Origin of the sequence: Pseudomonas lurida (genome assembly GCF_002563895.1) — a bacterium.
Taxonomy (GTDB): Bacteria; Pseudomonadota; Gammaproteobacteria; order Pseudomonadales; family Pseudomonadaceae; genus Aquipseudomonas; species Aquipseudomonas lurida.
Map to the genome: position 1 here is coordinate 107,501 of NZ_PDJB01000001.1, position 461,373 is coordinate 568,873.

Consider the following 461,373-nt stretch of genomic DNA (forward strand, 5'->3'; position numbering starts at 1 on the left):
TGGTTCTGTATGGAAGGGCCATCGCTCAACGGATAAAAGGTACTCCGGGGATAACAGGCTGATACCGCCCAAGAGTTCATATCGACGGCGGTGTTTGGCACCTCGATGTCGGCTCATCACATCCTGGGGCTGAAGCCGGTCCCAAGGGTATGGCTGTTCGCCATTTAAAGTGGTACGCGAGCTGGGTTTAGAACGTCGTGAGACAGTTCGGTCCCTATCTGCCGTGGACGTTTGAGATTTGAGAGGGGCTGCTCCTAGTACGAGAGGACCGGAGTGGACGAACCTCTGGTGTTCCGGTTGTCACGCCAGTGGCATTGCCGGGTAGCTATGTTCGGAATAGATAACCGCTGAAAGCATCTAAGCGGGAAACTAGCCTCAAGATGAGATCTCACTGGAACCTTGAGTTCCCTGAAGGGCCGTCGAAGACTACGACGTTGATAGGTTGGGTGTGTAAGCGCTGTGAGGCGTTGAGCTAACCAATACTAATTGCCCGTGAGGCTTGACCATATAACACCCAAGCAATTTGACTACTCTAACGAGCATCAGATTGCGGTGTGTGAAGACGAAATGAACCGAAAGTTCGAATCTCACAAACACCGAAAGCTATCACATACCCATTTTGCTGAAGCGAGGCCAGCTGGCCACGACTCAGTACCCGAATTTCTTGACGACCATAGAGCATTGGAACCACCTGATCCCATCCCGAACTCAGCAGTGAAACGATGCATCGCCGATGGTAGTGTGGGGTTTCCCCATGTGAGAGTAGGTCATCGTCAAGATTAAATTCCAAAACCCCTGTTTGCTGACGCAAACAGGGGTTTTGTTTATGTAGAAGTCCATGAATTTCACCGGCACGTTGCCAACGCAACGGTCTGGTACACAGAATTTCTTGACGACCATAGAGCATTGGAACCACCTGATCCCATCCCGAACTCAGCAGTGAAACGATGCATCGCCGATGGTAGTGTGGGGTTTCCCCATGTGAGAGTAGGTCATCGTCAAGATTGAATTCCGAAACCCCTGTCTGCTAGCGCAGACAGGGGTTTTGTCGTTTAGGGGTCGTACTTATCGGTGCTTCTACGGCTCCACTGGCCGCTCCTCAAGCAATGATGGGCGGGTGGAGGCTGCAGGTAGAAAAAAGCCAACGCCCGTTATCAGGCGCCGGCTTGGTTTGAACTTAGGCGTATCAGAACTGATAACTCACAGTCGCGCTGAGATTACGTTCTTCCCCCAGATAGCAGAAGTTCAGGCTGGCACAGGAAGCCACATAAGTCTCATTGGTAAGGTTGTTGGCATTGAGCCTCACATCGACACCCGCCAGTCCTACTTTGCCCAGGTCATAGCCTACAGACGCGTCAAACAGCGTGTAGGACGGTACCTTCATAGTGTTCTCCGCATCAGCCCAGCTATAACCGACATACCGCACCCCACCCCCCAGCCTCAATCCGTCCAGCGCTCCGCTATCGAACTTGTAATCCGCCCAGACCGACGCCATGTGACGCGGTGCTTGAGTGGGCGAATTGCCCTTGTTCTCGATCACGTTGTCAGCAGTACTCAAGGTACTCACCATCGATTTGGAGTACGCGATATCGGTAAAGGTGTAGCTACCCAGAACCTTGAGGTTGTCGGTCAACTGCATATGTGCTTCCAGTTCCAATCCCTGTGAGCGAACGGCCCCTACAGCACGATAGAAGTTTTCCTGGGGTAGCTTGGTCGCCAAGTTTTCCTGGTCGATGCGAAACCACGACGCTGTGAACAGATTGTCCGTGCCTGGCGGCTGGTACTTCAGGCCCACCTCCCACTGCGTTCCATCAGTCGGTGCCAGCGGGTTGCCTGCGCTGTCTGAATAGGAGTTGGGATTGAAGGATTCGGAATAGCTGAGGTAGGGCGCCAGCCCATTATCAAACAGATACATCGCCCCGGCGCGCCCAGTGAGCTTGGTGCGTTTGTCACTGATTTCGGTGCCAATCGGGCGGCTCGTCTCGGAGATCCGATTCTCATCGGACGTCTCTACCCAGTCCTGCCGCAGCCCCAGGGAAAATCGCCATTTATCCATTTCAACCAGGTCTTGCAGATAGACGCCAGTCTGCTCGAGCCGGCGCAGGTAACTGGTTGGGCTGTCATAGCGGATAGCGGAATTGCCATACACAGGATTGAATGCATTGATTGACTGTAGCGACCCACTCGTCCAATCCACTACGGTTTTACGCCGCTGGTAATCGGCGCCCATCAGCACCGTGTGTTTGGTTGCCCCAGTGAAAAACTCGGCTTGCAGCATGTTATCGATGATAAAAGCGTGCAGCTTCTCATCGCCTCCCGAGTAATAGCGGTTCAGCTCATTGCTGGTCGGTGTGGTCCAGCCATACGCATACACCTGGTCCAACTGCACGTTGGAATCCAGGTACCGGAAGTTTTGTCGGGCAGTAAAGACATCATTGAAGCGATGTTCGAACTGATACCCAAAGGATTGTTGATCACGCCGGTACCCATCCACCCCCGGCTCGCCTTCGAAGAAATGGCTGGAGATCCTCTGGCCATTACGTTGGTGCAGCGCGCCGTCGGCCGGCATACCGCTGTGATAGCCTCCATCAGGGTCGTGCTGAAGATAAGCCTGGAGCGTCAGCGAGGTGTCATCGGTAAAGTCCATGCTCAACGTTGGCGCCAACGCGTACCGCTGTTCCCTGGCGTGGTCGAATTGTGTGTCGGACTTATCCGCCAGTCCCGTCAAACGATAGGCGATGCGTTTGTCGTCATCTACCGGGCCGCTGAAGTCAAAACCCATACCGCGTTGACGATGGCTGCCTACTGTCGCCTGTACCTGATGATAAGGCTCGAACAACGGCTTCTTGCTGGTCAGCGCCACCAGGCCGCCGGGCGAACTGCGCCCGTACAACACCGAAGAAGGTCCTCTGAGAATGTCCACGCGCTCCAGGAAATACGGATCAACCTGCATGGTGCTGTAAGTGCCGCTGTCCCCCATGGACTTCAAGCCGTCGAGGTAAATGTTATCCACGGACCCATCGTTGAAGCCGCGCATCGCCACATAGTCATAGCGGTGCGTCGCACCATAGGGGTTGGTCAACACACCTGGCGTGTAGCGCATGGCTTGAGCAACCGTCTGCGAACCTTGGTCATCCATCTGCTCGCGTGTCACCACCAAAACTAAGTAAATTCGTCAAAAAATATTTTGTTTAGAAATACCGTATCCATTCTCCAGGATCTGCATTTTCGATCACTTTTCTTGACCAGTGAGAGCACGGATAACCAAGTTATTCGATGAAAACGCGAGGTTCTCTCACCCTCAATTGGAACATTTGTACTCATAAAACGGAAAGTTCCATACCGTTTGTCGGATATTTATTTCACTCGTTACGTTTTATCTCGATAAAAATCAATGAATTAACCTGGACTCTTAAAAACGCATTAGGTGTCATGATATTGGCGTCATTTATATGTGATGTTATTTTAAGTCGATTAATAAAAACTATGGATGGAATATGCGAGCGGCTCCCCATTATTCTCAGATGCTGCTCTGCCTGGCATTTTTAGGCGAAAGTGCTGCCCAGCGTGCCTTTGCATCGCCTAGCCCAGGCGATTTGAACCTCATTCGTGGTCAACAAAACCAATTGCTTGAAGAGCAACGCCGTCGCCTTGAAGATATCAAGGAGCTGCCAGGCAAATCTGAAGCGGCCTCCGCTACGGTGGCACCGGAGGATTCACGCTGCTTTCTCATCAAAACCATCGAATTTAAAGGCGCTGATGCCCTGTCGGTAGCCGAGCGCGACCGCTTGCTCAAGCCCTACATCGGTCAATGCCTCGGTGTGTCGCAACTGAACGCGCTACTCAAGGCGGTTACCGATCAATACGTTGATAGGGGCCTCGTCACCAGCCGTGCGTACTTGCCGCAACAAGACCTGTCCAGTGGGCACCTGCAGGTGCTGGTGGTGGAGGGCAAGCTTGAAGGGTTGAAGGCGGGCGAAGGTAGCCAACTGTCTGAGCGTGAGTTGTCCATGACCTTTCCAGGTCAACTCGGTGTGCCGGTCAACCTTCGGGAAATCGAACAACTGCTGGAGCAACTCAACCGGTTGCCGTCGAACAAGGCCAAGATGGACCTTGCACCTGGCTCTCAGGTAGGTGGTAGCAATGTGGTGGTTAACAACACCCCCCAAAAACCTTGGCTCGTGAGCCTTACACGCAGCAATGAAGGCCAAAAAAGCACGGGCGAACAACAATGGGGGACCGGCTTTGAGTGGGATAGTCCTTTGGGTTTGGCTGATCAATTGGTGCTTCGCGGTGGTCATGATGCAATCAGCGACCATCAAAAAACCTCCAAAAACGCCGCACTCAACTACAGCTTGCCGTGGGGCTGGTGGACCTTCAGCTACGCCTATAGCGAGAGCGAATACCGCTCATTAGCCCAAGGCAACGGCTTTGATTTCAAACAAACAGGTGATAGTGAAAACCACCAATTGCGTGCCGAGCGGGTTGTCTACCGCGATGCATTGAGTAAAACCTCGCTCAACGTCGGTGTGTCCCATCTGCGCACCAACAACTACATCGAAGACAGTCGCCTAGCGGTGAGCAGCAATCGCTTGAGCGAGCTGCAACTGGGGATCAACCACGGTCGTCGGGTGGGCAGTGCCTTCGTCAACATTGACCTGGGTGTGCAGAACGGCATCGGCGCCTTTGATGCCCAGCGTAATAACCAGCACCGAGATCAATTGGGCAGTCTCACGGCCACCCCGGACTACCGCAAATACACCGGCACAATCAGCTATCTGCAGCCGTTCACGCTGTGGGGTGAGTCATTGAGTTTTACCAGCCTGGTTACCGGTCAGCGCAGTGAGGACGTGTTGTTCAGTGCGCAACGCATGAGTTTGGGAGGGCTGTCGTCTGTTCGCGGTTACAAGGATCAAACCCTCTCGGGCGACAGTGGTGGCTACTGGCGTAACGACCTGCGCTGGAGCCGCCCCGTAACTCTGGATTGGTTGCGTCCCGTACTCAGTGAATACGGCACCAGTTTGGGTTATGACCAAGGTGTGATCCGGCGCGACCGTTACAACGAAAACGTCCACGGCAGGGTATCCAGCAACTCCTTGGAGTTTTTCGCCAAAGGCCAATACCTCAGCACGAGTGTCACTCTTGCCCATTCCCTGGAACGTCCGAACGTAATCACCGAGCGCGAAGCGCCGATTTATTTCCGTATGGACTTTTTCCTTTAATTCTCTTTTTCGCTCTTTTTGAGATATTCGACATGGACGTTCTCCGTTCGGCTTCTTTGGCTCGTCAATTTTCTGTGCCTCTGACAACCCGAGAGCATTTTTGGGGAATGCCAAAGCGCGGGCTAGCCTTGTTGTTGGCCAATGTCATGTTCTGGCAACCCTTGTGGGCACAGGCTGATGGCATTGCGGTCAGTGGACCGAGCACGACCTTGGGTCAGGCGGGTAATGGAGTGCCGATCGTCAACATTGCCGCACCCAATGGCAGTGGTTTGTCTCACAACCAATTCAGTGACTATAACGTCGGTCAACAGGGCGTCATTCTTAACAACTCCACTAACCGCACCCAATCAACCCAGTTGGGCGGGATCATTCTGGGCAACCCTAATCTCAAGGGTAACGCGGCCAATATCATCCTCAACGAGGTGACCGGTGGTAGCCCCAGTCAGTTGCGTGGCTATACCGAAGTGGCGGGCCAATCGGCCAAAGTCATTGTTGCCAACCCGTATGGCATTAGTTGCAACGGCTGCGGGTTTATCAACACCCCCAATGTGACGTTGACCACGGGCAAACCGGTCTTGGATAACGGACGCCTGGACCATTACCAAGTGGATGGGGGGGCAATCTCCATTGATGGGCAAGGTTTAAATGCCAGCAACGTGGGCAGCTTTGAAATCATCACCCGCGCCGCGCAGGTCAATGCCCAAATCAACGCCAACCAACTGACCGTTGTGGCGGGGCGTAACGATGTTAATGCTCAAACCCTGGCCACTACCACCCGTGCAGACGACGGCAGTACTAAACCCCTATTGGCTATCGACTCCAGCGCTTTGGGTGGGATGTACGCCGGGGCTATTCGTCTGGTGGGGACTGAAGCGGGTGTCGGCGTAAAACTTGACGGCACGATGGCCGCCAGTGGTGGTGATATTCAGCTCGATGTCAATGGGCATTTGAGTTTGGCGCAAGCGGCAGCCAGTGGTGCGGTCACCGTCAAAGCCGTCAGTGCTGATTTGCAAGGGCCGGTCTATGGCGGCTCGACGCTGGCGGTCAACACGCAGGGCGATTTGAACAGCCGTAAAACCCTGGCGGCGCGTGACACCATCACCCTTACCAGCGGTGGTCAACTGACCAACAACGGCATCATCGAATCGGGTGTAAATGCCGATAACACGCGTAATAACACAGGTGATGTTCAGGTCACCACACAGACGCTGACCAACACTGGTAACAGCATCATTGCCAGTCGCACTCTTAATATTAGTGCGACTGGGACCGTCAATAACCAAGGCGGCACCTTAAGCGCCAAACAAGCCGCAACGCTCACCGCAAACTCCCTGGACAATCAAAACAAGGGACGAGTACTCAGCACCGGCAATCTGGATGTAACCGTAAACCAAGTACTCAATGCCCAAGGCGGTTTGATCACCAGCAGCGGCCCTTTAACGGCCACGTTAGGTGAGCTCAATAACCGTAGTGGTGAAATATCGAGTCTTGATGCAGCGACGATTACCGTGGCCACGTTGGACAACGTAGCGGGTCTGGTCACTGCCGGTAGTGCGTTGAAATTTTCAGCCAGCGGCGGCATCAACAACCGACGTGGCGAGATTTCCAGTAGCCAAAGCCTAAATCTTGTAGGGCGAGCCCTGGACAACAGCCAAGGCAAGCTGATCAGTAACGACGCGTTGACGTTAAACGGCACTAACCTGATTAACCAAGGCGGTCTGATTTCCGGTTTGCAGGGTGTGAGCGTGACGGGCACCGACCTGGACAACCGCAACAGCGGCACCGTTTCCAGCCGCTACGGCAATGTTGACGTTGAAGTGAGTAATGCACTGCAAAACAGTGGTTCGGGCGCATTGGTCAGTCAAAAAGACTTAACCGTCACAGCGGCCAGTCTGGATAACAGTGATAAGGGCATTGTTTCCAGCGGTGGAGGTCAAACTCTGACGATCAGCGATGTGCTCATCAATAGCCAAGGCGGCTTGATCGACAGCGGTGCCGACCTCGACCTCAACGCACACACCCTCAATAACACCGCTGGCGTCATCAACGCCCAGCGCACACTCACCCTGACCGGGACGAGTCTTGATAACACGCAAGGCAGCCTGGCCAGTAACGGTTCTGTCACCCTCGATCTTTTAGATGCCCTGACCAATACCCATGGGTTGCTCAGCAGTGGCGGTGACTTTTTATTAAAGCGGTCCACCCAAGTCAATAACCAGGACGGTCAATTGGCGAGTCAAGGGCTGTTGACATTGTTGATCGGTGGCTTGGATAACCGCAATAGTGGCACGGTAGCGGCTAACGACACGCTGACTCTCACAGCAACTGGGGCGGTGCTAAACGGCGACGATGGTTTAATCACCAGCAAAAACGCTGACCTTATTCTTAAATCCGACAGTCTCGACAATGCCAAAGCCAAACCGCATTGAATCTTGATGTATCAGGTGCTGCGGATAACCAAAGCGGCAAGCTCATTGCCCAAACAGGTGATGTTACTTTCAAGGCCGATAGCCTGGATAACCGTGGCGGTACACTGGCAAGTCTCATGGGCAACCTTCAAGCGCACACGGTGGGTGTGCTGCGCAATGGTTACGATCTCAATGACAATCGGCAGGGCGGCACTGTTCAGGGGCAGAACCTAAAACTGATCACGGGCAGTGTTGATAACTACGGGGGACGCATTGCTGCGCAAACCGGCGACGCCGAGGTCACCACCGGCAATTTCGACAATCGCAATGGCGGTCTTTACGCCAAAAAGTCCGTCAGTGTTACGGGCGCAGATTTTGATAACAGCGGTACGAACGATGGGCAGATTGCCGGTCAAGACATCACCCTCAATTTGAGCGGAGCCCTGAACAACCAAAAAGGCGTTATTGAAAGCGACAGTACCTTGAACATAACCGCTGTTAGCCTGGAGAACCAAAAAGGCCAGGTGCGTGCGTTGGGCAAGACTGGCAAGTCTGTGTTTCAAATCGGCGGTTTATTGGATAACCGCACTGGCACCTTGGAAGTCGCCAACCAAGACTTGGATATTCAAGTAGGCAGTTTCCAGAACACTGGCGGCACCTTGCTGCATGTGGGCTCCGGCACGTTGGGCATTGCTGCAGCGGCGCTCAATAATGCCGGTGGCAGTGTCACTACTCGCGGCGGCTTGACCATTGATCAAGACACATGGGCCAACAACAGTGTGATTCAGGCTGGGCGTCTGACGGTTAAGGTCAATACCTTGACCCAAGACGCCGGTGGTCAGTTGCTGGCTTCTGACAGTTTCACCGGCACTGGGAAAAACTGGACCACGGCGGGGTTGATTGCCAGTGATGGTACCTATGATCTGACCCTAGCGGGCAATCTGAATAGCACCGGACGTGCCAGCAGCCTGGGCAATTTTAACCTGACCGCTGCACAACTCGATTTGAGCAATACCGCGAGCCTTGCCGGTGGTGGTGCATCCACGGTCAACGTTACGGGCACGCTGACTAACAAGGGTCGCATAACCTCCGCTAGCGATTTTGTCCTGAACGCAGGCACGCTCAACAACTACGGGACGTTGGGCAGCGGTCAAAAACTCACCGCTACCACTGGCGCACTGCTTAATGATCACGGGTTGATTTTCAGCGGTGGCGATATGAGCCTTCGGGTTGATGCGCTGAACAACCTGTATGCCGATGTCTACAGCCTGGGTAATTTGAGCATCGACCGTGATGGTCAGGGCGGATTGGCTAGCAGCATTATCAACAGCTCTTCGAGCATTCAAAGCGACGGTAATTTGAGTCTGGCGGCGAGCACGATTCAAAATATTCGCGCCATTCTCACCGTCAGTAATCCGGGGATTTATACCGCAAGGATCGGTGAAGTCACCTGCATTGAAGGGTATAACGCAGGCGATTGCAGCGGTAAGCAAAATCACGTCTGGGAGATTGTTCAGCGTGAAAAGCTGGAGGTGACTGACGCCAGCAGTGCTTCAAGTATCACCTCGGGCGGATCCCTGAATATTAATGCCGGTGATCTGCTTAACCAGAGCAGCACCATCGCTGCTGCTGGTGATTTGGTAGCGAACCTCAACACCCTGACCAACACGGGTGTGGAGACGAGTGATACTGAAACGACGCGTGTGTACCTTTCAGAACGCACGCGTAATGCGGGTGCTTGGTACAACGCAGCTAGTTCTTTTACGAATAAGTACTGGTTTCAAAGTGCAGGGTACACCCCCAATGATTTGGGTGGCTTAACGGCGGCCATCAGTAGCTTCATCGGCATGACTGAGAGAGAGTGGACCCAGTTTGGCTCTACGCGAAAACTGGCCAGCAGCGATCAACGTTATGCCGCAGTGATTCAGGCGGGTGGGACGCCTACTATCAAGGTCCAGGGTACGCTCGATAACAGCGTGGTACGCGCAGGTTATACCTATGTCGGTAGTGGTGTTAAAACCACCACCGATGCTTCCGGCGCCAACGCCGCCGCCGGTTACTCGACCAAAATCACGTTTAATTCCCAACTGCATCCTGACCTTTCGCAACAGCAAATCAACCCACTGAGTCTGCCTGGGTTTAGCTTGCCAACCGGCCAGAACGGGTTGTTTCGGCTCAGTGGTCAAGTGGGTAATTCTGGCGCGTCATCGTCCACCGCCCCTGTGACGAGTGTTCAGGGCGTGCCGGACATCAGCAGCCAGTCTCGCCCCCAAAAATACCTGATCGAAACCAACCCGGCGCTCACCGACCTTAAGCAGTTCATGAGTTCGGATTATTTACTGTCCAACCTGGGGTACAACCCTGACACCAGTTGGAAACGTCTAGGCGATGGACTTTATGAACAACGCTTGATTGAGCAGGCCGTGGTGGCCCGTACCGGGCAGCGATTCATTGATGGGCAGACCTCCAATCAAGACCTGTTCAAGTATCTGATGAACAACGCTATCCAGAGCAAGCAGCAATTGAATCTGGCTGTTGGCGTGAGTCTGACGGCGGAACAAGTCGCCGCCCTGACTCACGATATTGTTTGGCTGGAAACCGCCGAGGTCAACGGTGAAAAGGTGCTGGTGCCTGTGTTGTATCTGGCCCAAGCCACTAACCGCTTGGCGCCCAATGGGGCCTTGATTGCAGGCAACGACCTTAATCTGATTGCTGGCAAGGATCTTCAGAACGCCGGGACATTGCTCGCCACCCGAAACCTGTCCGCTCAAGCCGGTCAGAATGTGGTTAACAGCGGGCTGGTACAGGCGGGTAACCGTTTGGACTTTCTGGCGGGTAATACGCTGGTCAATACAGCCGGTGGCGTCATCGCTGGCCGTGATGTGACCCTGACTGCGACCCAAGGCGATGTGGTCAACGAGCGCAGCGTAACCACGCACCAGAGCAGCAGTGGCTACCGCACCGAACGGACTGACTTTGTTGATAGCGCTGCGCGAGTAGAGGCCGCAAACAGCCTAACCGTGCAGGCGGGGCGGGATGTTAATAACGTCGGCGGCGTGATCAAGAGCGGTGCAGGTACGACTATCAATGCAGGCCGTGATGTAAATCTAGTCGCGGCAGAGCAGAACAACACCAATGCGGTTACAACGCGGTCCAGTAGTGCTAGCACCACACAGTATGGCTCGACTGTTGATGCTGGCCGAGATCTGAGCATCAGCGCCGGTCGTGACGTTACTGCTGTGGCCAGTCAGATCAAGGCTACGCGTGATGTGTCCCTGGCGGCTAGTGAGAGTCTGACGCTGGCGTCGGCTGCGGATGAACAACACTCATCGTTTAAGTCGAAAAAGGTTAAGGCCCAAGAAGATCATGTCAGCCAAGTGTCCACCACGGTGACCGCTGGTGGTGATGTCGCGCTGGCTGCTGGAAAGGATCTAACGCTGATCGCAAGCAGCGTCAACGCAGGCGATGAAGCGTACTTGGTGGCTGGCGGAAAACTTGGTCTGTTGGCAGCAGAAGACAGTGATTACTCACTGTACGACATGAAAAAAAGTGGGGGTTGGGGCAGCAAGAAAACCAAGCGTGATGAAGTGACCCAAGTCACCAACATCAGCAGTGAAATCAAGACCGGCGGCGACCTAACGCTCAAGAGCAGTGGTGATCAGCTTTACCAAGCCGCCAAGCTGGACAGTGGCAAAAATATCACCCTCGACAGCGGTGGTGCTATCACCTTCGAGGCGGTCAAGGACCTGCATCAGGAGAGCCACCAGAAGAGCAGTAGCGGTTTGGTGTGGAACAGCTCCAAGGGTAAAGGAAATACCGATGAGACTTTGCGCCAAACCCAGATAGTGGCGAAGGGACAACTTGCGATCAAGGCCGTCGAAGGACTACACATCGATATCAAACAGATCGACCAAAAAACGGTAGGTCAGGCTATCGATGCGATGGTGACGGCCGATCCGCAGCTTGCCTGGCTCAAGGATGCCGAGAAGCGAGGTGATGTTGACTGGCGCACAGTTCAGGAGGTTCACGAAAGTTTCAAATACAACAACTCAAGCCTAGGTGGAGCTGCGGCATTAGTTATCGCGATTATCGTCACGTACTTTACTTGGGGGTTGGGTGCCGGGCTTGTTGGAGCGGCCTCCACGACGACGACAGGCATTGCGGCAAGTAGCGTATACACCGCTGTAGCGATAAAAGTTGCGACAAGTGCCATCAACAACAAAGGCAATCTCGGCGCTATCGCCAAAGATGTGACTTCTGGCGAAAGCCTGAAAGGGTACGCAATAGCAGGGATTAGTGCCCCAATATCAAAACTGTTCGGTGTGACCGGAGCTTTAACCGCTTCAGATCTTGGTAGGCAACTGGCGGTCAATTCGGCGTTAAGAACCGTCGCAAATGGCGGCAGCTTTACAAAAAATGTGGGACAAGCCGCAATTGATCTGGCATCTAGTCTCGTATCAGGGATGATTTACGAGCGCGTAGGCAGTTCGCTAAGTGGTTCTGGCCTCTCTACCAAAGTGGCTGTGCATGCCATTGTGGGCGGTTTGATTGCGGAGGCTGCCGGAGGTGACTTTGCGTCGGGCGCTATCGCAGCAGGCGCGAACAAGGCGCTGATACAGACCTTTGGCGCTGAAATGTTTCCAGGTGACGCTCATGATCGCCTGTTAGCGATGACCTCACAACTGATAGGTATGACCGTCGCGGCTGGGGTTGGCGGTAGTAGCAAGGACCAAGAGATTGCTGGTTGGGTTGCACAGCAAGGTACGGTTTATAACTACCTTGAGCAGTCAGATGTTAAGGCATTTGCCTCTGGAATGGCTTCGTGCAAAGACGACGACGAATGCCAGCGGAACAAGTGGAAAAATGAGCGTTACGACGAAGAGAGCCTTTACAAAACTCAATATGCGCTAAGCCTTACCAGTTCGTTGTTAGCCAAAGATAAATTGCCGGAAATCATCGCCTCTATTGATGATCTGATGGCGATTCAATGTGTTACGTCGGTTTGTGAGGGCTATAAAACCCTATTGGTGAGCCGTGCTGTCGCAGCGGCAACCCATTTGACTCAACAAATTGCTGATTGGGGCCCTTCGATGGATCGGCTGGCCTTGTTGCAAGCTGGGGGAGCTACGAGTAGCAGTTTGGAGCCAAGGCCGAAGCTTCCTGGGGCGACCGAACCTGCTGGCTTGACTCAGCTCGAAAAGGCAATAAAGTACCTACAAGGTGCAAAAGCTACTGGTGGCGTTGCTGGAAAGGTAGATGATCTTGCCTCTACTGGGACACCTGTTCGTCCCACACCCCAAAAATCTGAAATTGATGTCGGCGCTGATCTTGGTGCTGGAGCTCGCCCACAAGTCAGTTATAAAAATGGACAAGAAGTTCCTTACGGCACTTCGGGTAGTGTTCGTCCAGACTGGTGTGTAGGTAACGTATGCAGTGTTGAAGTGAAAAACTACAACATCGCAAAAAATCAAAGCGGATTGATTAGTAATGTTTCCAAGCAAGCCCTCCAGCGAGCTGAAAATTTACCGCAAGGAATGCAGCAGCAAGTCGTTATTGATATTCGAGGGCAAGCTGTTACGCCTGTGCAGCGTGCGCAAATCGTTCGTGGAATAGTTGATAAGTCAAATGGGGCAATATCTCCCTCATCCATCAGGTTTAAAGCAGAATGAAAAATGTAGGTGTTCTTGCCGCAATGACAATATCTGTCTTAGGTCCAGCCTCTGACGTTGACTGTTTTTTTAAGTCAGTTGTGTTTTTTCTTGAGGGCGGCAAAAGAGGAAGCAGGTATCCCTTGGTTACAGAGAAGCTTTATTGCCGCTCTTTAAGCAAAAACGAACTGGCTGAGTTAAAGATAGATTTAGAGAGTGTAAGGGCTGAGTTTAATAGCATTCCTGCGGATAGCTTTGATATAAGCGCTTTCGGGGTGGACGAGGAAAATACTCGTTTGCTTTTGAGTGGTAATACTCTGGCTGATATCTTTGCTCGCTTCTTCAAAATTATTTTTGATGCTGTCGAATGTTCAGATGTTTTTTATAAAGAGTTTAATGAGTACGTCCCTTTAAGAATCGGCTTTACCGACGCGCCTGACTATATTTTTGATGTGAATCGTTCCGAAGACTTGTATAACTCTCTTGCTTCTGACGAGTTACCGTTCTGGCGTCGCTGATCTGTAGAAATTCTATTTTTTATTTAGCACCGGCTTAACGCCGGTGTTTTTGCATCCGATTTGCAGCCCTTTTGCTATCTATTTGCTTCCCTTTTGCTCCCAGGTTGCATCCTTTCTGCACTCAGGTTGTACCCCTTTTGCACCCATCCTTACGACCTACGGTCTACCTGCTCAATACGCCCTTTTTCAGCATGATTTTTCGCTCCTTAACAGGAGCAAAATCTCAATACACAACACGCACCCCCGTCCGGGGTAAGTGTTTCCTTGTAGATCAAAGGGTTAGCCATTTTTCGTGCTGATTGGTGGTTATACATTTGTAATACAAAACAGAGCTAACTATTTGATTTGTCTAGGATCATGTGTATAGCTTTTGTTATACATCGCTCCATAACTTCGCTTGCTTAGCTGTTTCGCCTGTCCCGAGCCTTTTCCAACGGATCAACCAGTTGCTCTGTCATGGCCAGCAGAAAGAATCCCCAGACGATAGCGGCATAAGCCCAAAAGCTATTGAGGTACTGTAGCCAAATGAAATGATCGTGACCAAATATGCTCAGCAGAGCATAGGCAAACAACAAAGCTGCGATAACTGGAAAGAGCAGAAAATTTGTCTTTAGGTACAGCTCAAAATGTAGTTCGGCAATTAGTTTGTAAGTGAGAAGTGCTATTCCGCCGGACCAAATGGCTTTTAGCCCAAAAATAAGAAAGAATCGTCTCGTCTGAACAGCTTCTGAGAGATGATCTGGTATGCCGAACCATATGCTGCCGTCAACCGAAATCTGTGGGCCACTTATTAGGAAATAAGCCACTGCCAGCATTGGCCAAGCAAGGATTTTTGAAAGGTCTTGCAGGTTTTTTACATCAGTGAGTTTCGGCATTACGTCAGCCATATTCGAGCAGTCCTTAGTTTCGTATATCTACCCGTCCTTGGTTTTCTCGGTTATGCGCCGGGCAGCCTATTGTTATCCGTCCCCATGATTTTTGATGCCTGATACTTGAGAATCATCCCATCGAGCAGTGCCTTTATCACTGATTTCTCGGCTTCGGGCATATGGCTGACGGCCTCAAAGCGGAGGCGCAAATCGTCGGACGGCCCGCGTTCTCCTTCAGCAAACACCAAATCATCCAAACTGACGTGCAGAGCCTGAGCAAGCCGAATTAGGGCTTCTAAGGTTGGCTGCGCCGTCCCTGCCTCATAACGCCGAATCTGATTAACGTGCACTGACGCGGTGTCAGCCAGAGTTTGCTGGGTTAGATCGGCGGCTTTGCGCAGCTGGATCAGGCGTGTGGGGAAATGCATGGGTAGGAACCAGATCGTTTCGGATTCCATAACTGTATGCCCTGTCTCTGATAAGGTTTGACTTGGACACAGTATAAGGTATTAAAATAAAACCTCAAACGAGCGTTGACGTATTTTGGAGAAAACCCGATGGCCCGCATCCCCGAAGCCGAACTGGAACGCCTCAAACGGGAGGTGTCGCTGGTTCGGCTGATCCAGTCGCAGGGTCATGAGTTGAAAAAGCGCGGCAAGGACTGGGTAATGTGCTGCGTGTTTCATGACGAAAGCACACCCAGCCTGTCGGTCTCCGAGGAGAAAAATCTCTATCACTGCTTTGGCTGCGGGGCCGCAGGTTCGGTGATCGATTGGGTGATGAAAACTCAAGGCGTGTCGTTGCCGCACGCGGTTCAACTGCTGCGCAACGACGCACCACTGGAGAGCGCGGAAAAAGTCGGTGTGTCGCGCAGCCAAACCCGACACCTCCCTTCTTTAGCTGCGGGCTCTTCTGATCTTGAAGCCGCGGCGCTGCTGCGTTCGGTGGCTGAGTTCTATCACGCCAATTTCAAACAGTCCCCCGAAGCATTGGCCTATCTGGCGTCTCGCGGCCTGAACCATCCCGAGCTGATCGAGCATTTTCAGCTCGGCTATGCCAATAAAACCCTGACCTATCGTTTGCCTGCCGGATATACCCAGGCAGGCCGCCAGATGCGTGAGCAGTTGCAGGCCTTGGGTGTTTTGCGTTCTACCGGACACGAACATTTAAACGGTTGTCTGGTCGTGCCGGTGTTGGGTCTGGAAGACGGCGCGCAGCCGGAGCAATCCGGGCGAGTGATGCAGCTTTACGGACGGCGAATGCAGCCGAACAACAAAATTCCGGCTAACCAATCTCGGCATTTGTACTTGGCCACGCCGTTGCGCGGAGTCTGGAACGAAGCGGCGTTGTTGGCCAATCTGGAAATTATTCTCTGTGAGTCGCTGATCGACGCCATGACCTTTTGGTGTGCGGGTTTTCGCAACGTCATCAGCGCTTACGGTGTGAACGGTTTTTCCCAAGATCACTGGCAGGCCCTGAAACACCACGGCACCCAGCGGGTAATTATTGCTTTCGACCGCGACTCAGCGGGAGACGCAGCAGCCGAAAAACTGGCCGAGGAACTACGCTCTGCCGGCATCGAAGTATTTCGTTTGTTGTTCCCACAAGGTATGGACGCTAACGCTTTCGCCTTGCAGGTAGAAAATCCGGCCCAGGCGCTGGGCGAACTGCTGCAACAGGCGCTGTGGCAGGGCCAAGGCATGCCGGTTTTGGTCGAGCCAGAAATCACTTTTTCTTTAGCCGCTGCGCCGCAGGCAACCGCCGAGTTGCCACCGGTGCCGGGAGTTTCCGATTCGGAAACTTTGACGGTCGCGGGACCAGTTTCCGAATCGGAAACTTTTAGCGAAAACGCCCAGGGCGATCTTTTGTTGGCCGTTGCCGACCGTCGATGGCGGGTACGTGGCTGGAAAAAGAACCTCGGCCCGGAGCAAATGCGGGTCAATGTGCAGGTGCGCCGCGAGGTCGCCGAAGAGCACGTAATGGGCCGCGAAGCGGCCTATTACGTGGACAGTTTTGATTTGTATGCGGCCAAAGCCCGGTATAGCTATTTGAAACAGGCCAGCATAGAGCTGGGCGTGCCGGAAGAAATTATCAAGCGCGACCTGGGCAAGTTGTTGCTCAAGCTGGAAGGTTTGCAGGAAGCGACAATCCAGGCGGCACTGGCCCCGAAAAATCCCACCCCGACGCTGAGCGCCGAGGATGAGCTGGCCGCATTAAACCTGTTGCGTGCGCCGAATCTGATCGAGCGCATCGAGGCAGATTTGACCCGTTGTGGTGTCGTCGGTGAATCCTACAACCTGCTGGCCGGGTACTTGGCGGCCGTTTCTCGCAAACTTGATCAGCCCTTGGCGGTGTTAATTCAGTCATCAAGCGCGGCCGGTAAATCAAGCCTGATGGACGCAGTTCTAAACCTGATGCCGGAAGAAGAACGCATCCAATACAGCGCCATGACCGGCCAGAGCCTTTTCTATCTTGGCGAAACGGATCTGCAACACAAGATTCTGGCCATCGCCGAGGAAGAGGGCGTTCGCCAAGCGGCCTATGCCCTGAAATTGCTGCAATCGGACGGCGAATTGACCATTGCCAGCACCGGCAAGGACGAAGCCACCGGCAACCTGGTGACCAAGCAATACAGCGTCAAGGGCCCGGTGATGTTGATGCTCACCACCACGGCCATCGACGTGGACGAAGAACTGCTCAACCGTTGTTTGGTGCTGACCATCAACGAAAGCCGCGAACAAACCGAAGCCATTCACGCAGCCCAACGCAAAAAACAAACCCTCGACGGCCTGCTGGCCGACGCTGAAAAACAGGCGATTACTCGCCTGCATCAGAACGCCCAGCGCCTGATCAAAACCGTGGCGGTGGTCAATCCGTTTGCTGATCAACTGACGTTTCTTTCGGACAAAACCCGCACCCGGCGCGACCACATGAAGTACCTGACGCTGATTCGCTGCATTGCCTTGCTGCATCAGCATCAACGCCCGATCAAACACGTCGAGCATCGCGGCAAATCCCTGGCCTACATCGAGGTCACGAAGGGCGACATTGTGTTGGCCAACCGGCTGGCCCACGACATTCTTGGTCGCACCCTGGACGAACTACCGCCGCAAACGCGGCGTTTGCTGGAGCTGTTGCAAGGCTGGGTCGAGGCCCGAAGTCAGGCGCAGGGACTCAAAGAAAAAGAGTTTCGGTTCGGTCGCAAGGACGTGCGCGAGGCCACTGGCTGGGGAGATACCCAGTTAAAAATCCATTTGGGCCGACTGACCGAACTGGAATACCTGCTGCTGCACCGCAAGGGGTTGGCCCATGAATACACCCTCACGTATGACGGCAAAAGTGGCAACCAACCGCACCTGATGGGCTTGATCGATGCCGACCAACTCGACAACACATCCGCTCGGTCGGGGGATTCAGAAAAGCGGTCGGACTCAGGTCGGGTCATGGTCGGTACTCAGTCGGACACCCTCAACCATGCGCAAAGCCACGCTGTTTCTGGCGTTGAGGCCGAAGCGGTCGGCCTGAACGAAAAAGCACTGATCCAGCCGCCACAAAAAAACCACTCCGCGTTGTCCAGCGCCGTCTAAGTCGAGGTGGTTATGCCGAAAAAAGGCGAGAGCAAAAAACAGCGTGTGTCGGAACAAATCATTGGCCCGCTGGGCGATCCGGGCAGCCTGTATTTTCAGATGAAACAGTTCCTGCAATACCAGCGCGAACGGGGTTATTCCGAGCGCACCGTGGGCAACCGCGAAAGCCTGCTGATTGCGTTTATCCGCTGGTGTGACGAACGAGGTCTGACCCGACCACAAGAAATCACCCGACCGATTTTAGAGCGCTACCAGCGTCATCTTTTTTTGTATCGAAAAGCCGATGGCGAAGCGCTGTCAGCGCGTAGCCAAACGGTGCGCATCACACCAATTCGGGTGTGGTTCAAGTGGCTGACCAAAACCAACCGCATCTTGTACAACCCGGCTTCCGACCTCGATCTACCGAGGATGGAACAGCGTTTGCCGAAACATATCCTCAGCAGCGACGAAGCTGAACGCATCCTCAATGTGCCGGACACCCAAACCCCGACCGGCATCCGCGACAGGGCGATGCTGGAAACCCTCTACAGCACCGGCATGCGCCGCATGGAGTTGATTGGCCTGAGCTGGAGCGCCATCGACTACGAGCGCGGCACGGTGATGATTCGTCAGGGCAAGGGCAAAAAAGATCGGATGATTCCCATCGGCGAGCGGGCCTTGGCGTGGATCACCAAATACCGCGACGACGTCCGGCCCCATTTTGTTTTGGGCCAGGACGATGGCACCTTGTTTTTGACCCAGCAGGGCGAAGGATTTAGCCCCAATCGACTGACGCAACTGGTGCGCGAACACATCGAAAAAGCCAACATTGGTAAGCGTGGCAGTTGCCATTTGTTCCGCCACACCATGGCCACGCTGATGCTGGAGAACGGCGCCGATATTCGTTTTATCCAGGCCATGCTCGGGCATGTCAGCCTGAACACCACGCAGATTTACACCCAGGTCAGTATCCGGGCGCTCAAGGAAATTCACACTGCGACCCATCCGGCACGTTTGCAACGTCAGAACACAGCCAGCCAAACCATGGCTGAACCCCTTCCTGACGACCCGGTTGAGGCTCTGTTAACCGCTCTGGACGCCGAAGCGGACGAAGAGAGCGATCAGGCCTGACAAATGCCAGACAAACACATGACAAGTGCCTGACAAGCACCTGAAGTCATGACAAATGCCTGACAACCTCCCTACAAATGCCAGACATCCCCGCAGGCCGCAAAGCGGCCTCGATCCACGGCAAAAAATACAGGCACGCCATGGATGTATACATCCGGTGCCAAAGGGGTGCCCTTTGAAACCCCAAGCCGCCTCTACGAGTCGATAAATCTGAGTCATCTTTTGGACCGGAAATGTTTTGTGGCCACCGCCTGCACGCAGTCGATGTCCGCAAAACCCTGATCAGGGCTGCGCCCCGACACCCCTTTATGTCCAAAGCCTAACGCGCTGCGCTTGTTGGCCACAGCCGACACGGCGGCTACGCCACCGCATCGTCAGGGGCTACCGAACGGGCATCAGCCAGGTACTTCGCCACTGCATGCAGGCTCATCAGAGTCGATAGGGCAAACGGTCAACTTCACGCCCAGCGCATGCACGATCACCAGCAGCGCGTCCAAGCGCAGGGTGTCACCGGCGCTGAAAAAACCTTCCAACTGATCGTGTGTAAGCCCTGTTGCTTGGGCGATTACACCGATGCCCTTGGCGTGTGCCGCCATGCCTAATACCTTGCCGAGATAACCTGCATCACCCGTCTGAAGCGCATCCGTGAGAAAGATGGCCACCGCTTGCGGGTCGGTCATGGCGTGCGCTGGATCGTATGGAGTGAGTAGCTCGGGCATGGGAAATGACTCGCGTGACAGAAATTTAAAATAGCGTATTGAGCGTGTTGAAACGGATTCAAAACCCGCGTCGGGGTGGTTTTGTGGGGTGACAGCGCGCCACCTGATCCGACCGGCGTGCAGGCCGCGCCACGTCTGGCGTTGCGCGTGTAGACAACGAAAATCGCGTCGGGTGATACTGTTGGTGCAAAAGCTACTGGTGGCGTTGCTGGAAAGGTAGATGATCTTGCCTCTACTGGGACACCTGTTCGTCCCACACCCCAAAAATCTGAAATTGATGTCGGCGCTGATCTTGGTGCTGGAGCTCGCCCACAAGTCAGTTATAAAAATGGACAAGAAGTTCCTTACGGCACTTCGGGTAGTGTTCGTCCAGACTGGTGTGTAGGTAACGTATGCAGTGTTGAAGTGAAAAACTACAACATCGCAAAAAATCAAAGCGGATTGATTAGTAATGTTTCCAAGCAAGCCCTCCAGCGAGCTGAAAATTTACCGCAAGGAATGCAGCAGCAAGTCGTTATTGATATTCGAGGGCAAGCTGTTACGCCTGTGCAGCGTGCGCAAATCGTTCGTGGAATAGTTGATAAGTCAAATGGGGCAATATCTCCCTCATCCATCAGGTTTAAAGCAGAATGAAAAATGTAGGTGTTCTTGCCGCAATGACAATATCTGTCTTAGGTCCAGCCTCTGACGTTGACTGTTTTTTTAAGTCAGTTGTGTTTTTTCTTGAGGGCGGCAAAAGAGGAAGCAGGTATCCCTTGGTTACAGAGAAGCTTTATTGCCGCTCTTTAAGCAAAAACGAACTGGCTGAGTTAAAGATAGATTTAGAGAGTGTAAGGGCTGAGTTTAATAGCATTCCTGCGGATAGCTTTGATATAAGCGCTTTCGGGGTGGACGAGGAAAATACTCGTTTGCTTTTGAGTGGTAATACTCTGGCTGATATCTTTGCTCGCTTCTTCAAAATTATTTTTGATGCTGTCGAATGTTCAGATGTTTTTTATAAAGAGTTTAATGAGTACGTCCCTTTAAGAATCGGCTTTACCGACGCGCCTGACTATATTTTTGATGTGAATCGTTCCGAAGACTTGTATAACTCTCTTGCTTCTGACGAGTTACCGTTCTGGCGTCGCTGATCTGTAGAAATTCTATTTTTTATTTAGCACCGGCTTAACGCCGGTGTTTTTGCATCCGATTTGCAGCCCTTTTGCTATCTATTTGCTTCCCTTTTGCTCCCAGGTTGCATCCTTTCTGCACTCAGGTTGTACCCCTTTTGCACCCATCCTTACGACCTACGGTCTACCTGCTCAATACGCCCTTTTTCAGCATGATTTTTCGCTCCTTAACAGGAGCAAAATCTCAATACACAACACGCACCCCCGTCCGGGGTAAGTGTTTCCTTGTAGATCAAAGGGTTAGCCATTTTTCGTGCTGATTGGTGGTTATACATTTGTAATACAAAACAGAGCTAACTATTTGATTTGTCTAGGATCATGTGTATAGCTTTTGTTATACATCGCTCCATAACTTCGCTTGCTTAGCTGTTTCGCCTGTCCCGAGCCTTTTCCAACGGATCAACCAGTTGCTCTGTCATGGCCAGCAGAAAGAATCCCCAGACGATAGCGGCATAAGCCCAAAAGCTATTGAGGTACTGTAGCCAAATGAAATGATCGTGACCAAATATGCTCAGCAGAGCATAGGCAAACAACAAAGCTGCGATAACTGGAAAGAGCAGAAAATTTGTCTTTAGGTACAGCTCAAAATGTAGTTCGGCAATTAGTTTGTAAGTGAGAAGTGCTATTCCGCCGGACCAAATGGCTTTTAGCCCAAAAATAAGAAAGAATCGTCTCGTCTGAACAGCTTCTGAGAGATGATCTGGTATGCCGAACCATATGCTGCCGTCAACCGAAATCTGTGGGCCACTTATTAGGAAATAAGCCACTGCCAGCATTGGCCAAGCAAGGATTTTTGAAAGGTCTTGCAGGTTTTTTACATCAGTGAGTTTCGGCATTACGTCAGCCATATTCGAGCAGTCCTTAGTTTCGTATATCTACCCGTCCTTGGTTTTCTCGGTTATGCGCCGGGCAGCCTATTGTTATCCGTCCCCATGATTTTTGATGCCTGATACTTGAGAATCATCCCATCGAGCAGTGCCTTTATCACTGATTTCTCGGCTTCGGGCATATGGCTGACGGCCTCAAAGCGGAGGCGCAAATCGTCGGACGGCCCGCGTTCTCCTTCAGCAAACACCAAATCATCCAAACTGACGTGCAGAGCCTGAGCAAGCCGAATTAGGGCTTCTAAGGTTGGCTGCGCCGTCCCTGCCTCATAACGCCGAATCTGATTAACGTGCACTGACGCGGTGTCAGCCAGAGTTTGCTGGGTTAGATCGGCGGCTTTGCGCAGCTGGATCAGGCGTGTGGGGAAATGCATGGGTAGGAACCAGATCGTTTCGGATTCCATAACTGTATGCCCTGTCTCTGATAAGGTTTGACTTGGACACAGTATAAGGTATTAAAATAAAACCTCAAACGAGCGTTGACGTATTTTGGAGAAAACCCGATGGCCCGCATCCCCGAAGCCGAACTGGAACGCCTCAAACGGGAGGTGTCGCTGGTTCGGCTGATCCAGTCGCAGGGTCATGAGTTGAAAAAGCGCGGCAAGGACTGGGTAATGTGCTGCGTGTTTCATGACGAAAGCACACCCAGCCTGTCGGTCTCCGAGGAGAAAAATCTCTATCACTGCTTTGGCTGCGGGGCCGCAGGTTCGGTGATCGATTGGGTGATGAAAACTCAAGGCGTGTCGTTGCCGCACGCGGTTCAACTGCTGCGCAACGACGCACCACTGGAGAGCGCGGAAAAAGTCGGTGTGTCGCGCAGCCAAACCCGACACCTCCCTTCTTTAGCTGCGGGCTCTTCTGATCTTGAAGCCGCGGCGCTGCTGCGTTCGGTGGCTGAGTTCTATCACGCCAATTTCAAACAGTCCCCCGAAGCATTGGCCTATCTGGCGTCTCGCGGCCTGAACCATCCCGAGCTGATCGAGCATTTTCAGCTCGGCTATGCCAATAAAACCCTGACCTATCGTTTGCCTGCCGGATATACCCAGGCAGGCCGCCAGATGCGTGAGCAGTTGCAGGCCTTGGGTGTTTTGCGTTCTACCGGACACGAACATTTAAACGGTTGTCTGGTCGTGCCGGTGTTGGGTCTGGAAGACGGCGCGCAGCCGGAGCAATCCGGGCGAGTGATGCAGCTTTACGGACGGCGAATGCAGCCGAACAACAAAATTCCGGCTAACCAATCTCGGCATTTGTACTTGGCCACGCCGTTGCGCGGAGTCTGGAACGAAGCGGCGTTGTTGGCCAATCTGGAAATTATTCTCTGTGAGTCGCTGATCGACGCCATGACCTTTTGGTGTGCGGGTTTTCGCAACGTCATCAGCGCTTACGGTGTGAACGGTTTTTCCCAAGATCACTGGCAGGCCCTGAAACACCACGGCACCCAGCGGGTAATTATTGCTTTCGACCGCGACTCAGCGGGAGACGCAGCAGCCGAAAAACTGGCCGAGGAACTACGCTCTGCCGGCATCGAAGTATTTCGTTTGTTGTTCCCACAAGGTATGGACGCTAACGCTTTCGCCTTGCAGGTAGAAAATCCGGCCCAGGCGCTGGGCGAACTGCTGCAACAGGCGCTGTGGCAGGGCCAAGGCATGCCGGTTTTGGTCGAGCCAGAAATCACTTTTTCTTTAGCCGCTGCGCCGCAGGCAACCGCCGAGTTGCCACCGGTGCCGGGAGTTTCCGATTCGGAAACTTTGACGGTCGCGGGACCAGTTTCCGAATCGGAAACTTTTAGCGAAAACGCCCAGGGCGATCTTTTGTTGGCCGTTGCCGACCGTCGATGGCGGGTACGTGGCTGGAAAAAGAACCTCGGCCCGGAGCAAATGCGGGTCAATGTGCAGGTGCGCCGCGAGGTCGCCGAAGAGCACGTAATGGGCCGCGAAGCGGCCTATTACGTGGACAGTTTTGATTTGTATGCGGCCAAAGCCCGGTATAGCTATTTGAAACAGGCCAGCATAGAGCTGGGCGTGCCGGAAGAAATTATCAAGCGCGACCTGGGCAAGTTGTTGCTCAAGCTGGAAGGTTTGCAGGAAGCGACAATCCAGGCGGCACTGGCCCCGAAAAATCCCACCCCGACGCTGAGCGCCGAGGATGAGCTGGCCGCATTAAACCTGTTGCGTGCGCCGAATCTGATCGAGCGCATCGAGGCAGATTTGACCCGTTGTGGTGTCGTCGGTGAATCCTACAACCTGCTGGCCGGGTACTTGGCGGCCGTTTCTCGCAAACTTGATCAGCCCTTGGCGGTGTTAATTCAGTCATCAAGCGCGGCCGGTAAATCAAGCCTGATGGACGCAGTTCTAAACCTGATGCCGGAAGAAGAACGCATCCAATACAGCGCCATGACCGGCCAGAGCCTTTTCTATCTTGGCGAAACGGATCTGCAACACAAGATTCTGGCCATCGCCGAGGAAGAGGGCGTTCGCCAAGCGGCCTATGCCCTGAAATTGCTGCAATCGGACGGCGAATTGACCATTGCCAGCACCGGCAAGGACGAAGCCACCGGCAACCTGGTGACCAAGCAATACAGCGTCAAGGGCCCGGTGATGTTGATGCTCACCACCACGGCCATCGACGTGGACGAAGAACTGCTCAACCGTTGTTTGGTGCTGACCATCAACGAAAGCCGCGAACAAACCGAAGCCATTCACGCAGCCCAACGCAAAAAACAAACCCTCGACGGCCTGCTGGCCGACGCTGAAAAACAGGCGATTACTCGCCTGCATCAGAACGCCCAGCGCCTGATCAAAACCGTGGCGGTGGTCAATCCGTTTGCTGATCAACTGACGTTTCTTTCGGACAAAACCCGCACCCGGCGCGACCACATGAAGTACCTGACGCTGATTCGCTGCATTGCCTTGCTGCATCAGCATCAACGCCCGATCAAACACGTCGAGCATCGCGGCAAATCCCTGGCCTACATCGAGGTCACGAAGGGCGACATTGTGTTGGCCAACCGGCTGGCCCACGACATTCTTGGTCGCACCCTGGACGAACTACCGCCGCAAACGCGGCGTTTGCTGGAGCTGTTGCAAGGCTGGGTCGAGGCCCGAAGTCAGGCGCAGGGACTCAAAGAAAAAGAGTTTCGGTTCGGTCGCAAGGACGTGCGCGAGGCCACTGGCTGGGGAGATACCCAGTTAAAAATCCATTTGGGCCGACTGACCGAACTGGAATACCTGCTGCTGCACCGCAAGGGGTTGGCCCATGAATACACCCTCACGTATGACGGCAAAAGTGGCAACCAACCGCACCTGATGGGCTTGATCGATGCCGACCAACTCGACAACACATCCGCTCGGTCGGGGGATTCAGAAAAGCGGTCGGACTCAGGTCGGGTCATGGTCGGTACTCAGTCGGACACCCTCAACCATGCGCAAAGCCACGCTGTTTCTGGCGTTGAGGCCGAAGCGGTCGGCCTGAACGAAAAAGCACTGATCCAGCCGCCACAAAAAAACCACTCCGCGTTGTCCAGCGCCGTCTAAGTCGAGGTGGTTATGCCGAAAAAAGGCGAGAGCAAAAAACAGCGTGTGTCGGAACAAATCATTGGCCCGCTGGGCGATCCGGGCAGCCTGTATTTTCAGATGAAACAGTTCCTGCAATACCAGCGCGAACGGGGTTATTCCGAGCGCACCGTGGGCAACCGCGAAAGCCTGCTGATTGCGTTTATCCGCTGGTGTGACGAACGAGGTCTGACCCGACCACAAGAAATCACCCGACCGATTTTAGAGCGCTACCAGCGTCATCTTTTTTTGTATCGAAAAGCCGATGGCGAAGCGCTGTCAGCGCGTAGCCAAACGGTGCGCATCACACCAATTCGGGTGTGGTTCAAGTGGCTGACCAAAACCAACCGCATCTTGTACAACCCGGCTTCCGACCTCGATCTACCGAGGATGGAACAGCGTTTGCCGAAACATATCCTCAGCAGCGACGAAGCTGAACGCATCCTCAATGTGCCGGACACCCAAACCCCGACCGGCATCCGCGACAGGGCGATGCTGGAAACCCTCTACAGCACCGGCATGCGCCGCATGGAGTTGATTGGCCTGAGCTGGAGCGCCATCGACTACGAGCGCGGCACGGTGATGATTCGTCAGGGCAAGGGCAAAAAAGATCGGATGATTCCCATCGGCGAGCGGGCCTTGGCGTGGATCACCAAATACCGCGACGACGTCCGGCCCCATTTTGTTTTGGGCCAGGACGATGGCACCTTGTTTTTGACCCAGCAGGGCGAAGGATTTAGCCCCAATCGACTGACGCAACTGGTGCGCGAACACATCGAAAAAGCCAACATTGGTAAGCGTGGCAGTTGCCATTTGTTCCGCCACACCATGGCCACGCTGATGCTGGAGAACGGCGCCGATATTCGTTTTATCCAGGCCATGCTCGGGCATGTCAGCCTGAACACCACGCAGATTTACACCCAGGTCAGTATCCGGGCGCTCAAGGAAATTCACACTGCGACCCATCCGGCACGTTTGCAACGTCAGAACACAGCCAGCCAAACCATGGCTGAACCCCTTCCTGACGACCCGGTTGAGGCTCTGTTAACCGCTCTGGACGCCGAAGCGGACGAAGAGAGCGATCAGGCCTGACAAATGCCAGACAAACACATGACAAGTGCCTGACAAGCACCTGAAGTCATGACAAATGCCTGACAACCTCCCTACAAATGCCAGACATCCCCGCAGGCCGCAAAGCGGCCTCGATCCACGGCAAAAAATACAGGCACGCCATGGATGTATACATCCGGTGCCAAAGGGGTGCCCTTTGAAACCCCAAGCCGCCTCTACGAGTCGATAAATCTGAGTCATCTTTTGGACCGGAAATGTTTTGTGGCCACCGCCTGCACGCAGTCGATGTCCGCAAAACCCTGATCAGGGCTGCGCCCCGACACCCCTTTATGTCCAAAGCCTAACGCGCTGCGCTTGTTGGCCACAGCCGACACGGCGGCTACGCCACCGCATCGTCAGGGGCTACCGAACGGGCATCAGCCAGGTACTTCGCCACTGCATGCAGGCTCATCAGAGTCGATAGGGCAAACGGTCAACTTCACGCCCAGCGCATGCACGATCACCAGCAGCGCGTCCAAGCGCAGGGTGTCACCGGCGCTGAAAAAACCTTCCAACTGATCGTGTGTAAGCCCTGTTGCTTGGGCGATTACACCGATGCCCTTGGCGTGTGCCGCCATGCCTAATACCTTGCCGAGATAACCTGCATCACCCGTCTGAAGCGCATCCGTGAGAAAGATGGCCACCGCTTGCGGGTCGGTCATGGCGTGCGCTGGATCGTATGGAGTGAGTAGCTCGGGCATGGGAAATGACTCGCGTGACAGAAATTTAAAATAGCGTATTGAGCGTGTTGAAACGGATTCAAAACCCGCGTCGGGGTGGTTTTGTGGGGTGACAGCGCGCCACCTGATCCGACCGGCGTGCAGGCCGCGCCACGTCTGGCGTTGCGCGTGTAGACAACGAAAATCGCGTCGGGTGATACTGTTGGTGCAAAAGCAACTGGTTCGGTAGATAAGCTTCCACCTCTACGGCAAGCATATGTCGATGAAGTTAATAGTTTGTCAGAGATTAGTCTCAGTATGCGCGCAGCAGGTGCAACGCCAGAGCAAGTCGCTCGTCAACTCCATCAGATACGCCGTGAGTTAGGCGTTCAATATAAGGATCTAACACCACCTGATAAGCTTGCAGGGATTTATGAGCGAAACTTGCGAGTATATGGGGACAAGCTTGGGCCATCTATTGATTGGCTGAGAGCTAAAGGCAAAAGCTGGGAGCAGATAACTGAGTCTGCAAGTCGTTCAGGCGGGAAGGATTTAGGTTTTTAAATATGACTGATGAATTTGCATCAATAGTACTGGGTGATGAATACGATGCGGTGTTGCGTAACGCCCTGCACATTGTTTTAGTCAGGCTTGGTGCTGTAGGGCTTGATAAGTCCTGGGCGGTTGGGGGCTCTCAAGAAATTGAGGTCGCAGAGGTTGAATTGATGGGCGAGAAAGTTAAAATTGAGTCAGAAACATTCGTGGGTCTTACTATATTTGGACCTGGGTTTATTATTGATGAGGTAGCCGAGAAAGTGCGTCAGGAACTTGCTCTCTAAGCGTTTAAACTAGGTTCTGTACGAAAACTCACGAAACACCGTTTTCTGTAAAATTCATTGCCATTACAGCCAGGAGGCCAAGATGGCAAAGCGATATGAACTCCCTGACACAGCCTGGGATCTGATTGCCGATATCTTTACTCGAACCCGACGCACCGGGCGCCCTCGAGTCGATGATCGCCTGATGCTCAACGGCGTGCTTTGGGTGCTCTGCTCGGGAGCAGCCTGGCGAGATATGCCAGAGCGCTTTGGTCCTTGGTCAACGGTGTATCAACGGTTTCGCGACTGGCGTAATTGTGGCGTTTTCGATCAGATGCTCAAGCGCCTTCATATCCGGTTGAACGAGCAGGGCTTGATTGATCTGGAAACCTGGATGATCGACTCCACTGCCGTTCGTGCAACCCGAGCCTCATCAGGCGCCGGGAAAAAAGGGGGCCTGAAGAACTGCAAGATCACGCGCTCGGACGCAGTCGGGGCGGCCTGACAACCAAAATCCACATGCTATGCGACGCCAATGGCGTGCCGCTGCGTTTCCTGCTGTCAGGCGGACAAGCCAGCGATATTGCCTATGCCCAACCGTTACTGGATGAGGCTTACATCCCAAGCTTGCGCGGCCGTCCTCGCAAACGCTGCCGATGGCTGTTGGCCGACAAAGGATACGATGCTGAAGCCCTGCGCCGGTACTGTGATCGTTATCGAATGCAACCGGTAATCCCGTTGCGCAGCATCAAGCGCAAACCCAAGCCGGGTTTGCGCAGACTGTTTGATCGCCCCAAATACCGGCAGCGCAACATCATCGAACGCATGTTTGGCTGGCTGAAGGAGAACCGGCGCATCGTGACGCGTTTTGACAAGCTCGCAACAAGTTTTGCAGCGATGGTCTCATTGGCCTGTGCGATGCGGTGCTTGCGACAATACTTTTCGTACAGAGCCTAGGACCGCTGGTGGATTACTCGCCTATAAACGGGCGGTGGCGAAGGCCTCTGTTGCTCCAAGCCCCACGGCGAGTGCGGGGGGGGAGCAGGGTGGTAAAAAGGACTTAGACGCTCCTGCTAAAGTCGATTACTCAAGTATTGAAAATCCACCAAATGTTGGTCCTGGTAAAGAATTCACATTGCGGCAAAAACAAGAGGCGTTGGAGTTGAACAAAGCTGCCAATGATGGTGTAGTTAAATCCGATCTCAGTGGTACTGTGCTAGTCCAACCACAAAAAAGCCAGCGCGGTGTAACCCCAGACCCTAACGAGTGGCAATTTGACCATGTTAAGTCAAAAAATTGTGGCGGTACAAATTGCAGCTCAAATATTCAAATTTTATCTCGACAAGAAAATAGAATTAAATCTGATAAGTAGGTAAGTAAAAATGAATAATTCGATTCGAAACATAGATGAACTACCTTCAGTTGAGCGTATTAAGAGTGTCGCTCAAGGGTTGGCGTTGCTGGATTCCATAATCATACCTGAATGGGAATATAGATATTTCTCATTCAACTGTAATTGGGATGGTGTAGGAACAGAAATGATGGGCTCAATGAGAGACGGTTCGGGGGGCGAGTATTTCTTACATTTTACTAATGCAGGGGTCGCAGGAAAAGTTATATTTGGGTCTCCTTTATCTGATGTGTCTAAGTGTTTGGATACTATGCCTGATGCGTTTCAGCAATTTAAAGTTGAACCAGCGTTCTCTACGGATAATGCAAGTCTGTTTTTTTGGCGAGATATCAAGCTGCTGTCATGGCACGCGTCTCCAGATGGACTGAAAGAATATCCGTTACTAGGATTTTTGGTGGGAGGCATTGAGGCTTATAAAGGCTTAGTGCAGGATTACTACGGGAAAAAAATTGATGCATTCGTGCTTGAGGAAGTATTTGCATCGCTAAATGTGACCGCAGACCAGTTAATGGTACTTAATCCTAATATAGAGCTTGGTGACCTAGTCGATGACTTTCAAGAAATTTTAGGCCATGCGCTTTAATATTTAAATTGGTAGAGTGGAACAAAAAATCAGGTCAAAAAAACATCCTGTGAAAAATGGATAAAAGAAAGTCGAGATTCAAGAAAAATTAAATAATTACTGTCTTTAATAACGCTTTGCTCATGCATTAAAAGATTTTTCTCATATATATAATGTCGGGTTAAAACCAGTAGCACATACCAGGCGTGGCTTATTTTTAATTTCGTAAAAACTATAGCGTTATGCGTGCACAGTGTTTTATTATCGCGTAATTTTGCGACGTTATTGGATAGGTGGGGGAGAGAACCCGAAACCTGCATCCCTTACGGGGCTATTATCCATGATATAGTTAAATTCAAAATTTAGTGTCACGCAAACTATCTTTTTATGCCTGTAATATCTGGTGCGATTAACTTTTAATTTTTCCCAAGGTTTGTTTTTTGCCGCTACTTAGTGCTCTGTATCAACATCATCAACGCTGCCAAGATACGGAAAGGCAGTTGGGTTGCTATGAATGGTACGCAATACAATTACCTCTCCCATAATCAACTCGAAAGGGCAGCGAAAAAAATAGCGGCATGCACGGATGATGCGTGTCTGTTTAATACAACTAAAAAATATTACGAACTCAGTCTCAAGCAAGATATTGAGGCGATCACAAACTGCGCAGCCAACCCAACCACCTGCGCAGGGCCATCAAAAGAAGTGGCCAACACCATGGCCGATCTGAACTCCATCAAGGACTTGGTGGGAGACTCGCCCAAAGCCAGGGATGCGCTGCAGAACCTGATAAATTCAAACTATGAGTTTCAGGAGATGTTGGCCTCCTCTAACACCGAGCACTCGGTGGATGCGATGGTTGAGTCGCTGAGAGCAAAATGGAATCTTAGCGATGCACAAGCTAGTGGTATAAGCTCTGAGCTGAAGGTAGTTCTGGCTGTTGGGCTTAGGACCGCCGGGGGATTGCTTGCTTATAAACGAGCGGTGGCAAAGGCTAAAACCGCTCAAAGCCCGGTGATGAATGCGGGGATTGAGCAGGGCGATACAAACGGCGAGGATAATTTAGATCCTAAGCTTATACATGAGGATCCGAGAAACCTTATACCTACTCAAACCAAGTCTGAAATGTCTGGGTCACAGATTAAGCGTCTCGCAAAAGATATGGAGAAAAACGGGTTTGATCCAAGTGAGCCTGTTGATGCGTGGAGAAACCCTAATACAGGGCGACTTGAAATTCAGGACGGGCACCATAGAACTGAGGCGGCCAAAAAGGCAGGCTTAGACAAAATTCCAGTAAACGTCTGGGAGTGACAAAATGAAGGAAAAATATCAAGCAGCATTTATTATTCCTATCGGGGCAAGTAAGGTGCTAGGTGAAGATGGCTGGGAATTTAAGAGTTCCAAGCGATTATCTAAACAACTGGGAGAGTACTTGGTTGAACTTTTAGATCTTGAGTTTTTAGATGCGTATTCTGGAATTGTAAGGTATGCTGGTGATGATATAAAAATGTCGATTTTTCTTGATGATTGTAATGAGGTTGAGAATATTTACTTTCAGTTTTATGATGAATCTATAAAGGGTTTTTCTGAAACATGCAAAGTGAATGGTTGCTTCTCAGAAGTGGAAATATTTATTCCTAGTAAAAATTTAAGCCCACTATAGAAACAGTATTTATGATAGTGACTGTGGTGCTTGGCAGTTCCATACCAGTCAGTCATTCGCTTAATTAGAATAAAGAGTGACATGCTCTAACTGGATATGATGTTGAATAGTTAGTAAATGCTGGGAAAAAGGAGCCGACCCAGACTTGCGGATTGATGGTGAACTAGCCGATGTTTTCTGGCCGATCACTAAAAGTCCAATTTCGGTGCTGAAGACAATAACAGGTAAATAAAGACTTACCAAGCGGAGCCCAGATTAGATTCAATCTTGATAGCTAAATTTCGATAATAAGTAACAGCGTTATATAAATTACACTTGATATGACACCGGCCTCGTGCCGGTGTTGTTATATTTGGATTTTGATTTTCGGAATTTTATTTAGCCACATGTTTATTTTCCCTTTTTCATGCTGGCCTTGACGCATGGACAGTGGTAATCACCAACACTATTGGGCGAGAAAGGTGTGTTGGCTGGCCGGTTACAGTGTGGCGGTTCAGACGTTTTAAAGCACTTCGGAAGTAAGAGAAATATCTCCATAATGGAGCTCAAACGTATCCGTAACGCACGTCTGCGAGGTATTTTAGCGTGTCCGCCTTACGCTCCATTGAGCACACGGCCTGTTTCACTAGCAATTCGCAGTAGACAAAGTCTTTAAGTGACAAGTCACGAAGCAATGAGTTAGTAAGTAAAACCTCATCATCATAGGAGTCTTGCAATAGTTGGTACTCCGTAGTCATTTCCTTTATTTGAGTTTGCAGTTGCTCAATTGTAGGGATGTTTTCGTTCATGGCGGCTGCTCCTTCCCATTTGTGATGAGGTGGGGGACTCAGAGTCGCTGTCAAGGATAACTCTGTTCGCCTAGACGCTCAAACACACCCGTTGGTCCGCCAACCTTTAACCGTAATAGCCCAGCAGTGACAACATTTCAAATATTTCAGCGTCTTGGGCTCTGTGGAGTCAAACTCAGATCCGGGTTATTTTTCCAAATAAGAGAGGCAAAGTAGAAATATTTTTTTATGAAGAATGCGCTTCGTGATCGAGTTTAACTATTGAAAAGAGGTGATTTTTTGAGTTCTGCAAAATATGGATTTTTATTTTTCTGCGTGGGGTTTTAAGTTCCCGCCTGCGCACCATGCAAATCAACCACTGTAGCTGCGCGTTGTTCTCACATGCAGAGGATCAAAATCATTACTTTCAAATTAAAGTTTTTAAATGAAATAAAAATCAAAATTCCTCGCTATTTACACATTTGATAAGCTTCTAAGTTAGTGGTAGGGTTTCTTCGTCGAACTAATTTAAGTTCGCAATACGAGGATTTAAACTATGGCTAATGTGTATAGAAGTGAAGTGATTTTTAAGGGCAAGAAATCAGAAATTTCAAATTTTATAAAAAATACGTTCAGCACCGAAGATGGGCAGCAGTATTTAGACTTTGAAAAACTACTACCACTAAATGGTAAAAACGCTCTAGACGTGTGGGGCTGTGACAGTGAAGTATTCAATTTTGAAGTGACTCGGTCTGAAGATCAGTGTTTTGCTTTTAGATTCGACGTTACCGGCGACTTACCGTCATTAGTGATTTCACAGATTATGAATATCAAGGGAGGGTTGGCAGAAATAATAATCCGCTCGTGCTGTGAGCAGTTATCAATTGCGGTACATATGATCGGAAATAGAGATTTGCGAACAATGATTGCGGATAGGAAAAGCAGGAACCCCCTTAGTAAAAAATTTATCAAACATATTAGCAAGGCTCTCTGGGGCTATTCTAAAGTTCCAAATTTTGTGGATCAGGGATTCATTGATGTAGGGGGTGGTTGTTTTATGAAATTTCATTCTATGACTTCACTGGAAGATCTATACCCAAGATTCAAAAAACTAAGTAAATTCAGCAAGTTGTAACGTTTAAAAATTATGCATTACTAGAAATTGTTACTCATTTCTGATGGCTGGTTAACTCCAGCAGTGCATACCCAACAGGTAATGTTTTCCCGTACTCGGTAGTGATTAACGCTTCAGCTATGTGTTTGTCATGTCTAAATTTTGAAAAATGTATGTGTGTGGGGGAAGTTTTCCGCTAATCCAACTCCCCTACGGGGCTATTATCCCTGATATAGTAAAAGTGCAACTTTTAGTGCCACATTAAGAATTCAATACATCAATCAAGCCTTGGCTCTTCCTTCGGTAATATGTCCTACGGCTAATATTCAGTTTCTCCCAAGGCTTCTGTCCGTCCTTGGTGCAAGCGTTGGGATTACTTTTTCTATAATAGTAAGTGCGCTTCGGTATCCCTTCCTCCTCCCATGGCTTGCCATCCACATAAATTAGATTTGCCTTGCTCTTCTGCCTTGACTGCCTCGCTCTATCACTTTTCAATTCATTAAGCCGTTCAATCGAAAAATTACAAGTTATGAAGCGATACACGCTATCAGCGATGGTTTCCACTTCGTTGGTTCCTAATGGGCACTCAAAACTGTTAAATGCCATTGCTTGGTCAAGAATATTCGAGCGCAGTTCGCTATGATGGCATCTGTGCCAGTTCGAATATGCCCATAAGCGCAGATTTTCAAACAGGGTACAGTTCCTGCCACTGGCAAAGCCATCTTCAACGTGTTTGGCCTTTTTGACTTCCCGCTGATGTCTGACCAGGTCTCTGTCTACAAACTCGTTAAGATAATCAAGATCATAGGGTTTATCTTCAAATGAAAAGACCTTATAAGCTGATGCCTTGAAGGGGTTCTTGGTTAATAGCCCGTTATAGTTCATATCGGCACCGATCTTAACGGCTAGCCCATGCTCTACATCAGAACAGTACTTTATTGGCTTTAAACGCCCACTTACGTCATTCTTTACGGAGGTTTTAAGGATGTAAGTCATATGCGACCGCCCGTTGTCTAAATTCCTAACAATGAGGTGAGGGGCTGGCAGGCATTTATCCGCCCAGTCTAATATGCTCATCTCACTGTCTAAGTCAAATATCATAAAATATTTATGAGTTAACGAGTTGGGCTGAATATGACGTGATTTAAGGGCTAAACTTAAGCCGCCTATATTCTTACCGAAGCTGTAGTCATTTGTGTGATAAGGCTTTGGGGGAAGTTTGGATCTGTATATTTCTAGCGTATTTTCAAGTCTTGGCTGTGTACTATTCATTTTCTCCTCTATAAGTTAATTATTTAGGAGAAAATTTCGAGACTGGCTCTTGCTACTCTAACTTTAAATGCTATATTGATTGTGCAGGTAGTTAAATGTAGAAATTAATAAGGTTGGTCGCCCCCGGAATTTCTACTCCTTAAAAGCAAGATACCATTTACCTCTTGAAGCGCAAGTTTCAAGAGGTTTATTTTTTATTGGCTTTTTTCAGGATTTTATTTGCTTCACTCACTATCTCTTTTAAAGACGTTTCATCAGCTTGATATGCAATATCGCAGAGTTCGTGCCGAAGATTTGCGGTGGTAGGTGCCACATTCTCTTGTGTGACAAAAAATCCATCCATTGTGATGTTCAGGGCTAGAGCGATTTGCTCGAGAACCTCAATGCTTGGTGCATATTCCCCTCTCTCGTAACGGCTAACCGTCATCGACTCGCATCCCAGCATCTCTGCTAAGGCGGCTTGTGTACATGCCTTGGCTACTCGCAACTCTTTAATTCGCTTGCCAAGGATCGTAACTGCACTCTGAGTCATGAGGAAAATTCCTTAAAATCAGATGCTTACATTGATAGGCTTCGCCTAGAAGGCCAAAAAATAGCTAGCTTCTTGCAATAAAATAGACATTTTGCGTATAGTCCCATTTCGTCTAGTCGAGTCGTTCGGTTAGGCCGATAGGGGATCTCGTTATGAAACAAACAGTTAAGGCCGTACTGATTGGGCTTGGAGTCGTAGCAGTAGCGGGCTGCGCAGAATTGCAGCAGCAAGCTGGCGCGTTCCTTCCACAGCAGAACCAACCTCAACAAAATTCGTTAGAGGGTGGTCAGCAGGTCAAAACGATTGGAGGGACTGGAGGTGCTGCAAGCTCTGGATCTATTCAGCAAGGTGTGGCTGACGAAGGCTCTTCGCTTGTAGGCGATTTGGTCAAAGAGGCAGGGAGCACTGCGAAGAGCCAAATATCAGGCTCTATTCGTTCCGCTATCCGTGGTGCATTCAGCAATTGATGCAGTTAGTTAAGCCCCTATAAATAAGGGGCTTTTCTATAGCGATAATTTAGAGTTAATTATGAAAAAGAGCATAGTCGCCCTTGGCCTTTTATTGTCTCTTTCAGAGTCAGCGTTCTCTGCGTGCAGTGACCGATATTATTACTACCGTCCAACTCTTACCGTTACTGCCGTCAAGTCTTGGCAGATTTACGAAGAAAGAGAGTTTATAAATAGCATAGAGGTGGCGGATATAACTCGGATGGTGAAGTCCTGCGGCCCAGCAATTGGAGGCAGGAAATATAATTTTCTGGCACAGGTCAATATCATTGTACCTGCCAATTTTTACAAGTTAAGCAAGCCTTTGTATAACCAGGCCAATATCCGGTTGCCGAATGGCGTGGACGGTGGAAAAGGGGCGTATATCGACATACCACGAACGCCTTCGCCTGCTAGCGAACAGGCTCAATACACCGGTGAAGTTACTAGCGGCGGAAATGTCGGAATGGTTTTGGTTTATTTAGTGCGTGAAGGCGTTGATGAGCTTAAAACTCCCGACTGGTACTACAAGAGAAATAAGTACCTTCAGAAGAGTGGTTATTCATTTACAGAGTATAAGCGATGAGAAAAGTCGAAAAAACAGAAGGGATTATTAAAGCCCGTTATCATGACGATGAAAAGAAATGGAAAGATTCGGCAGGAAATACGAGCTACAGCGAACAAGATGCAAGACTGACAATAGAAAGCGAAATCACTAACCGAGAGAGCAAGGGGATCAATACTCTTCGCCCCAGTGATGGTGTTGCCATGATTATCGCTGTGTTCGGGCTTGTATTATTGGGTGGCGGCGCGATCATGGGGTTGAGCAGGCAACCTTTAGTCGCTATGGCGTGTGCAGTAGGCTTCGTTTTAGGATGTTATTTGTTCTTCAAGTTTTTTATGGGGACGATGCCATCTTTCCGTACAAAAGTGTATTTGGGGTTGGTCGCTCTTTTCCTGATCTCAAATTGGTTGCTTGGTAAGCACTTCGATTTTAAACTGATTTAGATTGGCTATAGTGATGAGGGCTATTAACCTTGGTTGGTAGCGCGTATGCTTAATGATGGAAAATAATAAGAAAAAATAGTTATTGAAGAGATTTATTGAAAAAATATGTTATGGTATTTGTATTGCCAATCTCTTTAAATATCAAAAGCGCAATATGAGAAGCCACCTTTAAGGTGGCTTTTTATTATCATGGCTTTATTAGTCGTTTAATGTCTCTCGGTCTTGGAAGGTCTGGCAGTGAATCGCTATGGTTATCTAAAATATCTAAGTGATGATCTATCTCATGATCGGCTTGAGTAGTAAATATTTTATCGTATGTTTTGTCGTTTTCTTCGATCCGTGCATAGGCTTGCCTAGCCTTCTCTAGGTGTAGGTCTTGCACAGCTTTACGTTTTGCTGTGAAGAACTCTTCTAACCAACCTATAATCCCGTCTATCAAATCACTAAGATTTGTTTTAAATAATTTGAGTTCTTTGGTTTTCTGTTCAATTTCGGATTGGATTTTTGCGTATTCAGTATTTTTATTCGCTATTGTCTGCTTAAAATTATCTGTCTTTCGTTGATAAAATTGTGCTTGTTTTCGTTCTTCTGCGGTAGCAAGCTCAGCTTGCCGCTGCTGGCTTATAGCCTCTTTGGCTGTGTCAATTTGATGATCGGTGAATGCCTTAGCTTTTTGTGCCTTTTGGAAGGCTTCCTGCCTTTGCTGCTGGGCCTGTTTAGCTTCTTCTTTGGCACACTCCGCTTGCCGTTGAGCGCGCTCACGATCAACCCTGGCGAGCTCGTAAAGGTTAAAGACCCTTTCTGATTTAGGCTTTTTTGATTCGTTACGAATGTAGCGAAGCTTCTGCATATGTGCTTCGGTTTGCTCAACTTTTTTGGCTACATAAGGCGTCTGCTTTAGAAGCTCATTATTAGTATAAATATAAAACATGTCTTGTAAGTAGCCGAATAATAGCTGAGATTGTAAAAAATCTGGAGTTTCACTGATTGGGTCCGTTCCTGGACGATGCTTTTTTAGGTACGCGTTGACCTTTTTGATTTGCGTCTCACGCAAATCATAACGCTCGCTTTTGCTATTTTTAGTGGATATGAATAAGTGCGGGTGATCGCTATAATCCTGCTTGTCCTTGTCTTCGTCTCCATGTAGGACGATGAAATGAATGGGGTATTCAGGGAAAACAGCCTGGTAAAACCCCTTTATTAAATCTATCCGACTTTCCGGATTAATACCGGAGACTTCGTTTCTAGATGGAAATTTAAAAAAGGCTTCTTGAACGACCGCTTGGTTTTTTCTGATCAGTGCCTTTGGTCCGGACTCGATTTCATTATGACATTCAAGATATTGTTTGGCGGTATTCAGCTTCTGCTTTTTTCGTTGTATGTCGAACTGGGAAAGGTCAGACAGTAGCTGTTCAGTGTCGGCAATGCCTTTGACGTTCAATATTCGTTGAAAAGCGGTGATGCAAAATGCATCTGTTTCTTTCTTGCTGGAATTTTTGACTGAGTTCTTCAGCTTGGTCCTTAATTCGAGAAGCTTTCCTCTATCATTATTAACGACGGTTGGAGCTTCAGCCTCATTCGTTATTTTTGTGAGAAGAGCTTCCCTCTCTTCCTTTGAATAATCATCAAGTTTAACTATTCCGATTTCGGGCAACCAGATCAGGTTTAGGTGAGATTGATCGTCAATCCACTCTAATTTTTTGGGTTGACTGGTTGGAATACGCAAGGAGTGGCGCAGTGTCTTAAACAACTGACGACGGCCAGCGCTGCCACTGCTGGAATGCCTTTTGATTTCGTTTGTGTAGTTCAGTGTTTTGAATATCATTGATATTATTTTCTTATCATTCATTTTATCCTCATGCTAATTATTATTGAGAGCAGATGGCTTTTGATTCTGCCATTCCGGCCAGGAACCCGCGCTTATTACCGGAAGCGAAGCGTCTTTGCGCAGCAAAGTCTGGTGATAAGCCCAGCGGGTTAAACTATCTGACTGTATTGACAGTGTAACATTTGAGGATCAATGCTTTTGCTTTTAAGCTGGACTTGTTCAGCTTACCCGGATTTGTCCGGGGCGGTGCTTTTAGACTGGACTTGTCCAGTCCGATTTTTGCGTAACGGATCTAAAATGCAGAATTTTTAATTCTGTGTTTTAGGCCGTTGATAGCTCATCGTAACAAGGGGCCATTCAAGCTTTCGACAACATCTCCGGTCTTAGACGTTTTTATGGTGTCAATCAAATCATCACCAAGGTAAATCGAAATATTGAAATAACTCTTGTTGATCTGCTTGCAGATAACTTTTACTTTTTTTGACTTCAAGAAGTTATTTATTTTAATGCGACCTGATGGTGTAATTAACAGCCTGATTAACTCATGATTTAACACGTTTGACTTGATCGTTAGCTTAGACTCCAAGACTTCTCGCTCAAGCATTGTTTTTTTAGTGTTTAATGCATCTATTTCGAAGCTTATGGTATTGATATGGCTAATTAGCTTTTCATAGGCAGCACTGCTTGCTTTGTCCAAAACGGCCATGGTATTTTTCAAAGCTTGTTCTTTGCCTAGTAACTCACCTTGTACATCTTTTAATTGTTTTTCGGCTTTTTCTGTTAGCTTGCCTGTGGAGATCATTTCTTGCATTTGTATGGAGTGCTGATAGTCAAGAAAAATAGACGAGACCAGTTGATAGCTATAGCGCCCAATTCGTCCTGGTGTGATAGGGCAGTTTTTTGTTTCTGATGCTGTGCAAATTAGGTAGTGATACTGCTTTTTGATTCCATCGCTGGAATGGCTGCGGAGTGTTGATCCGCATTCGCAATAGGAAATCCCACGCAAGATATTATTGAAATCGCGTGGGTGTCTTCCTGCCAATGCAGGTGTGTGTCTTTCTTCAAGCTTGGCGCCGATCAAGTTGAATTCGGACTCACTGATAAGTGCAGGGTAGTAGTTTTTAATTTCTTGTTTGATAATTGTCCTTTTGCCATTGTCGTCTAGGTCGTAGGCGACATAGGAACCGTACAGCGCTTTTTGACGTAAAATTTTCGAAATGATACCAACGCTGTATTTTTTACTATGATCCTCTTTGTTTATCTGTGTAGCTGTTGCCAGGCATCCCACATCGAAGATTAGCTCCGTTGCCCTTTTTACTGCATGAGCATGTTCATTAAACTCAAATTTTCCATCGGTGTAGGTAAGCCAGAATGGACCGCGTTTGTTAATAATCTCGCCATTCTCCGCGCGTTTCAGGTTTCGAGTTTTCGCGTCCTTTGAACGCTCTGACTTTGAGCGGCTTTCGTCGCTTGCTCGTTCAAGTATATTTTGAATGAGGCTAATATCGGCGCTGCTGTCTTTTTTTCGCTTTGAATATAGGCGGTTATCGAACAACGTATAAATGGCACAATCGGATTGAATTATCGAAATGATAATTTCCAACGCGTCATATCCGCCCATTCTGGATATTCGGTCGAATGATTCAACGAGTAAAAGGGCATTGTCTTTAATTTCGTTTGCTTTCAAGCGGTTCAGAAAGTCAGCGAGCTTGCCAGTTTTTAGGTTTTTGCCTTTGAATGCGCTGACGCCAAGGTCTTCAAACCGTTCGACTTGGTTGGCAGCAGGGTATTGCTCAAAAAATTGATTAATCTGTTCAAGCTGGCGTTGTTCGCTAAAACCCAGGCTCTGCGCCTTGGTTGAGAAGCGAATATAGCTATAAACGTGGATCGGCTCGTCGATCTTGAATACGTCGCTGAAAGCTCTCGGAAGTGCCCTGGTATCGCTCATCAAAAACCTCTGCAAGCCTTGGAATACGGGGATTGTAGTCCATTTGACGAATATTGTGTCTCATGACCGAGACGGTTTGCGAGGTCTCCAGCAACGCCGTACTGGTCTTGGTGGCGATCTGGCTGTGAGTCGCGTTGTAGCCTTCCATGCTGCCCAGGGCATTACCCAGGGCGAACCCTTTGATATCGGTGGTCGGCAAAGTGAGGGCGCTACGGTCCGGTAGCGCCTGCAATACGAAGCTGACGCCATCTGCGGAAACCGCCTGCAAACCAGAGCCACCGAGCAAATGATTCAGCCCCTGCTCAGCAGAGTAGTCGCCCTGCAACCCGGGCGACGCCCGGCCCTGGGTCTGTGCAGGTGTACTGGACAGCGTGATACCCGCCTGGCGGGCAAACTGATTGAGCACGTCGCTCAGCGCGCCTGCCGGAAGGTCGAAGCGCTGATGAATCTGCTCTGTACCGTCTTGTGCGGCCATACCGGTAATCGGCACAACGCCGATACCCATTGCCGTGGACAGCAAAGCTGCACGTACGGCTTTGCTCAATAACGGGTAGGAAGAGTCGGGAGAATTGCGGAGAAAACGCACAGTCATGGTCAAGGTCCGTAGAGGCCGGTGAAGGCAGATTGAAAGGCTTACTGTCTAAGCCGGGCTCACGGAGAAAAGCCGCCAGAAATATCGGGTGAAAAATATGAAAAAATCAGGCCGACCGCTCCAGGCTTACCCACCAGCGCGTGCGATAGCGCACCTGTACGGGTAATGTCTGCGGCAGGATGGCCAGCAATGTGTCGGTGTCCTCCAGGCGAAAAACCCCTGACAGCCGCAAGTCTGCGATGTCTGCGGAGCAGCCCAGATAACCATGCCGATAACGCCCTACTTCCGAAAGGAAATCCGCAAGTCGCATGCCCCGAGTAACGATCAGCCCATCGGCCCATGCGCCGACATCCATGTTCAACGGGGCCGCGAGGGTGGCTTGGGTCTGACGCACGAGGTAGTTTTCCCCTGCGTGGACCTGAAGCGATAGCCCATCCGCCCCGTGCGGTGTGTGGATCGCCACGTTACCGCTGAGCACGCTCAAGCGCGTGCAGTCGCTGTCCTGACGCACAGCGAAACGTCCGTCGATACCTTCAAGCAAGCCATGGCGTGTTTTAACCAATAAGGGCGCCGACGCGGCACCGCACGTCACCAGGATTTCTCCGCGCACCAGCGTAATCAGGCGCTGCTGTGGGTTGAAGTCCAGGTCGACTGCGCTGTCAGTGTTGAGTTGCAGGCGGGTGCCATCCGGCAATTGCACGCTGCGCCGCTCACCGGTGGCGGTCGCAAGATCGCTGGTCCAGCGTTGCCAGCCGATCAGGTCGCGGCTTATCCAGGCCGCCGAGCTCACCAGCATCACACCGGACAGCAACTTCAACGCCTGTCGCCGCCCCAAGCCCTGGGCGCTGTTCTCCAGCGTCAGTCGCGCGCCGGGAACTGCCGCCAACTGGCCACTCAATTCTTGTTGCAATGCTTGAACCCGCTGCCAGGCCAACTCGTGGTCATGGTGGGCTTCGCGCCAGTCTTCACATTGTGCCTGTAGCCGCCGGTTAGCCCGGTTGTTACGCAAACGCAGCATCCAACTGATGGCCTGCTTGACCACTTGGGGGTCGGGACCTGCGCGCGTGGCATCATCCAACGGCGTCATGTTTGATAGCGCAGAACGTAGCAGTGATAGAGCGCCTCGCAGATATAGCGCTCCACCGATCGCAGTGACACGCCCATTTGCTGGGCGATCTGTTTGTACGCCAGCCCGTCGCACTGGGCCAACAGAAATGCCCTGCGCACCTTAGGCTTGAGTCCGTCCAAAAGACGGGAAATGTCTTCCAGCAACTCCAGCACCAATGCGCGCGCCTCTGCGCTGGGAGCCAGTGCCTCGGGCAGGTGGGCGATGGACTCGAGATAAGCGCGTTCAATTTCTTCACGTCGCCAGTGATCGATCACCAAGCCCCGCGCGATGGTGCGCAAAAAAGCGCGAGGCGCCTTGAGTTCGAAGCGTTCGGTCTTTTGCAGCAGGCGCACAAAGGTGTCTTGTGCCAGGTCAGCTGCATCGGCGGCATTGCCCAGGCGACTGCGCAGCCACGCGTTCAGCCAGTTGTGATGAGTGCTGTAAAGCGTCTGCACAACACTTTCACACGGCGAGTACTCAGAGGATCGCATGCACACGGGCTCGGCCAGACGTCACAAATGATAATTAGTCGCATTGTCTGGAAGCCTGAAAGAATTTGCAACTCTGAATCGTAGGCACTTACCGCCGGTCGGTTTCCTACGTAAAAAGAGGACGAGTCTCACAAATTTCTAAGATTTGCCAAGGTTTGGCCGAAAGCCTGACGAGCCATGCGTGCACCGAAATAGAGCGGCCTGAGAGTCCGCCTATCGCGTTACATGGAATGTTCCACTCGGCACGCTCACCCCCCTTTGGCAAAAGAAGTCGATGAAATGAATCTCAAGTTCAGTCATAAAATTCTGTTGGCCGCGTCAGGCGTCGTGGTTCTAGCCTTCGCGTTATTCACGCTTTACAACGACTACCTGCAGCGCAGCACCATCAAGCAAAACCTGGACTCCTCCATCCAGCAATCCGGTGAGCTCACCGCCAGCAGTGTGCAGAACTGGCTCAGTGGCCGTATTCTGGTCCTCGAAAGCCTGGCGCAAAACGTTGCCCATCAGGGCAGTGGTGCAGACCTTCCTGGACTGGTCGATCAACCCGCGTTTACCGCGAATTTCCAGTTCACCTATGTCGGCCAGACCAACGGCGTGTTCACGCAGCGCCCGGACGCGAAGATGCCCGATGGCTACGACCCGCGTCAGCGCCCCTGGTACAAGCAAGCCGTAGCCGCGGACAAAACCATGCTTACCCCGCCTTACATGGCTGCGGTGGGTGGGCAGATCGTGACCATCGCCCTGCCGGTGAAAAAGAACGGCGAACTGCTGGGCGTAGTCGGCGGCGACCTGAGCCTGCAAACCCTGGTGAAGATCATCAACTCGGTGGACTTTGGCGGCATCGGCCATGCGTTCCTGGTCAGCGGCGACGGGCAGGTCATCGTCAGCCCCGACCAGGACCAAGTGATGAAAAACCTGAAGGACATCTACCCGGGCACCAGCGTGCGCATCGAGAAGGTCAGCCAGGATGTGGTCCTCAACGGCCAGGATCGCATCTTGTCTTTCACCCCGATCAGCGGCTTGCCAGGGGCGGATTGGTACATCGGCCTGTCGATCGACAAAGACAAGGCCTACGCACCACTGGGTGAATTCCGTACCTCAGCGTTGATTGCCATGGTGATCGCCGTGGTGGCGATTGCGGTGCTCTTGAGTCTGTTGATCCAAGTATTGCTGCGACCCCTGACCACCATGGGCGCTGCCATGCAGGACATTGCCCAAGGCGAGGGCGACCTGACCCGCCGCCTGGACGTCACCAGCAAGGACGAATTCGGCGAGGTCGGCAGTGCGTTCAACCAATTCGTTGAGCGCATCCACGCCTCCATTTCCGAAGTGTCCTCGGCAACACGCCAAGTGCATGATTTGTCCCAGCGCGTGATGGCCTCGTCCAACGCCTCGATCATCGGCTCTGACGAGCAGAGTGCCCGCACTAACAGCGTGGCCGCCGCGATCAACGAACTGGGTGCCGCCACTCAGGAAATCGCGCGTAATGCTGCCGATGCTTCGCAGCACGCCAGTGGTGCCAGCGAGCAGGCTGACGATGGGCGCAAGGTGGTGGAGCAAACGATCCTGGCGATGTCGGAACTGTCGCAAAAGATCAGCCTGTCCTGCACCCAGATCGAGACCCTGAACGCCAGCACCGACAATATCGGCCACATCCTTGATGTGATCAAAGGTATCTCCCAGCAAACCAACCTGCTCGCGCTCAACGCCGCAATCGAAGCCGCGCGTGCCGGGGAAGCCGGCCGTGGGTTTGCCGTGGTCGCTGATGAAGTGCGTAACCTGGCCCACCGCACGCAAGAGTCGGCTGAGGAGATCCACAAGATGATCACTTCGCTGCAAGTGGGTTCGCGTGAAGCGGTGACCACCATGAACGCCAGCCAGACGTCCAGCGAAGAGAGCGTCGAGGTGGCCAACCAGGCGGGTGAGCGATTGATCAGCGTGACGCAGCGTATTGTCGAGATCGATGGCATGAACCAATCGGTCGCGGCCGCCACCGAAGAGCAGACTGCCGTGGTGGAAACACTCAATGTCGACATCAACCAGATCAACCTGCTGAACCAGCAAGGCGTGGCCAACCTCAACGAAACGTTGAAGGACTGCGATGCGCTGTCCCAACAGGCCAGCCGTTTGAAACAACTGGTCGACAGTTTCAAGATCTGAAGCTGAATGAATAGGAGCGAGCCCCTCGCTCCTATCGTTCAAGCATCTGGCGCACATTCGCCAGTGCGCTGTCGGCGAATGTTTGCACGAATTCTTCAAACGCTGCCGGGGCCATTTCAGCGGCCTCGCCGATCAGCGTCCAGGTTGCCTTGGCACCGCCTGATCCAAATGCTTCCACGCGCATTGCCGCCCACAATCGAGCCACGCCCAATGTGTTGTAGATCGTGGTCCATGTCATGCACATCGCATGGTCGTCGTGGCTATTGAGTTGCTCCACGACCCGATGACCATCGTGAAAAAACTTGGTGCGCAAGGCGCCCACGCCCTCACCCATCATTTCGACGTGTGACAGGGCCGGAATAAAGGCGTCAAAGCCTGCAAAGCGACCCACCAGACCCCACAGACGAGCGGCGTCGCAGTTGACGGTGACACAGGCCACTATGGGTGTGCCGGTTGGGTTGCGAATCAATGTATCGGGTTGCAGCGATGTCATGAAATTGTCCTGAAGCCGTTCAAAGAAAGCGGATAGCCTTGAGGTAGTCGCAGCCCCGTTGCAGCAGCGACGGGCTCTTCTCGGGGTAGTCAGCGCCCATTTCCTCAACCCCCCGGCGTGCGTTGTCGCAGTGGATCATTGAGGTATTGCCAATGTCCTCGCCCAGCCCCTCCAGGTAAAAACCCAATACGCCAAACAGCGCGTTTTCGTGGCCTACCGTTCGCAGTGCTCGTTGCCAGCGCGCGACACTGACCCGCTCGAAGGCGTAGCCCGCCTGGCTGTACGCATCGAGATAGTGGTCCCAGCTCAAAGGCCTTGGGTTATGCAGGTTGAACACAGGTCGCTGCGCGTCAAAGCGGCCGCAGTGGAACGCCACAAACCCAGCAAAGAAGTCCACAGGCATCAGGTCGAAGTTGATCTCCAAGCGCGGCACCAGGCCCAGTTGCAGTGAGCCCTTGAGCATCAGCATCAAGCGGTTCTTCTGCGGTTGGCAAACACCGGTCCGACTGTTGAAGCTGATGTTGCCCGGGCGGTGAATGTTCACCCAGGAGCCTCGTGCCACCGCGTGCCCCAGCCAGCGTTCGGCGACCCACTTGGACACGTTGTAGCCATTCTTGATGTAGATCGGCAGGGCGCTTGTCGCAGGCACTTCGAGCACATGGCCCTCGGCGTCGATGCTGCTGCATGCCGACAGCGTCGAGATGAAGTTGAGTACTTTTTTGCAGTGCGTTTCACACAGGCGCAGGCATTCGAGCACAGGGTCGACGTTGTCCTTGGCCAACGAGGCGTAGTCCATCACGTGATTGACCCGTGCCGCGTTGTGCACCAGCACACCGTAGTTCCGGGCAAGATCCTCATAGGTGTCACCTGCCAGGCCCAGGTTTGGCTGGCTGATATCCGCGGCATAAACCTGCACCCGGCTCATGTCCAGGTGCTCAAGACGGTGCTCGCTCAATGCCTGGGTGAATCGCGCAGTGGCGGGCTGGCCCGGCAGTTCACGCACCAGGCATGCCACCTGCGTTGCGCCATTGGCCAACAGTGCCTCGACGATATGCACGCCGATAAAGCTGTTGGCGCCGGTCACTATCACGTTGTTGCGGTCTCCTACACGGTCCAAGGGGAGTACCTGCACAACCTCTTGCCGTTGTGCATCCCGAACCGCCTCGCCGGAGGGGGCAGCAGGCAGCGCACCCTTCTCCATCAGCAACGCGAGGGTACGAACCGTAGGTGTTGCGAAGAAGTGGTTCAAGGGCACGCTGCGGCCAAACTGCTCGCGAATGCGCAGCAGCAAAGTCGACAGCAACAGGGAGTGCCCACCGAGGTTGAAGAAGCTGTCATCAATCGACAGTCCTCCCACAGGCAACTGCAGCAACTCACGCCATAACGCCACCAGTTGCATGTGGAGGGATGTTTGCGCTGCCTGCCCGGCGCTAGCCGATGTCGGTTGGGTCGATAACGCCAGCAAGGCCTGGCGGTCCACCTTGCCGTTACTGGAGCAAGGCAAGCGAGGTCGCTCGTCCCACACGTCAGGCTGCAGGTAATCCGGCAACCACTGCCGTGCATGCTGCTTCAAATCGTTAAGCGTGGCGCCTGGTTCCGGTTGGGCGACGACACCACGAATCCTGCGTGCGGCATCAATCACCACCGCCACCTGGCGATACAGTCGGCTGTTGCGCAGGCACTGTTCGATCTCCAGGGGTTCGACCCTGATTCCACGGATCTTCACCTGTGCGTCCCGCCTGGCGCCCAACTCGATACCGTTGGCAGTCCACTTTGCGAGGTCGCCACTGCGATAGGCCCGCAAGGTCTGGCCATCCGGCAGGGACAGCGCCACGAAGGGGGTGTCGGGCGACTGCGCTGCATTCAAATACCCCAGGCATACGCCCGGACCGACGATGTACAGTTCGCCCATCACCTCGTCATCCACCGGTTGCAGGTTGTCGTCGAGGATCAGCACCTGGCTGTTGGCGATGGGGCGGCCCAGGTTGCGATTGCCATCCCCGGCTTGCAGGGTTCGATGGGTGACCAGCACCGTAGCTTCGGTCGGGCCGTAGAGATTGTGCAGATGGCATTCGCCTGCCAGACGTTCGATCACATAGGGCTCGCAGGCATCGCCTCCGGTGAGCAGGTGCGTCAAGCCCAGTGGTTGATCCAGCGGCAGGATGCTGAGCAGCGCCGGTGGCAGGAACGCATGGCTGATGCGCTGTTGGCGGATCAACTCGACCAGTTGCTGTGGGTCGCGACGTTGCGCCTCGCTGGGAATAACCAGCTCTGCGCCGGCGATCAGGCTGGGGAAAATATCCATCAGCGATGCATCGAAATTCACCGAGGCAAACTGCAGCACACGACTGTGTTCGCCCAGGGCCATTTGGCGGCCAAACCAGGTGCTGAAGTGGGCGAGGTTGGCCTGACTCAGCAGCACCCCCTTGGGCTGTCCCGTGGTGCCCGAGGTGAAGAGCACCATGCACGGTGCTTCAAGGTCTGCGGGCGGGCGCCGTGAAGGCCTGGCAGTGGCGGGCGGGCCGAGGGTGCACACATCCAATGAAACGAAGCGCTCACGCAATGGATGGCAACCGTTATCCAGTAGAACGCGGGCGCCTGCACTCTCCAGCATGGCCTGCTGGCGCTGTGGTGGGTGTTCCGGACCCAGTGGCAGGTACACTGCGCCGCAGCCGAGCACCGCGAGAATGCTGGCGTACAGCGCGACGGATTTTTCCAGGCAGACACCGACCACGGGTGGAGCCTCACTACCCTCCAGCAGCGGTTCCAGTTGCTCTTGGATGGCGAGGGCCCGAGCCTGAAGTTGCCGGTAAGTCGTCACGTTGCCCGCACTGTTCAACGCAGGCCGCTCGGCGAAGGTCAGAAGGCTGGCCTGCACGCGCTCGATCACCGGCACCTGGGCGGCCTGCAACAGGGCAGGGTCCGCCGTGCGATTGAATCGGTGCACAAACGCCAGCGCCTCCAGCACCTGCATGCCTTGCTCGGGCCACGCAGTGGCGCAGGCTTCTGTGGGCAAATACGCAGGGTCGCGTGCAACGCGGCTGACGTGCAAGGCAAACCAGTCGGCCAACACACGTGTCGCTTGCAGGCGCAATCGCTGGCCGTTCCCGCAGGGCACTTCAGGTAGGTCGAGCGCGGCAAGCAAGCGTCCGTTGCGGTCATACCCACGCAGCTGCACGGCGGGCAGTCCATGTGCGCCTAGAGGGCCGATGCCCAGGCGCAGGCTGATACGCGCGGTGCCGGCCAAGCGCGTCGGTACTGACAGGCTGCCGTCATCGACTACCAGGTCGGCGGCCTCATCCCCCAACCGATGCCCACACTGTTCAAGCACGTGCTTCAGGCTGTCCAGGGCGTGGCTGACACCGACCCAGCACATGGTCAGGCATCTCATGCTGCGCTCCCTGCCGGGGGCAAATAGTCGTCCAATGCCTGCGCCACGCTGGGTGTCTGCAGCAACCCGCTGTGGTGCAGAAAACGTGTGATGTTGCCTATCAGCGGGTGTTGGCGGGTGATGGGGAAATCCAGCGCGTTGATTTCTTCCCGCAGTGCATGGCGGATGATGGGGCTGACGTCCAGGTGTTCGATCAGTTGCAGGTCGAAGGATGTCTGCAGGTCGTTGGTCAGGTACTGGGCCAGGAATGTCGGCAGGACGAGGGCAATGCTGTCCCGATCCTGCGGGCTCGCCACCTGCCAGTAGAGGCGTACCAGGCGTGTCCAGAATTGTGCATGGCGCCCTTCATCCGACAGGTGATCGGCCATCATGCCGCGGACCGACGACTTGACGCTGTCGTCCTTGGCGAAGGCGGCCACATCATGGGTCACGGTGTTCTCGGCGATGGCCACGCCAATCAATTCAATGGCGTCGTGCAGGTGGGCCGGAGCCTGCGCCTGTGCCGCTGGCAGGGCACGGCCGAGTTCGATTTGCGTGGGCAGTTCGAGTGGCTGTATGCCGGTCATTTCGACGGTTTGCTGCAGGAAGTCCAGCGCGACCAGGGCATGGTAGTCCTCGTCCACCACGATGGTCATTGCGTCGTAGCGACAGGCGAGGGGGAAGGGCACGGCAAAGCGATTCTTGGCAATGCTGCGGGCGGTCTTGTCGACGATCTCGGTCTCGAAAATCACCACGTCGTTGATGAATTTGTAGAAGCTTTGCACCAGTACAAAGTCGCGCCATTGCGAGCAGTGTTCGAGAAACGTCGCGCACGCCACGAGTGGCTGGCGACACAGTGGGTAGATCAGGTTGTCGTCGTTCTCCAGCACGCGGCGAGGGCGTGTGCGGATGGTTGCACGGTGTTCCCAATCCTCGGCAATGGGGCGGTAGTCAGAGGCATTCATGGGCGCACCCTTTGCAACGAGGTCCGCACGGTGTCCCAGAAGCTGATGCGGTTTTCCAGGGCGTCGAGTGCGGCGCGCTCGGCTTGTTCCCTGCGGTTTGCATCGTTGCCGATCAGGCGTTGGAGCAACTGTTGCGCCCCTGGCTCATGGCCCTGGGTGTCCAACTCGATGTGACGCTTCAGGTAATGACCCAGGATGGGAGCCTGTCGGTTGATGAGCCCGCTGCCCTGCAACAGGCGTTCGAACATCGCCGGGATGACACTCTCACGGCCGTGCAGGAAGGTCGCGGCGACACAGTGAGTAGGCGCGTTGAAGGCGATGCGCAAGGTGCTCTCGACGAAGCGGGCCACGCCATGCGGTACATCGACCTGTTGCAAGGCCGCCTGGGCGTCGAAGCCTTGGCGTTGCAGCGAGATAAAGGTATCGATGGCGGCGGTGCTGGCACCCACCTCGAGCATCGCTTCCCGATACAGCTCAAAGTGGCTGCAGTAGCCGTGCTCCGGATGCTCGTCCGACTCCTCGCCCAGTACGATCTCGTTGATCAGGCGGGCGGCGTGTGGGTCGGTCGGGGGGAGCCAAGGCAGGCGCGCGCAGGTCAGGTCCTGTTGCAGGCGTTTGGTGAGGGTCATGAAATCCCATACTGCAAACACATGGCTTTCCATGAAACGTTGTAAGTTGCCGAGTGATGTTATTTCTTCAAATAACAAATGGCTGCAGAGTTGCTGTTTTTTTTGTTCAAGCAAAGTTGGGTACATGGTTGATGCCTATAAGTTGTCGCGACTGCTCGTGAAGCAGTGATGGCTTTTGCAGCCGGAAGTAGACAGGTGGAGTTCAACCGGGCCACGCGCAAGGCACGCCAAAAGCGTGGGCTGGCACGGTCAGTTGAAAGGCTTGATGATCAGCGGGAGATAATAATCGGGTTAAACGTTTGGATGAGCTTATAAGTGTATGAGATGTTTTTTCGAGAAGTTACGTGGGGTGAGTAACTTATTCTTTGAAGGTGGGAAGTTTCCCGAACAGCAGTGGGTTTATCTAATCAGGCTTTAACATCGGGGTCTATGACGCGGAGCGCTCCCTGATCAGTGGAGGCTCCGCAACGTAGGGGGCAGCGTTGCGGTGGGAAATCTATTTGCCGGTCGTTTCAAGGCCACTGAGATAGTGGGCGATCACTTCCATGCCCCGGGTCAGGTGATTGCGCAGTGTCAGGACGCTCTCTTCGATCTTCTTTTGCGCCACCAGGTTCAGCAGTTCCCGGTGATCTTCCTGGGAGGTTTCGCCCAGGCCCATCGCTTCAAGGTTGAAACGCAAAAAGCGCTCTTCTTCATTCAAGCCATGTTCGACCAGCTTGAGTAGCCGTTGGTTAGGCGCCTTGCCGTACAGGACCATGTGAAACAGTCGATTGAGGCGGCCGATCTCGGTGTAGTCTTTCTCCCGTTCCAGGGCATTGATATAGGCTTGCGCCTCGGCAATATCGTCTGCAGTCAGCAGCGGGGCCGACAAGCGCAGGGCTTCAGACTCCAGCAGCATGCGCAGGGCATAGGTCTCCGCCGAGTTGTCTTCGATCAGCGGCGCCACCACCGCGCCCTTGTGCGTCACCACATGCAGCAACGACTGTGCTTCGAGCTGGCGCAAGGCCTCGCGTACCGGCATGCGGCTGACACCGAACAGGCTGGCCAGTTCTTGCTGGCGCATGGCGGTACCGCACGGCAATCGACCATCGAGAATGGCATTGCGCAAGGTTTCTTCAATTACGGAGCGAGCAAGATGGGCGGGAATAGGACCGCTGATCTTGATGCTGTTCAAAGGGTTCGGCTTCTGCGTCACGGTTACGCTATCCTCCTTGTTACAATGGTTGGATAATTGGATCCAATGCACACTAGAGGCTGCCTGGCGGCTTGTCAAACGGCAAGGTTTTCGGCTTGTAAGCGGCTAAACACGCGGCTCTTGGCGCCCACATTGCGTTTCTGCGATGTCTTACAGCCTGGTGTCATGTTGCTATGAACTTAACGTTTCGCTTCGCCGATTTATCCCATGGCGCAGACCGGTGCCGAGTTTTCACCGCAACGTTCCCATCTATAGATATTCATTAACGGTATTTAAACCGCCGCTCTTATATCTATAAAGTCACTCTCCTGTCTGACCGGGAGTGAACTCATGTCCGCCGCCTCTACTGTTCCAACAGCGATCCCTACCGCCCAAACCTTCGAGATTCGCCCATTTCCCGGCAGCGTCGGTGCCGAGATCGTCGGCCTCGATTTGACCCGTCCGGTCAACGACGAAGATTTCGTGCGCATTCATCGCGCGCACCTGGACCATCATGTCGTGGTTTTCCGTGATCAACGTATCACTCCCGAGCAACAAATCGACTTCAGCCGTCGATTCGGCGTGCTGCAGATCCATGTGCTCAAACAGTTCCTGCTGGCCAACCATCCGGAAATCCTGATCGTCTCGAACATCATCGAAAACGGCCAATCCATCGGCTTGGGTGACGCGGGCAAATTCTGGCATTCGGACCTCTCCTATAAAGAACTGCCGAGCCTGGGCTCGATGCTGCACGCCCAGGAGTTGCCCTCTGAAGGCGGCGACACCCTGTTCGCCGACATGCACAAAGCCTGGGACCAATTGCCCGAGCACCTGCGCAAAGCCGTCGAAGGCCGCAGTGCTGCCCACTCCTACACCGCGCGCTACAGCGAAACCAAATTCGAAGGCAACTGGCGCCCCACGTTGACGCCCGAGCAGCTTGCCCAGGTCGCGGAAGTCGTGCACCCCATTGTGCGCACCCACCCGGAAAACGGCCGCAAAGCGCTGTTCGTCAGTGAAGGTTTCACCACCCGCATCGTTGGTCTGCCGGAAGACGAAAGCCGGGACCTGCTCGCCCAACTCTACGCACACAGTGTGTTGCCGCAGAACATCTACCGCCACCAGTGGCAGCCCCATGACCTGGTGTTCTGGGACAACCGTTCGCTGATCCACCTGGCTGCTGGCTGCCCTAGTCATCTGCGCCGCAAGCTGTTTCGTACCACCATCCAGGGCGACGCGCCTTTCTGATCGGAGCATGACCATGTCCAGGAACATTCCATTCGCACGGCTGGCCGCGACCGTCGGCCTGGGTGTCAGCCTCTTGGCCGGTAGCCTGGTTGCACCGGCCACCGCGCAGGCCGAAGGTGAGATCCGCATCGCCGAACAGTTCGGCATCGTTTACCTGCTGCTCAACGTGGTACGCGACCAGAACCTCATCGAGAAATACGGCAAGCAGGAAGGTATCGACATCAAGGTCGACTGGACCCAACTGTCTGGCGGCGCCGCCGTCAATGACGCGCTGCTCTCCGGCTCGATCGACATTGCCGGTGCCGGTGTCGGCCCACTGCTGACCATCTGGGACCGCACCCACGGCAAACAGAACGTCAAGGCCGTCGCTTCCCTGGGTAACTTCCCGTACTACTTGGTCAGCAACAATCCCAAGGTCAAGACCATCGCCGATTTCACCGAGAAAGATCGTATTGCCGTACCGGCGGTGGGCGTGTCGGTACAGTCGCGCTTCCTGCAATACGCGGCGGCCAAGCAATGGGGTGACAAGGAATTCAATCGCCTCGACAAGTACACCGTGGCCGTCCCGCACCCGGATGCCACCGCCGCGCTCATCGCAGGCGGCACCGAACTGACCGGACACTTCTCCAACCCACCGTTCCAGGACCAGGCCCTGGCCAACCCGAACGTGCATGTGGTGCTGAACACCTACGACCTGCTCGGCCCGAACTCGCCGACGGTGCTGTTCGCCACCGAGAAGTTCCGCAACGACAACCCGAAAACCTACAAGGCGTTCGTCGAGGCGTTGACCGAAGCGGCGCAGTTTGCCCAGAACGACAAAGGCGCTGCGGCCGATACTTACATCCGCGTGACCAAGGCCAAGATCGACCGCGCCGAGCTGCTTAAAATCATCGACAACCCGCAGTTCGAATTCAGCGTCACACCGAAAAATACCTACCCGCTGGCGGAATTCCTCTACCGCGTCGGCGCCATCAAGAACAAGCCTGAATCGTGGAAGGACTACTTCTTCCAGGACGCCAAGCCCCTGCAAGGAAGTTGAGATGAACGCGCCCTTGCAAGGCCACACGGCCAGCAACCTGCACACCGCCGGCCCTTTACTGGCGGTGGATAACGTCAGCCTGGAATACCGCACCCCCGAGCGCGTGGTCCGGGCCACCCACCAGGTGAGTTTCGAGATCGACCCAGCCGACCGCTACGTGCTGCTCGGCCCTTCGGGTTGCGGTAAGTCCACCTTGCTCAAATCCATTGCCGGGTTTATCAAACCCTGCGAGGGCGAGATCCGCCTGTTGGGGCAAAAGGTCGAGCAACCTGGCCCGGACCGGATCGTCGTGTTCCAGGAATTCGACCAGCTGCCGCCGTGGAAAACCGTCAAGCAGAACGTGATGTTCCCGCTGCTGGCCTCGAAAACCCTGAAGCGCGCCGAAGCCGAAGAACGCGCGTTGCACTACCTCGACAAAGTCGGCCTCACGGCCTTTGCCGACGCCTATCCACACACCCTTTCCGGCGGTATGAAAGCGCGTGTCGCCATCGCCCGTGCCCTGGCCATGCAGCCGAAAATCCTGCTGATGGACGAACCCTTCGCCGCCCTCGACGCCCTGACCCGGCGCAAGATGCAGGAAGAGCTGCTGTTGCTCTGGGAGGAGGTGCGTTTCACCCTGTTGTTCGTTACCCACTCCATCGAGGAAGCGTTGGTGGTGGGCAATCGCATCCTGCTGCTGTCGCCCCATCCCGGGCGCGTGCGTGCCGAAATCCACAGCCATCAATATGACCTGCACAGCCTCGGTGGCGTGGAGTTCCAGGCGTCGGCGCGGCGCATTCATCGCCTGCTTTTCGATGAAGCGCCCGAGGCCGAACGTGAGTTGGGTTTCGCCGATATCCGCATCGCTTACTGAAGGGACAACCCATGCGCCAGGAATATGAAATCACCCTCGAGCCACTGCTCAGCGTTCCCGTTGAACGTGAACTGCCCCTGCGCCAGCGCCTGTGGCAACAAGGCTGGTTGCGCAAGGGGCTGATCCTGATCGTGCTCGCGATCCTCTGGGAAGCCGTTGCGCGTTATCAGAACAACGACCTGCTGCTGCCGAGTTTCTTGCAGACATTTCACGCACTCTACGACGGCCTGCTCAGTGGCGAACTGCTGAGCAAGGTGAGCATCTCGCTGGTGGTGCTGATCAAGGGTTACCTGATCGGCATCGTGCTGGCGTTTGCCCTGACGACCTTGGCGGTGTCGACCCAACTGGGCCGTGATTTGTTGAGTACCCTGACCTCGATGTTCAACCCGTTGCCGGCAATTGCCTTGCTGCCGCTGGCGCTGCTGTGGTTTGGCCTGGGGCAGAACAGCCTGATTTTCGTGCTGGTGCATTCGGTGTTGTGGGCGCTGGCGCTCAACACTTATTCAGGGTTCCTCGGCGTGTCTGAAACCCTGCGCATGGCCGGTCGCAACTACGGCCTCAAGGGCATGCGATTCGTGCTGTTCATCCTGATTCCGGCGGCGCTGCCGTCGATCCTTGCGGGCCTCAAGATCGGCTGGGCGTTTGCCTGGCGCACGCTGATCGCCGCCGAGCTGGTCTTCGGTGCCACCAGCGGCAAGGGGGGCCTGGGTTGGTACATTTTCCAGAACCGCAACGAGCTCTACACCGACAAGGTATTTGCCGGGCTGGCGGTGGTGATCCTGATCGGGCTGCTCGTGGAAAACCTGGTGTTCGACACCTTTGAGCGGCTCACTGTAAAGCGTTGGGGCATGCAACGCTAAACAGGAATGATTGCTCTTTGCCCGCCGTGAACTCGATAATACCGACCATCTGACGTCGCCTTGGCGTCACATGTGCCCGGTAAAAGGATTTACGACGATGCGGTTTTTTGTTTTGGCGGCGGCCTTGTTGTTGTCGACTTCGGTCATGGCGCAATTCGTGCCTGAAGTCGTCACCATGCCCAAGCCGCTCTACCCCGGCCACCTGATCACTACCCAGGGGCACGCACGCATCAGCCTGAATATTCATAACGACGGTACGGTCAGCGACGTCAAGGCGCTGAGTGCCACCAAGCCGGCCTTTGGTGAAGCCGCCGTCGCGGCGGCCACACTCTGGCGTTTCAAGCCTTGGACAGTGGATGCCGAACGGCCCGCAGTGCTCGAGGCGCAGAACGATATGGTGTTCACACCCGAACCGGTGAGAAAGGAAACGACTCACCTGACCTTTACCCAAACCACCTACCAAACCTGCAGCGCGCTGACCGAAGAAGTCAGCCAGTTCCGTCGCGAACATCCCACCCGTCCGTTGATCGCGATGAAGAGTTTTGCCATTACCCGAGTCGCAGTGATGTTCCCGGCATTGAGCGGTAAGAGCGACTACAACGAAGGCCTGGCGCGCGCCGACGAATTGGAAAACGCCCTGCCGGACATCGTGCGCAAATGCCAGGCCCATCCCAAGGCCACCTACGCGGACTACCTGCCTCGCAACGTGAAGGGTTACCTGTAAAGCCTGCTACGATTGCGCTCAATTTACGCCCCGTTGATCACGAGTGCTTGGCATGCAACTACCGGATATGAACCTGCTGGTCGCCCTCGACGCCTTGCTCGACGAGGGCAGCGTGGTCGGCGCCGCCCGACGCATGAACCTGAGCCCGGCGGCCATGAGCCGCACCCTGACGCGTATTCGCGAAGCCGTGGGCGACCCGATCCTGGTACGTGCCGGTCGCGGCCTGGTGCCCACGCCCAAGGCCCTGCAGTTGCAAGGCCAGGTGCGCAACGTGGTGGAGCAGGCGGCGCTGTTGTTCCGCTCGGCGGATCAGGTCGACCTGAGCACCTTGCGCCGCCGCTTCAGCGTGCGCGCCAATGACTTTTTTATCGGCGTGTATGGCGGTCGCCTGTTCGACACCATGGAGCGCATGGCGCCGCTGTGCGAGCTGTGTTTCGTGCCCGAAGGCGACACCGACGACGAGGCCCTGCGCGAAGGGCGCCTGGATCTGCGCGTGAGCAACACCATGCCGGTCAGCCCCGAAGTAAAGGTGCAGAACCTGTTCTCTACCACCTTCGTCGGCCTGGCGCGGGAAGACCATCCGTTGTTCGATGAAGAAATCACCGCGGCACGTTTTGCCAGCTACTCGCATATCAGCATCTCGCGGCGCGGCATCGCGCGCGGGCCGATCGATACCGCGCTGAATGCCCAGGGCCTGGAGCGCCGCGTGGCGATGATCGCCCCAGGCTTTCATGGCGCGATGTTCATGTTGCCCGATTCCGACCTGCTGCTGCCGGTGCCCAAGGAAGCGCTGTTGAGCGCCAATCGCCTTAAACTGCCACTGCGCGCGTTCGCCTTGCCGATCTCGCTGCCGACGCTGGTCCTGGCCCAATCCTGGCATCCGCGATTCGACAAGGACCCCGCCCACAAATGGCTGCGCGAAACCATGCGCGAAAGTTGCCACGCCACCTGGCTCGAAGCCCAACCTACCTGAAGTGAATGCGGTGAATGTCGGCGCTGGCTTGCCTGGGATTGCGGCCTGGCTGATCCAAATGGGTCACTGACCCACCGCTATCCCAGGCAAACCACCCCCCGCACGCAGTTTGTGTCGGTCATGATTGTTGCGTCTGGTGCAGTTATAACCTGCCAACAAGTAACTTTTTGTCATGTTTGTGCCTGATTAAACTGCTCGGGTATTTACCATTCCGAGTTACCCGTTCATGACTTCCCTCGCTGCCCCCACCCTCGCGGCCGCAGCCAAGCCTACTGCCATGACCCCACCTGTATTCGGGACGCGGATCATCATCGGGCTGGTCGGCGTGTTACTGGCGGTGCTGGTCTGCGGTCTCAACGAGATGGTCACCAAGGTGGCCCTCGCGGATATTCGCGGCGCCCTGTACATCGGCTTTGACGAAGGCACCTGGCTGGTCGCGGCTTACACCGCCACCTCCGTGTCGGCCATGGCCTTTGCGCCGTGGTGCTCGGTGACCTTTTCCCTGCGCCGCTTCACCCTCTGCGCCATCGGCGTGTTCACCGTGCTGGGGATCCTGTGTCCGTTCGCGCCGAACTACGAAAGCCTGCTGGTACTGCGCACTGTGCAAGGCCTGGCCGGTGGCGCGTTGCCGCCGATGCTGATGACCGCGGCACTGCGGTTCCTGGCGGCCAACGTCAAGCTGTACGGCTTGGCTGGCTACGCACTCACCGCCACTTTCGGCCCGAGCCTGGGCACGCCACTGGCAGCGCTGTGGACCGAGTACGTCGGCTGGCAGTGGGCGTTCTGGCAGATCGTCGCGCCGTGCCTGCTGGCCATGGTCGCCGTGGCCTACGGGCTGCCGCAGGATCCGCTGCGCCTGGAGCGCTTCAAGCAGTTCAACTGGCGTGGCCTGCTGCTGGGCTTCCCGGCGATCTGCATGCTGGTGATCGGCATCCTGCAAGGCAACCGCCTGGACTGGTTCGAGTCAGGCCTGATCACCTTCCTGCTGTGTGGCGGCAGTGTGTTGCTGGTGCTGTTCATGGTGAACGAGTGGTCGCAGCCCATACCATTCTTCAAGTTGCAGATGCTCGGCCTGCGCAACCTGTCGTTCGCCCTGATTGTGCTGGCGGGCGTGCTGATGGTGCTGACCTCGGTGATCATCATCCCGTCGAGTTTTCTCGCCCAGGTCCAGGGTTATCGCCCGCTGCAAACCGCGCCGGTGATGCTGCTGATGGCCATCCCGCAGTTGATCGCGCTGCCAATGGTGGCGGCGCTGTGCAACCTGCGCTGGGTCGACTGCCGCTGGGTGCTGGGGATCGGCCTGGGCATGCTGGTGCTGTGTTGCGTGGGCAGCGCGCACCTGACCTCGGCATGGATTCGCGATGACTTCTACGGCCTTTACCTGCTGCAAATCTTCGGACAACCGATGGCCGTGTTGCCGCTGCTGATGCTGTCCACCGGCAGCATCCAGCCCATGGACGGCCCGTTTGCATCGGCCTGGTTCAACACCATCAAGGGGCTGGCCGCCGTGGTCGCCACGGGCGTGCTCGATACCTTGACCACGCAGCGCCTGCACTTCCACTCGACCATGTTGGTGGACCGCCTGGGCAACTCACCCCTGGCCGACGGCGACGCGTCGGGCCTGGCGCACCGCCTGCACGAGCAGGCCGTGGTGCTGACCTCTTCGGACCTTTATTACGTCATGGCCGCCGCCGCGGTGGCGTTGATCCTGCTGATTTTCTGGATGCCCACGCGGATTTTCCCGCCTCGCGCACCGACTTGATTGAAAGGACTGTTCATGAAACGCAAAGACAAAATTGCCGTCTCCGTCATCGCTGTGTTCGCCGTCGGCGTACTGGTGTACTTGGTCGCGCCGGGTATGTTGGGCAGCAAGCGCCAGACAACCAACGACGCGTTCGTCGCCGCTGACTTCACGCTGGTTGCGCCACGTGTCGCTGGCTTCATCAAGGAGGTGCTGGTGGAAGACAACCAGCGCGTCAAGGCCGGGCAACTGCTGGCGCTGATCGACGACCGCGACTTCCGTGCCGCCGCCCAGGCTGCCGATGCCGATGCGTTGGTCGCCCGGGCCCAACTGAAAAACGCCACCGCCACCCTCGAGCGCCAAAGCTCGTTGATCGCCCAGGCCCAGGCCACCGTCGCGGCGGACCGTGCCGAAATGGCCTTCGCCGAACACGAACTGAATCGCTACAACCACCTCGCCGGTGTCGGCGCCGGCACCGTGCAGAACGCCCAGCAAGCCAAGACCCGCATCGACCAGGCCACCGCGCGCCTGGCGAATGCCACGGCGGTGCTGGCGGCCGAACGCAAGCAAGTGGAAATCCTCACCGCCCAGCGCGATGCCGCCGAAGGTGGACTCAAGCGTGCCCAGGCTGCGCTGGAGTTGGCCAGTTACCAGCTGTCCTACACGCGCATCGTCGCGCCGGTCGATGGCATGGTCGGCGAGCGCGCGGTGCGGGTTGGCGCCTACGTGACGCCGGGTAGCAAGATCCTGGCGGTCGTGCCGCTGGAAGACGCGTATGTGGTGGCCAACTTCCAGGAAACCCAGCTGTCCCACATGCACGCCGGCCAGCCCGTGCAGGTGCGTGTCGACAGCCTCGACGGTGAGTTGCTCTACGGTCATCTGGAAAGCCTGGCGCCCGCCACTGGGGTGACCTTCGCGTCGGTCAAGCCGGATAACGCCACGGGTAACTTCACCAAGGTGGTACAGCGCATCCCGGTGAAGATCGTTCTCGAACCCAACCAGGCGCATACCGAGCGCCTGCGGGTCGGCATGTCGGTAGAAGCCAGCGTCGACACCCAGCCAGTGGCGAAGCAGCGTGAGGTGGCCCAGCAATGAAGCGAGTTGCCTGGCTCACCTTGAGCCTTATCAGCCTGAGCGCCTGCACGGTCGGGCCGGATTTCCACAAGCCCCAGAACCCGCAAGTCTCGCAATGGAGCGAGCCCCAGGGCCGCCAGGCGGCTAGCCGTGCCGTCAGCGATCCCTTGCAGGAACGCTGGTGGGATGTGTTCCACGACGCGCAACTCTCGGCCCTCACACGTCGGGCGCTCACCGATAACCTGGACCTGAAACTGGCCAGCAGTCGCCTGCAACAAAGCCGTGCGGTGCGCCAGGTGACCACCGCCGAGCGTTACCCCGACGTCAACGCCAACGGTGACTACCTGCGCCAGCGCAACAGCGGCAAAGGCTTGAGCGACCCGTCCGGCCAGAACGGCCGCTCGGCGTTCAACCAGTGGGACATGGGCTTCTCCGCCTCCTGGGAGCTGGATTTCTGGGGCCGGGTAAAACGCGAAACCGAAGCCGCCGACGCCACCCTGCAAGTGGCCGAAGACGACCGCCGCGCGGTGTTGTTGTCGGTACTCGCCGAGACCGCGCAGGACTACATCCAATTGCGCGGCGTACAGAACACCCGCGCCGTCACCGAACAAAACCTCGACGTCGCCCGCCACAGTCTCAAGTTGTCGCAATTGCGCCTGGCTGACGGCGTGGCGACGGATCTGGACGTCGCCGAAGCCGCCGCCCAGGTCGCCGCCATCGAAGCGCGCCTGCCGGATCTGCAACAGCGCCAGGACCAACTGATCAATGCCCTCAGCCTGTTGATGGGCGAGCCGCCGCAGGCCCTGCACGCGCAGCTGTCCAAGGACGCCGCCGTGCCGCAAACCCAGCGTCAGGTCGCCATTGGCCTGCCGTCGGAACTGGCCGAGCGCCGCCCGGATATCCGCCAGGCGGAGGCGCGCCTGCACGCCGCCACCGCCAACATCGGCGTGGCCAAGGGCGACTTCTACCCGCGCATCACCTTGTCCGGCAGCCTCGGTTCCCAGGCCATGCAACTCTCGGACTTTGGTTCCTGGGGCTCCCGCGCCTTTGCCTTCGGCCCGCAGTTCAGCTTGCCGCTGTTCAATGGTGGGCGCCTGCAAGGCATGCTGAACCTGCGCGAGGCCCAACAACAGGAAGCGGCGCTCGCGTACCAGCAAACCGTACTGCGTGCCTGGCATGAGATCGATGACCAGTTGACCCGCTACAACGCCAGCCAATTGCGTCGCGATAGCCTGGCCGAAGCCGTGCGCCAGAACCAGATTGCCCTGAGCACCGCGCAACAGCAGTACGTCGAGGGCGTGGTGGATTTCGTCAACGTGCTGACCGTGCAAAGCGCGTTGCTGGCCACGCAGGAGCAGTGGGTGGAGAGCTCAACCGGCGTGTCCCTGGCCATGGTTGGGCTGTACAAAGCGCTGGGCGGCGGTTGGGAATCGGTGTACCCGCTGCAAACCGCTGGGCGCTGAACGGCAAAGAGTTTTTGTCAGTCGCGAAATAAGGTGTAATGATAATTGCTCTCAATAGTGTATCTGAGCTTTTCATGGACACCGCGACTGACGGCCAGCATCAGCTTCACCTCCTGTACCGCGACCATCACGGCTGGCTGCAAGGCTGGCTGCGCAAGCGCCTGGGCGACCGCGAGCATGCGGCCGATGTGGCGCAGGACACCTTCCTGCGCCTGTTGGTGTCCGGGCGTTTTCCCGGCGACAAGGAAAGCCGCAGCTACCTGGCGCAGATCGCACGCAACCTGGTGATCGACCAATGGCGGCGCCTGCGTATCGAGCGTGCCTACCTGGAAAGCATTGCGCACTTGCCCGAGCCGGAATCGCCGTCCCTGGAAACCCGCGCGCTGATCCTCGAAACCCTGATGCAGATCGACGCCATGCTCGATCGCATGCCCGACAATGTGCGCCAGGCGTTTATGCTGTCGCAGTTCGAAGGCTTGAGTTATGCACAGATCGCCGAACGCTTGGGCGTGACGGTCAGCTCGGTGCAGAAGTACATGACCCGCGCAATTATTGCCTGCTACCAGGTGGCCTACGAAGAATGAGACACGACGCGCCCATCGCCCCGGCGGTTGTCGAGCAAGCCAGCGAGTGGTTGATGCTGCAATGGGGCGGCGAACTGCAAGGCGAACAACGCCAGGCCTTTGCCCGATGGCAGGCTGCCGACCCCGAGCATCGTCGTGCCTGGCAGCGTCTGCAGCAGCTGCAACAAACCTTCGGCAACGTGCCCGCCGACAGTGCCCGTGCCGTGTTGCGCGACACCCCCGACACCCAGCGCCGCGCCGCACTCAAGCTGCTCGGCCTGCTGCTGATGGCCGGCGGCGGTGGCTACCTGGTGCAACGCAGCGAACCCTGGCACGCGGCCTTCGCCGAGTATCGCACCCACACCGGCGAGATTCGCCACGTCACCCTCAGTGACGGCACGCGCCTGGACCTCAACAGCGACAGTGCCGTCGACCTGCGTTTCAGCGCCAGCGAGCGGCGCATCCGCCTGATCCGCGGCGAAGTCCTGCTGACCAGCGGCCACGACCCCGTTCGCCCATTGATCGTCGAAACCCCGGCGGGCGATGTGCAGGCGCTGGGCACCCGCTTTGCCGTGCGTGAGCTGCCCGACGGCAGCCGCGTCGACCTGTACGAAGGCCGCCTGCGGGTCACCCCGGTGCATGGCGCGCCAGTGCAGATGAATGCCGGCGACAGCCTGTGGTTCAACCCGCAGCAAAGCAGGGTACTGGCAGCGATGAGCGCCAACGCAAGCAGTTGGACCGAGCACCGCCTGATCGCCGAACGCCAGCCGCTGGGCGAGTTTGTCGCGCAACTGAGTCGCTATCGTCCGGGGCTGTTGCGGTGTGACCCGGCGGTGGCGGGGTTGCTGCTCACTGGCGTGTTCCCACTGAACGATACCGATGCAATCCTCGCGGCGCTGGAGCGCTCGCTACCGGTGCAAGTACAGGCGGTCACGCGCTATTGGGTGACGATCAAGGCGCGAGCCTGAACATTTTTTCACGCGCGCTTGTCGGTTTCTGCGTCCCGTTCGGGATACCTCTTGAAAGCCAATCAAGAAGCGATCTCACGGGGAGTCCTGCAATGCCGCACCACCCAATCCAACCCTTGGCCCGCGCGCTGCGCCGTGGCTTGTTTGTCAGCCTGCTGGCGACGGTGCCGCTGCTACCGACGCTGGCCCACGCTGAAGAAAGTGCTGAAGCGTTGCGCAGCTACTCCATTCCTGCCGGCAGCCTTGACCAGGCGCTGAACCGCTTTGCCAGCGCCTCAGGCATTTTGCTGTCGGTGGATGCCACGCTCACCGAAGGCAAACGCAGTACCGGCCTGCAAGGGCGCTTTGGGGTCGGGACCGGTCTGGAGCGGCTGTTGGCGGGCAGCGGCCTGGTGGCAGTGCAATCCCAGGGTGGTTGGTCGTTGCAGGCCATTTCCGAGGGCGGGCCGTTACAGCTGGGTGCCACCCAAATCAGCGGCCAGCAAACGCAGGAAAGCGCCTGGGGGCCGGTGGAAGGTATTGTTGCAACCCGCAGTGCTTCGGGCAGCAAGACCGATTCGGCGCTGGTGGAAATCCCCCAGACCATCAACGTGATCACCGCCGCCGAGATCAAGGCGCGCGGAGCGCAAAGCGTCACCCAGGCGTTGCTCTACACCCCTGGCATGACGGCGGGCGGTTTCGCCGATCGGGTCAAGTTGTTCGATGAACCGACCTCGCGCGGCTTCTCGCCCACTCCCCTGTACCTCGATGGTCTGCACCTGCCCTACGGCGGCGGCAGTACCGGCGGTGCGTTGCAGATCGAGCCGTATTCCCTGGAGCGTATCGAGGTCCTCAAGGGGCCGGCGTCCGTGCTGTACGGGCAGAACCAGCCTGGCGGTATCGTCAACATGGTCAGCAAGCGCCCCAGCGAAACCCCGATCCACCAAGTGGTGCTGGAAGCAGGCACCTACGAGCACAAAAGCGCGGCCATCGACTTGAGCGGCCCGCTGGATGAGCAGGGGCAGTTTCTCTACCGTCTCACCGGCCTGGCCAACGATGGGCAGGACGAAATCAACTACGTCGAAAACAAACGCCAGTTCATCGCCCCCAGTCTGACCTGGCAGCCCAGCGATGACACCCGCGTAACAGTGTTCGCCCAGTACCAGAAAGACAAAGGCGTGCCCGAAGCCCAAGGCCTGCCAGCGTCCGGCACGCTGTGGGACAACCCCAACGGCAAGATCAAGCGTGACCTGTTCATCGGCGAACCGGGCGTCAACCAGTACAACCGCGAGCAATACGTGCTGGGCTACGAGGTTTCCCATCGTCTCAACGACACTTGGACCCTCAAGCAAAACGCCCGCTATGCCGAGGTCGACGACCGCTACACCGCGCCGTTGCACGGCTACCGTTTTGTCGCCAACCCAGCCACTGGCGTGCAGGACCAACGCTACCTGCAACGCTTTGGCGTGGATTGGGCGCAGAACAACAAAGTGTTCGGCGTGGACAACATCGCCCAGGCTGAATTCGACACGGGCGCGCTGTCCCACACGATGATCTTCGGCCTGGATTACTACCATTCAAACTCACTGTTCCACGGCTTGTATGACCGCAACCCGCCGATCATCGACCTGTTCAAGCCGGTCTACGGCCAGCGCCTGAATTTTGGCCAGCCATACCGCTGGGACCGTACCATCACCCAAACCGGCCTGTACGTGCAGGACCAGATCAAGCTGGATAAATGGGCATTGGTACTGGGCGGGCGCTATGACTGGGCCAATGTGGTCAACAAAGAGCCCTTGACCGACACCCGCTTCGCCAGCAAAGACCAGGCGTTTACCGGTCGTGCAGGCCTGGTGTACCTGTTCGATAACGGCGTGGCGCCCTTCGTCAGCTACACCGAGTCCTTCCTGCCGCTGGCCGGTACTGACGCCAACAAAAAGCCATTCGAACCCTCGACCGGCAACCAGTACGAAGTCGGCGTAAAGTACCAGCCGCCTGGCCAGAAGAGCTTCGTGCAGGTGTCGGTCTACCAGTTGGACCAGGAGAATGTGCTCACCACCAACCCGGTGGATACCACCTACAGCACCCAAAGCGGCGCCATGCGCTCACGGGGCGTGGAGCTGGAAGCCAAGGCCGTTCTCAACGATGCCTGGGACATCGTCGCTTCGGCCTCGCGCAATGACATCAAATACACCAAGGACAACGACGGCCGCGAAGGTCGCCATCCTGCGGGCATCTCGCCGCTCACCGCCTCGATGTGGGTCAACTACAGCGTGCTCGGCGACACCCCGTTGGCCGGCCTCGGCGCAGGCCTGGGCGTACGCTATGCGCGCCAAAGCCTGGGTGACTACTACGAGGGCGCTTTCAGCGTGCCGTCCTACAGCGTCTACGACGCCAGCCTGAGCTACGACCTGAGCCGTTCGCCGCTCAAACTCAAGGGCGTGAAACTGGCGATGAATGTGCAAAACCTCACCAACAAAACCTATGTCTCGCAGTGCACCAGTGATCTGGATTGCTATTACGGGGAAGGGCGGACGGTGGTGTCGAGCCTGACCTATGACTGGTAGCCACCTATAACCTGTAGGCGCCGGCTTGCCAGCGATGGAGGCCTTGAATGCAGCATGCCTAAAGCCGCCCTTGATCATGATCGTGCTTTTGATCTTGGGCGGCCCCCCAAATCACGGTCGGATTGCGGGCATACCGAGCGTTGCGGCAAGGGCCCTTTTGGTGACTTTTGGCTGGGCCGGCATTCCGGGCTCTTTTCCAAAAGTGACCCGCTGTAAGCGCGGAACCCGTAGCAGCCCTGACCGCAGCAATGGATAGGTACCCGGTCTGATCCAACATCCAGGTCGCCTGTCAGGCCGCCGTCGCGGGCAAGCCCGCTCCCACAGTTGGAGCGTGGGGTGACGGTTAGATTTCGGTCGCCTGTCAGGCCGCCAGCGGGAGCAAGCTCACTCCCCACAGGCCCAGCGCGGTGACCTGCGTGGTGTGGATAGCGCCTGCAGGTTGCGCGCATCAAGGGTTTTGCAAGAACACCACATAGCCTCGAAACCATTCGCTGTCCTTCAGATACCCCGGCGCTTCCCACGCGCCGCCCTGGATCAAGCCAATCTTGAACGGCAGCCCTAGCCGGTTCATGCGTGGCAAGTACGCCGCGTAATCCGGGATGCTGTGGCGACCCTGATACGTCTGCACCACCACTTCATCCACCACACCCTTGAGCTGGGCGATGGCCGCCGGATTGGCGTTGCTGCTCCAGTCCATCAGGCCGGTGATGCTCAGGCGCAGGTCGGCAGGCAAGCGTTGGCGCAGGTCGCGCAGGAACTCGGCGTATTCGTGCAGGTACTGGGTGCGGGCGTCGAAGTCGATCTGGATACCGACCACCGGGTTGCCCGCCTCGCGCCAGCGTTGCACCTGGCCGAGCAGTTGGGTGTAGACCGGCTCGGGCCAGTGCAGGGTGTGGGCGCGGTAGACCACCCAGACTTCGCCCTGGGTCAGGCGCGGCACGCTCATGCCCTGGGCGATCAGTTGCACGCCACGTTGCGGCGCGCGGCGGGTGGAGTTGATCTGGCCCTGGAGGATGTACAGGGACTTGGCCTGTTTGAGCACCGGTTGCGGCGTGACGCCGCTCCACAGCCAGAAGGCATCATAGTCGCGGGCGTCGACGGCGCCGAAAGCCGGGCTTGCCAGCAACAGCAAGCCTAGCCACAGGTGTTTCACCAGTAGTACTGCAGCGACTTGCCCCACTGAGTGTCGGCGAAGCTGCTTTTCAACTGGCGGAACCAGGCTTTGCGCACGGCAGGTCCAACGTCTTGCCCGCCGCAGCTGTTGTAGCCGGACGGTGCGTAGCAGTTGATCGCGCGAAACAGCGCGTAGGCCTTGTCGTTCTTCGGCGCCTTGGCGTTGCCGATCACCTGTTTGTAGCCCTCCAGGCGCGAGAAGGTTTCCCCCTTGAAGTCCGACGCGGTGCTGCCCAGGCTGCCGGCGGCGCGTGCCTGCTCCAACGGCATGCCGTCCAGGCCGTTACGCAGGATGAACTCGCCCAGGCAGTTCAGGCCCTGTGGGTTCCTGGCATCACCCTGCAAGGTCGCGGCAATGTGCGCAATGCTCGGGCAGGCGTAGCCAGACTCGGCTTTGTCGCCATTCCACTGGAACAGCTTCAAGGTCTGGCTGGCGCTGTAGACGTAGCCCAGGCTGGTGCCCAGTTTGTCTTCCGAAGCCTGGGCCGGCAGTTGCTTGAGGTCTTCGGCGAAGGTCGCGAACTGACCACGCAGCAAGTCTTTGTAGAGCAAGACGAATTGTGCGGTCTGGCGTTCCAGTGGGTCGCTGGCCTGGGCGATCTGTTGGCGCAGCAACTCGGGGCCCGCAACGTTGCGCAGCAGGATGTAGCGCACCTGCTTGGCGCTGATCGGCGAGTCGGCGGCGAACACCTTGGCCACCTGGCCGCTGCGCTCGTAGTTCATGGCCAGGGCCAATTCCAGCTGGTCGCGTTGCAGTGGCAGTTTCGCCAGCGGCAGCAATTGCAGCCAGAGCGCCTCGGCGCCTTTCCAGTCTTGCTTCGCTTCCAGGGCCAGGGCGCGCAGGGTCTGCTGGCTGAAGGCGAAGTAATCCAGGCTCGAAGGCACGCTCTGCGGCAATTGCTTCAAGGCGGCGTCCGGTTGATGTTCGGTGTACAGCGCACTCACCGCCAGCAAGTAGTCGTACAGCTGCGGCTCACTGGCGAATGCGGTTTTTTGCTTTTCCAGGTCGGCGCGGGAGAGGGCGGGTTGGTCGCCCCCGCGCATCACCATCAGGTCACTGACAAACTGGATCATGGGGGTGGTGACGGTCTCGCTATTGACCATCAACAGCTTGAGGTCAGCTTCCTCCACCAGTTCATCCACGGACACATTGCGCTGCGTATCCGTTGCCTGGGTCATCGCCCAAGCATAGGCCTCGGCGAGTTTGACGTTGTCCCCCGCCAGCCAGTAAACGCGGCGCAACAGGCCACGGGCGGAGGCCACGTAATCGCCCTGTGGATAAGTTTTCAGGTAGGTGAGGAAACCTCCCTCGGCATCGCTCAGGGCGGACTTATCCACATGCTCGAGGCGCGGCATGCCATATTCGTCGAAGGCTTCGGCCTGGGCCTGGTTCAATGAAGTGCGCGCGGTCATGTACAGCGCGGTCTCTGTCAGCCACGGCAGTTTGCTGCTGCTGGCGGCGGCAAACCCACGCTCGGCGTCACCGAAGCGACCGCTGTAGAAGTCGGCGGCGGCTTGCAGGTAAGTGCGCAGCAGTTGGCCGTCGATGGACTGGATCTGCTGGGCGTCTACCACCTGGCCTTCCCACGAGCAGGCAGTGAGTAACTGCAAGCGCGCTTTCACCAGCAACTCGCGCTCTGTCGCCGGCATGTCGGCCTTGATCACCTGGCTGATAAACGCGGTGGCGCTGTCATCATCATTGCTGCGGCAGCGGCTGCCTTCGCCATTGAGGAACGCTTCGCCTGCGGTCTTAAATTCCTCGCGCTTGATGCCCAGGGGTTGAAGCAGCGCGTCGAGTTCGGCGGTGCGTGAGTCGTCCGGCGCGTTGTCGGGCTCCTCGTTTGTGCTGGAAATAGGCGCGAGGCGGTAGACCGGGAAGGGCACCGGGCCAAACCCCTGGGACAGGTCGTCTTCGCTCAGGGCGTTGGGCGTCAGCGCCGCGGCCTTTTTGTCAGCCAGCAGAAGGCGCAAGTTGATGCGACTGTCGTTACCGGGGCTGAGGAAGGGCTGGTTGCTGCATGAGTCGAGGCTGTCACGCGAGACCCGCCAGTCGGGGTAGCACGAGTCGTCGGAACTGGCCTGGGCCGGTTGGGAAATACCCGCGAGCAGTGCCAGTGCCAGGGGTGACAGAAAACCGATGCGCATGACGTGTCCTTGATCCTGAGTCCTTGGAGGGGGGCAATAATAGCGTGTTCCTACTGTTGCTTCGGAGAAGCCCTGCACAAATTGCTGATTTGTCCGATTCCAGCAGCGGATCTGGGGCTTTTGTCCTAGAGTGGCGGTGTTTGCGTCTGGGCGATCAGGGGAATTGAGGTGGGTCGGTCTGTAGTAGAGCAAAACGAAAAGGTCGGGACCTTGCCCGCACTCAATCGCTTCACTTGGGAGGGGGCGGGCTGGATCACCCGATTGTGGTGGGTACCGATCCTGGCGCTGGCGTTGGCCCTGCGCTTTTACCACCTGACGGCGGCGGCGATCTGGGGTGACGAAGGCTCGAGCCTGCTGCTCAGCGAATACGCCCTGGGCGACCTGTGGTTCCACGCCGCGCACGATGTGCACCCGCCGCTGTACTTTTTCCTGCTGCGCGGCTGGATCGAACTGTTTGGCGACAGCATCTGGTCGATACGCGGCATGAGCGCCATTCCCGGTGTGGTCGCCGTGGGCCTGGGCATCTGGCTGACCCGGCAACTGTCTACCCGGCGGGCTGCGGTATTGGCGGGGATCCTGATGGCACTGTTGCCGACGGCGGTGCGCTACAGCCAGGAAGTGCGCATGTACTCCCTGCTGGGCGTGTGGTTGCTGGGCGCCACGCTGGCCTTGGTGTACTGGGTGCGTCAACCCGAGCGTACGCGTTATCTGGCGGCGTATGTCGTGTTGATGAGTGCCGGGTTCTACACCCATTATTTCACCGCGCTGTGCGTGCTGGTGCATTGGGCCTACCTGGGTGTGCTGTGTGGCACTGCGCCGCGAGGCCAGCGCCTGATCACGCGGCCGGCCTGGTGGGTGGCCAACGCGGCGATTGTGCTGGTGTACCTGCCGTGGCTGCCGAACCTGCTCGACCTGGTGCAACACGTCGAGCAACTCAAGGTGGGGGGCGACATTGGCTGGGAAGAGCCCGTCAGCCTGTATTCCCTGCCCTCGATGATCTGGCAATTCGTGCTCCAGGATGAAGGCGTCGGCTTCTGGGCACCGCTGTTCTGGCTGTTTCCGCTGCTGTTGGTGGCTGTCGTGGTCATCACCGCCTGGCGTGACCGTGAGCGCCATCGACCGGCTAGCCTGCTGGCGCTGTTTTTCCTGTTGCCGCTGCTGTTGGTCTACGGTGTGTCGTTTATCTCCCCGGTATTTATCGAGCGTTACCTGACGGTTTACGCCCTGGGCTTGCCGGTCGTGATGGCGATGGCCATCGATCGCCTGCCGTCACGGTTTTCACTGCTGGGAGCGGCGTTGTTCGTGCTGTTTGCCGGCGTTGAACTGGCAGGGTTGAAGAACAATTTCACCGTCGACGAGCACGACCAGTTCAACGTGCCGGTGGAGTTCGTCAACCGCAACTACCAGGAAGACGACCGCATCGTCCTCAGCGACATGATGTGGTACCTCAGCTACGTGTATTACGACCAGACCGACGCCCAACTGCAACTCTATACCCCGCCCAAACCCGACGGCACGCCAACGCGGCCGAATGCCTATGGCTTCGGCACCCTGGTGGACCAGGACGGCGGGCGCATCTACCTTGACCATCTGTCGGCGCTGCCTGCCAATACCCGTCGCGTGTGGCTGATCAGCAGCAACGAGGCGCCGGACGATTTCGCCCCGCTGCCCGATGGCTGGCGCGAACTCAGCCGCCAGGATGGTGGCGGTGCGCGGGCGCGGTTGTTTGTGTTGTGCAACGTACCGTCAGCGCAACCCGAGGGCTGCCGCTAGACTGGGTGAATGCTTTTCTACCAGGAGCCCACCATGGAATCGCCTGTGCACAGCTTGCCGTCACTGTTCAAGCAGTTGGGTCTGCCGGACGACCCGGTGAGTATCGAGCAGTTTGTGGCGGTTCACTCGCCGCTCAAGCCGGAGTTGAAGCTGGCGGAGGCGTTTTTCTGGACCGATAGCCAGAAGGCGTTTTTGCGCGAGGAGATCCTGGAGGATGCGGATTGGGCCGAGGTGGTGGATGAGTTGAACCTGATGTTGCGGGGTGGGCGAGGGCAGTGAAAAGGCTCGACGCACGGCCTTGCCTCTGCGCGCGACGGCCTGGGCTTGATGGACGACGCCCAGCACCGCCTTGAGGGGCCAGCGCCCACAATGTTTTGCAGTGGTGGAAAATTCTCCACCCGTGCCCAAACCCGCGTTACTTGCCCTGCCGGCCACCACCCATCCGCTAAATTGTTTCAAAACTTGACGCATTTGGACCCATCGATCATATTGATAGTTAGCAAACTAACTGTATGCGAACGATCCCGTGCCTCAGTCCCTCGAACAACTCCAGATGAACCTCAGCAGCAGCATGGTGGTGGGCGCCCGCAACTGGCGCAAAATCTGCCAGACCACGCTGGTGAGCTATGGCATCTCCGAAGCCTGCGCCGTGCCGTTGTTGATGATCGGCCGCCTGGGTGACGGTGTGCACCAGGTCAAAGTCGCCCAGGCGTCGGGGATGGAAAGCCCGTCCCTGGTGCGCCTGCTCGACCGGCTGTGTACCGATGGCTACGTGTGCCGTACCGAGGATGTCCACGACCGTCGCGCCAAGGCCCTGAGCCTTACTGAGCGTGGTCGCGAGCTGGTGCAGGCGGTGGAGGTGCAACTGGTGCGCCTGCGCAAGGACGTGCTGGCGGATATCGCCTCCAGCGATCTGGAAGCCGCGCTGCGTGTGCTGCGCGCGTTTGAGGCGGCGTCGCTTTGAACGGATTTTTTACCGGTTTCCCGCCCGCCCGTGATTGGTTCTATGGGGTCCGTACCTTTGCGGCCTCGATGATTGCCTTGTACATCGCCATGCTCATGCAAATGCCGCGTCCGTACTGGGCGATGGCCACGGTGTATATCGTCTCCAGCCCATTTGTCGGCCCTACCAGTTCCAAAGCGCTGTACCGCGCCATCGGCACCTTCATGGGGGCTGCGGCGGCGGTGATTTTTGTGCCGATGTTCGTGCAGTCGCCTTACCTGCTGGTGGTGGTGATTGCCTTGTGGACGGGCACCTTGTTGTTTCTCTCCATGCACCTGCGCACCGCCAACAACTACGCCCTGATGCTCGCCGGCTACACCCTGCCGCTGATCGCCCTGCCGGTGGTGGATAACCCGTTGGCGGTGTGGGACGTGGCTGAGGCGCGCACCGAAGAGATCTTCCTCGGCATCGCCGTGGCCGCCGTGGTGGGCGCGATGTTCTGGCCGCGCCGGCTGATGCCGGTGTTCGATGGCTCGGTCGCCAAATGGTTTGCCGACGCCCAGGTCTATAGCCAGCGCTTCCTCACGCGCCAGGTGGCGCCTGAGGAAATCAGCACGCTGCGCGGCGGTATGGTTGCCACGTTCAACACCCTCGAACTGATGATCGGCCAGTTGCCCCACGAAGGCGCGCGGCCGCAGACGGTGCGCAACACCAAGGAACTGCGCGGCCGCATGATCCACTTGCTGCCGGTGATCGATGCCCTGGACGACGCGGTGTACGCCATCGAACACCGCGCCCCGGAGTTTGTCGGTCAGCTCACGCCATTGCTGGAAGCGGCCAACGCCTGGCTGGAAAGCACCACCGAGACGGCGCCCCTTGAACGCTGGCGCGTGCTGCGCGACCAGGTCGACGCCGCTCAACCCCAGGGCGAAGCGCTGGACGACCGTCACACGCTGCTGTTTTCCAATGCCCTGTATCGCCTGGGTGAATGGATCGACCTGTGGCAAGACTGCCGCAGCCTGCAAGCCGCCATCCAGTGTGAAAGCCAGGACTCCTGGCGCGCGGTGTACCGTCACTGGCGCCTGGGGCGGCTCACGCCGTTCCTTGACCGTGGCTTGATGTTCTACTCGGCGTTTTCCACCGTGACCGCAATCATCGTCGCCTCGGTGTTGTGGATCCTGCTCGGTTGGACCGACGGTGGCAGCGCGGTGATCCTCGCCGCCGTCGCCTGCAGCTTTTTCGCCTCGATGGACGACCCGGCGCCGCAGATCTACCGGTTCTTTTTCTGGACCGCCATGTCGGTGCTGTTTGCCAGCCTCTATCTGTTCCTGGTGCTGCCCAACCTGCACGACTTCCCGATGCTGGTACTGGCGTTCGCGGTGCCGTTTATCTGCATCGGCACACTCACTGTGCAGCCGCGCTTCTACCTGGGCATGCTGCTGACGCTGGTGAACACCTCGTCGTTCATCAGCATCCAGGGCGCCTATGACGCAGACTTCCTCAACTTCGCCAACGTCAATCTGGCGGGGCCGGTGGGCTTGTTGTTTGCCTTTGTGTGGACACTGATTGCGCGGCCCTTCGGCGCTGAACTCGCAGCCAAGCGCCTGACTCGGTTCAGCTGGCGCGACATCGTCACCCTCACCGAGCCGGCGACCCTGGCCGAACATCGGCACATGGCCGTGCAAATGCTCGACCGTTTGATGCAGCACCTGCCGCGCCTGGCCCTGATCAACCAGGACACTGGCACCGCGCTGCGCGATTTGCGCGTGGCGCTGAACCTGCTCGACTTGCTGGCCTATTCGCCGCGCATCCTCGGTGTGCCGCGGGTGCTGCTCAACCAGGTGGTGGAAGGTGTGGGCGGTTATTTCAAGGCCTGTCTCAAGGCCGGTGAACGCCTGCCCGCGCCCAGCGGTCTGCTGATGACCCTGGACCGCACGCGCCGCGCCCTCAACGGCCAAGGCCTGCAAGACGAAGACGATACGCGCCTGCACCTGCTGCACGCGCTGGCCGGGCTGCGCCTGTCGCTGCTGCCGGGCGTGGAATTTATTGGCGGCACCGAGATGCAAGCGCCGCTACCTGATGGAGCGCCTTTATGATCGGTGACCTGGATATCAGCGGCGTATTCCTGCCCACGCTGCTGGTGCTGATGGGCATTACGTATGTGTTGTTCCTGGTGGTGCACGGGCTGTTGACCCGCGTCCACTTCTATCGCCTGGTCTGGCACCGGGCATTGTTCAATGTGGGGCTCTACGCGCTGTTGCTGGGCGCGGTGGACTCACTCAGTCGATACCTGATGACATGAAAAAACCTTTTTTGACCATCGGCCGTGTAGTCCTGACGCTGTTGATCGTGACGTTTGCGGTCGTCGTGGTATGGCGCATGGTCATGTACTACATGTTTGCCCCCTGGACCCGAGACGGCCACATCCGTGCCGACATCGTGCAGATCGCCCCGGATGTGTCCGGGCTGATCCAGCGCGTTGACGTGCGCGACAACCAGTTGGTGACCAAGGGCCAGGTGCTGTTCGCCGTCGACCAGGACCGTTTCAAGCTGGCCCTGCGCCAAGCCCAGGCCGCCGTGGCCGACCGCCAGGAAACCCTGGCCCAGGCCCAACGCGAGTACAAGCGTAACCGTGGCCTCGGCAACCTGGTGCCCAGCGAGCAGCTGGAAGAAAGCCAGTCCCGCGTCGCCCGCGCCCAGTCGGCCCTCGCCGAGGCCCAGGTAACAGTGGATTCCGCCCAGCTCAACCTCGATCGCTCGGTGATCCGCAGCCCCGTGGACGGTTACGTCAACGACCGTGCGCCGCGCACCCAGGAGTTCGTCACCGCCGGGCGGCCGGTGCTGTCGGTGGTGGACAGCAATTCCTTCCATATCGATGGCTACTTCGAAGAGACCAAGCTCGACGGCATTCACGTCGGCATGAGCGTCGACATCCGTGTGATTGGTGATAACGCCCGCCTGCGTGGCCATGTGCAGAGCATCGTCGCCGGTATCGAGGACCGCGACCGCAGCAGCGGCTCCAACCTGTTGCCCAACGTCAACCCGGCGTTCAGCTGGGTGCGCCTGGCCCAGCGGATTCCGGTGCGTATCGCCTTTGATGATGTACCGGCGGACTTCCGCATGATCGCCGGGCGCACGGCGACGGTGTCGATCATTGGCGACGCAGTCAAAGACGGAGACAAACCATGAAGCAACTGATGGCAACCGCTGCGTTGGGGTTGTTGCTGTCGGCCTGCCAAGTGGTGGGGCCGGATTACAAGCTGCCGGAAACGTCGGCCGTCAACCGTGGGGACCTGCAAGGGCAACTCGCGGGCGACGGTCACAACGTTGTGTCGGCGCCGGTGCCGGCGGACTGGTGGAAACTCTACAAAGACCCGCGCCTGGATGAGCTGGTGCGCCAGGCCATGGCTTCCAACACCGACTTGCGTGTGGCCGCCGCCAACCTGCAACGCGCTCGGTTCCAGACCCAGGAAGCTGAATCTGCAGGCGGTTGGAGCGCCGGTGCCAAGGCTGAGGCCCAGCGCCTTCAGGAGTCGGGCGAAGCCTTTCTGCTGACCGAAAAAGTCCCGGTGGCCAACATCGGCAGTGCCAGTATCAGCACGTCCTATCAGTTCGACTTGTTCGGCACCCTGCAGCGCGGCATCGAAAGCGCCCAGGCCAGCGCCGATGCGGCCCAGGCCGCCGCCGACATCGCCCGCATCACGTTGGTCGCGGATGTGGTGCGTTCCTACACCCAGGTGTGTGCGGCCAACGAAGAGCTGGCAATCGCCAACGAGTCCCTCGACCTGCAGGCACAGAGCACCAAGCTGACCCAGCGCCTGCGCGACGCCGGGCGTGGTGATGAAACCCAGGTGACCCGTTCGCAGACCCAGTACAAATCCTTGCGCGCCGACATGCCGCGCTACGAAGCGGCACGCCAGGCCGGTCTGTACCGCCTGTCGATGTTGCTGGCCAAGCCGCTGGATCAACTGCCAGCGGGCACCGGCACGTGCGCCGAGCTGCCGCACATCGCCCAGCTGCTGCCGGTCGGTGATGGCGCGACCTTGCTCAAGCGTCGCCCGGATGTACGCCAGGCTGAACGTCAACTGGCGGCCGCCACCGCGCGAATCGGTGTGGCCACTGGCGCGCTGTACCCAGACATCAGCATCGGCGCCACGGTGGGCACTGTCGGGATTCTCGATGACCTGGGCACACCGGCGACCAACCGCTGGGGTTTTGGCCCGCTGATCAGTTGGTCGGTGCCGACCAACGGCGCACGCGCCCGTATCCATGAAGCCGAAGCCGCAACCCAGGGCGCCTTGGCGCATTTCGACGGCGTGGTGCTCAACGCCATCCGTGAAACCCAGACCGGCCTTGCGCAATACACCGCGCAGTTGCAACGCCGCGACGCCCTGGCCGAAGCCGGCGAGTCCGCCAGGGAGGCCGCAGACCAGACCCATCGCTTCTTCGAGGCGGGTCGCGCGTCATTCCTGGCCGACCTGCAGGCCACCCGCACGTACACCGATGTGCGCGCGCAACTGGCCGCGGCCAACACCCAGGTTGCCATGAGCCAGATCGATCTGTTCCTGGCCCTGGGCGGTGGTTGGGAAAGCGGACGAACGCAAGCGTCTCAGCCCAGCAAACCCTGAGCGAATGACTATGCTTTGACAGGTGGAGCGCCGTGACGCTCTGCCTGTCACTGCTCGCGTTTGCTCATGGGGATTCCAATAATGAAAAACCCTTATGCTCCCGCTTTCTGGTGCGTGTGTTTCGCACTGGTATTGTTGTCGGCTACCTACTTCTACGGCGTCATGCTGGCTCATCAACTCGACAAGGCCATGGTGTTTCTCGACAGTGCCTGCCTGGTGATCGGCACCCTGTCCATCGGCGTCGTGGCCTGGGCCTCTTACCAAAATCAACGGGTGAAGAAAAAGCTCCTCGAGCAAGGCAAGACCCGCGTGGCGATCTGGGACACCAAGGTTGCGCTGCGCCGGGTCGAGACCGTGTTCGACCGCTATTTCTGGGGCAGCTATTGGCAGCCGGGGCGGACCTTCCAGGAAGTCATGGGCGACCTCACTGGCACACCCCTGGAAAAAAGCCTCGAAGTCCTGAAAAAACAGTGCGTGGCCCTCGACCGGCAAGTGGCCGACGGTAGGCATTGGCTCAATAACGCGCGGGAACTGTCCGATGTGGCGACCCAAATGGCCCGCGAACGCTACCAGTTGGACTTCTGCGACCCCAAGGCCGACACCCCCGGCAATGCCGTGATACACCGCGAGTTTGAGGTGCTGGTGTACACCTGGACGGCGCGCCTGAAGAGTTTCGACCACCAATTGGATGAAATCGAGTTGGAGTACTCCTGAACTAGTACTGAACTGATCCCTCTGAAAAGCTGGGCCGTTCTCGGCCGCCAGTGCTAATCTTCCCCCGTTTTCGGCGGGCTTGAGCCAATCCCCCTTGGGGTTCAAGGAAGACAGCCCACTTCTCACAGGATTTGATCAGGTCACTTCATGAATAAGCCAGCAGTCGTTCTTTTGGGTTTTGTTGTCGCCGTGGGCGTCGTCAGTGCAGGCGGTGCCTGGTACACCGGCAAGCAGCTGGAGCCGGTGCTGCAAACGGCCGTGCAGGACGCCAACAAGGAACTGCAACGTTCCATGGCCGGCGTCGACGGCACCGTCGCCCTGGAGCTGGTGTCCCTGGACCGTGGCCTGTTCAGCAGCACTGCGCACTACCGCCTCAAGGGCCAAGGCTCGTTCTTCGGCGAGCAGAACCCGAACCCAGAGCTGCTGATTGTCGACCATATCGAGCACGGTCCACTGCCGTTCTCGCGCCTGGTGTCGCTGAAATGGCTGCCGGTCATGGCCACCAGTCATTACGCGCTGGAAAAGAACGCCACCACCGAAAAATGGTTCGCCGCCGCCAAAGACGTGTCGCCGCTCAAAGGCGTGGCCAATATCGGCTACAGCCGTTCGGTGAGCGGCAATCTCGAGCTGCTGCCCCTGGAGTTCAAGGACGACACCTCCTCTGCCAGCTTCTCCGGCCTGAACCTGGATTTCGACAGCACTGCCGAGGGCAAGAAGGTCAAGGTTGATGGCTACATGAACAGCCTCAAACTGGCGATGGTCGACGCCAATGGTACGCCGTTCGATGCTGAATTCGCTGGCCTGACCGTCGCCAGCAACCTGGAGAAATCCACCTTCGGCTTCTATACCGGGCAGAACACCGTAGAGTTGAGCGACACCAAGCTCACCTTCGGCCCACAGAAGGCCGTGCTGACGCTCAAAGGCTTCGAGCAGAAAGACTCCAGCGAGATCAAAGACAACAACATGGACGGTCGCGTCGATTACAAGATCGACGAGATCGGCTACCAGGGCAAACCTGTCGGCTCCGCCGCCATGGCCCTGAGCTTGAAGAACATCGATGTGCCGTCGGGCCTGGTGCTGACCAAGCTGTATCAAGACAAGATGCAGCCGGTACAAGCCGCTGCCGCTGCGGGCCAACCGGTGCCTGAGCTGCAACTGACCGAAGCCGAGCAAGCCCTTGCTGAAGCCAACGTCAACCAATTGCTGGCTGCCAAGCCGCACCTGGCGCTGGAAAACCTGTCCCTGAAAACCACCCACGGTGAAAGCAAATTCAACCTGGTGCTGGACTTGGCCAAGCCGACCTCCATGGAACTGCCACCGGTTGAACTCGGCAAGCAGATGGTTTCGTTGCTGGACGCCAACCTGACCCTGTCCAAGCCGATGATCGCCGACGTTGCCGCCCTGCAAGCGCAGGTTGGCGGTGTGACCGACCCTAAGGCCATCGAGCAGCAATCCCAGATGGCCAGCGAAATGGTCAGTGGCATGGCCGTTGGCACGCAACTGGCGACCCTGGTCGGCAGTGACGTGGTCTCCAAGCTGCATTACGCCAACAATGAAGTGACCTTCAACGGCCAGAAGATGACCGTCGAGCAGTTCATTGGCTTCGTGATGTCCAAAGTCGGTGCGGTCGGCGGCGCGCAGTAAAGAATTCGCCATCGCCCAGAAATAAATAATGGGGGAGCGGGGTTGCCCGCGGTAAGGGTCAAACGGTCGGCGCGTGCGTCGGCGTGTACCCCCTTATCGCTTGCAACCCCGTTCCCCCATTCGCTTTTCAGATTTGCGCGCAATTCTGAACAATTGTTCTGAATTGTCCTTTTTCATACAGGCGTCGGGGATAGTTCCTACAGGAAAGCTAGGTCGGGTCACGAGACGCCGACGCCCTGATGCAAATCGCTCAGGACCACCTATCGTTACAGCTTTCCGTGTGTAAGGAAGCTCACGATATGCTGCGAACCCTCCCACTCAGTGCCTCAGGCCGGTTGCGGCTGCTCATCGGGGTAACCTTGTGCAGCCAGTTGCTGATGCCCACCTTTGCCATGGCCGACGCGGCCTATGACGCCCTGATCATCCAGGCGCGCAACGGCAACTTCACACCCGCCCTGACTCAATTGCGCCAACTGCCTGCCGAGCGTCAGACGCCAGGCCAGATCAGCGACCACCTGGTAATTGCCGGTTGGGCCGGCCAGGATGCCGAAGTGCTGAAGGTGTACGAGGCCCAGGGTCAGAATCGCAACTTGACCGCCCAGGCGCTGGCCACGGTCGCACGTACCTATCGCAACCAGAAGCAGTGGGCGCAGGCCGAGGCGGTCTATCGCAAGGCGCTGCTGCGTGAGCCGAACAATGTCGACCTGCAACTGGGCCTTGCCCTCACCCAGGCCGATGGCGGTAAAACCAGCGAAGCGGTGCAACGCGCCCGCGCCCTGGTGGCCGCCAAACCCGACGACCCCAACCGGCGCATGGCCCTCGGCTACGCACTGACTCGCGCCGGCTTGCAGTTCGACGCGCTGCATGAGTTCGACCAGGCGTTTATCCGCGCCGGCAATAAACCGGAAGTGGCCCGCGAATACATCGTCGCCTTGCAAAAGGCGCGTTTGCCGGAGCCTGCGTTGCGCCTGTCGGCCCAGCGTCCGGGGCTGGTGGACCCTGTGACCCAGCGTCGCCTGGAAGGTGACCTGGCGGCCGAGCGCGTGCGCATGGCCGAGTTCGCCACGCGTAGCGAGAAAGAACGCTATGTCATCGCGGATCGGGCCTTGCAGGGCTACGACCAGCTCCTCGCGCGTTGGACCCCGGACGCCACGGCCCGTGACGATGTGCTGATCTGGCGCATCGATCGCCTGGGCGCGCTCAAGGCACGGGCGCGTACCGCTGACGTGATCCGCGAGTACGAAACCCTCAAGGCCGAAGGTGTGCAATTGCCCACCTACGCCGTGCGTTGGGTGGCGGCGTCCTACCTCGACCAACGCCAACCGGAAAAAGCCGAACCGTTGTACCGCCAGGCGCTGAGCGCCCCCGATGCCGAGCCGGATGATCGCGTCGAAGACACCACGGCGTTGTTCTACGCCTTGCAGGAAAGCGACAAAGCCGACGATGCTCGCGAGGTCGCCAACAACCTGGCCAAAAGCCAAAACCCACGGGTGGAGCTCAAGGGCTTGCCGGTCGGCAACCCCAGCGACGCGTGGATGGATGCGCAACAACTGTCAGCCCAGGCTGGCGTCTTCGGCGGCGACCTGCCGGGCAGCGAAGCCGGCCTGGAGGCGTTGGTGGCCAAAGCCCCTGGCAATGTCGGCCTGCGCCTGGCCCAGGCCGACATGTACCGCGCCCGCGATTTGCCCCGGCGCGCCGAAGGCATCCTCAAGGAAACCGAAGCCCAGGCTCCGCGTGATATTGGCCTGGAAGTGAGCCAGGCCTACACCGCCATGGACCTGCAGGAGTGGCGCCAGCTCGACGTGCTCACCGATGACGTGGTGGCACGCAACCCGGACAACCGCCAGGTGCAGCGCCTCAGCCGCCTGCGCGATGTGCATGACATGGCCGAGCTGCGGGTCGAGGCCTACACCGGTAAAAGCTTCGGCGGTGGTAACAACGGCGATGCGGGTGCCGTCTCCGGGAGCCGTGACTGGGGGATTGAAAGCCGCCTCTACACGCCACCCATCGACGAAGACTGGCGCCTGTTCGCCGGTGCCGGCTATGCCCGCGCCGATTTCGAAGAGGGGACCGGCCAGCACCGTTGGCAGGTTGTCGGCGTAGAGCGGCGTACCCGCGACATGACCATTGAAGCCGAGGTCTCCAACCACTCCTACGGCGATGGCTCAAAACAAGGCGCCGCCGTGTCGATTGCCCGTGACATCAATGACAACTGGCAATACGGCGGCAGCCTTGGCTACCTCCTGTCCACCACGCCGCTGCGAGCGTTGAACGACGGGGTCACGGCCAATGGCGGCAGCGGTTTCATCCGCTGGCGTGCCAACGAAAGCCGCGAGTGGAAGCTGACCCTCAGCCCGTCCCATTTCAGTGATGGCAACGACCGCTTCGAGGCCTTGCTCAGCGGCCGTGAAGGCCTTTACAGCTCATCCAAAGTGCAAGTGGACCTGGGCCTGGAAGTCGGCGCCAGCCGCAACAGCAAGGAAGACACGGTCTATTTCAACCCGAAGTCGGACTTCACCGTGTTGCCGGTCCTCAACATCAACCATGTGCTCTATCGCCGCTACGAGACCCAGTGGAGTCAGCAGTTCCAGGTCGGTGCGGGTACGTATAGCCAGCGGGATTATTCCACCGGTGGCATCGGTCTGGTCGGCTACGGCCAACGTTTTCGCTGGAACGATGTACTGGACGCCGGCGCCAACCTGAGCCTGATCAGCCGACCTTACGACGGTGATCGTGAACGCGATCTGCGTTTGCTCGTCGACCTCACTTACCGTTTCTAGAAGAGCCTGACCATGACCGTCCTCAGCCGTTGCCTGTTGATCCTGGGCGTAATGCTGGCCAGTGCCTGCGCCCAGCAACCCGCGCCTTTCACTCCACCCGCCGAGCGGCCGACACCGGCCAACGAAGCGCCGTGGCCGAAAAACCATTTCCTGGGCATTGCCTACCACGATATCGAAGACCGCGATCCCGATCAGGCGGTGGTGGCGGTGCGCACCGAGCGTCTGATCGAGCAGTTGGCCTGGCTGCGCGAGAATGGCTACCAGGCGGTCAGCGTCGACCAGATCCTGGCGGCCCGCAACGGTGGCCCGGCATTGCCGCCCAAAGCCATCTTGCTCAGCTTCGATGACGGCTATTCGAGCTTCTACACGCGGGTGATGCCGATCCTGCGCGCCTACCACTGGCCGGCGTTGCTGGCGCCCGTGGGCTACTGGATCGACACGCCGCTGAACAAACCCGTGGACTTCGCCGGGCAGCCACGGCCACGTGGCGAGTTCCTCACCTGGCAGCAGATCCGCGAAGTGTCCCAGTCGGGCCTGGTGGAAATCGCGGCGCACACCGATGCCAGTCACACCGGCATTCTGGCCAACCCGCAGGGCAACCTGGAGCCGGCGGCGACCTCGCTGCGCTTTGACCCGGCCACGGGGCGCTATGAAAGCCAGGCACAGTTCGACGCGCGGATGCGTGCCGATGTGGTGGCGATCTCCAACAAGATCCAAACAGTCACCGGCAAGAAACCACGCGTGTGGGTCTGGCCGTACGGTGCAGCCAAGGGCACTTCGTTGGCGATTGTTGGCGAGCAGGGCTACCAGATGGCCCTGACCCTGGAAGATGGCCTCGACAGCTCTAATGACTTGATGAACAGCCCGCGCTTCCTGGTGGCTTCCGACCCGGACGGCGAGCACTTCGCCAACAGCATCGTCGCGGCGCAAGCCAAGGCCCCTATGCGCGTGTTGCATGTGGACCTGGATAACGTCTACGACCCGGACCCGGCCCAACAGGCTCGCAACCTCGACCAGCTGGTGCAAAGGGTGGTGGACATGGGGGCAGGTACGGTGTTCCTGCAAGCCTTCGCCGACCCCAAGGGTGACGGCCTGGTGCATGAACTGTACTTCCCCAACCGCCACCTGCCAGTACGCGCCGACTTGTTCAACCGTGTCTCATGGCAACTGCACACCCGTGCCCATGCCGCGGTGTATGCCTGGATGCCGGTGCTCAGCTTTGCCCTCGACCCCAAGCTGCCCCGCGTGACGCGCTGGGACCCGGAAACCGGCAAGACCGGCCTTGACCCGGACCAGTACAAACGCTTGTCGCCGTTTGACCCGCAGGTGCGCAAGATCATCGGTGAGATCTACGAGGACCTGGCGCGCAACAACGCCATCGACGGTGTGCTGTACCACGACGATGCGGTGTTCAACGACTTCGAGGACGCCAGCCCTGGCGCGCTCAAGGCGTACGCCGCCAACGGCCTGCCAAACAGCATCGAGGCCCTGCGTGCCGACCCGGCAGTGATGCAGCGCTGGACACGTTTCAAGAGCCGCTACCTGATCGACTTCACCAACGAGCTGACCGCCAAGGTCCGTGCCATTGGTGGGCCGCAGGTGCAGACCGCGCGCAATATCTTTGCCGAGCCGATGCTCAATCCCGGCAGCGAGACCTGGTTCGCGCAGAATCTCGATGATTTCCTCCAGACCTACGACTGGACCGCGCCCATGGCCATGCCGTTGATGGAAGGCCAGGAATACAAGACCTCCAATGCCTGGCTGGAGAAGCTGGTGGCGACGGTCAAGGCGCGCCCCGGCGCGATGGAGCGCACCGTGTTCGAACTGCAAGCCAAAGACTGGCGCACCAAGGCTGCGCCGGATATCGACGCCGTGCAGATGGCTGAATGGATGGGTGTGCTCAAGCGCCAGGGTGTCACGAGTTTTGGCTACTACCCGGACAACTTCCTGGAAAACTCCCCGGACCTGAAGACTGTACGTCCGGCCCTTTCCAATCAATGGAACCCTTGACCATGTTCGACAGAATCCTGGCTTTATTGGTGCTGGCATTGGTATTGGGCGTGCCCCTGGGCCTGATCTTCCTGGTCACCGGGCAGTTCCTGATGGACTTTGTTTTTTTCTACCCGCTGTTCATGTCAGCGCTGTGGATCGCAGGCGGCCTGTATTTCTGGCTGCACTGGGAGCGGCACTGGCCTTGGGAAGAAGACACACCGGCACCCACGCTGGCGGGCAACCCGCTGATCTCGATCATCATCCCTTGCTACAACGAGGGGGATAACGTCGCCGATACCATGCGGGCAGCGCTCGGTCAGCTGTACCCGAATATTGAAGTGATTGCGGTGAACGACGGCTCCCAAGACAACACCGCTGCCGTACTCGACGCACTGGCCCTGGAGAACCCGCGCCTGCGCGTACTGCACCTGGCGCAGAACCAGGGCAAGGCCGTGGCCCTGCGCATGGGCGCCGTGGCCGCGCGCAGTGAATACCTGGTGTGCATCGACGGCGACGCGCTACTGGATAAAAACGCTGCGGCCTACATGGTTGCGCCGATGCTCGATAACCCGCGCCTGGGTGCCGTGACTGGCAACCCGCGCATTCGTACACGTTCGACTTTGATCGGCCGGGTACAGGTGGGTGAGTTCTCTTCGATCATCGGTTTGATCAAGCGTACGCAACGGGTGTTCGGCCGCATCTTCACGGTGTCGGGTGTGGTGGTCGCGTTCCGTAAAAAGGCGCTCGACCGTATCGACTACTGGAGCACCGACATGATCACCGAGGACATCGATGTCAGTTGGAAGCTGCAGCTTGATCACTGGAGCATCTTCTACGAGCCACGTGCCCTGTGCTGGATCCTGATGCCCGAAACCGTCGGCGGCCTGTGGAAACAGCGTCTGCGGTGGGCCCAGGGCGGTGCCGAAGTGCTGTTCAAGAATATCCGCGGCATCTGGCAATGGCGTCATCGCTACTTGTGGCCGCTGTTGTTCGAATACTGCCTGTCCACTGGTTGGGCCTTCACCTTCCTGTTGTCGGTAATCTTCTGGGGCGTGGGCAAATTCATCCCACTGCCACAGGCCATCGCGGTGGACTCCCTGGTGCCGCCAGCGTTTACCGGGCTGGTCCTGGCGATGGTGTGCCTGGCGCAGTTTGCGGTGAGCATCATGATCGACCGCCGCTACGAGAAAGACCTGTGGAAAACCCTGTTCTGGACCGTGTGGTACCCGATGGTGTTCTGGCTGGTCAGCCTGTTCACCACCCTGGTCAGTTTTCCCAAGGTGCTGTTCAACCAGCATCAGAAGCGTGCGCGCTGGGTCAGTCCGGATCGCGGCATCAAACCTACTGAAGAGGAGGCGTGATCATGAAACTGGTCAGAACTCGCCAACGTACGGTGATGTGGATCATTGATGTGCTGTTGACCCTGATGGCCTGGGCCGGGTTGATCTGGCTGCTGGCGCGCGGGATTAACTCGATGCTGGAAACCCACGGTGGGCCTCGGATCGAGGCGCCGATTTTTGCCGCGCTCAACACCCTGCAGATCTACCTGTGGATCGCCCTGTTCAACGCTGTGATCCTGATCAGCTGGGCGCGCTACCAGCAACGCCGAGGCCGCAAGTTCGCCCAGCGTCGCGCCGAGGCCAAGGCCTTGAGCGACCAGAACCTGAGTGAGAGCTTCAGCCTGGGGGACGGGGACCTCGAGCAATTGCGTCGACCTGGGGTGCTGGTGATCCATAACGACGAGGACGGCGGCGTCGCAGAAGTGAAGTCCCATGTGTCCCGCGATGTCGAAAAACCGGGGCTCACGCTGGTACCTGGCAAGGACCAGAACAAGGACGCTAGTTAAGAACGCACGGTATTGGATCGTTCCCATGCAAGGTGGGAACGATTTCGCTTAATCCCGACAAATGGGATCCAATTCACAAAAACGCCGAGAACTTTTCTGATCTTTTCGGTACTAACTTATCTCGGAAGGAACTTGATGGCTAACTAATAGCATCTATAAGTTCCCCGAAGAAATGCGATCAACTGTGCTGCCGCTTGTCGGAATAATACTCCCAGCTACAAGCCTGCGGCGCTTTGTATAATTTTTAGTTGTTATTAATCAATAGGTTGTGCGAGTAACTAGTTCCAACTTCAAACGGGCTCATTTTTTTGAGTGCGTCGAAGTTCGATGTTAGTTTGCCGCCCCCTTGATTGTCGACGGATCGAACATGTCTCTGTTATTGCCACGGACTCGGTTATTACTGTGCACTTTCTTGCTCGCCTATATGAGCCTGAACAGTGCTACGGCTGCCCCTACGCCTGGGGATCAGGACCTGATCCGCGATCGGCAGAACCGCCTGCTCGAAGAGCAACGCCGCCGCCTCGAGGAACTCCAGGACCTGCCGGGCAAAGGCACCCAGTCCCCGGCCCCGGACACCCCTGCCGACAATCGTTGCTTTGCGATCAAGGACATCCAGCTGCAGGGGGCAGACAGCCTGTCGGCGTCGGACCGCGCGCGCCTGCTCAAGCCTTATGTCGGCCAATGCCTGGGGGTGTCGCAGCTTAATGAACTGCTCAAGGTCATCACTGACTTCTACATCGCCAAAGGCCGTGTCACCAGCCGTGCCTACCTGCCGCAGCAAGACCTTTCCAGCGGCCACCTGCAGGTGCTTGTAGTGGAAGGCAAGCTCGAAGGCTTGAAAGGTGCCCAAGGCAGCACCGTCACCGATCGCGAACTGGCGATGGCTTTCCCCGGCAAGGTGGGCGAGCCGCTAAATTTGCGTGAAGTCGAACAACTGGTCGACCAACTGAGCCGCTTGCCCTCCAAGCAGGCACACATGGAACTGACCCCCGGCAGCCAGGTGGGCGGCAGCGACGTCGTGGTCAAGAACACCCCGCAAAAGCCGTGGCGCGCCAGCCTGTCGCGTAACAATGACGGCCAGAAGAGCACCGGCGAACAGCAATGGGGGGCCGGCCTTGAGTGGGACAGCCCCCTGGGCCTTGCCGATCAACTGATACTGCGCGGCGGCCACGACGCCATGAGTGACCACCAGAAAACCTCGAAAAACAGCATGCTCTACTACAACGTGCCGTGGGGCTGGTGGAACTTCAGTTACACCTACAGCGAGAGCGACTACCGCACCCTCGGTGATGTGGATGGCTTCAAGTTCAAGCAGTCCGGCGACAGCCAGAACCACCAACTGCGCGCCGAACGTGTGATCCATCGTGACGACGTGAGCAAGACCTCGGTGAACGTCGGCCTTGCCCATCTGCGTACCAACAACTACCTGCTCGACGCGCGCCTGGCCCCCAGCAGCAACCGCCTCAGCGAATTCCAGGTCGGCATCAACCACGGGCGACGTATCGGCAGTGCCTTCGTCAACCTCGACCTCGGCATGCAGAACGGCATCGGCGCCTTTGACGCACAGAGCAACGACCAGGAACGCGATCGCGAGGGCAACCTCACGCCCACGCCGAACTACCGCAAATACACCGCCACGCTCAGCTACCTGCAACCGTTCACGCTGTGGGGCGAGTCGTTCAGTTTCTCCAGCCTGGCCACCGGGCAGCGCAGTGAAGACGTGCTGTTCAGCCCGCAACGTATCAGCCTCGGCGGGTCGGCTTCGGTACGCGGCTACAAGGACCAGCAACTCACCGGCGACAGCGGTGGCTACTGGCGCAACGATATTCGCTGGGCTCGCCCTGTGACGTGGGACTGGATGCGCCCGGCGTTCCTGGAGTACGGCGCCAGCGTCGGCTACGACCAGGGTGTGATCCGCAATGACCGCTACAACGACAACCTCCATGGCCGGGTCTCGAGCAACTCCCTGGAGCTGTTTGCCCGCGGCAGGAACGTCAGCGCCAGCGTGACCTTCGCCCACTCCCTGGAACGACCTGCGGTGATGAGCGAGCGCGAAGCGCCGATCTATTTCCGCATGGATTTCTACCTGTAATTCAACGCCCGCTGCCCTGAGATCTTGAATATGGACGTTCGCCCTGTTTCTGCCCTGAAAAGCCTGACCCAGCGTGGCCTTGCGCTGATCCTGGCCAATGCGCTGTTCTGGCAGCCGCTGCTGGCCCATGCCGACGGCATTGTCGTCAGTGGCCCGGGCACCACGGTCGGGCAGGCAGGCAATGGCGTGCCGGTGGTGAATATCGCCACGCCCAATGGCAGCGGCTTGTCGCACAACCAGTTCAAAGACTACAACGTCGGCCCCAACGGCGTGATCCTCAACAACGCCAGCGGGCCGGTGCAAAGCACGCAACTGGGCGGGATCATCGTCGGCAACCCGAACCTCAGGGGCGGCGCCGCCAGTGTGATCCTCAACGAAGTCAAAGGTGGCAGCCCCAGCCAGTTGCGCGGTTATACCGAGGTGGCCGGCCAGTCGGCGAAGGTCATCGTGGCCAACCCCTACGGCATCAGTTGCAACGGCTGCGGCTTCATCAACACCCCCAACGTCACCCTGACCACCGGCAAACCGGTGATCGACAAAGTCGGTCGCCTGGACCACTACCAGGTCGATGGCGGCGCCGTGACGATCGACGGCCAGGGGTTGAACGCAAGTAACGTGGACCGCTTCGAAATCATCACCCGCTCCGCCAAGATCAACGCGAAGATCAACGCCCGCCAACTGGCCGTGATCGCCGGGCGCAACGACGTCGATGCACAAAGCCTGAAGACCACCGCCCGTGCTGACGACGGCAGCGCCAAGCCGGAACTGGCGATCGACTCCAGCGCCCTGGGCGGCATGTATGCCGGCGCGATCAAGTTGGTGGGCACCGAGGCGGGAGTCGGCGTGAAGCTCGACGGCACGCTCGCCGCCAGCGGTGGTGATATCCAGCTCGATGCCAACGGTCACTTGAGCATGGCCCAGGCCGCGTCCAGTGGCGCGGTGGACATTAAAGCGGCGAGCCTCGACGCGGGCGGGCCGGTATATGCCGGCACCACGCTCAAGGTGCAAACCAAGGGCGAGCTGAAGAACCGCAAGACCCTCGCCGCACGTGACAGCATCACCCTGGCCAGCAACGGCAAGTTGACCAACAACGGCATCATCGAAGCCGGGGTCAACGCCGACAACACCCGTAATCCCAAGGGGGACGTCAAGCTCGACGCCCAGCACATCACCAACACCGGCACGGTGATCGCCAACCGCACGCTCACCGCCAACGCCGCGCAAACCCTGGACAACCAGGGCGGCACCTTGAGCGCGACACAGGCGCTGACTGTCAGCGCCGACCGTGTCGACAACCAGAACAAGGGTCGCCTGCTCAGCGACAATGCGCTGACCGTCACCAGCGCTCAACTCAACAACAGCCACAACGGCGTGATCTCCAGCGACGGCGCACAGACCCTCAATGTCAGTGGTTTGCTGGACAACAGCGCAGGCGGCTCCATCGACAGCACGGGCGCCTTCGAACTGCACGGCCAAACTTTCGACAACAGCGCCGGCAGCCTTACCGCTGGCGGCGCGATCACCCTCGACCTGCTCGGTGACCTGATCAACCGCAACGGCAAGCTGGCAAGTGCCGGCCCTCTGCTGATCCAGCGCGCCGGCCACATTGATAACCAGGGCGGCAAGCTCGCCAGCCAGGGCCTGCTGACACTTTTCGCCAACAGCATCGACAACCAGGCGAGCGGCACTTTGGCTGCCAACGATGACCTGGCCCTCACCGTGGACGGTCTGGTGCAGAACGGCGCCAATGGACTTATCCACAGTGAGAAGGCTGGGCTGAACCTGAAGGTTGGCACCCTGGAAAACGACGGCGGGCGGCTCGCGGCCAAGGCCGGTGACGTGCTGATCGATGCCCGCCAGTTCAACAACGGCAGCGGCGCCGTATTCGCCGCCCAGCGTGTGTCTCTGCGGGGTGGGAATGTCGACAACGCCGGCCAGATCGCCGGGCAGGTGGTTGACGCCAAACTGGGCGGGGCATTGGTCAACCGCGGTTTGATCGAAAGCGCCACGACCCTGGATATCGACACCGCCAGCCTGACCAATAGCGGCCAGATGCGCGCGTTGGGCGCCACTGGCAAAACCCGCTACGCCATCGGCGGCCTGCTGAACAACAGCGGCAGCCTGGAGACCGCCAACACCGAACTGAGCCTGGCTGCCGGCACCTTCCAGAACAGTGGTGGCAGCGTGCTGCATGTGGGCACGGGCGTGCTCGACCTCAGTGGTATCAGCCTCGACGACGTCGGCGGCAGCCTGGTGACCCATGGCGACCTGACCCTCGACAAAGACAACTGGACCAACAGCACTGCGATCCAGGCCGGGCGCCTGACCGTCAATGTCGACAACCTGCACCAGACCGCCAGCGGCAAGCTGCTCGGCACCCGCAGCCTGGTCGGCAACGGCCGGGACTGGTCCGTCAGCGGTACCGTCGCCAGCCAGGGCACCCTCGACCTGTCGGTGGGCAACGTGCTCAATGACCACGGCCTGATCTTCAGCGCCGGCGATATGGGCCTGCGTGTCGAGCGCCTGAAAAACCTCGCCGCCGATATCTACACCATGGGCAACCTGCGCATCGACCGAGACGGCCAGGGCGGGCTGGCGACCAGCATCATCAACAGCTCGGGCACGATCGAAAGCGAGCGCAACCTGATCCTCGCCGCCAGCACCCTCGAAAACGTCCGCACCGTGCTCACCACCGAATCCGGCATCTACAGTGCTTCGATCACACCGACCGCGTGTATCGAGCGCGTCACCGGCGGCGACTGCGACGGCGGCAAGCAGAACCGTCCGTTCCTGATCACCCAGCGTGATCACTTCATCGTCAGCGACGCCACCGCGGGGTCGAGCATCACCTCGGGTGGCAACATGCTGCTCACCGGTGGCTCGCTGCTCAACAGCAGCAGTAGCATCGCCGCTGGCGGCAACCTCAGCGCCATCGTCAACCAGTTGACCAACGTCGGCGTCGCGACCCACGACACCCAGTACGAGCGCATCTTCACTTCCGAGCGTGAACGCCGTCCTGAGGGCTGGTATCGCGAGGCGGCCGCGTTCACCAAGCGTTACGCGGCGAGCCAGGACATGAGCGGTGTCGAAGCCGCCATGGCTGCGTTCATCGGCAAGATGGAAAGCGAGCAGACCGGCCTGCGCAAGACCACCCAATTGTCGACGCCAGACCAGAGCTACGCTGCCGTCATTCAAGCGGGTGGAGCGGTGGATGTGAAAGCCCAGGCCGGTATCGACAACAACGTCGTGCGCGGTGGCTACACCTACGTCGGCAGCGGCGCCAATACCCACGCACCGGGCTACTCCACCCAGGTCATCCTCAACCCGCAATTGCCGCCAGACGTCGCCCAGCAACAGGTCAACCCGCTGGGCTTGCCAGGCTTCGGCCTGCCCGCCGGGCAGAACGGCCTGTTCCACCTCAACGACGGCAATGGCGTCAACGGCCTGCCCACCAGCCAGTTCGCAAGCAGCCCGCACAAATACCTGATCGAGACCAACCCGGCGTTGACCGATATGGGCAAGTTCCTGGGGTCGGACTACATGCTGTCCAAGCTCGGCTACAACCCCGACACCGCGCAGAAGCGCCTGGGTGATGGCTTCTACGAACAACGCCTGATCCAGCAAGCCGTACTCGCCCGCACCGGCCAGCGTTTCATCGACGGCCAGACCAGCGACGCCGACCTGTTCAAGCACCTGATGGACAACGCCATCGGCAGCAAAACCGCGCTTAACCTGTCGGTGGGCGTAAGCCTGACCGCCGAACAGGTCGCGGCCTTGACCCACGACATCGTTTGGCTGGAAAACGCCACTGTCGCCGGCCAGCAAGTGTTGGTCCCTGTGCTGTACCTGGCCCAGGCCAACAACCGCCTGGCGCCCAATGGTGCATTGATTACCGGCAGCGACCTCAACCTGATGGCCGGCACCCATCTCAACAACGTTGGCACCCTGCGCGCCACCAGCGGCCTGCTTGCCAACGCTGGCGGCAACCTGACCAACAGCGGGCTGATGGAGGCGGGCGGTCGTCTCGACCTGCTCAGCGGCAACAACCTGACCAACCGCGCCGGTGGTGTGCTTGTCGGGCGAGACGTCAACCTCGCCGCCGGTGCCGAGTTGCTCAACCAACGCACCGTCACCACCCACGAAAGCGCCAGCAACTACCGCACCGAGCGCAGTGACTTCGTCGACAGCGCCGCGCGTATCGAATCGGCCAACACCCTCGCGCTGCAAGCCGGCGGCAACATCAACAACGTCGGCGGTGTGCTCAAGAGTGGCGCCGACACGGCTGCCCAAGCCAAGGGCGACATCAATATCACCGCCTCGCAAACCCTCGACAGTGGCCACATCGGCAAGCGTTCGAACTACATCACCATCGCCCAGCAAGGCTCGGTGGTCGATGCCGGCCGCGATCTGCACGTGGTCGCCGGGCGCGACATCAGCGTGGGCGCCAGCCAAGTCGAAGCCAAGCGCGATCTCAACCTGATCGCCACGCGCGACCTTAACGCCATCGCTGTCGCCAACGAGCGGCATTCGGCATCCAGCTCGAAAAAGGTCAAGAGCATCGAGGACCACGTGCAGCAAGTGTCCAGCGTGCTCAAGGCCGGCGGCGACGCCAACCTCAGCGCCGGGCAGGACCTGCAACTGGTGGCCAGCCAAGTGAATGCCGGCAACGAGGCCTACCTGGTGTCCGGCAAGAACCTCAGCCTGCGCAGTGCTGAAGACCAGGACTACAGCTTCTACAGCAAGACCAAGAAAACCTCCCAGGGCAAGAAATTCCGCCTGGATGAAACCGACGTGGTGAACAACGTTGGCAGCCTCGTCAGCGCGGGCACCCACGGCACGGTGGTAGCGGGTGAGAACCTGCTGTTGGCAGGCAGTGCCGTCACCGCCGAAAAAGGCGCCGCGCAATTGGTCGCGGGGCAGGACGTGAGCATCCTCGCCGTGAGCAATTCCGACAGCGCACGCCATGAGCGCAAGGAAAGCAAAAGCAGCTGGGGTGGGCTCAAGTCGAGCAAGGTCCAGGACAACGTTGACGAAAAACGCACCACGGCCATGGGCAGCATGGTCTCGGGTGAAACCGTCACTGTGGGGGCCAAGCGCGATGCGACCGTCACGGGTTCGGCGCTGGTCAGCACCGGCGACCTTGCCGTGCAGGCTGGCCGCGACCTGACCATCGACGCGGCGCAGAACACCTTCTCCCGCATCGACATGCACAAGGAAAAGAACCGCGACCTCACCGGCGTATTGACCGGCAACTCGCTGGGCCTGGATGACATCACCGGCAACCAGAAGCTGTATATCAACAGCTCGAAACACAACGGCACGGCCAATGAAACGACCTTGACCGGCAGCACTATTGGGTCGAGTGCGGGGAATGTGTCGTTGACGGCGGGCCGTGAGTTGAAGGTGATTGCCAGTGATCTGGTGAGCACCAGGAACATGGCCCTCACCGGCTCAAATGTGAGCATCGAGGCGGGCGCGGAGACCGCCCGGCAAACGTCCGAGGACAGCGCCAGGAGCCTCGCGGTTGGACGGGTGATTGGCGGTGCAGTGGTCGACACTGCGCGCAGTATTCGTGATGCGACCGAGGCCGCCAAGAACGCCGATGACCCACGGCTCAAAGCTGTGAAAATCGCCCAGGCCGCACTCGCCACCTACAACTTGGCTGGACAGGCGTCGGACGCCAATGATCAGAGCGGCGGCTTCAAGAACAAGCAAGGTGGCACGCCAAGTAACGGTTCGCTGATCAAGATCGGCACTGAACTGGCCAATAACCGCAGCAAGAGCAGCAGCGAATTCAACAGCCTCACCGCCAAGCAAAGCACGCTCAACGCCGGGGAAGCGCTGTCGGTCATTGCCACGGGTGAGGCCGCAAACACGCAGGGTGATATCCAGATCACCGGCAGCAGCTTGAAAGCTGCCAGCACTTTGCTGCTGGCGAAAAATAATGTGTTGATGCAGAGCGCTCAGGACACCATCGACCGCAAGAACGAAGGGTCGAGCAACAAGACTGCGTTGGGTGCCAGTTTCAACATCGGCGAGCAAAACGGCTTCACCCTCGACTTGGGCGCGCAGGGGGCCAAGAACAATGGCAACGGTAATTCCGTCACCCAGGTCAACAGCACCCTCGATACCGGCAGCCTGCTGCTGCAGAGCGGTGGCAATACGACTCTGAAAGGCGCCCAGGTTCGCGCAGACAGCATCAAGGCGGACATTGGCGGCAACCTTACTGTCATCTCGCTGCAGGACACCGAGTCGTCGCGCAGTAAACAAAGCAGTGGCGGCTTCGGCGCAAGTATCTGCATTCCGCCGTTCTGCTACGGCTCTACCGTCGCGGGCTCGGCAAACCTTGCCGCCGCGAAGATGAACAGCGACTACAAGGGCGTCACCGATCAGAGCGGCCTGTTTGCCGGGGCAGGTGGCTACGACATCAATGTGGGCAAGACCACGACGCTGCAGGGCGCGGTGATTGCCAGTGACGCGTCAGCCGATAAGAACCGGCTCAGTACTGATCGACTTATCGTCAGCGACATCAAGAATACCAGTGAGATCAAAAGCCAATCGGCCGGCATTTCGGTGTCGTCCAGCAGTGCGGGTGGCGCCTCGATGGGCGGCAGCATCCCGGTGGCGCTCAAGGATGAAGACCGCAGCCACACCCGCAGTGCGGTCAGCGAAGGCACGATTGTGGTTCGCAACCCCGAGGGCGCAAATGATCTGGTGGGCTTGAACCGTGATACCGCCAATGCCAATCACAAACTCGATCGGCCTGATGAAAAGGCCATGCGGGAACGTATCGACCTGATTCAAAGCTCGGCGCAGTTGGCCAGTGGGGTTATCAGTGCGGTTGGCAAGGCAAAGGCCGATGAAGCCAAGACACTGGCCGAACGGGCGAAGGCCCAGACAGAAGCGGGTTCGCCCGATGCAGGTGCATCAGTACAGGCGGCAAACTCCGCGTACATCGACGCACAGCGTTGGCAGGTGGGTGGTGACAAGCGCTTGATGGCGGACATCGCTTCCGGGCTGATTGCGGCTGGGCTGGGTGGAGCACCGGTTGGAACAACCGTGGGGATTGTAGCCAACACCGCCTCCAGCGATATTTTCAACAAGATAGGTGATTACGCCCGGTCCCGCGCGACGGATCCCACGTCGGACGCTGCCACGCGAGCAGCCTGGGCTGAAGGTGGCGCGGCGCGTGTGATGCTGCACGCGTTGGCCGGCGCAGCCATCGGGTTGTCCAGTGGCAATGTGCAAAGTGGTGCCTTGGGGGCAGGCGCGTCGGCTGCGTTGCTGCCGACCATTGGGCGTGCACTGGAAAGCAGTGGGTTATCGGACACAGAACAGAAAACGGTCGCTGCATTGATCGCCTCAGGCGTAGGCGGTGCCGCCGCGTCTGGTAATGGTATAGCCGGGTCGATAGTTGCGGGCGGGGCGGCTTACGGCGTCGAGAAATTCAATCGGCAAATGCACCCGGACGAAGTCGCCCTGGTGAAGAAACAGGTTGGCGCGTTGGCCAAGGCTGCCAACATTACTGAAGCAGAGGCGGAGAAGCGGCTCGCTAACGCGTTCGTGTATTACACCGATGCCGACTGGCACGCTGTCGTCGATGCCAATCAGTCCAAGCCTGATGCACTGACGTTGAGTTACTTGGGTATCGCTCTGGCGCCCATTGCCAGTCGATACGATGTCGTACAGGCCATGGGGGATGTGCCTGTATTGATTAACCCAGGAAAAGTCTATTCGCCCACAGAAACTGAAGCGTTCATTCGAGACTTCCGCCTCAACCACCCGCTTGAGTATGCGACTTCAGAGATCAATGGCGAGTATTTGATCGGTAGCTATGGCTCTGCCGTGGCCCAACAGCGAGATTTCTATCAGAAAAATCTCTTCCAGATGCCCTCGTTCAATGAGCTGGTACTAGGCAGTTCATTAGGCCTGATTGCAGGTACGGCAAATGGCGCTGCTGTGGTGGGCAGCGGTGTGGTGTCGTTGGGTAAAGGGTTGGTCACTGACTTCGCCGGGACCAGCTCGCTGGTCGCCAATGGGCTTCTGGCAACACTGTCAGGTAGAAACTCGTCCGACGCCGGTATGGAGCGGGACATTCAAAGCTATCTCTACTCGCTTCAAGGAAATATGCGGGGCGCGGCGGAGATTGAGGCAAGTAAAGCGACGGAGTTTGCGCTGGGCATGATCCCGGCGGGGCGAATAGGCGTTGCCGGCCAGGCGGCTGAAGTTGTCATCGTCAGAAACCCGGTGGTGAAACTCAACAATCAGATTGGTAATTCCTTTGACGAGTACGTGGCGGCCACTCGTTTGGCTGGGCTGGATGCCCGGGGCCTACTGGCCAAGCAAGAGCGCCTGCCAACGCCTGATGTGGATGGCCGAAACTATGTCATTCCTGACTACACGATTTACCGGCAAGATGGGAAAGTGGCGGCTTATGCTGACGCCAAGACCGGCGCGGAAATCCCCTTTGATGCCCAAGCGCGTGGCCTGATTGAGTGGTCAACGGTGTCGCAGACCAAAACCCTGATTTACTACACACCGACAGGATCGACTCCCATCAGCCCCCACCTGCTAAATTATGCCCGGCAAGCAGGTGTTGCAATTAAACAGGTAGCGGTTAAATGAGTAATTTGGTGAGCGGTCTGTCCTTTTCGCTGTGCTTTGCGTCGGACTTCGAAGACCAGGATATGGCCCAGAAAATTCTTGAGGTTTTTCTCTCGGCGCCCGCCAGCGTCAGGCCCAAGAAGTTTGGTGCGTTTCAACCGTCCGAGAAAATCCAAGAGACCAGCACGGTGCTTGACGTCCTGACCAACAAGGCTGGCAACAAAGCTGGGGTGCGGGCGGGGAGTTTGATTCTTGAGCACAGCAAAAGCTGTAGTTATCAGGTGCAGTGGAATAAAACCAATAGGCCTACGTTTTCTTTTATCTCCGGGCATTTGATGTTTTCAGCGATGTCCAAGGGCACCGTGCTTGACGACTTTATTGCGCTGGTCAAGCAGTTGGCGGTCGTGCTGTCTCCGGCCTACGGAGAAATTCGGAGCATGGCGGTAAAGAACTGGGACGCGCCCATGAATCTATTGATTCGCCTGCCCGATGTGCCGCCTGTTTCCATTTATGGAAAGGAATACATCGCGCATTTCGGCGAGGAAAAAATCAAGGCGTTTCCGTTCGGCACGGTGGAGCAAGTCGGAGAAGGCTACTGGGTGACTGCTCACCCTTCCGTGCTGGAAGAGGTGCCAAGTGCCCGACGTGCAGAGGTGCGCAGCTATTTTGGCGAGCAAAGCTTCATGGCGGATGGCAAATGGCGATACACCGAAGGGAGTGCGCCTGACTTTGACCTGGCTTTTTCTATCGTGTGAGCACCTGATCTCTCTGTTTGATGGCACCTGGCTTCTGGACAAAGATCCGTCGTCACCCGCTTTTGCCCGATACGTAGTCGGCAGCACTTCGAAGCGGTGCGTTATTGGAAGCGGGTGATTAGCGATCTGCGTAAGAGGCGGCGGTGACTACTCATAACAAGTTGTTGGAGAACGCGCTCGGCGCGCTAGGTCTGCCAGAGGCACTGGTGGCGTGCGCTTTGGGGCGCACCAACCCTGCGGTCTTCAATCTGGAAGCACCCGCCCGGTGGTATGTCTTTCCACCGGCACTGATCCCTTTATGGAGCGACGGGTCGTGGCCGACTTATATTGGCTACTGGAAGCATTGGTTCGTCGAGCGCGAGCCCTGTTTCGTGAAGATGTACGTGGGTTCAGGCCTTATGACTGTCGAGATCGCCCGCACGTGCGAGCAATTGATGGGCGTGCTGGCGATGATGTCGATCAGCCTTGAGGACGGCGTTACCCCGCAGCTTGAGCGGTTTGCCACGACAGTAGGGCTCGATTGCCTCGATGCGCTGGATGCGCAGTCGTTGAAGACCGGTGACGACCCGCAGGGCTTCGTCAACGTTGATCTGTTCAAAACACTGACGCCGCTGCAGAGCATGGCTGACGGATCGTCGGCCTACACCGGAGACTTTCCCGCCCCGGCCAACCTCAACCGCAAGTGGTGGGAAACCAGTTGCTCCTTCGAGATTGTCGACCAACCCCTGTGTCTACCGGCCGATGCAGAGTTGCCCGCCTGGTTTGCTGCCGACGTTGAGAAAAAACCGTTGTTCGACGACTTTATGGCCGCGGGTCGCCTGGATTACGCCTGGCTGACCTTGAACTCCACAGGCTGGTCGATCGCTGATGCCCGGCAGGCGCTAGTCGCGTTGCAGGCCCAGGCCGGCGATGAGGACTTTGATCAGGTTGTCGCCTATTGGTTGTCCGTTGCGGATCTGGATGCCGGGGGTTATTGAGGTTGAAAAGACGGGTTTAACCAGAGTGAAGTCGCGGAGAAATGTTGCCTGTTTTTTATAGTAAATCCTGGTTCCGTGAGAAAAAAATCGCTCTGGAGCCAATGGACACGTCCATCGCACGCGCCAGGCATCAGGCGGGAGCGCCCTATGCTGTTCTAATAGGATCAGCAACCACACCGTCGTGTTTTATTGAGATGTTGATGGATAAGCGCATGGTCGGCGTCGGTTTCCTTGATGATGAGGGCCGCGAGTACCTGACCTATCAGTTTCATTATCTAAACGGTGAACAGCTTTTCCTCACGATGGCGACTCACCGCGAATTCGAGGCAGCCAAGGTTATCCTTGGGACAACCTATATATTCAACCAGCAGGGCACGCTTGTAATCCGCCGTGAACACCTGAATCCTTATCGACTTGAAGAGATTCAATCAACGTTTGACCCCACGGGGAACTACGAACCAGCGCCGGCATTTGGTGATTATTCAACGCTGATGAAAATCAATCGGTGATCGGTCGGCTCGTACGCTCGGCACGCGCGTCACCTATTTTTCTTATCGCTGGAGCAACATCGCATGGCAGTGGTGGGTTACCCGCACCCTACACGCTGCAGCGCCTTCCAGTCGTTCCTGCGCAATGTGTCGAAGCTGCTGCTCAGTGTGCTGGATGGGGTCTTTGTGTTGTTCGGCCAGCGTCGCCGCTTGGGCGATAGGTTGGCCAAGACGATTGTCATCAATACATGAGCGGGGCGTCCTGAAGGGGCCGCCCGCTCTGCGTCCGGCGCGTTACAACAACTTGCGTTGCACGGCTTCATCCAGCGTGCTGCGGGTCAGCGCTTCGACCAGTTCCCGCGTGTCGCTCTGGAACGGGATACCCACGATCAGCACCAAGTGCATCCAGGTGCGCACCGACTCGCTCTTCTTGACGCGGCCCAGCTCCTTGCCGTCCTTGTCCTTGAACACCGTTTCCAGGGTGAACGTGTTCTTCGCCGTGGTCGGGATCACGAAGAACGTGAAGCCAGTGATGAACGCCGATACCGGGCTGTAATCTTCGTTGTTATACAGCGTGGCGTCGGCATAGATGTCCGAGTCGACCTTGTCGGTGCTCACGCGCGAAAACCGGTTGGATTCGCGATACGAATCGGCCACGGCCTTTTCCCACAGGGCCGCCGGCTTGCCGCCTGCCGCGTTGCCCGGGCCGCCGTTGACCTGGTTCAGCGCAGTGGTGCGCACGTAGGCCGTGGGTTTTTGCGCCGGTGCGTTAGCAGTCGGCGGCCAGGTATGTACGGGCGGCAATTCGTGTTGCGAGTAAGACACGCAGCCGGTCAGCAAGACTGCGGCGAGTACCAGGCTGTGTTTGATCAATCCTTTCACGTGTTGCTCCTTGAAACTAAGGTTTCGCCAGGTTGGCGGTAGCGGTGTCGAGCATTTGCGCGATGAGCTTGGTCAGTTGCTGGCCGCCCATCGAAGGCGCCCAATATTGGCCGCTGTAAAGCCCGACGTTGTGTTCGAACTTGATCGACTCCTTCGCCGACGCCAGTTCCTTCCCGTCGCGATCGACGATGACCAAGTCGCCGGCCACGTCAAAACTGTCCACGTAGATCGGGCCATTGACCCAGATCCAAATGGTCAGCGTCAGCAACGCGCCGGGCACGTAGGCCGGATGCGGAGCGCGATGGCCCTTGAGGGAGGTCATGTTGAATGTGAGCGTCACGTCGTGTTCGCCCAGGCGTACCGGGTACTCGGTGACCTGCTTGAAGTAACCCGCCGTGCGCACGTACTGGTTGATCTGGGCCGTCAGGGAGCGGCTGATAGCCGTCTTGTTGGCCTCGTTGACGTCGGCGTCATTCACCCTCACATCGGCGACTTGCGCACTGCGCGGGCTGCTTGTGGATGCTGGGTGGAGTGGGGCGCCGACAGGGCCAGTGACGGTGTAGGAGACACAGCCGGTCATTGACAGCGCGACGACCAGAGCGGTAGCCCTGGAAAGGGTCTTGAGCACGTAATATCCCTATAAAAGAACGAACCAAGCCACTGTCTCGACCCGCTTGTGCATAACTTGAGTGTGCAAATTTTGTTTCACGCACGCGGTGTGACCGACTTCCGAGCGTGGCAGTAGAGGAGTAGAGTCGCCTCCCCGTATTTCCCGTCTCGCATGGAAGCTATTTGCAATGAACCTGAGATCCCTCGCCCTGTGCAGCACACTGCTGCTATCCGCTTGCAACCACCAACCTTGGGTGCCTTACGTTGAGCCGGCTGCCGGTACCGACACCGCCCAGTTGCGTGTTATCACCAACGGTGAAGTCCGTGGCGGTGAATACACGGGGTGCGTGGGCAAGGAACAGGGCTTGGCCAAGGCCGGGCGTTTCAGCGAAGACGGTCAGCCAAGCATCAATTACCCGCAGTCGCCCGTGACGCCGCGGCAACTCGACATGCCACCGCGCATGATGCCGACAATGGACCAATACCTGGGGGTTATCAGCATGGCCGAAGGTGCCTACACCGAGATCGTCGCTGAATACCAGGTGCCCGCCGGCAAGCCGTTTGTACTCAAGCGAGAAGAGTTGGTCGCAGGTATCGACGGTCATCGCTACTTCAAGTGCGTGGCAGACACCCGAGTGGTCATGTTCGAGAGCGGCAAGCGCTACGAGCTCTTTACCGGGATGCAGTACGTCAAGGCGCCGGATGGCAGCACATCGCGGCGGTGCCCGTTTCTGGTCTATGAGTTGTCTGCTGGCGACTACATGCCGATCCCGGCGAGCGCGCCGGCTAATCGGGTTTGCCAATAAGAACAAAGCGTTCCTTCATGGTTTTGTTTTGCCAGACAAGGTCTTAGAAAAGACCCGCGGCCTTCTCAGGGGATTTCGCCAGTAAAGCGGCGCAGCCTTGACGCCAAAACAACTTGAGAACGTCTTTCAACTCCGTAAAATGCCGCGATTGTTTAAAGTGCGATACTTTTCAGGGACGAATTCAGACATGCGTGTGTTTGTCGTATTTCTCGCGGCTTGCCTCATGGCGGGCTGTGCCTCCAAGCCGGCGTACTACGTTTCCCCGGCACCGGTCACTATTCCCAAGACAGCCACCTACTGGGTCGACACCTTCGACGTTGAGGTGGGGGGCAAAAGCAAGTACTTCATGCCCGACGACAAGGTTCGCCAGGAATTGGGCGTCGACCTGGTCGACCGTTTGCTCAAGGCCAAGCGCTACGCTGCCAGCAAGGAAACCGCCGATTACTTGCTCGACGTGGATATCGTCTACGTGCGCCATATCATCGACTCCAACGGCGGGCTGTCCAACCTGGTGATCGACGACGGCACCATCCTGCAAAGCATCGATTTCGGCTACAAGGTCAAGGTCAAGAAAGCCGGGGTCGAAGTGTTGCACTTCGGTCAGGACCGGCCTGGCCTGGTACCCAACAACTGGGTGGGGCAGGTGCAGCAATGGAAGACCATCGGCGGCATCCTCACCAATACCGGTAACGCCAGTGTGGAGCGACATTTCACTGGCGGGCTGAGCCGCTACATCATCGATGACCTGCGCGATATTCCGGCTCGATAACGGCACCCCGCACTCACCCTGGATTTCCCTACTTAGGAGCACCCTGTGAAAACACTGTCAAAAATCCTGCTGTCCGGCCTCACCGCCGCAGCGCTGCTGACCGTGGCCGGTTGCGCCACGGAAAGCAATCGCGCCATGCCGGTGGAGCAAGTCGCCAGCGCCAACGTCGCCTATTCCGGCGTGCGTGTGCCGATTGCCGTGGGCAAGTTCGACAACCGCTCCAGCTACATGCGCGGCATCTTCTCCGACGGCGTTGACCGCCTTGGTGGCCAGGCCAAGACCATCCTCATCACCCACTTGCAGCAAACCAACCGCTTCAGCGTGCTGGACCGCGACAACATGGGCGAAATCTCCCAGGAAGCCGCGATCAAAGGCACCGTGCAGAAGCTCAAGGGCGCTGACTACGTGGTGACGGGCGACGTGACCGAGTTCGGCCGCAAAGAAACCGGTGATCGCCAACTGTTCGGCATTCTCGGCCGTGGCAAGACCCAGGTGGCCTACGCCAAAGTCGCGCTGAATATCGTCAACATCAGCACCTCCGAAGTGGTGTATTCCACCCAGGGCGCCGGTGAGTACGCATTGTCCAACCGTGAAGTGGTCGGCTTCGGCGGCACCGCCAGCTACGACTCCACCCTCAATGGCAAGGTCCTGGACCTGGCCATGCGCGAAGCCATCAACCGCCTCGTCGACGGCATCAACGCCGGCGCCTGGAACCCGCGCAACTGATCAGCAGCACTTCAAGGAGCAGTACAAGGATGAGCAAGGCAGTCAAGTTGGCGCTGACGCTGACAGCAGTTGCAGCGGTCGCCGGGTGCCAGACGGCGCCCCAGCCGCTGTATCAATGGGAAAGCTACCAGCCGCAGGTTTACGAGTACTTCAAGGGCGAGCCCAAGGAAGCGCAGGTCGAGGCACTGGAGCGGGATCTGCAGAAGATCAACGCCAGCGGCCGCAAGGCCCCGCCGGGTTACCATGCCCACCTGGGCATGCTGTACCTGAGCATGGGCAAGGATGACCAGATGGTGCAGGAATTCCGCACCGAGAAGGCGCTGTTCCCTGAGTCTGCCGCGTACATGGACTTTTTGCTGAAGAACGCCAAGACCGGAGTCGCCACTAAATGAGCCTGTTGAAACTCACTGGCGCCTTGCTGGCCCTGGCCCTGCTCGGCGGTTGCGCAGCCCCCAAGACCATTGATTACACGGCATACAAACAGGCACGACCGAAGTCGATCCTGGTCCTGCCGCCGCTCAATGAGTCGCCGGAAGTGCAAGCGTCCTACAGCATGGTCTCGCAAGTGACCTACCCGTTGGCCGAAGCCGGCTACTACGTGTTGCCGATCGCGCTGGTGGACGAAACCTTCCGCCAGAACGGCCTCACCACCGCCAACGATATCCAGGGCGTGGCGCCGGCCAAGCTGCATGACATCTTCGGCGCGGACGCGGCGTTGTACATCACCGTCACCGAGTACGGCACCAAGTACATGCTGATCTCCAGCGACACCTCCGTGACGGCCTCGGCCAAACTGGTGGACCTGCGCACCGGCACCACCCTGTGGACCGGCTCGGCGCGGGCGTCCAGCGAGGAAGGCAATAACAACAGTGGTGGTCTCGTCGGCATGCTGATCACCGCGGCGGTCAAGCAAGTGATCAACAGCTCCACCGATGCGGCGCACCCGATTGCCGGCATCACCAGTGCGCGCCTGTTGTCGCCGGGGCAGCGTGCGGGGATCCTGTACGGTCCGCGCAACCCGAAATACGGGACCGACTGAACCACCGAGCCCCACTGTGGGCGGGGGCTTGCCTGCGAAAGCGGCGTGCCAGTTGATACATCATCAACTGACAGACTGCATTCGCGGGCAATCCTGCTCCCACAGTGACTGTGGTTAACCCGAATCCTGTGCGCCTTGCGTCTGACCTTGTGAACGGATCATTCATTCACGAGGCTCAGCCCATGTCCCGTCCTTTGCTTTTCCTGCGTCCTGCTGCCCAGGGCTTCGCCGTTACCTTGCTGGTGACGCTGGCCGGTTGTGGGCTGTCTTCCTCCCCCGATGTGGCCAAGCCTGCGGAACTCGCGCCCGTCGCTGAACTGCAAAGCGCGCCGCCCCAGGGCGCCATGGTCAAACGCATGGCAATGCCTGCTCCCATGCGGATGCAGGAGTCCATGGCCATGGACTACCGCAGCGAACCCCGCGAGCAATATGAGCACTTGCCGGACAACCCGGTGCATCGCGTGGCCGAAACCCCGGTGTCCACCTTCAGCGTCGACGTCGACACGGGCAGCTACGCCAACGTCAGGCGTTTCCTCAACCAAGGCAGCCTGCCGCCCGAAGGCGCTGTGCGACTCGAGGAAATGGTCAACTATTTCCCCTACCGCTACGCGCTGCCCACCGACGGCTCGCCCTTTGGCGTGACCACCGAAGTGGCCGCCACCCCATGGAACCCGCACACCCAGCTGTTGCGCATCGGTATCAAGGCGTCCGACCGCGCCGTGTCGGAGCTGGCGCCGGCCAACCTGGTGTTCCTGGTGGATGTGTCCGGCTCCATGGACCGCCGCGAAGGCTTGCCGCTGGTCAAAAGCACGCTGAAGTTGCTGGTGGACCAGTTGCGTGAACAGGACCGTGTTTCGTTGGTGGTGTATGCCGGTGAATCCCGAGTGGTGCTCAAGCCCACGTCCGGTCGAGACAAGGTGAAGATTCGCAACGCCATCGACCAACTCACCGCCGGTGGCTCCACCGCCGGCGCATCCGGCATCGACCTGGCCTACCAAATGGCGCGCGAGGGCTTTATCGACAAGGGCATCAATCGCATCCTGCTGGCGACCGACGGTGACTTCAACGTGGGCGTCAGCGACTTCGACAGCCTCAAACAGATGGCCGTCGAGCAGCGTAAAAGCGGTGTGTCCCTCACCACCCTGGGCTTCGGCGTGGATAACTACAACGAACACCTGATGGAGCAATTGGCCGACGCCGGTGACGGCAACTACGCCTACATCGACAACCTGCGCGAAGCCCGCAAGGTGCTGGTGGATCAGCTCAGCTCGACGCTGGCCGTGGTCGCGCGCGACGTGAAGTTGCAGGTGGAATTCAACCCGGCGCGGGTCAGCGAATATCGCTTGCTTGGCTATGAAAATCGCGCCCTCAAGCGTGAGGATTTCAACAACGACAAGGTCGACGCTGGTGAAATCGGCGCAGGGCATACCGTAACGGCGTTGTACGAAATTGTGCCCAAGGGCGAGAAGGGCTGGTTGGAACCCCTGCGCTACGCAGCTGCGCCTGCGGCCGGGGATCAATCCACTGAACTGGCGATGCTGCGTGTACGCTACAAGTCGGTTGCGGGTGGCAACAGTCAACTGATCGAACGCCCCATCGGCAACGAGTCCGCCCCGGCCAGCGACGACCTGCGCTTTGCGGCAGCAGTGGCCGCGTTCGCCCAACAGCTCAAGGGCGATGGCCGCTACACTGGTAGCATGAGCCTGCAGGACACCGCCGCGCTGGCCCGCTCGGCCCGAGGCAATGACCCGTTCGGCCTGCGCAATGAGTTCGTGCAATTGGTGGAGCTGGCCCAAAGCCTAAAACACTGATCGTGCGCGCAGCGACGACCCAACGTGGGCGCTGGCGTGCCTGCGATAGCATCACTGCGGTGTGACTGAAACGCCGAAGCGTCTGCATCGCAGGCAAGCCCGTCGCCTACGGGTAATCTGCATCGATCCATCAAAAGGAGTTCGCCACCTACATGGCCGTACCCGATGATTCACCCAGCGACGAAGCGCTACTGGCTCGCTACCGAACCGGCGACAGCGCCGCGTTCGAAGCCTTGTACGCGCGGCATCGCCAGGGCCTCTACCGATTCCTCGTGTCCCTGAGCAACAAGGCCGAACTGGCCGAGGAAATCTACCAGGAAACCTGGCTCAGCCTCATCCGCAGCGCCACCCAGCCACAAGGCCGGGCGAGTTTTCGCACATGGTTGTTCCAGATCGCCCGCAACCGCCTGATCGACTATTGGCGCAAGCACGGCATCCACAACCCGCTGCATGACAGCTATGACGAGCAACTGCACGCCCAGGCCGACGACAGCGCCGGCCCCGAGCAGCAACTGAGCCTGAGCCGCGACCAGGCCCGCCTCGACGCCGCGCTGCAAGGCCTGCCCGAAGACCAGCGCGAAGTCTTCCTGTTGCGCCTGCACGGCGACCTCGAAGTGCCGCAAATCGCCGCCCTCACGGGTGCCCCGCTGGAAACCGTCAAAAGCCGCCTGCGATACGCCCAGCAGAAACTGCGCCGCCTGCTGGCCGAGGAGATACCCGCATGACCGACTCCCGACACATCCCGGACCCCGACGACGTGCTGCTCCAGCACATGCGTCAACACAGCACCGGCGAACCGCCCACGTCCCTCGACGCCTTCATCCTCGCCACCGCCCGCCGCGAAGCCCCGGCGCCGCAACCGAGCCTGTGGCAACGCTGGCTGCAAGCCTGCCAACGGCCACGCTGGCAAATGGCATTCGCCACCGTCGCAGGCTTGGCGCTGATGATCGGCGTGGTCATGCGCGAGCCGGTGCCGCAACCCCAAATCGCCACCGCGACCTTCTCCGCGCTCCATGAGGAAGCCGCGCGCCCCGCGCCACCCGCGATGTCTGCACCGGCCCCCGTGGCCCGATCGGCCATCGCACCCCAGGCAGAGAGCGCGCAAGTCATGGGCTCGATGGCAGATGAATCAACCGCCAAGCTCAGTAAGCGCGCGCCGGTGGCGTTGCCGGGGTTGGAGGAGGGACTGGAGGAGATTGTGCGGTTGCGTGCGGCTGGGGAAAGCAAGGCGGCGGATGAGAAGCTGCTGGCGTTGCACAAGCGCTTTCCTGGGGAAGATTTGCCGGCGCTGTTGGAGGCGTTGCGGAAGCGTTGAATCGCTGTGTACAAAAAAAGCCCTAGGTCTTTTGAGCTGGGGCTTTTTTTATCGTGTGTGGCCCGGCGTCATTTGAATTCGTGTAGCAAGATTTTGATTTTTATGGAAATTATTATTCTTATTAAGTCGGGGGATACATGAGGGGATACACGGGCGATGTCGCTGCAGATCAATGGTATCTATAAAACCAGAGGCGATTCATTCGAATACGAATGGGAATTCCCATTCACATCCATCCTTCAAACGATCGAACAATTTTTTTGGGTATTTTATTTCTTTATGATCAGCCAAATCGAGATAATAGTTAAGTTCGTTATGGACATAATATATCAACCATTCTCCTGTGAGTGCGCCTCTTTTTCGCCTTGATTCGATCCCATCATATACGACCGTATGTGATATTCGATTGGCCATGATTAATCGGTAGCTTTCCATGTCCGTATCGTCTTCTTCGGACATCAAAATCTCGTGTAATTTTTTCTTGAATAGCCCGTGCTTAAGTGCGTAATCGCCAAACCACTTGTTGTGAAAGTTTTGTGCCAAATGTCTTGAGTCATAATAATGCTTATGCCAGAACCTGCCCAGGATGGGGCCCCTAAATTTTTCCGCAGTTTTTGTGCCTGTAGGACGGCTAGTCGGTGTCTTCTCTAATAGTGCGATCTCATCTAACACTGAAAACTTGTTTATCCTTCTAAGTGTGGATAGTAGTTGAAGCTTTAGTGCTAGATGTTGACTCAGGCGGTAGGAATATGACTGCGACAAAGCAACGCTTTTCTTGAGTAGTAACGATTCATACCTGTGAAGTAGAGGCATTAAATCTTCTCCGATAAAAATCGCCCGGATCTTCTAGATCATCTGATGATCGCTATAAGCCGATTAGGCTAATTCGTAAATGAAACCCTTTATATTTTATCCATCTTCTTCAGTGATTTAACACGAAGCTGTTTTAAAGAGTTATAGCAAGGTTTGTTGTTTAAGATCAGTTGAGTGTCCTTGCTTGAAGGAATCGGAGGCAACCATTGCGATAAAGTCGCTTTGAGATTTTAATGCGTCATCTAAAGCGTTGAGCTTAATTAGAGAAACTAAAAGGGCGCATGTTCGAGCTTGGCAGTTGATTGATTGCTGAGGGTTAAACTCAATGTCCGTAAACCCTTTGAAGCTGTCTAGACGTTTTAAGAACGCCTGATGAGGCTGTAGTGCAGAAAGGTACAGCCAGTCATAGAAAGCGGTTTTAGGTACGAGCGGCCATTTCTGTCCGAAAAAATCAAAGCCAACAAGCTGTCCAGAGGACTTTAGCCGCTCATCTTTTTTTGCTGCCCAAGCATCTTTTTCATACATGTCAACGTATGGTCCTCCGTCTTTAAAAACCTTACTTCCTTGGAATGCCGCCTCAAGGCTAATCTCCCCCATTTCAGTATCTATTTTTAGACTAAATGCGCTAAGACGTCGACCGAGTTCTAGCTCGGACTTGGTTGACACTTCTAATAGCGGATAAAGCCCTTGGGCTGTAGCAGCTTCATGGAGGGCGGCTACATTTTTCTTTTTCTGAACCGGGGCAAACCCAGGGCTCCATGAAAAGCTCACCATTGTTTCAGAAACTAGGTGATCTGGCTTTCCTAGGGCCGAGAATACTGGACGACTAGCCATTTTTTTTTCCAAGTATCATATTAATTGGGATTAGGCGGGGTATCAGGATTTCACTTCTGAGCGCCAGGTTTCTACGCTGACGTACTTCCGGATCTTTCCAGTCCATGTAGGTGAACATGGCTTCGAGATCAATTTTTTCCCGAGCTGTCTCGGGAGCAAGTAGGGGGACCCCCGCTTTATTTGAAACATCGGCCGTATACTGGACACCTGGGAAGTCTAAAATATCAATGCTGACCTTTAACCAAATTGGATTGGGTGTTCTGCCATCACTTCTAGTATGAAAAAGCATTGGATGATCATCTATGAACGCAAGGTGTACATAATTATCTACGTTATTTATTTTATCAGCGGTATGGCTCCATTCATTCCCGCCTGGAGCGGGAATTTTTAAACCGCGACTTTCCGCTTCCGCCAATGAAAATAAACCCTTATTGTCAATAATACTCTGTAGGTTAGATTGGTCAGTAAAGTGCCAAACCCCGTCAACTCCATGTTTTACTAACAATGCTTTCATAACGCCATCCGATAGCTAGTTTTTGAGGGTTGCTCGCGGTTATGAGGTTCAGAAATACTCCAACTCTGCGAGAAGCTGAATTGAGATTAGCTCAAGCCTTTGCGACAGACAATGACTGGCCGAAACTGTGTCGAAATCAGGAGTAACTCTCTCTGGAAATGCAAGACTGAGCGCCGCCATGGGCTCGATTGGTCGTAGGGTAAACGTGCTTTTCGTCGCCTCAGCGCGCACATTGTATGTTATTCCACTGTACTGATGTACAGTATTTGGAGCGTCTGATCTGAAAGGGTCTGGCGAGAGGCTGGAGAGCGTCAAGGCTCTGACCAGCTCACAATGGTACGAAAAGAGCCTAATTAACCGGCAATCTCGGTATGAGCCCACAAGCGTGAAGAGGAACGACAAGCAGTGCTCACTCGGTGTCGGTATTGCCTGAGTGGGTATCCGAGGATGGCGTTTTGCCTTATCTTAGGTCACGACGCACGCTGCAAGTGGTTACGCCAAGGCCGATTGATCGTCCGGTCAGATCGTCAGTGACGACTGACGACAGAGGAACTAAGTAACGTTCCTCACATGGTTAGGCCCACGATTTAATGCAAATGGAAGTGTAGTCACCGGAGGCGTGCGTTAAGCAAATAATTTGCTACTTGACCACATAAAAGCAAAGGAGCGCAAAGTCATGACCGCAATTGAATCTCCGCAACTAGCAGCTTTCAGTTTCGAAGGTCTGTCTATTGAGAAAGTAATAATTCACAAAATCCACCCTCGATCAGGGTCGGATCTGGTGCCTCCGAAAACCAGCCAGAAGCTAAGCGTCTTTCCTCAAGAGGCGCTCGATACCCTCCAACTACGAATTCAGAAAGCGTTAGGTAACAAGTCACACGGCATAGAAATGAGTATTTCTCTTGAAGATGCTGACAGTTTCTTCCAAAAATCAGCAACGATGCTTTCATGTAGTGATCAGGATTTTATCCTGAAATCCCAAAGCCTTGCGCTTGACTTAAGCAAAGCGCAATTAAGCACAAACGCTCCAGGCGGAATGCTAGCTGTGATTCGAGGTAGAGTTGGAGACAAGGACAATCCTTTCCTCGCTGTAATAAAAGCAGACATACAAGATGGTTTTAGAGCAAACGAAGATGATGATAACGTTAATGTTGAATATATTTCTGAGTTGCTATTAACAGAGGCCCAGCGGCTGTACAAAATAGGTTTGATTTCTCCTGTGCTTAGTCGAGCGCCTGTTAATAATCTATATTCGCCTTCAGACTACAGAGCCTTTCTCTTTGATCACTTGATGACAGCTACAGAAACACGAAATGCTGCAGCATATTTTTACGGAAATTTCCTCGGCATGAGCATTCAAGCATCATCAAAAAAACTGACCCAGGATTTTTTTGAGCACACGAGAAGCTTTATTGATACTGCCCCGCTTTCAACCGATCAAAAACTCGATTTGCACGAAGCCCTTCGGTCTGATTTAAAAAGCCAAGCGGCAACTATAAGCGTTACTGACTTTTCCGAAAAAAACTTTCCAGTCGGCTTAAGAGAAAGCTACTCATCATTTATGGAGTCGAAAAGCTTTCCAAAAAACGCGGTAATCAAAGATAACGAATATATAAGCGCGAAACTTAAGCGTCGACGTAAATATGTTTTCACCAATGGGGTTTGGATTAGCACCCCGTCGGAAAGTGATGAAAACCTTTTGAAAATTGAATCGCTTGATGAGAAAGGCACTACAATAGTTACTATTAACAGTAGACTTGAAAGTCAAAAATAATGAGCGCTGAGTCATTTGTTGAGTACTTGGAAATAAACCGTTCTCCACTTGAAGCATGGGGGCGGTTTATTGCGAGCCGAGTTCAATCAAGCCTTATTGAATCGGGCCACTCGCCAGCGCTTATAAAAATCCCGGTATTGCCTAGGGTCAAAGACACCGCGTCGGCTGTAGGTAAAATCGGAAGAAAAGGTTATGACAACCCTATAGCACAAATGACAGATTTGGTTGGTATCCGATTTGTCGTACTCTTGACTGAAGATATACAGACCTTATGCAGTATAATTTCTAGCGAGCCCTCTTGGAAAGCAGAGGTCTCTAAAGATTTCCTTCTAGAGATTGAAAACAACACAAAAATTTTTGATTATCAATCAAAACACTACGAAATTCGGCCATTAGAAGAGTTTGTAGCTGATGATATTAAAATCAGTAAAGATCTATGCTGCGAGGTTCAGATCAGAACTTTGTTGCAACATGCTTATGCTGAAATGGTTCATGATAATATTTATAAGCCAAAAGGTGTTGTAACCACCTCCGCTGAGCGTCATGTAGCTAGAAGTATGGCACTCATTGAAACGACAGATGATTTATTTAGTCGTACCATTAAACTTCTTGCTGATGCAAATGCGCCTAGAACAGAATTCTCTAAAGACCTTGATAGTATGTTTAGAGAACGTGTGGGAGGGCAATATATTGCACCCGATATTAAAACCTCACTGCTAGTTATCGATGCATTCGGTGATGTTCTAGAGTCTGGGCTTTCAAGAGAAATAAATGAACTCCTTAAGTCTAAAAAATATATACCTCGGAAGATAAAAGAAAGAGCATCAGTCAAAGGCTTGTTTAGCAACAGTGTGATACTTTTTGTTTATTGGCTTGCGTTGAACACTGATAGCGTTACCCTCAAGGCTCGGTGGCCTCTACCCGGCGACTGGCGCTCGCTAAATCTTGTTATTTCGGATGTGAATTGTTAAGCCTGGATCTTGGGGCTTACCTACAGATGCCTCTTATACCTTTTTGCTAAGCCTAATAGGCTCGGTTCAGGTATAAATACAGTTTATTCAAAAAAACAAAGCGGATTTTATAATTGTCGTATTGGTTAGCGATAAAAGTCATAAAATATTTTTGAAGTTTATATAATGTAAGTTGTTGGCTTTGTGATAGGTCTGAGCTAGATTTTTTAAGGTAGCCATCCAGTTAAAATCAAAATTATCGTGCGTAGTTTGTCATTACTCATTGATAATTTTTCTTTGTTTTGAAAGTTCCTTTCGTCATCTAAGCGTTTCATTGCTTCCTTTCCGAGTTCTGTTACCCAACTATCTTTTCGCAGGCCATCACATAGGTGCATTGCACTGTCATATATTACGTCATAATGTCGCCTTTGATCTTCCATTAGCAATATTTCAAAAGCTGAAACTTTTTCTTTCAGATTTTCTATATTGACATCTTGCTCGCTAACTAGGGTTTTCTTATAAAGGAATATAAGGTGTTTGCGTAGGCAGTGGCCGCGCGCCTGAACTTTAGGAATAGTATCCATTGTCCAATCTGCTGGGCCGTCTGGAAGTGAAGGAAATCGCCTTAAGTATTCTAATGCTTGCATGTGGTAAAAACCAATATAAATGGCACGCAACACCTTAATTGAGTCTTGGCCTTTATTCTTAATGTCGCCTAGCGTAAGATCCGCAGCGATTAAGTCGCAGAATACTTCTTCAAAAGTTTGAGGATCGTTCAGGTAGGCTATCTGAGCATCATTGAACTGCTGATCACTTTTGTCTTGCGTTTGTATGTGGGTTATTACTTCATCAATGTTTTGGTTAAGGATTGCAGCTGAGGGAGCAATCCGTATGGCTTCTAAAATTTCCTCTATCGGGCGCTGCTTTAATTCAATTACATCGGCTATTAACTCGCATGCATGCTCGCGAACTTCCGGTAAAATTGTTTCATTTACAAAAATTCTGTGCCCAAACTCATGATATAGCAAAAAACTTTCGTGAACGTTTGTCAGGAACCATCTCCAATCCTCGTTCAACCCTTTTGATTCCAAATCTTTTCGGTGTGTGCTGTATATCGATGCACAATGTAAAGCATCTTCAAAGCGACCTACCTCAACAAGGCGCTCAGCGAGAACTTTGTGAAAGTAAGTTATCGAGGGTCGCCCGGTTTCAGCCTCAATGAATAGCCTGTTTAGCAAATTCATGGTTTGCCCCATGTATTGGTCATAAACTATCCAGGTTTTTCCAGAAAGAGTAATGAGTTCAACCCGTCGAGCAGCAGAGTATACTATCTTAAAGTTCGTCGGCAGATTGAAGTAGTCTGCCATTCTAGTTAGCTTTGAAATATTTTCCTCATATATTGACAAATTAACCCGACTCTCCATGTTTAGGCGGGTAGCGTTGATGAATCTATCAATGGTTAAGTTATTATTCATTTGCGTTGGCTTACTTGGGCGTTTCTGCGACATTTTTACTTGCCAATATTTTAAGTAGAGTTTTTTCGCTTACACCTCGAATTTCAATGCCATCTATTAAAACGCGCACATGTTTTTTAGCTTTGATTTGAGCTTCTATAATCTCAATAATTCCATCTATTACTAGAGGGGCTAATGTCATCACTACTGTGAATAACGATAATCCATCCATGCCCCGTCGCTCGGAGGAGAAACTATTTTCATCCCTGCCGATTTGCTCCAACTGGTTACAAGTAAGCTCGTCTGATACTTCAATTGCGATTTCGGCCATGTAGTTATCCTCAAAAAATTAGTATAGCCCAAGTAATTGCCTCGCACTTGTTCGGTGTCGATTTTCATTTCGAAACCATGGCTGTGCTTGGAACACCGGATTTTGGATGGGGGCGCAGACTCACTCATCCCGACACCCTCTACCTGGATCGCCTACAGCGGGTAAGGGGATAGTCACCGCTGCCCACATTACTCCATGGCACCTCAACAGTATCGATGAGCGCTAGCGCCGATTTGGGCGGGTGTCTTGGCCACCTACTTACCTTATACCCAAGCGGAAACGGAACCCCCCATAGCGACTTGAATCTGTAAAAACATCGGGGTTCGAATTACCCCGATCCGAATCACATCCCAAAGGACCCATGAGCAAGGCGGAGGTGCCGTGTTTGTCTGCTGGGTGATTGGACGGACTTGCTCACCCATTTGCATTCAACCTCACTAGTCATTTGCGTCGGATTTGACCAGCACGGGTTGTTGGCGTGATCGGCAGGCAACGACCCAAAGCCGTCGGCTCTAATTTCGAAATTGGCGAACCACTCGATTGCAGCCAGCACTTCGCCCAGTTGCTGGAACTTTGCCGCGGTTAGCCGGCGCTCCTGCTGGGTGATAAGTCTCGTCACCTCAACCCCCTCGCCAGTTATTCCGATGAACCTCGCGGCACCGATGCACCACTTGCTCTACCAGCGAATTGCGTGGTGTGGCGTGGATCCAACTATCCTCAAAAGGTGGAAGCGGCCCATCGGTCTCCAGCACCGCATTCAATTCCAACGAAAGCAGGATCAGCGTTTTGAATGCATTAGGGACCTGGACTTGTTCGAACTGTTCTCTTTGGGCATCCATCGCATCTATATGTGCATGCGTCCGGTCCCATTCTTTGGATTTGTGATGAACCAGGGCGTTGCGTGCCTTGACCAGAGCTCTTAGCCCATTGATGGCCGGGCCGTCCTCATGCAGGGAACGACCACAGACCAAACGTGGAATGACAAGCCATTTACCCACCACGTCCAGCTTGTCCAGATAGGTTTTTGCCAGGCGTTCCCCAAGCTGGAGGGTGGCAAATTCATATGCCGCAGCTTCGAGGGCCATGGCGGAAAAGACTATGGTTTTTATGCCTGCCACAATTTTTCTGGATTTCTGTCTGTCGTAGGCTGTCGCATCGCTAGGCCATTGTGGCCTAGGAACTGGATTGCCATTCTCGAACAGAAAACAGCCGAAGGCCTCCTCCGCAATTTCGGAGTAGGTGTCCACCATGGAATCGACGAGGACCCAGCTATCGCGAACTTCAAACGGTTTGGTCATGCCCATCCCAGCCTCTTAAAAAAGTGGTGATAACGTATTTTATCGCTAATAGATGGTGCCTTAGCCATGGCTAAGTTCAGGTCGCTTTTGGCCGTTCTCTGCCGATCTTGGTTTCCACGTATATTGGTCAAATCCGATGCAATTGCTGGTCAGAACGGCTGCAAGTGACTGATCGGGTCGAATCCAAACACGTGGTCAAGTGGAGCGCAATTTCGCAGGCTGCTGCGTTGGCGTCTGGGAGAGGACAGGAATGCGTGGGCGAACCCCTCTGCTGCTCGCTGAAGGCGCCTAATGCGAAGGGGTGATGGGGGTTAAAAACCGATACCCCTCAAAAAACGGTGTTCCAGGTGTTCCATGTGTTCCACTAAGGCTGGAAGCCACGAGTTACGTGGCTTGCAGAGTGGAACACCTTTTTATTTGAGCTGGAACACCCGGTGTTCCAGCGGAAAAAGGTGTTCCACGTTGATAGCCTGTTGATTCGGTCCCAGAGTCACGTCCTCAACGTTCGGCGCAGGTTGTGCCAGGAATGATTTGTGTGAGGACAGACGTAGTCGGTTCGGTCTGGTAAGTGTGTGGCAGCCCCTGCTGCTGCTCGCTGAAGACGCCCAATGCGACGGGATGATGGATGTAAAAAACCGATACCCCTCAAAAAACGGTGTTCCAGGTGTTCCACTAAAGCTGAAAGCCACGGATTACGTGGCTTTCAGGCTGGAACACCTTTTTATTTGAGGTGGAACACCGAGTGTTCCAGGGGAAAAAGGTGTTCCACGTTGATGCTGTGTCATTCAGTCCAACAGCAGTTCCTCAACTGTCGGTCTCGCTGGGCCTGTCCTGATTGTATGAGGGCCAACGTAGTCAAACCGGTCCTCCCGGTGAGTGGGAGGTAAGGGAATCCGAATGTCCTGCAAAGAGCCTTGCAGGCCCATGAGATACGCGACCTGCTGGTATCGTTTGGCTACTGCCACCAACTCATTCGCGCTGCTTCTTATTTGTTCCGCTCGTTTGTACAGGATTGCCCTCAAGAGCTCTTTGTGTGAGGTCTCCAGCGCTTGGTTACCCTGTTCAAGTCGTTGGTCGATCTCAGTGACTTCCTGTTCAAGTTTAGCGATGGCAGCAGTTCGAGCCAGGTGCTTGCCACGGTTTCTGTCCGATTCGCCAAGGATTGATTGCAGGGCTGTGTCTGCTTCGGCTTCAGCAACCGTATCGCCAGCAGCAATGGCCGCACTGTAGGCTTTGAGCGCCTTGTCATGCGCCGTTGCTTTTGCTTCCTTGTCCAGAGTGTCCTCAGCAACCAAGGCCGTTAACTTGTGGGCCAGCTGCTTCTTGGTTCTCTCCAGTTCTTGGAGCGTTTCACGTTGAGCTGCGTATTTGTTTTGAGCCGCTTTGATTTCGGGGGTTGAAATCGAGTTTCTGTTGGACATGGGGGTATCTCCATTTACATATGGTGCTGCGAAAGGCTTGCCGGAATGGCAGGCCGAAATGGGTGACTAATTTATGCGGCCTCGAAGGAGTGCCCGCTGTCATCCGCCATGAGTGCGGATGAATTGAAAACGTAGGCACGGGCTTTAGGCATGCCCGGCAGCCTTACCGATTGAGCCGCTTTGCCATCGCTGCCAGGCTCTAAAATGGCGCGGCTCAATAGCTCTTTGTTAACGGCGTTCAGGTTCATGCCTTTGAAGACTTCGGAACACCAAGCCTCGGGCAGTACGTAGTAGGTAGTGGTGGTGTGCAATGCATCACCCAGGCCATGCTCCAGCGTTTTACGAAAACCCAGGCGGTCAATGGTGCGAGGGCCGTGCTCATCGATCTTGGCGGCGGCGGATTCCCAGCGAGTGAAACGGCTCTCCCCAAAACGCTCGATCACTTGGCGAAGCCGCGCCACGATGGCATCACTCTCGAAGTTTCCGGCGCCGCCTCGCTCATTCAGCCAGGCATTGAGACAAACCTTTGCCGCCGTGGTCGCTCCACCCTCAGGCCAACCTGTTATTCCCAAGGCGGTGGCCAACTCCCCAGCGGCAGCGGCCAATCCAAAACGAGTGGCGGCACGTTGGGCCTGTCCGCTCGCTGATTTGGGTAGTGACGTCGAAACAAAGCGCTCAATGGTGTGGCGCAAAATGGTCGACCACCCCAGCATCTTTCCGGGCTCACACAGGGCCGACAGGAAGGCGGTTAGCGGGGTGCCGTAGTACTTGGTCACCCGCGCTTTTAGAGCGTCTGAAAGCGCAGCCGCGTCCTCAAAGCCGTTGAGGGCGTCGAACATTCCAAGCCCTTTGCTGGCATCGGCAGGCACTGCGAGCATGCGTACTTCCATGCCCGCTTTAAGATCCTTGTTGGCCTCTGCCATGTGCTGCGCCAACGTCTTTTCCCCGGTCGAGAGAAACAACAAACGCCATTCCTGAACGTTACGACCGGCCTGACCTCGATCATTGGCGCGTGCTTTGCCACTGCCATTGCCCAACATGTAAACCGTTTCGCCAATGATGCGTGGATCGCACATGCCGATTTCATCGAGAACCAATAAGCCGTCTGAGTGCGCGGCGGCGATGGACTCCAGGGCGTTGTCAGTCGAGCGCCAGGAGCGCACGCAACGGGGACTCCCGTAGACCGATGCGGCTACCTGCAAATGGGTGGTCTTCCCACCGGAGCTATCGCCGTAAAGGTGAAAGCCTCCCGACTCATGACCCAGCATGTGCAGTACTGGCCCCGCGAAAGCGGCAGATACGACGAACGTTAGGCGGTGGTTGCCAATGCATAGCGCTCCGATATGTCGCTGCCATTGTGCGAGCGTTCCTGCCTGACTGATGGGCGGAAGTTGAGCGCCCGCATCGTAGAAATGCAGCTGCTCTTTGCTGACACCAATCTGTTGCTCTGGGAGCAGATAGGCATCGTCATGCCACCCAAGTCGGTTAACCACTCGGGCGCGTTTGTCACTGTCATAGCTTTGCAGGTAGCCCTGCAAATCGTTGCGAGCATTACGCCCTGAGCGACTTCCCGCCAACCGCAAGCCCATGTCCACCAGCGGCCCCAATACCTCTTTGCCGAAGTCACCGGCCATGTTGCGAGCGGGGATGTTCCAGCGTTTTTTATCCCCATCGGGATCATCCAGCTCAACCAGTAAGCCCCAGTTATTGCCCTTTTCGTCTCGGGTGCGGGCAAGGATTTCCAGGCGAGAACACACTGGCCGGGATTCACCGTCATCGCCGGCATAGAACACGCCTTCGGATGTGAGCCGAAAGCCACCGGGCAGCGTATTGGTTTTGGATTTCCTAGCGGGTTGTTTGCTCGTCGGTTGCTTGGCTTTGGACGGCTTGGCGGGCGATGTTGAAAGTGCCAGAGAGAAAAGCTCTCCGGTGCGCTCCAGCTCGGCAAAGTGGGCGGGCGTCCAACCCTTTACCAGTGCATCGGCAGCATCATCGCCGTCCGCCCACAAACCGCCCTTGGCAAAGGTCGGTGCCTCTCCATTGAGGCCGGGTCGCTGACTGAACACCGCGAGCGCCAGAACGCGCACAGAGGCCGCTCCCAGCGTGCGCAGATGCTCTGCCAGCTCGTCCATGCACTTGAGCCCTGGCGCATCGTTATCAGGCCATAGCAGCACATCGCGCCCAATCAACGGACCAAAGTCAGACTTGCGCCAAGAGTTCGTTCCGTTGAGCCAGCAGGTGGCCACGTGCCCCGGCATAAGCAGTGCGGCTGCGTCGGCAGATTTTTCGCCCTCGGTAACGACGACTGGCGCCTCGGCGCGTTGCTTGAGGTGATCGAGGTGCAACAGCGGACGCGATTCCGGCAAACCCTGCCAGCGCCATTGGAGGACACCATTTTTGCCTTTGCACCAGGTCAGAGGTGCAAACACCTTACGCGAATTGCCGCTGTCATCTGGAGGCAGCTCAAAGCGATAGAGCACCATCAAAGGTTGGGCGTCAGCGTCTCGATAGACCCAAACTTTTGAGGGTGTTCCGTGCTGGCGATGCTTGACCAAAATTTTCGCCATGGCCTCATCAGGAATGGGGCGGATCGCCACCCAATCCGGTGTTTTGCTTGGCGCCGATTTCGCAGCTGTTGAGACGCTATTTGAGTCGTTGGTTACACCCAAAAAGTCGGCGAGTTTGTTGCACGCTTCGACCTCTGTTCCTCCGTCCAGATAACGGACCAAATCAATCAGGTCGCCGCCCTTGTCGCCGGTGGCAAAGTCCGCCCAGGTGCCCTTGGTCAAATTCACCTTGAACGATCCGGCGTGCTTGTCGGCGCGAGTTGGATTCGGCGCTGAATATTCCTTGCCGCCGTCTTCGCGTTTCCCGTTGGGTAGCCAGTGAGCCAATACTCGGTCAATCGCCTTAAGGGAGGCGGCTTTCACCTGGGCGAAGCTGGGGCGTTTGCGTGTTTTAGCGGGGCGCTCTGTCATTGGTCAGGCCTCGCAAGAAATAGCCCGTCCGTGACGTCATCGATGAGTGCTTTTGCCATCTCGCCCAGGTAATAGGAGGCCCAACTTAACCGCTCGCAGTTATCGGTCATGGCGGCGTCGAACGCGAATTGATTGGCGAAAAATTGCAGGTGTGATGCGACCTCTAAAGCCTCATCGATTGATATGCCTGGGTTGACGCGAAACAGCATCCGACCTTCTTTATTCACCTTGGTGAACTGGGTATGGCCTGGTGTTTTATGTTCGGCTGGCGAGGTCATTGGGCACCTCCATCACGAGGCATTTTGCGAGTGGAATCGTGGCCGTGTTCGGCCAGTGTTTTTATGAGAGCCAGTGCGCCGCGTACATCCCAAAGGGTGCCCGCCACTATCGCTGTTGGGAGCGGCGGTCTGCCCTCTATGAAGTGGTCCTCAAGCAACGCCAAGACCGAGTCGGCACGAATGATGATGCAGTTGATTGCATCGATTGGTATGCCTGCTTCGACGTCGCCGGAGACGGTCAAAAGCTCTTCTGGCAGAGCGAGGCATTTCGATTTCATTTCACACCCCCTGTAGCTTCCAGGGCGCGTGCTTTTTCCATGTGAGAGTTGTAACGGGCGAGGCGAGAACGGAGGCTGGAGTTTGCGTGTAGAGCGGCGCGAGCCATTGCCCGGTGGGCAGCAGCACGGATTTTGGACGGATTGAGGGCGTGCATGGTGGAGCTCCTTCTTAAGTAGAAGCTGCCACGAATCGCCGCTAAACGAATATGGGTGGCAGCTATGCACGGGTTAGCGGACCGGGTAAGAAGGAACCCGGCAGACCCGAAGGTCTCCCGTGCACAGCCGCCATAACGCAGGAGTGCGGGCACAAAAAAAGCGCCTGCAATCGAAATGGTGGCGCCTGTGCGCCTTCTTAAACTCGGGCCGCTAAACCCGGTCGCTGAATTTGCAGCGACGGCCAGAGCATAGCGCTCAGTTTTCCGACGTGCAACCACAAGCGAAGCTTGAAGATTTGCTGGGAGCGAAATACATTGATTGGGCATCTAGATTTACCTCCAACGCCCCCGGTTGCCGCCGGGGGCGTTTTCATTTCAGGCATGAAATTCCCAGCGCAGGTGAAGCAGCGGCAGATAGCCGCCCTCGATCATCGAGCGTGCATACTCGTAGGCAGCTGCTTTTTGGTCATCCTCGATAGCGACGAGGCTGAGTTTTTCTGTATGCATCGCGAGTACGCCCCAGTTGCCGTCAGGCCACGTCATGACGACGACAGCCCGGTCCAGGCTTTCATGCTTATTTCTAAACCGGATGAGGCGCTGCATGGCTGCTTGAGACAGGCCGATTTCCTGGAGGAGGGAGAATGGGTGCAATGTCGCCTTGTGAGCTACAGACGCTCTCATGCGGCCTCCTTGGCGCGCAGCGCGATGCGTGCTCGGACCCAGCTTTGAACCTCACTCAAAACCCAGGCTACCGGCGCTCCACGGGCGGTGCTTTCGCTGAGTTTTACGGGGAGAGGAAAACCGCTTTCGGGCTGGCACATCAGCTTATAAATCGTGGATCTGGCAAGACCGACGATGGCTGAGACTTCACCTATACGGATCAGCGTAGTGGCTGGATCAAGTTGAAAGGGGAGAGGGTTCCGGTCAGTCATGATCGTCCCCCTCTGGCCCAAATGAGGTCGCATCCAAAGACAGAATTTCATTCCTGGATTGGAATATCCACTGGACGACCTCGACAAGGCGATAACGGTATTGTCCTGCGATCCCTGTCGATGTGAGCGGCTTACCCCGGCGGCGCCAATCCGCAAGAGTTCCGTAGCCTATGCGCAGCGAATAACCGACCTGTCCCTCAGACAAAAAACCATGCGGGACACTCGCGAGCGGTTCTAAATCTCCGATGTTTTTGCTGCAACGGTACAACCAGCGCAATACCTCGGACCTTCGGTATTTGGGCCTGCCGTCGACGTTCGTCCAGTTGAGAGGTCTACCCTTGCGGCGCCATTCCGCAAGGGTTTCGGGGCAGATGCGCAGTGCGTAAGCGACTTGCCCGCCAGTCAAAAAGTCATGCGAGCCGTGGGTGACGTTTGTCCGCGCCTGGGTGGGAGCAGCGGTGTTTAGCGATTCTGATGGAGCGGCGTTTGCGTACATATCAATCTCCTGCGTATCCGTGATCGACAGGAGCGACTTTATTTTTCCAATTGGAACTGTGCTTAGCTCATTCCCATATATTTCTCATCCGCTCAAGAATCTCCCGACCGGCTTCACTCGCCTGCTCATCATCTGGGCCTGAACGCTTTTTCTTGGGAGCCCATACCTTGCCCTGAACCAGGATGTTCTGTATTTGCTTCATGCTGAGATTGTGTTTTTTCGAAAGAGTCGCCACCACCCGGGCGTGGATTTTTCCTGATCCCATATCGCGCACGTAGGCATCGCAAATACTTTTGTCTCGCGGGGCATTACCTAAACGTCTGACTCTCGCCGATTTATCGGAGCCTTTGCGTGAGACCGCTTTGCGATATTCTTGAGCTGTCTGTTGTTGAGGTGTTGCATTTTTTTCATCCGCTTCGGCTTTAACGGCATAGGTCTCGGCCTCTGCAATGTAACTCCGAGCGTCCCCCAAATAGGTTGCGAAAGACTCCCCAGTTTCACTTTCCTCGACCCTGAATTGCTCGCGATGGTTGTTGACCCTCTCGAGATAAGAGTCAGGGAAGACACGCGCCATTTTTATAGCTCGTTCATGGTCACCACGGTTTGCGTCACCCTCGACTAGGTCTATCCATTCCCAAAGCGTGAAGATTGCTCGACACGCGCGATCCATCGCTAGGGTTGCCACTAGCTGAGCATCAGATATTCCAGAGCTATCAAGGCGGCTAGTGCGTGTTGCAAACGCTAGCCCTAACGCAGGAAACCTGTTGAACGATTGTCGAATGTTGGACGACAGATGACATACCGCAGAAACTACCTTACGGGCACGTGGATCCCAGCCCTCGTCGCAAACGTAGAATTCTTTCCAGAACGATTGCCCTTTGCAGATCACATCAAATGCCTCCGCGAAGCGATCCTCAAATTCAGGGTACAAAGCGCGGGTCGTAAGCGTTGTGGGTGGGTCATAAGTATCCACATCCAGCGGGTGCCCAAGAAGATCCCTATAAGGCATCGGCCACCCCCACACCCCTGAGATAATTCAGTGAACGCGCGATCCATAAATTCCCCAAGAGCCTTAGTGCACGGGGCCTACAGCCGGATATGGCGGGTTTGAGGTGTTCCATTTGAGGCGCTTTATGGGTGGAACACCTTTTTTGTGTGGAACACCATGTGTTCCAGCTAAAACAAAAAGGTGTTCCACCGCTGGAGGCCACGAGGGACGTGGCTTTCAGCGTTTGTGGAACACCTGGAACACCTGGAACACCGTTTTTTGAGGGGGTACGGAAACGCATCATTATTCGACCCTGCCGAAATTCCCTTCGATCACGTTACCTTTCTCCAGTCGATCAAGGTAATCGGCATACCACTGCATCATTTTTGTTCGCTGAATTAAATACTGGGCTTTGTTGTAGACCCCGCGCACACCTGGCGTTTTATGACTGAGCTGGGCTTCAATATGGTCAGTATCAAACCCATGTTCATTCAGAGCGGTGCTAGCGATATGCCGGAATCCGTGGCCTGTCTGTCGACCCTGATAGCCGAGTCGGCGTAGAGCCATTAGAAATACCGTGTCGCTTCGAGGTTTGGTGCGGTCGCTTCTGCCAGGAAAGAGTAATGGGTAAGCGCCGGTCAGGACGTGCAGCTCTTTGAGGGCTTCAATGGACTGACGGCTGAGTGGTACTAAATGCTCGAGGCCTTTTTTACGGCCTTTGCGTTCCACTGGGATCGTCCAAAGTTTTTTATCTAAGTCGAACTCCTTCCATCTGGCTTCTCGCAACTCACTGGGACGTACGGCTATTAGGGCAAGGAGGCGTAGACCCAACTGTACATCTTTGGCGTGAGGGTATGAGCGAATGGCGCGGAGGAGAGCGGGCAACTCTTCAATGCTGACGTGGGCGAAATTCTCGACCTTGCCTGTAGATAAAAATTTATGCACCCCTTCAAGGGGGTTGTTTATTGCGCGACCTGTTACACGCGCCAGGTCATAAATCTCCTTGCAGTAGGCTCTGACCCGACTCAACTGCTCAAGGATGCCTTTTTGTTCCATCCCGCGTAGCAGCACCATCCACTCCATCGACAGAATGCTTGTGTATGGGCGATTGCCGAAGATGGGGAATACATGGAGCTCTAACGCTCCCAAAATCCGTTTAGCGGTGCCGGGATCCCAGGAGGTGAGTCGAGAGGCGTACCACTCGCGTGCAAGTGACTCGAACGTATTGTTACTGGCCGCTAGCTCAGCAGCCCGGCGAGCCTGTCTCGTCGCGATGGGGTTTTTGCCGTCGGCGGCATCACTGCGAAGCGAAGCAGCCTTCTGACGTGCTAGTGAACCACTTACCTCGGGATAGCCCCCCAAGCCTAGCCAGCTCCATTTGCCGGCTGGCGTTTTATAGCGCAGTTGCCAGGACTTTTGACCGTCGGGTTTCACGCGGAAATACAGACCGTTGCCGTCCTGCTCCCGGTATTCCTTGGTGTCAGGCTCCAGCCCCGCTAAAACCGTGTCTGACAATGGACGACGCTTGATTTCAGAGCGCTTCATGGGTCTGTATCCCCTGAGTTCTATTTTTATCCAAGGATACACAGTGGGATACACGGTGGGAAGATATAGGGGTAGACAGAGGTGAACAGCCAGAAACAAGAAAGCCCGCACGGGGCGGGCTTCTTGGGGTGTTTCGTAGACTGTCTGAGACAGCCAGAAACTAGTATGTGGTGCACCCGGCGGGATTCGAACCCACGACCCCTGCCTTCGGAGGGCAGTACTCTATCCAGCTGAGCTACGGATGCTTGTGCGGGCGACATCATACCCATGTCGACCTTGGGCGTCCATGCTGGTCTTTGGGCGTTCACGCGTAGGAATCTGCTGCTTAGAGGCCCTGCGCCTGGGGCCGGTGATCGGGGTGCTGGAACCTGGCCTAAATACGTTGATCAGAAAGTTTCGGCAAATGCGCCGTTTTCGTTCTTTTTTTCGAACAGACTATTGCCCTGTACCCCCATTGATCCTAGGATTCGTTTGAGATTTCAAACGCTCTGTCTCCCGTGCGCTGTTCACTCAATGCCGCGCGCTGGGGCTGATTTCCCTGACGGCAGCCCACAAGGCGCCTTTCAACAACTCTAATTCGCTCCGCGTGCGCGCGGTGCTGTTAAGGAAAGCCGACATGCAGCTCAAAGATACCCAGTTGTTCCGCCAGCAAGCCTTTATCGATGGCGCTTGGGTCGATGCGGACAACGGTCAGACCATCAAGGTCAACAACCCTGCCACGGGTGAGATTCTGGGCACTGTGCCGAAGATGGGCGCTGCCGAAACCCGCCGCGCCATCGAAGCGGCCGACAAGGCCCTGCCGGCCTGGCGTGCGCTGACGGCCAAGGAGCGCGCCAACAAGCTGCGCCGTTGGTTCGAGCTGCTGATCGAAAACCAGGAAGACCTCGGTCGCCTGATGACCCTCGAGCAAGGCAAGCCGCTGGCCGAAGCCAAGGGCGAGATCGTGTATGCCGCGTCCTTTATCGAGTGGTTCGCCGAAGAAGCCAAGCGCATCTACGGCGACGTGATCCCTGGCCACCAGCCCGACAAGCGCCTGATCGTGATCAAGCAGCCGATCGGTGTGACCGCCGCGATTACCCCGTGGAACTTCCCGGCCGCGATGATCACCCGTAAAGCCGGCCCGGCCCTGGCCGCTGGTTGCACCATGGTGATCAAGCCGGCTTCGCAAACCCCGTTCTCGGCCCTGGCGCTGGTTGAGCTGGCGCACCGCGCCGGCATCCCCAAAGGCGTGCTGAGCGTGGTGACCGGCAGCGCTGGCGATATCGGCGGCGAGCTGACCAGCAACCCGATCGTGCGCAAGTTGTCCTTCACCGGCTCTACCGAAATCGGTCGCCAACTGATGGCCGAGTGCGCCAAGGACATCAAGAAAGTCTCGCTGGAACTGGGCGGTAACGCGCCGTTCATCGTGTTCGACGACGCGGACCTGGATAAGGCCGTCGAAGGCGCGATCATCTCCAAGTACCGCAACAACGGCCAGACCTGCGTCTGCGCCAACCGCCTGTACATCCAGGATTCGGTGTACGACGCGTTCGCGGAAAAACTCAAAGTGGCGGTGGCCAAGCTCAAGATCGGCAACGGCCTGGAAGAAGGCACCACTACGGGCCCGTTGATCGACGAAAAAGCCGTGGCCAAGGTCCAGGAGCACATTGCTGATGCGTTGAGCAAAGGCGCCAAGCTGTTGGCCGGAGGCAAGGTGATGGAAGGCAACTTCTTCGAACCAACCATCCTGGTCGACGTGCCGAAGGACGCCGCCGTGGCGAAGGAAGAAACCTTCGGCCCATTGGCACCGCTGTTCCGCTTCAAAGATGAAGCCGAAGTGATCGCGATGTCCAACGACACCGAGTTCGGCCTGGCGTCCTACTTCTATGCCCGTGACCTGGGCCGTGTGTTCCGCGTGGCGGAAGCCCTCGAATACGGTATGGTCGGCGTCAACACCGGGTTGATCTCCAACGAAGTGGCGCCGTTCGGCGGCATCAAGGCCTCGGGCCTGGGCCGTGAAGGCTCCAAGTACGGGATCGAGGATTACCTGGAAATCAAATACCTCTGCCTGGGCATCTAACCCGTCCGGCAAGGCATTGCAGCAAACGCAAAGGGCACGAGAGCGCTGACCCTTTGCGTGTTTCAAAACGTTATTCGTAGTGGCCGGGAAAGCTGTGGCAGTCGATCATCGCATGCTGCCGTAGTTGCCTCCCCGCCACGTATTCCTTGGACCACGCCACACGATGAGTGGCGAATGAGGACTTTATGAGCAAGACCAACGCATCCCTGATGAAACGCCGCGAAGCCGCTGTACCGCGCGGTGTTGGCCAGATTCACCCGATCTTCGCCGAATCCGCGAAGAACGCCACCGTGACCGACGTTGAAGGTCGCGAGTTCATCGACTTCGCCGGCGGTATTGCCGTGCTGAACACCGGCCACGTGCACCCGAAAATCATCGCCGCCGTCACCGAGCAGTTGAACAAGCTGACCCACACTTGCTTCCAGGTCCTGGCCTACGAGCCCTACGTGGAACTGTGCGAGAAAGTGAACGCCAAGGTTCCAGGTGATTTCGCCAAGAAAACCCTGCTGGTCACCACCGGTTCCGAAGCCGTTGAGAACGCCGTGAAAATCGCCCGTGCCGCCACTGGCCGTGCCGGCGTCATCGCGTTTACCGGTGCCTACCACGGCCGCACCATGATGACCCTGGGCCTCACCGGTAAAGTCGTGCCTTACTCGGCCGGCATGGGCCTGATGCCAGGCGGCGTGTTCCGTGCGCTGTACCCGAACGAACTGCACGGTGTGAGCGTTGACGACTCCATCGCCAGCATCGAACGCATCTTCAAGAACGATGCCGAGCCCCGTGATATCGCGGCGATCATCATCGAGCCAGTCCAGGGCGAAGGCGGTTTCTACGTCGCGCCTAAAGCTTTCATGAAGCGCCTGCGCGAGCTGTGCGACAAGCACGGCATCCTGCTGATCGCCGACGAAGTGCAAACCGGTGCCGGCCGTACCGGTACCTTCTTTGCCATGGAACAGATGGGCGTTGCCGCCGACCTGACCACCTTCGCCAAATCCATCGCTGGTGGCTTCCCCCTGGCCGGTGTGTGTGGCAAGGCGGAATACATGGACGCCATCGCTCCAGGCGGCTTGGGCGGCACCTACGCCGGTAGCCCGATCGCTTGCGCGGCCGCGCTGGCGGTCATGGAGGTGTTCGAAGAAGAGCACCTGCTGGACCGCTGCAAAGCCGTCGGCGAGCGTCTGGTGACCGGTCTGAAAGCCATCCAGGCCAAGTACCCGGTGATCGGCGAAGTGCGTGCCTTGGGCGCGATGATTGCGGTCGAGCTGTTCGAAGATGGCGACAGCCACAAGCCGAACGCCGCTGCCGTTGCCTCCGTGGTCGCCAAGGCGCGCGACAAGGGCCTGATCCTGCTGTCCTGCGGCACCTACGGCAACGTCTTGCGCGTACTGGTCCCGCTGACCTCGCCGGACGAGCAGTTGGACAAAGGCCTGGCGATCATCGAAGAGTGCTTCTCCGAGCTGTAACCGGAAGCTGACCTGGTCGACAGAAAAAACCCGCTTCGGCGGGTTTTTTTATGCCGATTGCCGCCTATTCAGGCCGTGTTCATTGTACGTAGGCGCCTTCATTGTCTAAGGTTGCAGCATTGCCGATGGAGCGTGCTGGATGACTGCTGTTGATTTACCTGCTGTACCCCGCGTGTTGATTGCCGAGGCGGACCCTTGGTCGCGGGACCTGCTCAAGCACGTGTTGTTGAATGTGCGCTGCGATGCGCGGCTGGATGTGTGTGCCGACGGGCAGCACGCCGCCACGTTGCTGCGGGAAAAGACCTATGACCTGATCCTGGCGGATTGGGAACTGCCGGGCATCGACGGCCTGAGCCTGCTGCGCAGCGTGCGCCAGAAGCGTCGCTCGCCCGCGCTGCCCTTCATTCTGCTCAGCAGCCGCAATGACAGCGCCAGCGTGCACGAAGCCTTGCCCCTGGCACCCACGGCCTACCTGAGCAAACCCCTGAACATGGAAGGCCTGACACAGCGTCTGCAAGACCTGTTGCTCAACGAAGGCGAAAACGTCTACTGCGAGATCCCACCCCTGGCGCCCGGCATGACCTTGCCGGTGTTCCTGGAGCGCCGCCGCGAAGCCTCGGATGGCGCGCCATTGCGCGTGGATGTGAAAGCCGCCGTGCAACACAGCCTTGGGCCTGATGGCCTGGACCTCAAGCATCTGGAAGACCAGGTGCGCATGGACCCCCAAATCACTGCCGTGTTGATCGCCGCCGCCAACAGCGCCGGCCATCACGGCACTCCGGTGCAAACCCTGCCCGCCGCCCTGCATAAGCTGGTGCCGGGGCAAAGCATGAACCTGATCCTGGGCTTGGCACTCAAGCACAACGTCGTACTCGGTGACCCGGCGCTGGTGGCCTACGCCGAGCGCCACTGGCAATTGTCCCTGGACACGGCCGACTACGCCCAACGCCTGGCGCGCATGCTGGAACTGGACGATGAGCGCTGCTACAGCGCCGGTATCCTCCATCGGTTGGGCGACCTGGCGCTGCTGCGTTGCCTGGAAGACTGGCGCCAGGGCGGTGGTGCGTTGGATGACGAAACGATTGGTGAGTCGCTGTACACCTTTGGCGCCGCCTATGGCTCGGCGCTGCGGGCGCGTTGGCGTTTGCCGTTGGAACTGCGGCAGTTGATTGCGGCGACCTATTCCCTGGAGGGTGGGGTGTATGGCCTCGATGCGCTGGTGATGAACCTCGCGGCGCAGATGGCGCGCTTGACCGAGCACGAAGGGCTGGAAGCGCTGGCGGCGGGCAAGACGGCGCGATTGCTCAAGGTCGGCTTGTCGGAACTCACACGGGTGCGCAAGGCCTAGAGCGTCCCGCACCCCAATGTGGGAGCGGGCTTGCCCGCGAAAGCGCCGTGTCAGTCGCCACATGTGTCACTGAGCCCCGCCTTCACACGGGTGCGCAAGGCCCAGAGCGCCACGCACTCCAATGTGGGAGCGGGCTTGCCCGCGAAAGCGTCGTGTCAGTCGACATATGTGTCACTGAGCCCCGCCTTCACACGGGTACGCAAGGCCCAGAGCGCCACGCCCCCCAATGTGGGAGCGGGCTTGCCCGCGAAAGCGTCGTGTCAGTCGCCACATGTGTCACTGAGCCACCGCCTTCGCGGGCAAGCCCGCTCCCACATTGGTGTTTACTGTTGCAGATGAAGGTGTTCGGGTTCAGCCCGCGATGACGCGGTTCTTGCCCAGGCGCTTGGCCTCGTACATGGCCGCATCGGCGCGGGCGAACAGGCTGTCCAGGGTTGAGTCTGCCTCGGTGAGGCTGGCCAGGCCCTGGCTGATGGTCACGCTGAAGGCCTGGCCTTCGTAGCTGAAACTCAGCTCCTGGATCTCTTTGCCCAATCGCTCGGCCACCTGCAACGCCATCTCTGGCGCGCAGCCGGGCAGCACCGCGGCGAATTCTTCGCCCCCAATACGCCCGAACAGGTCACCCCGGCGTAACACCCCGCGGCCGCTCTCGGCGATGCGTCGCAGCACCTGATCGCCCTCCAGGTGGCCGTAGGTGTCGTTGACGTCCTTGAAATCATCGATGTCCAGCAACAGGAAGGACAGCGGCGCGCCTTGGGCGCAGGCGCTGTCGAACGCCTGGTTGGCGCATTCGAAGAAGTGCCGGCGGTTGCTGCTCTGGGTCAGCACGTCGGTGGTCGCGAGACGGTGCAGCTCCAGTTCCATCTGTTTCTTTTCGGTGATGTCTTCGGCCATGCCCACCACGATCAGCGGCTCGCCTGGTTCGACCTGCTGGTTGATATAGCACTTGTCGCTCAACCAGCGAATCTGCCCGTCTGCGGTGATGATGCGGTATTCGCGATCTTCCACGGCGGTCTGTTCCAGCACGCGGGCCAGGCTGTGCTCGGCATAGTCGAGGTCTTCGGGGTGAATGCTGTTGCGCCACTCCCGGTAGTCCGCCAGCAGCAGGGCGGAGGAGCGGCCGAACACCCGCTCGTAGGCCGGGCTTACGTACAGCACGCGGCGGGTTTCCCAGTCGATGGCCCACAGCACGGCGTTCACGCTGACCAGCATTGAGCTCAGCAGCTGCTCACGCTCGCTCAGTCGCTCGACTTCGCCCTGGGCATGCATCAACGCCAGCAGGGTCGCCGCCGCTGCTGGGCGGGGATGCTCAGCAATGGGGGCGTCGATTAAGGAGGACTTTTCGTGAACCATCGGCACAACTCTCTCTGGGCGCGCCGCTCATTGGAGCAGCGGTCACTACAAGGGGCCACCATGATGGCGAAGTGTTCATTGAGAGAGGCGAATTGCAGTGAAGTTCCGTCAACAGGACCGATTGCCGGTGACCGAGAAATGACGCCAAAAAGCTGATAGGCGGGAGGGGAACCCCTCCCGCCGCACTGTCAGACGGCTGCAGGACGCAGCGAATAGGTCTTCAGTTGGTGAGCAAAATCCCTCAGGGATTGGATGCCGCTGGCCTCGGCTTCGTGCACCCATTCCTTGATGGCCGCCAACATGTCGTGCCCGTTGGAGCTGGTCTTGAGCCAGATCTGCTGCAGCGCCAGGCGCTTTTCATAGATCACTTTAAGGGCGTGGCTGTGTTCCAGCATGCTCTGGATACGCACGTGGTGGCGGTCATCCAGCAAGCTGGTTTCCCGCGACAACAGGCGCTTGGCACGGTGGAATTGGTGGCGAACCGAGTGATCGACCTTTTCCAGCTCCTGCTTGACCAGCGGGCCGATTACCAACTTGCGGTACTGGGCCATGATCTGGAAGCGGTTGTTGAGGATCGCCATGGCAGTGTCCATGTCCAGGTGGCCCTTGCCTTCCACGCGGTGGGCGATCGGCGCGACGCGCTGGACCTTGGCCAGGCGCAGGAAACTGAACACCTTGATCCATGCCCAGCCCAGGTCGAACTCCCACTTCTTCACCGACAGTTTGGCGGAGTTGGGGTAGGTGTGGTGGTTGTTATGCAGCTCTTCGCCGCCGACGATGATGCCCCACGGCACGAGGTTGGTCGCTGCGTCACGGCATTCGAAGTTGCGATAGCCCACGGCATGCCCCAGGCCGTTGATTACGCCGGCCGCCCAGAACGGAATCCACATCATCTGGATCGCCCAGATGGTGATGCCGATGGTGCCGAACAGCATCAGGTCGATCACGCCCATGATCGCCACGCCCAACAGCGGGTAGGGGGTGTAGAGCTTGCGCTCGATCCAGTCGTCCGGGCAGTTCTTGCCGTAGATGCGCAGGGTCTCGGGGTTTTCGGCCTCGGCGCGGTACAGCTCGGCGCCTTTGCGCAGGACAGTGGACAGGCCCTTGATGACCGGGCTGTGCGGGTCGTCGACGGTTTCGCACTTGGCGTGATGCTTGCGGTGGATAGCGGTCCACTCGCGGGTGTTCTGCGCCGTGGTCAGCCACAGCCAGAAGCGGAAGAAGTGTTTCAGGCCGGCATTGAGCTCCAGGGAGCGATGGGCTGAATAGCGGTGCAGATAGACCGTGACCGCAACAATGGTCACGTGGGTCATCAACAGAGTGACTGCCACCAGTTGCCAGGCTGACAAGTCAAGAAAACCGTTGTACCACATAGGCTGTATGGCCCTCAGATAAAGAAAAGAACAGCTCACGCATTATCACTAAGCCTACACAGAAAACCAGCCACGCTTTCAGATAGGAGTGACTGGATGTTTCTTATTCTATAATCCGCAGCCTTTGTAGGGCGATTCTGTTTTTGGGTAAGGATTACTGACCATATGCTGTTTTCATACCGAGGTGCCCTGCGTGTGGGGCTGGTATACCTGCTGGTTTCCGTTCTGTGGATAGGCCTGACTCAGCGGTTATTGATCGAGTTTCTCGATAACCCGAGTGACCTGAACCACTGGCTGCAGGTGCGCGGCTACGTGTGGGTGGCCCTCAGTGCTCTGGCGATTTACCTGCTATGTGCACGGTTTGCGCGCGCCCACCAGCTGCAGCAGCCCCTGGAGGAAAACCGCGAACGCCTGCGCCAGGCCGCCGCCGTGTTCGATTGCACCCGCGAAGGCGTGCTGGTCACCGATGCCCGGGGACTGATCGTCCACGTCAATCGCGCATTCATGGAGATCACCGGCTATCGGCGCGAAGACGTCATGGGCCAGCAGCCCAGCCTGTTCAAGTCCGGTCGCCATTCGTCGAATTTCTACCAGCAGATGTTCCAGAGCCTGGAGCGCACGGGCGAATGGAGTGGTGAAATCTGGAACCGCCGCAAAAGCGGCGAGATTTATCCACAGTGGCAAACCATTCGTGTGATTCACGATGACCACGGCAAGGTCAGCCATTACGTCGCGGTGTTTTCCGATATCAGCGCCATCAAGGACTCCGAGCACGAACTGGCGCACCTCGCGCATCACGACCCGTTGACCGACTTGCCCAACCGCCTGCTGTTCACTGACCGCGCCGAGCAGGCGCTGGCCTCGGCGCAGATCCATAAGCGCGGTTGCGCCCTGCTGTTGCTGGACCTGGACCACTTCAAGATCATCAACGACAGCCTGGGCCATAACGTCGGCGACCAGTTGCTCAAACTGGTCGGCGAGCGGCTCCAGGCGCTGTTTGGCCCCGGCGTGACCCTGGCGCGCCTGGGTGGCGATGAATTCGCCGTGCTGGCGGAAAGTTGTCCACAGGTGGCGCAAGCGGCCGGCTTGGCGCAACGCATGCTGGATGCGATGAAACAACCATTCATCTTTGACGGCCATCAGCTGTTTATCAGTGCCAGTATCGGTATCAGCCTCTTCCCCAACGACGCGCTCAGCGCCGAACAGTTGCTGCGCAACGCCGATTCCGCGCTGTTCAAGGCCAAGAGCGCTGGCCGCGAAAGCTACGCCTTGTACACCGAAGAACTGACTGCCCATGCACAGAACCGTGTGGAAATCGCCAGCGAGCTGCGCCGCGCCCTTGAGCAGCAAGAGCTGTGCGTCTACTACCAGCCGGTGCACGACCTCAACGGCAGCCGCCTGATCGGCGTCGAAGCGCTGGTGCGCTGGCAGCACCCGGAGCGAGGCCTGGTGCCGCCTGGTGAATTTATCCCGATTGCCGAGCGCACCGGGCTGATTGCCGACATCGACGCCTGGGTGATGGACCAGGCTTGCCGGCAGATGTGCGACTGGCTGGGGCAGGGCGCACCGTTGGGTTTTATCGCGATCAACGTGTCCAGCCGCCTGTTTGCCCGGCGCGAACTGTACGAACAGGTTGCCCAGGTCTTGCACCAGACCGGTCTGGACCCGGCCTTCCTGGAATTGGAAGTCACCGAAAGCGCAGTGATGGATGACCCGGAAGTGGCGCTGGAGCAACTGCACCGCCTGCGCGAACTGGGCCTGCGGCTGGCCATCGATGATTTTGGCACCGGTTATTCGTCGCTGTTGCGCCTCAAGCGCCTGCCGGTGCAGAAGCTCAAGATCGACCAAGGCTTTGTCGCCGGGTTGCCCTGGGATGAAGATGACGCCGCCATCGTGCGCGTGGTGATCGCCCTGGCCAAAAGCATGGGCATGCAGGTGCATGCCGAAGGGATCGAGCAGGTGGAGCAGGCGCGGTTCCTGCTCGACCAGCAGTGCGACATGGGGCAGGGGTATTGGTTTGGCCGGCCAGTGCCGGCGGGCGAGATCGATTGGTCGCGAGCACCCGCCATTCGAGGGTGAAATGCGGCCAGCAGGGGGGCGCGGGCGTGCTCGCCAATGCGGTGTTCCGGTAGGCGACGCGATGACCGAACGAGCGCTTTCGCGAGCCCGCCCGCTCCCACATCGGGAGCTGCTCAAGGCTTTATTTCATCACCCAAACACGAAAAACGTCCGCAACCCCACGCCGCACCAGAAAATTCTTTCTGGTTATATAAACATTCTTAAATAGTATTTTTAAGAATATCCGCGCTTATCTACTATCGCCCTCACGCCGCAAGCAGTGCCGCCACTGCAAGGCACGCACTATTCATTTCAGGAGCGAGACCATGAGCGCATCTCTACGTAGCGTCGACGGCCAGGACGAAGCAACCATTTTGCGTGAGATCCAGAGCGCCCTGCGCGATCTGCGGTTTGGCGCAGTGGAAATCACCGTGCATAACGCGCAAGTGGTACAGATTGAACGCAAGGAAAAATTCCGTCTGCAGAACCCGGGTAACAAACCGAGCTAGGCAAGAACGGCGATTCGCATGCTAGACCCGCAACTATAAGAAAAAGCCAACACCCCAGAATTTCAGGAGCTTCTATGTCGTCGATTCGCCGTTATGCCCTGGCCGCCCTGGCCAGCGCCGTGTTTGCAGGTTCCGCGGTTGCCAAGGACTACGAGTTGCTCAACGTCTCGTACGACCCTACCCGTGAGCTGTACCAGGACTACAACGCGGAGTTCACCAACTTCTGGAAACAGTCCCACCCAGGTGACAACGTCAAGATCCAGCAATCCCACGGTGGTTCGGGCAAACAAGGCCGTGCCGTGATCGACGGCCTGCGCGCCGACGTGGTCACCCTGGCCCTGGCCGGCGACATCGACGAGATCGCCAAGCTGGGCAAGACCCTGCCCGAAAACTGGCAGACCCGCCTACCGGACGCCAGCACCCCGTACACCTCGACCATCGTGTTCCTGGTGCGCAAGGGCAACCCTAAAGGCATCAAGGATTGGGGCGACCTGGTCAAGAAAGACGTCTCTGTGATCACCCCCAACCCGAAAACCTCCGGCGGTGCCCGCTGGAACTTCCTCGCCGCCTGGGCCTACGGCCTCAAGGCAGGCGGCAGCGAAGCCAAGGCCCAGGAATACGTGAAAGAGCTGTTCAAGCACGTGCCTGTGCTGGACACCGGCGCGCGCGGTTCGACCATCACCTTCGTCAACAACGGCCAGGGTGACGTATTGCTGGCCTGGGAAAACGAGGCGTTCCTGGCCCTGAAAGAAGACGGCGGCGCCGACAAGTTCGATATCGTCGTGCCTTCCCTGTCGATTCTCGCAGAGCCACCCGTGGCCGTGGTCGACAAGAACGCCGAGAAAAAGGGCAATACCGAAATCGCCACCGAATACCTGAAACACCTGTACAGCCCGGCTGGCCAGGAAATTGCGGCCAAGAACTTCTACCGCCCACGCGATGCAAAAGTGGCCGCCAAATACGCCCAGCAGTTCCCGAAACTGGACCTGGTGACTATCGACAAAGACTTCGGCGGCTGGAAAACTGCCCAACCGAAATTCTTTAACGACGGCGGCGTGTTCGACCAGATTTACACCGCGCAATAACGCAATCTGGCGGCGCACGCTTTACCCTGTGGGAGCTGGCTTGCCTGCGATAGCATCACCGCGGTGTGACTGACATACCGAGGCGCTTGCATCGCCGGCAAGCCCGCTCCCACAGGACGTGTGTGCCTTCAGTGGTTTTCCCTTGACCAAGGACTCTTATGTCGCGTCGTATCTCCCCCGTCATACCCGGCTTCGGGCTGACGCTGGGCTACACCGTGGTGTACCTCAGCCTGATCGTACTCATCCCCCTCGCGGCGATGTTTGTACACGCCGCTCAACTCACCTGGGATCAGTTCTGGAACATCATCTCCGCACCGCGTGTGCTGGCGGCGTTGCAACTGAGCTTCAGCACCGCGCTGTACGCCGCGCTGATCAACGGCGTGATTGGCACGCTGCTCGCCTGGGTGCTGGTGCGCTATACGTTCCCCGGCCGCAAGATCATCGATGCGATGATCGACCTGCCATTCGCCCTGCCCACCGCCGTCGCCGGTATCGCGTTGACGGCGCTCTACACGCCTAACGGCCTGGTTGGCCAGTTCGCCGCCGACCTGGGCTTCAAGATCGCCTACACCCCCTTGGGCATCACCCTGGCGCTGACCTTCGTCACCCTGCCGTTCGTGGTGCGCACGGTGCAGCCGGTATTGGCCGATATCCCTCGGGAAGTCGAAGAGGCCGCCGCCTGCCTGGGCGCCAAGCCGTTGCAGGTGTTCCGCTACATCCTTGTGCCTGCGTTGCTGCCTGCCTGGCTGACCGGCTTCGCCCTGGCGTTTGCCCGTGGTGTCGGTGAGTACGGTTCGGTGATCTTCATCGCCGGCAACATGCCGATGAAAACCGAGATCCTGCCGCTGCTGATCATGGTCAAGCTCGACCAGTACGACTACCGCGGCGCCACGTCCATCGGCGTGCTGATGCTGGTGGTTTCCTTTGTCCTGCTGCTGCTGATCAACTTGCTGCAGCGGCGCATCGAACGTCCATAAGGAGGCGCGGAACATGTCCCAATCGTCTATTTCCGCCGCGTCCTCGGCCAACGCCGCCCGGCGTGGCAGTGCTGCATCCCGGCGCGTTCTGATCGGCCTTGGCTGGCTGGTGTTCGCCCTGTTCTTGCTGTTGCCGCTGTTTATCGTGGTCACCCAGGGCCTGAAAAACGGCCTCGGCGCGTTCTTCACCGCGATCCTCGAGCCGGACGCGCTGTCGGCGCTGAAACTCACGGTGATCGCCGTGGTGATTTCGGTGCCGCTCAACCTGGTGTTCGGCGTCAGCGCCGCGTGGTGCGTGAGCAAATACTCGTTCCGTGGCAAAAGCATCCTGGTGACACTCATCGACCTGCCGTTCTCGGTGTCGCCGGTGATCGCAGGCCTGGTCTATGTGCTGATGTTCGGTGCCCAGGGCTTCTTTGGCCCGTGGCTGCAGGACCACGACATCCAGATCGTGTTCGCCTTGCCTGGCATCGTGTTGGCGACCATCTTTGTCACCGTGCCCTTCGTGGCCCGTGAACTGATCCCGCTGATGCAGGAGCAGGGCACTCAGGAAGAAGAGGCCGCACGCCTGCTCGGTGCCAATGGCTGGCAGATGTTCTGGCATGTGACCGTGCCGAATATCAAGTGGGGCCTCATCTACGGCGTGGTGCTGTGTACCGCGCGGGCCATGGGTGAGTTCGGCGCGGTGTCGGTGGTGTCGGGCCACATTCGCGGCGTGACCAACACCCTGCCGCTGCATGTCGAGATTCTCTACAACGAATACAACCACGTTGCCGCGTTTGCGGTGGCGAGTCTGCTGCTGATCCTGGCGCTCTTCATCCTGCTGCTCAAGCAGTGGAGCGAGAACCGTATCAATCGCCTGCGCGCCGCTGCGGCTGAGGAATAAGTCATGTCGATCGAAGTCCGTAATGTCAGCAAGAACTTCAACGCCTTCAAGGCCCTGAACAGCATCAATCTGGACATCCAGAGTGGCGAGCTGGTGGCGTTGCTCGGCCCGTCCGGCTGCGGCAAGACCACCTTGTTGCGCATCATCGCCGGCCTGGAAACCCCGGATGACGGCAGCATCGTGTTCCACGGTGAAGACGTGTCCGGTCACGACGTGCGTGATCGCAACGTCGGCTTTGTGTTCCAGCACTACGCGCTGTTCCGCCACATGACCGTGTTCGACAACGTAGCGTTCGGCCTGCGCATGAAACCGAAAAACCAGCGCCCGAGCGAAAGCCAGATCGCGGTCAAGGTGCATGAGCTGCTGAACATGGTGCAACTGGATTGGCTGTCCGATCGCTACCCGGAGCAGCTTTCCGGTGGCCAGCGCCAGCGTATCGCCCTGGCCCGCGCCCTGGCGGTGGAACCCAAAGTGCTGCTGCTGGACGAGCCCTTCGGCGCACTCGACGCCAAGGTGCGTAAAGAACTGCGCCGCTGGCTGGCACGGCTGCACGAAGACATCAACCTGACCTCGGTGTTCGTGACCCACGACCAGGAAGAGGCCATGGAAGTCGCCGACCGTATTGTGGTGATGAACAAGGGCGTGATCGAGCAGATCGGCTCACCGGGCGACGTCTACGAAAACCCGGCCAGCGACTTTGTGTATCACTTCCTCGGCGACTCGAACCGCCTGCACTTGGGTGAAGACAAGCACGTGCTGTTCCGCCCTCATGAAGTGTCGCTGTCGCGCCATGAACTGGAAGATCACCATGCGGCTGAAGTGCGTGATATTCGCCCGCTGGGCGCGACGACGCGTGTGACGTTGAAGGTGGAAGGCCAAAGCGAGCTGATCGAAGCGGAAGTGGTAAAGGACCACGACAGCCTGACCGGCTTGGCGCGCGGCGAGACCCTGTTCTTCAAGCCCAAGGTCTGGCAAAAAGCCTGAGTCTACCAACACCGCAAAACCCCTGTGGGAGCCGGGCTTGCCCGCGATGGCGAACTGTCAGTCGACAATGATGTTGGCTGGCCCAGCGTCATCGCGGGCAAGCCCGGCTCCCACATTTGATCTCCAGTGTCTGTTAGACCGTGGCGTTTTTCGCACGTACCGCCACCGGCCCCGACCGTTGCTCGATCTGCTGCTTGAGCCCCTGCCGCAACCCCAGCAGAAACGCCAGCTCCGCCACCACAAACAACGGCCCCACGATCAGCCCTGACACGTCGTCCACAAACGCCGGCTTCCTGCCTTCGTAGTAGTGCCCGACAAACTGGATCACCCAGCCCACCACAAACATACCGATGCCGCTGCCGAGCCACACCAGCGTGCTTTGTGCGGCCAGCGCATGCCCGGCCCACACCGACAGGCCCATCAGCACACTCATCAGTGCACCCAGCGCCCGTTCCAGGCGCAGGTAAAACCACGCCGCAAGCAGCGCGACAATCACGGCGGGCGAAACCCACAGGCTGCCCAGTGCCCATTCGGGGCGTGACAACAACACGGCCACCGCCACCACAATCAGCGGAATGCCGATAAAGTGGCTGGCGATATTGCGCGGGTCGCGGTGGTAGGCGGCGTATTGACTGAGATGGTCGACGAGGCTTTTCATTGTTATTCCTCCTGTAGGATGTTTGATCATGCCCTGTCAGCCTCTGGCGCACTGTCAACTGGGCGACAATCTTCGGAGTTCACATGGATGCAGAACAATGGCGCTCCCGGTTGGCCACCGGTCACTGGTTCAGCCACCTGCCGGCGCCTTTTCAGCATAGCTTGCTGGCTCACGCCCGATTGAGACAGCTCACGGCGGGCCAGTACTTGTTCAAGCGCGGCGACCCGCCCTGTGGCTTGTATGCGGTACTCGACGGCAGCCTGCGGGTCAGTGCAGTGAACGAGCAGGGCAAGGAAGCGATTCTCAGCCTGGTGGAGTCGCCCTTTTGGTTCGGTGAGATCTGCCTGTTCGATGGCTTGCCGCGTACCCACGATGCCTGCGCTGTCGGGCCGTGCACGCTGTTGCAGGTGCCCCAACAGGCGCTGCTGAACATCCTCGATGAGACACCCCGGTTCTGGCGTGACCTGGCGCTGCTGATGAGCCAGAAGCTGCGCCTGAGTTTTATCAGCCTCGAACACCTCAGCCTGATGCCGGCCTCGGTTCGGTTGGCTCATCGTCTGTTGATGATTGTGGAAGGTTACGGCGATATCGAGCATTCAAAGCGTGTGCTGCAGCTGCCCCAGGAAGATCTGGCGGCGATGTTGAGCCTGTCACGCCAGACCACCAACGCCTTGCTCAAGGATCTGCAAGCCCTGGGGATCGTGCGCCTGGGCTACGGCGAGATCGAAATCCTCGATCCCCAGCGGCTTCGGGAGGCGGCGCACACCTGAGGGTGTTAGCCTGCAGGCCTATCAATCGAGGTGTGTTATGCGCGTGCTGTTAGTGGAACATGAATCCGAAGAAGCACAGCGGATGGCCCAGGGCCTGAACGAGGCCGGTTACAGCGTGGAAGTCGCGGCCAACGGCATGGCGGCGCAGCGGCTTGTCGAGAGCGCCGAGTACGACCTGGTGATCCTGGATGTGATGCTGCCGGGGCTCAATGCCTGGAAACTGCAGCAGGCCATCCGGCAGAAAGGCCAGACGCCGCTGCTGTTCCTGACCACGCCCGGTGGGATTGAAGACCGCCTGCGCGGTTTGGAATTGCATGAGGATGACTACTTGCTCAAGCCGTTTGAGGCCAAGGCGTTGGTGGCGCGGGTCAAGAAGGTGTTGCGGCGCGATCGCGGGCGTTGATCGACCTGACATGCCCAGTGCTTGAACCTGCGCCTTCGCGAGCAAGCCCGCTCCCACACTTGGAATGCACTCCCCTGTGGGAGCGGGCTTGCCCGCGATAAGGCCCTGGAAACCAGCACAAATCCTTCTACCGCAACCCATCCCGAAACTGCCCCGGCGTGATCCCCGTCCAGCGCTTGAACGCGCGGTTGAAGCTGCTGGTATCGGCGAAGCCGAGCAAATGACTGATCTCGGCCAATGAGCACTGCGGGTCGCGCAAGTGCAGCAACGCCAGGTTTTCCCGGCACTCATTGAGCAACGTATCAAACCGACAGCCTTCATCCGCCAAGTGCCGCTGCAAGCTGCGCAGGCTCAGGTGCAGGGCCTGGGCGATGCGCTCGGCACTTGGCTCGCCATCCGGCAATTGCGCCTCGATGGCCGCGCGCACCTTGCGCTCCCAGGTCAGCGGTTGCAACTGGGCGAGGGTGCGCTTGAGCACGGTCTCGTTGTGCTCGGCCAGTTCGGGGTTGGCATCGTCCAGGTGGCTGTCGAAATCCCGTGCGGCGAACTCCAACCAGTCTTCCTCGGCGCCGAAAAACACCGGCGCCCGAAATACCGCGTGCCAGGGCTTGGGATCGGCCGGCTCCGGCCGGCGCAGGTGCACCGCCAGCGGCGCGTACTCGCGGCCCAGGCGGTTACGGCAGGTGCGCACGTAGATCGCGGCAAAGGCGTCGATGGCCTCCAATGCCGGCGCCGGACTGCCCGGGGGCTGCAGCAAGCGAAAACGGTAGCGCTCGCCCTCGCGACTCAGCTCCAGCGTCAGGGCATCGCTGACAACCTGGTGATACCGCACGATGCGTTCGAACACCTCGCGCAGGCTGCCGCTGGCCACCAACGCATAGCCCAGCGCATGAAAGGTGGTGGGGCTGACAAACCGCGACACCCGCAAGCCAATCGAAGGGTCACCGCTGGCTTGCACCGCCAGCTCCCACAAGCGTGTCGTGGCCGAAAGCGGGTAGCGCGCATTGGGATCGTCCATCTGCTGCGGGTCGAGCCCGGCTTGCGCACACAACGCGGCGCTGTCGAGGCTCAGGGCGTCGAGCTGCTTGCGCAGGGCGCGGGTCCAACTGGCGAGGGACGTAGGTTCGGTCATGGCAATTGGCGCTTGCGGTCAACAGGTTGGCGTGTGGGGCTAGCATCCTGCGACATCGCTTGGGGCAGGATGTGAGCATCAATAAGCAAGAGGATGGAAGCATGGACGGTACTTCTGCAAGTCCCCAGCAGATGAACGCACAACAGCGTTCGGCGCATATCCGCGAAGTGGTGCTGGCCGAGGGCGTGCGCTTGCGCCAGCAACACCCCTGGTTGCTGCACCAGGACGCATTGGGCGCGGGCATCCTGGCGTTTGCGCTGGTCGGCATGCTCGGCTCGGCGGCGCTCTACATCAGCGGTCATATGGCGTGGTGGGTGTGTCTGTTGCTGAACGCGTTCTTTGCCTCGCTGACCCACGAGCTGGAACATGACTTGATCCACAGCATGTACTTTCGCAAGCAGCGCCTGCCCCACAACCTGATGATGGGCCTGGTGTGGCTGGCGCGGCCGAGCACCATCAACCCTTGGGTGCGCCGGCACCTGCACCTCAACCACCACAAGGTGTCGGGCACCGAAACCGACATGGAAGAACGCGCCATCACCAACGGTGAACCCTGGGGGTTTGCGCGCTTGCTGATGGTCGGTGATAACGTCATGTCGGCGTTTATCCGCATCCTGCGGGCCAGGACCTGGAAGCACAAACTGAACATCCTCAAGCGCTCGCTGCTGGTGTATGCGCCGCTGGCGCTGCTGCACTGGGGGGCGTGGTATGTGTTCCTCGGCTTTCATGCCGCCAATGGCATCGCCAGCCTGCTGGGCGCGCCAGTCGAATGGTCAGCCGGCACCCTGCAGATAATGCAGGTGATCGATATCGCCGCCGTGGTGATCATCGGCCCGAATGTGCTGCGCACCTTTTGCCTGCATTTTGTCAGCTCCAACATGCACTACTACGGCGATGTGGAACTGGGCAACGTGATCCAGCAGACCCAGGTATTGAACCCGTGGTGGATGTGGCCGCTGCAAGCGTTCTGCTTCAACTTCGGCAGCACCCATGGCATCCACCATTTCGTGGTGAAGGAGCCGTTCTACATTCGCCAGATGACCACCAAGGTGGCGCACAAGGTCATGGCCGAGATGGGCGTGCGCTTCAATGATTTCGGCACGTTTGCGCGGGCCAATCGGCTTGGTTTTCCACCGCCTGCAGGGTTTCGATCAGCGCCTTCGCCGCAGGCGACAAGCGCACCCCAGCGCGGCTGATCACTGCGCAGCGGTTGTTCAGACTGTCCAGGGCGTGAGGCATGTTGCGCCAGTGCAGCACCTGCAGTTCGCCACGGGCGAATGCGTCGACGAAGGCTTCCTCGGCGCCCAGGCCAATGGCGTCGGATTGCTGCACGATAGTGGCCAGCGCGGCAAACTGCTCAAGCTCGATCGCGGGGGCAAAGTCGATGCGCCCGCTGAGATTGGCCAGCAGTTTGCGAATCCCCGGCGCGATCAGCGGTGTGGCGAGTGGGTAGCCGAACAGGTCGTTGGTCGACAGGCTGTCCTTGGCCAGCAGCGGATGCCCTGTGCGGCAAAAAAACACGCTGCGCCGTGGCGTCAGGGCCTGGGTCTGAAAGTTCGGGTCAGCCTCGAAGTGACGCACATCGGCGATAAAGAATTCGATCTCTTCACGGTTCAGGCTGCGCCCGAGTTTTTCCCAGTTATCCACCTGCAAGGCGGTGCGTACCTTGGGGTAGGTGGAGATAAAACGCGCCATGGCCTGGGGCACCAGGTTCACGGCAGCCACGGCGTCGCTGCCGAAACGCACTTCGCCAGCATCGAGTTTGGTCATGCGCGTGACTTCATGGCTCAGCAATGCCGCGCCTTGCACCAGGCTCAAGGCGTGTTGCAGGACCACCTGGCCTTCGGGCGTGGGGCGCAGGTCTTTTGAGGCGCGGTCGACCAGCACGCAACCGAATTCCTGCTCCAGGCCCTGGATGCTGCGGCTGAACGCAGGCTGCGTGATTCCCATGGCGTCCGCCGCACGTACGAAACTGCGGTGCTCATTGAGCGCGATGAAGTAGCGCAGTTGGCGAAGGTCCATGGTGTGCCCGGCATCCTGTTGGGGAACCGGGATTTTAAGGTGACTGCTTATTCCGTCAATGAAGCATGTTTGTTTTATCTAGACCTTAAATGCATATCTATAGAGCAGGCGCCGTGCGATAGGAGGCGGGGCTGAACACCCGTGTCACCACCAGCATCGCGACCGCCGTCACCGTGAGTACCACCCAGGCGCTGACAAAGCTGCCGGTGAGTTCACGCAGCCAGCCGGTCAGCCATGGCGAAATCGCATTGATCAAAAAGCCTACGCCCTGGACGAAGGCCGCCAGTTGCCCGGCTTGGCGAGGGTCGCGGTGATGGTCCAGGGTCAGCAGCAGGCTCAGGGCAAAACACGCCCCCAGGCCGAAGCCGCACAGCGCCACCCACAGGTGGGGAAACTGCAACGGCGCGAGCAGCAGGCCGAGATAGCCGATGGTCTGGGCCAGCAGGCTGATCCACAGCAATGGCCGGCGGTCGATCCCGCGTTGCGCCAACACCGGCATCAACAGCGCGGCGATCACCTGGAAGATGGTCATGAAGGCCAGCAATGAACCACTGGGCAGTACCCCCCAGCCCAATTGCTGGTAGTACGCCGGCAACCACGCCACCATGCTCATATAGCCGCAATTGACCAGCCCGAAGTACAGCGCCAGCAGCCAGGCGCGGCGGTTGCGCAGGCCCTGGAATGCAGGCGCTACCCGTGGGTTTTTCGCCGCGCCCAGCGGCAACCAGGCCCACAGCAGCAACGCCGCCAATGCTGGCAACCACCACACGCCGAGCCCGGCTTGCCATTGCTGGAAGTGGCTGGCCGCCACCGGGCTGAGCAGGGCCGCCAGGCCGCCACCGGCCATCAACGACGCCGAATACACACCCATTGCCACTGGCACGCGGTGATGGAACTCACGCTTGATCATCGCCGGCACCAACGCCTGGATCAGCGCTACGCCGGCACCGCCGAGCAAGGCCGTGACCAGCAAGACGGAGCCTTGGCCCATCAGCCAGCGAGCCAGGCACGCCAGCAGAATCATCACCAGGCCCAGGGCGATGCCTCGTCGCTCACCCAACTGCGCTTCAACGCGCACGCCCACCAGCGCCACCAGGCCCATGCACACCACCGGCAAGCTGGTGAGCAGTGCACTGCTCTGGAAGCTCAGGCCGGTGGCCTGGCGTATCTCGCCGAGCAACGGGCTGATGGAACTGAGGATAGGGCGCAGGTTAAGTCCCAGGACCACCAGCAGGCCCCAGCCAGCGAGGGATTTATTCAGGGGCATGCAGGGTTTTCCACTCGCGATACAGGGCGGTCATGGCCGCGTCGGGCAGATGCTGGATGTTCAGGCGTTGTTCGCTCAATGGCAGCCCTACTTGCTGACCGATCGCCGCCGTTGACAGGCCAAACGGCTCGGCCATGGCGTTGCTGGCGGCAAACACTACCCGCTCCACGCCGCACAGGTACATGGCGCTCAGGCACATCGGGCAGGGTTGGCCGCTGGCATAGATCACACAGCCGTCCAGGCGCGCCCCGAGCAGCTTGCTCGCCGCACGGATCGCCAGCAGCTCGGCGTGGGCGGTGGGGTCCTGGGTCAGGTGGATTTCATTCACGGCGTCCACCAGCACTTCGCCGTTGCGCGTCAACACTGCGCCAAACGGCCGGCCACCATGGGCGACATTGGCCTGGGCCAGTCGGATGGCGCGTTGCAGGTGCAGGTGATCGTCGGTCATGGGGATCCCTCGGGGCAGGATGAAAGGTGAAGTATGGGCAGCCGTCGAGGTATTCTGAAATTAAATATAACCATGCCAACCAGTGGCAAATGGAATGGTGAGCGCCATGTTCGATCCCGTGTTGTTGCGCAGCTTTGTTGCCGTGGTGGATTGCGGCAATTTCACCCGCGCCGCCGAGCGCTTGCACTTGACCCAGTCCACCGTCAGCCAGCAGATCCGCCGTCTGGAGGAGGCGGTGGCGTGCCAGTTACTGGACCGTGACCAGCGTCGCGTGGTCGCCACGGCCGAGGGCGAGCGGTTGCTGGCTTATGCGCGGCGCATCCTCGCACTGCATGAAGAGGCTGCCGATGTATTGATCAACCAGCAAAGCGATGGCGTGTTGCGCCTCGGCGTGCCGGAAGACTTTGCCGCCGAACGCTTGATGCCTCTGCTTTCGTCTTTTGTGCTGGCCTATCCGCGGGTGCGCCTGGAGGTCACCAGTGGCCTTGGTCCGGAGTTGCAGCGCCAGTATCGCAGCGGTGAGTTCGATGTACTGCTGGTCAAGCAGATGGGCGACAGCGATGACTGCGTGGCCTCGTGGCCGGAGCCGTTGTGCTGGGTCGACAGCCGCAGCACGCCGTCCCTGGGCCGCGACCCTTTGCCGTTGGTGGCCTTCCCGGTGGGTGGCCTGTACCGCAATGAAATGCTCCAGCACCTGGAAGTGGGTGGCTGGCGTTGGCGCATCGGTTACTCCAGCGCGAGCCTGGCCAGTGTGTGTTCAGCGGTGGCGGCGGGATTGGGCATCAGTTTGCTGCCCCGCCGAGTCGTGCAGCCGGGGCATGTGGTGCTGGGCCCGGACAGCGGTTTGCCGAAGGTCCAAGGTGTACGGTTAGCGTTGTATGGGCGCAGCGGTCTGGGCGCGGCGGGGCAGACATTACAGCGCCAATTGCTCGATTTGTGCGCAAACAGCCCTGCCTGAGCCATGCCTTTGCTGAATATTTTGTATGCCTGAAAAGCATTGAGAAAACGCCTCTGGTCGCCAGGCCGCGCAGGACGCGGGCTGGGCGTTTCGGGAGTTTTATTTATGCAATTTAGATCTATGTATAACTTTAAATATTACTTTAAGAGATAAGCGTCTGGCCCCGATGATTCAGCCCTCGACGGCCTCCAGGCAGGCCTGTCGGTTTTTTGTTTCAAAACCGTAGGGAGTGAATCAATGGGCAATGTCCAGACCGCCGCCGGTGCACACGAGGCGCAATGGCGCCAGGCACCGAGTGGTGAGTTGGTCGACCTTGGCCGGGCGCACCGCGCGCCGTTGGGGCAACTGCGAACGCAGAAGACGCCAAAGCGTTTCTCAAGCCGTCGCGAAGGGATCCTGCTCGGTCTGCTGGTGCTGGCACTGCACGGTGCGGTGATCTACTGGGTGAGCCAGAAGCCCACCCCGGTGCTGCCGATCGTGCCGCCTGAAATCCCGCCGATGACCATCGAATTTGCCCAGCCAGCGCCGCCGGTGGTGGAACCTCCACCGCCTGTGCCGCCACCCCCACCGCCGCCGGTGGTCGAGCCACCGCCGCCGGTCGTGGATGAGTTGGCTGCCAAGCCGGCGCCGCCCAAGCCGATTCCAAAACCCAAGCCCAAGCCGGTCCCAAAACCTGAGCCCAAGCCTGCACCGAAGCCGATCGAGCAGCCGCCTGCGCCACCGACACCTGCGCCGCCTGCGCCCCCAGCTCCACCTGCGCCGGCTCCGGTAACGCCGGCTTCGGCCAACGCCGCGTACCTGAAGAACCCGGCGCCGGAGTACCCGTCACTGGCCCAGCGTCGCGGTTGGGAAGGCACGGTGTTGTTGCGGGTGAAGGTACTGGCCAGCGGCAAGCCGGGCGAGATCCAGGTCCAGAAGAGCAGCGGTCGCCAGCAACTCGATGACGCCGCACTGGCCGCCGTGAAGCGTTGGAGCTTCGTGCCTGCCAAGCAAGGCGATGTGGCCCAGGACGGCTGGGTCAGCGTACCGATCGATTTCAAGATTCACTAACTATTCGGCTGCGGTGTGTTGCACACGCCGCGACCTGCACAGAGGGAAAACATCATGGCATTAGCATCTCCACTTGAATCCATCGAAAGCGCGGTGATCTGGCTGCTGGTGGTTTTTTCGGTCGCGACCTGGGGCCTGGCCCTGCTCAAGGGTGTGCAGTTCGGTCGCCTCAAGGCGCAGGATCGCAAGTTCCATAAACAGTTCTGGGCGGCCTCGAGTCTCGACTCTGCCGCCGAGTTAGCCGAAACGCAGCCAGGCGCTGCGGCGCGTGTCGCCCAGGCCGGCTATGCCGCGATCCAGGTTGGCGAGGCACCCCACGCCGCCGACCTGAGCCAGGCGATCAACCATCAAGACCGCCTCGAACGTGCCCTGCGCCAGCAAATCGTGCGTGAGCGCCGCTCACTGGAAACCGGCCTGGCCGTGGTCGCCAGTATCGGCAGCACCTCGCCGTTTATCGGCCTGTTCGGCACCGTGTGGGGCATCATGGAAGCGCTCAAGGGCATCAGCGCCGCCGGTTCCGCCAGCCTGGAAACCGTGGCCGGCCCGATCGGTGCGGCACTGGTCGCAACGGGCGTCGGCATCGCCGTCGCGGTCCCGGCGGTGCTGGTCTACAACTACTTCCTGCGTCGCTTGAAGCTGACGGCTGCAGACCTGGACGACTTCGCCCACGACTTCTACAGCCTGGCGCAGAAGAACGCGTTCCGCGTGCTGTTGCACCCGGCCCTGACCAAGAATGCGACCGGCAACCCGCAGAAAGTGAAGGAGGCATCCTGAAATGGCCTTCTCCACCCAAGACAGCGATGAGGTGCTGAGCGAGATCAACGTGACGCCGCTGGTGGACGTGATGCTGGTACTGCTGGTGGTGTTTATCGTCACCGCGCCGCTGCTGACCAACGCGATTCCGATCAACCTGCCCAAGACCGAGGCCGTGGCTCCGGTCGAGCAGAAGGACCCGCTGGTGGTGAGCATCGACGGCGCCGGCAAACTGTTTATCAACAAGGACGAAATCCAGCCGGACCTGCTGGAATTCAACCTGCAGGCGGCCAAGGCCAAGGACCCCGATGTGCGGGTGCAACTGCAGGCTGACGATGGAGTGAACTACGGCGAAGTGGCGCGAGCCATGGCGTCTATCGAGCGCGCGGGCATTACCAAGTTGTCGGTGATTACCGCACGTTAGTGGCAAATGCCTCGACAATTTTTTGGCCGTTTCCTTGGCAGGGTGCGGCCTTTTTTTTGCCTGAAATTGCGTTGAAGCGCGATGTGAAATGAGGTCTATGTGGGAGTGGGCTTGCCCGCGAATGCGGTGGGTCAGTAACAGCCGCGCTGGCGGCTACACCGCATTCGCGGGCAAGCCCGCTCCCACCTTTCGATCTTCGTCGGATTTGAGATTTTGGTTATTAATAAATAGCTTCTTATTCCTTAACGAATATAACCCCCGTCCCTATACTGTTCAGCAACGTTAAACGCTGCAGGAGGGCACACCCATGCACAGCGAGTCGATTCGTTATCTGATCGTGCCGGGCTGGCAAGGATCGCCAGAAGATCATTGGCAAAGTCATTGGCAGAACAGCCTGCCCAACAGCGCGCGGGTGGAGCAGGCCGACTGGCTTACCCCGCGCCGCGAAGACTGGGTGGCCGCACTGGCCGAGGCCATTGCGGCCGACAGCACGCCGGTGATCCTGATCGCCCATAGCCTGGGCTGCATCACCGTGGCGCATTGGGCGGCCACCGCGCCGGTGCAGTTTTTGCGACAGGTGCGTGGCGCGTTGCTGGTGGCGCCGGCGGATGTCGAACGTCCCGCTTGTGCTCCGGCCTTGCGTAATTTCGCGCCTATTCCAACCGACCTGCTGCCGTTTCCGAGCCAGGTGGTCAGCTCCGACAACGACAGCGCCGTCAGCGCCACGCGCGCCCTGGAACTGGCCCGCAACTGGGGGGCCGAAGCCGGCGTTCTGTCCGGGGCCGGGCATATCAACGTGAAGTCCGGCCACCAGCGCTGGGAGCAGGGGTTTGCGTACCTCTATCGCCTGCAAAGCCGCCTCGAGCATCACGCCCGGCGCACTGCCTGACTAATTTTCAACGCCCCGTCCCTGAGTGGATTTGGGGCGGGAGCCTGCCATGAGCCTGCATGAAACCTACGGCCAGCCACTGCTGACCTTCCCCGACGCGGAAAAAAGCCCGCTGAGCATCCGCGCCAAGGCGCTGGTGTTCGTTGATCCCCGTTCGCGGCAACTGCGCGAAGACCTGGAAAGCCTCGCGCCCCGCGCCCTGCCGGTGTTGATTCGCGGCGAGACCGGTAGCGGTAAAGAGCTGCTGGCCCGGCATATCCACCGTGGCAGCGATCGCACCGGCTTGTTTGTCTCGGTCAATTGCGGCGCCATCAGCCCGACCTATGCCGATGCCGAACTGTTCGGTTATGCCGCCGGCGCCCACAGTGGCGCGGCCAGCAGCCGGGCAGGGTGGTTCGGGTCGGCGAATGGCGGCACCTTGTACCTGGATGAGATCGGCGACTTGCCGCTGCCGATCCAGGTGAAACTGCTGGCCGCCCTGGAAAACCACGAAGTCACCCGCGTGGGTGCCCATCAGCCAAGCCCGGTGGATGTGCGCCTGGTGGCGGCCACCAGCATCGACCTGGCCCAGGCCGTGGCCGCCGGGAAGTTCCATGAGCGCCTGTTCCATTACTTGAGTGAAGGCCAGCTGGACTTGCCCGCACTGCGCGAGCGTGTCGGGGACATCCTGTCCCTGGCCGAGTACTTCCTCGGTATCTACAGCCAACGCCTCGACCTGCCGGTGCCGCTGATCAGCGATGCCGCCCAGCGGGTGCTGGAACACCACAGCTGGCCGGGCAATACCCGTGAGCTGGAAAACGTTATTCACTTTGCGTTACTGGTCAGCAGCGGCGACGAGATTTTGCCCGAGCACCTGAACCTGCCCGTGGCCGGCTCGCCGTTGGAGCAAGTGCAGCGGATTTTTGAGCGCGCCAGCCCTGCCGAGCGGGAAGCCTTGCGCAGCTTTCTGCATGACCAAGCGGCGACATGAATAAAATGGAATATCAACGTGAATAAAAGATATTGTTCGGGAATAAAAAATCTAGGTATTGTCCCTCCCACGCCGCGATAGCACTTCGCTGGCACACCTCATAAGAACGGTCGTCAGAGACGCCCCGGAATTTCGATAAGGACACTGCATGAAAAAGGTTCTGTTGTTTACCGCACTGGCGGCTGCCCTGACTGCAAGCTTCGCCCAGGCCAACGAGAAACTGGTGGTTGCCGCCACCCCGATCCCGCACGCCGAGATCCTCGAACTGGTCAAGCCAACCCTCGCCAAAGAAGGCGTGGACCTGGAAATCAAAGTCTTCACCGACTACGTACAGCCCAACGTGCAAGTGGCCGAGAAACGCCTGGACGCCAACTACTTCCAGACCCTGCCGTACCTGGAAAACTTCAACAAGGGCAAGGGCACCAACCTGGTCACCGTGGTCGGTGTACACGTTGAGCCCTTCGGCGGTTACTCGAAAAAGATCAAGAACATCTCCGAGCTTAAAGATGGCGCCACCGTTGCCATTCCAAACGAAGGCTCCAACAGCGGTCGCGCCCTGTTGTTGCTGCAAAAAGCCGGTGTGATCACCCTGAAAGACCCGACCAACGCCCTCGCTACGCCAAAAGACATCAAGGACAACCCCAAGCACCTGAAATTCAAGGAGCTGGAGTCGGCCCTGCTGCCACGCGTGCTGGACCAGGTTGACCTGGACCTGATCAACACCAACTACGCCCTGGAAGCTGGCCTCAACCCAGCGAAAGACGCACTGATCATCGAAGACGCCAAGTCGCCCTACGTGAACTTCCTGGTGGCTCGCCCGGACAACAAGGACAGCGACGCTATCCAGAAACTCTCCAAGGCCCTGACCAGCCCGGAAGTCAAAGCCTTCATCGAGAAGAAGTACAACGGCGCGGTAGTGCCTGCGTTCTGATGTAGACAAAACCCCCTTCAAGGTTTGAACGCCGACGGCTTGCATTGCGTCGGCGTTTTTTTATGCCTGGAATTTGGCATGCAATAAAAATGTGGGAGGGGGGCATGCCCCCCTCCCACAGTTGATCTTCCTCTCGAAATGGATGTTCAGTGGCTCAGAGCGCGCGGCTATTGATCGCCCTGCGCAACGCCACCAACCACTTCACCAGCTCCTGCGGATCAATCGGTTTCCCTTCGTTCATGGTTCAATCCCTCGAATCTCAGACCCCCCAACCATAGCCGTCACCCGGCAAACCCGCGAATCCGGGGGTTATCTTTTTGGGTGATATCAATATGCTATTTGGGTATTTAAATTTTGCTTTTTATACCTTTAAAGTTCGCGCTACCCAGCGTTACCCACGCCGGACCCGATCGCGCTCGCTGCATTACCCTTGCGGCGTCATGGACTCAAGATGACCTTCGATTTCGCGTTTATCCTCAGCACCCTGCCGGCGTTTCTAAAGGCCGTAGGGGTCACGCTGCAAGTGGGGCTGATCGCCATTGCCACCTCCTTGCTGGTGGCGCTGATCAACGCAGCCTTGCTGGTGTTTCGCACACCGTACCTGTCGCGCCTGGTGGCGCTGTATGTGGAGCTGGCACGTAACACGCCGCTGCTGATCCAACTGTTCTTCGTGTACTTCGCACTGCCGGCCCTGGGTTTCAATATCTCCGGGTTCTGGGCGGCGATCATTACCATGACCTTCCTCGGTGGTGCCTACCTCACCGAAGTGCTACGCGCCGGTGTGGAAGCCGTGCCGCTGGCACAGATCGAGTCGGGCAAATCCATCGGCCTGTCCGACTGGCAGCTGCTGCGCCACGTGATCCTGCCGCAGGCCGGCATCCTCAGCCTGCCGGCGTTGTTCGCCAACTTTATCTTCCTGCTCAAGGAGACCACCGTGGTGTCCGCCGTGGCGGTGCCGGAGATTCTCTACACCACCAAGAGCTACATCGCCCTCTACTACAAGACCTACGAAATGCTTGCCGTGCTGACGCTGATTTGCGTGCTGCTGTTCTTGCCGCTGTCGCTGCTGCTCTGCCGCCTGGAAAGGAGGCTCCAGCATGGCCAGTTCGGGTCTTGAGTTGTTGTGGGTGTCGTTGCCGCAGCTGGGCAAGGGCGCTGCGCAGACTTTGTCGATTTCGTTCTTGAGCATCGCCTTCAGCACTGTCGGCGGCGTGTTGTATGGCGTGCTGCGCACCTTGAACAACTCGCTGATCAACGCTGTGCTGCGCGTGTACCTGGAGCTGTTTCGCGCAATCCCGGTGCTGGTGTGGTTGTACCTGCTGTTTTTTGGCCTGCCGATTTTCTTTGGCCTGAGCATTCCAAGCTTCTGGTGCGCGGTGCTGGTGCTGTCGCTGTGGGGCGCCAGTGAGGTCGGCGAAGTGGTGCGCGGCGCGTTGCATTCACTTCCCCGTGGGCAGCGCGAAGCAGGGTTGTCGATTGGCCTGTCCGACCCGCAGCTGTACGGCTACGTGTTGCTGCCGCAGGCTCTTAAACGCATGACGCCACCGACCATCAACGTCTACACGCGCATCATCAAGACCAGCTCCCTGGCGGTGCTGATCGGCGTAGTGGACGTGATCAAGGTCGGCCAGCAAATCATCGAGCGCACCTATGAGTCCGTGTTGATCTACGGCGTGCTGTTCCTGTTTTTCTTCTTTATCTGCTACCCGTTGTCGGCCGCCTCCAAGGTGCTGGAACGGCGCTGGGCCCAAGCATGAGCGCATTGATCGAGTTCCAGGGTTTCAACAAATTCTTCGGCGACCAGCAGGTGCTCAAGGGCATCGACCTGAGCGTGCAAAGCGGCGAAGTGGTGGTGATCCTCGGCCCCAGCGGCTGCGGCAAAAGCACCTTGCTGCGTTGCCTCAATGGCCTGGAAGTCGCGCACAGCGGCAGCCTGCGTTTTGCCGGCAAACAGCTTTTGGACAAAAGCACCGACTGGCGCCAAGTGCGCCAGGACATCGGCATGGTGTTCCAGAGCTACCACTTGTTCCCGCACATGAGTGTGCTCGACAACATCCTGCTCGGCCCCTTGAAGGTGCAAAAGCGCGACCCCCGTGAAGCCCGCGAGCAGGCAGAGAGGCTGCTGGACCGTGTAGGCCTGGCCGACAAGCGCGACGCCTTCCCGCGCCAGCTGTCCGGTGGCCAGCAGCAACGCATCGCCATCGTTCGCTCGCTGTGCATGAACCCCCAGGTCATGCTGTTTGACGAAGTCACCGCCGCCCTCGACCCAGAGATGGTCAAGGAGGTGCTGGAAGTGATCCAGGGCCTGGCCCGCGATGGCATGACCCTGTTGATCGTCACCCACGAAATGGCCTTTGCCCGCGCCGTCGCCGACCGCGTGGTGTTCATGGAGGCCGGTCGGATCCTCGAACACAACACCCCCGAAGAATTCTTTACGAACCCGCAAACCGCACGCGCGCAGCAGTTCCTGGAGAAGTTCTCCTTTGTTTCAACACTGCCCAAAAAGACCAAGGAACTGGAGCTGATATGAAAAAGTTACTGCTGCCACTGTTTGCCGTCGCGTTACTGGCCGGCTGCGACAAAAAGGCCGAAGAGCCCACCAAACCGGCGGCTGCCGCCGTGAGCTACATCGACAAGATCAAGGCGCGGGACAAGCTGATTGTCGGCGTCTTCACCGACAAGCCGCCGTTCGGCTTCGTCAACGAAGCCGGCCGCTATGTCGGCTTCGATACCGACATCGGCCGCCAATTCGCCAAGGACCTGCTGGGTGATGAAAACAAGGTGGAGTTTGTCGCCGTCGAGCCGGCCAGCCGTATTCCTTTCCTGCAAAGCGACAAGGTCGACTTGATCCTCGCCAACATGACCGTGACCCCGGAGCGCAAGGAAGCGGTGGACTTCACCAACCCCAACCTGAAAGTCGCGGTACAGGCCCTGGTGCCAAAGGACAGCGCAGTGAAAAGCCTGGATGACCTGGCTACCCGCACCACCATCGTGACCACCGGCACCACGGCCGACATCTGGCTGACCAAGAACCACCCGGACTGGAAACTGCTCAAGTTCGAGAAAAACTCCGAGTCGCTGCAAGCGCTGTCGGCCGGGCGTGGCGATGCTTATGCCCAGGACAACCTGGTGCTGTTCAGCTGGGCCAAGCAGAATCCCGGTTACCGTGTGCTGGAAGAGAAGCTCGGTGATGAAGCGCCGATTGCGCCCGCTGTGAAGAAGGGCAACATCGAACTGCGCGACTGGGTGAATGCCGAGTTGGCGAAGTTGGGTGAGGAGAAATTCTTGCTCAAGCTGTACGACCAATATGTGCGTAAGGAATTGAGCGACGATACGAAGCCTGAGAGTGTGATTGTTGAAGGCGGTAAGTGGCAGGGCTGATAACGTTATCGCCGGCTTGCAGGCCGACCCCTATCTGACGGTAACCCGCGCTCCAAAATGTGGGAGCGGGCTTGCCCGCGAAGGCGCCCTGACAGCCAACCACCATCTTCCTGACACCCCGCGACCCAAAACTGTGGGAGCGGGCTTGCCCGCGAAAGCGCCCTGACAGCCAACCACTCTCTTCCTGACACCCCACGATCCGAAAATGTGGGAGCGGGCTTGCCCGCGAAGGCGGCCCGACAGCCAACCACAATCTTCCTGACACCCCGCGACCCAAAAATGTGGGAGCGGGCTTGCTCGCGAAAGCGCCCTGACAGCCAACCACTCTCTTCCTGACACCCCACGATCCAAAAATGTGGGAGCGGGCTTGCTCGCGAAAGCTGCCTGACAGCCAACCACTCTCTTCCTGACACCCCGCGATCCAACTGTGGGAGCGGGCTTGCCCGCGAAGGCGGCCTTACAGCCGACCTGGATGTTGGATCAGACCGGGTACATATCCGTTATTTAGGTTACGGCTGATATTGGTTCCGCTCTTACAGCGGGTCACTTTGGAAAAGAGCCCCAAAGTAACCAAAAGGCTCTTGCCCCAACACTCGGCACCTCGCCTAGGCTCGGTGTGCCCGTCATCCGACAGGGATTTGGGGGGCCGCCGCCACGCGCCCTCCATGGCGCGGGGCGGCTAAACCGGCATCCCTGCCGGTTTACCCCCCAAATCCCTGTCGAATTCCGGCCAGCGTGTTTGATGGGGCGCCTGAGATCAAAAGCACGATCAAGATCAAGATCAAGATCAAGATCAAGATCAAGATCAAGATCAAGATCAAGATCAAGATCAAGATCAAGATCAAGATCAAGATCAAGAGCGGCTCGCTTCGCATCGTGGTTGGGGTTGGGGTTGGGGGTGGTGGACAGGCTACTGCTATTGCGGCCAATGCCAGGCCGGCGCGTCCAGGATGCCCTGGCCGACGATGCGGGTTTCCCCCAATACTTTCTCCAGCACAATCGAATTACACCCTTCATCCTGCTGCAACGCCGCGATCAGGCGGCTGGCATGGGACACCACCCATACCTGGCACTGCTGGGATGCCTGGATGATCAGGCGCGCCAATGCCGGCAGCAGGTCCGGGTGCAAGCTGGTCTCCGGCTCGTTCAGCACCATCATGGTCGGCGGCCGCGGTGTGAGCAGCGCTGCGATCAGCAGTAGGTAGCGCAAGGTGCCGTCGGACAACTCTGCCGCTGACAGCGGCCGCAGCAAGCCCTCCTGATAGAACTCAATTGCAAAGCGTCCGCCCTGCAACGGCTCAATGTTCAAGCGCGCGCCGGGGAATGCATCGCTGACCGCCCGTTGCAACGCCTCGGGGTCACCAATCTCCCGGATCGTCTGCAACGCTGCCGCCAGGTCGCGGCCATCGTGGTGCAGCACGGGTGTGCGCGTGCCTAATTGTGGCTGGCGTACCGGTGCATCCACGTCACTGCGAAAGTGATCGTAAAAGCGCCAGCCGCGAATGCTTTCGCGCAGCAGCAACACCTCCGGCGAGCCGCGCAGGCTGCCGACCTGGTCAAACAGGCTGTGGTAGTTGGGTGTGTGCTGGGCGAGGACGTCCCAGTTCCGACCGTCGCGCGCACGCACCATAGGCCCTGAGCGCTGCACCAGCAGGCTGGCCGGGCGGTAGACATGGCCGGCCCAGATGCATTCCTTCTTCACCTCCGGGTCGAGGGCGAAATAGGACAGCGTTTTTTCCGGCAGCCCCAGGGAGATGGCGTAGCTGAAGTCTTCGCCGGCAAAGCCCAGGCGCAGGCGTTTGGCACCCTGGCGGACGATGGGCTCCACCGGCACCTCACCGTTGTGCATGCGCCGGCTGATGGTCTCCGGCCCGGCCCAGAAGGTCGAGTCCAGTCCACCTTCACGGGCCAGCGCATTGATCACCCCGCCCTGTGCGGTTTCCGCCAGCAGGCGCAGGGCGCGGTACAAGTTGGACTTGCCGCTGCCGTTGGGGCCGGTGACCAGGTTCAGCCGGTCCAGGGGCACTACCAATTTGTTGATCGAGCGGTAATTGGCTACCGCGAGGGTCTTGAGCATGGGTATTCAGTCGGCTTGGGAACCATTGGAGTATGGGAGCCTCCATGCAGATAAGGAACCCTGAACTAAGCTCACAGTCGCATACACACTGGCAACTCGGCATCACGCAAAAGGAGCCTGCATGGGCGGTCGCACCTCACTATTTTTACTCAGCCTTGGCCTGGTGGCGCTGCTGAGCGGCTGTGGCGAAGAAAAGGCTGAACCCAAGGCCCATTCACGGGTATTTGTGCAGACGGTGCAGCCGGCGGACTTTGCCGCGGCGGTGACGCTGACGGGGGATATCCAGGCGCGGGTGCAAACCGACCTGTCCTTTCGCGTCGGCGGCAAGATCATCCAGCGCATGGTGGACGTGGGAGACCGTGTGACGGCCAAGCAAGTGCTGGCCAAGCTCGACCCCAAGGATCTGCAGACCAACGTCGATTCCGCCCAGGCCCAGGTCGTGGCCGAGCAGGCGCGGGTCAAGCAAACCGCGGCCGCCTTCGTGCGCCAGGAAAAACTCCTGCCCAAGGGCTACACCAGCCGCAGTGAATACGATTCCGCCCAGGCCGCGCTGCGCAGTAGCCAAAGTGCCCTGGCGGCTGCCCAGGCCCAGTTGGCGAACGCCCGCGAACAACTTGGCTATACCTCGCTGATTGCCGAAGCGCCTGGCGTGATTACCGCGCGCCAGGCCGAGGTCGGCCAGGTGGTGCAGGCCACGGTGCCGATTTTCAGCCTCGCGCGCGATGGCGAGCGCGATGCGGTGTTCAACGTGTATGAATCCCTGCTGGTGGAGCCACCACCGGATGCGCCGATCACCGTCAGCCTGCTGGATAACCCAAGCATCAAGGTCCAGGGCACCGTGCGTGAAGTCACGCCTGCCGTGGCTGCCAACACCGGCACGGTGCAGGTCAAGATCGCCCTGCAGGCCCTGCCCAAGGGCATGGAACTGGGCTCCGTCGTGAGCGCCACCGCCAGCGGCCCGGCCAAAGCCAGTATCGAACTGCCTTGGGCGGCGTTGACCAAAGACCTCAGCGAACCTGCGGTGTGGTTGATCGACGGCGACGGCAAGGCGCAGTTGCATAAGGTCACCGTGGCGCGTTACCTCACCGGCAAAGTCATCATTGGCGACGGCCTCAAGGGCGGCGAAAAAGTCGTGGTGGCCGGTGGGCAATTGCTGCACCCCGGCATGCTGGTCGAGATCGCCCAGCAAGGAGCGCAGCCATGAAGCGCCTGACAGGGATACTTGCCGCCAGCCTGTTGCTGGTGGCGTGCTCCAAGGAAGAGCCGCCGCCCGAGCCCGTGCGCCCGGTGCTGTCCATGGAAGTGACATCCGAGGACCAGGAAAACCTCGGCCGTTTTGCCGGCACCATCCAGGCCCGCTATGAGAGCAACCTGGGCTTTCGCGTGCCCGGCCGTATTGCCCGCCGTGCCGTGGACGTGGGCGCCGAGGTGGAGCAGGGCGCCCTGCTCGCCGTGCTCGACCCCACCGACCAACAGAACCAATTGCGCTCGGCCCAGGGCGATCTGGCCCGGGTGCAAGCGCAATTCATCAATGCCCAGGCCAACGCCCGTCGCCAGCAGGAGCTGTTCAACCGTGGCGTCGGCGCCCAGGCCCAGCTGGATATCGCCCAGACCGACCTGAAGACCACCCAGGCCACCCTCGACCAGGCGAAAGCCTCGGTCAACCAGGCCAAAGATCAACTCAACTATGCCCAATTGCGCACCGACCACGCCGGTATCGTCACCGCCTGGAATGCCGAGGCCGGCCAGGTGGTCAGTGCCGGCCAGCAAGTGGTGACCCTGGCGCGCCCGGATATCAAGGAAGCGGTGATCGACCTGCCTGCCGGCCTTGCTGAGCGTCTGCCGCTGGACGTGGTGTTCCTGGTCGCCGGGCAACTCGATCCCAACGTGAACACCACGGCCATCGTGCGCGAGATCGAGCCCCAGGCCCAGAGCGCCACGCGCACCCGTCGTGCACGTTTGACCCTGGCCGAAACACCGCCCGCGTTCCGCCTGGGCACGGCGATCAGCGTGACGCTGAGCACGGCCATTGCCCCGCGCATCGAACTGCCCCTGAGCGCCTTGCAGGAAGTCGACGGCAAGACCCGTATCTGGCTGCTCGATACACAGAACCAGACTGTGCAGCCGCGCGACATTACCGTGATCAGCCGTGACGCCGACAGCGCCGTGCTCAACGGTGGCGTCAAGCCCGGCGAGCGCATCGTCACCGCCGGCGTGAACAGCCTGAAACCCGGGCAGAAAGTCAAAATCGACGAGGACAGCCCGCGATGAAAGGGAGCTTCAACTTATCCGACTGGGCCCTCAAGCATCAGTCCTTTGTCTGGTACCTGATGTTCGTCGCGCTGCTGATGGGCGTGTTCTCCTACATGAACCTGGGCCGCGAGGAAGACCCTTCGTTCACCATCAAGACCATGGTGATCCAGACTCGCTGGCCGGGTGCGACCCAGGAAGAAACCCTCAGGCAGGTCACTGACCGCATCGAGAAAAAACTTGAGGAGCTGGACTCCCTCGACTACGTGAAAAGCTACACCCGACCCGGTGAGTCCACCGTATTCGTCTTCCTCAAGGACACCACCAGCGCCAAGGCTATCCCGGAGATCTGGTACCAGGTCCGCAAGAAGATCGACGATATTCGCGGCACTTTCCCCCAGGGCTTGCAGGGGCCGTCGTTCAACGACGAGTTCGGTGACGTATTTGGCTCGGTGTACGCCTTTACCGGTGACGGCCTGTCGATGCGCCAGCTGCGCGACTACGTGGAGCAGGTGCGCGCCGAGATCCGTTCGGTGCCGGGGCTGGGCAAGGTCGAGATGATCGGCCAGCAAGACGAAGTGATTTACCTGAATTTCTCTACACGCAAACTGGCAGCCCTGGGCATTGATCAACGCCAGGTCGTGCAAAGCCTGCAATCGCAAAACGCAGTGACGCCCGCCGGGGTGATCGAGGCCGGCCCGGAACGGATTTCGGTGCGCACCTCCGGGCAGTTCGCCTCGGAGAAAGACCTGGCCAACGTCAACCTGCGGCTCAATGACCGTTTCTATCGGCTGGCGGACATTGCCGACATCAGCCGTGGCTATGTGGACCCGGCGCGGCCCATGTTCCGATTCAACGGCAAGCCGGCGATTGGCCTGGCGATTGCCATGCAGAAGGGCGGCAATATCCAGTCGTTCGGCAAGGCCCTGCACACGCGCATGGACGAGCTGACCGCCGACCTCCCGGTGGGCGTCGGCGTGCACAAGGTGTCCGACCAGGCCGAGGTGGTGGAGGAGGCCGTTGGCGGCTTTACCAGTGCACTGTTTGAAGCGGTGATCATCGTGCTGGTGGTGAGCTTTATCAGCCTGGGCATGCGCGCGGGGCTGGTGGTGGCGTGCTCGATTCCGCTGGTGCTGGCGCTGGTGTTCGTGTTCATGGAATACAGCGGCATCACCATGCAGCGGGTGTCGCTGGGCGCGCTGATCATCGCCCTCGGCCTGTTGGTGGACGACGCGATGATCACCGTCGAGATGATGATCACGCGCCTGGAAAAAGGCGAAACCAAGGAACAGGCGGCGACGTACGCGTATACCTCCACGGCATTCCCGATGCTGACCGGTACGCTGGTGACCGTGGCGGGCTTTGTGCCGATCGGCCTCAACGCCAGCTCGGCGGGCGAGTACACCTTCACCCTGTTCGCGGTGATTGCCGTGGCGATGCTGGTGTCGTGGGTGGTGGCGGTCCTGTTTGCACCCGTCATTGGTGTGCATATCCTCAGCGCCAACGTGAAACCCCACGCTGCAGAGCCGGGGCGCATAGGCCGCGCCTTCAATGGCGGCATGCTGTGGGCCATGCGCAACCGCTGGTGGGCAATCGGTATCACCGTGGCGCTGTTCGTGGCGTCGGTGTTTTCCATGCAGTTTGTGCAGAACCAGTTCTTCCCCTCGTCGGACCGCCCGGAGATCCTCGTCGACCTGAACCTGCCGCAGAACGCTTCGATCAACGAGACGCGCAAGGCCGTCGACCGCCTTGAAGCGATCATCAAGGACGACCCGGACATTGCCCGCTGGAGCACCTATATCGGCCAGGGCGCGATCCGTTTCTACCTGCCTCTGGACCAGCAATTGGAAAACCCCTACTACGCGCAGTTGGTCATCGTGAGTAAGGGCCTGGAAGAGCGCGGCGAGCTGATCGCCCGCTTGCAAAAGCGCCTGCGCGATGACTTCGTAGGGATCGGCAGTTTCGTGCAACCGCTGGAGATGGGCCCACCCGTGGGGCGGCCGATCCAGTATCGCGTCTCAGGCAAAGACACTGACCAGGTGCGCAAGCACGCCATCGAACTGGCGACCTTGCTGGATAAGAACAGCCACCTGGGCGAGATCATCTACGACTGGAACGAGCCCGGCAAAGTGCTGCGCATCGACATCGCCCAGGACAAGGCGCGCCAATTGGGGCTGTCGTCGGAAGATGTGGCGCAGTTGATGAACAGCGTGGTCAGTGGTGCCTCGGTAACCCAGGTGCACGACGATATCTACTTGATCAACGTGGTTGGCCGTGCCGAAGACGCCGAACGCGGTACGCCGGAAACCTTGCAGAACCTGCAGATCGTCACGCCCAACGGTACTTCGATTCCACTGTTGGCCTTCGCCACGGTGCGCTATGAACTGGAACAGCCGCTGGTGTGGCGTCGCGATCGCAAGCCGACCATTACCATCAAGGCGTCGGTGCGCGATGAGATGCAACCGACGGACCTGGTGAAGCAACTCAAGCCTGAAATCGACAAATTCAGCGCCGGCCTGCCGGTGGGCTACAAAGTCGCCACCGGTGGTACCGTGGAAGAAAGCGGCAAGGCCCAGGGCCCGATTGCGAGCGTGGTGCCGCTGATGCTGTTCCTGATGGCGACGTTCCTGATGATCCAGTTGCACAGCGTGCAGAAGATGTTCCTGGTGGCCAGCGTGGCGCCGCTGGGGTTGATTGGCGTAGTGCTGGCGCTGATCCCCACGGGCACGCCCATGGGCTTTGTGGCGATCCTGGGTATTCTGGCGTTGATCGGCATCATCATCCGTAACTCGGTGATCCTGGTGACGCAGATTCATGAATATGAGGTAGCAGGCTATACGCCGTGGGATGCGGTAGTGGAAGCCACCGAGCATCGGCGCCGGCCGATCCTGCTGACGGCGGCCGCTGCGAGCCTGGGCATGATCCCCATCGCCCGCGAAGTGTTCTGGGGGCCGATGGCGTATGCGATGATCGGCGGGATCATCATCGCTACCTTGCTGACGCTGTTGTTCCTGCCAGCGCTGTATGTGGCCTGGTACAAAATCCGCGAGCCCCAGCAGGAACAGCAGGAACAACGCCATTAAAAATGTGGGAGCGGGCTTGCCCGCGAAGGCGGTATGTCAGTCGCACACCTGCTGGCTGACCCACCGCAATCGCGGGCAAGCCCGCTCCCACATAATGGTTCTCCACCCGCCTCAAGGGATGTATGAAACGTCCCGAATGACCTTGGGTACCTCCTGCAAGCCATCAAGTGTACTACCCTCCCGACTTTCACCTCGTTCGGGTCCAATCCCATGCGCTACCTGCGATCTATTGTGCTGCTCTATGGTTTCTTCCTCTCGCCGCCGACGTTCGCCACCGTGTTGGAAAACGCCTTCTGGCGAGTCGAGCTCGACCCGGCCACCCTGGCCATCCGCGTTACACCGAAGGGTCAACCGGCGATACAAGCCTCCAGCGGCGTAGCGGCCCGTGCCGTCAGCCAACTTGAACACAGCAGTCAGCAAGCGAGCTGGCAATGGGATGACGGCGCCTTTCGGGTGAGTGCCAGCCTTGAGCAACGTGACCTGGCGTTAGCCGTCACGGCGCGGCAAGCGGGTGAGCTGCCGATCCTCGTGCAACCGGCCAGTGCGCTGGGCAGGGGCCTGATGTGGCCGCTGGCCGAGGGGCATTACGTGCCCACCGGGAATGCCCTGTGGAAGGATTTCCTGCTGGAGCAAGGTGACGTCAACACTACCCAGGATCTGAGCTTGCCGCTGTGGGGTGTCGATCACGGCGCGGTGACCCTCAGCTGGTTATTGACCAACCCCTACAACAACCGCCTGCGCTGGCAGGAAACCCAGGCCCTGTCACTGGCCCATGAGTTCACCGCCCTCGACCCTGGCGCGCCCATGACCCTGCTGTTGCACCTGGGAGAGGCTGATCCGTTGTCCGGCGCCAAGCGCTACCGCCAATGGCTGGTTGAGCGCGGCCGTTATGAGCCGTTGACGGACAAACTGCGGCAGACCCCCGAGGCCGAGAAGTTGCTGGGCGCCAGCCATGTCTACCTGTGGGGCAATGACTTGCTGGCCCCCGAAGATGTGCGCGATTGGCCGCTGTTGCTCAAGCGCTTGCGTGGGCATGCACTCCAGGGCTTGCTGGACAAGGAGTCCGCCAAGATCGTTGCGCAGGGTTCCCCGTTGAATCGCTATGAGCAGACGGTCGTGCTCCGTGGCCTGAATGCGGCGATCAACCAACAGGCTCGGCAGCGTTGGCAGGTGGAAGAACCTGACATGACCCAGCTCGCCGCGCGCTATGGCGAGCTGCGTCGCGAACTGGCCGTGGATTTTGCCGGGGCCTTGAGTGACACCCCCGCACATTGGGGCAGCCAGGTGATCCAGTCACTGCGCGGCTCAGGTCTGCCGCGCTTGCTGCTGACCCTGGGCGAGGGCTGGGAAGGCGGCCTCTGGCACCCGGAGGCGATCCGGGCCGGCGTCGACGCGGGTTTCCTGATGGCGCCCTACGACTCCTATGAAACCGCGTTGTCCGCCACGGAAAATCCGGATTGGACCACCGCTCACCTGGGCGCCAGGGCCTACCGCGAGTGCGCGATTGTGCTGAAGGACGGCAAGCTGAAAACCGGCTTCCAGCAGTCTGGGCACTACACCGACCCGCGCTGCGTGCGGCCGCTGTTGGAGGCCCGCGTAAAGGCTATCCAGGCAAAGGCTGGCTTCAACGCCTGGTTCCTCGATGCCTATGCCACCAGCATGGTGTTCGACAGCTACCGGGACGGCGCCCGCATGACCCAGGCGCAGAACGCCGAAGGCAACATCGACGCCTCGCGCTGGCTCAGTACCGCACTCAAGTTGCCCGCCGGTTCGGAAGACGGCAACGCCATCACAGCCGAAGGCATCCTGTTCGCGCATGGCATGCAGACGCCCGTGATGGGCTGGGGTGATCACGCCATGACCCAAGACAAGCAATCACCCTATTACGTCGGTAACTGGTACCCACCGCAGCAACCGACCGTGTTCTTCAAGCCGGTGCCGCTGAACGAGCCGTTTCGCACGGTGTATTTCGAGCCGACCATGCGCCTGCCTTTGTACCAGGCGGTGTTCCACGGCTCGGTGATCACCACTCATCACTGGCTGTTCGACAGCCTGAAGCTGAGCAATGTGCGGGCTGAGAATGAGCTGGTGCAGCTGCTCTACAACGTGCCGCCGCTGTATCACTTGAGTGCTTCTACGATTAAGCAGCGGCTGCCGGTGATCCAGCGCCAGGACCGGTTTTTCCGGCCCTTGCACCAGCGGTTGGCCACCCAGGCGATGACGGGGTTTCGTTGGTTGACTTCGGATAGGCAGTTGCAGGAAACCACCTTTGCCGATGGGACGCGGTTGGTGGCGAATTTTGCCGTAGAGGAGAAAGCGGGGTTTACCGGGCGCAGTGTGACGGTGTTGGTCGTGGGTGAGGAGCCTGTGGTGTATCGGGTGAAATAGCACTCGCCGGCAAGCCGGCTGCCACAGCTGTCTTATTGTAGGCCGCGATCCGACTGTGGGAGCGGGCTTGCCCGCGAAGACGCCCCGACAGCCGCCCGCTATCTAACTGTCACCCCGCGATCCAACTGTGGGAGCGGGCTTGCCCGCGAAGGCGGCCTGACAGCCGGCCTGGATGTCGGATCAGGCCGGGTACATATCCGTTATTTAGGTAACGGCTGCTATGGGTTCCGCCCTTACGGCGGGTCACTTTTGGAAAAGAGCCCCAAAAGTAACCAAAAGGGCTCTTGCCCCAACACTCGGCACCTCGCTCACGCTCGGTGTGCCCGTAATCCGACAGTGATTTGGGGGGCCGCCGCCACGCGCCATCCATGGCGCGGGGCGGCTAAACCGGCATCCCTGCCGGTTTACCCCCCAAATCCCTGTCGAATTCCGGCCAGCGTGTTTGATGGGGCGCCTGAGATCAAAAGCACGATCAAGATCAAGATCAAGAGCGGCTCGCTTCGCATCGTGGTTAGGGTTAGGTTGGGGTTGGGGCTGCAAAGTTTTTCTAGGTTGGTCCGGTCATTCAGCCCTACCGTTTGCGCCACACACTGGCTAACCAAGGTTGTTGCTCCCGAGGCAAGCCTGCGGGACGGTAGTAGTGCTCCAGTTCCACAAACCCTGCTTGCGTCAGCAGCGCTTGCCACGCCTCCAAGTCGTGGTAAGCCCCATACCGAGGTCCATTCCAGCCTTCTTGGTTCTCACCCCTAGGGTTGGAGCTGAACAGTACGCCTCCCGGCTTCAACGCGCCCTGTAACTGCTTGAGCACACGCGGCAGTTCCTGCTTGGGAATATGGAACAGCACCGCGTTGGCGAAAATCCCGTCGAAGCGTTCGGCAGGCAGGTCCAGCTTCAGGAAGTCCTGCTGCATCACTTCGCAACCACTGTCTTCGCGCGCCATCTGTGCAAACCGCTCCGAGCCATCCAGCCCGACGGCGATATGCCCCATGCGGGTAAAGGTCTGCAAGTCGCGCCCCGGCCCGCAGCCGAAATCGAGCACGGTAAACGGCGCCGAACCTTGGATATGCCGCAGCAGCGCGTCGATGTTCTGGCTCACATCGTGGTCGCGGGTGCCTTCGCGGAAGTCCTCGGCCACGCTGTTGTAGTGGCCGAGGGTGGTGGCGGTGATGGTGTTGAGGTCGTCGGGCTTGAGGGTCATGACGGGTAGTACCGGGCGTCTTCGATGGCCCGACTATACCTCACCTCTTGTTCAGCACCCGGGCCAGGCGATCACCACCGAGTTGAATCACCGCCACCAGGATCACCAGCAGCACAATCACGGTCAGCATGATCTGCGTATCAAAACGCTGGTAGCCGTAGCGGTAGGCAATATCCCCCAGCCCGCCCGCACCGATCGCGCCCGCCATGGCCGACGAGTTGATCATGGTCACCAGGGTGATGGTGAACCCGCCGACAATCCCCGGCAGCGCTTCCGGCAACAGCACGTGCCAAATGATGTGCCAGCGGCGGCAGCCCATGGCCTGCGCGGCTTCGATAAGGCCGTGGTCGACCTCGCGCAGGCTCACCTCGGCAATGCGTGCAAAAAACGGTGTGGCGGCGATGGTCAGCGGTACGACGGCAGCCCATACGCCGTAGGTGGTGCCGACGATCAGCCGGGTGAACGGGATCAACGCCACCATCAGGATCAGGAACGGAATCGAACGGAACAGGTTGACGAACGCCCCCAGTACGCGGTTCCACGCCGGCGCCTGGTAGATGCCGCCTTTGTCGCTGGTGACCAGGAACACTGCCAGCGGAATCCCCACCAGCAGCGCGATCAGCGACGACACGCCGACCATCAGCAAGGTGTCGATGGCGCCCTGCACTAAACGATCAAACCACATGGCCCAGCACCTCCACCTGTTGTGCCCAATGGCCGGCGCGCTTGCGCAGTTCTTCGGCGCCGTGGGGTGAGCCGTTCACCGCCAGCAGCAGTTGCCCGAGGGCATGCCCCTGGATGCGCTCCACGCCGCCTTGCAGCAAGCGCACGCGCCCGCCGAGGGCGCTGAACAGCGCGGCCAGGTCCGGCTCGTCGGTGTCGCTGCCGGTGAACTGCAAGCGCAGCACAATCGCCGCGTCCGCAGATCCAGGTGTGGGTTGCAAACGGCTTTGCAACTCTTCCGGCAACCCATGCTGCAGCGGTGCCAGCAGGGTCTTGCTGACCTCATGTTGCGGGTTGCCGAACACTTGCCATACCGGGCCTTGCTCGACGATACGGCCATGCTCCAGCACCACCACGCGGTCGCAGATCTCGCGGATCACCGCCATCTCGTGGGTGATCAATACGATGGTCAGGCCCAGGCGCTGGTTGATCTCGCGCAGCAAGCCGAGAATCGATTGGGTGGTCTCCGGATCGAGCGCCGACGTGGCCTCGTCGCACAGCAGGATCTGCGGGTCATGCACCAACGATCGGGCGATGCCCACGCGCTGTTTCTGCCCGCCGGACAGCTGCGCCGGGTAAGCCGTGTGTTTGTCCTGCAGGCCCACCAGTTCCAGCAGCTCGCGCACCTTTTGCTCACGCTCGGGCTTGGGTACGCCAGCGACTTTCAGCGGCAACTCGACGTTCTGCCACACGGTCTTGGCCGACATCAGGTTGAAGTGCTGGAAGATCATGCCGATGCGCCGACGCAGCGCCACCAGGCGGTCTTCATCGAAGTCGCCAATGTCGACCTGATCGATCAGCACGCGTCCGCTGCTCGGTTGCTCGAGGCGGTTGATGGTGCGGATCAGCGACGACTTGCCGGCGCCGCTGCGGCCAATGATGCCGAACACTTCACCGCGCTGGATCGCCAGGTCGATGCCTTGCAAGGCATGCACGCTGCCGTCGTAGGTCTTGCCCAGGTTGATAAAGCGTACATGGGCACGGTTCAGGTCAGGGTGCAGTTCTGTCTGCTCGGCGTCCCTGGGCGGCAAGCCCAGGTCGCGCAGTTGAGAGTGGGCGGCGGTCATTTTTTATCTTCCCAGCCGACCTGGTAGAGCTTGCCGAGGGACTTGTCCAGTGCAGCACGAACGACCGGCGAGTGCCGGTAGATGTCGACAAACTTGATCACCCGCGGGTCGGTTTTGCTCTTGGGCTGGATCACGAACTGGATCACGTACTCCGGATGGTCGAGGCCGTCGAATAGCAGCGCCGACTCGGCATCGAAGGTCTTGGACAGGCGGATATACGCCGGGTAGCCCTGTACCAGGTCGGCATCGTCATAGGCGCGCACCAGTTGCACGGCCTCGACTTGCAGGATCTTGATGTTCTTGGGGTTGGTGACGATGTCTTCTTCGGTGGCCTTGTAGCCCACGCCTGGCTTGAGGGTGATCAAGCCCGCCTTGGCCAGCAACTGCAGGCCGCGACCGCTGTTGATCGGGTCGTTGGCAATCGCCACGCTGGCGCCTTCGGGCAGGTCACTGATGCTCTTGTACTTCTTCGAATACAGGCCAACGTTGTTGATGATGCCCGGCGCATACGGCACCAGGTCAAAGCCGGCGGCGGCCTTGGCGTTTTCCAGGAACGGGATGTGCTGGAAGTAGTTCACGTCGATATCGCCAGCCGCCAGGCTGACGTTGGGCGCGATCCAGTCGGTGAACTCCACCAGCTCGACCTTCAGGCCTTGCTTGCCGGCCTCAGCAACAGCGGCTTCGAGGGGAATGGCGAAGGCGGCGGTGGTGCCGATCTTCAACGGTGCATCGGCGGCGAACACCGCCGAGCTGAACAGTCCGAAAGCCAGGGCCAGTGCTTTGACTGGGTGGGCGAGCAGGTTTTTTTTCATGGTCAATTTCCAGTCATGGGGTGTTGGTGCAAACAATCGAGTTCCAGCGTTCTGCTTCAGTGGCGGTAGGTGGACCCGGTGTGTTGTTCGGGCAGGCGAGCGCGGCCGTGGAAAACTTTTTCCCGCAGTGTTCCCTGTTCATATTCAGTCTTGTACGAGCCACGCTTTTGCAGCTCCGGCACCACCAGGTCGATAAAGTCCACGTAGCTTTCCGGCGTGACGATGCGCGTGAGGTTGAAGCCGTCCAGGCCGGTTTCGCTGATCCAGGATTCAAGTTCGTCAGCGACTTGTTCGGGCGAGCCGACCAGGGTGATATAGCGTCCGCCGAGGGCGTGCTGTTCCAGCAACTTGCGCCGGGTCCAGTCGTTGTTCTGCAGGTTCTTGGTGGCTGACTGGATCGCGTTGCTCTTCACGTACTGGATCGGCTCGTCCAGTGCGTACTGGGCAAAGTCGATGGCGGTGGAGGCCGAGAAATGCGCCACGCCGGCTTCCGGGCTGGCGTAGCTCAGGTACTCGGCATGCTTGGCCCAGGCGAGTTCTTCAGTGGCGCCCACGATCACGTTGAGGCCCATGAACACTTTGATGTCATCCGGATTGCGCCCGGCCTCGACCGCGCTGGCGCGCACTTTATCTACCTGGGCCTTGGTCGCGGCCTTGTTCTGGCCGCTGATGAAGACGCACTCGGCATGGCGCCCGGCGAACAGCAGGCCGCGGTCCGAACTGCCGGCCTGGAACAGCACCGGCGTGCGTTGCGGCGAGGGTTCGCACAGGTGATACCCCTCCACCTGGTAGAACTCGCCGTGGTGCTCGACCTTGTGCACCTTGCCCGGCTGCGCATACACCCGCGCCTGCGGATCATTGAGCACTGCATCGTCTTCCCAGCTGCCTTCCCAGAGTTTGTAGAGCACCTCCAGGTACTCATCGGCCTGGTCGTAACGGCGGTCATGCTCGACCTGCTCGGTGAGGCCCATGGCCTTGGCGGCGCTGTCGAGGTAGCCGGTGACAATGTTCCAACCCACTCGGCCGCGGCTCAGGTGGTCCAGAGTGGACATGCGCCGGGCGAACAGATACGGCGGTTCGTAGGTGAGGTTGGCGGTGAGGCCAAAGCCGAGATGGCGGGTGACCGCAGCCATGGCCGAGACCAGCAGCAAGGGGTCATTGACCGGCAGCTGGATCGACTCCTTGAGCGGCACGTCGATCGAGTCCTGGTACACATCGTAGACGCCGACGATATCGGCAATGAACAAGCCGTCGAACAGCCCGCGTTCCAGGGTTCTGGCCAGGTCGGTCCAGTACTCGAGGGTCTTGTACTGGGTGGACGTGTCCCGTGGATGGGTCCACAGGCCATGGTTGATGTGCCCGATGCAGTTCATGTTGAAGGCATTGAGCAGGATTTTTTTCTTCGCCATCAGATGGTCCCCCGCAGTGGCGGGTTTTCATCGTTGAGGTAGTAATTGCCCACCGCGTGATACTTCCAGCGCACCGGGTCGTGCAGGGTGTGCACGCGGGCGTTGCGCCAGTGGCGGTCGAGACCGTGCTCGGCCAGGGTTGCCTGGCTGCCGGCGAGTTCGAACAGGGTACTGCCGGCGGCCAGCGAGATTTCGGTGCTCAAGGCGCGCACTTCGGCGACGGCGATCGAGGCGGCCGCAACGGTCTCGGCATTGCTGTCGGCCTGGGCGCGGTCGAGGAATTCGCCCGAGCGTTCCAGCAACGCCTCGGCGGCGTGCAGGCGGATGCTCAGGTGGCCGAAGCTTTTCAGGGTCAGTGGGTCTTCGCTGGCTTTGTCGCTGCTGGCGTCGATCCACGGACGGGTCTTGGTGCGCACAAAGTGCAGCGCGTCTTCAAAGGCGGCGCGGGCAATACCGGTGTCGATGGCGGCGTGCAGAATCTGCGCCAGGGGCCCGACCGTGGTCGGGCGCTCGAAGGCGCTCTGGAACGGGATCACATCCTGGGCGGCGACCCACACGTTGTCGAACACCACCGACCCGCTGCCGGTGGTGCGCTGGCCGAAGCCGCTCCAGTCGTCGATCACGCTCAAGCCTTCGCTGTGGCGCGGGACAAAAGCAAGTTGCTGCACCCCGTGTTCATCCACCACTGAGGTGGGGATACGCTGGGCGTAGATCGCCCCTGTGGAATAGAACTTGCGCCCGCTGATACGCAGACCGTCACCGTCGCGGGTGAGTGTGGTGACGCGATCATGGGCCGTTTTGGTGCCCAACTCTGCCAGGGCGTTGCCGAAGCGTTGACCTGCCAATACCTCGGCATACAGGCGGCGTTGCTGCGCCGGGCTGCCATTCACGCGCAGCACTTCCAGGGCATAGAAATGATTTTGCGGGATCTGGCCCAGGGAAGCGTCCGCCTGCGCGATCAAGGCGATGACCTTGGCCAGGGTGACATTGGAAACGCCCGCACCACCGTACTCCTTGGGCACGCTGATACCCCACAGGCCGGAGCGCGAAAACGCGTCCAGTTCGGGCAAGGGCAGGCGGCGCTCGCGGTCGCGCTGTGCGCTGTCGCGGCGAAAGTCTTCGGCCAGGTCGCTGGCGACAATAAGGGCTTGTTCGTCGCTGGTGATAACCGCGACGTGAGTAGAGACAGTCATGTTGTTCTCCAGAAGCTCGTGGAAAAAGTGTTCTGGTCGGTTAAATCCAGGAGTGACGAGCGGGCAATGTGCCGTTCAATCGATAGGCGCCGATGGCGTGATACTTCCAGCGCACGGGGTCATGCAGGGTGTGCACGCGCGCGTTGCGCCAGTGGCGGTCGAGGTTGAATTCGGCGAGGGTGGCGCGGCTGCCGGCCAGTTCGAAGAGCTTTTCGCTGACCAGCAGCGACACTTCGGTGGTCAGCACCTTGGCCTCGGCCACCGCGATGGATGCCCGCGCAGCAGACTGCGCAGTGATCGGCGCGGCGCTGACGTGGTCCAGCACCTGGCCGGCCTTGCGCAGCAGGGCTTCGGCGGCGTGCAGTTCGATCTTCAGCCTGCCGATGTCGGCGATCACGTACAGGTCATCGCTGGCGCGTTCGACCTTGGCGTCGATCCATGGGCGCGAGCGCTCACGCACGAATGCAAGGGTGTCATCCAGTGCTCCACGGGCGATGCCGGCGTCGATGGCCGCCTGGATCAACTGCGAGACAGCGCCCTGGACCGTCGGTGTTTCGCCGATACGCCAGTTTTCGATCACCAGTTCGGCGTCCACCGGCACCTGGTCCAGCAGCACGGTGCCGCTGGCAGTGGTGCGCTGGCCGAAGCCGGACCAGTCATCGACGATGCGCAGCCCTTGGGTGCCACGGCGTACGAACGCCATGACCTGCTTGCCGTCATCGTTCAGCGCTTTCACCGCGACCCAGTGTGCAAACAACGCGCCGGTGGAATAGAACTTCTGGCCGCTGATCACATAGCCGTCACCTTCGGCGGTGATGCGTGCCTTGAGCTCCAGGGTGTTTTTGGTGCCGCGTTCCGGGCCGCCATTGCCGATGCGCCAGCCGTCGAGGACGCTCTGGAACAGCTGCTTTTTCTGGCGCTCGGTGGCGGCGCCCTGCAACAGCTGCAGGATACCGAAATGATTCTGCGGGATCTGCCCGAGGGCCGGGTCTGCCGCGCTGATGATCGCGAATACCTCGGCCAGGGTCACGAAGGACACCTGCGGGCCGCCGTACTCACGGGGAATGGAAATACTGCCCAGCCCACTGCGGGTGAACTGCTCGATCTGTGCCCACGGCAGCTTGCGCTGCTGGTCGCGCCTGGCGGCTTGCAGGCGCGCAGCCTGGGCCAGCTCATGGGCAGCCTTCAGCGCCTCTGCATCGTTGCGCAGCACGGCGGCCGGCAACAGCAGGGGGGCTACATCCAGATCACTCTGGGGGGGTGTTAGAGCCAAGTTAGACATCAGCGCCGCTCCTTGGCTGCACGTAATGCCCTGGCGTTACGCACCGGGGTAATCCTGACCATACCGACCTCGCATTCAATGAAATAAAAACAGAAAAATCAGCGATGTCCGGTGGTCCGGTGCATATACCCTAAGCTTGTTAAATATTTAAATAAACTAACTTTTGGGAATATGCATAGAAGGTCTGTCACCCAGGTCGCCGGGTGAGCCCGGTGCGCGCGGCTGCTAGATCCGCGCGGCCCCGGCCGCTCGGGCTGGTGCCTCGGCGGCAATGCGCAAGGTACGGGCTGGCGCCCAGCGTGAATTGTTGCCGACACGATCCAGAATGCAGTACGTCACCTCCAGCCGGCAGTCGTCGCCGGCCTCGGTGATGAGCGCCGACGGCACCCACACCTGCACTGCAAGGCCCACGTCCCGGGCCTGGAGCTTCGGCAGGTCCAGGCGCGCATCGCCCCAGCGCACGGTGATGGCGTCGCCGCAGGTCATATTCAGGTACGGTTCGATGGTCAGGGGGATACCGCGCCGCACCTGGCTGGCGTTGACGCCGTAGCGGCGGATGGTGTCGGGCAAGCCTACGGGGGCAAGGTTCTGGTTCTCATCGCGGTACAGGGACGAGGGCTGGCCGCCTGGAGGGTGGGTCTTCACGCGCAGGTGCGCCATGGCCGAGCGTGTAGGCGCACGCCCGATTTGCATGACCCGGTAGTGCACCCGGGCCGGGCCCTCCAGCACGAAACTCTCCGGGATGCGCAGGCGTGTAACCGTGCCGATCTTGCAGGCGGTGACGCGGCGCGAGGCGGCGAAGCAGTTGTTCCAGAACAGCTCGACCAGGTCGCCTTCATCCATGCCGGGATACGGCGCAATGTCGACCTGCAGGTGTGTGGCGGCGAGGGCATTGATGCCATTGCCGATGGCCTGGGGCAGTGTCGGTGCGGTGAGCAGGGGGTGCGTCATAAGTATCTCCTTGATGCAGCCAGCAGCAATCGCTCCGGACCGTTGGCGCAGGTGTGCGCGGCGGGCCGAACGGGACGATTCAGTGAGTAGCCGGGATAGGATCCAATCCTTTGGACGTTAGATAAGAGGGTTGGCCGAGGGGCGTCAATGGCGGCAAAGGGCTAAACGGCGGTGTTGGAGAGATTCAGAATGGTCTGACTGGGAAGGGGCTTTTCAGAAGGGGGGACCAGGGTGTTTTACGGTGCGTAATGAGCATGCATTGTAGGAACGCCCTCGTGGGAGCGCTGGCTTGCCTGCGATAGCCTCGATGCGGTGAGACGGACACTCAGGGGTGCCTGCATCGCGGCCAAGCCAGCGCCCAAAAAAGCCTCAGTGAGCCAGGAATTTACTCAGGAACTGCTTGGTGCGCTCTTCCTTGGGGTTGGCGAACAGCGCCTTGGCTTCGCCTTGTTCCACGATCACACCCTTGTCGAAGAAGATCACCCGGTTGGCGACATCGCGGGCGAAGCTCATCTCGTGAGTGACAATGACCATGGTGCGGTTTTCTTCGGCGAGGCTGCGAATGGTCGCCAGCACTTCACCCACCAGTTCGGGGTCGAGGGCCGAGGTGGGTTCGTCGAACAGGATCACTTCCGGCTCCATGGCCAACGCCCTGGCAATCGCCACGCGCTGCTGTTGGCCACCGGACAGGCGCCGTGGGTAGGCGTCTTCCTTGCCCGCCAGGCCGACCCTGGCCAGCAGCTTGCGCCCCAGCGCCACGGCGGCTTCGCGCGGTATCTTCTTGACCACGATGGGGCCTTCGATGACGTTTTCCAACGCGGTGCGGTGGGGGAACAGGTTGAAGCTCTGGAACACAAAACCCACGTGCTGGCGCAGGCGCCGCACCAGGCTTTGTTGCTGGTTGATCGGCTTGCTGGTGTCGATCTCGATGTCACCCACCTTGATGCGGCCACTGGTGGGTTGTTCGAGGAAGTTCAGGCAGCGCAGGAAGGTGGTCTTGCCGGAACCACTGGGGCCGATGATGGCGATGACTTCGCCTTCCTTGACCTCAAGGTCGATGCCGTTGAGCACCACCTGGCCCTTGAATTGTTTGGTCAGTTTTTCAACCACGATCATGCTTCAGGACTCCAGGTCATGCCGGTTGACCCGGTCTTCCAGACGATTCTGCAAATGCGCCAGGATGCTCGCCAGGATCCAGTAGATCAGGGCTGCGGACAGATACATGGTGAAGATTTCGAAGGTCCGTGCAGACACCAGTTGTGCCTGGCGGAACAGCTCGGGCACCTGGATGGTGGCGGCCAGCGCCGTGTCCTTGACCAGCGAAATAAAGCTGTTGCCCAGCGGTGGCAGGGCCGTGCGCATCGCCTGCGGCAGGATGGCCCGGCGCAGGGTTTGCGCGCGGGTCATGCCGATACTGGCGGCGGCTTCCCACTGGCCACGCTCGATGGAGCCGATGGCGGCGCGCAGGATTTCACAGGCGTAGGCGGCCATGTTCAGCGAAAAGCCGATCATGGCCGCCGGGATCGGATCCAGCTCGATGCCCACTTGCGGCAAGCCGTAGTAGATCAGAAACAGCTGTACCAGCAAGGGCGTGCCGCGAAAGAACGACACGTAGACTCGGGCGAGCCAGCTCACCAGCTTGAAGCGCGACAGGCGCATCAAGGCCAGGCCGAAGCCCAGCAGCAAACCGAAAAACATCCCGCCGAGGCTGAGGATCACCGTGTAGTACGCGCCCTTGAGCAGAAAGGGCGCAGAGTCCAGCGCGAGTTGGAAACCTGCTTCCATTATTGAGTGACGTCAGCGTTGAAGTACTTCTCGGACAGCTTCTTCAAGGTGCCATCGGCGCGCAGCTTGTCGAGGGCCTTGTTCACGGCGGCCAGCAGTTCAGGCTCGCCCTTGCGCAGGGCAATACCGGCTTCCTGGCGGGAGAAGGCCGCACCTGCAGCAGCGGTGTCCTTGGCTTTCTTGGCGTATTCCAGCGCGGCCAGGCGGTCGATCAGGATGGCGTCGACACGGCCGATGCGCAGGTCCTGGAACTTGGTAGGGTCATCGTTGTAGGTTTTGACGATGGCCTTTGGTTGGTTTTCCTTGAGCCATTGTTCGTAGTTGGTGCCCAGGCCCACGCCGACTTTCTTGCCCGCCAGGTCGTCGGCGGTCTTGATGGTGTCGACGTTTTTCGCCAGGGTCAGCGCCTGGATACCAGAGATGGTGTAAGGCGTGGAGAAGTCATACTTTTGCTTGCGTGCGTCGGAGATGGTCACTTGGTTGACCACGGCGTCCAGACGCTTGGATTCCAGGGCCGCGAGGATGCCGTCCCATGGTGTGGCCTGCAGCTTGACCTTCACGCCCAGCTCCTTGGCCAGCGCTTCGGACAGCTCCACTTCGAAACCGGTGAGCTTGCCGCTCTCATCGACAAAGCTGAACGGTGGGTAGGTGCCTTCCAGGCCGATCTTGATCTCGCCCGCTTTCTTGATGTTATCCAGCTGTTCGCCAGCCACTGCCTGGCCCAGCAGGCCAGCCCCGAGCGCCAGGCCCAAAGTGCCAACCAACAACGTGCGACGGAATACGGAAATAGTCATGAAGAGCCCCTGTGTTTTTTATGTTGAGCGAAGCAGGTGACGCAGTAGTCGTATCCTGCCTTAAAGCGCGTAGCGCGTCTTCGCCTACGGCGCGACTATAGAGTGTGTTTTTAAGACTTGAAAATAATATAAATCTAAATTGATATTCTATTGTGGAATATGCGGCGAATTCAATGTGAGAGCTGGCTTGCCTGCGATAGCGGTGGAACCGTCAGCACATCGGTAGCTGACAGACCGCCATCGCAGGCAAGCCAGCTCCCACACTTTTAATCCGCGTTTATTCAGTTAAAAACCGAATGGTAAGCAAACAACGCCGGTGCCCCGCCGGTGTGCAGGAAAATGATCGGGCCGTCCTCAAAGCGCTGGCGTCCGATGCCGTCCAGCAAGCCAGCCATGGCCTTGCCCGTGTAGACCGGGTCCAGCAGCAGGCCTTCCTGGCTCGCCAGTAACTTGACCGCAGACAGCGTGCCGGCGTTCGGTTCGCCATAGCGCGGGCCGAAGTATTCATCCCACAGGATCACCTTGAAGGCCTCGGGAATGTCCACACCTAAGAGCTCGGCGGTGCGCTCGGCCAGGCCCTGCACTTTCGGGCGCTGGGCTTCGTCGGTGCGGGACACGGTGACGCCAATCACCGGCAGGTTTGGCAGCGCTTCGCTCAACGCCAGCGCGAGGCCACTGTGGGTCCCCGCGCTGCCGGACGCGAGGACCACGGCGGCGAATTCGATCCCGCTGTCTTCGATCTGTCCGGCCAGCTCCAGCCCGGCGCGCACATACCCCAGGGCCCCGAGGGCATTGGAGCCACCAATAGGCACCAGGTAAGGCTGCTTGCCGTTGCTGCGCAGGCGGTCGGCGAGGGCGTTGAGCTGGTCGTCGACGTTGTCGAGGTTCTCCACCAATTCCACCTTGGCGTCGAACAGCTCCAGCAGCAGGCGGTTGCCGTTCCCGAGGTAGTTGGGGTCGTCGGTGCCGGTGGGGTTTTCCAGAAGGGCGACGCAGCCCAGGCCGAGCTTCGCGGCCAGCGCAGCGGTCTGGCGCACGTGGTTGGACTGGATGGCACCGGCGGTCACCAACGTATCGGCGCCTTGCGCGAGGGCATCGGCGGCGAGGTATTCGAGTTTGCGCAGCTTGTTGCCGCCCATGGCCAGTGGAGTGGTGTCGTCGCGCTTGACGTAGATATCCCTGCCCAACCAAGCCGACAGCCGCTCGAGTTTTTCCAGGGCAGTGGCACCGCCCAGCAGTTCCAGGCGGTTAAAACGGTCGAGCTGTTGTTTGATCATGGCTGCGCACGGTTGAGGAGTGTGGGGCGACTATAGGCAGGCACTTTTCATCGGGCAACCGTCAATCGCTTATTCCGCAGAGTTCTTAGTAGTGCACCATTGGTTCTTAAGGGCGGCCAGGGTGCATACCGTAAAGTGAGCGCCATTACGTCAGGAGTGAATACTGTGAGTGAGCGTTCCAGTCATTGGCAATTACAGACCATCGTCAGCCAACTGCGCGGTGCGCGGGACCAGTGGCGAGCGCGCAATGGCCGCTTGAGTGGCGAACATGGCGGCCGTGAGTTGCCGTCCCGCGAGGCGGTGGCGCAGATTCTTGAAGCGCTGTGCGGTGCGCTGTTCCCTATGCGCCTGGGACCGGTGGACCTGCGTGAAGAAAGCGAAGATTTTTACGTCGGCCACACCCTGGATGTGGCGCTCAATGCGCTGCTCGCCCAAGCCCGCCTGGAACTGCGCTACGCCGCGCGCCAAGGTGGCCAGGATGACAGCGCGGTCGACGCTCATGCCATCCGCCTGATCCAGGATTTCGCCCTGGCCCTGCCTTCCCTGCGCAGCCTGCTGGACACCGACGTGCTGGCTGCTTACCACGGTGACCCGGCGGCGCGCAGCGTGGATGAAGTGCTGCTGTGCTATCCCGGCATCCTGGCGGTGATCCACCACCGCCTGGCGCATCATCTGTACCGCGCCGGTTTGCCGCTGTTGGCGCGGATCAGCGCGGAGATCGCCCACTCGGCGACGGGCATCGATATTCACCCCGGCGCGCAGATCGGCCCAAGTTTCTTTATCGACCACGGGACCGGCGTGGTGATTGGCGAAACCGCGATCATTGGCGAGCGCGTGCGCATCTACCAGGCCGTGACCCTGGGCGCCAAGCGCTTCCCGGCAGATGAGGACGGGCAGTTGCAGAAGGGCCACCCGCGCCACCCGATTGTCGAAGACGACGTGGTGATCTACGCGGGCGCGACCATCCTGGGGCGCATCACCATCGGCAAGGGCTCGACCATTGGCGGCAACGTGTGGCTGACCCGCAGCGTGCCGGCGGGGGCGAACATCACCCAGGCGAACCTGCAGCATGATGACGGGGCGCAGAAGTAATCCCTGGCTAACACCCATCACCTGCGGGAGCTGGCTTGCCTGCGATAGCTGTCTGTCAGCAACCGATGTGTTGACGGATACTGCGCGATCGCAGGCAAGCCAGCTCCGCCATTTTTTGTCCGTATTTCAACGCCAAGTGGCTGAACGATTTGTCTCTCGCGCCCGTCATACCAGTCCTTGAGCTAGTGTAGGAATTACCTACCACTCAGCCGTGCGATTAGTCCCAGACCGCCTTCGTATGTTTAACTTGAATGTTCGTTCAAGTTAAACCGGTGGTTCGCTGCCCGCTCACAACAGGAGGCTTACCTTTGCTGAGTCCGTTATTTACAGCCACATCCGACACCTTCGGGGTGCATCGTCCATGAGTGCATCGTCCACCCCCTCCAGCGGACTGGTGCGCATGAATGCGCCCGTCTTCTATTTTGCCGCGTCCTTTATCCTGCTGTTCGGGATCACTGTCATCGCTATCCCGCAACAGGCCGGTGCCTGGCTGCTGGCAGCGCAAAACTGGGCGGCCAATACGGTCGGCTGGTACTACATGCTGGCGATGACCCTGTATCTGGTCTTCGTGGTGGTCACCGCGCTATCGGGCTACGGCAAGATAAAACTCGGTGCCGACCACGACGAGCCCGAATTCAGTTACCTGTCCTGGGCCGGCATGCTGTTCGCCGCCGGGATCAGCATCACGCTGTTTTTCTTCTGCGTTTCCGAGCCGCTGACGCACCTGGTGCAACCGCCCCAGGGCGCGCCGATGAACGCCGATGCCGCGCGCCAGGCCATGCAGATTCTGTTTCTGCACTGGGGCCTGCACGGTTGGGGCGTGTTCGCCTTCGTCGGCATGGCCCTGGCGTACTTCGCCTACCGGCATAACCTGCCGCTGGCGTTGCGCTCGGCGCTGTACCCGCTGATCGGCAAGCGCATCAATGGCCCCATCGGCTACGCGGTGGATGGCTTTGGCATCATCGCCACGGTGTTCGGCCTCGGCGCCGATATGGGTTTTGGTGTGTTGCACCTCAACTCCGGGCTCGATTACCTGTTTGGTATTGCCCACACCCAGTGGATTCAGGTCGGCCTGATCACCTTGATGATGGGCGCGGCGATCCTGGTCGCCGTCTCCGGCGTCGACAAGGGCGTGCGGGTGATGTCCGACATCAACATGCTGCTGGCCTGTGCGCTGCTGCTGTTCGTGCTGTTCGCCGGGCCCACCCAGCACTTGCTCAACACGCTGATCCAGAACATCGGTGATTACCTGGGCGCCTTGCCGACCAAGAGTTTCGACGTGTACGCCTACGACAAACCCAGCGACTGGCTGGGCGGCTGGACGGTGTTCTACTGGGCCTGGTGGATCGCGTGGTCGCCGTTCGTGGGCCTGTTCATCGCGCGTATTTCCCGTGGCCGCACCATTCGCGAATTCGTGTTCGGCGTGCTGCTGATCCCGCTGGGTTTCACCCTGGCGTGGATGTCGATCTTCGGCAACAGCGCTATCGACCAGGTGCTCAACCACGGGCTGACAGCGTTAGGCCAGTCGGCTATCGATGACCCGTCGATGAGCCTCTACCTGCTGCTGGAAACCTACCCGTGGAGCAAGACCGTCATCGCGGTCACGGTGTTTATCAGCTTCGTGTTCTTCGTCACTTCCGCCGACTCCGGCACCGTGGTGCTGTCGACCCTGTCGTCCAAGGGCGGCAACGCCGATGAAGACGGGCCGAAGTGGCTGCGGGTGTTCTGGGGCGCGATGACCGCGTTGGTCACCAGCGCCCTGTTGTTCGCCGGCAGTATCGACTCGCTCAAGTCAGCGGTGGTGCTCACCTCGTTGCCGTTCTCGATGATCCTGTTGCTGATGATGTGGGGGCTGCACAAGGCGTTCTACCTCGAGTCGCAAAAGCAGATCGCCCAACTGCACTCGTTGGCGCCGGTGTCGGGCTCACGCAAGGGCACGGGCGGTTGGCGCCAGCGCTTGAGCCAGGCCGTGCATTTCCCGTCACGGGACGAGGTGTACCGGTTCCTTGAGACCACGGTGCGCCCTGCGATTGAAGAGGTGACGGCGGTGTTTGTCGAAAAAGGCCTCAGCGTGGTTACCCAGCCCGACCCGTCCAATGACAGCGTCAGCCTGGAAATCGGCCACGGCGAAGAGCATCCGTTCGTTTATCAGGTGCAGATGCGCGGCTATTTCACGCCGTCCTTTGCACGCGGTGGCATGGGGTCCAAGCAGCTCAACAACCGTCGCTACTACCGTGCGGAAGTGCATCTGAGCGAGGGTAGCCAGGACTACGATCTGGTCGGCTACACCAAGGAGCAGATCATCAACGACATCCTCGACCAGTACGAGCGGCACCTGCAGTTCCTGCACTTGGTGCGCTGAGGCTCGGGTATGACCTGCGGGGCGCCAATTGTCCCTGCAGGTCAGACCCTCCCGCCAGGCGCGTTACCGGGCCATCGAGCTGTCCATCAGCGAGGCAGGCCGGTTTGTCGACGGGCTCGCCAAAAACTTCGAAAATGCCCGCTAAGCCGCGTAGTAGAAGGGTTTCTTAAATTTAATTTCATCCGTCCACGTCGCTGTTTGACGCGCAACTGTCATCTGGCCACTGCGTAATTGTGTGAAGCGTTTGACGCTTTCATTTCAGAACAGTGACGGAGACAGGTGCCCATGAAGACGTTATTAAGCCCCATGGTGGGTGTTGCCGTGGCGAGCTTTATGCTGTCCGCCCATGCCGATTTTGCCGATGACAGCCACGCCGATGTGACCCTGCTCAATCGCTATCTCAACCAGCAGGGGCGTGATGTGGTGAACAGCAACGCCAAGGCCCACAGCATTCGTGATTGGGGCCAGGGTTTCGAGTTCAACTTCAAGTCCGGCTACACCGAGGGGCCCGTGGGCTTGGGCCTGGACCTGCAGGCGTTCTATGGGTTGAAGCTGGACTCGGGTGGCGACCTCAACGACAAGGATCATCAAGGCCGTTACCCCGGCAGCATGTTCCCGCTGGACAACGGCAAGTCCGCCGACCAGTTCGGCGTGTTGAGCCCGACGTTCAAGATGCGGTTTGCCAAGGATGAGTTGCGCGTTGGTACGCTCTACGGCAACAACCCGGTGTTAGCCAATACCGACGGGCGCCTGTACCAGCAGACCAACACGGGTGTGCAGCTGGTGTCCAAGGACCTCAGTGACTTCACCTTCACCGGCGGCGACATCTTCAAGACCAAGATCCGCAATGAAACCGGCGACCAAGGCATGATCACCGCCGGCGGCACCCAGCAGAGCGACCGTTTCCTGTTCGGCGGTGCGGACTACACCGGCATCCAGAACACCACGGTCAGCCTGTGGTATTCCAACCTTGAGGATTACTACCAGCAGTTCTTCCTCGGCGCCAAGCGGCATGACGCCTTGTCCGTGGGCGCCATCGACACCGATGTGCGCGTTTTCCGCAGCCTGGGTGTGGGCGGCAACGCCGACGGTGACAACGATTTCGCCGCGGCTGGCCTTTACGGGGACGGCGCGGGCAAGGGCCGCATCAACCAGACCACCGCCAGCGTGCTTGAGAGCTACAGCCTGGACGGCCACACCGTTGGCTTGGGTATCCAGAAAAACAGCGGTGACAGCGACTTCCCGTATCTGGATTCCGGCCTGAACAGCGGCGACAACCGCCAGGGACCAGGCTCAGGTGCCGATACGCCGGCGCTGACCAACATGCAGTTGAACAAATTCCAGCACGCCGGCGAGCGCACCTGGCTGGCGCAGTACAAATATGACTTGGGCAAGCTCGGCCTGACCGGCCTGACATTCTCCGCCGCCTACGCCCATGGCGATGACATTCGCACGGCGCAGGGCACTACCAGCGAATGGGAACGTAACGTCGCCGTCGCCTATCAAGTGCCCACCGGCACCCTCAAAGGCCTCGGCGTGACCTGGAAAAACGCCCACGCCAGCCCGGACATTACCGGCGCCACCGTGCAAGATGAAAACCGCTTTTATGTCAGCTATGTCGTTCCACTCTGGTAGGAAATTGCTGTAAAACGGACAGGCAGACTTAAGCGATTCAGCTGGTTAAAAGGCCTGGGAATATCGTTATTCCCAGGCCTTATTTGCCTACGTCCAAGAGAGGATTCGATGACTTACATTGCTGCCGAAAACCGCTATGAATCTATTCCGTATCGCCGCGTCGGTCGCAGTGGATTGGTGCTGCCTGCACTGTCCCTGGGCCTGTGGCACAACTTTGGCGACAGCACCCCGATCGACACCCAGCGCGCCCTCCTGCGCACCGCGTTCGACTTGGGGATCAACCACTTCGACCTGGCCAACAACTACGGCCCGCCGTACGGCAGTGCCGAGATCAACTTCGGCCGTCTGCTGCGCGAAGACTTCAAGCACTACCGCGACGAATTGATCATCTCCAGCAAGGCGGGCTGGGACATGTGGCCCGGCCCTTACGGCCAGGGCGGCGGTTCGCGCAAATACGTACTGGCCAGCCTCGACCAGAGCCTGCAGCGCCTGGGTGTCGACTACGTGGATATCTTCTACTCCCACCGCTTCGACGCCGATACCCCACTGGAAGAAACCGCCAGCGCCCTGGCCACTGCGGTGCAACAAGGCAAGGCGTTGTACATCGGTATCTCGTCCTACTCAGGCGTAAAAACCCGCGACATCGCCGCCCTGCTCAACGAGTGGAAAGTGCCGCTACTGATCCACCAGCCGGCCTATAACCTGCTCAACCGCTGGGTGGAAAAAGACCTGTTGGACACCACCGAAGAACTCGGTGCCGGGGTGATTGCCTTCACACCGCTAGCCCAAGGGCTGCTGACCGACAAATACCTCAACGGTGTGCCGGCCGATGCACGCGTGAATCGGCCGGGTGGCGGTTCGTTGCAGGCCAAGCACCTGTCCGAGGCCAACATTGCCCACGTGCGTGCGCTGAATGAAATCGCCCAGCGTCGTGGCCAGAGCCTGGCGCAACTGGCATTGGCCTGGACGCTGCGTGACCCTCGGGTGACCAGTGCGCTGATCGGTGCCAGCCGACCGGAGCAGATCATCGAGAACGTAGGGGCGTTGAAGAACTTGAGCTTCAGTGCCGAAGAACTGGCGGAGATTGATCGCTTTGCGCAGGAAGGCGGCATCAACCTGTGGGAAAAGCCTTCGACCGCTGAATAACCCGACACCACTCGATCAACCTGGGGGAGCGGGCTTGCCCGCTCCCCCATTTGAACTTCACGAGGGTTTAGAACGGCACGTCGCCCAAGATCGTCGCTCGATGCATCACCCGTCGCTGCGGCCGGTAGTCATCCACCGCGTAATGCTGGGTCACGCGGTTGTCCCAGAACGCCACGTCATTTTCCTGCCAGCGCCAGCGGATGGTGAATTCCGGACGTGTCGCGTGGGCAAACAAGAGCTTCAAGATTGCTTCACTCTCCGCCGGCTCAAGCTCATTGATCCGGGTGGTAAACCCATCACTCACAAACAGCGACTTGCGCCCACTCACCGGATGCGTACGCACCACCGGGTGCGACAACGGTGGGTTCTTCTTGCGGGTTTCTTCCCAGCGCGCCAGGTCTTCGGCGGTGTTGCCAAAGCGCTCCAGCGGAAAGGACTTGGTGAAGTCATGGGTAGCCGTCAGCCCGTCGAGCAAGCGCTTCAACGGCTCGGACAGTGCCTCATACGCTGCAATACCACTGGCCCACAACGTGTCGCCGCCAAACGCCGGCAGCAGCTTGGCGCTGAGCACCGCGCCGAGCGCCGGGGTGGGCAGGAAGGTCACGTCGGTGTGCCACACCGCGTTGTCGCGCACGTCGGTGACGGCGGTGTCGAGGATCAGCACTTCGGGCTGTTCCGGCACGTTGGGGTAGATCGGGTGGATGTGCAGGTCACCGAAGTTCGCCGCAAACCGCGCCTGTTGTTGCGGGTTGATTTCTTGGCCACGGAAGAACAACACCGAGTGGGCGAGCAACGCGTGTTCGATGGCGTCGCGGTGTTCGGGGTTCAGCGGCTGGGTGATGTCGACGCCACTGATCTGGGCGCCCAGTGCGCTGCTTAATGGGGTAACGGTCAGGCTGCTCATGCTGTTCTCACTCAATGTGCCTGGCCATGCCAAGGCACTAATTTACGCTGCAGGGCACGCAAGCCCATTTCCATGGCGAAGGCGATCAGGGCGATGACCAGGATCCCCAGCACGACCACATCGGTGACCAGGAACTGCGCCGCCGATTGCACCATGAAGCCCAGGCCGCTGGTGGCCGCAATCAATTCTGCTGCGACCAGTGTCGACCAGCCCACACCCAGCCCGATGCGCACGCCGGTGAGGATGTCGGGCAGGGCGCTCGGCAGGATTACATGGCGAATCAGTTGGGCGCGGGTGGCGCCCAGCGACTGCGCGGCGCGCAGTTTGGCCGGGTCGACCGTGCGCACGCCCGTGGCGGTGGCGATGGCAATCGGCGCAAAGATCGCCAGGTAAATCAGCAGCACCTTGGACAGCTCGCCAATGCCGCACCAGATCACGATCAACGGCAGGTAGGCCAACGGCGGAATCGGCCGGTAGAACTCGATCAGTGGGTCGAGTACTCCCCGTGCGATACGATTGGCACCGATGGCAATGCCCACCGGCACGGCGGTCAGCACGGCAAAGCCCAGGCCCAGGCCGATACGGCTGAGGCTCGCGCCAAGATGCTGCCAGAGGGTGGAGTCCATGTAGCCCGTGGTCGCCAGCAGCCAGCCTTTTTGCAGCACGGCAGACGGCGGCGGCAGGAACAGCGGCTCTATGAGGCCGGTGGCGGTGACGGCCCACCAGATGACCAGCAAGGCGACCAGGGTCAGCAGGCTGATCCAGCGCGTGCTCAGGCTGCGACGTACCGGGATAACCGTGTGCGTCACCGTTTGGGTGGCGGTAGCGGGGAGTTCGTAGCTGCTCATGCGGACACCTGCCGTTGGGAGAACACCTTGCCCAGCACGTGTTCGCGGGTTTCGATAAAACGCGGGTCGGACTTGATCGCCCGCGCCGACTCACCGGCGGCGTAGCGTTGGCCGAAATCCAGGCTCAGGCGCTCGACGATCTGGCCGGGGTTGGGCGCCAGCAGGATCAGGTCGGTGGCGAGAAATACCGCCTCTTCGATGTCGTGGGTAATCAGGAACACCGGCTTGGCCGTGCGCCGCCAGACTTGCAGCAGCAGTTCCTGCATCTGTTCGCGGGTGAAGGCATCGAGCGCGCCGAAGGGTTCGTCCATCAGCAACACGCGTGGGTCGGCCGCCAGTGCGCGGGCCAGGCCGACACGTTGCTTCTGGCCGCCGGAAAGCTGCCAGATGCGGCGGCTGTCGAAACCGGCCAGGTCGACCAGCGCGAGCATTTCCTGGGCGCGGATTTCGCGTTGCGCCTTGGGCACGCCGGCCAGCTCCAGGCCGAAACCGACGTTGGCCAGCACATCTTGCCAGGGCAGCAGGGCGTCGTCCTGGAACACCACACCGCGTTCGGCGCTGGGGCCTTTGACCGGCACGCCATCGAGGGTGATGCGCCCGGCAGACGGTTCGACAAAGCCGGCGATCAGGTTCAACAGCGAAGTCTTGCCACTGCCGGACGGGCCGAGGGCCACCAGCAATTGCTGGGGCCCCAGGTCGAGTGAAATGTCTGACAGTACCGGTTCTGTGGCGCCTGGGTACTGTGCGCTGATGCGCTCCAGCTGTAGCAAGGCCATCGCAATGAACTCCCGAATCAGTGGGTGATGAATTTGGCGCTGACGTAAGGGGCGTAGTCCGGCAGCACCGCTTCGACCTTGCCTTGTTCCTTCAGGAACGCAGCGGTATCGGTCACGGCCTTGGTGGTGGGTGCGCCCAGCAGGGTCACCTGGTCGGCCGCCAGCGGGTAGACGTTGCCTTGCAGCAGCAAGGGGATATCACTGGCCTTGGCGCCGGACAGTTTCACCAGTTTGTCGACGTTGCCTGTGTCGGCGAGCCAGGCTTGTGGGTCTTTGCGGTATGCGGCGTAGGCATCCAGGGTGACTTTGGCGAACGCGGTGACGATTTCCGGGTGCTTCTCGGCGAAGTCCTTGCGCACGATCCAGGCATCAAAGGTCGGCGCACCGAACTTGGCCAGTTCACCAGAGGTGATCAGCACCTTGCCGTTCTCTTTGGCGACGCCCAGGGCTGGGTCCCACACGTAGGTCGCGTCGATATCGCCGCGTTTCCAGGCGGCGATGATTGCCGGTGGCGCGAGGTTGAGGATGGTCACTTTGGACGGGTCGATGTTCCAGTGCTTCAGCGCGGCCAGCAGGCTGTAGTGCCCGGTGGACACGAAGGGTACGGCGATCTTTTTGCCGATCAGGTCCTGAGGGCCGTTGATCCCGGAGCCGTCGCGTGCCACCAGCGCTTCGGCGCCGCCGATCTGGGTGGCGACGAGGAAGGTTTCCACCGGCACTTTACGGGTGATCGCCGCGGTCAGCGGGCTGGAACCGAGGTAGCCGATCTGCACGTCGCCGGAAGCGATGGCGGCGATGATGTCGGCGCCATTGTCGAATTTGCGCCAGTCGATCTTGGCGTGGGTGGCTTTCTCGTAGGCACCGTCGGCCTGGGCGACTTTGGCCGGGTCCACGGTGGTCTGGTAAGCGATGGTCACATCCGCCGCCTGGGCAAACAGGCTGGCACCGGCCAGGGACAATGCGGCCAGGAGGCGCAGAGGGGTTAGCAGTTTCAAGGGGGAAGCTCCTCAATCAGGCGGCCGAGGGTCGGCGTGTGAGGAGACTAAATGATCTAAGAATTCGAAAATAAATAACATTTTCGAATTAGCTTATTAGTAGAAGTGAACGTGGATCTTGAAGGCGCACAGGCCATGTGGCGGCGGGCTCGCTCGCGAACACGCAGTGTCAGTCGCCGGGAATATCGACTGATCCACCGCATTCGCGAGCAAGCCCGCGCCCACCAGGTTTTGCGTAGGGTTATCAGTTGCTGATGGCGAGGATGCTGGCCTGGTAGGAACCGACGAACACATCGAAATCGCCCACTTCGTTCTGCTCCAGCTCCGCTTGTTGCGCCAGCGATGTGCGCGCCAGCTCTTCAAAACGGGCCTGCTCTTGCGCCGGCAGCGGTTCCTTGCGGAAATGCTCGGCGTGCAGCTGGCTCTGGTGCAGGGAGAACTGCGCAAAACTTTCCTTACGCTCGGCCATCGCTGCCAGCACCTGGGCCGAAGGGGTCATGGACGGGTCCTTGACCTTGGCCAACTGAGCGTCCAGCGCCTGGCTGTGCTCTGTGATGCCGTGGCTCTCATCCAGCAAGGCGGCCAGCGGCGCGATCTGCTCCAGCAGCTCGGCAGCCCATTCCTTCATGTCCACCGCTTGGCCCTGGCGCTGCAATTGCAGTCCCGGGCGACGGCCTTCCTTGACCACACTGAGGAAGTTGGAGGTGGCGTTGCCGCACTCGTTGTTGGCGAACAGTGGGCTGTCGTTCAGCGCGCAGTAGAGCAAGAAGGCGTCGAGGAAGCGCGACTCTTGCAGGTCGATGCCCATCGGCAAGAACGGGTTGATGTCCAGGCAGCGCACTTCGATGTACTGGATGCCACGGGCCATCAACGCCTGGATCGGCCGCTCGCCGGTGTAGGTCACGCGCTTGGGGCGGATGTTGGAGTAGTACTCGTTTTCGATCTGCAGGATGTTGGTGTTGAGCTGCACCCACTCACCATCCTTGTGCGTGCCGACTTCGACGTACGGCGCGTAGGGCGTTGCCACCGCTTCGCGCAGGCTGTCGGTGTAGCTGCTCAGGTCGTTGTAGCACGGCGTGAGGCCGGCCTGGGCGTTGCTCTGGTAACCCAGGTCGCTCATGCGCAGGCTGGTAGCGTACGGCAGGTACAGGGTGTCGGCGTCCAATACTTCCAACTGGTGCGAACGCCCGCGCAAGAAGCCCGCGTCCAGGGCCGGTGACGCACCGAACAGGTACATCAACAGCCAGCTGTAGCGACGGAAGTTACGGATCAGCGCGATGTAGGCGGTGGACTGGTAGTCGCGGTCGGTGCCGACAAACCCTTCAGTCTCCTTGAGCAACGGCCACAACTGTTCCGGCAGGGAAAAGTTGTAGTGGATGCCGGCGATGCACTGCATGGTCTTGCCGTAACGCAGGGCCAGGCCCTTACGGTACACGTACTTCAGCTGGCCGATATTGGAGGTGCCGTAGTAGGCAATCGGAATATCTTCCTCGGCCGGCAACGGGCACGGCATCGAGGGGCTCCACAGGTATTCGTTGCCGAGCTTGGTGTAGGCAAAACGGTGGATCTTATCCAGGCTGCTCAGGGTATCGGCCGGGTTGGGCAGCGCGGGAGTGATGAACTCCAGCAGCGATTCCGAGTAGTCGGTAGTGATCTGTTCATGGGTCAACGCGGCGCCCAGGGCTTCAGGGTGCGGCGTTTGCGCCAGTCGACCCTCACCGGTGACACGCAGGCATTCGCGCTCGATGCCGTGCAAGCACTGCTCTAGCAGGGAGAGGTGTTCGCGCTTGCCGAGCAGGGCCAGGCGGCGGTTGAGAAGTTCGCTCAAGTTGGATTCCTTCACGCGTCAGTCGCCCCAATATGGGGGTGGGCAGGACGGTCTACAAGGGTGAAGTTAAAACTGGCGTGATCGCCTGGTTTAGAGTCAATTTGACCCGTTCTGAAAATGCCGACTTCACTCCATGAATTTGGCTACAGCGCAGCGAGAAAATTCCGACGCCGTTGCTGCAGCGCCGAAATTAACTCAAATCGGGGGTGGGGAGCTATAGGACAGCGAAGGTGCCCTGTGCTTTTGCGACAAGTCGTTCGTCCTGATACACATCCGCCTCGACCACCAGCGTGCGGCGGCCGGCATGAATCACCCGGCTGGTGCACAGCACGTCGCCGTCAGACACGGCGCGGATGTAGTTGATCTTGCACTCGATGGTCGCGCTCTGCTGGTCGAAACCATGGGCGCTGGAACAGGCCAGCCCCATCGTAATGTCCACCAGGCTGAAAATCGCCCCGCCATGGAGCTTGCCCGCGCGATTACGCAGCTGGGGCTCCAGGGTCAGGGCCACCTCGGCAACGCCTTCTTCAAGACGTTGCAGGCGGCAGCCGATCAGTTCGCTGAAGGCGCTCTGGGTCAAGCCGGCCGGGATTTCCATCAGCGTTTCTTCAACTGTTTGGCGTTGGCGAACAGCGAGGCCATGGCGTTGTTGCTTGGTGCTGCCGTAGCGGTTTCCTTGCGCGGCGCAGTGTGCTGCGACTGGCGCGGTGCGGAACCCGGACGGGCGCCACGGGCACCGTCGATTTTCTCGCCGGGGGTGTCGCTCATGCGCATCGACAGGCCGACGCGTTTGCGTGGGATGTCGACTTCCATGACCTTGACCTTGACCACGTCACCGGCTTTCACCGCTTCGCGCGGGTCCTTGATGAATTTCTCCGAAAGCGCGGAGATATGCACCAAACCGTCCTGATGCACGCCGATGTCCACAAAAGCGCCGAAGTTGGTCACGTTGGTCACCACGCCTTCGAGGATCATGCCCAGTTGCAGGTCCTTGAGGTCTTCGACGCCGTCCTGGAACTCGGCGGTCTTGAACTCGGGACGTGGGTCGCGGCCAGGTTTTTCCAGCTCTTGCAGGATGTCGGTAATAGTCGGCACACCGAAGGTCTCGTCGGTGTACTTCTTTGGGTCCAGGCGCTTGAGAAACGCGGCGTCGCCGATCAGCGAACGGATGTCGCGGTCGGTCTCGGCGGCGATGCGTTGTACCAGCGGGTAGGCTTCCGGGTGAACTGCCGAGGCGTCCAGGGGGTTGTCGCCATTCATCACGCGCAGGAAGCCGGCGGCTTGTTCGAAGGTTTTTTCACCCAGGCGTGCGACTTTTTTCAGCGCTGCGCGGTTCTTGAACGCGCCGTTTTCGTCGCGGTGGCTGACGATGTTCTGCGCCAGGGTAGCGTTGAGGCCGGAAATCCGTGCCAGCAGTGCCACGGAGGCGGTGTTCACGTCGACGCCGACGGCGTTCACGCAGTCCTCCACGACCGCATCCAGGCCGCGAGCCAGTTTCAGCTGCGACACGTCATGCTGGTACTGGCCGACGCCGATGGATTTAGGGTCGATCTTCACCAGCTCGGCCAGTGGGTCCTGCAGACGACGGGCGATGGACACTGCGCCACGGATCGACACGTCGAGGTCCGGGAATTCCTTGGACGCCAGTTCCGACGCCGAGTACACCGAAGCGCCGGCCTCGGAGACCATGACCTTGGTCATCTTCATGGCTGGGTATTTTTTGATCAGTTCGGCGGCCAGCTTGTCGGTCTCACGGCTGGCGGTGCCGTTGCCGATGGCGATCAGGTCCACCGAATGCTTGGCGCACAGGGCGGCCAGAATCGCGAGGGTCTGGTCCCACTTGTTGTGCGGCACATGCGGATACACAGTGGCGTGGTCCAGCAGCTTGCCGGTGGAGTCGACCACGGCAACCTTGCAGCCGGTACGCAGGCCCGGGTCGAGGCCCAGGGTGGCGCGCGGGCCGGCCGGCGCGGCCAGCAGCAAGTCGTGCAGGTTGTGGGCGAATACGTTGATCGCCTCGGTTTCGGCGCCGTCGCGCAACTCACCCAGCAGGTCGGTTTCCAAATGGGTGTAGAGCTTGACCTTCCAGGTCCAGCGCACGACTTCACCGAGCCACTTGTCCGCAGGACGGTTCTGGTTCTGGATGCCGAATTGTTGACCGATCATGCCTTCGCATGGGTGCATGGTGCCTGGCAGCTCGTCGCCAACTTTCAGCGCGGAGCTGAGAATGCCTTCGTTGCGGCCACGGAAAATCGCCAGTGCACGGTGGGACGGCATGCTCTTGAGCGGCTCGTCGTGTTCGAAGTAATCACGGAACTTGGCGCCTTCTTCCTCTTTGCCAGCGATGACGCGCGCGCTGAGGATGGCTTCCTGCTTCAGGTAGGTACGCAGTTTCTCCAGCAGGCTGGCGTCTTCGGCGAAACGCTCCATGAGGATGTACTTGGCGCCTTCGAGGGCCGCCTTGACGTCGGCGACGCCTTTTTCGGCGTCGATGAAGCGTGCGGCTTCGGCTTCCGGGGACAGCGACGGATCGTTGAACAGGCCGTCAGCCAGCTCGCCCAGGCCGGCTTCCAGGGCGATCTGGCCCTTGGTGCGACGCTTCTGTTTGTACGGCAGGTAAAGGTCTTCGAGGCGGGTCTTGGTGTCGGCGAGCTTGATGTCGCGCTCGAGTTGCGGGGTCAGCTTGCCCTGCTCTTCGATGCTGGCGAGGATGCTGATGCGCCGTTCGTCGAGTTCTCGCAGGTAGCGCAGGCGCTCTTCCAGGTGACGCAGTTGGGTGTCGTCGAGGCTGCCGGTCACTTCTTTACGGTAACGGGCAATGAAGGGCACCGTGGAGCCTTCATCCAGTAGAGCGACGGCCGCTTCGACCTGTTGTGGGCGTACACCGAGTTCCTCGGCGATGCGGCTGTTGATGCTGTCCATAAAACCACCTGAAATTCTTAAAAGCAGCTCGCAGGCCCGGAAAACAAGGCCTTGGGAAGCTGGTTGAGCGGCCCGACTGGCGCCGCTGCCTGGGTCAAGAGGCAGCCTATTGACCCTCGAAATCGAAAAAATCACGACAAGCGGGTGAAAAAAGCCTCGGCAGCAAACGGTAACGATCTGACGTTGCCCTGCACGGCGGCGGCGCATTATAACCAGCGTTCTGTCCTTGGGGGGGATTGCGCCAACGGTGGTAGGGCGCGGGTTCGGTAGCGGTAAAGGAAAAATCTGCTAACAATGCACACGGTGCGTATAACGGCAGCTACGCCATAATGCGCGCCGAGATAAGAGGAGCATCCAATGAGCAGCACTGCACAAACTGCTGAAGGCGAAAAAATTCTCATCGTTGACGACGATCCGGGGCTGAGCAGCCTGCTGGAGCGTTTTTTCAACTCCAAGGGCTACCGTGCCCGCGCGGTGCCGAACACCGAGCAAATGGATCGCCTGTTGGGGCGTGAAGTATTCAACCTGGTCGTACTCGACCTGATGTTGCCTGGCGAAGACGGCCTGACCGCCTGCAAGCGCCTGCGCGGCGCGAACAACCAGATTCCAATCATCATGCTCACCGCCAAGGGTGATGAGCTGAGCCGCATCAAGGGCCTCGAACTGGGCGCTGATGACTACCTGGCCAAGCCGTTCAACCCCGACGAGTTGATGGCACGGGTCAAAGCCGTACTGCGTCGCCAGGCGCCGCCGGTTCCGGGTGCGCCGGGCAGCGAAGACGAAAGTGTCACCTTTGGCGACTACGAACTGTCGCTGGCGACCCGCGAGCTCAAGCGTGGCGATGAAGTGCACATGCTCACCACCGGCGAGTTTGCCGTACTCAAGGCCCTGGTGATGAACGCTCGCCAGCCGCTGACCCGTGACAAGCTGATGAACCTGGCCCGTGGCCGGGAATGGGACGCCCTGGAACGCTCCATCGACGTACAGATTTCTCGTCTGCGCCGGATGATCGAGCCAGACCCTTCCAAGCCGCGTTACATCCAGACGGTCTGGGGCGTAGGTTATGTGTTTGTGCCGGATGGCAATAAAACCAGTTGACCAGTGATTTGCAGAAGCGGGCCTTCCGGTGTTTGACTCCATGAGAGTCGACGGGATGCCCGGCGTCTGCAATTCTGCGAGCGCCGCTCGTTCCTGCAAGGTGTCTAGCTGTCTCCTATGAAAACCCCGCTGTGGTTCCCGCAAAGTTTCTTCTCCCGCACCCTTTGGCTGGTGCTGATCGTCGTTCTGTTTTCCAAGGCACTCACGCTGGTTTATCTGTTGATGAACGAGGACGTGCTGGTAGACCGGCAATACAGCCACGGTGTCGCCCTGACGCTGCGCGCCTATTGGGCAGCTGACCCTGAGAATCGCGAAAAAATCGCCAAGGCCGCCACGCTTGTACGCGTGGCGGGCGCGGGTGTGCCGGAGGGCGAGCAGCATTGGCCCTACAGTGAAATCTACCAGCGCCAGATGCAGGCCGAACTGGGTGAGGACACCGAGGTGCGGCTGCGCATGCATGTGTCGCCGGCGTTATGGGTACGCGCGCCAAGCCTGGGCGAAGATTGGCTGAAGGTGCCGTTGTACCCGCATCCGTTGCGGGGGCAGAAGATCTGGAACGTATTGGGCTGGTTCCTGGCGATCGGGCTGCTTTCAACGGCGTCGGCGTGGATTTTCGTGCGCCAGCTCAACCAGCCGCTCAAGCGCCTGGTGTTTGCCGCCCGCCAACTCGGTCAGGGGCGCAGTGTGCGCCTGCCGGTCAGCGATACGCCCAGCGAGATGACCGAGGTGTACGGTGCGTTCAACCAGATGGCGGAGGACGTCGAACAGGCCGGGCGCGAACGCGAGTTGATGCTGGCTGGGGTGTCCCATGACCTGCGTACACCGTTGACGCGACTGCGCTTGTCTCTGGAATTGATGGGCAACCATACCGACCTCACCGATGACATGGTCCGCGACATTGAGGACATGGACGCAATTCTCGACCAGTTCCTGGCGTTTATCCGCGATGGCCGTGATGAGGTGGTAGAGGAGGTCGACCTGACCGACCTGGTACGTGAGGTGGTCGCGCCCTACAACCAGAACGGCGAACAGGTGCGCATGCGCCTGGAGCCGATCCAGCCGTTTGCGTTGCGTCGAGTGTCGATGAAGCGCCTGTTGAACAACTTGATTGGCAACGCCTTGCACCACGCAGGTTCAGATGTGGAAGTCGCGGCGTACGTGTCTGGCGACAGCACTGCGCCTTACGTGGTGCTGAGCGTGATGGACCGGGGCGCGGGCATCGACCCAGACGAGTTGGAAGGGATCTTCAACCCCTTCACCCGTGGCGACCGTGCCCGGGGGGGTAAGGGAACCGGGCTGGGATTGGCGATTGTGCGGCGGATTGCCTCGATGCATGGCGGCAATGTCGAGTTGCGCAACCGCGAAGAGGGTGGCCTGGAAGCACGTGTGCGCTTGCCGCTTGGCCTGATGCTACCCCGAGATGCGGTCTAAGCAACAACCCAGTCCATATGTGGGAGCGGGCTTGCCTGCGATGAGGTCGGCACATTCAACATTGTAGTTGAGTGAACCGCCGCTATCGCAGGCAAGCCCGCTCCCACACTTGTTTTATAGCGCTTGATAGGTCGAGTGCCTTCAACCCTTGCCTTTGGTCCTGGTCATATTCGGCCCACCATTCTTTTCCAGATGTTGAATGATGATCCCCGCCACATCCTTCCCTGTGGTGGTCTCAATACCTTCCAGGCCTGGCGATGAGTTCACCTCCATCACCAGCGGCCCATGGTTGGACCGCAGGATGTCCACACCCGCCACACTCAACCCCATCACCTTGGCTGCCCGTAGTGCGGTCATACGCTCTTCAGGGGTGATCTTGATCAGGCTGGCGCTGCCGCCACGGTGCAGGTTGGAGCGGAACTCACCCGGCTTGGCCTGGCGCTTCATCGCCGCAATCACCTTGTCACCCACCACGAAGCAGCGGATATCTGCACCGCCGGCTTCCTTGATGTATTCCTGCACCATGATGTTCTGCTTGAGCCCCATGAAAGCCTCGATCACGGACTCCGCCGCCGTCGCGGTTTCACACAGCACCACACCGATGCCCTGGGTGCCTTCCAGCACTTTGATCACCAGCGGCGCGCCATTGACCATGTCGATCAGGTCGGGGATGTCGTCGGGGGAGTGGGCAAAGCCGGTAACGGGCAGGCCGATTCCGCGTCGCGACAGCAACTGCAGCGAGCGCAACTTGTCGCGCGAGCGAGCAATGGCCACCGATTCGTTAAGGGGGAACACCCCCATCATTTCGAACTGGCGCAACACCGCACAGCCGTAGAACGTCACCGACGCGCCGATACGGGGGATGACGGCATCAAACCCTTCCAGCGGCTTGCCCCGGTAGTGGATCTGCGGCTTGTGACTGGCAATGTTCATATAGGCCCGCAACGTGTCGATCACCACCATTTCGTGGCCACGTTCGGTGCCGGCCTCAACCAGGCGGCGGGTGGAATACAGACGCGGGTTTCGCGACAGCACAGCAATCTTCATGCAGCACCTGGGGCAGAAATAGTAGAGACCGGGAACACCGGCTTGTCTTGAACGTACTTGATACCGGGATTGACCACCAACTGGCCGTCAATCAGCGCCTTGGAGCCCAGCAACAGGCGGTAGCGCATGGCCTTGCGACAGGCCAGGGTGAACTCCACACGCCAGACCCGATCACCCATCGCCAGCGTGGTGCTGATGACATAGCGCACCTGCGCATGGCCGTTCGAACTCTTGATGGTTTTCATCGTTACCAGGGGCGCTTCGCAGCGACGGTGGCGCAGTTGCACCACGCTGCCCAGGTGCGCGGTAAAACGCACCCATTTCTCGCCATCGCGCTCGAATGGTTCGATGTCGGTGGCGTGCAGGCTTGAGGTACTCGCACCCGTGTCGATCTTCGCGCGCAGGCCTGCCACTCCCAAGTCGGGAAGTGCCACCCACTCACGCAGACCCACAACGGTCAAATGGTCAAATGTCTTCAATATGGATAACCGATCAATTCGCCCAGGCCTGAGGGGAAACCTCGGCCAGGGCCTTGAATGCAGGCCTGGCGAACCAGTAACCCTGCATCAGAAATATTCCGCAGTCGGACAGGAAGTCACGCTCGCCGGCACTTTCGATGCCTTCGGCGATGACAGTAACCCCCAACTGCTCACAGATTGTGACAATCCCCTGGACGATGACTTGACGGACACGATCCTTATCGACATCACGGATCAGCGCCATGTCGAGTTTGATCAGGTCAGGTTGGAAATCGGCCAGCAGGTTCAGCCCCGAATAGCCCGCGCCGAAATCGTCGATGGCGGTCTTGAAGCCGAATTCGCGGTATTCACGCAGAATATTCGTCAAATGGCGATTGTTATCTACGTGCTCGCTTTCCAAGGTCTCGAAAATCAGCTGGTCTAGCGGGAAATTATGCGCGCGCGCCGCCTCCAAGGTGCTACGGATGCACAATTCCGGACGGTATACGGCATTGGGCATGAAGTTGATCGAAAGATGGGTTTGCATGCCCAGGGCCGACGCCCCGGCGATGGCCTGTGTTCGACAGCGTTGGTCGAACCGGTAGCGGTTGCTTTCGTTGACCTGGTCCAGCACCGACAACGCGCCTTCGCCGTGCGGGCCGCGCACCAGGGCTTCATGGGCAAAGATCGAGTGGTCCCGAAGGTCTACGATAGGCTGGTAAGCGAACGCGAAATCGAACCCCAGGGGCTCGCTTTGCTGGCAACCCACGCAACGCTGGTTGGGCGAGGTGAGTGAAGGGGGGAATTCGGTCACAGCGTATCCTCGCGAAAACAGGGTGCTACCTGGCGTATCTTAGGTGAGCCTTGGGGTTTATGCGTCGAAGGGTTTCAACGGTAAAGTTGCGACATTTTTCAGAGCGAGGAATTCAAGTGGCTCAAAAGCAGGAAGAGGAAGAAAAGGTCCGTCTGGACAAGTGGCTGTGGGCCGCGCGTTTCTATAAGACCCGTGCCCTGGCGAAGGCCGCTATCGAGAGCGGCAAGGTTCATCATCGTGGCGAGCGCTGCAAGCCAGGCAAAGAGCCACGTGTCGGTGATGAGTTTCAGATTCGTACCGGTTTCGACGAAAAGACCGTGGTGGTTCAGGCGCTTTCCATTGTGCGTCGCGGGGCGCCTGAAGCGCAGGCGCTGTACACCGAGACGGAGGCCAGCGTTGCCAAGCGCGAAAACGCGGCAGCCATGCGCAAGGCGGGCGCCACCGGCATGACTACCGATGGCAAGCCGAGCAAGAAGCAGCGCCGCGACCTGTTCAAGTTCCGCGGCAGTGGCAATGACGATTAGCGCCGCAGGCGAGTCGTTATGGGGGGCGAACGGGCTGGTTGTGGCAGCCCACTCGCCACCGTTCAGTTATTGGGGCGAGTTCATGACGCTCAGGCGGCCGATCACCGGCACCCGCTGGAACAGCCCGAACACCGGCGCCGTCACACGCAACAACCCACCCGATACTTTCGCCGCAAACGGTGTGTAATACCCCCATCCCAGCGCCAACAGCGCCAGCAGTACGCCGCCGATGTAATCGTCCTGACCCCAATGCGCGCCCGCCACCAGGCGCGGCATCATGAACAGCAGCGCCAGGCCCCAGATCACCAGCACCTGGCTGAAGCGCTTGGCGAACACGGTCATGAACATCGCCCAGATCAACAAGACCGAAGCGTGATCCCCCGGGAAACTCTGGCTCGAACGGTCCTTCAGTTCCCAGGTCTTCTCCAGCCCCGGGAAATAGTCGCTCATCTGGATCGCCCCGCTGATAACCATTGACGGGCTACTGTGTTGCCAGCCCATCTGCGCCGCGAGTTTGGAAAACAGCATGCGGATAAACAGCAACAGCAGCAGAATGCCGACAAAACCTAACAGTGCCTGGCGCACCTGCACGGCCTTGAACACCCATTCTCCCCGGATCAGCAGCGCCAGCAGAATCACCCCGACTACCGCATCAAAAGGCCGCAAACTGGCGACAGCCCACACATGCAGCCATGCCGGGTTGCTCGCCAGCGGGTCATTGAGCAGATGAAACAGCCACTCGTCGAAAATCACACACAGCATCTGGCCCGTGGGCCACAGCCAAAAACACAGCAGTCCGATAGCGAGTAGATTGCAAAGAGCCCATTGCCGGAGGTTCCACTTGGCTTGGAACAAACCCGGATTGTTCATAAACTGTCCCTCTTCGCTCTATGAAGCTCTCTGTTTCCAGGAGAAAGCCGCACCAATATGGTGCTAAAGCGTTTAATTTTATAAACCTTGTAATCATTTTGTCATCCATTCAGATACCCAGACCTATGACTGATCTACCGGATACCGACTTCACCCAACGCTTCATCTTCGACGAGACCGACGCCCGCGGCGAACTGGTCTCGCTGGAGCGCAGCTATGCCGAAGTCCTCGCCAAGCACCCCTATCCGGAGCCGGTCGCGCAACTGCTCGGCGAGTTGATGGCGGCCGCTGCGTTGCTGGTGGGCACCATGAAGTTCGACGGTTTGCTGATCCTGCAGGCGCGCTCCGAAGGGCCGGTGCCGATGCTGATGATCGAATGCTCCAGCGAGCGCGAAATCCGCGGGCTGGCCCGTTACGAAGCTGACCAGATTGCCCCGGATGCGAGCTTGTCCGACCTGATGGCCAACGGCGTGCTGGCGATTACCGTCGACCCGACTGAAGGCCAGCGCTACCAGGGCATCGTCGATCTGGACGGCGAAACCCTGTCGGACTGCTTCACCAACTATTTCGTGATGTCTCAACAGGTAGGCACCAAGTTCTGGCTCAACGCCGATGGCAAGCGCGCCCGTGGCCTGCTGTTGCAGCAATTGCCGGCCGACCGCATCAAGGATGACGATGAGCGCACCGATAGCTGGCGCAAGTTGACCGCCCTGGCCGGCACCTTGACGGCTGAAGAGCTGCTGGGCCTGGACAACGAAACCATCCTGCACCGCCTGTACCACGAGGAGGCCGTGCGCCTGTTCGACGCACAGGGCCTGCGCTTCCATTGCAGCTGCTCGCGCGAGCGTTCGGCCAATGCCCTGGTGAGCCTGGGCCTGGAGGATGCGCAGGAATTGGTCGTGGAGCACGGTGGCCATATCGAGATCGACTGCCAGTTCTGCAACCAGCGCTACCTGTTCGATGCGGCCGATGTCGCCCAATTGTTCGCCGGCGCAGGCATCGACACCCCTTCCGACACCCGCCACTAAAACGTTTAAGCACAGGTGAATCACCTGACAAATGCCGGATTAGCGCTGTTCTGACGGGAGGGCCCTACTCTTTTTGGGCTTTTCTGGCATAATCCGGCCCACTTTTTTCGCGGTAGTAGTGCGCAACTTTCTACTACAAAACGTTTGGAGCACTCGGCCTCAGGCCGACGGGGAACCTCATGACGCAAGCCAATAACGCCGTATACACCGATCTGAGTGTTGACGATCTGGTCAAAGAAGCCCTGCAGCGCGGTGAAGGCGTGCTTGCCGATACTGGCGCGCTGGTCGTCGAAACCGGTCACCGTACCGGCCGTTCGCCAGTCGACCGTTTCATCGTTGAAGAGCCCTCCACCCAGGACTCCATTGCCTGGGGCCCGATCAACCGCAAGTTCCCGGCCGACAAGTTCGATGCCCTGTGGAGCCGTGTAGAAGCATTCAACAACGCGCAAGAGCATTTCGTTTCCCATGTTCACGTAGGGGCTGCCGAAGACCACTACCTGGCCGTGAAAATGACCACCCAGACTGCCTGGCAGAACCTGTTCGGTCGTTGCCTGTTCATCAACCCGGCCCAGTACAACCCGGCCGGTCGTGAAGAGTGGCAAGTGCTCAACGTCGCCAACTTCGAATGCGTGCCAGAGCGTGACGGCACCAACTCCGACGGTTGCGTGATCCTCAACTTCGCACAGAAAAAAGTCCTGATCGCTGGCATGCGCTACGCCGGTGAAATGAAAAAAGCCATGTTCTCGGTGCAGAACTTCCTGCTGCCGGCTTCCGACGTACTGCCAATGCACTGCGCCGCCAACATTGGCGAAGCAGGCGACGTGACCCTGTTCTTCGGTCTGTCGGGTACGGGTAAAACCACCCTGTCCGCCGATGAAAGCCGTTACCTGATCGGTGACGACGAACACGGCTGGGGCGAAGGCGTGGTGTTCAACATCGAAGGCGGTTGCTATGCCAAGTGCATCGACCTGTCCGAGAAGAACGAGCCGGTGATCTGGAAGGCCATCAAGCATGGCGCCGTGCTGGAAAACGTCGTGATCGACGATGCCAAGCACGCCGACTACACCAACGTCAGCCTGACCCAGAACAGCCGCGCCGCCTACCCGTTGGAGCACGTTGCCAAGCGTTCCGAGAAGAACCTGGGCGGCGAGCCGAACGCTGTGATCTTCCTGACCTGCGACCTGACCGGCGTACTGCCGCCCGTGTCGATTCTCAGCGAAGAACAAGCGGCCTACCACTTCCTGTCCGGCTACACCGCACTGGTGGGTTCGACTGAAATGGGGTCGGGCGGCGGTATCAAGTCGACCTTCTCCACCTGCTTCGGCGCACCGTTCTTCCCGCGTCCGGCTGGCGAATACGCTGAGCTGCTGATCAAGCGCATCCGCGGTTTCGGCTCCAAGGTCTACCTGGTCAACACCGGCTGGACTGGCGGCGGCTACGGCGTCGGCAAGCGTTTCAACATCCCGACCACTCGCGGCGTCATCGCGGCGATCCAGAGCGGTGCGTTGATCGGTGCTGAAACCGAACACCTCGACACCATCAACCTCGACGTGCCATTGGCCGTACCGGGCGTTGAGACTGGCCTGTTGAACCCACGCAACACCTGGGCTGACAAGGCTGCTTACGATGAAGCGGCGAAGGCACTGGCGGGTCTGTTCATCGAGAACTTCAAGAAGTTTGAAGTGAGCGATGCGATCAAGGCCGCGGGTCCCAAGTTGTAAGATTCGATCGTTGTGAAAAAGCCGCCTCTCGTGGGCGGCTTTTTTGTGGGCGTCACCTCAGTCGGCGATGTGCAACACCACGGCGCCGACCAGTACGAGCACTACCCCAAGCACCTGCACCGCCGACAGACGCTCCTTGAAAAACACAAACCCCAAGATCGCCGCAATGCCTCCCGACAACGTACTGATCACCGTCACCACCGACACCGACCCCGCCATCGCGCCCCACGAAAACGCCGAAAACCCGCCCAGGTTCATCACGCTCGCACCGGTCAGCGTCGCGCAGTTTTTCAGCGGTGGGATCTTCAGGCCATCCTTGATCTTCACCACCATCACCACCAGTACGCACAGGCCCACCAAGTAACCCAGCCAGAGCATGGCGATTGGCCCCAACGCCGGCAGTGTGTAGCGGCCCTGCAGCCAGAAGCTGGTGCCGTAGAGCAATGCGGCGAGCATGGCGTAGGCAATGGACAGGCGTGGGTTGTTGTGGGGGATGTCGTTGTCCTTGTGCATGCTGGAGAGGGTCACGCCGATGACGCACAGCGCGATGCAGCCCAGTTGCGTCAGGTTGATGTGTTCTCCACTGGCCCATGACAGCAGTGTGGTCACTACGCCGTAGGACGTCACCAGCGGCGCTACGAGGGCGGCTTTACCCAGCGCGAACGCCTTGGACAGCGCGAGTGCGCCGGACACGGTGAGCAGGGCCGCAGCGATGCCCAGCAGCCAGACGCTCAGCGGGGCATCGAGGGACTTGAACAGGAAGCTTGGAAGGATGACCAGCAGCAGGGTCATGATCAGTAACCCCAGCGCTTGGCCGAAGTACACCGCGCGTTTAACGCCGACGGCGCGGGCATTGAGACCTACGAGAAAATCCGTACCGCCCCAGAGCAGGGCGGCCAGCAGGCCCATTGTTACGTCCATGTAAGGTCCCTTTTTATGGCTCTAATCGCCAGATTAACGCATAACCCCTGTGGGAGCGGTGTTCTTGGGATCAGCTCAGGTTTTCCAGCGTCTGTGTGTCCCAGCTGTGGGTCTTGATGGCCAGGTAGAGCATGCCGATGGTCAGCGGCACTTTTTCGCCGCGCCCCTTGGCCCGGCGTTTGAGGAACACATCGAACACCGGCGGGTTGAAGTAACGATAAGTGTCGTAGTCGCCCAGGTCGAGGGCAAATTCCTGTTCCAGCGCTTCCATCAGTTGCTTGGCCTCGCTGCCGTCACAGCCGAGGTCGAAATTGAGTGAGGTTTGCAGGCGGATCGTCTTGTGTTTCGGCAGGCCGATTTCTTCGTGCAGCAGTTGCAAGAGTTGCTGCATGACGGGGTCTTCGGGGAGGTTGGGGGCGAGGTTCATGGTGGGGGCACACAGGAGTGGGTGAGGGGGCTTATTGCGCCTGGGGCGGTATTTGTTTCGGGTGATGAAGAGTGCCAAGCCTATCAAGATTAGGGCGAGAGGTAAGCGTTGGATGTTAAGGAAGATGACCACGGAGGGTCGACATAACAACAGGAATGACCCCGTTACGAGGAGGGTAATAGCGAAACGCTTTCTTAGCGTGCAGTCAGTGATTTTGTAATACAGCAGTAGAGAGAGGGCAAAGAACAGCGCTGTTTGTAGGTAAAGCCATTCGCTGTGGCTCATTTAAGTACACATGCATGGAGCAGCTTGAACGCTGAGGTCTGCGCTTCTGGCAAGCCAAGGGCAGCGCGTGCATCCTGGCCCCTGGGCATCACAGTGACGCGACTCACTGTGAAGGTGATCCCGTAGTGGCTGAGGTGTTGAGTCCTTTCTATGTTCACGGGTTTTGTGCCGAGACAGTGGTGAGGACGCTATTTTCGGTCAGCTGCGGGCAACTTCTATAGAGGGGTGAGCGGTTGTTATATGCAGTTTGGGAAAAGGATGTCGCAGCGTTTGGAGATTTCTTACAGCTGTTTCCGGTATTTACGGCTTGGCGGCGACTCAACAGGTAAAAAAGCCAATTAGGGGCGTCGGGATTGCCCGCGATGGCAGTGGGTCAGGTATGAAATTGCCGCGTGATACTCCGTTCCTGCGACTACCTCGGAATGTTCCCACTTCGGCCCTAGGCCATCCCCTCCCTGTGTATCATCCTGTCTCTTTTTTCCTTGCGACCTTTCTCGATTCGCTGAGATTCCCGGGCTATGTTTTTGAGCCAACTCAGCGGTCAATGGAGTGACAGCCTATGCACGACACCCTCCAGCAGGTCTTTGGTTATCCACAGTTTCGTCTGGGCCAGGAAGAAACGGTCAGCGCCGTACTGGCCGGTCGTTCGGCAGCGGCGATTTTCCCCACGGGTTCGGGCAAGTCCCTTTGTTACCAGCTCTCGGCGGTATTGCTGCCGCATCTGACGTTGGTGGTGTCGCCGCTGTTGGCGCTGATGCAGGACCAGCTCGGCTTTTTGCAGCGCCATGGGATTTCGGCGGGCAGTATCGATTCGGCCCAGAGCCGCGAGGAGGCCAATGAGGTGATGGCCCGTGCGCGTTCGGGCGAGCTGAAGATCCTGATGATTTCGGTGGAGCGCTTGAAGAACGAGCGCTTTCGTAACTTTCTGCAAAGCGTGCAGATTTCGCTGCTGGTGGTGGATGAGGCGCACTGTATTTCCGAGTGGGGCCACAATTTCCGTCCGGACTATTTGAAACTCCCAGACTACCAGCGTCAGTTCAAGATCCCCCAAGCGCTGCTGCTGACGGCTACCGCCACGCCCAAGGTGATTGCCGACATGCAGGCCAAGTTCGCCATTGCGCCGGACGACGTGGTCACCACGGGCTTCTACCGGCCCAACCTCAACTTGTTGGTGGAACCGGTGAGCGGTGCCGACAAGCGTCGGCGCCTGGTCCAGTGGATGAGCGAGCGTGCCGATCAGCCCAGTATCGTCTACGTCACCTTGCAGAAAACCGCCGAGCAGATTGCCGAGCACCTGAACCGCAACGGCATCCAGGCCGAGGCTTACCACGCCGGCTTGCCCCACGATAAACGCGAGGGCATCCAGCAGCGCTTCATGGGCGGGCGCTCCAATTGCATTGTTGCCACCATCGCGTTTGGCATGGGCATCGACAAGAGTGATATCCGCAACGTGGTGCATTTCGACCTGCCCAAGTCCATCGAGAACTACAGCCAGGAAATCGGCCGCGCGGGGCGTGATGGGCAGCCGTCCGACTGCCTGGTCTTGGCCAATCGCGACAGCCTCAATGTGCTGGAAAACTTTGTCTTCGGCGACACGCCCGAGCAGGAGGGCATTCGCCGGGTGCTGCAGGAGTTGCAGGCGGCACGCAGCGAAGGACAGTGGGAATTCTTGCTGAGGTCGCTGTCGGACCACAGCAATATCCGCGAGCTGCCCTTGAAGACACTGCTGGTGCAGTTGGAGCTCAAGGGTGTGATCGCGCCGCGCTATGCGTTCTATGCCGAGTACCGTTTCAAATACCTGATCGAGCCTGAGGCATTGCTGGCGCGTTTCTCTGGCGAGCGACAGCAGTTCGTGGCGGCGATCATCCAGGGATGCAAACGGGCGAAGACCTGGGCAACGGTGGACTTCGATGCGCTTTATCAACAGCACAATGCCGAGCGCAACCGCGTGGTGAAGGCGCTGGATTACTTCCAGGAGCAGGGCCTGATCGAGCTGGAAAGCAAGCAGATGACCGAGGTCTACAGCCTGCTGGATACCGACTTCGATCCACAGGTGCTGAGCGAGGCGTTATACATGGGCTTCAAGCAGCACGAGGTGGGGGAGGTCGCACGGATTCACGCCATGCTCGACCTGTTCGCCACCGAGCACTGCCTGGGGCAACGCCTGGCGCAGTACTTTGGCGATGAAAACGCACCCCAGCGTTGCGGGCATTGCTCGGTGTGCCACGGGCATGTAGCGCACCTGCCTCCACCGCCGCGCCTGCCGCCGCTTGTGGATAAAAATTTCATGGGGCTGTGCGGTGATTTTATCCACAGGCATCATGAGCACACGGGCCAATTGCCTGGGGCGGAACGCCTGACGCGTTTCCTTCTGGGTATCAGCGTGCCGTTGTTTACCAAGTTGAAGGCGCGGGGCATTCCGGGTTCCGCTGCACTGGAAGATTACCCGTACGCCGAGGTACGCGAGTGGGTCCAGACCCATTTGGATGATCTGTAACTCACTTTCACGAGATGACCCGATGCCTGATTCAGTGCCACAACGTGCCGATTACCTCCACTTCCAGCCGATCATCACGCGGTGGCACGACAATGATGTGTATGGCCATGTGAACAACGTGACCTACTACAGCTTTTTCGACACGGCGGTGAATACCTACCTGATCGAACAAGGCGGGTTGGATATCCATGACGGTGATGTGGTGGGGTTTGTCGTGAGTTCGGCGTGTGATTATTTCGCCTCGGTCGCTTTTCCCGAGCGCATCGACATCGGCCTGCGGGTAGGCAAGTTGGGCAATAGCTCAGTGCAGTATGAGTTGGCGGTGTTCAAGGCGGGCGAGGAGGAAGCCTGCGCGGCGGGGCGATTTGTGCATGTGTTCGTGGATCGCGCGTCGAACCAGCCGGTGACGATACCGGGGATGTTGCGCGAGGCATTGCAGCGGTTGGTGGCCTGACGCATTTTTTGCATGCGGTGAAAGCCAGGCTTGCCCGCGACAGCGGTGGGTCAGGTCAATCAGTGTGGCCTGACACGACGCAATCGCGGGCAAGCCCGGTTCCCACAAGGGGCTGTGGTGTTGTTTGAATGGCTGACTTACCGGTGAAGGTAGTGATGCTTGTTCTTGCGATGCCCATAGGCATGACCACGTCCACGGTGATCATCGCGGTCATAACGACGGTTATCGCGCCCACGATAACGACGATCGTCGTCATCGCTCTTGTTGCCCATGTAGTTACCCAGCGCACCACCAGCGCCACCACCGGCGGCTGCGCCGATCAGGCTGCCGGTATTGCCGCCCATGCTGCGGCCTACCACGTTGCCGCCTGCTGCGCCCAGGGCGCCACCGATGGCTGCTTCGCCACGACTGCGCTTGTCGGCGCCGACCGCACTGCCGCCCGCGCCACCCAAGGCTGCGCCAATAGCCGAACCGGTGTTACCGCCTATCTGTTGGCCGACAACCGAACCGAGTACCCCGCCTAATGCGCCGCCCACACCGGCTTCGGTGGTGCCACCGGCCATGGCTGCGCCACTGACCAGGCCAAGGGACAACAAGAGAATCGAGGAGAACTTCATAGAGAGACCTCAAGAGGATGACGGCGCGATCCTGAGGCTGTGTCGAGATTGTGACAATAGAAATCCGACCAGTAGCACGAGTTGTACACAATTCTCTAAGTTACTGTTTTAGCTGGGGAACTTAAGTCAATTTAGCGAGTCTTTAGTTACTTCGGAAAGGCCGCTTTTATGCAAAAGCGGCCTTTTTTTGTGCCCGGATTTTCTACGGCAATCTGCTTTTTCGTGGTGAGCGGGCTTGCCCCTGTCATGACAGCCCGCCGGATTTTCGTCAGGCCGAACGCGCCATGATCAGCCCAGTCTCACTCGCTGCTTCCAAGCGGATCGCCACGAATTTCGACGTCGGCGTATGGCTGCCATCCCCGGTGCTTTCCAGTGGCACCAGCGGGTTGACTTCCGGGTAATAGGCCGCCGCCTGGCCAGCCGGAATATCAAACGCCAGCAAGGTAAAGCCCTTCACGCGACGCTCACGGCCGTCTTCCCACAGTGACACGATGTCTGCCTTCTGCCCCGGCTTGAAGCCCAGGCGGATGATGTCGGCTTCGTTGACGAACAGCACATCGCGCTGGCCCTTGACCCCGCGATAGCGGTCATCCAGGCCATAGATCGTAGTGTTGTACTGATCGTGGGAGCGCATCGACTGCATGATCAGGTCCGGCACGCGGCCAGTGGCGTGGGTGCGCTCGTGGATCAAATCCTTGGGCAGGATGTTCGGGCGGAAGTTGGCACGGCCCGACGGGGTGTTCCAGCGGCGCACACCTGCGGAGTTGCCCAGGTAGAAGCCGCCCGGATTTTTGATCTTCTCGTTGAAGTCCTTGAAGCCCGGAATGGTATCGGCGATCAGGTCGCGGATGCGGCTGTAGTCAGCCACCAGCCAGTTCCAATCCACCGGTTTGCTGCCCAGGGTCGCGGCGGCGATGCCTGCCAGGATGGCCGGCTCGGATTTCATCAAATTCGACAGCGGCTGCAGTTGGCCATTGGAGGCGTGGACCATGCTGAACGAGTCTTCCACCGTCACCGCTTGCGGGCCTTCGGCCTGGATGTCGATGTCGGTACGGCCCAGGCACGGCAGGATCAGCGCGTCTTTGCCGTGCATCAGATGGCTGCGGTTGAGCTTGGTGCTGATCTGCACGGTCAGGTCGCAACTGCGCAGCGCTTCGAAGGTGCGTGGGCTGTCCGGCGTGGCTTGGGCAAAGTTGCCGCCCAGGCCGATGAAAACCTTGGAGCGGCCTTCGAGCATGGCGTGAATCGCTTCGACCACGTTGTGCCCGTTTTCTCGCGGCACCTGGAACTGAAAACGACGGTCGAGGGCGTCCAGGAACGCTACCGGTGGGCGCTCGTTGATGCCCATGGTGCGGTCGCCCTGCACGTTACTGTGGCCACGCACGGGGCACAGCCCGGCGCCAGGACGGCCGATGTTGCCGCGCAGCAGCATCAGGTTGGCGATTTCCTGGATGGTCGGCACCGAGTGGCGGTGCTGGGTAATGCCCATCGCCCAGCACATGATCACGTTCTTGCCTTTGGCATACATGCGCGCTGCTTGCTCGATCTCGACCAGGGACAGGCCGGACTGCTCGACGATTTCTTCCCAGGAGGTGTCGTCGATCTTGCCCAGGTAATCAAGCACGTTGGCGGTGTGTTCGTTGAGGAAGTCGTGGTCGAACACGGCCTCCTTGCCTTCGGCCTGTGCCTGGCGTTCCCACAGCAACAGGAACTTGGCCATGCCGCGCAGGATAGCCATGTCACCACCCAGCGCCGGGCGGAAGTAGGCGGTGTTGGTCGGCTTGTCGCCATTGGTGAGCATTTCCAGCGGGTGTTGCGGATGCTGGAAGCGCTCCAGGCCGCGCTCTTTCAGGGGGTTGATACACACCACTTGGGCGCCGCGTTTAACTGCTTCGCGCAACGGTTCGAGCATGCGCGGATGGTTGGTGCCTGGGTTCTGGCCCCAGACGAAAATCGCATCGGCGTGTTCGAAGTCATCAAAGGTCACGGTGCCTTTGCCGACACCCACGCTTTGCGCCAGGGCGACGCCGCTGGCTTCGTGGCACATGTTCGAGCAATCCGGGAAGTTGTTGGTGCCGTAGGCGCGCACGAACAGCTGGTACAGGTACGCCGCTTCGTTGCTGGCGCGTCCCGAGGTGTAGAACTCGGCCATGTTCGGGCTTGGCAGGGCATTGAGGTGCTTGCCGACGAGGTCGAATGCCGCGTCCCAACTGATGGGTTTGTAGCGGTCGGTCTCGGCGTCATAGCGCATCGGCTCGGTCAGGCGACCCTGGTATTCCAGCCAATAGTCGCTCTGCTCCAGCAGGGCGGTGACACTGTGCTTGGCGAAGAATGCACCATCGACACGGCGTTTGGTGGCTTCCCAGTTCACCGCCTTGGCGCCGTTTTCGCAGAACTTGACCATGCCGCTTTCCGGCGAGTCGCCCCAGGCGCAGCCCGGGCAGTCGAAGCCGCCGTTCTGGTTGGTCTTGAGCATCATGCGCAGGTTTTTCAGCGCGTTATCGCTGGTCAGCCAGGCTTGCGCCACGCTGATCAGCGCCCCCCAGCCACCGGCCGGGCCTTTGTAGGGCTTGTAGCGCGGGGTTGGGGTTTGGTCGGCTTGATGATGATTGCTCACGGCTGGTTCTCCATCGCAGGGCTGTAGACCCGCGGCGCACTTTTCTGCGGCAGGTGGATGAGATTGAGGTTATGCCGGCGCGCCCATTGCAGGGCCAGGCCGGTGGGCGACGACAGGCTCACCAGGGTCTGGATGCCCGCGCGCAGGACTTTCTGGATCAGCTCCAGGCTGCAACGACTTGTCACAATCGCCAGGCCGCCTTCGGTCGGAATCTGTTGGCGGATCAGCGCGCCGATCAACTTATCCAGGGCGTTGTGTCGGCCGATGTCTTCGCGGCCCAGCACCAACTCGCCCTGGCCGTTCATAAACACTGCCGCATGCACGGCGCCGCTGTATTGGCCCAGTGGCTGAAACGCGCTGATGCGTTGGCGCAGGCCATCGAGCCATTCGGCGGGCGGCAGAGGCGCGCCAGGCAGCACTTGAAGGTTCGGCAGAGCCTGCTCGACCGCTTCTACGCCGCACAGGCCACAACCGCTGGTGCCAGCGAGTTGGCGGCGCTGTTGCTTGAGGTTCCAGAACGCACGGCTGGAAATCTGCACCTGCGCATACTGGGTAGCGCCCGATCCGCTGAGGTTTAGGTCATAAATATCGCTAACGTCGGCGATAATGCCGCTACCGAGGCTGAAGCCAACAATGAAGTCTTCCAGGTCCGTCGGTGTCACCAACATCACCGCTTGGCTGATGTCGTTGTAGGCGATCGCCAACGCCACCTCTTCGGCCAGCGCAGTGCTGGCAAATGCTGTGTGTTCGAGATTGCAATACTGGTAGCTCTGGCTGGCGGCGGGCGCTGGCGTTTCAAGAGCGGGCGCCGCGCAGACTGGGCGCTGGGCGTTCATGGGGCAGTACCACCGACGGATTGATCAGTGTTTAGACTAGGCGCGACAAAGCGTCGCGTCTAATTGCCAGTACTGATCTATCGATAGATGACGTCGATCAAGAGTCTTTTTGCGATTTTTGATACAGCGCGAAACACGCCTCGGCAAGCGCTGAGCGCGGTGCGCTGCGGCGCATGATCAGTCCAAGGCGCGCCAAGGTGTGGGCGTCTTCGATCGGCTGCAGGCGCAAGTGCTCAGTGAGTGCATCCAGGCCACCGTCCAGTGGCATGACGGCGCAGCACAGGCCGCCGTGCACGGCTTGCAACAACTGATGGACGGCATCGGTCTGCAGCAGCGGTTGCGGGTTGAGCCCACGGCTGTGGAAGTTGTGGTCGATGGACTGGCGAAAGTGCATGCCGCTGGTGAGCATGCCCAATGGCAACTCAATCAAGGCCTCCCAGCTCAGCGGCGTGTCTCCAAAGCTGAAGAAACGCTGATCGTAGAGCAGGCCCATGCGGGTTTCGCCCAAGGCCAGCGAGTCGAAGCGTTCAGTGTCCAAACGCTCCAGGTAGGACACGCCCAGGTCCAGCCGATTGCTCGCCAGTTGCTCCAGGATCTGTTCGGAGCTGAGTGCCGACAGTTCAAAGCGCAGGCTCGGGTGCTCTTTATGCAGCTGCTGCATCAACGCCAAGGGATCGAAGCTCGACAGCGGCACCACGCCCAGGCGCAACGTACCCACCAGGTTGCCGCGACAGGCCGCCGCTTCGGCCTGCAGGCCGTCATACGCCGCCAGTACCGTGCGTGCCCAGGCCAGCACGCGTTCGCCCGGCGCGGTGAACCCTTCGAAGCGCTGGCCGCGGTTAACCAGGGGAAGATCAAGCTCTTCTTCAAGGCTGCGCAGGCGCATCGACAGTGTCGGTTGGGTGATGTGGCAACGCGCCGCCGCCTGGCCGAAGTGACGGGTCTCGTCGAGGGCGATGAGGAATTTCAGCTGTTTGATGTCCATCTTCGCTCCAGGCTTATTCCAATGGCGGTGGATTCTAGCGCGTTTGGGTCTTTGGTCGGGTCGGAACCCAAGTCTTGGCGACTGGTCTAGTCTTGGGCATCAGGAACTCAAATCCAAGGAGAGCGCACCATGAGTATTTTCAGCTTTATCAAGGAAGCCGGCGAAAAGATTGTCGACCTGTTGACGCCGGGTAACGCCAACGCCAGTCAACAATTGAAGGACCACGTCGCCAAGGTGGGGCTGGGTAGCCCGAATGTGCACACCACAGTGGAGGGCGACAAGGTCACCGTGACGGGTGAAGTCGCGACCCAAGAAGAGAAAGAGAAGATCCTGCTGGCACTGGGCAATATTGCCGGTGTGGCAAGCGTGGATGACCAGATCACCGTATCCGGCGGGACTGTTGCCGCCGCCCGTTTCGTCGTGGTGAAGAAGGGCGACACCCTCAGCGCGATTTCCCTGGCGGTGTATGGCAACGCCAACCAGTTCAACAAGATCTTCGAGGCCAATACACCGATGTTGTCGCATCCGGACAAAATCTACCCAGGGCAGACATTGCGCATTCCTGAGTAAAACGCAGCGCAAAATGTGGGAGCGGGCTTGCTCGCGAAAGCGGAGTGTCAGTCACTGGATGTGTCGCTGATACACCGCATTCGCGAGCAAGCCCGCTCCACATTGGTTTAGAGCCCGGCAATGAGGTCGCGGTAGTTGTCGACCGCTGCAAATTCCCCCGTGTCCTTCGGACCCTTCTTGCTGTCCGGTTCCTTCACTGCCAGCAAATGCCCCACGCCAAATGCCTGGGCACTGCGCAGGATCGGCAACGTATCGTCGATAAACAGGCTGCGGGCGGGGTCGAAGTGGATGTCGGCTTGCAGGGCGTCCCAGAACTGCGGGTTTTCCTTGGCGAACCCGTAATCGTGGGAGCTGATCAATCGTTCGAAATACGGCGCCAGTTCAATGCGTTCCAGCTTCAATGAGAGAGAATCACGGTGAGCATTGGTGATGAGGATCACGCGCTTGCCGGCTCGTTTGATCGCCGCCAGGAAGGTGTCCGCATCCGGGCGCAGCGCAATCAGGTGAGCGGTTTCCAGCTTGAGTTCGCGCACCGGGATCTTCAGCTCTGTGCTCCAGAAATCCAGGCAATACCATTGCAACTGTCCGGCGTTACGCTCGAACAGGGGCTGCAACTCCATCTCTGCCATCGCGCGGCTTACCCCGTGCAGGTCGGCGTAACGCTGGGGCAGGTGTTCCATCCAGAAATGGTTGTCGAAATGCAGGTCGAGCAGGGTGCCGTCCATGTCCAGCAGGACAGTGTCGATGGCGTGCCAGGGCAAAGAGGGCATGGTGCGGTCTCATGTAAGTAAAGATATCCGACACAGACAATCGGAAAAGCCACGGTATAGTAACCCGATCACGCCAAGGAGCCGCTTATGCGCCAGAAACCCACCGTCCTCGCCCGCGAAATAGTCGCCAGTAGCCGTTTGTTCCGCGTGGAGGAAGTGCAATTGCGCTTTTCCAATGGCGTTGAACGGACCTACGAGCGCTTGGTGGGCCGCGGTGCCGGCTATGGCGCGGTGATGATCGTGGCGATGATCGACGCGGACCATGCGTTGCTGGTGGAAGAATACTGCGGCGGTACCGACGAATATGAATTGTCGTTGCCCAAGGGGCTGATCGAGCCCGGCGAAGATGTACTGGCGGCCGCAAACCGCGAGCTCAAGGAAGAGGCCGGCTATGGCGCACGTCAGCTGGAACACCTTACCGAGCTGTCGCTGTCGCCTGGCTATATGAGCCAGAAAATCCAGGTGGTACTGGCCACCGATCTCTATGAAGAACGCCTGGAAGGCGATGAACCTGAGCCGATGCGTGTGGACCGGGTAAACCTGCGTGAGCTGTCGTTGCTCGCGCAAAACGAGCAATTCAGCGAAGGCCGCGCCCTGGCTGCGCTGTACCTGGTACGAGACCTGTTGACCCAGCGAGGAGCGTTTATCGCATGAGCGAACTGTTTTTGGGCCATCCGTTTATTGCCCCTGTGATTGAGCTGGCACGCCAGGCCGGTGAAGTGATATTGCCGTACTGGCGCGCCGACGTGGCCGTGACCTCCAAGGCCGACGATTCCCCCGTGACCGCAGCGGATCTGGCTGCTCACCACCTGATCCTGGCGGGCCTCACCGCGCTGGATCCGAGTATTCCGGTGCTGTCCGAGGAGGACGCCGACATCGACCAGAGCGTACGCGCCGGCTGGCAGCGCTGGTGGTTGGTGGACCCCTTGGACGGCACCAAGGAATTTATCGCCGGCAGTGAAGAGTTCACCGTGAACATCGCCCTGATCGAGCAGGGACGCGTGGTGTTTGGCGTGGTGTCGATGCCCACCAGCGGCCGTTGCTACTTCGGTGGCGCCGGCTTGGGCGCCTGGCGTTCGGATGTGAATGCGGCGCCCAAGCAGATTCAAGTGCGCGAGGCCCCGGCGCTGGGCGAGTCGTTTACCGTGGTGGCCAGTCGTCGACATACCAGCCCGGAGCAGGAGCGTCTGCTGGACGGCCTGAGCGAGGGCCTGGGTGCGTTGAAGTTGGCGAATATCGGCAGCTCGTTGAAGTTCTGCCTGTTGGCCGAGGGCAGCGCCGATTGCTACCCGCGCCTGGCGCCGACTTCACAGTGGGACACGGCGGCGGCCCAGGGCGTGCTGGAAGGCGCGGGGGGCGAAGTGTTGGAGTTGAGCGGTGCGCCGTTCAGCTACCCGGCGCGGGAATCGTTGCTGAACCCGTTCTTCCTGGCATTGCCGGCGAAAGCTGCCTGGCGTGAGCGGTTGTTGACCCTGGCTCGCGCCTAGGGCCCCAGCGTATCAACAGGTGGGAGCAGGCCCGCTCCCACAGGTGCTTTGTATTGTGGCTTCTAACGGTGCAGGACGTACTGGCCGGTGAAGGCCACTGCGCGCTCCTCACTGCCCTCATTCACAATCCACGTCTCCAGCGTCAGGCGTGCGCGGCCGTAGCGCTTGTAGGTCGCCACGAACCGCTTCCATACCTTCTCCTCCGGCGCCTGGCACACCACCGTCGCGTCCCGCGTGACCGGCAGCGGGTAACTGATCTGCCCTTCCTGAATCACGATGTGGCCGTCTTCAATGCCTGCTTCGCGCAACTGCAAGTGCAGCCAGCCCCAGCCCGCCAGCACCGCGCCGCAATACAGGCTGCCGCCGAACATGGTGCTCTTGTGGTTGATGTTGGCTTGTAACGGCAGGTGCAGCTGCAATTGGCCGTGTTGCCAGTCGAGCACCTTGAGGCCCATTTCCCGGGTGAGGGGGATGTCATGGTGAAGGATGGATTCCAGGTAACGGCTGTCGCGGCTCATGGGGGCCTCTTGGCGAGTGGTGACGGTCATTCGTCGTCAGTGCTGTGGCTGGCGCTGTCGGCGAAGTTCAGGCCGTGCTTGCGCAGCTTGTCGTGCAGCGTCTTGCGCGGTACGCCCAAGGCTTCGGCCAGGCTGCGCATGGAGCTGTGGGGGCGGGTCAGTTCGGCGGCGATCAGGCTCTTTTCAAACTGCTCGACTTGCTCGCTCAGACCACCGGATGTAGAGGTCAGGACGCCAGCCGATGGGTTATCCGGCGAACTGTCCAGCGCCAGCTCCAGGCCCAGGGCGAAGCGTTCGGCGGCGTTCTGCAACTCACGCACATTGCCCGGCCAGCTGTGGCGCAGCAGCAGTGCGCGTTGGCCCGGTTGCAGTTCATGCAGTGGCAGGCCGTGGCGGCTGCTGGCTTCATCGGCGAAGTGCTGGAACAGCATCAACGCATCTTCACCGCGCTCGCGCAGCGGTGGAATGCGCAGCGGCGCGACGTTGAGGCGGTAATACAGGTCGGCACGGAAGCGGCCCTGGTCGGCGGACTGGCGCAGGTCTTCCTTGGTGGCGGCGATGATGCGGATATCCAGCGGGATCAACTGATTGCCGCCCAGGCGCTCCACCACCCGCTCCTGCAACAGGCGCAAGAGTTTGACCTGCACATCCAGGCTCATGCTTTCGATTTCATCGAGGAACAAGGTGCCGCCGTTGGCAAATTCGAACTTGCCGATACGGCGTTTCTGCGCGCCAGTGAAAGCGCCCGGCTCGTGGCCGAACAGCTCGCTTTCAACCACTGATTCGGCCAATGCCCCGGCGTTGATCGCCACAAAGGGGCCGCTACGACGACTGGACAGGTCATGCAAGGCGCGGGCAACCACCTCTTTGCCGGCGCCGGTTTCGCCGAGGATCAGCACATCGGCCCTGGTCGCGGCCAGGGCGCCGATCTGTTCGCGCAGGCGCAGCATTTGCGGGGAGTGCCCCACCAGGCGGGTGCTCAGTTGCTGGCGGTCACTGAGGGCCAGGCGCAGGCTGCGGTTGTCCAGCACCAGGCGGCGCAGGGCCAGCGCGCGGCGCACGCTGTCGAGCAGGGCGTCGCTGGCGAAAGGTTTTTCCAGGAAGTCATAGGCACCTGCGCGCATGGCCTGCACCGCCAGCGGCACGTCGCCGTGGCCGGTGATCAGCAGCACCGGCAACTCCGGGTCCTGGCCATGCAGTTCGGCCAGCAGCTCCAGGCCGTCCATGCCAGGCATGCGGATATCGCTGACCACCACGCCTGGCCAATCCCGCGACAGGCGCGCGGTAAGGCCGGTGGCTTCGCCCAGGGTCAGGACTTTCAGCCCGGCCAGGTCCAGGGTCTGGCACAGGGCCTGACGCAGGTGTGGATCGTCGTCGATCAACACCACCTGAATCTGGTTATCGATACTCATACACTGCGGTCCTCGGACGGTTGCAGACTGACGCCCGGCGAGCCGGCACGCAATTTCAAGGTTAACAGCGCGCCGCCTTCCTTGTGGTTGGCAAACAGCAGTTCGCCGCCAAAGGCACGCATCAGGGTGTCACAGATCGCGAGCCCCAACCCCAGGCCCTGGGTGCGGGTCTTGGTGGTGTAGAACGGCTCGCTGGCGCGGCCCAGGGCTTCCATGCAAAAGCCAGGGCCGTTGTCGCGAATGTACAGGTTGACGCCCTGTTCGGTGGTTTCGGCACTCAGCCACAGTTTGCGCGGTGGGCCTTTTTCGGTGAGGGCGTCGAGGGCGTTGGCCAGCAGGTTGCCCAGTACCTGGCGCAGGCGGGTTTCACCGGCCTGTACCCATAAGGTGGCTTCGGGCAGATCGCGGATCAGCTCCACTTCCATCGACCGCCTGCGCTTGGCCAGCAACGCCAGCGCATCGTCCAGCGCCGGTTGCAGGGCCACGCTCTCGGGCGCGTGGCGGTCGCGACGGGCAAAGGCGCGCAGGTGAGCGATGATCGAGGCCATGCGCCCGGTCAATTCGCTGATCAGCTTGAGATTGCCCCGGGCGTCAGTGGTGCGCTCGTGGTCGAGGAGGATTTCGGCGTTTTCCGCGTAACTGCGAATGGCCGCCAGGGGCTGGTTGAGTTCGTGGCTGATACTCGCCGACATGGTGCCCAGCGCCGACAGTTTTCCCGCCTGCACCAGATCATCCTGGGCCCGCACCAGCTCCTGCTGGGCATGTTCGCGCTCCAGCACTTCCTGCTTGAGGCGACGGTTGAGGCCTTCCAGGTCACTGGTGCGCTCGACCACGCGGGCTTCCAGCTCCCGACGTGCCTTGGCTTCAAAGGCAATGCGTTCCAGGTAATGGCGGCGGCGCTGCATCATCAGGCCCAGGAGCAACATCAACACCAGGAGCGTGGCGCCGCCCACCGCAACCACCGTACGCACCGGGCGGTTGATCAGCGAACGCGGTGCGAGAATTTCCACATTCCAGCCGGTCTCGGCGATGGCCGTGGATTGGCGCAGCCACGCCGTGGAGCTCAGGGCCAGCGGTTGCGGGTCGCGGGTCGGGTAGGGCTGGATAGCGATGATGGCCTGGCGCTCTTCAGCGGTCAGCGGCCGGGTGGCGCGGAATCGCCATTGCGGGCGCGATGTGAGGATCACCACGCCGTTGTGGTCGGTCACCAGCAGCTGTTCCGGGGTATTGCCCCACAGGCTTTCGGTGTGGTCCAGGTCGACCTTGACCACCAGCACGCCGATGATCGCATTGCCATCGCGCACGGCGGCGGCGAAAAAGTAACCGCGTTTGGCCGAGGTGGTGCCCAGGCCGAAGAACCGCCCCAGGCGCCCGGCCATGGCTTCGCTGAAGTAGGGGCGGAACGAGAAATTACGCCCGACAAAGCTGTCTTGTTTATCCCAGTTGGACGCGGCGAGGGTCTTGCCGGTGGTGTCCATCAGGTACATCACCTCCACCCCGGCCTGGGCGGCGACGTCCTTGAGCAGCAGGTTGGCATTGACCAGGTTGGTGCTGACGTGAGGCGCGTCCAGCGCCGTGCGCAAGGCCGGCAGGTCACCCAGGATTTGCGGCAGCACTTCATAGCGGTGCAGGGTGCCCAGCAAGTTGGCCACGTAGAGGTCGAGGGTCTGGCGGTTCTGGCCGGCCAGTTCGCTGCGGTAATAGCGCTCGGCCAGGTGCTCCAGCGGCCACAGCAGCGGCGCCAGGCACAACGCCAGCAGGGCGAGGCTGCGCCAGCGGGGTCTACGCGGGAGGGGTGGGGTCATGGGAGTCGTGCGCCTGTGGGTACAGGCGCATTATGCCTAGTGCTGCTGTGCAAGACACTCGCGCAATGCGTCTTGCCAGTGCGGCTGGCTGACGTGCCATTGCTGTTGCAGGCGAGTGCAATCAAGGCGCGAGTTCAACGGGCGCTTGGCAGGCGTCGGGTAGGCGCTGGAGGGGATCGGCTCCAGGTCGGCGCATGCTTTGCCCTGCTGGCGCAGGTGCTCGCCGATGGCCTGGGCAAAGCCGAACCAGGAGGTTTCGCCTCCAGCGGTCAGGTGATAGACGCCCCATTCACCCGGCTCGCCTGCCTGCCAGCGCTCGATCAACGTGCGGGTGCTGCTGGCGATGCTGCCGGCCCAGGTAGGCGCGCCGATCTGGTCGGCGACGATACGCATCTGCGGCTTCTCCTGCAGCAGGCGCTGCATGGTCAGCAGGAAGTTCTTGCCGTGGCTGGAGTAAACCCAGCTGGTGCGCAGGATCAGGTGTTCGCCGCCCACGGCCGCAATCGCCTGTTCGCCCGCCAGTTTGCTCTGGCCGTAGACGCCGAGCGGGTTCGGCGTGTCGGCTTCGGTATAGGGCGCCGGTTTGCTGCCGTCGAACACGTAGTCGGTGGAGTAGTGGATCAACGGGATGCCCAGGGCCTTGGCTTCCTCCGCGAGAACGCCGGGGGCCGTGGCATTGATCGCGAACGCCACTTCCGGCTCGCTTTGCGCTTGATCGACAGCCGTGTGGGCCGCGGCGTTGATGATCAAGTCGGGGCGGTGTGCCCGCACTTGCTGGCGGATCTGGTCGGGGTTGGCCAGGTCAAGCTGGTCGCGGCCCAGGACGATGAGCTCGCCCAGGCCCTGGAGATGACGTTGCAGCTCGCGGGAGACTTGGCCGTGCTGGCCGATGATCAGGATCCTCATGGGAAAAGGTCTGCCTCTTTCAGGCTTTTGCCGTTTTGATCCTTGGCCGACAGCGTCGGATCACCGGCAAACTCCCAATCGATATCCAGATCAGCATCGTTCCAGCGAATGCAGCGTTCAGCGGAGGGGGTGTAGTAATCAGTGGTTTTGTACAGGAATTCAGCATAGTCACTGAGCACCACAAACCCGTGGGCGAACCCCGGTGGGATCCACAGCTGCCGGCTGTTTTCAGCAGATAACCGCACGCTGGCCCACTTGCCAAAGTGAGGTGAGCTGCGGCGGATGTCCACCGCGACGTCCAATACTTCGCCAGCTGTCACACGCACCAGTTTCCCCTGGGCATGTTCGATCTGGTAGTGCAAACCGCGCAACACGCCCTTTTGCGAACGCGAGTGGTTGTCCTGGACAAATTGCGCTTGCAGCCCGGTGGCTTGCGCAAAATTCCGAGCGTTGTAGCTCTCATAAAAAAAACCGCGTTCATCGCCAAAAACCTTCGGCTCGATGATCAGTACACCGGGCAGCGCAGTGGCGGTTACATTCATGGCGTTTCCCCTGCGAGCGTGAACAGATATTGGCCATAACCGGTCTTGCCGAAGTACTTGGCGCGCTCTAGCAGATAGTCGCGGTCGATCCAGCCATTTTCGTAGGCAATCTCTTCCAGGCACGCCACTTTCAAGCCCTGGCGGTGTTCGATGGTCTGCACATAGGTCGACGCCTCGAGCAGGCTGTCGTGGGTGCCGGTGTCAAGCCAGGCAAAGCCGCGGCCGAAACGCTCCACGTGCAGGTCGCCACGCTGGAGGTATGCATTGTTGACGTCGGTAATCTCCAGCTCGCCACGAGGTGAAGGCTTGACCGCCTTAGCGATCTTGATCACGTCGTTGTCGTAGAAATACAGGCCGGTGACCGCATAGGGCGACTTGGGCTTGGCCGGTTTCTCTTCGATAGACAGGGCGCGGCCCTCTTTGTCGAAGTCGATCACGCCGAAACGCTCCGGGTCCTTGACCCAGTAGCCGAACACCGTGGCCCCTGAAGCGCGCTCGGCCGCGGTGCGCAATTGGTCGCCAAAATGCTGGCCGTGGAAGATGTTGTCGCCCAGGATCAGGCACACCGGGTCTTCGCCGATAAATTCCTCACCAATCAGGAACGCCTGGGCCAGGCCGTCGGGCGACGGCTGCTCTGCGTAACTGAAACGCACGCCGAACTGGCTGCCATCGCCCAGCAGGTTGCGGTATTGCGGCAAGTCCAGCGGTGTGGAAATCACCAGGATGTCCTTGATACCCGCCAGCATCAGCACCGAGATCGGGTAGTAGATCATCGGCTTGTCATACACCGGCAGCAGTTGCTTGGACACACCCAGGGTAATGGGGTGCAAACGTGTGCCGGAGCCGCCGGCCAATACGATTCCCTTCATCATGCAATCAGGTCCTTCAAGTCGGTGTTGCCCAAACGTTCACCTTGATAACTGCCGTCCTGGACCCTGCGGCACCATTCCAGGTTATCGAGGTACCACTGCACGGTTTTGCGCAGTCCGGTTTCAAAGGTTTCTTCCGGCGTCCAGCCGAGCTCGCGTTCGATCTTGCTGGCATCGATCGCATAGCGCTGGTCGTGGCCCGGACGGTCCTTGACGAAGGTGATCAGATCGGTGAATTGCGCGACACCGGCCGGGCGCTGTGGCGCCAGTTCTTCGAGCAGGGCGCAGATGCCGCGCACCACGTCGATATTTTTTTGCTCGTTGTGACCGCCGATGTTGTAGGTCTCGCCGACCACACCTTCGGTGACCACCTTGAGCAGCGCACGTGCGTGGTCTTCGACGAACAGCCAGTCGCGTACCTGCAAACCATCACCGTAGACCGGCAGCGGCTTGCCCGCGAGGGCGTTGAGGATCACCAGCGGGATCAACTTCTCGGGGAAGTGGAACGGCCCGTAGTTGTTCGAGCAGTTGGTCAGCAGGACCGGCAGGCCGTAGGTGCGCTGCCAGGCGCGGACCAGGTGGTCGGACGCCGCCTTGCTGGCCGAATACGGTGAGCTGGGTGCATACGGTGTGGTTTCAGTGAACAGGTCGTCCACGCCATGCAGGTCGCCGTACACCTCGTCAGTGGAGATGTGATGGAAGCGGAACGCACGCTTGGCCGGCTCATCGAGCTTTTGCCAGTAGGCGCGGGCGGCTTCTAGCAAGCTGTAGGTGCCGACGATGTTGGTCTGGATGAAATCCGACGGGCCGTCGATGGAGCGGTCCACATGGGACTCGGCCGCCAGGTGCATGATCGCCTGGGGCTCGAAGCGCGCCAGTACGGCGCTGACGGTGGCCTGGTCGACGATATCGGCCTGGACGAACTCATAGCGGCTGTTGGACGCGATGCTGGTCAGCGACTCGAGGTTGCCGGCGTAGGTGAGTTTGTCCAGGTTGAGCACTTCGTGCTCGGTGTTTTCAATCAAGTGGCGGATCAGGGCAGAGCCGATAAAACCAGCGCCGCCGGTGATGAGAATGCGCATGTCGGGGGCCTTTTCCTTAGACGGACATTAAGCGAATGAAGCATAGCTTGAGTTGTGACGCAGGGCTGTGCAAGCGCGCTGTGCTTTGGGGGTTGCCTTCCCCCCCTCAAAGGTGGCGATATAGACGCCTGAAAAATCAGAGGTCGTCACAATGTTGCTTGCCACGTTGATCCACCGCGCCAGTCTGCCTTGCCCGCAAGTAGGCCCCGATCAGGCTGCACACTTGCTCGAGCAGCATTACGGCCTCACCGGCACCTTGCAGTCCCTGGGCAGCCAGCAAGACCTCAACTATAAAGTCGACAGCGCTTATGGCCGCTTTGTTCTGAAGATCTGCCGGGGTGACTATGCGGCGGTGGAGCTGCAGGCCCAGCACGCGGCGCTCAAAAGCCTGAAAACCTCTACGCACGTGCAAGTGCCCGACGTCATCAAGGCGCTCACCGGTGAAGAGTTGCTCACCGTCGCGGTGGAGGGCCAGACCGTGCATCTGCGGCTGCTGGGCTACATCGACGGCCAGCCGCTGACCCATCTGCCCCACCTGGGCCGCGACGTGATTGCAGGCTTTGGCGAACTGTGCGGACGAATGAACCTGGCGCTGGCGGATTTCAAGCACCCTGGTCTGGACCGCACCTTGCAGTGGGACCCACGTCACGCCCAGGCATTGATCACCCACTTGCTGGCTACCCTGCAGGACCTGCCCTATCGCGACATACTGGAACAAGTCGCCGAGCAGGTATCCACGCGCCTTGGCAAGTTGGCCGAGCGCCTGCCGTGGCAAGCGGTGCACATGGACATCACTGACGACAACGTGGTCTGGCAGCGCGATGCGCAGCGGCATTGGCAGGTCCAAGGGGTGATCGATTTCGGCGACCTGGTGCAGACCTGGCGCATCGCCGACCTGTCGGTCACCTGCGCGGCCCTCCTGCACCATGCCGATGGCGATCCCTTTGCCATCTTGCCGGCGATCCAGGCCTGTCACGCGGTGACACCGCTGCAGCACGAAGAATTGCAGGCGCTGTGGCCGCTGTCGTCGCGCGCGCGGCGGTGCTGGTGTTGAGCAGCGAGCAGCAGCAGCGCCTGGACCCGGATAACAGCTATCTGTTGAAAAACGCCGAGCATGAATGGGAAATCTTCCATGTGGCGACGTCAGTGCCGTTCGAGCTGATGGAGGCGGCGATTCTAGGCAGCGTCGGGCAGGCGCCGGCACCGATCGCCGGGCAAGGCTTTGCGCCATTATTGCCGGGGTTGGTGGGGCGCGAGTTCGCGTTGATCGACCTGGGCGTGCTCAGCGCGCATTTCGAGGCTGGAAACTGGGAACAACCCGGCATCGACCAGCGCTTGTTGCAGGATGCGGCCGCGCTGCATGGCCTGGCGGCAAGCCGCTATGGGCAGTACCGTTTGTCGCGTACCCGGCCCGACAGCGCCAATGAACCAGAAACGTTCCCGCTGCACGTCGAACTGCACGTGCCGTTGGGGACCTCCGTCGAAGCGCCGTTTGCAGGTGTTGTGCGACGGGGTGCCAACGGCGAACTTCATGTGCACAACCTCGAAGCGAACGTGCGGCTGTGGGGTGTAAAAGCGCTGTTGAAACCGGGTGCCGCAGTGCTCAAGGGCCAGGTGATCGGTGAAGTGGAAGGCCCGCTCACCGTGCAACTGTGCCGCTCTGACTTGCCCGCACCGCTGTTCTGCACGCCGTCCCGGGCACCCGCATGGCAGGCGCTGTGCCCATCGCCGGCCGCGCTGCTGGGGCTGGCCTGCGATGCCGAGCCCGAGTTGGACCCAGAGGCTCTACTGGCCCGCCGAGACGCCAGTTTCGCCCGCTCGCAAAAGCACTATTACGTCGACCCGCCGCGCATCGAGCGCGGCTGGCGCAATCACTTGATCGATATGCAGGGCCGTTCCTACCTGGACATGCTCAACAACGTGGCCGTGCTCGGCCACGGTCATCCGCGGATGGCCGCGGTGGCGGCGCGGCAATGGTCACTGCTCAATACCAACTCACGCTTCCACTACGCGGCAATTGCCGAGTTTTCCGAACGCCTGCTCGCGCTGGCACCCAAAGGCATGGACCGGGTGTTCCTGGTCAACAGTGGCACCGAGGCCAATGACCTGGCGATCCGCCTGGCCTGGGCCTACAGCGGCGGGCGCGACATGCTCAGCGTGCTGGAGGCGTATCACGGCTGGTCGGTGGCGGCGGATGCGGTGTCGACTTCGATTGCCGACAACCCGCAGGCCTTGAGCAGCCGCCCGGACTGGGTGCACCCGGTGACCGCGCCCAATACCTATCGCGGCGAATTCCGTGGGCAGGATTGCGCGCCCGACTACGTAAGAAGTGTGGAGCACAACTTGGCGAAAATTGCCGCGAGCAACCGCCAACTGGCCGGTTTCATCTGCGAACCGGTGTATGGCAATGCCGGTGGTATTTCGTTGCCGCCGGGCTATTTGCAGCAGGTGTATGCGCGTGTGCGCGCCCAGGGTGGCGTATGCATCGCCGATGAGGTGCAGGTGGGTTATGGCCGGATGGGGCATTTCTTCTGGGGCTTCGAAGAGCAGGGCGTGGTGCCCGATATCATCACCATGGCCAAGGGCATGGGCAACGGCCAGCCCCTCGGCGCGGTGATCACCCGGCGTGAAATCGCTGAAGCACTGGAGGCCGAGGGCTACTTCTTCTCGTCATCGGGAGGCAGCCCGGTGAGTTGCCGGATTGGCATGGCGGTGCTGGATGTGATGGAAGAGGAAAAGCTGTGGGAAAACGCCCAGGTAGTCGGCGGGTATTTCAAGGCGCGCCTGGAAGCACTGATCGAGCGTCATCCGCTGGTGGGCGCTGTCCACGGTTCCGGCTTTTACCTCGGCCTGGAGCTGGTGCGCGACCGGCAAACCCTGGAGCCGGCCACCGAGGAAACCACGTTATTGTGTGATCGCTTGCGGGACTTGGGGATTTTCATGCAGCCCACGGGGGATCACTTGAACATCCTCAAGATCAAACCGCCGATGGTCACCTCCAGGCGCAGTGTGGATTTCTTCGTCGACATGCTGTCGAAGGTGCTGGATGAGCAATTGTAAATAATCGATTGTTATCGATTAAATGCTGTCATATTTTCTGACTATGATCTTTAGTTGCTTTTAAAGCCGATTTTTATCCGTTATAAAGTCGGCCTTTCCCCCCATTCGGAGCCCTGATCGCCATGACCACCCTGCACAGCACCCCTCGCGCCGATGGCTTCCACATGCCTGCCGAATGGGCGCCACACACTCAGACGTGGATGATCTGGCCCGAGCGTCCGGACAACTGGCGCCTGGGCGGCAAACCGGCGCAGGCCGCTCACGTGGCGGTCGCCAAGGCGATCGCACGTTTTGAGCCGGTCACCGTGGCCGTTTCCGCCGGCCAGTATGAAAACGCCCGGGCTCGCCTGGATGTGCCGAATATCCGTGTGGTGGAGATGTCCAGTGATGATGCCTGGGTGCGCGACACAGGCCCTACCTTTGTGATCAACAACAGCGGCGAAGTACGCGGTGTGAACTGGGACTTCAACGCCTGGGGCGGCTTTGACGGCGGCCTGTATGCACCGTGGAACCGCGATTCACAGGTCGGCGGCAAGATCCTCGAGATGGAACGCGCCCCGCGCTATCGCACTGAAGGCTTCGTGCTGGAAGGTGGCTCGATCCATGTCGACGGTGAAGGCACGCTCATCACTACCGAAGAATGCTTGCTCAACCGCAATCGCAATCCGCACCTCGGCCGTGCCGAAATCGAAGCGGTGCTAAGCGCCAACCTGGCTGTGGATAAGATCATCTGGCTGCCGGACGGCTTGTTCAATGACGAAACCGACGGCCATGTGGATAACTTCTGCTGCTACGTGCGTCCGGGCGAGGTGTTGCTGGCCTGGACCGATGACCCGCAAGATCCGAACTACGCACGCTGCCATGCCGCCATGGCCGTGCTGCAAAGCAGCACAGACGCCCAGGGGCGCTCGTTCACAGTGCATAAAATGCCGATCCCTGGTCCGTTGTATGCCACTGAGGAAGAGTGCGCTGGTGTGGACCCGGTTGACGGCAGCCAGGAGCGCAATCCGACCGTGCGGTTGGCGGGTTCCTACGTCAACTTCCTGATCGTCAACGGTGGCATTATCGCGCCGAGTTTCGACGACCCACTGGACAGCCAGGCCAAGGCCATCCTGCAGGACCTGTTCCCGCAGCACGAAGTGGTGATGGTGCCGGGCCGCGAACTGTTACTGGGGGGTGGCAATATCCATTGCCTGACCCAACAACAGTGCGCCCCGCACAAAGATTGAGTGCAGTTGTAACAGCGCCATGACGGCGATCCGGTGCTGATCAGTTCAAGCGCCTGCGACAAGCCCGCGACCCAGACAGGTCGTGGGCTTTTTTGTGTCCGAATGCCTATGAACACGGGACATTGGCATAGCTCTTGTATCGGTGTTGCCACAGTGGCCCAGGGTGAAGACTGCGCAGTTCTGTCATAAACCTTGAGTAAGTTAGCCGCTCACGCAGTAGGAGAGAGCGCTGAAATGAATGCCGATATCAACCCGATGTACACGCGAACGTGCCACCCCTTGCGGGTCAACGGCGACGCGATCCATGCGCTGGCGCTCTGGTTGAAGGAAAACGGCTCGCGACAGATCCGGCGGCAGCCTGACTGGCGCAGCATGATGAGCGAACGCTACCCGGCGGGATTGTTCAGCGAGGATGAAGTGCACGCGTTGTGCGAGCTGATAAACAACTAGAGAACACTGAGACCAAAAATGTGCGAGCGGGCTTGCTCGCGAAGGCGGTGCATCGGTCACTTATCAAGTGAACGGCACATTGCATTCGCGAGCAAGCCCGCTCGCACATTGGCAGGGTGTGTGGCGTTAGAAACTGTAAGTGCCTGTCACCACCAGGCTGCGCGGATCCCCTGGCTGGATCTGCGCGACACTGGTTGCCGATGCGTAGTAGGTTTTATCCGCGATATTGTTCAGCGCCGCGCTGACATCCCATTTCTTCTGGCGGAACCCCGCCAATGCGTCCCAACGGCCATAGCCCGGCAGCACTACGGTGTTGAGGCTGTCGGCATAGCGGTCGCCCACCAGCGTCAGGCCGGTTTCCGCGTACCAGCCCATCTCCGGTTTCCAGGTGACGAACAGGCTGGCGTTGCGCTTGGCCACATCGCTGACGCGCTTGCCTTCAAAGCCGTTGTTGTCCTTCTCGACCGTGGCATCCTGCAGGCCGATACCGCCGCGTACGTACCAGTTGCCGACGATCTTGCCGGTGGCGGTCAGCTCCACGCCGCGTGAGCGCTGCAAGCCGCTGAGCAGCGTGATGCTGCGGTCCAGCGGGTCACTGGTGCGACGGTTATAGAGTTCCAACTCGTACACCGCCAGGGTGGTGCTCAGGCGATCATCGAGCCAATCGCTCTTGACCCCGATTTCCTTCTGCTTGGTCAGCTCGGGGCTCAGGTCGTTGACGCTGCCGGCGGCGTTCGGAGTGATGCCGATCAGGCCACCGCCTGCCGGGGAGAACGTCTTGCTCCACGAGGCGTAGAACGAGTGGTGCTCCAGTGGCGTCCACACCAAGCCAAAGCGCGGGCTGGTGCTGTGGCTCTTGACGTCCTGCTGGGTGTTGAGCAACCGGTTGGTGGTGTCCACTTGAAAACGGTCATAACGCAGGCCACCCAGGATTTGCCACTGGTCGTTGAGGCGCAACTGGTCTTGCACATAAAGGGCACGACTTTCGACCTCCGTGTGGTTGTTGCTGGAAGGGCTCATCGACCCGGTGTGGCTCAGGTGGCGATTGGGTTGGTTGAGGTCCAGGCTCGGCACGACCCGCCCGCCACGGTTGACGGCGGTGGCGGTGTAGAGCTTCGGATCGCGGCGCTGGCTACCCAACTCAAGGCCTGTGAGCAGGCGGTGCTCAAGGCCGAACGTGCTGAAGCCGCCTTCCAGCTCAAGGTTGTTGAACACGTTGCGGGTGGTCAGGTCTTGCTGCCAGCGCTGGCGTGTGACGAGGTTGGCAGCGGTCACACCGGTCTGGTAGGTGTTATCGAAATCACTGTCGAGCTTGAACACGCCGAGGGTATGGCGCAGTTGCCAGTTGTCGTTGAGTTCATAGGCGAGCTTGGAGCGCAGGGACTGCGACGTGTCGTCGATATAGTCGCGGCTGTCGAAGTAAGTGGTGCTGCGGCTCACGTCCGCTGGTCGGCCGTTGACCCCCGGAATGCCACGGTCCGGTGTGCGGTTGTAGCGGCTGTATTCGTATTGCACCAGCCAGTTCAGGTCCGGCGTGAGCTGCCAGCTCATCGACGGCGCGAACAGTTGGCGATTGCCGCTGACTCCATCGCGAAAGCTATTGTTGTCCTGGTTGCCCATGTTCAGGCGCAGGCTGATGTTGTCGGTGGGGTCGGTGCTCAGGTCCGCATACAGACTGCGCAGGTCGTTGCTGCCACCTTGGGCCTCGATGCTCGACGTGTGTCCGGCGATAGGCAGTTTGCTCACGCGGTTGACGATCCCTCCCTGACCGCCTCGCCCGTAGAGTACGGCTGCCGGTCCCTTGAGGACTTCGATGCGCTCGATGTTATGCAAGTCGCGAACGTATTGGCTGTCGTCGCGGATGCCATCGAGATAGAAGTCATTGCTCGCGTCGAAACCGCGGATGCGCAAACTGTCGAAGCGCGTGTCGGCACCGCTGCTTACGTTGGGAATGCCGCTCAACGCCTGGCCCAGGTCATTGGTCCCGTAGGCGCGCAGGCTCTCGGTTTTTACTGAATCGATGGCCTGGGGCACATAGCGCACGGGTGTGGCGGTGCGGGTGGCCGTGCTGGTTTCCTTGACGCGCGGGTCGTCTTCATCAGCTTCGGCGCTGATCGAGGTTTCGGGCAGGGTCGTGGCCGCACAGGCAAAACCGGCAGACAGCAGAACAGAAAGCCCAAGGGTGATGGGCGTCAGGCGAGGGGCTGGCATGGAGGAATGCATCCGAATTATTAGGAAGTAGAACTGCGCGCTAATGGTAATGCTTTGCATTTGCGCGCGTTATATATTCCCAAACGTATCGACTTTGAAATATGTTACTAGATGTGTTTTCTTGCGTTTCAGGTGCAATTTTTTGTCGTTTTTAGAACGGCTGTAGGCCGTTGCTTAGAATTATTTCGCCTAAATACAGACGATTCGCGAAATTGACACATAGTTCCGGGCGCGACTAGGATTGCGCCCAACGCCTGTGGCTAACCGCCATGACTCATCCAATAAAAAAGGCCCGCGGCATGTTCAGTCGTCCGCGGGCCTTCTTTTTTCCGGAATCAGTCGACACCAGAAAAGCGACATGGAGCCTGGTGTCACAGCGCGTACTCAACCAGAAATAAGGAATACAAGAAAATGTTGAAGCAACGGATGAGTCTGATCGCTCTGGGGATTTTGAGCGCATCGACAGCGATGGCAAACGACCAGGACCAGTCCAAGGGTTTTATCGAAGACAGCCACCTGAACATCGCCGCACGTAATGCCTACATCAGCCGTGACTACAAAAATGGCAAGCAAGACAAAGCCGAATGGGGCCAAGGTTTCATCGGCAAGCTCGAGTCCGGTTTCACCCAAGGCACCGTCGGTGTGGGTGTTGACGTGATCGGCCAATACGCTATCCGTCTGGACGGTGGCAAAGGTCGCGCCGGCGCGGGCGGTATCGACTTCTTCAAGCCGGGCAATGGCACCACTGACAACCCTGGCTCGGCACCACACGACCTGGCCAAGGGCGGCGCAGCCGTGAAGTTCCGCGTTTCCAACACCGTGCTCAAGTACGGTGATCAGTTCCCGGCCGTGCCTGTGCTGCAGTACGACAACTCTCGTCTGTTGTCGGAAACCTACACCGGTACGTCGATCGTTTCCAAAGAGATCGCCGGTCTGCAACTGGACGCGGGTCACTTCACCAAAGAAGCGCGCAAGAGCATGGAAGGCACCGACAGCGGCCGCCTGAAAAGCATCGACTACATCGGTGGTAGCTACAAATTCACCGAGAGCCTGTCGGCTGCCTTGTACGCCTCCGACATGCAGGACGTGCTGAAGAAGCAATACGTCAATGTCAACTACGTGCTGGCCCTGCCAGAGAAGCAGTCGCTGACGTTTGACTTCAACGGCTACAAAACCAAGCTGGACAAGAGCTTCGCCCTGGAAAACCAAAAGGACGAAAACGCTCGTGACAACAAAATCTGGAGCCTGGGCGCCACGTGGGCCGTTGGCCCGCACAGCTTCACTGTCGCTCACCAGCGCAGCACCGGTGACACTGGCTACCTGTACGGCGGCTATCGCAACGCTGGCGGCATCGGTGACGGCGGTAACACCATCCTGCTGGCCAACTCCTACTGGTCTGACTTCAACGGTAAGGACGAGCGTTCGTGGCAAGTGGGCTACGGCATCGATTTCGCCACCTTCGGCGTACCGGGCCTGACCTACAACGTTGCCTATGTGCGCGGTACCAACATCGACGACGGTACCAACCGCGGCGACGGCACCGAGCGTGAAATCTGGAACCAGTTCAAGTACGTGGTCCAGAGCGGTCCGGCCAAAGACCTGAGCCTGCGTGCTCGTGCTTCGTGGCTGCGCGTTTCCAGCAACGCTGACCAGTACAACGTAGGCGGTAACGAAATCCGTCTGTTCGCCGACTACCCGATCAACGTTTTCTAATTGATCGCAGGTCGCGCCTGATCCTGGGCGATAGAAACCCCGACTGGTTCGGGGTTTTTTTATGCCTGGGGTTTCTAATGATCAATTCCGTGGCCGCGGCTTGCGGTGTGAATGCGTAGGGAAGGGCCGTGAACACCTGTTACACCACGGCATTAATGAAGTACCCCAGCCCGTCTTTATCCCCTGTCGATGAACTTCTAAATTGGCCCCACTGCCCGCCCATCATCCCGATGGCCGGCCGCTGGAGCCTTCGTCATGCCCTTCGTCAGCCTGCGCATCACCCGTGACGGCGTTACCCCCGAGCAAAAAGCCCAGGTTATCGCCGAGTTCACCGAAACCCTCGAACGCGTCCTGCACAAACGCCCGGACCTGACCCACGTCGTCATCGAAGAAGTCGACACCGATAACTGGGGCTACGCCGGCATCACCACCACCGAATACCGCAAATCCCAAGCCTGAATCCCTACCGGAGAATCCTCATGAAAAAAGTCGTCATCGTCACCGGCGCGTCCCAAGGTATCGGCGCCGCCGTGGTCCAGGCTTACCGTGCCCTCGATTATCGCGTGGTCGCCACTTCGCGCTCGATCCAGCCGCCCACCGACCCGGACATCCTTGCCGTCGCTGGCGATATCGCCGACCCGGCCACTGCCCAGCGTGTCGTCCGCGAAGCCCTGGCCACCTTCGGGCGTATCGACAGCCTGATCAACAACGCCGGCATTTTCATTGCCAAACCATTCACGGCCTACAACCAGGAGGACTACGCCAACGTGCTCGCGGTGAACCTCAACGGTTTTTTCTACATCACCCAACTCGCCCTCGCCGAGATGGAAAAGAACAACGCTGGCCATATCGTCAACGTCACCACCAGCCTGGCGGACCACGCCATCGATGGGGTGCCGTCGGTGCTCGCCAACCTCACCAAAGGCGGGCTGAATTCGGCGACCAAGTCGTTGGCGATTGAATACGCCAAGCGCGGCATTCGGGTAAATGCGGTGAGCCCCGGGATCATCAAGACGCCGATGCACGGCGAGGAAAGTCACGCGGCGTTGGGGCAATTGCACCCAGTTGGGCATATGGGGGAGGTGAGCGATATTGCCCAGGCGATCATCTACCTGGAGCACGCTGGGTTTGTGACGGGTGAGATTCTGCATGTGGACGGGGGGCAAAGCGCGGGTCATTGATACACAAGCCCCGGCCTAACCCGGCCGGGCGCTAGCCTCTCGTAGCGAGCACCTTACCGACAATGTCGTGGATGACGCCGTCCTGGCGACAATCCATTCCCATCGCCCCTCATCGGCCACCGCTGAAAACCGCGTCCGAACTCCCAGCCACGGCCGCCCCATCGTCCTCCCTCGACCGCCCTGTTCACCCGCGATGCAGTGCCTGCGCTTGCCGTTCAGGTGGCGTCAGCAAGGCCGAATCGCTCGCTCCCTGCTCTATTAATGTCGTCAATTAAATGACTTTTTTGGGCGCGGAGTGCCGTCTGGCGGCAAAAGAGACAATACGTTGACAGTTCACTTGGGATCCAACATTATTCGCGACGATTTTGATGGCTCTAAGCCATTAAAATGATATTAGCGGCGCACCTTCGTCCCATGCTGTGGTTCTCGAAAATATAGGAATGTGGCTGCTTCGACTCGGATGACCAAGCGACGTTGGTCAGGGTAGCCCTTAAACACTGTCACCGTATTAGCAGGCTCGTTTCTTCGCGCCTGCTCGCGAGTCTTAAGGAAGTGAACTTCATGGCTGTAGGACGAATTCTGGTTACCGGTGGTGCAGGGTTTATTGGCTCACATCTGGTGGATGCTCTGCTGGGTAAAGGCTACAAGATTCGCGTACTGGACGACTTGTCGACGGGCAAAACGACGAATCTGCCTGTCGGTAATCCTGACCTGGAACTGGTGGTCGGCGATGTCGCGGACAGCGCCGCCGTGGAGCTGGCCATGGCAGGTTGCAGCGCGGTCGTGCACCTGGCTGCAGTGGCTTCGGTGCAGGCTTCGGTTGATGATCCTGTGGCCACCCACCAGGCCAATTTCGTCGGCACACTCAATGTGTGCCAAAGCATGTTGAAGGCCGGTGTGACACGCGTGGTGTTTGCGTCCAGCGCGGCGACCTATGGCAACAACGGTGAAGGCACTGCCATCGTGGAAGACACCCCCAAGTCTCCACTGACGCCTTATGCCAGCGACAAATTGGCCAGTGAATACTACCTGGACTTCTACCGTCGCGAGCATGGCCTGGAGCCGGTGATTTTCCGCTTCTTCAATATCTTCGGCCCACGCCAGGACCCTTCTTCGCCTTACTCCGGTGTGATCAGCATCTTCACCGAGCGCGCACTGGCGCGTAAGCCGATCACCGTGTTTGGTGATGGCGAGCAAACGCGCGACTTCGTCTACGTGCAAGACCTGGTGAGCATCCTTGTACAGGCCGTCGAGACTCGCGAGCCGGCGCCTGAGGCGATCAACGTAGGGCTTAGCCGTTCGACCAGTCTCAACGACCTGATTGCTGAGCTGGGCCATGCCACAGGTGCTCCGTTGAATGTGACGTACCAGGCGCCACGCCAAGGCGATATACGCCATTCGCGCGCCAACAACACCCGACTGCTGGAGCGCTTTGCACTCCCGGAACCGACCTCGATCGGCCAGGGTTTAGCGCAGCTTTTACGCAGTTTGTAGTTCGCCGGTCCATTCGCCCGACGTTAACGCAGTATTGGCTCAGTCATCTTCTAGAGTGAATTATGGAAATCGTTTTCCGCAGGACGCGTGTTCGCGCGATCGCCGAGCGGCTGTTGGCTGCCCTTGCATTGTTCGTGGGTGTGCCGGTTGTCCACGCAGCTGCTTTACCCCAACCGTCCAGCGTGGCCTTCTGGTACGCCGAGCAACCACCGCTGCCCGAGCTGGCGCAGTTCGACTGGGCCGTGGTCGAGCCGGGCCACATGACGCCGGGCGATGTGAAAACCTTGCGGGCGTTGGGCAGCCAGCCGTTTGCGTACCTGTCCATTGGCGAGTTCGATGGCAACAAGGCTGAGATCGAGAAAGCGGGCTTGGGCAAAGCTGTTTCGCCTGTACGCAACGACGCCTGGAACAGTCAGGTCATGGACCTCACTTCGACGGCTTGGCGTGAGCATTTGTTCGGTCGCGCCAAGGCCTTGGAAGCGCAAGGCTATACGGGTCTGTTCCTCGACACCCTCGACAGTTTCCAGCTGGTGCCACAAGCCCAGCGCGAAGCCCAGCGTGTAGGCTTGGCCAGTCTGCTGCGTGAGTTGCATAAGCGTCAGCCCACGCTGAAGCTGTTTTTCAACCGCGGCTTCGAAGTATTGCCGGACCTGGACGGCGTCGCCGCCGCCGTGGCGGTCGAATCGATCCATGCCGGTTGGGATGCCTCCGCCAAGCGTTATCGCCCGGTGTCGGAGTCCGACCGCCAGTGGCTTGAAACGCACCTGCAGCCGCTGCGTGCCAAGGGTATCCCGCTGGTGGCGATTGACTACTTGCCCCCCGAGCGTCGTGAGGAAGCACGCAAGCTCGCCAAGCGACTGCGCGACGAAGGTTTTATCCCGTACATCAGCACCCCTGACCTCAACACCCTGGGCATCAGCAGCATCGAAGTCCAGCCGCGCCGAATCGCGATGATCTACGACCCGCGCGAAGGTGCGCTGGAAGATGCCGCCGGCCATAGCAACCTGGGTGGGTTGCTGGAGTACCTCGGCTACCGTGTCGATTATTTGCCGGCCAACAGTGACCTGCCGCTTTACGGTTTCAGTGGGTTGTACGCGGGTGTCGTGACCTGGATGACCAGTGGCCCGCCCCAGGACGCACCGGCGTTCAATCGCTTTCTCAATGCGCGCCTGGACGAACAGGTGCCGGTGGTGTTTTTCAGTGGCCTGCCGGTTGAAGACAAGCTGTTGCTCAAGCGCCTGGGCCTCAAGCGCGATGTGCCGCCCGCCACCCAAGTGTTGACCATCACTCACCAGGACAAGGCCTTGCTGGGTGCGTTCGAGGCGCCAGTGGTGCCTCGCTCCCGTGATCTGGCGGCGGTGTCGGTCCTGCCCAACGGCCCGACACCGGCCTTGTCCTTGAGCGGTGCCGGTGGCGCCGTGTTCAACCCGGTGGTAGTCGGCAAATGGGGCGGCCTTGCGCTGGCGCCTTACCTGCTGGAAATCAACAACGAGCGCAGCCGCTGGATTCTCGATCCTTTCGCGTTTCTCCAAGCCAGCCTGAAACTGCCGGCACAGCCGCGCCCAGACACCACCACCGAAAACGGCCGGCGCATCGCGACCGTGCATATCGATGGTGACGGTTTCCCGTCCCGGGCCGAAGTGCGCGGTACGCCGTATGCCGGTCGCCACACCCTGGACGACTACATCAAGCCCAACCCGTTCCTGACCTCGGTGTCGATCATCGAAGGCGAGATCTCGCCGCGTGGCGCATTCCCGTTCCTGGCGCGTGAGCTTGAGCCGATTGCCCGTGAAATCTTCGCCAACCCTAAAGTCGAAGTGGCCACGCACACCTACAGCCACCCTTTTTTCATGCAGCCTGACAAAGCCAAGAAGCGCGAGAATTTCAACCCGGAATACGGCTTGAACATGAAGATCGCCGGCTACGACAAAATTGATTTTCGTCGCGAGATCTTTGGCTCGCGCGATTACATCAACCAGAACCTGACCACCCCGCAGAAGCCAGTCAAGATGGTGTTCTGGCCAGGCGACGCGCTGCCATCGTCCGACACCATCAAGCTGGCCTACGACGCCGGCCTGAAGAACGTCAATGGCGCCGAAACCATCATGACCAAGGCCAACCCGTCGTTGACTGGCTTGAACCCGTTGCTGAGGCCGACCCCAGGCGGGTTGCAGTACTACGCGCCCATCATCAACGAAAACCTGTACACCAACCTGTGGAAAGGCCCGTATTACGGCTTTCGCGAGTTGATCGAGACCTTTGAGCTGACCGACAGCCCACGCCGCCTGCGTGGCCTGCACCTCTATTACCACTTCTACTCCAGCACCAAGCAGGCCTCGATCAAGGCCATGCACGAGATCTACGGCTACATGCGCGAGCAACAGCCGATGTCGTTGTGGATGACTGACTACGTCGACCGACTGCACGGCCTGTACCAGGCGAGTCTGGCGCGTACCGCCGACGGGGCCTGGCAGATCCGCGGGATGGATGCGCTGCGCACCGTGCGACTCGATGCACAAATGGGCTGGCCTGACTTGCTGCAATCACAAGGCGTTGCTGGCGTGCGCGACTTGCCGCAAGGCCGCTACGTAGCACTGAGCAGCGACAAGGCGTTGCTTGTGCTGCGCGCGGACAGAGACCCCAGGCCTGCCCTGGAGGAAGCCAACCTGCCGTTGCTGGATTGGCGCTACCTGGATGATCGGCGTGTGAGTTTTTCCTTCGCCGGTCAGTTTGACCTGTCCTTCTCCGTACGCTCGGCAACAGCCTGTCGCGTGGAAGTGGATGGGCAGCGCTTCGCGGGCAAGGCTTCGGCCGGCCTTTGGACTTTTCAATTACCTATGAAGCAGGTGAGTAATGCTCAGCTCCTCTGCAACTAAGAATAGCCGCCTGCTCAATCCCTGGGCGCTGGCGGTGGTCGCGGTTGCCGTAGGCGGTTTGCTATGGGCGACCTTTCAGCGCGAATCCGTGTTCCAGCCCGACGGGCGCGAGCCCGATGCGGTGTCGGCCAACTACGCCGAGCTGTTGCTGACAGCGCACCCGGACGACGACCACCTGCGCTTGCAGTTGGTCGATCTGCTGATTCGCCTCGGTGACTACGCCAAGGCGCGCGAGCACATTGAAGCCTGGCCCAAGCCGCAGCTGGAAACCCAGGCCTACTACCGGCTGGAGCTGGATGCGCTGGTTGCCGCCAGCGGCAACGACCTGATCGCGCAGCAGGCATTGGTTGAGCGCCTGGAAAGCTTCGATCACCGTAAATTGCCGGTGGCGCAGCTGCAGAACCTGGCGAAGCTGGCGCTGACATTGCAGGCCCCGGCATTTGCCGCGAGTGTATTCGAAGAGATCGCCGGGCGTGATCCTGCGCAAAAGAGCGACGCCCTCAAGTCGGCCGCGCAGTGGTACCTGGCGGGTGAACAACCGGCACGTGCGGCGGCTATCTATTTGCAGCTCAAGCGTGATGCGCAGGACCCTGGCGAGCAACGTGAGTACGCGCAGTTGGCGTTCAACAGTTTGCTCTCGGCCGGCCGTGACGAACAGGCCGCACAGGTGCTCGCCGACCAGTTGCCGACGCTCACGAACCCGCAGACCGACGTGGCGTGGCTGAAGCAGGGCGTCGATGTCGCCGTGGCAACCAAGCAGTTCGAGCTCGCACAGCGTGTGCTTGAGCAGTGGCATGCCTTGGAGCCCGACAACCCGAGTATTGCGTTGAAGCAGTTCCACGTTCGCCTGGCCATCAATGACCTGGCGGGTGCGTGGGACACCGGTCAACAACTGACGGTCGACTATCCGGATGATATCGAGTTGCTCGAGCAGATGGCCAAGCTCGGTGAATGGCGCGGTGATAACGAGGCGGCGCTGGGTTACTGGATCCGCGTGCTCAAGATCAAGGAAGACGCCCAAGTCCGCGAGCATGCTTGGCGCCTCGCCAGCCAGCAGTTCGACTTTGACCGCTCTATCCCGTTGCTCGCTGAGATCATGCAGCAACGAGCGCTGACGGACATCGAGTTGGACGCGCTGATCTACGGCCACGAATCGCGCGGTACGCCCGCCGAAGCCGAGGCCTGGTTGCGCAGTTACCTGCGCAAATACCCGTCACATCGCCTGGCCTGGACGCGCCTGCTGCAAAACCTGGAAAACACCGGGCAGTTCGCCGCCAAGGGCAAGCTCTACAAGGATTATGCAAAACGCTACAGGTTGACCACGGCTGAATTGGTTGATTGGGCCAGCACTGAGATGAAGCTGTTCAATGAGCAGGCTGCATGGGACGTGGTGAAGTCCGATGACGCCTCCATCGATGACCCGGAGTATTGGCGCACCCGTGCTGCCCTGGCCTGGGACTTGGAGCGCGACGAAGACTTGCGCGTCTCACTGGAAAAACTGCTGTCCATCAATGGCAAGTTGGTCAGTGGTGACGAGAGCCAGTTGATCTCGCTGTACCGCACCCGCGACCCACAACGCGCCCTGGCGCTGATGGTTGCCAGTTGGCACCGTGCCCAGGACCCGCAGCGACTGGTCGAGGCGCTGCAGCTGGCTCAGGAGTTGGAGCAATGGGACCAAGTCACCGCCTTGCTGGAAGACGCCAAGAAGTACCCCGACGCCTACGAGCAAGCCCAGGTCCTGGCGGTGCGTGGCGCGCTGGCGATAGAGCAGGGTGACCCCGCTGAAGCCGAGCGTTTGTACCTGCTGGGCCTATCGCGTTACCCCGACGACAACCTGTTCCGCGAACGCTTGACCTGGCTCTACGTCGACCAGGCGGACACGGCCAAGCTCAAGCCATTGATGACCAAGTGGCGTGCCTATGCGCGCGAAGACCGCCTGCTGTGGTTGCCGTTCGCCAGTGCCAGCCAGCTCTTGGGGCGCGATGCCGAGGCGTTGGCCTGGTACCGCATGTACCTCAAGCTCTCCCCGAACGACTGGCTGGTGCAGGCGGCGTATGCCGACGCACTGGAGACCTCCGGCTACCAGGATGCCGCTCAGCGTCTGCGCTTGAAATTACTGCGCAACCCCGAGGCAGACAACCTGCAACCGTCGTCCCAGCGCTACGCGATCTGGCTGCGCTTGATGTCCAGCAGCTACTCGCCACGCAAGGCGCAGCAGGAGCTCCTGAAGTGGAAAGACGGTTCGCCGTCGATGAAGCAGCTGTGGTTCGAACGCCTGCTGGCCCGTCTGGATGCGACCAATCAACAGGCGCAGAAAGACGATTGGCTGGCCTGGGCGCGCTCCCAGGGCCTCAAGGTCGACCGTTATGAGCAAATCCAGGAAGCCCTGCGCAGCCGCAACAAAGCCCAGGTCGAAACCCTGCTGGCCAGCAGCGACCTGAACCCGGCGCAACGTTCCCAGGCCCTCAGCCGTTTGAACCGTAACAATGAAGCCTTGGAAACCAGCCTCTCCGCGTTGGGTGATGACCAGCCAGACTCGGTGAATGAGCAACTGCGGCGCCAGGCGGTAGAGATCCACGAATCCACGCCGCAAGGCGCCCTGCTGTCTTATCAGAAGCAAGACTTCGGTGGCCTTTCGTTTGATGCGCCGCGCCTGGAAATCGCCCATAACCTGGGTGACAAATGGTACGCCGACGTCGAGATGGAACATGGCAAGTACAAAGGCGACGACGTGATTTCATCGCGAATCGGCGAAGAGAGCAACGCGGCCCTGACCCTGATCCGTTCGGTGGAAAACGGCAGCTGGAAGCTGTTCGCCGATACCAGCCAACGCCAGGACGATGATCGCAACGGCTTGGGTCTGTCGCGCATGTGGCAGCTGGGTTCCAGCCATCAACTCGAGACCGGCCTGGACTGGCATCGCAAGAGCGACGACAGCGGCCTGATGCGCGCTTTCGGCCAGCAGGACCGGGCTTGGGTCGGCGGGCGTCATGGCCTGACCGCACGGGACCAGTTGAGCTGGGAAGTGGCGCAACGGTCGTTCTCGACCCGCGCCGGCGACTCACTGGGCAGCGGCCATGCGGTGAAGCTGGAGCTTAACCACACGCTGGAATTCGCCGGGCCTAACTGGACGGTGCGCAGCGGTGTGGATTATCAGAAAAACAGCGTGAAGGATCGCAACCTGGACTACCTGTCCGATGCCATTGATCCCAAGGGGCCTATTCGGGTGGTTAGCGATCCGGATGACCCGCAGTCGGTCCCTGCCAGTGACCTGCTGCAAAGCCGCTACGGCCAACTCTACGTCGGCAGCTCCTGGCGCCGTGGCATACCGGGCGCGCTGGTGCGCAGCAAGCCGCAATACACCTGGCTGGTGGACATGACGGCGGGTTGGCAGTGGACCGATCAAACCTTCAACTACGGCATCAACACCGGCGTCGGCTTCGAAGTCCTGGGTGACGACGAACTGGCCCTTACCTTCGGCTACCAATCCGCGCCACAAGGCGGGGATGGCAAGTCCGGCGGCACACTGGGCATGAGCTACGGCGTGCGTTTCGGGCGCTGATTACAGAATCTACGGGAGAAAAACCTATGCAAGCAATTCGTAACCTGAGCCTGGCCCTGACAGTGCTGTTCGTCGCCGGCTGCTCCAGCTTCACCAGTGAAAACAGCCCGAACCTGCCGCGCAATGCGCAGTGGGGCATCGTGCCGATGATCAACTACTCCCAGACCCCGCAGGCCGGTGAGCGCAGCGAGCAGATCCTGCTCAGCGTGCTCAGCAGCCACGGCCTGCAACCGCGGGTCTACCCAACCAGCACCCAGGGCGAACAGGCGTTGATGGATGACAACGAGCGCCTCACCGGTGCGCTGGAATGGGCGCGTGAGCAAAAGCTTGATTACGTCGTGTCCGGCAGCGTGGAAGAGTGGCAGTACAAGAACGGCCTGGACGGCGAGCCAGCGGTCGGCATCAGCCTGCGTGTCCTGGAAGCCAGCAGCGGTCGTGTGCTCTGGAGCAAAAGCGGCGCGCGCGCCGGCTGGTCCCGTGAAAGCCTGGCGGGCAATGCTCAGACGGTAATCGACAAACTTGTTGGCGCCCTTCGGTTCGAGTGAACGCAATGAATTCTCCACACATGGATTACAGCCTGGCGCCTCGCGCCAGCGGGCCGGTGTCTTGGCTGGAAACGCTGCTGGTGACGGGCTTGGCGATTGGCCTTGGCTTCTGGCTGACTCCCGAAGACCCGCTGCAGATGCACGGCGGTTTCCCCTGGCCGATTCTGGCGCCGCTGCTGTTGGGTGTGCGTTACGGTTTTGTGCGCGGGCTGTTCAGTGCCGCGCTGCTGGTGGCGGCGCTGTTTGCGCTGCGTTACACCGGCCATGAAGGTTATACCCAGCTTGAGCCATCGTTCATCGTGGGTGTGCTGGTCTGCGGGATGCTGGTGGGTGAGGTGCGCGATCTGTGGGTGCGCCGCCTGGAGCGTCTGCAGATGGCTAACGAATACCGTCAGTACCGTCTCGACGAATTTACGCGTGCCCACCAGATCCTGCGGGTGTCCCACGACCTGCTCGAGCAACGCGCGGCCGGCAGTGACCAGAGCCTGCGCAGCTCGCTGCTGGGCCTGCGCGAGAAACTGCGTGGCATGCCAGTCGAAGGCGATGCGTTGAGCGAACTGGCAGAGCCGATTGTGGCGATGCTGGGACAGTACGGGGCACTGCGCGTAGCAGGGCTGTACCGCGTCGACGAGGCCGAGAAAAACGTTCTGCCGCAAGCCCTGGCGATGATCGGCGTGATGGGCCCCCTGGGCACCGACGACGGTTTGATCAAGCTGTGCCTGGAGCGCGGCGAACTGGTCAGCGTGCGTCAGGAACTGATCGACTCGGGTAACTCCGCGCAGTTCTCATCGCTGCAGGCGTGTATCCCGTTGATCGATGCAGAAGGTCGTTTGCTGGCGATCCTGGCGGTCCGGCAGATGCCGTTCTTCGCGTTCCAGGATCGTACGCTGAGCCTCTTGTCACTGCTGGCCGGCCACATCGCCGACCTGTTGCGTCGCGACCCGCACGTACTGCAATTGCCCGACGCCGATTCCCAGCAATTCACCCTGCAGCTCAAGCGCTCGCTGGTGGATGTCGAGCAGCACACCCTGCCGGCCGGTCTGTTCGCGTTCGAGATGACGCGCGCCAACGACGAACTCTTGCGTCTGATGGAGCGCAGCCAGCGTGGCCTGGACCTGCACCTTTCGGTGCGGAACAACCGCGAGCATCACCTGTTGCTGGTGCTTTTGCCGCTGACAAGCCCGGACGGTACCGAGGGCTACCTGGCGCGCATTGGCATGCTGTTGCACGAGCACTTTGGTGTCGACACCGATTTTGACAGCTTGGGTGTGCGGGTCATGCCTTTCAACCTGGAGCCTGGCTGTGACCGCAACGGGCTGCGTAACTTCCTCTACAACGAGTGTGGCCTGAATGATCAGCAAGTGGCTGTTTAGCGGGGCCTTGGTGCTAGAGGCGGGCAGTTGGGCCAGTTTGTGGCTGGATGCGCCGCAGTTGCCTCAACTGCTGGTCTTCATGTTCAGCCACGGCCTTGCCTGCCTGATGCTGTGCGGCGCCGTGTGGATGTTGCTGCCGGCGCGCTACCGCGCACCATTGCCTTGGAGCCCGCTGTTTATCTTCAGCCTGGCGTTCTTCGTGCCGGTCATCGGCGCCCTGGGCGTGGTTGCCTCGATCTTTCCTGCGCTTTACCTGCCACGCAAGCGTGACCGTCAGGCCTGGCAAGCCGTGGGTATCCCGGGTTTGCCCTTTCGTGCGCAAGCCCAGACACGCTCACCGATTTTTGCGGATGGTGGCTTGCAGGACGTACTGCGCCACGCGCCGGACCCGGACCAGCGCCTGGCCGCCTTGTTGGCGACCCGCCGCATGCCCGGCAAGGACGCTGTGCCAATCCTCAAGTTAGCCCTGGGCGACCCCAGCGATGACGTGCGCCTGCTGGCGTATTCGATGCTCGACAAGCAAGAAAGCGACATCAACCTGCACATCCAGATGGCCCTTGAGCAGTTGGCCGGCGTCAGCTCGCGGACCGCTGGCCCGGTACATGGCATGTTGGCGCGCTGGTACTGGGAGCTGGCCTACCTCGGCTTGGCCCAGGGCAGCGTGCTCGAGCACGTGCTGAGCCAGGCAAGCGAACACGCCGAGCAGGGCCTGGCGGCGGGCGAGGGTGGCGAACTGTTGCTGCTGGCCGGCCGTATTGCATTGGAGCGCGGCGAGAACGAACGCGCCGAAACGCTGTTGCACGAGGCTGAGAAGAACGGCCTGGGCGCGGCCCAACTGCTGCCGTTTCATGCTGAACTGGCGTTCGAGTCCGGTCGTTATCATGAAATCCCCGGGTTGCTCGCCAGCCTTCCCGAAGAAACCCGCCAGCGGCCACCTTTCGCTGAGCTGGTGAGGAGCTGGAATGAATCATAAGCAAACGTCACCGACTGCCGATATCTGCCTGTTGCTGGAAGGAACCTGGCCGTACGTGCGTGGCGGCGTGTCGAGCTGGATTCACCAGATGATCCTGGGCCTGCCGGAGCTGACCTTCTCGGTGATGTTCATTGGCGGCCAGCGTTCGGCCTACGCCTCGCGACGCTATGAGATACCGGCCAATGTGGTGCACATCGAAGAGGTGTACTTGGAGGATGCGACGCACCCTACCAACACCCGGGGTACGCCGCGTGAAGCCGATCCGCAGCAGCTCGCCGACCTGTACCGGTTTTTGCACCACCCTGACCAGCCGGAACGCGAGCTGGGCGAGCGCTTGCTCAGTTGCATTGCCGATGGGCACATGACCCTCGATGACGTACTGCGCAGCCGCGCCAGCTGGGAGACTCTCAGCGAAGGCTATCGCCAGCATTGCGCCGACCCGTCGTTCGTCAACTATTTCTGGACCCTGCGTTCGTTGCAGTCACCGCTGCTGATGCTCGCTGAAGCCTCGCGCAAGATGCCGCCAGCACGGGTGCTGCACTCGATTTCGACCGGTTACGCCGGACTGCTGGGTTGCATCCTCAAGCACCGCTGGAAGTGCACCTACCTGTTGAGTGAGCACGGCATCTATACCAAGGAGCGCAAGATCGATCTGGCCCAGGCCACGTGGATCGCCGAAAGCTCCGGGCAGGCGCTCAACCGCAGTCTCGACGGTGGTTCGGGCTATATCCGTACCCTGTGGGTGCGCTACTTCGAGCGGATCGGCCAGTTGGCCTACAACAGCGCCGACAACATCATCGCCTTGTATGACGGCAACCGTCAGCGCCAGATCAAGGACGGTGCCGATCCGCGCCGCACCCAGTTGATTGCCAATGGCATCGACCTGTCGCAGTGGGCCAGCGCCATGGAAACCCGCGAGCCGGGCATTGCACCGGTGGTGGGGTTGATCGGGCGCGTGGTGCCGATCAAGGACGTGAAAACCTTCCTGCGCGCCATGCGTGGCGTGATCAGCGCCATGCCGAACGCCGAAGGCTGGATTGTCGGCCCTGAAGAGGAAGATCCGGAATACGTCAGCGAGTGCCGCAGCTTGATGGCGAGCCTGGGGCTCGAGGGCAAAGTGCACTTCCTGGGCTTCCAGCGTATCCAGGACATTCTGCCCAAACTTGGCCTGATGGTGCTGACGTCGATCAGCGAAGCGCAACCCTTGGTGATCCTGGAAGCCTGGGCCGCCGGTACGCCGGTGATCAGCAGCGACGTCGGCTCGTGCCGCGAATTGATCGAAGGCGGCAGCGCCGAAGACCGTGACCTTGGCCTCGCGGGCAAGGTGGTGGCGATCGCCGACCCACAGGCGACCTCCGCCGCCATCCTCGAGCTGTTGCGCAGCCCCGAGCGTTGGAAGGCTGCACAAGCCAGCGGCTTGCTGCGGGTCAACCGTTACTACACCGAAGCCTTGATGCTGCAGCGCTACCGCGACCTGTACCAGGCAGCCATGGAGAACAGTTAAATGGCCGGCATTGGCTTCGAACTGCGCAAGATCCTCTCGCGCGACTCATACACCGCCACCCTGCATGCCTATGTGTATGCCGGTTTGATCAGCTCTGGACCATGGGTGCTGTCGATCATCAGCGTGATGCTGGTGGGGATCATCAGCCTGGGCCTGCTGCTGCCTAACTCGCTGGTGGGACAATTCCTGGTCACGGTGACATACCTGATGGCCAGCTCGTTGATCCTGACGGGCGGCCTGCAGTTGTTCTTCACTCGCTTTGTGTCCGACCAGCTGTTTGAGCACAACTACGACCAGATCCTGCCCAACCTGCTGGGCATCCTGTTGATGGTCACGGTCGGCGCCGGCGTGCTGGGTGTCATCGTACTGGCGCTGCTGTTCGATCAGCCGCTGATCTATCGCGTGCTGGTGCTGTCGAACTTCGTGGTGCTGTGCAACCTGTGGTTGGTGATCATCTTCCTCTCGGGGATGAAGAAATATAACCGCATCCTGCTGGTGATGGTGGTGGGCTATTCGCTGATGGTCGCGAGCGCCTACCTGCTGAGCTTCCTGAAGATGCCCGGGCTGTTGCTCGCGTTGTTGATCGGGCACGGCAGCCTGTTGTTCCTGTACCTGTACGACATCCTGCGCGAGTATCGCGCCGAGAAAATGATTGCCTTCGATTTCCTCAATCGTCGCAACGTCTTCCTCAGCCTGCTGGTCACCGGGTTTTTCTACAACTTCGGCATCTGGGTCGACAAGATCCTGTTCTGGTTCAACCCGGGCACCTCCAACGCCGTGATCGGCCCGCTGCGTGCGTCGATCCTGTACGACATGCCGATCTTCATTGCCTACCTGGCGATCATCCCTGGCATGGCCGTGTTCCTGGTGCGCATCGAGACCGATTTTGCCGAGTGGTACGACCGCTTGTTCCGTGCCATCCGCGACGGTGAGACCTTGCAGCACATCGGTTCGCTGAAAACCGAAATGACCCTGTCCATTCGCCAGGGCCTGCTGGAAATCTGCAAAGTCCAGGGCCTTACGGTGGTGCTGCTGTTCCTCTTTGCGCCACGCCTGCTGGAGTGGATCGGCATCTCCAGCTACTACCTGCCGCTGTTCTACATCGACTTGATCGGCGTGAGCATCCAGGTGGTGTTCATGGCGTTGCTCAACGTGTTCTTCTACCTCGACAAACGCCGCGTGGTCCTGGAACTGTGCGTGCTGTTCGCCGTCCTCAACGCGGGCCTGACACTGCTCAGCATGCACCTGGGCCCGAGCTTCTTCGGCTACGGGTTCACGCTGTCGTTGCTGGTGTGTGTATTGCTGGGGCTGGCGCGCTTGTCGTCGACACTGGAAAACCTGGAGTACGAGACGTTTATGTTGGCGCGTTGATCGGGTTTCGACGGGCGTAAAAAAAGGCACTCGCCGTTAGCGGCAGTGCCTTTTTTTGTGGGCGCGGGGACGGCCGTGGGCATTTTTCCCGCAGGCCGCACGTTGAGTGCAGGCTGTTTTGCAAACCCCAGAAACCACAAAGCCCCGCATTGCGGGGCTTCGAGATATGGTGCCGGCACCAGGAGTCGAACCCGGGACCTACTGATTACAAGTCAGTTGCTCTACCAACTGAGCTATACCGGCGTGTTAGGGCGACGATTATAGCGATTGGCAAGGTTCTGTAAACCCCTGAATTCTGACTATTTTTGCGAAAGTCGCTTCTGTCCCTTTTTCTCCTCGGAGAAGGTAGGATTCATCCGTTGCTGCCAGGTGCAGTCGCACCCATCCAAACCAAAGGAAGCCCCACGTGAAACGGACGCTCGCTCTCATTCTTCTCACTGCCACGCTCGGCGCGTGCTCCAGCCACAAGCCCGCCAACGACCCGGCTTTGGTGGGTACCTGGAAAGGCTTGCGCACGCAAACCGGCACCTGCCAATTCCTGTCGTGGACCAATCAGCTCAAGCCTGATGGTCGCTTCACTATTACCTTCTTCCGCGATGCACAGCAGACGCAGGTCATCCAGACCGAGCAGGGCTCGTGGCTGGCGGCTGATGGGAAGAGTGAGTTGCGCACCGACGGGGTGCGTACGCCGGATGTGTACACCTATAAGTTGGTGGACCCGGATACGGTGAATTATGTGAGTGTGGCGGCGAGTCCGGAGGCGGATTGCCAGGACGACTATGCGTTTACGGAGCGGCGCGTTCGTTAATCGCGCTGAAATGCTCTAAAGGCGGGCATCCGCAGGTTCAGTTGCATCTACGTAGCCCGTTTGGCGTGCCACACGCGCCAGCGGGAGCCAGCTCCCTCGCCTAGAAAGCTGGGGGCTGCATGCACTCCGGCTGTTTTTTCTGTCCTTTCCAATCCAGACACGTCATCCGCGCACTCACCCCGCGATTCTCCTCAGGGGTGGGTAACCCCTGCTGCACCGTCCGCCTGGGCTCCATATAGACGTGCGCCATCCACCGCAAAAGCCAGCAGGCTGACGACGATCAAGGTCTCGCAGTGCAGGGTGGGTATTCTCCAGCCCGGCAGAAGGGTCTTGTCGAGCGTTCTGAAGGTATCGGCCTGTGTTGGACGGCGCGGGTTTTGCTTTGTCATGGGTCGTCCCAGGGCTGGAGACACGGTGACCTACCGGCCTTGGCGTCGGCGGCAATGTTGGTACTACCGTTGGGCTGGTTTCCCCTTGAATCGGGTCTGGGTTTGCGTATTCTGTCGCGCGATATAAAGCGTCAGTTTAATCGCGGAATCGTGTAGTAAAATTTTCGAGCTGTTTTAGGCGCCGGCCAGGTCGTCGATAAATGTGTCAGTTTTGTGCCGTCTATGTCCGATCGTTCAGTAATCTTGGCGCGAGAACAGCGCAAGTCGATGTTCTTACAGTAAATGTGTTTTCTGCCAGAAAATCGTCATAAAAATGGCGAATATCCGTTCGTCGGATAAGAATGAGCTGTAACAATCAAAATACTGACACTGTCATTGTGATATCACAGAATGCGCCCGACTTCACATAACTAGAAAAATTCAAGGTCAGCACATTGCTGGCCTTTTTATCGCCTTTAGAGCGCAAATCAGGGTGGGGGAGGGGCAATACGTGAGTCGAGCAGATGACATTTCAAAACTATTCAACAAGCTGGGCGTTAGCCCCAGCGGCTACCGGGAGATCAACGTCGTCCACGCGTATATTGAGGACGAAGTCGAGGTTCTGGAAACCGCTGCCGTTGTTGTCGACTCGCCTCTGGCTGCTCCAGCGCCCCAGCCGCGTGTGGTGGCCGCTGTCGTAGACGAAGCCCCGTCGGCGCCGCTGTTGCGCCTGCTGGAAGAGCTGAACCACGGTGAAGCCGACCACGTGCATCCCCCCGAAGTGGTGGAAGGGCCTGAAGGCGAGGTGTATTCGGAGCCGACCGCGCCGAAAATCGTGGTGGTGGTCTCGGTCAAGGGCGGCGTCGGCCGCAGTACCCTTGCCGCTGCGCTTGCCAGTGGTTTACAGCGTCAGGGCCGCCCGGCGCTCGCCCTGGACCTGGACCCGCAAAATGCCCTGCGGCATCACCTGTGCCTTGGCCTTGATATTCCCGGTGTCGGTGCCACCAGCCTGCTGAATGAAGGCTGGGGCAACCTGCCCGAGCGCGGCTTTGCCGGTTGCCGGTTGGTAGCGTTTGGCAGCACTGACCATGAGCAGCAAAAGAGTTTGAACCGCTGGCTGGGCCAGGATGCCGAGTGGCTGGGCAAGCGCTTGGCCGGGCTCAAACTGAACGGCCAGGACACGGTGATCATCGACGTCCCGGCCGGCAACACCCCGTATTTGAGCCAGGCGATGTCGGTTGCCGACGCTGTGTTGGTCGTGGTGCAGCCGGACGTGGCTTCGTTCGGCGCCCTGGCGCAGATGGACGCGATGCTCGCGCCGTACCTGGCGCGCGAGAAACCGCCCCAACGCTTCTACGTGATCAACCAGCTGGATGCTGCCCACCGTTTCAGCCTGGACATGGCTGAAGTGTTCAAGACCCGCCTGGGCACTGCCTTGCTCGGCACGGTGCATCGCGACCCTTCGTTCAGCGAAGCCCAGGCCTATGGGCGTGACCCCCTCGACCCTACCGTCAACAGTATCGGCTGCCAGGACGTCCATGCCCTGTGCCGCGCGTTGCTCGAACGCCTCGACTCGGACCTTCCATGACCGACAATACGTCCTCCACGCCCTTCGTCGAGGGGCGCGCTGAACAGCGCCTGAACGGTGCCATCGCGCGTTTCAATCGCTGGCCTGCGATAGTGCGCGGCCTGCTGGTGGTGGGCAGTTGCGTGCTCGGTGGCTTGCTGCTGCTGGCCATTATCTGCGCGCCACTGGACCTCGTGACTCAGTGCCTGTTTGCCGCGGTGTGTTTCGTGGCAGTGCTGGTGTTGCGCAAGATTCCCGGGCGCCTGGCGATCCTTGCGCTGGTGGTGTTGTCGCTGGTCGCGTCGTTGCGCTACATGTTCTGGCGACTCACTTCCACCCTCGGTTTTGAAACCTGGGTCGACATGTTCTTTGGCTACGGCCTGGTCGCGGCCGAGTTCTATGCCCTGGTCGTACTGATCTTCGGCTACGTGCAAACCGCCTGGCCGCTGCGCCGCACCCCGGTGTGGCTCAAGACCGAGCCGGAAGAGTGGCCGACGGTCGACGTGTTTATCCCCACCTATAACGAAGCGCTGAGCATCGTGAAGCTGACCATCTTCGCCGCCCAGGCGATGGACTGGCCCAAGGACAAGCTGCGCGTCCATGTGCTGGACGACGGTCGTCGCGATGACTTCCGCGATTTCTGCCGCAAGATCGGCGTGAACTACATTCGCCGTGACAACAACGTCCACGCCAAGGCCGGTAACCTCAACGCAGCATTGAAGGTCACCGACGGCGAATACGTCGCCCTGTTCGATGCCGACCACGTGCCGACGCGCTCCTTCTTGCAAGTAAGCCTGGGCTGGTTCCTGAAGGACCCGAAGCTGGCGATGCTGCAAACGCCGCACTTCTTCTTCTCGCCGGACCCGTTCGAAAAGAACCTCGACACTTTCCGCGCCGTGCCCAATGAGGGCGAGCTGTTCTACGGCCTGGTGCAGGACGGCAACGACTTGTGGAACGCTACCTTCTTCTGTGGTTCCTGTGCGGTGATCCGCCGTGAGCCGTTGCTGGCAATCGGCGGCGTAGCGGTCGAGACCGTGACTGAAGACGCCCACACCGCGCTCAAGCTCAACCGCCTTGGCTACAACACCGCGTACCTTGCCATCCCGCAAGCCGCGGGCCTGGCCACTGAAAGCCTGTCGCGCCATATCAACCAGCGCATTCGCTGGGCGCGGGGCATGGCGCAGATTTTCCGTACCGACAACCCGCTGCTGGGCAAGGGCCTGAAGTGGGGCCAGCGCATCTGCTACGCCAACGCCATGCTGCACTTCTTCTATGGCCTGCCGCGGCTGGTGTTCCTCACCGCGCCGTTGGCCTACCTGGTGTTCGGCGCCGAAATTTTCCATGCGTCGGCGTTGATGATCGTGGCCTACGTGCTGCCACACTTGGTGCACTCCAGCCTGACCAACTCGCGGATCCAGGGGCGTTTCCGTCACTCGTTCTGGAACGAGGTGTACGAGACCGTACTCGCCTGGTACATCCTGCCGCCGGTGCTGGTGGCGCTGGTCAATCCCAAGGCCGGCGGCTTCAACGTGACCGACAAGGGCGGCATCATCGACAAGCAGTTCTTCGACTGGAAACTGGCGCGCCCCTACCTGGTGCTGTTGCTGGTGAACCTGGTCGGTATCGGTTTCGGTGTGCACCAGTTGATCTGGGGTGATGAGTCCACCGCCGTGACCGTGGCGATCAACCTGACCTGGACCCTCTACAACCTGATCATCACCAGCGCCGCCGTGGCCGTGGCGTCCGAGACACGCCAAGTGCGTTCCGAGCCGCGAGTGAGTGCGAAACTGCCGGTCAGCGTGATCTGCGCCGACGGCCGGGTACTTGGCGGCGTGACCCAGGATTTCTCCCAGAACGGCTTTGGCCTGATCCTGAACGATGGCCATTCCATCGGCCAGGGCGAACGGGTGCAATTGGTGCTGTCGCGAAATGGCCAGGACAGCCTGTTCCAGGCGCGGGTTGCGTTCAGCAAAGGCTCGCAGATCGGGGCGCAATTTGAATCGCTGTCGCTGCGCGAGCAAAGCGAGCTGGTACGCCTGACGTTTTCCCGTGCCGACACCTGGGCTGCCAGTTGGGGCGCCGGCCAGCCCGACACGCCGCTGGCGGCCCTGCGTGAAGTGGGTGGCATTGGCATCGGCGGCCTGTTCACCCTGTGTCGCGCCACACTGCATGAATTGCGAATGGCCTTGCGCCGCACGCCCTCACAACCGCTCGACACGTTGATGGACAAGCCATGACTTCCACATTCCTTTTCGCGCGCACACACGTGCGTGCGGCACTCGCGTTGGTGACGGCCTCGCTGCTGGGCTTGAGCCCGCTGCTGCAGGCCGCCGAAAAACCGCCCGCCGCACCGGTCGCCAGTGACGGCTACAGCTTGACCCTCAAGCAATTGGGCCGTCGCGACACCATGAACTTGCAAGGTGTGGAGTCGTCCGACAGCGTTAACTTCGACATCCGCGCCGACCAGGTCGTGACCGGCGCGCAAGTGCTGCTCAACTACAGCTACTCACCGGCGCTGCTCGCGGACCTGTCGCAGATCAATGTGCTGGTCAACGATGAAGTGGCGGCCAGCATCCCGCTGACCAAAGAGGGCGCGGGCACTGCGCAACAGACACTGGTGCAGATCCCGCCGCACCTGATCACCGAGTTCAACCGCTTGCGGGTGCAGTTCATCGGTCACTACAGCATGTCCTGCGAAGACCCGCTGCACAGCAGCCTGTGGGCCAAGATCAGCAACAGCAGCGAGCTGAAACTGCAGGTCTCGCAGATCCCGTTGAAGGATGACCTGTCGATATTGCCGCTGCCGTTCTTCGACAAGCGCGATGCACGCCAGGTCAGCCTGCCGTTCGTGTTTGCCACTGCGCCGGACAACGCCACGCTGGAAGCGGCGGCCACCTTGTCGTCGTGGTTCGGCGCGCTGGCCAGCTACCGTGGCGCGACATTCCCGACCACCTACGGCACGCTGCCGGCCAAGGGCAACGCGATTGTCCTGGTGCTGAGCCCGAGCGCGGTCGACGTCAACGGCGTCAAGGTGGCACAGGCCACCGGGCCGACCCTGAACCTCATCGCCAACCCCAACGACCCGCAGGGCAAACTGCTGGTCGTGTCGGGCCGCGATGGCGCCGAGCTCAAGCGTGCCGCCACCGCTGTGGTGCTGGGCAACTCGGTACTGGCTGGCAGCAGCGTGGTGATCGACAAGCTCGAAAGCCTGGCGCCGCGTCGCCCCTACGACGCGCCGAACTGGGTGCCGAGTGATCGCCCGGTGCGCCTCGGCGAGCTGGTCGAGCTGAACAAACTCAGCGTCGCCGGTTACAACCCAGGGCCCATCAACGTTGACTTCCGCCTGCCGCCCGACCTGTTCAACTGGCGTGAAGAAGGCGTGCCGCTGCACCTCAAATACCGCTACACGCCGCAGCAGGTGTCGACAAACTCGTCGTTGCTGGTGGGTATGGATGACCAGTTCATGAAGTCCATGCCGCTGCCCTCGATCACCAGCCTGGCAGACGGCAAGACCTTGCTGAGCATGCTGCAGAAAGACAACACGCTGCCGCGCGAGGCGACCGTGCTGCTGCCGATCAGCTCGGCGTCACCGATGTCCAAGCTGCAACTGCGCTTCATGTACGACTACATCAAGGAAGGAGAATGCCGCGACATCATCGTCGATAACATGCGCGGCACCATCGACCCGGATTCGAGCCTGGACATCAGCGGCTACCAGCACTTCATCGCCATGCCCAACCTGGGTGTGTTCAACGATGCCGGCTTCCCGTTCACACGCCTGGCGGACCTTTCCGAGTCGGCCGTGGTTTTGCCGGACACCTTCGGCACCGAGGAGCTGAGCGCCTACCTCACCATCCTCGGTCGCTTCGGGGAGTCCACCGGCTACCCGGCCACCGCGGTCAAGGTGGTGCAGGCCAAGGACGTGCAAAGCGTTGCCGACAAGGACCTGCTGGTGATCGCCACCGGTGCTGACCAGCCGCTGTTCAAACAGTGGCAGCAGTACCTGCCGGCCAACGCCGACGGGCCTCGGCAGCACTTCAAACTGTCTGACCTGCCGCGTTATGTGAGCAACTGGGTCAGCCCCGACGCCGACGCCAACAAGCACGCCGCTAACGCTGCGATCAGCTTCAATAGCTTGAGCACCAGCACCTGGTTTGCCGGCTTCGAGTCGCCGCTCAAGGCGGGGCGCAGTGTGGTGCTTATCTCCAGCACCAAGCCCGAGGGCCTGCAGGCCGCGACGGCTGTATTGATCGGCGGTGATCAGTTCAAGGACACCATCCAGGGCAGCCTCGCGGTGGTGCAAGGCACACAGGTCAGTTCGCTGGTGGCGGACCAGCAGTATTACGTCGGCAAGCTGGGGCTGTTCAAACAGGTGCAATGGCAACTGTCGCAGAACCTGGGCTGGATGCTGCTGTTCACCTTCCTGGGCCTGGCAATTGTCACCTGCCTGATCTACCTGTCCCTGCGGGCACGTGCAAAACGGCGGTTGGCATGATGCGCAGAGCCGGTTGGGTTGCGTTGGGCGCCGCGCTCTTCGCCGGCGCAGCCCAGGCGCAGACGTGCGACGCGCAGTGGCCGCTGTGGCAGAACTACGCGACGCGCTTTGTGCAGGATGACGGGCGGGTGCTGAACTCGTCCCTGAACCCCAGCGAGAGCAATTCCGAAGGCCAGTCCTACGCGATGTTCTTTGCCTTGGTGGGCAACGACCGCGCGCGCTTCGACAAGCTCTGGACCTGGACCAAGGCCAACATGGCCGGCAACGACATCAGCCGTAACCTGCCCGGTTGGCTGTGGGGCAAGACCAAGGGTGGCGAGTGGGGCGTGATCGACGCCAACTCTGCCAGCGACGCTGACCTGTGGGTGGCTTACGCGCTGCTGGAAGCGGCGCGTGTGTGGAATGTGCCGCAGTACCGCGCTGACGCGCAGTTGATGTTGGCCAATGTCGAAAAGACCTTGATCGTACGCGTGCCGGGACTGGGCAAGATGCTGTTGCCGGGGCCGGTGGGCTATAGCTACCCCGACGGCTTGTGGCGTTTCAACCCCAGCTACCAGGTACTGGCGCAACTGCGGCGCTTCCACAAGGAACGTCCCAACGGCGGCTGGAATGACGTGGCCGAGAGCAACGCCAAGATGCTCGCCGACACCAAGAGCAACCCCCACGGTATCGCTGCCAATTGGGTGGGCTACCGCGCGACCAGCGCGAATGCCGGGATGTTTGTGGTCGACCCGTATTCCGACGACCTCGGCAGCTACGATGCCATCCGCACGTACCTGTGGGCCGGCATGACCGCCAAGGCTGATCCGCTGGCGGCGCCGATGCTCAAGGCGTTGGGCGGTTTTTCGCGTGCGACGGCGGCGTCTCCCAGTGGCTTGCCGCCGGAGAAGATCCACGTGCTTACCGGCGCTGCCGAAAACAACAACGGCTTTTCGCCGCTGGGCTTCTCGGCCTCTGCCCTGGTGTTCTTCCAGGCGCGTGGCGAAACGGCCCTGATGCAACTGCAAAAGAACACGCTGGATGAAATGCTGGGCAAGGCCATGGCCCCGTCGGCGCCCGACAACGCGCAGCCGGTGTATTACGACTACATGCTCAGCCTGTTCAGCCAAGGCTTTACCGATCAAAAGTACCGCTTCGAACAGGACGGTACGGTGAAATTATTCTGGGAGGGCGCATGCGCCGTCACACGCTAGCCCTCGCGATCATGGCTACCCTGGCGTCCAGCGCCAGCCTGGCCGCAACCACCGACCCCCAAGCCTTGCTGGTCGAGCAGGGTTACTACTGGCAGTCGAAGAAAAACCCGGAGCGGGCCACTGAGTCCTGGAAGAAGCTGCTGGGCCTGAGCCCGGAACAACCGGACGCGTTATACGGCCTGGGGCTTATCCAGGTGCAACAGCAACACCCGGACGAGGCGCAACAGTACCTGGCTCGCCTGCGCGCGATTTCGCCGCTGCCACGCCAGGCGTTGCAGCTTGAGCAGGACATCCTGGTCAACGTACCCGCCAATGCCAAATTGCTGGAGCAGGCCCGTGAGCTGGGCGAGCCGGTCGAAGAACGCGAACAGGCTGTCGCCCTGTACCGCCAGATTTTCCAGGACCGCCCGCCTCAAGGCTTGATCGCCCGTGAGTATTACAACGCCCTGGCCTTCACCCCCAAGGGGACTGCCGAAGGCATCGCCGGCTTGCAGCGTGTGACGCGTGAGCGGCCGGATGACGCGATTGCCGCGCTGTTCCTGGCCCGGCACCTGGCGCGCAACCCTGGCACCCGTGTCGAAGGTATTCGCGCCATGGCGCGCCTGGCGCCCAACAACGAAGTGGGCGGCGCCGCTGACGAAGGCTGGCGCTTTGCGCTGGTCTGGCTCGGTGCACCCAACCGTGACCAGGTGCCGTTGTTCCAGGAATTTCTTGCCAAGCACCCGGACGACACTGAGATCCGCGCGCTGATGAACAAGGGCATTGCCCAGGGCAAGGGTGACGGTGGCTGGCAACGTGATCCGAAGCTGGTCAAGGCATTCAAGGCCCTCGATGAGGGCGACTTGAAAACCGCCGAGCCACTGCTGGCGGCGCGCCTGGCGGAAAAGTCCAACGATGTGGATGCGCTCGGCGGCATGGGCGTGCTGCGCCAACAGCAGCAGCGCTTCAGCGAGGCAGAAAACTACCTGGGCCAGGCCACCCGCTTGCCTGGCGGCGCGGCCTGGCAAAAAGCCCTGAATGACGTGCGTTACTGGAGCCTGCTGAGCCAGGCCCGTGACGCGCAGACTGCCGGTCGCAGCAGCCAGGCCCGCGACCTGGCCGCGCAGGCCGAGCGCCTGAACCCGAGCCGGGCGGATGCCACCGTGGCCCTCGCTGGTTTCCAGGCCCAGGACAATCAATTCGACGCCTCCGAAGCCAGCTACCGCAAGGTGCTGGCGCGCAACCCTGGCGACGCGGACGCGTTGAATGGCTTGATCGGTGTGCTGTCGCAATCGGGCCGTCCGGAAGAAGCCCTGAAGCTGATCGACTCGGTGTCTGCGGCGGATCGCACCAAGCTGTCTTCCAACGTGAAAATCAAGGCCCTGCGTGCCACCCAGATGGGCAAGGTCGCCGATCAGCGTGGCGACTTGAAGGCCGCGCAAGCCGCGTATCAGCAGGCGCTAGACGCCGACCCGGAAAACCCCTGGACGCGTTTCGCGCTGGCGCGTGTCTACCTGCGCGACGGGCAGATTCGCAACGCCCGCGCCCTGCTTGATGGCCTGCTCAAAAGCCAGCCCAACCAACCGGACGCGCTGTACACCAGTACCTTGCTGTCGGTGGAACTGGACGAGTGGAAAGCCGCCGATGCGACACTGTCGCGCATTCCAGCCGGCCAGCGCACCGCCGACATGAACGAGTTGGCGAGTGACATCGCCCTGCACAAGCAGACCGAAATCGCGATTGAAAGCGCTCGCCGTGGCCAGCGCCCGGAAGCCCTGGCATTGCTGGGGCGCAGCGCGACGCTGGCGGGTAAAAAGCCCGAGCGCCTGGCGGTGTTGGCGTCTGCCTATGTGGACGTCGGCGCGCCGGAAGAAGGCTTGCAGATCATGCAAGGTGTGCTGGACAGCACGCCTGATCCGACTGCCGACCAGAGGCTGCTCTACGCGGGCGTACTGCTCAAGGCCAATCACTACACCGAGGCCGGCGACATCCTGCGTGGCATGCAGGGCCAGCCGCTGAGTGATGCCGGGCGTCAACGCTACGAAGACCTGATCTTCCAATATCGGGTCAAGCAAGCCGATGCGTTGCGCGAGAAGAACGACCTGGTGGCAGCCTACGACATGCTCTCGCCGGCACTGGTGCAGCGGCCCCATGACACATCGGCCATTGCCGTGCTGGCTCGCATGTACGCCGACGGCGGCGACGGCAAGAAAGCCATGGCGCTTTACGAGCCGCTCGTGCAGCAAAACCCCAACAACGCTCGCCTGCAACTGGGCCTGGCGGGTATTGCCTTGAAGGGCGGTAACCGTAGCCTGGCCGAGTCGGCCACCGACAAGGCGCTGCGGCTGGACCCGACCAGCGCCGAGACGCTGACAGCGGCGGGGCAGATCTATCAGGGCCTGGGCCGCAACGCCGAAGCAGCGGAGTTGTTGCGTCGCGCCCTGGCCATTGAAAACACCCAGCGCGCCCAGGCCCGCTCGGCCTTGGCGGATGCGCAAGGCGTGGCGTACAACCCGTTCGTTGGCCTGCCGGGCCAGCGTCGTCAGATCACCGACCTGGCCGTTGACCGTGGCGCGGTTCCTCCACCGATCGATGCGCCGGCCAACGTCATGCCCGCCGCGGTATCGGCGCCCGGAAATACCGTGGGCGCTGCCGGCTTTGCCCCTTCCAACAGGCTGAGCGACCCGTTCGTGCCGCCTACGCGCATCGCCGCGCTGGACAACCCGACCCTGAGCCCGGCGCGCCGTGCCCTCGATGGTCTGCTGCGTGATCGCAGCGCCTACTTGGTGCAAGGTTTGAGCGTGCGCAGCAACAACGGTGAAAGTGGCTTGAGCAAAATCACCGACGTGCAGACGCCTTTCGAAGCGCGCATGCCGGTGGGTGACTACAACGTGGCGTTGCGTGCGACACCGGTGAGCTTGAGCTCTGGTACGGTCAAGGCCATCTCTGCGGCGCGTTTTGGCACCGGTGGCAACACTGGCGATGGGGCCAAGCGTGAAAACGGCGTCGGCCTGGCGGTCGCGGTGGAAGACCCGGCGCAAGGCGTCAAGGCTGACATCGGTGTGAGCCCGCTGGGCTTCACCTACAACACCGTGGTGGGTGGCGTGAGTGTGAATCGACCGTTCACCGAAGGCGGCAACCTGCGCTATGGCGTGAACGTTTCGCGGCGTCCGGTTACCGACAGCGTCACCTCGTTTGCCGGGTCTGAGGACAAGGCCACCGGCCGCAAGTGGGGCGGCGTCACCGCCAATGGCGGGCGGGCCGAACTGAGTTACGACAACCAGGAAATGGGTGCGTATGGCTACGCGTCGTTGCACCAGCTTCTCGGCAATCACGTCGAAGACAACACGCGCATGGAGTTGGGCAGCGGCGTCTACTGGTACCTGCGCAATACGCCAACCGACACCCTCACACTGGGCATCAGCGGCATGGCCATGGGGTTCAAGGACAACCAGGGTAACTACACCTATGGCAATGGCGGCTACTTCAGCCCGCAACGTTTCTTCTCCCTCGCTGTGCCGATTCGCTGGGCGCAGAGTTTCGACCGCTTCAGCTACGAGTTGAAAAGCTCGGTGGGTGTGCAACATATCGCACAAGATGGCGCCGATTACTTCCCGACGGACAGTGTTCTGCAAGATCGACGGGATGACCCGAAGTACGACAGCAGCAGCAAGACCGGCATCGGCTACAGCCTCAACGCGGCCGCCGAATACCGTCTGACTTCACGCTTTTACCTGGGTGGCGAAGTCGGTGTCGACAACGCCCAGGATTATCGCCAGTACGTCGGCAACGCCTACCTGCGCTACCTGTTTGAGGACCTGAGCGGGCCTATGCCCTTGCCGGTCAGCCCTTACCGTTCCCCTTATTCGAATTGATTGATAGGAGTCATCCATGCCTGTTTCTGCAATTGCCGGCCTGACCCTGCTGGTACTCGGCGAGAGCCACTTGAGCTTCCCGGACCATTTGCTCGACCCGCTGCAAGCCAACCTCACCGCGCAAGGCGCCAAGGTTCACACCCTCGGTGCCTGCGGCGCTGGCGCGGCCGATTGGATCGTGCCGAAGAAAGTCGACTGTGGTGCCGAGCAACTGCCGGGTGGCAAGCCGCAGGTGTTCGGCAAGAACGCCATGAGCACCACGCCGGTCAAGGACCTGATCGCCAAGGACAAGCCGGACCTCGTGGTGATCATCATCGGCGACACCATGGCGTCCTATCCGGACCCGCAGTTCCCGAAAGTCTGGGCCTGGAAAAGCGTGACCTCGCTCACCAAGGCTATCAGCGAAACCGGTACCAAATGCGTGTGGGTCGGCCCGGCGTGGGGCAAGGTCGGCAGCATGTACAAGAAGGATGACGCGCGCACCAAGCTGATGTCGTCGTTCCTGGCGACCAACGTGGCGCCGTGCACCTACATCGACTCGCTGACCTTCTCCAAACCGGGCGAGTGGATCACCACTGACGGTCAGCATTTCACCATTGATGGCTACCAGAAGTGGGCCAAGGCCATCGGCGGCGCGCTGTCGGCATTGCCGGCCGACGCTGTGAAGGGAGCCAAGTGATGAAGCGCATCACCCTGGGCCTGGCGACTTTGCTCGCCAGCGTCAGCGCCTACAGTGCCGACATTCCGCTGTACCCCACCGGCCCGGAAAAGGACTCGGCGTTCCTGCGGTTTGCCAATGGCACGGCCGGCGAATTGAAACTGGTCGCCGACGGCTCCAAGGCCAGCCTGGTGTTGGCGGGCGACAAACGGGTTTCCGACTACCTGCCGGTATCGGGCGGCAGCACGCCCATCAAGGGGGTGTTGAGCCAGGGCGGCAAGACCGCTGACTTGGCCGTTACCGTGGCCCCGGGCGAGTTCGCCACCGTGGTGGCCGTGGCCGATGCCAAGGGCGGCATTCGCCAAGTGGTGATCCATGAGCAACCGGACGATTTCAACGCGCTGAAAGCCTCCCTGGCGTTCATCAACGCCGACGCCGCGTGCACGGATGCCAGCCTCGAAGCGGTGGCGCAAAAGGCCGAGCTGTTCAAAAAGGTCGCCGAAGGTTCGGTGCAGCGCCGCATGATCAACCCGGTGCAATTGTCGGTGCAACTCAAGTGCGCCGGCGCGCCGGTCGGCCAGCCGCTGACCTTCGGCCTCAAGGCGGGCGAGCGCTACAGCGTATTGGCGTTGCCATCGGCGTCGGGTTCCCGGTTGTTGTTCGCACCTGATTCGCTCGCTAACTGATCGGGCCCGACACCACCATGGTCTTTGCCTCACTCGAATTCCTCACGCTGTTCCTGCCGGCCTTCCTGTTGATTTATGCGCTGGCTCGTCCGAGCTGGCGCAACGTCATCCTGTTGATCGGCAGCTGGTTGTTCTACGGCTGGTTGAGCCCGCTGTTCCTGTTCCTGCACATGGTGTTGACCGTGGTGGCATGGGTCGGTGGCTTGCTGGTGGACCGCTCCCGTGAGGACGGCAAAGGCCGGGTGCGCCTGTTGATCGCGTTGATCGTGTTCAACACGGCGGTGCTGTGTTGGTACAAGTACGCCAACATCGTCGCCGGCACCGTAAGTGAGGTGATCACATGGTACGGTGCGATGCCGTTGGACTGGCAGCGCGTGGCCTTGCCGGCCGGCTTGTCGTTCATCGTGCTGCAGGCGATTTCGTACCTGGTGGATGTGCACCGGCATACGGTGCCGGTGGAGCGTAGCTTCATCAACTACGCCACCTATATCTCGATGTTCGGGCACTCGATCGCGGGCCCGATCATCCGCTACGACTGGGTCCGCCGCGAGCTGAACCAGCGTTATTTCAACTGGGCGAATTTCTCCCTGGGCGCGCGGCGCTTCATGATCGGCATGGGCATGAAAGTGCTGGTGGCCGACACGCTGTCGCCGCTGGTGGACATTGCCTTCCACCTGGAAAACCCGAGCCTGGTGGACGCCTGGATCGGTTGCCTGGCGTATTCGCTGCAACTGTTTTTCGACTTCGCCGGCTACAGCGCCATGGCCATCGGCCTGGGCCTGATGCTGGGCTTCCACTTTCCGGAAAACTTCAATCGGCCGTACCTGGCCAGCAGCATCCAGGATTTCTGGCGGCGCTGGCACTTGTCGCTGTCCAGTTGGTTGCGCGACTACCTGTACATCGCCCTGGGCGGTAACCGCGACGGCGTGTGGCGCACCTATCGCAACCTGTTCCTGACCATGGCGATTGCCGGGTTGTGGCACGGTGGCGACAGCTGGAACTACCTGCTGTGGGGGGCGGCCCACGGCGTGGCGCTGTGTGTGGACCGGGCGTGGTCGCGGTCGAGCCTGCCGAGCATTCCGCCGTTGCTGTCGCACAGCCTCACGCTGTTGTTTGTGTGCCTGGCGTGGACCTTGTTCCGCGCGCCGGACTTCCATTCGGCGCTGACGATGTACGCCGGCCAGTTCGGTCTGCACGGCATGGCGCTGGGGGATGCGATGGCCGTGGCCATGCGCCCGGCCCATGGCATGGCGGCGTTGCTGGGCCTGGTGTGCATCATCGCGCCGATCTGGCAGGTGCGTTGCGAGCAGCGTTTCGGTGCCCAGCCCTGGTTCGTGGTGGCGGCCTCACTGTGGCCGGTCGCCGGGTTTGTATTGTCGTTCGCGCTGATTGCCAGCCGCGACGCCGTACCGTTTCTGTATTTTCAGTTCTAAGGACGCCCGACCATGCCCGCTCCGACTGCGCCGACTCCTCCGAGCGACTTGGCCGTACGCACCAGCCCCCTGGCGGCCTGGGTGCTGGTGATCTTTTTGGCAGCGGGGCTGTTGTCCTGCGCCTGGTTGATGGTGAAGGGGCCGATCAGCTATGTGCCGGCCAAGGTCGACGGCGACATGCTGCTGCACGGCGACCTGACTCACCGTTTTGCCAAGGAACTGGCCAAGGCACCGATGGCGATCCAGGCCGCCAACCTCGAGCGTGGCGGCAGCTGGCTGGCCTTCGGCGACACCGGTCCGCGCGTACGTCCGGGTTGCCCCGGCTGGCTGTTTATCAGCGATGAGTTGCGCATCAACCGCCATGCCGGAGCCAATGCCCAGACCAAGGCCCAGGCGGTGATCGACCTGCAAAAACAACTGGGCCAGAAAGGTATCGACCTGCAAGTGGTGGTGGTGCCGGACAAGAGCCGTATCGCCGCCGCCCAGCGCTGTGGCCTGTACCGCCCGGCGGTGCTCGATAATCGAATCCGCGATTGGACCGCGGCGTTGCAGGCTGCCGGTGTTTCCGCGCTGGACTTGACCGACACACTCAAGCCCCTGGGCGCCGAAGCCTACCTGCGCACTGACACCCACTGGAGTGAAATCGGCGCCAACGCCGGTGCCCAGGCCCTGGCGCAGCGCATCCGGCAGCGCGGCATCAAGGCCACGCCAGAGCAGACTTTCGACATCACTCACGCAGCGCTTGCTGCGCGCCCAGGCGACTTGGTACGCCTGGCCGGTCTCGATTGGTTGCCGTCCAAGTTGCAGCCGCCAGGGGAGTCAGTCGCAGCCAGCACGGCCCATGAAACCGGTGGCGCAACCAGTAATGCCGACGACCTGTTTGGCGATGCCGGCCTGCCCAATGTGGCGTTGATCGGCACGTCGTTCTCACGTAACTCCAACTTCATCGGCTTTCTGCAAAAAGCCCTGAATGCGCCTGTCGGTAATTTCAGCAAGGACGGGGGCGAGTTCTCTGGTGCGGCCAAGGCTTACTTTGAAAGCCCTGCCTTCAGGCAAACTCCGCCTAAGCTATTGATTTGGGAGATTCCCGAGCGGGATTTGCAAACGCCCTACGATTCGATCAGCATGGGCCAGTAATTTGACGATTTGCCGTTTGTCTAAAAAATAGACAGTGCCATCATCAAAATAATGACACTTATCCGCGCTTGAAGCAGACTGCCTGCATTAAGGCGACCACAAAAAGACCTGCGGTAAGCAGTCGTATCAGCTGACCTTCTCACGTCTTTGAGCTTCGCCGTGATGAGGAATGCGTTATGAGTTTCACTGATGGTCTTCTCGTTCTGCTAGGCAGAGATGTGAGCCGCGATCCGCAAGGGCTGAATGCGCGGCTGCATTTTTTTGGCAGCGTTCCCGTGGATGACGGCACTCCGTTTCCCCCTCACGTCCCCTCTGCTCATGCGCAGTCCCAACCGGTGGACAAGGCCGTGCGGCGTCCCTGCGTGGTGGCGTTGGTGTCGGTCAATGGTGGCGTGGGTCGCAGTACCCTGGCCACTGCGTTGAGCAGCGGTTTGCAGCGCCTAGGCGAATCGGTGGTGGCCGTGGACCTGGACCCGCAGAACGCCCTGCGCATGCACTTCGGGGTCAGCCCGGGTTCGGCGGGTATCGGCCCTACCAGCCTGCGCAATGCGCACTGGGACACGATCCAGCAGCCGGGCTTTGTCGGCAGCCGCGTGATCACCTTCGGCGACACCGATCTGCGCCAGCAGGACGACCTGCAACGTTGGCTCAAAGATGAGCCGGACTGGCTGGCACAGCGCCTGTCAGCCTTGGACTTGAGCCCCCGTCACACAGTGATCATCGATACCCCCGCGGGCAACAACGTCTACTTTCATCAAGCCTTGAGCGTCGCCGATGTGGTGCTGGTGGTCGCGCAGGCCGATGCCGCATCACTCGGCACTCTGGACCAACTCGACGGCCTGCTGGCGCCGCACCTTGAGCGCGAGCGACCACCGCATGTGCACTTTGTGCTCAACCAACTGGATGAGGACAATGCCTTCAGCCTGGACATGGTCGAGGCGTTCAAGCAGCGCCTGGGCACGAAAGAGCCCTTGGAAGTGCACCACGACATGGCAATCAGCGAGGCGCTGGCGTTCGGGACCGACCCGTTGGATAGCCAGGCATTGAGCTTGGCGGGGGACGATATCAACGAGCTTTGCCGGTTGTTGATCGCGCGCAAAAAACATCTGTAAATCGCGGTTTATACGCTTAACGCCAGATGCTTATGCACAATCGGTTGGATGGCGGTGTCACGAAACGGCCATTATGTGGAGACGTTCTCATCACGCCGCAACTGCCTGTTTTACGTGCGTTTTATTGTGTGAACAAAAAATGACCAACCTGGCTTTTGCCCTGAAGCGCAGATGGTCACAGGCTCTGTAAAGAATTCATCAACAGAGTTATCCACAGGCTGCACGGCGACAATGTTGCCCCTTAATCGCGCTCGGCGAGCACCATCAGGTTGCGCGGGGTCAATGCGGGTTCGCAGAAGCTGCCCACCTCGACCTTGTAGCCGTTTTCACCAAGAAACAATGCCCGATCCAGCACCAGCCACAACTCCAGCGGGCGCCGAAACAGACCACGCACCAATTCCAGGTTCCTGACCTGCGCCAAGCGGCGCCAGCCATGTGCTTCCAAGGCCGGCCAATCCTGTTCACCTGTGGATAACCCTTTGAGGGTGGCCAGGTCCCGGCAGTAGTCCGCGAAAGGTTTGTCCAGCCAATGGGCGGGCAGGGACGGTGTGGGCAAATATTCGTCGCAGCCCCGCAGCTCGCGTTGCAGCTGATCGAATGCCAGGCGCCGTGCCATGGACGTGTCCCGCTGCAAGCGCACGCGTCTGCCTGCGGTGACGGTTTCGCTCAGCGGCAAGCCAAGGTCATCGATCGACAGTTGCAGGCGTGAGGCGTGGCCTGCGCTGGACAGTGGCTGGTAGGTATCGGACTGGACGCGGTTGTAACAGCAGGGCGCGAACGCCAGTTGCTTGCAGCCGACGGCGCTGGCCAGTCGAAGCAGGCGTACATGCAGGTCGCCACAGGCGTGCAGGGCGACGGGCGTGTGTTCGGGACCGAGGGTGACGTCCGCCATGACGTCTTGCAGGCGATGGGTGACGGCCAAGCCGTGGTGATCGCTCAAGGCCAGGCCTGCAGCGATCAGCGCTGGATCGTATTCCAGGCAGGTCAGCGCTTGATCGTCTTGTAGCAGGCGACGACCCAGGTGGCCTTTGCCCGCGCACCAGTCCAGCCAGTGCGTGGGCGCCTGTGCAAACTGCAGCGCGGCGCCGAACGCTTCAATCTGTGCCCACTTGCGGCCCGGAACATCGACGTTCAGGCGAGGGCGTGCGGGAGCCAGGGGGTGCGCCGGTAACTTATCCACAGCGCCGAGCTGCAGGGCCTGCGCAGCAAGCTGTGGAAAAGGTGCGGGGGCGGCCAAGTCATGGGGGCCGTTGTGACTGGCTTCGGCATCGGCCAACGAGCGTTGGCGCAGCCAATGGGCGAGGTCGGGATGCTCGGCTTCCCAAGGTAATTGGCGATGCGTAAAGGGCCGTGGTTTCCACAGCCCTTGGTGCTCGACCAGGAACGCGTCCAGCGCCTGGAAGCGTGCTTCAACGTCCTTGGCAGGCATCGACGCGTAGCCAGCGTTCCAGCAGTTTGAAGGCGCGTACCAGCACATACGCCATCAACAGATAGAACAGGCCGGCGGCGAAGAAAATCTCTACCGGCAAATAGGTGCGGGCAATGATGGTCCGCGCCATGCCGGTCAATTCCAGCAGGGTGACGGTACTGGCCAAGGCACTGGCCTTGAGCATCAGGATCACTTCGTTGCTGTACGCCGGCAGGCCGATGCGCGAGGCGCGCGGCAGGATGATGTAGAACAGTGTCTTTGGCTTGGACATGCCCAGCGCGCGCGCCGCTTCGATCTCGCCCGGCGGGATGGCCTGGATCGCGCCACGCAGGATCTCGGCAATGTAGGCGGCGGTGTGCAGGGTCATGGTCGCAGTGGCGCACCAGAACGGATCGCGCAGGTAGGGCCACATGAAGCTCTCGCGCACCGAGTCGAACTGCGCCAGGCCGTAGTAGACCAGGAACAATTGGACCAGCAAGGGTGTGCCACGGAAGAAGAAAATGTAGGCATAGGGCACGGCGCTGACGTACCAGCGCCGTGAGGAGCGCGCGATACCCAGGGGGATTGCCAGCAGCAGGCCGGCGATCACCGCAATGGCCACCAGCTCCAGGGTCAGGATGGCGCCCTGGGCCAACTTGGGCAGCCACTTGATGATCACGGCCCAGTTCAGGCCCAGGTCGAAATGCGCCAGCCAGCTGTAGTCGCCGCTCATTGGGAGCTCCTTGCAAAGCCGCGGGCGGCGCGTTTTTCCAGGAAGTGCATGCCGGTCATGGCCAGGACGGTCAGGCCCAGGTACATGAAGGCGGCGACCATGAAGAAGGTGAATGGCTGCTTGGTGACGGTCACGCCGATCTGCGCATGGCGCATGATTTCTTCAAGGCCGATCACCGATACCAGCGCGGTGTCCTTCATCAGGATCATGAACAGGTTGCCCAGGCCCGGCAGGGCGATGCGCCACATCTGCGGCATGATCAACCGGGTAAAGATCCGGAACTTCGACAGGCCCAGCGCTATACCAGCTTCACGGTGACCCTTGGGGATGGCGAGGATCGCGCCACGGAACACTTCCGTCGCGTAGGCGCCAAAGCACAGGCCCAGGGCGATTACCCCGGCGGCAAAGGCGCTGAGGGAAAGGTCGGGGTTTCCGAAGAACTCACCGAGGGCGCGCATCAGGTTGACCGTGCCGAAGTAAATCAGCAGCACCCACAGCAATTCGGGAATGCCGCGCACGATGGTGGAGTAAGCGCCGCCAAGCCATTGCAACGGCTTGTACGGCGACGTCTTGGCCAAGGCACCGGCCAGGCCAAGCACCAGCCCCAGGCACAGGGCCGTGAGCGCCAGTTTGACGGTCATCAGCGCGCCAGCCGCAAGGGCCGGGCCGAATCCGTAGAGATCGAAATTCATGGTGTTTTCATATCGCGGCAGGCATTGCTAAAAACCGACGCGCCCAAGTGGGCGCGCCGGTCAGGCCGTTCAGATCATTCGATGCTGAAAGGGAAGTACTTGTCGTTGATCTTCTTGTAGGTGCCGTCTGCCTTGATCTCTGCCAGGGCTTTGTTCAGGCGCTCGCGCAGTGGGTCGCCCTTGCGTACGGCGATACCGATCTTGTCGCTTTCTACAACCGGGTCGCCTTTGAACTCGTAGGCGGAACCGTCTTTGCTCTTGAGCCATTCGTACTGCACGTACTTGTCGGCGAGGATGCCGTCGAGGCGACCGGAGGTCAGGTCGAGATAGGCGTTTTCCTGGGTGTCGTACAGCTTGGCTTCGGTATCAGGCAGCTTGTCTTCCAGGTATGTACCGGCCAACGTGGCGCGTTGTGCACCGATGACCTTGCCTTTCAGGTAAGCGGCGTCGGTCTTGAAGTCCGCGGTGGCTTTAGGTGCGATGAACTGCAGCTTGTTGGAGTAGTACGGGTCTGTGAAGTCGACGGCCTCCTTGCGCTCGTCGGTGATCGAGAGCGAGGACACCAGGAAGTCGAACTTCTTGGCGTTGAGGGCCGGGATGATGCCGTCCCAGTCGGACACATACACTTCGCACGTCTCGACTTTCATCTTGGCGCACAGGGCGTCGCCGATGTCTTTGTCGAAGCCGACCACATTGCCGCTGGCGTCTTTATTGTTGAACGGCGGGTAGGCGGCTTCGATCCCCATTTTCAAGGTTTCTGCCATGGCCGTGGCGCTGAACGCCATCGAGACGGCCGCGGCCAGAAGGAATTTTTTGTAGTTCTGCATGCATGTTGCTCCGTTAGCGGTTGCTGGACATGAATTGTTTGCAGCGCGCCGAAAGCGGGTTTTCAAACACCTGCTGTGGCGATCCTTGCTCCTCGACCAGGCCCTGGTGCAGGAACACCACCTCACTGGACACTTGGCGGGCGAAGCCCATCTCATGGGTGACCAGCAGCATGGTGCGGCCTTCTTCGGCCAGTGCGCGGATCACATTAAGTACTTCCTGAACCATTTCCGGGTCAAGGGCCGAAGTGGGCTCGTCGAACAGGATGACCTTGGGCTGCATCGCCAGGGTGCGGGCGATAGCCGCCCGTTGTTGCTGGCCGCCGGACAATTGCGCGGGATAGGCGTGGCGCTTATCGCCGATACCAACCTTGGCCAGCAGGGCTTCGGCGACTTCGATGGCTTCGGCCTTGCTCTGGCCAAGCACACGGCGGGGGGCCTCGATGATGTTGTCGAGGATGCTCATGTGCGGCCACAGGTTAAAGTTTTGAAACACAAAACCGATTTCGCTGCGCAGGCGGTTGATCTGCTTGCCGTCCGCGGCCATCAACTCGCCGTTTTTCGCGGCCTTGAGCTTGAGCTCTTCACCGGCCACCAGGATCTGGCCCTGATGCGGGTTCTCCAGCAGATTGATGCAGCGCAGGAAGGTTGACTTGCCGGAACCGGACGAACCCAGGATCGAGATCACATCGCCGTCGCGAGCGGTCAGCGAGATACCCTTGAGTACCTCCAGCTCACCATAGCGTTTATGCAAGTTGCGGATTTCAAGCGCGGGCGTGGCCTCGGCCATGTGGGGTCCTCATTGTGTTCGTTGCGATCCTGCTGTTGGGCCGCCTTCCTGGCGAGGCGCCAAGCTAGCATAGCGTCTTGATGGCAGCCAACAGCGCGGCCGAGGGTAAACAGGTGGTGTGCGGCAGGGTGTCGCATCGGCACAGCAGCGTGTCGCGCCATCAACAACCGAACAACCGTTTGAACCCGAAAAACCACCGGTTTCGCGTAAAAAAGGGCGCGATGGTGCCAGCTTTGGCCGGGTGTTGGAAGGGTTAACCGGGCAAACGGTGCCTATCAGCCCCTTTATAGGGCGTCACGTACTTTTTGTGTGTGTTTATGGTGCGTTTATTCGTCTTCAATGTGGGTCGCACGGTAACGCTATAGCGGAATGCCATTGTTCTCAATGACTTGCGATGGTTGTTGATCGCTCCTGCAGGCCGCGTCAATCAAGGCTCTGTAACATTTTGGCGCAAATCTTGCGTAAAAAATAAAGAACGCCCTGTTGGTTTCTTTTCACGAGAGAGATCCCGGGCCGGGCGGACCGTTTTCGCAATTCCTCGTATAGGTGTGTCAATGAGTAGTACGCAAAGCTCCAATGACCTCGAACAGGGGCTCAAACCGCGTCACGTCACCATGCTGTCGATTGCCGGTGTAATCGGCGCAGGTTTGTTTGTCGGCTCCGGCCACGCGATTGCTGCCGCCGGCCCGGCCGTACTGCTGGCCTATGCCGCGGCGGGTACGCTGGTGGTATTGGTGATGCGCATGCTGGCCGAAATGGCCGTGGCGTCGCCGGACACCGGTTCGTTCTCCACGTATGCCGACCGCGCAATCGGTCACTGGGCCGGGTTTACCATTGGCTGGTTGTACTGGTGGTTCTGGGTGCTGGTGATTCCGCTGGAGGCCAACGCCGCCGCAACCATCCTGCACGCCTGGTTCCCGGATATCGCCATCTGGGCCTTTACCCTGATCATCACCTTGCTGTTGACGGCGACCAACCTGTTCAGCGTGAAGAACTACGGCGAGTTCGAGTTCTGGTTTGCGTTGATCAAGGTCGTGGCGATCGTGGGCTTTGTGATCCTTGGCCTGGCCGCGATATTCGGCTTCCTGCCGACCAGCCAGGTCAGCGGTGTTTCGCATCTGTTCGACACCCAGGGCTTTATGCCAAACGGCATGGGCGCAGTATTGGCCGCGATCCTGACCACCATGTTCTCGTTCATGGGCACCGAGATCGTCACCATCGCCGCCGCTGAATCCAAGAACCCAGGCCAGCAGATCACCAAGGCCACCAACTCGGTGATCTGGCGGATTGGTCTGTTCTACCTGCTGTCGATTTTCATCGTTGTGTCCCTGGTGCCTTGGAACGATCCGACCCTGGCGGCGGTAGGTTCCTACCAGACCGTGCTGGAGCGCATGGGCATCCCGAATGCCAAGCTGATCGTTGACCTGGTGGTACTGGTGGCCGTGACCAGCTGCTTGAACTCGGCGCTGTACACCGCTTCGCGCATGCTGTTCTCCCTGGGCCGTCGCGGTGATGCGCCGGCCGTGGCCAAGCGCACCAACAAGAGCGGCACGCCTTACTGGGCGGTGTTGTTGTCCACCGGTGCTGCGTTCCTGGCGGTGTTCGCCAACTACGTGGCCCCTGCGGCGGTGTTCGAGTTCCTGCTGGCCAGTTCCGGCGCCATTGCGTTGCTGGTGTACCTGGTGATCGCGGTGTCGCAACTGCGCATGCGCCAGAAACGCACGGCGGCGGGCGAGAAGATTGTCTTCAAGATGTGGCTGTTCCCAGGCCTGACCTACGCGGTGATGGTGTTCATCGTGGGTACGCTGACCATCATGCTGTTCCAGGAAGCGCATCGGGTCGAGATCATCGCGACTGGCGTGCTGAGCGTGCTGGTGGTGGCGGCGGGGCTGATCGTGGCGAGCCGTCGCAAGGCGCAGAGGGTCGGTGCTGCGGCACTTAACTGATGTGATGTAAGCCGGTGCCTGAGGGCGCCGCAATTGGAATGTGGGAGCGGGCTTGCTCGCGAAAGTGGTCGATCAGTCACTATTGCGGGCGACTGACACACCAAATTCGCGAGCAAGCCCGCTCCCACATCTGGTTTTGTATCAGTCCTGGGTGTTGGCCAGCGCCTGGGACGCCGCAACGTAATCTGCCTGGAACTGCGGCGACTCGATCCACGCCAGTGCGGCGGCTTCGTCGTCGGTGTCCGTGGCCCACTGCCGATACTCGATCAATGCCGCGAGAATGAAGTCGGTGGCTTCCTCTTCACCTTCCTGCTCCAGCACCAGTGCCAGCAATGGATGGGCCAGGAAGGCTGTGCACAGTGCCTGCTGGCTGGTCTCGCCCGCAGTGCGCATCTCTACGAACAGCTCGGTCAGATCCACTGACTCAAGGTCAATGCGACTGTCGTCGCCGGCGAACGCGTCCGGCTTGGTCGCAACGGCGCGCTGGGTACGGTTTTGCTTGGCCTTGGCCTTTGCCCGGTGGGCGCGTTTTTGCTGCTTGTTCGGCGAGGCCATGGGCTCAACGTCCTGGGGGTCTGGATCTGGGTAGGGTATTGAAGCGCAGGTTGGGGGAAATCCCAAGGGTATCCGCAGTTAATTGGCCATTTTGAAGCCATGCCAATGCAATAGGCCACAGCCGGTCCTGATACTCGCTGCGAAAAAATGCGAAATGTCCGACTTCTTTTTCGCCTATGTCTTCAGGCGCGATGCGCAGATGAGTGCGCTCGCTGCGGTCGAAGTAACCCAGTAGCCGCTCGATGGCAGCGACCGTCCCGAACGGATCGTCAGTGATGCTGATGGCCAGTATCTGCGCCTTCACATGGCTGAATGGCAGCTTGCCCAACCCTCGCCCGCTGGGGCGCGTTTCATAGGTGGGCGTCGGCGTGCTCCAGTCCCGTACCACGCCCGCGGGCGTGTCTTCCAGCCAGCCCAGGCGTTTGCCGGGAAAGTGCCCGCACAGCGCGGTCACCAGCGGCATCGCGACGTGCCACTTGGCGAACATGCGCCAGCGCACGCTCGCTGCGTAATCGCGCCAGTAAGCAAACTGTGCGCCCACTGTCACCATCCGCCGGATGACTGCACCGGAAGCCCCGAGTCCTGCGGCGCAACCACCGAAACTATGGCCGACGACATCAATTGGCTGTCCTGGAAACTCCCGCTGCGCGCGCTGCAGCATCGCCTCGAAATCCAATGCACCCCAATCCGACCATGAGGCTTTAAAACCGCGCAACGAGCCACTGCGAGATTCGCCGATGCCACGGTAGTCGTAGGCGATGACATCGAAGCCGTTGGCGAACAGGTAGTCGGCAAAACGCGAGTAGTGACGGCAGCGCACGGAGGTGGCGGCGTTGATGATGACGACCGGGCGTTCCAGGTCGGTGCGCGGGTGGCGCCAGGTGAAGCCGCCCAGGGTGTAGCCGTCGGCGGCAGGCTCGTGGAAAGCTTCCAGGTTGGGGCGGGTTGGAAGGTTCATAGGGCTACTCGGTCCTTGCGCCTTGGGTGAGGGCATGCAGGCTCACGCGCTTTTTTTATAAGGGGTCGAACTTAACAAATTTCGCGCATCGTGATCGCGGAGATTGTCAGGGTGCTCGACCTTGCCGCCCTGGATGCTTAGGCTGTCGACCTGTTGATCCCTCTGAGCCAGCCTTATGACTCGCGACGCCCTCGAACACAACCAGATCCCGGTCTACTTCGCCGCCGTGGCGCTGGCCGCTGTCTTTGGCCTGTTCGCGCCCTCATTCGCCCACGGCCTCAGCCAAATGGTCACGCCCGCTATCGCGGTGTTGATGTACGCGATGTTCCTGCAAATCCCCTTCCTGGATCTGCGCCAAAGCGTGGGCAACAAGCGCTTCCTGTCGGCATTGCTGCTGGCCAACTTCATCTTCGTTCCCCTGCTGGTGTGGGCATTGACCCAAAGCCTGGTGGGGCGCCCTGCGTTGTTGGTGGGGGCGTTGCTGGTGTTGCTGACGCCGTGCATCGACTACGTGGTGGTGTTCACCCACATCGGCAAGGGCGATTCGCGATTGATGCTCGCGGCCACGCCAGTGCTGTTGTTGCTTCAGTTGGCGCTGTTGCCGATCTATCTGAGCCTGATGCTCGGCGCGCAATCCGACGGGGTGGTTGAGGCTCGGCCGTTTATCGAGGCGTTCCTCCTGTTGATCGTGGTGCCGATGATTCTGGCGGTGGTCACGACATCGCTGGCGCGGCGTTCATCGATTGCCAGCGTTTGGAATCGCGCCTGGGCGTGGTTGCCGGTGCCGGCGATGGCGTGGGTGCTGTTTGTGGTGATCGGCTCGCAAATCACGTCAGTGGTCCGGGACATCAGCCTAATGCTGCCGGTGGTCCCGGTGTACATCGGTTTCCTCTTGCTGGCGCCGTTGATGGGGGTGCTGGCGTCGCGGCTGCTTGCGTTGCCTGCGGTAACGGCGCGAGCGGTGACGTTCAGCGCGTCGACGCGCAACTCGCTGGTGGTGCTGCCCTTGGCGCTGGCATTGCCCGAGGATGTGCGCAGCCTGGCGGCGACGGCGGTTATCCTGCAAACCCTGGTCGAGCTCGTTGGCGAGTTGGTTTACGTTCGCCTGATCCCGAAGTGGGTTTGGCCCGCAGGTCGGTAAGCGCGGGAATATTCAGGTCTGTTCAGGCGCTATTCAGCAGGGCAGTCGGCACCATAAGTCGGCGCCCCTTACCTGACAGGTCAACCGATGGATCACCGCAGCCGTTTTCGCCTGGAATCACTGGGCATTTTCCTGTTCGCTCTTTTGCTGTTCACCCTGGGTATCTGGGATCAGCAGCCCCAAGGTTTTGACGGGCGCTGGGCGCTGTTCCTGCAAGAAATGTATCGCCATGGCGCGAGTCTTTTCCCGACCACCTATGGCCAGCCCTATGCAGATTACCCAGGCACTGCGACCTTCTTCAGCGTTGTGTTCGCCCGACTGTTTGGTGCGCCTAATCACTTGGCGAATGTGCTGCCCACCGCCCTGGCGTCCGCTGGGGTCGTGGCCGTGATCTATCGCTTGCTGGTCCCGATGAATCGCCAGTGGGCACTGCTCACGGTGTTGCTGACTTTGCTTACCACTCAACTGCTCGAAAAATCCCGCTCGGTGTGCCTGGATCAGATGGTGGCGTTGCTCTGTGTCGGCAGTTTCTACCTGCTGCACAGCGGTGGTCGCTGGAGGCAGCTTGCGGTGTTCCCGTTGTTCATCCTGGGCTTTGCGATACGTGGGCCATTGGGGTTGATCGAGGTCTGCGGCGTGGTGTGCGTCTACTGGGCGCTGGGCAAGCCTGGGGAGCGCGTGAAGCAGGTGCTGATTCACGGCGTAGTCGGAGTGATGCTGCTGGCACTCTGTTGGTGGGGGTTGATGCAGTTGGCGCGTATCAGCGCAGGGGACGCCTTTGCCGATGAGGTGTTCAAGATGCAGGTGGGTGGGCGACTCGATGAAATCGGCGAGCCGTTCTATTTCTACTTCCAGCTCAGCATGTACCGCTACTTTCCGGTGGTGCCGATGGCGCTGGCGACAATGATCGCGCTGCGTCACCGCTGGCCCGAGCGGTTCGCGGGCGACACGCAGTTAGTGGCGCGGCTCGGTGCCTGTGGCTTGATGATCCTCCTCGGGTTGTCGGTGCCGCATTTCAAGCGGGCTTACTACATTCTGCCAATGGTGCCGATGTTCGCCGCTGTCGCCGCCTATGGGCTGCTCCAGGCACACAGTTGGCTCGCTGGCGTGCGCCGGTGCTACGAATGGCTTGTCGCAGCACTACCGGCTTTGTGCGTGGTTGTAGTGTTTGTCTGTCGGCAGGCGTGGCAGAAGCATGGTTACTGGCCGAACGTTTCGTTGCCGCTGCTGCTTGGGGTCTTGGTGATTCTGCAGGTAGCGGCATGGGTTGCATGGCGTCGGGTTGGCCGATTGGTGTGGCTCAGCCTGATCGCCTTGGCGGCGCAATGGTTGTTGTTGGTGACCGTGGTGGAGCCTGCCAAAGACTTGCAATTCGATACCCGGCAGTTTGTCAGCCGGGTAGAAACCCTTCGCGCGGCAGCACCCGGCCCCTTGGTGTTTGTCGACCTTGGGCGTGACACCTGGGCGGTGCGTTACATGATGAACCTGGATCACGACGAGCAGCCGGTGTTTATCGGCCGTCATGAGCTTGAGCGCTTGGAGAGCGTGCCTCGGCCGGCCTGGGTGATTGTGGCGCGCAAGCAGGCCGCGCTGCTGCACGGAACGGTGCTTGAGCATCTGGCTCCAGCTTATGAAGGGCGCTTGAATGACAACCCGCTGATGGTGTTTTTGCTCAACTGAGCCAGCGTGCGTTCTGAAGCGATCCCGAATCGCTTCAGGTCGGGCCTATAAATTTCAGGCAACAAAAAACCCGCACTAGGCGGGTTTCTTGATTGCTTTCACGTGATGTTTACACCACCTGAAAGCTGAAGGTGGTGCCCAGAGACGGAATCGAACCGCCGACACGGGGATTTTCAATCCCCTGCTCTACCGACTGAGCTATCTGGGCAACGGGGCGCATTAAACGGGTTTTTCAGGGGGTCGTCAAGCAAGTTTTCAAAAAATATTTAATTATTACCGTCGCTTACGTGCCGACCCCGGTTTTTGATCAATTATTGAGCAGGCGGCACGTAGCCGTCGGCCTTGGCGTATTCCTCGCCGGAAAAGAACTTGTCCATCTCGCCCGCCAGGTATTTACGATCTTCGGCGTTCATCATGTTCAAGCGTTTTTCGTTGATCAGCAGCGTCTGGTGTTTCAGCCAGTCGCCCCAGGCCTGGGCAGAAATATGTTCGAAAATGTCCTGGCCCTTGGCGCCCGGGTACGGAGGGCGTTCCAGGCCTGGCAATTCTTCTTTGTACTTGCGGCACATTACGGTGCGGGTCATGACGACACTCCTGCATTCAATACGTCGGCCGCGCGCTTCAGCAGTTTTTTCACCGGGGCTGCAAGGCCCAGGCGCGGCGGGGTGGCGAGGTTATACCAGAGCCAGTCGGCCTCGGCCACGTGATGGGCGGATTCCTCGACCTGGACCAGCCAGGGTTCGATGGCGAGCTGGAAGTGGCTGAAGGTGTGGATCAATCCCGGTAGTTCCTGTTGCTTGCCCAGTTCCAGCGCGTGCTGGTTGGCCAGGTGCTCGAGGTCCTGCAGGTCATCCAGCTCCGGCAAGCTCCACAGGCCGCCCCACAGGCCCGTGGAAGGACGGCGGTAAAGCAGGATCGCGCCCTCGGCATTGGCCAGCAGCGGCATCAGCGTGTGCTTTTGCGGGATGGTCTTGCGCGGCTTGGGGATCGGGTAGCGTGTCTCCAGGCCGAGCATGTGCGCTTCGCAGCCTTTTTCCAGCGGGCACAGCAGGCAGCTGGGTTTGCTGCGGGTGCAGAGGGTGGCGCCCATGTCCATCATCGCCTGGGTGTAGGCGTTGACGCGGTCATGGGGGGTGAAGCGTTCTGCGGTGGCCCACAGCTGCTTGGCGACCTTGGGCTCGCCGGGGTAGCCCTCCTGCGCGGTAAAGCGCGCGAGTACGCGCTTGACGTTGCCGTCGAGGATCGGTGCACGCAAGCCCATGCTCAGGCTGGCAATCGCACCTGCGGTGGAGAGGCCGATGCCAGGCAGCTCGGTGAGCTTCTCGACATCCTTGGGAAACTCGCCGCCGTACTCGGCCACGATAATCTTCGCGGTCTTTTGCAGGTTACGCGCCCGAGTGTAGTAACCCAGGCCGGTCCACAGGTGCAGCACTTCGTCTTCCGGCGCGGCGGCCAAGGCCTCGACCGTTGGCAGCGACGCCATGAAACGGTCGAAGTAATTGAGCACGGTGCTCACCTGGGTCTGTTGCAGCATGATCTCCGAGACCCACACCCGATACGGCGTGATGCCCTGTTGCCAGGGCAAGTCATGGCGACCGTGGCGGTCGTACCAGTCCAGCACCGCCGTTGAAAACTGCTCGCTTCTCATCGCTTGAACAAGCCCTTCAATGCGTCTTTCAGTTGCGGATTAACCTTGTCGAGTTTCTCTTCCAGCTTCTCGTTGAGGCGGTTGCCAGCCGCTTTGATCGCGACCTGGCCGAGCCCATCCTTGTCGAGGCGGCACGCCTTGGCGCCCAGTTCCAATGGGCCACGGCAGCGCAGCGGCACTTCGATGCCCTGGAAGTTGGAGCCCACCTGGCAGGCCGGGTCTGGCGTTGCGCGCTGGTCGCCTTCGACGATGATGCCCACGCGGTAGTCCATGCCCAGTACGCGCAGGTCGACGTCGCCGTTGCCATTGACCGTCAGGCCCGGGATGCGCACTTTCAGGTCAGGGTTGGTGGCGACACCGTTACGGAAGGTCAGGTTACCCTTCAGCTCCTGGAACGGCGTGTCCTTGCCTTGCGGCGTACTGCTCAGTGTTTTGCGGTTGAGCAGGGCAATGCCGGTGCACAGTTGCTGCTCAAGGTTCGCATTGAGCAGCACGCCGTTGTTGATCACAAAGCTGGCGGTACCGTTGAGGCTGTCGATGAGGGCCTTCTGGCTATTGCCGCGCCCCGTGAGGTTGCTGTCGAGGGTGATCTGGCCCTTCACCGGTGGGTTTTGCCCCTGGGCTTGCAGGATGCGCTCGACCGGCACCTGCTTGATCCGGCTCTGCAGTGCCAGCACGGGAATGTCCTGGCGCACATCAAGGGTGCCGTTGGCTTGGAAGGTGCCGTTGTAGAGACCGCCGCTCAGGGTGTCGAGCTTGAACTGGCCGTCGAGTCCGGACGCCTTGAGTGCGGCATTCTGGATCGGTAGCTTGCTCAAGGTCAGTTGGCCAAACGCAAGGTCGGCGTCCACATCCAGCGTGCGCAGGCGGGTCAATGGCAGCAGTTTGTCAGTGCTCCAGGCACCCTTGGTCGGGGCGTCGGGCAACGGCGTGGTGCCGCCGGCGGCCATCGCGCCGGCTTCGCTGTTCTGCACTTCGGCCTGGCGTGCGGCGGCTGCACCCTTGGCGGATTCGGACTTGGCCGGCAGGTAGTTATCGGCGTTGAAGGTGTCGCCCTTGAGCTGGACGCGCAGGGATTGCTTGGCGAAATCCTCCACGGCGACGCGACCGGTGAAGGTGCTGCCGTCGAGTTTCAGGTTCAGGTCTTCCAGCGCCATGCTGCTCGGCGTGCCCTTGAGGCGGCTGACCAGCTCGACCTTGCTCAGGCTGCCGTCGGCCATCGGCGGCAACGGGTGGCCGACGCTGTCGAGGAACTTGGCCAGGTCAAACTGGGCAATGGAGAGGGCGCCGCTGAGCTGCGGGGTCTTGTCCAGGTCGTTGACCTTCAGTTCGCCCAGGGCGCGCAACTGGTTGGCCGAGAGCTTCATGTTGGTCCATTCGGCGATATTGGCCGCCTGGTCCACCAGCAGTTGGCCCTGGGTGGAGAATGTCACGGTCTTGCCCTGCAGCGGCTCGCCCGTGGCTTCGCCAGTGATCTTCATGTCTTCAAGCTGATAACGCTTGAGCGCACGCTGGATGCGCAGGTTGCCGTTGAGCTCGGTCTTGACGCGCATCACCGGCTGGTTGCTGCCGAAGAAGGCGGTGAGTTTCACCGGGATGCTGGCGCCTTCGTGCACGGCACCGGCACTCAGTTGAATGCTTTCGGCGCTGAACTGTTTGCCGGTCTGCTCATCGTTGTATTCAACGCGGGCGTTGTTGATGGTCAGGCTGTCGATGTCCAGGCGGATGGGTTTTGCCGGCTTTTCCGGTTCGGATTCGGCAGGTTGCTCGACCGAAGCAGGGCTGGTGGCGCTCGCTTCGGTCACGTTCTTGCCAATGTCTTCCCAGTTGCCATGGCCTTGCTTGTCACGGTTGAGACGCAGGTTCAAGCCTTCGACACGCACGTCGCTCATCTGCACTTCACGGCGCAGCAGCGGCAGCACACGTACAGACAGGCCGAGCATCTGCAGGTCGGCGAAAGGCTGGGTCGGGGCGGTCAGGGTCGCCACGCTGGCTTCGTGCAGTTCAAGGCCGAGCCAGGGGAACAGGCTCCAGCCGATATCGCCGTTGAGCGTCAGCTCGATGTGGGCCTTGTCGCGGGCAATCTGGCGAATCTCATCTTTATAGTCGTTGGGATCGAAGAGGTGGGTCAGGGCAAAGCCCAGAGCCACAATGATCAGCAACAGCCCGAGAAGTACCAGACCCAGGATTTTGCCGAACGCTTTCATGGGCGAGTCCTTGTATGTCGATTTCAAAATTTAGCCGCAGAGTATAACGCCCGATGGCCTGCGTCAGTGCTCCGATCGTTACATTGTATCCAGAGGCGGAAAACGGGTTTTTGACGTCAAACAAAACAGATTTCCTGAAAAAGGTGATATCAGTTTGGTTTTTCTGTCATCCACAGGTGCTAATCTGCGCAGGTTCGTCTGCCTTCTGCGACACAACGTCGCGCTTAAATGGAGCTTTACTCAACAACAACGGCCAACGCTTTGCGTGCAAGGCTGAGGGAGAGAGCGCCTGACGGACACATACTAACAACTGGGGGAAACACCAATGAGCACTAGCACTGCGGCGGGTTCAACTGCCGCACAGCCTGCGTTCCTGTCCAAGGAGCGCATTATCGCCAAGCCCGGCTTCAACCGCTGGCTCGTTCCGCCGGCCGCCCTGGCCATCCACCTGTGCATCGGCATGGCTTATGGCTTCTCGGTGTTCTGGCTGCCATTGTCCAAGGCGCTGGGTATCACCAAACCGCTCGCCTGCGCGCCGGACATGGGCTTCATCGCCCAAATTTTCTCGTCCCAATGCGATTGGCCCATCTCCATGCTGGGCTGGATCTACACGCTGTTCTTCATCTTCCTGGGCTGCTCGGCAGCGATCTGGGGTGGCTGGCTGGAGCATGCGGGCCCGCGCAAGGCTGGCGTTGTTTCGGCGCTGTGCTGGTGCGGCGGCCTGCTGATCTCGGCGTTGGGTATCTATACCCACCAGATCTGGCTGATGTGGATCGGTTCCGGGGTCATCGGCGGTATCGGCCTTGGCCTGGGCTATATCTCGCCTGTGTCAACCCTGATCAAGTGGTTCCCGGACAAACGCGGCATGGCCACCGGCATGGCGATCATGGGCTTTGGCGGCGGCGCGATGGTGGGTGCACCCCTGGCCGCAGCGCTGATGGGCCACTTCGCCACGCCAACCAGCGTGGGTGTATGGCAGAGCTTCGTGGTGATGGCGGCGATCTACTTTGTGTTCATGATCGGCGGCGCTTTGCTGTACCGCGTTCCGCCGACCGGCTGGAAGCCTGAGGGCTGGACTGCCCCGGCGAAAAAAGCCAGTAACGCGATGATCACCCACCGTCACGTCCATGTGAATGTGGCATGGAAGACCCCGCAATTCCGCCTGGTATGGCTGGTGCTGTGCCTGAACGTGTCTGCCGGTATCGGCATCCTGGGCATGGCTTCGCCACTGTTGCAGGAAGTCTTCGGCGGCAAATTGCTGGGTGTTGACGTGCCGTTCGGTCAACTGGACGCCGGCCAACTGGCTTCTATCGCAGCTATTGCTGCAGGTTTTACCGGCTTGTTGAGCCTGTTCAACATCGGTGGTCGCTTCTTCTGGGCATCGTTCTCCGACTACCTGGGTCGTAAAAACACCTACTTCGTGTTCTTCGCCCTGGGCTTTGCCCTGTACGCGCTGATCCCGAACCTGGGGCACCTGGGCAACGTGGCGCTGTTTGTAGCGGCGTTCTGCGTCATCCTGTCGATGTACGGCGGTGGTTTTGCGACCGTCCCGGCCTACCTGGCCGACCTGTTCGGCACCCAGATGGTCGGCGCGATCCACGGTCGCCTGCTGACCGCCTGGGCCGCCGCGGGCGTGCTGGGCCCGGTACTGGTGAACTACCTGCGTGAATATCAGCTGAGCATCGGCGTTGAACGTGCTGCCGCCTACGACATCACGTTGTACATCCTCGCTGGCCTGCTGGTATTGGGTTTCGTTTGCAACCTGCTGGTTCGCCCGGTGGCTGACAAGTACTTCATGACCGACGCCGAACTGGCCGCCGAGCAGGCGCTGGGCCATGACAAAGGGGCTGATGCCACCACTTCCCTGGAGTGGAAAGCAGCCTCCGGCACCGTGCCACTGGCCATCGCAGCGTGGCTGGTAGTGGGTATTCCGTTGGCGTGGGGTGTGTGGGTGACCCTGCAGAAAACCGCGGTACTGTTCCACTGATGCAATGCTTGCAGGGGCTGGCTTGCCGGCTCCTGCATGGCCATGTTGTGCCGGTCGGGGGTTGTACACACATGTCTATCCCCGACATTCCTCGCTTCAACTCGTCAGTCTTATCCCCTCCGATGTTTCTGTTTAGCGCCCGCGCCCCTATAATGGCTGCCTTTTTCGCCCAATGATTTTGCGGAGCTGGTGATGGCCGAACGTAAGGCGTCCGTCGAGCGCGACACTCTGGAAACCCAGATCAAAGCCTCGATCAACCTGGATGGCACCGGAAAGGCCCGATTTGATATCGGTGTACCTTTTCTTGAGCACATGCTGGACCAGATCGCCCGTCACGGGCTGATCGACCTGGATATCGTCAGCAAGGGCGACCTGCATATCGACGACCACCACACGGTGGAAGACGTCGGTATCACGTTGGGCCAGGCATTCGCCAAGGCCATCGGCGACAAAAAAGGCATCCGTCGCTATGGCCACGCCTATGTGCCGCTGGACGAAGCGCTGTCGCGCGTGGTCATCGACTTCTCCGGCCGACCAGGCCTGCAGATGCACGTGCCTTACACCCGCGCCACCGTCGGTGGCTTCGATGTCGACCTGTTCCAGGAATTCTTCCAGGGTTTCGTCAACCACGCACTTGTCAGCCTGCACATCGACAACCTGCGCGGCACCAACACCCACCACCAGATCGAAACCGTGTTCAAGGCATTCGGCCGCGCCCTGCGCATGGCTGTAGAGCTTGATGAGCGCATGGCCGGGCAAATGCCGTCGACCAAGGGCGTCCTGTAATGCAGACGGTCGCGGTTATCGATTACGGCATGGGTAACCTGCACTCGGTGGCCAAGGCCCTCGAACACGTAGGTGCCGGCAAGGTGCTGATCACCAGCGATGCCAACGTGATTCGCGAAGCCGACCGGGTGGTGTTTCCGGGCGTTGGCGCGATTCGCGACTGCATGGCCGAGATCCGCCGACTGGGCTTCGACAGCCTGGTACGCGAAGTCAGCCAGGACCGCCCGTTCCTCGGCATCTGCGTGGGCATGCAAGCCTTGCTCGACAGCAGTGAAGAAAACGACGGCGTCGACTGCATCGGCCTGTTCCCTGGCAAGGTGAAGTTCTTCGGCAAGGACCTTCACGAAGACGGCGATCACCTGAAAGTCCCGCACATGGGCTGGAACGAAGTCCGCCAGACCGTGGATCACCCGCTGTGGCACGAAGTGCCGGACATGGCGCGTTTCTACTTCGTGCACAGCTACTACATTGCCGCCGGTAAACCGGGCCAGGTGGTAGGTGGCGGGCACTACGGCGTTGATTTTGCCGCCGCGCTGGCCGAAGGTTCGCGGTTTGCCGTGCAGTTCCACCCGGAGAAGAGCCATACCCACGGCCTGCAATTGCTGCAGAACTTCGCCGCATGGGACGGGCGCTGGTAAATGGCCAGGAAGCCGAAGCCGCCGATCTTGAACCTCACGCCCGAGCAGGAGAGTGAGGCTACCCTCAAGATCAAACGCTTCATGGAAGACCGCTTCGAGCTCAAGCTGGGGTCGTTCGAGGTCGCCGAGATTCTCGAACTGTTCACCACCGAAGTTGCTCCGCACTATTACAACAGGGCGATTTTCGACACGCAGACGCTCCTTAAAGAAAGGTTCGAAAGCATCGAAAGCGACCTGTGGTCGCTTGAGAAACCCTGATTTCCCAAGCATTGCTGAATATCGAATAAGGTTTGCCAGATGCTGATTATCCCCGCTATCGATCTCAAGGACGGCGCTTGTGTACGCCTGCGCCAAGGCCGCATGGAAGACTCCACTGTGTTCTCCGATGACCCGGTGAGCATGGCTGCCAAATGGGTGGAAGGGGGCTGCCGTCGTCTGCATCTGGTGGACTTGAACGGTGCCTTCGAAGGCCAGCCGGTCAACGGCGAAGTGGTGACCGCGATCGCCAAGCGCTACCCGAACCTGCCGATCCAGATCGGCGGCGGTATCCGCTCACTGGAAACCATCGAGCACTACGTCAAGGCCGGCGTAAGCTATGTGATCATCGGCACCAAGGCCGTGAAAGACCCGGCCTTCGTCGCCGAAGCCTGCCGCGCGTTCCCTGGCAAAGTGATCGTGGGCCTGGATGCCAAGGACGGTTTCGTCGCCACTGACGGTTGGGCCGAAATCAGCACCGTGCAAGTGATCGACCTCGCCAAGCAGTTCGAAGCCGACGGCGTCAGCGCCATTGTTTATACCGACATCGCCAAAGACGGCATGATGCAAGGCTGCAACGTGCCATTCACCGCTGCGCTGGCTGCGGCCACGAAGATTCCGGTGATCGCCTCCGGTGGTATCCACAACCTGGGCGACATCAAGTCGCTGCTGGACGCCAAGGCCCCTGGCATCATCGGCGCCATCACCGGTCGTGCGATCTACGAAGGTACCCTGGACGTTGCCGAAGCCCAGGCTTACTGCGATGCCTACAACGGCTGAGGACTGACCATGGCGCTGGCCAAACGCATCATCCCTTGCCTGGACGTCGACAACGGTCGTGTGGTCAAGGGCGTCAAGTTCGAGAACATCCGTGATGCCGGTGACCCGGTGGAAATCGCCCGTCGCTACGATGAGCAAGGTGCCGACGAGATTACCTTCCTCGACATCACCGCCAGCGTCGACGGCCGTGACACCACGCTGCATACCGTCGAGCGCATGGCCAGCCAGGTCTTCATCCCGCTGACCGTGGGTGGGGGGGTACGCACCGTGCAAGACATCCGCAACCTGCTCAACGCCGGCGCGGACAAGGTCTCGATCAACACGGCGGCGGTGTTCAACCCGGAGTTTGTCGGCGAAGCCGCGCAGCATTTCGGCTCGCAGTGCATCGTGGTCGCCATCGACGCCAAGAAAGTCTCTGGCCCGGGCGAAACCCCGCGCTGGGAAATCTTCACCCACGGCGGTCGCAAGCCGACCGGCCTGGACGCGGTGGAGTGGGCGATGAAGATGGAAGGCCTGGGCGCCGGTGAGATCCTGCTGACCAGCATGGATCAGGACGGCATGAAAAACGGCTTCGACCTCGGTGTAACCCGCGCCATCAGCGACGCGCTGGGCATTCCGGTGATCGCCTCCGGCGGCGTCGGCAACCTGCAGCACCTGGCCGACGGCGTGATCGAAGGCCACGCCAGTGCGGTACTGGCGGCGAGTATTTTCCACTTTGGCGAATACACCGTTCCCGAGGCCAAGGCCTACATGGCAGCGCGCGGTATCGTCGTTCGCTAAACGCTGCTGGACACCATGGCAGGCCAGAGGCACTCTCTGCGCTTGCCATGGATTCCGGTAACCTTCATGTTCAAACACCTGCTGCTCGCTCTCGCCAGTACCTCCCTCCTTTTGGCTGGCCCGGCTCACGCCGATGAACCGTCTGATGCCTCCCTGGTGTTGCTGACGGAAAACTTCCCGCCCTACAACATGGCGAAAAACGGCAAGAACTTCGCCAAGGACGAGAACATCGAAGGCATCGCCGTGGACATCGTGCGCGAGACCTTCAAGCGTGCAGGCATCCCCTACAACCTTACCCTGCGTTTCCCTTGGGAGCGGATCTACAAGCTCGCCCTGGAGAAACCCGGCTATGGCGTATTCGTCATGGCCCGCCTGCCAGACCGCGAAGCACTGTTCAAATGGGTCGGCCCCATCGGCCCGGATGACTGGGTCTTGCTGGCCAAGGCTGACAGCAAGATCCAACTGAACGACCTTGAGCATGCCCGCCGCTACAAGATCGGCGCCTATAAGGGCGATGCCATCGCCGAGACCCTGGAGAAGCAGGGCCTCAAGCCGGTGGTGGTGCTGCGTGACCAGGACAACGCGCAAAAGCTCATGGAGGGACAGATCGACCTTTGGGCCACTGGCGACCCGGCGGGCCGCTACCTGGCGCGCCAGGTCGGGGTGACCGGGCTCAAGACCGTGCTGCGCTTCAACAGTGCCGAGCTGTACCTGGCACTGAACAAGAACGTGCCGGACGAGCTGGTGGCCAAGCTGCAGGCCGCCCTGGATCAACTACGAGACGAGGGTGTTATCGCCGACATCATGGGGCGCTATCTCTAGGGCGCTGCCAGCGGAGGCGCGCTCGGCAGGCTCATGGAAGTGCAGTTTCACCTCGCTGTAGTAGCCAAGTTCGGGGCCCGACTGGCTGCCATCCTTGCGCAACAGCGTGTAGTCGCTCCTGGTGATGTAGCCATCGACATATTGGTGGGCGGGTACATGCACAATGACCTCGGCCATCGTCAGGTTCCCCCAGCCGCGAGCGGAAAGGCCATGGGCGAACTCGCCGTCGAGCCTGGCAGAGAAGCTCAGCAGCGACATTGGGATACTCGCTGCCCAACTACTGACCATCTCGATACCGGTCACCGTTTTGAGTTGCGATGAATGCTCACCGCTTTCACCCCTTGGGCTGTTCCAGCTGACAAGCTTGCTGCTGTCTGTTTCGTTGCGCTCGCTGGCGAATAAGGCATGCCGGTCGGTTCGCTCCAGCCTGTAGAGCGGGGAGCGTTGCAATTGCTCCACGGGGCTCAGTTCAGCGTCCTTGACCGTAAACCACGGCAACTCGTAGGTGCTGGGTGCGCTCGCCGGCCCTGGGCGCCAGTGTGCCTGCTGGGGAGCCAAGGGGGAAACGTGCAGTGCCAGCACCGTGCGCAGGGCGTAAGCCGTCAAGGGTGTGGCCGGTTTCGAATAGGCGGGAGCCCCGGCAAAGGTGCCGGGAGCCAGCAGCGCCTCTCCGGGAGAGGCCTGCGGAGGAGCGACCGTCCAGGCGCTGAAGGAGGTGTGGGCGCCGCTGCCTTTATCGTTCCAGATCAGGGCATCGAGCTGGGAAGCGACCACGAGGTCTTCGCGAATGCACCGAAGGGTGCTGCGTGGCGGCTTGTCATTGCCCACACCGCACACCAGGCCCATCGCCACGTAGCCGTTGGGTGCAATCGGCCGCCAGACCGAACAGGCGGTACGCACCCTTGGCCCTGAGTGCTTCCAGACCAGCTCGAAGTCATCGGGCATGCGCAGTGCCGTGCCGTTGGCCTTGTCCACTTCGCTGACCACCGCGACGATTTTGTGCTGGTTGATGTTCTGATAGTCACCCACCGCCACGTCGCCCAGGGAATAAAACGGGGTCAGGTTGTCGGCGCTGGTGCTCGGTCGCCAGAAGGTCACGGCCTGCCTGGCGCGAGTGCCTTTGTCATTCCAGAGTTGGGTGAATTCCGTGGTGAAGCTGATCAGCAGGTCTTTGTATTTAAGCGGTTCCATAGGTTTTCCCGATGCCAGAAGTGCACTGTCGTGACGTGGCGCTATCGCCACGCATGCAGGCACTATTCGGGAGTTTGGAAGGGCGCGAGTGGTAATTATCTAGCGATAGGTGCCGTCTTTGCCGTGACCGGCCATGGCGCGATTGCTGCGCACACTGATCATCAACTTGATGTCGATCCATTCAACGCCCTGGGCCTTGAGCTTGGGCAGCTCACGCTCCAGCACCGCCAGGGTTTGCGGGTAGGGATGGCCGATCATCACCGCCGAGCCCTGCTTGTGGGCCAGCTTGATCGCCGTTTGCAGTTGGGTGGTGATCGCCGCTTCAGTGCGCTCGTCATCGAGGAACACATCCCGCGAGACACTGGCCAAGCCGATCTTCTGCGCTTCGGCCGCGGCGACGGTCTGCGCGCTGGTACGGCTGTCGACAAAGAACTTGTTGCGCCGTTGCAGTTCGGCCATCAACCAAGCCATGGCCTGCGGTTGCGCGGTCATGCGGCTGCCCATGTGGTTGTTGATGCCGGCGGTGTAGGGCACGGCCTGGAACGCGGCGTCGAGGCGCTTGCCGAGTTCTTCGATGGGCAGCTCGGGGTGCCAGGCGAACGGCCCGGTCGCCGGGTCCATGGGCATGTGCAGGATCACGATCTTGCCAGCCTTGTGCGCTTCGCGGGCGAATTCGGCAGCATGGGGCGTGTCGGGCATGATTGCCGTGGTGACCGGCCCGGGCAGGGCGAGCACGCGCCGATCCCTGGGCAGGTTTTGCCCAAGGTCGTCGATGATGAGGGTCAGGTAGGCTTTGTGGGACTCGCCGGCAGGTGTCGCGTGGGCGACGCCTGCCAGGCTGCACAGCACAGCGATGATCAGGGCAAAACGCATATCAACGGCTGCGGGTGATGCTCAAGCCCTTGAGCAGGCTAAGCGCCTGGGCCAGCTGGTAGTCATCATCCTGCGGCATCGGCTTGGCTTTCTTGCCACTGCCGGTTGGCTGGTCGGCGCCGCCGTTGCCATTGCCCAGGTGACCCTGCAGGTCTGCCTCTTTGTAGTACTCGCTGTCGATCTCGTTGGTGATCTTGGCCTTGCGCACCTCGATGTCCGGCACGATGCCCTGGGCCTGGATCGAGCGCCCGTTCGGCGTGTAATACAGCGCAGTGGTGATCTTCAGCGCGCGCTCGTTGTTCAGCGGCAGTACGGTTTGCACCGAGCCTTTGCCGAAGCTGGTGGTGCCCATCAGCACGCCGCGCTTCTGGTCTTGCAGGGCGCCGGCGACGATCTCCGACGCCGAGGCGCTGCCGCCGTTGATCAGCACGGCCAGGGGCACGTTTTCACTCAGGTCGTTGCCGGTGGCCGAGAAGCGCAGCTCGGAGTTGGCGATACGGCCCTTGGTGTACACGATGAGGCCCTTGGTGATGAAGTGGTCGACCACTTCCACCGCCGACTGCAGCACGCCGCCTGGGTTGTTACGCAGGTCGAGCACGATGCCGCTGAGTTTCTTGCCGTTGTCCTTGCGCAGCTTGGCCAGCGCCTTGGCCACTTCGTCGCCGGTCTTGACCTGGAACTGGGTAATGCGGATGTAGCCGTATCCGGACTCCAGCAGCTGGCTCTTCACGCTCTTGACCACGATGGTGGCGCGGGTCAGCGTTACGTCGAAGGGGTTGCCGCCGTCGCGTACCAGCGTCAGGGTGATTTTCTGGCCGATCTTGCCGCGCATCTTGTCGACGGCTTCGGTCATGGTCTGGCCACGGGTCGGCTGGCCGTTGATCTTCACAATGAAGTCACCCGCCTGGATACCGGCCTTGGACGCCGGGGTGTCGTCGATCGGCGAGACCACCTTGATGTTGCCGTCTTCGGCGCCGACTTCAATGCCCAGGCCGCCGAACTCACCGCTGGTGCTTTCCTGCAGCTCGGCGAAATCTTCCGGGCCCAGGTAGGCGGAGTGCGGGTCGAGGTTGCTGAGCATGCCCTTGATGGCATTTTCCAGCAGGGTCTTGTCGTCTACGGGTTCGACATAAGCGGCCTTGATCCGGTCCATGACCTCGGCAAAGGTGCGCAGCTCGTCCAGCGGCAACGGCGCCTTGGTGGTCGCGGCCGTGGCGGCGGGTGCAGCCGGTGCGGCCTGGTCGGCGAATGCCAGAGGCGCGCCGATCACCAGGGCGATCGTCAGGGCCAGCGAAGTGAGGCGGGACAAATGCAGCATGTCGAACGAACTCCTAATGTAGATGCGACCCTTATCCTTGGGTTCTGCACCATTGTGCAGGGTCGCTTGGGCGGCCCTGCTGACGAATAGCGAAGTACAACGCCGGAGTGTCCTGGCCACCACTGTTACCGACAGTGGAGATGGATTCACCGGCTTTTACAACATCACCTGCCGACTTGAGTAAAGTCTGATTGTGGCCGTAAAGACTCAAATAGCCATTACCGTGGTCCAGAATGACCAACAAACCGGCGCCGCGCAGCCAATCGGCAAACACCACACGCCCGCCATGCACCGCATGGACCTGGCTGCCAGCGGAGGCGCTGATCATCACCCCATCCCACTTGGCGCGGGTGTCATCGCCACGGGTTTCCCCAAAGCGTGCCAGTAGTCGACCATCAACCGGCCATGGAAGTTTGCCGCGCGCTGAAGCAAAAGGCCCACCGAATGACTCACCGGCGCTGGAAACCAGCGGTCCAGGGGCTGCACGCACCGGTTTACGGGGTGCAGGGGCGTCCGAGGTGGCAGCCAACTCGGCCTCACGCTGGCGCTTTTTTTCGGCTTCCTGCTGGGCGATCAGTGCTTTCTGCCGCGCCTCCTCGGCCTCACGTGCCTGGCGGGCCAGGGTTTCCTCGATGGTCTTGAGCACCTTGGCCAGGTCGGCCTGGTCCTGCTCGCGGGCTTGCAGCTTGGCGTCGCGGGCCTTCACATCGTCATTGAGCTTGGCCAGGGCCAGCTGGCGCTCCTTGCGCACCTTGTCCAGTTCGTCGCGCTGGGTATCCAGGGCGCTTTTCTGGTCCTGCAACTGAGATTGCTGGTTGGCGATTTCCTGTTCGACGTTGACCAACTGGCGCAAGGTCTCGTTGAAGCTTTTCAACTGCTCCATCCGGGCCTTGCTCAGATAATCGTAGTAGGTCAGGGTGCGGGCGAATTTTTCTGGGTTCTGCTGGTTGAGCAGCAGCTTCAGGTATTCCTGGCGGCCGTTCTGGTAGGCCGCGCGGGCCTGGATCGCGATCAGGCGTTGCTGTTCAACGCGGGCGCTCTGGAGTTTTTTTTTCTCAGCGTCGAGTCGCTCCAGTTCCGACTCGCTCTTCTTTAATTCTTTTTGCAGCTCCTGGACTTGCTTCTCGAGCTTGCCCATTTCGGTTTCCGTACCGCGCAGGTCTTTCTGCACCCCGGATTTCTCTTCCTGGAGCTTGCCGAGCAGTTTTTTCAGCTCGGTAATGTCCTGACGCGTAGCGTCCAACTGTTGTTGGGTTTGTGCGCGCTCATCGGCAAACGCCGGTTGGAGCAGGCAGACAAGAGCAAGGGTAATCAAGGCGCGAAGCATAGAGGCGGGCGACACCAGGGAAAGGGACGGCCTAGTATGCCCGCCAAGCGCGGCAAAAAAAACGCCTCAAGGCCAACTGCTTTGAGGCGTTCGTCATAAAAAGCCGTTTAAGGCGATTTAATCGCTTGGTTTAAGGGCTTAAACCAATATCGAAGTGCCAGTCATTTCCACAGGCTTCTCCATTCCCATCAGCATCAGCATGGTCGGCGCCACATCCGCCAGCACGCCACCTTCACGCACCTTGAAGTCGCGTTTGCCGACATAGATGAACGGCACCGGCTCGGTGGTGTGGGCCGTGTGGGCCTGGCCGGTGGATTCATCGGACATTTGCTCGCAGTTGCCGTGGTCGGCGGTGATCAGCGCTTCGCCGCCGACTTTCTCGAGGGCGTCGACGATGCGGCCGACGCACAGGTCCAGGCATTCCACGGCCTTGGTCGCGGCCTCCAGGTTGCCGCTATGGCCGACCATGTCGCCGTTGGCGTAGTTGACCACGATCACGTCGTAACGCTGGTTGTCGATGGCGTCGACGATCTTGTCGGTGACTTCCGGTGCACTCATTTCCGGCTGCAGGTCGTAGGTGGCGACCTTTGGCGATGGAATCAGGATGCGCTCTTCACCCGGGAACGGCTCTTCACGGCCGCCGGAAAAGAAGAAGGTCACGTGGGCATACTTTTCGGTTTCGGCGATGCGCAGCTGGGTCTTGCCGTTTTTGGCCAGGTAGTCGCCCAGCACGTTGTCCAGGCTGCTGGCGGCAAAGGCGGCGGGGGCCGGGATGCTGGCGGCGTACTGGGTCAGGCCCACGTACTGCACCTTCGGCTGGCGAGCGCGCTCGAATTCCTTGAAACCGTCTTCGACAAACACACGGCTCAGCTCGCGTGCGCGGTCGGCACGGAAGTTCATGAACACCACGGCGTCGCCGTCTTCTACCTTCACCGGCTCACCAATGGTGGTGGCCTTGACGAATTCGTCGCTCTCGCCGCGGGCGTAGGCGGCTTCCAGGCCTTCCTGGGCGGTGGCAGCGTTGAACTCGGCCTGGCCGTCGACGATCAGGTTGTAGGCCTGGGAGACGCGGTCCCAGCGGTTGTCGCGGTCCATGGCGAAGTAACGGCCCACCAGGCTGGCAATACGGCCTTTGCCGAGGGCGGCGAAGGTGGCGTCGAGCAGTTCGATGGACGATTGTGCGCTTTTAGGCGGCGTGTCACGGCCGTCGAGGAAGGCGTGCAGGTAGATCTTGTCGGCGCCGCGCTTGAAGGCCAGTTCGGCCATGGCGACCAGGTGGTCCTGGTGGCTGTGGACGCCGCCATCGGACAGCAGGCCCATGAAGTGCACGGCCTTGCCAGCCGCCACTGCTTTATCTACCGCGGCGCATATGGTCGGGTTCTCGAAGAACTCGCCATCGCGGATCGCTTTGGTCACTCGCGTGAAGTCTTGATATACCACTCGTCCGGCGCCGAGGTTCATGTGGCCGACTTCCGAATTGCCCATCTGGCCGTCCGGCAGGCCCACATCCATGCCCGAGCCAGAGATGAGGCCGTTGGGTACGGTGGCGGTCAGGCGATCGAGTACGGGCTTCTTGGCCGCGTATACCGCGTTGTCGTGGTGGCTTTCACTGTGTCCGAAGCCATCGAGAATTATCAGGACCAAAGGTTTAGGCGTCGTAGTCATAGATCCTCTCGCGGCGGTAATAAAGGAAGACAATTGAAAAGGGAGTGGCAGTTTAAAGCGAAGTTCCGACCACGTCACCGCTTTACGGGGGTTGGCCCCCCCTGACGGCTGTGTATACTTACCGCCATTTTAACGCCCTGGAACCTCCTTGATGGTTGATCACCTGATTGCATTTGCCACTGCCCACTACCTGCTCGTGGGTGCCTTCGTCATCCTGCTGGCGCTGCTGATCGCTCACGAATTGAGCCGCGGTGGCCGCAGCCTGAGCACGGCGGAGCTGACCGCGTTGGTCAACAAGGATGAGGCCGTTGTCGTGGACATCCGCCCGGCCAAGGATTTTGCTGCCGGCCATATCGTCGGTGCCCTGAACATTCCGCAGGACAAGCTGATCGCGCGCCTGGCCGAGCTGGAAAAGCACAAGGCCAAGACCATCATCCTGGTCGACGCCCAAGGCCAGCATGCCGGCACCCACGCCCGCGAAATGCTCAAGACCGGCTTCACCGCCGCCAAGCTGTCCGGTGGCATCAGCAGCTGGCGCGCCGATAACCTGCCGCTGGTGAAGTGATATGAGCCAGGTTGTCGTGTATTCCAGCGATTGGTGCCCCTACTGCATGCGGGCCAAGGCCCTGCTGGAGAAAAAGGGCGTTGCCTTCGAAGAAATCAAGGTCGACGGCAAACCCCAGGTGCGTGCTGAAATGGCCCAGAAGGCGGGGCGCACGTCCGTGCCGCAGATCTGGATCGGCGCCAGGCACATCGGTGGTTGCGACGACCTGTTCGCCCTGGAGCGCGCCGGTAAACTCGATGCGCTGCTGCTCGTCTGACTCCTAAACCCTAAAAGACCCCAAGATCAAGAAGGATCTGCGATGACTGACCAACAGAACACCGAAGCAGCAGAAGCCCAAGCTCCACAGTTCTCGCTGCAGCGGATCTACGTGCGTGACCTGTCGTTCGAAGCGCCGAAAAGCCCGGCCATCTTCCGCCAGGAATGGACCCCAAGCGTTGCGCTGGACCTGAACACTCGCCAGAAGGCACTGGAAGGCGACTTCCACGAAGTCGTACTGACCCTGTCCGTTACCGTCAAGAACGGCGAAGAAGTGGCCTTCATCGCTGAAGTGCAGCAGGCCGGTATCTTCCTGATCCAGGGCCTGGACGAAGCCTCCATGAGCCACACCTTGGGTGCGTTCTGCCCGAACATCCTGTTCCCATATGCCCGTGAGACCTTGGACAGCCTGGTCACCCGTGGCTCGTTCCCTGCGCTGATGCTGGCTCCGGTGAACTTCGATGCCCTGTACGCCCAAGAGCTGCAGCGCATGCAACAAGAAGGTTCGTCGACGGTTCAGTAAGTCGACGCGGTAAAAAATGTGGGAGCGGGCTTGCTCGCGAATGCGGTACTTCAGTCGATATCTTCGTCGACTGACACACTGCTTTCGCGAGCAAGCCCGCTCCCACATTTGTTTGCAGTGTTATTTAAAACCCAGCTGGCGCCAGCCTTCGTAAACCGCGACGGCCACGGTGTTGGACAGGTTCAGGCTGCGACAACCCTCGCGCATCGGCAGGCGCAGGCGGTGGCCGTCGGGCAGGGCGTCGAGGACCTCGGCTGGCAGCCCGCGGCTTTCCGGGCCGAACAGGAAGGCGTCGCCTTCGGCAAAGCTGGCATCATGGAACGGCCGCGAACCCTTGGTGGTGAACGCGAACAGCCGTGGGTGCCCCAGGCTTTCCAGGCAACTGGCCAGGTCAGCGTGGCGCTTGAGCGTGGCGTACTCGTGGTAGTCCAGCCCGGCACGGCGCAGGCGCTTGTCGTCCATGTCGAAGCCCAGGGGCTCGATCAAATGCAGGTGGCAGCCGCTGTTGGCGCACAGCCTGATAACGTTGCCGGTATTCGGCGGAATTTCTGGTTGAAAAAGGATGACGTGAAACATGCACGGCTCCGAAGGCAAAGATGCGCTGCATTCTACCCCCGAAGAGGACCCAAGGCCGAAGCTTATGCCACGGGTCATGGGCTCATTGGCAATCGTTGGCTTGATGGTGGGCCTGATGATCGGCCGCCTCACCACCCCGGACCCGGTCGAGCTGCAACAGGTCGAGACAGCGGCGGAGGGTGTAGTGGTGTGGTTCAACAGCGAGCCCAAGCTGCACGGCGAGCATATCGACGGTACCGTGGCGCTGCTGTTCGACGCGCAAGGCAAGGCGGCCAGTGGGCAACTCAAGGTCAATGAAAAGGACGTGAACTGGCGCGTGCGCAAGACCGATGGTGGCCTGCTGCTCAACCTGGTAGCGGCCCGGCCGTTGCGTGGGGAGTGGAAGGGCGAGAAGGCCGATGGCCGCTGGCGGCTGGAGATCCATCTCCAGGAGCAATAAAAGAGGGAAGCCCCGGCCTGCCTGTACCAAGGTCCCCAAAACGGGCTGGGGCTATGGGCGCAGTGCCACATAAGCCCCGGGTGTAAAGAAGGGAGTTCCCGGCCTGCCTGTACCAGGGCTCCCAAAACGGGGTGAAGCCTGAAGGCTTCGGTGTTAAAGAGGGAGTCCCCGGCCTGCCTGTACCGAGGTTCCCCAAAGCGGTGTGGAGCGCGACGCGATTCGCATCAAGCACCCCGGGTGTAAAGAGGGGATTCTCGGCCTGCCTGTACCAAGGTCCCCGAAACTGGGTAGTACGAGGGTTATTGCAGGGCGCGTGCCAGAGTCGCCAGGTTGTGCCAAAAAATTTTCCCCAGAAAGCGCAAAGCCCCGGAATACGGGGCTTTGGTGTTTTGGGCGTTCAGGTTTATTTCACCACCGACGGGGTTTCAGGCGCTGGGTCCATGCCCGATGCTAGTTCATGGTGCATTGAAGCGGTGCACAGGACTGCAGCGTTGTGGCGATTCAAACGTGGGCGCGGGCTTGCCCGCGAAGGCGCCGGACCAGTCGATACATCTGTTGACCGATACACCGCCATCGCGGGCAAGCCCGCGCCTACATTCAAGTTCAGTGGGTCTGAGATTCAGCCCTCATCGCCTTCATCATCATCCCCACCATCGACCTTCATCCCCAGCTCCTTGATCTTGCGCGTCAGGGTATTACGCCCCCAACCCAGCAACACGGCGGCGTCGCGGCGGCGGCCAGCGGTGTGCTTCAAGGCAGTCTCGATCATGATCCGCTCGAAAGCCGGCACTGCACTGTCCAGCAAGCTCGACTGGCCGCGTGCCAGGGCCTGGTCGGCCCATTGGCGCAACGCCTGCTCCCAGTTCGTCACAGGCGCAGAGTCCTGCGGCAGGCTCAGCAGCTCCGGTGGCAGATCGCTGATATGCACTTCGCGCCCGGACGCCATCACGGTGATCCAGCGGCAGGTGTTCTCCAGCTGGCGCACGTTACCCGGCCACGGCAGGTTCTTCAGGTATTCCTCGGTCTCGCTTTTCAGCAGCTTCGGCTCGACGGCCAGCTCCTGGGCGGCGCGGCTGAGGAAGTGGCGGGCCAGGGTAGGAATGTCTTCACGACGATCCGACATGCGCGGAATGTGGATGCGGATCACGTTGAGGCGGTGGAACAAGTCCTCACGGAATTTGCCCGCATGCACCAGGGTTTCCAGGTTCTGGTGGGTCGCCGCGATGATGCGCACGTCAACCTTGACCGGTGTGTGCCCGCCCACGCGGTAGAACTCGCCGTCCGCCAGCACCCGCAGCAAGCGGGTCTGGGTATCGGCCGGCATGTCGCCGATTTCATCCAGGAACAAGGTGCCGCCGTCCGCCTGTTCAAAGCGGCCGCGACGCAGGTTGGCCGCACCGGTGAAGGCGCCTTTCTCATGGCCGAACAGCTCGGACTCCATCAGATCCTTGGGAATCGCTGCCATGTTCAGTGCGATAAACGGCGAGGCCGCCCGTGGGCTGTGGCGATGCAGGGCGTGGGCGACCAGTTCTTTACCCGTACCGGACTCGCCATTGATCAGCACGGTGATGTTGGAATGGCTCAAGCGCCCGATGGCGCGAAACACTTCCTGCATCGCTGGCGCTTCGCCTATGATTTCCGGGGTGCGGGTCAGGGCCGGTGGGGCTTCCTGGTTCTGTTGTTCCTGGGCGTGCTGGTTGGCGCGCTTGACCAATGCCACCGCCTCATCCACGTCGAACGGCTTGGGCAGGTATTCAAAGGCTCCGCCCTGATAGGACGCGACAGCGCTGTCCAGATCCGAGTGCGCGGTCATGATGATCACCGGCAAGCGCGGGTGCTGCTCGCGAATCCGCGCCAGCAAGTCCAGGCCACTGGCGCCGGGCATGCGGATGTCGGAGATGATCACGTCAGGCTGCTGGCGCGCCAGCCGGCTCATTACCCCGTCGGCGCTGTCGAAGCTCTGGGTGGTCATGCCTTCCTGTTGCAAGGCTTTCTCGAGGACCCAGCGGATAGAACGGTCGTCATCGACGATCCAGACAGTTTCACTACGGCTCATGTCGATGGGGCTCCTTGTTCCAGAGGCAGAAAGATCGAGAAGGTGGTGTGGCCAGGATGGCTCTCACATTCGATCAGACCCTGGTGCTGGCTGATGATGTTCTGGGTAATGGCCAGGCCCAGCCCGGTACCGTCCGGGCGGCCGCTGACCATGGGAAAGAAAATGGTTTCCTGCAGTTCCGCAGGAATACCCGGGCCGTTGTCGATGATCTCGACCTTGGTCACCAGGCGATGGCGCACATGGCCGATGGTGAACTGGCGCAGGGCGCGGGTGCGCAGGCTGATGCGGCCCAGGCGCAGTTCGTTCTGGCTGCTGATGGCCTGCATGGCGTTGCGGACGATATTGAGCACCGCCTGGATCATCTGTTCGCGGTCGATCAATACGTCGGGAATGCTCGGATCGTAGTCACGCACCAAGGTGATGCAGCCCTGGCTTTCGGCTTCTACCAGATGGCAGACGCGCTCGAGCACCTCGTGCACGTTGGTCATCGCCAGGGACGGCAGCTTGTTGGAGCCGAGCATGCGATCCACCAGGTTACGCAGGCGATCGGCCTCCTCGATGATGACGTTGGTGTAGTCCTTGAGGTTCTCGTCCGGCAGTTCGCGGGCCAGCAGTTGCGCCGCGCCGCGAATACCACCAAGCGGGTTCTTGATCTCATGTGCCAGGCCGCGCACCAGCATCTTGCTGGTTTCCTGTTTGGACAACTGCGCTTCTTCCTTGGTGATGCGCAGCAGGCGGTCGCGGGGGTGCACTTCCAGCAGCAGCAGGGTGGCGCCGTTGCTGAGGATCGGAGTCACGGCGTAGTCGACGGTCAGCGTCTGTCCGGTGAGGGCGGTGAGCATCGCTTCGCGTTTGGTGAACGGGTGTGCCTGCTCCACCGCCTGGCGCAATGAGCTCAAGGCTTCGGCCGACTCGGTGAACAGTTCGCTGATGAATTGCCCATGGCTGCGCTGACCGCTGATGGCCAGCAGCATCTCCGCCGCCGGGTTCATGTACTCAAGGCGCAGGTCGTCATTGAGCAGGATGGTCGCGGTGGTCAGGTTGTCGAGTAACAAACGGTGCAGTGCATCGCTGATGGTCATCAGGACCTCTTTTGGAGCAACGCGCGGGCTTGAGGCACACGCTGATACAAGGAAAATGCAAAAACCAAACCAAGGCTCCGAAAAGAAGCGCGCAAGCCTTGAAATGGAGGTTTTAGGCGCGAAACTGTGGCGTTCTGCCAGCTTGGTCGGGAAGTTTCGAACCAAAATGGGCTGGGCAGGTGGGAAGGGTGCAAGTCATTGCACCAATATAGTGCTGATTTGCGCAGGTTGTTCAGGAAGGCGTTGAAGGTGCAGCTGAATCCGCCCCATCCAAACGGGGGGAAAGGGCTTGATCGCGAAAGCGGTGTTTCAGTGGATGCATGGGTGACTGGCAAGCCGCTTTTGCGGGCAAGCCCGCTCCCGCAGTGTTGACTGGGTTTGCAACGTTTAACCTTTGTGGATGCACAGCTCGGCGGTGGCGCGGATCATTGCCAGTTGGCGCAGTGGATCGTTCAGCGGCTCATGCACGGCTGTGGCAAGCCATGCGGGGCACTGCGGGTCGGCACGTTGCGGGGTAAAGTCGGCCAACTGTTGCAGCAGGCGTTTTTGCAGTTCATCCAGCTGCGGCCGAATCTGTTTGATCAGGTCCGGGCGTGGGTCGTCCGGCGCCTTGCCTTGGAACTGCCAGTCGGAAAGATGAGTGTATTGCACCAGCTTGTTGGCCTCGATCTGCGCCGAAAAGAACTGCTCGGCGGCGGCCGGGTCCAGCATGTAGGTTGGCGCCTGGGCGCTAAGGCTGGCGATCACCTCCTGTTCGCGCTTTTTATCTTCCACCGGCTTTTTACTGTCCCATTTGCTCAGGGCTACCTGGTCGGCAATCTCCAGGCGTTCGGCGATGCTGTTGAGCAGCGGCTCCAGGGTGGGCGGCGCAGCACTGGCACTGGCACTGACGAACAACAGAGCGAACACAAGTCGACGTTTCAAGGATGATCTCCTGTGGGGGCGGGGCTTGCCCGCGATGGCGCAGTAGCAGTCAATACAATAGATGCCTGGCGCGGCGCAATCGCGGGCCAAAAAAAAGACCTCCCGAAGGAGGTCTTTTTCATCGCGCCACGTTAAGCAGCGCTACTGGATCAGCAGCTGTAGTACAGCTCGTATTCCAGTGGGTGTACGAAGGTACGTACTTTGATTTCTTCTTCGCTTTTCAGGCCGATGTAAGCGTCGATGAAGTCGTCGCTGAACACGCCGCCTTTGGTCAGGAACGCACGGCCCTTGTCCAGCTCTTCCAGGGCTTCTTTCAGGCTGCCACACACTTGCGGGATCTCTTTGGCCTCTTCAGGCGGCAGGTCGTACAAGTTTTTGTCGGCGGCATCGCCAGGGTGGATCTTGTTCTGGATACCGTCCAGGCCGGCCATTACCAGGGCAGCGAAGGCCAGGTACGGGTTGGCTGCTGGATCCGGGAAGCGGGCTTCGATACGGCGAGCACGCGGGCTGGACACGTAAGGAATACGGATCGAGGCGGAACGATTGCGAGCCGAGTAGGCCAGCATTACCGGAGCTTCGAAACCTGGGACCAGACGCTTGTAGGAGTTGGTCGACGGGTTGGTGAAGCCGTTCAGGGCCTTACCGTGCTTGATGATACCGCCGATGAAGTACAGGGCGGTGTCGGACAGGCCGGCATAACCTTCGCCAGCGAAGGTGTTCTTGCCATCTTTGGCGATGGACAGGTGAACGTGCATACCCGAACCGTTATCGCCATACAGAGGCTTAGGCATGAAGGTAGCGGTACGGCCGTAGGCAACGGCAGTGTTGTGTACGCAGTACTTCAGGGTCTGTACTTCGTCAGCCTTGGCAACCAGGGTGTTGAACTTCACACCGATTTCGTTCTGACCGGCAGTGGCCACTTCGTGGTGGTGCACTTCGATGACCAGGCCCATGTCTTCCATCGCGTTGCACATGGAGGTACGGATTTCGTGGTCGTGGTCGAACGGCGGAACTGGGAAGTAACCACCCTTGATACCTGGACGGTGGCCATGGTTGCCGCCTTCCACGTCCTGGTCGGACATCCAGGAGCCTTGTTCGGAGTAGATCTTGAACATGGAACCGGAGATGTCGGACTTGAACTTCACTTGGTCGAAGATGAAGAATTCTGGCTCTGGGCCCACGAATACGGTGTCACCGATACCGGTCGACTTCAGGTATTCCTCGGCACGCTTGGCGATCGCACGCGGGTCGCGGTCGTAGCCTTGCATGGTCGACGGTTCGATCACGTCGCACACCAGGATCAGGGTCGGCTCTTCGGTGAAGGGGTCCAGTACGGCAGTGCTGTCGTCCGGCATCAGGATCATGTCGGAAGCTTCAATGCCTTTCCAGCCAGCGATGGAGGAACCGTCGAACATTTTGCCTTCTTCGAAGAAAGCTTCATCCAGCGCGTCGCGAGCCGGCATGGTCACGTGGTGCTGAGTGCCTTTGGTGTCCGTGAAGCGCAGATCAATCCATTTAACGTCATGATCTTTGATGAGTTGAACCGACTTCGACATAGTGTCCTCCGGGTGGCTTCGGGCTGGGTAGTGGAGTTAGCCCTTAGAATGTGGGTGATGCCGGCGCGGATACTCCGCCATGGCAACCTGCCTCACAAGAGAGCAAATTGCATGCCAGTGCGCCAACATGGGTTTTCTGCTCCAAAAACGCCCCTATAAAGGTGCATTACGACAAAAGCCCAAAAATAGCGCACCTCAATGTAGCGTAAAGGTGCGCAAATGCACCTATTTAGTGCGTTGCGCGTGCTGTGCATATTAACTGGTTAAACCTTGAGCGATTTCCGCTATAATCCGCGCCCCCCTTTTTCAGCAGGCCCGGCGCGCGCTGTTTCCATGAAATTAATCGTTAAAGTCTTCCCCGAGATCACCATCAAAAGCCGACCGGTACGGACGCGTTTCATCCGTCAGTTGGCCAAGAACATCCGTGCCGTGCTCCGCGATCTGGACCCGGCTGTGGTGGTGAACGGCGTGTGGGACAATCTCGAGCTGGAAACCCGCATTACCGAGCCCAAAGCCTTGAAGGACATGACCGAGCGCCTGAGCTGCATGCCGGGCATCGCGCATTTCCTGCAGGTGGATGAGTACCCGTTGGGTGACTTCGACGACATCACCGAGAAGTGCAAACAGCACTACGGTGGCGAGCTGGAAGGCAAGGTCTTTTCGGTGCGCTGCAAGCGCGCCGGCAAGCACACTTTCAGCTCAATGGACGTCGAGAAATACGTCGGCAGCAAGCTGCGTCGCGAGTGCGGCGCGGCTGGAATTTCCCTCAAGGCACCGCAAATTGAAGTGCGCATGGAAATTCGCGACCAACGGTTGTTTGTCATCCACAGCCAGCACAACAGCATCGGCGGCTACCCGCTGGGCGCCCTGGAACAGACCCTGGTATTGATGTCTGGCGGTTTCGATTCTACGGTGGCGGCCTACCAGATCATGCGCCGCGGCCTGATGAGCCACTTCTGCTTCTTTAACCTGGGCGGGCGTGCACACGAATTGGGCGTGATGGAAGTCGCGCACTTTATCTGGAAGAAGTACGGCAGCTCGCAACGCGTGCTATTTGTAAGCGTACCGTTCGAAGAAGTGCTGGGCGAAATTCTCGGCAAAGTCGATAACGGTCATATGGGCGTGGTATTGAAGCGTATGATGTTGCGCGCTGCGTCCCGAATCGCCGATCAATTGCAGATCGACGCGCTGGTGACCGGTGAGGCGATCTCCCAAGTGGCCAGCCAGACACTGCCGAACCTGTCGATTATCGATTGCGTCACCGAGAAGCTGGTATTGCGCCCGCTGATCGCGAGCCACAAGCAGGACATCATCGACCTGGCAGAACAGATTGGCACCGCCGATTTTGCCAAGCACATGCCTGAGTACTGTGGCGTCATCTCGGTGAACCCAAAGACCCACGCCAAGCGTCCCCGCGTGGAGCATGAAGAGAAAGAATTCGACATGGCGATTCTGGAGCGTGCGCTCGAGAACGCCAAGCTGGTCCCGATCGATCGTGTGATCGACGAACTGGGCCAGGACATCAAGATCGAAGAAGTCAGCGAAGCCCTGGCGGGCCAGATCGTCATCGACATCCGTCACCCGGATGCCGCTGAAGATGAGCCGCTGGAAATCGCCGGCATCGACGTACAAACGCTGCCGTTCTATGCACTGAACGCGCGTTTCAAGGAACTGGATAACAGCCGTCAGTACCTGCTGTATTGCGACAAAGGCGTGATGAGTCGCCTGCATGCCCACCATTTGCTCAGTGAGGGGCATGCCAATGTGCGCGTTTATCGACCGAGCTAAGAGCCCGGGGCTGTTTGCCTGTGGCCTGCGTCACCGGCCCCCCGACTCTGCCGTCAAGCTGTAACGGCAAGGCCTGACTCTACTGTTAATCGCTGCCACGACCTGTCAGCACACCGAATCCTCTGATCGAGATACACAAGTGATCGAAAATCTACGTAACATCGCCATCATTGCTCACGTTGACCATGGTAAAACCACCCTGGTAGACAAACTCCTGCGTCAATCCGGCACCCTGGAGCGCAACGAGCTCAACGACGAGCGCGTGATGGACTCCAACGACCAGGAAAAAGAGCGCGGCATTACCATCCTGGCTAAAAACACCGCTATCAACTGGAACGGCTACCACATCAACATCGTGGATACCCCGGGCCACGCCGACTTCGGCGGCGAAGTAGAACGCGTAATGTCGATGGTTGACTCCGTTCTGCTGCTGGTTGACGCTCAAGACGGCCCTATGCCGCAAACCCGTTTCGTGACCAAGAAGGCTTTCGAAGCCGGCCTGCGTCCGATCGTGTGCATCAACAAGGTTGACCGTCCAGGCGCGCGTCCGGACTGGGTTCTGGACCAGATCTTCGACCTGTTCGACAACCTGGGTGCTACCGAAGAACAGCTGGACTTCAAAGTCGTCTACGCCTCGGCCCTGAACGGTATTGCCGGTCTGGACCACACCGACATGGCCGAAGACATGACCCCGCTGTACCAGTCGATCGTCGACAACGTACCTGCGCCGGCTGTTGACCGTGACGGTCCGTTCCAGATGCAGATCTCCGCACTGGACTACAACAGCTTCCTGGGTGTTATCGGCGTTGGCCGTATCGCTCGTGGTCGCGTCAAGCCAAACACCCCGGTTGTCGCTATCGGCGCCGACGGCAAGAAGCGTAACGGTCGTATCCTGAAGCTGATGGGTCACCACGGTCTGCACCGTGTGGACGTTGAAGAAGCGGCTGCCGGCGACATCGTGTGCATCAGCGGTATGGACTCGCTGTTCATCTCCGACACCCTGTGCCACCCGGACGCGGTAGAGGCGATGAAGCCTCTGACCGTTGACGAGCCAACCGTTTCCATGACCTTCCAGGTAAACGACTCGCCTTTCTGCGGTAAAGAAGGCAAGTTCGTGACCTCCCGTAACATCAAGGAGCGTCTGGACAAAGAGCTGCTGTACAACGTTGCACTGCGCGTTGAAGAAGGCGACTCGGCTGACAAGTTCAAGGTTTCCGGCCGTGGTGAGCTGCACCTCTCGGTACTGATCGAAACCATGCGTCGCGAAGGCTTCGAAATGGGCGTTGGTCGTCCGGAAGTGATCATCCGTCAGGTTGACGGCGTGAAGCAGGAACCGTTCGAAAACGTCACCATCGACACCCCTGAAGAATCCCAGGGCAAGGTCATGGAAGAGATGGGCCTGCGTAAAGGCGACCTGACCAACATGGTGCCGGATGGCAAAGGCCGTGTGCGTCTGGAATACAACATCCCTGCTCGTGGTCTGATCGGTTTCCGTAACCAGTTCCTGACCCTGACCAACGGTGCTGGCATCCTGACCTCGATCTTCGATCGCTACGACACCATGAAGTCCGGCGACATGTCCGGCCGTCAGAACGGTGTTCTGGTATCGGTAGAAACCGGCAAGGCGCTGACCTACTCCCTGGAAACCCTCCAGGCACGTGGCAAGCTGTTCGTTGAACACGGTCAAGAGATCTACAACGGTCAGATCGTTGGTCTGAACAGCCGTGACAACGACATGGGCGTCAACCCAACCAAAGGCAAGAAGCTCGACAACATGCGTGCTTCGGGTAAAGACGAAACCATCGCTCTGGTTCCACCTGTTCGCTTCACCCTGGAACAGGCCCTGGAATTCATCCAGGACGACGAGCTGTGCGAAGTCACGCCTAAGTCGATCCGCCTGCGTAAGAAGATCCTGGACGAAGGCGAGCGTACCCGCGCTGCCAAGAAAGCCAAGAACTGAGTTAACTCAGGCTGAATGAAAAACGCCCCCGGTCGAAAGGCCGGGGGCGTTTTTTTATGTTTGGGTTTTTGTGTTTACTGTGCTGGCCTCATCGCGGGCAAGCCCGGCTCCCACATTGGAATGCATTCCAAATGTGGGAGCTGGCTTGCCTGCGATAGGGCCCTCAAGAACCCTGCAAAAATCTGGATCAGAACTTGTCGAGGGTCTTGAACTTCGTCTCGCGCACCACTTCCTTCGGCTTATAAGCGCAATACCCCGGGCGCGGCCCGATTTTCGGGTGGTTGCGGCAAGTATCCGGGCGCTTGTCATAAATAGTGCAGAAGCGCGTCTTACGATCCAGGTACAGGCAATCGTTGTTGCTCATGCGCTGCAGGGTAAAGATCTCGGATTTGGAATTGAAACGCTCGACGATGCCTTCCTTCTGCAAGCGCTTAGCGATGTTCTTCGGCGGGTCGCCACGCTCGAATTCATCGACGATGCCGATGCGGATCAGGTCCTTGATCTTCACTTCGACCGGCAGCGTGCAGCAGCTGGACACGCAACCGCCGCACATATGCGCGGAGTATTTCTGCCACGTTTCAAGTCGGTCGAGTTCCGCGGCGGCGATCAATTGAGGCTTCATCAGGGTTCCAAAGGTGGGGCTGTATCCGGGCGCGCGATCATACCGGGATTGGTGATTTTTTGAACAATATTTTCAGGTTTTCAGCTCAAAGGTTTGCGCTCGGGCTGATCGGGCACGACCCCTGCATCTAATTCATGCAATGGTGAATGAGTTAAAAAACTGCCGAACCAGAGCGTCTACCGTCTGTCAGACCGTCTAGGCTCTAGCAACTCCTTCTATCTCGCCCGAGGTCGCAATTGATGTCTCAGGAACCACTTGCACGAGAAGCAGAGGTAGCCGCATTTCGCGATGCCGTCTTGACCAAGCTCACCTACGCGGTGGGCAAGGACCCGGATCACGCCTTTGACCATGACTGGTTCGAAGCCATTGCCTTGGCCGCCCGCGACCAGATGGTCGACCACTGGATGGACCATACACGGCGTATCTACCGTAAAGGCCAGAAACGGGTTTATTACCTTTCCCTGGAGTTCCTCATTGGCCGCTTGCTCTACGACAGCCTGAGCAACCTTGGCGTGCTGGAAATCGCACGCGAAGCACTGTCCGAGCTGGGCGTCGACCTCGAGCGTATCCGCTTGCTGGAGCCCGACGCGGCGCTCGGCAACGGTGGCCTGGGCCGCTTGGCGGCGTGCTTCATGGAAAGCATGTCGACCCTGGGCATTGCTGGCCATGGTTATGGCATTCGTTATGAGCATGGCTTGTTCCGCCAGGCGATTGTCGATGGCTGGCAACAGGAACAAACCGAACGCTGGCTGGATTTCGGCAACCCGTGGGAGTTTGAGCGGGCCGAAGTGATTTACCCGATCGGCTTTGGCGGCAGCGTCGAAACCCTCGCTGACGCGTCCGGCAAGATGATCCAGGTGTGGTCACCCAACGAAACCGTCAGGGCTGTGGCCTATGACACCCCGGTGGTCGGCTGGCGTGGCGCCAGCGTCAACACCCTGCGCCTGTGGCGTGCCCGTGCGGTCGAAGATTTGCACCTGGAGCGCTTCAACGCCGGTGACCACCTGGGTGCCGTCGCCGAAGTGGCGCGTGCCGAAAGCATCTCCCGAGTGCTGTACCCGGCCGATAGCACCGAAGCGGGGCAAGAGCTGCGCCTGCGCCAGGAGTATTTCTTCGTCTCCGCCTCCCTGCAGGACTTGCTGCGCCGTCACAAGAACATGCACGGCTCAGTGCTGAGCCTGGGCGAGCATGCCGCCATCCAGCTCAACGACACCCACCCGTCTATCGCCGTGGCCGAGTTGATGCGCCAACTGGTCGACCTGCACGACATTCCGTGGGAAGCCGCGTGGGACGTGACCGTCGAAACCCTGTCGTACACCAACCACACGCTGCTGCCCGAAGCGTTGGAAACCTGGCCGGTCGGCTTGATGGAGCGCATGCTGCCCCGGCACATGCAGATCATCTACCTGATCAATGCCCAGCACATCGACTCGCTGCGCGCCAAAGGCATCCACGACTTTGACGTGCTGCGCGCGGTATCGCTGATCGAAGAAGACAACGGTCGCCGTGTGCGCATGGGTAACCTGGCGTTTCTCGGCTCCCACAGCGTCAACGGCGTGTCCGGCCTGCACACCCAACTGATGCGCAGCACGGTGTTCTCCGAGCTGCACAAGCTGTACCCGGAGCGCATCAACAACAAAACCAACGGCATCACCTTCCGCCGCTGGTTGTACCAGGCCAACCCGAAGCTCACGTCCATGCTGGTGGAAGCACTCGGCCCGGACATTCTCGACAAGCCCGAAGAGCGGCTGGTGGAGCTTGAGCCGTTTGCCGAGAAACAGACGTTCCGCAAGGCGTTTGCCGAACAGCGTCTGCACAGTAAGCGTGCACTGGCGGACATCATTCACGAGCGCCTGGGCATTGCGGTCAACCCGGCGGCGATGTTCGACGTGCAGGTCAAGCGTATCCACGAGTACAAGCGCCAACTGCTCAACCTGCTGCACACCGTGGCGCTGTACCAGGCGATCCGTGCCGAACCGGGCACTGATTGGGTGCCGCGCGTGAAGATTTTCTCCGGCAAGGCGGCGGCCAGCTATCACCAGGCCAAGCTGATCATCAAGCTGACCAACGACATCGCCCGCACGGTCAATAACGACCCGACGGTGCGCGGTTTGCTCAAGGTGGTGTTCCTGCCCAACTACAACGTCAGCCTGGCGGAAAGCATCATTCCGGCGGCGGACCTGTCGGAGCAGATCTCCACGGCCGGCTTTGAAGCCTCGGGCACCAGCAACATGAAGTTCGGCCTCAACGGTGCGCTGACCATCGGCACCATGGACGGCGCCAACGTGGAAATGCACGAACGCGTGGGTGCAGAGCACATGTTTATCTTCGGTCTCAGTGCGCAGCAGGTGGAAGCCCGCAAGCATGCGGGTGAATTCAATGCCGGGCCCGACATCGCCGCCTCCCATCGTCTCAACGATGTGCTGCAAGCGATCCGTGGCGGGGTATTTTCGCCGGATGACCCGGGCCGATACGTGGGACTGATCGACGGGCTGATCGACTATGACCGCTTCCTGGTCTGTGCCGACTTCGATTCGTACTGGGACGCCCAGGCGCGGGTCGAGGCGCATTGGCACGACTCCAAGGCGTGGTGGCGTTCGGCGGTGCTCAATACCGCGCGCATGGGCTGGTTCAGCTCTGACCGTACGATCAGGGAGTACGCGACCGAGATCTGGAAAGCCCTCGACTGAACATCGCTGACCTGAACATGTGTGCGGGCTTGTGTGGGCGCTGGCTTGCCTGCGATAGCATCACCTCGGTGTGACAGATACACCGAGGTGTCTGCATCGCGGGTACGCCCGGCTCCCACACACGCCCGCTTCCACATGGGGTGCGCGTCGATATACTAGGCCTCGGTTTGCCCGCTTCGGGCTGCTTAGGGATATCGACCATGCAATGGATTTTCATGCTGATTGGCCTGGTGCTCGGCTGGACGCTCGATGAGTCGTTCAGTGGTGCGGGTATCGGTGCGCTGCTGGGGTTGGGGATTGGTCAGGCGATTCGCCTGACGAAGCTGGCGGCCCAGGCAGAACAGCAGGCTCGTCAGTTGGAAACCACGCAGAAGTCGCTGATAGCGCTGGGTGAGCGCCTGCGGCAACTGGAAGTACCCGCCGCGACGAGCAGTGTCATTATCGAACCGCCAATCCCCGAGCCGACGCCCGTCACCCAGGCGCCCGAGCTTGTCTGGGAGCTGCCTGCCGAATTGGACCCCGTCAAACCGGTCGCCGAGGCGAGCCAGCCGCTGCCCGAAGATGTCTGGGCGCCTGCCCCGACGCCGCGTGTTCAAGCGCCCGCCATTCCCCGTGGCCCCAACCTTATCGAACGCGCCATCAACGGTGCGCGCAATTGGCTGTTTGGCGGCAACACTGTGCTGAGAGTGGGTGTGGTGCTGTTGTTCCTCGGCCTGGCGTTCCTGCTGCGCTACGCCACCGAGGGCATGGTGGTGCCCATCGAAGTGCGTTACGCCGGCGTTGCCGCTGCTGCATTGGGCCTGCTGGGACTGGGTTGGTGGCTGCGCTTGCGTAACAGCAATTACGGCCTGATGCTGCAAGGCACCGGCATTGCCGTGCTCTACCTGACGGTGTTCGCCGCGATGCGCTTGCACCCGCTGATCGACCCCAGTGCTGCACTTGGCCTGTTGGTGGCCGTCACGGTGTTCTCGGCGATCCTGGCGATTACCCAGGATGCGCTGGGGCTGGCCTGCGCGGCAGCGCTGGGTGGTTTTGCCGCGCCGATCCTCGCGTCCACCGGCGCTGGCAACTCGGTGGCGCTGTTCAGCTATTTCGCGTTGCTCAACGCCGGCATCCTTGCGATTGCCTGGTTCAAGGCCTGGCGCCTGCTCAACCTGATCGGCTTTGTCGGCACCTTTGGTATCGGTTTCGCCTGGGGCCTGCGCTCCTACACGCCGGAACTGCTGTGGAGTACCGAGCCGTTCCTGATTCTGTTTTTCCTGATGTACCTGGCCATCGGCCTGTTGTTCGCCCGGCGCAAGTTGCGGGAGATGAAGGACGCGCCCGAGGACAGCAGCCGTGAAGCGCTGCTGCGCTGGTCAGCGGCCAAGGGCGATTATGTCGACGGCAGCATGCTGTTCGGCCCGCCGCTGGTGGGTTTCGGCCTGCAGTTCGCAGTGGTGCAGCACCTGGAGTTTGCAGCCGCGTTCAGCGCCTTGGGCCTGGGTATCCTCTACATGGGCCTGGCCCGGCTATTGAGCGGCGGGCGTGCCTTGCTGCTCGCGGAAACCTGCCTGGCCCTGGGGGTGATCTTTGCCAGCCTGGCGATTCCCCTGGGCCTGGATGCGCGTTGGACTGCGTCGGCCTGGGCGGTGGAAGGTGCGGGCATCTTCTGGCTCGGCCTGCGTCAGCAGCGACCGTTGGCGCGGGCCTTTGGCGTGCTGCTGCAAGTCGGCTCGGCGCTGGCATTCCTCAGCGAGTTGCGTGTCGCAGAGCGCACCTTGCTCGACGGTGCGCCCTTGGGGGCGTTGCTGTTGGGGGCGGCGTTGCTGTTCAGCTTTGATCAACTGCGCAAGGCGACGACCGAGCAGGCGGCAGACTGGGAACGCAAAGGCCTGCCGGTACTGGCGAGCCTTGGCTTGAGCTTTTTGTACCTGCTCGCGCCGTTGTGGCTGAATACCCAAGGCACCGCGCTCAGTTGGGCAATCGCCGGCCTGGTAACGCTGTTCATCGGCTTGCGCATCGGCTCGCGGACCTTCCTGTTCACTGCGTTCGCCGTGCAATTGCTGGGCGGCGCGTTGTTCCTGCTGCAACTGCAGGGTGGCGACGGGACGGCGGTGTTCAGCGCGGGCTGGAGTGGTTTGTTGAGCGCTTCACTGATCGGCCTGGCGTTGATCGGCGGCATGCTGTTGGCTGCACAAGACGACGGGGTGCGCAGTGATGTCCGGCTGCTGCGCGGGCTGTCGGTGGTGCTGCTGGCTGGACTTGTACTGATCAACCTGGCGGTGCTGTTCGTGCTGCCGTGGGAAAGCGCCAGCGGCGTATGGGCGGCCAGTGGTTTGTTGATCATCTGGCTGAGCTTGTACCTGCAACAACGCGTCGGTTTCGTATTTGGTTTGTTACTGCAATTGGTGGGTGGCGCCTCGTTCCTGCTGGCGGTGCCGGAGTTGCTCGGGCCGTTGACCAGCGAGGGCTTGCGCCCGCTGGCCCATAGCGGTTTCTGGACGCCGCTGGTATTGGGCCTGGCCGCACTCGTGGGTGCCTGGCGCTTGCAGCGTGAACCCCACCCACCGATGTTTGCCGTGTTGAAGTTGCAACGCCTGTCCGACCTGCTGTTGATGTGGGGCGCCGCGTGGTGGACGTTGGCGCTGGTCGGTGAAGTGTTGCGGTTTATCCCGCAGGAATTGCAGGGGGCGTTCCTGTTGGGCAGCGCGGCGATCAGCGTTGCGATCTGGACGCTGCTGGCTTCGCGCCTGAAATGGGTGTCTCTGGGTGTGCTGTGCACGATGCTGATGCCAGCGGCGGGCGTGGTGTTGCTGGTGTGCGCGCATACCTATTACCACCCGGGGGCGGACTACGGCTGGCTGGCGTGGTCGGCGGTGTTCGTGGTGCATTTCATCTCGCTGCGACGTCTGGCGGCGATTGTCCCTGCCAAGGCGCTGAGTGTCGCTCACGTGCTGGGCTGCTGGATGCTGGTCGGCATGCTGGCGCTGGAGCTGCGTTACGGTTTGCTGAGGTTGTCTGCCGAGTACAACGCCTGGCGCTGGCTGGGCTGGGCAATCTTGCCAAGCCTCTATCTCGTGCTGGCTGCCACGCCGCGCCAATGGCCTTGGCCGGTGTCGGCGTATCCAAGGGAGTACCGAGTGTTGGCGGCAGTGCCATTGGCGGTGCTGATGCTCGGTTGGTTCTGGCTGGCGAACGGCTTCAGCGATGGCACGGCCAAGCCGCTGCCCTATCTGCCACTGATTAACCCGCTGGACCTGGGTTTGCTGTTCGCGCTGCTGGGTGTGTATTGGTGCGCGCGAAGTGTGGCGCCGCTGCGCGGACCGCGTGTCGAGTTGATCGCCCAAGGTATGGTGGGTGTTTCGCTGTTTGCCTTCTTTACCGCGCTGGTGATGCGAACCGCCCACCATTGGGGCGGCGTGCCGTTTCAACTGGATGCGTTGCTCGACTCCATGCGGGTACAGGCCGGCCTGTCGATCGTGTGGACGCTGATTGCCCTCGGCCTGATGATCGGCGGTCACCTGCGCCATCGCCGCGAAGTGTGGCTGATCGGCGCGGCGCTGATTGCCGTGGTGGTGGCCAAACTGTTCTTTGTCGAACTGAGCAACCGTGGCGGCCTGGCGCGGATCGTGTCGTTTATTGGCGTGGGTGGGTTGTTGCTGGTGGTGGGCTACTTCGCACCGCTGCCGCCCAAACGCGCAGAACCGGGGTCGGAAACTCAAGGAGCATCCTCTTGATCGGTAAGTTGAGCGTGGCTGTGCTGGGCGTGTGTACGACCTTGTCCGTGTGGGCGCAGGAAACGCCCGCCGATTTCACCATCCACGTGCCACTGAGTGTCAGCGGCAGCGGCCCTTGGTACCGCCTGGAGCTGCCGCTGGCCGTGCAATTGAGCGCGCGCCAGGCCGATCTCGGCGACGTGCGCGTGTTCAACGCCGCCGGAGAGCCCCAGGCCTACGCGTTGTCGCGCCAAACCGCGCAGCGCACTGAGAGCCGCACCGTCACCGACGTGAAGTGGTTCCCACTGTACGCCGCCGATACCCAGCAAGCCTTGCCCGACGTGGTGATGAAAGCCACCACGGCAGGCACCCTGGTTGAAATAAAACCGTCCAGCGCTCCCAAGCCCGGCAAACAAGTGCTGCGTGGCTGGGTGTTGGACGCCAGTGCAATCAAGGCCCCGCTGCAGCAACTGAGCCTGGACTGGAGCCGCGAGCAAGAGGGTTTCCAGCGTTTCAGCATTGAAGCCAGTGATGACTTGCAGCACTGGCGAGCCTGGGGAGATGGTCAGGTGGCGCGCCTGTCATTTGCCGATGAGCGGGTCGAGCAGCATGACGTGAGCCTGCCTGGGCAATCGGCGCGTTACCTGCGGCTGGTATGGCAGGGCCAGGCGGCGCCGTTGCTGACGTCGGCCCAGTTGGAGAGCGCCACCAGCAGCAACCTGCCGATGCCGTTGGTGTGGTCGCAAGCGTTGGCGGGGGAGCGGCTCAAGGCGGGAGAGTACAGCTGGCAATTGCCGGCGGGGCTGAATGTCGAACGTTTGCGGGTCGAGTTGACGCAGCCCAACACGTTGGCGCCGGTGACGTTGTCGGGCCGAAGTGACATCAAGCAAACGTGGCAGCCGTTGAGCAATGGCCTGCTGTACCGCCTGAGCCAGAACGGCAAGGACGTGGTGCAGGATGAATTGCAGTTGCCCGGCCAGACGGTTGCCCAGTTGAAGTTGCAGGTGGATGAGCGGGGCGGCGGCCTGGGCGTCGAAACTCCCGCGTTGCGTGTTGCCGTGCGTGCCACGCAGTTGGTTTTCCTGGCGCGTGGGGAGCCGCCGTTTACCCTGGCGCTGGGGAATGCTTCCGTGAAAGGGGCGAACCTGCCGCTGTCGACGCTGATCCCCGATGACAGTCCCGAGCGTCTGAAGACGTTGGGGCAGGCCACGTTGGCGGGGGAAATCGCGGTCAAGCCGCCAACGATTGCCGCATTGCCCGAAGCCGGCACCGACTGGAAGAAACTCGGCCTGTGGGCCGTGTTGCTGCTTGGCGTGGCGGCACTGGGCGCCATGGCCTACAGTTTGCTGCGCAAGCCACCGGTGGCACGTTAAATAAAGTCCATGAACTCTATTGGGTTTAAATCCTCTGATAGGAGGAAATACGCCCCGACTCGCGTTAAACTGCGCGGGTTTTTAGCCCCCCATTTTCCGGAGCCTTCCATGTCCCGCGTTACCCTGAGTCGCTATTTGATCGAGCAGACCCGCAGCAACAACACGCCTGCCGATCTGCGCTTCCTTATCGAAGTGGTGGCGCGTGCTTGCAAGGAAATCAGCCACGCCGTCTCCAAAGGCGCGCTGGGTGGTGTCCTGGGCAGCATGGGCACTGAAAACGTCCAAGGCGAAGTGCAGAAGAAACTCGACGTGCTCTCCAACGAGATCCTGCTGGAAGCCAACGAATGGGGTGGTCACCTGGCCGGCATGGCGTCCGAAGAAATGGACAATGCCTACCAGATCCCAGGCAAGTACCCGAAAGGCGCCTACCTGCTGGTATTCGACCCACTGGACGGCTCGTCCAACATCGACATCAACGCACCGGTCGGCACCATCTTCTCGGTGCTGCGTTGCCCTAACGAATACCTGAGCCAGAACGAAGCCCTGAACGAAAAGGCCTTCCTGCAGCCAGGCACCGAGCAGGTCGCTGCCGGCTACGCGATCTACGGCCCGCAGACCATGCTGGTGCTGACCCTGGGCGACGGCGTCAAGGGCTTCACCCTGGACCGCGAAATGGGCAGCTTCGTCCTGACCCACGAAGACATCTCCATTCCTGCTTCCACCCAGGAATTCGCGATCAACATGTCCAACCAGCGCCACTGGGAAGAGCCGGTCAAGCGCTACGTCAACGAGCTGATGGAAGGCGAAGAAGGCCCGTTGAAGAAAAACTTCAACATGCGCTGGGTAGCCGCGATGGTCGCCGACGTGCACCGTATCCTCACCCGTGGCGGCCTGTTCATGTACCCACGCGACAGCCGCGAGCCGTCCAAGCCAGGCAAATTGCGCCTGATGTACGAAGCCAACCCGATGTCCTTCCTGGTTGAGCAGGCGGGCGGTGCGTCCACCGACGGCCACCAGCGCATCCTCGACATCCAGCCTGAAGGCCTGCACCAGCGCGTGGCCGTATTCCTGGGTTCGAAGGAAGAAGTTGAGCGTGTGACGGCCTACCACAAGAAGTAAGTCTTTGCGATAAGTGACCGGTGTTGTTGTGAGCCGGTTCACCCTTGAAGAAGCCCCGAAACGTTTCAGCGTTTTCGGGGCTTTTTTGTTTTCACTCGTCGGGAACCAGACACCTATTTTTCCTTCTAAGCTTCTGGCAGATACCCAAGCTGCTTCGTCCCTCCAGGAGTTTTTCCATGTCGTTACGCCGTCTCGCTTTGCTGGCTTTTTGCGTGCTGTTGGCCGCTTGCAGCAAGGTCAACCAAGAAAACTACGCGAAGCTATCGGCTGGCATGGCCAAGGCAGAGGTGGAGTCGTTGTTGGGTAAGCCGACCGATTGTTCCGGCGCGCTGGGCATGTCCAGCTGCACCTGGGGCGATAAAAACAGCTTTATCAGCGTTCAATATGCCGGTGACAAGGTTCTGATGTTTTCCGGGCAAGGCCTGAAGTAAACCGGGGCGCAAGCCTGCGGGAGAAGAAGAATGATGCGTTTTGTTTTGTTCCTTTGCGCCAGCCTGTTTTTGGCGGGGTGCGCCAGCCATTCTGGCGACGATCTGCAACCCAAGACAGCGAGCAACGTCAACCTCAAGCGTTACCAGGGGACCTGGTATGAGTTGGCCCGATTGCCGATGTACTTCCAGCGCAACTGCGCGCAGTCCGAAGCCCGCTACACCCTGCTGCCCGATGGCGACATGTCGGTGTTCAACCGTTGCCTGACCACCGAATGGAAGTGGGAAGAAGCCAAGGGCACAGCCACCCCGCAAGTGCCGGGCAAGACCGACAAGCTCTGGGTGGAATTCAATAACTGGTTCACCGCCCTGTTGCCGGGCGTTGCCAAGGGCGATTACTGGGTGCTGTATGTCAGCGATGACTACAAGACCGCGATTGTCGGTAGCCCGAGCCGGCGTTACATGTGGATTCTGTCGCGCACGCCGACGGTCAGTGCGGACACCCGTGAAGACCTGCTGAGCAGGGCCCGGCAACAGGGGTATGACACCACACGGTTGATCTGGCGTACGTCGGACAAGCAGATGGCGAAGACCTCTCAATAAACCTGGGTCACCGCCGATCAAAAAATGTGGGCGCTGGCTTGCCTGCGATAGCATCACCGAGGTGTAACTGAAACCCCTCGGTGCCTGTATCGCAGGCAAGCCAGCGCCCACATTTGTTATGTGTCGCGAGTTAGCCCAATAGATCTCTCAAGACATGCGTAAAGGCCCGGCTGCTTTCTTCTTCACCGGCATGACGCCCGTCGCGCACTACCCACTTGCCGTTGACCAGCACATCACGCACCTGCCGGTCACCGCCCGCGAACAGCCAGCGATTGAGAATCCCATCCTCCGTCGCCGTCGCCAGGTACGGATCATTACCGTCCAGCACAATCCAATCCGCACGCTTGCCCACTTCCAACCGACCAATTGGCTGTCCCAGTGCCTGGGCACCACCCTCGAGTGCGGCATCAAACAGCGTGCGTCCAACCATCGGCTGATCACGGCGATACAGGCGGTTACGCCGTTGGTCGCGCAGCCGCTGGCCGTATTCGAGCCAGCGCAGTTCTTCCACCACGCTCAATGACACATGGCTGTCGGAGCCGATCCCCATGCGTCCGCCCTGGGCGAGGAAATCCACCGCCGGGAAAATACCGTCACCCAGGTTTGCCTCGGTGGTCAGGCACAGGCCAGCAATCGCACGGCTCTTGGCCATGCGCGCCACTTCGTCTGTATCGGCATGCGTGGCGTGCACCAGGCACCAGCGCTCATCGACCTCGACATTGTCATACAACCATTGCAGCGGGCGCTTGCCGCTCCAGGCCAGGCAGTCGTCGACTTCTTTCTGTTGTTCGGCGATGTGGATATGCACCGGGCACGCCTTGTCACTGGCGGCCAGCACGTCATTGATTTGTTGCGGCGTGACGGCACGCAACGAGTGAAAGCACAGGCCCAGTTGCTGCGCCGGTTGTGCAGCGAGGATCGGCTGCAGGCGTGCCTGCAGATCCAGGTAGTTTTCAGTGCTGTTGATAAAGCGCCGCTGGCCTTCATTCGGTGCCTGGCCGCCAAACCCGGAGTGGGTGTAGAGCACCGGCACCAACGTCAGGCCGATGCCACTGCTGGTCGCTGCCTGGCTGATCTGCCGCGACAATTCCGTGCGATCGGCATACGGCTGGCCGCTGACGTCGTGGTGCACGTAGTGGAATTCGGCCACCGAGGTGTAGCCGGCCTTGAGCATCTCGATGTACAGCTGGCGCGCGATCACCTGCAATTGATCCGGGTTGATCTTGCCCACCATGCGGTACATCAGGTCGCGCCAGGTCCAGAAACTGTCATTCGGGTTACCGGCCACCTCGGCCAAACCCGCCATCGCCCGTTGGAACGCGTGGGAGTGCAGGTTCGGCATGCCCGCCAAGACCGGGCCTCTCAGCCGTTCAGCAGCCTCTGCGCTGGCATTGGCCTCAACCTGTGTCAGTCGCCCATCGACGCTGACTTCAAGACGTACATCATTGGCCCATCCATTAGGCAGCAGCGCGCGTTCGGCAAAGAAAGCGGACATGATCAAGGCACCCCGGTCGTGTGTTTATTTGTATATACATATACAGACGTTTGCCTGCTCGGTAAACTCCGGCAATCTATGCATCTTTTCCCCCTGCAAGGATTCCCTGTGCCGACTCCGCCCGCCAACTCCTCGCTGGCTGCCCACATGGACGAAAGTCCGGCGCCCTTGTATGCCCGCGTCAAACAGATGATCAGCCAGCAAATCCTCAACGGCAACTGGCCGCCCCATTATCGCGTGCCGTCGGAGAGCGAACTGGTCAGCCAGCTCGGTTTCAGTCGCATGACCATCAACCGCGCCCTGCGCGAGCTCACCGCCGAAGGTCTGCTGGTACGCATGCAAGGCGTCGGTACTTTCGTCGCTGAGCCCAAGAGCCAGTCTGCACTGTTCGAAGTCCACAACATTGCCGATGAGATCGCCTCGCGCGGCCACCGGCATACCTGCCAGGTCATCACCCTGGGTGAAGAAGCTGCCGGCTCGGAGCGTGCTGTCGCCCTGGAAATGCGCGAAGGCGGGCGGGTCTTCCACTCGTTGATCGTGCACTTCGAGAACGATATTCCCGTGCAAATCGAGGACCGTTTCGTCAATGCGTTGGTCGCACCGGAATACCTGCAACAGGATTTCACCCAGCAGACGCCCTATGCCTACCTTAACCAGGTGGCACCGCTGACCGAAGGCGAGCACGTGGTCGAAGCCATCCTCGCCGATGCGGCCGAGTGCAAGCTGCTGCAGATCGAACCCGCCGAGCCGTGCCTGTTGATTCGCAGGCGCACCTGGTCGGGTCGCCAGCCGGTGACCGCCGCGCGTCTGATCCACCCCGGTTCCCGTCACAGCCTGGAAGGACGTTTCAGTAAATGAATGCAGTAAAAGTCTGGCGCGCCGCCGATTACGTACGCATGCCGTGGAAAAACGGCGGCGGCAGTACTGAAGAAATCACCCGAGACGCAGGCCAGGGCCTGGATGGTTTCGGCTGGCGCCTGTCGATTGCCGATATCGCCGAGTCGGGTGGGTTTTCCACCTTCGCCGGTTACCAGCGCGTGATCACGGTGATCAAAGGCGCGGGCATGGTGCTGACTGTGGATGGCGAGGAGCAGCGCGGGTTGTTACCGCTGCAACCCTTTGCGTTCAAGGGTGACAGCCAGGTGTCGTGCCGCTTGATCACCGGGCCGATTCGCGATTTCAACCTGATCTATGCGCCGCAGCGTTACCACGCGAGGCTGCAATGGGTGGATGGCGAGCAGCGCTTTTTCAGCACGGCACAGACGGTGTTGGTGTTTAGCGTGGCGGACGAAGTGAAGGTGCTGGGTCACACGCTGGGCCATCACGACTGCCTGCAAGTGGACGGTAACACTGGCTTGTTGGATATCTCCGTCAGCGGTCGCAGCTGCGTCATCGAACTGACCGCCCGCGACTAGAAAATGTGGGAGCGGGCTAGCCCGCGAGTGCGGTGTATCAGTACCAGATAGGCTGGCTGAGCCACCGCATTCGCGGTCAAGCCCGCTCCCACCGTTGTTTTGTGGTGAGCAAAAAACTGTTTCCAGCGCCCGCACCAATTTGTTACCGAATGCCCCAGCGTGGCGCAAAACCGCGCTGTCGTGACAAGCCTCCCTCTTGGCAGAACGCTCCCTCAAGAAATTTCATCAAGCTTCGAAGCCTTAATTTCCAAGGCCCGGACGCGCTTTCCAAAAAAATCCAAACACCTCGCCGAAAAAGTTGGCCGCTTGATTGCATATGCTTGTATGTACAAGTAAAGATGTGTGCGTAAGACTCTCCTTCGCACCATCCATGTTCGCGCATCGATCGCCGAGGAGTTCTGTTGTGACCAAGCCTACCAAGTACCGTGACGTCGAAATCCGTGCCGCCCACGGTAACAAGCTCACCGCCAAAAGCTGGCTGACTGAAGCGCCGCTGCGCATGCTCATGAACAACCTCGACCCGCAAGTGGCCGAGAACCCCAAGGAGCTGGTGGTGTACGGCGGTATTGGCCGTGCGGCACGTAACTGGGAGTGCTACGACCAGATCGTCGAGAGCCTCACTCATCTGAACGATGACGAAACCCTGCTGGTGCAATCCGGCAAGCCGGTCGGCGTGTTCAAGACTCACAGCAACGCGCCACGTGTCCTGATCGCCAACTCCAACCTGGTGCCGCACTGGGCAAGCTGGGAACACTTCAACGAACTGGATGCCAAGGGCCTGGCCATGTACGGCCAGATGACCGCCGGCAGCTGGATCTACATCGGTAGCCAGGGCATCGTCCAGGGCACCTACGAAACCTTCGTCGAAGCCGGTCGCCAGCATTACAACAGTGACCTCAAAGGCCGTTGGGTGCTGACTGCCGGCCTCGGCGGCATGGGCGGCGCCCAGCCTCTGGCGGCAACCCTGGCGGGCGCGTGCTCGCTGAACATCGAGTGCCAGCAGGTCAGCATCGATTTCCGCCTGAGCAGCCGTTATGTCGACGAGCAAGCCACCGACCTCGATGACGCCTTGGCACGCATCGCCAAATACACCAAGGAAGGCAAGGCCATCTCCATTGCCCTGCTGGGTAACGCCGCCGAAATCCTGCCGGAGCTGGTCAAGCGCGGCGTGCGCCCGGACATGGTCACCGACCAGACCAGCGCCCACGACCCACTCAACGGCTACCTGCCGGCTGGTTGGACCTGGGACGAATACCGCGCCCGCGCCAAGACCGAGCCCGCCGCCGTGATCAAGGCCGCCAAGCAGTCGATGGCCGTGCACGTCAAAGCCATGCTGGAATTCCAGAAACAAGGCATTCCGACCTTCGACTACGGCAACAACATCCGCCAGATGGCCCAGGAAGAAGGCGTGGAAGACGCCTTCGCCTTCCCGGGTTTCGTGCCGGCCTACATCCGCCCGCTGTTCTGCCGTGGCATTGGTCCGTTCCGTTGGGCTGCGCTGTCCGGCGACCCGCAAGACATCTACAAGACCGACGCCAAAGTCAAAGAGCTGATCCCGGACGACGCCCACCTGCACAACTGGCTGGACATGGCGCGCGAGCGCATCAGCTTCCAGGGCCTGCCGGCGCGTATCTGCTGGGTTGGCCTGGGCCAGCGCGCCAAGCTCGGCCTGGCGTTCAACGAAATGGTGCGCAGCGGCGAGCTGTCGGCCCCCGTGGTGATCGGCCGTGACCACCTCGACTCCGGCTCGGTATCCAGCCCGAACCGCGAAACCGAAGCCATGCAGGACGGCTCCGACGCCGTGTCCGACTGGCCACTGCTCAACGCCTTGCTCAATACCGCCAGCGGCGCGACCTGGGTCTCGCTGCACCATGGCGGCGGCGTAGGCATGGGCTTCTCCCAGCACTCCGGCATGGTCATCGTCTGCGACGGTACCGACGAAGCGGCCGAGCGTATTGCCCGCGTGCTGCACAACGACCCGGCCACCGGCGTGATGCGTCATGCAGACGCCGGCTACCAGATCGCGATCGACTGTGCCAAGGAGCAGGGCCTCAATCTCCCGATGATCAAATAACCCATGGGGGAGCTGGCTTGCCTGCGATGGCATCCCCTCGGTTCGACTGATAGACCGAGTCGCCCGCATCGCAGGCAAGCCAGCTCCCACAGACAAGCGGTTTTACACAGGCTTTATGAACAATCCATCAGAGGTTGAACACACATGGCTGCAAATGACGCACGTGCAAGCACCACCCCGTTGATCGAAAGGCGTTCGATCGACTACATCCCGGAAGCGGAAAGACACGGTCGTCTGTTTAGCCAGTTCACCCTGTGGATGGGTGCCAACCTGCAGATCACCGCGATTGTCACCGGGGCCTTGGCCGTGGTGTTGGGCGGTGATGTGTTCTGGTCGTTGATCGGGCTGTTTATCGGTCAACTGATCGGCGGTGGCGTCATGGCGTTGCATGCGGCGCAAGGGCCTAAGCTTGGGCTGCCACAGATGATCTCCAGTCGGGTGCAGTTCGGCGTGTATGGCGCAGCCATCCCGATCGTGCTGGTGTGCCTGATGTACCTCGGTTTCACTGCCACCGGGACCGTGCTGTCCGGTCAGGCGCTGGGGCAGTTGTTCGGGGTCAGCGACAGCGTCGGTATCCTGGTCTTCGCCAGTGTCATCGTGCTGGTCACGGTACTGGGTTACCGGGTGATCCATTTCATCGGTCGCGTTGCCAGCGTCATTGGCGTGATTGCCTTTGTCTACCTGTTCAGTCGCCTGGTGAGCCAGACCGACGTCGGCGCACTCCTGCAAATCCGCCACTTCAGCTGGAGCAGTTTCCTGCTGGCGGTGTCGCTCGCGGCCTCCTGGCAGATTGCTTTCGGCCCTTACGTGGCGGACTACTCGCGTTACCTGCCAAGCAAGACGTCATCGATGAAAACCTTTTTCGCCGCTGGCGCGGGTTCGGTCGTGGGTGCGCAGGTGGCGATGATCCTCGGCGTGTTTGCCGCGGCCATGTCCAACGGGCAGTTCGTCGGTCACGAAGTGGCCTACATCGTTGGCTTGAGCGGTACTGGTGCCACCGCTGCGCTGCTGTATTTCAGCATCGCGTTCGGCAAGGTCACCATCTCTACGCTGAATTCCTACGGCAGCTTCATGTGCATCGCGACCATCATCAGCGGCTTCCGTGGTCGCCTGGAGGTCACGCGCCTGCAGCGCCTGGTGTTCGTGCTGGTGATTGTCGGCACCGCGACCCTGATCGCGCTGCTCGGCCAGCACTCGTTCCTGGGGGCATTCAAGTCTTTCATTCTGTTCCTGCTGGCATTCTTTACGCCCTGGAGCGCGATCAACCTGGTGGACTACTACTGCATCACCCGCGAGCGCTATGACGTGCCGGCGCTCGCCGACCCGAACGGACGCTACGGTCGCTGGAACCTGCTCGGTATCAGCGTCTATGTGTTCGGCGTGCTCGTGCAGTTGCCGTTCATCTCCACCAAGTTCTACACCGGTCCCCTGGTGGCCGCGCTGGGGGATGTGGATATTTCCTGGATCATCGGTCTGGTACTGCCGGCCGTGCTGTATTACGTGTGTGCGAAAAAATGGCACGGCACGGTGCCCGATCACCTGATCCTGCCGGTAGAGCAGGGCGCTATACCAAGAGCAAACGGGCTGGCTGCACAAGCCTGATGGGACGTGGACAGGGCAGGATGCCTACTGACTGCCGTAATCCATTTCAAGATTGGGAGCGTCACAACAATGAAAATGCATAAGACCCTATTAGCCACCGTGCTCTCTACAGGCCTGCTGGCCTGCGCTGGCGCCCAGGCGGCCGGCTGGTGTGAATCCGGCAAGCCAGTGAAATTCGCAGGCCTGAACTGGGAAAGCGGCATGTTGCTCACCGACATCCTGCAAACCGTGCTGGAAAAAGGCTACGACTGCAAAACCGACAGCCTGCCGGGTAATTCCATCACCATGGAAAACGCCCTGAGCAGCAATGACATCCAAGTGTTCGCCGAAGAATGGGTCGGCCGCAGCGAGGTCTGGAACAAAGCCGAGAAGGCCGGCAAAGTCGTCGGCGTCGGTGCCCCGGTTGTCGGCGCTATCGAAGGTTGGTACGTGCCACGCTACGTGATCGAAGGCGACGCCAAGCGCAAGCTCGAACCCAAGGCACCAGGCCTGAAAAACATCGCCGACCTGGCCAAGTACGCCTCGGTCTTCAAGGACCAGGAAGAGCCTTCCAAGGGCCGCTTCTACAACTGCCCGGCCGGCTGGACTTGCGAGCTGGACAACAGCGAGATGCTGAAAAGCTACGGCCTGGAAAACGCCTACACCAACTTCCGCCCAGGCACCGGCCCGGCGCTGGATGCAGCGGTGCTGTCGAGCTACAAGCGTGGCGAGCCGATCCTGTTCTACTACTGGTCGCCAACGCCGCTGATGGGTCAGGTCGACCTGGTCAAGCTGGAAGAAAAACCCGGCGTCGATAAAAGCGTGAGCATCAAGGTCGGCCTGTCCAAGACCTTCCACGAACAAGCCCCGGAGCTGGTGGCCGTGCTGGAAAAGGTCAACCTGCCCATCGACCTGCTGAACCAGAACCTGGGTCGCATGGCCAAGGAGCGAATTGAGTCGCCAAAACTGGCGAAAATTTTCCTCAAGGAACATCCTGAAGTCTGGCACGCCTGGGTGAGCGACGACGCAGCCAAGAAAATCGACGCGGCCTTGTAGGTCAAGCGTGCCCGGCTACCCTGAGGGGCAGCCGGGCGCCTGGCCACAACCCACTGGATCGAGAGCACGATATGTTTCCTGAGAGTTTTACGTTTTCCATCGCCGACTGGGTCAACGGTTGGGTGGACTCACTGGTCACCAACTACGGTGATGTGTTCCGGCACATCTCCGACACCCTGCTATGGGCCATCGTCAACCTGGAAGGGTTGCTGCGCATGGCGCCGTGGTGGCTGATGCTGGCTATCGTCGGCGGTGTCGCCTGGCACGCCACCCGCAAGCTGGTGACCACAGCTGTGATCGTCGGCTTGCTGTTCCTGGTGGGCGCGGTAGGCCTGTGGGACAAGCTGATGCAGACCCTGGCCTTGATGATGGTTGCCACGGTGATATCGGTGCTGATCGGCATTCCGCTGGGCATTCTGTCGGCACGCAGCAATCGCCTGCGTTCGGTGCTGATGCCGCTGCTCGACATCATGCAGACCATGCCCAGCTTCGTGTACCTGATCCCGGTGCTGATGCTGTTCGGCCTGGGCAAGGTCCCGGCGATTTTCGCCACGGTGATCTACGCCGCGCCACCGCTGATTCGCCTGACAGATTTGGGCATTCGCCAAGTCGACGGCGAAGTCATGGAAGCCATCAACGCGTTTGGTGCCAACCGCTGGCAACAACTGTTCGGTGTGCAACTGCCGTTGGCATTGCCGAGCATCATGGCCGGTATCAACCAGACGACCATGATGGCGCTGTCGATGGTGGTCATCGCGTCGATGATCGGCGCCCGGGGCTTGGGTGAAGACGTCCTCGTCGGCATCCAGACCCTCAACGTTGGCCGTGGCCTCGAAGCCGGGCTGGCGATCGTGATTCTCGCAGTGGTCATCGACCGCATTACCCAGGCCTATGGTCGTCCACGGCATGAGGCGAGCAAATGACTACTGTCAGCAAAATCGAAGTTAAAAACGTCTTCAAGATCTTCGGCGCGCGTTCCAAGGATGCGCTGGCCATGGTCAGCCAGGGCAAGACCAAGGACCAGGTCCTGGCCGAAACCGGCTGCGTGGTCGGTGTGAACGACTTGTCATTGAGCATTGGCACCGGTGAGATCTTCGTGATCATGGGCCTGTCGGGTTCCGGCAAGTCCACCCTGGTGCGCCACTTCAACCGCCTGATCGACCCGACCAGCGGCGCGATCCTGGTGGACGGCGAAGACATCCTGCAACTGGATATGGAAGCCCTGCGCCAATTCCGTCGGCACAAGATCAGCATGGTGTTCCAGAGCTTCGGCCTGTTGCCCCACAAGAGCGTGCTCGACAACGTCGCCTATGGCTTGAAAGTGCGTGGCGAGACCAAGCAGGTGTGCGCCGAGCGCGCGCTGCACTGGATCGAAACCGTGGGCCTCAAGGGCTACGAAAACAAATACCCGCACCAGCTCTCCGGCGGTATGCGCCAGCGTGTGGGCCTGGCCCGCGCCTTGGCGGCCGACACCGACATCATCCTGATGGACGAAGCCTTCAGCGCCCTCGACCCGCTGATCCGCGCCGAGATGCAGGACCAGTTGCTGGAACTGCAAAAGACCTTGCACAAAACCATCGTGTTCATCACTCACGACCTCGACGAGGCCGTGCGCATCGGCAACCGCATTGCGATCCTCAAGGACGGCAAGCTGATCCAGGTCGGCACGCCGCGCGAGATCCTGCATTCGCCGGCGGATGAGTACGTGGACCGGTTTGTTCAGCGGCGCGCTGCGGTGGTCTGACCGGACCTTGTGGTGAGCCGGCTGGCGCTGTCTCAGGCAAGCCCGCTTCCACATTTGGAATGCATTCCCCTGTGGGAGCCGGCTTGCCTGCGATGAGGCCAGTAAGGCTGCAAGAGAATTAAAGAAGGTATGAAGATGTCCCAGGCAACAAAAATCACCCTCGCCGATACGCCATTGCGCTGGCAGGACGTAGTCGCCGTCGCCCGTCATGGCGCTGTCCTCGAGCTGTCTGGCCAGGCCTGGGCACGTATCGACAATGCCCAGGCCATCGTGCAGCGCATCGTCACCAGCGGTGAGCGCGCCTATGGTGTGAACACCGGCCTGGGCGCGTTGTGCAATGTGTCGCTCAAGGGCGAGCAACTCAGCCAACTGTCGCGCAATACCCTGCTTAGCCATGCCTGCGGCGTCGGCCCGGTGCTGAGTGACGAGCAGACCCGCGCGATCATCTGCGCCGCGATCATCAATTACAGCCACGGCAAATCCGGCCTGCATCCGCAGGTGGTGCATTCGCTGCTGGCGCTGCTCAATCACGGCATCACACCGCAAGTGCCGTCCCAGGGTTCGGTGGGTTACCTCACCCATATGGCCCACGTTGGCGTGGCCTTGCTGGGGGTCGGCACTGTGAGCTATCGCGGCCGGGTCGTTTCGGCGCAAGAAGCCCTGGCAGCTGAAGGTTTGCACCCGGTGGTGCTCGGCGCCAAGGACGGTTTGTGCCTGGTCAACGGCACGCCGTGCATGACCGGCCTGAGCTGCCTGGCCCTGGCGGATGCGCATCACTTGCTGCAATGGGCCGACGTGATCGGCGCCATGAGTTTCGAAGCCCAGCGTGGCCAGATCGATGCCTTCGATGAAGAAATCATCGCACTCAAGCCACACCCTGGCATGCAACACGTGGGTATCAACCTGCGCGCCTTGCTCGATGGCAGCGAAGTGATCGCCAGCAGCAAAGGCATTCGCACTCAGGACGCCCTGAGCATCCGCTCGATCCCGCAGATCCACGGCGCGGCGCGTGATCAGGTGGAACACGCCACCCGTCAGATCGAGACCGAACTCAACAGCGCCACCGACAACCCATTGGTGCTCGGCACCCCGGACAATTACCGCGTGGTGTCCCAGGCCAACCCGCATGGGCAGTCCGTGGCGCTGGCGGCGGACATGCTGGCGATTGCCATGGCTGAAATCGGTTCGGTGGCCGAACGCCGCCTGGACCGCCTGATCAACCCGCACGTCAGCGGCCTGCCGGCGTTCCTGGTCAGCAACCCCGGGGTCAACTCCGGGATGATGATCGTGCAGTACGTCGCTGCCTCGCTGTGTGGGCAAAACCGCCAACTGGCGCAACCGGCGGTGCTCGACAACTTCGTCACCTCGGGCCTGCAGGAAGATCACCTGAGCATGGGCACCAATGCCGCGCTCAAGCTGCACCAGGTGCTGGGCAATGTGACGCAGATCCTCGCCATTGAGTATTTGCTGGCGGCCCAGGCGTTCGAGTTTCTCAAGGACCAACGCTTCGGCGCGGGCACTGAGCGCGCCTGGCGCTTGCTGCGTGAAGTGGTGCCGGCCTATGAGCAGGACCGTTGGCTGGCGCCGGACATTGCGGCTGCCGCCAAGCTGGTCAAGGACACCGCGTTACCGAATTTGCACTGAACACTTATGTATTCAAAAGAATTATTCAAAAGGAGTATGAATGTGACTGCGCTAAACCTGATTCCAGGCCAACTGAGCCTTGCCCAACTGCGAGCCATCTACCAGCAGCCGGTAATGCTCAGTCTGGATGACAGCGCCACGGCGCAGATCGAAGCCAGCGTTGCCTGCGTGGAGCAGATTCTCGCCGAGAACCGCACCGCCTACGGCATCAATACCGGTTTCGGCCTGCTGGCCTCGACCCGCATCGCCAGCGAAGACCTGGAAAACCTCCAGCGTTCCCTGGTGCTGTCCCACGCCGCTGGCGTCGGTGAGCCGATCAGCGATGCGCTGGTACGGCTGGTCATGGTGCTCAAGGTCAACAGCTTGAGCCGTGGGTTCTCCGGGATTCGCCGCCAGGTGATCGACGCGCTGATCGCGCTGATCAACGCCGAGGTGTACCCGCATATTCCTCTGAAAGGTTCCGTGGGTGCCTCCGGCGACCTGGCGCCCCTGGCGCACATGTCCCTGGTACTGCTGGGCGAAGGCAAGGCGCGCTACAAAGGCGAATGGCTGGAAGCCACCGAGGCGCTGAAAGTCGCCGGCCTGACGCCGCTGACCCTCGCCGCCAAGGAAGGCCTGGCGCTGCTCAACGGCACCCAGGTCTCCACCGCCTATGCCTTGCGTGGCCTGTTCGAAGGCGAAGATTTGTTCGCGGGCGCCTTGGCGTGTGGCGGCCTCACCGTGGAAGCGGTGCTGGGCTCGCGCTCGCCGTTCGATGCGCGCATTCATGCGGCACGCGGCCAGCGTGGGCAGATCGATTCGGCGGCGGCTTATCGCGACTTGCTCGGCGAAAGCAGCCAGGTCTCCCAGTCGCACCAGAACTGCGACAAAGTGCAGGACCCGTACTCGCTGCGTTGCCAGCCACAAGTGATGGGCGCCTGCCTGACCCAGTTCCGCCAGGCCGCAGACGTGCTGGTGGTCGAAGCCAACGCCGTGTCGGATAACCCACTGGTGTTTGCCGCTGAAGGTGACGTGATCTCCGGCGGTAACTTCCACGCCGAGCCGGTGGCCATGGCGGCCGACAACATGGCCCTGGCCATCGCGGAAATCGGCTCCCTGAGTGAGCGTCGCATCTCGTTGATGATGGACAAGCATATGTCGCAACTGCCGCCGTTCCTGGTGGGCAATGGCGGGGTGAACTCCGGTTTCATGATCGCCCAGGTAACCGCTGCAGCACTTGCCAGCGAGAACAAGGCGTTGGCCCATCCCCACAGCGTCGACAGCCTGCCGACCTCGGCCAACCAGGAAGACCACGTGTCCATGGCCCCGGCCGCCGGCAAGCGCTTGTGGGAAATGGCCGAGAACACCCGTGGCATTCTGGCCGTTGAATGGCTGGCCGCCTGCCAGGGCCTGGACCTGCGCGAAGGCCTGAAGACCTCGCCGAAGCTGGAGAAGGCCCGTGGCATCCTGCGCGACAAAGTGGCGTTCTACGACAAAGACCGCTTCTTCGCCCCGGACATCATCGCCGCCAGCGAATTGCTTGCCAGCCGCTGCCTGAATGAGCTGGTGCCGGCCAAGCTGCTGCCGAGCCTTTAAGCTCACCGGCGCCCTATGTGGGAGCTGGCTTGCCTGCGATCGCTCGCTGTCAGTTAAAGAATTTGCGACTGATACACCGCCATCGCAGGCAAGCCAGCTCCCACATTTGAGCGTTCGCAGCTCTGAATTTTCTCAGGATAAAAATAATTAAGGACGAGAAATGCTCCCGCAAGAGAAAGGATTGAAACGCGGGCTCAGTGCCCGACATATTCGCTTCATGGCACTCGGTTCCGCGATCGGCACCGGGCTGTTCTATGGCTCTGCCTCTGCTATCCAGATGGCCGGCCCAGCCGTGCTGCTGGCCTACCTGATCGGCGGCGCCGCCGTGTTCATGGTCATGCGCGCCCTTGGCGAAATGGCTGTGCACAACCCGGTGGCCGGTTCCTTCGGGCAGTACGCCAGCACTTACCTGGGCCCCATGGCCGGGTTCATCCTCGGTTGGACCTACGCGTTTGAAATGATCATCGTCTGCCTGGCGGACGTCACCGCCTTCGGCATCTACATGGGCTTCTGGTTTCCCGAGGTCGCGCGTTGGGTCTGGGTACTCGGCATTGTGTTTTTGATCGGTGGCCTGAACCTGTGCAACGTCAAAGTGTTTGGCGAAATGGAGTTCTGGCTGTCACTGCTCAAGGTTGGCGCTATCGTCGCGATGATCCTCGGCGGCTTCGGCATCATGCTGTTCGGCATTCATTCGGCCGGTGACACCCAGGCCAGCGGCCTCAGCAATTTGTGGGCCCACGGCGGCTTCATGCCCAATGGCATCGGCGGCTTGATCGCCTCGTTCGCGGTGGTGATGTTTGCCTTTGGCGGCATTGAAATCATCGGCATCACCGCGGGTGAAGCCAAGGACCCGCAACGCGTGATCCCCAAGGCGATCAACGCCGTGCCGCTGCGTATCCTGTTGTTCTACGTGCTGACCCTGTTCGTGCTGATGGCCATCTACCCGTGGCCGCAGATCGGTAGCCAAGGCAGCCCGTTCGTGCAGATCTTCAGCAACCTGGGCATCGGCTCGGCGGCGACCATCCTCAACATCGTGGTGATCTCGGCGGCCGTCTCGGCCATCAACAGTGACATCTTCGGTGCTGGTCGCATGATGTACGGCCTGGCCCAACAGGGGCAGGCGCCCAAGGGCTTTGCGCAGTTGTCCAGGCACGGCGTGCCGTGGATGACCGTGGTGGTGATGGGCGCGGCGCTGCTGGGCGGGGTGGTGCTCAACTACCTGATCCCGGAAAACGTGTTCCTGCTGATCGCCTCGATTGCGACCTTCGCCACCGTGTGGGTGTGGCTGATGATCCTGTTCACCCAAGTGGCCATGCGCCGCTCGATGACCAAGGAACAGGTCGCCGAACTGAAATTCCCGGTGCCGTTCTGGCCTTACGCGCCAGCGGCCGCCATTGTCTTCATGCTGTTCGTGTTTGGTGTGCTGGGTTACTTCCCGGACACCCAGGCCGCCTTGCTGGTCGGGGCCGTGTGGATCGTGCTGCTGGTCGTTGCCTACCTGCTGTGGGTCAAGCCCGCAGCAGGCCAAGCGGCCAGGGTCCACTACGACCCGGCCTTGTCTCATCGTTAATCTAGGGAGGCGTTGATGAAAACGCTTTGGCAACACTGCCACGTCGCAACCATGGCCCAGGGCAAATACTCGATCATCGAGGATGCCGCCATGGTGACCGCCGGTTCGCTCATCGAGTGGATCGGCCCCCGCAGCCAGGTACCCACGGCGGATTACGCCCAGGTGCATGACCTGCAAGGCACGTGGGTCACACCCGGGCTGATCGACTGCCACACCCACACGGTGTTTGGCGGCAACCGCAGCGGCGAGTTCGAGCAGCGCCTCGAAGGCGTCAGCTACGCCGAGATCGCGGCCAAGGGCGGCGGTATTGCCAGCACCGTGCGTGCTACCCGTGCCGCGACGGAGGATGAACTGTTTGCCAGCGCCGAAAAGCGCCTGCGCAGTCTGCTGCGCGACGGCGTGACCACGGTCGAGATCAAGTCCGGCTACGGGCTGGACCTGGTAAACGAACGCAAGATGCTACGGGTGGCGCGTCGCCTTGGCGAAGCATTGCCGGTCAGTGTGCGCGCCACGTGCCTGGCGGCCCACGCGCTGCCGCCGGAGTACAAGGACCGCGCCGACGATTACATCGACCACATCTGCGCCGAGATGCTGCCGGCCCTGGCGGCGCAAGGGCTGGTGGACGCGGTGGATGCATTCTGCGAGTACCTGGCGTTTTCCACCGAGCAGGTAGAGCGTGTGTTCAAAGTCGCCCAGCAACTCGGCTTGCCGGTGAAGCTGCACGCCGAGCAACTCTCGTCACTGCACGGCTCCAGCCTGGCCGCGCGTTACCACGCGTTGTCGGCGGACCACCTGGAGTTCATGACCGAAGAAGATGCCATCGCCATGGCCGCTTCCGGCACCGTTGCGGTCTTGCTGCCGGGCGCCTTCTACTTCCTGCGCGAAACCCAGTTGCCGCCAATGGATGCCCTGCGCAGGCACGGCGTGAAGATCGCCATCGCCAGCGACCTCAACCCTGGCACTTCGCCGGCCTTGTCGGTGCGCCTGATGCTCAACATGGCCTGCACACTGTTTCGCATGACCCCGGAAGAAGCCCTGGCCGGTGCTACGCAACATGCCGCCACTGCGCTAGGCATGGGTGACACCCATGGCTCGCTGGAAGTGGGCAAGGTCGCGGATTTTGTTGCCTGGCAAATCGATCGTCCCGCCGACCTCGCCTACTGGCTGGGCGGCGAGTTGGAAAAACGCGTCGTACGCCACGGCGTCGACGTCACTGTTTGAGGAGTACGGGTTGTGGATAAGGTTCTGAGCTTCAAACAAGGCCGCGTGCCACTGCTGATCAGCATGCCTCACGCCGGCCTGCGCCTCACGCCTGCTGTCGAGGCAGGTCTGATCCCCGAGGCGCAAAGCCTGCCGGACACCGACTGGCACATCCCCACGTTGTATGACTTTGCCGAAGAGCTGGGCGCCAGCACCCTGGCAGCGGAGTACTCGCGGTTTGTGATCGACTTGAACCGACCGTCCGACGACAAGCCTTTGTACGCGGGCGCTACGACCGGCCTCTACCCGGCGACGCTGTTTGAGGGTGTGCCGTTGTTCCGTGAAGGGGCGGAGCCTTCGCAGGCAGAGCGCGTGACTTACCTCCAAAAGATCTGGGGGCCCTATCACCGCGCGCTGCAAGAAGAGCTGGCGCGGCTCAAGGCCGAGTTCGGTTATGCCTTGCTGTTTGACGCGCACTCGATCCGTTCGGTGATCCCGCACCTGTTTGACGGCAAGTTGCCGGACTTCAACCTCGGCACGTTCAACGGCGCCGCGTGTGATCCGGAGCTGGCCAGCCAGTTGGAGGCCATCTGCGCCGGGCATCCGCAGTACACCCATGTACTCAACGGACGTTTCAAGGGCGGCCACATCACCCGGCATTACGGTGACCCTGCGCAGGACATCCATGCTGTGCAGTTGGAACTGTGCCAGAGCACTTATATGGAAGAGGTAGAGCCATTCCGCTATCGCCCCGACCTGGCCGAGCCGACGCGGGTGGTGCTCAAGCAATTGCTGGAAGGGGTGCTGGCCTGGGGGCAGCAGCGTTACGGCTGATGTCGCCATCGCAGGCAAGCCAGCGCCCAGCTTGGAATGCATTCCAAATGTGACAGCTGGCTTGCCTGCGAAGGCGCCCTCATAGTCGCCGCAGTGCAACTGCCGGTCGCCACAGGTCGTGTGAGCCAGGGTTTCACTGGGTAAGGTTGTGGAATAAAAACAGCCGAGTGAGACCTCTTCCATGAAAAGACTGTTGTTGACCCTCACCGGCGCCCTGTTGATTGGCGCCAACGCCATGGCCGCCGAGCCGGCCTCTTGCAAAAATATCCGCATGGGCGTGGTCAGCTGGACTGACGTGGTCGCCACCTCCGGCATGGCCGACGTGCTGCTCAATGGCCTGGGCTATGACAGCAAACAGACCAGCGCCGTGCAGCAGATTATTTTCGCTGGCATCCGCGACAAACGCCTGGATATCTTCCTCGGCTACTGGAAACCCGCGATGGATAACAACATCGCGCCATTCCTGGCGGCCAAGCAGGTCCATGTATTTGACACCCCGAGCCTGGCCGACGCGCAGGCCACCCTGGCCGTACCGCAGTACGTGGCCGATGCGGGCTTGAAGACCTTCGCCGATATCGCCCGCTTCAAGGACAAACTGGGTGGCAAGATCTATGGGATCGAGCCTGGCAGTGGCGCGAACACGGATATCCAGAAAATGATCGACACCAACCGCTTCGGCCTGGGCGGCTTCAAACTGGTCGCGTCCGGTGAGGCAGGAATGCTCGCCGCTGTGCAGCGCGCGGTGAATCGCAAGGAATTCGTGGTGTTCGTCGGCTGGACCCCGCACCCGATGAACATCAACATGAAAATGGCCTACCTCACCGGCAGTGAAGACGTGTTTGGCCCCGACGAAGGCCGCGCTACCGTCTCCACTGTGACCGCGCCGGACTTTGCCGAGCGCTGCCCCAATGCCAACCGGCTGTTGGAAAACCTCACGTTCACCGCCGCTCAGGAAAGCCAGTTGATGGTGCCGATCATGGAGCGCCAGTCGCCGCAGGCTGTGGCCAGGCAATGGCTGCGTGATCATCCCGAGGACTTGCAGCGCTGGCTGGCTGGGGTTCAAGCGTTCGATGGCAGCGATGGCGTGGCGGCCGTGCAAGCCAGCCTCAAGCCCTGAGGGCAACACCGGACAAATGTGGGAGCGGGCTTGCCCGCGAAGGCGGCTTATCAGTCGTGAATGTCTTGACTGGCACACCGCCTTCGCGAGCAAGCCCGCTCCTACAGTGGATGTTCATCGTCAGGGATATTTGCGCATGTACCCGATTTCTCCCCAGCTCGCCGCCTTCGTCGCCAAGACCGAATCCTTCGCCAGCAACGACTCGTCGCTGGCTGGGCTGCGCACAGGCTATGACCGCATGTGCCGTGCATTCACCCCGCCGCAACCCGCAGGCTTGCAGGTCGAGGACTTCACCCTGGCGGGCGTTCGTGTGCGCAGTTATCTGCCCACCGCACCCACGCCACCTGATGGGTGGCCGTGCCTTCTTTATATGCACGGCGGCGGCTGGGTGGTCGGCGGGCTGGATTCCCACGACTTCATCTGCTTCGAACTGGCCACGACCTTGCAGGTACTGGTGATCGCCATCGATTACCGGCTGGCGCCCGAGCACCCGTTCCCGGCCGCTTATGAGGATTGCCGCACTGTGTGGCAAGCCATGCAGGCCGGGCAGGGGCCTCACGCGATCAACCTGCGACGCATGGTAGTGATTGGCGACAGCGCAGGCGGCAACCTGGCCGCGGCGTTGTGCCTGGGCTTGCGGGACGACGGGCAGCCGCTGCCCGGGGCTCAGGTGCTGATTTATCCGGGGTTGGGTGGCCCTTGCGACCTGCCGTCACGACGCGACTGCATGGACGCGCCGCTGCTCAGCAGTGCCGACACCGACTGCTACCTGGCGCTGTACCTGCGGGGCAGCGACCAGCCCTCACCTTATGCCATGCCGCTGTTGGCCGTGGATTTCAGCGGTTTGCCCAAGGCATTCATCGCCGTGGCGCAGTTCGACCCGCTGCGCGATGACGGCAGGCTCTACGCCGAACGCCTGCAGGCGGCGGGCGTGGCCACCGTGCTGTATCCCGGCAAGGGCCTGGTCCATGGTTGCCTGCGGGCGCGGCGGCAGGTGCCGGAGGTGGACCGTCTCTACGATGACCTGTTCAATTACCTGGGGAGCGAAGGGCTGACACAGGTCTAAGTGCTCAAGGACATGCTGATTGCACAATTCGGGTTTATAGTGCCAGACGGCAGAATAAAAGACGTCCCCCCAGGGATGAACCCGACCCCCTACGGAGCGCGCAATGCAGACTTGGTACCCGCAGATCAAACCCTACGCCCGGCACGATCTGGCAGTCGATGACACCCACACGCTGTACGTCGATGAAAGTGGCACCCCCGAAGGCTTGCCCGTCGTATTCATCCATGGTGGCCCTGGTGCCGGTTGTGATGCCCAGAGCCGCTGCTATTTCGATCCGAACCTTTACCGCATCGTCACCTTTGACCAGCGTGGCTGCGGGCGGTCCACCCCTCGCGCCAGCCTAGAAAACAACACCACCTGGGACCTGGTCGCCGACCTTGAGCGCATCCGCGAGCACCTGGGTATCGATAAATGGGTGCTGTTCGGCGGCTCGTGGGGCTCGACCCTGGCCCTGGCCTACGCGCAAACCCATCCGGAGCGTGTGCATGGCCTGATCGTGCGCGGCATTTTCCTGGCGCGCCCACAGGACATTCACTGGTTCTACCAGGAGGGCGCGAGCCGCCTGTTCCCGGACTACTGGCAGGATTACATCGCGCCTATCCCACCGGAAGAGCGCCACGACATGATCGCGGCGTATCACAAGCGCCTCACCGGCAACGACCAGATCGCCCAGATGCACGCGGCCAAGGCGTGGTCGGGCTGGGAAGGGCGGATGCTGGGCCTGTGCCCGAGCCCGCAGCATGTGGAGCGTTTTTCCGAGCCGCAACGTGCCCTGTCCATCGCGCGTATCGAGTGCCACTACTTCACCAACAACTCGTTCCTGGAGCCCAACCAGCTGATCCGCGATATGCACAAGATCGCGCATCTGCCTGGCGTAATCATTCACGGTCGCTACGATATGATTTGCCCACTGGATAACGCGTGGGAGTTGCATCAGGCGTGGCCCAACAGTGAGCTGCAGGTGATCCGCGAGGCCGGCCATGCGGCGTCCGAACCCGGTATCACCGATGCCTTGGTGCGTGCGACCAGCGAAATGGCACGCCGCTTGCTCGACCTACCACCTGAAGAAGCATGAAGGGCCTGTTGCAACGGGTGCGAGGCGCCCGGGTCGAGGTAGCGGGTGAAATCGTCGGGGCCATCGACCAGGGTTTACTGGTGCTGGTGGCTGTCGAGCCTTCGGATACCGCCGAAAGTGCCGATAAGCTGCTGCACAAGCTGCTGAACTACCGCGTCTTCAGCGACGACGAAGGCAAGATGAACCTGTCGCTCAAGGATATCGATGGAGGTCTGCTGCTGGTGTCGCAGTTCACCCTGGCAGCAGACACCAAGAGCGGGCTGCGGCCGAGCTTCTCCACGGCGGCCCCACCGGCCCTGGGAGCGGCGCTATTTGATCACTTGCTGTTACAAGCGCAACAATTGCATGGCAAGGTGTCGTCGGGGCGTTTTGGCGCCGATATGCAGGTGCATTTGGTCAATGATGGCCCTGTGACCTTCCTCTTGCAGACGTGAATGTATTAAAAACGACTTTAATGCCTAAAAACGCAGGGTTTCGCTACAAATACTTCGTTATCCCTGATGCGTTGTTTCGCGGGCTACTAGATAATCGCGCGCTACGGGGATCAGCGTTGTTTGGTCCATTTTTGACTTAGGTAGAGACTTGTCCGATAGCCATTGGGGAATCATTTTGACCCAGGGGAGTCGGAACAATGCTCGCCAACCTGGCATATAGATAGCTGGCCGTTGGTTTTTTGATCTGTTTTCGGCGAGGGTTGCTCGTGATTGTTAGTCCCTGTAATGCACCAAAATTGTCTGCCAAACGGTTACGAAACGCACTGGTGACGGGCTCGGCCCTGTTTTGCCTGTTCGGCGCGGGTCAACTGTGGGCATTCAGTCTGGATGATGTGTCGGCCAAGGCAAAAGAGCTGGCCGGGCAGAAATACGAAGCTCCGCGCAGCAATCTGCCGAACGAATTCCGCGAAATGAAATTCGCGGACTACCAGAAGATTCGTTTCCGCAACGAAAAAGCCGAGTGGGCCGATCAGAACACCCCGTTCAAGCTGTCCTTCTATCACCAGGGTATGCACTTCGATACACCGGTGAAAATCAACGAAGTCACCGCCGACAGCGTGCAGGAAATCAAGTACGACCCAACGCGCTTCGATTTCGGCGACGTGAAGTTTGATCCTAAAGCCACCGAACAGCTGGGTTATGCCGGCTTCCGTGTGCTATTCCCGATCAACAAGGCCGACAAGCAAGACGAAATCATGACCATGCTGGGCGCGAGCTACTTCCGCGTGGTCGGCAAGGGCCAGGCCTATGGCCTGTCGGCCCGTGGCATGGCGATCGACACCGCATTGCCGTCTGGTGAAGAATTCCCGCGTTTCACCGAGTTCTGGATCGAACGTCCGAAACCGGGTGAGAAACAACTGGTGATCTTTGCCCTGCTGGACTCGCCACGCGCGACCGGTGCTTACCGCCTGATCCTGCGTCCGGGTACCGACACCATTGTCGATGTCAAATCCCAGATGTTCCTGCGCGACAAGGTCAGCAAGCTGGGCGTTGCCCCGTTGACCAGCATGTACCTGTTCGGCGCGAACCAGCCGTCCAAGGTGCTCAACTACCGTCGTGAGCTTCACGATTCCAGTGGCCTGTCGATCCATGCCGGCAATGGCGAATGGATCTGGCGCCCGCTGAACAACCCTAAACACCTGTCGGTCAGCAACTTCACCGTAGAGAACCCGCGTGGTTTCGGCCTGCTGCAACGTGGTCGCGACTTCAGCCACTACGAAGACCTGGACGACAACTACGACAAGCGCCCAAGCGCCTGGATCGAGCCTGAGGGCGACTGGGGCAAAGGCACCGTCAACCTGGTAGAAATCCCGACCGCCGATGAAACCAACGACAACATCGTTGCGTTCTGGAGCCCTGCGGAGCTGCCAGAAGTCGGCAAGCCACTGGATGTCGCCTACCGCCTGCACTGGACCATGGACGAGAAGTCGCTGCACCCGACCGACAGCGCCTGGGTCAAGCAGACCCTGCGTTCCACCGGTGACGTGAAGCAATCCAACCTGATTCGCCAGCCTGACGGCAGCGTGGCCTACCTGGTGGACTTCGAGGGCCCGTCCCTCAAGGCCCTGCCGACGGATGCCCCGGTTCGCAGCCAGGTCAGTGTCGGCGACAACGCCGAACTGGTTGAGAACAGCGTGCGCTACAACGAGCACACCAAAGGCTGGCGCCTGACCCTGCGCATGAAGATCAAGGACGCAGGCAAACCGACCGAAATGCGCGCGGCGCTGGTGCAGGACGTTCCTCCGCCGGCCCCCGAGCAGGACTCGAGCCACGTGCTCAAGGCCGACAAGGTCCTGGCCAAGCAACACGAGAAACAGGCCAAGAAAGACGCGAAAGACAAGGAAGCCAAGCAGCCAGAAGCTGCCCCAGCCACACCGGAGCCGATCAAGACCGAGCAAGTCCTGACCGAAACCTGGAGCTATCAGTTGCCTGCCGATGAGTAATTCTCAAGTAACGCCCGAGACTCTGTCCGAGTACCTGGCGCATCTACCGATGACCGCTGAGCAGCGCGCCGAACTGGCGGGCTGCACATCCTTCACCGAGTTGCACGAACGCTTGTCGTCGAAGACGTTCGATGCGCCTGGCGACGCCGCGCAGGCGTCGGTTGGCACTCGGTTGACCCTCAGCACCGCAGAAGAGCTGCAAGACGCTGAAATGCTGGCGCTCGACGCCGAGGGCCGCGTGTGCCTCAAGTCCACGCCGCCAATTCGTCGTACTCGCGTGGTACCGGAGCCATGGCGCACCAATATCCTGGTGCGCGGCTGGCGTCGTATCACCGGGCGCAGCAACCCACCTGCACCGCCGAAGGATGAGCGCGTATTGCCGGCCGCCCGCTGGCGTACCGTCGGTTCGATCCGTCGTTACATCCTGCTGGTGCTGATGCTCGGCCAGACCATCGTTGCTGGCTGGTACATGAAAGGCATCATGCCGTACCAGGGCTGGTCGCTGGTCGACTTCGACGAGATTCGCAACCAGACCCTGCTGCAAACCGCGACCCAGGTACTCCCTTACGCCCTGCAAACCAGCATCCTGATCATGTTCGGGATCTTGTTCTGCTGGGTGTCAGCCGGTTTCTGGACCGCGTTGATGGGCTTCCTGGAGCTGCTCACCGGCCACGATAAGTACCGCATCTCCGGTAAAAGCGCGGGTGATGAGCCGATTCCAAAAGATGCCCGCACCGCGCTGGTGATGCCGATCTGCAACGAAGACGTGCCCCGGGTGTTTGCCGGCCTGCGCGCGACGTTCGAGTCGGTCGCTGCCACGGGTGACCTGGATCGCTTCGACTTCTTCGTGCTCAGCGACAGTAATGAAGCCGACATCTGCATCGCCGAACAGCAAGCCTGGCTCGACGTATGCCGCGAAGCCGGTGGTTTCGGCAAGATCTTCTATCGCCGTCGTCGCCGTCGCGTAAAGCGCAAGAGCGGCAACCTCGACGACTTCTGCCGTCGTTGGGGCGGTGACTACAAGTACATGGTCGTGCTCGACGCTGACAGCGTCATGAGCGGCGAATGCCTGACCAGCCTGGTGCGCTTGATGGAAGCCACGCCGGATGCCGGGATCATCCAGACCGCGCCACGTGCGTCGGGCATGGACACCCTGTATGCGCGCATGCAGCAGTTCGCAACCCGCGTCTACGGCCCGCTGTTCACCGCCGGCCTGCACTTCTGGCAGTTGGGTGAGTCCCACTACTGGGGTCACAACGCGATCATCCGCATGAAGCCGTTCATCGAGCACTGTGCCCTGGCACCCTTGCCGGGCAAAGGCGCGTTCGCCGGTTCCATCCTGTCCCACGACTTCGTCGAAGCAGCGCTGATGCGCCGTGCCGGCTGGGGCGTGTGGATCGCCTACGACCTGCCGGGCAGTTACGAAGAGCTGCCGCCAAACCTGCTGGATGAACTCAAGCGTGACCGTCGCTGGTGCCACGGTAACCTGATGAACTTCCGCCTGTTCCTGGTCAAGGGCATGCACCCGGTGCACCGCGCGGTGTTCCTGACCGGTGTGATGTCCTACCTGTCGGCGCCGTTGTGGTTCCTGTTCCTGGTCTTGTCCACAGCGTTGCTGGCGGTGAACACCCTGATGGAACCGCAGTACTTCATGGCGCCACGCCAGTTGTACCCACTCTGGCCGCAATGGCATCCGGACAAGGCAGTGGCGCTGTTCTCGACCACCATCGTGCTGCTGTTCCTGCCTAAGCTGCTGAGCATCATCCTGATCTGGGCCAAGGGCGCGAAAGAGTTCGGCGGCAAGTTCAAGGTGACCTTGTCGATGCTGCTGGAGATGCTGTTCTCCATGCTGCTGGCGCCGGTGCGGATGATCTTCCACACCCGCTTCGTGCTCGCCGCGTTCCTGGGCTGGGCTGCGACCTGGAACTCGCCGCAACGTGATGACGACTCCACCCCATGGAGCGAGGCGGTCAAGCGCCACGGTCCGCAAACCCTGCTGGGCTTCCTCTGGGCGCTGCTGGTGGTGTGGTTGAACCCGAGCTTCCTGTGGTGGCTGGTGCCGATCGTCGGTTCGCTGATGCTGTCGATCCCGGTGTCGGTGATTTCCAGCCGTGTCGGGCTGGGCCTCAAGTCCCGCGACGAGAGCCTGTTCCTGATCCCTGAGGAATACAATCCGCCGCAAGCGTTGCTGTCCACCGACAAGTACACCCACGAAAACCGTTGGCACGCGCTCAACGACGGCTTCGTGCGCTCGGTAGTCGACCCGCAGCAGAACGCCCTGGCCTGTGCCCTGGCGACCTCGCGTCACGCGCAGGCAGAACCGATCGAGTACCTGCGTGCCGAACGTGTGCGCCATGCGTTGAAAGTCGGTCCTGCCGGCCTCAACAACGGTGAACGCCTGGCGTTGCTCAGTGACCCGGTAGCCCTGGCTCGCTTGCATGAGCAGGTCTGGAGTGAAGGCCATGCCGAGTGGCTCGCGGCTTGGCGGGATTCTCTAAAGGCTGACCCGCACGCGCCGTTGCTGCCGCTGCAACCGCTGTCGTCCCAGGCCCAACCGGCCTGATTCAGACGCCCCCGAGGGCTCACCTCGGGGGCGTTCGAAGCGCTGGTCCTACAGCGTTTCCTGTGACTTCCTTCCTGCGCTAACCTCCTGTTTTTAATAAACTATTTCGATACAAAAGACCTTTGCCCGAGGCGTATTGCCGTGCCCGCGACTGAGTTAGCATCGCCCCGAATTTAACCTGCCTTCGGGGTATTCATGAGCAAAGGCTATTGTTCTGCGCTGTTGATAAGCGCTGTCGCATTGATTCACATGGGCCTGGCACAGGCCGGCGCGATCGACGACGCGGTTCGACGCGGCGTACTCAAAGTCGGCACCACGCCCACCTATGTACCTTTTGAAATGACCGATAGACAGGGGCGCATCGTCGGCTTTGAAATCGACCTGCTCAAGGTCATGAGCCGCGCGTTGGGGGTGGAGCTTGAATTGGTCGCCGTCCCCTACACCGAGTTAGTGGCGGGGCTGCTGGCGAAAAAATTCGACCTGATCGGCAGCGGCATGACCGTCACGCAGGAGCGCAACCTGAAGCTGAATTTCAGCGACTCGTTCATCGTGGTTGGCCAGTCGGTGTTGTTGCATCCCAGGCACCTGGGCAAGGTCAGCAGCATTGAAGACCTGGATGATGCCAGTTACCGGATAGCCACCACCGAAGGCACCACGGGCGAAGCGGCGGCCAGGCGTTTTCTGGGCGCGGCCCGGATCAATAGCTTTGCAACGCCGGAGGAAGGGGTGCGCCAAGTGGTGACAGGTGCGGCCGATGCCTTTATTCATGACGCGCCTTATAACCTCATCGCCCTGGGCCGTGCGGAAAACAGCTCATTGCTGGCGCTGGAGCAACCCTTCACCTTCGAACCCCTGGCATTTGGGGTCAAAAAAGGAGATTTCGACAGCCTCAACTGGATCAACCATTTCCTCAATCAAGTGGCCCAGGACGGGACCTATGATCGCCTGCACGACAAGTGGTTTAAGGACACCGCCTGGTTGATGGAAATCGACTGAAAGTCATAACTGCTTACACATCAATCCGTTGCGGCTGCCACCCATTGGAAAGCGTCTAAAGCTGTGCTTTGTCGCACCGTTGTGGGGCTTTTCCGACATATGCAGATAACAAATAGCCGCGAAACCTTTGTGACGGGAGACGAGTGGGTTAGGATCGCACCCCGAAATGGTGCAGCCCTTTTTGCGCGCCTATCTCATAAGAATCGTTCAGGGGACTTGATGATGAAAAAGTATCTTTCGATGCTGCTGCTTGGCGTCACCGCGCTGGTCGCGGCCAATGCTGCCCAGGCGGGTGCTATCGATGATGCGGTCAAGCGCGGCACGCTGAAAGTCGGCATGGACCCGACCTACATGCCGTTCGAAATGACAGACAAGCGCGGCGAAATCATCGGTTTTGAAGTCGACATCCTCAAGGCCATGGCCAAGTCCATGGGCGTCAAGCTGGAACTGGTGTCCACCGGCTACGACGGCATCATCCCGGCCTTCCTGACCGGTAAGTTCGACATGATCGGCAGCGGCATGACCCTGACCCAGGAACGCAACCTGCGCCTGAACTTCAGCGAACCCTTTATCGTGGTCGGCCAGACCCTGCTGATCCGCAAGGAGCTGGAAGGCACCATCAAGTCGTACAAAGACCTGAACGACGAGAAGTACCGCCTGACCTCCAAGCTGGGCACCACCGGTGAGATGGTCGCCAAGAAGCTGATCTCCAAAGCCAAGTACCACGGCTATGACAACGAGCAGGAAGGCGTGCTGGACGTGGTCAACGGCAAGGCCGATGCCTTTGTGTATGACGCGCCTTACAACGTGGTTGCCGAGAAGAAAGTCGGCAACGGCAAGCTGGTGTTCCTGGACGAACCCTTCACCTTCGAGCCGTTGGCGTTCGGCCTGAAGAAAGGCGACTACGACAGCATCAACTTCATCAACAACTTCCTGCACCAGATCCGTAACGACGGCACCTACGATCGCATCCATGACAAGTGGTTCAAGAGCTCCGAGTGGCTCAAGGACATGGAATAAGGCCTAGACCGAGTTGCCTGTAGCGCAGGCAAGCCAGCTCCCACCGTTGGAATGCGTTCCCCTGTGGGAGCGGGCTCGCCCGCGATGACGGCCTGCCAGGCGATACATATCCCGGAACCTGAAATGAAACAGAAAAAAGCCCAATGGCCCTGGCACCTGCTGACCGTGGTCGTGCTTGTCGGCCTGGCCGGCGCCTTGTACTACGCCACCTCGCTGATGTCCTACGAGTGGCGCTGGAACCGCGTACCGCAGTACTTCGCCTACCAGGCCGAAACGTCGCAGCGCGCGGCTGACATCTCCACGGTGGTCGAGTTGGTGCGCAAAGGCGATGTGGCCGAGGTGACCCTGCGCAACGACGCAGGCGCCGAGCAAACGCTGACCGTTGCCGAGAACAGCCTGCAAGTGGCGCGCGGCGACGATGTCGCAGAAGGCGATGTGGTCGGTGTGACCCGGCAGTGGGCGCTGGGGCCGCTGATGTGGGGCTTGTGGACCACGCTGTGGCTGTCGGTGGTGTCGGGCATCCTGGGCCTGGTGATTGGCCTGGCGACCGGCTTGTGCCGTTTGTCCAGCAACCCGACCCTGCGGGATCTGTCGACGATCTACGTCGAACTGGTACGCGGTACGCCGCTATTGGTGCAGATCTTCATTTTCTATTTCTTTATCGGTACGGTGCTCAACCTGTCCCGGGAGTTCGCCGGGATCGCCGCGCTGTCGCTGTTCACCGGCGCCTATGTGGCGGAAATCGTCCGCGCCGGCGTGCAGTCCATCACCCGTGGCCAGAATGAAGCCGCGCGGTCCCTGGGCCTGAGTGCCAGCCAGTCAATGCGCCACGTGGTGTTGCCGCAGGCCTTCAAGCGCGTGCTGCCGCCGCTGGCCGGGCAATTTATCAGCCTGGTGAAAGACACGTCCCTGGTCTCGGTGATCGCGATTACCGAGCTGCTCAAGAGCGGCCGTGAAGTGATCACAACCTCGTTCTCGCCGTTTGAAATCCTGTTCTGCGTCGCAGGCCTGTACCTGCTGATCAACCTGCCGCTGTCGAAAATGGCCAGCCGGCTTGAGCGGAGGCTCGCGCAAAGTGATTGAAGTCCGCGATCTGGTAAAAGTCTTCGACACCCGTGGCCACGTGGTCCGCGCGGTGGACCACGTCACCACCCAGGTGGCCAAGGGCGAAGTCCTGGTGGTGATCGGCCCGTCCGGCTCCGGCAAGTCCACGTTCCTGCGCTGCCTTAATGGCCTGGAAGCGTTCGACTCAGGCTCGGTGAGCATCGACGGCCTGCAACTGGCTGATCCGAAAACCGACGTGAACGCCTACCGCCGTGAAGTCGGCATGGTGTTCCAGCACTTCAACCTGTTCCCACACATGACCGTGCTCGAAAACCTGTGCCTGGCGCAAAAAGTCGTGCGCAAGCGCGGTAAGCAGGAACGTGAGGCCAAGGCCCTGGCGCTGTTGGAAAAGGTTGGTATTGCACAGAAGGCCAATGAGTTTCCCTCTCGCTTGTCCGGCGGCCAACAGCAGCGGGTCGCCATCGCCCGCGCCCTGGCAATGGAACCCAAGGTGATGCTCTTTGATGAGCCTACCTCGGCGCTGGACCCGGAAATGGTCGGCGAAGTGCTGGACGTGATGAAGACCCTGGCCCTGGAAGGCATGACCATGGTCTGCGTCACCCACGAAATGGGCTTTGCCCGTGAAGTGGCTGATCGGGTGCTGTTCTTCGACCATGGCAAGTTGCTGGAGGATGCAGCCCCGGCCGAGTTCTTCGACTCACCGAAAGACCCACGGGCGCAGGCGTTCCTGCGCCAGGTGTTGTAAGCCTCAGAGCCTGAACTTGCCGACCAGGGTTTGCAGGTCCAGGCTCAGCCCCATCAACTGAGCGCTCGCCGCCGCCGTTTCCTCGCTGGCGGCGGCTGTTTGCTCTGATACATCACGCACCTTCAACACACTGCAATTGATCTCTTCGGCCACCGCGCTCTGCTGCTCGGCGGCGGCGGCAATCTGCGGGTTCATTGCCTGGATGACGGAGACCGTGCGGGCAATCGCCGCCAATGCGTCGCCGGCGTCGCGGGTCAGGCCGACACTGCAGTCGGTAAGGTGGCGGCTACTGTCCATGATATCCGCCACCTGCTGGGTGCCGGTGTTCAGGCCAAGGATCAGCCCTTCGATTTCTTCCGCCGATTCCTGGGTGCGCTGGGCCAGGCTGCGCACTTCATCGGCCACTACGGCAAACCCTTCGCCAGCCGTGCCGGCGCGTGCCGCCTCAATGGCGGCATTCAGCGCCAGCAGGTTGGTTTGTTGAGAGACCGACTTGATCACGTCCAGCACGCTGCCGATCTTCTGGCTTTCGTGTTGCAACGCCAGCATCGCTCGGCCCGAAAGGGCCATCTCATCCGCCAACTGGCCAATCTGTTCAATGGCCTGCGCCACCACGTTGTCCCCAGCACTGGCTTGCAGGTCGGCTTCATTCGCCGCGATTGACGCTTGCTCGGCGTGTCGGGCGACTTCCTGGGCGGTGGCGAGCATTTCGTTCATGGCGGTAGCCACCTGATCGGTTTCGCTTTTCTGGTTGATGATGCCGGTGCGGGTCTGCTCGGTGACTGCCGATAGCTGCGTGGCGGCACTGGCGATATGGTGGGCGCTGTCACCGATGCCGCTGATCAGCCTACGCAGGCTGCGGGTCATGTCACTGAAGGTGTGTTGCAACTGGCCCAACTCATCGCGGCGCTCTATCTGGATATCGTGACTGAGATCGCCGTGCGCGATGCGATGGGCGGATAACAACACCTCGCGCAGTGGCACAGCGATCTGCCGAGCGATCCACCACGCCGCCAGGGTACCAAGCAGCAGGGCGGCCACCGTGACGCTGATGAGCAGTGTTCGCGTGGCGTCCGCTTCCCTGTCGCGTTGGAGGGCCTGGCTCTGGCTGACTGACTCGGTGTGTTCGAGCAACTGGTTGAGCTGCTGTTCAAACCGATTCTGCGCAGTTTCTGTGGTGAGTTGAGCGTCCTTGAGCGCTATGAGTTGCGTACGATAGTTCGTCAGGTCGGTTTCAAGCAGGGTGGAGTCGGCCGGCAACTGAGCCACGGCGGCCTGGGCGACGTCCAAGGCGTCGAGGGTCTTGTCGACGGTGTCGGCATAGGCTGGCAGAGACTCGGCTGCCCAGGCAGGGCTTTGGGTCCGATCCTCGGCCAGCTCCATGGCCTGGCGCAGATTTTCTACCGCATCCAGCGCCTGCCGGTCATTCTGGTCAGGCAATTCAATGGCCAATCGTGTGAGGGTGTCACTGGCCTGGAGCGCCGTCGCATGCAGGGGCGGCCGCGTGCCTTCGCGCTGTTCGATCAAGGGTGGCAGTTCCACCAGTGCCGTTTTGAAGTGGTTGGCCAGGCCTTGCGCTTCCTGGATACGTTGCAGGTCATCCGGGTCTTTCACTCGGTTCGACAGGTGGTCCAAGTGTCGATCGATGTGGGCAATCTGTTGTTCCATTTTTCCCAGGCTGGCGATGTCCGCAAGCGTTCGGTAAACGATACGGTCTGCGCGCATGGCTTCGGCCACGACAGCCATCTGGCCCAAGGTCGTCAGGTTGCTTGAACGAAACAGCAAGGCATTCAAGGCTTGCCAACCGGTCACGGCGATGGCGAAGCTGAGGATCAGCACCAGGCCAAATCCCAGGGCGAGCTTGAGGTGGACGCTGGCGTCGGCCAGCAAGCGGGTGAGCGGAGAAAACATGGTGGGCCTCCGAATCCGAAAAAGCGTTTCGCAACAGAGGAAACGCTAATTCGATTCGGAGTATTGCTGGGCTGATAACTGCGTAGGAAATTTCACAAACTATTGGTTAGATGCGGAAACGCCCGACCAGTGTTTGCAGATAAATACCCAGGCGTGCCAGTTCGGCGCTGGATGCGGCGGTCTCTTCACTGGCCGACGAGGTTTGTTCCGACACATCGCGCACGTTCAACACACTGCGGTTGATTTCTTCGGCCACTGCACTTTGCTGCTCGGCGGCGGTGGCGATCTGCGAGTTCATCGCCTGGATAGTCGAGACCGTACGAGTGATGCTCGCCAAGGCGCTACCGGCCCGGCGGGTCAATTCGACGCTGCTGTCGGTGAGGCCACGGCTGTTGTCCATGATGGTCGCCACCTGCTGCGTGCCGTTTTGCAGGCCGACGATCAGCTCCTCGATCTCTTCCGTGGACTTCTGCGTGCGCTGGGCCAGGCTACGCACCTCGTCGGCCACTACCGCGAAGCCACGCCCGGCTTCACCGGCACGCGCAGCTTCAATCGCGGCGTTGAGGGCCAGCAGGTTGGTTTGCTGGGCCACGGACTTGATCACGTCGAGCACGCTGCCGATCTTGTCGCTTTCGCGTTTCAGATCGCCCATGGCCACGGTGGAGTTACCCACTTCGGTGGCCAGGCGTTCGATCTGGGCGATGGCTTCGCCGACCACTTTGTCGCCTTCACGGGCCTGCTGGTCAGCGGCCACGGCGGCCTCGGAGGCTTCCTCGGCGTTGCGCGCAACTTCCTGCACGGTAGCGGCCATCTCGTTCATGGCGGTGGCCACCTGGTCGGTCTCGACCTTCTGGCTGTTGACCCCGGCGCTGGTCTGTTCGGTCACGGCCGACAGTTGTTCGGCGGCGCTGGCGATCTGGGTGACGCCATCGCTGATACCACCGATCAGCTCACGCAGGCCGACGGTCATGCTTTGCATGGCGCGTTGCAGTTGGCCCAGTTCGTCCTGGCGCAAGGACGTCAGGTTGTGGCTCAGGTCGCCCGAGGCCACGCGTTCGGCCACCTGGAGCGTCTGGTTCAGCGGAATGATGATCTGGCGGGTGATGGCCCAGGCGGCGACCAGGCCAAAGATCAGCGCCAGTAACGTGGCCAGCAGCAGGAAGTTCTTGGCTTGCGCGGCGTCGGTGTCGCGCACCACGGTCTGCGAGACAGTGAGTTTCTCACTGTGGCCGAGCAGGGTATCGCCCTCGGCGGTCATGTTCTTCAGGGCTGCGGCGCTGGCAACCTGAGAGTCGCGATACTGGCTGACGGCGTCGCGGTAAGCTTGCAACGACACGCTGGCTTCCTGCAGGTTGGCCTGGTACTGCGCCGGCAGTTGCCCTTGGAGTTCGGTGATTTTCTTCAGGGCATTGTCGATGGCATCCAGGGCCGGTTGCTCGGCCTCGACTTTGCCGCTGTAGGTGTAGCCGCGTACTTGGAAGCGCGATTGCTGGATCAGTTTGCTCAGGTCGACCACGCTATTGAACTGCGTGACGCTGTCGCCTTGCAGCAGGGACTTCTCGACTTCATTGATCTTGGCCACGGCGTTGTCGGCGGTGTCGCCAAGCTTGCTGCGCGCACCTTCACGCTTGAGCCCGGCCTGGACCATGGCGCCGAAAGCCTTTTTGTATCGACCCAAGGCCTCCTGTTGCTGCTCCACCAGGGCCTTGTCAGCGGGTTGCTCGATCAGATCGGCGGCTTTTTTCAGGCCAGTGTCCAACTGAGCGATCAGGCCGTTGACCGCGTCCGTGCCTTGTTCGCCGCGACGCATTTCGAAGTCCAGGCGTGCCAGGCGCAGGTCTTTGGTCAGCCCGTTGAGGCTGGAGATAAAGCCCAGCTTATCGCCCCGACTGATCACATCGCCCAGGCCGGTCCAGCCGGTAAAGGTGATCATTAATGTCAGCAGCAATACCAGGCCGAAGCCCACGCCGAGTTTGGTTTTGACGCTGACATTCCCCAGTTTTTCGGCTAACCAACGATACATGCTGCGAACTCCCCTGGAACAAGGCTTGGACTTATTCAGGGGTTATCGGCAGGTTGGTAACATTCTGTAGTGGCCGGCTTGCCTGCGATGGCGGCCTGACAGCCGACCACTCTCTTCCTGCCACCCCGCGATCCAACTGTGGGAGCGGGCTTGCCCGCGAAGGCGCCCTGACAGCCAACCACCATCTAACTCTCACCCCGCGATCCAAAAATGTGGGAGCGGGCTTGCTCGCGAAGGCGCCCTGACAGCCAACCACTATCTACCTGTCGCCCCGCGACCCAACCGTGGGCGCGGGCTTGCCCGCGAAGGCGGCCTGACAGCCAACCTGGAGGTTGGATCAGACCGGGTACATATCCGTTATTTAGGCAACGGCTGCTATGGGTTCCGCCCTTACGGCGGGTAACTTTTGGAAAAGAGCCCGGAATGCCGGCCCAGCCAAAAGTCACCAAAAGGGCTCTTGCCCCAACACTCGGCACCTCGCCTAGGCTCGGTGTGCCCGTAATCCGACAGTGATTTGGGGGGCCGCCGCCACGCGCCCTCCATGGCGCGGGGCGGCTAAACCGGCATCCCCGCCGGTTTACCCCCCAAATCCCTGTCGAATTCCGGCCAGCGTGTTTGATGGGAAGCCTGAGATCAGGATCAAGAGCAAGAGCGGCTCGCTTCGCATCGTGGTTAGGGGGGGGTGACAGCGTTGTGTAGATACCTGTGCTTAACGCCGGCTCCTGCAGGGGAGGTGGTGTTAGAACAGTCTCGCGAGCAGGGCGGTGACGGCGGTTTCGACGCGCAGGATGCGTGCACCGAGCTGTACGGGCTGTAATCCGGCTTTGGCCAGCAGGTCGACTTCGTAGGGGATCCAGCCGCCTTCCGGGCCGATTGCCAGTGTCACTGGCTCCTCCAGCCCACGTGGGCACGCGGGGTAATCGCCCGGGTGGCCGACTAGGCCCAGGGTGCCTTCGGTCATGGCCGGCAGGCGGTCTTCGACGAACGGTTTGAAGCGCTTTTCGATGACGATCTCGGGCAGAACCGTGTCCCGCGCTTGTTCAAGGCCGAGGATCAGTTGCTCGCGAATCGCCTCGGGCTCCAGGAACGGGGTTTGCCAGAAGCTCTTTTCGACCCGGTAGCTGTTGACCAGTACGACCTTGGGCACACCCATGGCGGCCACAGTCTGCAGCACCCGACGCAGCATTTTCGGGCGCGGCAGGGCCAGTAGCAGCGTCAGCGGCAGCTTGGCGGGCGGGGGCTGGTCGAAACTCACCTGCAGTTCGGCTTCACGGGCTTCCAGGCGCACGAGTTGCGCATTGCCCATCAACCCGCCGATGCGGCCGACGCGCAGGCTGTCGCCGACGGCCGCGCGGTGGACTTCCTGCATGTGCACCAGGCGCCTATCGCGCAGCACCACGCGGTCGGCCGCGATAAAGTCGGCCTCTTCCAGCAGCAGCAGGTTCACGGCTGGGTCGCTGGCGGCTGGTCGTCGGGCTGGTCATCCGGGTGTTCGCCGCGCTTGCTGATCAAGCCGCTGAACAGGATGCCAATCTCGAACAGCATCCACATCGGCACAGCCAGCAATGTCTGGGAGAAGATGTCCGGCGGCGTGAGGATCATGCCGACCACGAAGCAGCCGATGATCACGTACGGACGGATTTTCTTCAGGTACTTCACGTCGACCACGCCGATCCATACCAGCAGTACCACGGCCACCGGGATCTCGAAGGCAACGCCAAAGGCGAAGAACAGCGTCATCACGAAGTCGAGGTAGCTGGTGATGTCCGTCATCATTTCCACCCCGGCCGGGGTGGCGGCGGCGAAGAACTTGAAGATCAGCGGGAACACCAGGAAGTAGGCGAACGCCATGCCGGTGTAGAACAGCAGGATGCTCGACACCAGCAACGGCACGGCGATGCGCTTCTCATGCTTGTACAGGCCCGGTGCGATAAAGCCCCAGATCTGGTGCAGGATCACCGGGATCGCCAGGAACAGCGAGACCATCATGGTCAGCTTCAACGGCGTGAGGAAGGGCGATGACACATCGGTGGCGATCATCGTCGCACCCGCTGGCAGATACTGGCGCAGTGGCGTCGAGACGAACGTATAGATCTGCTGGGTGAAGGCAAACAACCCGGCAAAGATGATGAAGATGGCCGCTACGCAACGCAGCAGGCGGGTACGCAGCTCGGTGAGGTGCGAGACCAGTGGCATATGCTGGTCGTTTTCCGGTTTATCAGCGCTCATGGGGCTCGCGGCGGCAATGTAGGGTCATGGGGCGCGGGCGACGCGGCAGGCGTCGGCGCAGGCTCGGTTGGCGCGGTTGGTGCCACGGGTGCTGCTTCAGTCGCGCCAGGCACGGTGCTGTTGTCGCCCACAGGCGCCGCCGGCTTGGCGGGCTCCTGCACGGGCGACAGGATCTTCCGTGCTTCCTGCTCCAACGACAGAATGTGTTCGTTGTGCAGTTGCCGGCGGATCTCGTCGGCACCGATTTCCCGTTCAACTTCCTGTTTGATGGCGTTGAAACTGCGTTTCAGGCGCCCGATCCATAGGCCGGCCGTGCGCGCGGCACCGGGCAGGCGTTCCGGCCCCAGTACCAGCAGGGCCACAAGGCCGACGAGGAGCAGTTCAGAGAAGCTGATACCAAACATTAGTCAGTGCTCACGAGTCTTTGCGGGTCGGCTCTTCGACTTTCTCAGCCTGTACGTCGAAGGTACGACGCTCGGTGATCGGCTGGGTGGCCTGGGGGTGCACAGGCTGCGCCGGCGGTACCGGGTTGGCGGCAGGTTCGGCGGGCTTTTCATCGTCGTTCATGGCTTTGCGGAAGCCCTTGATCGATTCGCCCACGTCAGTGCCCAGGTTCTTGAGTTTCTTGGTGCCGAACACCAGTACCACTACCACCAGAATGACGATCCAGTGTTTCCAGTCAAAAATGCCCATGCTGCAAATCCTCTAGTCTTAGTTATTCAGGCGGACGGGCGCGAGGCCTTCTCGGCATGCCCTGACAAGCCGAAGCGACGGTCCAGTTCATCCAGCACTGCCTGCGGATGCTGCCCCAGTTGGGCGAGCATGACCAGGCTATGGAACCATAGGTCGGCGGTTTCGTAGATGACATCGCTGCAGTCGCCGCTGATTTGCGCGTCCTTGGCGGCGATGATGGTCTCGACGGATTCTTCGCCGAGTTTTTCCAGGATCTTGTTCAAGCCCTTGTGGTACAGGCTGGCGACATAGGAGCTGTCGGCGTCCGCGCCTTTGCGGTCTTCGAGCACCTGTGCCACGCGGTTGAGGGTATCGCTCATGTCTAGTGTCCTGCGGAGTAGATGGCGTGCGGGTCTTTGAGCACCGGTTCCACAACCTTCCATTCGCCATTCTCGAATACGCGATAGAAGCAGCTGTGTCGGCCGGTGTGGCAAGCGATGTCGCCGATCTGCTCGACCTTGAGGATCACCACGTCGGCGTCGCAGTCGATGCGCATCTCGTGCAGGGTCTGCACGTGCCCGGACTCTTCGCCCTTGCGCCACAGTTTGCCACGCGAGCGTGACCAGTAGATGGCGCGCTGCTCAGTGGCGGTGAGGCTCAGGGCCTCGCGGTTCATCCAGGCCATCATCAACACGCGCCCGGTCTTGTAGTCCTGGGCAATGGCCGGCACCAGGCCGTCACTGTCCCACTTGATCTCGTCCAGCCAGTCTTTCATGTTCGGCTCCGGCAATTTGCGACAGTGTATAACCGGATTGGCTATCGACGCACGATCAGATAAACACCCACGGCGACCATGATACCGGCCGGCCAGTGGCCCAGTTGGTTCAGCGGGCCACCGATGGCCAGCATCACCCCACCGACCAGGTGAGCAGCACCCAGCAGGCGCAGGAACCAGTCGTCCTTGGGCTTTTTCCAAGGCGGCGCCGGGTCCTTGGCGTGGGGCTGGGACATGCGCTCCAACAGGTCTCGGGTCATGTTGGCCAGGTGCGGCAGTTGTTCCATCTGGCTATGCAGGTTGCCCAGCACGGTTTTCGGGCTCATCCGCTCGCGCATCCAGCGTTCCAGGAACGGCTGCGCGGTGTTCCACAGGTCGAGGTCCGGGTACAGCTGACGGCCCAGGCCTTCGATGTTGAGCAAGGTTTTTTGCAGCAATACCAACTGCGGCTGCACTTCCATGTTGAACCGCCGCGCGGTCTGGAACAGGCGCATCAGCACCTGGCCAAAGGAAATATCTTTTAACGGTTTTTCGAAGATCGGCTCGCACACGGTGCGGATCGCCGCTTCGAATTCATTGAGCTTGGTTTCCGCCGGCACCCAGCCCGAATCGATGTGCAACTGCGCCACGCGGCGGTAGTCGCGCTTGAAGAAGGCGAACAGGTTGCGCGCCAGGTAGTCCTGGTCTTCCGGCGTCAGGCTGCCGACGATGCCGCAGTCGATCGCGATGTACTGCGGGCTCCACGGGTTGACGGTGCTGACGAAAATGTTGCCCGGGTGCATGTCGGCGTGGAAGAAACTGTCGCGAAATACCTGGGTAAAGAAGATCTCCACACCACGCTCGGCGAGCATCTTCATGTCGGTGCGCTGGTCGGCCAGGGTCGCGAGGTCGGTGACCTGCACGCCGTAGATGCGCTCCATCACCAGTACTTTCGGACGGCACCAGTCCCAATACACTTGCGGCACGTACAGCAGTGGCGAGCCTTCGAAGTTGCGCTTGAGCTGGCTGGCATTCGCTGCTTCGCGCAGCAGGTCGAGTTCGTCGTAGATGGTTTTTTCGTAGTCGGCCACTACGTCCACCGGGTGCAGCAACCGTGCATCGGCAGAGAGTCGCTCGGCGGCGCGGGCGAGGATGAACAGCCATGCCAGGTCCTGGCCGATGATCGGCTTGAGGCCGGGGCGGATCACCTTCACCACCACTTCTTCGCCAGTCTTGAGCTGCGCCGCGTGCACCTGTGCGACCGATGCCGAGGCCAGCGGGTCGACGTCGAAGCGGCTGAATACTTCGCTGATCTTCTTGCCCAGCTGTTCTTCAATGAGCTTCATCGACTGCTGGGAGTCGAACGGTGGCACGCGATCCTGCAGCAGCATCAGCTCATCGGCGATGTCCTCGGGCAGCAGGTCGCGGCGTGTCGAGAGGATCTGCCCGAACTTGATGAAGATCGGCCCCAGGTCCTGCAGCGCGAGGCGCAGGCGCGCGCCACGGCTCAACGCCAGCTGTTTGCGCGGGAACCAGCGCCACGGCAGTACGTAACGTACCGCGAGCAGGAACCAAGGCAGGGGCAGGGCGAACAGCAGGTCATCGAGACGGTAGCGGATTACGACGCGCTGGATACGAAACAGACGGCGGACGGCGAGCAGCTTCATGCGTTATCGCTTGGATCAAGGGAACGGCTCAGGCGCTCGAAGCGTGCCTCGAGGCGTTCCAGGTCGATTTTGGCCTTGTCGAGTTCACGAAAGCGCGCTTGCGCTTCCCGCTGCCCGACCAGGGTGCGCGATTCTTCGCTCAGGTATTCGGCGAGGTTCTGGTTGAGGCTGGCGAACCCCTGCTGGTACCAGCGCGAGCGGCTGCGCAGGTGCCCGCTGATCAACTGGGTGGCCACCGGGCCGACCCAACGGGACAGCTCGTATTCCCAGTCCAGTTCCAGGTCTTGCAGCACGGCGGCCAGGTCCATCAGTACCGAACTGTCGCCTTCCAGTTCCACTTCGGCACTGTGCAGGATGGCAGTCTTGTTGCGGCTCACGGCCAGGTGCAACAGGCTCGAAGCCGGCGCACGCAGGGTGCAGTCGGCTTCAGCGGCCCAGTCGCCCGCGAGCAGCAGGCCTTCATCGCTGGGCAGGATAAACAGCTGCAAGGCGGGGCTGCGGCAGTCGACGGCAATGATCTTGCCGTTGAGGTGCGCCAGCCGCGCCAGGGCGGTGCTGTCCAGGCGCAATACACGGTTGAGGCCGTGTTCAACGCTGGCGAGAAGACCTTTGAGCAACATCAGGGCTTGATGCCGCGGTGCAGGGCGACGATGCCCGAGGTCATGTTGTGGTAGGTCACGCGGTCGAAACCGGCTTCTACCATCATTGACTTCAGGGTTTCCTGGTCGGGGTGCATGCGGATCGACTCGGCCAGGTAGCGGTAGCTCTCGGCGTCATTGGTGATCAGCTTGCCCATCAATGGCATGAACGCGAAGGAGTAAGTGTCGTAGACCTTGGACATCAGCGCGTTGGTCGGCTTGGAGAACTCCAGCACCAACAAGCGGCCACCCGGCTTGAGGACGCGCAGCATCGAGCGGATCGCGTCTTCCTTGTGGGTCACGTTGCGCAGGCCGAAGGCGATGGTCACGCAGTCGAAGTGGTTGTCGGGAAACGGCAGCTTTTCAGCGTCGGCCTGCACGAACTCGATGTTGCCGGCCACGCCCTTGTCGAGCAGGCGGTCACGGCCGACCTTGAGCATCGAACCGTTGATGTCCGCGAGGACCACCTGGCCGGTCGGGCCGACAAGCTTGGAGAACTTGGCTGCCAGGTCGCCCGTACCGCCGGCGATATCGAGTACGCGGTTGCCGGTGCGAACACCCGACAGCTCGATGGTGAACCGCTTCCACAGGCGGTGCATGCCGCCCGAGAGCACGTCGTTCATCAGGTCGTACTTGGCCGCTACGGAATGGAACACCTCAGCGACTTTTTCCGCTTTCTGGCTTTCCGGGACGTTCTTGAAGCCGAAGTGAGTGGTGGGTTCGGCATCGCTGCCTTTGCGCTGATCAGTCATATCGCTGTCACCAAAAGAGAATGCGGGACATGATAATCCCCAAGGCTTGCTTTGTCTTGGCAAGGCTGAAGGTAAGATGGGTGGTCACCGAGACCTTTTGCCGCATCGAAGGTATTCACATCCGTATAAAGAGGAGTCATTGCAATGGCCCGTATAACCGTTGAGCGTGCACATTCCCTGGGTAAAGAAGGGGCACGCGCAAAGGCCGACAAGTTGGCGCACAAACTCAAGGAGCAATATGGCCTCGAGCCGTCCTGGTCCGGCGATACCTTGAACCTCAAGCGTTCGGGGGTTAAAGGCACGGTCGTCGTCGCCGATGATTCGCTGCGCATTGATGTGGAACTGGGGCTGTTGATGTCGGCCATGAGTGGCACCATCAAGTCCGAAATCGAAAAAGCCCTGGATAAGGCATTGGCCTGATCCAAGTGTTCTTAGGGTGCCGATTCTAATTTTCCAGCCTACTTTGTGCCCAAGCCCTCAACTCCTGTGGGCCGTTCCTCCCCCCTATTCTGAGTGAGGTGCACCATGGCCAAAGTTATCCTGAAGAAAAAAATCGACGCCCAGACCACGACCTTGAGCGACGTTAAATCCTACGCCCGCAAGATCTGGTTGGCAGGACTGGGTGCCTACGCCAAGGTTGGAAGCGAGGGCAGCGATTACTTCAAAGAGCTGGTTAAGACTGGTCAACATGTTGAAAGTAAAGGCAAAAAAGTTGCAGTTGAACAACTTGAGGCCGCCAACAGTCAGATTGATCAAGTCAAGAGTAATGTCTCCTCTGTCAAAGGCCTGGTAGAAGTTCAGCTGGATAAAGTTGAAAAAGCTTTTGATACTCGTGTTGCCAGTGCCTTGAATCGAATCGGCATTGCGTCTAAACATGACGTTGAGACACTCTCTGCTAAGCTCGAAGAGCTGACGACATTGCTAGAACGTGTCGCGCGTAAACACTAAGGAGACATCGGGATGGCTGTTAAAAAGACTACTCAGAAAGAAGGCAGCTCGTGGGTCGGGGAAGTTGAAAAATATTCCCGTAAGATCTGGCTTGCTGGTTTAGGCGTGTACTCGAAGGTTAGCAGTGACGGCGGCAAGTACTTCGAGACTTTGGTCAAGGACGGCGAGAAGGCCGAGAAGTTGACCAAAACCACCGTGGGTAAAAAAGTTGAAGCGGCCAAGGCAACTGCCGGTTCCGCCAAGTCGAGTATTTCTGACACGTGGGGCAAGTTGGAAGAGACGTTCGACAAGCGCCTTAACAGTGCCATTTCGCGACTGGGCGTGCCGAGCAAGGCCGAGCTGAAAACGCTGCACAGCAAGGTCGATACCCTGACCAAGCAAATTGAAAAACTCACCGGCGCAAAAGTGGCTCCGGCGAAAACCGCAGCGGCCAAACCTGCTGCCAAGCCAGCCGCTAAAACCGCAGCGGCCAAACCTGCTGCAAAAACTGCCGCCAAGCCTCTGGTAAAAGCTGCCGCCAAGCCGGCTGCCAAACCTGCGGCCAAGGCGCCCGCCAAAGCGGCTGCCAAACCCGCCGCCAAGCCGGCCGCTAAAACGGCAGCGGCCAAACCGGCCGCCAAGCCGGCTGCCAAACCTGTAGCCGCTAAAGCTGCTGCCAAGCCTGCTGCTAAACCTGCAGCCAAGGCCGCCGCTAAACCCGCCGCCAAACCAGCGGCCAAAACCGCCGCCGCCAAACCCGCTGCCAAACCGGCGGCTGCGAAACCTGCAGCCAAGCCGGCCGCTGCCAAGCCTGCGGCAAAACCAGCCGCCGCGAAGAAACCCGCAGTGGCGAAAAAACCAGCAGCAGCCAAGCCTGCCGCTGCGGCAAAGCCTGCTACTGCTGCGGCGCCAACCACCTCGACAGCCAACTCGGTATCCGCACCGACTCCAGCTGCCGTGAACCCGACTGTAACGCCGGCGACCCCGACGCCATCCAGTCAGTCCTGATTGTCCAGGACCTGAGAAAATGCCCGGCCTGCAAAGGTCGGGCATTTTTTTTGCCTGCGCGCAGCCTGGCTGCTGCCTCAGGCCCTGTCAGTTGTAAGTGATCGAAACGGTAACGGCGCTGGCCAGGGTGCCGGCTGTGACGGTTGCACCGGTCTTGAAGTACGTTGCCCTGAGCGGCATCACGGCCTTGTTGCTGCTGGTCGCGATCGTACGGCTGCGTTGGGCGACAGTACCGTTTGCGGGGATGTCTGCAATGCCACGGTGCGACAGCCAGAGGCCCGTTCCCGCGGAGGTCCCCGTGTTGCTGAACATCGCGCCGTTGCCCACCGCGGGCGTACCCGTGAACAGGAAAATCACGTTACGAATATCCGACTCGCAATCGGCGGAAATGTCGAAGTCGAGCCCTCCCGCCGCGACGGCTGAGTCGAAGTCGGAAACCTTGACCGGCGGCAGTGTCACGCTACGGTTCGCGTCACCGGCGGCCAGGTTGCACGTGCCGGCGTTGACCTGGCCAACAAAGCGCAAGGTGCCCGTGGTGGCGGCCTGCGCGGCGTTACCAGCCAGGCCCGCGGTGATGGCCAGAAGAAGGGTAAGAGGTCGGATGTTCATCAGTCAGTCCTTGTTTTTTCAGTTGTAGGTGATGTTGACAGTGGCGGTGCTGGCCAGCGTGCCTTGGCTGACCGTGCCGTTCCTGTGATAGGCGGCACCGAGGGGCAATACCGCACGATTGCCGGATACAACCAGCGTGCGTGTGTTGCCGTTGCCACCGGGGGTAATGGTCTGGCCAATGCCATTGATGCGTGAATACAGCCACAGCGCTATGCCGCTGGCAGTGCCGGTATTGGCGAAGAGCAGGTCATTGCCGGGCGCGGGGGCACCGGTGAATTGAAAGGTGACGTTGGAGGCATCGCTGCAATTGGCGGTCAGCTCGAAATGGTGTTCGCCCGCGTACACCGAGTCTCTTAGCGCGCTGGCTTGTATGGGGGGCAGTGTGAGGGTGCGGTTGACGTCGCCGGTCGCCAGGTTGCACGTGGCGGCGGGCCTGACGAAGCGTATGGCGTTGTTGATGTTTAGCCGGAAGATGCCTGCGGGTGGGCCGATATTGCGCATGCTGTGGCTCCAGATGGTGCCGGCAGGCACTACCCCGTCCGTGACCGGCCCGATTTTGATGAACCTCGCTTCTGCATTCGTGAAGATGGGATGCCTTCCGACAGGCATTACGGTTTCACCGCTTGTGAACGCATAGAGGCTGGTCGATGGGCGGGCATCGGTGATCGTGATAAGGATGCCGACGCCTGGTGCTTCGGTGCGCCAGGCGTAGGGGGGCGTCGGTGTCTGCATCCCGTTGTAACGCCCGTAAATCGAGACCAGGGTACTGGTGGCGCAATTCATGAAGCGTCCGGGAACAACGCCGCTGAAGGCGGTGCGGGTGATCTCAGCGCCCACGGGAAGGCTGTCGGGTACGGTGATCGTGGCGGGCAGCCTGAGCTCATGGGTAGAGTTCATGTAACTGTCGCACGCCGCTTGAACAGTGCCCGGCAGGCTCAGCACGAGCAGTGTCGAAAGAAGTGTGGTGGACTGTTTCATCTTTATTCCTGCAATAAGAAATAGGGCGACAGCAGGCGCGTGGCGCGCCTGTGTCACATCAACCGCTCGTAGGGGTTACGCACGTGCCTGCGTCCAAGTGGCGCAAACGCGGGCTGCCATCAGCCAGCGACTGCGTATCCAGGCCGTATTGCAGCCGGCAGGAGGCGCTGGCATCCGCCCCCCACTTGACGGTTAATCGTCCCTGCGTGCGGGCGACGCGTACAAAGGCTTTGCCGCCCTGTCCGACAATGCCGACGCTGGCGCCGTCCTCGTCGAATACATCCGAACCGAACGGCAGGGCACCGCCGTCCTCGCGCAATGCCGTGATCAAGATGGCCTGGCCGCTGACGGTATCGAAGTGCAGTTTCACCACCGAGCCTGCGCGGGGCGCGACGTTCTGCGCGGCGGTCTTGAGCTCGACGTCCACCGACAAGTCCTTGGGGTCCAACTCGACCACGTTCTGGCGATACGGTGTGAGGTGCGGCACGATCGCATAACCATTCCCGCCGACTTGGGCGCCGTGGTTGCCGTTGATCCGCGCCCCCTGTGCATCCGATGCCTGGACGATGCCCAGGGTGTCGCCCAACTCCGGGGCGAAGGTCACGCCGCCGGCGTGGACGACGACACCGCCGGTCATGCCGAAGGACGCCGCACGATGCGAGTTGCTCTGCCCATAGCCGGCAGACAGCACGCCGTGGCTGGCCTGATACTTCATGTCGGCACTCGTGGCATTACCGCTGCCTTGCGTGCGTGTACCGCCGACCCCATAGGTGAATTCGCTGCGTTCACCCAGGCTGCCGCCCAGGTTCACGCGCTCGCCACTGCTTTGATTGCCGCGATACGCTGCGCTGGTCAGGGTGGGCGAGCGTGCACCGCTGCCCAGCGGGAAGCTCAGGGACAGCTCCACTTGTTTGTCGACCCGATCGCTCAGCAAGTCCTTGGTGCGTTGTGCGCTTACGGTGTAGTGCAGGCCCTTCCAACTGCTGGTGTACCCCGTGGTAAACGTCAGGTTGCCGCTTTTGCGGTTCCAGTAGTTTTGCGAAGAGCCCGTCAGGTACACCGAACCGTTGCCCAGGCTTTGGTTGAGGCTGATGTCCATCCGGTCCCGCAGGCGCGAGACGTTGTCCAGGTTGAGCCCGTCGATCGCGAGGCCGCGGACCCGTGCGGCGTCGGCCACGTTTAGGAAACCCTCCGTGGAGTAGCGATAGGCCCCCAGGGCAAAGTGAGTGCCGGTGTCGGTGAAGTTCTTGCTGTAGCGCAATTGGACGCTTCGTCCCTCACGGGCTTCGTGACCGGGAAGCTTTGCGCTCGAATTGGTCAGGTCGAGCGACAGCGCGCCCAACGGGGTATTGAACGCCGCGCCCACTAACTGCGACTGGTAGTCCTCGCCCACTACCGCGCCGGTGTAGCCGGTCAGCAGGTTGCTGAGGCCATGCTGGTAGGTCGCTTGCATCAACGTGGGAGGGTGACGCAGGCCAATCTCGTCCAATTGGCCGACACTCAGGGCGTAGCGGCTATAGCCCGCGCGCAGGAGGTTGGCGTTGGCGGCGAACGGCACAATGAACTCTCGTTGGCGACCATCGGCCTCGGTGACCGTGACTGTCAGGTCGCCGCCATAGCCGGTGGGAAACAGGTCGTTGAGCACAAACGGGCCGGGGGCGACAGACACTTCATCCAGCAGTACGCCGCGTTGGCGTACAGTCACCCGGGCATTGGTCTCGGCAATACCCCGTACAACGGGCGCAAAACCGGTCTGGGAATCCGGCAGCATCCGGTCATCGCTGAACAGGCTGGCGCCGCGCAGGCGCACGCTGTCGAACAGTTCACCTGGGGTAAAGATCTCGCCGACCACCAACTGTGAGCGCAGTGGGCTCAGTTCGCGCTGTACGTAAGTGCTGCTGCTTTGGTATCCCGAACCGATCGCGGTGCGGCTGAAGCTACCATTGTGACGCCAGTGCCACTCGCCCAGGTTTAGGCCGCTGTTCACCCCCAGGTAATGGGAGTTGATGGAGCGACCATTGGCCTGTGCCGCAAAGGTATTGGCGTTGTAGCGCACAAAGGCGGCATCGACTCCGCTGTCCCAGTGTTTGGGGTCCACGTATCCCCGTGCCTGGCGTGCCAGGTAGACCTGTGGAACCTGCAGCGTCAGGCGGTTTTCGCCAGGGTCGAATTGGCTGTGGCTGCCTGGCAGGTAACTCGCGACGTCTTCGCACGCTGCAAACGGCGCGGCGGCCGGCTGGTCGACTTCAGCAGGTTGATTCAGCGGTGCGTCCAAGTCGATGCCAAACCTGACCAGTGCTTCACGCTCAAGGCACATTTGCGCCGAGTCCCGGCCTTCGACCGCCACGAAGGACAAGGTCTCGCGCCCGATCCATTGGCCATTGAGGTAGACGTCGACACGGTAACTGCCGGGCAGCACGACGTTGCCTTGGCTGAACCTGGAAACATCAACCTGCTTGCCATTCGCACCGTTCGGAAAAAAGGCAGGGTTGAACTCGACATTCTCGACACCGTGGGCGGTCATGGCAGTGGCGCCACTGAGCAGCAACAGGCAACGCGCCGTTCGCACCCAACGATGGCCTGGTAATGACCGGATTCTTACGCTGGCGCGCATGTTCAAACTCATGTTTACCATTCCCAAAATAGGCACTGTCTGAATCCGGGCATAGGGAAGCCCTGCCCGGGTAAACGGGCATCAAACAACCGTGTTCATTGAAGTGAGTGATGGAGGCGGCATTGCCTGCAAAGGTGTTGGCCGGGTGCCGCGCAGGTCGCGTCTCTAGGCCGTCATGACGAGACCTTGGCGCTGTGTGCAGTCTTCACCCCGAAGTCGTCGAGCGTCTGGAACTCGACAGTGGCCGCATTGCCCGGTGGCGCCTTGAGATCGGGCAGTTCAAAGCGGTTGCGTGCACCGGGGGCCACCATGTTTTGCGCGCCAGATTTGGCAGCCTTGCGGGCGTGGCGTTGCTGCGACTCCAGCACGTCGATCTGCTCGAAGGTCACGTGATAAGGCGTGGGGTTGTAAACCTCCAGGATTTGGCCTTGCTCGCTGGCTGCGCGACGCCACTGCAGTTTGCCCGGCGCGTCTTCGACACCGTAAGGCAGGTTGGGTGGGCGGAAGAACAGCTTGATGCGCGAGCGGAAAGCCAACTGCAATTGATTGCCTTGCTGGCCGCCCTGGGGTTGTGCAGGCACTTCCAGCAGGTTGAACCAAAACAGGCTTTCCTGTTCCGTCGGCAACTGCTCGCCGGTGTACGCAAGGCGCACGACCTGTTGTTTGCCAGGCTCCATGCGAAAGATGGGCGGCGTAGCCACGAAGGGAATGCCCGCCAGGTCCGGCGTGGAGTGCTCGTCACCGCTGTCCAGCCAGGCCTGGATCAGCACCGGTGCCTGGTTTTTGCTTTCAAGCCGGACCGTCACCTCCTTATCGTTCTGCGGGTAGATAATCCGGGTGTTGTTGATGACAACGCTCGCGTGTGCCAGGGCTGTACCCGATAACATGGCGACCAGTGCCATGCACTTGATCGATCGATGCGACAGTGAGAGTGCGTTCATGGGAAAGGTCATCTCGCGGCCGAAGAGGTAAGCATTGCCGAATGGCGCACGCGGGCACCGTAGTCGCTGACGGTGGTGAATTCGACCTTGGGTACGCCGTTGGGGCGATCGCGCAGCTGCGGCAGCGCAAACAGCTTCACCGCGCCAGCCGGCATCAACAGGCCATCGTTGGCCTCCTTGTTTGGCGCTTTGCTGAACCGTTTGCCGTCGCTCAGCAAGTCCACCGTCGTGACGGAAATATGGTACGGCGTGGGGTTGGTCGCTTGCAGCGCGTAACCCTGGCCATCCTGGCCATGGGGCACCAACTGCCATTGCAGTTTGGCCGGGGCGCTGCCCACCGGGTAGGGCAATGCACGCGGGCGCAGGAACACACGCAAGCGGGTGCGGAATGCCAGTTCCAGGTTGTTTTGCTCGGCATTGGCTGAGCGTGGTGGGACCTCCAGCACGTTCAACCAGTACAGGCTTTCGTGGTCAGTGGGCAGCTGTTCACCGACATAGCGCAGGCGCAAGGCCTGTTGCTGATGAGGCTCAATGCGAAAGATCGGCGGCGAAAGGGTAAACGGCGTTTGTGCCGTCTGCGGTGTCGAGTCCAGTTCGCCCGTGTCCAGCCAGGTTTGCACCAGCGCCGGTCGGTCGCCTTTATTTTCCAGGCGTACGACGACTTCTTGCTGTTCGGCGGGAAAGATTACGCGGGTGCCGTAAATGATCACCCCTGCGCGGGCCGGTGTCGCTTGCAGCGAGAGCAACCCCAGCGCACAGGTGGCAAGCGCGAGGCAGGCCATTCTCTTCATAGTGTCGCAAGTCTCTTCTAATCAGGGGTGGGACCTGCCCGGATGCGGCAGGTCCGTTGCATGTGCGGCCCGCTTGCGCAGGCCCGAATGCCCCTTAGTCGGCGTACACGACCATAAAGCCGACGCGCGTCTTGACTGCTCCTTCCGTCGCGGCACCGCTGGCGTACATCTGCGCAGCCAGGGGAATGATTGCCTGGTTATCGGCGATCACCACGCCTTCCGATTTTTCGGTGTAGACGTTGATCGGCGAGCCGTTGCGGTTAGTCACTTCAACCTGGACGTTCTTGGCGTTGGTGGTGTCGGAGGGGTCATCGTAGCCATCGATGTTCAAGCGACCGGTCGCCACGTCAATGGCCGGGCTGGTAGGGTCGAACGCAACCATGGCGGTACGCCCGTTGGTGCAACTGCCTTCGCCTGGCGCGCCGATGCGAATGGTGAAGCCGGTGAGGTTGGCGCGGTCACCCGGGTTCGCCAGGCGCGCAGCGGAGACGCCACCCAGGTTGACGTCCTTGACCACCGCACCTGTGCCGGGCGCAGAGCCTTCAATGGTGCAGGTCACATCGTTGACCAGTCCGGTGAAGTTAATCGTGCCGTCATTGGCGGCGTGTGCGGTGTGCGATACAGCGGCGGCCAAGGCGGTAGCGGCCGCAAGGGCGGAGAGAGCGTTGAATTTCATAGTAGTCCCGATAGTGAATTGTCCGTGACCCGCCGTTTGAAGTTGCCAGTTGGCGGAGGTCTTAATGTGGGCCGGAACGTTAAGGCTCACTATAGAAATGCCACTAGATTTGCCTCGTGATTATTCGAAAAGAGTCTATTTGATTAAAATTAATTGTATTGACCGGCTAGGTAGGACGCGTCTGTAAGACGCTACTGAAAGATAAGGACTAATTTTTTTCCTGTGTTGAATCCAGGGTACCGCTGGGATATACCGAGCTCGTAATGAATAGAGAATGCTTGTGATGAGCGGTACTCACCTGTGCGGGTTTACGGATGCCTATTTCTTCCAATATGCACACCCTCATGTTGCTTGATGATCATGAGATGGTTAGACAGGGGATCGAATTAGGGCTGGAACAAGAGGCTGACCTCGAAGTCATCGGCTCTTTCGGCACGGGCAGGGAATTGCTGGAGGCGCTGGCCCGGCGCCCGGTGGATATCGTCGTCATGGACTTCAGCCTGGGGCCGTCCGACCTCGACGGCCTGGGCCTGCTCCAGACCCTGGGCCGACGTTTCGCGCAGTGCAAGCCTATCGTCGTGACGTCGCACTACACGCCCGCAGCGGTTTCACTGGCGCTGAAGGCGGGATGTTGGGGGGTGTTGGGCAAGACCCAAACGTTGACAGAGTTAATCACGGCAATACGAATGGTGGCCCAAGGCTGTATTTATTTGCAGCCTTGTATGCTGTCGGCACTTCAGGGTATGCAGCCCACTTGCGATATGGCGAACACGCGCGCGAAGAGGGAACCCTGTGCTTCAACTCCAGCAACTACCTGCCTCACGCCCAAGGAACAGGAAGTGTTGCGCTGCTTTCTGGACGGGATGTCCGTCAGCTCAATTGCGGCAAAGTTTTCACGCAGTGCAAGTACGATCAGCACCCACAAGCAATCGGCTTATCGAAAGTTGGGTATCAAGAGCGATAGCGAACTGTTCAAATTCACCCGGCAGTTTGGAGCGTCGTGACGGGAGGTCGCTGTAGGCGTTACTCACCGGCGTCGAGCGTCAATTAGTGTTATCCAGATAACGCAGCGCCCACCGCTCCGTCGCCTGCCGCGCGGGCGGTAACAGATGCGGCGCTACCAGCATCATGATCTGGTACACCACCACCTGCACCTCGCCTTCGCGGTCGAGAATCCGCTGGTAATCGAGGGAAAACAGCAGGGTCAGGGTGATCTGTTCCACCAGTTGCCCCAGTGCCTGGGTATCGCTGACCAATTGCCCATCGGCTTTCAATCGCGCCAGCAAGGAGGCGAGCGTGCGCTTGAGCGCGGTCAGCAGGTTGCGAATCCCCTTGGCCAGCTTCGGCAGGCGCCCAGCCAGGTTTGACAGGTCCTGGAACAAAAACCGGTAATGCGCCATGCGCTCGACGATCAGGTGCAGGAACAGCCAGTAATCCTGGGCTTCCAGTTGCGCATCCGCTGGCGGGTCGAGCAGGGGCGCCAGTTCATTCTGGAAGCGCTCGAACAGCCCCAGTACCAGTGGCTCCTTGCCATGGAAGTGATAGTAGAGGTTGCCGGGACTGATCCCCATTTCATTGGCCACCTCCATGGTCGACACGTTGGGTTCGCCCTTCTGGTTGAACAACTGCAGGGCACATTCAAGGATACGGTCGCGCGTCTTCATCCAGTCTTCTTAATGGGATCGTTGAGCTCAGCGCACCCGCACATAGGTGCCTGGTGCTGCTTCCATCGGTGGGTAGTTCTGGTTGCCCAGGGCGGTAAGGGTTTCGCGTTGCACGCCCGAGCGCTGTTGCACCCACGCCAGCCACTGCGGCCACCAACTGCCTTCGACGTGATTGGCATCGTAGTACCAGGCCCGTGGGTCGCTGCTCAGCTTGAGGTTCTCGACATAGTTGGCCTTGGGGTTGCCCGGCGGGTTGAGGATGCTCTGGATATGCCCGCTGTTGGACAGCACGAAGCGCCTTTCGCCCCCCAGCAATTGGGTGGAGCGATACACCGCGTCCCACGGCGTGATGTGGTCGTTGATCCCGGCCACGCTGAAGCTGTCCACGTTGACCTTCTGCAAATCAATGGGCGTACCGCAGACTTCCAGGCCGCCGGGGTGGCTCAATGGGTTGTGCTTGAAGAAGTCCAGCAGGTCGCCATGCAGCGCGGCGGGCAGGCGCGTGTTGTCGTTGTTCCAGTACAGGATGTCGAAGGCCGGCGGCTCCTTGCCCAGCAGGTAGTTGTTGATCCAGTAGTTCCAGATCAGGTCATTGGGGCGCATCCAGGCGAACACCTTGGCCATGTCGCGGCCATCCAGCACGCCTTGCTGGTAGGAACGGCGCTTGGCGGCTTCCAGGGCTTGTTCGTCGACGAACAACGTGGCGGGGCTGTCGATCTGGCTGTCCAGCAAGCTCACCAGGTAACTGGCGCTGGAGATCCGCCGCAGTTGGCGCTTGGCTTGCAGGTGGCCTTGCAGGGCGGCGATGGTCAGGCCGCCGGCGCAGGCGCCCATGAGGTTGACCTCGCGGGCGCCGGTGATGGCCCGGCAGACATTGAGGGCTTCTTCCAGCGCCGCAACGTAGGTGGACAGGCCCCATTCGCGATGCCTCACATCCGGGTTGCGCCAGCTGACCATGAAGGTCTGCAGGCCGTTTTTCAGGGCGTACTGCACAAAGCTGTTGGCCGGGCTCAGGTCGAAGATGTAGTACTTGTTGATCTGCGGCGGCACGATCAGCAGCGGCTTGGCGTACTGTTTTTCGCTCATGGGCTTGTACTGGATCAGCTCCAGCAGCTCATTGCGAAACACCACTGAGCCAGGCGTCGTCGCGACCGTCTTGCCCACCTCGAAGGCGTGCTTGCTGACCTGGCGCGGCAGGCCGTTGTTGTGCAGCAAATCCTCGAACAGGTTGCTGGCGCCGCGTACCACGCTGTTGCCGCCGGAGTTGAGCAGTTCCTTGATCGCCAAGGGGTTGAGCAAGGTATTGGAGGGGGAGACGGCATCATTGAGCAGGGCGAAGGCAAAATGGGCACGGGCGCGATCATCGGCGCTCATTGAGCTGTCATCGATCCAGTGCCGCGTTTGTTTCTGCCAGCTCAAATAGGCTTGCAGGCTGCGGCGGTACAGCGGGTTGAGGGCCCAGGTGGGGTCGGTGAAGCGACTATCGTGGGGGTTGGGTGCATGCACCGTCTCACCCAGCAGCACGCGGCCCAACTGGCCACCCAGGGCCAAGGCGTGGCGGGCAGTGTGCAGGGGGTTGCGCAAACCGTGGGCGGCGACGCTGCGTAGGGTCGACAGCAAATCTCGACCGCGCAGGCCGGTAATCGCATTTTGCGCATTGATGAACGCGGCAGGGGTGGGCGCCGGGTTCGTCACGGGTCTTTCTCGCATGAGCCAACACTCCTTCGTCAAGCCATCAACAGGCACGCCAATTCAGAACCATAGTCGGTTCTCGGCAAGTTGCGCGGCGGTGTGGTCCCTACACCGCAGGTCGTGGGTGAATCACGGCCCGCAAGCGCTCCTCCTCGAGAAATTTCATGATGATCGGTGCAACGGCTTCGGCCCGGGTGATCAGGAACAGGTGGCCGTCATCGATGATGTGCAGCTGTGCATTGGGGATGCGCCAGGCGAGCATGCGCATATTGATCAGCGGGATCAGTGGGTCGTCGTCCCCCGCCAGTACCAGCGTGGGTTGGCGGATCTTGTGCAGCCAATGGATGCTGGTCCAGCCCAGCCCCGCGAACAATTGCCAGTAATAGCCCAACTTGCCCGCCGAGCGCACTTTGCTCGCGTGTTCGGCGGCCAGTTTCGAATCGCGGCGGAACGAGCCGCCGTAAATCATCGGCGCGATCCGCACCACATGGGACGGTTGGATATAGCGGCGAGGGCTGGCCATCAGCCATAACACCTTGGGCTTGCCCGGCACCATGACCGCACCCGCCGCCGTGGCTGCGAGGATCAGTTTTTTACAGCGCTCCGGGTAGTCGTAGGCAAACTGCTGCGCCAACGCGCCGCCCCAGGACACCCCCACCGCATTCACCTGGCCATAGTCCAGGTAATCGAGCATACGAGCGGTGAGCTTGGCCAGGCCGGGAAAGCGGTATGGCCGGTTCGGTGTCGACGAACCGCCCACGCCGGGCACATCGAAGGCGATCACTTCAAGGTCCGGGTCCAGCGCCTGGACGAACGGAAACACCAGCTCAAGGTTGGCGCCGATGCCGTTGAAGATCAGCAACGGCGTCAAGTGAGGCTTGCCCGGGCGTACCGCCGTGCGGATGGTCTGGCCATCCAGGTCGATGGTACGGAAGATGAACGGTTGCGGCATGCTCAAGCCCTGTGAAGTGGTGCAGCCGGAGTGAGATCAGTGTGGGAGCACGCCCGCTCCCACAGTTGATCCCATTTCAATCGAAAAAATGTCTGTTGTTATCGTTCATGGACATAAGTCCCCGGCGCCGCTTCCGCTGCGGCGTACGTATTGTTACCTAATGTGGTAGGCGCTTTCTTCAACTTGCCCGCCCGCTCCGCCTGCCACGCCTGCCAGTGCAGCCACCACGAATCCGTGTGCTTGGTCGCATTCTCCTGCCACTCAAGCGGTTTGCCCGCCAGGCTGTCGCTGGTCTGGTAGCGTGCCTTGGGGTTGCCCGGCGGGTTGAGGATGCTCTGGATGTGCCCGCTGCTGGACAATACAAACTCCACCTTGCCACCAAACAACTGCGCTGACTTGTAGCAGGATTGCCACGGCGTGATGTGGTCGTTGGTGCCGGCCAATGAGTAGATATCGGCGGTGACTCGCTTGAGGTCGATGGGGGTGCCGCACACTTCCAGGGCATTGGCACGCACCAGCGGGTTGTTTTTGAACAACTCGATCAGGTCGCCGTGGAAGGCGGCCGGCAGGCGCGTGGTGTCGTTGTTCCAGAACAGGATGTCGAACACCGGGGGCTCGTTGCCCAGCAGGTAGTTATTGACCCAGTAGTTCCAGATCAAGTCGTTGGGGCGCATCCAGGCAAACACCTTGGCCATGTCGCGACCTTCGAGCACGCCCGCCTGGTAGGAATGGCGCTTGGCCGCTTCCAGGGTCTGTTCGTCGACGAACAGCGCCACCTGGGTGTCCAGGGTGGTGTCCAGCACACTCACCAGCAGGGTCAGGGCGTTGACCTTTTTCTCCCCCAGCGCCGCGTAGTGGCCCAGCAGAGCGGTGCAGGTGATGCCGCCGGAGCAAGCGCCGAGCATGTTCACATCTTTGCTGCCGGTAATCGCCGTGACCACGTCGACCGCTTCCTTGAGCGCTTCGATATAAGTCGACAGGCCCCATTCGCGCTGGGCCTTGGTCGGGTTGCGCCAACTGACGATGAATGTCTGCTGGCCATTGCGCAGGCAGAAGCGCGCCAGGCTCTTCTCCGGGCTCAGGTCGAATACGTAGAATTTGTTGATCTGTGGCGGTACCACCAGCAGTGGGCGTTCGTGCACTTGCTCGGTGATCGGCTTGTACTGGATCAGCTCCAGCACGTCGTTGCGAAACACCACCGCGCCTTCGGTGGTACCCAGGGTCTTGCCCACTTCAAAGGCGCCCATGTTGACCTGGCTCGGCATGCCGCCGTTGTGCACCATGTCCTTGGCCAAGTGTGACAGGCCATCGAGCAGGCTCTTGCCGCCGGTCTCAAAGAAACGTTTGACCGCCGCCGGGTTGGCCGCGCTGTTGGTGGGGGCCATGGCCTCGGTCATCAGGCTGATCACGAAGTGGCCACGGCTGATGTCCTGTTCCGACAAGTTGCTGTCGCCGATCCAGTCGTGCAGTTCCTTGCGCCACGCCAGGTAGGTTTGCAGGTAGCGCTTGTAGAGCGGGTTCTGGCTCCAGGCCGGGTCGTTGAAGCGACGGTCATCGCCGTCCGGCACCAGCGCGGATTTGCCGAACATTACATTCTTCAGTTCGACGCCAAAGTGGGCGACGTGCTTGACGCTGTGCAACGGTTGCTTGATGGCTTGGGTCAGCACCATCTTCGCCGAGGCGAGTAAATCCTTTTTGCGTAACGCGATGATCGGGTTGAGCCCCAGGGTGTTTTCCGAGGCCTGGCGTTTCAAGTCATCGTTATTCTTGTTACTCATCTACGACGCTCCATTGTCCGAAAGACGAGTACCGGGTACCGGGTACCGTTGCGCACCAAGTTTCGATACACAACACAAGCCTGGTACTGCGACTCGGGTGACCGTTGATACCGCATCGTCAAATGCAGGGAACTTGCCAGTTCCATTGGTTACCCGAGTTTAATTTTTTTCGCAAGCGGGCCAATCGTTGACCACGAGAGAGGGCATTCAAGCAGATGAAATTAGAAAATGCCCTCTAAAGAGCGAGAGGCCTGGGCTAGAGCATTAGCCGCACGACCGACTCACTCGGATCGCGAGTCTTGCCGGCTGCTTTGAGCTCGGCCAGGTAATCAGCCCACAGCGCGTCCTGACGCACGGCCAACTGATAGAGGTAGTCCCAGGTGAACAGTCCGCTGTCATGCCCGTCGTCGAAGGTCAATTTCAGTGCGTACTGGCCGGCCGGTTCAACCTGGGTCAACCGCACGTTGAGCTTGCCGAATTGCAGGATGGGTTTGCCGTGGCCCTGGACCTCGGCGGACGGCGAGTGGGTGCGCAGCAGTTCGGCGGGAAGTTGGTACACCTCGTCGGGCCCGTAGGTAAGGCCGAGGGTATTGGAGGTTTTGTGCAGGTTTACAGCGGTGGGGAATTTGGACATTGATAATAATCCTGAAGAAACCGGCTCAAAAATGTGGGAGCTGGCTTGCCTGCGATAGCGGTGTTGAATTCACCCTAGCTATTGCCGTCAAGCCAGCTCCCACATTAAAGCAAAGCGGTCCTGTGTGAGGCTTACAGGATATAACGAGACAGATCTTCGTTCTGCGCCAATTCGCCCAAGTGGCTGTTGACGTAATCAGCGTCGATCTTGATCACTTCGCCATTTTGCGCCCCGGCCAGGTCGCCAGCACTGAAGGACACTTCCTCCAGCAAACGCTCCAGCAGGGTGTGCAGGCGACGCGCACCGATGTTTTCGGTCTTCTCGTTGACCTGCCAGGCGATCTCCGCCAGGCGCTTGATGCCGTCCGGTTGGAATTCGATGCCCAAGCCTTCGGTTTTCAACAGCTCACGGTACTGCTCGGTGAGCGAGGCATGCGGTTCGCTGAGAATGCGCTCGAAATCGCCTGGGGTGAGCGCCTTGAGCTCCACGCGAATCGGCAGGCGGCCTTGCAGCTCCGGCACCAGGTCGCTTGGCTTGCTCAGGTGGAACGCACCGGAGGCGATAAACAGGATGTGGTCGGTCTTGACCATGCCCAACTTGGTGTTCACGGTGCAGCCTTCGATCAGCGGCAGCAGATCGCGCTGTACGCCCTCACGGGACACGTCGACGCCACCGGAGTTGCCGCGCTTGGCCACCTTGTCGATCTCGTCGATAAACACGATGCCGTGCTGCTCGACCGCTTCCAGTGCCTTGGCCTTGAGTTCTTCCTCGTTGACCAGGCGCCCGGCTTCTTCGTCGCGCACCAGTTTCAGCGCTTCCTTCACCTTGAGCTTGCGGCTTTTCTTCTTGCCCTTGCCCATGTTGGCGAACAGGTTCTGCAGCTGGCTGGTCATTTCTTCCATGCCAGGCGGTGCGGAAATATCGACGCCGGAGACTTCGGCGACTTCGATCTCGATTTCCTTGTCGTCCAACTGGCCTTCACGCAGGCGCTTGCGGAACAGCTGGCGGGTGTTGGAGTCCGAGGCCGGCGCGGCGTCTTCGTTGAAGCCCATGCGAGCCGGTGGCAGCAGGGCATCGAGGATACGTTCCTCGGCGGCGTCTTCGGCGCGGTGGCTGACCTTGGTCATTTCCTGTTCGCGCAGCAGCTTCAGGGCGGCGTCGGCCAGGTCACGAATGATCGACTCGACATCGCGGCCCACGTAGCCGACTTCGGTGAACTTGGTGGCTTCGACCTTGATGAACGGCGCGTTGGCCAGCTTGGCCAGGCGACGGGCGATTTCGGTTTTACCGACACCGGTCGGACCGATCATCAGGATGTTCTTCGGCGTTACTTCAACGCGCAGTTCTTCCGGCAGTTGCATCCGGCGCCAGCGGTTACGCAACGCAATGGCAACGGCGCGCTTGGCATCGTCCTGGCCGATGATATGGCGGTTGAGTTCATGGACGATTTCGCGGGGAGTCATGGACATAGTGTTTGGCGGCCTCAAGCGGGAATAAGCCTATGGCTTACTCGGCGAGGTCCTGCTCCTCAATGGTCTGGTTATGGTTGGTGAACACGCAGATATCACCGGCGATGCCCAAGGCGGTCTCGACGATTTCGCGGGCCGACAGGTCGGTCTTCTTCAACAGTGCGCTGGCTGCCGCCTGGGCGTAGCCACCGCCGGAACCCATGGCGATCAGGCCATGCTCAGGCTCAACCACATCGCCGTTGCCGGTGATGATCAGGGAAGCGTCTTTGTTGGCGACGGCCAGCATGGCTTCCAGGCGGCTGAGGGAGCGGTCGGTGCGCCATTCTTTGGCTAGTTCGACCGCGGCGCGCACGAGGTGGCCCTGATGTTTCTCAAGCTGGCCTTCGAAGCGCTCGAAGAGGGTGAAAGCGTCGGCGGTGGCGCCGGCAAAGCCTGCGAGAACCTGGCCGTGGTACAGGCGACGCACTTTCTTGGCGTTGCCTTTCATCACGGTATTACCCAGGGAAACCTGGCCGTCGCCGCCCATGACGACTTTGCCGTGGCGACGTACTGAAACGATGGTGGTCAAGGGGAGAGTCTCCACGCAGCGGGGCGAAAATGCCCTGATGGAAACTGATATGGGGATGGTGAGGGGGATTTCAACCGTAGGACGGGGGGGCGGACGAGTGGCGATTGTGTGCCGGGCTCGATTTTGAGCACGAACAAAATCAAATGTGGGAGCGTGCTTGCCCGCGAAAGCGGAATATCAGTCAAGGAATCTGGCGACTGATGGACCGCATTCGCGGGCAAGCCCGCTCCCACATGGGTTCCTCTGTGTTCGCTGAATCAGCGGCTCTGGCGTTGTTGTAACAACAGGTTGCTAAAGCCCGCGCCGGCCAATTGTTTCTGCGCCACGGTCAGCTGTTCGCGGTTGCTGAACGGCCCCACCAGCACGCGGTACCACGTCGCATCCTTCACGGTGCCGGACTCTACCGTCACCGACTGGCCCAGCAGGATGATCTGCGCACGCACGCGATCGGCATCTGCCTGTTTCGGGAACGAGCCCGCTTGCAGGAAGAACTTGGTCACCGGTGCTGCCTTGGTTTCGGCAACCGGCGGTGCTGGCGGCGGGGTAATCCCGGCCAGCGCGGCCTGGGCTCGCGCCGTGTCGATTTTCGCCGCCTCTGCAGGCGTGACTGGTGTGGTCGGCACCTGTGGTGTCGGCAGGGTTTTCTCCGGCACGGCATCGGGCGGCACGATCACTTCCGATTCTGGCAGCAACGTATAGAAGTCGTATTTCGGCTTCACCGGGGCGGTCGGGCTCGGCGCAGTCTTGTTGGCTTCGGCCATCTTCGTGGCCTTCTGCTGTTCTTGCTTGACCCGTTTGACGTCATCGCCCTGGCCTGGATCCAGTTTCATCAGGAACACGATAAACGCGCCGACGGTGAGGCCGATGGCCATCCACAACCAGCCCGGAATCGGCTTCTTCGCCGGGGCCTGGTAGCGGCTGGCGCCGCGCTTGGGTGCAGGTTTTTTCTTGGCAGCCAACTTACATACGCTCCAGAGTTTCCAGGCCCAACAATTCCAGGCCTTGCTTGAGGGTCCGTCCAGCCAGTGCGGCGAGGCGCAGGCGGCTTTGCTTCTGGGCTTCGTCGTCGGCGGTCAGGATCGGGCAGTTCTCGTAGAAGCTGGAGAACAGGCCGGCGACTTCGTACAGGTAGGTGCACAGGATGTGCGGCGTGCCTTTCTCGCCGACGCTGTTCAGCACTTCGCCAAATTGCGCCAGCTTGGCGGCCAGCTCTTGCTCGTGCGCAGCCTCCAGGTTGATCTGGCCTTCGACTTCGCTGAAGTCCTTGCCCAGCTTGCGGAACACGCCGGCCACACGGGTGTAGGCGTACAGCAGGTAAGGCGCGGTGTTGCCTTCGAAGTTGAGCATCAGCTCGAAGTTGAAGCTGTAGTCGCTGGTGCGGTGCTTGGACAGGTCGGCGTATTTCACTGCGCCAATGCCCACCACGCGAGCGATGTTGCGCAGGTCGGCCTCGGCCAGTTCCGGGTTCTTTTCCTTCACCAGGTTGTAGGCACGTTCCTGGGCTTCGGTCAGCAGGTCGATCAGCTTCACCGTGCCGCCGTCGCGGGTCTTGAACGGGCGGCCATCGGCGCCGTTCATGGTGCCGAAGCCCATGTGTTCCATGTGCATCGGGTGGGTGACGAAACCGGCGCGGCGCGCCACTTCGAACACCTGCTGGAAGTGCAGGGCCTGGCGCTGGTCGACGAAATACAGCGCGCGATCCGCCTTGAGTACACCGCTGCGGTAGCGCACGGCCGCCAGGTCGGTGGTGGCATACAGGTAGCCGCCATCGGCCTTGACGATGATCACCGGCAGCGGCTCGCCGTCGGCAGTCTTGAACTCTTCGAGGAACACGCATTGCGCGCCATTGCTCTCGACCAGCAGGCCAGCGGCCTTGAGGTCGTTGACCACGTTGATCAAGTCGTCGTTATAGGCGCTTTCGCCCATTACGTCGGCCATGGTCAATTTGACGTTGAGCAGTTCGTAGATTTCCTGGCAGTGCGACAGGGAAATCTCACGGAAACGGCCCCACAGTTCCAGGCATTCCTGATCGCCGGCCTGCAGCTTGACCACCAGGCCACGGGCGCGGTCGGCGAATTCTTCGGACTCGTCGAAGCGCTTCTTGGCGGCGCGGTAGAAGTTTTCCAGGTCCGACAGCTCGTTGCTGGTGATCGGGTTCTCTTGCAGGTAAGCCATCAGCATGCCGAACTGGGTGCCCCAGTCGCCCACGTGGTTCTGACGGATCACGGTGTCGCCAAGGAACTCCAATACGCGCGCCACGCCGTCACCGATGATGGTGGAGCGCAGGTGGCCCACGTGCATCTCTTTAGCCAGGTTGGGTGCCGACAGGTCGATGGCCACGCGCTGCAGCGGGCCGGCCTTGCGCACGCCGATCTTGGCGTCGGCCAAGGCGGCATCCAGGCGGGAAGCCAGGGCCTGGGTGTTCTGGAAGAAGTTGATAAAGCCCGGGCCGGCGATTTCGGCCTTGGTCACACTCTCGTGGGACGGCAGCGCAGCGATGATTTTTTCTGCCAGGTCCCGCGGTTTCATGCCGGCAGGCTTGGACAGCATCATCGCGATGTTGCTGGCGAAGTCGCCGTGGGTCTTGTCGCGGGTGTTTTCCACCTGGATCGCCGGCGTCAGGCCTTCAGGCAACACACCTTCGTTGACGAGTTGGGTGAGGGCTTGTTGGATCAGCTGGCGAATGGTGTCTTTCATGGTGTTCTCTTTCGACCGCAAGCGGCGGCGCGCGATGCGCAGGTGGAAAAACTGGGCATTATCCGTGGCGAGGGCGGGCTTGCCAACCGTTCAGACCAGATGGCGGACCTGCGGGCCTTCGCTGGCAGGACAACTTTCGTCCCTTTCCCTTTGCAGGCGCCGGCAAAGCCGGCGCCTGCAGGGGGCGGGTTAGTATAAATCTACCGGGTCTACGTCCAGCGACCATCGCACTTGCCGGCCGCTGGGCATTTGCTCCAGGGCAAGCAACCAGCTACTTAATAGCCGATGCAGGGGCGCGCGGGAGGTTGCCTGCAAGAGTAGCTGAGCACGATAGCGCCCGGCGCGGCGTTCCATGGGGGCGGGCACCGGGCCAAGCAGTTCGATGCCGCTCAGACCCAGTTCGCCAAGCAAACGTTCGGCGGCGCTGCAGGCTTCATCCAGGAAACCTTCGGCCTGCCCCGGCTTGTGAGCCTCGGCGCGCAGCAAGGCCAAGTGGGAAAACGGCGGCAGGCCGGCGGCGCGGCGTTCGCTCAACGCTTGTTCGGCGAAGGCGAAGTAGCCTTGCTCTGTCAGCTGAATGAGCAGCGGATGGTCGGCCAGGTGCGTCTGGATAATCACCCGGCCTGGTTCCTCGGCGCGGCCCGCGCGGCCAGCGACCTGCACGATCAACTGCGCCATGCGTTCACTGGCGCGAAAGTCCCCAGAGAACAGCCCGCCATCGGCATCCAGGATCGATACCAGCGTTACCCGTGGAAAATGGTGCCCCTTGGCTAGCATTTGCGTGCCGATAAGAATGCACGGCTGGCCTTTCTGGATGGTGGCGAACAGCTGGTTCATCGCGTCCTTGCGCGACGTGCTGTCGCGGTCAACGCGCAGCACCGGAAAATCCGGAAACAGGATGCCCAGGCGCTCTTCGGCCCGCTCGGTGCCTGCGCCTACCGGACGCAGGTCGACTTTGCCGCACTGCGGACAGTGGCGCGGCACGCGTTCCACATGGCCGCAGTGATGGCAGCGCAGTTCGCCGTAGCGCTGGTGCACGGTCATGCGTGCGTCGCAGCGCTCGCATTCGGACATCCAGCCGCAGTCGTGGCACAGCAAGGTCGGTGCAAAGCCGCGGCGATTGAGGAATACCAGCACCTGTTGGCCGGCGGCAAGCGTCTGGCCGATGGCTTGTTGCATCGGCCCGGAAATACCGCTGTCCAGTGGGCGGCTCTTGACGTCCAGGCGCAGGAACCGTGGTTGCTTGGCGCCGCCCGCGCGCTCGTTGAGGCGCAGGAGACCATAACGGCCGGTGTAGGCATTGTGCAGGCTTTCGAGGGATGGCGTGGCCGAGCCCAGCACGATCGGGATGTCTTCCTGGCGTGCGCGTACCAGCGCCAGGTCGCGGGCGTGGTAGCGCAGGCCTTCCTGCTGTTTATAGGAGCCGTCGTGCTCCTCGTCGATGATGATCAACCCAGGGTTTTTCATCGGTGTGAACAGTGCCGAACGCGTGCCGATAATAATGTCGGCCTCGCCGTCCCGCGCGGCCAGCCACGACTCCAGGCGCTCACGGTCGTTGACGGCCGAGTGCACCAGGGCGATGCGTGCGTTGAAGCGCTGTTCGAAGCGCGCCAGCGTCTGCGGGCCCAGGTTGATCTCGGGGATCAGCACCAGGGCCTGTTTGCCGGCTTGCAGGGTCTCGCGGATCAATTGCAAATAGACTTCGGTCTTGCCGCTGCCAGTGACGCCAGCCAGCAGGAACGCGTGGAAACTGTCAAAGCCTGCGCGAATGGCTTCGTACGCGGCGCGTTGCTCAGGGTTCAGCGGCAGTTCCGGCTGGGCCAGCCAGTGTTCGTGGCGAGCGTCAGGCGCGTGCTTGCGGATTTCCACCTGCACCAGTCCCTTGGCCAGCAGCAGGTCGAGGCTGTCTTTGCTCAGCATCAGCTTGCTCAATAGCTGGTGAGCCACGCCATGGGGGTGCTGCGCCAGCGTGGCCAAGGCCTCACGCTGGCGCGGGGCGCGAGCGATGCGCGGGTCGTCGAGACGCGCGCCGGGTACCGTCGACCAGAAACGTTCCTGGCGCGCTTCGGCCAGTTCGCCCTGGCGCAGCAGTACCGGCAATGCCCAGCTCAGGGTATCGCCCAGGCTGTGTTGGTAATACTGGGCAGTCCACAGGCACAGCTTGAACAGTGCCGGCGGCAGCGGTGGGGTGGCATCGAGGATGGCCAGGGCGGGCTTGAGTTTCTCGGCCGGCACTTCGCTGTGGTCAGCGACTTCGACCAGAATGCCGATCATCTCTCGACGCCCGAACGGCACGCGCACGCGCATGCCCGGCTGCAACTGCGCCCGCAGCACGCCAGCCGGGGCCCGGTAATCGAACAGGCGGCGCAGGGGCGAGGGCAGGGCTAGGCGCAAAATGGCGTCGGGCACGCGAGGGGTCTCATATAAAGGCAGGCGGTGGCGCAAGGGCGGGAGCCTAGCAGACAGGGGAGGGCTTGGGTATGCCACGGTTTTCTGATGAAAGGAGGTTTTCAACCGGAAGCGCCGCTTGCGCGATTGAAAAGGTCTGGTAGAATCCGCGGCCTAATTACGTGCGGTATTCGACAATAGTGTCGAGTGGCGGCACGCTAGCCCGAGGAAGTGCCATGAAAGCCGATATCCATCCAGCGTACGAAACCATCGAAGTAACCTGCAGCTGCGGCAACAAGTTCGAAACTCGTTCGAACCTGTGCAAGCCACTGGGTACTGACGTATGCAACGAGTGCCACCCGTTCTACACCGGTAAGCAGAAAACTCTGGACACCGGCGGCCGTGTACAGCGCTTCGCAGATCGCTTTGGTGCTTTCGGCAAGAAGCCTGCTGCTACTCCAGCAGAGTAAGGCTCAAAAGCCTTATGGGCTTTTGCCAGCTGTTGAAAAAGGCGTCCCTTGTGGGCGCCTTTTTTGTGCCTGGCATTTGGCTTTCAGTCGCCCAGGCCGACGTGATCTGCCCTGTGCCGACCGCCCCGGCCCAAGTGGAGGTGCAGCGTGTGGTGGATGGCGATACGGTGCGCCTCACGGATGGCCGCAGCGTGCGGATGATCGGCGTCAATGCACCGGAAACCGGCAAGCGTGGCCGCCCCGACGAGCCTTACGCCGTTGCTGCCCGCCTGCGCTTGCAGGCCTTGGTGGACGCCAGCGACCGTCGCGTCGGCCTGGTAGCAGGGCGCGAGAGCAAGGACCGCTACGGCCGCACCTTGGCCCACCTCTACGGCGCAGATGGAAAGAATCTTGAGGCGCAACTGCTGGCCGAAGGCTTGGGGTTTCAGGTGGGTGTCGCGCCCAATGTCGATCTGGTCGCCTGCCAGCAGGCCGTTGAAAACAGCGCCCGTGACGCGCGGCTGGGCCTGTGGCGGCAATCACCTGTACAGCGCGTGGCGCAGCTCAAGCAGTCCGGCTTTGCGTTGGTCGGCGGCCGGGTCAGCAAGATCGAACGCAATCGCGGTGGGGTCTGGATCGAATTGCACGGCTCACTGGTATTACGCATTGCACCCGCGCTTGTCCCACAATTCGACACGGCATGGCTCAGTGGTCTGCAAGGCATGCCCATCGAGGCCCGTGGGTGGGTGCAGGATCGCGCCCGGCGTGGCGGCCTGAAAAACGGTCAGGCACGTTGGTTGCTACCACTGACCGACCCCAGCATGCTCAAATCGACGCATTAACAAAAAATTGTAGACATTTTTTTAGTCGATTGTGAACAGTTAAGCCCTTGTATCCCGTGGCCTTAGACCAAAGTACGGCACTTTGGGGCCTTGACACCTGTGACTGCCCAGTCTTGTAGGGACTTTGCGACACGCGTATCCTCGGCGGTCCGTCGACCAACAGTAAAAGCGGAATGCCGATATGTCTGATTTGAAAACTGCCGCTCTCGAATATCATGCCCATCCTCGTCCAGGAAAGCTGAGTGTAGAGCTCACCAAGGCCACTGCTACCGCCCGCGACCTGTCGCTGGCCTACAGCCCTGGTGTTGCCGAGCCCGTACGTGAAATCGCCCGCGACCCCGAACTGGCGTACAAGTACACCGGCAAAGGCAACCTGGTTGCAGTGATTTCCGATGGCACCGCGATTCTTGGCCTGGGTAACCTCGGCCCATTGGCTTCCAAGCCAGTCATGGAAGGTAAAGGCGTGCTGTTCAAGCGCTTTGCCGGCATCGACGTTTTCGACATCGAAGTCGACTCCGAAAGCCCGCAGGCTTTCATCGACACGGTCAAGCGCATTTCCATCACCTTCGGTGGCATCAACCTGGAAGACATCAAGGCACCTGAGTGCTTCGAGATCGAAAAGGCCTTGATCGAACAGTGCGACATTCCGGTATTCCACGATGACCAGCACGGCACCGCGATCGTTACCGCGGCCGGCATGATCAACGCCCTGGAAATCGCTGGCAAGACCCTGGCTGACGCACAGATCGTCTGCCTGGGCGCCGGCGCTGCGGCCATCTCCTGCATGAAGTTGCTGGTGAGCATGGGCGCCAAGCTGGAAAACATCTTCATGGTCGACAGCAAGGGCGTGGTCCAGTCCGAGCGTACCGACCTGAACCAGTACAAGGCGATGTTTGCCCACGCGACTGACAAGCGCACCCTGGCTGACGCCCTCGACGGTGCAGACGTGTTCGTCGGCCTGTCCGGCCCGAACCTGCTGAGCGCCGAAGGCCTCAAGTCCATGGCGGCCAACCCGATCGTGTTCGCCTGCTCCAACCCTGATCCAGAGATCTCTCCGGAACTGGCTCACGCCACCCGTAGCGACGTGATCATGGCGACCGGCCGTTCGGACTACCCGAACCAGGTCAACAACGTGCTGGGCTTCCCGTTCATCTTCCGTGGTGCCCTGGACGTTCGCGCCAAGCGCATCAACGAAGAGATGAAAGTAGCGGCCGCCAACGCCCTGCGTGAACTGGCCAAGCTGCCGGTGCCACAGGAAGTGTGCGACGCCTACGGCGGTATCAAGCTGGAATTCGGTCGTGAGTACATCATTCCGAAACCCATGGATAAGCGCCTGATCACCCTGATCTCGGATGCCGTGGCCAAAGCCGCCATCGAGACCGGCGTGGCCACCCTGCCCTATCCGAAGCACTACCCACTGCAAAGTGTGGATGATGTGTTCAACGGCTAAGCCGTTGTAGCGCACCAACAAAAAGCCCCGGCTCTCACGAGTCGGGGCTTTTTGTTGGGGGGCGATAAGCGTCAAGCCTGCGCAGCAGCAACTGTGGGAACGGGCTTGCCCGCTCCCACATTCGGTCTGCGTTAGAACAGGTCGATCGGCGCCGCCTCATCCGCCGGCAGCGGGCTGCCCGGTGCTACGCCATTGCCCAGCTCGTTGACCGATGGCGGCGTGTCTTCGCTCTTGAACAGTTCGAAGTACGCATTCGGCGTGCTTGGCGAGGCGGCGCGGCCGCTGACCGGGTCGATGCGCAGGCTGAGGATGCCTTCCGGTTCCGGCTGCGTATGCGGCGGTTTGTCCTTCAAGGCCGCGCCCATGTAGCTCATCCAGATCGGCAGCGCGACGGTACCGCCGAACTCGCGGCGGCCGAGGCTCTCCGGCTGATCGTAGCCGGTCCACACGGTGGTCACGTAGTCGGCGTTGTAGCCAGAGAACCAGGCATCCTTGGACTCGTTGGTAGTACCGGTCTTGCCGGCGATGTCCGGACGGTTCAGCGCCAGTGCGCGGCGGCCGGTACCTTTCTTGATCACGTCTTCCAGGATGCTGTTGAGAATATAAGTGGTACGGCCGTCGACAATGCGCTCGGCAACCGCGGGCGCCTGGGGCTCGGCCGGGGTGGTATTGGCGGCCGGCGTGGTGCCTGGGGTCGGCTCGATGGTGATGCCGCCATTGCTCGGCGCCGCCAGGCCATCGGTCGCCGCCACGCCATTCACCACATCACCCGGCACGCGTGGCGGGTTGGCGGTGAACAGGGTGTCGCCGTTGCGGCTTTCGATCTTGTCGATCAGGTACGGCGCGATCTTGTAGCCGCCATTGGCAAAGGTGCTCCAGCCCGTGGCGATTTCCATCGGCGTGAGGGTCGCGGTGCCCAGGGCCAGGGACAGGTTTGGCGGCAGGTCCGATTTGGCGAACCCGAAGCGCGTCATGTAATCGATGGTCTTGCCGACGCCCATCGCCTGCAGCAGGCGAATCGACACCAGGTTGCGCGATTTATACAGCGCCTCGCGGATACGGATCGGGCCGAGGAAGGTGTTGGTATCGTTCTTCGGGCGCCAGACCTTGTCCAGGTACTCGTCCACAAACACGATCGGTGCATCGTTGACCAGGCTGGCGGCGGTGTAGCCGTTGTCCAGCGCAGCGCTGTAGATGAACGGCTTGAAGCTCGAGCCTGGTTGGCGCTTGGCCTGGGTGGCACGGTTGTAATTGCTCTGTTCGAACGCGAAGCCGCCAACCAGGGCGCGGATCGCACCGTTCTGCGGGTCCAGCGACACCAGTGCACCTTGGGCCAGCGGCACCTGGCTGAATTTGAGGCTGTCGTCTTTCTGGCGTTGCACGCGGATCAAATCACCCACCTGCGCGACGTCCGATGGCTGCTTGGGCATCGCCCCCATGCTGTTGGTGTTCAGGAACGGCCGCGCCCATTTCATGCTGTCCCACGCCACATGGGCTTCGCCGGTGCGGGTCAGCACCTGCAGGCCGTCTTTCTTCACTTGGGTAACGATGGCAGGTTCCAGGCCGCTGATCGGGCGTTGCTTGCTCAGCTCGGTGGTCCAGGCGCTCAGCGTCTTGCCCGGCAGGCGCGATTCAGGGCCTCGGTAGCCATGGCGCTGGTCGTAGGTGATCAGGCCGGAGTGCACCGAGGTATTGGCGATTTCCTGCAGGTCGCTCGGCACGGTGGTGGTCACGCGGAAACCTTCGGTATAGGCCTCGCTGCCGTAGCGGCCGACCATCTCGGCACGCGCCATTTCGGCGATATAGGGTGCGTTCACTTCCGGCGTCGGCACGTGGTAGCTGGCGTTCAGGGGTTCGGCGATAGCGCTTTCGTAAGCGGTCTGGTCGATCTTGCCCAGCTTGTACATGCGCCCCAGGATCCAGTCGCGGCGTTCTTTGCTGCGCGCCGGGTTGGCCAGGGGGTTGAAGCGTGAAGGGGCTTTTGGCAGGCCGGCGATCATGGCCATCTGCGCCAGGCTGGCGTCACGGATGGACTTGCCGTAATAGACCTGAGAGGCCGCTTCGATCCCGTATGCGCGGTTGCCCAGGTAGATCTTGTTGACGTACAGCTCGAGGATCTCGTCCTTGGTCAACTGGCGCTCGATCTGCAGGGCCAGGAGGATTTCAGTGGCCTTGCGCGAAAAGCTGCGTTCGCTGGTGAGGAAGAAGTTCTTCGCCACCTGCATGGTGATGGTGCTGCCGCCGGATTGAATGTGTCCGCTTTTTACCAATTGAGTGGCTGCACGCACCAGGCTGCTGGGGTCGACGCCATAGTGGTTGGCAAAATTATCGTCTTCGGCCGAGAGCAGGGCACTGATGAAATTGGGTGGAATATCGGCAAAACGGATCGGTGTGCGGCGCATTTCGCCGAACTCCGCGATCAGTTTTTCATCGCTGCTGTAGACCCGCAAAGGAATCTGCAACTGGATACTTCTGAGGGCCTCTACCGAGGGCAAACCCGGACTAAGGTAGAGGTAGGCCCCGCTGAGCACGAGCAGCAGCCCGCAAACGATGGCGACAATGGAGTACCCGAAAAACTTCAGCAGACGAATCAAGGCTTTTGGATTTCCAGAGAAAAGAATGGGTTAGGCGTCGGGGCATGCATGGCAAACGATGGATCGACCCGAGCTGCAGATAAAAAGCGGGAAAAAACGCTGGGCATTAAAGCATTTTTCGACTTCGGGCGTCATTCGCACCTGCTCAACAAGTCGACCGAATGCATGGCGCCCAGCGGCAATCAGGCGGTAAGACAGGCAAAGTTTTAGGGAGTTTTATGAGAAAGGGATTTTTCACGCGCAAAGTCGACACGCTGCTGGGCGTCGACATCAATGACACCACCATTCGGCTGGTGCAGCTGGGCTGCTCGGCGTCAGGCTACAACGTCCAGGCCTACGTCACGCAGGCACTGCCTGCGCACACGGTGGTCGACAGCACGCTTCTCGATCTTGATGGCGTGGGGCGCGCGCTGCGCAGTGCGTTATCGCGGTTGTCGACATCGGCCCGAGGCGCTGCCGCTGCCGTGGCTGGGCCCTCGGTGATCACGCGGATGATCGAGATGGAGGCCGGGCTGACTGACGATGAGATGGGCTGGATGATCCAGATGGAGGCAGACCAGTACATTCCCTATCCTCTGGATGATGTGGCCATCGACTTTCAAGTGCGCGGGCCAAGCGCACTGGACCCCGGCCGTATCGAGGTGCTGTTGGCGGCGTGCCTGAAGGAACAGGTCGAAGCCAGGGAGACGGTTTTGGCTCTGGCCGGGTTGGTGCCGAGGGTGGTCGATGTCGAAGCGTTTGCATTGGCGCGCGCTTGCAGTCAGGATTTCGCCAGCTTCACGCCGAGCGATCGAGTCGATGGTGCACAATGGGCCGTGGATGCCCAAGGGATGGGAGTTGCTTGCGGGTTGGCCCTGAGGAGTTTCGCTTGAAGACACGAATCAACCTATTGCCTTGGCGCCAGGCGCTGGCAGAGCGGCGACGCAAGTATTTGCTGGCGGGTTTGCTCGCGTTCGCCTGCGCGGCGCTCGCAGCCGTGTGGCTGGCGGACCAGGTGATCGACCAGGCAATCGACCGGCAGGTGACTCGCAATGACCATCTGGGCAAGGAGATCAACGGCCTGGATTCACGCATCAGGACCATCGATGACCTGCAGGCGCGAAGCCAGCAGTTGGCGCAGCGCATGAAGGTCGTGCAAGACCTGCATGACTCTCGCTCCTCCGGTGCCCAGTTGTTGGACCAGTTGGCGCGCGCCGTGCCAGACGGCGTGCACCTGCATGAAGTGGTGGCGAAGGGTGACACGGTGAGTATCAGCGGCAGCGCAGAGTCCAGCCAGGATATCGCCCAGTTGATGCGCCGCCTCGAGGCGGCGGAAGGTGCCCATTCCACTCGACTGCAACATGTGCGCACAGATGGCGCGCGCGGCAACAACGAATTCCAGCTGATGGTGCGTCAGGGAGAGTCCTCCGAGGCTCAACCTTGAGCCTGCCAAGGCTCGATCTTTCTGCACTCACTCACAACGCTGCAAAATGGCCCCTACCAGGCAAGGCCCTGTTGGGCTGCGCGTTGGCGGGCGCAGTGTTTGTGGTGGGCGACTTCATTTACCTGAGCCCGTCGCGGCAACGGTTGCACGGGGTCGAGGCGCAGGAAGTGGTCCTGCAGCAGCAAGTCGTCGAAAAGGCTTCCCTGGTTGCCAGCCTTGAGGCGCGTGCGCAGCCACTCCAGCTCATGCAGGCCAAGGCCGATGCACTGTTGCAGGCATTGCCGGGTGCGTCCGAGATGCCTGGCTTGCTGGACGACCTCGCGCGCTTGGCACTGGCCAATGGCTTATGGGTAGAAAGCGTCACCCCGCTGGATGAGCAGGCTCGACCGTTCTATCACGAGCAGCCTGTGCAGCTCGGCTTGACGGGGGCTTACCACGACCTGGCAACGTTCCTGAGCGGCCTGGCCGGGCTCGCGCGCATCGCCACGGTGCACGACGTTGCCTTGCGCCGTGATGGCAAACTGCTGCGTCTTGATCTGCTGGCCAAGACCTACTGGCAGGCGCAGCAAGGCGTTGGCCTGGGCGGGCGGGGCTTGCAAGGGCAGGCTTTTGTGTATGACTCCTCCGGTCTGCGCGATCCTTTTCAACGGCTTGCCGTCCAGGTCGAACATTCGCCTGGCCGGCCTGCCCGGGCGCCGGATCTCACCCGATCGCGTGGAGCCCTGGAAGGCCTTGCAATGGACCAGTTCGAAATGGTCGGCACGCTGTCCCGTGGCGTGCGGGCGTTCGTCCTGCTGCGTGCGGCAAACACGGTGTATCGGCTGGCGGTCGGTGACTACCTGGGGCCGGACCATGGACGGGTCACGGCCATCCATGAGCGTCACGTCGAACTGGTCGAGCTGTTCCCCGATGGTCAGGGTGCATGGCTGGAGCGCCCGCGGATCCTGGTGTTAAACGTCAACTCATAACGGAATCAAGCAATGAAAAGGACCTTCTCGTCCTTCGGTGTGGCGCTATGGATAGCGTTTACGGCACCGATGGCTGCTGCTGTACCCAATCGTGTAGACCTGATCCAGTTGCCACCCCCTGGCAACGCCACGTCGAGCGTCTACTCGGGTGACAAGCTCAACCTCAACTTCCAGAGCATCGAGTTGCGCACGGCGTTGCAGCAAATTGCCGACGTGGCAGGCCTCAACCTTGTGGCGAGTGATGAAGTGCAGGGGGCGATCACCCTGCGCCTCAAGGATGTACCCTGGGACCAGGCGCTGGACCTGGTGCTGCAAGCCAAAGGCCTGGATAAGCGGTTGAAAGCCGGCGTATTGCTGGTCGCGCCCGCCGAAGAGTTGGCCGCGCGCGAGCTGCTGACCCTGGAGTCGCGCAAGCAAATGGCCGAATTGGCGCCGTTGCGTCGGGAGCTGTTGCAGGTCAATTACGCCAAGGCGGCGGACCTGGCCAAGTTGTTCCAGTCGGTCACGGGCCTGGAGGGTGTGACCGATGAGCGTGGCTCGGTGGCGGTCGATGATCGCACCAACAACATCATCGCCTACCAGACCGGCGAGCGACTGGAAGAGCTGCGGCGGATCGTGGCGCAGCTGGATATTCCCGTGCGTCAGGTGATGATCGAGGCGCGGATTGTCGAGGCCAATGTCGATTACGACAGAAGCCTGGGTGCGCGCTGGGGTGGGCGACTCAATCGTGGCCACTGGGGCGCTGGCGGCATTGCGAAGCCTTCGCCTGAGGGGGCTGAGCCCTCTGAGAACCCGCCCAGCTCGCCGTTTGTCGACCTGGGGTCGCTGACCGGCACCTCCGGCCTGGGCATCGCCTTTATCACCGACAACCTGCTGCTGGACCTGGAACTCACCGCCATGGAAAAAACCGGCAACGGCGAAATCGTCTCGCAACCCAAGGTCGTCACTTCCGACAAGGAAACCGCACGCATCCTCAAGGGCACCGAGATCCCCTATCAGGAATCCAGCTCCAGCGGCGCCACGTCGGTGTCGTTCAAGGAGGCGTCGCTGTCGCTGGAGGTGACCCCGCAGATCACCCCCGACGATCGCGTGATCATGGAGGTCAAGGTCACCAAGGATGAGCCCGACTACCTGAACAAGCTCAATGACGTGCCGCCGATCAAGAAAAACGAGGTCAACGCCAAGGTGCTGGTCAAGGATGGCGAGACCATCGTCATCGGCGGGGTTTTCTCCAATACCCAAAGCAAAGTGGTAGATAAAGTGCCATTTTTGGGCGATGTGCCGTATCTTGGCCGCCTTTTCCGGCGCGATGTGCTGGCGGAGAAAAAATCCGAGCTGCTGGTATTCCTGACTCCGCGTATTATGAATAACCAGGCGATTGCTGTGAGTCGTTGATTCTGTGCGAAATTTGATTCTTGTAGGACCGATGGGGGCTGGAAAAAGCACCATCGGCCGTTTGCTGGCCAAAGAGCTGCGCCTGCCGTTCAAAGATTCCGACAAGGAAATTGAATTGCGCACGGGTGCCAATATCCCATGGATCTTCGATAAGGAAGGCGAGCTGGGCTTTCGTGACCGTGAGCAGGCGATGATTGCCGAGCTGTGCGGCTGCGATGGCGTGGTGTTGGCAACTGGCGGTGGCGCAGTGATGCGTGATGAAAACCGCCGCGCGCTGCATGCCGGTGGTCGGGTGGTTTATCTGCATGCGTCGGTCGAGCAGCAGGTGGGCCGCACCGCCCGTGATCGCAATCGCCCGTTGCTGCGCACCGCCGACCCGGCAAAGACCTTGCGGGACCTGCTCACGCTGCGCGATCCGCTGTATCGGGAAATCGCCGATCTGGTGGTAGAAACCGATGAGCGGCCACCTCGGATGGTAGTCCTCGACATTCTTGAACGCCTGCAACGGCTGCCACCCCGTTAAAGCCAGGCCCGAAATGCGCTATTCTCGGCGGCGCGCCATTGCCCTCCAGGGTGTGGCGTAGAGCCATCAGGTGATGTCAGGTCTTGGCGTCGCCGGTCGTCACTACATCTTCAACGCGGGGACACATGCAGACACTTAAGGTCGATCTAGGCGAGCGCAGCTACCCGATCCATATTGGCGAGGGTCTGTTGGACCAGCCCGAATTGCTCGCACCGCATATTGCCGGGCGGCAAGTGGCGATCATCTCCAACGAAACGGTCGCGCCGCTGTATCTTGAGCGTCTGAGCCGCAGCCTGGCGGCGTATTCCGTGATCTCCGTGATCCTGCCCGACGGCGAAGCCCACAAGAACTGGGAAACCCTGCAACTGATCTTTGATGGCTTGCTGACTGCACGCCATGACCGCCGCACCACGGTGATCGCCCTGGGCGGCGGTGTGATCGGCGACATGGCCGGCTTCGCAGCGGCCTGTTACCAGCGTGGCGTGGACTTTATCCAGGTGCCGACCACCTTGCTGTCCCAGGTCGATTCGTCGGTGGGCGGCAAGACGGGCATCAACCATCCGCTGGGCAAGAACATGGTGGGCGCGTTCTACCAGCCCCAAGCCGTGCTGATCGACACCGCGACCCTGAACACCTTGCCGCCACGCGAGTTGTCGGCGGGCCTGGCGGAAGTCATCAAGTACGGGTTGATCTGCGACGAACCGTTCCTGGCCTGGCTGGAAGCACACGTCGACGCACTGCGCAAACTCGACCAGGTGGCACTGACCGAAGCCATTTCCCGTTCCTGCGCCGCCAAGGCGCTGGTGGTAAATGCCGACGAACGGGAGTCCGGCGTACGGGCCACCTTGAATCTGGGCCACACCTTCGGGCATGCGATCGAAACGCACATGGGCTATGGTGTGTGGTTGCATGGGGAAGCCGTAGCGGCTGGCACTGTGATGGCATTGGAGATGTCGCAGCGCCTGGGTTGGATCAGCGCTCAAGAGCGTGATCGTGGCATCCGCCTGTTCCAGCGCGCCGGTTTGCCGGTCATTCCGCCTGAGGAGATGACTGAGGCGGACTTCCTCGAACATATGGCGATAGACAAGAAAGTGATCGACGGTCGACTGCGACTGGTGCTGCTGCGCCATATGGGCGAAGCGGTCGTGACCGACGATTATCCGAAAGAGATTTTACAGGCCACGCTGGGAGCGGATTACCGCGCCCTGGCCCAGCTTAAAGGTTAATAAGATCGCGATGACTAGTTTGCATGCCGACGAGGCGTTCCTCGGCCATTACCAGTTGAGCCACGACCCCTTTGCTCCACGGGTGCCTGGTTTCAAATTTTTCCCGGCCCAGCGCAAGCCCGTGCTCGGCCAGTTGCACCACCTCGCACGCTACAGCCAGCTGCTGCTGGTCGTGACCGGGCCGCTGGGCAGCGGTAAAACCCTGTTGCGCCAGGCCTTGGTCGCCAGCACCAACAAGCAATCGGTGCAGAGCGTGGTGGTGTCGGCGCGTGGTGCCGGCGATGCTGCGGGCGTGCTGCGTCAAGTTGCGCAGGCGCTGGACGTGTCCACTGCCGAGCCGAACGCGATCCTCAAGCAGGTCGTACAGCTGGGCCTGACCGGTCAGGAAGTCTACCTGCTGGTAGATGACGCCGAGCAGCTCGACGAATCCGCCCTCGAAGCGCTGCTGGCGCTCGCAGCGGGTACGCCGGAAGGTCGCCCGCACGTGTTCCTGTTCGGTGAGTCGTCGTTGATCGCTGAGCTTGAGCAGATCAGCGGTGAGCAGGAGCTGTTCCACGTCATCGAGTTGCAACCGTACGAAGAGGAAGAAACCCGCGAATACCTGGCTCAACGCCTGGAAGGCGCAGGGGCGGGCATCGAACTTTTCTCCGCACAACAGATCTCTGATATTCACGAAAGCTCCGACGGCTGGCCTGGCACCATCAACCAGGTCGCCCGCGATGCCATGATCGAAGCCATGATTGCCAGCCGCTCTGCGGTCAAGCGTCCAAAGATGGGGTTCACTATGCCTAAGAAACACGTATTGGCTATTTCCGCCGTTGTCGTGGTCGCTGTCGCCGCCGCCTGGTTGATCCCGGGTCGCAGCAAGGCACCGACGACTGCTGGTGCGCCAACCGAACAGGCGCAGTTGCCACTGGGCAAGCCCACGCCAAACGTCGAATTCGCCAACTCTGGCCAACCGACCAACCTGCCGATGGTTGGCCAGCCGGTCATGCGTGGTCCCCTCGCCGAAGAAGCCGGCGGCATCTCCGAAGGTGACGACGGCGTGCCGGTGGAAGGCTCCAGCGCCACACCGCCAACCGTGACCACTACTGCACCTCCAGCAGGCGTGCCAGCGGGCCAGCCCGCTGCCAAGCCGACACCTGCGCCTACGGTGGCCACTGCCAAGCCTGCGCCCGTGACCAAGCCGGTTGCGCCTGCGCCAGCCGCCAAGCCTGCCCCTGCACCGGCTGCCAAACCTGCCGAGAAGCCAGCCGCCACCGTTGCCAAGGCGGGCGCCGCTGGCAGCAGCTGGTACAGCAGCCAGCCTACCGGTAATTTCGTGGTGCAGATACTCGGCACCAGCTCCGAAGCCAACGCCCAGGCGTTCGTGAAAGAGCAGGGCGGCGAGTACCGTTATTTCAAGAAAGTGCTCAACGGCAAGCCTCTCTACGTGATCACCTACGGCAACTTCTCCAGCCGTGCCGCAGCTGATTCTGCGATCAAAACCTTGCCAGCGAAGGTCCAGGCTGGTAAACCTTGGCCACGCACTGTTGCCAGCGTTCAACAAGAACTCGCAACAACTCGCTGAAGATCCGGCGGCCTTACCCAGGCCGCCCTCCCGGCACCTCAAAAAACTACAACAGCGTGCAGCCCTGAAGGCCGCGCGCTTTGTGGTGTCTGCGTCACAGTAGCTTTTGAGTCGTAGCGGTCAGAATTAAAAAAGTTTTGACTAGCACAGCATATCGCTTTAAACCTTTCATAAATGCGACATAGATTTGCGACATTTCGTCGCTAAATTTGTGAGCGTCTGTGTCGGTGTGTACAATGACCTCCCTTTTGCCCCCGCTAAGCCGGCGTACGTTCGGCGTGGAAGGTAACCGGTTGAATTGAAAAGAAATTTGCCTCGATATAAGAGGCAGCCTGGTGAGAAAGTGTCTATGAAAGCAGGTCTGTACCAACCCGATGAATTCAAGGATAACTGCGGTTTCGGCCTGATAGCCCATATGCAGGGCGAGCCCAGTCATACCCTTTTGCAAACGGCCATCGAGGCCCTGACCTGCATGACCCACCGCGGTGGGATCAACGCCGACGGCAAGACCGGTGACGGCTGCGGCTTGCTGATTCAAAAGCCCGACCAGTTCCTGCGCGCTGTCGCAAAAGAACAATTTGCTGCCGACCTGCCCAAGCAGTACGCCGTGGGCATGGTGTTTTTCAACCAGGACCCGGTCAAGGCCGAAGCGGCTCGCGAGAACATGAACCGCGAGATCCTGGCTGCCGGCCTGCAACTTGTCGGCTGGCGCAAAGTACCAATCGACACCAGCGTACTCGGCCGCCTGGCCAATGAGCGCCTGCCGCAGATCGAGCAAGTGTTCATCGCAGGCGAAGGCCTGAGCGACCAGGACATGGCGATCAAGCTGTTCACCTCGCGTCGTCGCTCGTCCGTGGCCAACGCCGCCGACACCGACCACTACATCTGCAGCTTTTCGCACAAGACCATCATTTATAAAGGCCTGATGATGCCGGCGGACTTGACCGCCTTTTATCCAGACCTGAGCGACGAGCGCCTGCAGACCGCAATCTGCGTGTTCCACCAGCGCTTCTCCACCAACACCCTGCCGAAATGGCCGCTGGCCCAGCCGTTCCGCTTCCTCGCCCACAACGGCGAGATCAACACCATCACCGGCAACCGCAACTGGGCCGTGGCCCGTCGCACCAAGTTCGCCAACGACCTGATGGACCTCGAAGAGCTCGGCCCGCTGGTCAATCGCGTCGGTTCCGACTCCTCCAGCATGGACAACATGCTCGAGTTGATGGTCACCGGTGGCATCGACCTGTTCCGTGGCGTGCGCATGATCATTCCGCCCGCGTGGCAGAACGTCGAGACCATGGACCCGGATCTGCGTGCATTCTACGAGTACAACTCGATGCACATGGAGCCGTGGGACGGCCCGGCCGGCGTGGTCATGACCGATGGTCGCTACGCGGTCTGCCTGCTCGACCGCAACGGCCTGCGCCCGGCGCGTTGGGTGACCACCACCAATGGCTTCATCACCCTCGCCTCGGAAATCGGCGTGTGGAACTACAAGCCGGAAGATGTCATCGCCAAAGGCCGCGTAGGCCCTGGCCAGATCCTGGCCGTGGACACCGAAACCGGTCAGATCCTCGACACCGATGCCATCGACAACCGCTTGAAGTCGCGTCACCCGTACAAGCAATGGCTGCGCAAGAACGCCCTGCGCATCCAGGCGACCATGGAAGACAACGACCACGGTTCGGCTTTCTATGACGTCGACCAACTCAAGCAGTACATGAAGATGTACCAGGTCACGTTCGAAGAGCGCGACCAGGTGCTGCGTCCGCTCGGTGAGCAAGGCTACGAGGCCGTCGGCTCCATGGGCGATGACACGCCAATGGCCGTGCTGTCCCAGCGCGTGCGCACGCCGTACGACTATTTCCGCCAGCAGTTCGCCCAGGTGACTAACCCACCGATCGACCCGCTGCGCGAAGCCATCGTGATGTCCCTGGAAGTCTGCCTCGGTGCCGAGCGCAACATCTTCCAGGAGTCGCCAGAGCACGCTTCTCGCGTGATCCTCAGCTCGCCAGTGATTTCACCGGCCAAGTGGCGCTCGCTGATGACCCTGGAACGCCCGGGTTTCGACCGCCAGATCATCGACCTGAACTACGACGAGAGCCTCGGCCTTGAAGCCGCTGTGCGCAACGTCGCCGACCAGGCCGAAGAAGCTGTGCGCGCCGGCCGCACCCAGATCGTGCTGACCGATCGCCATATTGCCCCAGGCAAGCTGCCGATCCACGCCTCCCTGGCCACCGGCGCGGTGCACCACCGCCTGACCGAGAAAGGCCTGCGTTGCGACTCCAACATCCTCGTGGAAACGGCCACCGCCCGTGACCCGCACCACTTTGCGGTGTTGATCGGCTTCGGCGCCTCGGCGGTGTACCCGTTCCTTGCGTACGAAGTGCTGGGCGACCTGATCCGTACCGGTGAAGTGCTGGGCGACCTCTATGAGGTGTTCAAGAACTACCGCAAGGGCATCACCAAGGGCCTGCTGAAGATCCTGTCGAAGATGGGCATCTCCACCGTCACCTCCTACCGTGGCGCGCAGCTGTTCGAGGCCATCGGCCTGTCCGAAGAAGTGTGCGAGCTGAGCTTCCGTGGCGTGCCGAGCCGCATCAAGGGCGCGCGTTTCGTCGACATCGAAGCCGAGCAGAAAGCCCTGGCAGCCGAAGCCTGGAGCGCGCGCAAGCCGATCCAGCAAGGTGGCCTGCTCAAGTTCGTGCACGGTGGCGAATACCACGCGTACAACCCGGACGTGGTCAACACCCTGCAAGCCGCTGTGCAGCAGGGCGACTACGCCAAGTTCAAGCAATACACCGCGCTGGTGGATAACCGCCCGGTGTCGATGATCCGCGACCTGTTCCAGGTGAAGACCCTGGACACGCCGATGGACATCGCCGAGGTCGAGCCGCTGGAATCGATCCTCAAGCGCTTCGACTCCGCGGGTATTTCCCTTGGTGCCCTGTCGCCTGAGGCCCACGAAGCCCTGGCCGAAGCCATGAACCGCCTGGGTGCGCGTTCCAACTCCGGCGAAGGCGGTGAAGACCCGGCGCGCTACGGCACGATCAAGAGCTCGAAAATCAAGCAGGTGGCGACCGGCCGTTTCGGCGTAACCCCGGAGTACCTGGTCAACGCCGAAGTGCTGCAGATCAAGGTGGCCCAGGGCGCCAAGCCCGGTGAGGGCGGCCAATTGCCGGGCGGCAAGGTTAACGGGCTGATCGCCAAGCTGCGGTATGCCGTGCCGGGCGTGACCCTGATCTCGCCTCCACCGCACCACGACATCTACTCGATCGAAGACTTGTCGCAGCTGATTTTCGACCTGAAACAAGTCAACCCGCAGGCCCTGGTCTCGGTGAAACTGGTAGCAGAAGCCGGCGTGGGCACCATTGCCGCCGGCGTGGCCAAGGCCTATGCCGACCTGATCACCATCTCCGGCTACGATGGCGGCACCGGCGCTTCGCCGCTGACCTCGATCAAGTACGCCGGTGCACCGTGGGAGCTTGGCCTCGCCGAGACGCACCAGACCCTGCGTGGCAACGACCTGCGCGGCAAAGTTCGCGTGCAGACCGACGGTGGCCTGAAAACCGGCCTCGACGTAATCAAGGCCGCGATCCTCGGCGCTGAAAGCTTCGGTTTCGGTACTGCGCCAATGATCGCCCTGGGCTGCAAATACCTGCGCATCTGCCACCTGAACAACTGCGCCACCGGCGTCGCCACTCAGAACGAGAAGCTGCGCAAGGATCACTACATCGGCACCGTCGACATGGTGGTGAACTTCTTCACCTACGTTGCCGAAGAAACCCGTGAGTGGCTGGCCAAGCTGGGCGTGCGTTCCCTCGAAGAGCTGATCGGGCGTACCGACCTGCTGGATATCCTCGAAGGCCAGACTGCCAAGCAGAACCACCTGGACCTGACGCCGCTGTTGGGCAGCGACCACATCCCGGCAGACAAGCCACAATTCTGCCAGGTGGACCGCAACCCACCGTTCGACAAAGGCCTGTTGGCCGAAAAGATGGTCGAGATGGCTGCCTCCTCGATCAACGACGCCAGCGGTGGCGAATTCGCCCTGGATATCTGCAACTGCGACCGTTCCATTGGCGCACGCATCTCTGGCGAAATCGCGCGCAAGCACGGCAACCAGGGCATGGCGAAAGCGCCGATCACTTTCCGCTTCAAGGGCACTGCGGGCCAGAGCTTCGGCGTGTGGAACGCTGGCGGCCTGCACATGTACCTGGAAGGCGACGCCAACGACTACGTGGGCAAGGGCATGACCGGCGGCAAGCTGGTGATCGTTCCGCCTAAAGGCAGCGTCTACAAGACCCAGGACAGTGCCATCATCGGCAACACCTGCTTGTACGGCGCCACCGGTGGCAAGCTGTTCGCCGCGGGTACGGCCGGTGAGCGTTTCGCCGTGCGTAACTCCGGTGCCCACACCGTGGTGGAAGGCACCGGCGATCACTGCTGCGAGTACATGACCGGGGGCTTTGTCGCGGTACTGGGCAAGACCGGTTACAACTTCGGTTCGGGCATGACTGGCGGTTTTGCCTACGTGCTCGACCAGGACAACACCTTCGTCGACAAGGTCAACCACGAGTTGGTCGAGATCCAGCGGATCAGCGGCGAAGCCATGGAGTCCTACCGGAACCACTTGCAGCACGTGCTGGACGAGTACGTCGAGGAGACCGGCAGCGAATGGGGTCGTAACCTCGCCGAAAACCTCGATGATTACCTGCGTCGTTTCTGGCTGGTCAAGCCCAAGGCTGCCAACCTGAAATCGTTGCTTTCCAGCATCCGTGCCAACCCGCAGTGATATGCGCCTGAAGAGTTTGATGAGGTTTTAACATGGCTGAACGTCTGAATAACGACTTCCAGTTCATCGATGTCGGGCGCAAAGATCCGAAGAAGAAACTGTTGCGTCAACGCAAGAAAGAGTTCGTGGAGATCTACGAACCCTTCAAACCCCAGCACTCGGCCGACCAGGCCCACCGCTGCCTGGGGTGCGGTAACCCGTATTGCGAATGGAAGTGCCCGGTGCACAACTTCATTCCCAACTGGCTGAAGCTGGTGGCCGAGGGCAACATCCTCGCCGCCGCCGAGCTGTCGCACCAGACCAACACCCTGCCGGAAGTCTGCGGCCGGGTGTGCCCGCAAGACCGTCTGTGCGAGGGTGCCTGCACCCTCAACGACGGCTTTGGCGCGGTGACCATCGGTTCGGTGGAGAAGTACATCACCGACACCGCGTTCGCCATGGGCTGGCGCCCGGACATGTCCAAGGTCAAGCCGACCGGCAAGCGTGTCGCGATCATCGGCGCGGGCCCTGCGGGCCTGGGCTGTGCCGACGTGCTGGTACGTGGCGGCGTGACCCCGGTGGTGTTCGACAAGAACCCGGAAATCGGCGGCCTGCTGACGTTCGGTATTCCCGAATTCAAGCTGGAAAAAACCGTACTGAGCAACCGTCGTGAAGTCTTCACCGGCATGGGTATCGAGTTTCGTCTCAATACCGAAATCGGCAAAGACATCACCATGGAGCAACTGCTCGAAGAATACGATGCCGTGTTCATGGGCATGGGCACCTACACCTACATGAAGGGCGGCTTTGCCGGTGAGGACCTGCCGGGCGTGTATGACGCGCTCGACTTCCTGATCGCCAACGTCAACCGCAACCTGGGCTTTGAAAAGTCGCCGGAAGACTTCGTCGACATGAAGGGCAAGAAGGTCGTGGTGCTGGGCGGTGGCGACACCGCGATGGACTGCAACCGTACGTCGATCCGCCAGGGCGCCAAGTCGGTGACCTGTGCGTATCGCCGTGACGAAGCCAACATGCCGGGCTCGCGCAAAGAGGTGAAGAACGCCAAGGAAGAAGGCGTGAAATTCCTCTACAACCGTCAGCCGATCGCTATCGTCGGTGAAGATCGCGTCGAAGGTGTGAAGGTGGTCGAGACCCGTCTGGGCGAACCAGACGCCCGTGGCCGTCGCAGCCCCGAGCCGATCCCGGGCTCCGAAGAGATCATCCCGGCCGACGCCGTGGTCATCGCCTTCGGCTTCCGTCCAAGCCCGGCGCCGTGGTTCGAGCAGTTCCAGATCCAGACCGACAGCCAGGGCCGCGTCGTCGCCCCGGAACAAGGCCAGTACAAGCACCAGACCAGCAACCCGAAAATCTTCGCCGGTGGCGATATGGTGCGCGGTTCTGACCTGGTGGTAACGGCGATCTTCGAAGGCCGTAACGCCGCTGAAGGGATCCTGGATTACCTGCAGGTCTGATCCTGATCCCGCGTTGAAGTGGGGTGAAAATGTGGGGGCGGGCTTGCTCGCGAATACGGTGTATCAGTCACTCCATGTGTCGACTGACCCACCGCTTTCGCGAGCAAGCCCGCTCCCACATTCGTTTTGCAGTGCTTTCATGTCCGCGACAAATTGACCCGATAGACAAAAGGCACGGCGCATTCCGTGCCTTTTGCGTCGCGCTCTGAGAAAATGCCCGCACTTTTTTTGCGGATGCCGACATGACTGCCCTCAAGAACGACCGTTTCCTTCGTGCCCTGCTCAAGCAACCCGTGGACGTCACCCCTGTGTGGATGATGCGCCAGGCTGGTCGCTACCTGCCGGAATACCGCGCCAGTCGCGCCAACGCCGGCGATTTCATGAGCCTGTGCATGAACCCGGAGTTCGCCTGCGAAGTCACGATGCAGCCGCTGGACCGCTACCCACAACTGGATGCGGCCATCCTCTTCTCCGATATCCTCACCATCCCTGACGCCATGGGCCAGGGCCTGTACTTCGAAACCGGCGAAGGCCCGCGTTTCAAGAAGGTGGTCAGCACCCTGGCTGATATCGAAGCCCTGCCGATCCCTGACCCACACAAAGACCTTGGCTATGTGATGGACGCCGTCAGTACCATCCGCCGCGAGCTTAACGGCCGCGTGCCGCTGATTGGCTTCTCCGGCAGCCCATGGACCTTGGCCACCTACATGGTCGAAGGCGGCTCGTCGAAAGACTTCCGCAAGACCAAGGCCATGCTCTACGACAACCCGCAAGCCATGCACCTGTTGCTGGACAAGCTGGCGCAGTCGGTCACCTCCTACCTCAACGGCCAGATCATGGCCGGCGCCCAAGCGGTGCAGATCTTCGACACCTGGGGCGGCAACCTCTCGGCGGCGGCGTACCAGGAGTTCTCCCTGGCCTATATGCGCAAGATCGTCAGCGGCCTGATCCGCGAACACGAAGGCCGCAAGGTGCCGGTGATCCTGTTCACCAAGAACGGCGGCCTGTGGCTGGAAAGCATCGCCGATGCCGGTGCCGATGCACTGGGCCTGGACTGGACCTGCGATATCGGCGATGCCCGTCGCCGTGTGGGTGACAGAGTCTCGCTGCAAGGCAACATGGACCCGACTGTGCTGTACGCCAAGCCGGAGGCGATCCGCACCGAAGTCGGCCGCATCCTGGCCAGCTACGGAAAAGGCACCGGGCATGTGTTCAACCTGGGCCATGGCATCACCCCGGAAGTGAACCCGGAGCACGCCGGCGCCTTCCTGCGTGCGGTGCACGAACTGTCTGCGCAATACCACGAGTAATAAAAGAGCCCGGCTTGATGCCGGGCTTTTTAATGGCTGAACACAAATCAAAATGTGGGAGCTGGCTTGCCTGCGATAGCGGTGCTGGATTTACCACCGGCATCGCGGGCAAGCCAGCTCCCCCATAAAAAACAGTGGTGCCTCAGGCCTTCACATTCCCCAACGGCGGCAACTTCGCCAACCTCAACGCCACCAGCAACGCCCCAATCAACAGCGCCACGATAAACGCCCCAATCCCGTTCCACCCGGCAAAGTGCCAGAAGAACCCGCCTGCCGTCCCCGCGATACTCGACCCCACGTAGTAGCAGAACAGGTACAGCGACGATGCCTGCCCCTTCGCCTTGACCGCGCGGCGGCCGATCCAGCTGCTGGCCACCGAGTGGGCGCCGAAGAAGCCAAAGGTAAAGATCAGCATGCCCGGCACCACCAGCCACAGTGGGGTGAACAGAGTCAGTGCCATGCCAGCGAGCATCAGCACGATGGTGCCCCACAGCACGCGGCGGCGGCCGAGGCGGTCGGCCAGGGAACCGATTTTTGCCGAGCTGTAGATACCCGAGAGGTACACCAGCGACAGCAGGCCGACCACGGCCTGGCTCAGGTCGTAAGGATCGGCCAGCAGGCGATAGCCGATGTAGTTGAACATCGTCACGAACGCGCCCATCAGCAGGAACGCTTCAAGGAACAACCACGGCAGGCCCGCGTCCTTGAAATGCATGACAAAGCCCTCCACCAGGCTACGAGGCTTGAGGCTGCTGGCGCGGAAGTTGCGCGATTCGGGGAGGATTTTCCAGAACACCGTGGCCGCGATCAGTGCCAGGGCGCCGATGATCAGCATTGCGGTGTGCCAGCTGACGAAGTCGATCAGCACGCCGATGATCAGGCGCCCGCTCATGCCGCCAATCGCGTTGCCGCCGATATACAGGCCCATGGCCAGGCCGATGTGCTGCGGGTGGATCTCTTCGCTCAGGTAGGTCATGGCCACGGCTGCCAGGCCGCTCAGTGACAGTCCCACCAGTGCGCGCATCAGCAGGATACCTTCCCAGGTCGGCATCAAGCCGCTGGCGATGGTCGCCAGCGCGGCGCAGAACAGGGCGGACACCATCACCGGCTTGCGCCCAAGGCTGTCGGAGATCGGCCCTGTGATCAGCAAGCCACACGCCAGCATCGCCGTGGCCACTGACAGGATCAGGCTGCTTTGCGCCGCATTGATGGAAAATTCGTGGGACAGCGCTGGCATCATCGGCTGCACGCAATACAGCAACGCGAAGGTGGCGAACCCGCCCGAGAACAGCGCCAGCACCGTACGCATGAACATCGGTGTGCCTTTTTCGATGTACGCGTCGTTGAGCTGGGCCACGACCTCATCGAGCGCAGTGGGCGGGACGTCTTGAGCGAGTGGAGCGACAGCAGCTTTCACGGGGACCTCGGGGGGGAAGAGCGTGCCAGGACCGGCAATGCAAAAAAGAATATAGCTCCCTAATGATTCTTTCCAATATATTGTTCGACCTGTTTGATAGCTTTAACGACCTAATGAGGCTTGCATGGAATTGCGTCACTTGCGGTACTTCATTGCCGTCGCCGAAGAGCTGCATTTCGGCCGGGCCGCGCAGGTGCTGGGCATCTCGCAACCGCCGCTGAGCCAGCAGATCCAGGCGCTGGAGCAGGAGGTGGGTGCGCGATTGTTTGAACGGACCAATCGTCGGGTCGAGCTGAGCGAAGCGGGGCGCTTGTTTCTGCAAGAGGCACGGCTGGTGCTGGCGCAAGTCGACAAGGCCGCGGATGTAGCGCGCCGGGCGCAGTTGGGTGAGCTGGGCGAATTGAAAATTGGTTTCACCTCGTCGGCTCCGTTCAACTCCAGCATTCCCCAGGCGATCTTTGCGTTTCGCCAGGCGTTCCCGGCGGTGCACCTGAATCTGCAGGAAATGAGCAGCACCGAAGTGGCTGAGTCGCTGGTCGATGAGTCGATCCAGGTAGGACTCATGCGCCCGCTGCCGTTGCCGGATTCGCTGAGTGTGGTCGAGCTGATGCGCGAGCCGCTGGTGGCCGTGTTGAATGCCGGTCACCCGTTGGTGGAGGGCAGTGAGCGCGGTTTGCACCTGGCGCAATTGGCGCAGGAACCGTTCGTGTTTTTTCCGCGAACCTACGGCAGTGGGCTCTATGCCCAGTTGCTCAACCTGGCGCGTGATGCCGGCTTCAGCCCGCACTTTGCCCAGGAAGCGGGGGAGGCGATGACCATCATTGGCCTGGTGGCGGCGGGCCTGGGCGTGTCGGTGCTGCCGGCGTCATACCAGCGCATACGCATTGATGGCGTTGTATATCGCACGCTGCTGGACCCGGAGGCGGTGACGGCCGTGTGGCTGGTGCAGCGCAAGGGCGCGCAAACGCCCATGGCGAAGGCGTTCGTGGAGTTGCTCACGCGCAAGGCTGCTCAGTAACAACCGCGCACCTCGAAACGAAGCAGGTCGATGTGGGAGCTGGCTTGCCTGCGAGAGCATCCCCCTGGTGTACCTGATGCACCAGGCACCCGCATCGCAGGCAAGCCAGCTCCCACCTTTAATCTCTATCATCCCTGGCGAGCGGTGAAATTCAGTTCTGCTTCGAAGTCCCCGTCTGCTCAAACAACTGCGCCGCCGTGCCCGCCTCATTCGCGCCATTGCTGCGCAGACCCGCCATGATGTCACTGTCCAGGTTGTTCACCCAGCGGTTGTAGTTGCGATGGATCTTGCCGTCCTTGTAGCCCAGCTCGCGGCTGTCGCGGTAGGTGATGGCGTAGCTGTTGCGCGTGTAGGTGATGTCGATGGCCGCGTAATACTGGTTGCGCACGGTGATCTCGGCCTGCACCCGTTGCGGGCTCAGGCGTTGAACCGTCCATTCGCGTTTTTGCAGGGCGTTGACGATCACCGTTTTCATTTTTTCTTCGCTGACCTGCGCATTGGCCGGAAGGTCGTGCTGGGTATTGAGTACCGGTTTGCTGGTGCAGCCAGCGGCGGTCAGCAAGGCCAGGGTGATAAGGGCAGCGCGAAGCAAGGAAGACATTCCGTTTTCTCCAATCGATTAAAAAGTCAGGACCAGCGACGAAAGATCAACGACGTGTTGACGCCGCCAAAGGCGAAGTTGTTGTTCATCACGTAGTCGTGGTGCATCTCGCGAAAGCGACCCTGCAGATAGTCCAGTTCGCCACACTGTGGGTCGACGGTGTCGAGATTGAACGTGTGCACGTACTGGTCGCGGTTCATCATCTCGATGCTGAACCATGATTCCAAAGCGCCGCAGGCGCCCAGGGTGTGGCCGAGGAAGCTTTTCTGCGAACTGATAGGCATGCGACTGCCGAACAGGCTGCTGGTCGCCAGCGTTTCGGCGATGTCGCCCTGGTCGGTGGCGGTGCCGTGACCGTTGACGTAGCCAATCGCCGAGGGCTCCAGCCCGGCGTCTTCCAGGGCCAGCTCCATCGCGCGGCGCATGGTTTTCTGCTCCGGACGGGTGGTGTGCTGGCCGTCGGCGTTGCTGCCAAAGCCGACGATCTCGGCGTGGATATGCGCACCGCGCGCCAAGGCATGTTCCAGCTCTTCGAGCACCAGCATGCCACCGCCTTCACCGATCACCAGGCCGTCGCGGCCGCTGTCATAGGGCCGTGGGCTGGTTTGCGGGGCGTCGTTCTTCAGGCTGGTGGCGTAGAGCGCGTCGAACACCATCGCTTCGGTGGGGCAGAGCTCTTCGGCCCCACCGGCGAGCATCAACGGCAGGCGCCCGAACTTGATCGCCTCATACGCATAGCCGATGCCCTGGCTGCCGCTGGTACAGGCGCTGGAGGTGGGGATCAGCCGACCGGTCAGGCCAAAGAAGATGCTGATATTCGCCGCCGTGGTGTGCGGCATCATGCGCACGTAGGAGTTGGCATTCAGCCCCTCTGCGACCGAGTTCAGCAGCATGTTGCCGAATGCCTTGATCTCGTCGGTGCTGCCGGTGGACGAGCCACACGCCACGCCCATGCGCCCGTCCTTGATCGACTCGTCGCCGAGCAAGCCCGCGTCCTGCAACGCCTGCTCCGCTGCCCAGACCGCCAGGCGCGAGACCCTGCCCATGCTGCGCAGCTGCTTGCGTGTCCAGTGGTGGGGCACGACAAAGTCGTCGATCGGCCCGGCCAGGCGTGTGTTCAATTCGGTGAAGCGGTCCCACTCGTCCATGCGCCGGATACCGCTGCGGTTGGCGCGGAAGTTGGCGGCGATGGTGTCCCAATCGCTGCCCAGGGAAGTCATGCCGGCCATGCCGGTGACGACGACGCGTTTCATCAGCACAGGCCCCCATTCACGGCCAGCACCTGGCGCGTGATGTAGCCAGCCTCGGCCGACATCAGGAAATTCACCGCGCCGGCGACTTCTTCCGGTGTGCCCATGCGCTGCGCAGGGATCATCTTCATCAATTCTTCCACCGGCACGTTTTCATCCAGCATCGCCGTGTCGATCAAGCCGGGGGCCACGCAGTTGACGGTGATCTTGCGCTTGCCCAGCTCGATGGCCAGGGCCTTGGCTGCGCCAATCAGGCCAGCTTTGGAGGCGCTGTAGTTGACCTGGCCGCGGTTGCCGATCAGCCCGGAAACCGAGGTGATACAGACGATACGCCCGGCCGCGCGACGACGAATCATCGGCATCATCACCGGGTGCAGCACGTTATAGAAACCGTCGAGGTTGGTGCGCATCACCACGTCCCAATCGTCTTCCGACAAGGCAGGGAACGCACCGTCACGGGTCAGGCCGGCGTTGAGCACCACGCCGTAATAGGCGCCATGTTGCTCCACATCCGCCTCGAGGATTTGCTTGCACGACGCGCGATCCGCCACATCGAATTGCAGCACCCGCGCCTTGCGGCCCAGGGCTTCAACTTCGGCCTGCACCGCATCCGCTTCGGCACGGCCGTTGCGGCAATGCAGCACGATGTCATGCCCTGCCTGGGCCAGGCGCAGCGCGATGGCGCGGCCGATACCACGGCTGGAGCCGGTGACCAGTACGGATTCAGTCATGGCGTTACGTCCTTCGATTCTTCTAAATAGTTGGCCGCCTGGGGCGGTCGAAATACATTCAAGCGGGCGCTGGCCTGGATACCCGTGCCGGTCAGGTGGCATTCGAACACACCCATGCCGTTGTCGTCTTCCAGGGAGCGCAGGCCATGGATGTTCAGCTCGGCGCCTGCCGGGAAGCACTCCACGTTGCACTCGAACTTGCGTGTGCCGAGCAGGAAGCCGAGCTCCACGGCTTCACCTTTCTGGCGCGCGTGGCAACCGGCGTAGGCGGCGACGCTTTGCGCCATCAACTCGATGCCGACCCAGGCTGGCAGGCTGCCGTCCGGGCGGTTGAACAGGCCGCCAGGCTTGACGGTGGTGCGGGTATGAACGTGCTCTTCATCGAACGACAGCACCTGGTCGATCAGGATCATGTCGCCCCCATGGGGCAGCAGTTCGGCGAGTGGCCAATCGATCATGGGGCCTCTCCGATTATCAGGCTGACATTGTTACCGCCGAAGGCAAACGAATTGCTCATCAGGCAGCGCTTTTCCAGGCTGGTGCCGGCGGTGGCCCATTGCAAGGCGGGCAATGCGGGGTCGGCCTGGCCGTCCCACACATGCGGTGGCACCCGGTCGTGAACCAGGCTCAGCCAGCAGAACGCCGCTTCCAGCGCGCCGGCTGCACCCAGGGTATGGCCGCTCATGGGCTTGGTCGACGAGCAGGCCACGCCTTGCGGGAACAGGTTGGCGACAGCCAGGCTTTCCATGGCGTCGTTATGCTGGGTGGCAGTACCGTGCAGGTTCAGGTAACCGATCTGCGCAGGCTGCAATCTGGCGCTGGCCAGGGCCTTGCGCATGGATTGCAACGCGCCTTTGCCGGTGGGTTCGGGCGCTGAGATGTGGTGCGCATCGCAACTGGCGCCGCTGCCCAGCAGGGCGATGGGCGCTGCCTCCTTGCTCATCAGGAACAGCACGGCCGCTTCGCCGATGTTGATGCCGTTGCGGTTCACCGAAAACGGGTTGCAGCGCTCGTTCGACACCGCCTCCAGTGAGCTGAAGCCGTTAAGCGTTAGCTTGCACAGGCTGTCGACGCCGCCGCAGATCACGGCATCGCACACGCCCAGGTCCAGCAGGCGCTGGGCACTCATCAACGCGCGGGCGCTGGAGGTGCAGGCGGTGGAGATCACATAGGCCGGGCCGCTCAGTTGCAACCAGTCGGCGAGGAAGTTCGCCGGCGCGCTGAGTTCCTGCTGCTGGTAGTCGTAGTCGCCAGGGAACTGGTTTTCCCGCAGAAAGTGAGCGATGCCACGGCTGGCTTCGTCGATACCCGACGTGCTGGTGCCGAGCACGACGCCAACCCGTGACGCGCCGTAAGTGTGGATCGCCTGGCGGATCTCGCTTTCGATCTGCAACGCTGCTTCCAGCAACAACTGGTTATTGCGGCTGCTTTGCTGGCCCAGCTCAACGGGAATGGTTGCCAGTTCGCCCTGTACACCGGCCACCGGCAACACGCGTTCCGGCACCCAGCCGCTTTCGGCACGCATGCCGGAACAGTCACCGGCAAACAGGCTGCGGCTGACCTCGGCTTGGCCACGGCCCAGGGCGCAGATCACGCCCAGGGCGTTGAGGTAGGCGGTCATCGGGCCGCTCCTAGGGGGGTGATGCGGTAGCTCAACGGCTGCCCGGTGATGTTCACACTGAAGACCTCAGACGATTGATACACGATCTGCCAATGGCCCGGCAGGGTGCGCGTCAAGTCCATTGCCTGCGCGCTGGGGTACAGCGCGCGCACGTCAGCCGGCGAGGTCAACGCAAACAGCAACGCGGCAAACAACTCGCGCGCCTGCGGATTGGGCGGCAGCAAGCCGTCGGCCTGCCATTGGCCATTGACCAGCTTTTGCCGGGCTTGGGGGATGCCCAGCGGGTCCATCATCGACCAGCGAATGCCGCCGCCTTCGCGCTGGATCACCAGCAGCCAGTCCTGGCTCTGACCGTCGGCCAGGCGCTGCACATGCAGTTGCAGTGGCAAGGCCAGGGCCGGTGCTTTTTCGGGCAGTGGCGGCTGGCTGGCGCAGGCGCTCAGCAGCAACAGGCAACCCATCAGCAGCTTGCGCATCATGGGGCGGCGCTCGCCAAGGGTTTGCGCGCTACGCAGTTGACCAAGGTTTCTTCGCGCTGGCCCACCGGTGGCGCCTTGCGCAGGCCCCAGCGTTCGAGCAGGCCGAAGTCGCTGGAGCGGCTCCACCACAAGTAGGGGTACGAGACGTTCTGCGGGCCGAATTCAAAACCCTGCTCACGGAGCATCTGCAGGTATTCTTCGGCGCTTTTCTGCACATGCATCGGGTGGCGGAACAGCCAGCGGATCACCCAGGTGTCGATGTAGGCTTCGGTGGATTCGGCGAACAACAAATAGCCGCCCGGCTTGAGCACACGGTAGAACTCGTTGAGCGCGCGATGCTGTTCAACCAGGTGGTGGAAGGTCTGGTGGCAGAACAGGATATCGACGCTTTCGTCCGGCACTGGCAGGGTGGCGCAGTCGCTGCCGACCAGCTCGATGGCCAAGCCCTGGCGCGCCGCTTCTTCACGGCTCAGTTCCAGGCTGTGAGGGTCGGCGTCCACACCGATCAGGCGTGCGGGGGCAAACACCTGCTGCAGCAGTGTGAAGGACTTGCCCTGGCCGCAGCCGGCGTCCAGCAGCACCGGCGCTTCTGGCAAGGGCTCGGTGAACAGGCTGCGCAGGTCGTTGATCGCCACGCGCAACACGCGGTGTTGCCAGGTGTGGCTGCGCAGGAACCATAAGCCGAACCTGGTTTCTTCGACGTAATTTTTACTCAAGTACTGACTGCTCACGCTGCATCCCCTGCACAGATTTCCGACAGCATCCGCAACCGTCGCTTGGGCTCGCTCACAAACGGGTTGCGTTCATCCCACGCATAACCGGCGAGGATCGAGCTGATCATCCGGCGAATCTCCGGCGAACTGCCCGGATGGAAGATCACATCCTGGAAGGTGCCGGCATACCAGCCTTCGACGTAGCAGCGGAAGGTGTCGACGCCGCGCTTCAGGGGGTCGGCAAACTCGGTTTGCCAGTCCACGGTTTCGCCGTTGAGCTGACGATGCAACACGCCGGCCGCCATACTCGCCGAACGCATGGCGATGGTTACCCCGGAGGAAAATACCGGATCAAGGAATTCCGCCGCGTTGCCCAGCAACGCAAAGCCTGGCCCGTGCAGGCTCTTCACGTTGGCGGCGTAGCCGCCGATGGTCCGCGCCGGCGTATCCCAGACGGCGTTTTGCAGCACACCGCACAGGCTTGGGGTTTCATCGATAAAGCCGCGCAGGCAAGCGTCGAGATCGCTGTCGCGGCCGTCGAAATGCTCTTTGGCCGCGACCACGCCCACCGAGCTGCGACCGTTGCTGAACGGGATGGTCCAGAACCAGATATCGCGCTTGGTAGGATGAGTGGTCACCAGGATCTTGGTGCGGTCGAAGCCTGGGTGTTCGATACGGTCTTCTACGTGGGTGAACACTGCCTGGCGCACCGGAAAGTCCGACGGCACGTCCAGCTCCAGCAGGCGCGGCAGCACGCGGCCGTAGCCGCTGGCGTCGAGCACGAACTTGGCCTTGAGGTGGTATTCGCTGCCGTTCTCGCGGCGTACGTGCAGGTAGCGGGACTCGCCCTTGAAATCCACGCCGATGATGGTTTCGCCATAGCGGATATCCACCCCTTGTAGCGCCGCCTGGTCCGCCAGCAGCTTGTCGAACTCGCCGCGCTGAACCTGGTAGGTGGTGGGCTTGCCGTTGCTGAAGGTGTCACCGAAATCAAACGCGCTGTAGCGCTCGCCCCAGGCGAACGCGGCACCGGTTTTCACCTGGAACCCCGCCGTCTGCACGGCATCCAGCATGCCGGCTTCTTCAATGAAGTCGATGCAGTGGGACAGCAGGCTTTCGCCAATCGAGAATCGCGGGAAATGCTGGCGCTCGATGATCAATACATCATGCCCTTTGCGCTTTAACAGCGCGGCGGCGATTGCCCCGGACGGACCGGCACCAATCACCACCACCTGGCGACGTTCCATTTCAACTGTAGGCACGAGGGCTCCTTGCCGCATGGGCGATAATCATATTCATAAGGCGTGTTTCTGTTGCCCGGCCCATGGCGCCAGCATAAAGCTGAATGCCAGGCCCAGGCTGACCGATAAGCCGAAATTGCTCACCGCCGGCGTGCTGGACACCGCCAGAAGGCCAAACGACAACCAGGTCGTGAGCGCCGCCAACAAGGTGCCCAGGAGGCTGACTGCAGGGCCGCCGATCTGCTCGCGCATCAAGATTGCGTAGTCAACGCTGATGGCCGTGACCAGCAGCAGGCCGAACAGGCTGAACAAGGTCAGCGGTTGGCCCAGCCAGCCGAGGCTGGCCAGGCTGCACAGTGCCGCCAACAGCGGCAGGGCGACAATGCGCAAGGCCCCGCCGAAACCGAACGGCAGGATCAGCAGCAGCACGATCAGCACGCAGGACATCAACTTCAATTCGGCGGCGCTGATCTGTGTGTCGGCAAATACCCGGTTCAAGTCGCCCAGACGGTCCACCAGTGTTACTCCCGGCAAATCCAACGCTTGCACCCGCAGCAGCGCCGGGTTGTTCAGACCTTGCAGGCTGACCATCGCGGCCACCCCGCCGTCCACCGGGCCAAGCCACAGCGTGCGCCAGGGTTCGGCCAGTGGGCCTGCCAGTGCGGCGTCGATATCTTGCGTGGGCAACGCTTGCAACTGGGCGACTTCGGCGTGCAGGGCGCTGGCGGGCACGCCGAGGTCCAGCAGTGGCTGCCAGTGTTGCGCCAGTCGGTTGAGGGCATCGCGCAACTGTTGTTGCTCGGCGGGTAGGCTGACCAGTTGGTTGAGTGCCAGGTAGCCCTGGAGTTTGTCCATGTTCACCAACTGATCCAGGCGTTGCCCCAGGGCGCTTTGACGCTCCAACAGCTGTTGCTGGTTGTCTGCCCGCACCAGGAAGAACTGGCTGGTGGGTTGGAATCCGGTAATGCGCGCCACGGCTTGTGCTTCTTGCAGTAATTGCGGCGGCGCGCCGATCCATTGGCGGATATCGTTTTTGCTGTTCAAGTGCCACAGGCCACCCGCGCAAAACAGCAGCAGCAACGCCAGCAGCGCCGGGCTGGGCACGCGCTTGAGCAACGAAGCACGCACCAGCCACAGGCATTCAGCGATGCGCAGCGGCCATTGCGCCGGGCGCAGTTCGACGCCTTTGAGCAGCGCCGGCAACAGGCACACCGCGCACAGGTACGCACCGACCAGGCCGGCGGCAGAGAACACGGCAATCTGGGTCAGTGCCGGGAACGGTGTCCAGGCCAGCGCCAGGTAGCCGATGCAACTGGTGGCCAGGCTCAGGCTCAATCCGGGCAGCGTCAAACGCAACGCCGGCCAACTGCGCCATGGGCTCATGCTCCAGCTTTTCGACAAGTAGTGCAGCGGGTAATCCACCGCCACGCCGATCAGGCTGGAACCTAATACCAAGGTCATTACATGCATATGGCCGAACAGCGCCACACAGGCCACCGCCCCGAACAGCATGCCCACCAGCACCGGTACGAACGCCAGCAGCACCCGCCAGCGTCGGAACGCCAGCAACAGCAACAGCAGGATGCCGAGGGTAGCGCCGCCGCCCACCCAAGTGATTTCCCGCGTGGCCTGCTGCTGCCCATTCGCGGCGTACAGCAAGCCGCTGGCGGCGAGCACGTGTGCACCTTGCCCGCTGGCCTGCTCGCGGCTGGCCTGGAGCAGGTCGGCCACCTGCAGCGGCAGTTTCATGTCGAAGGCGTTGCCAGTGGTGCGCGCGCGCAGTAGCACCCAGCTTTTGCCGTCGGCATCGGCGATCAACGCGCCGCTGCCGATATCCAGTTGCACCGAGCCGTGCTGCGGCTGGCTGTTCTGGATGCGTCCGGTCAGGCCTAGCCAGTCGTCCTGGCTCGGCACCAGGCTGAACCCGGTGAAGGGGTCGAACAGCGCTTGTACGCGCTGCTGGATAAACGCGTCGGGCTGTTCGATCAGTTGTTCGCGGTCCTTGGCCGAGAGCATCGCCAGGCGGCCGCGCAGCAATTGCTCACGCAGTGCCGGCAGGTCGGCTTGCAGGTTCCATTGCACCTTTTCGAACAGCCCGCTGGCCTGCCAGCGCTCGCCCAACTGTTGCGCCACGGCCAGCGCCTGCTGGCGGTCGGTATGGCCTACCAGCACCAGCATCTCGCGGTTCAGTGGTGCTTGCATGCGCTGTTCGGCTTGCAGTTCCAATGGGTCCGGCGTGCTGCCCGGCACCAGTTCCATCAGGTTGGCCGACAAGGGCGCGCCGTGGCGCCACTGCCAGCCGGCCAGGGCCAGCACGGCCACCAGCAGGATCAGGAACAGGCGCGGCAGCAGGCGTTCACTGGGCAAAGTCGTGTTGCTCCGCGTCGCTCAAGGGCTGGGTGGCGGTGCTGTCCTGCATGCGCAGCACGGTGCTGTCGCCCTGCGTTTCCAGCAGTTCGATGTTCTGCACCAGGTCGCCACCGTCGATATTGATCTGGGTAAAGACTTGCTTGAGCAGCAGCGAGCGCGGGACCAGCGTCAACTTCCATTGCTTGTCCTCGCCTTGCAGCTGCAATTCGAAGTCACGCTGCAAGCCACTGCTGTCGCCCTGCAGCACGGCGAGGAAGAGGCGGTTCTGTTCGGCGCCGGCGCTCTTGTTCGGCAGCAGTTGCCAGCCGCTGGCGTCACGCCGGGCAATGCCCTGGGCGCTGATGCGGTAGTCCTGTTGCAGCGGGGTTTTCAGCAGCCACAACAGGCCATGGTCCTTGGCGAGTACGAAGGTGCCTTTGCTGACCAATGGCTGGGGCAGGGCACGCAGGTGTTTCTCCTGGGTGAAGTGGCCGTGGATCACTGAAGGTTTTGCAAGCTGGTCGCTCAATTGCTGCAAGTCGAAGGCATGCGCGCTGAAACTGAGCAGCAACCCGATTAAGGTGGCAGCGGCGGTGCGACTATTCGACTTGCCCGCGAAAAACTTGAGAGCGCCGCGCAGTGTCAGGCGACCCGCGTTACCGTTGACGATTTTCGCCGGCGAGCCGGCTCCCACAGGGGATCTCATTTCAAGGCTCTCTCTACGGCGTCTGTGAATATCTTGGGGGAGGCCAGCTGCATTTCGCGAGTGGCGATTTCCACCGCCACCTGCACGGTGGTGGCACGGGTCAGGCGCTCGCCGCTGACGAGGTCGGTGATCAGGTAGTTGACCTTCAAGCGGTTCTCCCACTCCACCAGGCTGGCGCGCACGTTGATAGTCTGGCCGAACACGGCGCCGCGCACGTAGCGCAGTTGCATGTCGATCACCGGCCAGGCGTAGCCCGATTCGAGCATTGCCGTGTAGTTATGGCCGATCTTGTCGAGCAGCGCGCAGCGCGCCACCTCCAGGTACTTCACATAATGCCCGTGCCATACGACGTTCATGGTGTCGACGTCGAAAAACGGCACGAGGATTTCAGTGTCGCTGTGGAATACGCCCTGGCTACGCATGCAGCCTCCAGTGTTGCTCGGCGATGCGTTGCAGGCACAGGCGCAGCTCGCCCTCCAGGGCGCGGTCTTCGATGACCGGCGGGAAGTCCTTGGCCAATTCTTCGTGCATCGCTGCCAGGGCCGGCGGCAAGGGGCGCGCGTCCTCGGCCTGGGCCCGCAGCCACACACCCTGGTTGGCGGCGAGCAAGGTCGCGGCGGCGACTTGCTCGGTCAGCTCCAATACGCGGATCGCATCACGAGCGGCGATGGTGCCCATGCTGACCTTGTCCTGGTTATGGCACTCGGTGGAGCGCGAGAACACGCTGGCCGGCATGGTGTTTTTCAAGGCTTCGGCGGTCCAGGCGCTGGTGCCGATCTGCACTGCCTTGAAGCCGTGGTTGATCATCGCGCGCTCGGCCGGGGCGCCGGACAGGTTGCTCGGCAGGCCGTGGTTGTAACGCACGTCCACCAGCAGTGCGAGTTGGCGGTCAAGCAGGTCGGCGACGTTGGCGACCAGGGTCTTGAGGCTGTCCATGGCGAAGGCGATATGCCCGCCGTAGAAGTGCCCACCATGGAGTACGCGCTCTTCCTCGGCGTCGATGATCGGGTTGTCGTTGGCGCTGTTCAATTCGATCTCGATGAACGAGCGCAGCCAGTTCAGGCTGTCAGCCAGCACGCCGAGGACGTGGGGCGCACAACGCAGCGAATAGCGGTCCTGCAGGCGATGCAGGGGCGCGGTCGGAGCGTCGATCGCCAGGTCCTTGCGCAGCCAGGCAGCCACCTGCATCTGCCCGGGGTGCGGTTTGGCGGCGAACAGGCGCTCGTCGAAGTGTTCCGGGTTGCCTTGCAGCGCCACCACGTTCATCGCCGTGATGCGCGTGGCCAGTTGCAACAGGTAGTCGGCGCGGGCGAAGGCCAGGCACGCCAGGCCGGTCATCACGGCAGTGCCGTTCATCAGCGCCAGGGCTTCCTTGGGGCGCAGCACCAGGGGCTCCCAGTTCAGTTCACGGTGCACGTCGGCCGCTGTGCGGCGTTCGCCACGGAACATCACCTCCCGTTCGCCGGACAGGGTTGCCGCCACGTAGGAGAGTGGCGTCAGGTCACCGCTGGCGCCTACCGAGCCTTCCTCCGGGATCAGCGGCAGTACGTCGTGTTCGAGGAACGCCTGCAAGCGCTCCAGCAACTCCACGCGCACCCCTGACACGCCGTGGCACAGCGACTGCAAACGCGCCGCCAGCACCGCGCGGGTGGCCTGGGCATCGAGTAACTTGCCCAGGCCGCAACCATGGAAGGTGTACAGATGGCGCGGCAGGGCCTCGACGTGCTGCAGCGGCACCGCTACTACGCAGGAGTCGCCGTAGCCGGTGGTCACGCCGTAGATCACGCCTTCCTTGTCCAGCAGCGAGTCGAGGAACTGGGCGCCCTTGGCAATACGCTGGCGATAGGCGGCGTCGCCCTGCAATTGGGTCGGCGCCTGGCGGTTGGCCAGGGCCAGTACGTCTTCGATGCGCAAGGCGCGTTCGCCAAAGGTTACCGGCTCAAGATGCGTCGTCATCGGTCTTCCAGAAAGGGTAAAAGTTGAACCATTGTTGGGGCGCTTCCAGGCAGAACTGGCCCAGGCGTGCGGCATAGCGCGCGGTCCACTGGGCTATGACCTGCTCGCGGGTGTTGCGTTTCCATTCGATCAGCGGCGTGAACGGTTCGATAGTCAGGCGATAGCGGCTTTCGTGCTTGAGGCACATCAGCAGGTTCACCGGGCATTTGAGCAAGCCGGCCAGCAACCAGGGGCCCTGGGGGAAGGCGGCGTCATGGCCGAGGAAATCCACGCGCACCGTACGCCCGCCATGCAGCGGCACGCGGTCGCCGGCGATGGCCAGCCACTCGCCGTCGTCAAGGCGCTGGCTGAGCAGCAGCATGGTGGCCGGGTCCAGCTCGCTGACCTGGATCAGGCGCAAGTGGGTGGCGCCGGCTTCGCCCAGCAGACGGTTGAATTGTTCGGCGTGCTTGGTGTGCACCAGCACGTTCATGGTGACCTGTTCACCGATCTCGGCGAGGGCACGGCACACTTCGAGGTTGCCCAGGTGCGCGCCCACCAGCATCTGCCCGCGTTCGCCACGCAGTTGCCCGCGCAATTGCGCCGGGTCGTTGATCTCGATCTGTTCCAGGCGCAGCTTGCCGTTCCACACGTCGAGTTTGTCCAGCAGTGACTCGGCAAACGCCATGAACTGGCCGAAGACTTTCCAGTGAGTGGGGCGCAGCTCATCGCGCCCGCTCCAGTCGGCCAGGCGCTGCTGGTAGTGCCAGGCACTCTGGCGTGCGGTGCGGCCGAACAGGAAAAAGTACAGCACGATGCCATACAGCACCGGGCTCAACACGCGGCGCCCGAGGACCTTGGCGGCGAAGGCGGTGAGTTTCATCAGCCAGTAGCTGCCGCGTTCCTCGCGATCGGCCCAGTGCTTGGTGCTGTCATTCATGCTTGCCACCGTCGCCACAGGATCATCGGCGCGCGGACCAGCATGCCGAAGAACAACCGGGTGTGCATGGCCGAGATGCGCACGTTGTCGCGGAACAAGCGAAAGTGTGACAAGCCGTCTGCCGGGTAATGCACCTGGGTCGGCAGCCAGCGCATCGGCTGGTTGCGCCAGGCCAGGCGCACCAGTATGTCGGAGTCGAAATCCATGCGCGTGCCGATGTAGGCCGAGTCCATCAGCGCCAGCACCGGTGCCAGCGGGTATACGCGAAAGCCACACATCGAGTCGCGGATTTGCAGCGACAGGGTGTTGATCCACACCCACACGTGGGTCAGGTAGCGCGCGTACAAACGGCCTTTGGGCACGCTGTCATCGTATTCGGGGTAGCCACAGATGATGGCGTCGGGGTGCCTGCGCGAGGTGTCGATAAAGGTCTCGACTTCGCGCAAGTCATGCTGGCCGTCGGCGTCGACTTGCAGGGCATGGCTGAAGCCCTGGCGTGCGGCCTCTCGGAACCCGGCCATCACCGCACCGCCCTTGCCCTGGTTGTTCGGCAAGGTCAGCAGGGTGACGTTGTCCAGGGTCGCCAATTGCGCGAGTACGGCGGCGCAGGCCGGGCTGCTGCCGTCGTCGACCAGCAGGCAAGGCAGGCCACTGCCCAGCAGGCTGCGGACCACGGCCGGGACGGCGGCTTCGTGGTTGTAGACCGGAATCAGGGCGCAGGGGTTATGCATGTTGGGCCACCAACTGAATCCGGCCGCTGGAGCAGGCCGCGACACCATTGCGATAGGCGAAATACAACTTGCCGCGTTGCGCATCAAAGCGCAGGTGCAGTTCGATTGCATCGCCAGGACGCACCAGTTGCTGGAACTTGAGCACTTCCATGCCGGCAAAGGTCGGCGGCAGGTCGAGCCATTGCTGGCCCAGGTTGAACGCCCATTCCACCTGCACCACCCCCGGCAGCACCGGCGTGACCGGGAAGTGCCCGCTGAAATACGCCAGGTCCGGCGGCACGCTCAGTTGCAAGGTCCATTCGCCGTCGGCTTCGACGTGCTCCAGCACTTCCGGCGCCTTCGGCCGGGCTGCCAGCAACAGCGCCTCGACGTCGGCCTGGGGCAGTTTGCCTTGGCTGTTCAGGGGCAACTGTCTCAGCAAGCGCCAGCGCCGGGGCAATGCCAAGGCTTCGCAATGTTGGCTCAAGTGGTGGCGCAGGGTCTGGGTGAGCGTGCGTCGGCCCTGATTGCGCAGGGCATGCAGGCCCTCGTCGCTCAGCACCACCAGCGCGCCAAGAGAGGCGCGGTTTTCCTGCACCACGCCCAGGCGGGTTTCCGCGACCCACGGGTGCGCCATCAGCGCGTGTTCCAGCATGGGCAGGGAGATGCGTTTTTCTTCCAGCTTGACGATGCGATCCAGGCGGCCCAACAGCTCGAAACGGCCATCGGCATGAATGCGTGCCGCGTCGGCGGTTTGTTCGACATGCCCCTCAGGCAGGTAAGGCGAGGCGATGCGCAGGGCGCCTTCGGCATCCTGGCTCAGTTGCACATCGGCAAACGGCTGCCAGGGTTGTGCGCCTTGGCGCCAGGCAATGCCGCCGGTTTCCGAGCTGCCGAGGATCTCTGTCGGCCATTGCTGCAAACGGTCGTATAGGCTGGCGGCGGCTTCTACGGGCAGTGCGCCGCCGGATGAAAACACCCGCGACACCTGGCTCAGCGCGGGCCAGTCGAGGTTGTCACCCATGCGCTTGAGCAACGCCGGACTGGCGACCCAGGCGAAGTGCGGGTGTTCGCGGCTGGCGCGCTGCAAGTCTTCGGGGAAGGCCAGCTGTTGGCGAACAAAGGTACGGCCGGCGCACAGCGGCCAAAGCACCCGGAACAGCAGGCCGTAGATATGCTGGGTGGCGACGCTGCCAATGATGCAGGCGTCCTTGAGGTCCGGCCCCCACAGGGTTTCCAGGGCCTCGACCTCGTTGGCCAGTTGGCGCAGGGTCTTGTCGATGCGCTTGGGTTCGCCGCTGGAGCCGGAAGTGCACAGGCTCAGTTGGCAGGTGTCCAGATCAAGCGCGGCAGCGCTCAGCGGCGCCTGGTACAGCGCATCCAGGTCCGCCGCTTCGGTCAGCCAGGCATCGACGGCTTCATTCCAGCGTTGGCGGGTCTGAGGTTGCAAATCGGCGGGCAGCAGCACGCTGACCCCGGCCCGCCAGGCGCCCAGTAGCGCGATTGCCAGCAGGCCTGCATCTTCCAGGTACACGGCCAGGCGCCGGATACCGCGGGCCTGCAAGCCTGCCGCCAGGCTCAGGGACTGCTCGCGCAACTGCGCGTGATTCATGGCAGGTTCGGTGGTGACCCAACGCTGTTCCAGCGGCTCGAGCAGCAAGTGCTCAAGTTTCAACCCATTCATACGCGGCCTCGAACCCTTTGTCGTACCAGCCATTCCACGGCAAACAACAGCCCCATCAGCCCATAGGCGATCAGGCCGTTGTACAACGTCCACCAGCCCAGCGGCGCCCACAGGGTGAGGGCGGCGGCAAGCAGGCCATTACACAGAAAAAACACGCTCCATACCACGGTCACCCGGCGGGTATACACGATGACATGAGGCGGCAACACGGGCTCAGTCATGCGTGCCAGGCGCTCGACCACCGGCGGGCCGTACTTGAGGCTCAAGCCGAACAGCGCCAACATGAACGCACTGACCAGGCTCGGGTACCAGCGCAACAGGCGGGGTTCATCGAACCAGGCCAGCAGCAGGCAAAACACGATCACCGCCAGCGCCATCCAGCGACTGCCGGGGCGTCGCACACCGGTCAGTGCACGCAGCAGCCACAGGCCGCCCAGCAGCAGGCCGAATTGCCAAGGCGCAAAGTGCTCGGTGCCGTAATACACCGCAAAGGGGTACAGCAGCCCCGCCAACAGCAGGCCGAGGCCGATCAGCCGGCTCATGCGGCGGGCTGGACCAGACGGTACACCGCCTCAACCACGTCGCTCACCGTGCGCACCGCCTTGAATTCCTCGGCGGCGATCTTCTTGCCGGTCTGGCGCTTGATATGGTCGATCAAGTCGACCGCATCGATGCTGTCGATTTCCAGGTCCTGGTACAGATTGGCGTCAAGGGTGACGCGTTCCGGCGGCAGTTCGAACAGTTCTACCAAGGCGTCGCGCAGGGTGTTGAAAATTTCGTCACGAGTTTGCATGGTCCGGTCTCAAGCTGCCTGTCTAGCCGTGACGAACGCCGCAAGGCTGGCCACGTTGGTGAAGTGATTGCGGGTATCCTTGGCGTCGGCATCGATCTTGATGCCGTACTTTTTCTGGATCGCCAGGCCCAGTTCCAGGGCGTCTACCGAATCCAGGCCGAGGCCTTCGCCGAACAGGGTTTGCTCGCTGCCGATGTCGTCTACGCCGATGTCTTCCAGGCCCAGGGCCTCGATGATCAGCGTCTTAATGTCGTGCTCAAGGCGGTGTTGGTCGCTCATCTTCGGCGAGCTCCTTAATGAAATAGTGATGCAGGTAATCGTTGAGCTTGCGTGAGGCCTGGGGCGCGGGGCCCAGTGTTGCGAACGCCTGTGGTTCTATATCGGCACCCACGCGCAAACTGAAGTGCACGCGGCGTTTAGGGATGCGATACCAGGGTTCGACCTTGGTGAGGGTCGTGGGGCTGACCTTGATCACCACGGGGGTGATGATTGTCGCACCGCGCAGTGCAATCGCGGCACCGCCGCGATGAAAGGCAGGCGCTGCGCCGGGTGGGGTGCGGGTGCCTTCCGGAAAGATGATCAGTGTCTGGCCACCGCGCAGGGCATCGGCGGCGGCATCGAGCATTTCGGCGCTGCCGTCGTTGCTGATGTAACCGGCGTCGCGCACGGGGCCTCGCGTGAAGGGGTTTTGCCACAGGCTCTGCTTGACCACGCAGTTGGCCTGGCGCACCAGGCCAATCAGGAACACCACGTCGATCAGCGACGGGTGGTTGGCGATAATCATCTGTCCCGGCCGCCCGAGCTTTTCTGCACCTTCGACGCTGAAGGTCAGCACGCCGGCGCGCTGCATCAGGCGAATAAAGAACCAGAACAGCCAACTGATCGTGTGGCGAGCGCGGCGTCGGTGGTTGGCTGCGTCGCCTGGCAGGCAGCTGAGCAACGGAAACACCAGCAGGCGCAGGCACAGCCCGCCGAACCCGAACAGCGCAAAGCTGGCAGCGGTGGCGAACAGGCGCCAGTAATAGGCGTCCCGTGGTTTGTCGTTCACGGCTTGCGTTGCCAGTTCCATACTCGGTTCTTCCAGGCATGTTGGCAGGCGACCTTCTCGGTGAGCAGGGTGCGCAGCAGGTTCAGGGCGTGGGGCCACTGGGTTTGAGTGGGTTGGACAGTGCCGCGGTCCAGTTCCAGCTGCCACTCGTCGCCCGGTGTCAGCAACAGGCCGAGGGCATAGGGAAAGGGCACGTCGACGATCCAGCTGGCATAAGCCTCGGGCGGCTGCTCTTCAGTGATCACCAGCAACACCGCCGGTGCGCCTTCGTTGAGCAGCGCGGCGGCTTCGAGCATGCCGTGTTCCAGGCCATCGCCGACGGCAGCGAGGGCGGTCATTTCGCTGGTTTCATTGCGCAGGATCGACCACAGGCCAATCACCGCGTTGTGCACCGACAGGCTGAACTGGGTGGGCGACAGCGGCTGGTCGTTGGCCAGGTCGCTGAGGATGTCGAGGGTGCGCGGGGTCTCGCCATGCCGGGAAATGAACACCAGCGGCAGGTCCTGCAGGCCCTCGGCCAATGGCCAGCCGACGCTGAAGGCCATGCGCGCCAGGCGGCTCAGGCGGCGACGCTGCATGGCTGGCAGGAATGACACATCCGGGGCGGCATCACTTGCGGGCAGCAACACCGGGGCCTGGCACCAGGCGCGCCAGTCGTCCACGCTCTCGAGCCCTGGGGCCCAGGCGCGCCATTGGGCGATGTTGAAAGTGATCACTGAGAAGGTATCCCGCCCCTGCGGGCTTCCATGTGCGGTTTTTGGCCCCGAATACCGGGACAGGGAGCAATAGCCGAATGGCGCGCATTATCCCGGTGCCGTGGGGTTCTAGCAAACATTGGTAAAGAATTGTGCATCGCCAATTACAAAATAGTTGGAAGAATTTACAGATTGTCCTTTACCACGGACGTGATGCATTGTCGGACCGTTCTTTTTAATCTGTCGCTTGCGTATGACAGACAGGTCGCCGATGGCCTTTGATGCAGGAGTGCATGGATGAACGAGGTAGCTAACAGGCGCTTTTGCCCTCTACACTCGGACATTCATTGATACACGGAGGTTTTTCCATGCGGCGCGTGGTGTTCAATCAGAAAGGCGGCGTGGGCAAGTCCAGCATCGCCTGCAACCTGGCGGCAGTCAGTGCCAGCGAAGGCTATCGAACCCTGTTGGTGGACCTCGATGCACAAGCCAACTCGACCCAGTACCTCACCGGGCTGACCGGTGACGATATACCGATGGGCATTGCCGAATTTTTCAAGCAGACCCTGTCTTCCGGACCGTTCTCGAAGAAAAACCGGGTGGATATCTACGAGACGCCCTTCGACAACCTGCACGTGATCACGGCCACCGCCGAATTGGCGGACTTGCAGCCCAAGCTCGAGGCCAAGCACAAGATCAACAAGCTGCGAAAGCTGCTGGATGAATTGAGTGAAGATTACGATCGGATTTACCTGGATACGCCGCCGGCCTTGAATTTCTACGCGGTTTCGGCGCTGATTGCTGCAGATCGCGTACTAATTCCTTTCGATTGCGACAGTTTCTCGCGCCAGGCCCTCTATGGCCTGCTGGCCGAGATCGAGGAACTGAAGGAAGACCACAACGAAGGCCTTGAAGTGGAAGGCATCGTGGTCAACCAGTTCCAGGCGCGGGCGAGTCTGCCACAGCAGATGCTGGAAGAGTTGATTGCCGAGGGCCTGCCAGTGTTGCCGGTGTACCTGGCCAGCTCGGTGCGTATGCGCGAGTCGCACCAGGAGAACAAGCCCCTGATCCACCTGGACCCACGGCATAAACTGACGCAGCAGTTTGTGGAGCTGCATAACCTGCTGGAAAACGCGTGACCTGAAACGCAAAAAAAACCTGTGGGAGCGGGCTTGCTCGCGAAGGCGGTATGTCAGTCAGAACATCTGTTACTGATACACCGCCTTCGCGGGCAAGCCCGCTCCCACATTTTTGATTGCGTTTCGGCAGATGGATGTGTCCCACAGAGTCTGTAGGACGGGTCTGGCCTTGCGGCCATACAGCACGTACGCAGCGCCGGTTGTATCTCCACGGCCATCCACCCATTGAGTGGGCTGGCCGTATTTACACGCCCTGGCTACGCAACCAGCTCATTAACTGCGGCAAGGGAAACGCCCCGCTTTGGCGCGCCACTTCACGGCCGTTCTTGAACAGAATCAAACTGGGAATCGAACGAATCCCCAGCTGTGCCGACAGCTGCTGGTTGGCCTCGCTGTCCAGTTTGGCCAATCGGCACTTGCCCTCCAACTGTCCAGCGGCCTGCTCAAACACCGGCGCAAATGATTTACACGGTCCACACCAGTCGGCCCATACATCCACCAGCAACGGCAGGTCGCCTTTGATCTGGCTGGCGTAGTCGCCTTGTTTCAACTCAAAAGGCCTGTTCAGTAAGACGGGTTGTTTGCAACGCCCACACTTCGGCGCATCACCCAGGCGTTCACCGGGGATGCGGTTGAGGCCGTTGCAGTGGGGGCAGGGGATTACAAGAGGTTCGGACATGGTGAGGCTCCAACGACAGCAGTCAGTGGAGCTCAATGTGGAGTCGGGCGCAGGTGTTATCAAGTTCTAAGCGACGTTGCATATGCTCACAGATTTTTGCGCGTCGATTGCGCGTGCCTATCTAGGCTGTGAAAGCGTGTTCGACAAGGCACCACCGGTCCGATCGGCTCTATAGCAAATTGCGATAGTCAGCGTTCGAGTTTAACCTTCATAGCAAGATGCGATAGGGATGTTGCATGCGAGTGATCAGTGCGAAGCAAATACGAAATGCCAAGGAAAAATGGCCTCACTCAGCGAGTGCTCTGGATGAGTGGCATCGTAAGGTCAAAGTCATCAGCCCTGAAGATTTTGCGACGTTGAGAGCAGTTTTCCCTGCTGTGGATAAAGTTGGGGCACTGCATGTGTTCAATATTGGAGGTAACAAGCTCCGCCTTGTTGCCATCGTGCGCTATCGAATGCAGCGCCTCTATATCCGGCATATTTTGGACCATCGTGAATACGACAAGGGTAAATGGAAGGAGTAATGGGAAAAATGAGTGTATTGATCGAGCAAGTCGCCGAGCATTGGCAGTTCGTGTCCCCCTTGTTGCGTAAGCCGAAAACCGAGGCTGATTACGATCTGTTGGTAGAGGCGCTCGACGAATTGCTGGATATCGTGGGGGAAGATGAAACCCATCCGCTGATGGGGCTGGTCGATATCATCGGTGACTGGGTTGAGGCCTACGACTTAGAGCATTGGCCAATACCTGAGGCGAGCGGAGTTGATGTACTGCGGTCAATGATGCAGGAGCATGGTTTGACGCAAAGTGATCTGCCTGGCGTAGGCGCTCAATCGGTTGTCTCAGAAATCCTGAGTGGAAAACGCCAGCTGAACGTTCGGCAGATTCGTTGGCTGGCAGAGTTCTTCAAGGTGCCAGTGGACATGTTCATCTGATCATGACCAAGACGGTGGGCGATCTTCTGGATACGGGCCCTTAAGACGAACAACTAATTTCCAAATGCTTCCCCCAATCCGGCGGCCGCTGTGCGTATCGCTCCATCCCCGCTTGTTCCTCAAACGGCTTGGAAAGCACCTCGTGCAACTGCCGCACCTCGCTGTAATCGCCGGATTCGGCGGCAGCGATAGCGTTCTGTGCCAGGTAGTTGCGCAGGATATACAGCGGGTTCACCGCGTGCATCCGCGCACGACGCTGTTCCTCGCTGTAGTCACCATCCCGTGCAACACGCGCCTTGTACTGCTCGGCCCAGGCATCGAACCCGGCCAGGTCGACGAAGTCATCCCGCAGCCGCGTCACGGCCAGCGCAGCCGGCTCATCCCCCAGGCGACGGAAGAACAGGGTGTAATCCACGCCGCTGTTCTGCATCAGCTTCAGTAGGCGCTCCACCAGTGCCTGGTCATCGTCCTCGGCGGTGGTCAGCCCCAAACGGCGGCGCATCAGGTCCAGGTAGTTGGCCTGGTACAGCGGCAGGTAGAGGCCGAGCGCTTCCTTCAAGGCGTCGACGCTGATGAACGGCGTCAACGCCTGCGCCAGGGCGCTGAGGTTCCACTGGCCGATCGGCACCTGATTGCTGAAGGAGTAACGCCCTTCATGGTCGGAATGGTTGCAGATGAAGTGCGCGTCAAAGTCATCCAGGAACGCGAACGGTCCGAAGTCGAAGGTGATGCCGAGGATCGACATATTGTCCGTGTTCATCACGCCGTGGCAAAAGCCATAGGCCTGCCACTTGGCGATCAGTTCTGCATTGCGCTCGACGATTTCGCGAAACATGGCCAGGTAGGGTTCAGGCTGTTCGCGGCACTCGGGGTAGTGAAGGTTGAGCACGTGTTCGGCCAGTTTAGCCTGTTGCTCGGGTTTCTTGGTGTAGTAGAAGTATTCGAAATGACCGAAGCGGATATGGCTCGGCGCCATGCGCAGCACCATCGCCCCGCGCTCCTGCTTCTCGCGCCAAACGGGCGTGTCGGAACCAATGACGCACAGCGCGCGACTGCTGGGGATGCCCAGCGCGTGCAACGCTTCGGAGGCCAGAAACTCACGGATCGACGAACGCAACACGGCGCGCCCGTCGCCCATGCGTGAATAAGGTGTCATCCCGGCGCCCTTGAGGTGCAGGTCCCAGTGCTCGCCGGCCTCGTTGTACACCTCACCCAGCAACAACCCACGGCCATCGCCCAGTTGCGGGGTGTAGCCGCCGAACTGATGCCCGGAATAGACCATTGCCCGCGGTTCCGCTTCGGCCCACAGCTTGTGACCGCCGAACAGTTCGGCGAACACCGGCGTTTCGGCAACGGCGGGGTCGAGGTCGAGCAGGGCCATGGCGGCCTCGCTCGCCACCACGAGGCGCGGTGCGTCGAGGGGCTCAGGCAATACGTGGGTTGAGAATGCGTCGCCCAGGCGTGCGAAGCGGTTGTCGAAGGTCAGTTCGTCGAGGGCTTTCACCGGCCATCTCCAGCAGAATGTCCGAGCATTCTGCTGGGGATAGCGTCGTTAGTCGAGTTTGCTCGGCGGTGGTTCCTGCACGCCACCGTCGTTGGCGGGCTTGGCCGGAGTATCGACCTCCACCAATTTGTATTCCTGGCCATGAAGGTTCTTGAGGTAGACCTCCATCTGGCGGAACGAGATGTTGATGTGCTCTTTCTTGAACTCGCGATTGATAAAGCGGTTCACCTCGTCGATTACCGGGTTGCGGTCGCCCAGGTCGCGCACGTGCATGCGCAATTCGTGGTCGAGGGTGCTTTCGCCGAAGTTGAGGAAGTACACATGCGGCTCCGGCTCCTTGAGTACGCGCGGGTTGTCGCGGGCGGCCTTGAGCAGCAATTCCTTCACGCGGTCCAGGTCGGAGCCGTAGTCCACGCCGAGTTTCAGCGTGACCCGGGTAATGGTGTCGGTCAGCGACCAGTTGATCAGTTGCCCGGTGATGAAGGTCTTGTTCGGGACAATGATGTCCTTGCGATCAAAATCGGTGATCGTGGTGGCGCGGATGCGGATCTTGCTCACCGTGCCCGACAGGTTGCCGATGGTGATGGTGTCGCCGATGCGCACCGGGCGTTCGAACAGGATCATGATCCCGGAGATGAAGTTGGCGAAAATCTCCTGCATGCCGAAGCCCAGGCCCACCGACAGCGCGGCCACCAGCCATTGCAATTTGTCCCAGCTCACGCCCAGCGTGGACAGGGTCGACACGAAGCCCACGCCAGCGATGATGTAGGACAGCAACGTGGTGGTGGCATAGGCACTGCCTTGTGCCAGGTCCAGCTTGGACAGCACCAGCACCTCCAGTAGGCCCGGCAGGTTGCGCGCCAGCGCGAAGGTAATGCCGATGATGATCAGCGCACCGAGCAAGTCGCCGATGCTGATGGGCACCATGCTGATATTGGCGCCGGTGCCGCTGGTGTATTCGTACAAGGTGACGTTGTCGAGGTAGGAAAATACCGAGATCAGGTCCGACCACACCCAGTACAGCGCCGCGATAAAGCCGCCGAGCAGGGCCAGGCGAATCAGGCGCATGGACTGTTCGTTGACTTGCTCGATGTCCAGGGTCGGCTCTTCGATCACCGCTTCGCCGTCGCCGGCTTCCTTGGCGGCCTGGCGTTTGGCCAGGGCACGCGCATAGGCCAGGCGGCGGGCGGCAACGCCCAGGCCGCGGACGAAGGTGGCTTCGATCACCAGCCAGAACATCAACAGGTACAGGGTGTTGATCAGTCGGTCGCTGAGCTTGAGCGCGGTGTAGTAGTAGCCGAAGCACACGGCGATAAACAACGCGATGGGCAGCGCGGTGAACATCAGGCCCACGGCTTTGCGGAACAGCGAGGCCTTTTCATGGGTTGGGCTGTGCAGCAGCAGGCGACCCAGCAGCCAGGCCATCAGTGCGTAGCAGGTCAGTACCACGCCGATGCCCAGCACGTCGTCGGCGAGTGCCGCCGGTTGGTGCTCGGCAATCGCCACCACGGCCACCAGGGCCAGCACCACCAGCCCGAGCTTGCGTACCCAGCCCTGCAGGAATTCGACCTGGGGTTTCTCCCAGCGAAAGTGCAGTTCGGCCACGCCGCCCGGCGCCAGGATGCGGTAGGCGGTGTAGAACACCAGCCACGCCTGGGCGATCTGCAGCAGCGCAGCGCCCAGGTTGGCGTTTTGCCCACGGGCGTCGATTTGCAGCGCGTAGCCGCACAGCGCCAGGCCCAGGGACACCGGCATTGCCAGCAGGATATTGATCAGGATGGCCTGGGGCGTGTGCCACTGGCTGTCGCGCTTGAAGTGGCCGATGTCCAGGTGGACCTTATTCAGGCGCTGGTACAGGCTTTTGCGTCGCCACAGCAGCGCACCGATCAACAGCAGCAGGGGCAGGAACAGCAGCGGGCGCTGGGTCAGGCCGTCATACAGTTCGCTGACGCTGGAGGCCCAGGGCAGGGTGGCGACTTGCTTGCTCAGGTGCGCCGGCACCGTCTCCAGCCATTCGGTATCCAGCGGTTTGTTGCTGGGGATCCAGAACATCTGCTCATCCAGCGTCGCCCGCAGGGTCGTGGCAGTGCTGAGCAGTTGTTTCTGGTTCAGTTGCAGGGTGATGGATTCGTTGAGCAGCGCGCTCAGCTCGCGGCTCAAGCGTTCCAGCAGATCGCTGCGGGTAATCGCCAGTTCCAGCAGGGTGCGGCGCAATTGCGGGGTGACATCTTCCGGCGACTGGTTTGCCAGCAAGTTATCCACATAGGTGCTCGGCGAGCTGATCAGTTCGCGCTGCTGGTTGACCTCGAACTGGTACAGGCGAATGTTGGCGATATCGTCCGCCAGGTCGCGGTCCACAGTCAGGCGCGGCAGGGCCTGCTTCTGTTTGTAGAGAATCTTGGACAGCAGCAGGCTGCCTTTGAGCACGTTGATCTGCTCGTCCAGGGCTGAATCGCTCTGGGTCACGGTGTCGAGCTGCTGCTTGGTCTGCAGGTTTTTCTGGGTCAGGTCGTTGAGGCGGTCGGTGCTTTTGAGCAGGTAGTCGGACAGCTTCAGGTTCGCTGCGCTCTCGGTGGCCAGCAAGCTGCTGCCGCCGGCCTTTTGCGCTTCGATGGACTGTTGGGTCACCGTCTGTTGGGACTGGGCCAGGCGCTTCTGATTGATCAGGGTCTGCAGGTCCTGGATCTCTTGTTCCAGGCGTGCAGTTTTCTCCATCACCAGGTCGTGCTGGCTGTTGCCCAGGTCTTGCAGTTGACTGTTGCCGGCCAGTTCCTGGCGACGCAAGGGGATCAGTGCGTTCAGCGCCGCGAGTTCGGCATTGAGCTGGTTACGCTGGTCGCCGCTGAGGGTTTTACCGTTGTCCTTGCCGGCCTTGAGGATCGAATTGATCTGCAGGATGCGCGTCTGGCTGCTGCTGATTTCGGTCTGGGCGCGCTCGGGGCGGGTCTGGGCGGCGATGGAGAGGCTGTTGGCGTCGGCCAGTTCTTTTTGCAGGTCGCCTTGCTGGGTGGTGCGTTGCACCAGCAATTGCTCGAGCTGCGGCACCGGCAGGGTGGCGTAGCGCTGGGCGACCGGGATGACTTTGGTCGCCTTGAGCCGCGTCAGCTCGCGCTGGTTGTCGCCGGTCTGGCGCGGGGCGTCCTCCAGCTGGCGCTTGAGGTCGACCAGGCGCTGCTCGTACTCCTGCTTGTTGCCCAGGTACGTCAGGGTCTGTTGCAGGATCGTCTGCAGCGCCTTCATGTCGGCGTCAGGCAGCTTGCGATCGGGCAGCTTGTCCAGGGTTTGCTGGATGGCATCGGCGCTGGGCGGGTCGGCCGCGTGAACGGTGCCGACACAAAGGGTCAGGCCCAGCAGGGCAGTGGCGAGAAAAGTGCGCAGGGTTGGCATAGAGACCGGTCGAGCAAAGTGAAAAATCGGGGCAACGTCGCCCCGCAGTTTAGAGGAAGAGTCCGGGGCCCGGGCGACTTCCTTCGGGGAATCTGACGCCCACTTTGCCGATCTTGTTCCCGTCCATGACCGCGACGGTCCAGATGGTGTTGTTCCACTCCACCTGGTCGCCGACGATGGGGGCGCCGCCGACTTTCTGGGTGATGAAACTGCTCAGCGGCATGTCCGGGTCGATGCCCTCCAGTTTCAGGCCGTACAGGGCGGAGACCGCGCCCAGCTGGGCATCGCCTTCCAGTACGAAGTCGCCGAAGAAACGCAGGTCGAGGCCACGTTGCGGCGCCTGGCTGAACAGTTTGCCCAGGGCTGGGAGGTTGTGTTCGTGGCCGATCACGCAGAGCAGGTCGCCGACTTCCAGCACGGTACTACCCGACGGATGGAGCAGTTGCTGGCCACGGAACAGTGCCGCAATCCGCGTGCCTTCGGGCATTTTCAACTCGCGCAGGGCGGCGCCGATGCACCACTTTTCCGCTCCCAGGCGGTAGACGAACAGCTCCCACTCGCTGGTGACATGGACTTCCAGGGCTGCCCGGGAAATCGGCGCCGGGTCCGGGGGTACGGTGACCTTCAGCAGCTTGGCCACCCACGGCAGGCTCGTGCCCTGCACCAGCAGCGACACCAGCACGATAAAGAACGCCAGGTTGAAATACAGCTGCGCATGGGGCAGCCCGGCCATCAGCGGGAACACCGCCAGAATGATCGGCACCGCGCCCCGCAGGCCGACCCAGGCGATAAAGGCTTTTTCGCGGCCGTGGAATGCCTTGAAGGGCAGCAGGCCGACCATTACCGACAATGGCCGTGCAAACAGGATCATCCACAGCGCCAGGCCCAGGGCTGGCAGCGCGATGGGCAGCAAGTCATGGGGCGTGACCAGCAGGCCCAGCACCAGGAACATGCCGATCTGCGCCAGCCAAGCCATGCCGTCGAGCATATGCAAAATGCCATGACGGCTGCGCACCGGGCGGTTGCCGATCACCAGGCCACACAGGTACACGGCGAGGAAGCCGCTGCCGTGCAGGGCGTTGGTCAGGGCGAACACGAACAGGCCGCCGGCGATCACCAGGATCGGGTACAGGCCGGTGGCCAGGTTGATGCGGTTGACCATCTGCAGCATCAGCCAGCCGCCACCCAGGCCGACCATGCCGCCGATGCCGAACTCGCGCACCAGGTGGGTCAGCAGGCTCCAGTGCAGGCCGGTCTGGCCGCTGGCAAGCATGTCGATCAACGTGACAGTGAGGAACACCGCCATGGGATCGTTACTGCCGGATTCGATTTCCAGGCTGGCGGTGACCCGTTCGTTCAGGCCCTTGCCGCCGAGCAGCGAGAACACTGCCGCGGCGTCGGTTGAGCCGACAATTGCGCCGATCAATAAGCCTTGGATGATGTTGAGGTCAAACAGCCAGGCCGCCGCCATGCCGGTGAGGCCGGTGGTAATCAACACCCCCACCGTGGCCAGCGACAACGCCGGCCAGAGTGCTACGCGAAAACTTGCCACTCGGGTGCGCAACCCGCCGTCGAGCAGGATCACGGCCAGGGCGAGGTTGCCCACCAGGTAGGCGGTTGGGTAGTTGTCGAAGATAATGCCGCCGCCATCGACGCCGGCGACCATGCCCACGGCCAGGATGATCACCAGGATCGGGATGCCCAGTCGGGACGAAAGGGAACTCACCAGAATGCTCGCACTCACCAGCAACGCGCCGATCAAGAACAGGCTGTTGATGGTCGTCGCATTCAAAGGCAGTACTCCATGAGCAAACAAGACGGGGCGCAAACTGACCATGCAGTCTGCGTGCCAGCGATTCTAACCTGTTGAATTGCGGTGCTGTCAAAAAGCTTTTAAGGCGTGCACTCATCCAATGTGGGCGCTGGCTCGCCTGCAATGCAGGCACCGCGGTGGGTCAGGCTCACCGAGGGTGCGCCATCGCAGGCAAGCCAGTGCCCAGAGGAATCGCCTATAGCCGGAAGCGCCCGACCATGCCATTCAAATCCACCGCCAGGCGCGACAGTTCGCTGCTCGCCGCGCTGGTCTGACTGGCACCGGTCGCCGATTGCACCGACAGGTCACGGATATTCACCAGGTTGCGGTCAACTTCCCGTGCCACCTGGGCCTGCTCTTCCGCCGCGCTGGCAATCACCAGGTTGCGCTCGTTGATTTCGACGATCGCGGTGTTGATGGTGTCCAGCGACATTCCGGCGCCTTTGGCGATGTTCAGCGTCGACTCCGCCCGTTCGGTGCTGTTACGCATCGAATCCACCGCGTGCTCGGTGCCGGCCTGGATGCTGCCGATCATCCGCTCGATTTCGCTGGTCGACTGCTGGGTACGATGGGCCAGTGCGCGCACTTCGTCGGCCACCACCGCAAAGCCACGGCCGGCTTCACCTGCGCGCGCCGCTTCGATGGCGGCGTTCAGGGCCAGCAGGTTGGTCTGGTCGGCCAGGCCACGAATCACGTCCAGCACCTTGCCGATATCGCGGGACTCATTGGCCAGGTCACCGATGAGGGTGGCGGTGGCTTGTACGTCGCCGCTCATGCGTTCAATGGCGCTGACGGTTTCCTGCACCAAATCCCGCCCGTCACCGGCGGAGGTGGTGGCGTTGCGCGAGGCTTCTGACGTGCTGACCGCATTGCGCGCGACTTCTTCCACGGCGCTGGTCATCTCGTTCACCGCTGTGGCGGCTTGTTCGATTTCGTTGTTTTGCTGGGTCAGGCCGCGAGCGCTTTCGTCAGTGACGGCGTTTAGCTCTTCGGCGGCCGAAGCGAGCTGGGTGGCCGAGCCGGCGATGCGTTGCAGGGTGTCGCGCAGCTTGTCCTGCATCTTGGCCATCGCCGCCAGCAGGCGTCCGGCTTCGTCGTTGCCGTCGACCTTGATCGGGCGGGTCAGGTTGCCTTCGGCCACTTCTTCCGCTGCTTCCAATGCCTGGGAAATGGGCAGGGTGATGCTGCGGGTCAGCAGCCAGGCGAACAACACGGTCAGCAGCGTGGCGATTACCAACAGGCTCACCACCATATTGAAGGCCATGTTGTATTGGTCTTCGGCGTCCTGATTGGTGGCCAGGGCCATTTTGTTGTTGAGCTCCAGCAGGCGCGTAAGCACGGCATTGACCTGCTCGGAGTTGCTGAGCAATTCGGTGTTGAGCATTTTGCGCAGATCGTCGACCTGATTGGCCTGCGAGAGGCTCTTCATGCGCTCTTCAATCTGATGGTACTGACCGAGCAGGCGCACGTACTCGTCGTAGGCCGAACGCTCTTCAGCCCCCTCGATGAGTTTTTCGTAAACAGCCTGGGCGGTACGGATCTGCTGGTTACGCAGCTCGAAGGCTTCCAGGGTTTTTTGCTGGACCTCCGGCTCGCGGTTGGTCAGCAGGCGGTACGACAATACCCGCAGGCGCAGGGTCAGTTGGGTGAACTCATCGAGGGCGCGAATGCTCGGCACGCTGGACAGCGTGATGTCTTCCGTGGCGGCGCGTATTTTGCTCATCTGATTGAGGGCGAACACACCGAGAAACAACATCAACGCGCCAATCAACGCAAAGCCGAGGAAGGCCCTCGGAGCGATATTCATATTACGAAGCGACATGCGGGAATCCTGGGGGAGAGCGCGATCCGTGCGGCCATGAGACGGTCTGTCCCTCTCTATCGGTCGTACGACTAAAGTCTAAAGGGGCCTGTGCGTTTTTGTCGCATCTGACGAGGGGCTTGGCCGATTCAGGAACCAGATCGGGTAAATGCAGTCACTAAGGCTCGAAAGTGCGGCCCGGCCCTTAAAAAACGGGCTGCGCGCCGGGGATAACCCTGGCATCCGAGGTGAATTTTCTTTATCGTCACCGCCCTTTGAAAAAGTCAGAGAAATCAAAATGTTAGAAGCATCCCTCAGCCAACTGGAACAACTGGTCAGCGACCTGGTACAGCAGAATCAGGATCTACTGGGCACCAACGAGTCCCTCAAGGCCGAACTGGCGCGTGCCAAGGATGAGAACGACAGCCTGCAACTGAACCTGATGGAACAGGAAGAGAAGCAAGGCGCCACTGCCGCCCGTATCCAGGCACTGGTTGAGCGTGTAAGCGCAGGGCCTGTCAGCGCATGAGTGAAGGGATAAAGGTCGTTTCGATTCTCGGAGAGGATTACTCGATCAAGGCACCGGCCGGGGAAGAAAAAACCCTGATGCACGCGGTAACCCTGCTCAAGGCGTCCCTTGCCACCACCAAGAAAAAGTACCCGACCCTGATCGGTGACAAATTACTGGTGCTGGCGGCGCTGAACCTGTGCGCCGAGCAGATCGAAATGCAGCAGGCTCACCAGCAGGAACTCGACCGTTACCAAGAGCAAGTCAGCGCCACGGTCGAGGTGATTTCCAAGGCGATTGGGCAGGGGGATTGAAAGCTGGCTGGAAGCAATACTCCCGTATTGCTAGGCCAGCCAGAATACGTGTGAGTGTCACTGAATGAAGATTCCGACTTTCAGCTGCCCCCCGGACATGGGGCGGTAATATTTCCCTGTGACCTTCCACGCCTTGCCCTGCCGGTCGACGTAGTCGTCTCCCGGGGCGATTGTCAGGAGGTATTCGTGGGTGTCGGCTGTCAGTTCAGGTGGGATTGGTAGCGCGAGATGGTTTTTTTTGCCGGCTGGCCTGTTGGTAGGCAGCGCGATGACCACCTCAATGTCGTAGTCATAGTCTTCTGATGTGATGATGTATTTCTTGCTCGTGACCTCGTGCTTCACACCGCCTTGTTCCCAGAGGTCACCGCGTTTTATGTAGATATCTTCAACGTATTCTCCGATGTATTTCCCGCTAGACCGGCTTTCTTGGCTCATTTTCAGTGCTCCTAGTGCGTTTTTGAGCAGGCGACTACCTGCCGCTTTCCCGTAATACGGAATTGCTCGCTCGGGTTCACTGAACTTAAGTGTTAGAAAGTGATTTGGCACCTGTCATAGTTGACAGGTGCCGACGCCCGGTCACTGGGTACTTTATCGCTGGAGGTGCTTAGAACCACGCATCCTGCATGCCCAGGCACGTATCATCGCGTGCCTCCAGAAGCGCCAGTTCATGATGGCAGCCTGGTACTTCCCAGGTCAGGAAGTAGCGCGCGGCCTGGAGCTTGCCTTTATAGAACGCCACATCCGCCGCATTGCCCCTGGCCAAGCCCTCTTCGGCGCGAATCGCCTGCTCCAGCCAGCGCCAGCCAATCACGGTATGGCCGAACACCTTCAGGTACAGAGCCGAGTTCGCCAGGCTGCTGTTGACCTTGCCCTGGGCGAGATCTGTCAGCAGGCCGAGGGTGACGCTTTGCAAACGGTTCACCAGCTGTTCCAACGGTTCGCGCAGCGCCGTCAGCGACGGGTATTGCTGGGCGCGTGCGCCCGTCTCGGCGATCAACCGAATCAGCTGTTTCAAGCCTGCGCCGCCGTTCTGCGCGAGCTTGCGTCCCAGCAAGTCCAGGGATTGGATACCGTGGGTGCCTTCGTGGATCGGGTTCAGGCGGTTGTCGCGGTAGTACTGCTCCACCGGGTATTCACGGGTATAGCCGTGGCCGCCGAGAATCTGGATCGCCAATTCGTTGGCTTTGAGGCAGAACTCTGAGGGCCAGGATTTGACGATGGGCGTGAGCAGGTCCAGCAGCTCATGGGCGTGCTTGCGCTCATCCTCGGTCTCCAGCGTGCTGGTGTCGTCAAACAGTCTTGCGGCATACAAACCCAGGTCGAAAGCCCCTTCAACATAAGCCTTCTGGGTCAGTAGCATGCGCTTGATATCGGCATGCTGAATGATCGATACCGGTGCGGTGCTGGGGTCCTTGCTGTCCGGTAAACGTCCTTGCGGACGTTCGCGCGCGTATTCCAGTGAATAGAGGTAGCCGGCGTAACCGAGCATTACCGCGCCCATTCCGACACCGATGCGTGCCTCGTTCATCATCTGAAACATGCAGCTCAACCCTTGGTGAGGTTTTCCCACCAGGTAGCCGACGCAGTTGCCGTTATCGCCGAAATTAAGCGCCGTGGACGTGGTGCCGCGCCAACCCATCTTGTGGAAAAGCCCAGCCAGCAGCACGTCGTTGCGCTCGCCCAGGCTACCGTCATCGTTGACCAGGAACTTGGGCACGATAAACAGTGAAATGCCCTTCACTCCGGCCGGTGCATCCGGCAGCTTGGCGAGGACCATATGCACGATGTTTTCCGACAGCGAGTGGTCGCCGCCAGAAATGAAAATCTTATTGCCCTTGAGCCGATAAGTGCCGTCAGCAGCTGGCTCGGCGCGCGTACGAATATCCGACAACGATGAGCCGGCATGGGGCTCAGTCAGGGCCATGGTGCCGAAGAAGCGGCCTTCGATCATCGGTTGCAGGAAGCGCTGTTTCTGCTCCTCGGTGCCGAAGCTTTCGATCAGGTTGGCGGCGCCCATGGTCAGGAACGGGTAGGACGTCGAGGCCGCGTTGGCGGATTGGAAGTGAGCGAAGCAGGCCTGGGACAGCAGGGTCGGCAGCTGCATGCCTCCGGCCTCGAAGCTGCGGGCGGCGTTGAGGAAGCCGGCTTCGAGGAAAGCATCCACGGCCGGCTTCACTTCCGGAATCAGAATGGCTGCGCCGTTTTCGTAGCGCGGTTCGTTTTCGTCGTTCTTGCGGTTATGGGGCGCGAAATGCTTTTGCGCGATGTGGCGGGCCGTGCTGATGGCCGCATCAAACGTTTCGCGATTGTGCTCGGCAAACCGCTCACGCTGGGTCAGGCCCTCGGCATCGAGGACTTCGTACAGCTCGAAAGCCAGATTGCGGGAACTGAGCAGCGTCTCGGACATGGCGGCTTACCTTTTTTGAAGTGAGCCGAGTCTAGGCGCGGGATGGGTGCGGTGAACAGGATGATTGATGAGGGTGATGGAGGGCTAGAAAAAGGAGCTGTCGATGATAAGTGCCAGCTCCCCGAAGCGACTTTCTGCCAGCACCGATCAGTCGGAGCGCGTGGTCCGCTTGATTCAATCGGTCAGAATCTCAATCGCAAACTCATTTGGATCGTTAGTACTGCGATTCCAACGCTTGCTGACGATCACGCGAGTGACAGGGCTGCCGGTCTGGTGGCTCGTTAATTTGTCGCCGATCTGCGCATTGAGCAAGAACTCCCGGGTGTTGAAAGTCTCGACAATCTCCACATCGTTAACGATTGAAGTGAGTTTTTCCGTCTTGTTGACCATGTCTTTTCTCCATTAAGGGGTATATAGCCCGAAAACAGCGAACGTCCATTCAGGAATGAAAAGCCTAAGTCACCTCAAGGTGTATGCCTACTGTCAGAAATAACAGGATGGGGACCGGATGTGGGGGCGGGCATGCCCCGATAGCAGTGGATCGGTCAACTTATCTCTAGCTGACACACCGCTATCGGGGGCAAGCCCTCTCCCACAGGCAGTTAGCCGATAGTCATCAAACTGGCGTTACCGCCGGCAGCAGCGGTGTTAACGCTCAGCGCACGCTCGATCACCAGGCGCTCCAAGGCAATTGTGGTCTCGCCTTGGGACAAACCATGTACCCCGACAATCGCGCCACCACGCTGGGCCACTTGCTGGCACACCGCACGCAGTTGGTCGGAATCACCGTGGTGCAGGACTGCGTCGAACACCACCTCGTCTTTGGTCCAGTCGGCAACCCGCTTGATCTTCGCCTGAATGTCCTTCGGCAGGCGTGGGAACAAGGCCTTGGTCAGGTCAGTTTCCGGCCAGACCGCCGAACCGCCGACGGCCAATACCGCCGCCAACTGAGTCAGCAGATCGCCTTCCACGTCCGCCAGGCACAGTACGTGCTCGCGAGGCAGGATGGCGTAGCTGTTGCGCTCGCCGGTGGGGCCGGCCAGTTGGCGAGTGATACCGCTCTGGGATTGAGCGGCGAATTGGCTGCACACGGCGCTCAATTCGCTGAACTGATTGCTGTCGGCCCAGGTTTTCAGGGCGGTCAGCGGTTGGCTCATGGCGTCACGCAGGCGTACGTCCGGTGCCGCCAACTTGTCGCCGCGGACGAAGGATTGCTCGATCGCATCAGTAGGACGGGTCGACAGCAGGCGGTACAGGTACAGCGGGCCACCGGCTTTCGGGCCAGTACCCGACAGGCCTTCGCCGCCGAACGGTTGCACGCCGACCACGGCACCGACGATGTTGCGGTTCACGTAGACGTTACCGGCATTGACGTTGTCGATCACCTTGGCGATGGTCTCGTCGATGCGGGTGTGCACGCCCAGGGTAAGGCCATAGCCGGAGGCGTTGATCTGGCCGATGAGCTGGTCGATCTCCTTGCGCTTGTAGCGCACCACGTGCAGAACCGGGCCGAAGATTTCACGCTGCAGTTCGTCGAAGCTTTCCAGTTCGATCAACGTCGGCATCACGAAGGTGCCGCGCTTGATCTCTTCACCGTCGGCAATCGCCACCTGATACACAGTGCGGCCTTTGTCGCGCATGGCCTGGATGTGTTTCTCGATACCGGCCTTGGCTTCAGCGTCGATCACCGGGCCGATGTCGACGGACAGGCGCTCCGGGTTACCCAGGCGGCATTCTGCCATGGCGCCCTTGAGCATTTCGATCACGCGGTCTGCCGAATCTTCCTGCAGGCACAGTACGCGCAGGGCCGAGCAACGTTGGCCGGCGCTGTCGAAGGCCGAGGACACCACGTCGATGACCACTTGTTCGGTGAGTGCCGAGGAGTCGACGATCATGGCGTTCTGGCCGCCGGTTTCGGCGATCAGCGGGATCGGGCGGCCCTGGGCGTCCAGGCGGCCGGCGACGTTGCGTTGCAGCAAGCGCGCGACTTCGGTGGAGCCGGTGAACATCACGCCTTTGACGCGATCATCACCTACCAGGCGGGCACCGACTGTTTCGCCCTGGCCCGGCAGCAGTTGCAGCACGCCTTCCGGAATGCCGGCTTCGAGCAGGATGCGCACGGCTTGGGCGGCGACCAGCGGGGTTTGTTCCGCCGGCTTGGCCAATACCGGGTTACCGGCGGCCAGTGCAGCAGCCACTTGACCGCTGAAAATCGCCAGCGGGAAGTTCCACGGGCTGATGCAGACGACCGGGCCCAGTGGGCGGTGTGCGTCATTGGTGAAGTCGTTGCGTGCCTGCACCGCGTAATAGCGCAGGAAGTCCACGGCTTCGCGCACTTCGGCGATGGCGTTGGCGAAGGTCTTGCCGGCTTCGCGGGCCAGCAGGCCCATCAGCGGTTGGATCTCGCCTTCCATCAGGTCGGCAGCACGTTCCAGGATCGCGGCGCGCTCGGCGGGCGGAGTGGCCTGCCAGATCGGACCGGCGCTGATGGCGCACTGGATGGCGTTGTCGACGTCCTCGACGGTGGCTTCCTGCACGTGGCCGACCACATCACGCAGGTCGGACGGGTTCAGCACCGGCGTTGCGGGTTGCTCGCTGGTGGCGCAACCGAGCATCGGCGCCGCTTTCCAGTTGTTGTGAGCAGTGGCCAGCAGGGCGCAGGACAGCGAGGCCAGGCGATGTTCGTTGGCCAGGTCGATACCGGCCGAGTTGGCGCGGTCGCTGCCATACAGGTCGCGCGGCAATGGAATGCGCGGGTGTGGCAGGCCGAAGCCGCCTTCCAGCGTGGCCATTTGCTCGATGCTGGCCACTGGATCGGCCACCAGCTCCTGGATCGAGATGGACTGGTCGGCGATGCGGTTGACGAACGAGGTGTTCGCGCCGTTTTCCAGCAGGCGACGAACCAGGTAAGCCAACAGGGTTTCGTGGGTGCCGACCGGTGCGTACACCCGGCACGGACGGTTCAGCTTGCCATCGGCAACCTTGCCGACAACTTGCTCGTAGAGCGGCTCGCCCATGCCGTGAAGGCATTGGAACTCGTACTGGCCGGGGTAATAGTTCTGACCAGCAATATGGTAGATGGCCGACAAGGTGTGGGCATTGTGCGTGGCGAACTGCGGGTAAATGACTTCCGGCACCGACAGCAGTTTGCGTGCGCAGGCAATGTAGGAAACGTCGGTGTAAACCTTGCGTGTGTACACCGGGTAGCCTTCCAGGCCTTCGACCTGGGCGCGCTTGATTTCGCTGTCCCAGTACGCGCCTTTTACCAGGCGGATCATCAGGCGATGGCGGCTGCGACGCGCCAGGTCGATCACGTAGTCGATCACATACGGGCAACGCTTCTGGTAGGCCTGGATCACGAAACCGATGCCGTTCCAACCGGTCAGTTGCGGCTCGAAGCACAGGCGCTCAAGCAGGTCCAGGGACAGCTCGAGGCGATCGGCTTCTTCGGCGTCGATGTTCAGGCCGATGTCGTATTGCTTGGCCAGCAGGGTCAGGGACAGCAGGCGCGGGTACAACTCGTCCATCACGCGCTCGTACTGCGCGCGGCTGTAGCGCGGGTGCAGCGCCGACAGTTTGATGGAAATGCCCGGGCCTTCATAAATCCCACGGCCGTGGGAGGCTTTGCCGATCGAGTGAATGGCTTGTTCGTACGAGGCCAAGTACTTCTGCGCATCGTGCTCAGTCAGTGCGGCTTCACCGAGCATGTCGTAGGAATAGCGGAAGCCTTTGGCTTCGAACTTGCTCGCGTTGGCCAAGGCTTCGGCGATGGTTTCGCCGGTGACGAACTGCTCGCCCATCAGGCGCATGGCCATGTCGACGCCCTTGCGGATCATCGGCTCGCCGCTCTTGCCGATGATGCGGCTCAGGGACGAGGTCAGGCCGGCTTCATTGTGGGTGGCGACCAGTTTACCGGTCAGCAGCAGGCCCCAGGTCGCGGCGTTGACGAACAGCGACGGGCTATTGCCCAGGTGCGGCTGCCAGTTGCCGGTGCTGATCTTGTCGCGAATCAGCGCGTCGCGGGTGCCTTTGTCCGGGATACGCAGCAGCGCTTCGGCCAGGCACATCAGGGCAACGCCTTCCTGGGAAGACAGCGAAAATTCTTGCAGCAGGCCCTGAACAATCCCGGCACGGCCGCCAGCGCTTTTCTGATTGCGCAGTTTTTCGGCAATCGAGGCCGCCAGCTTGTTAGTGGCTTCGGCCATCGGCGCCGGCAGGCGGGCCTGCTCGATCAGCATGGGCACCACTTCCGGCTCCGGGCGACGGTAAGCGGCAGTGATCGAGGCGCGCAGCACGGATTGCGGCAGGATGCTCTCGGCGAACTCCAGGAAGCACTGGTGAGCGTGATCGGCCTGGACTTCGCCTGCGTCGTCAGCGTCCTTGCTGCTCAAACCATTGAGCTCGGTCAGGGTTGCACCACCCTCCAGTTTCTCCAGGTAATTGAAAATCGCCTGCTTGATCAGCCAGTGCGGCGTGCGATCAATGGAGGTCGCGGCAGCCTTGAGGCGCTCGCGGGTCGGGTCGTCAAGTTTGACCCCAAGGGTGGTCGTAGCCATTTTGTTATCCTCATGGGTGCCACTACCGAGTGGCATTAGCTGGCGGCAAGATTAGCTTTGCGCTAGCAGAGGTGCAACCGGGTGCAACCCATTTTCTTCATGATTTTTTCGATCATGATCGGGAAAAAAACTGACCATCGACGGAATCCGCTTCGCCTTGGTGCATTTGCTTCTGAGATCGGCCGTTCTTGCTCCGAAAAGGAGCAAAAACACGGTGTTTTGCGCAAAACACACTTAGGTGCAACTTATTCCCAAGAAACTGGTTGCACCTTATTTGCTTTGTTGAATAGCATTCGCGCCCAAGGTGCAACCGGCTTATCGGCTCGGTTCATCGGCTGACGGCTTTCCTGGGGAAACGTCAGTCATAAATGCGCGGCACGCAGCTACGTCTACCTACTTCCAATAGGTGGCTGGCTGACAGACCGCCGCTACATAAAAACAAAGCCAGGGCGTCACTCTTATGAGCGTAAGTAATCCAACCCTGATCACGTTCGTGATCTACATCGCAGCAATGGTGCTGATCGGCTTCATGGCCTATCGCTCCACCAACAACCTTTCCGATTACATCCTGGGCGGTCGCAGCCTCGGTAGCGTGGTGACTGCCTTGTCGGCCGGCGCTTCCGATATGAGCGGCTGGTTGTTGATGGGCCTGCCGGGCGCAATCTACATGTCTGGCTTGTCGGAAAGCTGGATCGCCATTGGCCTGATCGTCGGTGCCTACCTCAACTGGCTGTTCGTCGCCGGTCGCCTGCGGGTACAGACCGAGCACAACGGTGATGCCCTGACCCTGCCGGATTACTTCTCCAGCCGTTTCGAAGATAAAAGCGGCCTGCTGCGGATCATCTCCGCAGTCGTAATCCTGGTGTTCTTCACCATCTATTGCGCATCCGGCATCGTGGCCGGGGCCCGCCTGTTCGAAAGTACCTTTGGCATGTCCTACGAGACTGCCCTGTGGGCCGGCGCAGCAGCGACAATCGCCTACACCTTCGTCGGTGGTTTCCTGGCAGTGAGCTGGACTGACACGGTACAAGCCACGCTGATGATCTTTGCGCTGATCCTCACGCCGATCATCGTGTTGTTGGCCACCGGTGGTGTCGACACTACCTTCCTGGCGATCGAAGCCAAGAACCCTGACAACTTCAACATGCTGAAGAACACCACCTTCATTGGCATCATTTCGCTGATGGGCTGGGGCCTGGGTTACTTTGGCCAGCCGCACATCCTCGCGCGCTTCATGGCGGCGGATTCGGTGAAGTCGATCGCCAACGCGCGTCGCATCTCCATGACCTGGATGATCCTGTGCCTGGGCGGCACCGTGGCGGTGGGCTTCTTCGGTATCGCCTACTTCTCGGCGCACCCGGAAGTCGCGGGTCCGGTCAACGAGAACCACGAGCGCGTGTTCATCGAACTGGCCAAGTTGCTGTTCAACCCATGGATTGCCGGCGTGCTGCTCTCGGCCATTCTGGCCGCGGTGATGAGTACCCTGAGCTGCCAGTTGCTGGTGTGCTCCAGCGCCCTGACCGAAGACTTCTATAAAACCTTCCTGCGTAAAAACGCCTCCCAGATTGAGCTGGTGTGGGTCGGTCGCCTGATGGTGCTGGTGGTGGCGCTGATCGCTATCGCCATGGCCGCCAACCCGGAAAACCGCGTGCTGGGCCTGGTGAGCTACGCCTGGGCGGGTTTCGGCGCCGCGTTCGGCCCTGTGGTGCTGATCTCGGTGATCTGGAAAGGCATGACCCGCAACGGCGCACTGGCCGGTATCCTGGTTGGCGCGATCACAGTGATCGTGTGGAAACACTTTGAATTGCTGGGCCTGTACGAAATCATCCCAGGCTTCATTTTCGCCAGCCTGGCGATCTACTTCGTGAGCAAGATGGGCGCACCGACGGCAGGTATGGTCGAGCGTTTTGATGCAGCGGAAAAAGACTACAATCTCAACAAGTAATTCGTTGGGCGTTAAGCGCCTGATGAGTTGAAAGAAGGCCCGCGTCCTACGGATAGCGGGCTTTTTTTTGCGTGCGTTTTACGCCGCTCCGAGGAGGATTCCGACGCGCCTGTGTAGGGTTTTACTGATTTGTCTGGCGCGTGCTCGGCAGCCTGGAGCAGTGATGCAAAATCGGCGCTCCACCCCTCGCAGAGAAACACCGGATGTTCGCTCCTGCCAATCAAAGTCTCTTCACCCTGTCCCTCGATGGAGAACCCAGTGAACTCAAGGTCTTCGAGTTCCGTGGAGTTGAATCCATCAGCCAGCCCTATCGTTTTGAGCTCGAGCTGGTCAGCGAGCAAGCCGACCTTGACCTCGCGGGCTTGCTGCATCACCCGGCGTATCTCGGCTTCGATGATCACGGCCAGGGTGTTCATGGCCTGGTCTACCGGGTGGCACAGGGCGATTCTGGCCGGCGCCTGACGCGTTACCAGATGACGCTTGTGCCTCAGCTTGCCTACCTGGCGCACAGCAGCCACCAGCGGGTTTTCCAGCACAAGACCGTGCCGCAGATTGTTGCGCAAGTACTGGAGGGGCAGGGCATCCAGAGTGACCGCTTCGAATTCCGGCTCAGCGGGGCCTACCCCGAACGCGAGTATTGCGTGCAGTTTGGCGAGACAAATCTGGCGTTCATCCAGCGACTTTGCGCGCAGTTGGGCATTCACTATCACTTCCAGCATTCGACCGAGGGGCATTTGCTGGTGTTTGGTGATGACCAGACGGTCTTTGCCCAGGCCGACCGGCCTACGCCGTATGCCCCCGGTTCCGGAATGGTGGCGGATACCGCGGCTATCAAGCGCTTTGCGGTGCACGTGCAGACCCGCACAACCGCAGTGAACCTGCGCGATTATGACTTTCGCAAACCAGGCCTGGCGCTGGAAAGTGCAGTGGTTGGCGAGCAATTGCCGAAGCTTGAAGCGCAGGGTTTTCCCGGCCACTTCAGCGATCGCGCCCATGGTAAATACCTCGCGCAGCGGGGCCTGGAACGGCATCGCAGCGACTACTGCATCGCGCGTGGCAAGGGTGATGAACCGGCATTGGCCAGTGGCCGGTTCCTCAAGCTGAGCGGTCACCCACGCGGTGAATGGAATGACCTGTGGCTGGTCACGCAAGTGACCCACGAGGGCAAGCAACCGCAGGTGCTGGAAGAAGCGGCGACCGAGGTGGCAGGCGCGGATTTTCACCAGGGTTATCGCAATGAATTTGTCGCCGCGCCGTGGGATGTGATCTTTCGCCCACCCCTGGATGAGCAGGCGCGCCCGGTGATCTCGGGTTATCAACATGCCGTGGTCACCGGCCCCGCCAACAGTGAGATCCATTGCGACGAGTATGGCCGGGTCAAGGTGCAAATGGCCTGGGACCGCGTCGGTGAGCATGACGATCATGCCAGCTGCTGGCTGAGGGTTGCCAGCGGTTGGGCGCATGATCGCTATGGTTCGGTGCTGATCCCGCGAGTCGGCATGGAAGTGCTGGTGGGCTTCGTCAATGGCGACATGGATATGCCGCTGGTGATGGGTTGCTTGCCCAACGCGGCGACCCAGGTGCCCCTCGATCTGCCGGCGGACAAGACCCGCAGTATCTTGCGCAGCCAGAGTAGCCCAGGCGGCGGTGGCTATAACGAGCTGCGCATCGAGGATCGCAAGGGGGCCGAGGAAATCTACCTGCGTGCCCAGCGGGACTGGACCCAACATGTGTTGCACGATCACAGGGTGACAGTGGGCGGCGAGTCGCACCACGAACTGCAAGGCCAAGAGCAGCGCATCACCCACGGCAACCGCTTCACCGACCTCAAGCAGGACGACCACCTGGTCGTGAGTGGCTCGCAGCAGATGCGTGCCGGGCAGTCGATCCACATAGGTGCAGGGCAAAGCGTTGTTATCGATGCGGGGGCGACGGTCACGCTCCAGGCCGGTGGGCAGTCGATCACGCTGTCTGCCGGCGGCATTTTCAGCAGCGTACCGATTCAGTTAGGTGGTTCGCCCGTACCCGCGGCGGCGCCATTGATGCCTGGGTTCAAGGAAGCGTTGCTGGCTGTTATTCCAGCTCCCCTCAGCCGAGTGCAAGTGGCCAGCCTGAAGCGCAACGCGCCGTTTTGCGAAGAGTGCGAACGTTGCAGGAACGGCCAATGCAACCTCACCTGAGTTCCATCTTGGGGCTTTGACCTTAAAAGGACTTGATGCCGATGTTACCCACCTTGCTTGCTGGTGAAAAAATCTTTGCGGTCATGGGGGCTGCCAGTGAGGCCAGGCCCTTGGAGGCTTGGCGTAAGCTCGTCGGTGGAGCCCCGCCGCGTCCCGTTTGGGCCGGTACGGCCTATGCGACATGGGAGGAGGTGATGCCCTACGTGGGGGTCGTTGAGCCGGGCAGTGCTTTCCTCGAATGGGCCGCTTCCACTGACGCTACCGATTGGGGGTGGCTGGCTCTATCGTCCAGCCCATTGGAGGAAGTGGTTGCACACCTGCAAAGCCTGACCAAGGTGCATCTGCCTGATGGCCAGGCGGTGTTTTTGCGCTTTTGGGATGGGGCGCAGTTTCTGCCGGTCATCCAGCAGTGGGGTGCTGAGATATTGCCGGTTTTCCAGCATTACCTGGTTAATGGCCAGTCGCTGACGGTTGTAACGGGGCCGGTCACTGCCGCCAAGGCGAGTCCATGGTGGCGAGTGCCTGCGGCGTTAGTGGAGCACCTGGCCGAGCAGTCGCCGCAGACCCTCATCCACAACCTGCTGCAATGGCTCGAAGAACAACGCCCCGACCTTCACACCGCCTTCGCAGCGACGACCTTGCAGCACAAGGTCGCCTACTTCGTGCGCGGCCCGAATATCAGCTATCAGGCGCTGGCCGAGGCCCTGGCCTCAGAGCTGGGTTGATCCCAGTGCCTGCTGCAGGTCTTCGATCAGGTCTTCGATCGCCTCGATGCCCACCGACAGGCGAATCATTTCCGGCTTCACACCGGCCTTGGCCTGTTCCTGCTCGTTCATCTGCCGGTGCGTGGTGGAGGCGGGGTGGCAGGCCAGGGACTTGGCATCGCCGATGTTCACCAGGCGCTTGAAGATCTGCAGGGCGTCGTAGAAGCGCACACCGGCTTCATAACCGCCTTTGAGGCCGAACGAAAGGATTGCCGACGGTTTGCCTTGCACATATTTCTGCGCCAGTTCGTGGTGTGGATGGTCTGGCAGGCCGGCGTAGCTGACCCATTCCACATCGGTGTGCCCTTGCAGGAACTGCGCGACTTTCAGGGCGTTTTCAGTGTGGCGCTCCATGCGCAACGCGAGGGTTTCCAGGCCTTGCAGCAGCAGGAACGCGTTCATCGGAGCCAGCGCGGCGCCCGTGTTACGTAGCGGCACGGTACGGGCGCGGGCGATAAAGGCGGCCGGGCCGAATTTTTCGGTGTAGACCACGCCGTGATAGGCCGGCTCGGGCTGGTTGAGGCCGGGGAATTTCTCCGGGTAATCGGTCCAGGGGAAGGTGCCGCTGTCGACGATCACGCCGCCCAAGGCGTTGCCGTGGCCGCCGATGTATTTAGTCACCGAGTGCACGACGATATCGGCGCCGAACTGGATCGGCTTGCACAGGATCGGCGTGGCCACGGTGTTGTCCACCACCAGCGGCACGCCACGGGCATGCGCGACGTTGGCGAGCGCTTCGATGTCGATGATATTGCCCGCGGGGTTGCCGATGCTTTCGCAGTAAACCAGCTTGGTGTTGTCATCGATCAGTTCGGCAATGGCCTCGGCAGAGTCATCGCGGGCGAAGCGCACGTCGACGCCAAAGCTGGGCAATAAATGCGCGAACAACGTGTAGGTGCCGCCATACAGCTGTGGGGTGGTGACGATATTGTCGCCGGCACGGGTGAGGGTCTGGATCGCATAGTGGATCGCCGCGCTGCCCGCCGACACCGCGAGGGCGGCAATACCGCCTTCGAGCGCGGCGATGCGCTGCTCCAGCACGTCGTTGGTGGGGTTCATGATGCGTGTGTAGATGTTGCCGGGCACGTCCAGGTTGAACAGGTCGGCGCCGTGCTGGGCGTTGTCGAATTCGAAGGCGACGTTCTGGTAGATCGGCACGGCCACGGCCTTGGTGGTCGGGTCCGATTTGAAGCCGTGGTGCAGTGCAATGGTGGCGTCTTTCATGGTGGTTTTTGACCTCCCTGGATGTGTTGAGCGCCCATTTGACCGTGTAGGCGCGGGCGTGCCGGCGATAGCATCACCGCGGAACATGGGTAATACCGCGTCGCCTGCATGGCGGGCAAGCCCGATCCCACCTAACCCGCTAGACCGTTTTCGGTGAGGCTCCTGCGTTTGCGACATAAGCACCGCCCGGCACGCCGCCCTGCACCAAAGCCTCGGTAAAAGGTAAACTTCGCCCCCTGCGCAGGAGCAACCATGAATTATCGTCACGCCTTTCACGCCGGCAACCATGCCGATGTCTTCAAACACCTGACCTTGACTCGCCTCATCGCCTTGATGTCGCGCAAGGAACAGCCGTTCGCCTACCTCGACACCCATGCCGGGATCGGTTTGTACGACCTGCAGGGCGACCAGGCCAACCGCACGGGTGAGTACCTGGAAGGCATCGCCCGCCTGTGGGGCGAACGCGACCTGCCACCGCTGACCGCCGACTACATGCGCGTGCTGCACGAGATGAACCCGGATGGCGAGTTGCGCTACTACCCCGGTTCACCGGAGCTGGCACGACGCCTGACGCGCCCTCAAGACCGTGTTTTGCTCAATGAAAAACATCCGGAAGACGGCGTGCTGCTCAAGGACAACATGAAGGGTGATCGCCGCGTCAAAGTGCACCTGGGCGAAGGCTGGCATGTACCGCGTGCCCTGCTGCCGGTGCCGGAAAAGCGCGCGTTGATGCTGATCGATCCGCCGTTCGAGAAGCTCGACGAAATGCAACGCTGTGCCGCGTCCCTGAAGGAAGCCGTAGGTCGCATGCGCCAGACCGTCGCGGCCATCTGGTACCCGGTAAAAGACCAGCGCATGCTGCGTCGTTTCTACCAGGACCTGGCCGGCACCGGTGCGCCGAAGTTACTGCGCGTGGAATTGCTGGTGCATCCACTGGACACCCCCAACACCCTGACCGGTTCGGGCCTGGCGATCGCCAACCCGCCGTGGGGCCTGGAAGAGGAACTGCGCGAGTTGCTGCCATGGCTGTCCAAAAAGCTTGGGCAGACCCAGGGTGGGTGGCAGATGGATTGGCTGATCGCTGAGTAACGGGTGGTCTATCAAGGCGCTATCGCGGGCAAGCCCGCTCCCACATGGAGACGCGATCAAATGTGGGAGCGGGCTTGCCCGCGATGCTTTTAGCGTCAGATCGGGCAGGTCACGCCTGTGCCGCCAATCCCGCAATAACCCTGCGGATTCTTAGCGAGGTATTGCTGGTGGTACGCCTCGGCGAAGTACACCGTCGGTGCCTCTTCGATTTCGGTGGTAATCACACCCAGGCCGGCCTTGGTCAATTCACCTTGATAGGCCTCTGCACTGGCCTTCGCCGCCGCCAGTTGCTCGGGCGTGGTCGCGTAGATCACTGAGCGGTACTGGCTGCCGATATCGTTGCCCTGGCGCATGCCTTGGGTCGGGTTGTGCAGTTCCCAGAACATCTTCAGCAGATCTTCGTATTTCACTTTGGCCTGGTCATACACCACCAGCACCACTTCACTGTGGCCGGTGAGGCCCGAGCAGACTTCTTCATAGGTGGGGTTAGGCGTGTAGCCGCCGGCGTAGCCGACCACGGTACTCACCACGCCATCGCGCTGCCAGAAGCGGCGCTCGGCGCCCCAGAAGCAGCCGAGGCCGAAGATCGCAAAGCCGACGTCATCAAGGAACGGGCCGAGCAGCGGGTTGCCGTTGACGAAGTGAGTCTCTGGCAGCGCCATCGGCGTTTCACGGCCAGGCAGAGCTTGTTCTTGAGTAGGCAGCACGTTTTTGTTCACCAGAATTTCCGAGCGCAAGACCATGATCAGTCCTCTCAGTCAGATTGAGTTGGGTAAGAATTCAGACAGCCAGTGTGCCCGAGTGTTACGACGCTGTCAGGCGATTGGCCCGCGCGGGTAGCGTTTAAGCATCGCCAGCAGCTCTGCACCGGGGATCGGCCGGTCGAACAGGTAACCCTGGCCCACATCACAACGGTGCCGGCGCAGGAATGCCAGTTGCTCGGCAGTCTCGATGCCTTCGGCGACCACCTTGAGCTTGAGGTTGTGGGCCATGGCGATCACTGCGGAGGTGATTTCCATGTCGTCCTGGTTATCCGGGATTTCGTGGATAAAGCTGCGGTCGATCTTGATGATGTCGATGGGGAATTTTTTCAAGTAACTCAGCGACGAGTAACCGGTGCCGAAGTCGTCCATGGCCAGGGTCAGGCCAAAGCTTTTCAACTGATCCAGTTGCAGCCGCGTGTCTTCAGTGGCCTCCAGCAGCAAGCCTTCGGTCAGCTCCAGCTCCAGCAGGTTGGCGGGCAGTTGTTCTTCCTTGAGGATCGTGGCAATCGAAGCGACGAGGTCCGGGTCGGAGAACTGCTTGGGCGACAGGTTGATTGCCACCTGGAGGTTGCCCATGCCTGCGGCGGTCAACTGCCGGCTCATGCGGCAAGCCTGGCGCGCGATCCATTTACCGATGGGGATGATCAGGCCGGTCTCTTCAGCCACGCTGATGAATTGGTCGGGGCGGATCATGCCCTTTTCTGGATGATTCCAGCGCAGCAGGGCTTCCATGCCCAGCAGGCGACCGCTGCGCAGGCACAGCTTGGGCTGGTAGAACACGTCCAGCTCGTTCTGGGTGAGGGCGCGGCGCAGGTTGTTCTCGACGAACAGCTTGTAGCTTGCCTCGGCATTCAGCGCCTCAGTGAACACTTGTACCTGGTGTTTACCGTTGGCCTTGGCCTTGTGCAGTGCCAGGCCGGCGTTGCGCATCAGGGTCTGTGGGTCGCGGCCATGCAATGGCGCGCAGGCCAGGCCCACGGAACCGGTGACGCTGATCAATTGGTTGTCGACGAACATCGGCTTGTCGAGGGTCGCCAGCAGTTGGCTGGCCACCTGCTGGCCGCTCTCCAGGTCGGTGTCATCGAGCAACACCGCAAACTCGTTACTGGCAAAACGCGCCAGGCTGCCGCTGGCACTCAGGCTGTTACGCAAACGGCGCGCCAGGCTGATCAGCAGTTTGTCGCCGGTCTGGTGGCCGAGGCTGTCGTTGATGCGCTTGAAGTTGTCGATGTCCACCAGCAACAGGCTGATCGGGCTGTCGCTGTCACGGGCAAAGCGTTCGTCGAGGTTGCGGATGAACGCCGGGCGGTTGCCCAGGTTGGTCAGGTTGTCGGTGTAGGCCAGGCGCTCGATGCGTTGCTGGGCCAGCTTGGTCTGGGTGATGTCTTCGTAGATGCCGATGTAGTGCGTCAGCTCACGGTTGTCGCCGTACACCTTGGAAATCGACAGCTGGCCCCAGTAGGGTTCCAGGTTCTTGCGCCGGCTCTTGAATTCGCCCTGCCAGCTGTTGCTCTTGGCCAGGCTCGACGGCGCATCGAAGAGCAATTCGCTGAGGTTCTCCAGCGCCGGCAATTGGGCCAGGCGGTGGCCGTGAACCTCTTCGGCGCTGTATTGGGTGATCGCGGTAAAGCTTGGGTTAACGTACTCCACCACACCGTCGCAGTTGACCAGCAGAAAGGCGTTGGCGCTTTGTTCCACGGCTCGCTGGAACAGGTGCAGGGCGCTGGTGGCGGTGCGGCGATTGTGGTTGTTGATCACTTGCGCGAACTGGTCGGCCAGCTCGCCGGCAAAAGCAATCTCATCGGCCTGCCAGGCGCGCGTGCTGCCGCTTTGCTCCAGGCACAACACACCTACCACCTGGCCGTCGACGCGAATGCTGGCGTCCAGCATGGCGTGGATGTCCTTGGCGCGCAGGTTGTCGGCCATTTCACGGGTGCGTGGGTCCCGCATCGCGTTGGTGGCGTCGATGGCCCGGCTGGTGTGCAGGGCTTCGAGGTAATCCGGGAAGCAGCTTGCATCGATGGGTTCGGGCAAGTGGTGCTGCTGGTTGTCGCGGTGGTAGGCCGAAATCGGCACCAGGCGCTGGCCTTCCAGGTTCCAGATGCTGGCGCAGTCGATCTGGTAGATATCGCACGCGCTGCGGGTGATCAGCTCGGCGGCTTCTTGCAGCGAGTTATTGGTGGTGTAGCGATGGCGGGCCAGCAGCAGGATCAGCTCCTGTTGGGCACGCACCCGCTCCAGGTGCTGCAGCTGTTCCTGCTGGGCGCGCTGGTTGAGTTCCAGGGCGATCTGCAGGCGGCTGTTCTGGTTCTCCAGGTCCGCCGTAGGGGCTGTGGTGGGGATTTCACTGAACAGGCCATCGACCACCATCAGGTAGCCGCGCAACAGGTGGCGATTGTGTTGTTTGTAGGCTTCGCCCATTTCCAGCAGGCTCAGCGGGCCGTCGCTGGTGTGCAGGGTGTAGCGCACCAGGTAGTGAGGGCTCTGGGTCAGTTGCTGCTGGATGGTGTCGTGCAGCTCATAGCGCGCCTGGGGCTCCATCAAGCTGGCGTAGGGAGTGCCGATCAGGGCACACAACTCCACTGCCGGCAGGCCGAATTGGCGCTCGCAGTTGGGGTCGAGGTAAAGGAGCGCCCAGCTTGCCTCATTAAGCCGCTCGAAACGCAGCATACCGAGGCGCGAAGGCACCGGTAACTGCGTCACTACCTCGGCCGCCATTCGGGCGACATCGGGTTGGCTTTTCATGGGGGAGACTCACTTGAAATAACGCGCACGGCGCCGGGCTCACGCCCTCTTTTCTGTTGCCTGCGGCAAGGTTGCATCATGCGGCGCGGGCTGACAAGAGAGGATGAAGGCTAAGTGCTATAAGGGGGTTATCGGCCGCGAGAGGGATTTCTACAGTCGAGGTGATGGAAGGTGTACAAACCTGTTTTGCGTGTCCAGCTTCCTGCGCGAAACCAGGCAAAAAAAGCCCCGCCAAGCGGCGGGGTTGAGGTACGAGCGTGGCGCTCGAAAATCGTTGCAGCCAGGCCTCCCCGGTGAAGAGGAGGCCCCTGCGGCTTACAGCAGGATAGTGCGGATGTCGTTCAGCAGTTGGCTCAGGCGCTGCGTGAAGCGTGCAGCTGCGGCGCCGTTGATCACGCGGTGATCGTAGGACAACGACAGTGGCAGCATCAGCTTCGGCTGGAACGCTTTACCGTCCCACACAGGCTGGATAGTGGCCTTGGACACACCCAGGATCGCCACTTCCGGCGCGTTGACGATTGGCGTGAAGCCAGTGCCGCCAATGTGACCGAGGCTGGAGATCGTGAAGCATGCGCCCTGCATATCGTCCGGGGTGAGCTTCTTGTCGCGGGCCTTGGCAGCCAGTGCAGCAGCCTCAGCGGCGAGCTGCAGCAGGCTCTTCTGGTCGACGTTCTTGATGACCGGTACCAGCAGGCCGTCCGGGGTGTCGACCGCAAAGCCGATGTGCACGTACTTCTTGCGAATGATCGCCTTGCCGCTTGGTGCCAGGGAGCTGTTGAAGTCCGGCAGTTCCTTGAGCAGGTGCGCGCAGGCCTTGAGCAGCAATGGCAGCACGGTCAGTTTCACGCCAGCCTTCTCGGCCACGGCTTTCTGCGCAACGCGGAAAGCTTCCAGGTCGGTGATGTCGGCCTGGTCGAACTGAGTCACGTGCGGGATGTTCAGCCAGCTGGCGTGCAGACCTGCCGCGCCGATTTGCATCAGGCGGGTCATCGGCACTTCTTCGATTTCACCGAAGCGGCTGAAGTCCACGGTGCGGATCGGCGGAATGCCCGAACCACCGGTAGCGCCGCCGGCAGCAGGCGCTTCCTTGGCTTTCTGCATCATGGCTTTGACGTAAACCTGCACGTCTTCCTTCAGCACGCGACCGTGAGGGCCGGTGGCCGACACAGCGCTCAGCTCGACGCCGAACTCACGGGCCAGCTGACGCACGGCAGGGCCGGCGTGAACCTTGGCACCGCTTGGCGCTGGAGCGGCAGCAGCAGCAGGGGCCGCAGCAGCCTCGGCTTTGGCAGCCGGTGCAGGGGCGGCAGCGGCCGGAGCCGCCTCAGCCTTTGCGGCCGGTGCAGCAGCGGGTGCTGGAGCAGCAGCAGGCGCAGCGCCTTGTACTTTCAGCTTGAGGATGAAGTCGCCAGTGCCGACTTCGTCTTCCAGCTTGACCGCGATGCTTTCCACCACGCCGGCAGCCGGCGAAGGGATTTCCATGGAGGCCTTGTCGGACTCCAGGGTGATCAGCGACTGGTCGGCTTCGACGGTATCGCCGACCTTGACCAGCAGCTCGATGATCTTGGCCTTGCCCGACGAACCGATGTCCGGGACGTGAATGTCCTGGACAGTGGCGGCGGCAGGTGCAGCGGCTGGGGCGGGAGCCGCCTCGGCAGCAGCAGGTTTTTCAGCGGCAGGCGCGGGTGCAGCAGCGGCAGCAGGGGCAGCAGGGGCTGCCGCAGGGGCTGCATCAGCGGCACCTTCGATTTCCAGCTCCAGCAGTTCGTCGCCTTCTTTCAGGCGGTCGCCCAGCTTCACTTTCAGGCTCTTGACCACGCCAGCCTTGGGAGCAGGAATTTCCATGCTCGCCTTGTCCGATTCCAGGGTCAGGATGCTCTGGTCGGCTTCGACGGTGTCGCCGACCTTCACAAACAGCTCGATTACTTCACCTTCACCGCTGCCGATGTCAGGTACGCGAATGAGTTCGCTCACAAAAAGTCTCCTCAGCAGTCCAGTGGGTTGCGTTTTTCCGGGTTGATCCCGAACTTGACGATAGCGTCTGCCACTACCTTAGGTTCGATCTCACCACGGTCAGCCAAGGCTTCCAGGGCTGCCAACACCACGAAATGACGGTCGACTTCGAAGAAGTGACGCAGCTTCTTGCGGCTGTCACTGCGGCCGAAACCGTCGGTGCCCAGGACTTTGAATTCCTTGGACGGGACCCACTGGCGAATTTGTTCAGCAAACAGTTTCATGTAGTCGGTCGACGCGATCACCGGGCCTTTACGGCCGGTCAGGCACTCTTCGACGAAGGTGCGCTGTGGCTTCTGGCCAGGGTGCAGGCGGTTGTGACGCTCTACGGCCAGGCCGTCGCGACGCAGTTCGTTGAAGCTGGTAACGCTCCATACGTCAGCACCGACATTGAATTCGTCACGCAGGATCTTCGCCGCTTCACGCACTTCGCGCAGGATGGTGCCGGAGCCCATCAGCTGTACGTGGTGTGCCGCTTCCTTGGTGTCTTCTTCGAGCAGGTACATGCCCTTGATGATGCCTTCCTCGACACCGGCCGGCATGGCTGGCTGCTGGTAGGACTCGTTCATCACGGTGATGTAGTAGAAAACGTCCTGCTGCTCTTCGGTCATCTTCTTCATGCCGTCCTGGATGATCACCGCCAGCTCGTAGCCGTAGGTTGGATCAAAGGTGCGGCAGTTCGGGATGGTGGCAGCCAGGATGTGGCTGTGACCGTCTTCGTGTTGCAGGCCTTCGCCGTTCAGCGTGGTACGGCCGGCGGTGCCGCCGATCAGGAAGCCACGGGTACGGCTGTCGCCTGCTGCCCAAGCCAGGTCGCCGATACGCTGGAAGCCGAACATCGAGTAGAAGATGTAGAACGGCAGCATCGGCTGGTTGTGGCTGGAGTACGAAGTACCGGCAGCGATGAAGGAGCTCATGGCGCCCGCTTCGTTGATGCCTTCTTCGAGGATCTGGCCTTTCTTGTCTTCCTTGTAGAACATCACCTGGTCTTTATCGACTGGCTCGTAGAGCTGGCCGACAGAGGAGTAGATGCCCAACTGACGGAACATGCCTTCCATGCCGAAGGTACGGGCTTCGTCCGGGATGATCGGGACGATGCGCGGGCCGATGTCCTTGTCCTTGACCAGTTGCGCGAGGATCCGCACAAAGGCCATGGTGGTGGAGATTTCACGGTCGCCCGAGCCATCCAGGATCGCCTTGAGGGTATCCAGTGGCGGGGTCGGCACGCTGAAGCTGTTGGCGCGACGCTGTGGCACGAAACCACCCAGTGCGGCGCGGCGCTCGGCCAGGTAACGGGCTTCGGCGCTGTTCGGCTCTGGCTTGAAGAACGGCAGGTTCTCCAGCTCTTCGTCCTTGACCGGGATGTCGAAGCGGTCGCGGAACAGCTTCAGGCTGTCGACGTCGACTTTCTTGGTGTTGTGCGCAGTGTTCTTCGCTTCGCCGGCACCGGTGCCATAACCCTTGATGGTCTTGGCCAGGATGACAGTCGGTTGTTCTTTGTGGTTGACCGCTTCGTGGTACGCCGCGTAGACCTTGTACGGGTCGTGGCCGCCACGGTTGAGTTTCCAGATCTCGTCGTCGGACAGGTCGGCAACCATCGCCTTGAGTTCAGGCGTGTTGAAGAAGTGTTCACGAACGAACGCGCCGTCTTTGGCCTTGTAGTTCTGGTACTCGCCGTCGATGACTTCGTCCATGCGACGTTGCAGGATGCCGTCGACGTCCTTGGCCAGCAGTGGGTCCCAGAAACGGCCCCAGATGACTTTGGTTACGTTCCACTGGGCACCGCGGAACACGCCTTCGAGTTCCTGGATGATCTTGCCGTTGCCGCGAACCGGGCCGTCGAGGCGCTGCAGGTTGCAGTTGATGACGAAAATCAGGTTGTCCAGCTTCTCGCGGCCAGCCAGGGAGATGGCGCCCAGGGATTCCGGCTCGTCACACTCGCCGTCGCCCAGGAAGCACCAGACTTTCTGCTTGCCTTCAGGGATGAAGCCACGGGCTTCCAGGTACTTCATGAAGCGTGCCTGGTAGATCGCCTGGATCGGGCCCAGGCCCATGGATACAGTCGGGAACTGCCAGAAATCGGGCATCAGCCAAGGGTGCGGGTACGACGACAGGCCGTTACCGTCCACTTCCTGGCGGAAGTTGTTCATGTGTTCTTCGGTGATGCGGCCTTCCATGAACGCACGGGCGTAGACGCCTGGCGAGGTGTGGCCCTGGAAGTAGATCAGGTCGCCGCCGTGTTCGTCGGTCGGGGCCTGGAAGAAGTAGTTGAAGCCGATGTCATACAGGGTTGCGCTGGAAGCGAAGCTGGAGATGTGACCGCCCAGGTCCGAATCTTTCAAGTTCGTGCGCATTACCATCGCCATGGCGTTCCAACGTACCAGCGAGCGAATGCGGCGTTCCATGAACAGGTCGCCAGGCATGCGTGCTTCGTGGGTAACGGGAATGGTGTTGCGGTATGGCGTAGTGATGGCGTAAGGCAGTTGCGAGCCGCTGCGGGTCGCAAGTTCGCCCATACGGGTCATCAGGTAGTGAGCACGGTCTTCGCCTTCTTTGTCGAGAACCGATTCCAGGGCGTCCAGCCATTCCTGGGTTTCGACGGGATCGAGGTCTTGCATGGCTTGCTCCAGGGCGGAAAGGCTACCAGAATCGGTTGCCTGAAGTTTGCGACTGGCCTTGTGGGCAGACGACATAAATTCTTGGATGGCCGAAGGTTGCTTCGGCGTCCTGTAGTTTTACTACAAATCGTCGGCCATTTCAGCCTTTCGAATGTATATACGAGTAGTAAAACTACACAAGACTGAGCGTATGGCTCGGTCTGGCTGGTGAGCATAATCGTTATTGTTGATCTTTTGCGAACAAGAAAAGGTGAAAGTTTGATGTTGGCTGCCAAAATGAAATTAATTTCAGCTATTTCTAACCTTTGTTCGACAGTCCTTCACCGAGCGTGGTTCTTGCGTTCACAGCAACACGCCATTTACACGCCGATCAAGGATAGACCATGAGCCTTCCAACACTGGCTGAATTACCCGCCATTCTCTTGCCAAAAGCCCAGCGGGCCGAGCAGTCATTTCGTGACGCAGTGGCCGCGCTGGACGACGATCATGGACTTTCTGCGTGGACGCCGCAACGGTGGGCCGACTTCGTCCGCGTGTGCGCAGCCAGTGATTTCGTCATTGAACAGAGTGTTCGTGACCCTTTGATGTTGCTGGAGCTGGTGGCCTGGGGCGAGTTGGACCGCGGCTTCGCGCCCGGCGAGCTGTGTGGGCAAATAGCTGGCGCCGTGCAACAAGCCGAAACAGAAGACGAGCTGGGTCGTGTACTGCGTCGCCAGCGCACGCGCCAGCAAGTGCGCATCATCTGGCGCGACCTGACCCGCCAGGCGGACCTGGTGCAAACCTGTCGTGACCTCTCCGATATGGCGGACGCCAGCATCGACCAGGCCTACCAGTGGCTGTACCAGCGCCACTGCGTGCAGTTCGGCACGCCTACCGGGCGGCGCAGCGGCGAGCCGCAGCACATGGTCATCCTCGGCATGGGCAAGCTCGGTGCGGTGGAGCTGAACCTCTCGTCCGATATCGACCTGATCTTCGCCTACCCCGAAGGTGGCGAAACCGTGGGCGTCAAACGCTCCCTGGACAATCAGGAATTTTTTATTCGCCTTGGTCAAAAACTGATCAAGGCCCTCGACCCGATGACCGTCGATGGCTTCGTGTTTCGCGTCGACATGCGCCTGCGTCCCTACGGCTCGGCGGGCGCGCTGGTGCTCAGCTTCAACGCGCTGGAGCAGTACTACCAGGACCAGGGCCGCGACTGGGAACGCTACGCGATGATCAAGGCACGGGTCGTTGCCGGCGACCAGGTAGCGGGCGCGCAACTGCTCGACATGCTCCGGCCATTCGTCTACCGCCGTTATCTGGACTTCTCCGCCATCGAAGCGCTGCGCACCATGAAGCAATTGATCCAGCAAGAAGTGCGGCGCAAAGGCATGGCCGACAACATCAAGCTGGGCTCGGGTGGTATCCGCGAAGTGGAGTTCATCGCCCAGGCATTCCAGCTGATCCATGGCGGGCGCGACCTGAGCCTGCAGCAGCGGCCGCTGCTCAAGGTGCTCGGTACCCTGGAGGGCCAGGGCTACCTGCCGCCCGCTGTGATTGCCGAATTGCGCAATGGCTACGAATTCCTGCGTTACACCGAGCACGCCATCCAGGCGATAGCCGACCGCCAAACACAAATGCTGCCCGATAGCCCGGAAGACCAGGCGCGCATTGCCTTTATGCTGGGGTTTGCCGACTGGGCGGCTTTCCATGAGCGCCTGATGTACTGGCGCGGTCGTGTGGACTGGCATTTCCGCCAGGTAATTGCCGATCCTGATGAAGAAGAGGGCGAAGAAAGCGAATTGGTAGTGGGCGGTGAGTGGTTGCCGCTGTGGGAAGAGTCCCAGGACGAAGACGCCGCCTGTCGCCAATTGGCCGAGGGCGGCTTCAGCGACGCGACCAAGGCTCTCAAGGCCCTGGCCGGACTGCGCAACAGCCCGCAACTGCGCGCCATGCAGCGCCTGGGCCGCGAACGGCTGGATGCGTTTATCCCGCGCCTGCTCGCCCAAGCGGTCGAGCACGCCAACCCGGACCTGGTGCTCGAACGCGTGCTGCCATTGGTGGAGGCCGTCGCCCGGCGTTCCGCCTACCTGGTACTGCTCACGGAAAACCCCGACGCCTTGCGTCGCCTGTTGACCCTGTGCGCCGCCAGCCCGTGGATCGCCGAGCAGATCACGCGTTTCCCGCTGCTGCTCGACGAATTGCTCAACGAAGGCCGCCTGTTCAAACCGCCGTTGGCGCCAGAGCTGGCGGCCGAGTTGCGCGAGCGCCTGACGCGCATCCCGGAAGACGACCTCGAGCAACAAATGGAAGCCTTGCGTCACTTCAAGTTGGCCCACCGCCTACGCGTCGCCGCCTCGGAAATCGCGGGCAGCCTGCCGTTGATGAAGGTCAGCGACTACCTCACCTGGCTCGCCGAGGCGATTCTCGAGCAAGTGCTGGCCCTGGCCTGGCGCCAGACCGTCGCGCGCCACGGCTCGCCGCAGCGGTTGGACGGCACCCTGTGCGATCCCGGGTTCATCATTGTCGGTTATGGGAAAGTCGGCGGGATCGAACTGGGGCATGGTTCGGACCTGGACCTGGTGTTTATCCATGATGGCGATCCCCAGGCGGAAACCGACGGCGCCAAGCCCATCGACGGCGCGCAGTTCTTCACGCGCCTGGGCCAGCGCATCATTCATTTGCTGACCACCCAGACCAACTCGGGACAGCTGTATGAAGTGGACATGCGCCTGCGACCTTCCGGTGCCTCCGGGCTGCTGGTCAGTTCCCTGGGGGCGTTTGATCGTTATCAACAAAATGAAGCCTGGACCTGGGAACATCAGGCCCTGATCCGCGCCCGGGTGCTGGTGGGCAGCCGGGATGTGGGCGAGGCATTCGAGCAGGTGCGGGCTAAAGTATTGGGGCGCGAACGGGACCTGGTGAAGCTGCGCCAGGAGGTCAGTGAGATGCGCGCCAAGATGCGTGACAACCTGGGCACCAAGGGCACGGCGGCCGGCACCGGCGCCAATGCCTTCGAAGCCACGGCGCTGTTCGACCTGAAGCAGGATGCCGGAGGTATCGTCGATATTGAATTTATGGTGCAATACGCGGCTTTGGCGTGGTCTGCGCAACATCCTTCGTTGCTGCGCTATACCGACAATATCCGCATTCTGGAAGGCCTGGAGCAGGTAGGCTTGATGCCCGCCGCCGACGCCCATCTGCTGCGCGAGGTGTATAAGGCCTACCGTTCCGCTGCACACCGCCAGGCCTTGCAGAACGAGGCCGGTACGGTAGCCGGGGATCAGTTCGCCGACGAACGGCGCCAGGTGATGCGAATCTGGCAGGAGCTGGGGTTGAGCTGAAACACTATTACGGCGGGGAGGCATAGGCCTCCCCGCATCGTTTGTGGAAACTACATGAATATTCTGATCGTTGGGCCCAGTTGGGTCGGTGACATGGTGATGGCGCAGACACTGTTCCAGTGCCTGAAGCAACGTCATCCCGACTGCCAAATCGACGTGCTCGCCCCTGAGTGGAGCCGGCCGATCCTTGAGCGCATGCCCGAGGTGCGCAAGGCCTTGAGCTTCCCGCTCGGCCACGGTGCCCTGGAACTGGCGACCCGCCGTCGCATCGGTAAATCCCTGGCGGGTGCTTACGACCAGGCGATCCTGCTGCCCAACTCGCTCAAATCCGCACTGGTGCCGTACTTCGCCGGCATCCCCAAGCGCACCGGCTGGCGTGGCGAGTTTCGCTACGTGCTGCTCAATGACGTGCGCACGCTGGACAAGGCCCGCTACCCACTGATGATCGAACGCTTCATGGCCCTGGCCTACGCGCCAGGCGCCGAGTTGCCCAAGCCGTACCCGCGCCCGAGCCTGCAGATCGACCCGCTGAGCCGCGACGCCGCCCTGGCCAAGTTCGGCCTGACCCTGGATCGCCCGGTATTGGCCTTGTGCCCCGGCGCCGAGTTTGGCGAGTCCAAGCGCTGGCCGTCAGAGCACTACGCCAAGGTCGCCGAGACCAAGATCCGCGAAGGCTGGCAGGTGTGGCTGTTTGGTTCGAAGAAGGACCACCCCGTGGGTGAGGACATTCGCCAGCGCCTGATCCCTGGCCTGCGCGAAGAAGCCGTGAACCTCAGTGGCGACACATCCCTGGCCGAGGCCATCGACCTGCTGTCCTGCGCCGATTCGGTGGTGTCCAACGACTCCGGCCTGATGCACGTGGCCGCAGCGCTGAACCGTCCCTTGGTGGCGGTGTACGGTTCCACCTCGCCGGGCTTCACCCCGCCGCTGGCCGACCAGGTCGAAGTGGTGCGCCTGGGCCTGGATTGCAGCCCGTGCTTTGATCGCACCTGCCGTTTCGGTCACTACAACTGCATGCGCCAATTGCTGCCGCAGCCGGTGAACGAAGCCTTGCAGCGGTTGCAAGGCTCTGTGGTCGAGGTCCGATAGTTTGCGCGTACTGGTAATCAAGACCTCATCCCTGGGCGACGTGATCCATGCCTTGCCGGCGTTGACCGATGCCGCGCGGGCGATCCCCGGCATTCAATTTGACTGGGTGGTGGAAGAAGGCTTCGCCGAGATTCCCACCTGGCATCCGGCGGTGGACAAGGTGATTCCGGTGGCGATCCGCCGCTGGCGCAAGAACCTCTGGCAGACCCTCAAGAGTGGCGAGTGGCGACGTTTCAAGCAGCGCATCCAGTCGACCAAATACGACTTGGTGATCGACGCCCAGGGCCTGCTCAAAAGCGCCTGGTTGACCCGCTATGTAAGGGCTCCCGTCGCTGGCTTCGACAAAAACTCTGCGCGTGAGCCGTTCGCGGCGCGCTTCTACTCCCGGCGCCTGGCCGTGGCCCGTGGGCAACACGCGGTGGAGCGTCTGCGCCAGTTGTTCGCCGTTGCGCTCGGCTATGACTTGCCCAAGGGCTTGGGCGACTACGGTTTGAGCGTCGACAAGCTGCTCGGCCTGCCGCCCAAGAAACCGTTCGTACTGCTGTTGCATGGCACCACCTGGGACACCAAGCACTGGCCTGAAGCCTACTGGCGTGAACTGGCCGAGCGCATGGGGCGCCTGGGCGTGGACGTGAAGTTGCCCTGGGGCAATGCCGATGAAAAAGCCCGCGCCGAACGCCTGGCCCATGGCCTGCAAAACGCCGAGGTGCTGCCCAAATTGAACCTGGCCGGTGTCGCCCGTGTACTGGCCGGTGCCCGCGCCTGTGTGGCGGTGGACACCGGCCTCGGCCACCTGGCCGCCGCGCTGGATGTGCCGACCATTTCCCTGTTCGGCCCAACCAACCCGGGCCTCACCGGTGCCTACGGCAAGGGCCAGATTCACTTGGCCAGCGACTTCCCCTGCGCGCCGTGCCTGCAAAAGCACTGTACCTATCAACCGACAGCCGACGACTTGCGTCGGTTCGACATCAAGCGCGAGTCGCCCCTATGCTTCACGCGCTTGAACCCTGAGCGTGTGGCCAGCCGACTGAGCACGTTGTTATTGGCTGAGGAGCTGCACTGATGCAACTGGCTTTTGTTCTATACAAATATTTCCCCTTCGGTGGCCTGCAGCGCGATTTCATGCGCATCGCCCTGGAGTGCCAGCAGCGCGGCCACCAGATTCGTGTCTACACGCTGATCTGGGAAGGTGATATCCCGCCCGGCTTCGAAGTGCTGGTGGCACCGGTCAAGGCATTCTTCAACCACCGGCGCAACGAGAAGCTCAGCGCCTGGATGGCTGCCGACCTGGCCAAGCGCCCGGTGGACCGCCTGATCGGTTTCAACAAAATGCCCGGGCTGGACGTGTACTACGCCGCCGACGGCTGCTTTGAAGACAAGGCGCAAAACCTGCGCCACTCGCTGTACCGCTATTTCGGTCGCTACCAGCACTTTGCCGAGTACGAACGTGCGGTGTTTGCCAAGGATGCCAAGACCGAAGTCCTGATGATTTCCGAAGTGCAGCAGCCGCTGTTCATCAAGCATTACGACACGCCGCTGGAACGCTTCCACCTGCTGCCGCCGGGCATTGCCCAGGACCGCCGCGCACCGCCGAATGCCGCCGAGATTCGCGAGGGTTTCCGCAAGGAATTCAACCTGGGCGACGACGACCTGCTGCTGGTACAAATCGGTTCGGGCTTCAAGACCAAGGGCGTCGATCGCAGCCTCAAGGCCGTGGCCGCGTTGCCGTCCGAGCTGAAAAAACGCACGCGACTGTTTGTAATCGGCCAGGACGACCCCAAAGTATTCCAGCTGCAAAGCGCGACGCTGGGGCTGGGGGACAACGTGCAGTTCCTCAAGGGCCGCAGCGATATCCCGCGTTTCCTGCTGGGCGCCGACCTGTTGATCCACCCGGCGTACAACGAGAACACGGGCACTGTGTTGCTCGAAGCCCTGGTGGCCGGGTTGCCGGTGCTGGTCTCGGCCGTGTGTGGGTATGCCCACTACATCGCTGAAGCCGACAGTGGCCTGGTGCTGGATGAGCCGTTCGAACAGCACCAGCTTAACCAGTACCTGACGCACATGCTCACCGACACTGCACAGCGCGCGGCCTGGAGCCGCAATGGGTTGGCCTACGCCGAGACGGCCGACCTCTACAGCATGCCGCAGCACGCTGCGGATGTGATTCTGGCGGAGCCAAAACGATGAAGTTGATTCTTGCCGAACCGTTCAAGACTTTGTGGGCCGGGCTTGATGCCTTTGCCGAAGTCGAGAAACTGCAAGGTGAAGTATTCCGTGAACTGGCAGCACGTCGCACCCTGCGCACCGAGGTCGACGGCCGTCCGTATTTCGTGAAGATCCACCGTGGCATCGGCTGGGGCGAAATCTTCAAGAACCTGATCACCGCCAAGTTGCCGGTGCTGGGTGCCGGCCTTGAGTGGTCGGCGATCCATCGCTTGCAGGCGCTCGGCGTGCCGACCATGACCGGCGTGGCCTTCGGCGAAAAAGGCAGCAACCCGGCGGACCAGCACTCGTTCATCATCACCGAAGAGTTGGCGCCGACGCTCAGCCTCGAAGACGTCACCCTCAACTGGGTCGCCGAGCCGCCCGCGCCTGCGTTGCGTCACGCCCTCACGGCCGAGTTGGCGCGCATGGTCGGCGACATGCACCGGGGGGGCGTCAATCATCGCGATTGCTACCTGTGCCACTTCTTGCTGGACACCTCGAAACCCATCGACGCGAACAGCATCAAGCTGTCGGTGATCGACCTGCACCGCGCCCAACTGCGTGCCCACCTGCCGTTGCGCTGGCGCGACAAGGACCTGTCCGCGCTGTACTACTCGGCGCTGGACATTGGCCTGACCCGTCGCGACAAGCTGCGCTTCCTCAAGGGCTATTTCCGCCAGCCGTTGCGCCAGATCCTGGCCGAGCAATCGGCGTCGTTGAGCCTGATGCAGCGCAAGGCCGACAAGCTGTATGCGCGCAAGCAACGCTACGGGGATGCGATCTGATGGCGGGTTGGAACCTGGAACCTGCCTACGCCAACCTGGCGGTTGATTTTGGAAGCCTCGAAGCGGTATTCGCCCTGCAAGGCGAGCGACTGACCCGCGACCCGTTGTCGGAGGTGATCCGGGTAGAGCGGGGCGGGGTTAATTACTACGTCAAGCGCTACACCGGCGCCGGCAAGGGCCTGCGGCGTTACCTGGGCAAGCCGCGGGTCAAGTCCGAATGGCAGAACCTCAAGCGTTTCGCCAAGTGGGGCATCCCCACCGCTGACGTCGTGGCCTGGGGCCTGGAACGTAAAGGCCTGGCCTATGAGCGAGGGGCGATGATCACCCGCGAGTTGCCGAAAACCGAAGACCTTTCGGTGCTGGCCGAGCGTAATGATGCGCGCCTGCGCGATCCCAAGTGGGTTGACGCGGTGAGCCGCCAGCTCGCCGAATACACCCGCACCATGCACGATCACCGCTTTACCCATAACGACTTGAAGTGGCGCAACCTGCTGATCGATGACCAGTCCACGCTGTACCTGATCGATTGCCCCAACGGTGATTTCTGGCGCGGGTTCTGGCTCAAGTACCGTATCACCAAGGACCTGGCCTGCCTGGACAAGGTGGCCAAGTATCATCTGTCTGCCACCCAGCGCCTGCGCTTCTACATGCAATACCGTCAGCGCCGGCACCTGAGTGCATCGGACAAACAGCGTATTCGCCACGTGGTGAAGTTTTTCGAGGGACGCGAATGAGTGATTTCCTGGCGGCTGAAGACCGTGCGCTGCTGGAGCGCAACGGCCTGGCCACGTTCGATGCCCTGTGGGCCAAGCAGCTGGACGCGGTCGACGAGCCCAATACCAGCCGTGGTGGCTGGAGCAGTGTGTTTCGCCTTGAGCTCGACGGCCACGGCTACTACCTCAAGCGCCAGAGCAACTACCTGACGCGCAGCTTGCACCGTCCTTTTGGCGAGCCGAGCTTTTCCCGTGAATTTCGCAATATCAGCCGTTATCGCAAGCTTGGTATCCCCGCGTTGCAGGCAGCGTTCTACGGCGAGCGCAAAGTCGGCGGCGAGTACCGTGCGATGCTGCTTACCCGCGCGCTGGACGGCTGGAATGACCTGGACTCCTTGCTGGAGCAGTGGCCGCAACTGAGCGAGGCCCAGCACCGTGCGATCCTGCTGGCCTGCGGCCAACTGGCACGCCGACTGCACAGCGTCGGCCAGGTGCATGGCTGTTTTTATCCCAAGCATATTTTCCTGCAGGCGACCGGTGACGGTTATGCCGCACAGTTGATCGACCTGGAGAAAACCCGCCCGCTGTTGTTCGGCTGGCGTGATCGGGTCAAGGACCTCGAACCCCTGCTGCGCCGTGCCCCGCAGTGGTCGGACGCGCAGGTGCGTCAGCTGTTGGCCGCCTATCTTGATCAGCCTGAAGACAGCGCGCTGGTCGCGAGTTGGCTGCAGCGGTTGACGGCGCGGCGTAGCCACAAGGAGAAACGCTGATGCGCCTGTCCGAGCTAAAAAGCGCCGGCCGCGCTCCGAGCTTGCCCCTTACCCTTGACCTCGCGGATGCCGCAGGCCCCGGCCAACTGCAGCTGTTGAGTTTGCTGCGGGTGTTGCCGGGCGAGCGCTATGTCGGCGCAGCGGTGTGGCGCGGGCGTCCGGTATTGGCCAAATTGTTGGTGGGCAGCAAGGCGGCGCGGCATTTCCAGCGTGAGCTCAGTGGCGTGCGCCTGCTGGCCGAACAAGGCCTGACCACGCCGTTATTGCTGGCCGATGGCTTGCAGGCAGGCGAGGGCGGCTGGCTGCTGTTCGAATTTATCGAGGGGGCCGAAAGCCTGGCGGATGCCTGGCAGGCCGTCGAAAGCTTGCCGCCGTTGGCTGACGAACAAACCGCCGTGCTTGCCGAAGCGCTGGGCGCGATCGCACAGATGCACACCAAGGGGTTGTGGCAGGAAGACCTGCACCTGGACAACCTGCTGCGCCAGGACGGCAAGCTGTACCTGATCGATGGTGCCGGGATCCGCGTCGAAGAGGCGGGCAAGCCGTTGTCGCGCAACCGTGTGCTGGAGAACCTCGGGGTATTTTTCGCCCAGTTGCCAAAAAACCTCGAGCCGTTCACCGAAGAACTGCTGGTGTACTACCTGCTGAGCAACAGCGAGCATGCCCTGCCGCTGGAGGCCTTGGAGAAACAGGTGCGCAAGGTCAGCGCCTGGCGCCTCAAGGACTTCTTGAGCAAGGTCGGCCGCGACTGCACGCTGTTCAGCGTCGTGCGCGGCGCGTTTGCCTTGCGCGCGATCCGTCGCGAAGAAGAGCCGGCAATGCTGCCCGTGCTGGAGCAGGCCGATACGCTGCTGGGCCAGGGGCATCTGTACAAGACCGGTGGCGCCGCCAGCGTGGCCAAGGTCGAGGTGGCGGGGCGACCGCTGGTGATCAAACGCTACAACATCAAGGGCTTCGCCCATTGGCTCAAACGTTTCTGGCGCCCTAGCCGTGCCTGGCATTCCTGGCGCGAAGGCAACCGCCTGGCGTTCCTCGGTATCGCCACGCCCAAGCCGCTGGCCGTGCTGGAGACGCGCTTTTTCTGGCTGCGTAGCCGCGCCTACCTGATCACCGAATACCTGCCGGGCCCTGACATCATCGAACGCTTCGCGCCGTACGTTGAAAACGGTGCTGCACCAGAAAACGAACTGCAGGCGCTTGATCGCCTGTTCGCCAACCTGATCCGCGAGCGCATCAGCCATGGCGACTTCAAGGGGCATAACCTGTTCTGGGACAAAGACCGCTGGTCGCTGATCGACCTTGATGCGATGTGCCAACACACCTCTGCCGCCAGCTTCGCCCCGGCATACGCCAAGGACCGTGCGCGGTTCATGCGTAACTGGCCTGAAGGCAGCGCACTCTACCAACTGATCGATCAGCGGCTGCCAACACTGTAGGCGCCGGCTCGCCGGCGATGGTCGTCTCACCGTCAACGCCATAGAGGCTGCACAACCGCTATCGCCGCACAGGCACCAAAAAGCGCTACCCACGATGCGAAGCGAGCCGGTCTCGATCCTGTTTTTGATCTTGATCTTGATCTTGATCTTGATCTTGATCGTGCTTTTGATTTCAGGCGCCCCATCAAACACGCTGGCCGGAATTCGACAGGGATTTGGGGGGTAAACCGGCAGGGATGCCGGTTTAGCCGCCCTGCGCCATGGAGGGCGCGTGGCGGCGGCCCCCCAAATCCCTGTCGGATTACGGGCACACCGAGCGTGAGCGAGGTGCCGAGTGTTGGGGCAAGAGCCTTTTGGTTACTTTGGGGCTCTTTTCCAAAGTGACCCGCTGTAAGAGCGGAACCCATAGCAGCCGTTGCCTAGATAACGGATATGTACTCAGTCTGATCCAACACCCAGGTCGGCTGTCAGGCCGCCTTCGCGGGCAAGCCCGCTCCCACATTTTTGGATCGTGGGGTGACAGTTAGAGAGTGGTCGGCTGTCGGGACGCCTTCGCGGGCAAGCCCGCTCCCACAGTTGGATCGCGGGGTGACAGTTAGATAGCGGGCGGCTGTCGGGACGCCTTCGCGGGCAAGCCCGCTCCCACAGTTTTGGATCGCGGAGTGACAGTTAGAAAGTGGTTGGCTGTCAGGCCGTTATTGCGCGTTGATCAGCGTCGTACGGGTTTTGTATTTGCCCTGGATGACGTCCTCGCTGGCGAAGAAATACCCGTAGTCCTGCAGGTACATGACGGTGCTGGTCGCCTGGTAGTTATCCCCCGTGGCCGTGCAATTGAGCGCCTTCGCATTGCCACTCAGCGTCGAGTTGATGTTGCTGGCCGGCAGTTCCCGGGTTACGACACAGGTCGAATCGCGAGACAGCACGCGATCCTCTTCAGCGGTGTTTCGATTGAGCTCCTTGAGCTTGAACCCCAGCGTGGCGCCGATCGGCATCTGCTTCCAGTCGCCGGTGAAACTGAGTTGCTCGACGTTACTTGCCGCCGACACCTTCATTCCGCGTAAGTCGAAATCGCCTTGGAAGGTCAGGCTGAACAAGCCTCGGAATGTCGTGATGTTGCTGCTTGAGAATTGCGTCGCCCGGCGGATTTTAAGCGGGGTGTTTCCAGCGTCGGGCTCGATGAACACGTCAGTGCGCAAACTGGATGAACCCAGGTCGCGTTTCTCCATAAGATGGCGCAGGGGCTTGGTTGCAGCAGGCATTCCCAGTGCGGTGATGGCCTTCGTCACTGCTGCCGGGACCGGTTCGGGTGTCAGGGTTTGCTGGAGCTTGGTACGCGCAACGGCTACCGGCAACTGCGCAGTCGTCGGCGAGCACGCGGCCTTGAGCAGGGCCTGGGTGTCTGCCTCGGCGGCGCTGAAGGGCTGGTCTACGGGGACGGCGACCACATCGCCGAAGGTCACCGTATTTTTCGGCGTGAGGCTGAACGTAGCCAGCGTGCGATAGGTCTGGTGGCTGCAACTGACTTCCCAGTGCATGCGCGTCTGGGCGTAGGGCATCTTCTTGAGTTTGTTGGTCAGGATGAGCGGCTCATCGTAGGCGCCCCAGAGCTCCACTTTCTCGCCTACTTTCTTGAGGCTGGCATGGTCGATCAGCAACTGGCGTTGGGTGTCTGTCGTGCTGACGAGGCGCCAATCCGGGCGCGGCGTGCGGGCGCAAGCCTCGGTGAAGCTGGCGTTCTGTTGCAGTTCGCCAATCACCTCCGGCGTCAGGTTGCGCATGACGGTAATGCGCGTGGGTTGGCCGTCAGGGCCTGGGGTCCCGGGAGCCTCCATATACAACAGGCTCCCGCTCGGGGTGGCACAGGACGCCTGAAGCTGCGCGATATCCGGCACGGAGACGTTGTTGGTCAGCGTGACGTGAACCTGGTAACTGAGGTCGTCGCCGTCACGCATGATCGAGTCGGCCAGCAATGGCTTCTTGAGCATGTCTTTATACGGGGCATCGGCCGTGCCGCCGTTCTTCATGCCTTGCGCACCGCAACCACTGAGCAGGCCCAGGGCGACGAAAACCGCGATATGTTTCATGAGCGTTCCTTGCAGGGAGGCGAGGTGATCAGGGGCTTTCGACCGCCCGCAGCGTTTTTTGTGCGGGGGGCTGATCAGAATTGGTACTCCGCGCCTGCCCCTGCATACCATGAGCGCCCGGGTGCTGCTTCGTAGTAGCGGTTGTTGCCGTCGCCGACGATCACCGAGCCGACGTACTGACGGTCGAGCAGGTTATCCAGGCGCAGTGTCTGGTGGAAGGTCCAGTGCTCGACTTTCTGCTCGAAGCGGGCGCGCCAGTTGAACACGCTGTAGCCCGGCGCGGCATGTTGGCTGTTGGTGTCCTCGACGTAGACCTTGCTGCGGTACAGGCCTTCGATTGCGGTACTGACCCAGTCGCGGGGTTTCCAGTTCAGCTCGGCGAACAGCGTGGTCTGCGGCACGCCGGGCAGGTAGTTGCCCTTGTCGACGGCGGTGCTGCCGCCGCTGATGAAGTCGCTGTCGTAGGTGGCTTGCAAGCGGGTGTAGGCGAGATGGGTGCTCCACTGTTCGCTGAGTTGGCTCTCGATGCCCAGTTCGAAGCCTCGGCGCAGGGTCCGGCCGGCATTTTGGTAACTGGTGCGGCCACCCAGGGATTGATAAACCACCAATTCATCCTCGGTGGTGATCTGGAAGACGGCAGCGTTGATCCGCGTGTTGTTGAGCTGGGCTTTCAATCCCACCTCGTATTGGGTGCTCTGCGACGGCTTCAGGCCGAAGTTGAACCCTTCGACGCTGCCCGGCGCGTAGGCCAATTCGGCCTGGGTCGGTGTTTCGAAACCTTTGCCGGCGCTGATATAACCGTGCAACTGCGGGGTGAAGGCGTACATCACGCTCATCGACGGCGTGTTCTTTTGATAGGTTTTGTTGCCGCTGGAATCGCCGTTGCTGAGGAATTGGTCGTCGACGTCCAGCTCCATGGTGCTGTGCCGGACACCGGCTTGCAGGGTCCAGCGGTCGAGGGCCCAGTTAGCCTGAATGTACGGGTCCAGGCTGCGGGCGGTGTCGATTTCATCGCGGCGCAGCTCACCCTTTACCCCCAGGGTGCTGCCACTGTAGTTCTGATAACCGTGGCGACTGTCTTCGCTCTGGTCGAAGTCCAGGCCGGTGATGATCATCAAATCACCCGGGGCGCTCTCGATGGGTTGCATCCAGCGCACGCTGCCGCCGTAGAACTTGCGGTCAAATTGCACCACGCCACCGCCACGTTCGTTAGCGGGAGTGCCCCTGGGTATCGACAAGTACTGAATCACACTCCGCCGCCCCGTATACGCATTCACCTGCAGTGTCGCATCGCCGATATAGCGCTCGTAATTCATCCCCAACTGCTGATGGTCGATGCTTTTTCGCGTGTTGTAGGTCAGTGCATTGGCGCTCACCGAGCGCGGATCGGCCTTGTACGCCGCCCACGTCTGCCCCAGTGGGTCCTGCGTGCCGTTCTGCTCCAGGCTGCTGTAGATCAGCGCCAGCTTGCTGTCGTCATCCGGCTGGAAATTGAGCTTGGCAAAGGTCTGGTCGCGACGGGCGCTGCTGTGGTCGCGATAGCCGTTGGTGTCCATGCGCGAGGTATCGAGTACGAAGCCTGCACCATTGGCGGCGCCCTCGGCGGTCAGGTGGTTCTTGTTCAGGCCGTCGCTGCCTACCAGGGTCTCGGCGCCGATGCGCGGTGGGCCTTCGCCGTCGCGGGAGAACATCTGGATCACGCCGCCGGCATTACTGCCATACAAGGTAGCGGCAGGGCCGCGCAGCACCTCGATGCGCTCGGCAGTATCGAGGTTGAACGTGGCCGCCTGGCCCTGGCCGTCCGGCGTGCTGGCGGGAATGCCATCGGCGATCAGCTTGATGCCGCGCACGCCAAAGGCCGAGCGGGCGCCGAAACCTCGGGAAGAAATCTGCAGGTCCTGGGCATAGTTCTGACGGTTCTGCACCACCAGGCCGGGCACGCGAGACAAGGCTTCGGAAGCATTGATGCCCAGTTGGCCATCGCTGATCTGCTCGCGGCTGATGCCATCCACCGAGTACGGCAGGTCGAACGCCGGGCTGGCGCTGCGCGAACCGGTGACCACGCTGGGGTCGAGCACCAGCGGTGCCTCGTCGGCGTGGGCGCCGTTGTACAGCCCCAAAATACCGGGGAGCAACAACATGAAACGAGTAGGGGCAACAGCTTTCATGAGCAAACCAACATCCATAGAGCGCGCAAAAGCGCGCGAGTTTAACGATTCAGCGACCCTTTGCCGAATCTTCCCGCCGTTTGCCGACGCCTGTGTGTGTTACAGCCCTGGGTTAAGCTATTTCGCTTCTGCCAAAGGGAATTGCCCGTGAATCCTACAAAGAATCTTCTGCTCGCCGCCATTGTCCTTTCGACCGCAGGCTGCGGCACCATCAATACGGTATTTAGAGAAGACGCGGTGGCGAGCCAAAACCTCAAGGACTTGCGCAGCCATTGTGAGAACGTGCCGCGTGTTTACAGCGGCGTGGTGTATGACTTCTGCTTGCTCAATGGCGAACCCAACCCCAGAAAAAGCCTGAAGGACCAAGAGATCGCCACGCTTCCTTTCGTGTTCATCGATTTTTCGCTGTCGGGCGTGCTCGATACGTTGGTACTGCCCTACACGGTCTATCGGCAGAACCAGGACGGCAGCATCGAGATTTTCCGTTAGTCTGCAGTGACAACCGGTCACCACATTCCCTAGATCATCCCGCCGCGTGTTTACGCTATAATCCCGCCCTTTAGCTGTTTCCTGCCCAGGCAGGAGGCACACTTTTTTCAGGCGCGACCCGCCTGCATGCAGACTAAAAGAGGCTAGACCCCTGTGGCATTGACGATTCTTGGCCTGTCCGGCGCCCTTAGCCATGATCCTTCCGCAGCCCTGTATATCGACGGCAAGCTGATCGCGGCCGCCGAAGAAGAGCGCTTCGTACGCGACAAACATGCAAAGAACCGCATGCCCTACGAGTCGGCGAAGTTCTGCCTGGAACAGGCTGGCATCAAGCCTTCCGACGTTGATGTGGTGGCGATCCCGTTCGCCCCGATCAGCCTGTTCGGTGAGGCGCGCTGGCACTACGCCAAGCGTTACTGGTACGCCCCGGACCGCGCCCTTGACGCGATCCTGATGGGCAACCGTCGCTACAAGCGCTATCGCAACAAGATCGTCTGGTGCCTGGAGCAACTGGGCTTCGATCCGAAGAAAATCAAGATCGAGCCGGTGGAACACCACCTGGCGCACGCTTCCAGTGCCTACCACTGCTCCGGCTTCCAGGAGAAAACCGCGATCCTCGGTATCGACGGTAAAGGTGAGTACGCCACCACGTTCTTCGGCTACGGCGAAAACGGCAAGATCCACAAGATCAAGGAGTTCTACGATCCGGACTCCCTGGGCGGCCTGTACGGCGCAATCACCGAGTTCCTCGGTTTCGAGATGCTCGACGGTGAGTTCAAGGTCATGGGCATGGCGCCGTACGGCGATGCCAGCAAGTACGATTTCTCGCGCCTGGCTTCTTTCGAGAACGGTGAGCTGGTGATCAACACCGACTACGCCAACGTCATCGGCCTGCGCCGCTATAAAGAGAAAGGCAAGGGATTCTACTTCTCGCCAAAACTGATCGAGTGGCTGGGCCCCAAGCGCGAAGGCGATATCGCCGACGAGCCTTACATCCACTACGCCGCCAGCATGCAGGCACTGTTCGAGAAACTGGCCCTGCAGATGATCGACCACTACCTGGGCGACATCCTGAAAGACACCGGCAAGCTGGCCTTCGCCGGCGGCTGTGCACTGAACGTCAAGCTCAACCAGAAGATCATCGCGCGTGACGACGTGAAGGAGCTGTTCGTACAGCCCGCGTCCGGCGATGCCGGCACCGCGGTGGGCGCGGCGGCCTACGTGTCCCACGCCCGTGGTGTACCGGTCGAGAAGATGGAACACGTCTACCTCGGCCCGTCCTACAGCAACGAAGACGTGATTGCCGCGTGTGCCAAGCACGAGAGCAAGCCGAACTGGCGCAAGATCGAAAACATGCCCCAGCGCATCGCCAAGATCATGGTCGATGGCAACCCGGTGGCCTGGTTCCAGGGCCGCATGGAGTTTGGCCCGCGTGCCTTGGGCGGTCGTTCGATCATCGGTTGCCCTAGTGCGACCGGCGTGGCGGACCGCATCAACCACCAGATCAAGTTCCGTGAGCGCTGGAGGCCTTTCTGCCCGTCGATGCTCGACACCGTGGCGCCACAGATGATCAAGGTCGACCACCCCGCGCCGTTCATGA

The 461,373-nt window shown here is 60.2% G+C and carries 377 protein-coding genes, 3 tRNA genes, 3 rRNA genes and 8 pseudogenes (2 of these 391 only partly in view); 213 read left to right on the forward strand and 178 right to left on the reverse strand.

The genetic code is table 11. From position 1 onward, the window contains the following. The 3 genes from ATH90_RS00545 to rrf (ATH90_RS00555) all read left to right on the forward strand — a co-directional run. Nucleotides 1-507 (forward strand): 23S ribosomal RNA (locus tag ATH90_RS00545) (it extends 2,385 nt beyond the left edge of the window). A gap of 156 nt (nucleotides 508-663) precedes the next feature. Then, nucleotides 664-779 (forward strand): 5S ribosomal RNA (rrf, locus tag ATH90_RS00550). Nucleotides 780-888: 109 nt separating this feature from the next. After that, nucleotides 889-1,004 (forward strand): 5S ribosomal RNA (gene rrf / locus ATH90_RS00555). Nucleotides 1,005-1,186: 182 nt separating this feature from the next. Here the strand turns inward: rrf (ATH90_RS00555) and ATH90_RS00560 are convergent. Continuing rightward, nucleotides 1,187-3,163, reverse strand: a pseudogene (locus ATH90_RS00560) (TonB-dependent siderophore receptor); the annotation flags it as partial. 361 nt (nucleotides 3,164-3,524) lie between these two features. Between ATH90_RS00560 and ATH90_RS00565 the strand changes: the two are divergent. The 4 genes and pseudogenes from ATH90_RS00565 to ATH90_RS00575 all read left to right on the forward strand — a co-directional run bounded on the left by ATH90_RS00565 (nucleotide 3,525) and on the right by ATH90_RS00575 (nucleotide 13,796). Further along, the gene (locus ATH90_RS00565; RefSeq protein WP_170041146.1) at nucleotides 3,525-5,222 is read left to right on the forward strand and encodes a ShlB/FhaC/HecB family hemolysin secretion/activation protein; all 1,698 of its coding nucleotides are present in this window, start codon (nucleotides 3,525-3,527) and stop codon (nucleotides 5,220-5,222) included. Between the two features lie 32 nt (nucleotides 5,223-5,254). Next, nucleotides 5,255-7,651, forward strand: a complete 2,397-nt coding sequence (locus ATH90_RS29765) for a two-partner secretion domain-containing protein (RefSeq protein WP_342352864.1) — start codon at nucleotides 5,255-5,257, stop codon at nucleotides 7,649-7,651. Further along, nucleotides 7,648-12,216, forward strand: a pseudogene (locus ATH90_RS00570) (hemagglutinin repeat-containing protein); the annotation flags it as partial. The gene ATH90_RS29765 and the pseudogene ATH90_RS00570, both read left to right, overlap by 4 nt. A 1,079-nt stretch (nucleotides 12,217-13,295) precedes the next feature. Further along, nucleotides 13,296-13,796, forward strand: a complete 501-nt coding sequence (locus ATH90_RS00575; protein ID WP_090406889.1) for an Imm70 family immunity protein — start codon at nucleotides 13,296-13,298, stop codon at nucleotides 13,794-13,796. 401 nt (nucleotides 13,797-14,197) lie between these two features. On the opposite strand, the gene ATH90_RS00580 is transcribed toward ATH90_RS00575, so the two are convergent. Beyond that, nucleotides 14,198-14,683 carry a hypothetical protein gene (locus tag ATH90_RS00580; RefSeq protein WP_098465491.1) on the reverse strand — a complete coding sequence of 162 codons (486 nt, stop codon included), beginning with the start codon at nucleotides 14,681-14,683 and terminating at the stop codon, nucleotides 14,198-14,200. A 50-nt stretch (nucleotides 14,684-14,733) separates the two neighbouring features. After that, nucleotides 14,734-15,123 carry a helix-turn-helix domain-containing protein gene (locus tag ATH90_RS00585; RefSeq protein WP_199727392.1) on the reverse strand — a complete coding sequence of 130 codons (390 nt, stop codon included), beginning with the start codon at nucleotides 15,121-15,123 and terminating at the stop codon, nucleotides 14,734-14,736. A gap of 99 nt (nucleotides 15,124-15,222) precedes the next feature. On the opposite strand from ATH90_RS00585, the gene ATH90_RS00590 reads away from it, so the two are divergent. After that, the gene (locus ATH90_RS00590; RefSeq protein ID WP_098465492.1) at nucleotides 15,223-18,252 is read left to right on the forward strand and encodes a CHC2 zinc finger domain-containing protein; all 3,030 of its coding nucleotides are present in this window, start codon (nucleotides 15,223-15,225) and stop codon (nucleotides 18,250-18,252) included. 12 nt (nucleotides 18,253-18,264) lie between these two features. Then, nucleotides 18,265-19,362: a site-specific tyrosine recombinase XerC gene (xerC, locus tag ATH90_RS00595; RefSeq protein ID WP_098465493.1), complete on the forward strand. Its 1,098-nt coding sequence runs from the start codon at nucleotides 18,265-18,267 to the stop codon at nucleotides 19,360-19,362. A gap of 395 nt (nucleotides 19,363-19,757) precedes the next feature. Here xerC (ATH90_RS00595) and ATH90_RS00600 read toward each other — a convergent pair whose 3' ends face one another. Beyond that, nucleotides 19,758-20,081, reverse strand: coding sequence for an addiction module antidote protein (locus ATH90_RS00600; protein ID WP_098465494.1), 324 nt, complete (start codon nucleotides 20,079-20,081; stop codon nucleotides 19,758-19,760). 405 nt (nucleotides 20,082-20,486) lie between these two features. Here ATH90_RS00600 and ATH90_RS28885 point away from each other — a divergent pair, with 405 nt between their 5' ends. Together ATH90_RS28885 and ATH90_RS00605 are read left to right on the forward strand one after the other, a co-directional pair. After that, entirely contained in the window at nucleotides 20,487-20,714 is a 228-nt protein-coding gene (locus tag ATH90_RS28885; RefSeq protein WP_141537443.1) for a hypothetical protein, read from the forward strand. Next, nucleotides 20,711-21,211, forward strand: coding sequence for an Imm70 family immunity protein (locus ATH90_RS00605; protein ID WP_090406889.1), 501 nt, complete (start codon nucleotides 20,711-20,713; stop codon nucleotides 21,209-21,211). The genes ATH90_RS28885 and ATH90_RS00605 overlap by 4 nt, the downstream gene beginning before the upstream one ends. A 401-nt stretch (nucleotides 21,212-21,612) precedes the next feature. Here ATH90_RS00605 and ATH90_RS00610 read toward each other — a convergent pair whose 3' ends face one another. Both ATH90_RS00610 and ATH90_RS00615 read right to left on the reverse strand, forming a co-directional pair. Next, nucleotides 21,613-22,098, reverse strand: a complete 486-nt coding sequence (locus ATH90_RS00610) for a hypothetical protein (protein WP_098465491.1) — start codon at nucleotides 22,096-22,098, stop codon at nucleotides 21,613-21,615. A gap of 50 nt (nucleotides 22,099-22,148) precedes the next feature. Beyond that, nucleotides 22,149-22,538, reverse strand: coding sequence for a helix-turn-helix domain-containing protein (locus ATH90_RS00615; protein ID WP_199727392.1), 390 nt, complete (start codon nucleotides 22,536-22,538; stop codon nucleotides 22,149-22,151). Between the two features lie 99 nt (nucleotides 22,539-22,637). On the opposite strand from ATH90_RS00615, the gene ATH90_RS00620 reads away from it, so the two are divergent. Further along, nucleotides 22,638-25,667, forward strand: coding sequence for a CHC2 zinc finger domain-containing protein (locus ATH90_RS00620; protein ID WP_098465492.1), 3,030 nt, complete (start codon nucleotides 22,638-22,640; stop codon nucleotides 25,665-25,667). Between the two features lie 12 nt (nucleotides 25,668-25,679). Then, the gene (gene xerC, locus ATH90_RS00625) at nucleotides 25,680-26,777 is read left to right on the forward strand and encodes a site-specific tyrosine recombinase XerC (protein ID WP_098465493.1); all 1,098 of its coding nucleotides are present in this window, start codon (nucleotides 25,680-25,682) and stop codon (nucleotides 26,775-26,777) included. Between the two features lie 395 nt (nucleotides 26,778-27,172). Here xerC (ATH90_RS00625) and ATH90_RS00630 read toward each other — a convergent pair whose 3' ends face one another. Beyond that, nucleotides 27,173-27,496: an addiction module antidote protein gene (locus ATH90_RS00630; RefSeq protein ID WP_098465494.1), complete on the reverse strand. Its 324-nt coding sequence runs from the start codon at nucleotides 27,494-27,496 to the stop codon at nucleotides 27,173-27,175. 524 nt (nucleotides 27,497-28,020) lie between these two features. Here ATH90_RS00630 and ATH90_RS00640 point away from each other — a divergent pair. The 6 genes from ATH90_RS00640 to ATH90_RS00670 all read left to right on the forward strand — a co-directional run bounded on the left by ATH90_RS00640 (nucleotide 28,021) and on the right by ATH90_RS00670 (nucleotide 31,908). Then, entirely contained in the window at nucleotides 28,021-28,293 is a 273-nt protein-coding gene (locus tag ATH90_RS00640; protein WP_098465496.1) for a hypothetical protein, read from the forward strand. A gap of 82 nt (nucleotides 28,294-28,375) precedes the next feature. Next, nucleotides 28,376-29,229 (forward strand): IS5 family transposase gene (locus ATH90_RS00645; RefSeq protein ID WP_098465497.1). Its coding sequence is split into 2 segments (ribosomal slippage): nucleotides 28,376-28,717 and nucleotides 28,720-29,229, totalling 852 coding nucleotides; the frame shifts between segments, so codons are not numbered across the junction. Nucleotides 29,230-29,263: 34 nt separating this feature from the next. Further along, entirely contained in the window at nucleotides 29,264-29,644 is a 381-nt protein-coding gene (locus ATH90_RS00650) for an HNH endonuclease (RefSeq protein WP_211290109.1), read from the forward strand. Nucleotides 29,645-29,654: 10 nt separating this feature from the next. Further along, a complete protein-coding gene (locus ATH90_RS00655) occupies nucleotides 29,655-30,266 on the forward strand; it encodes a hypothetical protein (RefSeq protein ID WP_141537444.1) in 612 nt (203 codons plus the stop codon). A 489-nt stretch (nucleotides 30,267-30,755) separates the two neighbouring features. Continuing rightward, entirely contained in the window at nucleotides 30,756-31,556 is an 801-nt protein-coding gene (locus ATH90_RS29490; protein WP_244905977.1) for a ParB/RepB/Spo0J family partition protein, read from the forward strand. A 4-nt stretch (nucleotides 31,557-31,560) separates the two neighbouring features. Continuing rightward, nucleotides 31,561-31,908: a hypothetical protein gene (locus ATH90_RS00670; RefSeq protein ID WP_098465499.1), complete on the forward strand. Its 348-nt coding sequence runs from the start codon at nucleotides 31,561-31,563 to the stop codon at nucleotides 31,906-31,908. Between the two features lie 545 nt (nucleotides 31,909-32,453). Here the strand turns inward: ATH90_RS00670 and ATH90_RS00675 are convergent. Then, nucleotides 32,454-32,696: a hypothetical protein gene (locus ATH90_RS00675; protein ID WP_098465500.1), complete on the reverse strand. Its 243-nt coding sequence runs from the start codon at nucleotides 32,694-32,696 to the stop codon at nucleotides 32,454-32,456. Nucleotides 32,697-33,231: 535 nt separating this feature from the next. Between ATH90_RS00675 and ATH90_RS00680 the strand changes: the two genes are divergently transcribed. Then, nucleotides 33,232-33,810 (forward strand): hypothetical protein, encoded by a 579-nt coding sequence (locus tag ATH90_RS00680; RefSeq protein WP_098465501.1) that lies wholly within the window; start codon nucleotides 33,232-33,234, stop codon nucleotides 33,808-33,810. A 240-nt stretch (nucleotides 33,811-34,050) separates the two neighbouring features. Here the strand turns inward: ATH90_RS00680 and ATH90_RS00685 are convergent, their stop codons facing one another. Together ATH90_RS00685 and ATH90_RS00690 are read right to left on the reverse strand one after the other, a co-directional pair. Further along, entirely contained in the window at nucleotides 34,051-35,061 is a 1,011-nt protein-coding gene (locus ATH90_RS00685) for a replication initiation protein (protein WP_098465502.1), read from the reverse strand. A 187-nt stretch (nucleotides 35,062-35,248) separates the two neighbouring features. Continuing rightward, nucleotides 35,249-35,593 (reverse strand): helix-turn-helix domain-containing protein, encoded by a 345-nt coding sequence (locus tag ATH90_RS00690; RefSeq protein WP_098465503.1) that lies wholly within the window; start codon nucleotides 35,591-35,593, stop codon nucleotides 35,249-35,251. A 152-nt stretch (nucleotides 35,594-35,745) separates the two neighbouring features. Between ATH90_RS00690 and ATH90_RS28890 the strand changes: the two genes are divergently transcribed. The 3 genes from ATH90_RS28890 to ATH90_RS00700 all read left to right on the forward strand — a co-directional run bounded on the left by ATH90_RS28890 (nucleotide 35,746) and on the right by ATH90_RS00700 (nucleotide 37,086). Beyond that, nucleotides 35,746-36,060: a hypothetical protein gene (locus tag ATH90_RS28890; protein WP_141537445.1), complete on the forward strand. Its 315-nt coding sequence runs from the start codon at nucleotides 35,746-35,748 to the stop codon at nucleotides 36,058-36,060. Between the two features lie 61 nt (nucleotides 36,061-36,121). Continuing rightward, nucleotides 36,122-36,664, forward strand: a complete 543-nt coding sequence (locus tag ATH90_RS00695; protein WP_098465504.1) for a hypothetical protein — start codon at nucleotides 36,122-36,124, stop codon at nucleotides 36,662-36,664. After that, complete coding sequence (locus ATH90_RS00700; RefSeq protein ID WP_098465505.1) at nucleotides 36,661-37,086, forward strand: hypothetical protein; 426 nt, start codon at nucleotides 36,661-36,663, stop codon at nucleotides 37,084-37,086. The genes ATH90_RS00695 and ATH90_RS00700 overlap by 4 nt, the downstream gene beginning before the upstream one ends. 187 nt (nucleotides 37,087-37,273) lie before the next feature. On the opposite strand, the gene ATH90_RS00705 is transcribed toward ATH90_RS00700, so the two are convergent. The 5 genes and pseudogenes from ATH90_RS00705 to ATH90_RS00725 form a co-directional block, all read right to left on the reverse strand. After that, entirely contained in the window at nucleotides 37,274-38,935 is a 1,662-nt protein-coding gene (locus tag ATH90_RS00705; RefSeq protein ID WP_098465506.1) for a hypothetical protein, read from the reverse strand. 316 nt (nucleotides 38,936-39,251) lie between these two features. Next, nucleotides 39,252-40,862, reverse strand: a complete 1,611-nt coding sequence (locus ATH90_RS00710) for a recombinase family protein (protein ID WP_098465507.1) — start codon at nucleotides 40,860-40,862, stop codon at nucleotides 39,252-39,254. A 37-nt stretch (nucleotides 40,863-40,899) separates the two neighbouring features. Then, nucleotides 40,900-41,454: pseudogene (locus ATH90_RS00715) on the reverse strand (STN domain-containing protein); the annotation flags it as partial. Nucleotides 41,455-41,560: 106 nt separating this feature from the next. Beyond that, a complete protein-coding gene (locus tag ATH90_RS00720) occupies nucleotides 41,561-42,541 on the reverse strand; it encodes a FecR domain-containing protein (RefSeq protein WP_098465508.1) in 981 nt (326 codons plus the stop codon). Further along, complete coding sequence (locus tag ATH90_RS00725; protein ID WP_052211060.1) at nucleotides 42,538-43,053, reverse strand: sigma-70 family RNA polymerase sigma factor; 516 nt, start codon at nucleotides 43,051-43,053, stop codon at nucleotides 42,538-42,540. Before ATH90_RS00725 ends, ATH90_RS00720 begins: the two co-directional genes overlap by 4 nt. A 279-nt stretch (nucleotides 43,054-43,332) precedes the next feature. Between ATH90_RS00725 and ATH90_RS00730 the strand changes: the two genes are divergently transcribed. Further along, nucleotides 43,333-45,213, forward strand: coding sequence for a methyl-accepting chemotaxis protein (locus ATH90_RS00730; protein ID WP_098465509.1), 1,881 nt, complete (start codon nucleotides 43,333-43,335; stop codon nucleotides 45,211-45,213). Between the two features lie 31 nt (nucleotides 45,214-45,244). Here the strand turns inward: ATH90_RS00730 and ATH90_RS00735 are convergent, their stop codons facing one another. The 5 genes from ATH90_RS00735 to ATH90_RS00755 form a co-directional block, all read right to left on the reverse strand. Continuing rightward, nucleotides 45,245-45,706, reverse strand: coding sequence for an SRPBCC family protein (locus ATH90_RS00735; RefSeq protein WP_098465510.1), 462 nt, complete (start codon nucleotides 45,704-45,706; stop codon nucleotides 45,245-45,247). A gap of 19 nt (nucleotides 45,707-45,725) precedes the next feature. Next, nucleotides 45,726-49,097, reverse strand: a complete 3,372-nt coding sequence (locus ATH90_RS00740) for an amino acid adenylation domain-containing protein (protein WP_098465511.1) — start codon at nucleotides 49,095-49,097, stop codon at nucleotides 45,726-45,728. Beyond that, the gene (locus tag ATH90_RS00745; RefSeq protein WP_098465512.1) at nucleotides 49,094-50,041 is read right to left on the reverse strand and encodes a diiron oxygenase; all 948 of its coding nucleotides are present in this window, start codon (nucleotides 50,039-50,041) and stop codon (nucleotides 49,094-49,096) included. Before ATH90_RS00745 ends, ATH90_RS00740 begins: the two co-directional genes overlap by 4 nt. Further along, entirely contained in the window at nucleotides 50,038-50,796 is a 759-nt protein-coding gene (locus ATH90_RS00750; protein ID WP_098465513.1) for a DUF3050 domain-containing protein, read from the reverse strand. Before ATH90_RS00750 ends, ATH90_RS00745 begins: the two co-directional genes overlap by 4 nt. A gap of 370 nt (nucleotides 50,797-51,166) precedes the next feature. Continuing rightward, complete coding sequence (locus tag ATH90_RS00755; protein ID WP_034101821.1) at nucleotides 51,167-51,865, reverse strand: GntR family transcriptional regulator; 699 nt, start codon at nucleotides 51,863-51,865, stop codon at nucleotides 51,167-51,169. A gap of 330 nt (nucleotides 51,866-52,195) precedes the next feature. Here ATH90_RS00755 and ATH90_RS00760 point away from each other — a divergent pair, with 330 nt between their 5' ends. The 12 genes from ATH90_RS00760 (at nucleotide 52,196) to ATH90_RS00815 (ending at nucleotide 65,893) form a co-directional block, all read left to right on the forward strand. Next, on the forward strand, nucleotides 52,196-53,089 hold the full coding sequence (locus ATH90_RS00760) for a TauD/TfdA dioxygenase family protein (RefSeq protein WP_034101822.1): 894 nt from the start codon (nucleotides 52,196-52,198) through the stop codon (nucleotides 53,087-53,089). Nucleotides 53,090-53,102: 13 nt separating this feature from the next. Next, a complete protein-coding gene (locus ATH90_RS00765) occupies nucleotides 53,103-54,128 on the forward strand; it encodes an ABC transporter substrate-binding protein (protein ID WP_034101823.1) in 1,026 nt (341 codons plus the stop codon). A 1-nt stretch (nucleotide 54,129) separates the two neighbouring features. Next, entirely contained in the window at nucleotides 54,130-54,981 is an 852-nt protein-coding gene (locus ATH90_RS00770; protein WP_098465514.1) for an ABC transporter ATP-binding protein, read from the forward strand. An 11-nt stretch (nucleotides 54,982-54,992) separates the two neighbouring features. Beyond that, nucleotides 54,993-55,841 (forward strand): ABC transporter permease, encoded by an 849-nt coding sequence (locus ATH90_RS00775; RefSeq protein ID WP_012721565.1) that lies wholly within the window; start codon nucleotides 54,993-54,995, stop codon nucleotides 55,839-55,841. Between the two features lie 97 nt (nucleotides 55,842-55,938). After that, nucleotides 55,939-56,565, forward strand: coding sequence for a TonB family protein (locus tag ATH90_RS00780; RefSeq protein WP_098465515.1), 627 nt, complete (start codon nucleotides 55,939-55,941; stop codon nucleotides 56,563-56,565). A gap of 52 nt (nucleotides 56,566-56,617) precedes the next feature. Continuing rightward, entirely contained in the window at nucleotides 56,618-57,538 is a 921-nt protein-coding gene (locus ATH90_RS00785) for a LysR family transcriptional regulator (protein ID WP_065899503.1), read from the forward strand. Between the two features lie 226 nt (nucleotides 57,539-57,764). Further along, nucleotides 57,765-59,300: an MFS transporter gene (locus tag ATH90_RS00790; protein WP_098465516.1), complete on the forward strand. Its 1,536-nt coding sequence runs from the start codon at nucleotides 57,765-57,767 to the stop codon at nucleotides 59,298-59,300. 15 nt (nucleotides 59,301-59,315) lie between these two features. Next, nucleotides 59,316-60,374, forward strand: coding sequence for an HlyD family secretion protein (locus ATH90_RS00795; RefSeq protein WP_069021096.1), 1,059 nt, complete (start codon nucleotides 59,316-59,318; stop codon nucleotides 60,372-60,374). Then, entirely contained in the window at nucleotides 60,371-61,816 is a 1,446-nt protein-coding gene (locus ATH90_RS00800) for an efflux transporter outer membrane subunit (RefSeq protein WP_098465517.1), read from the forward strand. Before ATH90_RS00795 ends, ATH90_RS00800 begins: the two co-directional genes overlap by 4 nt. A 74-nt stretch (nucleotides 61,817-61,890) precedes the next feature. Continuing rightward, nucleotides 61,891-62,400 carry a sigma-70 family RNA polymerase sigma factor gene (locus ATH90_RS00805; protein WP_098465518.1) on the forward strand — a complete coding sequence of 170 codons (510 nt, stop codon included), beginning with the start codon at nucleotides 61,891-61,893 and terminating at the stop codon, nucleotides 62,398-62,400. Beyond that, a complete protein-coding gene (locus tag ATH90_RS00810; protein ID WP_098465519.1) occupies nucleotides 62,397-63,347 on the forward strand; it encodes a FecR domain-containing protein in 951 nt (316 codons plus the stop codon). The genes ATH90_RS00805 and ATH90_RS00810 overlap by 4 nt, the downstream gene beginning before the upstream one ends. Nucleotides 63,348-63,439: 92 nt before the next feature. Continuing rightward, nucleotides 63,440-65,893, forward strand: a complete 2,454-nt coding sequence (locus tag ATH90_RS00815; RefSeq protein ID WP_034101832.1) for a TonB-dependent siderophore receptor — start codon at nucleotides 63,440-63,442, stop codon at nucleotides 65,891-65,893. Nucleotides 65,894-66,341: 448 nt separating this feature from the next. Here the strand turns inward: ATH90_RS00815 and ATH90_RS00820 are convergent, their stop codons facing one another. Further along, a complete protein-coding gene (locus ATH90_RS00820; protein WP_098465520.1) occupies nucleotides 66,342-67,046 on the reverse strand; it encodes a DUF3142 domain-containing protein in 705 nt (234 codons plus the stop codon). Further along, the gene (locus tag ATH90_RS00825; protein WP_098465521.1) at nucleotides 67,043-69,211 is read right to left on the reverse strand and encodes a PA5441 family protein; all 2,169 of its coding nucleotides are present in this window, start codon (nucleotides 69,209-69,211) and stop codon (nucleotides 67,043-67,045) included. The genes ATH90_RS00820 and ATH90_RS00825 overlap by 4 nt, the downstream gene beginning before the upstream one ends. 168 nt (nucleotides 69,212-69,379) lie before the next feature. Here ATH90_RS00825 and ATH90_RS00830 point away from each other — a divergent pair, with 168 nt between their 5' ends. The 19 genes from ATH90_RS00830 to ATH90_RS00920 all read left to right on the forward strand — a co-directional run bounded on the left by ATH90_RS00830 (nucleotide 69,380) and on the right by ATH90_RS00920 (nucleotide 98,699). Beyond that, nucleotides 69,380-70,984: a glycosyltransferase family 39 protein gene (locus ATH90_RS00830; RefSeq protein ID WP_098465522.1), complete on the forward strand. Its 1,605-nt coding sequence runs from the start codon at nucleotides 69,380-69,382 to the stop codon at nucleotides 70,982-70,984. A gap of 33 nt (nucleotides 70,985-71,017) precedes the next feature. Further along, complete coding sequence (locus ATH90_RS00835) at nucleotides 71,018-71,263, forward strand: DUF2789 domain-containing protein (protein WP_034101836.1); 246 nt, start codon at nucleotides 71,018-71,020, stop codon at nucleotides 71,261-71,263. A gap of 274 nt (nucleotides 71,264-71,537) precedes the next feature. Continuing rightward, nucleotides 71,538-71,948, forward strand: a complete 411-nt coding sequence (locus ATH90_RS00840; protein ID WP_069021082.1) for a MarR family winged helix-turn-helix transcriptional regulator — start codon at nucleotides 71,538-71,540, stop codon at nucleotides 71,946-71,948. Then, nucleotides 71,945-74,023, forward strand: a complete 2,079-nt coding sequence (locus ATH90_RS00845; protein WP_034101838.1) for an FUSC family protein — start codon at nucleotides 71,945-71,947, stop codon at nucleotides 74,021-74,023. The genes ATH90_RS00840 and ATH90_RS00845 overlap by 4 nt, the downstream gene beginning before the upstream one ends. Further along, on the forward strand, nucleotides 74,020-74,229 hold the full coding sequence (locus ATH90_RS00850) for a DUF1656 domain-containing protein (protein WP_012721577.1): 210 nt from the start codon (nucleotides 74,020-74,022) through the stop codon (nucleotides 74,227-74,229). The genes ATH90_RS00845 and ATH90_RS00850 overlap by 4 nt, the downstream gene beginning before the upstream one ends. Beyond that, entirely contained in the window at nucleotides 74,226-75,116 is an 891-nt protein-coding gene (locus tag ATH90_RS00855) for an efflux RND transporter periplasmic adaptor subunit (RefSeq protein WP_034101839.1), read from the forward strand. The genes ATH90_RS00850 and ATH90_RS00855 overlap by 4 nt, the downstream gene beginning before the upstream one ends. Further along, the gene (locus tag ATH90_RS00860; RefSeq protein ID WP_098465523.1) at nucleotides 75,113-76,555 is read left to right on the forward strand and encodes an efflux transporter outer membrane subunit; all 1,443 of its coding nucleotides are present in this window, start codon (nucleotides 75,113-75,115) and stop codon (nucleotides 76,553-76,555) included. The genes ATH90_RS00855 and ATH90_RS00860 overlap by 4 nt, the downstream gene beginning before the upstream one ends. A gap of 81 nt (nucleotides 76,556-76,636) precedes the next feature. Beyond that, the gene (locus ATH90_RS00865) at nucleotides 76,637-77,269 is read left to right on the forward strand and encodes a hypothetical protein (RefSeq protein ID WP_010214242.1); all 633 of its coding nucleotides are present in this window, start codon (nucleotides 76,637-76,639) and stop codon (nucleotides 77,267-77,269) included. 147 nt (nucleotides 77,270-77,416) lie between these two features. Then, on the forward strand, nucleotides 77,417-78,913 hold the full coding sequence (locus ATH90_RS00870; RefSeq protein ID WP_098465524.1) for a YdgA family protein: 1,497 nt from the start codon (nucleotides 77,417-77,419) through the stop codon (nucleotides 78,911-78,913). Nucleotides 78,914-79,212: 299 nt separating this feature from the next. After that, the gene (gene pgaA / locus ATH90_RS00875) at nucleotides 79,213-81,693 is read left to right on the forward strand and encodes a poly-beta-1,6 N-acetyl-D-glucosamine export porin PgaA (protein ID WP_034101842.1); all 2,481 of its coding nucleotides are present in this window, start codon (nucleotides 79,213-79,215) and stop codon (nucleotides 81,691-81,693) included. Between the two features lie 12 nt (nucleotides 81,694-81,705). Continuing rightward, entirely contained in the window at nucleotides 81,706-83,703 is a 1,998-nt protein-coding gene (pgaB, locus tag ATH90_RS00880) for a poly-beta-1,6-N-acetyl-D-glucosamine N-deacetylase PgaB (protein ID WP_098465525.1), read from the forward strand. 2 nt (nucleotides 83,704-83,705) lie between these two features. Continuing rightward, a complete protein-coding gene (gene pgaC / locus ATH90_RS00885) occupies nucleotides 83,706-85,046 on the forward strand; it encodes a poly-beta-1,6-N-acetyl-D-glucosamine synthase (protein ID WP_098465526.1) in 1,341 nt (446 codons plus the stop codon). 2 nt (nucleotides 85,047-85,048) lie between these two features. After that, nucleotides 85,049-85,531, forward strand: coding sequence for a poly-beta-1,6-N-acetyl-D-glucosamine biosynthesis protein PgaD (pgaD, locus tag ATH90_RS00890; protein ID WP_069021072.1), 483 nt, complete (start codon nucleotides 85,049-85,051; stop codon nucleotides 85,529-85,531). 367 nt (nucleotides 85,532-85,898) lie between these two features. Then, entirely contained in the window at nucleotides 85,899-87,623 is a 1,725-nt protein-coding gene (locus ATH90_RS00895) for a ShlB/FhaC/HecB family hemolysin secretion/activation protein (protein ID WP_034101846.1), read from the forward strand. 30 nt (nucleotides 87,624-87,653) lie between these two features. Beyond that, complete coding sequence (locus ATH90_RS00900; RefSeq protein ID WP_098465527.1) at nucleotides 87,654-96,248, forward strand: two-partner secretion domain-containing protein; 8,595 nt, start codon at nucleotides 87,654-87,656, stop codon at nucleotides 96,246-96,248. Then, nucleotides 96,245-96,982 carry a hypothetical protein gene (locus tag ATH90_RS00905; RefSeq protein WP_034101847.1) on the forward strand — a complete coding sequence of 246 codons (738 nt, stop codon included), beginning with the start codon at nucleotides 96,245-96,247 and terminating at the stop codon, nucleotides 96,980-96,982. Before ATH90_RS00900 ends, ATH90_RS00905 begins: the two co-directional genes overlap by 4 nt. A 143-nt stretch (nucleotides 96,983-97,125) precedes the next feature. Then, nucleotides 97,126-97,959 (forward strand): hypothetical protein, encoded by an 834-nt coding sequence (locus tag ATH90_RS00910; RefSeq protein WP_098465528.1) that lies wholly within the window; start codon nucleotides 97,126-97,128, stop codon nucleotides 97,957-97,959. Nucleotides 97,960-98,000: 41 nt separating this feature from the next. Next, on the forward strand, nucleotides 98,001-98,468 hold the full coding sequence (locus tag ATH90_RS00915) for a lytic transglycosylase (protein WP_098465529.1): 468 nt from the start codon (nucleotides 98,001-98,003) through the stop codon (nucleotides 98,466-98,468). A gap of 63 nt (nucleotides 98,469-98,531) precedes the next feature. Continuing rightward, nucleotides 98,532-98,699, forward strand: coding sequence for an RDD family protein (locus tag ATH90_RS00920; RefSeq protein WP_186605221.1), 168 nt, complete (start codon nucleotides 98,532-98,534; stop codon nucleotides 98,697-98,699). A gap of 42 nt (nucleotides 98,700-98,741) precedes the next feature. Here the strand turns inward: ATH90_RS00920 and ATH90_RS00925 are convergent, their stop codons facing one another. Next, the gene (locus tag ATH90_RS00925; protein WP_034101850.1) at nucleotides 98,742-99,329 is read right to left on the reverse strand and encodes a lipoprotein; all 588 of its coding nucleotides are present in this window, start codon (nucleotides 99,327-99,329) and stop codon (nucleotides 98,742-98,744) included. Nucleotides 99,330-99,345: 16 nt separating this feature from the next. Further along, nucleotides 99,346-99,957: a hypothetical protein gene (locus ATH90_RS00930; protein ID WP_098465530.1), complete on the reverse strand. Its 612-nt coding sequence runs from the start codon at nucleotides 99,955-99,957 to the stop codon at nucleotides 99,346-99,348. A gap of 169 nt (nucleotides 99,958-100,126) precedes the next feature. On the opposite strand from ATH90_RS00930, the gene ATH90_RS00935 reads away from it, so the two are divergent. The 8 genes from ATH90_RS00935 (at nucleotide 100,127) to ATH90_RS00970 (ending at nucleotide 106,404) form a co-directional block, all read left to right on the forward strand. Then, on the forward strand, nucleotides 100,127-100,744 hold the full coding sequence (locus ATH90_RS00935; RefSeq protein ID WP_098465531.1) for an amidase: 618 nt from the start codon (nucleotides 100,127-100,129) through the stop codon (nucleotides 100,742-100,744). A 187-nt stretch (nucleotides 100,745-100,931) separates the two neighbouring features. Continuing rightward, nucleotides 100,932-101,513, forward strand: coding sequence for a hypothetical protein (locus ATH90_RS00940; RefSeq protein WP_034101853.1), 582 nt, complete (start codon nucleotides 100,932-100,934; stop codon nucleotides 101,511-101,513). A 45-nt stretch (nucleotides 101,514-101,558) separates the two neighbouring features. Beyond that, nucleotides 101,559-102,239: a CsgG/HfaB family protein gene (locus ATH90_RS00945; RefSeq protein ID WP_098465532.1), complete on the forward strand. Its 681-nt coding sequence runs from the start codon at nucleotides 101,559-101,561 to the stop codon at nucleotides 102,237-102,239. A 29-nt stretch (nucleotides 102,240-102,268) separates the two neighbouring features. After that, a complete protein-coding gene (locus ATH90_RS00950) occupies nucleotides 102,269-102,631 on the forward strand; it encodes a DUF4810 domain-containing protein (RefSeq protein ID WP_034101855.1) in 363 nt (120 codons plus the stop codon). Next, the gene (locus ATH90_RS00955; protein WP_034101856.1) at nucleotides 102,628-103,278 is read left to right on the forward strand and encodes a DUF799 domain-containing protein; all 651 of its coding nucleotides are present in this window, start codon (nucleotides 102,628-102,630) and stop codon (nucleotides 103,276-103,278) included. The genes ATH90_RS00950 and ATH90_RS00955 overlap by 4 nt, the downstream gene beginning before the upstream one ends. A gap of 182 nt (nucleotides 103,279-103,460) precedes the next feature. Then, nucleotides 103,461-105,089: a vWA domain-containing protein gene (locus ATH90_RS00960; protein WP_098465533.1), complete on the forward strand. Its 1,629-nt coding sequence runs from the start codon at nucleotides 103,461-103,463 to the stop codon at nucleotides 105,087-105,089. Between the two features lie 152 nt (nucleotides 105,090-105,241). Then, nucleotides 105,242-105,814, forward strand: a complete 573-nt coding sequence (locus ATH90_RS00965) for an RNA polymerase sigma factor (protein ID WP_034101858.1) — start codon at nucleotides 105,242-105,244, stop codon at nucleotides 105,812-105,814. After that, a complete protein-coding gene (locus ATH90_RS00970; protein WP_098465534.1) occupies nucleotides 105,811-106,404 on the forward strand; it encodes a hypothetical protein in 594 nt (197 codons plus the stop codon). Before ATH90_RS00965 ends, ATH90_RS00970 begins: the two co-directional genes overlap by 4 nt. A 198-nt stretch (nucleotides 106,405-106,602) precedes the next feature. Here ATH90_RS00970 and ATH90_RS28895 read toward each other — a convergent pair whose 3' ends face one another. The 3 genes from ATH90_RS28895 to ATH90_RS00985 all read right to left on the reverse strand — a co-directional run bounded on the left by ATH90_RS28895 (nucleotide 106,603) and on the right by ATH90_RS00985 (nucleotide 108,565). Beyond that, nucleotides 106,603-106,863 (reverse strand): hypothetical protein, encoded by a 261-nt coding sequence (locus tag ATH90_RS28895; protein WP_141537446.1) that lies wholly within the window; start codon nucleotides 106,861-106,863, stop codon nucleotides 106,603-106,605. Between the two features lie 495 nt (nucleotides 106,864-107,358). Beyond that, entirely contained in the window at nucleotides 107,359-108,051 is a 693-nt protein-coding gene (locus tag ATH90_RS00980) for a DarT1-associated NADAR antitoxin family protein (RefSeq protein ID WP_098465536.1), read from the reverse strand. Further along, nucleotides 108,044-108,565: a DarT ssDNA thymidine ADP-ribosyltransferase family protein gene (locus ATH90_RS00985; RefSeq protein ID WP_098465537.1), complete on the reverse strand. Its 522-nt coding sequence runs from the start codon at nucleotides 108,563-108,565 to the stop codon at nucleotides 108,044-108,046. The genes ATH90_RS00980 and ATH90_RS00985 overlap by 8 nt, the downstream gene beginning before the upstream one ends. Before the next feature lie 676 nt (nucleotides 108,566-109,241). Between ATH90_RS00985 and ATH90_RS00990 the strand changes: the two genes are divergently transcribed. Then, on the forward strand, nucleotides 109,242-110,339 hold the full coding sequence (locus ATH90_RS00990) for a nucleoid-associated protein (protein ID WP_098465538.1): 1,098 nt from the start codon (nucleotides 109,242-109,244) through the stop codon (nucleotides 110,337-110,339). After that, the gene (locus ATH90_RS00995; protein WP_098465539.1) at nucleotides 110,339-111,310 is read left to right on the forward strand and encodes a GTP pyrophosphokinase; all 972 of its coding nucleotides are present in this window, start codon (nucleotides 110,339-110,341) and stop codon (nucleotides 111,308-111,310) included. The genes ATH90_RS00990 and ATH90_RS00995 overlap by 1 nt, the downstream gene beginning before the upstream one ends. Before the next feature lie 206 nt (nucleotides 111,311-111,516). Here ATH90_RS00995 and ATH90_RS01000 read toward each other — a convergent pair whose 3' ends face one another. From ATH90_RS01000 to ATH90_RS01060, 13 genes are all read right to left on the reverse strand, one after another. After that, the gene (locus ATH90_RS01000) at nucleotides 111,517-112,797 is read right to left on the reverse strand and encodes a hypothetical protein (RefSeq protein WP_211290110.1); all 1,281 of its coding nucleotides are present in this window, start codon (nucleotides 112,795-112,797) and stop codon (nucleotides 111,517-111,519) included. Further along, entirely contained in the window at nucleotides 112,775-113,074 is a 300-nt protein-coding gene (locus ATH90_RS01005; protein WP_098465541.1) for a hypothetical protein, read from the reverse strand. The genes ATH90_RS01000 and ATH90_RS01005 overlap by 23 nt, the downstream gene beginning before the upstream one ends. Before the next feature lie 620 nt (nucleotides 113,075-113,694). Continuing rightward, complete coding sequence (locus tag ATH90_RS01015; protein WP_098465543.1) at nucleotides 113,695-114,378, reverse strand: hypothetical protein; 684 nt, start codon at nucleotides 114,376-114,378, stop codon at nucleotides 113,695-113,697. Between the two features lie 779 nt (nucleotides 114,379-115,157). After that, a complete protein-coding gene (locus ATH90_RS01020) occupies nucleotides 115,158-115,793 on the reverse strand; it encodes a hypothetical protein (RefSeq protein WP_098465544.1) in 636 nt (211 codons plus the stop codon). Nucleotides 115,794-115,864: 71 nt separating this feature from the next. Next, complete coding sequence (locus ATH90_RS01025) at nucleotides 115,865-118,771, reverse strand: DUF927 domain-containing protein (RefSeq protein WP_098465545.1); 2,907 nt, start codon at nucleotides 118,769-118,771, stop codon at nucleotides 115,865-115,867. Further along, the gene (locus tag ATH90_RS01030) at nucleotides 118,768-119,049 is read right to left on the reverse strand and encodes a DUF3077 domain-containing protein (protein ID WP_027606917.1); all 282 of its coding nucleotides are present in this window, start codon (nucleotides 119,047-119,049) and stop codon (nucleotides 118,768-118,770) included. Before ATH90_RS01030 ends, ATH90_RS01025 begins: the two co-directional genes overlap by 4 nt. After that, a complete protein-coding gene (locus ATH90_RS01035; protein WP_098465546.1) occupies nucleotides 119,046-119,327 on the reverse strand; it encodes a hypothetical protein in 282 nt (93 codons plus the stop codon). The genes ATH90_RS01030 and ATH90_RS01035 overlap by 4 nt, the downstream gene beginning before the upstream one ends. 530 nt (nucleotides 119,328-119,857) lie before the next feature. Continuing rightward, nucleotides 119,858-120,163, reverse strand: coding sequence for a hypothetical protein (locus ATH90_RS01040; protein ID WP_098465547.1), 306 nt, complete (start codon nucleotides 120,161-120,163; stop codon nucleotides 119,858-119,860). After that, entirely contained in the window at nucleotides 120,160-120,414 is a 255-nt protein-coding gene (locus tag ATH90_RS01045) for a helix-turn-helix transcriptional regulator (protein ID WP_098467633.1), read from the reverse strand. Before ATH90_RS01045 ends, ATH90_RS01040 begins: the two co-directional genes overlap by 4 nt. Further along, nucleotides 120,407-120,910, reverse strand: coding sequence for a MerR family transcriptional regulator (locus tag ATH90_RS28900; RefSeq protein WP_141537447.1), 504 nt, complete (start codon nucleotides 120,908-120,910; stop codon nucleotides 120,407-120,409). The genes ATH90_RS01045 and ATH90_RS28900 overlap by 8 nt, the downstream gene beginning before the upstream one ends. A 67-nt stretch (nucleotides 120,911-120,977) precedes the next feature. Next, nucleotides 120,978-121,484 carry a hypothetical protein gene (locus ATH90_RS01050; RefSeq protein WP_141537448.1) on the reverse strand — a complete coding sequence of 169 codons (507 nt, stop codon included), beginning with the start codon at nucleotides 121,482-121,484 and terminating at the stop codon, nucleotides 120,978-120,980. 717 nt (nucleotides 121,485-122,201) lie between these two features. Then, a complete protein-coding gene (locus ATH90_RS01055) occupies nucleotides 122,202-123,443 on the reverse strand; it encodes a tyrosine-type recombinase/integrase (protein WP_098465549.1) in 1,242 nt (413 codons plus the stop codon). Nucleotides 123,444-123,611: 168 nt separating this feature from the next. Further along, nucleotides 123,612-123,688 (reverse strand) — tRNA-Arg (locus ATH90_RS01060). 371 nt (nucleotides 123,689-124,059) lie between these two features. Between ATH90_RS01060 and gabD the strand changes: the two genes are divergently transcribed. From gabD to ATH90_RS01075, 3 genes are all read left to right on the forward strand, one after another. After that, nucleotides 124,060-125,502, forward strand: coding sequence for an NADP-dependent succinate-semialdehyde dehydrogenase (gabD, locus tag ATH90_RS01065; protein ID WP_025855477.1), 1,443 nt, complete (start codon nucleotides 124,060-124,062; stop codon nucleotides 125,500-125,502). Nucleotides 125,503-125,687: 185 nt separating this feature from the next. Then, nucleotides 125,688-126,965, forward strand: coding sequence for a 4-aminobutyrate--2-oxoglutarate transaminase (gene gabT, locus ATH90_RS01070; protein WP_025855478.1), 1,278 nt, complete (start codon nucleotides 125,688-125,690; stop codon nucleotides 126,963-126,965). 139 nt (nucleotides 126,966-127,104) lie between these two features. Then, nucleotides 127,105-128,313 (forward strand): HDOD domain-containing protein, encoded by a 1,209-nt coding sequence (locus ATH90_RS01075; RefSeq protein WP_098465550.1) that lies wholly within the window; start codon nucleotides 127,105-127,107, stop codon nucleotides 128,311-128,313. Nucleotides 128,314-128,664: 351 nt separating this feature from the next. On the opposite strand, the gene ATH90_RS01080 is transcribed toward ATH90_RS01075, so the two are convergent. Both ATH90_RS01080 and desA read right to left on the reverse strand, forming a co-directional pair. Further along, a complete protein-coding gene (locus tag ATH90_RS01080; protein WP_034101864.1) occupies nucleotides 128,665-129,666 on the reverse strand; it encodes a sensor domain-containing diguanylate cyclase in 1,002 nt (333 codons plus the stop codon). Nucleotides 129,667-129,854: 188 nt separating this feature from the next. Then, the gene (gene desA, locus ATH90_RS01085) at nucleotides 129,855-131,039 is read right to left on the reverse strand and encodes a delta-9 fatty acid desaturase DesA (protein ID WP_034101865.1); all 1,185 of its coding nucleotides are present in this window, start codon (nucleotides 131,037-131,039) and stop codon (nucleotides 129,855-129,857) included. Between the two features lie 165 nt (nucleotides 131,040-131,204). On the opposite strand from desA, the gene dibA reads away from it, so the two are divergent. The 6 genes from dibA to ATH90_RS01120 all read left to right on the forward strand — a co-directional run bounded on the left by dibA (nucleotide 131,205) and on the right by ATH90_RS01120 (nucleotide 137,538). After that, nucleotides 131,205-133,118: a phosphodiesterase DibA gene (gene dibA / locus ATH90_RS01090; RefSeq protein ID WP_034101866.1), complete on the forward strand. Its 1,914-nt coding sequence runs from the start codon at nucleotides 131,205-131,207 to the stop codon at nucleotides 133,116-133,118. 305 nt (nucleotides 133,119-133,423) lie between these two features. Then, nucleotides 133,424-133,606 carry a sulfur starvation response protein OscA gene (gene oscA / locus ATH90_RS01095; RefSeq protein WP_007941032.1) on the forward strand — a complete coding sequence of 61 codons (183 nt, stop codon included), beginning with the start codon at nucleotides 133,424-133,426 and terminating at the stop codon, nucleotides 133,604-133,606. 74 nt (nucleotides 133,607-133,680) lie between these two features. After that, nucleotides 133,681-134,691: a sulfate ABC transporter substrate-binding protein gene (locus tag ATH90_RS01100; RefSeq protein WP_034101867.1), complete on the forward strand. Its 1,011-nt coding sequence runs from the start codon at nucleotides 133,681-133,683 to the stop codon at nucleotides 134,689-134,691. Between the two features lie 158 nt (nucleotides 134,692-134,849). Beyond that, nucleotides 134,850-135,668 (forward strand): sulfate ABC transporter permease subunit CysT, encoded by an 819-nt coding sequence (cysT, locus tag ATH90_RS01110; protein WP_012721625.1) that lies wholly within the window; start codon nucleotides 134,850-134,852, stop codon nucleotides 135,666-135,668. A gap of 13 nt (nucleotides 135,669-135,681) precedes the next feature. Continuing rightward, nucleotides 135,682-136,554 carry a sulfate ABC transporter permease subunit CysW gene (gene cysW / locus ATH90_RS01115; RefSeq protein WP_034101868.1) on the forward strand — a complete coding sequence of 291 codons (873 nt, stop codon included), beginning with the start codon at nucleotides 135,682-135,684 and terminating at the stop codon, nucleotides 136,552-136,554. Between the two features lie 3 nt (nucleotides 136,555-136,557). Further along, nucleotides 136,558-137,538 (forward strand): sulfate/molybdate ABC transporter ATP-binding protein, encoded by a 981-nt coding sequence (locus ATH90_RS01120; RefSeq protein ID WP_034101869.1) that lies wholly within the window; start codon nucleotides 136,558-136,560, stop codon nucleotides 137,536-137,538. A gap of 133 nt (nucleotides 137,539-137,671) precedes the next feature. Here ATH90_RS01120 and ATH90_RS01125 read toward each other — a convergent pair whose 3' ends face one another. Next, nucleotides 137,672-138,196 (reverse strand): Mpo1 family 2-hydroxy fatty acid dioxygenase, encoded by a 525-nt coding sequence (locus tag ATH90_RS01125; protein WP_098465551.1) that lies wholly within the window; start codon nucleotides 138,194-138,196, stop codon nucleotides 137,672-137,674. Nucleotides 138,197-138,279: 83 nt separating this feature from the next. Here ATH90_RS01125 and ATH90_RS01130 point away from each other — a divergent pair, with 83 nt between their 5' ends. After that, a complete protein-coding gene (locus ATH90_RS01130) occupies nucleotides 138,280-138,966 on the forward strand; it encodes a Crp/Fnr family transcriptional regulator (RefSeq protein ID WP_098465552.1) in 687 nt (228 codons plus the stop codon). 37 nt (nucleotides 138,967-139,003) lie between these two features. Continuing rightward, nucleotides 139,004-139,369 (forward strand): response regulator, encoded by a 366-nt coding sequence (locus tag ATH90_RS01135; RefSeq protein WP_069021030.1) that lies wholly within the window; start codon nucleotides 139,004-139,006, stop codon nucleotides 139,367-139,369. A 127-nt stretch (nucleotides 139,370-139,496) separates the two neighbouring features. On the opposite strand, the gene ATH90_RS01140 is transcribed toward ATH90_RS01135, so the two are convergent. Continuing rightward, nucleotides 139,497-140,501: an AraC family transcriptional regulator gene (locus ATH90_RS01140; RefSeq protein ID WP_098465553.1), complete on the reverse strand. Its 1,005-nt coding sequence runs from the start codon at nucleotides 140,499-140,501 to the stop codon at nucleotides 139,497-139,499. Nucleotides 140,502-140,602: 101 nt separating this feature from the next. Between ATH90_RS01140 and ATH90_RS01145 the strand changes: the two genes are divergently transcribed. Beyond that, a complete protein-coding gene (locus tag ATH90_RS01145) occupies nucleotides 140,603-141,697 on the forward strand; it encodes a fatty acid desaturase (RefSeq protein WP_098465554.1) in 1,095 nt (364 codons plus the stop codon). Here the strand turns inward: ATH90_RS01145 and ATH90_RS01150 are convergent. The 3 genes from ATH90_RS01150 to ATH90_RS01160 all read right to left on the reverse strand — a co-directional run bounded on the left by ATH90_RS01150 (nucleotide 141,588) and on the right by ATH90_RS01160 (nucleotide 144,238). Then, on the reverse strand, nucleotides 141,588-142,523 hold the full coding sequence (locus ATH90_RS01150) for a LysR family transcriptional regulator (protein WP_098465555.1): 936 nt from the start codon (nucleotides 142,521-142,523) through the stop codon (nucleotides 141,588-141,590). The two genes, ATH90_RS01145 and ATH90_RS01150, sit on opposite strands and share 110 nt — an antisense overlap. A gap of 97 nt (nucleotides 142,524-142,620) precedes the next feature. Beyond that, complete coding sequence (locus ATH90_RS01155; protein WP_098465556.1) at nucleotides 142,621-143,790, reverse strand: CynX/NimT family MFS transporter; 1,170 nt, start codon at nucleotides 143,788-143,790, stop codon at nucleotides 142,621-142,623. Continuing rightward, nucleotides 143,777-144,238 (reverse strand): nucleoside deaminase, encoded by a 462-nt coding sequence (locus tag ATH90_RS01160; protein WP_098465557.1) that lies wholly within the window; start codon nucleotides 144,236-144,238, stop codon nucleotides 143,777-143,779. The genes ATH90_RS01155 and ATH90_RS01160 overlap by 14 nt, the downstream gene beginning before the upstream one ends. A gap of 106 nt (nucleotides 144,239-144,344) precedes the next feature. Between ATH90_RS01160 and ATH90_RS01165 the strand changes: the two genes are divergently transcribed. The 11 genes from ATH90_RS01165 to ATH90_RS01215 all read left to right on the forward strand — a co-directional run bounded on the left by ATH90_RS01165 (nucleotide 144,345) and on the right by ATH90_RS01215 (nucleotide 153,594). Further along, nucleotides 144,345-145,196, forward strand: coding sequence for a LysR family transcriptional regulator (locus ATH90_RS01165; RefSeq protein ID WP_034101883.1), 852 nt, complete (start codon nucleotides 144,345-144,347; stop codon nucleotides 145,194-145,196). A gap of 237 nt (nucleotides 145,197-145,433) precedes the next feature. Next, the gene (locus ATH90_RS01170) at nucleotides 145,434-146,246 is read left to right on the forward strand and encodes an energy transducer TonB (protein WP_098465558.1); all 813 of its coding nucleotides are present in this window, start codon (nucleotides 145,434-145,436) and stop codon (nucleotides 146,244-146,246) included. Between the two features lie 54 nt (nucleotides 146,247-146,300). Further along, entirely contained in the window at nucleotides 146,301-147,020 is a 720-nt protein-coding gene (locus ATH90_RS01175; RefSeq protein ID WP_034101888.1) for a MotA/TolQ/ExbB proton channel family protein, read from the forward strand. A 1-nt stretch (nucleotide 147,021) separates the two neighbouring features. Continuing rightward, nucleotides 147,022-147,423 carry an ExbD/TolR family protein gene (locus tag ATH90_RS01180; protein WP_010565408.1) on the forward strand — a complete coding sequence of 134 codons (402 nt, stop codon included), beginning with the start codon at nucleotides 147,022-147,024 and terminating at the stop codon, nucleotides 147,421-147,423. A gap of 307 nt (nucleotides 147,424-147,730) precedes the next feature. Continuing rightward, entirely contained in the window at nucleotides 147,731-148,312 is a 582-nt protein-coding gene (locus ATH90_RS01185) for an alpha/beta hydrolase (RefSeq protein WP_098465559.1), read from the forward strand. Between the two features lie 49 nt (nucleotides 148,313-148,361). Beyond that, nucleotides 148,362-149,282, forward strand: coding sequence for a sigma 54-interacting transcriptional regulator (locus tag ATH90_RS01190; protein ID WP_098465560.1), 921 nt, complete (start codon nucleotides 148,362-148,364; stop codon nucleotides 149,280-149,282). Nucleotides 149,283-149,430: 148 nt separating this feature from the next. Then, complete coding sequence (locus tag ATH90_RS01195; RefSeq protein WP_028615272.1) at nucleotides 149,431-150,213, forward strand: MetQ/NlpA family ABC transporter substrate-binding protein; 783 nt, start codon at nucleotides 149,431-149,433, stop codon at nucleotides 150,211-150,213. A 451-nt stretch (nucleotides 150,214-150,664) separates the two neighbouring features. Continuing rightward, the gene (locus ATH90_RS01200; RefSeq protein WP_098465561.1) at nucleotides 150,665-151,330 is read left to right on the forward strand and encodes an amino acid ABC transporter permease; all 666 of its coding nucleotides are present in this window, start codon (nucleotides 150,665-150,667) and stop codon (nucleotides 151,328-151,330) included. Beyond that, a complete protein-coding gene (locus ATH90_RS01205; RefSeq protein WP_034101895.1) occupies nucleotides 151,311-151,970 on the forward strand; it encodes an amino acid ABC transporter permease in 660 nt (219 codons plus the stop codon). The genes ATH90_RS01200 and ATH90_RS01205 overlap by 20 nt, the downstream gene beginning before the upstream one ends. Then, the gene (locus tag ATH90_RS01210) at nucleotides 151,967-152,743 is read left to right on the forward strand and encodes an amino acid ABC transporter ATP-binding protein (RefSeq protein ID WP_098465562.1); all 777 of its coding nucleotides are present in this window, start codon (nucleotides 151,967-151,969) and stop codon (nucleotides 152,741-152,743) included. Before ATH90_RS01205 ends, ATH90_RS01210 begins: the two co-directional genes overlap by 4 nt. Further along, nucleotides 152,740-153,594, forward strand: a complete 855-nt coding sequence (locus ATH90_RS01215) for a transporter substrate-binding domain-containing protein (protein ID WP_034101897.1) — start codon at nucleotides 152,740-152,742, stop codon at nucleotides 153,592-153,594. The genes ATH90_RS01210 and ATH90_RS01215 overlap by 4 nt, the downstream gene beginning before the upstream one ends. 916 nt (nucleotides 153,595-154,510) lie before the next feature. On the opposite strand, the gene ATH90_RS01230 is transcribed toward ATH90_RS01215, so the two are convergent. Further along, nucleotides 154,511-155,671: an AAA family ATPase gene (locus ATH90_RS01230; RefSeq protein ID WP_034108583.1), complete on the reverse strand. Its 1,161-nt coding sequence runs from the start codon at nucleotides 155,669-155,671 to the stop codon at nucleotides 154,511-154,513. 121 nt (nucleotides 155,672-155,792) lie between these two features. On the opposite strand from ATH90_RS01230, the gene ATH90_RS01235 reads away from it, so the two are divergent. The 4 genes from ATH90_RS01235 (at nucleotide 155,793) to ATH90_RS01250 (ending at nucleotide 163,392) form a co-directional block, all read left to right on the forward strand. Further along, on the forward strand, nucleotides 155,793-156,875 hold the full coding sequence (locus ATH90_RS01235) for an efflux RND transporter periplasmic adaptor subunit (protein WP_034108585.1): 1,083 nt from the start codon (nucleotides 155,793-155,795) through the stop codon (nucleotides 156,873-156,875). Next, nucleotides 156,872-157,942, forward strand: coding sequence for an efflux RND transporter periplasmic adaptor subunit (locus tag ATH90_RS01240; protein ID WP_098465563.1), 1,071 nt, complete (start codon nucleotides 156,872-156,874; stop codon nucleotides 157,940-157,942). The genes ATH90_RS01235 and ATH90_RS01240 overlap by 4 nt, the downstream gene beginning before the upstream one ends. Further along, on the forward strand, nucleotides 157,939-161,004 hold the full coding sequence (locus tag ATH90_RS01245; protein ID WP_034108589.1) for an efflux RND transporter permease subunit: 3,066 nt from the start codon (nucleotides 157,939-157,941) through the stop codon (nucleotides 161,002-161,004). Before ATH90_RS01240 ends, ATH90_RS01245 begins: the two co-directional genes overlap by 4 nt. A gap of 210 nt (nucleotides 161,005-161,214) precedes the next feature. Next, nucleotides 161,215-163,392: a glycoside hydrolase gene (locus ATH90_RS01250; RefSeq protein ID WP_098465564.1), complete on the forward strand. Its 2,178-nt coding sequence runs from the start codon at nucleotides 161,215-161,217 to the stop codon at nucleotides 163,390-163,392. Between the two features lie 571 nt (nucleotides 163,393-163,963). On the opposite strand, the gene ATH90_RS01255 is transcribed toward ATH90_RS01250, so the two are convergent. The 12 genes from ATH90_RS01255 to ATH90_RS01310 form a co-directional block, all read right to left on the reverse strand. After that, nucleotides 163,964-164,590, reverse strand: a complete 627-nt coding sequence (locus ATH90_RS01255) for a class I SAM-dependent methyltransferase (RefSeq protein ID WP_069021127.1) — start codon at nucleotides 164,588-164,590, stop codon at nucleotides 163,964-163,966. Between the two features lie 40 nt (nucleotides 164,591-164,630). After that, complete coding sequence (locus ATH90_RS01260) at nucleotides 164,631-165,275, reverse strand: methionine ABC transporter permease (RefSeq protein ID WP_034108595.1); 645 nt, start codon at nucleotides 165,273-165,275, stop codon at nucleotides 164,631-164,633. Then, nucleotides 165,265-166,380, reverse strand: coding sequence for a methionine ABC transporter ATP-binding protein (locus ATH90_RS01265; protein ID WP_034108597.1), 1,116 nt, complete (start codon nucleotides 166,378-166,380; stop codon nucleotides 165,265-165,267). Before ATH90_RS01265 ends, ATH90_RS01260 begins: the two co-directional genes overlap by 11 nt. Beyond that, nucleotides 166,377-167,192, reverse strand: a complete 816-nt coding sequence (locus ATH90_RS01270; protein ID WP_098465565.1) for a MetQ/NlpA family ABC transporter substrate-binding protein — start codon at nucleotides 167,190-167,192, stop codon at nucleotides 166,377-166,379. Before ATH90_RS01270 ends, ATH90_RS01265 begins: the two co-directional genes overlap by 4 nt. Nucleotides 167,193-167,248: 56 nt before the next feature. Further along, nucleotides 167,249-168,601, reverse strand: coding sequence for an LLM class flavin-dependent oxidoreductase (locus ATH90_RS01275; RefSeq protein ID WP_034108602.1), 1,353 nt, complete (start codon nucleotides 168,599-168,601; stop codon nucleotides 167,249-167,251). Continuing rightward, nucleotides 168,601-169,794, reverse strand: coding sequence for an SfnB family sulfur acquisition oxidoreductase (locus ATH90_RS01280; RefSeq protein WP_098465566.1), 1,194 nt, complete (start codon nucleotides 169,792-169,794; stop codon nucleotides 168,601-168,603). Before ATH90_RS01280 ends, ATH90_RS01275 begins: the two co-directional genes overlap by 1 nt. A 40-nt stretch (nucleotides 169,795-169,834) precedes the next feature. Beyond that, on the reverse strand, nucleotides 169,835-171,076 hold the full coding sequence (locus tag ATH90_RS01285) for an SfnB family sulfur acquisition oxidoreductase (RefSeq protein WP_034108604.1): 1,242 nt from the start codon (nucleotides 171,074-171,076) through the stop codon (nucleotides 169,835-169,837). 225 nt (nucleotides 171,077-171,301) lie between these two features. Next, entirely contained in the window at nucleotides 171,302-172,027 is a 726-nt protein-coding gene (locus ATH90_RS01290) for a hypothetical protein (RefSeq protein WP_098465567.1), read from the reverse strand. Between the two features lie 369 nt (nucleotides 172,028-172,396). Next, nucleotides 172,397-173,143, reverse strand: coding sequence for an L-cystine ABC transporter ATP-binding protein TcyN (tcyN, locus tag ATH90_RS01295; protein ID WP_034108606.1), 747 nt, complete (start codon nucleotides 173,141-173,143; stop codon nucleotides 172,397-172,399). A gap of 3 nt (nucleotides 173,144-173,146) precedes the next feature. After that, entirely contained in the window at nucleotides 173,147-173,812 is a 666-nt protein-coding gene (tcyL, locus tag ATH90_RS01300) for a cystine ABC transporter permease (RefSeq protein WP_010214112.1), read from the reverse strand. Continuing rightward, the gene (gene tcyJ, locus ATH90_RS01305; RefSeq protein ID WP_034108607.1) at nucleotides 173,812-174,606 is read right to left on the reverse strand and encodes a cystine ABC transporter substrate-binding protein; all 795 of its coding nucleotides are present in this window, start codon (nucleotides 174,604-174,606) and stop codon (nucleotides 173,812-173,814) included. The genes tcyL and tcyJ overlap by 1 nt, the downstream gene beginning before the upstream one ends. A gap of 281 nt (nucleotides 174,607-174,887) precedes the next feature. Continuing rightward, nucleotides 174,888-175,883, reverse strand: a complete 996-nt coding sequence (locus ATH90_RS01310; RefSeq protein WP_034108609.1) for a D-cysteine desulfhydrase — start codon at nucleotides 175,881-175,883, stop codon at nucleotides 174,888-174,890. Nucleotides 175,884-176,048: 165 nt separating this feature from the next. Between ATH90_RS01310 and epsC the strand changes: the two genes are divergently transcribed. The 4 genes from epsC (at nucleotide 176,049) to mgrA (ending at nucleotide 182,118) form a co-directional block, all read left to right on the forward strand. Continuing rightward, nucleotides 176,049-176,975, forward strand: a complete 927-nt coding sequence (gene epsC, locus ATH90_RS01315) for a serine O-acetyltransferase EpsC (RefSeq protein WP_034108611.1) — start codon at nucleotides 176,049-176,051, stop codon at nucleotides 176,973-176,975. A gap of 400 nt (nucleotides 176,976-177,375) precedes the next feature. After that, nucleotides 177,376-179,337 carry a choline transporter BetT gene (gene betT / locus ATH90_RS01320; protein WP_174555869.1) on the forward strand — a complete coding sequence of 654 codons (1,962 nt, stop codon included), beginning with the start codon at nucleotides 177,376-177,378 and terminating at the stop codon, nucleotides 179,335-179,337. A 306-nt stretch (nucleotides 179,338-179,643) separates the two neighbouring features. Continuing rightward, nucleotides 179,644-180,972 (forward strand): OprD family outer membrane porin, encoded by a 1,329-nt coding sequence (locus tag ATH90_RS01325; RefSeq protein ID WP_081327062.1) that lies wholly within the window; start codon nucleotides 179,644-179,646, stop codon nucleotides 180,970-180,972. Between the two features lie 108 nt (nucleotides 180,973-181,080). Next, on the forward strand, nucleotides 181,081-182,118 hold the full coding sequence (mgrA, locus tag ATH90_RS01330; protein WP_098465568.1) for an L-glyceraldehyde 3-phosphate reductase: 1,038 nt from the start codon (nucleotides 181,081-181,083) through the stop codon (nucleotides 182,116-182,118). A 67-nt stretch (nucleotides 182,119-182,185) separates the two neighbouring features. Here the strand turns inward: mgrA and tauD are convergent, their stop codons facing one another. The 7 genes from tauD to ATH90_RS01365 all read right to left on the reverse strand — a co-directional run bounded on the left by tauD (nucleotide 182,186) and on the right by ATH90_RS01365 (nucleotide 190,391). Beyond that, a complete protein-coding gene (gene tauD / locus ATH90_RS01335; protein ID WP_034108618.1) occupies nucleotides 182,186-183,022 on the reverse strand; it encodes a taurine dioxygenase in 837 nt (278 codons plus the stop codon). Between the two features lie 11 nt (nucleotides 183,023-183,033). Beyond that, nucleotides 183,034-183,870: a taurine ABC transporter permease TauC gene (gene tauC / locus ATH90_RS01340; RefSeq protein WP_098465569.1), complete on the reverse strand. Its 837-nt coding sequence runs from the start codon at nucleotides 183,868-183,870 to the stop codon at nucleotides 183,034-183,036. Further along, entirely contained in the window at nucleotides 183,867-184,646 is a 780-nt protein-coding gene (gene tauB / locus ATH90_RS01345; protein ID WP_069021152.1) for a taurine ABC transporter ATP-binding subunit, read from the reverse strand. Before tauB ends, tauC begins: the two co-directional genes overlap by 4 nt. Nucleotides 184,647-184,663: 17 nt before the next feature. Then, complete coding sequence (gene tauA, locus ATH90_RS01350; protein ID WP_034108624.1) at nucleotides 184,664-185,641, reverse strand: taurine ABC transporter substrate-binding protein; 978 nt, start codon at nucleotides 185,639-185,641, stop codon at nucleotides 184,664-184,666. Between the two features lie 244 nt (nucleotides 185,642-185,885). After that, entirely contained in the window at nucleotides 185,886-187,469 is a 1,584-nt protein-coding gene (gene gshA, locus ATH90_RS01355; RefSeq protein ID WP_098465570.1) for a glutamate--cysteine ligase, read from the reverse strand. A 214-nt stretch (nucleotides 187,470-187,683) separates the two neighbouring features. After that, the gene (locus ATH90_RS01360; protein ID WP_034108628.1) at nucleotides 187,684-188,067 is read right to left on the reverse strand and encodes a PaaI family thioesterase; all 384 of its coding nucleotides are present in this window, start codon (nucleotides 188,065-188,067) and stop codon (nucleotides 187,684-187,686) included. Further along, nucleotides 188,067-190,391 (reverse strand): Tex family protein, encoded by a 2,325-nt coding sequence (locus tag ATH90_RS01365; RefSeq protein ID WP_098465571.1) that lies wholly within the window; start codon nucleotides 190,389-190,391, stop codon nucleotides 188,067-188,069. Before ATH90_RS01365 ends, ATH90_RS01360 begins: the two co-directional genes overlap by 1 nt. 357 nt (nucleotides 190,392-190,748) lie before the next feature. On the opposite strand from ATH90_RS01365, the gene ompR reads away from it, so the two are divergent. Then, entirely contained in the window at nucleotides 190,749-191,489 is a 741-nt protein-coding gene (gene ompR, locus ATH90_RS01370; RefSeq protein WP_016979041.1) for an osmolarity response regulator transcription factor OmpR, read from the forward strand. 117 nt (nucleotides 191,490-191,606) lie between these two features. Then, entirely contained in the window at nucleotides 191,607-192,920 is a 1,314-nt protein-coding gene (locus ATH90_RS01375) for an ATP-binding protein (protein WP_034108632.1), read from the forward strand. 141 nt (nucleotides 192,921-193,061) lie between these two features. Here the strand turns inward: ATH90_RS01375 and rimK are convergent, their stop codons facing one another. From rimK to rimA, 3 genes are read right to left on the reverse strand one after another with little or no spacing between them, the layout of a single operon-like run. Continuing rightward, nucleotides 193,062-193,967 carry a 30S ribosomal protein S6--L-glutamate ligase gene (gene rimK, locus ATH90_RS01380; RefSeq protein WP_010214091.1) on the reverse strand — a complete coding sequence of 302 codons (906 nt, stop codon included), beginning with the start codon at nucleotides 193,965-193,967 and terminating at the stop codon, nucleotides 193,062-193,064. Beyond that, entirely contained in the window at nucleotides 193,964-194,446 is a 483-nt protein-coding gene (rimB, locus tag ATH90_RS01385; RefSeq protein WP_025855544.1) for a retropepsin-like aspartic endopeptidase RimB, read from the reverse strand. Before rimB ends, rimK begins: the two co-directional genes overlap by 4 nt. Before the next feature lie 13 nt (nucleotides 194,447-194,459). Beyond that, nucleotides 194,460-195,239: a S6 modification regulatory phosphodiesterase RimA gene (rimA, locus tag ATH90_RS01390; protein ID WP_098465572.1), complete on the reverse strand. Its 780-nt coding sequence runs from the start codon at nucleotides 195,237-195,239 to the stop codon at nucleotides 194,460-194,462. A 116-nt stretch (nucleotides 195,240-195,355) separates the two neighbouring features. Here rimA and ATH90_RS01395 point away from each other — a divergent pair, with 116 nt between their 5' ends. Further along, nucleotides 195,356-195,763 (forward strand): RNA-binding S4 domain-containing protein, encoded by a 408-nt coding sequence (locus tag ATH90_RS01395; protein ID WP_034108637.1) that lies wholly within the window; start codon nucleotides 195,356-195,358, stop codon nucleotides 195,761-195,763. Nucleotides 195,764-195,829: 66 nt separating this feature from the next. On the opposite strand, the gene ATH90_RS01400 is transcribed toward ATH90_RS01395, so the two are convergent. Further along, nucleotides 195,830-196,633, reverse strand: coding sequence for a phosphatase PAP2 family protein (locus tag ATH90_RS01400; RefSeq protein ID WP_098465573.1), 804 nt, complete (start codon nucleotides 196,631-196,633; stop codon nucleotides 195,830-195,832). 125 nt (nucleotides 196,634-196,758) lie between these two features. Here ATH90_RS01400 and hslO point away from each other — a divergent pair, with 125 nt between their 5' ends. Together hslO and ATH90_RS01410 are read left to right on the forward strand one after the other, a co-directional pair. After that, nucleotides 196,759-197,661 (forward strand): Hsp33 family molecular chaperone HslO, encoded by a 903-nt coding sequence (gene hslO / locus ATH90_RS01405; RefSeq protein WP_034108641.1) that lies wholly within the window; start codon nucleotides 196,759-196,761, stop codon nucleotides 197,659-197,661. A gap of 179 nt (nucleotides 197,662-197,840) precedes the next feature. Next, entirely contained in the window at nucleotides 197,841-199,382 is a 1,542-nt protein-coding gene (locus tag ATH90_RS01410; RefSeq protein ID WP_034108643.1) for a phosphoenolpyruvate carboxykinase, read from the forward strand. 57 nt (nucleotides 199,383-199,439) lie between these two features. Here the strand turns inward: ATH90_RS01410 and ATH90_RS01415 are convergent, their stop codons facing one another. Together ATH90_RS01415 and ATH90_RS01420 are read right to left on the reverse strand one after the other, a co-directional pair. Further along, nucleotides 199,440-200,303, reverse strand: coding sequence for a DMT family transporter (locus ATH90_RS01415; protein WP_244905978.1), 864 nt, complete (start codon nucleotides 200,301-200,303; stop codon nucleotides 199,440-199,442). A gap of 70 nt (nucleotides 200,304-200,373) precedes the next feature. Continuing rightward, nucleotides 200,374-200,730: a DUF1493 family protein gene (locus ATH90_RS01420; protein WP_034108647.1), complete on the reverse strand. Its 357-nt coding sequence runs from the start codon at nucleotides 200,728-200,730 to the stop codon at nucleotides 200,374-200,376. 844 nt (nucleotides 200,731-201,574) lie between these two features. On the opposite strand from ATH90_RS01420, the gene ATH90_RS01425 reads away from it, so the two are divergent. Together ATH90_RS01425 and ATH90_RS01430 are read left to right on the forward strand one after the other, a co-directional pair. After that, complete coding sequence (locus ATH90_RS01425) at nucleotides 201,575-203,512, forward strand: RecQ family ATP-dependent DNA helicase (protein ID WP_098465575.1); 1,938 nt, start codon at nucleotides 201,575-201,577, stop codon at nucleotides 203,510-203,512. A gap of 22 nt (nucleotides 203,513-203,534) precedes the next feature. After that, a complete protein-coding gene (locus ATH90_RS01430) occupies nucleotides 203,535-203,966 on the forward strand; it encodes an acyl-CoA thioesterase (protein WP_034108650.1) in 432 nt (143 codons plus the stop codon). Nucleotides 203,967-204,103: 137 nt separating this feature from the next. Here the strand turns inward: ATH90_RS01430 and ATH90_RS01435 are convergent, their stop codons facing one another. From ATH90_RS01435 to ATH90_RS01450, 4 genes are all read right to left on the reverse strand, one after another. Continuing rightward, nucleotides 204,104-204,583, reverse strand: a complete 480-nt coding sequence (locus ATH90_RS01435; RefSeq protein ID WP_098465576.1) for a glycine zipper domain-containing protein — start codon at nucleotides 204,581-204,583, stop codon at nucleotides 204,104-204,106. Nucleotides 204,584-204,851: 268 nt separating this feature from the next. Continuing rightward, the gene (locus tag ATH90_RS01440) at nucleotides 204,852-207,200 is read right to left on the reverse strand and encodes an FdhF/YdeP family oxidoreductase (RefSeq protein WP_098465577.1); all 2,349 of its coding nucleotides are present in this window, start codon (nucleotides 207,198-207,200) and stop codon (nucleotides 204,852-204,854) included. Next, entirely contained in the window at nucleotides 207,197-208,036 is an 840-nt protein-coding gene (gene fdhD, locus ATH90_RS01445; RefSeq protein WP_034108654.1) for a formate dehydrogenase accessory sulfurtransferase FdhD, read from the reverse strand. Before fdhD ends, ATH90_RS01440 begins: the two co-directional genes overlap by 4 nt. A gap of 97 nt (nucleotides 208,037-208,133) precedes the next feature. Next, the gene (locus ATH90_RS01450; protein ID WP_034108656.1) at nucleotides 208,134-209,021 is read right to left on the reverse strand and encodes a LysR family transcriptional regulator; all 888 of its coding nucleotides are present in this window, start codon (nucleotides 209,019-209,021) and stop codon (nucleotides 208,134-208,136) included. 129 nt (nucleotides 209,022-209,150) lie between these two features. Here ATH90_RS01450 and lysM point away from each other — a divergent pair, with 129 nt between their 5' ends. Further along, nucleotides 209,151-209,591 carry a peptidoglycan-binding protein LysM gene (lysM, locus tag ATH90_RS01455; RefSeq protein WP_069021184.1) on the forward strand — a complete coding sequence of 147 codons (441 nt, stop codon included), beginning with the start codon at nucleotides 209,151-209,153 and terminating at the stop codon, nucleotides 209,589-209,591. A gap of 107 nt (nucleotides 209,592-209,698) precedes the next feature. Here the strand turns inward: lysM and yrfG are convergent, their stop codons facing one another. Further along, nucleotides 209,699-210,361, reverse strand: coding sequence for a GMP/IMP nucleotidase (gene yrfG / locus ATH90_RS01460; RefSeq protein WP_034108660.1), 663 nt, complete (start codon nucleotides 210,359-210,361; stop codon nucleotides 209,699-209,701). Between the two features lie 87 nt (nucleotides 210,362-210,448). Here yrfG and nudE point away from each other — a divergent pair, with 87 nt between their 5' ends. Both nudE and cysQ read left to right on the forward strand, forming a co-directional pair. Next, the gene (nudE, locus tag ATH90_RS01465) at nucleotides 210,449-211,015 is read left to right on the forward strand and encodes an ADP compounds hydrolase NudE (RefSeq protein WP_025858594.1); all 567 of its coding nucleotides are present in this window, start codon (nucleotides 210,449-210,451) and stop codon (nucleotides 211,013-211,015) included. Continuing rightward, the gene (gene cysQ / locus ATH90_RS01470; protein ID WP_098465578.1) at nucleotides 211,012-211,848 is read left to right on the forward strand and encodes a 3'(2'),5'-bisphosphate nucleotidase CysQ; all 837 of its coding nucleotides are present in this window, start codon (nucleotides 211,012-211,014) and stop codon (nucleotides 211,846-211,848) included. Before nudE ends, cysQ begins: the two co-directional genes overlap by 4 nt. A gap of 62 nt (nucleotides 211,849-211,910) precedes the next feature. Here cysQ and ATH90_RS01475 read toward each other — a convergent pair whose 3' ends face one another. From ATH90_RS01475 to rfbB, 7 genes are read right to left on the reverse strand one after another with little or no spacing between them, the layout of a single operon-like run. Beyond that, a complete protein-coding gene (locus ATH90_RS01475; protein WP_098465579.1) occupies nucleotides 211,911-212,366 on the reverse strand; it encodes a YiiD C-terminal domain-containing protein in 456 nt (151 codons plus the stop codon). A 26-nt stretch (nucleotides 212,367-212,392) separates the two neighbouring features. Next, entirely contained in the window at nucleotides 212,393-213,778 is a 1,386-nt protein-coding gene (locus ATH90_RS01480) for a sigma-54-dependent transcriptional regulator (protein WP_034108664.1), read from the reverse strand. Further along, nucleotides 213,775-215,583 carry a sensor histidine kinase gene (locus ATH90_RS01485; protein WP_034108666.1) on the reverse strand — a complete coding sequence of 603 codons (1,809 nt, stop codon included), beginning with the start codon at nucleotides 215,581-215,583 and terminating at the stop codon, nucleotides 213,775-213,777. Before ATH90_RS01485 ends, ATH90_RS01480 begins: the two co-directional genes overlap by 4 nt. Before the next feature lie 36 nt (nucleotides 215,584-215,619). Beyond that, the gene (gene rfbD, locus ATH90_RS01490; protein WP_098465580.1) at nucleotides 215,620-216,489 is read right to left on the reverse strand and encodes a dTDP-4-dehydrorhamnose reductase; all 870 of its coding nucleotides are present in this window, start codon (nucleotides 216,487-216,489) and stop codon (nucleotides 215,620-215,622) included. Next, nucleotides 216,486-217,031 carry a dTDP-4-dehydrorhamnose 3,5-epimerase gene (gene rfbC / locus ATH90_RS01495; protein WP_034108670.1) on the reverse strand — a complete coding sequence of 182 codons (546 nt, stop codon included), beginning with the start codon at nucleotides 217,029-217,031 and terminating at the stop codon, nucleotides 216,486-216,488. Before rfbC ends, rfbD begins: the two co-directional genes overlap by 4 nt. Continuing rightward, a complete protein-coding gene (gene rfbA / locus ATH90_RS01500) occupies nucleotides 217,028-217,903 on the reverse strand; it encodes a glucose-1-phosphate thymidylyltransferase RfbA (protein WP_034108672.1) in 876 nt (291 codons plus the stop codon). Before rfbA ends, rfbC begins: the two co-directional genes overlap by 4 nt. Further along, nucleotides 217,900-218,982, reverse strand: coding sequence for a dTDP-glucose 4,6-dehydratase (gene rfbB, locus ATH90_RS01505; RefSeq protein WP_034108674.1), 1,083 nt, complete (start codon nucleotides 218,980-218,982; stop codon nucleotides 217,900-217,902). Before rfbB ends, rfbA begins: the two co-directional genes overlap by 4 nt. Before the next feature lie 151 nt (nucleotides 218,983-219,133). Here rfbB and ATH90_RS01510 point away from each other — a divergent pair. The 3 genes and pseudogenes from ATH90_RS01510 to ATH90_RS01520 all read left to right on the forward strand — a co-directional run bounded on the left by ATH90_RS01510 (nucleotide 219,134) and on the right by ATH90_RS01520 (nucleotide 223,721). Then, nucleotides 219,134-222,042, forward strand: a pseudogene (locus ATH90_RS01510) (aminotransferase). A gap of 122 nt (nucleotides 222,043-222,164) precedes the next feature. After that, nucleotides 222,165-223,271, forward strand: a complete 1,107-nt coding sequence (gene aguA, locus ATH90_RS01515) for an agmatine deiminase (protein ID WP_034108677.1) — start codon at nucleotides 222,165-222,167, stop codon at nucleotides 223,269-223,271. 234 nt (nucleotides 223,272-223,505) lie between these two features. Then, nucleotides 223,506-223,721, forward strand: a complete 216-nt coding sequence (locus ATH90_RS01520) for a hypothetical protein (protein ID WP_034108679.1) — start codon at nucleotides 223,506-223,508, stop codon at nucleotides 223,719-223,721. A 126-nt stretch (nucleotides 223,722-223,847) separates the two neighbouring features. Here the strand turns inward: ATH90_RS01520 and ATH90_RS01525 are convergent, their stop codons facing one another. Further along, a complete protein-coding gene (locus ATH90_RS01525; RefSeq protein ID WP_098465581.1) occupies nucleotides 223,848-225,932 on the reverse strand; it encodes a TonB-dependent receptor in 2,085 nt (694 codons plus the stop codon). A 411-nt stretch (nucleotides 225,933-226,343) separates the two neighbouring features. Between ATH90_RS01525 and ATH90_RS01530 the strand changes: the two genes are divergently transcribed. The 11 genes from ATH90_RS01530 to pelG all read left to right on the forward strand — a co-directional run bounded on the left by ATH90_RS01530 (nucleotide 226,344) and on the right by pelG (nucleotide 242,524). Further along, a complete protein-coding gene (locus tag ATH90_RS01530) occupies nucleotides 226,344-227,645 on the forward strand; it encodes an OprD family porin (RefSeq protein WP_034108683.1) in 1,302 nt (433 codons plus the stop codon). A gap of 255 nt (nucleotides 227,646-227,900) precedes the next feature. Next, entirely contained in the window at nucleotides 227,901-228,104 is a 204-nt protein-coding gene (locus tag ATH90_RS01535) for a tautomerase family protein (protein WP_034108685.1), read from the forward strand. A 20-nt stretch (nucleotides 228,105-228,124) separates the two neighbouring features. Continuing rightward, nucleotides 228,125-228,826, forward strand: coding sequence for an SDR family NAD(P)-dependent oxidoreductase (locus ATH90_RS01540; protein ID WP_098465582.1), 702 nt, complete (start codon nucleotides 228,125-228,127; stop codon nucleotides 228,824-228,826). 561 nt (nucleotides 228,827-229,387) lie between these two features. Further along, nucleotides 229,388-230,320 (forward strand): NAD-dependent epimerase/dehydratase family protein, encoded by a 933-nt coding sequence (locus ATH90_RS01545; protein ID WP_069021201.1) that lies wholly within the window; start codon nucleotides 229,388-229,390, stop codon nucleotides 230,318-230,320. Nucleotides 230,321-230,382: 62 nt separating this feature from the next. Then, nucleotides 230,383-233,196 (forward strand): bifunctional glycoside hydrolase/polysaccharide deacetylase family protein, encoded by a 2,814-nt coding sequence (locus tag ATH90_RS01550; RefSeq protein WP_034108692.1) that lies wholly within the window; start codon nucleotides 230,383-230,385, stop codon nucleotides 233,194-233,196. Continuing rightward, entirely contained in the window at nucleotides 233,174-236,758 is a 3,585-nt protein-coding gene (locus ATH90_RS01555; RefSeq protein ID WP_098465583.1) for a tetratricopeptide repeat protein, read from the forward strand. Before ATH90_RS01550 ends, ATH90_RS01555 begins: the two co-directional genes overlap by 23 nt. 26 nt (nucleotides 236,759-236,784) lie before the next feature. Then, entirely contained in the window at nucleotides 236,785-237,303 is a 519-nt protein-coding gene (locus ATH90_RS01560) for a hypothetical protein (protein WP_034108695.1), read from the forward strand. A 5-nt stretch (nucleotides 237,304-237,308) separates the two neighbouring features. Beyond that, nucleotides 237,309-238,676: a PelD GGDEF domain-containing protein gene (locus ATH90_RS01565; protein ID WP_238343870.1), complete on the forward strand. Its 1,368-nt coding sequence runs from the start codon at nucleotides 237,309-237,311 to the stop codon at nucleotides 238,674-238,676. After that, nucleotides 238,654-239,649: a HEAT repeat domain-containing protein gene (locus ATH90_RS01570; RefSeq protein ID WP_034108699.1), complete on the forward strand. Its 996-nt coding sequence runs from the start codon at nucleotides 238,654-238,656 to the stop codon at nucleotides 239,647-239,649. Before ATH90_RS01565 ends, ATH90_RS01570 begins: the two co-directional genes overlap by 23 nt. Beyond that, complete coding sequence (gene pelF, locus ATH90_RS01575) at nucleotides 239,639-241,153, forward strand: GT4 family glycosyltransferase PelF (RefSeq protein ID WP_098465585.1); 1,515 nt, start codon at nucleotides 239,639-239,641, stop codon at nucleotides 241,151-241,153. The genes ATH90_RS01570 and pelF overlap by 11 nt, the downstream gene beginning before the upstream one ends. Beyond that, entirely contained in the window at nucleotides 241,154-242,524 is a 1,371-nt protein-coding gene (gene pelG / locus ATH90_RS01580) for an exopolysaccharide Pel transporter PelG (protein ID WP_034108704.1), read from the forward strand. A gap of 167 nt (nucleotides 242,525-242,691) precedes the next feature. Here pelG and ATH90_RS01585 read toward each other — a convergent pair. Then, nucleotides 242,692-242,767 (reverse strand) — tRNA-Thr (locus tag ATH90_RS01585). Between the two features lie 163 nt (nucleotides 242,768-242,930). On the opposite strand from ATH90_RS01585, the gene ATH90_RS01590 reads away from it, so the two are divergent. Continuing rightward, entirely contained in the window at nucleotides 242,931-243,332 is a 402-nt protein-coding gene (locus ATH90_RS01590; protein WP_069021211.1) for a hypothetical protein, read from the forward strand. A 191-nt stretch (nucleotides 243,333-243,523) separates the two neighbouring features. Here ATH90_RS01590 and ATH90_RS28915 read toward each other — a convergent pair whose 3' ends face one another. Beyond that, nucleotides 243,524-243,721, reverse strand: a complete 198-nt coding sequence (locus ATH90_RS28915; protein ID WP_141537450.1) for a hypothetical protein — start codon at nucleotides 243,719-243,721, stop codon at nucleotides 243,524-243,526. A gap of 490 nt (nucleotides 243,722-244,211) precedes the next feature. Here ATH90_RS28915 and bcsQ (ATH90_RS01595) point away from each other — a divergent pair, with 490 nt between their 5' ends. The 10 genes from bcsQ (ATH90_RS01595) to bcsQ (ATH90_RS01640) all read left to right on the forward strand — a co-directional run bounded on the left by bcsQ (ATH90_RS01595) (nucleotide 244,212) and on the right by bcsQ (ATH90_RS01640) (nucleotide 259,835). Then, nucleotides 244,212-245,288: a cellulose biosynthesis protein BcsQ gene (gene bcsQ / locus ATH90_RS01595; RefSeq protein ID WP_240055831.1), complete on the forward strand. Its 1,077-nt coding sequence runs from the start codon at nucleotides 244,212-244,214 to the stop codon at nucleotides 245,286-245,288. After that, nucleotides 245,285-247,504, forward strand: a complete 2,220-nt coding sequence (gene bcsA / locus ATH90_RS01600) for a UDP-forming cellulose synthase catalytic subunit (protein ID WP_098465586.1) — start codon at nucleotides 245,285-245,287, stop codon at nucleotides 247,502-247,504. Before bcsQ (ATH90_RS01595) ends, bcsA begins: the two co-directional genes overlap by 4 nt. After that, nucleotides 247,501-249,762: a cellulose biosynthesis cyclic di-GMP-binding regulatory protein BcsB gene (gene bcsB / locus ATH90_RS01605; protein ID WP_098465587.1), complete on the forward strand. Its 2,262-nt coding sequence runs from the start codon at nucleotides 247,501-247,503 to the stop codon at nucleotides 249,760-249,762. Before bcsA ends, bcsB begins: the two co-directional genes overlap by 4 nt. Continuing rightward, entirely contained in the window at nucleotides 249,759-250,955 is a 1,197-nt protein-coding gene (gene bcsZ, locus ATH90_RS01610) for a cellulose synthase complex periplasmic endoglucanase BcsZ (RefSeq protein WP_052211150.1), read from the forward strand. The genes bcsB and bcsZ overlap by 4 nt, the downstream gene beginning before the upstream one ends. Next, nucleotides 250,937-254,809 carry a cellulose biosynthesis protein BcsC gene (locus ATH90_RS01615; RefSeq protein WP_098465588.1) on the forward strand — a complete coding sequence of 1,291 codons (3,873 nt, stop codon included), beginning with the start codon at nucleotides 250,937-250,939 and terminating at the stop codon, nucleotides 254,807-254,809. Before bcsZ ends, ATH90_RS01615 begins: the two co-directional genes overlap by 19 nt. A 16-nt stretch (nucleotides 254,810-254,825) precedes the next feature. Beyond that, complete coding sequence (locus ATH90_RS01620) at nucleotides 254,826-255,488, forward strand: SGNH/GDSL hydrolase family protein (RefSeq protein ID WP_034108715.1); 663 nt, start codon at nucleotides 254,826-254,828, stop codon at nucleotides 255,486-255,488. Continuing rightward, nucleotides 255,488-256,153 (forward strand): alginate O-acetyltransferase AlgF, encoded by a 666-nt coding sequence (locus tag ATH90_RS01625; RefSeq protein WP_069021219.1) that lies wholly within the window; start codon nucleotides 255,488-255,490, stop codon nucleotides 256,151-256,153. The genes ATH90_RS01620 and ATH90_RS01625 overlap by 1 nt, the downstream gene beginning before the upstream one ends. 17 nt (nucleotides 256,154-256,170) lie before the next feature. Beyond that, on the forward strand, nucleotides 256,171-257,586 hold the full coding sequence (locus ATH90_RS01630; RefSeq protein ID WP_034108719.1) for an MBOAT family O-acyltransferase: 1,416 nt from the start codon (nucleotides 256,171-256,173) through the stop codon (nucleotides 257,584-257,586). Between the two features lie 12 nt (nucleotides 257,587-257,598). After that, nucleotides 257,599-258,723 carry an alginate O-acetyltransferase AlgX-related protein gene (locus tag ATH90_RS01635; RefSeq protein ID WP_098465589.1) on the forward strand — a complete coding sequence of 375 codons (1,125 nt, stop codon included), beginning with the start codon at nucleotides 257,599-257,601 and terminating at the stop codon, nucleotides 258,721-258,723. Between the two features lie 176 nt (nucleotides 258,724-258,899). Beyond that, nucleotides 258,900-259,835 carry a cellulose biosynthesis protein BcsQ gene (gene bcsQ, locus ATH90_RS01640; protein WP_034108724.1) on the forward strand — a complete coding sequence of 312 codons (936 nt, stop codon included), beginning with the start codon at nucleotides 258,900-258,902 and terminating at the stop codon, nucleotides 259,833-259,835. A 241-nt stretch (nucleotides 259,836-260,076) separates the two neighbouring features. Here bcsQ (ATH90_RS01640) and ATH90_RS01645 read toward each other — a convergent pair whose 3' ends face one another. From ATH90_RS01645 to ATH90_RS01665, 5 genes are all read right to left on the reverse strand, one after another. After that, nucleotides 260,077-261,264 (reverse strand): methyltransferase, encoded by a 1,188-nt coding sequence (locus tag ATH90_RS01645; protein WP_098465590.1) that lies wholly within the window; start codon nucleotides 261,262-261,264, stop codon nucleotides 260,077-260,079. Further along, nucleotides 261,245-261,934, reverse strand: a complete 690-nt coding sequence (locus ATH90_RS01650; RefSeq protein WP_069078674.1) for an ABC transporter permease — start codon at nucleotides 261,932-261,934, stop codon at nucleotides 261,245-261,247. The genes ATH90_RS01645 and ATH90_RS01650 overlap by 20 nt, the downstream gene beginning before the upstream one ends. Before the next feature lie 38 nt (nucleotides 261,935-261,972). Continuing rightward, a complete protein-coding gene (locus tag ATH90_RS01655; protein WP_098465591.1) occupies nucleotides 261,973-262,668 on the reverse strand; it encodes an ABC transporter permease in 696 nt (231 codons plus the stop codon). A gap of 74 nt (nucleotides 262,669-262,742) precedes the next feature. Next, nucleotides 262,743-263,495, reverse strand: a complete 753-nt coding sequence (locus ATH90_RS01660; RefSeq protein ID WP_034108728.1) for an ABC transporter substrate-binding protein — start codon at nucleotides 263,493-263,495, stop codon at nucleotides 262,743-262,745. A gap of 13 nt (nucleotides 263,496-263,508) precedes the next feature. Further along, nucleotides 263,509-264,282 (reverse strand): ABC transporter ATP-binding protein, encoded by a 774-nt coding sequence (locus ATH90_RS01665; protein ID WP_025859203.1) that lies wholly within the window; start codon nucleotides 264,280-264,282, stop codon nucleotides 263,509-263,511. Between the two features lie 554 nt (nucleotides 264,283-264,836). On the opposite strand from ATH90_RS01665, the gene gabP reads away from it, so the two are divergent. Further along, entirely contained in the window at nucleotides 264,837-266,228 is a 1,392-nt protein-coding gene (gabP, locus tag ATH90_RS01670; protein ID WP_034108730.1) for a GABA permease, read from the forward strand. A 141-nt stretch (nucleotides 266,229-266,369) separates the two neighbouring features. Here the strand turns inward: gabP and ATH90_RS01675 are convergent, their stop codons facing one another. Further along, nucleotides 266,370-266,783, reverse strand: a complete 414-nt coding sequence (locus tag ATH90_RS01675) for a hypothetical protein (protein ID WP_034108732.1) — start codon at nucleotides 266,781-266,783, stop codon at nucleotides 266,370-266,372. 4 nt (nucleotides 266,784-266,787) lie between these two features. Beyond that, entirely contained in the window at nucleotides 266,788-267,741 is a 954-nt protein-coding gene (locus tag ATH90_RS01680) for an alpha/beta hydrolase family protein (RefSeq protein WP_034108734.1), read from the reverse strand. Nucleotides 267,742-267,916: 175 nt separating this feature from the next. Here ATH90_RS01680 and ATH90_RS01685 point away from each other — a divergent pair, with 175 nt between their 5' ends. Together ATH90_RS01685 and ATH90_RS01690 are read left to right on the forward strand one after the other, a co-directional pair. Beyond that, nucleotides 267,917-268,882, forward strand: a complete 966-nt coding sequence (locus tag ATH90_RS01685; protein WP_098465592.1) for an arsenic resistance protein — start codon at nucleotides 267,917-267,919, stop codon at nucleotides 268,880-268,882. A gap of 87 nt (nucleotides 268,883-268,969) precedes the next feature. Next, a complete protein-coding gene (locus tag ATH90_RS01690; RefSeq protein WP_098465593.1) occupies nucleotides 268,970-270,562 on the forward strand; it encodes a hypothetical protein in 1,593 nt (530 codons plus the stop codon). A gap of 132 nt (nucleotides 270,563-270,694) precedes the next feature. Here the strand turns inward: ATH90_RS01690 and ATH90_RS01695 are convergent. From ATH90_RS01695 to ATH90_RS01710, 4 genes are all read right to left on the reverse strand, one after another. Further along, nucleotides 270,695-270,770: transfer RNA gene (locus ATH90_RS01695), tRNA-Phe, on the reverse strand. 103 nt (nucleotides 270,771-270,873) lie between these two features. Next, on the reverse strand, nucleotides 270,874-271,146 hold the full coding sequence (locus ATH90_RS01700; protein ID WP_025859455.1) for an oxidative damage protection protein: 273 nt from the start codon (nucleotides 271,144-271,146) through the stop codon (nucleotides 270,874-270,876). Beyond that, nucleotides 271,143-272,210 carry an A/G-specific adenine glycosylase gene (mutY, locus tag ATH90_RS01705; RefSeq protein WP_098465594.1) on the reverse strand — a complete coding sequence of 356 codons (1,068 nt, stop codon included), beginning with the start codon at nucleotides 272,208-272,210 and terminating at the stop codon, nucleotides 271,143-271,145. Before mutY ends, ATH90_RS01700 begins: the two co-directional genes overlap by 4 nt. After that, entirely contained in the window at nucleotides 272,207-274,417 is a 2,211-nt protein-coding gene (locus ATH90_RS01710; protein WP_098465595.1) for an AsmA family protein, read from the reverse strand. The genes mutY and ATH90_RS01710 overlap by 4 nt, the downstream gene beginning before the upstream one ends. A 325-nt stretch (nucleotides 274,418-274,742) precedes the next feature. On the opposite strand from ATH90_RS01710, the gene ATH90_RS29690 reads away from it, so the two are divergent. The 7 genes from ATH90_RS29690 (at nucleotide 274,743) to ATH90_RS01745 (ending at nucleotide 280,465) form a co-directional block, all read left to right on the forward strand. Further along, nucleotides 274,743-276,404, forward strand: coding sequence for an OFA family MFS transporter (locus tag ATH90_RS29690; RefSeq protein ID WP_034108745.1), 1,662 nt, complete (start codon nucleotides 274,743-274,745; stop codon nucleotides 276,402-276,404). Nucleotides 276,405-276,596: 192 nt separating this feature from the next. Then, the gene (gene hisB / locus ATH90_RS01720) at nucleotides 276,597-277,190 is read left to right on the forward strand and encodes an imidazoleglycerol-phosphate dehydratase HisB (RefSeq protein WP_017849940.1); all 594 of its coding nucleotides are present in this window, start codon (nucleotides 276,597-276,599) and stop codon (nucleotides 277,188-277,190) included. Continuing rightward, nucleotides 277,190-277,828 carry an imidazole glycerol phosphate synthase subunit HisH gene (gene hisH, locus ATH90_RS01725; protein WP_069021238.1) on the forward strand — a complete coding sequence of 213 codons (639 nt, stop codon included), beginning with the start codon at nucleotides 277,190-277,192 and terminating at the stop codon, nucleotides 277,826-277,828. The genes hisB and hisH overlap by 1 nt, the downstream gene beginning before the upstream one ends. Beyond that, nucleotides 277,829-278,086, forward strand: a complete 258-nt coding sequence (locus tag ATH90_RS01730) for a DUF2164 domain-containing protein (protein WP_028615366.1) — start codon at nucleotides 277,829-277,831, stop codon at nucleotides 278,084-278,086. A gap of 39 nt (nucleotides 278,087-278,125) precedes the next feature. Further along, nucleotides 278,126-278,863: a 1-(5-phosphoribosyl)-5-[(5-phosphoribosylamino)methylideneamino]imidazole-4-carboxamide isomerase gene (hisA, locus tag ATH90_RS01735; protein ID WP_003187784.1), complete on the forward strand. Its 738-nt coding sequence runs from the start codon at nucleotides 278,126-278,128 to the stop codon at nucleotides 278,861-278,863. A 9-nt stretch (nucleotides 278,864-278,872) separates the two neighbouring features. Then, nucleotides 278,873-279,643: an imidazole glycerol phosphate synthase subunit HisF gene (gene hisF / locus ATH90_RS01740; RefSeq protein WP_003171107.1), complete on the forward strand. Its 771-nt coding sequence runs from the start codon at nucleotides 278,873-278,875 to the stop codon at nucleotides 279,641-279,643. Nucleotides 279,644-279,709: 66 nt separating this feature from the next. Next, on the forward strand, nucleotides 279,710-280,465 hold the full coding sequence (locus ATH90_RS01745) for a substrate-binding periplasmic protein (RefSeq protein WP_098465596.1): 756 nt from the start codon (nucleotides 279,710-279,712) through the stop codon (nucleotides 280,463-280,465). Here ATH90_RS01745 and ATH90_RS01750 read toward each other — a convergent pair. The 5 genes from ATH90_RS01750 to gpmI all read right to left on the reverse strand — a co-directional run bounded on the left by ATH90_RS01750 (nucleotide 280,418) and on the right by gpmI (nucleotide 286,839). Continuing rightward, nucleotides 280,418-281,656 carry a Vps62-related protein gene (locus ATH90_RS01750; RefSeq protein WP_098465597.1) on the reverse strand — a complete coding sequence of 413 codons (1,239 nt, stop codon included), beginning with the start codon at nucleotides 281,654-281,656 and terminating at the stop codon, nucleotides 280,418-280,420. The genes ATH90_RS01745 and ATH90_RS01750 overlap by 48 nt on opposite strands. Nucleotides 281,657-281,755: 99 nt before the next feature. Further along, nucleotides 281,756-282,529 (reverse strand): divergent polysaccharide deacetylase family protein, encoded by a 774-nt coding sequence (locus ATH90_RS01755; protein ID WP_098465598.1) that lies wholly within the window; start codon nucleotides 282,527-282,529, stop codon nucleotides 281,756-281,758. 1 nt (nucleotide 282,530) lies between these two features. Then, complete coding sequence (locus ATH90_RS01760; protein WP_012721751.1) at nucleotides 282,531-283,847, reverse strand: S41 family peptidase; 1,317 nt, start codon at nucleotides 283,845-283,847, stop codon at nucleotides 282,531-282,533. A gap of 31 nt (nucleotides 283,848-283,878) precedes the next feature. Next, on the reverse strand, nucleotides 283,879-285,174 hold the full coding sequence (locus tag ATH90_RS01765) for a murein hydrolase activator EnvC family protein (RefSeq protein ID WP_098465599.1): 1,296 nt from the start codon (nucleotides 285,172-285,174) through the stop codon (nucleotides 283,879-283,881). A gap of 138 nt (nucleotides 285,175-285,312) precedes the next feature. Further along, nucleotides 285,313-286,839, reverse strand: coding sequence for a 2,3-bisphosphoglycerate-independent phosphoglycerate mutase (gene gpmI, locus ATH90_RS01770; protein WP_034108756.1), 1,527 nt, complete (start codon nucleotides 286,837-286,839; stop codon nucleotides 285,313-285,315). A 151-nt stretch (nucleotides 286,840-286,990) separates the two neighbouring features. Here gpmI and ATH90_RS01775 point away from each other — a divergent pair, with 151 nt between their 5' ends. Genes ATH90_RS01775 through secB form a run of 3 tightly spaced genes read left to right on the forward strand, consistent with a single transcriptional unit; the run spans nucleotide 286,991 to nucleotide 288,182 of the window. Next, the gene (locus ATH90_RS01775; protein WP_034108758.1) at nucleotides 286,991-287,404 is read left to right on the forward strand and encodes a rhodanese-like domain-containing protein; all 414 of its coding nucleotides are present in this window, start codon (nucleotides 286,991-286,993) and stop codon (nucleotides 287,402-287,404) included. 1 nt (nucleotide 287,405) lies between these two features. Continuing rightward, nucleotides 287,406-287,660, forward strand: a complete 255-nt coding sequence (gene grxC, locus ATH90_RS01780; protein ID WP_033896917.1) for a glutaredoxin 3 — start codon at nucleotides 287,406-287,408, stop codon at nucleotides 287,658-287,660. A gap of 42 nt (nucleotides 287,661-287,702) precedes the next feature. Further along, the gene (secB, locus tag ATH90_RS01785; RefSeq protein WP_010213875.1) at nucleotides 287,703-288,182 is read left to right on the forward strand and encodes a protein-export chaperone SecB; all 480 of its coding nucleotides are present in this window, start codon (nucleotides 287,703-287,705) and stop codon (nucleotides 288,180-288,182) included. A 120-nt stretch (nucleotides 288,183-288,302) separates the two neighbouring features. On the opposite strand, the gene ATH90_RS01790 is transcribed toward secB, so the two are convergent. Further along, the gene (locus ATH90_RS01790) at nucleotides 288,303-288,758 is read right to left on the reverse strand and encodes a tRNA (cytidine(34)-2'-O)-methyltransferase (protein ID WP_003171120.1); all 456 of its coding nucleotides are present in this window, start codon (nucleotides 288,756-288,758) and stop codon (nucleotides 288,303-288,305) included. Between ATH90_RS01790 and ATH90_RS01795 the strand changes: the two genes are divergently transcribed. Beyond that, nucleotides 288,757-289,197, forward strand: a complete 441-nt coding sequence (locus ATH90_RS01795) for a hypothetical protein (RefSeq protein WP_034108763.1) — start codon at nucleotides 288,757-288,759, stop codon at nucleotides 289,195-289,197. The genes ATH90_RS01790 and ATH90_RS01795 overlap by 2 nt on opposite strands. Before the next feature lie 619 nt (nucleotides 289,198-289,816). Here the strand turns inward: ATH90_RS01795 and ntrC are convergent. From ntrC to glnA, 4 genes are all read right to left on the reverse strand, one after another. Then, nucleotides 289,817-291,253 carry a nitrogen regulation protein NR(I) gene (gene ntrC / locus ATH90_RS01805; RefSeq protein WP_069021257.1) on the reverse strand — a complete coding sequence of 479 codons (1,437 nt, stop codon included), beginning with the start codon at nucleotides 291,251-291,253 and terminating at the stop codon, nucleotides 289,817-289,819. Next, a complete protein-coding gene (gene glnL / locus ATH90_RS01810) occupies nucleotides 291,250-292,335 on the reverse strand; it encodes a nitrogen regulation protein NR(II) (protein ID WP_032890142.1) in 1,086 nt (361 codons plus the stop codon). Before glnL ends, ntrC begins: the two co-directional genes overlap by 4 nt. Nucleotides 292,336-292,722: 387 nt before the next feature. Then, nucleotides 292,723-293,259, reverse strand: coding sequence for a chorismate mutase (locus tag ATH90_RS01815; protein WP_098465600.1), 537 nt, complete (start codon nucleotides 293,257-293,259; stop codon nucleotides 292,723-292,725). 149 nt (nucleotides 293,260-293,408) lie between these two features. Beyond that, nucleotides 293,409-294,815: a type I glutamate--ammonia ligase gene (gene glnA / locus ATH90_RS01820; RefSeq protein ID WP_016979133.1), complete on the reverse strand. Its 1,407-nt coding sequence runs from the start codon at nucleotides 294,813-294,815 to the stop codon at nucleotides 293,409-293,411. 333 nt (nucleotides 294,816-295,148) lie between these two features. On the opposite strand from glnA, the gene thiI reads away from it, so the two are divergent. Both thiI and typA read left to right on the forward strand, forming a co-directional pair. Further along, the gene (gene thiI, locus ATH90_RS01825; RefSeq protein WP_034108769.1) at nucleotides 295,149-296,603 is read left to right on the forward strand and encodes a tRNA uracil 4-sulfurtransferase ThiI; all 1,455 of its coding nucleotides are present in this window, start codon (nucleotides 295,149-295,151) and stop codon (nucleotides 296,601-296,603) included. Between the two features lie 139 nt (nucleotides 296,604-296,742). Next, nucleotides 296,743-298,563 carry a translational GTPase TypA gene (gene typA, locus ATH90_RS01830; RefSeq protein WP_034108771.1) on the forward strand — a complete coding sequence of 607 codons (1,821 nt, stop codon included), beginning with the start codon at nucleotides 296,743-296,745 and terminating at the stop codon, nucleotides 298,561-298,563. Nucleotides 298,564-298,750: 187 nt separating this feature from the next. Here the strand turns inward: typA and ATH90_RS01835 are convergent, their stop codons facing one another. Beyond that, on the reverse strand, nucleotides 298,751-299,185 hold the full coding sequence (locus ATH90_RS01835; RefSeq protein ID WP_017529542.1) for a YkgJ family cysteine cluster protein: 435 nt from the start codon (nucleotides 299,183-299,185) through the stop codon (nucleotides 298,751-298,753). Between the two features lie 239 nt (nucleotides 299,186-299,424). Between ATH90_RS01835 and ATH90_RS01840 the strand changes: the two genes are divergently transcribed. The 6 genes from ATH90_RS01840 (at nucleotide 299,425) to ATH90_RS01865 (ending at nucleotide 309,096) form a co-directional block, all read left to right on the forward strand. Then, complete coding sequence (locus ATH90_RS01840) at nucleotides 299,425-301,875, forward strand: glycogen/starch/alpha-glucan phosphorylase (RefSeq protein ID WP_034108775.1); 2,451 nt, start codon at nucleotides 299,425-299,427, stop codon at nucleotides 301,873-301,875. A 200-nt stretch (nucleotides 301,876-302,075) separates the two neighbouring features. Then, nucleotides 302,076-305,594 (forward strand): DUF2339 domain-containing protein, encoded by a 3,519-nt coding sequence (locus tag ATH90_RS01845; RefSeq protein ID WP_098465601.1) that lies wholly within the window; start codon nucleotides 302,076-302,078, stop codon nucleotides 305,592-305,594. Further along, a complete protein-coding gene (locus ATH90_RS01850; RefSeq protein ID WP_098467636.1) occupies nucleotides 305,594-306,946 on the forward strand; it encodes a DUF3999 domain-containing protein in 1,353 nt (450 codons plus the stop codon). Before ATH90_RS01845 ends, ATH90_RS01850 begins: the two co-directional genes overlap by 1 nt. A 108-nt stretch (nucleotides 306,947-307,054) precedes the next feature. Then, nucleotides 307,055-308,065: a class 1 fructose-bisphosphatase gene (locus tag ATH90_RS01855; RefSeq protein WP_003187818.1), complete on the forward strand. Its 1,011-nt coding sequence runs from the start codon at nucleotides 307,055-307,057 to the stop codon at nucleotides 308,063-308,065. A 176-nt stretch (nucleotides 308,066-308,241) separates the two neighbouring features. Further along, nucleotides 308,242-308,496 carry a hypothetical protein gene (locus ATH90_RS01860; RefSeq protein ID WP_017849914.1) on the forward strand — a complete coding sequence of 85 codons (255 nt, stop codon included), beginning with the start codon at nucleotides 308,242-308,244 and terminating at the stop codon, nucleotides 308,494-308,496. 30 nt (nucleotides 308,497-308,526) lie between these two features. Then, a complete protein-coding gene (locus tag ATH90_RS01865) occupies nucleotides 308,527-309,096 on the forward strand; it encodes a lipocalin family protein (protein WP_028615380.1) in 570 nt (189 codons plus the stop codon). A gap of 130 nt (nucleotides 309,097-309,226) precedes the next feature. On the opposite strand, the gene ATH90_RS01870 is transcribed toward ATH90_RS01865, so the two are convergent. Next, nucleotides 309,227-310,591 carry a formimidoylglutamate deiminase gene (locus ATH90_RS01870; RefSeq protein WP_098465602.1) on the reverse strand — a complete coding sequence of 455 codons (1,365 nt, stop codon included), beginning with the start codon at nucleotides 310,589-310,591 and terminating at the stop codon, nucleotides 309,227-309,229. Between the two features lie 147 nt (nucleotides 310,592-310,738). On the opposite strand from ATH90_RS01870, the gene hutC reads away from it, so the two are divergent. The 22 genes and pseudogenes from hutC to ATH90_RS01980 all read left to right on the forward strand — a co-directional run bounded on the left by hutC (nucleotide 310,739) and on the right by ATH90_RS01980 (nucleotide 337,368). Beyond that, complete coding sequence (hutC, locus tag ATH90_RS01875; RefSeq protein ID WP_420884282.1) at nucleotides 310,739-311,449, forward strand: histidine utilization repressor; 711 nt, start codon at nucleotides 310,739-310,741, stop codon at nucleotides 311,447-311,449. Next, on the forward strand, nucleotides 311,446-312,006 hold the full coding sequence (locus ATH90_RS01880; protein WP_069021278.1) for a HutD/Ves family protein: 561 nt from the start codon (nucleotides 311,446-311,448) through the stop codon (nucleotides 312,004-312,006). The genes hutC and ATH90_RS01880 overlap by 4 nt, the downstream gene beginning before the upstream one ends. A 403-nt stretch (nucleotides 312,007-312,409) precedes the next feature. After that, on the forward strand, nucleotides 312,410-314,080 hold the full coding sequence (gene hutU / locus ATH90_RS01885; protein WP_034108784.1) for a urocanate hydratase: 1,671 nt from the start codon (nucleotides 312,410-312,412) through the stop codon (nucleotides 314,078-314,080). Between the two features lie 144 nt (nucleotides 314,081-314,224). Then, nucleotides 314,225-315,682 carry a purine-cytosine permease family protein gene (locus tag ATH90_RS01890; RefSeq protein ID WP_098465604.1) on the forward strand — a complete coding sequence of 486 codons (1,458 nt, stop codon included), beginning with the start codon at nucleotides 314,225-314,227 and terminating at the stop codon, nucleotides 315,680-315,682. Nucleotides 315,683-315,751: 69 nt separating this feature from the next. Then, the gene (locus tag ATH90_RS01895; protein ID WP_034108786.1) at nucleotides 315,752-316,717 is read left to right on the forward strand and encodes an ABC transporter substrate-binding protein; all 966 of its coding nucleotides are present in this window, start codon (nucleotides 315,752-315,754) and stop codon (nucleotides 316,715-316,717) included. Between the two features lie 71 nt (nucleotides 316,718-316,788). Then, nucleotides 316,789-317,640, forward strand: coding sequence for an ABC transporter permease (locus tag ATH90_RS01900; protein WP_034108788.1), 852 nt, complete (start codon nucleotides 316,789-316,791; stop codon nucleotides 317,638-317,640). Next, on the forward strand, nucleotides 317,637-318,461 hold the full coding sequence (locus ATH90_RS01905; protein WP_025859024.1) for a quaternary amine ABC transporter ATP-binding protein: 825 nt from the start codon (nucleotides 317,637-317,639) through the stop codon (nucleotides 318,459-318,461). The genes ATH90_RS01900 and ATH90_RS01905 overlap by 4 nt, the downstream gene beginning before the upstream one ends. Before the next feature lie 135 nt (nucleotides 318,462-318,596). Continuing rightward, entirely contained in the window at nucleotides 318,597-320,105 is a 1,509-nt protein-coding gene (gene hutH / locus ATH90_RS01910; protein ID WP_098467637.1) for a histidine ammonia-lyase, read from the forward strand. A 36-nt stretch (nucleotides 320,106-320,141) separates the two neighbouring features. Further along, nucleotides 320,142-321,680: a histidine ammonia-lyase gene (hutH, locus tag ATH90_RS01915; protein WP_098465605.1), complete on the forward strand. Its 1,539-nt coding sequence runs from the start codon at nucleotides 320,142-320,144 to the stop codon at nucleotides 321,678-321,680. Between the two features lie 160 nt (nucleotides 321,681-321,840). Beyond that, nucleotides 321,841-323,250, forward strand: coding sequence for an amino acid permease (locus tag ATH90_RS01920; RefSeq protein ID WP_034108790.1), 1,410 nt, complete (start codon nucleotides 321,841-321,843; stop codon nucleotides 323,248-323,250). 15 nt (nucleotides 323,251-323,265) lie between these two features. Beyond that, on the forward strand, nucleotides 323,266-324,471 hold the full coding sequence (hutI, locus tag ATH90_RS01925) for an imidazolonepropionase (protein WP_034108792.1): 1,206 nt from the start codon (nucleotides 323,266-323,268) through the stop codon (nucleotides 324,469-324,471). A gap of 12 nt (nucleotides 324,472-324,483) precedes the next feature. Further along, nucleotides 324,484-325,284, forward strand: coding sequence for an N-formylglutamate deformylase (gene hutG, locus ATH90_RS01930; RefSeq protein WP_034108794.1), 801 nt, complete (start codon nucleotides 324,484-324,486; stop codon nucleotides 325,282-325,284). Nucleotides 325,285-325,465: 181 nt separating this feature from the next. Beyond that, the gene (locus ATH90_RS01935; protein ID WP_034108796.1) at nucleotides 325,466-326,401 is read left to right on the forward strand and encodes a choline ABC transporter substrate-binding protein; all 936 of its coding nucleotides are present in this window, start codon (nucleotides 325,466-325,468) and stop codon (nucleotides 326,399-326,401) included. Nucleotides 326,402-326,537: 136 nt separating this feature from the next. Then, complete coding sequence (locus ATH90_RS01940) at nucleotides 326,538-327,467, forward strand: alpha/beta hydrolase (RefSeq protein ID WP_098465606.1); 930 nt, start codon at nucleotides 326,538-326,540, stop codon at nucleotides 327,465-327,467. Nucleotides 327,468-327,570: 103 nt separating this feature from the next. Beyond that, a complete protein-coding gene (pip, locus tag ATH90_RS01945; RefSeq protein WP_034108800.1) occupies nucleotides 327,571-328,542 on the forward strand; it encodes a prolyl aminopeptidase in 972 nt (323 codons plus the stop codon). Further along, nucleotides 328,539-328,976: a D-aminoacyl-tRNA deacylase gene (gene dtd / locus ATH90_RS01950; RefSeq protein WP_069021292.1), complete on the forward strand. Its 438-nt coding sequence runs from the start codon at nucleotides 328,539-328,541 to the stop codon at nucleotides 328,974-328,976. Before pip ends, dtd begins: the two co-directional genes overlap by 4 nt. A gap of 266 nt (nucleotides 328,977-329,242) precedes the next feature. Further along, entirely contained in the window at nucleotides 329,243-330,979 is a 1,737-nt protein-coding gene (locus tag ATH90_RS01955; protein WP_034109368.1) for a glucan biosynthesis protein G, read from the forward strand. Beyond that, nucleotides 330,972-333,544 (forward strand): annotated as a pseudogene (mdoH, locus tag ATH90_RS01960) (glucans biosynthesis glucosyltransferase MdoH); the annotation flags it as partial. The gene ATH90_RS01955 and the pseudogene mdoH, both read left to right, overlap by 8 nt. A 193-nt stretch (nucleotides 333,545-333,737) precedes the next feature. After that, entirely contained in the window at nucleotides 333,738-334,538 is an 801-nt protein-coding gene (locus ATH90_RS01965) for a transporter substrate-binding domain-containing protein (RefSeq protein WP_034108806.1), read from the forward strand. 222 nt (nucleotides 334,539-334,760) lie between these two features. Next, a complete protein-coding gene (locus tag ATH90_RS01970; protein ID WP_034109369.1) occupies nucleotides 334,761-335,558 on the forward strand; it encodes a transporter substrate-binding domain-containing protein in 798 nt (265 codons plus the stop codon). A 123-nt stretch (nucleotides 335,559-335,681) separates the two neighbouring features. Next, nucleotides 335,682-336,641: an amino acid ABC transporter permease gene (locus ATH90_RS01975; protein WP_034108808.1), complete on the forward strand. Its 960-nt coding sequence runs from the start codon at nucleotides 335,682-335,684 to the stop codon at nucleotides 336,639-336,641. After that, nucleotides 336,634-337,368 carry an amino acid ABC transporter ATP-binding protein gene (locus ATH90_RS01980; RefSeq protein ID WP_069021294.1) on the forward strand — a complete coding sequence of 245 codons (735 nt, stop codon included), beginning with the start codon at nucleotides 336,634-336,636 and terminating at the stop codon, nucleotides 337,366-337,368. The genes ATH90_RS01975 and ATH90_RS01980 overlap by 8 nt, the downstream gene beginning before the upstream one ends. 3 nt (nucleotides 337,369-337,371) lie before the next feature. On the opposite strand, the gene ATH90_RS01985 is transcribed toward ATH90_RS01980, so the two are convergent. The 12 genes and pseudogenes from ATH90_RS01985 to ubiE form a co-directional block, all read right to left on the reverse strand. Beyond that, entirely contained in the window at nucleotides 337,372-339,279 is a 1,908-nt protein-coding gene (locus tag ATH90_RS01985) for a methyl-accepting chemotaxis protein (protein WP_098465608.1), read from the reverse strand. A gap of 106 nt (nucleotides 339,280-339,385) precedes the next feature. Then, the gene (locus ATH90_RS29810; RefSeq protein ID WP_392396927.1) at nucleotides 339,386-340,258 is read right to left on the reverse strand and encodes a methyl-accepting chemotaxis protein; all 873 of its coding nucleotides are present in this window, start codon (nucleotides 340,256-340,258) and stop codon (nucleotides 339,386-339,388) included. Next, nucleotides 340,244-341,302: pseudogene (locus ATH90_RS29815) on the reverse strand (methyl-accepting chemotaxis protein); the annotation flags it as partial. The pseudogene ATH90_RS29815 and the gene ATH90_RS29810, both read right to left, overlap by 15 nt. Before the next feature lie 739 nt (nucleotides 341,303-342,041). After that, the gene (locus ATH90_RS01995) at nucleotides 342,042-342,749 is read right to left on the reverse strand and encodes a 16S rRNA (uracil(1498)-N(3))-methyltransferase (RefSeq protein WP_069021397.1); all 708 of its coding nucleotides are present in this window, start codon (nucleotides 342,747-342,749) and stop codon (nucleotides 342,042-342,044) included. Continuing rightward, nucleotides 342,746-343,531, reverse strand: coding sequence for a twin-arginine translocase subunit TatC (tatC, locus tag ATH90_RS02000; protein ID WP_098465610.1), 786 nt, complete (start codon nucleotides 343,529-343,531; stop codon nucleotides 342,746-342,748). The genes ATH90_RS01995 and tatC overlap by 4 nt, the downstream gene beginning before the upstream one ends. Beyond that, the gene (tatB, locus tag ATH90_RS02005; RefSeq protein WP_098465611.1) at nucleotides 343,528-343,935 is read right to left on the reverse strand and encodes a Sec-independent protein translocase protein TatB; all 408 of its coding nucleotides are present in this window, start codon (nucleotides 343,933-343,935) and stop codon (nucleotides 343,528-343,530) included. The genes tatC and tatB overlap by 4 nt, the downstream gene beginning before the upstream one ends. Nucleotides 343,936-343,945: 10 nt before the next feature. Next, nucleotides 343,946-344,224 (reverse strand): twin-arginine translocase TatA/TatE family subunit, encoded by a 279-nt coding sequence (locus ATH90_RS02010; protein ID WP_034105955.1) that lies wholly within the window; start codon nucleotides 344,222-344,224, stop codon nucleotides 343,946-343,948. Nucleotides 344,225-344,250: 26 nt separating this feature from the next. Beyond that, entirely contained in the window at nucleotides 344,251-344,583 is a 333-nt protein-coding gene (locus tag ATH90_RS02015) for a phosphoribosyl-ATP diphosphatase (protein WP_003209299.1), read from the reverse strand. Between the two features lie 2 nt (nucleotides 344,584-344,585). Further along, complete coding sequence (gene hisI / locus ATH90_RS02020) at nucleotides 344,586-344,978, reverse strand: phosphoribosyl-AMP cyclohydrolase (RefSeq protein ID WP_012721796.1); 393 nt, start codon at nucleotides 344,976-344,978, stop codon at nucleotides 344,586-344,588. Between the two features lie 41 nt (nucleotides 344,979-345,019). Continuing rightward, a complete protein-coding gene (ubiB, locus tag ATH90_RS02025; protein WP_098465612.1) occupies nucleotides 345,020-346,624 on the reverse strand; it encodes a ubiquinone biosynthesis regulatory protein kinase UbiB in 1,605 nt (534 codons plus the stop codon). Then, the gene (locus tag ATH90_RS02030) at nucleotides 346,621-347,244 is read right to left on the reverse strand and encodes a ubiquinone biosynthesis accessory factor UbiJ (protein ID WP_098465613.1); all 624 of its coding nucleotides are present in this window, start codon (nucleotides 347,242-347,244) and stop codon (nucleotides 346,621-346,623) included. Before ATH90_RS02030 ends, ubiB begins: the two co-directional genes overlap by 4 nt. Next, a complete protein-coding gene (gene ubiE, locus ATH90_RS02035; RefSeq protein ID WP_003171186.1) occupies nucleotides 347,244-348,014 on the reverse strand; it encodes a bifunctional demethylmenaquinone methyltransferase/2-methoxy-6-polyprenyl-1,4-benzoquinol methylase UbiE in 771 nt (256 codons plus the stop codon). Before ubiE ends, ATH90_RS02030 begins: the two co-directional genes overlap by 1 nt. Nucleotides 348,015-348,158: 144 nt before the next feature. Here ubiE and ATH90_RS02040 point away from each other — a divergent pair, with 144 nt between their 5' ends. The 3 genes from ATH90_RS02040 to ATH90_RS02050 all read left to right on the forward strand — a co-directional run bounded on the left by ATH90_RS02040 (nucleotide 348,159) and on the right by ATH90_RS02050 (nucleotide 349,949). Then, nucleotides 348,159-348,434 (forward strand): polyhydroxyalkanoic acid system family protein, encoded by a 276-nt coding sequence (locus ATH90_RS02040; protein ID WP_016979171.1) that lies wholly within the window; start codon nucleotides 348,159-348,161, stop codon nucleotides 348,432-348,434. 105 nt (nucleotides 348,435-348,539) lie between these two features. Then, entirely contained in the window at nucleotides 348,540-348,962 is a 423-nt protein-coding gene (locus tag ATH90_RS02045) for a phasin family protein (protein ID WP_034105950.1), read from the forward strand. Between the two features lie 12 nt (nucleotides 348,963-348,974). After that, the gene (locus ATH90_RS02050; protein ID WP_098465614.1) at nucleotides 348,975-349,949 is read left to right on the forward strand and encodes a phasin family protein; all 975 of its coding nucleotides are present in this window, start codon (nucleotides 348,975-348,977) and stop codon (nucleotides 349,947-349,949) included. A gap of 87 nt (nucleotides 349,950-350,036) precedes the next feature. Here the strand turns inward: ATH90_RS02050 and ATH90_RS02055 are convergent, their stop codons facing one another. From ATH90_RS02055 to ATH90_RS02080, 6 genes are all read right to left on the reverse strand, one after another. After that, nucleotides 350,037-350,558: a fimbrial protein gene (locus tag ATH90_RS02055; RefSeq protein WP_034105948.1), complete on the reverse strand. Its 522-nt coding sequence runs from the start codon at nucleotides 350,556-350,558 to the stop codon at nucleotides 350,037-350,039. Between the two features lie 18 nt (nucleotides 350,559-350,576). Next, nucleotides 350,577-351,536 (reverse strand): fimbrial protein, encoded by a 960-nt coding sequence (locus ATH90_RS02060; RefSeq protein WP_098465615.1) that lies wholly within the window; start codon nucleotides 351,534-351,536, stop codon nucleotides 350,577-350,579. A gap of 58 nt (nucleotides 351,537-351,594) precedes the next feature. Further along, nucleotides 351,595-354,162, reverse strand: coding sequence for a fimbria/pilus outer membrane usher protein (locus tag ATH90_RS02065; RefSeq protein ID WP_098465616.1), 2,568 nt, complete (start codon nucleotides 354,160-354,162; stop codon nucleotides 351,595-351,597). Between the two features lie 161 nt (nucleotides 354,163-354,323). Then, nucleotides 354,324-355,091 (reverse strand): fimbrial biogenesis chaperone, encoded by a 768-nt coding sequence (locus tag ATH90_RS02070; protein WP_098465617.1) that lies wholly within the window; start codon nucleotides 355,089-355,091, stop codon nucleotides 354,324-354,326. An 8-nt stretch (nucleotides 355,092-355,099) separates the two neighbouring features. After that, the gene (locus tag ATH90_RS02075; protein WP_098465618.1) at nucleotides 355,100-355,882 is read right to left on the reverse strand and encodes a fimbrial biogenesis chaperone; all 783 of its coding nucleotides are present in this window, start codon (nucleotides 355,880-355,882) and stop codon (nucleotides 355,100-355,102) included. 94 nt (nucleotides 355,883-355,976) lie between these two features. Then, nucleotides 355,977-356,558: a fimbrial protein gene (locus tag ATH90_RS02080; RefSeq protein ID WP_034105939.1), complete on the reverse strand. Its 582-nt coding sequence runs from the start codon at nucleotides 356,556-356,558 to the stop codon at nucleotides 355,977-355,979. Nucleotides 356,559-356,872: 314 nt separating this feature from the next. Between ATH90_RS02080 and ATH90_RS02085 the strand changes: the two genes are divergently transcribed. After that, nucleotides 356,873-357,562: a response regulator transcription factor gene (locus tag ATH90_RS02085; protein WP_234010380.1), complete on the forward strand. Its 690-nt coding sequence runs from the start codon at nucleotides 356,873-356,875 to the stop codon at nucleotides 357,560-357,562. Between the two features lie 39 nt (nucleotides 357,563-357,601). Here ATH90_RS02085 and ATH90_RS02090 read toward each other — a convergent pair whose 3' ends face one another. The 10 genes from ATH90_RS02090 to ATH90_RS02135 form a co-directional block, all read right to left on the reverse strand. Then, nucleotides 357,602-358,222 carry a TetR/AcrR family transcriptional regulator gene (locus tag ATH90_RS02090; RefSeq protein WP_034105937.1) on the reverse strand — a complete coding sequence of 207 codons (621 nt, stop codon included), beginning with the start codon at nucleotides 358,220-358,222 and terminating at the stop codon, nucleotides 357,602-357,604. Nucleotides 358,223-358,249: 27 nt separating this feature from the next. Then, nucleotides 358,250-359,932 (reverse strand): class II poly(R)-hydroxyalkanoic acid synthase, encoded by a 1,683-nt coding sequence (phaC, locus tag ATH90_RS02095; protein WP_034105934.1) that lies wholly within the window; start codon nucleotides 359,930-359,932, stop codon nucleotides 358,250-358,252. A gap of 88 nt (nucleotides 359,933-360,020) precedes the next feature. Next, nucleotides 360,021-360,866, reverse strand: coding sequence for a poly(3-hydroxyalkanoate) depolymerase (phaZ, locus tag ATH90_RS02100; protein ID WP_025858688.1), 846 nt, complete (start codon nucleotides 360,864-360,866; stop codon nucleotides 360,021-360,023). A 98-nt stretch (nucleotides 360,867-360,964) separates the two neighbouring features. Further along, nucleotides 360,965-362,644, reverse strand: coding sequence for a class II poly(R)-hydroxyalkanoic acid synthase (phaC, locus tag ATH90_RS02105; protein ID WP_098465619.1), 1,680 nt, complete (start codon nucleotides 362,642-362,644; stop codon nucleotides 360,965-360,967). Between the two features lie 256 nt (nucleotides 362,645-362,900). Beyond that, nucleotides 362,901-363,278, reverse strand: coding sequence for a gamma-butyrobetaine hydroxylase family protein (locus tag ATH90_RS02110; RefSeq protein WP_034105929.1), 378 nt, complete (start codon nucleotides 363,276-363,278; stop codon nucleotides 362,901-362,903). Between the two features lie 131 nt (nucleotides 363,279-363,409). Then, entirely contained in the window at nucleotides 363,410-364,747 is a 1,338-nt protein-coding gene (gene hslU / locus ATH90_RS02115) for an ATP-dependent protease ATPase subunit HslU (RefSeq protein WP_012721807.1), read from the reverse strand. A 37-nt stretch (nucleotides 364,748-364,784) separates the two neighbouring features. Further along, entirely contained in the window at nucleotides 364,785-365,315 is a 531-nt protein-coding gene (gene hslV, locus ATH90_RS02120) for an ATP-dependent protease subunit HslV (protein ID WP_003171209.1), read from the reverse strand. Between the two features lie 257 nt (nucleotides 365,316-365,572). Continuing rightward, nucleotides 365,573-366,274 carry an SPOR domain-containing protein gene (locus ATH90_RS02125; protein WP_034105926.1) on the reverse strand — a complete coding sequence of 234 codons (702 nt, stop codon included), beginning with the start codon at nucleotides 366,272-366,274 and terminating at the stop codon, nucleotides 365,573-365,575. Nucleotide 366,275: 1 nt separating this feature from the next. Next, nucleotides 366,276-368,012 (reverse strand): arginine--tRNA ligase, encoded by a 1,737-nt coding sequence (argS, locus tag ATH90_RS02130; RefSeq protein WP_034105924.1) that lies wholly within the window; start codon nucleotides 368,010-368,012, stop codon nucleotides 366,276-366,278. Nucleotides 368,013-368,201: 189 nt separating this feature from the next. Then, entirely contained in the window at nucleotides 368,202-370,421 is a 2,220-nt protein-coding gene (locus tag ATH90_RS02135; protein ID WP_098465620.1) for a primosomal protein N', read from the reverse strand. 215 nt (nucleotides 370,422-370,636) lie between these two features. Here ATH90_RS02135 and rpmE point away from each other — a divergent pair, with 215 nt between their 5' ends. The 3 genes from rpmE to ATH90_RS02150 all read left to right on the forward strand — a co-directional run bounded on the left by rpmE (nucleotide 370,637) and on the right by ATH90_RS02150 (nucleotide 373,141). Beyond that, nucleotides 370,637-370,870, forward strand: a complete 234-nt coding sequence (gene rpmE / locus ATH90_RS02140) for a 50S ribosomal protein L31 (RefSeq protein WP_005784030.1) — start codon at nucleotides 370,637-370,639, stop codon at nucleotides 370,868-370,870. Nucleotides 370,871-370,884: 14 nt separating this feature from the next. Beyond that, complete coding sequence (locus ATH90_RS02145; protein WP_098465621.1) at nucleotides 370,885-371,691, forward strand: thermonuclease family protein; 807 nt, start codon at nucleotides 370,885-370,887, stop codon at nucleotides 371,689-371,691. Nucleotides 371,692-371,872: 181 nt separating this feature from the next. Next, nucleotides 371,873-373,141, forward strand: a complete 1,269-nt coding sequence (locus tag ATH90_RS02150) for a malic enzyme-like NAD(P)-binding protein (protein WP_016979185.1) — start codon at nucleotides 371,873-371,875, stop codon at nucleotides 373,139-373,141. A 131-nt stretch (nucleotides 373,142-373,272) separates the two neighbouring features. Here the strand turns inward: ATH90_RS02150 and ATH90_RS02155 are convergent, their stop codons facing one another. Then, nucleotides 373,273-375,732: a penicillin-binding protein 1A gene (locus tag ATH90_RS02155; RefSeq protein ID WP_420884283.1), complete on the reverse strand. Its 2,460-nt coding sequence runs from the start codon at nucleotides 375,730-375,732 to the stop codon at nucleotides 373,273-373,275. 221 nt (nucleotides 375,733-375,953) lie between these two features. On the opposite strand from ATH90_RS02155, the gene pilM reads away from it, so the two are divergent. From pilM to hemE, 10 genes and pseudogenes are all read left to right on the forward strand, one after another. Continuing rightward, a complete protein-coding gene (pilM, locus tag ATH90_RS02160) occupies nucleotides 375,954-376,607 on the forward strand; it encodes a type IV pilus biogenesis protein PilM (RefSeq protein WP_034105914.1) in 654 nt (217 codons plus the stop codon). After that, nucleotides 376,604-377,158: a PilN domain-containing protein gene (locus ATH90_RS02165; protein WP_098465623.1), complete on the forward strand. Its 555-nt coding sequence runs from the start codon at nucleotides 376,604-376,606 to the stop codon at nucleotides 377,156-377,158. The genes pilM and ATH90_RS02165 overlap by 4 nt, the downstream gene beginning before the upstream one ends. Continuing rightward, complete coding sequence (locus ATH90_RS02170; protein WP_098465624.1) at nucleotides 377,155-378,126, forward strand: pilus assembly protein PilP; 972 nt, start codon at nucleotides 377,155-377,157, stop codon at nucleotides 378,124-378,126. The genes ATH90_RS02165 and ATH90_RS02170 overlap by 4 nt, the downstream gene beginning before the upstream one ends. 141 nt (nucleotides 378,127-378,267) lie before the next feature. After that, nucleotides 378,268-379,521, forward strand: a pseudogene (locus ATH90_RS02175) (type IV pilus secretin PilQ); the annotation flags it as partial. Nucleotides 379,522-379,525: 4 nt separating this feature from the next. Beyond that, the gene (aroK, locus tag ATH90_RS02180) at nucleotides 379,526-380,044 is read left to right on the forward strand and encodes a shikimate kinase AroK (protein ID WP_034105907.1); all 519 of its coding nucleotides are present in this window, start codon (nucleotides 379,526-379,528) and stop codon (nucleotides 380,042-380,044) included. Between the two features lie 125 nt (nucleotides 380,045-380,169). Then, on the forward strand, nucleotides 380,170-381,270 hold the full coding sequence (aroB, locus tag ATH90_RS02185) for a 3-dehydroquinate synthase (RefSeq protein ID WP_098465625.1): 1,101 nt from the start codon (nucleotides 380,170-380,172) through the stop codon (nucleotides 381,268-381,270). Between the two features lie 10 nt (nucleotides 381,271-381,280). Continuing rightward, the gene (locus tag ATH90_RS02190) at nucleotides 381,281-382,840 is read left to right on the forward strand and encodes an SPOR domain-containing protein (RefSeq protein WP_034105902.1); all 1,560 of its coding nucleotides are present in this window, start codon (nucleotides 381,281-381,283) and stop codon (nucleotides 382,838-382,840) included. 349 nt (nucleotides 382,841-383,189) lie between these two features. Further along, nucleotides 383,190-387,635, forward strand: a complete 4,446-nt coding sequence (gene gltB, locus ATH90_RS02200; RefSeq protein ID WP_034105896.1) for a glutamate synthase large subunit — start codon at nucleotides 383,190-383,192, stop codon at nucleotides 387,633-387,635. A gap of 32 nt (nucleotides 387,636-387,667) precedes the next feature. Beyond that, entirely contained in the window at nucleotides 387,668-389,086 is a 1,419-nt protein-coding gene (locus ATH90_RS02205) for an FAD-dependent oxidoreductase (RefSeq protein ID WP_034105894.1), read from the forward strand. Nucleotides 389,087-389,328: 242 nt separating this feature from the next. Beyond that, nucleotides 389,329-390,396, forward strand: coding sequence for a uroporphyrinogen decarboxylase (hemE, locus tag ATH90_RS02210; protein ID WP_034105892.1), 1,068 nt, complete (start codon nucleotides 389,329-389,331; stop codon nucleotides 390,394-390,396). 142 nt (nucleotides 390,397-390,538) lie between these two features. Here hemE and ATH90_RS02215 read toward each other — a convergent pair whose 3' ends face one another. Further along, nucleotides 390,539-391,753, reverse strand: a complete 1,215-nt coding sequence (locus ATH90_RS02215) for an MFS transporter (RefSeq protein ID WP_069021366.1) — start codon at nucleotides 391,751-391,753, stop codon at nucleotides 390,539-390,541. 184 nt (nucleotides 391,754-391,937) lie between these two features. Between ATH90_RS02215 and ATH90_RS02220 the strand changes: the two genes are divergently transcribed. Continuing rightward, on the forward strand, nucleotides 391,938-392,831 hold the full coding sequence (locus ATH90_RS02220; protein WP_034105888.1) for a LysR family transcriptional regulator: 894 nt from the start codon (nucleotides 391,938-391,940) through the stop codon (nucleotides 392,829-392,831). Between the two features lie 151 nt (nucleotides 392,832-392,982). Here ATH90_RS02220 and ATH90_RS02225 read toward each other — a convergent pair whose 3' ends face one another. Genes ATH90_RS02225 through ATH90_RS02320 form a run of 20 tightly spaced genes read right to left on the reverse strand, consistent with a single transcriptional unit; the run spans nucleotide 392,983 to nucleotide 410,348 of the window. Continuing rightward, entirely contained in the window at nucleotides 392,983-393,432 is a 450-nt protein-coding gene (locus ATH90_RS02225; protein ID WP_069021364.1) for a hypothetical protein, read from the reverse strand. A gap of 26 nt (nucleotides 393,433-393,458) precedes the next feature. Continuing rightward, nucleotides 393,459-394,685: a beta-ketoacyl-ACP synthase gene (locus ATH90_RS02230; RefSeq protein ID WP_098465626.1), complete on the reverse strand. Its 1,227-nt coding sequence runs from the start codon at nucleotides 394,683-394,685 to the stop codon at nucleotides 393,459-393,461. Beyond that, a complete protein-coding gene (gene fabG / locus ATH90_RS02235; RefSeq protein WP_034105882.1) occupies nucleotides 394,685-395,413 on the reverse strand; it encodes a 3-oxoacyl-ACP reductase FabG in 729 nt (242 codons plus the stop codon). Before fabG ends, ATH90_RS02230 begins: the two co-directional genes overlap by 1 nt. Beyond that, nucleotides 395,410-395,871: a hotdog family protein gene (locus tag ATH90_RS02240; protein WP_034105880.1), complete on the reverse strand. Its 462-nt coding sequence runs from the start codon at nucleotides 395,869-395,871 to the stop codon at nucleotides 395,410-395,412. The genes fabG and ATH90_RS02240 overlap by 4 nt, the downstream gene beginning before the upstream one ends. Continuing rightward, nucleotides 395,868-397,034, reverse strand: a complete 1,167-nt coding sequence (locus tag ATH90_RS02245) for a beta-ketoacyl-[acyl-carrier-protein] synthase family protein (RefSeq protein ID WP_034105878.1) — start codon at nucleotides 397,032-397,034, stop codon at nucleotides 395,868-395,870. The genes ATH90_RS02240 and ATH90_RS02245 overlap by 4 nt, the downstream gene beginning before the upstream one ends. Then, nucleotides 397,031-397,513 carry a hypothetical protein gene (locus ATH90_RS02250; RefSeq protein ID WP_034105876.1) on the reverse strand — a complete coding sequence of 161 codons (483 nt, stop codon included), beginning with the start codon at nucleotides 397,511-397,513 and terminating at the stop codon, nucleotides 397,031-397,033. Before ATH90_RS02250 ends, ATH90_RS02245 begins: the two co-directional genes overlap by 4 nt. Next, nucleotides 397,510-398,244, reverse strand: coding sequence for a class I SAM-dependent methyltransferase (locus tag ATH90_RS02255; protein WP_034105874.1), 735 nt, complete (start codon nucleotides 398,242-398,244; stop codon nucleotides 397,510-397,512). The genes ATH90_RS02250 and ATH90_RS02255 overlap by 4 nt, the downstream gene beginning before the upstream one ends. Next, nucleotides 398,241-399,488: an NAD(P)/FAD-dependent oxidoreductase gene (locus tag ATH90_RS02260; protein WP_098465627.1), complete on the reverse strand. Its 1,248-nt coding sequence runs from the start codon at nucleotides 399,486-399,488 to the stop codon at nucleotides 398,241-398,243. The genes ATH90_RS02255 and ATH90_RS02260 overlap by 4 nt, the downstream gene beginning before the upstream one ends. 33 nt (nucleotides 399,489-399,521) lie before the next feature. Then, complete coding sequence (locus ATH90_RS02265; protein ID WP_098465628.1) at nucleotides 399,522-401,834, reverse strand: MMPL family transporter; 2,313 nt, start codon at nucleotides 401,832-401,834, stop codon at nucleotides 399,522-399,524. After that, nucleotides 401,824-402,522, reverse strand: a complete 699-nt coding sequence (locus tag ATH90_RS02270; RefSeq protein WP_098465629.1) for an outer membrane lipoprotein carrier protein LolA — start codon at nucleotides 402,520-402,522, stop codon at nucleotides 401,824-401,826. Before ATH90_RS02270 ends, ATH90_RS02265 begins: the two co-directional genes overlap by 11 nt. Further along, nucleotides 402,519-402,944, reverse strand: coding sequence for an acyl-CoA thioesterase (locus ATH90_RS02275; protein WP_069021350.1), 426 nt, complete (start codon nucleotides 402,942-402,944; stop codon nucleotides 402,519-402,521). Before ATH90_RS02275 ends, ATH90_RS02270 begins: the two co-directional genes overlap by 4 nt. Further along, nucleotides 402,937-404,478, reverse strand: coding sequence for an HAL/PAL/TAL family ammonia-lyase (locus ATH90_RS02280; RefSeq protein WP_034105865.1), 1,542 nt, complete (start codon nucleotides 404,476-404,478; stop codon nucleotides 402,937-402,939). Before ATH90_RS02280 ends, ATH90_RS02275 begins: the two co-directional genes overlap by 8 nt. Further along, nucleotides 404,462-405,397 (reverse strand): LpxL/LpxP family acyltransferase, encoded by a 936-nt coding sequence (locus tag ATH90_RS02285; RefSeq protein ID WP_098465630.1) that lies wholly within the window; start codon nucleotides 405,395-405,397, stop codon nucleotides 404,462-404,464. The genes ATH90_RS02280 and ATH90_RS02285 overlap by 17 nt, the downstream gene beginning before the upstream one ends. Further along, nucleotides 405,394-406,128 (reverse strand): glycosyltransferase family 2 protein, encoded by a 735-nt coding sequence (locus tag ATH90_RS02290; RefSeq protein WP_069021345.1) that lies wholly within the window; start codon nucleotides 406,126-406,128, stop codon nucleotides 405,394-405,396. Before ATH90_RS02290 ends, ATH90_RS02285 begins: the two co-directional genes overlap by 4 nt. Further along, the gene (locus tag ATH90_RS02295) at nucleotides 406,121-407,791 is read right to left on the reverse strand and encodes an acyl-CoA synthetase family protein (protein ID WP_098465631.1); all 1,671 of its coding nucleotides are present in this window, start codon (nucleotides 407,789-407,791) and stop codon (nucleotides 406,121-406,123) included. Before ATH90_RS02295 ends, ATH90_RS02290 begins: the two co-directional genes overlap by 8 nt. After that, entirely contained in the window at nucleotides 407,788-408,333 is a 546-nt protein-coding gene (locus tag ATH90_RS02300; protein WP_098465632.1) for a COG4648 family protein, read from the reverse strand. Before ATH90_RS02300 ends, ATH90_RS02295 begins: the two co-directional genes overlap by 4 nt. Beyond that, the gene (locus ATH90_RS02305; protein ID WP_034105855.1) at nucleotides 408,330-408,584 is read right to left on the reverse strand and encodes an acyl carrier protein; all 255 of its coding nucleotides are present in this window, start codon (nucleotides 408,582-408,584) and stop codon (nucleotides 408,330-408,332) included. The genes ATH90_RS02300 and ATH90_RS02305 overlap by 4 nt, the downstream gene beginning before the upstream one ends. 9 nt (nucleotides 408,585-408,593) lie before the next feature. Then, nucleotides 408,594-408,863, reverse strand: a complete 270-nt coding sequence (locus tag ATH90_RS02310; protein WP_034105852.1) for a phosphopantetheine-binding protein — start codon at nucleotides 408,861-408,863, stop codon at nucleotides 408,594-408,596. Next, nucleotides 408,841-409,653, reverse strand: a complete 813-nt coding sequence (locus ATH90_RS02315) for a lysophospholipid acyltransferase family protein (RefSeq protein WP_098465633.1) — start codon at nucleotides 409,651-409,653, stop codon at nucleotides 408,841-408,843. Before ATH90_RS02315 ends, ATH90_RS02310 begins: the two co-directional genes overlap by 23 nt. Next, on the reverse strand, nucleotides 409,629-410,348 hold the full coding sequence (locus ATH90_RS02320) for a beta-ketoacyl synthase chain length factor (protein WP_098465634.1): 720 nt from the start codon (nucleotides 410,346-410,348) through the stop codon (nucleotides 409,629-409,631). The genes ATH90_RS02315 and ATH90_RS02320 overlap by 25 nt, the downstream gene beginning before the upstream one ends. A gap of 347 nt (nucleotides 410,349-410,695) precedes the next feature. Between ATH90_RS02320 and ATH90_RS02325 the strand changes: the two genes are divergently transcribed. Continuing rightward, nucleotides 410,696-411,466, forward strand: coding sequence for a ParA family protein (locus ATH90_RS02325; RefSeq protein WP_010213709.1), 771 nt, complete (start codon nucleotides 410,696-410,698; stop codon nucleotides 411,464-411,466). Between the two features lie 244 nt (nucleotides 411,467-411,710). On the opposite strand, the gene trxC is transcribed toward ATH90_RS02325, so the two are convergent. After that, a complete protein-coding gene (gene trxC, locus ATH90_RS02330) occupies nucleotides 411,711-412,145 on the reverse strand; it encodes a thioredoxin TrxC (RefSeq protein WP_098465635.1) in 435 nt (144 codons plus the stop codon). A gap of 236 nt (nucleotides 412,146-412,381) precedes the next feature. Here trxC and ATH90_RS02335 point away from each other — a divergent pair, with 236 nt between their 5' ends. Together ATH90_RS02335 and ATH90_RS02340 are read left to right on the forward strand one after the other, a co-directional pair. Beyond that, the gene (locus ATH90_RS02335) at nucleotides 412,382-412,669 is read left to right on the forward strand and encodes a type II toxin-antitoxin system HigB family toxin (protein WP_028615451.1); all 288 of its coding nucleotides are present in this window, start codon (nucleotides 412,382-412,384) and stop codon (nucleotides 412,667-412,669) included. An 8-nt stretch (nucleotides 412,670-412,677) separates the two neighbouring features. Then, nucleotides 412,678-413,079 (forward strand): helix-turn-helix domain-containing protein, encoded by a 402-nt coding sequence (locus tag ATH90_RS02340; protein ID WP_069078677.1) that lies wholly within the window; start codon nucleotides 412,678-412,680, stop codon nucleotides 413,077-413,079. A 40-nt stretch (nucleotides 413,080-413,119) separates the two neighbouring features. On the opposite strand, the gene selO is transcribed toward ATH90_RS02340, so the two are convergent. From selO to ATH90_RS29825, 5 genes and pseudogenes are all read right to left on the reverse strand, one after another. Beyond that, on the reverse strand, nucleotides 413,120-414,583 hold the full coding sequence (gene selO, locus ATH90_RS02345; protein WP_098465636.1) for a protein adenylyltransferase SelO: 1,464 nt from the start codon (nucleotides 414,581-414,583) through the stop codon (nucleotides 413,120-413,122). A gap of 48 nt (nucleotides 414,584-414,631) precedes the next feature. Beyond that, on the reverse strand, nucleotides 414,632-417,970 hold the full coding sequence (gene mscK / locus ATH90_RS02350) for a mechanosensitive channel MscK (protein WP_098465637.1): 3,339 nt from the start codon (nucleotides 417,968-417,970) through the stop codon (nucleotides 414,632-414,634). Nucleotides 417,971-418,019: 49 nt separating this feature from the next. Then, nucleotides 418,020-419,762 carry a potassium/proton antiporter gene (locus ATH90_RS02355; RefSeq protein ID WP_069021336.1) on the reverse strand — a complete coding sequence of 581 codons (1,743 nt, stop codon included), beginning with the start codon at nucleotides 419,760-419,762 and terminating at the stop codon, nucleotides 418,020-418,022. Nucleotides 419,763-419,979: 217 nt separating this feature from the next. Then, entirely contained in the window at nucleotides 419,980-420,852 is an 873-nt protein-coding gene (locus ATH90_RS29820) for a methyl-accepting chemotaxis protein (RefSeq protein ID WP_370694346.1), read from the reverse strand. Between the two features lie 30 nt (nucleotides 420,853-420,882). Next, nucleotides 420,883-421,605, reverse strand: a pseudogene (locus tag ATH90_RS29825) (MCP four helix bundle domain-containing protein); the annotation flags it as partial. A 277-nt stretch (nucleotides 421,606-421,882) separates the two neighbouring features. On the opposite strand from ATH90_RS29825, the gene ATH90_RS02365 reads away from it, so the two are divergent. Next, a complete protein-coding gene (locus ATH90_RS02365; protein ID WP_003209413.1) occupies nucleotides 421,883-422,113 on the forward strand; it encodes a hypothetical protein in 231 nt (76 codons plus the stop codon). Next, on the forward strand, nucleotides 422,110-422,406 hold the full coding sequence (locus ATH90_RS02370; RefSeq protein WP_034105842.1) for a cell division protein ZapA: 297 nt from the start codon (nucleotides 422,110-422,112) through the stop codon (nucleotides 422,404-422,406). Before ATH90_RS02365 ends, ATH90_RS02370 begins: the two co-directional genes overlap by 4 nt. Nucleotides 422,407-422,463: 57 nt before the next feature. Here ATH90_RS02370 and ATH90_RS02375 read toward each other — a convergent pair whose 3' ends face one another. The 4 genes from ATH90_RS02375 to putA form a co-directional block, all read right to left on the reverse strand. Then, the gene (locus tag ATH90_RS02375) at nucleotides 422,464-422,841 is read right to left on the reverse strand and encodes a hypothetical protein (protein WP_034105840.1); all 378 of its coding nucleotides are present in this window, start codon (nucleotides 422,839-422,841) and stop codon (nucleotides 422,464-422,466) included. 169 nt (nucleotides 422,842-423,010) lie between these two features. After that, nucleotides 423,011-424,813: an acyl-CoA dehydrogenase gene (locus ATH90_RS02380; protein WP_069021331.1), complete on the reverse strand. Its 1,803-nt coding sequence runs from the start codon at nucleotides 424,811-424,813 to the stop codon at nucleotides 423,011-423,013. 174 nt (nucleotides 424,814-424,987) lie between these two features. After that, the gene (locus ATH90_RS02385) at nucleotides 424,988-425,203 is read right to left on the reverse strand and encodes a hypothetical protein (protein ID WP_034105835.1); all 216 of its coding nucleotides are present in this window, start codon (nucleotides 425,201-425,203) and stop codon (nucleotides 424,988-424,990) included. Between the two features lie 212 nt (nucleotides 425,204-425,415). Next, on the reverse strand, nucleotides 425,416-429,369 hold the full coding sequence (gene putA, locus ATH90_RS02390; RefSeq protein WP_098465638.1) for a trifunctional transcriptional regulator/proline dehydrogenase/L-glutamate gamma-semialdehyde dehydrogenase: 3,954 nt from the start codon (nucleotides 429,367-429,369) through the stop codon (nucleotides 425,416-425,418). An 81-nt stretch (nucleotides 429,370-429,450) separates the two neighbouring features. Between putA and ATH90_RS28930 the strand changes: the two genes are divergently transcribed. From ATH90_RS28930 to ATH90_RS02405, 4 genes are all read left to right on the forward strand, one after another. Then, nucleotides 429,451-429,708 carry a hypothetical protein gene (locus ATH90_RS28930; protein ID WP_141537452.1) on the forward strand — a complete coding sequence of 86 codons (258 nt, stop codon included), beginning with the start codon at nucleotides 429,451-429,453 and terminating at the stop codon, nucleotides 429,706-429,708. A gap of 121 nt (nucleotides 429,709-429,829) precedes the next feature. Beyond that, nucleotides 429,830-431,314, forward strand: coding sequence for a sodium/proline symporter PutP (gene putP, locus ATH90_RS02395; protein ID WP_034105830.1), 1,485 nt, complete (start codon nucleotides 429,830-429,832; stop codon nucleotides 431,312-431,314). Nucleotides 431,315-431,517: 203 nt separating this feature from the next. Continuing rightward, entirely contained in the window at nucleotides 431,518-433,494 is a 1,977-nt protein-coding gene (locus ATH90_RS02400; protein WP_098465639.1) for a type VI secretion system Vgr family protein, read from the forward strand. Nucleotides 433,495-433,529: 35 nt separating this feature from the next. Then, a complete protein-coding gene (locus ATH90_RS02405; protein ID WP_098465640.1) occupies nucleotides 433,530-434,219 on the forward strand; it encodes a DUF4123 domain-containing protein in 690 nt (229 codons plus the stop codon). On the opposite strand, the gene ATH90_RS02410 is transcribed toward ATH90_RS02405, so the two are convergent. Then, complete coding sequence (locus tag ATH90_RS02410; protein ID WP_098465641.1) at nucleotides 434,205-435,482, reverse strand: O-acetylhomoserine aminocarboxypropyltransferase/cysteine synthase family protein; 1,278 nt, start codon at nucleotides 435,480-435,482, stop codon at nucleotides 434,205-434,207. The genes ATH90_RS02405 and ATH90_RS02410 overlap by 15 nt on opposite strands. Nucleotides 435,483-435,734: 252 nt before the next feature. Here ATH90_RS02410 and ATH90_RS02415 point away from each other — a divergent pair, with 252 nt between their 5' ends. Continuing rightward, the gene (locus ATH90_RS02415) at nucleotides 435,735-436,571 is read left to right on the forward strand and encodes a 23S rRNA (adenine(2030)-N(6))-methyltransferase RlmJ (protein WP_034105821.1); all 837 of its coding nucleotides are present in this window, start codon (nucleotides 435,735-435,737) and stop codon (nucleotides 436,569-436,571) included. A 95-nt stretch (nucleotides 436,572-436,666) separates the two neighbouring features. Here ATH90_RS02415 and msrA read toward each other — a convergent pair whose 3' ends face one another. The 4 genes from msrA to aceE form a co-directional block, all read right to left on the reverse strand. Beyond that, nucleotides 436,667-437,314, reverse strand: coding sequence for a peptide-methionine (S)-S-oxide reductase MsrA (msrA, locus tag ATH90_RS02420; RefSeq protein WP_034105819.1), 648 nt, complete (start codon nucleotides 437,312-437,314; stop codon nucleotides 436,667-436,669). A 72-nt stretch (nucleotides 437,315-437,386) separates the two neighbouring features. Then, nucleotides 437,387-440,080: a putative bifunctional diguanylate cyclase/phosphodiesterase gene (locus ATH90_RS02425; RefSeq protein WP_034105817.1), complete on the reverse strand. Its 2,694-nt coding sequence runs from the start codon at nucleotides 440,078-440,080 to the stop codon at nucleotides 437,387-437,389. A 315-nt stretch (nucleotides 440,081-440,395) separates the two neighbouring features. After that, nucleotides 440,396-442,054 carry a dihydrolipoyllysine-residue acetyltransferase gene (gene aceF, locus ATH90_RS02430; protein ID WP_098465642.1) on the reverse strand — a complete coding sequence of 553 codons (1,659 nt, stop codon included), beginning with the start codon at nucleotides 442,052-442,054 and terminating at the stop codon, nucleotides 440,396-440,398. Nucleotides 442,055-442,065: 11 nt separating this feature from the next. Continuing rightward, nucleotides 442,066-444,711 (reverse strand): pyruvate dehydrogenase (acetyl-transferring), homodimeric type, encoded by a 2,646-nt coding sequence (gene aceE, locus ATH90_RS02435; protein ID WP_034105812.1) that lies wholly within the window; start codon nucleotides 444,709-444,711, stop codon nucleotides 442,066-442,068. Nucleotides 444,712-445,094: 383 nt separating this feature from the next. On the opposite strand from aceE, the gene glnE reads away from it, so the two are divergent. The 8 genes from glnE to ATH90_RS02475 are packed head-to-tail and all read left to right on the forward strand — an operon-like array spanning nucleotide 445,095 to nucleotide 455,032. Further along, complete coding sequence (gene glnE / locus ATH90_RS02440; protein ID WP_069021307.1) at nucleotides 445,095-448,034, forward strand: bifunctional [glutamate--ammonia ligase]-adenylyl-L-tyrosine phosphorylase/[glutamate--ammonia-ligase] adenylyltransferase; 2,940 nt, start codon at nucleotides 445,095-445,097, stop codon at nucleotides 448,032-448,034. A gap of 54 nt (nucleotides 448,035-448,088) precedes the next feature. Further along, nucleotides 448,089-449,123: a lipopolysaccharide heptosyltransferase II gene (gene waaF, locus ATH90_RS02445; protein ID WP_034105809.1), complete on the forward strand. Its 1,035-nt coding sequence runs from the start codon at nucleotides 448,089-448,091 to the stop codon at nucleotides 449,121-449,123. A 1-nt stretch (nucleotide 449,124) separates the two neighbouring features. Then, nucleotides 449,125-450,186: a lipopolysaccharide heptosyltransferase I gene (gene waaC / locus ATH90_RS02450; protein ID WP_098465643.1), complete on the forward strand. Its 1,062-nt coding sequence runs from the start codon at nucleotides 449,125-449,127 to the stop codon at nucleotides 450,184-450,186. Continuing rightward, nucleotides 450,186-451,310, forward strand: coding sequence for a glycosyltransferase family 4 protein (locus ATH90_RS02455; RefSeq protein ID WP_034105804.1), 1,125 nt, complete (start codon nucleotides 450,186-450,188; stop codon nucleotides 451,308-451,310). The genes waaC and ATH90_RS02455 overlap by 1 nt, the downstream gene beginning before the upstream one ends. Next, the gene (gene rfaP / locus ATH90_RS02460; protein ID WP_034105802.1) at nucleotides 451,307-452,113 is read left to right on the forward strand and encodes a lipopolysaccharide core heptose(I) kinase RfaP; all 807 of its coding nucleotides are present in this window, start codon (nucleotides 451,307-451,309) and stop codon (nucleotides 452,111-452,113) included. The genes ATH90_RS02455 and rfaP overlap by 4 nt, the downstream gene beginning before the upstream one ends. Further along, entirely contained in the window at nucleotides 452,113-452,847 is a 735-nt protein-coding gene (locus tag ATH90_RS02465; RefSeq protein WP_034105800.1) for a lipopolysaccharide kinase InaA family protein, read from the forward strand. The genes rfaP and ATH90_RS02465 overlap by 1 nt, the downstream gene beginning before the upstream one ends. Next, nucleotides 452,844-453,596: a lipopolysaccharide kinase InaA family protein gene (locus ATH90_RS02470; protein WP_069021305.1), complete on the forward strand. Its 753-nt coding sequence runs from the start codon at nucleotides 452,844-452,846 to the stop codon at nucleotides 453,594-453,596. The genes ATH90_RS02465 and ATH90_RS02470 overlap by 4 nt, the downstream gene beginning before the upstream one ends. Beyond that, nucleotides 453,596-455,032 (forward strand): lipopolysaccharide kinase InaA family protein, encoded by a 1,437-nt coding sequence (locus ATH90_RS02475; protein WP_098465644.1) that lies wholly within the window; start codon nucleotides 453,596-453,598, stop codon nucleotides 455,030-455,032. Before ATH90_RS02470 ends, ATH90_RS02475 begins: the two co-directional genes overlap by 1 nt. 695 nt (nucleotides 455,033-455,727) lie before the next feature. Here the strand turns inward: ATH90_RS02475 and ATH90_RS02480 are convergent. Both ATH90_RS02480 and ATH90_RS02485 read right to left on the reverse strand, forming a co-directional pair. After that, nucleotides 455,728-457,116, reverse strand: a complete 1,389-nt coding sequence (locus ATH90_RS02480) for a surface-adhesin E family protein (RefSeq protein WP_098465645.1) — start codon at nucleotides 457,114-457,116, stop codon at nucleotides 455,728-455,730. A gap of 74 nt (nucleotides 457,117-457,190) precedes the next feature. After that, nucleotides 457,191-459,284, reverse strand: coding sequence for a TonB-dependent receptor family protein (locus ATH90_RS02485; RefSeq protein WP_098465646.1), 2,094 nt, complete (start codon nucleotides 459,282-459,284; stop codon nucleotides 457,191-457,193). Between the two features lie 147 nt (nucleotides 459,285-459,431). Between ATH90_RS02485 and ATH90_RS02490 the strand changes: the two genes are divergently transcribed. Next, nucleotides 459,432-459,773 (forward strand): YceK/YidQ family lipoprotein, encoded by a 342-nt coding sequence (locus tag ATH90_RS02490; RefSeq protein WP_098465647.1) that lies wholly within the window; start codon nucleotides 459,432-459,434, stop codon nucleotides 459,771-459,773. Between the two features lie 153 nt (nucleotides 459,774-459,926). Then, on the forward strand, nucleotides 459,927-461,373 hold the 5' portion of the coding sequence (locus ATH90_RS02495; RefSeq protein WP_034095562.1) for a carbamoyltransferase family protein. 311 nt of this gene lie beyond the right edge of the window; only the first 1,447 of its 1,758 coding nucleotides appear in the window; its start codon is at nucleotides 459,927-459,929; the stop codon falls past the right edge of the window.

Coding starts and splice junctions, on each gene's coding strand:
- ATH90_RS00565 (WP_170041146.1), top strand. CDS start 3,525: ATGCTGCTCTGCCTGGCATTTTTAGGCGAAAGTGCTGCCCAGCGTGCC.
- ATH90_RS29765 (WP_342352864.1), top strand. CDS start 5,255: ATGGACGTTCTCCGTTCGGCTTCTTTGGCTCGTCAATTTTCTGTGCCT.
- ATH90_RS00575 (WP_090406889.1), top strand. CDS start 13,296: ATGAAAAATGTAGGTGTTCTTGCCGCAATGACAATATCTGTCTTAGGT.
- ATH90_RS00580 (WP_098465491.1), bottom strand. CDS start 14,683: ATGGCTGACGTAATGCCGAAACTCACTGATGTAAAAAACCTGCAAGAC.
- ATH90_RS00585 (WP_199727392.1), bottom strand. CDS start 15,123: ATGGAATCCGAAACGATCTGGTTCCTACCCATGCATTTCCCCACACGC.
- ATH90_RS00590 (WP_098465492.1), top strand. CDS start 15,223: ATGGCCCGCATCCCCGAAGCCGAACTGGAACGCCTCAAACGGGAGGTG.
- xerC (WP_098465493.1), top strand. CDS start 18,265: ATGCCGAAAAAAGGCGAGAGCAAAAAACAGCGTGTGTCGGAACAAATC.
- ATH90_RS00600 (WP_098465494.1), bottom strand. CDS start 20,081: ATGCCCGAGCTACTCACTCCATACGATCCAGCGCACGCCATGACCGAC.
- ATH90_RS00605 (WP_090406889.1), top strand. CDS start 20,711: ATGAAAAATGTAGGTGTTCTTGCCGCAATGACAATATCTGTCTTAGGT.
- ATH90_RS00610 (WP_098465491.1), bottom strand. CDS start 22,098: ATGGCTGACGTAATGCCGAAACTCACTGATGTAAAAAACCTGCAAGAC.
- ATH90_RS00615 (WP_199727392.1), bottom strand. CDS start 22,538: ATGGAATCCGAAACGATCTGGTTCCTACCCATGCATTTCCCCACACGC.
- ATH90_RS00620 (WP_098465492.1), top strand. CDS start 22,638: ATGGCCCGCATCCCCGAAGCCGAACTGGAACGCCTCAAACGGGAGGTG.
- xerC (WP_098465493.1), top strand. CDS start 25,680: ATGCCGAAAAAAGGCGAGAGCAAAAAACAGCGTGTGTCGGAACAAATC.
- ATH90_RS00630 (WP_098465494.1), bottom strand. CDS start 27,496: ATGCCCGAGCTACTCACTCCATACGATCCAGCGCACGCCATGACCGAC.
- ATH90_RS00640 (WP_098465496.1), top strand. CDS start 28,021: ATGACTGATGAATTTGCATCAATAGTACTGGGTGATGAATACGATGCG.
- ATH90_RS00655 (WP_141537444.1), top strand. CDS start 29,655: ATGAATAATTCGATTCGAAACATAGATGAACTACCTTCAGTTGAGCGT.
- ATH90_RS29490 (WP_244905977.1), top strand. CDS start 30,756: ATGAATGGTACGCAATACAATTACCTCTCCCATAATCAACTCGAAAGG.
- ATH90_RS00670 (WP_098465499.1), top strand. CDS start 31,561: ATGAAGGAAAAATATCAAGCAGCATTTATTATTCCTATCGGGGCAAGT.
- ATH90_RS00675 (WP_098465500.1), bottom strand. CDS start 32,696: ATGAACGAAAACATCCCTACAATTGAGCAACTGCAAACTCAAATAAAG.
- ATH90_RS00680 (WP_098465501.1), top strand. CDS start 33,232: ATGGCTAATGTGTATAGAAGTGAAGTGATTTTTAAGGGCAAGAAATCA.
- ATH90_RS00685 (WP_098465502.1), bottom strand. CDS start 35,061: ATGAATAGTACACAGCCAAGACTTGAAAATACGCTAGAAATATACAGA.
- ATH90_RS00690 (WP_098465503.1), bottom strand. CDS start 35,593: ATGACTCAGAGTGCAGTTACGATCCTTGGCAAGCGAATTAAAGAGTTG.
- ATH90_RS28890 (WP_141537445.1), top strand. CDS start 35,746: ATGAAACAAACAGTTAAGGCCGTACTGATTGGGCTTGGAGTCGTAGCA.
- ATH90_RS00695 (WP_098465504.1), top strand. CDS start 36,122: ATGAAAAAGAGCATAGTCGCCCTTGGCCTTTTATTGTCTCTTTCAGAG.
- ATH90_RS00700 (WP_098465505.1), top strand. CDS start 36,661: ATGAGAAAAGTCGAAAAAACAGAAGGGATTATTAAAGCCCGTTATCAT.
- ATH90_RS00705 (WP_098465506.1), bottom strand. CDS start 38,935: ATGAATGATAAGAAAATAATATCAATGATATTCAAAACACTGAACTAC.
- ATH90_RS00710 (WP_098465507.1), bottom strand. CDS start 40,862: ATGAGCGATACCAGGGCACTTCCGAGAGCTTTCAGCGACGTATTCAAG.
- ATH90_RS00720 (WP_098465508.1), bottom strand. CDS start 42,541: ATGACGCCGTTGGATGATGCCACGCGCGCAGGTCCCGACCCCCAAGTG.
- ATH90_RS00725 (WP_052211060.1), bottom strand. CDS start 43,053: ATGCGATCCTCTGAGTACTCGCCGTGTGAAAGTGTTGTGCAGACGCTT.
- ATH90_RS00730 (WP_098465509.1), top strand. CDS start 43,333: ATGAATCTCAAGTTCAGTCATAAAATTCTGTTGGCCGCGTCAGGCGTC.
- ATH90_RS00735 (WP_098465510.1), bottom strand. CDS start 45,706: ATGACATCGCTGCAACCCGATACATTGATTCGCAACCCAACCGGCACA.
- ATH90_RS00740 (WP_098465511.1), bottom strand. CDS start 49,097: ATGAGATGCCTGACCATGTGCTGGGTCGGTGTCAGCCACGCCCTGGAC.
- ATH90_RS00745 (WP_098465512.1), bottom strand. CDS start 50,041: ATGAATGCCTCTGACTACCGCCCCATTGCCGAGGATTGGGAACACCGT.
- ATH90_RS00750 (WP_098465513.1), bottom strand. CDS start 50,796: ATGTACCCAACTTTGCTTGAACAAAAAAAACAGCAACTCTGCAGCCAT.
- ATH90_RS00760 (WP_034101822.1), top strand. CDS start 52,196: ATGTCCGCCGCCTCTACTGTTCCAACAGCGATCCCTACCGCCCAAACC.
- ATH90_RS00765 (WP_034101823.1), top strand. CDS start 53,103: ATGTCCAGGAACATTCCATTCGCACGGCTGGCCGCGACCGTCGGCCTG.
- ATH90_RS00770 (WP_098465514.1), top strand. CDS start 54,130: ATGAACGCGCCCTTGCAAGGCCACACGGCCAGCAACCTGCACACCGCC.
- ATH90_RS00775 (WP_012721565.1), top strand. CDS start 54,993: ATGCGCCAGGAATATGAAATCACCCTCGAGCCACTGCTCAGCGTTCCC.
- ATH90_RS00780 (WP_098465515.1), top strand. CDS start 55,939: ATGCGGTTTTTTGTTTTGGCGGCGGCCTTGTTGTTGTCGACTTCGGTC.
- ATH90_RS00785 (WP_065899503.1), top strand. CDS start 56,618: ATGCAACTACCGGATATGAACCTGCTGGTCGCCCTCGACGCCTTGCTC.
- ATH90_RS00790 (WP_098465516.1), top strand. CDS start 57,765: ATGACTTCCCTCGCTGCCCCCACCCTCGCGGCCGCAGCCAAGCCTACT.
- ATH90_RS00795 (WP_069021096.1), top strand. CDS start 59,316: ATGAAACGCAAAGACAAAATTGCCGTCTCCGTCATCGCTGTGTTCGCC.
- ATH90_RS00800 (WP_098465517.1), top strand. CDS start 60,371: ATGAAGCGAGTTGCCTGGCTCACCTTGAGCCTTATCAGCCTGAGCGCC.
- ATH90_RS00805 (WP_098465518.1), top strand. CDS start 61,891: ATGGACACCGCGACTGACGGCCAGCATCAGCTTCACCTCCTGTACCGC.
- ATH90_RS00810 (WP_098465519.1), top strand. CDS start 62,397: ATGAGACACGACGCGCCCATCGCCCCGGCGGTTGTCGAGCAAGCCAGC.
- ATH90_RS00815 (WP_034101832.1), top strand. CDS start 63,440: ATGCCGCACCACCCAATCCAACCCTTGGCCCGCGCGCTGCGCCGTGGC.
- ATH90_RS00825 (WP_098465521.1), bottom strand. CDS start 69,211: ATGCGCATCGGTTTTCTGTCACCCCTGGCACTGGCACTGCTCGCGGGT.
- ATH90_RS00835 (WP_034101836.1), top strand. CDS start 71,018: ATGGAATCGCCTGTGCACAGCTTGCCGTCACTGTTCAAGCAGTTGGGT.
- ATH90_RS00840 (WP_069021082.1), top strand. CDS start 71,538: ATGAACCTCAGCAGCAGCATGGTGGTGGGCGCCCGCAACTGGCGCAAA.
- ATH90_RS00850 (WP_012721577.1), top strand. CDS start 74,020: ATGATCGGTGACCTGGATATCAGCGGCGTATTCCTGCCCACGCTGCTG.
- ATH90_RS00855 (WP_034101839.1), top strand. CDS start 74,226: ATGAAAAAACCTTTTTTGACCATCGGCCGTGTAGTCCTGACGCTGTTG.
- ATH90_RS00860 (WP_098465523.1), top strand. CDS start 75,113: ATGAAGCAACTGATGGCAACCGCTGCGTTGGGGTTGTTGCTGTCGGCC.
- ATH90_RS00865 (WP_010214242.1), top strand. CDS start 76,637: ATGAAAAACCCTTATGCTCCCGCTTTCTGGTGCGTGTGTTTCGCACTG.
- ATH90_RS00870 (WP_098465524.1), top strand. CDS start 77,417: ATGAATAAGCCAGCAGTCGTTCTTTTGGGTTTTGTTGTCGCCGTGGGC.
- pgaA (WP_034101842.1), top strand. CDS start 79,213: ATGCTGCGAACCCTCCCACTCAGTGCCTCAGGCCGGTTGCGGCTGCTC.
- pgaB (WP_098465525.1), top strand. CDS start 81,706: ATGACCGTCCTCAGCCGTTGCCTGTTGATCCTGGGCGTAATGCTGGCC.
- pgaC (WP_098465526.1), top strand. CDS start 83,706: ATGTTCGACAGAATCCTGGCTTTATTGGTGCTGGCATTGGTATTGGGC.
- pgaD (WP_069021072.1), top strand. CDS start 85,049: ATGAAACTGGTCAGAACTCGCCAACGTACGGTGATGTGGATCATTGAT.
- ATH90_RS00895 (WP_034101846.1), top strand. CDS start 85,899: ATGTCTCTGTTATTGCCACGGACTCGGTTATTACTGTGCACTTTCTTG.
- ATH90_RS00900 (WP_098465527.1), top strand. CDS start 87,654: ATGGACGTTCGCCCTGTTTCTGCCCTGAAAAGCCTGACCCAGCGTGGC.
- ATH90_RS00905 (WP_034101847.1), top strand. CDS start 96,245: ATGAGTAATTTGGTGAGCGGTCTGTCCTTTTCGCTGTGCTTTGCGTCG.
- ATH90_RS00915 (WP_098465529.1), top strand. CDS start 98,001: ATGTTGCCTGTTTTTTATAGTAAATCCTGGTTCCGTGAGAAAAAAATC.
- ATH90_RS00920 (WP_186605221.1), top strand. CDS start 98,532: ATGGCAGTGGTGGGTTACCCGCACCCTACACGCTGCAGCGCCTTCCAG.
- ATH90_RS00935 (WP_098465531.1), top strand. CDS start 100,127: ATGAACCTGAGATCCCTCGCCCTGTGCAGCACACTGCTGCTATCCGCT.
- ATH90_RS00940 (WP_034101853.1), top strand. CDS start 100,932: ATGCGTGTGTTTGTCGTATTTCTCGCGGCTTGCCTCATGGCGGGCTGT.
- ATH90_RS00950 (WP_034101855.1), top strand. CDS start 102,269: ATGAGCAAGGCAGTCAAGTTGGCGCTGACGCTGACAGCAGTTGCAGCG.
- ATH90_RS00955 (WP_034101856.1), top strand. CDS start 102,628: ATGAGCCTGTTGAAACTCACTGGCGCCTTGCTGGCCCTGGCCCTGCTC.
- ATH90_RS00960 (WP_098465533.1), top strand. CDS start 103,461: ATGTCCCGTCCTTTGCTTTTCCTGCGTCCTGCTGCCCAGGGCTTCGCC.
- ATH90_RS00965 (WP_034101858.1), top strand. CDS start 105,242: ATGGCCGTACCCGATGATTCACCCAGCGACGAAGCGCTACTGGCTCGC.
- ATH90_RS00970 (WP_098465534.1), top strand. CDS start 105,811: ATGACCGACTCCCGACACATCCCGGACCCCGACGACGTGCTGCTCCAG.
- ATH90_RS28895 (WP_141537446.1), bottom strand. CDS start 106,863: ATGTCCGAAGAAGACGATACGGACATGGAAAGCTACCGATTAATCATG.
- ATH90_RS00980 (WP_098465536.1), bottom strand. CDS start 108,051: ATGGCTAGTCGTCCAGTATTCTCGGCCCTAGGAAAGCCAGATCACCTA.
- ATH90_RS00985 (WP_098465537.1), bottom strand. CDS start 108,565: ATGAAAGCATTGTTAGTAAAACATGGAGTTGACGGGGTTTGGCACTTT.
- ATH90_RS00990 (WP_098465538.1), top strand. CDS start 109,242: ATGACCGCAATTGAATCTCCGCAACTAGCAGCTTTCAGTTTCGAAGGT.
- ATH90_RS00995 (WP_098465539.1), top strand. CDS start 110,339: ATGAGCGCTGAGTCATTTGTTGAGTACTTGGAAATAAACCGTTCTCCA.
- ATH90_RS01000 (WP_211290110.1), bottom strand. CDS start 112,797: ATGTCGCAGAAACGCCCAAGTAAGCCAACGCAAATGAATAATAACTTA.
- ATH90_RS01005 (WP_098465541.1), bottom strand. CDS start 113,074: ATGGCCGAAATCGCAATTGAAGTATCAGACGAGCTTACTTGTAACCAG.
- ATH90_RS01015 (WP_098465543.1), bottom strand. CDS start 114,378: ATGGGCATGACCAAACCGTTTGAAGTTCGCGATAGCTGGGTCCTCGTC.
- ATH90_RS01020 (WP_098465544.1), bottom strand. CDS start 115,793: ATGTCCAACAGAAACTCGATTTCAACCCCCGAAATCAAAGCGGCTCAA.
- ATH90_RS01025 (WP_098465545.1), bottom strand. CDS start 118,771: ATGACAGAGCGCCCCGCTAAAACACGCAAACGCCCCAGCTTCGCCCAG.
- ATH90_RS01030 (WP_027606917.1), bottom strand. CDS start 119,049: ATGACCTCGCCAGCCGAACATAAAACACCAGGCCATACCCAGTTCACC.
- ATH90_RS01035 (WP_098465546.1), bottom strand. CDS start 119,327: ATGAAATCGAAATGCCTCGCTCTGCCAGAAGAGCTTTTGACCGTCTCC.
- ATH90_RS01040 (WP_098465547.1), bottom strand. CDS start 120,163: ATGAGAGCGTCTGTAGCTCACAAGGCGACATTGCACCCATTCTCCCTC.
- ATH90_RS01045 (WP_098467633.1), bottom strand. CDS start 120,414: ATGACTGACCGGAACCCTCTCCCCTTTCAACTTGATCCAGCCACTACG.
- ATH90_RS28900 (WP_141537447.1), bottom strand. CDS start 120,910: ATGTACGCAAACGCCGCTCCATCAGAATCGCTAAACACCGCTGCTCCC.
- ATH90_RS01050 (WP_141537448.1), bottom strand. CDS start 121,484: ATGGCGCGTGTCTTCCCTGACTCTTATCTCGAGAGGGTCAACAACCAT.
- ATH90_RS01055 (WP_098465549.1), bottom strand. CDS start 123,443: ATGAAGCGCTCTGAAATCAAGCGTCGTCCATTGTCAGACACGGTTTTA.
- gabD (WP_025855477.1), top strand. CDS start 124,060: ATGCAGCTCAAAGATACCCAGTTGTTCCGCCAGCAAGCCTTTATCGAT.
- gabT (WP_025855478.1), top strand. CDS start 125,688: ATGAGCAAGACCAACGCATCCCTGATGAAACGCCGCGAAGCCGCTGTA.
- ATH90_RS01075 (WP_098465550.1), top strand. CDS start 127,105: ATGACTGCTGTTGATTTACCTGCTGTACCCCGCGTGTTGATTGCCGAG.
- ATH90_RS01080 (WP_034101864.1), bottom strand. CDS start 129,666: ATGGTTCACGAAAAGTCCTCCTTAATCGACGCCCCCATTGCTGAGCAT.
- desA (WP_034101865.1), bottom strand. CDS start 131,039: ATGTGGTACAACGGTTTTCTTGACTTGTCAGCCTGGCAACTGGTGGCA.
- dibA (WP_034101866.1), top strand. CDS start 131,205: ATGCTGTTTTCATACCGAGGTGCCCTGCGTGTGGGGCTGGTATACCTG.
- oscA (WP_007941032.1), top strand. CDS start 133,424: ATGAGCGCATCTCTACGTAGCGTCGACGGCCAGGACGAAGCAACCATT.
- ATH90_RS01100 (WP_034101867.1), top strand. CDS start 133,681: ATGTCGTCGATTCGCCGTTATGCCCTGGCCGCCCTGGCCAGCGCCGTG.
- cysT (WP_012721625.1), top strand. CDS start 134,850: ATGTCGCGTCGTATCTCCCCCGTCATACCCGGCTTCGGGCTGACGCTG.
- cysW (WP_034101868.1), top strand. CDS start 135,682: ATGTCCCAATCGTCTATTTCCGCCGCGTCCTCGGCCAACGCCGCCCGG.
- ATH90_RS01120 (WP_034101869.1), top strand. CDS start 136,558: ATGTCGATCGAAGTCCGTAATGTCAGCAAGAACTTCAACGCCTTCAAG.
- ATH90_RS01125 (WP_098465551.1), bottom strand. CDS start 138,196: ATGAAAAGCCTCGTCGACCATCTCAGTCAATACGCCGCCTACCACCGC.
- ATH90_RS01130 (WP_098465552.1), top strand. CDS start 138,280: ATGGATGCAGAACAATGGCGCTCCCGGTTGGCCACCGGTCACTGGTTC.
- ATH90_RS01135 (WP_069021030.1), top strand. CDS start 139,004: ATGCGCGTGCTGTTAGTGGAACATGAATCCGAAGAAGCACAGCGGATG.
- ATH90_RS01140 (WP_098465553.1), bottom strand. CDS start 140,501: ATGACCGAACCTACGTCCCTCGCCAGTTGGACCCGCGCCCTGCGCAAG.
- ATH90_RS01145 (WP_098465554.1), top strand. CDS start 140,603: ATGGACGGTACTTCTGCAAGTCCCCAGCAGATGAACGCACAACAGCGT.
- ATH90_RS01150 (WP_098465555.1), bottom strand. CDS start 142,523: ATGGACCTTCGCCAACTGCGCTACTTCATCGCGCTCAATGAGCACCGC.
- ATH90_RS01155 (WP_098465556.1), bottom strand. CDS start 143,790: ATGCCCCTGAATAAATCCCTCGCTGGCTGGGGCCTGCTGGTGGTCCTG.
- ATH90_RS01160 (WP_098465557.1), bottom strand. CDS start 144,238: ATGACCGACGATCACCTGCACCTGCAACGCGCCATCCGACTGGCCCAG.
- ATH90_RS01165 (WP_034101883.1), top strand. CDS start 144,345: ATGTTCGATCCCGTGTTGTTGCGCAGCTTTGTTGCCGTGGTGGATTGC.
- ATH90_RS01170 (WP_098465558.1), top strand. CDS start 145,434: ATGGGCAATGTCCAGACCGCCGCCGGTGCACACGAGGCGCAATGGCGC.
- ATH90_RS01175 (WP_034101888.1), top strand. CDS start 146,301: ATGGCATTAGCATCTCCACTTGAATCCATCGAAAGCGCGGTGATCTGG.
- ATH90_RS01180 (WP_010565408.1), top strand. CDS start 147,022: ATGGCCTTCTCCACCCAAGACAGCGATGAGGTGCTGAGCGAGATCAAC.
- ATH90_RS01185 (WP_098465559.1), top strand. CDS start 147,731: ATGCACAGCGAGTCGATTCGTTATCTGATCGTGCCGGGCTGGCAAGGA.
- ATH90_RS01190 (WP_098465560.1), top strand. CDS start 148,362: ATGAGCCTGCATGAAACCTACGGCCAGCCACTGCTGACCTTCCCCGAC.
- ATH90_RS01195 (WP_028615272.1), top strand. CDS start 149,431: ATGAAAAAGGTTCTGTTGTTTACCGCACTGGCGGCTGCCCTGACTGCA.
- ATH90_RS01200 (WP_098465561.1), top strand. CDS start 150,665: ATGACCTTCGATTTCGCGTTTATCCTCAGCACCCTGCCGGCGTTTCTA.
- ATH90_RS01205 (WP_034101895.1), top strand. CDS start 151,311: ATGGCCAGTTCGGGTCTTGAGTTGTTGTGGGTGTCGTTGCCGCAGCTG.
- ATH90_RS01210 (WP_098465562.1), top strand. CDS start 151,967: ATGAGCGCATTGATCGAGTTCCAGGGTTTCAACAAATTCTTCGGCGAC.
- ATH90_RS01215 (WP_034101897.1), top strand. CDS start 152,740: ATGAAAAAGTTACTGCTGCCACTGTTTGCCGTCGCGTTACTGGCCGGC.
- ATH90_RS01230 (WP_034108583.1), bottom strand. CDS start 155,671: ATGCTCAAGACCCTCGCGGTAGCCAATTACCGCTCGATCAACAAATTG.
- ATH90_RS01235 (WP_034108585.1), top strand. CDS start 155,793: ATGGGCGGTCGCACCTCACTATTTTTACTCAGCCTTGGCCTGGTGGCG.
- ATH90_RS01240 (WP_098465563.1), top strand. CDS start 156,872: ATGAAGCGCCTGACAGGGATACTTGCCGCCAGCCTGTTGCTGGTGGCG.
- ATH90_RS01245 (WP_034108589.1), top strand. CDS start 157,939: ATGAAAGGGAGCTTCAACTTATCCGACTGGGCCCTCAAGCATCAGTCC.
- ATH90_RS01250 (WP_098465564.1), top strand. CDS start 161,215: ATGCGCTACCTGCGATCTATTGTGCTGCTCTATGGTTTCTTCCTCTCG.
- ATH90_RS01255 (WP_069021127.1), bottom strand. CDS start 164,590: ATGACCCTCAAGCCCGACGACCTCAACACCATCACCGCCACCACCCTC.
- ATH90_RS01260 (WP_034108595.1), bottom strand. CDS start 165,275: ATGTGGTTTGATCGTTTAGTGCAGGGCGCCATCGACACCTTGCTGATG.
- ATH90_RS01265 (WP_034108597.1), bottom strand. CDS start 166,380: ATGACCGCCGCCCACTCTCAACTGCGCGACCTGGGCTTGCCGCCCAGG.
- ATH90_RS01270 (WP_098465565.1), bottom strand. CDS start 167,192: ATGAAAAAAAACCTGCTCGCCCACCCAGTCAAAGCACTGGCCCTGGCT.
- ATH90_RS01275 (WP_034108602.1), bottom strand. CDS start 168,601: ATGGCGAAGAAAAAAATCCTGCTCAATGCCTTCAACATGAACTGCATC.
- ATH90_RS01280 (WP_098465566.1), bottom strand. CDS start 169,794: ATGACTGTCTCTACTCACGTCGCGGTTATCACCAGCGACGAACAAGCC.
- ATH90_RS01285 (WP_034108604.1), bottom strand. CDS start 171,076: ATGTCTAACTTGGCTCTAACACCCCCCCAGAGTGATCTGGATGTAGCC.
- ATH90_RS01290 (WP_098465567.1), bottom strand. CDS start 172,027: ATGACGCACCCCCTGCTCACCGCACCGACACTGCCCCAGGCCATCGGC.
- tcyN (WP_034108606.1), bottom strand. CDS start 173,143: ATGATCGTGGTTGAAAAACTGACCAAACAATTCAAGGGCCAGGTGGTG.
- tcyL (WP_010214112.1), bottom strand. CDS start 173,812: ATGGAAGCAGGTTTCCAACTCGCGCTGGACTCTGCGCCCTTTCTGCTC.
- tcyJ (WP_034108607.1), bottom strand. CDS start 174,606: ATGACTATTTCCGTATTCCGTCGCACGTTGTTGGTTGGCACTTTGGGC.
- ATH90_RS01310 (WP_034108609.1), bottom strand. CDS start 175,883: ATGATCAAACAACAGCTCGACCGTTTTAACCGCCTGGAACTGCTGGGC.
- betT (WP_174555869.1), top strand. CDS start 177,376: ATGAATGCGCCCGTCTTCTATTTTGCCGCGTCCTTTATCCTGCTGTTC.
- ATH90_RS01325 (WP_081327062.1), top strand. CDS start 179,644: ATGGTGGGTGTTGCCGTGGCGAGCTTTATGCTGTCCGCCCATGCCGAT.
- mgrA (WP_098465568.1), top strand. CDS start 181,081: ATGACTTACATTGCTGCCGAAAACCGCTATGAATCTATTCCGTATCGC.
- tauD (WP_034108618.1), bottom strand. CDS start 183,022: ATGAGCAGCCTGACCGTTACCCCATTAAGCAGCGCACTGGGCGCCCAG.
- tauC (WP_098465569.1), bottom strand. CDS start 183,870: ATGAGCAGCTACGAACTCCCCGCTACCGCCACCCAAACGGTGACGCAC.
- tauB (WP_069021152.1), bottom strand. CDS start 184,646: ATGGCCTTGCTACAGCTGGAGCGCATCAGCGCACAGTACCCAGGCGCC.
- ATH90_RS01360 (WP_034108628.1), bottom strand. CDS start 188,067: ATGGAAATCCCGGCCGGCTTGACCCAGAGCGCCTTCAGCGAACTGATC.
- ATH90_RS01365 (WP_098465571.1), bottom strand. CDS start 190,391: ATGGACAGCATCAACAGCCGCATCGCCGAGGAACTCGGTGTACGCCCA.
- ompR (WP_016979041.1), top strand. CDS start 190,749: ATGAGCAGCACTGCACAAACTGCTGAAGGCGAAAAAATTCTCATCGTT.
- ATH90_RS01375 (WP_034108632.1), top strand. CDS start 191,607: ATGAAAACCCCGCTGTGGTTCCCGCAAAGTTTCTTCTCCCGCACCCTT.
- rimK (WP_010214091.1), bottom strand. CDS start 193,967: ATGAAGATTGCTGTGCTGTCGCGAAACCCGCGTCTGTATTCCACCCGC.
- ATH90_RS01400 (WP_098465573.1), bottom strand. CDS start 196,633: ATGAACAATCCGGGTTTGTTCCAAGCCAAGTGGAACCTCCGGCAATGG.
- hslO (WP_034108641.1), top strand. CDS start 196,759: ATGACTGATCTACCGGATACCGACTTCACCCAACGCTTCATCTTCGAC.
- ATH90_RS01410 (WP_034108643.1), top strand. CDS start 197,841: ATGACGCAAGCCAATAACGCCGTATACACCGATCTGAGTGTTGACGAT.
- ATH90_RS01415 (WP_244905978.1), bottom strand. CDS start 200,303: ATGGACGTAACAATGGGCCTGCTGGCCGCCCTGCTCTGGGGCGGTACG.
- ATH90_RS01420 (WP_034108647.1), bottom strand. CDS start 200,730: ATGAACCTCGCCCCCAACCTCCCCGAAGACCCCGTCATGCAGCAACTC.
- ATH90_RS01425 (WP_098465575.1), top strand. CDS start 201,575: ATGCACGACACCCTCCAGCAGGTCTTTGGTTATCCACAGTTTCGTCTG.
- ATH90_RS01430 (WP_034108650.1), top strand. CDS start 203,535: ATGCCTGATTCAGTGCCACAACGTGCCGATTACCTCCACTTCCAGCCG.
- ATH90_RS01435 (WP_098465576.1), bottom strand. CDS start 204,583: ATGAAGTTCTCCTCGATTCTCTTGTTGTCCCTTGGCCTGGTCAGTGGC.
- fdhD (WP_034108654.1), bottom strand. CDS start 208,036: ATGAACGCCCAGCGCCCAGTCTGCGCGGCGCCCGCTCTTGAAACGCCA.
- ATH90_RS01450 (WP_034108656.1), bottom strand. CDS start 209,021: ATGGACATCAAACAGCTGAAATTCCTCATCGCCCTCGACGAGACCCGT.
- lysM (WP_069021184.1), top strand. CDS start 209,151: ATGAGTATTTTCAGCTTTATCAAGGAAGCCGGCGAAAAGATTGTCGAC.
- yrfG (WP_034108660.1), bottom strand. CDS start 210,361: ATGCCCTCTTTGCCCTGGCACGCCATCGACACTGTCCTGCTGGACATG.
- nudE (WP_025858594.1), top strand. CDS start 210,449: ATGCGCCAGAAACCCACCGTCCTCGCCCGCGAAATAGTCGCCAGTAGC.
- cysQ (WP_098465578.1), top strand. CDS start 211,012: ATGAGCGAACTGTTTTTGGGCCATCCGTTTATTGCCCCTGTGATTGAG.
- ATH90_RS01475 (WP_098465579.1), bottom strand. CDS start 212,366: ATGAGCCGCGACAGCCGTTACCTGGAATCCATCCTTCACCATGACATC.
- ATH90_RS01480 (WP_034108664.1), bottom strand. CDS start 213,778: ATGAGTATCGATAACCAGATTCAGGTGGTGTTGATCGACGACGATCCA.
- ATH90_RS01485 (WP_034108666.1), bottom strand. CDS start 215,583: ATGACCCCACCCCTCCCGCGTAGACCCCGCTGGCGCAGCCTCGCCCTG.
- rfbD (WP_098465580.1), bottom strand. CDS start 216,489: ATGAGGATCCTGATCATCGGCCAGCACGGCCAAGTCTCCCGCGAGCTG.
- rfbC (WP_034108670.1), bottom strand. CDS start 217,031: ATGAATGTAACCGCCACTGCGCTGCCCGGTGTACTGATCATCGAGCCG.
- rfbA (WP_034108672.1), bottom strand. CDS start 217,903: ATGATGAAGGGAATCGTATTGGCCGGCGGCTCCGGCACACGTTTGCAC.
- rfbB (WP_034108674.1), bottom strand. CDS start 218,982: ATGCGCATTCTCATCACCGGCGGCGCTGGTTTTATCGGCTCTGCCCTG.
- aguA (WP_034108677.1), top strand. CDS start 222,165: ATGACCACCCTGCACAGCACCCCTCGCGCCGATGGCTTCCACATGCCT.
- ATH90_RS01520 (WP_034108679.1), top strand. CDS start 223,506: ATGAATGCCGATATCAACCCGATGTACACGCGAACGTGCCACCCCTTG.
- ATH90_RS01525 (WP_098465581.1), bottom strand. CDS start 225,932: ATGCCAGCCCCTCGCCTGACGCCCATCACCCTTGGGCTTTCTGTTCTG.
- ATH90_RS01530 (WP_034108683.1), top strand. CDS start 226,344: ATGTTGAAGCAACGGATGAGTCTGATCGCTCTGGGGATTTTGAGCGCA.
- ATH90_RS01535 (WP_034108685.1), top strand. CDS start 227,901: ATGCCCTTCGTCAGCCTGCGCATCACCCGTGACGGCGTTACCCCCGAG.
- ATH90_RS01540 (WP_098465582.1), top strand. CDS start 228,125: ATGAAAAAAGTCGTCATCGTCACCGGCGCGTCCCAAGGTATCGGCGCC.
- ATH90_RS01545 (WP_069021201.1), top strand. CDS start 229,388: ATGGCTGTAGGACGAATTCTGGTTACCGGTGGTGCAGGGTTTATTGGC.
- ATH90_RS01550 (WP_034108692.1), top strand. CDS start 230,383: ATGGAAATCGTTTTCCGCAGGACGCGTGTTCGCGCGATCGCCGAGCGG.
- ATH90_RS01555 (WP_098465583.1), top strand. CDS start 233,174: ATGCTCAGCTCCTCTGCAACTAAGAATAGCCGCCTGCTCAATCCCTGG.
- ATH90_RS01560 (WP_034108695.1), top strand. CDS start 236,785: ATGCAAGCAATTCGTAACCTGAGCCTGGCCCTGACAGTGCTGTTCGTC.
- ATH90_RS01565 (WP_238343870.1), top strand. CDS start 237,309: ATGAATTCTCCACACATGGATTACAGCCTGGCGCCTCGCGCCAGCGGG.
- ATH90_RS01570 (WP_034108699.1), top strand. CDS start 238,654: ATGATCAGCAAGTGGCTGTTTAGCGGGGCCTTGGTGCTAGAGGCGGGC.
- pelF (WP_098465585.1), top strand. CDS start 239,639: ATGAATCATAAGCAAACGTCACCGACTGCCGATATCTGCCTGTTGCTG.
- pelG (WP_034108704.1), top strand. CDS start 241,154: ATGGCCGGCATTGGCTTCGAACTGCGCAAGATCCTCTCGCGCGACTCA.
- ATH90_RS28915 (WP_141537450.1), bottom strand. CDS start 243,721: ATGACAAAGCAAAACCCGCGCCGTCCAACACAGGCCGATACCTTCAGA.
- bcsA (WP_098465586.1), top strand. CDS start 245,285: ATGACCGACAATACGTCCTCCACGCCCTTCGTCGAGGGGCGCGCTGAA.
- bcsB (WP_098465587.1), top strand. CDS start 247,501: ATGACTTCCACATTCCTTTTCGCGCGCACACACGTGCGTGCGGCACTC.
- bcsZ (WP_052211150.1), top strand. CDS start 249,759: ATGATGCGCAGAGCCGGTTGGGTTGCGTTGGGCGCCGCGCTCTTCGCC.
- ATH90_RS01615 (WP_098465588.1), top strand. CDS start 250,937: ATGCGCCGTCACACGCTAGCCCTCGCGATCATGGCTACCCTGGCGTCC.
- ATH90_RS01620 (WP_034108715.1), top strand. CDS start 254,826: ATGCCTGTTTCTGCAATTGCCGGCCTGACCCTGCTGGTACTCGGCGAG.
- ATH90_RS01625 (WP_069021219.1), top strand. CDS start 255,488: ATGAAGCGCATCACCCTGGGCCTGGCGACTTTGCTCGCCAGCGTCAGC.
- ATH90_RS01630 (WP_034108719.1), top strand. CDS start 256,171: ATGGTCTTTGCCTCACTCGAATTCCTCACGCTGTTCCTGCCGGCCTTC.
- ATH90_RS01635 (WP_098465589.1), top strand. CDS start 257,599: ATGCCCGCTCCGACTGCGCCGACTCCTCCGAGCGACTTGGCCGTACGC.
- bcsQ (WP_034108724.1), top strand. CDS start 258,900: ATGAGTTTCACTGATGGTCTTCTCGTTCTGCTAGGCAGAGATGTGAGC.
- ATH90_RS01645 (WP_098465590.1), bottom strand. CDS start 261,264: ATGCCTGCCAAGGACGTTGAAGCACGCTTCCAGGCGCTGGACGCGTTC.
- ATH90_RS01655 (WP_098465591.1), bottom strand. CDS start 262,668: ATGAATTTCGATCTCTACGGATTCGGCCCGGCCCTTGCGGCTGGCGCG.
- ATH90_RS01660 (WP_034108728.1), bottom strand. CDS start 263,495: ATGCAGAACTACAAAAAATTCCTTCTGGCCGCGGCCGTCTCGATGGCG.
- ATH90_RS01665 (WP_025859203.1), bottom strand. CDS start 264,282: ATGGCCGAGGCCACGCCCGCGCTTGAAATCCGCAACTTGCATAAACGC.
- gabP (WP_034108730.1), top strand. CDS start 264,837: ATGAGTAGTACGCAAAGCTCCAATGACCTCGAACAGGGGCTCAAACCG.
- ATH90_RS01675 (WP_034108732.1), bottom strand. CDS start 266,783: ATGGCCTCGCCGAACAAGCAGCAAAAACGCGCCCACCGGGCAAAGGCC.
- ATH90_RS01680 (WP_034108734.1), bottom strand. CDS start 267,741: ATGAACCTTCCAACCCGCCCCAACCTGGAAGCTTTCCACGAGCCTGCC.
- ATH90_RS01685 (WP_098465592.1), top strand. CDS start 267,917: ATGACTCGCGACGCCCTCGAACACAACCAGATCCCGGTCTACTTCGCC.
- ATH90_RS01690 (WP_098465593.1), top strand. CDS start 268,970: ATGGATCACCGCAGCCGTTTTCGCCTGGAATCACTGGGCATTTTCCTG.
- ATH90_RS01700 (WP_025859455.1), bottom strand. CDS start 271,146: ATGACCCGCACCGTAATGTGCCGCAAGTACAAAGAAGAATTGCCAGGC.
- mutY (WP_098465594.1), bottom strand. CDS start 272,210: ATGAGAAGCGAGCAGTTTTCAACGGCGGTGCTGGACTGGTACGACCGC.
- ATH90_RS01710 (WP_098465595.1), bottom strand. CDS start 274,417: ATGAAAGCGTTCGGCAAAATCCTGGGTCTGGTACTTCTCGGGCTGTTG.
- ATH90_RS29690 (WP_034108745.1), top strand. CDS start 274,743: ATGAGCACTAGCACTGCGGCGGGTTCAACTGCCGCACAGCCTGCGTTC.
- hisB (WP_017849940.1), top strand. CDS start 276,597: ATGGCCGAACGTAAGGCGTCCGTCGAGCGCGACACTCTGGAAACCCAG.
- hisH (WP_069021238.1), top strand. CDS start 277,190: ATGCAGACGGTCGCGGTTATCGATTACGGCATGGGTAACCTGCACTCG.
- ATH90_RS01730 (WP_028615366.1), top strand. CDS start 277,829: ATGGCCAGGAAGCCGAAGCCGCCGATCTTGAACCTCACGCCCGAGCAG.
- hisA (WP_003187784.1), top strand. CDS start 278,126: ATGCTGATTATCCCCGCTATCGATCTCAAGGACGGCGCTTGTGTACGC.
- hisF (WP_003171107.1), top strand. CDS start 278,873: ATGGCGCTGGCCAAACGCATCATCCCTTGCCTGGACGTCGACAACGGT.
- ATH90_RS01745 (WP_098465596.1), top strand. CDS start 279,710: ATGTTCAAACACCTGCTGCTCGCTCTCGCCAGTACCTCCCTCCTTTTG.
- ATH90_RS01750 (WP_098465597.1), bottom strand. CDS start 281,656: ATGGAACCGCTTAAATACAAAGACCTGCTGATCAGCTTCACCACGGAA.
- ATH90_RS01755 (WP_098465598.1), bottom strand. CDS start 282,529: ATGCGTTTTGCCCTGATCATCGCTGTGCTGTGCAGCCTGGCAGGCGTC.
- ATH90_RS01760 (WP_012721751.1), bottom strand. CDS start 283,847: ATGCTGCATTTGTCCCGCCTCACTTCGCTGGCCCTGACGATCGCCCTG.
- ATH90_RS01765 (WP_098465599.1), bottom strand. CDS start 285,174: ATGCTTCGCGCCTTGATTACCCTTGCTCTTGTCTGCCTGCTCCAACCG.
- gpmI (WP_034108756.1), bottom strand. CDS start 286,839: ATGACTACGACGCCTAAACCTTTGGTCCTGATAATTCTCGATGGCTTC.
- ATH90_RS01775 (WP_034108758.1), top strand. CDS start 286,991: ATGGTTGATCACCTGATTGCATTTGCCACTGCCCACTACCTGCTCGTG.
- grxC (WP_033896917.1), top strand. CDS start 287,406: ATGAGCCAGGTTGTCGTGTATTCCAGCGATTGGTGCCCCTACTGCATG.
- secB (WP_010213875.1), top strand. CDS start 287,703: ATGACTGACCAACAGAACACCGAAGCAGCAGAAGCCCAAGCTCCACAG.
- ATH90_RS01795 (WP_034108763.1), top strand. CDS start 288,757: ATGCACGGCTCCGAAGGCAAAGATGCGCTGCATTCTACCCCCGAAGAG.
- ATH90_RS01790 (WP_003171120.1), bottom strand. CDS start 288,758: ATGTTTCACGTCATCCTTTTTCAACCAGAAATTCCGCCGAATACCGGC.
- ntrC (WP_069021257.1), bottom strand. CDS start 291,253: ATGAGCCGTAGTGAAACTGTCTGGATCGTCGATGACGACCGTTCTATC.
- glnL (WP_032890142.1), bottom strand. CDS start 292,335: ATGACCATCAGCGATGCACTGCACCGTTTGTTACTCGACAACCTGACC.
- glnA (WP_016979133.1), bottom strand. CDS start 294,815: ATGTCGAAGTCGGTTCAACTCATCAAAGATCATGACGTTAAATGGATT.
- thiI (WP_034108769.1), top strand. CDS start 295,149: ATGAAATTAATCGTTAAAGTCTTCCCCGAGATCACCATCAAAAGCCGA.
- ATH90_RS01835 (WP_017529542.1), bottom strand. CDS start 299,185: ATGAAGCCTCAATTGATCGCCGCCGCGGAACTCGACCGACTTGAAACG.
- ATH90_RS01840 (WP_034108775.1), top strand. CDS start 299,425: ATGTCTCAGGAACCACTTGCACGAGAAGCAGAGGTAGCCGCATTTCGC.
- ATH90_RS01845 (WP_098465601.1), top strand. CDS start 302,076: ATGCAATGGATTTTCATGCTGATTGGCCTGGTGCTCGGCTGGACGCTC.
- ATH90_RS01855 (WP_003187818.1), top strand. CDS start 307,055: ATGTCCCGCGTTACCCTGAGTCGCTATTTGATCGAGCAGACCCGCAGC.
- ATH90_RS01860 (WP_017849914.1), top strand. CDS start 308,242: ATGTCGTTACGCCGTCTCGCTTTGCTGGCTTTTTGCGTGCTGTTGGCC.
- ATH90_RS01865 (WP_028615380.1), top strand. CDS start 308,527: ATGATGCGTTTTGTTTTGTTCCTTTGCGCCAGCCTGTTTTTGGCGGGG.
- ATH90_RS01870 (WP_098465602.1), bottom strand. CDS start 310,591: ATGTCCGCTTTCTTTGCCGAACGCGCGCTGCTGCCTAATGGATGGGCC.
- hutC (WP_420884282.1), top strand. CDS start 310,739: ATGGACGAAAGTCCGGCGCCCTTGTATGCCCGCGTCAAACAGATGATC.
- ATH90_RS01880 (WP_069021278.1), top strand. CDS start 311,446: ATGAATGCAGTAAAAGTCTGGCGCGCCGCCGATTACGTACGCATGCCG.
- ATH90_RS01890 (WP_098465604.1), top strand. CDS start 314,225: ATGGCTGCAAATGACGCACGTGCAAGCACCACCCCGTTGATCGAAAGG.
- ATH90_RS01895 (WP_034108786.1), top strand. CDS start 315,752: ATGAAAATGCATAAGACCCTATTAGCCACCGTGCTCTCTACAGGCCTG.
- ATH90_RS01900 (WP_034108788.1), top strand. CDS start 316,789: ATGTTTCCTGAGAGTTTTACGTTTTCCATCGCCGACTGGGTCAACGGT.
- ATH90_RS01905 (WP_025859024.1), top strand. CDS start 317,637: ATGACTACTGTCAGCAAAATCGAAGTTAAAAACGTCTTCAAGATCTTC.
- hutH (WP_098467637.1), top strand. CDS start 318,597: ATGTCCCAGGCAACAAAAATCACCCTCGCCGATACGCCATTGCGCTGG.
- hutH (WP_098465605.1), top strand. CDS start 320,142: ATGAATGTGACTGCGCTAAACCTGATTCCAGGCCAACTGAGCCTTGCC.
- ATH90_RS01920 (WP_034108790.1), top strand. CDS start 321,841: ATGCTCCCGCAAGAGAAAGGATTGAAACGCGGGCTCAGTGCCCGACAT.
- hutI (WP_034108792.1), top strand. CDS start 323,266: ATGAAAACGCTTTGGCAACACTGCCACGTCGCAACCATGGCCCAGGGC.
- ATH90_RS01935 (WP_034108796.1), top strand. CDS start 325,466: ATGAAAAGACTGTTGTTGACCCTCACCGGCGCCCTGTTGATTGGCGCC.
- ATH90_RS01940 (WP_098465606.1), top strand. CDS start 326,538: ATGTACCCGATTTCTCCCCAGCTCGCCGCCTTCGTCGCCAAGACCGAA.
- pip (WP_034108800.1), top strand. CDS start 327,571: ATGCAGACTTGGTACCCGCAGATCAAACCCTACGCCCGGCACGATCTG.
- dtd (WP_069021292.1), top strand. CDS start 328,539: ATGAAGGGCCTGTTGCAACGGGTGCGAGGCGCCCGGGTCGAGGTAGCG.
- ATH90_RS01965 (WP_034108806.1), top strand. CDS start 333,738: ATGAGCAAAGGCTATTGTTCTGCGCTGTTGATAAGCGCTGTCGCATTG.
- ATH90_RS01970 (WP_034109369.1), top strand. CDS start 334,761: ATGAAAAAGTATCTTTCGATGCTGCTGCTTGGCGTCACCGCGCTGGTC.
- ATH90_RS01975 (WP_034108808.1), top strand. CDS start 335,682: ATGAAACAGAAAAAAGCCCAATGGCCCTGGCACCTGCTGACCGTGGTC.
- ATH90_RS01985 (WP_098465608.1), bottom strand. CDS start 339,279: ATGTTTTCTCCGCTCACCCGCTTGCTGGCCGACGCCAGCGTCCACCTC.
- ATH90_RS29810 (WP_392396927.1), bottom strand. CDS start 340,258: ATGCAAAGCATGACCGTCGGCCTGCGTGAGCTGATCGGTGGTATCAGC.
- tatC (WP_098465610.1), bottom strand. CDS start 343,531: ATGAGCGCTGATAAACCGGAAAACGACCAGCATATGCCACTGGTCTCG.
- tatB (WP_098465611.1), bottom strand. CDS start 343,935: ATGTTTGGTATCAGCTTCTCTGAACTGCTCCTCGTCGGCCTTGTGGCC.
- ATH90_RS02010 (WP_034105955.1), bottom strand. CDS start 344,224: ATGGGCATTTTTGACTGGAAACACTGGATCGTCATTCTGGTGGTAGTG.
- ATH90_RS02015 (WP_003209299.1), bottom strand. CDS start 344,583: ATGAGCGATACCCTCAACCGCGTGGCACAGGTGCTCGAAGACCGCAAA.
- hisI (WP_012721796.1), bottom strand. CDS start 344,978: ATGAAAGACTGGCTGGACGAGATCAAGTGGGACAGTGACGGCCTGGTG.
- ubiB (WP_098465612.1), bottom strand. CDS start 346,624: ATGAAGCTGCTCGCCGTCCGCCGTCTGTTTCGTATCCAGCGCGTCGTA.
- ATH90_RS02030 (WP_098465613.1), bottom strand. CDS start 347,244: ATGTTGCTCAAAGGTCTTCTCGCCAGCGTTGAACACGGCCTCAACCGT.
- ubiE (WP_003171186.1), bottom strand. CDS start 348,014: ATGACTGATCAGCGCAAAGGCAGCGATGCCGAACCCACCACTCACTTC.
- ATH90_RS02040 (WP_016979171.1), top strand. CDS start 348,159: ATGGCCCGTATAACCGTTGAGCGTGCACATTCCCTGGGTAAAGAAGGG.
- ATH90_RS02045 (WP_034105950.1), top strand. CDS start 348,540: ATGGCCAAAGTTATCCTGAAGAAAAAAATCGACGCCCAGACCACGACC.
- ATH90_RS02050 (WP_098465614.1), top strand. CDS start 348,975: ATGGCTGTTAAAAAGACTACTCAGAAAGAAGGCAGCTCGTGGGTCGGG.
- ATH90_RS02055 (WP_034105948.1), bottom strand. CDS start 350,558: ATGAACATCCGACCTCTTACCCTTCTTCTGGCCATCACCGCGGGCCTG.
- ATH90_RS02060 (WP_098465615.1), bottom strand. CDS start 351,536: ATGAAACAGTCCACCACACTTCTTTCGACACTGCTCGTGCTGAGCCTG.
- ATH90_RS02065 (WP_098465616.1), bottom strand. CDS start 354,162: ATGAGTTTGAACATGCGCGCCAGCGTAAGAATCCGGTCATTACCAGGC.
- ATH90_RS02070 (WP_098465617.1), bottom strand. CDS start 355,091: ATGAACGCACTCTCACTGTCGCATCGATCGATCAAGTGCATGGCACTG.
- ATH90_RS02075 (WP_098465618.1), bottom strand. CDS start 355,882: ATGAAGAGAATGGCCTGCCTCGCGCTTGCCACCTGTGCGCTGGGGTTG.
- ATH90_RS02080 (WP_034105939.1), bottom strand. CDS start 356,558: ATGAAATTCAACGCTCTCTCCGCCCTTGCGGCCGCTACCGCCTTGGCC.
- ATH90_RS02085 (WP_234010380.1), top strand. CDS start 356,873: ATGCCTATTTCTTCCAATATGCACACCCTCATGTTGCTTGATGATCAT.
- ATH90_RS02090 (WP_034105937.1), bottom strand. CDS start 358,222: ATGAAGACGCGCGACCGTATCCTTGAATGTGCCCTGCAGTTGTTCAAC.
- phaC (WP_034105934.1), bottom strand. CDS start 359,932: ATGCGAGAAAGACCCGTGACGAACCCGGCGCCCACCCCTGCCGCGTTC.
- phaZ (WP_025858688.1), bottom strand. CDS start 360,866: ATGCCGCAACCGTTCATCTTCCGTACCATCGACCTGGATGGCCAGACC.
- phaC (WP_098465619.1), bottom strand. CDS start 362,644: ATGAGTAACAAGAATAACGATGACTTGAAACGCCAGGCCTCGGAAAAC.
- ATH90_RS02110 (WP_034105929.1), bottom strand. CDS start 363,278: ATGTCCAAATTCCCCACCGCTGTAAACCTGCACAAAACCTCCAATACC.
- hslU (WP_012721807.1), bottom strand. CDS start 364,747: ATGTCCATGACTCCCCGCGAAATCGTCCATGAACTCAACCGCCATATC.
- argS (WP_034105924.1), bottom strand. CDS start 368,012: ATGAAAGACACCATTCGCCAGCTGATCCAACAAGCCCTCACCCAACTC.
- rpmE (WP_005784030.1), top strand. CDS start 370,637: ATGAAAGCCGATATCCATCCAGCGTACGAAACCATCGAAGTAACCTGC.
- ATH90_RS02145 (WP_098465621.1), top strand. CDS start 370,885: ATGGGCTTTTGCCAGCTGTTGAAAAAGGCGTCCCTTGTGGGCGCCTTT.
- ATH90_RS02150 (WP_016979185.1), top strand. CDS start 371,873: ATGTCTGATTTGAAAACTGCCGCTCTCGAATATCATGCCCATCCTCGT.
- pilM (WP_034105914.1), top strand. CDS start 375,954: ATGAGAAAGGGATTTTTCACGCGCAAAGTCGACACGCTGCTGGGCGTC.
- aroB (WP_098465625.1), top strand. CDS start 380,170: ATGCAGACACTTAAGGTCGATCTAGGCGAGCGCAGCTACCCGATCCAT.
- ATH90_RS02190 (WP_034105902.1), top strand. CDS start 381,281: ATGACTAGTTTGCATGCCGACGAGGCGTTCCTCGGCCATTACCAGTTG.
- gltB (WP_034105896.1), top strand. CDS start 383,190: ATGAAAGCAGGTCTGTACCAACCCGATGAATTCAAGGATAACTGCGGT.
- ATH90_RS02205 (WP_034105894.1), top strand. CDS start 387,668: ATGGCTGAACGTCTGAATAACGACTTCCAGTTCATCGATGTCGGGCGC.
- hemE (WP_034105892.1), top strand. CDS start 389,329: ATGACTGCCCTCAAGAACGACCGTTTCCTTCGTGCCCTGCTCAAGCAA.
- ATH90_RS02220 (WP_034105888.1), top strand. CDS start 391,938: ATGGAATTGCGTCACTTGCGGTACTTCATTGCCGTCGCCGAAGAGCTG.
- ATH90_RS02225 (WP_069021364.1), bottom strand. CDS start 393,432: ATGTCTTCCTTGCTTCGCGCTGCCCTTATCACCCTGGCCTTGCTGACC.
- ATH90_RS02230 (WP_098465626.1), bottom strand. CDS start 394,685: ATGAAACGCGTCGTCGTCACCGGCATGGCCGGCATGACTTCCCTGGGC.
- fabG (WP_034105882.1), bottom strand. CDS start 395,413: ATGACTGAATCCGTACTGGTCACCGGCTCCAGCCGTGGTATCGGCCGC.
- ATH90_RS02240 (WP_034105880.1), bottom strand. CDS start 395,871: ATGATCGATTGGCCACTCGCCGAACTGCTGCCCCATGGGGGCGACATG.
- ATH90_RS02245 (WP_034105878.1), bottom strand. CDS start 397,034: ATGACCGCCTACCTCAACGCCCTGGGCGTGATCTGCGCCCTGGGCCGT.
- ATH90_RS02250 (WP_034105876.1), bottom strand. CDS start 397,513: ATGATGCGCAAGCTGCTGATGGGTTGCCTGTTGCTGCTGAGCGCCTGC.
- ATH90_RS02270 (WP_098465629.1), bottom strand. CDS start 402,522: ATGAGATCCCCTGTGGGAGCCGGCTCGCCGGCGAAAATCGTCAACGGT.
- ATH90_RS02275 (WP_069021350.1), bottom strand. CDS start 402,944: ATGCGTAGCCAGGGCGTATTCCACAGCGACACTGAAATCCTCGTGCCG.
- ATH90_RS02280 (WP_034105865.1), bottom strand. CDS start 404,478: ATGACGACGCATCTTGAGCCGGTAACCTTTGGCGAACGCGCCTTGCGC.
- ATH90_RS02285 (WP_098465630.1), bottom strand. CDS start 405,397: ATGAATGACAGCACCAAGCACTGGGCCGATCGCGAGGAACGCGGCAGC.
- ATH90_RS02290 (WP_069021345.1), bottom strand. CDS start 406,128: ATGCATAACCCCTGCGCCCTGATTCCGGTCTACAACCACGAAGCCGCC.
- ATH90_RS02295 (WP_098465631.1), bottom strand. CDS start 407,791: ATGAATGGGTTGAAACTTGAGCACTTGCTGCTCGAGCCGCTGGAACAG.
- ATH90_RS02300 (WP_098465632.1), bottom strand. CDS start 408,333: ATGAGCCGGCTGATCGGCCTCGGCCTGCTGTTGGCGGGGCTGCTGTAC.
- ATH90_RS02305 (WP_034105855.1), bottom strand. CDS start 408,584: ATGCAAACTCGTGACGAAATTTTCAACACCCTGCGCGACGCCTTGGTA.
- ATH90_RS02310 (WP_034105852.1), bottom strand. CDS start 408,863: ATGAGCGACCAACACCGCCTTGAGCACGACATTAAGACGCTGATCATC.
- ATH90_RS02315 (WP_098465633.1), bottom strand. CDS start 409,653: ATGGAACTGGCAACGCAAGCCGTGAACGACAAACCACGGGACGCCTAT.
- ATH90_RS02325 (WP_010213709.1), top strand. CDS start 410,696: ATGCGGCGCGTGGTGTTCAATCAGAAAGGCGGCGTGGGCAAGTCCAGC.
- trxC (WP_098465635.1), bottom strand. CDS start 412,145: ATGTCCGAACCTCTTGTAATCCCCTGCCCCCACTGCAACGGCCTCAAC.
- ATH90_RS02335 (WP_028615451.1), top strand. CDS start 412,382: ATGCGAGTGATCAGTGCGAAGCAAATACGAAATGCCAAGGAAAAATGG.
- ATH90_RS02340 (WP_069078677.1), top strand. CDS start 412,678: ATGAGTGTATTGATCGAGCAAGTCGCCGAGCATTGGCAGTTCGTGTCC.
- mscK (WP_098465637.1), bottom strand. CDS start 417,970: ATGCCAACCCTGCGCACTTTTCTCGCCACTGCCCTGCTGGGCCTGACC.
- ATH90_RS29820 (WP_370694346.1), bottom strand. CDS start 420,852: ATGGCCAAGATGCAGGACAAGCTGCGCGACACCCTGCAACGCATCGCC.
- ATH90_RS02365 (WP_003209413.1), top strand. CDS start 421,883: ATGTTAGAAGCATCCCTCAGCCAACTGGAACAACTGGTCAGCGACCTG.
- ATH90_RS02370 (WP_034105842.1), top strand. CDS start 422,110: ATGAGTGAAGGGATAAAGGTCGTTTCGATTCTCGGAGAGGATTACTCG.
- ATH90_RS02375 (WP_034105840.1), bottom strand. CDS start 422,841: ATGAGCCAAGAAAGCCGGTCTAGCGGGAAATACATCGGAGAATACGTT.
- ATH90_RS02380 (WP_069021331.1), bottom strand. CDS start 424,813: ATGTCCGAGACGCTGCTCAGTTCCCGCAATCTGGCTTTCGAGCTGTAC.
- ATH90_RS02385 (WP_034105835.1), bottom strand. CDS start 425,203: ATGGTCAACAAGACGGAAAAACTCACTTCAATCGTTAACGATGTGGAG.
- putA (WP_098465638.1), bottom strand. CDS start 429,369: ATGGCTACGACCACCCTTGGGGTCAAACTTGACGACCCGACCCGCGAG.
- putP (WP_034105830.1), top strand. CDS start 429,830: ATGAGCGTAAGTAATCCAACCCTGATCACGTTCGTGATCTACATCGCA.
- ATH90_RS02400 (WP_098465639.1), top strand. CDS start 431,518: ATGTTCGCTCCTGCCAATCAAAGTCTCTTCACCCTGTCCCTCGATGGA.
- ATH90_RS02405 (WP_098465640.1), top strand. CDS start 433,530: ATGCCGATGTTACCCACCTTGCTTGCTGGTGAAAAAATCTTTGCGGTC.
- ATH90_RS02410 (WP_098465641.1), bottom strand. CDS start 435,482: ATGAAAGACGCCACCATTGCACTGCACCACGGCTTCAAATCGGACCCG.
- ATH90_RS02415 (WP_034105821.1), top strand. CDS start 435,735: ATGAATTATCGTCACGCCTTTCACGCCGGCAACCATGCCGATGTCTTC.
- msrA (WP_034105819.1), bottom strand. CDS start 437,314: ATGGTCTTGCGCTCGGAAATTCTGGTGAACAAAAACGTGCTGCCTACT.
- ATH90_RS02425 (WP_034105817.1), bottom strand. CDS start 440,080: ATGAAAAGCCAACCCGATGTCGCCCGAATGGCGGCCGAGGTAGTGACG.
- aceE (WP_034105812.1), bottom strand. CDS start 444,711: ATGCAAGACCTCGATCCCGTCGAAACCCAGGAATGGCTGGACGCCCTG.
- glnE (WP_069021307.1), top strand. CDS start 445,095: ATGAGCCTTCCAACACTGGCTGAATTACCCGCCATTCTCTTGCCAAAA.
- waaF (WP_034105809.1), top strand. CDS start 448,089: ATGAATATTCTGATCGTTGGGCCCAGTTGGGTCGGTGACATGGTGATG.
- ATH90_RS02455 (WP_034105804.1), top strand. CDS start 450,186: ATGCAACTGGCTTTTGTTCTATACAAATATTTCCCCTTCGGTGGCCTG.
- rfaP (WP_034105802.1), top strand. CDS start 451,307: ATGAAGTTGATTCTTGCCGAACCGTTCAAGACTTTGTGGGCCGGGCTT.
- ATH90_RS02465 (WP_034105800.1), top strand. CDS start 452,113: ATGGCGGGTTGGAACCTGGAACCTGCCTACGCCAACCTGGCGGTTGAT.
- ATH90_RS02470 (WP_069021305.1), top strand. CDS start 452,844: ATGAGTGATTTCCTGGCGGCTGAAGACCGTGCGCTGCTGGAGCGCAAC.
- ATH90_RS02475 (WP_098465644.1), top strand. CDS start 453,596: ATGCGCCTGTCCGAGCTAAAAAGCGCCGGCCGCGCTCCGAGCTTGCCC.
- ATH90_RS02480 (WP_098465645.1), bottom strand. CDS start 457,116: ATGAAACATATCGCGGTTTTCGTCGCCCTGGGCCTGCTCAGTGGTTGC.
- ATH90_RS02485 (WP_098465646.1), bottom strand. CDS start 459,284: ATGAAAGCTGTTGCCCCTACTCGTTTCATGTTGTTGCTCCCCGGTATT.